Raw genomic sequence first — 461,373 nt, forward strand, 5'->3', positions numbered from 1 at the left:
GCGGCGCTTCTCGTCGGGTTCGCCCACGTAATCCACAGGACGATCCGCCGGTCCGCGCCTAGCATCGGTGTCATGACCTGGCGACATTGATCCACCAGCCGCGCCTCCCGAGGGCCGCCTCGGACGCCGTACCTCCGGCATCCGATCCGTCCCTGCGGGAAGGCCTCATGACACTCTCACCTGCACGCGTGCCCGCCACCGGCGTCCGGCGGCTGACGACCACGCTGTACGGCTACGCGTTCCTCGACGATTTCGTCCTGCTCTACCCGGTGTACGCGCTGCTGTTCGCCGACACCGGCATGTCGCTCTGGCAGATCTCCTCCCTGTTCGCTCTGTGGTCGATCACCTCGGTGGTGCTGGAAGTCCCTTCCGGCGCCTGGGCCGACGCCGTGTCGCGCCGCAGGCTGCTGTGGATCGGCCCATTGCTCACCGCCGCCGGCTTCGCGCTGTGGGTGGCCGTCCCGTCGTACGGGGCCTTCGCGGCCGGCTTCGTCCTGTGGGGCGCGGGCGGGGCGCTCGGCTCCGGCGCGCTGGAGGCGCTGGTGTACGACGAACTGGACCACCTCGGCGCTGCCGACCGATACGCACGGGTCATGGGCCGGGCACGGGCCGCGCGGCTGGCGGGCACCGTGGTCTCGCTCGGCCTCGCGGGGCCCGTCTTCGCCCAGGGCGGCTACGCGGCGGTCGGTGCCGCCAGCTTCCTGGCCTGTGTGCTGACCGCCCTCACCGCGACCCGGTTCCCCGAGCACCGGGTGCGGCCGGACACCGCAGGCGACAGCTGGGCGACGACCCTGCGGACCGGGCTCGCCCAGGTCCGCGGGGACCGTGCGGTGCGCGGCGCCCTGCTGCTGGTCCCGGCCGTGGCCGCGGTGTGGGGCGCGCTCGACGAGTACACCCCGCTGCTGGTCCGGGACATCGGCGTCGCCGAAGCGACGGTGCCCTACCTGATCATGCTGATCTGGGCGGGCGTCACCGTCGGCAGCCTCCTGGCCGGACCGGCCGAACGCCTCGGCCCGGCCGGTCTCGCCACGCTGCTCGCGGGCGCCGCACTCGCCCTGGCCGTGGGCGCCGCGTCCCGCTCACTGGCCGGTATCGCCCTCGTGAGCCTCGCCTTCGCCGGGTTCCAGCTGGCGGAGGTGCTGGCCGACGTCCGCCTCCAGCACCGTATCGACGAGTCCCGCCGGGCCACGCTCACCTCCGTCGCGAGCCTGGGCACCGAGCTGGCGACGGTCGCCACGTTCGGCATGTACGCGCTGCTCGGCACGGACCTGGCGCACAGCACCGTCTTCGCGGTGCTGGCGATTCCGTATGCGGTGACGGCGCTGGCGCTGGCTAGAGCGCGGGCCGCCACGGCACGACCGTGAAGTCGCCCGTCCCCTTCCTGACCTTCTCGAAGGGGGCGGAGCCCACGCACTTGGGCAGCTCCTTCGTTTCGACGGGGCTGCCCGTGGACGCCCAGCTGTAGCCGAGGCGGTCGTGCCGGCCGACATCGTGGACGGTGATGCCGACCCGCTTGCCCTCGGCGCCCGGCAGGTCGGAGTCGGTGATCACACCGGAGACGACGGCCACCTTCCCGCCGGTCAGCAGGCAGTCGACCCGCGCCTTCGCCCTGGCGCCCTCACCGTTCAGGTAGTGGCTCCACTCGAAGGTGCCGGTGGCCTTCATCGGATCGGCCTTGTCCTTCGCGGCCAGGTGCGCGTCGAAGGAGAAGGTGATGTCGTCCCCGGCCGAGCGGTACAGCTTGGCCTTGCCGGTGAGCGCGGCGGCCTCACGCCCGCTTTCGTCGGGGGCGGATGCTCCGGCGGAGCCGGCCGCGGCGGCGACGGTGAGCAGCAGCGCGGAGCCGAGTAAGGCGGTCCTCGTACGGCGGTTCATGGCGGTCCTTTCCGCAGGTGACGCACGTCGACTGGACGCTCACCACTGTCCCGTCGCCGCGCCCGCGCCACATCGCACCCGGGACGGGACCCGGCCTCCGCCGCCCGGCGGGGGAAGGCGGTTGCGGGATACGCCCAGGGAAGGACCGGTCAGTGCCCGCAACGAATCGCCGCCGACCCGCCGGCGAACGCAATGATCCGCTCACGGACGCGCAACGGCTGCTCCTTGTCCGGCCGGAGCCGCCGACCGTACCGTCTATCAGGCCCCCGAAACCCCCCGCGCCCCGGTGAGGAACACGCATGCGCACCGCCCTGCTCCAGAGCTCCGGCCGACCCGGCTCCACCGTCGAGAACCTCAAGGTCCTCGACGAGGCCGCGGGCCGGGCCGCCGCCGCGGGTGCCGGGCTGCTGGTCGCGCCGGAGATGTTCCTGACCGGGTACGCGATCGGCGACGACATCGGCCGGCTCGCCGAGCCCGCCGACGGCGACTGCGCGGACGCCATCGCCGAGACCGCGACCAGGCACGGACTGGCGATCGCCTACGGCTACCCCGAGCGGGCCGGTGACGCCGTGTTCAACTCCGCCCAGCTGATCTCCGCCGACGGCACCCGTCTCGCCAACTACCGCAAGACCCACCTCTTCGGCTGCTTCGAGCGCGACCACTTCACGCCCGGGGACCAGCCGGTCGTCCAGGCGGAGCTCGACGGTCTGCGCGTCGGGATCCTGATCTGCTACGACGTCGAGTTCCCGGAGAACGTCCGCGCCCACGCCCTCGCCGGCACCGACCTGCTGGTCGTCCCGACCGCGCAGATGCACCCGTTCCAGTTCGTCGCCGAGTCGATGATCCCGGTGCGTGCCTTCGAGAACCAGATGTACGTCGCGTACGTCAACCGGGCCGGCCGGGAGGGCGAGTTCGAGTTCGTGGGCCTGTCCACGCTGGCCGGGCCCGACGGGGTCGCCCGGACCCGGGCCGGGCGCGCCGAGGAGCTCGTCCTCGCCGACGTCGACCCCGTGTTCCTCGCCGCGTCGCGCGAGGCCAACCCGTATCTGCGGGACCGGCGCCCCGGCCTGTACGGGCCGCTCGTCTGACACACCGTTTCCACGCCTGTTCGTATCTGTGCAAGGAGTCCGTACCCCATGACGTCCACCGTGCCCAACGCCGTCGAGCACGCAGACGCGCAACAGCCGCCGATCACCATGTTCGGCCCGGACTTCCCGTACGCGTACGACGACTTCCTCGCCCACCCGGCGGGTCTCGGGCAGATACCCGCGACCGAGCACGGCACGGAGGTCGCGGTCATCGGCGGCGGCCTGTCCGGCATCGTCGCCGCGTACGAGCTGATGAAGATGGGTCTCAAGCCGGTCGTGTACGAGGCCGATCAGATCGGCGGCCGGCTGCGGACGGTGGGCTTCGAGGGGTGCGACGACTCCCTCACCGCCGAGATGGGCGCGATGCGCTTCCCGCCGTCCTCCACCGCCCTCCAGCACTACATCGACCTGGTCGGCCTCGAGACGCGGCCGTTCCCCAACCCCCTGGCGGAGACGACCCCGTCGACCGTCGTCGACCTCAAGGGCGAGTCGCACTACGCCGAGACGATCGCCGACCTGCCCCAGGTCTACCGGGACGTGGCCGAGGCCTGGAACCGGTGCCTGGAGGAGGGCGCCGACTTCTCCGACATGAACCGGGCCCTGCGCGAGCGGGACGTCCCGCGCATCCGCGAGATCTGGTCCAAGCTCGTCGAGAAGCTCGACAACCAGACCTTCTACGGCTTCCTCTGCGACTCCGAGGCGTTCAAGTCCTTCCGGCACCGCGAGATCTTCGGCCAGGTCGGCTTCGGCACGGGCGGCTGGGACACCGACTTCCCGAACTCCATCCTGGAGATCCTCCGCGTCGTCTACACCGAGGCCGACGACCACCACCGCGGCATTGTCGGCGGCTCCCAGCAACTGCCGCTGCGCCTCTGGGAGCGCGAGCCGGAGAAGATCGTCCACTGGGCCTACGGAACCTCGCTCGCAACACTGCACGAGAACGGCGCCCCCCGCCCGGCCGTCACCCGCCTGCACCGCACCGCCGGGAACCGCATCACCGTGACCGACGCGCACGGCGACATCCGCACCTACCCGGCGGCGATCTTCACCGCCCAGTCCTGGATGCTGCTGTCGAAGATCGACTGCGACGACTCGCTCTTCCCGATCGACCACTGGACGGCCATCGAGCGCACGCACTACATGGAGAGCTCCAAGCTCTTCGTGCCGGTCGACCGGCCGTTCTGGCTCGACAAGGACGAGGAGACCGGGCGGGACGTCATGTCGATGACGCTCACCGACCGCATGACGCGCGGGACCTACCTGCTCGACAACGGCCCCGACCAGCCCGCCGTCATCTGCCTCTCCTACACCTGGTGCGACGACAGCCTGAAGTGGCTGCCGCTGTCCGCGAACGAGCGGATGGAGGTCATGCTGAAGTCGCTCGGCGAGATCTATCCCAAGGTCGACATCCGCAAGCACATCATCGGCAACCCGGTGACCGTCTCCTGGGAGAACGAGCCCTACTTCATGGGCGCGTTCAAGGCCAACCTGCCCGGCCACTACCGCTACCAGCGGCGCCTGTTCACGCACTTCATGCAGGACCGGCTGCCCGAGGACAAGCGCGGCATCTTCCTCGCCGGCGACGACATCTCCTGGACGGCCGGCTGGGCCGAGGGCGCCGTCCAGACCGCCCTCAACGCGGTCTGGGGCGTCATGCACCACTTCGGCGGCACGACCGACCCGGCCAACCCGGGTCCCGGCGATGTCTACGACGACATCGCGCCGGTCGCGCTGCCCGAGGACTAGGCGGACATGCCCTAGGGCAGGCAGGAGGGCTGCGGCAGGGGCGTGAGCAGCATGCGCCCCGCGAAGCCCACCGCCGTGTCCAGGCGTTCGGTGAACTCCTCGGCCACGTCGGGGAATCCGCGCAGCGCCCACAGTGCCCGGGCCGCCGTCCACGTGGCGTCGCGGGCGCGCTCCAGGCTCCACGAGCCGAGCAGATGGGTCAGCGGGTCGGCGACCTGCAGGAGGTCGGGGCCCGGCATCAGATCTTCGCGGATGCGCTCCTCCAGCGAGACGAGGAGATCGCCCACCGTGTCGAACTCGTCCTCCAGCTCGCCGGGAGCGCAGTCGAGCGTACGGCAGGTGTCCACGACGGCCAGTGCGAGATCGTGCCCGATGTGCGCGTTGATACCCGCCAGCGCGAACTGCAACGGCCGTACCCCGGGATGCCGGCGGAACTGGAACAGGGGCCGCCAGCAGGCCGGCGGGCGCCGCTCGCCGGCCGCCGCCTCGACGGCCTCCAGGTACCGCTCCGCGAACCGTACGTCCAGCGTGATCGCGGCGTGCGGGTCCGGGAACCGACCCGTGTCGACGTACCGGTCCACCCCTTCCGTGACGGCGAGGTAGACGCGGTTGAAGACCGCAACCCCGTCCTGGGGGTGCAGGGTCGCGTCGAGAGCGCGCATACGGGAGATGACTCCGTCGACCGGAGTGTCCACGGCTGAGGGGACTTGTTCGCATCGCGGCATGCGGGCAGAGTCCCAGCTCTAGGCTGGCGGGAGTACCGGCAGGCCCGGCGCTTCCCCGAAACGGGGGAACGCCGCCCGCCGCAGGGGGAGGGGGACCGGCACCGTGACAGGCTCACGTGCCCAGCGCCTGGCCGCCCGCAGGGCCGAGCGCAGGCGTGCCGTACGGCGGGGCGCGATGGTCGTGGCGGCTTCCGTCGTGGTCGCGGCCGGCTCGGCCGCCGGGGTGCTGTCCGTGGTCGACGACCGGCGCGGCTCGGACCAGGCGCGGCGCCCCGAGGTCTCCGCGTCGCCCCGCATGGCGCCCCTGCCCGCCCTGCCACCGGCGTCCCCGCCGGCCACCGAGTCCGCTTCCCCCACGCCCGTCACATCAGCGGCCGGGACGCCGAGCCCCACGCCGTCGCCGCACAGAACCCGGAAGAAGCAGGAGCGAACCACTCCCGTGAGCGCCCGGCTCTACCGCCACCCCGACTCCCAGGTGCTCGACTGGGTCCGCGCCAACGCCGGCGATCCCCGCCGGGCGGTCATCGCCTCCCGCATCGCCGACCAGCCGGCCGCCGTCTGGTTCGCCGACTACGCCCCGGACACGCTCACCGCCCGGGTCGCCGCGGTGACATCGGGCGCTGCCGCGCTGGGCCGGGTGCCCGTCCTCGTGCCGTACGCGATCCCCGGCCGGGACTGCGGCGGGTACTCCCAGGGCGGGGCGCCCGACCTGGACGCCTACGACGCGTGGATCGACCGGTTCGCCGACGGGCTGGGCTCCGGAGAGGTCATCGTCGTCCTGGAGCCGGACTCCGTCGCCCAGACCGAGTGCCTGTCCGCCGGTGAGCGCGCGGACCGCTTCGCCTCGCTGGCCCGGGCCGGACGCGTACTGAAGGCCGCCAACCCCCGGGCCCGCGTGTACTTCGACGCGGGGCACTCGGGCTGGAACGCGCCCGGCAAACAGGCGGCGTGGCTGCGGCAGGCCGGGGCCGCCTCGCCCGAGTCCTCCGACGGGATCTTCAGCAACGTCTCCAACTTCCACACCACGGCCGACGAGGTGGCCTACGACCGGCGGGTCCTCGACGCGCTCGGCGGCCCGGCGGGCCTGGGTGCCGTCATCGACACCAGCCGCAACGGCAACGGCGCCCCGCCCGGCGGCGCGTGGTGCGACCCGGCGGGCCGCAAGCTCGGCCGGACACCGACCCTCAGCACCGGCGAGGACCGGATCGACGCCTATCTCTGGGTCAAGCTGCCGGGGGAGTCGGACGGCTGCAAGGGCAAGCCGGGGACGTTCACGGCGTCGTACGCCTATGACTTGGCCTCGTCGTAGGAGCTGGTGCCCTCGTCCAGCAGCGGCTGCTGCGTCTTCAGGTGCGGCGGGGCGAAGGCCCGCAGCGCGTGGTAGCCGGTGATGACGACGAGCGTGCCGAGCGCGATGCCGCTCAGCGAGAAGGTGTCCGTGATCTTCATGGAGACATTGCCGACGCCGATGATGATGCCCGCTGCGGCCGGGACCAGGTTCAGCGGATTGCGCAGGTCCACCTCGGCGTTGATCCAGATCTGGGCGCCGAGCAGGCCGATCATGCCGTACAGGATGACGGTGATCCCGCCGAGCACCCCGCCCGGGATCGCCGCCACGACCGCGCCGAACTTCGGGCAGATGCCGAAGAGCAGGGCGAAGCCGGCGGCGGCCCAGTAGGCGGCCGTCGAGTAGACCCGGGTCGCGGCCATCACACCGATGTTCTCGGAGTACGTGGTGTTGGGCGGGCCGCCGACCGCGGTGGACAGCATCGAGCCGACGCCGTCGGCCGCGATCGCCGTGCCCAGCTTGTCGTCCAGCGGATCTCCGGTCATCTCGCCGACCGCCTTGACGTGCCCGGCGTTCTCCGCGACCAGCGCGATGACGACCGGCAGGGCGACCAGGATCGCCGACCACTCGAACGACGGGGCGTGCAGGGTCGGCAGCCCGATCCAGTCGGCCTGACCCACGCCGGAGAGGTCGAGCCGCCAGTGGTCGGTCAGCTTGCCACTGGCGTCCACCGAGTGGATCTTGCCGAAGACCAGGTCGAAGACCCAGGAGATGCCGTACCCGAACACCAGCCCGAGGAAGATCGCGATCCGGGACCAGAAACCGCGCAAACACACCACGGCGAGACCGGTGAACAGCATCACCAGCAGCGCCGTCCACTGGTCCTGCGGCCAGTACGTCGAGGCCGTCACCGGCGCCAGGTTGAAGCCGATCAGCATCACCACCGCGCCGGTGACGATCGGCGGCATCGCGGCGTGGATGATCCGCGCCCCGAACCGCCGCACGGCGAGCCCCACCAGGAACAGCGCGGCACCGACGACGAGGACCGCGCCGGTGACGGTGGCGCTGCTGCCGCCCTGCGCGCGGATGACCGCCGCCACGCCGACGAAGGACAGCGAGCAGCCCAGGTAGCTGGGTACGCGGCCGCGGGTGGCGAGCAGGAACACGACGGTCGCGACGCCCGACATCATGATCGCGAGGTTGGGGTCCAGGCCCATCAGCACCGGGGCCACGAAGGACGCCCCGAACATGGCCACCACGTGCTGGGCACCGAGCCCGGCGGTACGGGGCCAGGAGAGCCGCTCGTCGGGGCGGACCACCGCGCCGGGCGCCGGGGTGCGTCCGTCGCCGTGCAGTTTCCAGCGGACGCCGAGATCCATGGTGCGGTTTCGCTTTCGTCGTGCGGGCGAGTGTCCGGACCATTGTCGGGGTGCGTCGGAAGCGCTGGTGACCGGGGTTGCCCGGGCCGGCCGGGCGTCCGATCAGGGGCGCGCGTCGGGGACCGCCGCGTCCGGCCGGCTGATCGTCGCCCGGTCGCCGGGGCGCAGCACGCGCGCGAACGCCACCAGCCCGCAGGACAGCAGCGTCACCAGAGCGAACGACACCATCAGGCTGGTCGCCTGCGCCAGCATGCCGATCGCGCTCGGCGCGATCAGCCCCGAGGTGTACGTGATGGTCGCGACGCCCGCGATGGCCAAGCTCGGGTTGGAGCCGCTGCGGCCCGCCGCCGCGAAGCACAGCGGTACGACGACGGCGATGCCCAGCCCCATCAGCGCGAACCCGCTCATCGCCACCGCCGGGTGCTCCGCGACCACGATCAGCAGCCCGCCGAGGACGGCGAAGACCCCGCTCGCCCGCACGGTCCGCACGGCACCGAAGCGGTCCACGATCTTGTCACCGGCGATCCGGGCGATGGCCATGGTGAGTGTGAAGCCCGTCGTGCACGCCGCGGCGAGACCGGCCGAGGTCTCCAACTGCTCGCGCAGATAGACCGCCGACCAGTCCAGGCTCGCGCCCTCGGCGAACACCGCGCAGAACCCGATGGCGCCGATGAGCAGCGCCGACCGGGGCGGCAGCGCGAACCGCGGTGGCGGCTCCTCGTCCTCGGCGGGCTGGAGGTCGAGCACCCACTGGCAGGACAGCACGCCGACGACGGTGAGGACCGCGGCGGCCAGGACGTGGTGCAACCGGGCGTCCGAACCGAGGTGCGCGGCGAGCGTGCCGGCCGCCGATCCGACCAGGGCGCCCGCGCTCCACATGCCGTGCAGTCCCGACATGATCGACCGGCCGAGGCGGTTCTCGACCTCGACGCCCAGCGCGTTCATCGCCACGTCCGCCATGCCCGCCGTGGCGCCGTAGGTGAACAGGGCCAGGCAGAGCGTGAGCAGGTTCGGGGCGAGGGACGGCAGCACCAGCGACAGCGTCCACAGGGCGATCAGTCCGCGCAGCGCGTTGCGGGCGCCGAAGCGGTGGCTGACGCTGCCGGCGAGCGGCATCGCGACGGACGCGCCGAGCGCGGGGAAGGCGAGCGCGATCCCCAACTGACCGGCGCTGACGTCCGCGTGGTCCTGGATCCACGGCACGCGCGTGGCGAACGAGCCGGTCACGGCGCCGTGCACGGCGAAGACGGCGGCCACGGCGTACCGCGACCGCTTCACCTCGCGCTGTTCGTAGACCACGTTGCTCATTCTCCGGCCCCCGTCCTCTCCTGGTCTTCCCCGCGTGCACGCCCGTCGGCGCGTGTTGGCGGGCGTAAACTATCAGGAACCCTGCCTGATAGATAAGGGGATGACCGGTCGGCCGGAGCACCCGGCCGTGCGGCCCCACAGATCTGGAAGGATCCCGGCATGCCCGCATCCCCGAGCACCGCCCGGGCCATCAACGACCGGCTCGCCCTGCGTCTGCTCCAGCAGGAGGGCCCGCTGACGGCAGGGCAGTTGAAGCAGCTGACCGGTCTGTCCCGGCCGACCGTCGCCGACCTCGTCGAACGCCTCACCGCAGCCGGGCTGATCGCGGTGGTCGGCGAGGCGGGGGAGCAGCGGCGCGGGCCCAACGCCAAGGTGTACGGCATCGTCGCGGACCGGGCGCACCTCGCCGCGCTGGACGTACGCACCGAGGGCGTCGCCGTGGCCGTCGCGGACCTGGTGGGACGGGTGCTGGCCGAGGAGTCGGTGCCGATCGGCGGTGACATGGGGACGGGCCCCGCCGTGGAGCAGGCGGTCGCGCTGGTCGAGCGCGTGGTCAAGGAGGCCGGCGCCGACCGGCTGCACACCGTCGGGATCGGGGCGCCCGGCCTGATCGACCCGGCCAGCGGCGAACTCCGCGACTCCTCCGGGCTGCCCGAGTGGCACCGCCGGCTCGTCGCCGCCCTCGAGGAGCGGCTGCCCGAGGCCCGGGTGAGCGTGGAGAACGAGACCAACCTGGCGGCGCTGGCAGAGCAGCGTGACGGGGTGGCCCGGGACCGGGACACCTTCGTCCTGCTGTGGCTCGGCCGCGGGACGGGCGCGGCGGTGGTCCTCGACGGCGCGCTGCGACGCGGTGCCTCCGGCGGCACCGGCGAGATCGGCTTCCTCCCGGTCCCGGGCACCGCCGCGCTGCCGTCCTCGACGGACTGCGAGGGCGGCTTCCACTCCCTCGCGGCGGCGGGCGCGGTCGTGGACCTCGCGGCACGGTGCGGGATTTCGGCGGGGCCGGGGCAGGGGCCGTCGGTGGTGGGGGTGGTGCGAGCGGCGGTCGGCGTGGTGCGGTCGGCGGTGCGCCAGGTACGGGACGTGCGGGCTGCGGGGACGGGGGCCGGGGCGATCTGGCCCGCTAGTGCGGCCGATGTGCCTCGCTCTGCGCGTGAGGGCGGGGAGTCCCGGCCTGCGGTCGAGGAGCCCCGCGCCCTGAGCGGGAGCGAGGCGTCCGCGTCCCCCATTGCCCTCCCCGCTGCCCGTTTCCTCGATGCCCTCGCCGACCGGCTCGCCGTCGGCGTCGCCTCGGTCGTCGCGATCCTGGACCCCGGTTGCGTGGTGCTCGGCGGTGAGGTCGGCCGAGCGGGCGGCGACGAACTCGCCGCCCGTGTGCAGGACCGCATCGCCCGGATGACCCCCCTGCCCACGGAGGTACGGACGACCACACTCGGCGGCGGCGCGGTCCTGCGCGGCGCCCTCCTCACGGCCCGGGACCGCGCCCAGGAGGAACTCTTCGCGCCAGGGGAGCGGCCGGTTCAGCGGTGGTAGGCCGTGCCGGGGCTCACGCCCTGGACCGCCCACTTCCCGCCCGCGCCTGCTCGCCCCCGTACCGCCGCGCCAGATACTCCTCGAACGTGCCCGTGCCGGTCGCACGCTGCGGCGTCAGGTGACCACCGTTGCGGAAGCCCCGGTACGCCGCGCCCCACAGCGGCACGTTCACCACCGCCCGGCGCCGCCCGGCCGCCTTCAGATAGGTGCGGGCCAGGGACTCGAGCGTCCGCACCTCCGGCCCGCCCATGTCCTCGACCCGCCCCGCCGGCGCCCCCGCCGCGAGTTCGACCAGCCGGTCGGCGACCTCGGCCACCTCGACCGGCTGGTCCCGGACACCGGCCGGCAGGAACAGCACCGGCAGCTTCGACAACCCTTGGAGCATCATGACGAGCAGGTCGTGGAACTGCGTCGCCCGCAGCACGGTCCAGCCGAGCCCCGACTCCTCGACCAGCCTCTCCACCGCGAGCTTGCTCTTGTAGTAGCGGAACGGCACCCGATCGACACCCACGATGGAGATGTAGACGAGGTGTCGCACACCGGCTCCGCGCGCCGCGCCGATCAGGTTCGCCGCCGCCTGCTCGTCGCCCTTCGGCGACGACGCGCAGTGCACGATCGTCTCCACACCGGCGACGGCCGCGTCCAGCGCGTCACCGCCCTCCCGCAGGTCGACCGCGTACGGCTGGGTGTGCCGACTGAGTACCCGCACGTCGTGCCCGTCCGCGCGCAGCCGCTCGGCGACGAGCCGGCCGAGCGTTCCGGTGCCGCCGGTCACCAGGATCGTGGTCATGCTGTTCAGTCCCTTCGGAACGCCGGCGCTCCCGAACGGAGCGCCCTCTGCAACTGAGACCGGACAGCCCCTGCCGGATGTGACATCCCCGCGCGGCGACCCGAGACCGCGTCCGGCGTCGCACGCTCCGTGCTCGGCGCGACTGGCGTTTTCCCACGCCGACGTTCCGCGTCCCGCGCCGGCGTTCCGTGCCCCGTGCGACGGCGGCCCGCGTGGCGCTCCGTGACCGCCCTGGCGTTCGCGCTTCGTGCTCGGCGCGACTCGCGTCCCGCGCCGGCGATCCGCGATCCACGCCGACGCTCCGTGCGACGATCTGCGACCTGCGTGGCGTTCCGCGACGGCGCCTGGCGTTCGCGCTTCGTGCTCGGCGCGACTGGCGTCCTCCGCTGACGTTCCGCGATCCACGCCGGCGTTCCGTGCCCCGTGCGACGATCTGCGGCCCGCGTGGCGTTCCGCGACGGCGCCTGGCTTCGCGCTTCGTGCTCGGCGCGACTGGCGTCCCGCGCTGACGATCCGCGACCCGCGCGACGCCCCGCGACCGCGCCCTTCGATCCGCGCCTGGTGCCCGGCATGACCGGCGTCCTGTGCCCGGCGACCCGCGCCCGACGACCCGCGCCCGGCGCCCCGCTCCCGCCGGGGATCGCACACCCCCGCCCCGGCGCCCTACGCCCGGCTGAGCTGACGCCGCGCGAAGGCCAGCTTCTCCGGGTTGACCACGGCCCGCACGCCCACGACCAGCCCGTCGCGCACCTCGAGCGCCGCCAGGCCGACGAGCGTGTCGCCCGCCCAGCTGGCAAGCCCCGTCGCACCGTTGACCTCGGTGACGGTGAACTCCAGGCCCACCGAGAACTTCGGGCCCCCGCCCGCCAGGAACTGGGCGATCCTCGACCCGCCCTCGATCGGCCACCGGGCCGCGATGACCTTGCCGCCCCCGTCGCTCCACCAGGTCGCGTCGGCCGCGAGCAGCTTCTCCAGCCCGGCCAGGTCGCCCTCGCGGGCAGCCGTGATGAACGACGTGACCAGTTCCTCCTGCTGCTCGGACGCGGGCTCGAACCGGGCCTGCGGTTCGCCCACCCGCTGCACGGCCCGCCGGTACAGCTGGCGGCAGTTGCCCTCGCTCAGATCCAGCACCCCGGCGATCTCCCGGTGCCCGTACCCGAACGCCTCCCGCAGCACGTACACCGCCCGCTCGGTCGGCGTGAGCCGCTCCAGCAGCACCAGCATCGCCATCGACACGGCGTCCCGCTGCTCGGCCGACTCCAGCGGGCCGAGCGCGCCGTCCGCGGTCACCACCGGCTCGGGCAGCCAGGTGCCGACGTACTGCTCGCGGCGGGCGCGGGCGGAGGTCAGCCGGTTCAGGCAGAGATTGGTGACGACCTTCGCGAGCCAGGCCGCCGGATGCTCGATCCCCGTACGGTCCGCGCCGCTGAAGCGCAGATAGGCGTCCTGGACCGCGTCCTCCGCCTCCTCGGCCGAGCCCAGCATCCGGTAGGCGAGCGAGAACAGCCGGGGCCGGTGGGTCTCGAACTCGTCGGCGAGCGTGGTGGTCATACGCCTCACCCTGCCAGAACACCGTCCGTACGGCGTGGGAAGGCCCGACGGCGGGCAAGGGCCGTCGTCACCGCCGCCGGGCCGGTCTGCGCATCATGCGCACGACCCTAGAAAGGACTAGACCACAGCGTCAATAGGTGTGTACCAACCCGAGCCTCATCGGGCAAGGGCGGACGTGCGCACGGGAGTTGCATCGTCCTGTCGCACACGGGAAGGGTGGCGACACGTTCTGTGAGGCACCCCACACCGCCCGCCCGTCTGGACATCGATCAGGCGTGGCACACTGGCCTTGTATCAGTAGCAGCGCACTCCGGGGTCGGTGAAAGTCCGAACCGGCGGTTACAGTCCGCGACCCGGTCGCCTCCAGCGACCGGTTGACCAGGTGAAATTCCTGGACCGACGGTTAAAGTCCGGATGGGAGGCAGTGCGCGGCGAGCGGGCATACGTGCGCGCCGCCCAAGAAGTCCGTCCTCCGGGCGGACTCCGTCCGGCGTCGTTCCCGGTGTCCTCGCTCGTAGATCTGTCGTCATCGACAGCCCCGGAGTCCGTGCCCGAAGAGGCAGGAGGACCCGGGAAGTGTTCACCGGAATCGTCGAAGAGCTGGGCGAGGTCACCGCCGTCGAGACCCTCGACGACGCCTGTCGCTTCCGCCTGCGAGGCCCCGTCGTCACCCAGGGCGCGAAACACGGCGACTCCATCGCTGTCAACGGCGTCTGCCTCACGGTCGTCGACCACGAGGGCGACGAGTTCACCGCCGACGTGATGGCCGAGACCCTCAACCGCTCCAGCCTCGGCGCGCTCAAGGCCGGCTCCCGCGTCAACCTCGAACGCCCCATGGCCGTCGGCGAACGCCTCGGCGGGCACATCGTGCAGGGGCATGTGGACGGCACCGGCGAGATCCTGGAGCGCAAGCCGTCCGAGAACTGGGAGATCGTGAAGATCTCCCTCCCCGCGGACCTCACCCGGTACGTCGTCGAGAAGGGCTCCATCACCGTCGACGGCATCAGCCTCACCGTCGTCGACGCCGGCCCCGACTACTTCACCGTCAGCCTCATCCCCACCACCCTCGACCTGACCACGCTCGGCCACAAGCAGCCCGGCGACCCGGTCAACCTCGAGGTGGACGTCATCGCCAAGTACGTCGAGCGGATGCTGGGCGACCGTGCGCAGGGGGCGGCCAAGTGAACTGGCTCAACTCCGAGGCATTCTCGCTCTTCGGCCAGCACATCAAGTGGTCGGACATGATCGGCAACGTGATCGGTCTGGTCGCCCTCGCCCTGGGCTGGCGCCGCTCCATATGGACCTGGCCCGCCCAGTTCGTCTCCGGCCTGATCCTCTTCGCAGCCTTCGCCACCGCCCACCTCTCCGGCAGCGCCGGCAAACAGGTCGTCGTGATGCTCGTCGCCACCTACGGCTTCTGGCAGTGGAACCGCGGTCGGCAGCAGGCCCAGGACGGCTCCATCGCCGTACGGTTCGCCACCTGGCGCGAGCGCGGGGTGCTGGCCGGCGCCGCCGCCCTCGGCACCCTCGCGGTCGGCGGCCTGTTCACGGCCTTCCCGACCCTGTCCTGGGACCCCTGGCCGGACGCGTACATCTTCGTCGGCACGATCGTCGCCATGTACGCCCAGGCGCGCGGCATGGTCGAGTTCTGGTTCGCCTGGCTGCTGGTCGACCTGGTAGGCGTCCCGCTGAACTTCGCCAACGGCTTCGCCTTCTCCGGCTTCGTCTACGTCATCTACGGCGCGCTCGTCCTGTGGGGCCTGCGCGACTGGTGGCTGCGCTCCCGCGCGGCAGCGCAGCCCGCCCTGGAAGGAGCGCCGGCATGAGCACGGCACCGATCCTGTACGGCACCGACGGCTTCGAGGACTTCGCACTCGACCCGGTCGAGCAGGCCATCGCCGACATCGCGGCCGGCCGCCCGGTCGTGGTCGTCGACGACGAGGACCGGGAGAACGAGGGCGACCTCGTCATCGCCGCCGAGAAGGCGACCCCCGAGATCGTCGCCTTCATGATGAGCGAGTGCCGCGGTCTGATCTGCGCCCCCATGGAGGGCGACGAACTCGACCGGCTGCGCCTGCCGCAGATGGTCGAGGACAACACCGAGTCGATGAAGACCGCGTTCACGGTCTCCGTCGACGCCTCGGCCGCGCACGGCGTGGGCACGGGCATCTCGGCCGCCGACCGCGCCACCACCCTCCAACTGCTCGCCGACGGCACCGCCCAGCCCGACGACTTCGTCCGCCCCGGCCACATCTTCCCGCTGCGCGCCCGGCCCGGCGGTGTCCTGACGCGCAACGGCCACACCGAGGCCGCCGTCGACCTCGCCCGCCTCGCGGGTCTGCGCCCGGCCGGCGCGATCGTCGAGATCGCCGGCGAGGACGGCACGATGCTGCGCCTGCCCGAGCTGATCCCCTTCGCCCGCAAGCACGGCCTGACGATCATCTCCATCGAGGACCTGATCGCCTACCGACGCGGCAGCGAACCCACCGTCCGCCGCGAGGCCAGGACTCAACTGCCCACCGCCCACGGCACCTTCACGGCCTACGGCTACCGCTCCACCGTCGACGGCGTCGAGCACGTCGCCCTGGTGCACGGCGAGATCGGCGACGGCCAGGACGTCCTGGTCCGGGTCCACTCCGAATGCCTCACCGGCGACGTCTTCGGCTCCGCCCGCTGCGACTGCGGCCCCCAGCTGGACGCCTCGCTGGCCCGCATCCAGGCCGAGGGCCGGGGAGTCGTGGTCTACCTGCGCGGACACGAGGGCCGCGGCATCGGCCTGATGTCCAAGCTGCGCGCCTACGAACTCCAGGAGCGCGGCCGTGACACCCTCGACGCCAACCTCGAACTCGGCCTGCCCGCCGACGCCCGCGACTACGCCGCCGGAGCACAGATCCTCGCCGATCTCGGCGTGCGGAGCGTCCGCCTGCTGACCAACAACCCCGACAAGACAGACGCGCTCACCCGCCACGGCATCGTGGTGAAGACGCGCGTGCCGATGCCCGTGAGCGCCGGCGAGCACAACCTCCGCTACCTGCGCACCAAGCGGGACCGGATGGGCCACGACCTGCCCTGGCTGGACACGACCACCGTGCCGGCCTGCGGCAACCAGTAAGAGAGCACAAAGGGAGAGACGTGAGCGGCAAGGGTGCACCGGAGCTGTCCGTACGCAATGTGGGTGACCTCAGGGTCGCCGTCATCGCGGCACAGTGGCACGAGAAGGTGATGGACGGTCTGGTCGACGGCGCCCTGCGCGCCCTGCACGACCTCGGCATCGACGAGCCGACCCTCCTCAGGGTCCCCGGCAGCTGGGAGCTCCCGGTCGTCGCCAAGGTCCTCGCGGGCCGCGGCTACGACGCGATCGTCGCCCTCGGCGTCGTCATCCGCGGCGGCACCCCCCACTTCGAGTACGTGTGCCAGGGCGTGACCCAGGGCCTCACCCAGGTCTCCGTCGACACCGGCGTCCCCGTCGGCTTCGGCGTGCTGACCTGCGACACGGAGGAGCAGGCCCTGGACCGCGCCGGCCTGGAGGGCTCGAACGAGGACAAGGGACACGAGGCGGTGACGGCGGCGGTGGCGACCGCGGCCACCCTCCGCTCAGTATCCGAACCCTGGCGCTGACGAAGGGCACCTGTGGCATAGGCTGAGCGTCACCATGTCCAAGAAGACGTTCGAGGAGCTCTTCACCGAGCTCCAGCACAAGGCCGCCCAGGGCGACCCCGCCACTTCCCGCACCGCAGAACTGGTCGAGAAGGGCGTCCATGCCATCGGCAAGAAGGTCGTCGAAGAGGCCGCCGAGGTCTGGATGGCCGCCGAGTACGAGGGCAAGGAGGCGGCCGCCGAGGAGATCTCGCAGCTGCTGTACCACGTCCAGGTGATGATGGTCGCCCGCGGCATCTCCCTCGACGACGTCTACGCCCACCTGTAAGCCGCACCCGTTCCCGCACGACACCCACGCAAAGGAAGCCGACCTCATGCTGCGCATCGCCGTCCCCAACAAGGGTTCCCTGTCAGGCCCTGCGGCGGAGATGCTGCATGAGGCCGGCTACCAGCAGCGCCGGGAGTCCAAGGAACTGCGGATCGTCGACCCGACGAACGAGGTCGAGTTCTTCTACCTCCGCCCCCGCGACATCGCCATCTACGTCGCCTCCGGCCAGCTGGACATCGGCCTCACCGGCCGGGACCTGCTCATCGACTCCGGCGCCGACGCGGAGGAGATCCTCGCCCTCGGCTTCGCCCGCTCCACGTTCCGCTACGCCGGCAAGCCCGGCACCATCAGCGGCCTGGCGGACCTCGCGGGCAAGACCGTCGCCACCTCCTACGAGGGCATCGTCGCGGCCCACCTCGCCGAGCACGGCATCGACGCCTCCGTCGTCCACCTCGACGGCGCCGTCGAGACCGCCATCCAGCTCGGCGTCGCCCAGGTCATCGCGGACGTCGTCGAGACCGGCACCTCGCTGCGCAACGCGGGCCTGGAGGTCGTCGGCGAGCCGATCATGCAGTCCGAGGCCGTCGTGATCCGCCGCACCGGGGCGGACGGTGACGACCCCAAGGTGCAGCAGTTCCTGCGCCGCCTCCAGGGCGTCCTGGTCGCCCGGACGTACGTGATGATGGACTACGACTGCCGTGTCGAGCAGTTGGAGAAGGCCGTCGCCCTCACTCCCGGTCTGGAGTCGCCGACCGTGTCCCCGCTGCACAACGAGGGCTGGGTCGCCGTCCGCGCCATGGTCCCGGCCAAGGAGGCGCAGCGGATCATGGACGACCTGTACGACATCGGCGCCCGGGCCATCCTGACCACGGCCATCCACGCCTGCCGTCTCTGAGGGGCGCGCACCGATGTCCGACCTGCCCACCCTGCCCGTCACCTTCCGGCCGGGCAGCACCCGCGCGGTGCTGCTCACGGCCGCCGTCGCGATCCTCGTGGTGATCACGGCCGTCGCGATGCTGCTGAAGCAGCTCAGCCCCGCCGAGCGCCTCAGCTTCATCGTCACGGCGCTCCTGCTGGACGCGGTGCTGCTTCTGCTGGCGCGGCCCAAGGTCGTCGCCGACGAATCCGGCGTCACTGTGGTGAACCTCACGAACAAGCGCCGGCTGGAATGGGCCGAGATCCTTCAGGTGACCCTCCGGCCCGGCGACCCGTGGGTGTTCCTCAACCTCAGCGACGGCACCAGCCTGCCCGCGCTGGGCATCCAGCCGGGCATCGCCCGACAGCGTGCGATCGCCGACGCCCGTGCCCTGCGGGCGCTCGCCGAGGCCCGTTCCGTCGCGGACCCCGAGCGGCCTCAGGGCTGACTCGGGGCACCCACAGGGCGGCCGCCACTGCCGCACCGGGCCGTGTCTTGATTAATCTGGTGGCGGAGGCGCGAACGGATGCGCCTTTGCCCCTGTTGCCCCGCCCGGTGCGCCAGGGGCTCCTGCTAACCGAGGAGTGACCCCCTCCGGCGATGGACGGATCGTCCTGCAGTACCTGCGCCGCCCCCTGCCGACATAGCGCGGACCCTGTCCGCGACCGTGCGGAGGCGGCGGCATCATGACCATCCCCCTGCTGCTACTGGCAGCCGCGTTCCTGCTGATTCTCGCCAACGGTTTCTTCGTGGCGGCCGAGTTCGGACTCGTGACGGTCGAGCGGGCGGAAGCCGAGAAGGCCGCCGCCGAGGGCGACCGACGCGCCCACCGCGTCGTCGAGTCGCTCAAGGAGCTGTCCTTCCAGCTCTCCGGCACTCAGCTGGGCATCACCATCACCTCCCTCGTCGTCGGCATGCTCGCCGAACCGGCGCTGGCCGAGCTGCTGCACGGCCCGTTCACCTCGATCGGCGTCCCCGAGGGGGCCGTCTCCGGTGTCACGGTCGTCGTCGGCATGCTGCTGGCCTCCGCCGTGCAGATGGTGATCGGCGAGCTCCTGCCCAAGAACTGGGCGGTCTCCAGGCCGCTCCAGGTCGCGCGCTTCGTCGCGGGCCCGCAGCACGTCTTCGCACGGCTGTTCCGGCCGGTCATCGCCGGCCTCAACGCCGTCGCGAACCGGCTCGTGCGCGCCCTGGGCATCGAGCCCGCCGAGGAGCTGGCCTCCGCCCGCACCCCCGGCGAGCTCGTCTCCCTCGCCCGCCACTCGGCCCGGGCCGGCGCCCTGGAACAGGACACGGCCGATCTCTTCGTGCGGACCCTGTCGCTGGGCGAGCTGACCGCGCAGCACGTGATGACGCCGCGCGTGAAGGTCAGCGCCCTCCAGTCCTCGGCCACCGCCGAGGACGTGGTCAACCTGACCCGCGCCACCGGCCTGTCCCGCTTCCCCGTCTACCGGGAGCGGATCGACGAGGTCGTCGGCATGGTCCACCTCAAGGACGCCCTCGCCGTGCCCGTCCGGGACCGGCTGCGCACCCCCGTCGGCCGCATCGCCCGCCCGGCGCTGCTCGTCCCCGAGACCCTGCCCGTACGGCCGCTGCTCGCCCGCCTGCGCAGCGAGCAGCCCATCGCGGTCGTCGTCGACGAGTACGGCGGCACGGCCGGTGTCGTCACGCTGGAGGACATCGTCGAGGAGATCGTCGGCGAGGTCCGCGACGAGCACGACGGACACGACCTGCCCGAGCTGGCCTCAGCGCCGCCCGAGGACGGCAGGCCCGCCTGGGACGTCGACGGCAGCTGCCGGGTCGACATCCTCCAGCGCATAGGCCTCGAGGTACCCGAGGGCCCGTACGAGACCGTCGCGGGTCTGATCGCCGACCTGCTGGGCCGTATCCCGGCCGTCGGCGACAAGGCGGAACTGCCCGGCTGGCGGCTGTCGGTACGCCAGGTCGGCCACTACCGCGCCGAGCGGGTCCGCCTGGTCAGAACGGCCCCTGTCGCCGTGATGGAGGCCGCCCGATGAGCGTGCTGCAACTGACCTTCGCCGCACTCCTGGTGCTGCTCAACGGCTTCTTCGTCGGCGCCGAGTTCGCGCTCGTCTCCGTACGCCGCAGCCAGATCGAACCCCTCGGCACCGCCCGCTCCCGGCAGGTCCTCTACGGCCTGGAGCGGCTGCCGCAGATGATGGCGGCGGCCCAGTTCGGCATCACGATCTGCTCCCTCACCCTCGGAGCGGTCGCCGAACCGACCGTCGCGCACCTCCTGGAGCCGGTCTTCGAGTGGATCCACCTGCCGCACGGCATGATCCACCCGCTGACCTACGTCATCGCCCTCGCCGCCGTGGTCTTCTTCCACCTCGTCATCGGCGAGATGGTCCCGAAGAACCTGGCGATGGCGGCCCCCGAGAAGGCCGCGCTGTGGCTCAGCCCCGGCCTGGTCTGGTTCGCCCGCTTCTGCAAGCCGATCACCGCCGCGCTCGGCGCCGTCTCCCAGGGCATCCTGCGGCTCTTCCACGTCGAACCCAAGGACGAGGTCGAGGCCGTCTTCACCAGTGAGCAGCTCAACCGGCTCGTGGAGGACGCCGGCCAGGCGGGCCTGCTCGACCCCGAGGAGGCCGAAAGCCTGGAGGACGCCCTGGAGCTGGGCTCCCGCCCGGTGACGGACGTCCTGCTCAAGCGCGAGTCACTGGTGACGGTCAGCCCGTCGGTCACCCCCGGCCGCATCGTCGAGCTCACCGCCCGCACCGGGTACTCCCGGTTCCCGGTCGTCGCGGACAACGGTGCGTTCATGGGCTACCTGCACGTCAAGGACGTGCTCGACGTGGAGCACTCGGACCGGGCCGTGCCGCAGCAGTTGTGGCGGTCCATGACGACGCTGCGGTCCGAGCTGCCGTTGGACGACGCGCTGACGGTGATGCGGCGGGCGGCGACGCATCTGGCCCAGGTGGCCGACGGGTCCGGCAAGGTGCTCGGGCTGGTCGCGCTGGAGGATGTGCTGGAGCTGTTGGTGGGGGAGGTGCGGGATCCCGCGCACCGGGAGGTGCGCGAGGTGAGGCTGACCGAGCCGAGGTCGGGCGAGGAGGTACTGGCGACGTAGTGGCCTAGCTGCGGGCAATCGTGCCTCCCCCAGTGCCTTAAGGGCCTGGGAGGTACCCCCAGGGCGGCACGGGTGGGCGCAGCGGCACCCCGCTCCGCCGGGCTGCGGACCCACCCGGCCCGGCCCCTGCGCCAGTTCCTACAGTCCGGGCGGATCCTGCGGCCCCCGCCCGGACAGCACCTCTCCATACGCCTGCATGAGATCCGGCAACCGCAACGTCGCCAGGTCCTCCCTGCCCAGCACCCCGGGATAAACGGACAACCGCAGATCCCGGTACGCGCAGCTCTTCTCGTACAGCGTCCGCAGGAACCGCCCGTTGCCCAGCTCGTCGATCCACCCCTGGTCCACCACATGCCCGGCGATCGACCGCAGCTCGTCGAGGGCCTCCTCGTCCCACAGGTCGCCGTTCTCCGCGGCGAGCACCTTGCCGATCTCGGTGAGCTCGAGGGGCCGGTAGGAGGGGAAGTCGACGCGGGTGGTGAAGCGGGAGGACAGCCCGGGGTTGGCGGCGAGCAGGCGGTCCATGCCCTCGGGGTAGCCGGCCAGGATCACCACGAGGTGGTCGCGGTTGTCCTCCGCCCGCTTCAGCAGCACCTGGAGCGCCTCGTCGCCGTACGCGTCCCCCTTGCCGTAGCCCGAGTTGGACAGCGAGTACGCCTCGTCGACGAAGAGCACGCCGCCGAGCGCGGAGTCGATCAGTTCGTTCGCCTTCACGGCCGTCTGCCCGAGGTACTCGCCGACCAGGTCCGCCCGCTGCGCCTCCACGAGATGGTCGCCGCCGAGCAGGCCGAGCGCGTAGAAGACGCGGCCGAGGATGCGGGCGACGGTGGTCTTGCCGGTTCCGGAGGGGCCGGAGAAGACGAAGTGGCGTTTCGGCGGCTGGACCGGCAGGCCCTGCCCGGCCCGCAGCCGGGCCATGTTCAGCTGCGCAGACAACGCCTTGACCTGGCGTTTCACCGGCTCCAGACCCACCATGCGCTCGAGTTCGGCGAGCGCCTCCTCGAGTAACGCCGGGTCGGTGGGCCCGGCGGGCAGTGACGACGCCGGGCCGGTCCGCGAGCGCACCGCGGGGTCGGCCACCGGCGGCAGGGGAGCGAAGGCCGGCGGTTCGGGATCGGGCAGTCGCAGATCGCGGCCCTCGGCGCCGAAGAGCGGGTCGAATCCGTCCGGGCCGTCCGCGGCGTCCTGGCCGGCGCCGGTGAGCGTGATCGCGGCGAGGTCCGTGGCCTCGTCGTAGCCGTCGCCCTCGGCGATCGCGGCGAGCCGGGCCGAGGTGTCCATGAAGGCCGGGTCGACACGGTGCACGGCCCGGTACAGCGGGAGCGCGGCGGCGCTGCGGCCGGTGCCCTCGTGCGCCCGGGCCAGCCAGTAGCGCAGCTCCTTGCGCTGGGGCTGCTCGCTGCGGCAGCGCATCAGCGCGGCGGACAGCAGCGGTTCGGCCTGCCCGTACATCTCCAGGCGGACCCGGGCCATGCCGCCGAACAGACCCGCCTCGATGCCGAGCATCGGGTCGTCGAGGAGCGGGTCGGTGTGGCGGACCAGCTGTTCCCAGTCCTTGACCAGATAGGCGCGGCATGCGTGCAGGAAGCGGACCTGGGCGTCGGTGTCCACCGGCGGCAGCCCGGCGAGGGCGCGGTCCAGCTCGGGGACGTGGCGGCCGTCCAGCCAGTGGGAGGCGTGCGCGAGCAGCAGGTCGCGGGGGCTCTCCAGCACGGGCTGCACCCACCAGCCCAGCCAGTACCAGGAGTTGAGGGAGCGGCGGTAGCGGTGCCGCTGCTCGCCGAAGCGGTCCCGGTGGCGGAACATCCTGAGCAGCGCGGTCGTCGTGTCGACGCGCAGCGCGTGCAGCCCGAGCCAGCCGTCGGCCATCCCGGAGTCCATCCGCACGGCGGCGCGGAACTCCTCCTCCGCCTGCGGATAGGCGCCCATGGTGTAGGCGTCCACGCCTCGCAGCCAGGCGAGGTCGGCCGGGGCCTGCGGGCCCTGCGTGCCGAAGTCCATCACGTCCCCCACGAACCGTGCCCCCGTCGGTATGCCAACGAGCCGTCCCCCAGCCGGCTGCCCTGCTCGAACCGCTGTGCCACGGACCGGAGTTGCGAGGTGCGCGAAGCAACCGTCCGTAGGTCGCAACGAGGGCATCGTACCCGCGGGGGCGGCGCCCCCGTAGGGTGCCGCACGAGGCGTTCGGCGAGATGGGAGCGGATGCGGCACACTCCTGCACGGTGACCGAGGGTGAGCACTTGGCGCCGCGCGGCGCCCGGAAAACAGCAAGAAGACAGAACGAAGCCCCCGATCACGGGGGAACAACCGGGGGCTTCGCGTCTGTGGGCGGCTCCGAATGGCCGCACATTGAGAACGTAAGACCTGTACGGCCCCCCGGTCAAGCCGAGTTGAAGCACTCCGACAAGTTGTCCCGCAAGGCCCTTCACAAGTTCAGCACACCGCGGGCGGTCCGTCACCGTGCGTGAGGGGCTGGTCCGGTCCAACAGTCCCAGCAGGTCCCGGGACCACCTCATATCCCTTCTCTCGCTGCAGTACCAGGAGGTCGGCGAACGGCCGCGAGGGATCGTCGGCGAAATGCCGGCGTTCCGCCGGAACCCATCCGTTCCAGAACTCCCGCTGCTCCTCCCCGTCCCGCGACCGTCCCCGCGCCCAGGCCTCCGCACGGGGCAGCTCCATCCACAGCAGCAGGGCCAGGTGGGGCCGCAGTGCCCGGCGCCCGGCGCCGACGCCCTCCACGAGGACCACCGGAGCGGGCGGCAGGGGGCGCGGCGCGCCGAAGCGGCGGGCTCGCCAGTCATAGGGGGCGTAGTGCGCGGTCCGGCCCTCGGACAGGGGCCCCATCACCTGGTCCAGCAGGCGTCCGGTCCATTCGAACAGTTCGTCGTGGGTGGCGATGTCGTCGAGGCGCAGCACCGGCGCGCCGCCCAGCGCCACGGCCAACTGCCCGGCGAACGTGGTCTTTCCGGAGCCGGCGTGCCCGTCGACGCCGACGAGACGGACCGGACCGCAGGAGGGGGGAAGGCGGCGGATCCGGGAGGCGAGGTCGCGGACGGCGGGTCCCGGTGCGGGGCGGAAGGGCGGATTCATCTCGCGCAGCACTCTAACGACGGGGTCCTCGGCGCGTGCCAGTGGTCGACGCCAATATTGGTGGGCGTGGCGCGGGCCGAAGTGCTGGCGGGACCCGGCGGGCTGTGCTCCCATGTGGCGCATACACGTGTGCTGCCCCTCCCTGTGTGGCGTCTGCACGCGTGCACCGGACCTGCACCGCCCCTGCCCGACACCGACTTTCCGGGGGTCCCCGCCATGCGCAGAGCCGAACAGCCCTCCCGCAGAACCGTCCTGGCCGCCGCGGTCGCCGCCGCCGTCACGGCAGGCGCGGGTCCGGCGGACGCCGACACCGAGGAGCTCATGACGACCGACACCGCGGAGCCCGCCCGCGCGGTCCCGGCCCGGACCGTGGACAACCGGGCCTGGACCTCGTACGGCGACTGGCGTGGCGGTACCGCCCGGGGCACCCGCGCCGTCTCGGGTGCCCGCCCGGGCGTGGCGATCGCGACGCCCGCGGGGTCGACGGAGTACAGGGACCCGCACACCGGCACCACGGCCCGCTGGGAGTACGGCACCTGGAGGTCCCCCGTGCACCGCCTCGCCGTCCCCGCGACGGAGGCGATCGTCTCCTGGAACGCGCGCACCCCGGCCGGTACCTGGATCCAGGTCGAGCTCAAGGCCGGCTACACCGACGGCACCAGCAGCCCTTGGTACGTGATGGGCCGCTGGGCCGCCGGTGACCAGGACATCCGCCGCACCTCGGTCGACGACCAGAGCGACGGCAAGAGCACCGTCTGGACCGACACCCTGGCGATCGACGACCCGTCGACGGGCCTGCGCCTGGCCTCGTACCGGCTGCGCCTGACCCTCTACCGCAAGCCCGGCACCAAGGCCACGCCCACCGTGTGGCGGCTCGGGGCGATGGGGTCCGACGTACCCGACCGGTTCACGGTCCCGGCGTCCGTGCCCGGCCTCGCCGGGGAACTGGTCGTCCCGCGCTACTCGCAGGAGATCCACAAGGGGCAGTACCCCGAGTACGACAACGGCGGCGAGGCCTGGTGCAGCCCGACGTCCTCGCAGATGATCATCGAGTACTGGGGAGGCCGGCTCACCCCGGAGCAACTGGCCTGGGTGGATCCGTCGTACCCCGATCCGCAGGTGTGCCACGCGGCCCGCTTCACCTACGACTACCAGTACGCCGGCTGCGGCAACTGGCCGTTCAACGCCGCCTACGCGGCCACGTTCAAGGATCTCCAGGCCGTGGTCACCCGGCTCGGCTCGCTCACCGACCTGGAGACGCTGATCGCGGCGGGCATCCCGGCCATCACCTCCCAGTCCTTCCTGAAGGAGGAGCTGACCGGCGCCGGGTACGGCACCGCCGGGCACCTGATGACCGTCATCGGCTTCACCGCCGGTGGCGACGTGATCGCCAACGATCCCTTCTCGGAGACCAACGAGGCCGTGCGGCGCGTCTACCGGCGGCGGGAGTGGGAGAACATCTGGTTGCGGACCAAGCGGTACAACGCCTCCGGCAAGGTCGTGTCCGGCACCGGCGGCGTCTGCTACCTGTATTTCCCGGCCCGTCCGACCGCGGCCCAGCGCAAGGCGCTGACAGCCGTGGGCGTGCGCGTGTGACCAAGCTCTCCGCCGCACGTGCCGCTCCCGATGGCAAAGTGGACGGCAACCTCGGGTGAAGCCCGTCCGCACCACCGAACCAGCGAGAGGTCATGAGCGCGCACTCAGCCACCGCAGCCGGCGTCCGCACCGGCGGTCCCCAGGACGACGGCCCGAAGATCGTCGAGCAGGTCGCGGGCTGGACCCTCGTCGTGGTCGTCGCGATGCTAGTGACCCAGCTCGGGCTGCTCTGACCCGACACGGGGTGCTGTGACCTGACCCACGACCCTGCTCTCCGGCCTGCCATACTGCGGATGTCCCGCCTCGCCGCCCGTTGGAACCAGGGTCGAAATTGAATATCAGTCAACAACCTCCCGCGCGTCCCAGAGCCCGCGGCACCGAGCGCTCGCTGGCGCGCCGTGCCGAACTCATCGCAATCGGGCGGAGGTTGTTCGCCGACACGTCCTACGACGCCCTGTCGATGGACGACATCGCCCGGCAGGCGCACGTAGCCAAAGGGCTGATCTACTACTACTTCCAGTCCAAGCGCGGCTATTACCTGGCCATCATCCAGGACTCGGTCACCGACCTGGTCACCCTGGCGGCGAGCGGACACGAACTGCCCCCGGTCGACCGCGTCCAGCGCACCATCGACCGCTATCTGCGCTACGCCGAGCACAACCAGGCCGCGTACCGCACCATCGTCAGCGGCGGCGTCGGCTTCGACACCGAGGTGCACGCCATCCGTGACGGCGTGCGCGAGGCCATCGTCGCCACCATCGCCGAGGGGGCGTACGGCCGCGCCGACATCACCCCGCTGGCGCGCATGGGCCTGCTCGCCTGGGTGTGCGGCGTCGAGGGCACCACCCTCGAATGGATCGACCGCCCCGAACTGCCCCGCGAGACCATGTGCGAGCTGCTGGTGAAGGGGCTCGGCGGCGCCCTGCGCGCGATCGAGGACCTGGATCCGGCCTACCCGGCTCCGGAGGCCGCCCGACAGGGCGCATGAGCGGGGGCGGAGGGATCCGTCACGGTCCCTCCGCCCCCGGCTCGCCCAGGCCTACTTGATGGCCTTGATCAGCTCACCGTTCGCCGTGTCGCCGCTCAGCTCCCAGAAGAACGTGCCGCCCAGCCCCTGCTGGTTCTTGTAGTTCATCTTGGTCGCGACGGTCGCCGGGGTGTCGTAACTCCACCAGTCGTTCCCGCACTTCGCGTACGCCGTGCCGGCCACCGTCCCCGTCGCCGGGCACTTGGCCTTGAGCACCTTGTAGTCGTCGATTCCCTGCTCGTACGTGCCCGCCGCCGGGCCGGTCGCGGTGCCACCGGGCGCGGACTGGGTCACGCCGGTCCAGCCACGCCCGTAGAAGCCGATGCCGAGCAGCAGCTTCGAGGCGGGGATGCCGAGGCCCTTGAGCTTCGCGATGGTCGCCGAGCTGTGGTTGTCCGCCTTGGGGATGCCGGAGTACGAGGTCAGCGGGGAGTGCGGGGCCGTCGGGCCGGCGGCGTCCCAGGCGCCGAAGAAGTCGTACGTCATCGGGTTGTACCAGTCGACGTAGGGGGCGGCGCCCGCGTAGTCCGCCGCGTCGATCTTGCCGCCCGGGGTGGCGTCGGCGGTGATCGCCGCGGTGACCAGGTTCCTCGGACCGAACTTGGCGCGCAGCGCCTGCATCAGGTTCCTGAAGGCCGCCTTGCCGCTGGTGTCGCAGGTGGCGCCGCAGGCGTTGGGGTACTCCCAGTCGATGTCGATGCCGTCGAAGACGTCGGCCCAATTGGAGTTCTCGACCAGGTCGTAGCAGGACTGCGCGAAGGCTGCCGGGTTCTTCGCGGCCTCGCCGAAGCCGCCCGACCAGGTCCAGCCGCCGAAGGACCACAGGACCTTGAGGTTCGGGTGCTTCCGCTTCAGCTCGCGCAGCTGGTTGAAGGTGCCGCGCAACGGCTGGTCCCAGGTGTCCGCCTTGCCGTCGACGGACTCGGCGGCGGTGTAGGCCCGGTCGGTGGCGGCGTAGGCGTCGCCCATCGCGCACTTGCCGCCGGTGACGTTGCCGAAGGCGTAGTTGATGTGCGTGAGTCTGGCCGCCGAGCCGGACGTCTCGATGTTCCTGACGTAGTACTTGCGGTCGTAGGTGCCCCATTCGGTGAAGTACCCGATGACCTTGGAGCCGGCGGCCTTGGCGCCGGGGGCGGCCTTCGTACCGGCGGCGGCCTCCTGAGCCGAGGTCGCCGCGGTGGCGGAGGCGCCCGCGCCGGCCAGCAGACCGGCGCCGAGGACGGCGCAGCAGACCGTGGACACGATGGCCCGGAAGCGGGAGCGGTGGGGGGTGTGCATCCGGTGTCTCCTCGTGGGGAGAGGGAGCGCGTGCCGATTGGCATGAACGCGGTAAATCGGTGGAGCGAAACATTAGGAGGACTAGACCAGTGCGGTCAATGGTTCGGACCAATTTCGCTCCCCGGGGGCGCTCGGGTATTTCTTGAAGTAAGCGGTCGTTAACTGGTGACGGGATGCCTCCGATCGGGCATACTCACAGCGCAGAGCCGCTGGTCAGCAGCTTCCGAGACCCGGGACTGCAAGCATCGGCCAGGCACCAGAACGACCCGGCGGCGCCGCCCCCACCCACGGGCCCGTCCGCCAGTGCCCGACAGGGAGGAGAGCGTCGCCATGCCCGACCGCGCCCCGCAGCCGGTGGACCGGCAACTGCCCACGGAGGAGGCCCGGGACCTGATCTCGCTCGTCCGCGACATCGCGCAGCAGGAGATCGTCCCGAAGGCGGCCGAGGAGGAGGACGCCGGCCGCTTCCCGCGCGAGCTGTTCACCCTGCTCTCGCGCTCCGGCCTGCTCGGCCTGCCGTACGACTCGGAGTACGGGGGCGGCGACCAGCCCTACGAGGTCTACCTCCAGGTCCTCGAAGAACTCGCCGCGGCCCGCCTCACCGTCGGCCTCGGCGTCAGCGTGCACTCCCTGGCCTCCTACGCGCTCGCCGCCTACGGCACCAAGGAGCAGCAGGTCGAGCACCTGCCCGCGATGCTCGGCGGCGGCATGCTCGGGGCCTACTGCCTCTCCGAGCCGCACTCCGGCTCGGACGCGGCCGCCCTGCGCACCAGGGCGGTGCGCGACGGCGACGCCTGGGTGATCACCGGCACCAAGGCCTGGATCACGCACGGCGGGATCGCCGACTTCTACACGGTGATGGCGCGCACCGGCGAGGATGGCCCGCGCGGGATCACCGCGTTCCTGGTGCCCGGCGACGCGCCGGGGCTGAGCGCCGCGCCGCCCGAGAAGAAGATGGGCATGAAGGGCTCGCCCACCGCCCAGGTCCACTTCGACGGCGTACGCGTCCTCGACGACCGGCGTATCGGCGAGGAGGGGCAGGGCCTCGCGATCGCCCTGACCGCGCTCGAATCGGGTCGGCTCGGCATCGCGGCATGCGCGATCGGCGTGGCGCAGGCGGCGCTCGACGAGGCGCTGTCGTACGCGACCGAGAGGCGCCAGTTCGGCAAGCCGATCGCCGACTTCCAGGGGCTGCGCTTCATGCTCGCCGACATGGCGACGCAGATCGAGGCGGGCCGGGCGCTCTACCTGGCGGCGGCGCGACTGCGGGACGCGGGCCGGCCGTTCGCCCGGCAGGCGGCCATGGCCAAGCTGCACTGCACCGACACGGCGATGCGGGTCACCACCGACGCCGTGCAGATCCTCGGCGGCTACGGCTACACCGCGGACTTCCCGGCGGAGCGCTACATGCGCGAGGCGAAGGTGCTCCAGATCGTCGAGGGCACCAACCAGATCCAGCGGATGGTCATCGCCCGCCATCTCGTGGGTCCAGAGGGACGCTGAACTGGTCGAGGCCCCGCCAGGGCGCCGAGAGTCGCATCCACTCCGGGTCGTGCCGGCCCGGAAGGGTGCGGCCGCGCTCGGCCCAGGCCCGCATGAGGTCACGGTAGATCGGCGGGTCCTGATAGCGCGGCGCGGTCGGCCGAACCGATTCTGCGGGCGGCGGGACGAACAGGAGGCGTTGACGCCCGGTCGCTGAGGAGATGGGGGTCATACCTGGGCAACGCGGAAGAGGCCGGACAGGTCACCCTGGGGCGGAATCGCGCGTGCGTTCAGGGGAGTTCAACGAATTCGGACGCACTGATCCCGCACCACGGCAGACTGCGAGCCGTGGTGCGGGGCAGTCACTGGGATGGAGCGAGCGGGCGAAGAGGGCCCGCGCTCAGGCCGCTTGGCGGCGCATGACGGGGACCCTGATGGGGCGTGAGCCCGGGCCGCCGACGTGCGAGAAGGGCTGGGTCCGCCAGTCGAGTCCCTGAGGGAGCGTCAACAGCAGGGCGGTGTCCTGCTCCTGAGGTTCGACGGACTCGTCAGCGGGGCGGGCGTCCGTGGCCCTGCGGCCGGTTCCGGCGCAGACCGTGAGTCCGAACGGGTTCCACGGCGAGGCGCACAGCGCGTGCTCCGGCAGAACCTCCTCGTCCGCCAGCAGGGCGATTGGCTGTGCGCAGTCCGGGCAGACGACCCGGTACATCTCGAACGTGTCGTAGGCGTCGAGTTCGTCGTCGAAGGTGTCGGGTTCGACGCCCTCCGGCTCGGGCTCGACGACGAGCTGCTGCCGCTTGGGTGCGGTGCGACCTGGGCGCTTAAGACTCTGCATTGGGTTCTCCCCCTCGGGCTGGGCCGTATCAGGCACTGCGGCCTCGACCACAGCAAGCACTTCCCGTCCCCCCTGGGCGGTAATCACGAGAACATTACGGAGACTGTTCGAGCCCTGTGGCGTTCGTCACATGCCGCGCGCAGGTGCCCTCTGCGGTGGGTTTGTCCCCCGGGCGGTCGGCGGCTGCCGCCGGCCAGGTCACGAACCGGCCATGGCCCGGGCCACTCAGGTATCCGAGGAGATCAACCGCACTGTAGGTTCTTGCGCCATGGAGGAGCTGGACCGACAGATCGTGCAGCTGCTCGTCAAGGACGGGCGGATGAGCTACACAGACCTGGGCAAGGCCACGGGCCTGTCCACGTCGGCCGTGCATCAGCGGGTGCGCCGGCTGGAACAGCGTGGCGTCATCCGCGGCTATGCCGCGGTTGTCGACCCGGAGGCCGTGGGTCTGCCCACGACCGCGTTCATCTCGGTCAAGCCCTTCGACCCCAGCGCGCCCGACGACATCGCGGACCGCCTCGCGGACGTGCCGGAGATCGAGGCGTGCCACAGCGTCGCGGGCGACGAGAACTACATCCTCAAGGTGCGGGTCGCGACGCCGCACGAACTGGAGGAACTGCTGACGCGGGTGCGGTCGTTGGCGGGCGTCTCCACACGGACGACGGTGGTGCTGTCCACGCCGTACGAGGCACGGCCGCCGCGGATCTGATCGCCGGGGCTCCCCTTTCGGCCGTTGTGGGCAACCCCTGTTCGGAGTGGTCGGGGTGAGGCGCGAGACTGGTCCTCATGAGTGAGTCCAGTGCCCCGCCGAAGACCGTCCTGCTCCGTCGCGGAGAGGTCCACAGCCCCGCCGATCCGTTCGCGACCGCGATGGTCGTGGAGCGGGGGCAGGTCGCCTGGGTCGGTTCGGAGGGGGCCGCCGACGCCTTCGCGGACGGGGTCGACGAGGTGATCGACCTGGACGGGGCGCTGGTCACTCCCGCGTTCACGGACGCCCATGTGCACACCACCGCCACCGGCCTCGCGCTCACCGGCCTCGACCTGTCCGCCGCCCCCTCCCTGGAGGCCGCACTGGCCCTCGTACGGGACTTCGCCGCCGCCCGGCCGCACGACCGTGTGCTGCTCGGGCACGGCTGGGACACCGCACGCTGGCCCGGCGGGCGCCCCCCGACGCGTGCCGAACTCGACGAGGCCACCGGCCACCGGCCCCTCTACCTCAGCCGGATCGACGTCCACTCGGCGGTCGTCACCACGGCCCTGCTCGACATGGTCCCCGGCGTGGTCCCCGAGGACGGACCGCTCACCGCCGACGCCCACCACGCCGTGCGCGCCGCCGCGTTCGCGGCCGTGACGCCTCAGCAGCGCACCGACGCCCAGCGCGCCGCCCTCGCGCACGCCTCCTCGCTCGGCATCGGCACGATCCACGAGTGCGGCGGCCCGGAGATCTCCTCCGAGGACGACTTCACCGGGCTGCTGCGCCTCGCCGCCGAGGAGCCCGGTCCGCGCGTCGTCGGCTACTGGGCCGAGGAGGACGTAGCCAAGGCCCGGGAACTGGGCGCGGCCGGCGCCGCGGGCGACCTGTTCGTCGACGGCTCCTTCGGCTCGCACACGGCCTGCGTGCACCAGCCGTACGCCGACGCCGACCACACCGGCCGGGCCTACCTGGACACCGCCGCCGTCGCCGCCCACGTGGTGGCCTGCACGGAGGCGGGCCTCCAGGCCGGCTTCCACGCCATCGGCGACGCGGCGGTGGACTCCGTGGTCGAGGGCGTGCGGGCCGCCGCCGAGAAGCTCGGTCTCACCCGCATCCGGGCCGCCCGTCACCGGATCGAGCACGCCGAGATGCTCTCGCCGGAGGCCGTCGCGGCCTTCGCCGAGCTCGGCCTCACCGCCTCCGTCCAGCCCGCCTTCGACGCCCTGTGGGGCGGCGAGGACGGCATGTACGCGCAGCGGCTGGGAGCCGAGCGGGCCCGTACGCTGAACCCCTACGCGACGCTGCTGCGCGCCGGTGTGCCGCTCGCCTTCGGCTCCGACAGCCCGGTCACGCCCCTCGACCCCTGGGGCACCGTGCGAGCCGCCGCCTTCCACCGCACGCCCGAGCACCGCATCTCCGTGCGCGCCGCGTTCACGGCGCACACGCGCGGCGGCTGGCGGGCCATCGGACGGGACGACGCGGGCGTCCTGGCGCCGGGCGCGCCCGCCGACTACGCGGTGTGGCGCACCGGCGAACTCGTGGTCCAGGCCCCGGACGACCGGGTCGCCCGCTGGTCGACCGATCCCCGCTCCGGCACCCCGGGACTGCCCGACCTGACCCCGGGCCGCGACCTGCCCGTCTGCCTGCGCACCGTCGTGGGCGGACACACGGTCTTCGTACGGCCGGGCGAGTGATCTACGGGGGTGGCGCGCACGCAATCGTGCGCCGCGCCGCCCGTGCGCGACCTGCGTATCCTCCGCCCTGACCAGGGCTTTGTCGCAAGATGCGCAGGTCAAACGGCTGTTGACAGGCGGCCGCAGGGGGCCGGTAGGTTCGGCCGAGTCCACCACCGGACGCCCGACCGGGGAACGTCCGCGCACTCGCCGCAGCGCCGCCGGGTCAGGGACGGTGTGCCGCACCGGGGCACCGCCACTGGGAGCCAGGCTCAGGCCGGCGCGGCGCCGAGGCAGCGTTCCGGCCGGTCGGGGAGGTGTGACCCCGGGTGGGGCCCGGGCGCTCAGTAGACAACGGCTTTCGGTCGATCCGCAGCCGGCGGATCCCAGGTCGGCCCGAAGGGCGCCGGGCCCCCATCCGCCGTACGCTCGCACCCCGAGGCGCACTCTTACCCGCGTCTTGCGGATTCGACACCACCATTCGAACGTCCGGTCACGTCATCGCAGGCCGGGCCCACTATGGTGGACCCCTGCGTACGGACATGAAGGGGCATCAGTGAACGACGGCGACGGAACCCTCGCGGCAGGAGCCCAGGGGAGGAAGTTCGGCCCGCTCGGCACGGCCTTGGTGATCATCCCGACCTACAACGAGGCGGAGAACATCAAGAGCATCGTCGGCCGGGTGCGCGAGGCCGTCCCCGAGGCGCACGTACTCGTGGCCGACGACAACAGCCCGGACGGCACGGGCAAGCTGGCCGACGAGCTGACCGTCGACGACGACCACGTCCACGTGCTGCACCGCAAGGGCAAGGAGGGCCTGGGCGCCGCCTACCTCGCGGGCTTCCGCTGGGGCCTGGAGCGCGACTACGGCGTGCTGGTCGAGATGGACGCCGACGGCTCCCACCAGCCGGAGGAACTGCCCCGTCTCCTCACCGCCCTGAAGAGCGCCGACCTGGTGCTCGGCTCGCGCTGGGTGCCCGGCGGCCGGGTGGTGAACTGGCCGAAGTCCCGCGAGGTGATCTCCCGCGGCGGCAGCCTCTACTCCCGGCTGGCGCTCGACCTGCCGCTGCGCGACATCACCGGCGGCTACCGCGCCTTCCGCCGCGAGACCCTGGAGGGCCTCGGCCTCGACGAGGTCGCCTCCCAGGGCTACTGCTTCCAGGTCGACCTCGCCCGCCGCGCGGTCAGGGCCGGCTACCACGTCGTGGAGGTGCCCATCACCTTCGTCGAGCGTGAACACGGCGACTCCAAGATGAGCCGCGACATCCTCGTCGAGGCGCTGTGGCGGGTCACGGCGTGGGGCGTGGGGGAGCGGGTCGGCAAGGTCACGGGCCGCGGCGGCAGGCCGTCGAGGCCGTAGTCGGCAGGTCGCCTCCCTCCTCGTCCGCCGCTCACAGAACACCTGATCGGGGCCTTATCCCGCACTGAGCCGGGCCCAGGCACACTGGAGACATGACGACTGGCGCTCAGACCCCCGGTAATTCCGCCCGGCCCCGGCGCTCGCGGCTGCGTACGTTCCTGCCGTTGGGCCTTGCCGCATGGCTGGTCCTGGAGATCTGGCTGCTCACGGTGGTCGCGGGGGCGTCGAGCGGGCTGGTGGTGTTCCTCGTCCTGGTGGCGGGCTTCATCCTCGGCTCGGTCGTCATCAAGCGGGCCGGCCGGCGGGCCTTCCGCAGTCTCTCCGAGACGCTGCAACAGCAGCAGAGCGGGGTGATGCCCGCGGCTGCCCGGCCGAACAGCGAGGGCAACGGCCTGATGATGCTGGGCGGGCTGCTGCTGATGATCCCCGGCCTGGTGTCGGACGCGGTGGGCCTGCTCCTGCTGCTGCCCCCGGTCCAGAAGGCCGTGAGCCGCACGGCGGAGCGCACCTTCGAGCGCAAGCTCCGCGAGGCCGACCCGGGCACGCTGGGCGGCGCCTTCCAGCAGGCCCGTATGCACCGCCCCGACGGCAAGGTCGTCCAGGGCGAGGTCATCCGGGACGAGCGGGGCGACGCAGCGCAGGAACCGCGGCCGCCGCTGACGCACTGATCCGCGGGAACGCACGGCGCACTGATCCGCGGGAACGCACGGCGCACTGATCCGCGGGAACGCACGGCGCACTGATCCGCGAGATCGCACGACGCACCATCCGCAAGAACGCACGACAAAAACCGCGGGCGCCGTACTTCACGTACGGCGCCCGCGGTCCTTGACGCGCTGTAACTTTCGGCCAGACCCCGGAGGGACTTACGCCGACTTGCGGCTGTCTCGGGGATGAATCGCGATGTTCATCGCCCCGGAGCGCAGAACCGCCAGGCGCTCCTCGAGGACCTCTTCGAGTTCCTCACGGGTGCGCCGCTCCATCAGCATGTCCCAATGCGTACGCGCGGGCTTGGCCTTCTTCTCTTCAGGGCCATCGCCGTCCACGAGGAGTGCCTGGGCCCCGCAGACCTTGCACTCCCACTCCGGCGGGATCTCCGCCTCGACCGAGAAGGGCATCTCAAACCGGTGCCCCTTCTCGCATGCGTACTCCACGGCCTGGCGCGGGGCCAGGTCGATGCCGCGGTCCGTCTCGTAGCTGGTCACCACGAGGCGCGTGCCGCGAAGAGCTCGCTCACTCATGAATCGTGCCTCCCGGGCTTGTCGCCCACAGGACAGGTGTCGCTGTCGTCGTCATCCGGTCAACGTCCGGTCGGCGGTAAAGATTCCCGTTCCGAGTCCCGTTCCGGGTCATGCGTCGCCGTCGTAGCCGCCCTTGTTGTACCCACCAGCGCCCGGTTTGTCACATCTGCTAACAGATGTAACCCAGCGTTTCGGCATCTTTGACGCGCAGTAACGGTACGCCTGGCAGGCCAAACGCGTACACTACAGCCCTTTCGCTTCGAGTGCTAAATCCTGTCAGGAACCGGATTCCCCGCTTCTTCGATCGCACGCCGCACCGGAACCCGCGCGAGCAGGGCGAACCCGATGACGAAGAAGCCCACCAGCGAGATGATCGCGTCCCGGTAGCTCCCGGTCAGCTGATAGGTGAGCCCGAAAAGCAGAGGCCCGAGCCAGCTCATTCCGCGGTCGCTCATCTCGTACGCGGAGAAGTATTCGGCCTCCTTGCCCGGCGGGACGAGATGGGAGAACAGGGATCTGGACAGCGCCTGACTGCCACCCAGGACCAGACCGATGCCGGCGGCCAGGACGAAGAACCACACCGGCGCCCCGGCCGGCAGGAAGAACCCGGCCGCCAGCGTCACCGTCCACGCCACCAGCGAACCGAGGATCGTGCGCTTCGCTCCGTAGGTCCGGGCCAGCCGGCCCATCGTCAGCGCACCCGCCACCGCCAGCACCTGCACCAGCAGGACGGCCACGATCAGGGTGGACTGCCCGAGGCCGAGTTCCTCGGAGCCGTAGACCGAGGCCTGGGAGATCACCGTCTGGATGCCGTCGTTGTAGACGAGGTACGCGAGCAGGAACGCGAGGGTCAGCGGGCGGCGGCGCATGTCGCGGACGGTCGCCGCGAGCTGCCGGAACCCGGGAAGGGCCGCCTCCCGCGCGGCGGACCTGCGATCGCGCAGCCGGGTCAGCGGGACGAGGGCGAATGCGCCCCACCACAGGCCGGCCGATGCCAGGCAGATGCGGACCGCCGTGCTCTCGGAGACACCGAAGCTGTCGTGCCCGGTGTAGAGGACCAGGTTCGCTACGAGGACCAGCGAGCCCGCGGCGTAGCCGAAGGCCCAGCCGCGGGAGGAGGCCGCGTCCCGCTGCTCGGGCGGGGCGATCTGCGGCAGGTAGGAGTTGTAGAGCATCATCGCCACGCAGAACGCGGCGTTCGCGACGATCAGCAGCGCCCCGCCGAGCAGGTAGCGGTCGCCGTCCAGGAAGAACATGGCCGTCGTGGCCGCGGCCCCGAGGTAGGCGGCGGTGGCGAGCAGGGGCTTCTTCCGGCCCGTGCGGTCGGCGGCGGCCCCCACCAGGGGCATCACCAGCACGGCCACGATCACCGACAGGGACACCGAGTACGCGAAGAAGGACCCGGCGCGCACCGGGATCCCGAGGGGGTGGACGTACCCGTCGGCGTCCGCCGCCGACTCGGCGACCGAGGTGAGATAGGGGCCCAGGAACACGGTGAGCACGCTCGTCGAGTAGACGGAACAGGCCCAGTCGTAGAAGTACCAGCCGCGCTGCTCGCGCTTCAGGCCGGCAGCCCCGTCGGCCGCCTCCGGACGCGCGGTGTCGGTGCCCACCCGTGCCCTCGCTTCCCCGTGAACGCGCAGGGGCGACCGGCCGGGGGTCTCAGACCCAGACGCCGCGGTCCTCCATGACCTTGCGCAACGTGTCGATGTGATCGGTCATGATGCCATCCACGCCGAGCTCCAGAAGCCGGTGCATGCTCTCCGGGTCGTTGACGGTCCACACGTGCACCTGGAGCCCGCGCGCGTGGGCGGCGCGGAGGAAGCGGTGGTCCACGACCTGGATGCCGGACTGGATCTCGGGCACCTGGGCGGCGACCGCCGAACGGCGCACCGCGGCCGGCAGCCCCCAGGAGCGCAGCCGCAGATTGAGCACCCCCCGGGTGCCGTACGAGGTGGCCAGGCGCGGGCCGGCCAGCCGCTGGGCGCGCACCACGCGGGCCTCGGAGAACGAGCCGAGGAGGATCCGGTCCCACGAGTTCGTCCGGCCGACCAGGTCGAGGAAGGGCAGCAGGGCGGCCTCCGCCTTGACGTCGACGTTCCAGCGCACGTCCGGGAAGGTCTCCAGGAGTTCCTCGAAGAGCGGCACCGGTTCCTCGCCGGCCACGCGCGCGTGGCGCACCTCCTGCCAGGGCAGGTCGGCGATCCGGCCCGCGCCGTCCGTCACCCGGTCCAGGGTCGCGTCGTGGAAGGCGACGAGTGCGCCGTCCCGGGTGGCGTGGACGTCGGTCTCGATGTAGCGGTAGCCCGCCTCGACGGCACACCGGAACTGCCGCACGGTGTTCTCCAAGCCGTCCGCGGCCCCGCCCCGGTGGGCGAAGGCGATCGGACCGGGATGGTCGAGGTAGGGGTGGCGTATCCGCGGGGTCACGGACGCAGTATCGCGCCTCGGGGTTGCCCGGTGGCAACGACCGCGCTGCCGCCGGATGCCACGGGGACGGCGAACACGCGCAGGAACAGCTGGGCGAGCGGGCCGATCGCCACCGCGTAGAGGAGGGTGCCGATCCCCACGGTGCCGCCCAGTGCGAAGCCGGTCGCCACGACCGTGAGCTCGATGCCCGTGCGCACCAGGCGGATCGAGACGCCCGTGAGCTGGTGAAGCCCCGTCATCAGGCCGTCGCGCGGGCCCGGGCCGAAGCGCGCCGCGATGTACAGGCCGGTCGCCGCGCCGTTCAGGACGATCCCCGCCACCAGCAGGCTCACGCGGAGCGCCCAGCCGTGCGCGTCGGGCACCAGGGCCAGGGTCGCGTCCATCGCCATGCCGATGACCAGCACGTTGGAGATCGTGCCCAGGCCCGGCCGCTGGCGCAGCGGGATCCACGCGAGCAGCACCGCGGCGCCCACGATGGTCAGCACGACACCGATCGACAGACCGGTCCGCTCGGCGAGCCCCTGGTGCAGCACGTTCCACGGTTCCAGCCCGAGACCGGACCGGACGAGGAGCGCCGAACTCGCCCCGTAGAGCGCCAGACCGACGTAGAGCTGCGTCAGTCGTCGGGCGAGCCGCCGCTGCGTGGACATGATGTGCCCCCCTGGTGGTAGTGGACTGATGCATGACACCCTGTGGCTTGGATGGAGAGGCCATCCATGGCCAATCCGGGGAAGGTGGACTGATTCTCATGGCGCAGTGGACCTCGGCCGTGGGTGCGGCACAGCTCGCGCGGCTGCTCAACTCCCAGCAGGACCGCCCGGCAGGGCCCGGCACGCGCCGGCCGCCCGCCTACCGCGCGCTCGCCGACGGCGTCCGCCTGCTGGTGCTCGAAGGGCGGGTCCCGGTGGCCGCCCGGCTGCCCGCCGAGCGGGAACTCGCCCTCTCCCTGTCCGTCAGCCGTACGACGGTCGCCGCCGCGTACGAGGCCCTGCGCAGCGAGGGGTTCCTGGAGTCCCGGCGCGGCGCGGGCAGTTGGACGGCCGTACCGGCCGGGAACCCGCTGCCCGCGCGTGGGCTGGAACCGCTGCCGCCGGAGACCCTCGGTTCGATGATCGACCTGGGCTGTGCGGCGCTTCCGGCCCCGGAGCCGTGGCTGACCCGGGCCGTGCAGGGCGCGCTGGAGGAACTGCCGCCGTACGCGCACACGCACGGCGACTATCCCGCGGGGCTGCCCGCGCTGCGGTCGATGATCGCCGAGCGCTACACCGCGCGCGGGATACCGACCATGCCCGAGCAGATCATGGTGACGACCGGGGCGATGGGCGCGATCGACGCGATCTGCCATCTGTTCGCCGGGCGGGGCGAGCGCATCGCCGTCGAGTCGCCCTCGTACGCCAACATCCTTCAGCTGATGAGGGAGGCCGGGGCCCGGCTCGTGCCCGTCGCGATGGCCGAGGGGCTCTCCGGATGGGACATGGACCGCTGGCGGCAGGTCCTGCGGGACGCCGCGCCCCGGATCGCCTACGTCGTCGCCGACTTCCACAACCCGACCGGTGCGCTCGCCGACGAGGACCAGCGGCGGCGGCTGGTCGACGCGGCCAGGTCCGCGGGGACCGTGCTGATCGCCGACGAGACGATGAGCGAGCTGTGGCTCGACCCGGACGTGCGGATGCCGCGGGCGGTGTGTGCCTTCGATCCGGCCGGGTCGACGGTGATCACCGTGGGATCGGCGAGCAAGGCCTTCTGGGCCGGGATGCGCATCGGGTGGGTGCGGGCCGCGCCGGACGTGATCCGCAGTCTGGTCGCGGCACGGGCGTACGCGGACCTCGGCACTCCGGTGCTGGAGCAGCTGGCCGTGAACTGGCTGTTCGGCACGGGGGGCTGGGAGCAGGCCGTGGAGGTGCGCAGGGAGCAGGCGCGGGAGAACCGGGACGAGATCGTGGCGGCGGTGCGGCGGGAGCTGCCCGGGTGGGAGTTCGAGGTGCCTCGGGGCGGGCTGACGCTGTGGGTGCGCACGGGCGGTCTGTCCGGGTCGCGGCTCGCGGAGGCGGGGGAGCGGGTGGGCGTGCGGGTGCCGTCCGGGCCTCGGTTCGGCGTGGACGGGGCGTTCGAGGGATATGTGCGGTTGCCGTTCACTGTGGGGGGTGCGGTGGCCGAGGAGGCGGCGGTGCGGCTGGCCGCGGCGGCGCGGATCGTGGAGGACGGGGGTGTGGGGACCGGTGAGTCGCCGCGGACGTTCGTGGCGTAGGACGGATCCCCGCAGCCGCGGGGATCGGCCTGACTGACCGCGGTCAGGACGTCTTGGTGGTTTTCGTCAGTACCGGGACCGGCTTGCGGTCTGCCGGCTCCGGCAGTACCGGTACGGGCTCGGCTTCCACCGGCTCCGGCACTGCCGGCTCAGGTTCTACCAGCTCCGGTTCACCCTGCGCAGGGTCCGGATCGGGCACCGTCTCCCCGTCCGCCGGTGTCGTGCGGGGCGGCAGGAGGTCCAGTACCGCCTGGCGGTGGGCGTCGGACGTCGCGTCGTCGTAGGGGTTGGGGGTGGCCGGGACCTGGAGGCGGTGGACCGGGTCGGTGCCCAGGCGGGCGTAGCCGCGGCCGGGTGGGACCTGGTCCACGGGAGTGGTGTGCGGGGGGACGCCCAGGACGGACTCGACCTGGGCGGCCGTCGCCGGGCCGAGGACCACGCGCGCGCGGGTGTGCTGCCGTACGGGGTCGGTGAGGGTGTCGACGCAGTCGAGCTGGTCGGCCACCACCACCGTCACGTTCGCCGGGCGACCGTGACGCAGGGGGACCTGGAGGAGGGACTGCGGGTCCTCGCGGTCGTCGGCGGCGGCCAGGTGGGTGAACGCGGTCGGGCGGTCCAGGAGGATCCACAGGGGACGCTTGGTGTCGTCGGGCGGCGGGTGGCCCGCCTGATGGGCGCGGTTGGCTGCGATGAGGCGGCGCTCGGTCTCGTGCGCGGCCCACTCCAGGCTGGCCAGCGCCCCGGTGAGCCCGCACTCGACGGCCAGGACGCCGTCCCGGCCGGTCAGGCAGGCGTACTCGCCGGTGCCGCCGCCGTCGACGATCACCACGTCGCCGTGCTGGAGGGCCTGGAGGGCGACGGACCGCAGCAGGGTCGAGGTGCCGCTGCCCGGCTGGCCCAGGGCGAGCAGATGGGGCTCGGTCGAGCGCAGGCCCGTGCGCCAGACGACCGGGGGCACGTCCCGCTGCTGCTCGCCGAAGGTGAGGGGGAGCGTGCGCCGGACCTCGGTGGGGTCGGTGAAGCCGAGGACCGTCTCGCAGGGTGTGGTGACGAAACGCTGGGCGGCGATGTCGACGGGCAGCGGCAGGAGCACGCTGACCGTCAACTGGTTGCCCTCCTCGTCCCACGTGAAGTGGTACTCGCGGCCCCGGCCCGACTTGGATGCGAGCAGGTGCTCGATCCGCGCGCGGGCCTCGGCCTCGCCGTCGGTGAAGTACGCCGGGTAGCGGACCACCAGGTGCGAGATCCGGCCGCCGCCGTCGAACGCGTAGGTGGGGAAGGCCTTGTCCCACGCGCCGCCGTGGGCGTACAGCGGCTCGGGGTCCTCGGCGGAGGAGAAGTACGGCACGAGGGCCTCGTAGAGCGCCTGGAGGCGCTCGGTCTGCGACTCGTCGGGCCCTTCGGGAGCCGCCGGCGTGCGGTCCCGTCCCTTCCAGGCCGCAGCCGCCATCAGAGTGACGGCGGTGAGCAGCGGGCCGTACGGCAGCAGTGCCACGACCAGGAGCACGGAGGCCACCAGGAACAGCAGCGCACCCCGTCTCTCCTTGGGGGTCTCGGTCCATCTGCGCCGCCCGGCCGCTGCCAGCCGGCGCAGACCGCGCGTGATCGTGATCAGCGGGTGGAGGACGTCCGTGGCGCTGTCGGCCGCCGTCCGGGCCAGCTCCCGGCTCCGGACGAGCTGCGCGCTGCCGTTGCTCAGAATGCGGGGGAGGGGGCGCCGGGCCACTGCTGCCTCCAGAGAGTGCCTACGGGCGGGATGCGTACGGGGGGGCGGCGTCGTCAGAACTTGATTCCGCCGAGGAGGCTCGCCAGGCTCTCGCCGCCCGCCTTGATGCTCGGGGCGATGGCCGTGCTCGCCAGATAGAAGCCGAACAGCATCGTGACCACCGCATGCGAGGCCTTCAGGCCGTCCTTGCGGAAGAAGATGAAGACGACGATGCCGAGCAGGACCACGCCTGAGATGGAGAGGATCATTTGAGGTCTCCTGGTTCGCGGGGACAGTCACCATGAGTACTTCCAGGCTCACAGGATGTATCCATACGATAAAAGGTGCAACTGGGTGAAATGCGTACCATTTCCCCTGGCTGACGGAGTGGTCCCCGGCTCGGTCGCGCTGGGCTCTTGCGCACGGCCAGGTCTGTGGTGATCTTTACCTCGGGCACATCGGGTCATGTGCCGCGCGAGCCAGTACCCTGGCGATTCACTCGTACGGCTGCACCGGTCGCAGGCGTACGCACCCGACAGACGTGTGATGTGAGAGGCGGTCCGGCCGATGACCGAAGTCCCCGACCCCGAGGTCGTGGAGCTGGCGACCAAGATCTTCGATCTGGCCCGGCGGGGACAGACGGAGGCACTCGTGGCGTACGTCGACGCGGGCGTTCCGGCCAACCTCACCAACGACCGCGGTGACTCGCTCGTGATGCTCGCCGCCTACCACGGCCACTCCGAGGCGGTACGCGCGCTGCTCGCCCGCGGAGCCGAGGCCGACCGGGTGAACGACCGAGGCCAGACCCCGCTCGCGGGAGCGGTCTTCAAGGGCGAGACGGACGTCATCAAGGCCCTCCTGGAGGGCGGCGCCGACCCGTCCGCCGGCACCCCCTCGGCGGTCGACACCGCCCGGATGTTCGGCCGGACGGAATTGCTCGAACTGTTCGGCGAGCGCTGAGCCGGCCAGTCTGACCTGGAACGACAACGAAAACGGGGGAGGCGGGACGGGGCCGCCGAAATTTCGGTCGCGGCAGACGGAAGTGCCGAGTCATCATGACGACGTGGTTCACGGACGTGATGGTTGGGCAGATGTTGCCGCACCGCGCGGGCCGTGAAGCGGTCCGCAAGGGCCACCGACGAGAGGCAGAGGAAGATGGTCTACAGCAAGCAGGAAACGGCGGGCACTCCGACGTGTTGTCGCGCGGCCAGGTAGTACACGTCCCCGGTTGCGTCGACGCTTGATGTGAGGCTGTTTCCCATGTTCGATCCGGTCATAGCGCCCAGCGGTACGCTGCTCGGCCTGCTCCAGCGGGGCCGCGGCGACGGCACGCTGCACGCGCTCACCGCCCCGCGCCCCGAGGCGCTCGCGGCGTTGAACCAGTGCGTGCTGCGCGATCCCCGCCACGACTGGCAGGTGGAGAACCGCTCCCTCTACTACGCCCGCCTCTACCTCGACCTGAACGGCGAGCTCGACGAGATCGAGGCCCACCTCTTCGGCGCCGAGGACGTCCTCGACGCCGACGAGTCCCGCACCGGGCTCACCCTCGCCGTCCTCGGGCACCTCGCCTCCTACGGCAGGCGGGACGCGCTCGAACTGCTGCGCAGGTACGCCGCCCACGGCTCCAACTGGGCCTGGGCCCTCGACGAACTGGCCCTCAGGGACGACGACGCGGGCCTGCGCGCCCTCGCCGCTCCCGTCCTCGCGCGGTTCCCGGCCGATCCGGAGGGCGACGCCGAGCTGGCCACGACCGTCCGTGACGCCTTCGAACCACGGCCGTGGCGGCTGTGGGCCGAGGACCCCCGCGAATCCATCGCCACACGCGTGCGTGCCGCCCACGAGACGGGCTGTTTCGACCGCTGGCAGCGGCAGATGCGGCCGACCGGCCCCCGCCCCGGGTGGAGTGTGCAGGCCGTCTTCGAATGGGCCCAGCAAGGCCTCGAACGAGGCGCCGCGCTCCATGTCCCGGCCGCCCGCTGTCTCACCGCAGTGGCGGGCCCCGAGGACCGGGCCGAGATCATCCAGGCGGCGAAGGACGGCGGCGACGGAGCCCGGTGCACCGCCCTGCGCTACCTCGCCGACAGCAACGATCCCGACGTCCTCGGTCTGATCGAGGGCGCCGTGGCCACCGGCTCGACGGTCGTCGTGGACGCAGCCGTCGCCGCCTTCGAACGCATGCGCTCGCTCGCCGCCCTGGACCAGGCGCGCGGCTGGGCCCGGCGGCCCGACGCGCTGGGCGCCGCCGCCGGACGCGTCCTCGCCTGCCGGGGCGGGGCGCAGGACCGCGACCTGGTCCTCGCGGCGCTACGCGAAGCCGTACGGGGCGACGGCCCCGACGCACCGACCCTGTGGACCCTGGTCGACGGCACCGGACGGCTCGGCATCGCCTGCGCCGCACCCGTGCTCCGCCACATCTACCGCGAGACCGCCTCCTCCCATCTGCGTGGCCGGGCCGCCCGCGCCCTCGCCGCCACCGACCCCTCCTTCGCCACCGGCTTCGCCGTCGAGTGCCTGTGGGACTGCGAGGAGACCACCCGGGAGATCGCCGCCCGGCACGCCGAGACCGGAGACGCCCGTGTCGTCGAGCGACTGCGCCGGCTCGCGGCCGACCCGGCCGAGGAGGCCGAGGTCCAGACGGCCGTACGCAGCAGGATCGGTCCCGAGGAGACCGCTGTGTGACCCCCTCTGCGTGAGCGTGTGACCCCCTTTGCGCAAGGGCGCCAGGGCGGAATCAGGCCGCCTGGGTGAACGAGGGGTGACTCGCGGGTCAGGAGCGTATGGACGCTGCCTGACCTGCGCGGGTGCGCCTCAGAACGCTCATAGGACGTTCCTCGTCCGGAAAGATCCACGTTGACGCGGCCACGTCCGGCACGGCGAGAACACCGGTATGCGTGTCGTCATCGTGACCGAATCCTTTCCCCCCGATGTGAACGGCGTGGCCCACTGCGCGCTCCAGACCGCCCGGCACCTCGTCGATCGCGGTCACGCCCCCGTCGTCGTCGCCCCGGCCCCCGCGCCCGGGAACAAGCCCGACGCCGACGCGCCGTGCCCCGTCGTCCACGTCCCCTCCCTCCCGCTCCCCGGCTACCCCCAGGTCCGCGTCGCCCTCCCCAGCCGCCGCCTGGCCGCCACCCTCATCGAGCACCGTGCCGATGTCGTCCACCTCGCCAGCCCCTTCGTCCTCGGCGTGCGCGGCATGGCCGTCGCCGCCCGCCTCGGCATCCCCGCCGTCGCCGTCTACCAGACCGACCTGGCCGGATACGCCCGTACGTACATGGGTGCCGGAGAAGCCGCCGCCTGGCGGCGGATCCGCTCCGTGCACGGCGCCGCCGACCTCACCCTCGCCCCGTCCAGCGCGGCCCTGCGCGACCTGGAGACGCACGGTGTGCCCCGGGTCGCGCTGTGGCCGCGCGGCGTCGACACCGAACGTTTCCGGCCCGACCGCCGGGACGAGGCCCTGCGCCGCGAACTCGCCCCGAACGGCGAGCTGATCGTCGGCTACGTCGGCCGGCTCGCCCCCGAGAAGCAGGTCGAACTCCTCGCCGGGGCCTGCGGCCTGGAGGGCGTCCGGGTCGTGATCGTCGGCGACGGCCCGAGCCGGCCCGGCCTGGAGCAGGCGCTGCCCGGCGCGGTCTTCCTCGGCCGCCGTACCGGCGACGATCTGGCCCGGGTCTTCGCCTCGCTGGACGCCTTCGTGCACACGGGTCCCTTCGAGACCTTCTGCCAGACGGTGCAGGAGGCCATGGCCAGCGGCCTGCCCGTCGTGGCGCCCGCCGCGGGCGGGCCGCTGGACCTGGTCGCCCACGGGCGCACCGGCCTGCTGGTGCCGCCGCGCGACGCGAGTGCCGTACGGGACGCGGTGCGGGCCCTGGCCGCCGACGCCGGGCTGCGGGCCGCCTTCGGCACCGCCGGGCGGGCCACCGTCGAGGGCCGCACCTGGGCGGCCGTCGGAGACCAGCTGATCGGGCACTATGCGAACGTGCTCGCCGGGCGCAGGACGGCGGTGGCGGCATGAGTCACTCGCGTTCGGGCGACAGCAGCCGCAGCCGCCAGTCGCTGCGGATCGTGCGGCTCGCCAACTTCGTCGCGCCCGCGTCCGGCGGCCTGCGCACCGCCCTGCGCGAACTCGGCAAGGGCTTCAAGGCGGCGGGGCACGAGCCCGTCCTCGTGGTCCCCGGCGAGCGGATGACCGACCAGGAGACCGAGCAGGGGCGGGTGATCACCCTTCCCGGGCCGCTGCTGCCCGGCACCGGCGGCTACCGCGTGCTCACCGACAAGCGGCGGGTGGCCCAGCTCCTGGAGGAGCTCGCGCCGGACCGGCTGGAGGTGTCCGACCGTACGACCCTCAGGTGGACCGGCAAGTGGGCGCGACGCGCCCGGGTCCCGGCCGTGATGGTCTCCCACGAGACCGCCGACGGTGTGCTGCGCACCTGGGGCCTGCCCGAGGGGGCCGCCCGGCGTGCCGCCGACGCCCTCAACGTCCGTACGGCCCACACGTACGCGCGCGTGGTGTGCACCACCGAGTTCGCCGAGCGGGAGTTCGTGCGGATCGGGGCACGCAACGTCGTCCGCGCTCCGCTGGGCGTCGACCTGGTGCAGCGGCACCCCGCGCTGCGCGATCCGGAGGTGCGGGCACGGCACGCGCGCGTGGACGAGACGCTGCTGGTGATGTGCTCGCGGCTGTCCGTGGAGAAGCGGCCCGGCACGGCGCTGGACGCCCTGGAGGCGCTGCGGCGGCGTGGACGCCGGGCGGTGCTGGTGGTGGCCGGGGACGGACCGCTGCGCTCCCGGCTCGAACAGCGGGCCCGGGAGAGCGGCCTGCCGGTCACCTTCCTCGGGCACGTCTCCGACCGCGGGCTGCTCGGCGCGCTCCAGGCGTCCGCCGACGTGGCCCTGGCACCGGGGCCGGCCGAGACGTTCGGGCTCGCCGCGCTGGAGGCCATGGCGTGCGGCACGCCGGTGGTGGCGAGCGCGTCGTCCGCGCTGCCGGAGGTGATCGGCTCCGCCGGAGCCGTCGCGGCGGACCATGGGGAGGCCTTCGCGGACGCCGTGGACCTGCTGCTGGAACGCCTGGAGGCGGACCGGCGCGAGCGGGCACGGGCGCGTGCGGAGTGCTTCGGGTGGGACGCGGCGGTCGACGCGTTTCTCGCCGCCCACGACGCGGCCGTCCCTGTGCGTCCGGTTCCGCCCTTCGTGCCCGGGGGCGTGGCATGAGACCCCCGCGGTTCGAGGGGCCCGTGAGCTTCGTGGCCCTCGGGGACTCGCTCACCGAGGGCGTGGGGGATCCCGTCGGCGACGGGGCCTGGCGCGGCTGGGCCGCGCTGCTCGCGGACGGGCTCGCCGAGGAGCCGGTCGCTTTCACCAACCTCGCGGTGAGCGGGTCGCAGACCCGGGACGTGCTGGAGCGGCAGTTGCCCGCCGGGCTGGCCCTGAAGCCCGACCTCGTGTCCGTCGTCATCGGCGTCAACGACACCCTGCGCTGCACCTTCGACATCCAGGCCGTGGCCGCCCGGCTCGACCAGGTGTACGCGGCCTTCACCGAGCAGGGCGCGGTCCTGCTCACCGCCTGCCTGCCCGACCCGGGCACGATGCTCGGGCTGCCGGGGGCACTCGCCCACCCGCTGGCGCGGCGGCAGCGGGCCGTGAACACGGTCGTCCACGCGCTGTCCGACCGGTACGGAGCCGTGCACCTGCACGCCCGCGAGGGCGACTGGATCACGGACCGCGCCCTGTGGAGCGCGGACCGGCTGCACCCCGGAGAGCGCGGGCACCGGCAGTTGGCCCTGCGCTTCCACGCGCTGCTCGAGGAACACGGCCTCGCGACGGGGCCCGCGCCCTCGCCCGAGCCCGAGTTCCCCGCCCCGACCAGGTCGGCGAGCCTGTGGTGGCTGGCCACGGCGGGCACCGGCTGGGTGGCCCGCCGGTGCACCGACCTGCTGCCCCAGCTCCTGACCCTCGCCGCCGACGAGGTCCGGCACCGCGCCCGGGGCACGAGCGCCCGGCTCGACCTGAGGGCTTCCGCGGCGGTGTCCGCCGCGCTCGCCGCCCTGTCGGTGGCGGAGCAGCCGGACGCGGCCTGACCGCGGCAGCGACCGACGGGGGCCGGCCGGTTCAGCGGCGTCGTACGGCCACGAAGCGGACCGGCGTGCCCGGAACCGCCTGGGCGGCGGCCGCGAGGTCGGCGGCGCGGACCACCGCGATCACCGGATAGCCCCCGGTGGTCGGGTGGTCGGCGAGGAACACCACCGGCCTGCCGTCGGGCGGGACCTGGACGGCGCCCAGCACCATGCCCTCGCTGGGGAGTTCCCCGGGCCGGGCCCGCTCCAGGGCGGCCCCCTCGGTGCGCAGCCCGATGCGATTGCTCGCCGGGGACACCCGGTAGGGACGCGAGACGAAGGTGTGTACGGCCTCCGGCGTGAACCAGCCGTCGCGCGGTCCGAGTGTCACCCGCAGGACCAGTTCGGCCGGTGGCGCCGGCTGTGGGGCGACGTCCACGCGCGTGTGTACGCCTGTCGGCCGGCCCAGGGGAAGCACCGTGCCGTCCGTGAGAGGGGGCGGGCCGAGCCCCGACAGCAGGTCGGTCGAGCGGCTGCCGAGCACCGGCTCGACGGCGATGCCCCCGGAGACGCCCACGTAGCTGCGCAGGCCCGACACGGCGGGTCCGACGTCCAGCAGCGCCCCGGCGGGCACGCGCACCGGCGCACCCCAGGCGACGGGCCGTCCGTCCACCGTGACCCGGCAGGGCGCGCCCGCCACGGCCACGGTGACGGTGGAACGGGGGCGCACGGCACAGCCGTTGACGGTCGTCTCCAGCACGGCCGCCCCGGGCGGGTTGCCCGTCAGCCGGTTGGCGAGGCCCGCCGCGGGACCGTCCAGTGCCCCGGAGCGGGGCACGCCGAGGTGGGTGTGCCCGGGGCGCCCCAGGTCCTGCACGGTGGTCAGGGCCCCGGCCCGTACGACGGCGAGCGCACGATCGCTCACGGCTGCCCCACCGGCTCGACGGGGACGAACCGCACGCGCGTGCCCGGCGACAGCAGCGCGGCCGGTACGCGCGCGTGGTCCCACAGGACGGCGTCCGTCGTGCCGATCAGCTGCCAGCCGCCCGGCGACGAGCGCGGGTACACGCCCGTGTACGGGCCCGCCAGCGCCACGGAACCCGCCGGGACGGCCGTGCGCGGGGTGGCCCGGCGCGGCACGTCGTAGCGAGGCGGCAGCCCGGTGAGGTAGCCGAAGCCGGGGGCGAAGCCGCAGAAGGCGACCCGGAACTCCGTCCCCGCGTGGATGCGGGCGACCTCACGCTCCGGCACGCCCCAGTGCGAGGCGACGTCGGCCAGGTCCGGTCCGTCGTAGCGCACCGGGAGCTCGACCACGGCACGCGCGCGTGGGGGAGCGGGCGGCAGCTCGGCGGCGGTCAGTTCGGCGGCCACCCGGGCGGGGGCGTCGAGGCCGTCGAGGAGGACCGTGCGGGCCGCGGGCACGATCTCGCGGGCCGACAGCGAGCCCTCCGCGCGGCGTCGCAGCAGCTCGGCGTGCAGGGCTTGGGCCTCGTCGCCCGAGGAGACCTCGACGAGCAGGGCGTCCTCGCCGACGGGCAGGACTTTCATACGAAGGCCTCCACCCGGACGCCCGACGCCTCCAGCCGCTCCCGTACCCGGCGTGCCAGCTCCACCGCGCCGGGTGTGTCGCCGTGCAGGCACAGGGAACGCGCGCGTACCTCGATCCGGGTCCCCGAGTGGGAGACGACCTCGCCGGAGCGGGCCATGCCGAGCGACCGTTCCACGACGGTGTCGGGGTCGGTGATCACGGCGCCCTCCAGGGTGCGCGGCACGAGCGTGCCCGCGTCGGTGTACGCCCGGTCCGCGAACGCTTCCGTGACGACCGGCAGCCCGGCCTTCCCGGCGTGTTCCAGCAGGCGCGAGCCGGGCAGGCCGAGCACGGGCAGGGTGGCGTCCGCGAGGAGCACGCCGTCGACGACCGCGGCGGCCTGCTCCTCGTCGTGCACGACCCGGTTGTAGAGCGCGCCGTGCGGTTTCACGTAGGCCACGCGGGCGCCCGCCGCGCGGGCGAAGACCTCCAGGGCACCGATCTGGTAGGCCACCTCGGCCGCCAGCTCGGCGGACGGCACGTCCATCGCGCGCCGTCCGAACCCGGCCAGGTCCCGGTAGGACACCTGGGCGCCGATCCGCACGCCGCGCTCGGCCGCCAGCTCGCACACCCGGCGCATGGTGGCCGCGTCCCCGGCGTGGAAGCCGCACGCCACGTTGGCGCTGGTGACGACCGACAGCAGCCGTTCGTCGTCGGTGAGCCGCCAGCGGCCGAAGCCCTCGCCGAGGTCGGCGTTCAGGTCGATGCAGGCCATGAATCCAGTGCCTCCTGTCAGGCCACGCGGTACTGCTCGTCGCGGGCGTCGGTGAGGAACATCTGCCCGGGGGCGTGTGTGAGGGCGAACGGCGGGCGCGAGGCCATCACGGCCGCCTGCGGGGTCACACCGCAGGCCCAGAACACCGGGATGTCGTCCGGCTCGGCGGCCACCGGGTCGCCGAAGTCGGGGCGGCCGAGGTCTTCGATGCCGAGCCCCGAGGGATCGCCGCAGTGCACGGGGCTGCCGTGCACCGCCGGCAGCAGACCGCTCTCCCGGATCGCCGCCGCCAGGTGCTCCGGCGGCACCGGCCGCATGGACACCACCATCGGTCCGTGCAGCCGCCCTGCCGGACGGCACTGCCGGCCGGTGACGTACATCGGGACGTTGCGGCCCTGCTCGACGTGGCGGATCGGAACGCCCGCCTCGCTCAGCGCCCACTCGAAGGTGAAGCTGCACCCGATCAGGAACGACACCAGGTCGTCCCGCCAGTACGCGCGCACGTCCGCCGGCTCGTCCACCAGCTCGCCGTCCCGCCACACCCGGTAGCGCGGCAGGTCGGTGCGCAGGTCCGCGCCCTGAGCGAGCACGGTGGTCCAGGACCCCGCGTCCGTGACGTCGAGGACCGGGCAGGGCTTGGGGTTGCGCTGGCAGAACAGCAGCATGTCGTAGGCCCAGTCGGCGGGCACCGAGATCAGGTTGGCCTGGGTGTGGCCCGCAGCGACACCGGCGGTGGGGCCCGTCAGGCCCTCCCGGAAGCGGGCCCGGGCCGTTTCCGGGTTCCACGCGCGCGCGTGCTCGTCGACGAGGACGACGGGACGGTCCCCGGTCTCGGTGCTCGTGCGGTTCATGTGAGCTCCTTCCCGCGCGTCTCCGGCAGCCCGAGCAGCGCCAGCGCCGCGATGCCGTAGCCGATCGCCCCGAAGACCAGCGCGCCGCCCACACCCCAGCTGTCGGCCAGGAAACCGACCGTCGTCGGGAAGACGGCACCCACCGCGCGCCCGGTGTTGTACGTGAAGCCCTGTCCCGTGCCGCGCACCGCCGTCGGGTACAGCTCGCTCAGGTACGAGCCGAAGCCGCTGAAGATCGCCGACATGCAGAACCCGAGCGGGAAACCGAGCACCAGGATCAGGGTGTTGGCGCCGCTCGGGATGTTCGCGTACGCCAGGATGCAGATCGCCGACAGCAGGGCGAAGAGCCAGATGTTGCGCCGCCGGCCCAGCTTGTCGGTGAGGTAACCGCCCGTCAGATAGCCGATGAAGGCACCCGATATCAGGAACGTCAGATAGCCGCCGGTGCCGACGACCGACAGGTCGCGCTCGGACTTGAGGTAGGTGGGCACCCAGGTGGCGAGCGTGTAGTAGCCGCCCTGGACACCGGTCGAGAGCAGCACCGCGAAGACGGTCGTCCGCAGCAGGCCGGGCTTGAAGATCGCCGTGAACGAGCCCTTCTCCGCGCTCTGTTCACGAGCGGCCGCCGCCTCGGGCGCGTCGTGCACACTGCGCCGCACCCAGATGACGAGCAGCGCGGGCAGCGCCCCGGTCCAGAACATGATGCGCCAGGCCAGATCGTCGCCGGCCACCGAGAAGATGACGGTGTAGGCGATCACGGCCATGCCCCAGCCCACGGCCCAGGAGCTCTGGATCGCGCCGAGGGTGCGGCCCCGGTGCCTGGCGCTCGCGTACTCGGCGACCAGGATCGCGCCGACCGCCCACTCGCCGCCGAACCCGAGGCCCTGGAGGGCGCGGAAGACCAGCAGGGTCTCGTAGTTGGGCGCGAAGCCGCAGGCGACGGTGAAGACCGCGTAGGTGATCACCGTGAGCATCAGCGCCTTCACCCGGCCGATGCGGTCCGCGAGGACGCCCGCGAGGGCGCCGCCGATCGCCGAGACCACCAGGGTGACCGTCGTGAAGAGGCCGGTCTGGCCGCTGCTCAGCCCGAAATAGGCGGAGAGCGCGACCATGCTCAGCGGCAGCGTGAAGTAGTCGTACGAGTCCAGGGCATAGCCGCCGAAGGCACCGGCGAACGCGCGCCGGCCGCGCGGCCCCAGGGCGCGCAGCCAGCCGAACGCACCGTCACCGGTGGTGTGTTCGGCCGCCGCGTGGCGCGTGTCGTCGGTCAGGGCCTGCGGTGGAGGAGTCGTGCTCATGGGCACCTCGAAGGGGGGACGGAGGGTGCTTCGGACTGAGCAGTGGGGGTGCTCTGAGAGTGAGCCCGGCCGCTTCGGGGGCGAGCCGTGCCCAGCACCGTAGAGGATTGTTCAACGATCCCTCAATACCTATGTTGGTTCGTTCTTGAAATCTGCGATTGAATTCCGGCATGGCAGAGCAGCTGAGGGACCTCTCCGACGACCGGGCTCTCCTGGGTCGCACCAGCACCGCCGAACGCGTCTCGGACATCCTCAGGAGCCGGATCGCCGAGGGCTACTTCCCGCCCGGCACCCGGCTGTCGGAGGACAGCATCGGCGGCGCGCTCGGCGTCTCCCGCAACACGCTGCGCGAGGCGTTCCGGCTGCTCACGCACGAACGCCTGCTCGTCCACGAGCTGAACCGGGGCGTTTTCGTCCGGGTCCTGACCGTCGAGGACGTCGAGGACATCTACCGCACCCGGAGGCTCGTCGAGTGTGCCGTCGTGCGCGGTCTCGGCGAGCCGCCGTACGGCCTCGACGGGCTCGCCGGTGCCGTGCAGGAGGGCCGGCAGGCGGCGCGGGAAGGCGACTGGAAGGGGGTGGGCACGGCCAACATCCACTTCCACCGGGAGCTGGTCGCCCTCGCGGCGAGCGAGCGCACCGCCGAGTTGATGCGGAGTGTGTTCGCCGAACTGCGCCTCGCGTTCCACGTGGTGGATGAACCGCAGCAGTTGCACGAGCCGTACATCGCACGAAATATCACGATTCTTGAGGCGCTTCAGGCGGGGGACCGGGACAAGGCCGAGCGTCTGCTCGCCGGTTACCTCGACGACTCGCTGGAACGGGTCGTCGAGGTGTACCGGCGGCGGGTCGGCGAGGACGGCTGACGAGGCCCACGTCGTTTGGGTCGTTGTCAGACCCAGGACCTAGTCTGTGCACCGTGACTTCGCCTGCATCGACGGACAGCGTTCCGCCCCAGCTCAGCGCGGGGCCGCGCCCCGCCCCGGGGCCGGCCGCCGACGAGGGCCTGGCGCGCCGCCTGCGCGCGCTCGCCTGCACCGCGCCGCTGCACGACCTCGACGCGCGCAAGGCCAACCTCGCCGGTGAGTACTCGGTGTACGGCATGGCGGAGGTCGCCCTCGCGGCCATCGACCTCGTCACCCTCAACATGGACTTCGACACGGGCGCGGACCACGACCAGATCGTCGCCCGCCTCATCCCGCGCATCGCCGCCCAGGCCCCGCAGCGGCCCGCCGCCGAGCACGAGCGGGTGGCCCGCTGGGTCCTGGAGAACCTGATCAACGTCGGCAGCGTCGACCGCGGCTTCCGCGCGGTGTACGGCACGTTCGGGGCGGACGGCACGTATGTGCGCCGTGACTACGACTTCAAGCTGATCGAGGAGGTCCCGGGCCCGGGCGGCACGGTCTACCTGCGGACGACGGACGAGGCGGTCAACGTCCTCGTCGGCGCCCTCGACACGGACGTCACCAGCGCACAGATCGCCGCCGAGGTCAAGCTGGAGGTGCTGATCAGCCGCGGCCGGCTCGCCGACGCCCAGCTCGCGGCCGAACAGGCCCGCTACCGCACCGTGCAGTACTCGGAGACCCTGCGCCGCGCGCTGGACGCGACCCGGCGCAACGTGCGCGCGGTGGACTGGCTCACCACCGTGCCCGACATGATCGCCGAGGCCCTGGAGCACGTGGCCGACCGCTACCGCCACGAGAACGCGATCCTCACGAACATCCGCAAGGCCCGCGACGAGTCCGAGGAGCCCGAGCACAAGCGCCGCGCCGCCGAGCTCGTCGACATCGTCAAGGACTGCATCCGGCGGCACACCCAGTTGCAGTCCCGGCTGCTCGAGGCCGGTCCGCTGTTCCGCGCCGAGCAGGACCGGCAGGCCTTCGCCACGCCGGCGACCGCCTCGGGGATCGACCTCTACGGGCATCTCGTCTCGCCCGTCCTGCCGCTGCCGCTGGAGCAGGCCGTGCGGGTCACGGACGCGTTCTTCGGGCACGGCACCGGGTTGCGTACGCCGGTGTCCGTCCGGGTCGGGGACCTGGTCGACATACTGCTGACGCCGCCGGTGGAGCGGGAGCACCTGGGTGCGGAGATGCCCGAGCCGGACCTCATCGCCACGCCCGACGACAGCCGGTTCAGCGAGGAGCAGATGGCGGCCGCGCAGGAGCTGCTCGACCTGCCGGCGGATGCGCCGCGCCGGTTGTCCGGACTGCTGGCCGAGGCCCGGCGCCAGGATCCCGAGCTGCCGTATCTCGTGGCCCTGTTGGCGGTGCACGCGGCCAGTCCGCCGGTCGGTACCGCCTATCGCCAGGGCGAGCAGAAGCTGCTGTTCGCCGTGGACGACGGGACCGAGCTCGATGATCCGGAGTTCGGCGGGGCGGATCTGATCGTCGGTACCGCGCTGCTGGACGCGGCGGGGATGGCGGCGGACCGGACGGAAGCAGCATGAGTCAGTACAAGTGGCACAAGGAGTCCCGACCGTGAGCGAGCAAGTCGAGTGGAGTGAGCCGGAAGTCCCGGCCCCGACGGCCTCGGCCGCCGTCACTCCCGCCGACGCCGCCGACGCGGCTCGGCTCGTGTCCTTCGGGCTGCAGCCCAAGCTCCAGCCCGCACGCGACCAGGAGTACGCGGACCTGCTGCGGCGGTACCGGGAGGACCCGCCCTTCGCGCGGCTCGCCGACGCCGTGGCGACCGGGCTGGGGCTGATCGTGCTGGAGGTGTCCCCGCGCGCGGGCATGGCCGTGACCGCCGCCGAGGACTCGGTGTTCGCCGTCCGCATGGGCGACTACGCGCGTCGTACGTCCGCCGACGGCGGCGACCGGTTCCTGCACGGGCTCGCCCATCTCGCCGTCGCCGCCATGGCGTTCCCGCGCCCCGAGGACCTCGCCGACGACGGCTACATCGGCCGCGTCACGGTCAACGGCGTCGACGCCTTCGTCCGCCAGGCCTGCCGCCGCCTGGAGGAGCGCGCCGCCGAACAGGGCGAGAACACCGACCCGGCCACCGACGCGCCAGGTCTGGAGGCCGCCTGGCGGATCTGGGTGCGACGCAGCTCCACCGGGGCCACCAAGGACGCGCGCCGGCTCGCCGGTTCGACCACCGGCATCGTCGCCAAGGCCGTCGCGTTCCTCACCGACTCCGGTTTCCTCCAGCGCACCGGCGACGACAACGGCGGCACGTACCGCACGACCGCCCGCTACCAGCTCCAGGTCCGCGACATGGCCGGCAGCGCCGCCCTGGCCGAGCTGCTGGAGCTGGGCGTCGTCCCGGTCACCGACGGCACCCCGACGCTGCTGCCCCCCGAGGAGAGCGACGACCTGGACCTGGTCGCCGACGCCGGGCTGCCGTTCCACTCCTCCTGAACCCCCACCCCACGAAGCCTTACGAAAGTCCGCCATGTACGAGCTGTCCCGGGTCCGCCTCTACTCCATCGGGCCCGCCGGTGCGCGCTACGCCGACACCGTGCTTGACCTGCGCGGTGTGGGCGAGCCCGTGCCCGACCCCGCCCCCACGCAGGCGGAGTTCTTCGAGGAGGAGCCCGTCGGCCCGCCGCGCCGGCCCGCGCCCGCGGGCGTGCTCTTCCTGGAGAACGGCGGCGGCAAGTCGGTGCTGCTCAAGCTGATCTTCTCCGTGATGCTGCCGGGACACCGCAACACCCTCGGCGGCGCCAGCTCCGGTGTGCTGCGCAAGTTCCTGCTCGCCGACGACTGCGGCCATGTCGCGCTGGAGTGGCAGCACGTGCTGACCGGCGAGTGCGTCGTCGTCGGCAAGGTCAGCGAGTGGCGCGGCCGGCAGGTCTCCAACGACCCGCGCAAGTTCGCCGAGGCCTGGTACTCCTTCCGGCCCGGGCCCGGACTGAGCCTCGACAACCTCCCCGTGGCCGAGTCCACCGCCGTACGGGCCCCGGTCGAGGGCCAGTCGGGCGCGCGCGGCCGGCGTCGCACGATGAAGGGCTTCCGCGACGCCCTCATGGAGGCGGGCAAGACGTACCCGCACCTGGAGGTGCACTGGGAGGAGATCCACGACCGCTGGATCGAGCACCTCGGCGACCTCGGCCTCGACCCCGAACTCTTCCGCTACCAGCGGGAGATGAACGCCGACGAGGGTGAAGCCGCAGGCCTCTTCGCGGTCAAGAAGGACGCCGACTTCACCGACCTGCTGCTGCGCGCCGTCACCGACACGCGTGACACCGACGGGCTCGCCGACCTGGTCAGCGGCTTCGGCAACAAGCTGGGCCGGCGCGCCGAGCTGATCGCCGAACGCGACTTCACCGCCGGGTCCGTCGACCTGCTCGGACGGATCGTCGAGGCCGCCGAGGCCCGCTCACGCGCGCGTGACATCCACGCCGGAGCCGAGCGCCGTACCCGGACCCTGGCCCGCAGACTGTCCGCGCGCGGCGTGCAGGAGCGGGCCCGGGCCGCCGACCTGGCCCAGCGGGTCACCGCCGCCGCGTATGCCGTCACCCACGCCGAGGCGGCCCGCGAGCGCAGCGCGCTGATCTCCGCCGAACTGGCCTACCGGCACGCCTCGCTGGCCCTCGCCGCGGCCGAGAAGTCCGCCGCCGCGCAGAAGCGCGAGCTCGCCGACGCCCGCACGCTGTACTCCGCCTGGCAGGCCGCCGAGGCCGTACTGCGCCACCGCGCCGCCGCCGACCGCGTCGCCCGCGTGTCCGCCGCGATCCAGGAGGCGGAGCGCGACGCCGCCCCGGCCCTGGCCGCCCGCTCCAAGGCCGCCGTCGACCTCGTACGGGCCCTGCACGCGGCCGCGGAGAGCGCCGAGAACCACGCGAACGAGGAGGAGGAGCGCTCCGCCGCCCTCCAGGAGGTCAGCGACGCCGCCTACCGGGACTCCACCGCCGCTGCCACACAGGCGCAGCGGGCCCGCAGCGAGGTCGGGCACCTCAAGCAGCGCCTCGCCGAGGTCGAGCAGGAGACCGCCGAGGCGGTCCGGGCCGGCTGGCTCGACGACAGCGCGCCCGACGCCGACCCGGCCCGGGCGGCCCTCGCCGCCAGCGACGCCGAGAAGACCGCCGTCGCGGCCTGGGACTCGGCCCGTGAGGCGTCCCACCGGGCCGCCGAGCACGCGCGCGAAGCCGCCGCCGCCGAGACCCGCGCGGAACTGACCGCGGCCCGCGCGGCGGACGCGGCGACGGCCGCCGAGCGGTCGTACGAGGCCGAGCGCCGCACCGCCGAGGCACTGGCGGGGGAGGAGCGGCTGGCGGAACTGCTCAGCCTGACTCCCGAGACCCGCCCGGGCATCCCGCAGCCCCGCCACGACGCGGACAGCGAGCCGGCCACCCGGCCCGTCCCCGGCGAGCAGGGGCTCAGCCCCGAGGAGCTCGACCGCTTCGCCGACGACCTGCGCGAACTGCTCGACGACGCCGTCGGCTCCGCCGAACGGCAGCTGTTCGACCTGCGTACGGCCGCCGCCGACGACTCCCGGATCCTCGGCGCGCTCGGTGACGGCGGGCTGCTGCCGCCCGGCCCGGACGTGCTGGCCACGGTCGAGTTCCTCGGCGAGCACGGCATCCCCGCGCTGCCCGGCTGGCGCTACCTCGCCCAGGCCGTCGACCCGGCCGACCACGCGCGCGTGCTGGCCGCCCGGCCCGAACTGGTCGACGGCGTGATCATCACCGACCCGGACTCCCACGCACGCGCCCGGGAGGCGCTGGGCGACGCGGCTCTGCTGCCCCGTTCCGCCGTGGCGGTCGGCACGGCCGCCGCTCTGCTCGCCCCGACCCCCGCCCCGGACACCGACAGCGGTGACGTGTTCCTCGTCCCGCCGAACCCGGCCATGCACGACGAGCACGCCGCAGACGAGGAGCGCCAGGCGCTGCGCGCCCGAGCGACCGAGCGGGACGAGGAGATCCGCACGCTCGCCGCCCGGCTCGGCAAGGACCGGGAACTGGCCGCCCGGCTCGCCTCCTGGCGCACCGGCTGCCCGGCCGGCCGGCTGGCCGAACTGGCGCAGGCGGCTCACGACACCCGCGCGTTCGCCGAGGAGTCGGAAGCCGAGCTGGCCGAGGCGCGCACCGTGCGCGCGGAGGCCGACGAGGCCGCCACCGAGGCCGCACGCGTCCGGGACGAGCGGCAGGAAGCCGCCCAGAAGGCCCGCCGCTCCGCCGACGCCCTCGCCGGACTCGCCTTCCGCCTCCGTGAGCGGGCCGGCTGGCAGGTCAAGCTGCGTGAACTGGCCGACGAGGCAGCCGAGGCCGAGGCGAGCGCCCAGGCCTGCCTGGAGCGGGCCCGGGCCGCCGACGAGGACCGGCGGGCCGCCCAGCGCGCCGCCGACGACGCCCGCCGCACCGCCCGCGCGCTGCGCGCCGAGCGCTCCGAGATCGCCGGCGCCCCCGACGACGTACCCGAGGACGACGCCCAGACCCCGAAGGCCTCCCTGCCTGCCCTGCGCGAGGCCTACCGGGCGGCGTCGCAGCTGTACGAGAAGGTCGGCGTCGGCGCCGACCTGCGGGCCGAGCAAGCCCGCGCGGAGAGCGACGAGAGCGCGGCCCGCGCGGAGCTGGACCGGCTGAGCAACAAGGTCCGCACGCGCGCGGAGCAGCTCCTTCAATCCCCCGACGGCTCCGACGGACCCAGCCGCCAGGCCGCCGCCGCCCGTGCCGAGGAGCTGGTGCAGCTCCTGGAGACCCGCATGTCGAGCGCGAGCGAGCAGCTCGGGCGGCTGCGCGGCGAGGCCGAACGGCTCGCGCCCGAGGACGGCGAGGCGCACACCGACCTGCCCGAGGACCGCCGGCCGCGCGACGCCGAGCACGCGCAGGCCCTGCTGCGCACGGCCACGGCCGAACTCGCCTCCCACACCGAGGCGCTGAACCAAGCCCGCGAGGCGCACGCCGAGCTCCTCGACGCCCACCGCGCCGCCGAGGACGCGGCGAGCGGCTTCGACGAGATCGCCGCCATGCTCCGCGACCTGCTGCGCGAGCACACCACGGAGGAGGAGCAGGAGGAGACCGAGCCATACCCCGGCAGCCCGGAGGAGGCCCGGCAGTCGGCCGCCGAGGCCCGCCGCTCCCTGCGCGGCTGTGCCGCCGACCTGTCCGCCGCGGAGGCCGCCGTCCGTGAGGCCAGTGACATCCTCGTCCGGCACGCCAACTCCACGCGCTACGAGCAGGTCCGCACCCCGGCACGGCAGCAGATCCGCGAACTGCCCGCCTCCGCACTGCCCGAACACGCCCAGAAGTGGGCCGACGCCTTCGCGCCGCGGCTCCGGGTCCTGACGGACGAGCTGGAGCAGCTGGAGCGCAACCGCGACTCGATCGTGGACCGGCTGCGCGGCCTGGTCGAGTCGGCCCTGGCCACCCTGCGCTCCGCCCAGCGGCTCTCCCGCCTTCCGGAGGGCCTCGGCGAGTGGTCGGGACAGGAGTTCCTGCGCATCCGCTTCGAGGAGCCCGACCAGGCCACGCTCACCGAGCGGCTGGGCGAGGTCATCGACGAGGCGACCCGGGCCGCCGTCAAGAAGAACTCGGACCTGCGGCGGGACGGCATGTCCCTGCTGCTGCGGGGCGTCTCGGCGGCACTCCAGCCCAAGGGCGTCGCCGTCGAGATCCTCAAGCCCGACGCGGTGCTGCGCGCCGAGCGCGTCCCCGTCGGCCAGATGGGCGACGTCTTCTCCGGCGGCCAGCTCCTCACCGCCGCCATCGCCCTGTACTGCACGATGGCCGCGCTGCGCTCGAACGACCGGGGCCGTGACAAACACCGGCACGCCGGCACGCTGTTCCTCGACAACCCCATCGGCCGCGCCAACGCCACGTACCTGCTGGAACTCCAGCGGGCGGTGTCGGACGCCCTGGGCGTCCAGCTCCTTTACACCACGGGCCTGTTCGACACCACGGCGCTCGCCGAGTTCCCCCTGGTCATCCGCATGCGCAACGACGCCGACCTGAGAGCCGGCCTCAAGTACATCAGCGTCGAGGAACACCTCCGCCCGGGACTGCCGCAGCAGCCCCAGGCGGGGGAGGCGGTACACAGCGAGATCACGGCGACCAGGATGTACAAACGCCCCGCGTCCACGCCGTCTTAGGGGCGCGGGGAGCTGCGCGACCGGCCCAACGGTCCCGCGGCCGACCGCGGTCAGGTGCTGCTGTCGGCCGCCGGGGCGGCGGGAGCGGTGGCCCCGACGTCCGAACGATGCTCGGCGAGCACGCCGGTCCGGTGCCGCTGGACGAACCAGTAGTAGGCGAAGCCGCCGCCCGCGATGACGGCGACGAACAGCACCGCGCCCCAGCGCAGGTACCAGTGGTAGGGGGCCGTTGCGTTGTAGACCGCGGCCCGCGGCCAGATCAGGTTCAGCGTCATGGCTCCGCCCCACAGCACGGCCACGATGTTGACCGGCAGTCCCCAGCGGCCCAGCGAGAACCGGCCCTCGCCCGCGGGCTGCCACGTGCCGCGCAGCCGCGCGACCAGCAGCGGCACCGTGACGCCCAGGTAGGCGAGGTAGATCATGATGATGCCGATGCTGGTGACGACCGTGAAGATCTGCGGCTGGCGGATGTTGACCACCAGGATCGCCAGCGCGAGAATCCCGATGATCACGGTAGGCAGGACCGGCGTCTGGAAGCGCGGATGGCACTTGGCCAGCCGCGAGGACGCGGGCAGGTTGTTGTCGCGGGCCATCGCGAACGCCAGCCGGACCGCCGCCGTGTGCACGGCCAGGGCGCACACCGTCACCGCGATCAGCACGCACCACAGCATCGCCTTGCCGGCCGTCGGGCCCAGCACGTCCAGGACGATGTACTGCAAGCCGTCCGTGGACAGCTTCTCGCCCTTCAGGCTGGAGACGCTCATCAGCGCGAGCAGCAGGATCAGGCCGCCGAGCACGAACGAGGCGACGATGGCCCGGATGATCGCGCGCGGCGCGTTCCGGGTCGGGTCCAGGGACTCCTCGCCGAGCGAGGCCGCGGTGTCGAAACCGTACATGACGTACGCCGAGGCCAGTGAGGCGACCAGGAAGGCACCGAGATACCCGTTGCCGTAGCCGGCGCCGGTGCCGTGCGTCTCCATCACGACCTGCGGGCCGCGCGTGATGTGGACCGCGAACAGGGCGATCAACACGACAGTGGCGATCAACTCGATGAACACGCCCGCCGTGTTGATCGTCGCCATCAACTTGACGCCGAAGGCGTTCACCAGGGTGGTGAACAGGATCAACACCGCGGCCAGGATGACCGCGTTGGTCGCCACGTCGTACGTACCCGTGCCGTCCCCCACGAACTGGAAGAACGACGAGATCTGCGGCAGCGTCAATTGGTAGGCCAGTGCCACGGCCGATATGGACACGATCGAGGCGATCAGCATCATCCAGCCGGCGAGCCAGCCCAGATGCGGATTGCCTATTCTCTTCGACCAGTTGTAGACGGACCCCGCGACGGGATAGCGGGCGGCGAGCTCCGCGAAGCACAGGGCGACCATGAACTGGCCGACGAAGACCATCGGCCACGACCACCAGTAGGCGGGGCCGCCGCTGCCGTAGCCGAAGTAGAACAGCTGGAAGGTGCCGGTCAGGATCGAGATGTAGCTGATCCCGGCGGCGAAGGTGTGGAAGTTGCCGAGGGTGCGTTTGAGTTCGGGTCTGTAGCCGAACTCGGTGAGTTCGGCGTCGTCCTTGCCGTGTGGTTCTGTGGACTGCGCGGTCGGTCTCATGGGCGGTTCCTCAAGGCGCGTTCTCTCAGGGCGGGTTTGATCAGTCGAACCAACCCTGAGGTGTGGAACCGGCCTTGCGCCAGATGGACTGCAGGAAGCCACCCCTTCCGCAGTCACTCAGACGCGGGCCGACTGCCCGTCCATGCTCACGAGTGGGACAACTGCCCAGCCCCGCCCCGTCGGCGTATCCGCTCCTGCGTCCGCTCGGCGGCGCGGGCCTGCCGTCGTGCCCGGCGGCGCTCGCGGCGCAGGGCGCGTGCTGTGCTGCTCGGCATGGACACCACGCCGTTGCGCTGGTTCCAGACCTGACGCGTCACCCACACATCGAGCGCTCCCCACGTCGCCGCGATCGTGCTGACCACGCTGCTGATCACCATCGGGAACGCCAGCCACGACCCGGCCATCGTGCACAGGAAGGCCACCATGGCCTGAAGCAGCGTCAGAGCGATGAGAAGCACCGACCGCACGGCGGCCGTCCGCACCGGATCCGGCAACCGGCGCCGCCGCGCCGGCTCCTCGACCCACAAGGGCCGGTAGTGCTGCTGCCCGCGCACGTCACGGCCCACCTCACGAGCCGGGCCCGACGCCTCTCGAGCCGTGCTCTCCACCTCGTCAGCGGGATCGTCGCGATCAGTCGCTTCCTGATGCGCTGTCACTTGCACCCCGCCCGCCCTGGGCGCCCCGCGCCGCTCCGCCGTGCCCATCACCGTGTCACTCCCCACCGCCAGCAGACTGCTCGCTCGCATCCGAAGACCCGTGTTCCCCAGTGGCTGCCCGGCTTGCGCTGCTTTACGCCGCCCAGGTGCGGGATGCGGCTCCTGTGGCCGATTCCGCCCCCATTTCCCGTAGAGAAGGACGAACGACCTCCCACGAAGATTCCCGGAAACCGAAAAATTTCAGCCAACCGCCCAGGCGGTCGACGGGCCTTGACCCACGAGGCCACCATCGGTTTCGGGGAGACAACTCCCGCAATGCCCGGACAACTCCACATGCCTCGTGGCTGGCGCGGAAGTTCATCTTCCGGACCGGCCTTCGAGTTCCCTGGGCGTCGGTAGTAGGCTCGCGCCGTTTGTTGACGCACATGTGTACCCCCGGTGGCCCGGGGGCCCGAGCTGGGGGAGGCCATGCGCTTTCGCGGGAAGTCCATCCGCCGGAAGATCGTGGCGCTGCTTCTCGTGCCGCTGGTGTCCCTGACCGCGATCTGGGCCTTCGCCACGGTGCTCACGGGACGTGAGGCGGGCGACCTGTTCAACGTGTCGTCCGTGGTGGAGAAGATCGGCTACCCCATCGAGGACACCGTCCGCGTCCTCCAGGAGGAGCGCCGTCAGACCCTGGTCTACCTCGCCGACCCCCGTGCCTCCGACGGGCTCGCCGCGCTCCGGCGCAGCCGGACCGCCACCGACGAGGCCGTCGGCGGCATCCGCGAGAACGCCCGGAATCCGGACGTGCGCGACGCGATGGGAGCGGACACCGACGAGCGGCTGACCGCGGTCCTGGACGCCTTCGAAGGCATCGAGTCGCTGCGCCGCAGCGTCGAGGACGGCACCGTCAACCGCTCCCAGGCCCTCGACCTCTACAACAGGCTGGTCGACCCGTGCTACGTCCTGCTCGCCAACCTCCACGTCGTCGACAACGTGGAACTGGACAAGCAGTACCGCGCGCTGGTCAATCTCGCCCGCGCCCGTGAACTGCTCTCCCGCGAGGACGCCCTCCTCGGCTCCGCCCTGATCGTCGGCGAGATCTCCCACTCGGAAGAGCGCGACATCTCCGACCTCGTGGCGCAGCGCACCCTGATGTACGACACCAGCCTCCCGCTGCTGCCCGTGTCGGAACGCGACCGCTACCAGAGCTTCTGGAAGAACGCCTCCACCGCTCCGCTGCGCGTGGCCGAGGAAGCGGCCCTCTCCTCCGCCGACGGAACACCGCGTGGCGTCACCGCCAAGAGCTGGGACAGCGCCGCCGGCAACGTGCTCGACGAGCTCGGCACGCTCAACGACCAAGCCAACGACCGCTATCAGAACCGCGTCGAACCGGTGGCCATGGGCGTCATCGCCAAGGCTGTCATCGCCGGCGTGCTCGGCCTGCTCGCTCTCCTGGTCTCCCTCTTCCTGTCCGTGCGCGTCGGCCGCACCCTCATCCGTGACCTGCGGCAGCTGCGTCTGGAGGCCCACGAGGCGTCCGGAGTGCGGCTGCCCAGCGTGATGCGCAGGCTGTCTGCGGGCGAGCAGGTCGACGTGGAGACCGAGGTCCCGCGCCTGGAGTACGACAAGAACGAGATGGGCGAGGTCGGCCAGGCCCTCAACACCCTTCAGCGCGCCGCCGTCGAAGCCGCCGTCAAGCAGGCCGAACTGCGCGCCGGCGTCTCCGAGGTCTTCGTCAACCTCGCGCGGCGCAGCCAGGTCCTGCTCCACAAGCAGCTCACCCTGCTCGACGCCATGGAGCGCCGGACCGAGGACACCGAGGAACTCGCCGATCTGTTCCGTCTCGACCACCTGACCACCCGCATGCGCCGGCACGCCGAGGGCCTCGTGATCCTCTCCGGCGCCGCGCCCTCCCGGCAGTGGCGAAAGCCCGTCCAGCTCATGGACGTCGTACGCGCCGCCGTGGCCGAGGTCGAGGACTACGAGCGCATCGAGGTCCGCCGCCTTCCGCGTATCGCCGTCACCGGCCCGGCCGTCGCCGACATCACGCATCTCGTGGCGGAACTCCTCGAGAACGCCACTGTCTTCTCGCCGCCGCACACCGCCGTCCAGGTCCTGGGCGAGCGGGTCGCCAACGGCTTCACCCTGGAGATCCACGACCGCGGTCTCGGCATGGCCGCCGAAGCGCTCCTGGACGCCAACCTCCGGCTCGCCGAGACCCCGGAGTTCGCGCTGTCCGACACCGACCGGCTCGGCCTGTTCGTGGTCAGCCGTCTCGCCCAGCGACAGAACGTCCGCGTCTCCTTGCAGCCCTCCCCGTACGGCGGCACGACCGCGGTCGTCTTCATCCCGGACGCCCTGCTGACGGACGACGTCCCGGACACGAACGGCATCGGCTTCCGACTCGACCGCCCCCAGCTGGCCAAGGAGAGCGAGCCGCAGGACAGCCGCCGCGCCGCGCTGTCCCAGGGACCCGCGCAACGGCCCGGCCTGCCGGCCTCCCTCCTGGACGGACCGGTGGAGCTGGAGGCGCCCGTCGACCTGGACGCCATCGGCGACTTCCCCGGCGCGCTCGATGACGAGGACAGCGAACACGGCGCCCTGTTCCGCCCCCGGCCCCTCACCCGCGCCCAGGACGAGGCAGCCGGCCGACGCCCCGGTCCGCACCAGGCAGCCGACGCCCACAGCGCACACGACCGGACCGACACCGACGACGACCCGAACGCCCCGGTCCAGCTGCCGCGCCGCCACACCCCGAAGCTGGTCAGCTCGCACGGGCGCCCGGTCACCGAGCAGCGCCCCCGGCGAGGGAAGACGGACGAGGAGAGCACCACGGGCACCGGTCGAGCGGAGCCGGGCGGCACCTCCCCGCTTCCTTCGCGTCGCCAGGGCGACGACTCCGTGAGCGGCGGGGCCACGGGCCGGTCCGGGCCGGAGCCCGCGTCCGCGCTTCCGGTCCGCCGCCGCACCGAAGGCTCCTCGACCGGCAGCCGGCGAGGCGAAAACCAGCAGCCGGACTCACCGCCGCCCCTGCCTGCCCGCCGTCGTGGGGCGGAGTCCGGCCGCCGCGGCATCGGCGCCGCCGGCCGGAACGACGACCGCACCGAATCACCGGTCTCCTCCGGCACCGGGCCGGAGCCGCCCACTCTCCCCACGCGGACACGCCGCGCGGAGATCGCATCGAGCGGCCAAGACGGCTTCGACCGTAGGTCGGGCCTCGGGCCGGAGCCCACCGGCGGGCCCGCGGGCCAGATGACCGGCTCCGGTGCCACGCCCCGGGAGACCGGGGCGACTCCCGGCTCCGGAAGACGGGGGCAGGCTCCCGGATCCGCACCGAACGAGCCTCGGTCCGGCACCGCGCCGCTGCCCCGGCGCGTGCGCCAGGCCAACCTGGCACCGCAGCTGAAGCGGGGGTCCGAGCCGCGTACGGAGGACAGAGCCGAGCCCGTCGAACGCGACGCCGACGAAGTACGCAGCCGTATGGCCTCGCTCCAGCGCGGCTGGAAGCGCGGCCGCGAGGAGAACGCAGCGGGCGACGCCGCCCACAGCGGCACAGCACGACAAGGAACGACAGAGGGGGACGGTCGATGACCGCACCGAAGGCCACCGGCCACACCGCAGCCAACAAGGGGGAGCTGAACTGGCTCCTCGACGACCTGGTGGACCGCGTCGCGAGCATCCGCAAGGCCCTCGTGCTCTCCGGCGACGGATTGCCGACCGGAGTGTCCAGGGACCTGACCAGGGAGGACAGCGAGCACCTGGCCGCCGTCGCCTCCGGGTTCCACAGCCTCGCCAAGGGCGTGGGACGCCACTTCGAGGCCGGCAACGTCCGTCAGACGGTCGTCGAGCTCGACGACGCCTTCCTGTTCGTGACGGCCGCCGGCGACGGCAGCTGCCTCGCCGTCCTCTCGGACGCCGACTCGGACGTCGGTCAGGTCGCCTACGAGATGACGCTCCTGGTGAAGCGGGTGGGTGTGCATCTGGGTGCCGCTCCGCGCACCGATCTGCCCGCAGGCGGGTAGTGGGATGACATGAGCGCTGACGGTCAGGGAAGAAGCCACTGGTTCGACGACGAGGCCGGACCGGTCGTCCGTCCGTACGCCATGACGCGCGGCCGCACCAGCAGCCAGGGCCAGCACCGCCTGGACCTGATCGCGGTCGTGGTCACGGAACCGCACGCGGACGACCCGGAAGCGGACCACATGCTCTCCCCGGAGCATGTGGACATCGTCGAACTGTGTCGTGACGTCCCGCAGTCGGTCGCCGAACTCGCAGCGGAACTCGACCTGCCGATCGGGGTGGTACGGGTCCTTGTCGGAGATCTCGTGGACGCGGAATTCGTCCATGTGAACCGGCCCGTACCCCCTGCCGAACTGCCGGACGAGAGTATTCTGCGCGACGTGATCAACGGCCTCCGGGCGCTGTGAGCGGCGCGGAAGCGGGGTACTGACGTGGCAGGCTGGCAGTTCTGGGTCGACCGAGGCGGCACCTTCACCGACATCGTCGCGCGTCGCCCGGACGGCCGGCTGCTCACGCACAAGCTCCTGTCGGACAGCCCGGCCCGCTACACCGACGCGGCCGTCGAGGGCGTCCGCACCCTGCTGGCCGACTCCGACGACCCTGTCGACACCGTGCGCATGGGCACGACGGTCGCCACCAACGCCCTCCTGGAGCGCAAGGGCGAACGCACCCTGCTCGTCATCACCCGCGGCTTCCACGACGCTCTGCGCATCGCCTACCAGAACCGCCCGAGCATCTTCGCCCGCCGCATCGAACTGCCCGAGCTGCTGTACGAACGGGTCGTCGAGGTCGACGAGCGCATCGCCGCCGACGGCACCCAGCTGCGCGCGCCCGACCTGGACGCCCTCGCCGGACCTCTCCAGGAGGCCTACGACGACGGGATCCGGGCCGTCGCCGTGGTCTGCATGCACAGCCACCTCCACCCCGCCCACGAACAAGCCGTCGGGGAACTCGCCGCCCGCATCGGCTTCCCGCAGATCTCGCTCTCCAGCGAGGTCGGCCCCCTGATGAAACTCGTCCCCCGCGGGGACACCGCCGTCGTCGACGCCTACCTCTCTCCCGTCCTGCGCCGCTACGTCCGGCACGTCGCCGACGCCCTCGAAGGCGTACGGCTGATGTTCATGCAGTCCAACGGCGGTCTCACCGAGGCCGGGCAGTTCCGCGGCAAGGACGCCATCCTGTCCGGGCCGGCCGGCGGCATCGTCGGGATGGCCCGCATGTCGCAGCTCGCCGGCTTCGACCGCGTCATCGGCTTCGACATGGGCGGGACCTCCACCGACGTCTCCCACTTCGCGGGCGAGTACGAACGTGTCTTCACCAGCCGGATCGCCGGCGTCCGGCTGCGCGCCCCCATGCTCGACATCCACACCGTCGCCGCCGGCGGCGGCTCGGTCCTGCACTTCGACGGCTCCCGCTACCGCGTAGGGCCGGACTCGGCGGGCGCGGACCCGGGGCCGGCCTGCTACCGCGGCGGCGGCCCCCTCGCCGTCACCGACGCCAACGTCATGCTCGGCCGCATCCAGCCCGCCCATTTCCCGAACGTGTTCGGCGCGAACGGTGACGAGCCCCTCGACGACGCGCTCGTCCGGGACCGCTTCGCCGCCCTCGCGCGCGAGATCCGCGAGAAGACGGGCGATGACCGCACCCCCGAACAGGTCGCCGAGGGTTACCTGCAGATCGCCGTCGCCAACATCGCGTCCGCCGTGAAGCGGATCTCGGTCCAGAAGGGCCATGACGTCACCCGCTACGCCCTCACCACCTTCGGCGGCGCCGGCGGCCAGCACGCTTGCCTGGTCGCCGACTCGCTCGGCATCCGCACCGTCCTCGTGCCGCCCATGGCCGGTGTCCTCTCCGCACTCGGCATCGGACTCGCCGACACCACCGCCATGCGCGAACAGTCCGTCGAGGCACCACTGGAACCCGCCTCCATGCCCGGCGTCCTCAAGACCGCCGAAGACCTGGAAGCCGCGGCACGCGCCGAACTCCTCGCCGAGGACGTCCCCGAGGAGCACATCGAGATCACCCGCCGCGCGCAGCTCCGCTACGACGGCACCGACACCACCCTCACCGTCGAGCTGACCGAGCCGCGCACCATGCGGCACGCCTTCGAAGAACGTCATCGCGCCACGTACTCCTTCACGCTCGACCGCCCGATCGTTGTCGAAGCCCTCTCCGTCGAAGCCACCGGCATCACCGAACCCCCCGATCTCTCCGCTCTCGCTCCCTGCGAAGCCACCGCCGACGGCAGCCCTGCGGCGCCCCGGTCCGTCCGCCTTCACACGGGCGGAGCCTGGCGCGACGTACCCCTCCACCGCCGCGAGGACCTTCCCCCCGGCGACACCGTCACCGGTCCCGCGATCATCACCGAACCCGGCGCGACGACCGTCGTCGACGACGGCTGGCGGGCCGCGGCGACGGACCACGGACATCTGGTCATGGAACGCGCCGCGATTACGCAGAGTTCCGAACTCGACACGAAAGTCGACCCGGTTCTGCTTGAGGTCTTCAACAACCTGTTCATGTCCATCGCCGAACAGATGGGTGCCCGCCTCGAATCCACGGCCCAGTCCGTCAACATCAAGGAGCGCCTGGACTTCTCCTGCGCGCTCTTCGACCCGGACGGAAACCTGGTGGCCAACGCCCCGCACATCCCCGTTCACCTGGGCTCCATGGGCACGAGCGTCAAGGAGGTCATCCGGCGGCGGCGCTCTGGCATGCGCCCGGGCGACACCTACGCCGTCAACGACCCGTACCACGGCGGCACCCATCTGCCCGACGTCACCGTGATCACCCCGGTCTTCGACGCCGCACCGTCGGACGACACGGAGAGTGACCCGGAGATCCTCTTCTACGTCGCCTCACGCGGCCACCACGCAGAGATCGGAGGCATCGCCCCCGGCTCCATGCCCGCGAACAGCCGCACCATCGAGGAGGAGGGCGTCCTCTTCGACAACTGGCTGCTCGCCGAGAACGGCCGCTTCCGCGAGGACGAGACCCTCCGCCTCCTCACCGAGGCGCCGTACCCCTCGCGCAATCCCAAGACCAACCTCGCCGACCTGCGCGCGCAGATCGCCGCCAACCAGAAGGGCGTCGACGAGGTCGGCCGCATGATCGCGGACTTCGGTCTCGACGTCGTCCAGGCCTACATGAGGCACGTCCAGGACAACGCGGAAGAGGCCGTACGCCGCGTCATCGACGCCCTCGACGACGGTGACTACGCCTATGAGACCGACTCGGGCGCGATCATCCGGGTCAGCGTGCGCGTGGACCGCGAGAACCGTGCCGCGACCATCGACTTCACCGGCACCTCGGCGCAGCTGCCCACCAACTTCAACGCCCCCTTCTCGGTCGTCAACGCGGCCGTCCTGTACGTCTTCCGCACGCTCGTCGCCGACGACATCCCCCTCAACGACGGCTGCCTGCGCCCCCTGGACATCGTCGTACCGCCCGGCTCCCTGCTCTCACCCGAGCCACCGGCCGCCGTCGTCGCCGGCAACGTGGAGACCTCCCAGGCCATCACCGGCGCCCTCTACGCGGCGCTCGGCGTGCAGGCCGAGGGCTCCGGGACCATGAACAACGTCACCTTCGGCAACGAACGCCACCAGTACTACGAGACCGTCGCCCCCGGCTCCGGCGCGGGCGACGGTTTCCCCGGCGCCCCCGTCGTCCAGACGCACATGACCAACTCCCGCCTCACCGACCCCGAGGTCCTGGAGTGGCGACTGCCCGTGCGCCTGGAGGAGTTCGCGGTCCGGCGCGGCAGCGGCGGAGCCGGCCGGTGGCGCGGCGGCGACGGCGCTGTGCGTCGTATCCGGTTCCTGGAGCCCATGACCGTCTCCACGCTGTCCCAGCACCGCCGTGTCCCCCCGTACGGTATGGCGGGCGGAGAACCGGGCGCTCTCGGCGCCAACCGGGTGGAACACGCCGACGGTACCGTGACGGAACTCGGCGGCAGCGACTCCGCGGACGTCGTCACCGGCGACGTACTCGTCATCGAAACCCCAGGCGGCGGAGGCTACGGCCCGCCGTCGCCCGACCCCCATCAAGCAGGAGAAGAGATCGATGATCTTCGGGCGTTCTGAGCGCGGCAAGCCTCCGGTCGAGCCCGTCACGCTCAAGATCCTGGTGGCCGGCGGTTTCGGCGTGGGCAAGACCACGCTCGTCGGCGCGGTCAGCGAGATCCGGCCGCTGCGCACCGAGGAGCTGCTCACCGAGGCCGGGCGCCCGGTCGACGACACCAGCGGTGTGGAAGGCAAGCACACCACGACCGTGGCCATGGACTTCGGCCGCATCACGCTCCGCGAGGACCTGGTGCTGTACCTCTTCGGAACGCCCGGTCAGGAGCGGTTCTGGTTCATGTGGGACGAGCTCTCCGAGGGCGCCCTCGGAGCCGTCGTCCTCGCCGACACGCGCCGCCTGGAGGACTCCTTCGCCGCCGTGGACTACTTCGAACGGCGCTCGATACCGTTCCTCGTCGGCGTCAACTGCTTCGAGGGCGCACCGCGTTACCCGGTCGAGGACGTCCGCCAGGCCCTCGACCTCGACGACGGCGTTCCGCTCCTGATGTGCGACGCCCGTGACCGCGAGTCGGTCAAGGAAGCACTCATCGGCGTCGTCCAGCACGCCATGGCGTACGCGGCCGACCGCCGTCAGACGGTGACCACCTGACGCCAGGCCGACCGGCGGGCGCGGACCGTACCCCCGCCGACAGGGGTACGGTCCCTCCGGAAACGACCCTTCACGCGCGCGTGGCTAGCTGTCGGCGTCCTCCTCCCAGCCGAAGCTCTTCTCCACGGCCTTGCGCCAGTTGCGGTGCTCGCGGTCCCGCACCGACGCGTCCATGGACGGTGTCCACTCGACGTCCTTCTGCCAGTGCGCCTTGAGCTCGTCCAGGTCGTTCCACACACCGGTGGCCAGACCGGCCGCGTACGCGGCGCCCAGACAGGTCGTCTCGGAGACCTTGGGCCGCACCACCGGCACGTCCAGCACATCCGCCTGGTGCTGCATGAGCAGGTTGTTCTTCGTCATGCCGCCGTCGACCTTCAGGGTGGTGATGTGCACCCCGGAGTCCTGGTACATGGCGTCCACGACCTCGCGGGTCTGCCAGCTCGTCGCCTCCAGCACCGCGCGCGCGAGGTGCGCCTTCGTGACGTACCGGGTCAGCCCGGTGACCACACCACGCGCGTCCGAGCGCCAGTACGGCGCGAACAGGCCCGAGAACGCCGGCACGATGTAGGCACCGCCGTTGTCCTCCACACTCGCGGCCAGGGGCTCGATCTCGTCGGCGGTCCGGATGATGCCGAGCTGGTCGCGGAACCACTGGACCAGCGCGCCCGTTATGGCTATCGACCCCTCCAGACAGTAGACCGGCGCCTCGCTCCCGATCTTGTAACCCATCGTCGTCAGCAGACCGCTCTTCGACGACACCGGACGGTTGCCGGTGTTGAGCAGCAGGAAGCTGCCCGTGCCGTACGTGTTCTTCGCGGTGCCCACGTCGTAGCAGGCCTGGCCGAACACGGCGGCCTGCTGGTCGCCCAGCGCGGAGGCCACGGGCACGCCGGCGAGCTGGCCGACGGCGGTGCCGTACACCTCGGCGGAGGACCGGATCTCCGGCAGCATGGCCTCGGGAATGTTCATCGCCGAGCAGATCGAGGAGTCCCACTGCAGGGTCTCCAGGTTCATCAGCATGGTGCGCCCGGCATTGGTCACGTCGGTGACGTGCTGCCCGCCGTCGGTGCCGCCGGTGAGGTTCCAGATCAGCCAGGAGTCGATCGTTCCGAAGGCGATCTCACCGCGTTCGGCCCGGGACCGGAGGTCGGGCACGTTGTCGAGCAGCCAGGCCGCCTTGGGCCCGGAGAAGTAGGTGGCCAGCGGCAGACCCGTCTGCTCGCGGAAACGGTCCTGTCCCTCCGAGCCGCCGAGCTGGTTGCACAGCGCCGCCGTCCGCGTGTCCTGCCACACGATGGCGTTGTGCACCGGCTTCCCCGTCGTGCGGTCCCACAGGAGGGTCGTCTCGCGCTGGTTGGTGATTCCCATCGCGCTCAGCTGGTCGGCGCGCAGACCGGCCTTGGCGAGCGCCCCGGCGACCACCGCCTGCACCTTGGACCAGATCTCGGTGGCGTCGTGCTCCACCCACCCGGGCTTGGGGAAGATCTGGCGGTGCTCACGCTGGTCCACGGCGACGATGGCACCGTTCTGGTTGAAGACGATGCAGCGGCTCGAGGTGGTGCCCTGGTCGATCGCTGCTACGTACTTCTCGGAGTTGTCCGTCATGGCTACTACCTCTTGATCGCTTGGTCAGAAGGCTGCGTTGTAGATGAGGGCCCCGAGAATTCCGCCGGCCGCAGGCCCTGCCACCGGGATCCAGGCGTACCCCCAGTCGGACGTTCCCTTGTTCGGGATCGGGAGGAACTGGTGCACGATGCGCGGCCCCAGGTCACGTGCGGGGTTGATCGCGTAGCCGGTGGGCCCACCGAGCGAGAGGCCGATCCCGACGACCAGCAGGGAAACCAGCAGGATCGAGATGCCGGAGCCATAGATTCCGGCTCCTTCGCCCGGGATCGGCCCGATGCCGACCCCCTGGACGACCCTGTCGTCGCCGACCAGCGCGAGGATGGGAAGCACCAGGGCGATGGTCGCGAGGATCTCCGTCATCAGGTTGGCGACCGGGTTCCTGATCTCCGGGATGGTGGAGAAGATGCCGAGTGTCGGCACCGGCTCGTCCACCGTGCCGTCCGTGGTGCCCGTCTGCCGTACGTTGGCCTGGAACTGGGCGAAGTAGAGCAGGTACGCCAGGACGGCGCCCAGCATCGCCCCCACGATCTGCCCGAGCAGGTAGACCCAGACCTTGTCCCACACGCCTGTGTCGACGGCCAGGCCAAGAGTCACGGCGGGATTGATGTGGCCGCCCGACAGCGGGGCGGCGGTGTACGCGCCGGCCAGGACACCGAATCCCCAGCCGAACGCGATGACGATCCAGCCCGACGCCCTGGCCTTCGAGAACCTCAGGGTGACGGCGGCGCAGACCCCCGCGCCGAAGAGGATCAGGATCGCCGTGCCGATGATCTCGCCGACGAAGATGTCTACGTTGCTCATGGCGGCTCCTAGGCCGAGGCCCGGGGACGATCTGCCCCGGTTCTCATGTGCGGGGTGCGTTTCCCATGGCTACTTCAGCCGAAGGCAGGGAAAACCCGCGCCCCGCCCGGCGTCCGTGACGAGCGTGCCGATCGCAGCCGAATCGCCCGTGGGGGAAAGGGCCTTGGCGCAGGCGCGCCCGCGCGCCGCAGTGCCGGATACGCCGAGTATGTACGGCGATGTCGACTGACACCGGAAGTGTTCACCGGCGCCCATGGGGCGTCAAGGTCGCCGACCGCAACGGTTGACGGCCTTGTGCCGGCGGCCGGGCCTGCTGGGCCGGGTGGCCGGTTGCACGGTCCTGGCGGCGCCCGGTCGGGTCGTTGTTCAGATCTGGTCGGGGCCTGCGCGGGCTTCGGTGCGCCACGCGAGGCCTTGCTGGTGGTGTCGTCCGGCCTCCGCTGGGCTCCGCCATGGGCGATCGCCCAGCGCACCTGACTCCTCGCTTGCTAGCCACCAGCATCCACCTGACCAGGCGGTCTCTCAACCGGACGAGCAGCGCCCCGTGCAGGAGCCCCTGCCGGGCTCCGCCGGACGGGCCACAGCCGTCCCCAGGTGCCCGCCCCGGACAGCGCCACCAACCGCCGGGGCCCGTACCCCCGCCCTGCCGCCCACGCCCCCCTACGGTCCTAAGGGCCCTGCACGGCTCTCTCAACCCCCACCCGGCTCCGCCGCCCCACACCGCGCCGGTGCCGGTGCCGCTGTCGGCTCAGCGCCGCGGCGGGTCTCATGCCCGGGCACGCCTGCTCGGCCCACCACCCAACTCGCCCCGTGCAACGCCTTCGCCGCCTTCTTCAGGGGCGCCAGGCAAGCCGCCGCCTGCCGGTGGTCGGTCACACTGCCCGGCGCGCACAGCACCGTGGCGAGCGACAGCGTGACCGGCCGACCGCCTGCCGACCAGGGGACGTCCAGCACGGAGGCGGCCAGCGGATCGAGTCCCTCCGGTTCTGCGAGCACCAGGAAATCGTCGCCGCCGATGTGACCCACGCGGGTGCCGTCCGTCGCGGCCTGCTGCAACGCACGCCCCACCGCCCGGATCAGCTCGTCGCCCGCCGCGAAGCCGGCCCCGTCGTTGACCTGCTTGAAGTGGTCGACGTCCAGCCAGCTCAGCACGAACGCCCGCCCGGACACGATCCGCCGGTCCACCTCACCGGTGATCGCGTCCGAGCCGGGCAGACGCGTCAGCGGATTGAGCCCCGCCGCCTCCTCCACCCGTGACTCGGCCAGCGCGCGCACGAGATCCGCGAGCCGTACGACGCCCACGCACCGCCCGTACGCGTCCACGACGGCGACATCGTCCGACGTACGGTCCCGCCCGCCGACCGCCACGACGTCCAGTACCTCCCAGGCCGTGGCGTCGATGCCCACCGTCCGCGGTGGGTCACCGAGCTTGGCCGCGGGCCGGTCGGCGTACAGGGCGTGCCCGTAGCGCCCCGACATCGACAACAGGAAGCGGGACCGGTGCACCGACCGGACCGGCACTCCGGCGGTGTCCACGAGCAGTACCCCGGACACATCCGGTGACCCGGTCAGCAGCGCCCGCACCTGCCCCGCGGACGCCGTGGCGGGCAGCAGCGCGGCGGGCCGCACGAACTCCCGCACCGACGGCCCCGACCGCGGCACGGCCACCTCGGCGGGGGAGCGGGGCGGAACGTAGACGTCCGCGGCGGGCAGCCGGGCCGGCGGGGCGAACAGCTCGCCCTGTGCCAACTGCGCCCCGGCCGCCAGCGCCGCAGCGCACTGCCCTTCGGTCTCCACGCCCTCGACAGCCAGGAGAGCCCCCAGCCCGTCGCACAGCGTCCGCATCGACCGCACCACCGCCGGCCGCGCCAGCAGCGTCGCGTCCAGCTTCACCAGGTCGGGCGTGATGTCCGACAGGAGCCGCAAGGGCACGTCCCCGTCACCGACACCGTCCGCACAGATCCGGAATCCCTGACCGCGCACCCTGGACACCGCCTCCAGCAGTGCCCGCTGCGGCACGTGCGTGTACGGCGGACAGACGTCGATCGTCACCTCCCACGGAAGCCGCCCCGCCTCGCGCACGGCATCATGCAGCGAAGGGAGCCCGCCGAGGTCGGCGAGGGTGCCGGCGAAGACGTTGACGAACAGCGGCAGCAGGGTCTCCTTGCGCACCGCCGCGCGGACCGCCGACACCGCCAGCCGGCTGTCGAGCTCGGGATCCCGGCGGGCCTCGGCCAGGATGTCGCCGGTCTCCGGGCGGGCGAGTATCTCCAGTCCCGCGACCGCGCCGGTCGTCAGGTTGACCACCGGTTGGAAGGCGAAGCGGAGAGTATCCGTCCAGGAGTGCACGCAAGCATGATGACTCCACCGGCGTACGCCCAAGCGCAGTTCATGAGACGTTCACGCAGGATTCCGGAGCGGTCACACAGCGTATGTCGAGGCCCGGTCGTGGCCGTACCACCAGCGCCGACGTCGGCACGGCTCCATGCACGCGTCGGCACGGCTCCATGCACGCGTCGGCATGGCTCCATGCACGCGTCGGCATGGGTCGTGCACGTCTCGGCGCCAGCCCGCGCATGTCCCGGCACCATCCCGTGCAAGCCCCGGGTTCCCGTGCACGTCCGAGCGCCGGCCCGTGCCCTGTCCGGCACAGCCCGCAGCCGCGTCCCGGCCCCGCGGCTCACCGCACCGCGATCACCGCCGATCCATGCCCGAACAGCCCCTGATTCGCGCTGATACCCACACGCGCTCCCTCGACCTGCCGGTCACCTGCCTCGCCCCGCAACTGCCATGCCAGCTCGCACACCTGGGCTATCGCCTGCGCCGGGACCGCCTCGCCGAAGGAGGCCAGACCACCGCTGGCGTTCACCGGTATTCGCCCGCCCAGGGCCGTCGCCCCGTCCCGCAGCAGCTTCACGCCCTCGCCCTCACCGCACAGCCCCAGGTCCTCGTACCACTGCAACTCGAGCGCCGTGGACAGGTCGTAGACCTCGGCCAGCGACAGGTCCTCCGGTCCGACCCCCGCCTCCTCGTAGGCCGCCCGGGCGATCGACGTCCGGAACGTCTCGGCGGGCGGATCGACCGCCACTGCGGAGTCCGTGGCGATGTCCGGGAGGTCCAGCACGGTGTTCGGGTACCGCGGCGTCACCGTGGACACGGCCCGGATCCGCACCGGGTCCGCATGGCCGTGCCGCCGCGCGAACTCCATGCTGGAGAGCACGACCGCCGCGCCGCCGTCTGAGGTCGCGCAGATGTCGAGCAGCCGCAGCGGATCGGCGACGACGGCGGAGGCGGCGACCTCCTCGGCGGTGACCCGCCGGCGGTAGCGCGCCTTGGGGTTCAGCGCTCCCATCGCCGCGTTCTTCACCTTCACCTGTGCGAAGTCGCCCGGTGTGTCGCCGTGCACGGCCATGCGCCTGCGGGCGTACAACCCGAAGTACACCGGGTTGGTCGCCCCGAGAACCCGGAACCGCAGCCAGTCGGGATCGTCGGGCCGGTCCCCGCCCGCGGGGCGGAAGAATCCCTTGGGAGCGGCATCGGCTCCCACCACGAGCACCACCTCGGCGAGCCCGGAGAGGATCTGGGCCCGCGCGGCGTCCACGGCCTGCGCCCCGGACGCGCACGCCGCGTACACGCTCGTGGCCCGGGCCCCTTGCCAGCCCAGTGCTTTCGCGAACGTCGCTCCAGCGACATACCCGGGATAACCGCCCCGGACCGTGTCCGCGCCGATGATCGAGCCGATGTCCCGCCAGTCCAGCCCGGCGTCGGTCAGCGCCGCGCGGGCCGCTGCGACGCCGTACTCGACGAAGTTCCGTCCCCACTTGCCCCACGGGTGCATGCCCGCACCCAGCACCGCGACCTCACCCGTCATGCCTTCACCCCCGTCGGCCGCCAGTGCCACGTCGTCCAGGTCGTTTCCGCGTCCTCGTGGAGCACGCCGGGCACGACCTCCACCTCCATGCCCACCGTCAGGTCCGCGACGGTGACCCCGGGAGCCGCCTGCCCCAGCACCACGAGCCGCTCGGCCTGCAGCTCCACAGCGATCAACGCGCACGGCTCCCACGAGAGTTCCGGATCACTCACGTAGGGTGACGGTGGCCGGTACCGGCTGTCCGTGTACGACCAGACGCGGCCACGCCGCGACAGCGGGACCTCCGTCAACTCCCCGCCCCCGCAAGCAGGGTTGTGGCAGTGGTGGTCCTCGCGGGGGAAGAAGACCGAAGAGCACGCCGCGCAACGCGTGCCCAGCAGCCGGAAGTCTTCCCCCTTCCCGGCGAACCACCCCGCGACCACCGGCGTTCGTGTACGCGACACCGAGCCTCCCCGCAGACCGAATCTGACGGAACGTCAGAAGTCTGACACGGTCCTCCGGATTTCGGCATCCCTTCCCCGGCGGGACCGTCTCCTGGTAGACGCAGGAGCCATGACACGAATCACCACCGTGGCACGCGGCCTGATCACCGCCTTCGCCGCCGTGCTGGCAGCGACCGCCCCCACCGCCACCGCCCAGGCCAAGACCGGGCCCCATGCACCTAAAGACTTCGTGGCCCTGAGAAGCGTGGACCCGACGATCATCCAGGAGATGCGCTACTTCACCCCGCACAACTTCGTCGGCCAGCGCATCGACGGCTACGCCCAGCCGATCTGCGTCCTCACCCGCCCCGCCGCCCAAGCCCTCCACAGGGCCCAGACGAAGCTGCTGCGCCAGGGCTACACACTCAAGGTGTACGACTGCTACCGGCCGCAGCGCGCGGTGGACCACTTCGTCCGCTGGGCCAAGGACCTCGACGACCAGGCCATGAAGGGCGAGTTCTACCCGAACGTCGCCAAGACCCGGTTGTTCGCCGACGGCTACATCGCCGAGAAGTCGGGCCACAGCCGCGGATCGACCCTCGACGTCACGCTCGTGAAACTGCCGGCGAAACCGACCCGGCCGTACCACCCCGGAGAGCCCCTCGTGCCGTGCTTCGCCCCCGAAGACGAGCGGTTCCCCGACAACTCCGTCGACATGGGGACCGGCTTCGACTGCTTCGACACCCTCTCGCACACCCTCGACCCCCGTGTCCAGGGCCAACAGCGCGCCAACCGGCTGCTGCTCAAGAGCACCCTGGAGGGTCTCGGCTTCGTGAACCTGGCAGAGGAGTGGTGGCACTACACCTACAAGCCCGAGCCCTACCCGGACACCTACTTCGACTTCCCCGTGTCCAGGAAGGCGCTCACCCGAGCTCACTGAGCCGCCCGCCCGAGACGCCCTCTCCGTGATCGGCTACAGTCCGCCGCGTGTCCGAAACTCAGCACTCCAGTTCCAACTCCGCGCCGGACTCCCACTGTTCGAGCTGCGGCGCGCCCTACGGAGAGGGCGTCTCCGGCTGGCCCCGCACCTGCCCGGCGTGCGGCAGCGTGGCCTACCGCAATCCACTCCCGGTCGCGGTGGCCCTCCAGCCCGTGTACGACACCAAAGGCACCGCCCTGGTCGTCATCACCCGAACCGTCGCCCCCGCGCGCGGGGGCATCGCCCTGCCCGGCGGCTACATCGACGACCGGGAGGACTGGCGGCAGGCCGTCGTACGCGAACTCAAGGAGGAAACCGGCATCGACGCGGCCGTCCGCGACGTACGCCTCGTCGACGCGATGAGCTCGCCCGACGGACACCTGCTGCTGTTCGGCCTCCTCCCGGAACGCCCTGTCGAAGGCCTGCCGCCCTCCGCCGCCACGGACGAGACGGAGGGCTGGCACCTCCTGCGCAGGGCGGAGGAACTCGCCTTCCCTCTGCACACCGTGGCGGTACGGGCCTGGTTCGAAGGCCGCTACATCTGAGCTCAGCGCTCTCCGGCCCCGCGGACGCGCACCGGGTGGGACGGCTCGCCCGCGCCGTCCTCACCCTCCAGCTCGACAACCACCCGAGAGCCCATCCACCGAGCGGTGTAGCGCTCGATATCCGGCTCGTCCCACCCCTCGCCCCCGTCCGGCACGACCAGCCCGCCCCCGGTCCGTCCCCGGGCGGGCGCCCACACCTCCAGCGCCAGCCCGCCGTCCTCCCCGCGTACGGGAAGCACCGCGCCCGCGCGTGCGAACACCGGTATCCGCGACAGAGGTGCGTCGACGAGCACCTGCGCCGGCCCCTCGTACGCCTGCTCCGTCACCGTGTCGTACCAGCGCCCCCGCGGCAGCAGCACGGCACGCCGGTCCGCGCCCGGGTCGAGCACCGGCGCCACCAGCAGGCTGTCGCCCAGCAGGAAGGCGTCCCCGCAGTCACGCAGCGCCCGCTCCTCCGGCGCCCCCCACCACAGGGGCCGCACATAGGGAGCCCCGGTACGCCGGGCCAGATGCGCCAGCGTCATGAAGTACGGCAGCAGCCGCCGGCGTTCGACGAGCGCCACGCGCGCGTGCTCCAGCACCTCGGCACCGAACTCCCACGGCTCCCTGCGCCCCGCCCGCAGACTCGCGTGCGTACGGAACAGCGGCAGATAGGCCCCCAGCTGGAACCACCGCAGGAACAGCTCGGGCGAGGGATCCCCGTCGAAGCCTCCGATGTCCGGCCCCGAGTACGGCACACCGCACAGTCCGAGCCCCATCACCAGCGCCAAGGACGCCCGCAGCCCCGGCCAGCCGGTGGCCACGTCACCCGACCACGTCCCGCCGTAGCGCTGCATGCCGGCCCACCCCGAGCGGGAGAACAGGAACGGCCGCTCCTGGGGCGCGAGTTTCCGCAGTCCTTCGAAGCCCGCCCTGGCCATGCACAGCGCGTACACGTTGTGCGCCTCACGATGGTCACCGCCCCGCCCCTCCAGGGAGTGCCGCGCCGAACGCGGCAGCGTCGACTCCCCGAAGGCGGCGAACGACGTGGGCTCGTTCATGTCGTGCCAGAAACCCGAGAAGCCCTGCGCGAGCCGCTCCTCGTAGAGACCGCCCCACCACTCACGCACGCGCGCGTGCGTGAAATCGGGAAACACCGCCTCCCCGGGCCACGCGACACCCTGCACGACCTGCCCCGAGGCGTCCCGCACGAACGCGTCCTCGGCCGTACCGCCGTCGTACACGGCATTGCCGGGCAGGGCCTTCACGGCGGGGTCGACGATCGACACCAGCCGGATGCCGTCCCGCCGGAGCTCCTCGGCCAGAACGGGCAGCTTCGGGAAGCGGTCCTCGTCGACGGTGAACACCTGATGTGCGTCGAAATGGTCGATGTCCAGGTGCACGGCGTCGAGCGGCAGACCGTGCTCCAGGTAACCCGCGACGATCCGCCGCACCTCCTGCTCACTGCCGAATCCCCACCGCGCGTGGTGGTGCCCGAGCGCCCACGCGGGCGGCAGCGCGGGCGCGCCGGTCAGTGAGGCCCAGGCGAGCAGCACGCGCGCGGGGGTACCCGCCATCACCCAGCAGCGCAGTGGACCGCCGTCCATCCGCAGCTCGCTCGTCCCGGCCTGGTCGTGCCCGGAACCGGCGCCCTCCTCGCCCTCCCGCAGCGTCACCGTGCCGTCCCACGAACTGTCGTGAAACACCAGATGCGTACCGCCGTCGGACACCACCAGCTGCACCGGCATCGTGATGTACAGGGGGTCGTCACCGGGTGCGAACGCCTGACCGGGGTCGGTGTTCCACAGCCGGTATGTCCCGTCCGGCAGCCGAGGACCCGAGGCACGACCACCCAGCCCGAAGAACCGCGCGTCGGCAGCCACCTCCGACCGCTGCATCCACCGCGCCGGGCCGCCACCGACCGGCTCCCACCACCGCGGCGGCAGATCACGGCGCAGCGTCACGCCACCTGGGGTGCGCACCTCCACCGCGCCATGCCGCGACACGACGACCGTCACCCGCTCGGCCACCACCCGCCAGCCGCCGTCCTTGTCCGGCTCCAGCACCGCCCGGGGATCCGCTTCCGGACACCGGCCGGCCAGCGCGTACGACGGCTCGGGCTCCGCCCCGTCCCAGCCCCAGAAGACGGCTCCGCTCACGGCGACGAGAATCCGCAGCTCCGACCGGCTGAACCGGACGACACCGCCCCCCGGCCCCGGCTCCACCTCCTGCACGGCCCCGGGCACCCGCGCACGCTCCGCCCCCCGCGCCGGCAGCCCGGTGGCGTCGGCCCGCCGCCTGCGCCACGCTGCTCGTACGGTACGCACACCCTGCGCCGCGCCCACCGACCCCACCGCTTTCACCGAACGCACCAGGTCACGACCGTTCATGCTGCTCACCCTGCCACTGACCGCGCCGCGCGCGCGTGTCGTTCAACTGCCGTTCACCCGTGCCGGGACCACATCTTCACGACACGGACTATGTGGAGGGCACCCTGGTGCCGAAGTCGATCACATGGCATTGTCCGTGCCAGCCGCGTCACGCGCACACCCCAGCCCGTGCGCGGAGGACGCACACGACGCGCACAGTCCGGGAGCCGACCATGTCGACCGATAGTCCTCAGCCGCTGTGGCAGCCAGACCCCGAGCGCATCGCCCGGGCACGGATCACGAGGTTCCAGGCCTGGGCGGCCGAGCACCACGGCGCCCCCGCCGAAGGCGGCTACGCGGCCCTCCAGCGCTGGTCCGTCGACGAGCTGGAGACCTTCTGGAAAGCCGTCGCGGAGTGGTTCGACGTCCGTTTCTCGACGCCCTACGCGCGCGTGCTCGGCAACCGTGCGATGCCGGGCGCCCAGTGGTTCCCCGGCGCGACCCTCAACTACGCCGAACACGCCCTGCGCGCGGCCGACACCCGCGCTGACGAACCGGCCCTCCTGTACGTCGACGAAACGCACGAACCAAGCCCCGTCACCTGGGCCGAGCTGCGCCGCCAGGTCGGCTCCCTGGCCGCCGAACTGCGCGCCCTCGGCGTCCGCCCCGGAGACCGCGTCAGCGGCTATCTCCCCAACGTCCCGCAGGCCGTGGTCGCTCTCCTCGCCACAGCCGCCGTGGGCGCCGTCTGGACCTCCTGCGCGCCCGATTTCGGCGCCCGCAGCGTCCTCGACCGCTTCCAGCAGGTCGAACCCGTCGTGCTGTTCACGGTCGACGGCTACCGCTACGGCGGCAAGGAGCACGACCGCCGCGAGATCGTCGCCGAACTGCGCCACGAACTGCCCACCCTGCGCGCCGTCGTCCACATCCCCCTCCTCGGCACGGAAGCACCGGAGGGCGCCCTGGAGTGGTCGTCCCTCACCTCCGCCGACACGGCCCCCGTCTTCGAACAGGTCCCCTTCGACCACCCCCTGTGGGTGCTCTACTCCTCCGGCACGACCGGCCTGCCCAAGGCCATCGTCCAGTCCCAGGGCGGCATCCTGGTCGAGCACCTCAAGCAACTCGGCCTGCACTGCGACCTGGGCCCCGAGGACCGCTTCTTCTGGTACACGTCGACCGGCTGGATGATGTGGAACTTCCTCGTCTCCGGCCTGCTCACCGGCACCACGATCGTCCTCTACGACGGCAGCCCCGGCTACCCGGACACCGGCGCCCAGTGGCGCATCGCCGAACGCACCGAGGCCACCCTCTACGGCACCTCGGCCGCCTACGTCATGGCCTGCCGCAAGGCGGGCGTCCACCCGTCCCGCGACTTCGACCTCTCCTCCGTCCAGTGCGTCGCCACCACGGGCTCGCCCCTGCCCCCCGACGGCTTCCGCTGGCTCCACGACGAGGTGCGCGACGACCTGTGGATCGCCTCCGTCAGCGGCGGCACCGACGTGTGCTCCTGCTTCGTCGGAGCCGTACCGACCCTCCCGGTCCACGTCGGCGAGCTACAGGCCCCCTGCCTCGGCACCGACCTCCAGTCCTGGGACCCCAGCGGCAACCCCCTGGTCGACGAGGTCGGCGAGCTCGTGGTCACCAACCCCATGCCGTCGATGCCCATCCACTTCTGGAACGACCCCGACGGCAGCCGCTACCACGACAGCTACTTCGACACGTACCCCGGCGTCTGGCGGCACGGCGACTGGATCACCGTCACCTCCCGCGGATCCGTCGTCATCCACGGCCGCTCCGACTCCACGCTCAACCGCCAGGGTGTACGCATGGGATCCGCCGACATCTACGAGGCCGTGGAGCGCCTCCCCGAGATCAGGGAATCCCTCGTCATCGGCATCGAACAGCCCGACGGCGGCTACTGGATGCCCCTCTTCGTCCACCTGGCCCCCGGAGCCGTCCTCGACGAGGCCCTGCTGAACCGCATCAAACAGACCATCCGCGAACAACTGTCACCGCGCCACGTCCCCGACGAGATCATCGAAGTACCCGGCGTCCCCCACACCCTGACCGGCAAACGCATCGAGGTCCCGGTCAAACGCCTCCTCCAGGGAACCCCACTGGAGAAAGCGGTGAACCCGGGCTCCATCGACAACCTCGACCTGCTGAGCTTCTACGAGGACCTGGCCCGCAAACGCGCCTGACCGCCACCGCCCTCTGGCCACTCGTCGTAACTGTGACTGTCGGCGTAGTTGTGCCGACTTCATGGATTCTGACCTGTGCTTTTCTGCCCTCCCTGGGGTGCGCGATCACCTCGCTCGCCCCCGTTGTCAGTGCTGCCGATTACTGTGAGTGAGCATTGATCGACCGTGCACAGGGGGAACAATGACGCACACCGACAGCCGGACCATGCGACGCGTCCTGCGCCGCGAAATCGCCGGCACCATCGGCCTGCTCACCGACGAGCACGACTTCCGTGCCATGCGGCGCTACCGCAGCTTCACCTTCGACGACCACGCGGCCTATCTCAAGCACGTGGAAGGCCTCCTCAGGACACGGGCCCTGCAAGGCAGCCACACCACGGTGGCCCTCTTCGACCCCGAGGAGTACGCCGAGTTCTGCACGCAAAAAGGCCTTGACCCCGACAACCCGTCGAGCCGCACACGCTTCACAGCACGACTCGCGGTCACAGGCCCGACCCTTCCGTACGAGGGCCAGCCGCTGTCCGACCTCCTTCCGGCCCTCGTCGACGAGGCCGTCCGCCAGGCCACCTGGGAGTACGCGACCACACTCCTCGCTCGCCTGGGCGACTGCGCCTCCTGCGGCGAGGACCTCGGACGCGCCGCCTTCGCCCGGGCCTCGGACCTCCTCGTCCGCATCCTCGACACGGCCCCACCCGGCAACCGGCACCTCGTATGCAGCGTCACCGGACCGCCCGAAACCCTCGTCGCAGCCCTCCACGTCGCCGACACCGACGGCGACGTAAAACTCGACGAGACCGAAGCCCTGGAGTTCACCACGGTCCTGGCCCTCGGCCTGGCCACCGAAAGCCCTGGCGGTCTCGTCATCCGCGCCAGCGCCCCAGGCAACCCCGACCGCGTCTACGGCTGGCGCCTGCGGGCATATGGACTCGAACCACTCACCGCGGGAGAGGTCTTCGACGCCTACTGCACGGACGTCGAATCCGGCGACCTGATCTCTCCCGAATCCAACGTCGACTACTGCGAGCCGCCCGACCTGGGAGAAGTGCAACCCGCACAGGGACACAACCACTGAAAAGCGGGCGGGGCGCCCCACCGCAGTGGAGCGCCCCGCCCATGGCAGCCTCGGCCGGCCATGCCCGGCTCACTCGCCCGACAACACCGCCTGCGCCGCGCTGCGCGCGTCCTCGGCGCTGTCCGAGGCCCGCGCCGCAGCAGCGGCCCGCTCGCACTGCGCCAGCGTGTACTTCGCCAGTGTGGCCCGGACATAGGGAATCGACGCCGCGCCCATCGAAAGAGAGGTGACGCCCAGACCAGCCAGCACACAAGCGAGCAGCGGGTCGGACGCGGCCTCACCACAGACGCCACAGCTCTTGCCCTCGGCCTTCGCCGCCTCGGCGGACAGTGCCACCAGGTCCAGCAGCGCGGGCTGCCACGGATCCTGGAGTCGGGAGACCGCACCCACCTGACGGTCGGCGGCGAAGGTGTACTGCGCCAGGTCGTTCGTCCCCAGCGACAGGAACTCGACCTCCTGGAGGATCGAGCGAGCCCGCAGCGCGGCCGACGGAATTTCGACCATCGCGCCGAACTTCGCCCGCAGCCCAGCCTCGCGGCACGCGTCCGCGAAGGCCCGGGCGTCTGTCCGGTCCGCGACCATCGGGGCCATGACCTCGAGGTAGACCGGCAGCCCCTCCGCGGCCTTCGCGAGCGCCGTCAGCTGGGTACGCAGGACCTCCGGGTGATCCAGCAGCGTCCGCAGACCCCGCACGCCGAGCGCCGGATTCGGCTCGTCGGCCGGCGTCAGGAAGTCGAGCGGCTTGTCCGCGCCCGCGTCCAGCACCCGCACCACGACACGCCCCTCGGGGAACGCCTCCAGCACCTGCCGGTATGCGGCGACCTGCTTCTCCTCGGACGGCGCCTGCTTGCTGTCGTCCAGGAAGAGGAACTCGGTACGGAAGAGACCGACACCCTCGGCCCCGGCCTCGACGGCTGCCGCCACATCCGCAGGGCCACCGATGTTCGCGAGCAGCGGCACCTTGTGACCGTCCGCGGTGGCACCGGGACCGGTCGAGGCCGCCAGCGCCGCCTTGCGCTCGGCGGCCGCGGCCTTGAGCTGGGCCTTCTTCTCATCGCTCGGGTCCACGAAGATCTCGCCGGTGCTGCCGTCGACGGCGATCATCGTGCCTTCGGCGAGCTCCCCGGCACCCGGCAGCGCGACGACGGCCGGTACCCCGAGCGCCCGGGCCAGAATCGCGCTGTGGCTGGTGGGACCGCCCTCCTCGGTGACGAAGCCGAGCACCAGAGTCGGGTCCAGCAGGGCGGTGTCGGCAGGCGCCAGGTCACGGGCGACAAGGACATAGGGCTCGTCGCTGTCGGGGACACCCGGCATCGGGACCCCCAGCAGACGGGCGACGATACGATTCCGCACGTCGTCGAGGTCGGCCACGCGACCGGCGAGATACTCACCGGCGCCGGCCAGCAGCTCGCGGTACGCGGCGAACGCGTCGTACACCCCGCGCTCGGCCGTACTGCCGACGGCGATCCGTCGCTCCACGTCTGCCATCAGCTCGGGGTCCTGGGCCATCATGGCCTGCGCCTCGAGCACCGCCTGGGCTTCACCTCCCGCCAGGTTGCCCCGTGCCATCAGGTCGGCCGCCACAGCCTCCACGGCCTTGCGGGCGCGCCCCTGTTCACGCTCCGCCTCCTCCGCGGGTATCTGCTTCGCGGGCGGCTCCAGCACCGCCGTTCCCATGTGCCGAACCTCGCCGATAGCCACACCGTGGCTCACGCCGACGCCTCGCAGCGTTGTGTCCATCTCACCCGTCTCCGATAGTGCGGCGGATACGACCGCCGCGTTGGTTCTCCTGCTAGCCGCCGTACGACGGCACTGACGTCACTTCCAGAGGAAGAGACTGTCGCCGGCCTTCACATCGCCGTCGTCACGAAGATCGGAGAGTGCTTCGGCCGTGGCCTCCAGCGCCACGATCGGGCAGACCGCGGACTTACCGGCGGCCTCGACGGCAGCCGGGTTCCAGCGCACGATGCCCTGACCGCGCCTGACGGTGTCACCCTTGTTCACGAGCAGCTCAAAACCCTCGCCGTTGAGCTGCACGGTGTCGATACCGAGGTGGGTGAGAACACCGTGACCGTTCTCGTCGACGACGACGAACGCGTGCGGGTGCAGGGAGACGATGACGCCGTCCACGGGCGAGACGGCCTCGGAAGGCTCACGTACGGGGTCGATCGCTGTGCCCGGGCCGACCATGGCCCCGGAGAAGACCGGATCCGGCACGGATGCCAGTCCGATGGCGCGTCCTGCGAGCGGGGACGTCACGGTGGTCATGGGAAGCCTCCCAGGGGTGGAGATCGATATGGGCCGTCCCTGTCGGTACCGGGCGGCACACTGTTCAGCAGGGTATGTCACCTGAAGTGCCGGTTCCGCGTGAGCGCTTCAGAGTGGTCTAGACCATACCGCAAATCGATTTGCACCCGCTCCGTGGCCGCGTGTACAGTCGTACTCCTGCCTGGGGCTGAGCGACGCAACCTCGTGTCCTCGCCTGGCAGCACCCAACTTGTCAGATCCTATCTCGGGGTCACTTCCTGCATGCCTGCAGGACGGTGGTCAGAGGGCCGGAAAAACACTGGTAGAGTTGGAAACGTAAGACCGAAGGGAAGCGCCCGGAGGAAAGCCCGAGAGGGTGAGTACAAAGGAAGCGACCGTTCCTTGAGAACTCAACAGCGTGCCAAAAGTCAACGCCAGATATGTTGATACCCCGTCTCCAGCATCTGCTGGGGCGAGGTTCCTTTGAAAAAACACAGCGAGGACGCTGTGAACGGCCGGGCTTATTCCGCCTGGCTGTTCCGCTCTCGTGGTGTCGACCGGATTGCCGGTAAACATTCACGGAGAGTTTGATCCTGGCTCAGGACGAACGCTGGCGGCGTGCTTAACACATGCAAGTCGAACGATGAACCACTTCGGTGGGGATTAGTGGCGAACGGGTGAGTAACACGTGGGCAATCTGCCCTGCACTCTGGGACAAGCCCTGGAAACGGGGTCTAATACCGGATACAACCACTAGGGGCATCTCTTGGTGGTGGAAAGCTCCGGCGGTGCAGGATGAGCCCGCGGCCTATCAGCTTGTTGGTGAGGTAATGGCTCACCAAGGCGACGACGGGTAGCCGGCCTGAGAGGGCGACCGGCCACACTGGGACTGAGACACGGCCCAGACTCCTACGGGAGGCAGCAGTGGGGAATATTGCACAATGGGCGAAAGCCTGATGCAGCGACGCCGCGTGAGGGATGACGGCCTTCGGGTTGTAAACCTCTTTCAGCAGGGAAGAAGCGAAAGTGACGGTACCTGCAGAAGAAGCGCCGGCTAACTACGTGCCAGCAGCCGCGGTAATACGTAGGGCGCGAGCGTTGTCCGGAATTATTGGGCGTAAAGAGCTCGTAGGCGGCTTGTCACGTCGGTTGTGAAAGCCCGGGGCTTAACCCCGGGTCTGCAGTCGATACGGGCAGGCTAGAGTTCGGTAGGGGAGATCGGAATTCCTGGTGTAGCGGTGAAATGCGCAGATATCAGGAGGAACACCGGTGGCGAAGGCGGATCTCTGGGCCGATACTGACGCTGAGGAGCGAAAGCGTGGGGAGCGAACAGGATTAGATACCCTGGTAGTCCACGCCGTAAACGGTGGGCACTAGGTGTGGGCAACATTCCACGTTGTCCGTGCCGCAGCTAACGCATTAAGTGCCCCGCCTGGGGAGTACGGCCGCAAGGCTAAAACTCAAAGGAATTGACGGGGGCCCGCACAAGCGGCGGAGCATGTGGCTTAATTCGACGCAACGCGAAGAACCTTACCAAGGCTTGACATACACCGGAAAACCCTGGAGACAGGGTCCCCCTTGTGGTCGGTGTACAGGTGGTGCATGGCTGTCGTCAGCTCGTGTCGTGAGATGTTGGGTTAAGTCCCGCAACGAGCGCAACCCTTGTCCCGTGTTGCCAGCAGGCCCTTGTGGTGCTGGGGACTCACGGGAGACCGCCGGGGTCAACTCGGAGGAAGGTGGGGACGACGTCAAGTCATCATGCCCCTTATGTCTTGGGCTGCACACGTGCTACAATGGCCGGTACAATGAGCTGCGATACCGCGAGGTGGAGCGAATCTCAAAAAGCCGGTCTCAGTTCGGATTGGGGTCTGCAACTCGACCCCATGAAGTCGGAGTCGCTAGTAATCGCAGATCAGCATTGCTGCGGTGAATACGTTCCCGGGCCTTGTACACACCGCCCGTCACGTCACGAAAGTCGGTAACACCCGAAGCCGGTGGCCCAACCCCCTTGTGGGGAGGGAGCTGTCGAAGGTGGGACTGGCGATTGGGACGAAGTCGTAACAAGGTAGCCGTACCGGAAGGTGCGGCTGGATCACCTCCTTTCTAAGGAGCACTTCTAAGCCGGTCCTTCGGGGCTGGTTCAGAGGCCAGTACATCAGCGAATGTCTGATGCTGGTTGCTCATGGGTGGAACGTTGACTACTCGGCCAGGATCTTGGGCCGGAGGCTGCTAGTACTGCTCGCAAGAGCGTGGAACGCATGATCTTCGGACGGGAGCTGGTCGGGCACGCTGTTGGGTGTCTGAGGGAATGGATTTTTCCTCAGTGCCGGCCCCAGTGAACTCGGACCGAAGGTTCGGGGTGATGGGTGGCTGGTCGTTGTTTGAGAACTGCACAGTGGACGCGAGCATCTGTGGCCAAGTTTTTAAGGGCGCACGGTGGATGCCTTGGCACCAGGAACCGATGAAGGACGTGGGAGGCCACGATAGTCCCCGGGGAGTCGTCAACCAGGCTTTGATCCGGGGGTTTCCGAATGGGGAAACCCGGCAGTCGTCATGGGCTGTCACCCGCTGCTGAACACATAGGCAGTGTGGAGGGAACGCGGGGAAGTGAAACATCTCAGTACCCGCAGGAAGAGAAAACAACCGTGATTCCGGGAGTAGTGGCGAGCGAAACCGGATGAGGCCAAACCGTATGCGTGTGAGACCCGGCAGGGGTTGCGTATACGGGGTTGTGGGATCTCTCTTTCACGGTCTGCCGGCCGTGAGACGAGTCAGAAACCGTTGATGTAGGCGAAGGACATGCGAAAGGTCCGGCGTAGAGGGTAAGACCCCCGTAGTCGAAACGTCAGCGGCTCGTTTGAGAGACACCCAAGTAGCACGGGGCCCGAGAAATCCCGTGTGAATCTGGCGGGACCACCCGCTAAGCCTAAATATTCCCTGGTGACCGATAGCGGATAGTACCGTGAGGGAATGGTGAAAAGTACCGCGGGAGCGGAGTGAAATAGTACCTGAAACCGTGTGCCTACAAGCCGTGGGAGCGTCGGATGGAAGCTTGCTTCCATCTCGTGACTGCGTGCCTTTTGAAGAATGAGCCTGCGAGTTTGCGGTGTGTTGCGAGGTTAACCCGGGTGGGGAAGCCGTAGCGAAAGCGAGTCCGAATAGGGCGTTTCAGTAGCACGCTCAAGACCCGAAGCGGAGTGATCTAGCCATGGGCAGGTTGAAGCGGAGGTAAGACTTCGTGGAGGACCGAACCCACCAGGGTTGAAAACCTGGGGGATGACCTGTGGTTAGGGGTGAAAGGCCAATCAAACTCCGTGATAGCTGGTTCTCCCCGAAATGCATTTAGGTGCAGCGTCGTGTGTTTCTTGCCGGAGGTAGAGCACTGGATAGGCGATGGGCCCTACCGGGTTACTGACCTTAGCCAAACTCCGAATGCCGGTAAGTGAGAGCGCGGCAGTGAGACTGTGGGGGATAAGCTCCATGGTCGAGAGGGAAACAGCCCAGAGCATCGACTAAGGCCCCTAAGCGTACGCTAAGTGGGAAAGGATGTGGAGTCGCACAGACAACCAGGAGGTTGGCTTAGAAGCAGCCACCCTTGAAAGAGTGCGTAATAGCTCACTGGTCTAGTGATTCCGCGCCGACAATGTAGCGGGGCTCAAGCGTACCGCCGAAGTCGTGTCATTGCAGCAATACGGCCAACGCCGGCTGTGATGGGTAGGGGAGCGTCGTGTGCCGGGTGAAGCAGCACCGGAAGGTAGTTGTGGACGGTTCACGAGTGAGAATGCAGGCATGAGTAGCGATTCACACGTGAGAAACGTGTGCGCCGATTGACTAAGGGTTCCTGGGTCAAGCTGATCTGCCCAGGGTAAGTCGGGACCTAAGGCGAGGCCGACAGGCGTAGTCGATGGATAACCGGTTGATATTCCGGTACCCGCTGTGAAGCGTCAAACATCGAATCCAGTGATGCTAAGCCCGTGAAGCCGTTCCGGACCCTTCGGGGAAAGGAAAGTGGTGGAGCCGGTGACCCGATCTGGTAGTAGGTGAGTGATGGGGTGACGCAGGAAGGTAGTCCAGCCCGGGCGGTGGTTGTCCCGGGGTAAGGGTGTAGGCCGTGCGGTAGGTAAATCCGTCGCACACAAGGCTGAGACCTGATGCCGAGCCGATTGTGGTGAAGTGGATGATCCTATGCTGTCGAGAAAAGCCTCTAGCGAGTTTCATGGCGGCCCGTACCCTAAACCGACTCAGGTGGTCAGGTAGAGAATACCGAGGCGTTCGGGTGAACTATGGTTAAGGAACTCGGCAAAATGCCCCCGTAACTTCGGGAGAAGGGGGGCCACATCTGGTGATGAGCTTTGCGCTCTGAGCTGGGGGTGGCCGCAGAGACCAGCGAGAAGCGACTGTTTACTAAAAACACAGGTCCGTGCGAAGCCGTAAGGCGATGTATACGGACTGACGCCTGCCCGGTGCTGGAACGTTAAGGGGACCGGTTAGCTCCATTTCGGTGGGGCGAAGCTGAGAACTTAAGCGCCAGTAAACGGCGGTGGTAACTATAACCATCCTAAGGTAGCGAAATTCCTTGTCGGGTAAGTTCCGACCTGCACGAATGGCGTAACGACTTCTCGACTGTCTCAACCATAGGCCCGGTGAAATTGCACTACGAGTAAAGATGCTCGTTTCGCGCAGCAGGACGGAAAGACCCCGGGACCTTTACTACAGTTTGATATTGGTGTTCGGTTCGGCTTGTGTAGGATAGCTGGGAGACTGTGAAGCGCTAACGCCAGTTAGTGTGGAGTCGTCGTTGAAATACCAGTCTGGTCGTGCTGGATGTCTAACCTGGGTCCGTGATCCGGATCAGGGACAGTGTCTGATGGGTAGTTTAACTGGGGCGGTTGCCTCCTAAAGAGTAACGGAGGCGCCCAAAGGTTCCCTCAGCCTGGTTGGCAATCAGGTGTTGAGTGTAAGTGCACAAGGGAGCTTGACTGTGAGACCGACGGGTCGAGCAGGGACGAAAGTCGGGACTAGTGATCCGGCGGTGGCTTGTGGAAGCGCCGTCGCTCAACGGATAAAAGGTACCCCGGGGATAACAGGCTGATCTTCCCCAAGAGTCCATATCGACGGGATGGTTTGGCACCTCGATGTCGGCTCGTCGCATCCTGGGGCTGGAGTCGGTCCCAAGGGTTGGGCTGTTCGCCCATTAAAGCGGTACGCGAGCTGGGTTTAGAACGTCGTGAGACAGTTCGGTCCCTATCCGCTGTGCGCGTAGGAGTCTTGAGAAGGGCTGTCCCTAGTACGAGAGGACCGGGACGGACGAACCTCTGGTGTGCCAGTTGTTCTGCCAAGGGCATGGCTGGTTGGCTACGTTCGGGAGGGATAACCGCTGAAAGCATCTAAGCGGGAAGCCTGCTTCGAGATGAGGACTCCCACCTCCTAGAGAGGGTAAGGCTCCCAGTAGACGACTGGGTTGATAGGCCGGATATGGAAGCACGGTAACGTGTGGAGTTGACCGGTACTAATAGGCCGAGGGCTTGTCCTCAGTTGCTCGCGTCCACTGTGTTGGTTCTGAAACCACGAACAGCCCCACGTTGCCACACGTGGTGCGGCTGGATAGTTTCATAGTGTTTCGGTGGTTATAGCGTAGGGGAAACGCCCGGTTACATTCCGAACCCGGAAGCTAAGCCTTACAGCGCCGATGGTACTGCAGGGGGGACCCTGTGGGAGAGTAGGACGCCGCCGAACTCCCTTTAGAGCTCTGGCTCTTGGGCACTCAGCCCGAGAGCCAGAGCTTTTTTGCGTTGAGGTAAGGTCAGGGAGCATCGTTGGCACGTTTCCCACAGGAGGCCCCCGGGTGGAGGTTCAGGAGACTCGCGTCCAGACGGACCGTGTGCTCACCATCCCGAACATCCTCAGCATGGCGCGCCTCGTCGGCGTGCCCCTCTTCCTGTGGCTGATCCTGCGACCTGAGTTCGGTGGGCCCAAGAGTGACGGCTGGGCCCTTCTGGTACTGGCCCTGAGCGGCATCAGTGACTACCTGGACGGCAAGCTCGCGCGACGCTGGAACCAGATCAGCAGCCTCGGCCGGCTCCTCGACCCCGCGGCCGACCGGCTCTACATTCTTTCGACTTTGGTCGGCCTCACCTGGCGCGAGATTCTGCCCCTCTGGTTGACCGCTGTACTTCTGGCGCGGGAGCTGGTCCTGCTGGTGATGGTGGGCATCCTCCGCCGGCACGGCTATCCGCCGCCCCAGGTGAACTTCCTGGGCAAGGCCGCCACCTTCAACTTGATGTATGCCTTCCCGCTGCTCCTGCTCAGTGACGGAAGTGGTTGGATCTCGTCACTGGCTGCTATTTTCGGATGGGCGTTCGCCGGATGGGGTACAACGCTGTACTGGTGGGCAGGAGTCCTCTACGTGGTACAAGTCCGCCGCCTGGTCCGTGCGGACGCCATGCCCGATTGAACTCGCGGATTGCTCCCACAGAAGCGGTGCGATGGCCCGTGGTGGAAAAGTGCGGGACAATCCTCGCGGGGGAAGTCGGCTAGACCGTCGTCTCTTTGAGGAGGACGCTTCCGACATGAAGGCCGTCGTGATGGCCGGAGGCGAAGGCACGCGCCTTCGCCCCATGACCTCGAGCATGCCCAAGCCGCTCCTGCCCGTGGCCAACCGCCCGATCATGGAGCATGTGCTGCGGCTGCTCAAAAGGCATGGGCTCAACGAAACAGTCGTAACTGTCCAGTTCCTGGCCTCGCTCGTCAAGAACTACTTCGGTGACGGCGAAGAGCTCGGTATGGAGCTCACCTATGCCAATGAGGAGAAGCCACTCGGTACCGCCGGAAGCGTCAAGAATGCCGAAGAGGCACTGAAGGACGATGCCTTCCTCGTCATCTCAGGCGATGCACTGACGGATTTCGACCTCACCGAGCTCATCAATTTCCACAAGGAGAAGGGTGCACTGGTCACGGTCTGTCTGACCCGTGTGCCCAATCCGCTGGAATTCGGCATCACCATTGTCGACGAGGAAGGCAAGGTGGAGCGCTTCCTCGAGAAGCCCACCTGGGGCCAGGTCTTCTCCGACACCGTGAACACCGGCATCTACGTGATGGAGCCCGAGGTCTTCGACTACGTCGAGCCAGATGTGCCCGTCGACTGGTCCGGCGATGTCTTCCCGCAGTTGATGAAGGAAGGCAAGCCGATCTACGGCTACGTGGCCGAGGGCTACTGGGAGGACGTCGGCACGCACGAGAGCTATGTGAAGGCACAGGCCGACGTCCTGGAGGGCAAGGTCGACGTCGACATCGACGGTTTCGAGATCTCCGCCGGGGTGTGGGTCGCCGAAGGGGCCGAGGTCCATCCCGACGCCGTGCTCCGCGGACCGCTCTACATCGGTGACTACGCCAAGGTCGAGGCCGGCGCCGAAATCCGCGAGCACACCGTCGTGGGCTCCAACGTGGTCGTCAAGAGCGGCGCCTTTCTGCACAAGTCCGTCGTACACGACAACGTCTATGTGGGGCCCCACAGCAATCTGCGTGGCTGCGTGGTCGGAAAGAACACCGACATCATGCGTGCGGCACGGATCGAGGACGGCGCGGTCATCGGTGATGAGTGCCTGATCGGCGAAGAATCGATCGTTCAGGGCAATGTGCGGGTCTATCCGTTCAAGACCATCGAAGCCGGTGCCTTTGTCAACACCTCGGTCATCTGGGAATCCAGGGGACAGGCGCACCTCTTCGGCGCCCGGGGTGTGTCCGGAATCCTGAACGTGGAGATCACGCCGGAGCTGGCGGTACGGCTTGCCGGCGCCTATGCGACCACCTTGAAGAAGGGCTCGACCGTCACCACGGCCCGTGACCACTCGCGTGGTGCCCGCGCGCTGAAGCGAGCGGTGATCTCCGCGTTGCAGGCCAGCGCCATCGACGTACGGGACCTGGAGAACGTGCCGCTGCCGGTGGCCCGGCAGCAGACGGCGCGGGGCAGTGCGGGCGGGATCATGATCCGTACGACGCCCGGTGTGCAGGATTCCGTCGACATCATGTTCTTCGACGGGCAGGGCGCCGACCTGTCGCAGGGCAGCCAGCGGAAGCTGGACCGGGTGTTCGCGCGGCAGGAGTACCGGCGTGCGTTCCCCGGGGAGATCGGTGACCTGCACTTCCCGGCGAGTGTCTTCGACTCGTACACCGGGTCGCTGCTGCGGAACGTCGACATCACCGGGATCGCGGACTCCGGCCTGAAGGTGGTCGTGGACGCGTCCAACGGAAGTGCGGGACTCGTCCTGCCGAGTCTGCTGGGGAAGCTCGGCGTCGACTCGCTGACGATCAATCCCGGTCTCGACGAGTCCAGGCCGACGGAGACGGCCGACATGCGGCGGTCGGGGATGGTGCGCCTCGGGGAGATCGTGGCGTCCTCGGGGGCCGCGTTCGGGGTGCGGTTCGATCCCGTCGGTGAGCGGCTGTCCCTCGTCGACGAGAAGGGTCGCATCATCGAGGACGACCGGGCGCTGCTCGTGATGCTGGACCTCGTCGCCGCCGAGCGGCGCAGCGGCCGGGTCGCGCTTCCGGTGACCACGACCAGGATCGCCGAGCAGGTGGCGGCGTACCACGGGACCCAGGTCGAGTGGACGACCACGTCTCCCGACGACCTCACGCGCGTGGGTGGTGAGGAAGGGACGATCTTCGGCGGCGACGGCAAGGGCGGGTTCATCGTCCCCGAGTTCAGCAGCGTGTACGACGCCACCGCGGCCTTCGTACGGCTCATCGGGCTCGTGGCGCGGACGCAGCTCACGCTCAGCCAGATCGACGCGCGGATCCCGCGGGCGCATGTCCTGAAGCGGGATCTGGCGACTCCCTGGGCCGTCAAGGGACTCGTGATGCGGCGGGTCGTCGAGGCGGCCGGAGACCGGTTCGTGGACACCACGGACGGCGTGCGGGTGGTGGAGACGGACGGTCGTTGGGTGATGGTGCTGCCCGACCCGGCCGAGGCCGTCACCCACCTGTGGGCCGAGGGGCCGGACGATGCCTCCGCGCAGGCCCTGCTGGACGAGTGGTCGGCGGTCGTGGACAGCGCCGGACGGTAGCACGGGCTGCACGCGTGCGTGCCGGACAAGTGTCCCCAACGGGGCCTGTCCGGCACGCCGTGGGGCCGTTTCGGAGGTAGTGGCCGCGACGTGCGACGATGTGCGGCATGCCGCAGCAACCCCCCATTCGGAGCACACCGACGCGGCCCCGGCGCCCGGACGCGTCCATGTCGTTGATCACCAATGTCATGGACCACAGCCTCGACGACGGATACGCCGAGGCCGCCGAGCGGAAGAAGGCCGCGGGCGACGGCGGCATGCCGAAGACGCTCCGCGCGAAGCTGGGACTCGCTGCCGGCCTGGTGCTCGCGGCCCTCGTCGTGACCGTGGGAGCGGCCCAGGCACGCGTCGCCGCTCCGGTGGTCGCCAAGGAACGGCAGGAGCTGGTCGACCGGATCGACCGGGAGACCGAGACGGCGGACAAGCTGGAGGACTCCGTCGACCGGCTGCGCGAGGACGTGAGCGCGCGCCAGCGGGAGGCGCTGAAGCACAGCGGTGGCAGCACCGAGTCCGAGACCGTGGGCATCCTGTCGGGCGCCACAGCGGTGCACGGCCCCGGCGTGAAGCTCGTGGTGAACGACGCCAAGGACGCCGGCTCGGGCGGTGACGGCGACCCGCGTGAGACCACCGGGTTCTCCGACACGGGCCGGGTGCGCGACCGGGACATGCAGCGCGTGGTCAACGGGCTGTGGGAGTCGGGTGCCGAGGCCGTCTCGATCAACGGGCAGCGGCTGACGGCGCTGTCCGCGATCAGGGCCGCGGGGGACGCGATACTGGTCGACAACAAGCCGCTGGTGCCGCCGTACACGGTGCTCGCGGTGGGGGACGGGCAGCGGCTGAGCACTCGGTTCCAGAACAGCGCGGACGGGCTGTACCTGAACGCGCTTCAGGAGAGCTACGGCATCAGGACGGGCATCTCCGTGGAGGACGACCTCCGGCTGCCCGCCGCGCCGAGTGTGATCGTACGTACAGCACAGCCGAGCACTGAGAAGAGCGAGAAGGGCACATCGTGATCGCCGTACTGGGCCTCGTCGTGGGAGTCGTGGCCGGCCTGTTGGTCCGGCCTGAGGTTCCGGCGGTGGTCGAGCCGTATCTGCCGATCGCTGTCGTGGCGGCGCTCGACGCCGTCTTCGGCGGCCTGCGGGCCATGCTCGACGGCATCTTCGACGACAAGGTCTTCGTGGTGTCGTTCCTGTCGAACGTGGTGGTGGCCGCGTTGATCGTGTTCCTGGGGGACAAGCTGGGCGTGGGTGCCCAGCTGTCCACCGGTGTGGTGGTCGTCCTCGGTATCCGGATCTTCTCCAACGCCGCGGCGATCCGCCGGCACGTGTTCCGGGCGTGAGGCCGATGAGCGAGCACGACGACAAGCGCCCCGAGGAGAACGGCGACACGCGCGCGGACCAGCGCGACGGGAACGGCGAGTCCGGAAACCGGCTGCGCAGGGAACTGCCCCAGGAGGTGTCCGCGCCGGCGCCTGCCGCCCAGGACGCCCCTGAACCAAAACCAGAACGAGCACCAGAACGGGATTCGGAACCGGAACCTGAACCGGAGCCCGAACCGCAGACGGCTCCCGGGCCCGGTCCCGGCCCCGAGTCCGAGCCGCGGCTGACCGGTCGGCAGCGGCTGGTGAAGGGGCTGTGGCCGCCGCGGGTCTCACGGGCCCAACTCATCGTCGCGCTGTTGCTGTTCGGCCTTGGCTTCGGGCTGGCCGTGCAGGTGGCCTCGCACAGCGACAGTGACAGCGCGCTGCGCGGTGCGCGTCAGGAAGATCTTGTCCGCATCCTCGATGAACTGGATGACCGTACGCAGCGTCTTGAGGACGAGAAGCAGGGCCTCGAGAAGCAGCGGGACGAGTTGGAGAACAGCTCGGACCAGGCCGAGGAGGCCCGGAAGCAGACCATCGAGAAGGAGAGGCAACTCGGCATCCTGGCGGGCACGGTGGCCGCGCAGGGGCCCGGCATCACCATGACCATCGAGGACACGAAGGGGACGGTCGAGGCGGACATGCTGCTCGACGCGATCCAGGAGCTGCGCGCGGCGGGTGCCGAGGCGATCCAGGTGAACGGCGTGCGGGTAGTCGCGGGCACCTATCTGACGGACTCCGGCAAGGGCGTGAGCGTCGACGGGAACAAGATCAACGCGCCCTATCGTTTCAAGGTCATCGGCAAGCCGCAGGATCTCGAGCCGGCGCTCAACATCCCCGGAGGCGTGGTGCAGACTCTCGAGAAGGAACAGGCCACGGTCACCATCGAGCGGTCGACCAAGATCGTCGTGGACGCCTTGCGGGCGGTGAAGCGGCCTGACTACGCTCGGTCGTCCTCCCAGTGAACCGGGGGTGCATGGGCGAGGTCGGGCGAGGGCATGAGGTTGCGGGGGGTCGGCGCACCGAATGGGTGGTGCGTGGTGGAAACTGTCTGGTGCAGACGGACGTTGTCAGGATGTCCGGGTCGGCCAGAGTGTTCAGTCAGGGTTCGTCCTGCCCCACGGGCGGGTCTGTTTCGGTCAAGGGGAATCGCCCGTGAAGTTGTTTGCGAAGTTGTTCGGCAAGAGCGCGCGAGAGGGCAGCGACAATGCGACCGCCCGCCATCGCGCACAGCCTGACGCGGAGGGCCAGCGGCCGCTGTTCCGGGACCAGGTCGGTGGCCCGGGCGGCGACGTTTCCGGAGGTCAGGGCGCGCCGTCGGTTGACCCTGCGCAGCCCGGCGGCATAGGTTTCGGGCAACCGTCAACCTCAGGTACGGGTGGAGGGTTTTCCGACCCGTATGCGTCCAATGCCCCCGGTGGGCAGCCGCGGCAGGAGGATCCGATGTCGGCCCTGGTGTGTACGAGGTGCGGTAACCGCAACGCGGAGAACAGCCGCTTCTGCTCCAACTGCGGCGCGCCGCTGCGGGCGGGGGCGGCGGCGGAGCGTCCGTCCGAGACGACCTCCACGATCTCCATCTCCGGTCTCGAGGCCTACGACAGCGAGACCACCGGCCAGACGCCGATGCCGACGCTGTCCCCCGAGGCGCAGGCTGCCGTCGACGCGCTGCCGCTGGGTTCCGCGCTCCTGGTCGTGCGCCGCGGGCCGAACTCGGGCAGCCGCTTCCTGCTGGACGGTGATCTGACCACGGCCGGGCGTCATCCGCAGAGCGACATCTTCCTGGACGACGTGACGGTCTCCCGGCGGCATGTGGAGTTCCGCCGAGGTCAGGACGGCTCGTTCACGGTGGCCGACGTGGGCAGCCTGAACGGCACGTACGTGAACCGCGAGCGGATCGACCAGGTCGCCCTGAACAACGGCGACGAGGTGCAGATCGGCAAGTACCGGCTGGTCTTCTACGCCAGCCAGCGGGGCTACTGACCGGATTCCGGCCGGGAACCTCGCGAAGGTCCGTCCGTCAGGGAAGGTCCATGCTTCAAACACCGAGCGGCGGTGCCGGGCACGGCGCCGCCGCCACGGACAGGCTGATGAGCATCGGCACGGTGCTGAACGTGCTGCGCGACGAGTTTCCCGAGGTCACCATCTCCAAGATCCGTTTTCTGGAGGCGGAGGGGCTCATCGAGCCGCAGCGGACCCCGTCGGGGTATCGCAAGTTCAGTGCTCACGACGTCGAGCGTCTCGGTCATGTCCTGAGGATGCAGCGGGACCACTATCTGCCCCTGAAGGTGATCCGCGAGCACCTGGAGGCCATGGAGCGCGGCGAGGCCGTCCAGCTGCCGGCGCTGGGCCGTCAGCGGGACGGCGAGAGCGTGCCCGAGCCCCCCGAGGCGCCCACGGCGGCCAGGATCGGACGTGAGGAGCTGCTCGCCGCCGCCGGTGTCGGCGAGGAGGAGCTCAGGGAGTGGGAGTCGTACGGGCTCGTCACACCCCTGGAGGACGGGGTGTACGACGCGGAGGCCGTCACGGTGGCCTCGTTGATCGCCGAGCTGGGGCGGTTCGGGATCGAGCCGCGGCACCTGAGGGTGATGAAGGCCGCCGCCGACCGCGAGGCCGGGCTCGTGGACCAGGTGGTGGCCCCGCTGAAGCGGCACCGGAACCCGCAGACCAGGGCTCACGCGGAGGCCCGCACCAAGGAGCTGGCGGGGCTCACGGTGAAGCTGCACGCCGCTCTGGTGCAGACGGCGCTCGGTGTGCGGCTGCCCTGAGACGGCCGGTCGTGGGAGGGCCGGATCAGGCGCCCGTTCCCGGCCCGACTACCCAAACATCCCGAGCACGGCCTAGGGTTGCTGTGTGAACGAGCTCGATGTCGTAGGTGTCCGGGTGGAAATGCCCTCCAACCAACCGATCGTGCTGCTGCGTGAAGTGGGAGGCGATCGTTACCTCCCCATCTGGATCGGACCGGGGGAGGCGACGGCGATCGCCTTCGCCCAGCAGGGCATGGCTCCTGCGCGGCCGCTGACCCACGACCTGTTCAAGGACGTGCTGGAGGCCGTCGGCCAGGAGCTCACGGAAGTGCGCATCACGGACCTGCGTGAGGGCGTCTTCTACGCGGAGCTGGTCTTCGCCAGCGGCGTCGAGGTGAGCGCCCGCCCGTCCGACGCCATAGCGCTGGCCCTGCGCACCGGGACGCCGATCTACGGCAGTGACACGGTGCTCGACGACGCCGGTATCGCGATCCCGGACGAGCAGGAGGACGAGGTGGAGAAGTTCCGCGAGTTCCTCGACCAGATCTCCCCGGAGGACTTCGGCAGCAGCAGCCAGTGAGCTCCGGATACCGGTGAGAGCCGGATGGCGGCGAGTGCAAAGCCAGTGAGGCGTGTGTGGGGCGGCCCGGCGGATGATGTGGTCCGCGGCAGGGTCGCCCGCCGTACGTGTGACGGGTGAAATGCCCGCATGTGCCGGATGCCGGTGAGAGCGTCACGCGGCCCGCGTCGGAGGCATTCGGCTAGCCTTTCCCCGCGGTGGGGCACGGGAAACCACTCTTAGGGTGATTATCACTCGGCGTGGCGAGTGTGGCGATCGTTGACGCACCCCGGGTGACTGCCTACCGTCGAGAAGGCAGGTCAAGGACGGAGGTCGGCGTGAGAAGCAGCGGCGACGGTACGGCTGGGGGTGGCCCCGAGCGCAGTCTCAGGGCGAGCGGTCCGTACCCTCCCCCGGGCTCACGGCTCCGCCCGAGCGGGGGGTGTTCCCAGCCCGGCGGCGTGGCTGATCACGTTCCGCAGCGACCGACGGCCGTGCCGAGCAGCGGAGGGACGACGTCCATGGCGTCCGAGGCGTCCGAGCAGATCGGCTATCGCGGCCCCACGGCCTGCGCGGCCGCCGGTATCACCTACCGGCAGCTCGACTACTGGGCCCGCACCGGGCTCGTCGAGCCGAGTGTGCGCCCCGCCTACGGGTCGGGGACACAGCGGCTGTACAGCTTCCGGGACGTCGTCGTCCTGAAGATCGTCAAGCGGTTCCTCGACACCGGGGTGTCGCTCCAGAACATCCGAACGGCCGTCCAGCACCTCAGGGAACGCGGTTTCAGCGACCTGGAGCGGATGACGCTGATGAGTGACGGAGCGACGGTCTACGAGTGCACCTCGCCGGACGAGGTCCACGCGCTGCTCCAAGGGGGGCAGGGCGTCTTCGGGATCGCCGTGGGCGTGGTGTGGCGGGATGTCGAGAGCGCGCTGTCCCAGCTGCACGGGGAGCGGATCGACACCGGCGAGACCCTGGTCGGGTCCAACCCGGCGGACGAGCTGGCGCGACGGCGGAACCGGGCCGTCTGAGCCGACCGGCAGTGTGGTGCCCGTGATGCTGTTACAGGCGGGACCTTTCCACGCCGCACTGCAAGCGGTTTCTACCGGGGTGTGAGGGCGGTCGTCCCGGGCGTTGTCAGTGGCGTAGGGCAGCATCGGAGATGTGAGAACCGCGCCCACGATCCTGCATCTTGATATGGACGCCTTCTTCGCCTCGGTGGAGCAGGCGTCCAAGCCGAGTCTGCGCGGGAAGGCCGTCGTCGTGGGCGGGCTCGGGCCGCGGGGCGTCGTGGCCACGGCGTCGTACGAGGCCAGGGTCTTCGGAGTGCATTCGGCGATGCCCATGGGACAGGCCCGGCGGCTCGCGCCCAACGCCGCGTATCTGGTGCCGCGCTTCGGTTTCTACAAGGCGATCAGCGAGCGGGTGATGGAGCTGCTGCGGGCGTTGTCGCCGCTGGTGGAGCCGCTGAGCCTGGACGAGGCGTTCGTGGACCTGGAAGCCGGGGGAGCCGCCTGGGACGAGCCGTCGGCGCGGCTGGTCGGGGCACAGCTGCGCGCGGACATACGGGCCGTCACCGGACTCACGGGATCGGTCGGGCTCGCCGCCTCCAAGATGCTCGCGAAGATCGCCTCGGAGCAGGCCAAGCCGGACGGACTGGTGGTGATCGAGCCGGGGTCCGAGCGGGCGATGCTCGGGCCGATGTCGGTGCGGACGCTGCCGGGGGTCGGTCCGGCGACGGGCGACCACCTGCGACGGGCCGGGATCACCACGATCGAGGAGATCGTCGAGGCGGGCGAGGACGAGATGGTCCGGCTGCTGGGAAAGTCGCACGGGCACGGGCTCTACGCCATGGCGCTGGCGCGGGACGACCGGCCCGTCGTGGCGGAGCGGGAGACGAAGTCGGTGTCGGTCGAGGACACCTACGACGTGGACATCCACGACCGGGTGCGGGTCGGTCTCGAGGTGCAGCGACTGGCCGACCGGTGCGTGCGGCGGCTGCGCGGGGCCGGGCTGTCCGGGCGGACCATCGTGCTCAAGGTGCGGCGGTACGACTTCTCGACGCTCACCCGCTCCGAGACACTGCGCGGGCCGACCGACGATCCGGGGGTGATCCGCGAGGCGGCGGCCCGGCTGCTGGACTCGGTCGACACGACGGGCGGTGTGCGGCTGCTCGGGGTGGGAGTCAGCGGGCTCGCCGACTACACGCAGGAGGATCTCTTCGCGCAGGCGGCGGGGGAGCGGGCGGAGGCGGATGGGCCCGTCGAGATGGACGCCGTGGCCCCGGCCGAGGAGCAGCCGGCGCTCGCCGAACGGCGGTGGCCCGCCGGGCACGACGTACGGCACGCCGTGTTCGGGCACGGGTGGGTGCAGGGCAGCGGTCTGGGGCGGGTCACCGTGCGGTTCGAGACGCCCGGCTCGGAGCCCGGGCGGGTGCGGACCTTCCGGGTCGACGACCCGGACCTGGAGCCGGCGGATCCGTTGCCGCTGGTCTTAACGGGACCGGAGGCGAGCGTACGGGACGGCGACCCCGCAGCACTTCGCGAAGTGGCCGACGGCGCCGGGCGGCTTCAGGCCGTCTCGTCCGTGCCCGCCAGCTTGCCGAAGTCGCGGTCCGGGAACGGCGGAGGTGCGGCGACGTCGAGGCCGTAGTGGTGGTAGAGCTGGAGTTCCTGTTCCGGGGAGAGGTGGCGCCCCACGCCGAAGTCGGGGGCGTCCTTGATCAGGGCGCGGTCGAAGGGCACGTGGAGGGCGCCGTCGATCAGTTCACTGGGCTCCAGGGGGACGAACGCGTCCCTGCTGAACAGGCCGGTCCGTATGGCCGCCCACTCCGGCTCGCCGGTGGCGTCGTCGAGGTAGACCTCGTCGATCGTGCCGATCCTGGTTCCGTTGCGGTCGAACGCCTTGCGGCCGATCAGGTTGCGCGGATCGATATCGGTTCGCACGGGCCCTCCACATAGTCGCAACTCATCCGTAAGCACAACAAAACGGCACAATCGGAGAGGTGGCCACTCGAAGGTTCGTGCGTTGCCCGCGCTGGTACGCTGGCAGCGGCTGCTGACCCCGTGCGGGAGAGTCCTCCAGACACCATCGGAGGCGCCGAAGGAGCAAATCCTCCCCGGAATCTCTCAGGCTCACGTACCGCACGGACGAGGTCACTCTGGAAAGCAGAGCGGGTGTCGACGGCTTCCGCTCTCACCGACGGTGAAAGCCGGAGGCCTTCGGGCGATCCGGTGAAGCTCTCAGGTCGAGATGACAGAGGGGGAGGCCGTCCGGGTACCCGTGCCGTGGTGCCCCTCGAAGGTCGTGTCGACCAGGAGGCCTCCGTAATGACCGCCCACCGCATTCCGCTCTCCGAGCTCGAAGAGGCAGTTCCCTTCGAGCAGCGCCACATCGGCCCCGACCACGAGGCCCGCGCCAAGATGCTCGCGCAGGTCGGCTACGGCTCGCTGGACGAGCTCACGGCCGCAGCGGTCCCGGCCGTGATCAAGAGTGCCGAGGCGCTTGACCTGCCGGGCGCCCGCAGCGAGGCCGAGGTGATCGCCGAGCTGCGCTCCCTCGCCGACCGCAACCAGGTCCTCGGCTCCATGATCGGACTCGGCTACTACGGCACGTTCACGCCCCCGGTCATCATGCGCAACGTCATGGAGAACCCGGCCTGGTACACGGCCTACACGCCGTACCAGCCGGAGATCTCGCAGGGCCGGCTCGAAGCGCTGCTCAACTTCCAGACGATGGTCGCCGACCTCACCGGACTGCCGACCTCCGGTGCCTCCCTGCTCGACGAGGGCACCGCGGCCGCCGAGGCCATGGCGCTGTCGCGGCGCCTCGGCAAGAACAAGAAGGGGCTGTTCCTGGTCGACGCGGACACGCTGCCGCAGACCATCGCCGTGATCCGGACCCGGGCCGAGCCGACCGGTGTCGAGGTCGTCGTCGCCGACCTGAGTGACGGCATCCCCGCCGAGGTCGCCGAGCGCGAGATCAACGGCGTGCTGATCCAGTACCCGGGTGCCTCCGGGGCCGTACGGGACATCAAGCCGGTCATCGACCAGGCGCACGAGCTCGGGGCGCTCGTCACCGTCGCCGCCGATCTGCTCGCGCTGACGCTGCTGAAGTCGCCCGGTGAGCTCGGCGCGGACATCGCCGTCGGGACGACCCAGCGCTTCGGTGTGCCGATGGGGTTCGGCGGTCCGCACGCCGGTTACATGGCGGTCAAGGACAAGATGGCGCGCAGCCTGCCCGGGCGGCTCGTCGGCGTGTCCGTGGACGCCGACGGGAACAAGGCGTACCGGCTGGCGCTCCAGACGCGTGAGCAGCACATCCGCCGCGAGAAGGCCACCAGCAACATCTGCACCGCCCAGGTGCTGCTCGCCGTCATGGCCGGCATGTACGCCGTGTACCACGGGCCGGAGGGCCTCAAGGGCATCGCGCGGCGCACCCACCGGTACGCCACGGTGCTCGCCGCCGGGCTCGCGAACGGCGGGGTCGAGGTCGTGCACGGGTCCTACTTCGACACCCTGACCGTGCGCGTCGAGGGCCGGGCCGCCGACGCCGTGGCCGCCGCGCGGGAGAACGGGGTCAACCTGCACCTCGTCGACGCCGACCACGTATCCATCGCCTGCGACGAGACCACCACGCGGGCCCAGCTGCGTGCCGTGTGGGCCGCATTCGGCGTCGAGGGGGTCGTCGAGGCGCTGGACGCGGCCACCGAGGACGGGCTTCCGAATGCTCTGCTGCGGACCGACGAGTACCTGACGCACCCCGTCTTCCACCAGCACCGCTCCGAGACGGCCATGCTGCGCTACCTGCGCCGGCTGGCCGACCGCGACTACGCGCTCGACCGGGGCATGATCCCGCTGGGCTCCTGCACCATGAAGCTCAACGCGACCACGGAGATGGAGCCGGTCACCTGGCCCGAGTTCGGGCAGCTGCACCCCTTCGCGCCCGCCGAGCAGGCCGGGGGCTACCTCACGCTCATCCGTGAGCTGGAGGACCGTCTCGCCGAGGTCACCGGGTACGACAAGGTGTCCCTCCAGCCGAACGCCGGGTCGCAGGGCGAGCTGGCCGGTCTGCTCGCCGTACGCGGGTACCACCGGGCCAACGGGGACGAGCAGCGCACCGTGTGCCTGATCCCGTCGTCCGCGCACGGGACCAACGCCGCGAGCGCGGTGATGGCGGGCATGAAGGTCGTCGTCGTGAAGACCGCCGACGACGGCGAGATCGACGTCGAGGACCTGCGGGCCAAGATCGAGCAGTACCGCGACGAGCTGTCGGTGCTGATGATCACGTACCCGTCCACGCACGGCGTGTTCGAGGAGCACGTCTCCGAGATCTGCGCCCAGGTGCACGAGGCGGGCGGGCAGGTCTACGTCGACGGGGCCAACCTCAACGCGCTCGTGGGACTCGCCAAGCCGGGGCACTTCGGCGGTGACGTCTCGCACCTGAACCTGCACAAGACCTTCTGCATCCCGCACGGCGGCGGCGGTCCCGGAGTCGGTCCGGTGGCGGTGCGGGAGCACCTCGCGCCGTACCTGCCCAACCACCCGCTCCAGCCCGAGGCGGGCCCGGAGACGGGGGTCGGTCCCATCTCCGCGGCGCCGTGGGGTTCCGCCGGCATCCTGCCGATCTCCTGGGCCTACGTCCGGCTCATGGGCGGGGAGGGGCTGAAGCGGGCCACGCAGGTCGCGGTGCTCAGCGCCAACTACATCGCCAAGCGGCTGGAACCGCACTACCCGGTGCTCTACACCGGCCCCGGCGGGCTCGTCGCGCACGAGTGCATCATCGACCTGCGGCCGCTGACCAAGGCGACCGGCGTGAGCGTCGACGACGTGGCCAAGCGGCTGATCGACTACGGCTTCCACGCGCCGACGATGTCGTTCCCGGTGGCCGGGACGCTGATGATCGAGCCGACCGAGTCGGAGGATCTGACCGAGCTGGACCGGTTCTGCGAGGCGATGATCGCCATCCGTGCGGAGATCGAGAAGGTGGGCTCCGGCGAGTGGCCCGCGGACGACAACCCGCTGCGGGGCGCCCCGCACACCGCCGGGACGCTCGCCGGGGAGTGGGAGCACGCCTACAGCCGTGAGGAGGCCGTCTTCCCGGCCGGGGTCTCGGTCGCCGACAAGTACTGGCCGCCGGTGCGCCGCATCGACCAGGCCTTCGGTGACCGGAACCTGGTCTGCTCCTGCCCGCCGCTGGACGCCTACGAGGACTGACCGGCCCGACAGGTCGTGTGGGAGGGGCTCCGTGGTGCGGGGTCCCTCCCGTCATTCGGCGGCGGCGAGGGACACCTCGGTCGACTTGATCAGGGCGACGACGGGGGTCCCGGCCGACAGGGCGAGGTCGTCCGCTGCGTCCCTGGTGATCGCGGCGGTCAGTTCGCCGCCCTCGACGGTGACCCGTACGGACGCCATCGCGTCGCCGGTGGCGATGCCCGTGACCGTGCCCGGGAGCCGGTTGCGGATGGAGAGGCCCTCGACGCCGGCGGTGGCCAGCGAGACCTCCGTCGACTTCACAAGGGCGCGCACGGCGGTGCCGGGCGTGAGACCGAGGTCGTCCGCCGCCTCGCGAGTGATCGCCGCGGTGAGGGCCTGGCCGCCGGTGAGGCGGACCCTGACCGTCGCCATCGCCTCGCCCGGCGTGACGGCGGTGACGGTGCCGGGAAGCTGGTTGCGGATGCTCAGACTCATGGGTGCACGGTAGCCCGCCGGATTCCTTATGCCGGGTATGCGTGCGTCTGCGTCGCCTTGACCGTCGCCCAGACCGCGGCTCCGGGATGCAGGTCGAGTTCGGCCGCGGCGACCGTGGTGAGGTCGGCGGTCAGGGGGAGTTCGCCGGTGAGGTCCGCGCGGATCTGGTCGCCGTGCGTCTCAAGGCCGGCGACCTCGCAGCGCCACAGGTTGCGGGCGCTGGAGCCGGTGGGGCGTTCGCGGTACAGCGTCACGGCGCCGGGCGGGAACGCCACGAAGGCCGGGCCGGAGAGCTCTTCCGTGGTCGTGATGGCCGGGCCCGAGTCGAGCCGGACGGTGTGGCCCTCGGCCCGTCCCCGGTAGAGGTTGAGGCCGACGAGCCGGGCGATGTAGTCCGTGCGGGGGTGGCGGGCGATGTGGGAGGGCGTGCCCTCCTGTACGACATGGCCGTGCTCGACCACGACCAGGCGGTCGGCCAGCACCATGGCGTCCAGCGGGTCGTGCGTGACCAGGACGGCCACCGCCTCGAACTCGGCGAGGTGTCGCCGGAGCTGGGCGCGCACCTCCAGGCGGGTGCGGGCGTCGAGGGCGGCGAGGGGCTCGTCCAGGAGCAGCAGCCGGGGCCGGGTGGCCAGGGCCCGGGCCACGGCCACGCGCTGGGCCTGGCCTCCCGACAGGCGGCGGGGCTTGGCGCCGGCGTGGTCGGCCAGGCCCATACGGTCCAGCCACTCGGCCGCCTGGGCGCGGGCCTCGGCCTTGCCGGCGCCCCGGCAACGCGGCCCGAAGGCGACGTTGTCCAGGGCGGTCAGATGCGGGAAGAGCAGGTAGTCCTGGAAGACGACGCCGACCGGGCGGGACTCGGGCGGCGTGGCGTCCAGCGGGGTGCCGTCCAGCCGTAGATGACCCGATGTGAGAGGGGTGAGCCCTGCGAGGGCGCGCAGGGCGGTGGTCTTGCCGGCGCCGTTGGGGCCGAGCAGGGCGACGACGTCCCCTGGGGCGGCGGTGAGTGTGACGTCCAGGCGGAAGGTGCCGCGGTCGACGACGAGGTGGGCGTCGAGGCCTTCGGTGCGGACGCCGGTCGTGGTGCCGTCGAGGTCGGTCATGAGGGTTCGTCCAAGGGGATCAGGAGGCCGTCATCCAGCGGTCTCGCAGCGCTGCCAGTACGGCGATGGACACCGCCAGCAGGACCAGGCTGAGGGCGATCGCCGCCGCCGGGTCGTTCTGGAGGGCCAGGTAGACCGCCAGCGGCATGGTCTGGGTGCGACCCGGGAAGTTGCCCGCGAAGGTGATCGTCGCGCCGAACTCGCCGAGGGCCCGGGCCCAGGCCAGTACGGCGCCGGCCGCGATGCCCGGCGCGATCAGCGGAAGAGTGACCCGGCGGAACGCGGTGAAGCGGGAGGCGCCCAGGGTGGTGGCCGCTTCCTCGTAGCGCGGGTCGGCGGCCCGCAGGGTGCCCTCCACGCTGATGACGAGGAACGGCATCGCCACGAACGTCTCGGCGAGGACGACACCCGTCGTGGTGAAGGGCAGGGTGATCCCGAACCAGGAGTCGAGCCACTGCCCGATGACGCCGTTGCGCCCGAAGGCGAGCAGCAGGGCCACACCGCCCACCACCGGCGGCAGCACCAACGGCAGTGTCACCAGGGCCCGCACGAAACCCCGGCCGGGGAACCGCGTGCGGGCCAGCAGCCAGGCCAGGGGGACGCCGACGACCAGGCTCAGGCCCGTCGCCGCCGTGGCGCAGACGAGCGACAGCCGGAGTGCCTCCCACACCTCGGCGCTCGTCAGCTGCTCGGGGAGGCTGCGCCAGGGCGCCCGTACGAGCAGGGCGATCAGGGGCAGGAGCAGGAACGCCAGGCCGAGCAGGGCGGGCACCAGCAGGGGAATCGGCACCGATCGGGTCCGGCCGCGGTGGCGATCACGGCGGGGGCGGCTGGCCAGGGTGTCGGTCACGGCTTGAGGAACCCGGCCCGGGACAGCACCTTGTGACCCTCCGCGGACCTCACCAGCGCGATGAACGCCTTCGCCGCCTTGGGGTTGGGGGCGTTCTTGAGCAGGGCGATCGGATAGTCGTTGACGGCCTGGGCCGACTCGGGGAAGTTCACGCCCGCCACCTTGTCACCCGCCGCCCGCACATCGGTCTGGTAGACGACGGCGGCGTCGGCCTCCTTCAGCTCGACCTTGGTCAGGGCACTCTTGACGTCCTGCTCGTACGAGACGGGAGTGAGCTTCAGGCCGCCGGCGTCCAGCGCCTTCCGGGCGGCGGCACCGCACGGCACGGTCTTGTCGCACAGGACGACCTTCAGGCCGGGCTTTGTGAGGTCCTTCAGGGTAGAGATCCGGTCGGGGTTGCCAGGCGGCGTGGCGATCTCCAGCCGGTTGCGGACGAAGGTGGCCGGCGTGCCCGCCGCGTCCCGCTGGTCCGTCACGGTCGCCATGGTCTTGGTGCTGGCGGCGGCGAAGACGTCGGCCGGGGCGCCGCTGGTGATGCTGGCGGCGAGGGTGTCGCTGCCGCCGAAGTTGAAGGTGACCTTCGTGCCCGGGTGCTCCTTCTCGAACCGCTTGCCCAGGGTCTTGAAGCTCTCCTCCAGAGAGGCGGCTGCGAAGACGGTGACCGTGCCGGAGGGCTTCCCCGGGGAGGAGCCCTTGTCCGAGCCCGTGGCGGAGGAGCAGGCGCTCAGAGTCAGCAGCGCGGCCGCGGAGGCACCGGCGACCTGGAGCATTCGGCCTGTCCGGAGCGCGGAACGGGTCATCTCGGGGCCACTCCCTCGGTGTGCGGGGGGAAGAGCCGCAGGGCTCCTCCGATACGCCGATCATACTGACGCATCTGCGAGGCAGAAGTCTGCTGTGGCTTCGCATGAGCCAGGGTGAGTGGGCGGCTGGGTGCGCATGTGCGTTCCTACGGGCTTCAGGTCCGGTCGATATGGACGTTCGTCGACTTCACGCGGGCCGTCGCCTCGATGCCGACCTCCAGGCCCAGTTCCTCGACGGCCTCGCGGGTGAGCAGGGAGACGAGGCGGTGCGGGCCGGCCTGGATCTCCACCTGGGCGGCGACGTCACCGAGCTTGATCGCGGTGACGATGCCGGGGAAGGCGTTGCGGGCCGACGTGTACGGCGTGTCCTCCTCGGCGGTGCCGGACCTGGCGAGTTCGACGGAGAACGCGGCCAGGTCCCGCCCGTCGACGAGCCGCCGCCCGGCCTCGTCGCGGTGGGTGGCGATACGGCCCGCGTCCGCCCAGCGGCGGGCGGTGTCCGGGCTCACGCCGAGCAGTCGTGCTGCCTGGCCGATCGTGTAGGACTGCATGCCGGTCACGATAGGGGCGCGGGGCGGGAACGGCGGATGCGGGGTTGGCCGTTGGGTATAACGCGATATAGCGTTAGTCGTCGAGTGGGCGGGCCGGGTGCCGTGCCCGGGAGAGCGGGGAGATGTGATGGCGGGGGACCTCTCGCGTACCGGTGGATCGCCCGAGGTGAGGGCCTCGCATGCGGACCGGGACCGAACCGTGGACGTGCTGCGCGTCGCCGCGGGTGACGGCCGGCTGACCTTGGAAGAGCTCGAGGAGCGGCTGGAGGCCGCGCTGTCCGCCCGTACGGTGGGCGAGCTCGCCGTGCTGACCGCGGATCTGCCCGAGGTGGCGGGCGGGACCGGCGTCGAGGCCCAGGAGGTCGTCCGGATCGAGCAGGAAGGGTCCTCGACCCGGCGCGGTGACGGCTGGGTGGTGCCGCGGCGGCTGGAGATCCGGTCCGCGTGGGGCGAGGTGACGCTCGACTTCACCGACGCGGTGATCACCCAGGACACCCTGCACATCGACCTGGACATGCGGGCCGGCGCCCTGAAACTGCTGACCCCGCCGGGGGTCGTCGTGGACACCGGCGCGCTGGTGACGAACTACTCCCAGATCAAGGCGCGCGGGGCCGCCGATGCCCCGGTCGTGCTGCGCGTGCGGATCACCGGCGAGATCAACTACGGGCAGATCGTGGTGCGTCCGCCCCGCAGGGGCTTCGGCCAGCGCAGACCGAAGGGCTGACTCAGCCCACGTGCACCTTCGGCCGCCGCTTCCGGTCCGGTTCCGCTTCGCGCAGGACCTCGCGGGTCACCGGGGCGACCTCGCCCTGGCCGAACAGGAAGAACCGCAACAGGTTGGCGAAGGGCCCTCCTTCGGTCCACTCGAAGTAGATGTGCGGGGTGCGGCCGGTCGTGTCGCGGACGTACAGCAGGAGCGCGGCCAGGGCGTTGGGGACGGAGGAGGACTCCAGGGTCAGGACGCGGTAGCGGTTGTGGAGCACCTCGCCCCGCACGGTCAGGCCCGCCTCGAACTCGGACGGGTCGGTGACCGTCACCTCGACGAAGACGAAGTCCTCCTGTCCGGGTACGTCGTTGTCGTGCCGGATCTGCTCGATCTTGTCGCGGTACTCGGCGATGTCGCGCCGATCGGGCTCGTTGGCGATGAGCCGTATCCGGCGGCTGGCCATGTCCCGGACGAAGCGCTCCGCCATGTCGTCCAGCGTCACGCTGGTCACGCGGAGCTCGAACGACCGGGCCAGCCGGGACAGCAGGGAGACCAGGATGATGCCGGCGATGAAACAGGCGCCGATCTTGACGCCGTCCGGGCGCTCGATGACGTTCGCGACGGTCGTGTAGAGGAACACCGCGGAGATGACCGCGAAGGCGATGATCCAGTTCCGCTGCCGGGCCTTGCGGGCGGCGATGGTCACCGCGATCGCGGCGGAGCTGATCAGGACCAGCACACCGGTGGCGTAGGCGCCGCCCTGCGCGTTGACGTCGGCGTCGAAGATCCAGGTGACCAAGAACGCGATCAGGGTGAAGACGATGACCATGGGGCGCACGGCCCTGGCCCAGTGCGGGGCCATGCCGTAGCGGGGCAGGTAGCGCGGCATCAGATTGAGCAGGCCGGCCATCGCGGAGGCGCCCGCGAACCACAGGATGGCGATCGTCGAGGCGTCGTAGACGGTGCCGAAGGTGTTGCCCAGGTAGTCGTGAGCCAGATAGGCCAGCGCGCGCCCGTTGGCCTGGCCGCCCGCCTCGAACTCCTTCTCGGGGATGAGGAGGGTGGTGATGAAACTGGTGGTGATCAGGAAGCCGCTCATGACGAGGGCGGCCGTGGTGAGCAGCTTCTTCGTGTCGCGGATGCGGCCGGCCGGCCGTTCCTCCGTGTCGGCCGGGTCGCCCTTGACGTGCGGCATCACGGCCACGCCGGTCTCGAACCCGGAGAGGCCGAGCGCCAGCTTCGGGAAGACGAGCAGCGCCACACCGATCATGACGAAGACATTGCCGTGTTGAGTGGTGAGGGCGCCGGCCCAGTCGGTGACCACATGGCCCGCGGTGACCACGTGGTAGAGGCCGACGACCACCACGACCACGTTGAGCGCGAGGTAGGCGCCCACCAGGGCGACCGCGACGCCGATCGCCTCCAGGAAGCCCTTGAGGAACACGGCGCCGAGCAGGGCCACGAGGACGAGCGTGATCAGCATCTGCTTGTCGTGCAGGGCGCCGGTCAGATGCGGGTTCTCCACGAGGTGAGTGGAGGCGTCGGCGGCCGACAGGGTGATGGTGATCAGGAAGTCGGTGGCGGCGAAGCCCAGCAGGGTCAGTACGAACAGCTTGCCCTGCCAGAAGGAGAGCAGCCGCTCCAGCATCGCGATCGAGCCCTCACCGTGCGGGCTCTCCTCGGCCACCCGGCGGTAGACCGGCAGGGCGCCCGCCAGGGTGACGATCACCAGCACGATCGTCGCGACCGGCGACAGCAGCCCGGCGGCGAGAGCCGCGATGCCCGGCTGGTAGCCGAGTGTGGAGAAGTAGTCGACGCCGGTCAGGCACATCACCCGCCACCAGCGCTGGCCCTGGTGCGGGGGCTCCGGTTCGGCATGGGGGCCGGTGTGACCGCCGCCCTTGCCCATGTCGGACAGGCCCTGAAGCATCCAGGCGCGCAGGCGACTGGGTGGAGCGGGCTCCGTACGGCTCGGTGGCGAGTGCTCAGTGGTGGCCATCGACGTGCTCCCGATGTGCGGTTCAGCGTGGTTCCGGCCATCACTGGACGGCCGGTTCAGCGTAAGCGGAGCGTGACGTGATGGCCTGTGGATGAGGTCACTGAGCGCGTCAAGCTTCCGTTAAGACTGGCGGCGGGGGCGGCGGCTGGGAGGCGTGGGGCGTCAAAACGCGTGCTGAGGGCCCGTTGGGCCGCCGATCGAGCCGCACAGCCTCGCCTGCGGGCGAGGGGTGTTCGCCCGCCGAGACTTGGACACCCTCCGTGATCGCGACCGCGTGGGTCGTAGGGCACGGGCCTTCTTGTCGCAGGAGGCGGTGACACCTACAGTGCATCTCCGTAACGTTCGCCAGGTCAGCCGAAACATTCGCATCCCTCGCCGACTCTCGTCGAAGGGGCTGGCGGTGCTGAAGAGGCTGTTGCCAGTCAAGACCCGTGCGTCGGCGGGAGATTCACCGTGCACAAGGGGTTGCCAGTGTTTGGCGCCTGTCTCTAGGGTGCGGCAACAACGAAGCTTTCTGGATCTCTTCCGAAACTTTCGATCCAGTGGACGGACGCGGGAGCGCCGTCCCGTACCCAAGGAGCGCATGATGGGCGACCCGGCACTGTCCCGCCGCGGCTTCCTGGCGGCCTCCGCCGCGGCCGGTCTCGGAATGACGACACTGAGCGCATGCGGCGGGGACTCGGACGGAGGGTCGTCGGGGACGACCACGATCGAGTGGTGGAACATCTCCACCACCGAGCCGGCCAAGACCGTCTGGGCCGCGCTCGCCCGGAAGTTCGAGGCGCAGAACCCCAAGGTCAAGGTGAAGATCGTCCAGCTGGAGAACGACGCCTACAAGTCGAAGATGACGGCCCTGACCTCCTCCGGGAAGCTCCCCGACATCTTCCACACCTGGGGCGGCGGCGTGCTCAAGCAGCAGGTCGACGCCGGACTCGTCGAGGACCTCACGGACCGGACCAAGCCCTGGGGCGACTCCCTGCTCCCGGTCGCCAAGGAGCCGTACCTGATCGACGACAGTGTCTACGGCATCCCGTTCGACATCGGCATGATCGGCTTCTGGTACAACAAGGCGCTCTTCGACCAGGCCGGCATCGCCGAGCCCCCGACCACCTGGAGCGGCTTCCTCGACGCCGTGCGCAAGCTGAAGGCCGAGACCATCACTCCCCTCGCCCTGGCCGGCAAGGAGAAGTGGCCCGGCATGTACTACTGGGCCTACCTGGCGATGCGCACCGCCGGCGCCGAGGCGCTGCAGAAGGCCTACGACGACAAGGACTTCACCGGCGCCCCCTTCGTCGAGGCGGGGCGGCACCTCGAGGAACTCGTCGCCCTCCAGCCGTTCCAGAAGGGCTTCCTCGGCGCCGCCTACTCCAGCCCCACCGGCCAGGCCGCCGCCGTCGGCAACGGCAAGGCGGCCATGGAACTCATGGGCCAGTGGGCGCCCGTGGTGCAGGCCGACGCGGGCAAGGGCCTCGGCAAGGACCTCGGGTTCTTCCCCTTCCCCGCGGTCGATGGCGGCAAGGGCGCCATCACCGAGGTCTTCGGCGGCGGCGGCGGGCACGCCCTGCGCCGGGGCGCCCCGCAGGAGGCCGTCGACTTCCTGAAGTTCTTCGCGTCCGAGGCCACCGACCTGGAACTGGTCAAGAAGACCGGCACCCTGCCCGTCGTCCCGGCGGCCGAGAGCGCCATCGCCGACCCCAACATCAAGGCCGTACAGGAGCAGTTGAAGAAGGCCACCGGCTTCCAGCTCTACCTCGACCAGGCGTACGCGCCCGCCGTCGGCCAGGAGGTCAACGACAGCGTCGCCGCGCTCATCGCCGGTTCCCGGTCGCCCGAGCAGGTCGGCCAGTCGATCACGAAGACCGCGAAGGAAGAGCAGTAACCGGCGATGACCTCCACGTTCCTGCCGGACAAACGGACCGGCCGCGACGCCGGCCTCCCGCCCCCGGCCACGGACCGGTCCCGGAGCCGGGCCCGGCGGCGGGCACTGAACTGGTTCACCGCGGCCGGCTTCCAACTGCCCGCCCTGGTCCTGTTCATGGGGCTCGTCCTGCTGCCGATGCTGTTCGCGCTGTACGCCGCGTTCTTCCGCTGGGGCGGCTTCGGCATGCCCACCGAATACATCGGCGGCGAGAACTTCACCCGGCTCTTCCAGGACGACGTCTTCCTGGGCGACCTGTGGCGCTGCCTGCTGCTGGTGGTGCTGTCGCTCGTCGTCCAACTGCCGTTCGCGCTCGCCATGGCCGTCCTGCTCAACCAGCGCATGCGCGGCCGGGCGGTGTACCGGATGCTGTTCTTCGCCCCGTACGTCCTGTCCGAGGCGATCACCGGAATCCTCTTCGGCATGATCTTCGCCCCGGACGACGGCTTCGCCGACCAGGTCCTCGGCAAGGTCGGCCTTGACGGGCTGGGCGGGGAGTGGTTCGCCGATCCGTCCACCGTCATGGCGACCCTGTTCCTGGTCATGACCTGGAAGTACTTCGGCTTCCACATGATGCTGTACCTGGCCGGGCTCCAGGCCGTCCCCAGGGAGCTGACCGAGGCGGCGCTCATCGACGGAGCCGGCCCCTGGCAGCGCTTCCGCAACGTGACGCTGCCGCTGCTCGCGCCCACCCTGCGCATCAGCGTCTTCCTGTCGGTCATCGGGGCCATCCAGCTCTTCGATCTGGTGTGGGTGACCACCGCGGGCGGACCGGACCACCACTCCGAAACCATGGCCGTGACCATGTTCCAGTACGGGTTCAAGCGCTACCAGGTCGGCTACGCCAGCGCGATCAGCGTGGTCATGTTCGGCATCAGTCTCGTCTTCGCCCTCGCCTACCAGCGGTTCGTGCTCCGGCGCGACCTGGAAGGGGCCACGACCACCATGCGGGGAGACGGAAAGTGACGCACAGTCGGACATCCCGCAGGGGCAGGAACCTTCCTCTGCACCTCGTCCTGGTCCTGGTCGGCGCGGTCATGGCCGTCCCGCTGCTGTACGCCGCGCTCTCCGGCTTCAAGACCACCGACGAGCTCTCCCGCAACCCGGTCGGTCTGCCCGAGTCGTGGGTGACCTCCAACTACACCCAGATCCTCGGCTCGGGGGACTTCTGGCGGCTGATCGGCAACAGCACGCTCATCGCGGTGGGCACGACCGTCCTGGTCGTCGCGGTCTCCGCGCTGTCAGCCTTCTCCTTCGCGCGGTTCGCCTTCCGGGGCCGGGAGGTGCTGTTCACGCTGTTCACGATGGGGCTGATGTTCCCCTTCGCGGTGGCGGCCCTGCCGTTGTTCCTGCTGCTGCGCTCCCTGGACCTGCTGGACAACCCGCTCGGCGTGATCCTCCCGCAGGCGGCCTTCGGGCTGCCGATGACCATCATCATCCTGCGTGGCTTCTTCCGGCAGATCCCGGGCGAGCTGGAGGAGGCGGCGACGCTCGACGGGTGCAGCTCGTTCGGCTTCTTCTGGCGGGTGCTGCTGCCCATGGCGCGGCCCGCGCTCGGCACCGTGTCCGTGCTGGCCGTCGTCACCAGCTGGAACAACTTCTTCCTGCCGCTGCTGGTGTTCACCGACTCGCAGTGGTGGACCCTGCCGATCGGCGTGCAGCAGTTCCAGGGGCAGTACTCCGCGGAGTACGCCAAGGTCTTCGCCTATCTGGTGCTGGCCATGGTCCCCGCCCTCGCCTTCTACTCGGTCGCCGAGCGTCAGCTCGTCGGCGGCCTCACCGCGGGCGCGACGAAGGGCTGACGCGCGCCGCGGACGCACGGCTCACCGACCCATCGATCGTGAGGAGTCGCACCATGCGCAAGACCGCTACACGGCTCAGACTCGCCGGGGCGCTCGCCGCCGCGCTGATGCTCGGAGGCATCGCCACCGGGCCGACGGCGCAGGCGGACGAGCGGCACGGCAAGGAACCGACCCTCGCCGACCTCGCCCAGCGGCACGGCCGCTACTTCGGCAGCGCGACGGACAATCCCGAGCTCGGCGACGCGCCCTACACGGCCCTGCTCGGCAGCGAGTTCGACCAGATCACCCCCGGCAACGGCATGAAGTGGTACGCGACCGAGCCCCAGCAGGGCGTGTTCGACTTCTCCCAGGGCGACGAGATCGTGAACCTCGCCCGCGCCAACCGGCAGAAGGTGCGCGGCCACACCCTCGTCTGGCACAGCCAGCTGCCCGAGTGGCTCACGGGGAGGGAGTGGACGGCCCCCGAGCTTCGGGCCGTGCTGAAGAAGCACATCCAGACCGAGGTACGGCACTACCGGGGCAAGGTGTTCGCCTGGGACGTCGTCAACGAGGCGTTCAACGAGGACGGTACGTACCGCGAGTCGGTCTTCTACAAGACGCTCGGGCCCGGTTACATCGCCGACGCGCTGCGCTGGGCGCACCAGGCCGATCCGCGCGTCAGGCTGTACCTCAACGACTACAACATCGAGGGGATCGGCCCGAAGAGCGACGCGTACTACAAGCTGGCCAAGGAACTGAAGGCCAAGGGCGTCCCGCTGCACGGCATCGGCCTCCAGGCCCACCTCGCTCTCCAGTACGGCTATCCCAGCACCCTGGAGGACAACCTCCGCCGCTTCTCCCGGCTCGGCCTCGACACCGCGCTGACCGAGGTCGACATACGGATGCAGCTGCCCGCGACCGAGGAGAAGCTGGCGCAGCAGGCCGAGTGGTACCGGGACCTGACCGAGGCCTGCCTGGCGGTGCGCCGCTGCGTCGGCATCACCCTCTGGGACTACACGGACAAGTACTCGTGGATCCCGGCGTTCTTCCCGGGCGAGGGCGCGGCCCTGCCGTGGGACGAGCAACTGGCCCCCAAGCCGGCGTACTTCGCACTCCGTGAGGCGCTTGGAGGGAAGTAGGGGGAGGCAGGGGGTGGATGGCGTCCCGGTGCGTGGGCGGGGCGAGGCGCCATCCAGACCGTGCGGGGCGAGTCGACCTGGCTGGGGTCACACCGCGCCGCTTCGGCGGTCGCGCGGCAGCAGGCCGCGCGGCCACCTCGGGCCACGCCCGGCGGGAAGGCCGCGGCTTCGCGGCGCCGACCAGTGGGGGAAGGCACGCGCGGTGCCGAGGGCGGCCGGGCGCCGGGGGAGTGCCGGGCCCGGCCGGCCCTGCCCGCGGCTGCGTCGGCGGCGTGAGGGGCGAATTCGGCCGGCAGAGCTGCCCGCGGCTGCGTCGGCGGCGTGAGGGGTGGCCGTGGTGGGCCCTGTCGGCGGGGTGAGGGGGTGTCCGGTCTGGCCGTGCTTCGCTGATTCGGCCGCGTTTTTGGGCTGGTTCCGCTGCGTCCTGGCGGCTTCTGCACTGGCGGGCGATCTCGTCAGGTCCGCCCCGCCGGAGGCGCCGTGCTGGCCCGGATCACCAGGTCCGTGCCCAGTTCCACCCGCGGTGAGCCGGGCTGTTCGTCGCGGGTGAGTTGGAGCACCGTGCGGACGGCCAGTTTCCCCATGTCGGCCAGCGGCTGGCGGACGGTGGTCAGGGGCGGAGCCGACCAGCGGACTTCCGGAAGGTCGTCGAAACCGACCACGCTCATGTCCTGCGGCACCCGCAGCCCGCGTCGGCGCAGTGCCTCGATCGCGCCGAGGGCCATCTGGTCGCTGGCCGCGAACACGGCGGTCGGCGGCTCGGGCAGGCGGAGCAGGGCGTCGCAGGCGGCGAAGCCGGACTCGGGGCGGAAGTCGCCGGGGACGACGAGGGACTCGTCCATCGCGATGCCGGCGCCTTCCAGAGCCGCGCGGTAGCCGTCCAGCCGGGCCCGCGAGCACAGCAGCCGCGGCGGCCCCGCGATCAGGCCGATCCGGCGGTGGCCCAGGGACAGCAGGTGCTCGGTGGCCGCCATGCCGCCCGACCAGTTGGCGGCACCGATGGTGGGAGCGTCCAGGGCGGGCGAGCCCGCCGGGTCGACGACGACCAGCGGGACGCCGAGAATGCGCAGCTCCTCGTGGAGTGTCGGCTCCAGGGCCGAGGTGACGAGGATGACGCCGTCCGAGGCCCGCGCCCGGAGGTTGCGCATCCACTCGCGGGCGTCGCCCGAACGCCCGTGGATGGCCGACACCACCGTGCCGACCCCGGCCCCGTGCGCGACCTCCTCGACCCCGCGGATGATCTCCACGGCCCAGGGGCTGTCGAGGTTGTTGAAGACCAGGTCGAGCAGGCCGGCACGGTTGCCCGGGGCCGCGGGGCGCTTGCGGTAGCCGTGCCGAAGCAGCAGGTCCTCGACGCGGGCCCGGGTCTGCGGCGACACATCGGACCGGCCGTTGACGACGCGGGACACGGTCGGCACGGACACGCCGGCCTGCCGGGCGATCTCCGTGATCGTGACCTTTCCCCCGGCTCCGGCCTCATGTGCTGCCACTTGCCCCACCTCCGTCGACGGGCGGCCCCGAAACTTCCAGGAGTCTTCCGGAAAACGGGCATCCGTGGGAAGGCGTACCCTCCCGTTCGTGGCTGTGACGGGGAGTGACGGTACCCGGACATGCGTCGGGGCCGGTTCGCAGAGTGTCCTGCGGCCGGCCCCTCATGTCTGCGGGCGGGAGGTCACGCCGCCCGGCGGCCTCAGGCGGCCGTCATGACCTGGCTGGAGGCCAGCGGACGGTGCGGGGCGATGACCCGGCCGTCCGGCAGGAGCTCGCCGGTGTCCTCGAAGAGCAGCACGCCGTTGCACAGCAGGCTCCAACCCTGCTCCGGGTGGTGCGCCACGAGGCGGGCGGATTCCCGGTCGGCGGATTCGGCTGACGGGCACGGAGTCTGGTGCTGGCACATGGGTGGGATCTCTCGCTGTGTCGTGGTGGATGGGATCGCTGAGTCGGCTGTCGTATCTGTTCCGCGGCTAGAAGTGTCGCTCATGGCCGCCCCCCGTTGTGATAAGTCGTCGGAACCCAGTGTTGCCCCACGGGCGTCGATCCGCAGGGATTTCGCGGCACCGCTTCTCACAGGTTCATGACGCATCACCCGCGCGGACGGTTCATCCCAACTGGGCTGTCACTTCGGATGGTTCGTAGTGGCCGAATAGGGCTAGTCCGGTCGGACAGGTGATCCATTTCGGCTCGTACGAGCTATTGAGTGCTCGTACGAGCGAATAAGGGTGACGGAACGAAAAAGCGCGACCCCGTCGCCGGAATTCGGCGACGGGGCGCGGAGAGCTTCGGGGCGCGGCGCTTCAGGCGGGTGAGCCGAGCAGCCGCGTGGGAGTCACCCGGTGGGTCAGCACCGGGAGCAGTTCGGCGACGCGGTGCGGGCGATGGGCCGCGATGCCGGGAGGGGCGGGGGCCAGTGGGACGAGCAGGTCGGTGGCGGCGGGGTGGCCGGTGGCACCGTCGGCGGTGCAGTCCTCGTGCAGCCAGAGCGTCAGCATGTACAGGCCGGGCACGGACAGCAGGCGGGGCTGGTACGGCTGCGGCATCGTCTCGGCCTGGCGCAGGGCGCGCTCGGTGGAGGCGATGTACGGGCCCTCGAAGAAGCGGGAGAAGGCCCAGCCGTCGGGAGTCAGCATGGTCTCCGCCGCGGCCACCGCACGGTCGCCGCAGCGGATCAGGAAGCGCCACCCGGCCAGCCGGGTGGCCGTCACGCCCTCGGCCGTGACGCGGTCGAGGACGTGGACGGGCAGGGGGAGCTCGGCAGTGGCGGGTCCCTGGGCGCGGAGCAGGGAGGGAGTTCGGGCCTCGACGACCGCGGTGGGAGAGGAGAGCGCAGTCAGGACGGAACGGAGTGCGGGCGCGGGAGCCGGGGGGACATGCAGCGGCATGGTGGGTCGCCTCTCATTCAAAGGCACGGTGGCACGAGGGCGGGGGCGGACGGCGCTGTCTGCTCACGAGGGTGGACAGAGGCAGGGGCCGGGGTCTCAAGAACGAGAGGGGGTGGGGTCCGTCCGCCGAACATCACCTCGACGGCGTGACCCATCGACCGTGGGCGCCAACCTTCTGCCTTGTTCGCGGAGTTTATACGACACGGGTTCAGACTGTGTTTCGTCTAGTCGTTTCCGGTGAGTAGAACAAGGGTACATTCGGTCGGCGATACGCGAGAATTATCCCGATTCCACGCGGGGGTGTGCGGCGATGACCTCGGCTAATGCCCCCGCGGCGGTCGGCCCATTCTCGTCGGCGTTTTTCACGAGTTCACGCGACCCCGAAACCCGGGCCCGATGCGTCATGCCGAGTGAATGTGCCACCGGTCATACGTGACCAGCGTAGCGGTCGGCGGGTCCCTCCGGGACGTTATCGATCGCTTTCGCTGGGCATCCTCCACCTGACCGGGACCCCGGCGGCCGGATCTTCGGCCCGCATCATCCGAGGAGGGACGCTTCGATGGGGGAGAAGGTCGTGGCAGGCCGGTTCGACCTGTCCGATCGCCAGCGCTACCGCGACAAGCTCCGTCGGTGCCTGACGGGCTTGGAGCGACTCCTGGCGGAGCAGCGGTTCGATCGCCCCAAGAACCTCATGGGGCTGGAGATCGAGTTGAATCTCGCGGGCGCCGACGGCATGCCGAAAATGTTGAACGCGCAAGTCCTGGAACGTATCGCGAGCCGTGATTTCCAAACAGAACTCGCCATGTTCAACCTGGAAGTAAACATTCCTCCACACCGTCTGGGTGGCCGGGTATTCGATCGGCTCGCGGAGGAACTCCGTACGTCACTGGCATATGCCGACCGGAAAGCCGGTGAGGTCGACGCGGGAATCGTGATGATCGGTATTCTGCCGACCCTCGACCGGGACGACCTGGTGTCGTCGAACCTCTCCGACGTCGACCGCTACACCCTCCTCAACGACCAGATCGTGGCCGCACGCGGTGAGGAGTTCACCCTCGACATCGCCGGCGTGGAGCACCTCAGCTGCACCTCCAAGTCCATCGCGCCGGAAGCCGCCTGCACCTCCGTGCAACTGCACCTCCAGGTCACCCCGGCCCGCTTCGCCGACGTGTGGAACGCGGCCCAGGCCGTCGCCGCCGCGCAGATCGCCGTCGGCGCCAACTCACCGTTCCTCTTCGGCCGTGAGCTGTGGCGCGAGTCGCGGCCCCCGCTGTTCCAGCAGTCCACCGACACCCGCCCGCCCGAACTCCAGGCCCAGGGCGTCCGGCCGCGCACCTGGTTCGGGGAGCGCTGGATCACCTCGGCGCACGACCTGTTCGAGGAGAACCTGCGCTACTACCCGGCGCTGCTGCCGATCTGCGACGACGAGGACCCGCTGGAGGTGCTCGACCAGGGCGGCACTCCCTCACTCGCCGAGCTCGTCCTGCACAACGGCACGATCTACCGCTGGAACCGCCCGGTCTACGGCATCGCCGACGGCGCCCCCCACCTGCGCGTGGAGAACCGCGTCCTGCCCGCCGGGCCCACCGTCATCGACGTGGTCGCCAACGCCGCGTTCTACTACGGCCTCGTCCGCGCCCTCGCCGAGGAGGCCCGGCCGGTGTGGGCCCGGCTGCCGTTCGAGGCGGCCGCCGCCAACTTCGACGCCGCGTGCAAGGACGGCATCGACGCCCGCTTCACCTGGCCCCGGCGCGGCCGCTACGGCGGCACCGCACAGGTCGACGCGGTGAGCCTGGTCCGCGACGAACTGCTGCCGCTCGCCGAGGCCGGACTGGACGCGTGGGGCGTGGAGCCGGCCGACCGCGATCTGTACCTGGGCGTGATCGAGGAGCGGTGCCGGCGCAGGGTGAACGGGGCGAGCTGGCAGGCCGCGACCTTCCACAAGGCACTGGACGCGGGCCACTCGCGCGAATCCGCGCTGGCCGCCACGACCCGGCGCTATCGCGAGCTGATGCACAAGGGGGAGCCCGTGCACGCCTGGCCTGTGGGGTTGCCGGAGCCGGTGTCGTTGGGCTGATGCGCCTCAGGGCCGTTGTGCCGCGGGCCTCATACTGATCCGACAGGTCGGTGAAGTGGAGGCAGGTGTGCAGGCGGAGGCGAGCCCGGTGGCCGACGATTCCAATCCCCAGCAGCGGCTCTCGCGGCGGATGCTCCGCAACGAGACGCTGCTCGTGCTGGCGCTCTCCCTGGGGGCGAGCGGAGTCTCCGCCCTGATCAGCTTCATCGGCTCGGTCACCAAGCCCGGCGGGCTGAAGGACCAGGCGGCCACGATGAACGCCTCGGCAGCGCCCGGCCGTCCCTGGCTCGACCTGGCCTGGCAGCTCTTCGGGATCACCACCGCGCTCGTGCCCGTCGTACTCGTCGCGCACTTCCTGCTGCGCGAGGGCGCGGGCCTGCGCACCATCGGATTCGACCGCACCCGCCCCTGGCCCGACCTCGGCCGCGGGGCGGCGATCGCGGCGGTCATCGGCAGCACCGGAATCGCCTTCTACCTGGCCGCCCGCGGGCTCGGCTTCAACCTCACCGTGGTGCCCGAGGCGCTGCCCGAGGTGTGGTGGAAGTACCCCGTGCTGATCCTCTCGGCGATCCAGAACGCGGTGCTGGAGGAAGTGATCGTCGTCGGCTACCTGCTGCGCCGCCTCGGGCAGCTGGGCTGGACGCCGACGGCCGCGCTGGTCGGCAGTTCGGTCCTGCGCGGCTCGTACCACCTCTACCAGGGCATCGGCGGCTTCATCGGCAACATGGTCATGGGCGTGGTGTTCGTCTACCTGTACCGACGCTGGGGTCGGGTGGGCCCGCTGGTGGTGGCCCACTCGCTGCTCGACATCGGTGCCTTCGTGGGCTACGCCCTGCTGGCGGGCAAGGTCGGATGGCTGCCGACGGCGTGAGAGAACGGGGGCAGGACCGTCTCAGGCCAGCAGCTCGCCCTCGATGACGGTGACCGCCCTGCCGGACAGCAGGGTGCGGTCGCCGCGCAGCTCCGTGCGGACGCGGCCGGAGCGGCGCGAGGCCTGGAGGCCGGTGAGGCGGGTGCTGCCGAGGCGCTCGGACCAGAACGGGGCGAGCGCGGTGTGGGCGCTGCCCGTCACCGGGTCCTCGTCGATGCCGACGTTCGGGAAGAAGCAGCGCGAGACGAAGTCGTAGCCCCGCTCGGGGTCGTCCGCGCGGGCCGTGGCGATGACACCGCGCTCGGAGTGGGCGGCGAGGGCCTTGAGGTCGGGGGCGAGGCCGCGCACCGTCTTCTCGTCGGCGACCTCGACCAGCAGGTCGCCGGTGTTCGGGCCGGTGTCGAGGACCGTGAGCGGCTCGGTGCCCAGGGACTCGGCGAGGCCGTCCGGCGGGTCGATCCGGGTGAGCGGAGCCGTCGGGAAGTCCAGCGTGACGGAGCCGTCCTCGGCGGGCGTGGCGACGAGGACACCGCTGCGGGTGGCGAACCGTACCGGGCCCTCGTGGATGCCGGTGGTGTGCAGGACGTGGGCGGTGGCCAGGGTCGCGTGGCCGCACATCGCGACCTCGGCGGCCGGCGTGAACCAGCGCAGCGCCCAGTCGGCCTCGCCGCTTTCGGGGAGGGGGTGGGCGAAGGCCGTCTCGGCGTGGTTGACCTCGAGAGCGACGTTCTGGAGCCAGGTGTCGTCCGGGAAGGCGTCCGCGTCGTTCAGGAGAACGACCCCGGCCGGGTTGCCGGAGAAGGGGCGATGGGTGAAGGCGTCGACGATTCGAATCCGCATGGCCAGACGCTAGAGGCTCGCCGAAGCCGCAGGACAAGGCCAATTCGAGAGTCCTGGCCCGGTCCGGCGTATCCGTGTGGTCCGATTGCTCAGTCCTTCCGGGCGCCGTCGAGTTGGAAGTGCCCGACGACCGCGATCGGGGAGTCGTCCAAGGCAGCGGCCGACGCTTGTGGGCAACCAGTGCAACAAGTCCCAGGACACATGGGCCGGGAGCGGGTCCGGGGCGGCGCCGGGGGCGAGGGAGTGGCGCGGGCGGGGACGGGCGGCCGTCCGGGCCGGGACGGCGGGCCAGGGTCGGCCGGAGGTAGGACACCAGCAGGTGTGCGTCCGAGATCACGAGGCTTCCGCCGGGGCGCAGAACGCTCGCGAACTCCGCCAGTACAGGGGCCAGGTCGGGGACGTGTGTGAGGGCGAGCGCGCACACGACGGTGTCGACCGCGTTGTCGGGAAGCGGCAGCCGGTGCAGGTCGGCCTCGTGGAAGTCGACATCCGGCAGGCGCCTGCGGGCCTGGGCGAGCATGTCCGGTGAGGCGTCGACGCCGATCACATGGTGGCCGAGTTCCCGCAGGTAGGTGGTGTGACGGCCGGTGCCGCAGGCCGCGTCCGGTGCCGTGCCGACGGGCAGGCCGTCCAGGATGCGTCGGACCGCGGGCTGTTCGATGTCGATCATCTCGTTGCCAGGGGCGTCGTAGTGCGGCGCCCAGGCCTGGTAGACGTCGGCCGCGCTGATCGTGCCCGCACTCGCCGTGGCCCCCTCGGCCCGGGCCAGGGCGGGCGTGTCCAGCAGGGTGCGGATCTCGGCGATGCGGGCCTCGACGAACGCGGTACGGACACGTCCTCCGGTTCCACCGGTGTTCGTCCGAGCCTTGCCATGCGAAGAGTACCGATATATCGTTGAGGCATCGCGACAGATCAACGATGGAATGGAGAGTGTTTGCGATGCATACTCACGGATTCGAGCACGGGCATGGTCACGGCGGACCCCGTCACGGCGGCCGGGGCGGTTTCGAGGGGCTGCGTGCGGCCTTCGGGCCCTTCGGGCCGGGCGGTCCCGGCTGGGGCGGGCCCGGTGGCCCGGGCTTCGGCCCCGGACCCTGGGGTGGACGAGGACGCGGCGGGCCGCGGGGAAGGGCGCGGCGCGGTGACGTACGGGCCTCGATCCTGGCCCTGCTGAAGGACCGGCCGATGCACGGCTACGAGATGATCCAGGAGATCGCCGAGCGCAGCGGCGGGGCGTGGAAGCCCAGTCCCGGCTCGGTGTACCCCACCCTCCAGCTGCTGGAGGACGAGGGCCTGATCGCGAGTGAGTCCGAGGGCGGCAAGAAGCTGTTCTCGCTCACCGAGGCGGGCCGCGCCGCGGCCGAAGAGGGGCCCGAGGCGCCCTGGGAAGAGGCCTCCCGCGGGGTCGACTGGGAGGCTCTCGGCGAGATCCGCCAGGCCGGCTTCGGTCTCATGGAGGCCTTCGGCCAGGTCTGGAAGACCGGCAGCAAGGAGCAGCGCGAGAAGGCGCTCGGCGTCATCAACGACGCCCGCAAGAAGCTGTATCTGATCCTCGCCGACGAGGACTGAGCGCCGAGCGTCGTCCGGACGATTGCGGCGCTGGGCAGGCGGCCCGTGGAGTGATCCACGGGCCGCTTCGGTGTCAGGCCACCAGCCCGTCCAGCTTGCGCAGCGACTCGTTCAGGGCGCCCGTGGCCGAGTCCTTGAGTCTGCCCGCCATCAGCGACACCGTCGCGCCCGTGAACTCGCCGTCGATGCGGACCGTCGTCGCGTCGCCGTCGGGTGTGAGGGTGTAGCGCGTCGCGACGGTCACGCCCATCGGGCCCTTGCCGCGGATGGCGAGCACCCGGGCCGGTTCCAGTGCCTCGACGGTCCACTCGACCTCGGCCGGGAAGTTCATGAGCCGCATGTTCTCCCGGAACGTCGCGCCCACTTCCAGGGGCTCGGGGCCGCCCGACGGGAAGCTCGTGTGGGTCGCGTTCCACTCGCCGTACGCGGGCCAGTCCGTGAGCCTGGCCCACACCTTCTCGGCCGGCGCCCCGATGCGTGCCTCCGCGCTGACTTCGGCCATGCGACCACCTCTTCACGTCGGGCTGGATGTCGCGGAACGTAGCCGCGACGGCCGCAATGTTCAATACTGATGAACCGTCAGCTGTTCTGGGGGTGCCCGGTGAAACAGCCTGATGTCCTCCGTAAGGAGGAGATTCGGCCCGCGACGTCCACTTTCCGTGGGACGCGAAGATGCTTCGCTCCGGGGATGACCCGGGCCCTCGGGACTGATGGGGTAAGGGGTGTGCAACCCCGTATCCCCCGCCAGTCGGCCCATGAGCACGGCATCCACCGCGCGGAGAACGATGCCAGGCTCAGCAACGAGCTGGCATCGGTGGTCACCGGTGCCCGCCGCAGAGCGGTCAGGGACGCGGACCGGCAGATCGACACGGCCCATCTGCTCCACTCGCTGCTGGAGTCCGACTCCGAGGTGCGTGCCGTCTTCGGTGACGGGCCGCAGATCGCGCGGCTGCTCGGCTACCTCGTCCAGCGCAGCATCGGCTACGGCCTGCGCTGGCAGAACGGCGTAGAGGACTCCGGCGCCGTTCCCGTCGTGACGGAGACCGCCGGCTTCTCGCCGCTGGCCGCGGCCTCGATGGAGTACGCCTGCGAACGGGCCGCGCGGCACGGCGGTCCGGCCCGTGGCGTCGACCTGCTCGCGGCGATCGTCGTCGACTCACAGGCGCGCGCGGTCGAGGTGCTCCGACGCGCCGGGATCGATCCGCACGCCGTGCTCGCCCGTATCGACGGCTGGACAGACCGGCCTCGGGAACGCGACGAGCCGTCTCAGGAGTACCCGCCTCAGGAGTACCCGCATCAGGAGTACCCGTCTCGGGCGTGCACCAGGGGTGGCGAAGGCGCTTACTGACCGGGCCTCGGCGGAGCCGCTCGTCGCGTCCAGACAGTGAGACAGGTGCCATAGGGGGTGACGCTCCTGTCATGGCCTGCCATCATGTGCCGGTGCGTACGTCTGACAGCCCCAGCGGCCCCAGCAGGCACGGCAAGGGCGTCGGGCTCGGCCTCGCGCTCCTGTCCGCGGTCGCCTTCGGCGGATCAGGTGTCGCGGCCAAGCCGCTGATCGAGGCGGGCCTTGACCCGCTGCACGTGGTGTGGCTGCGCGTGACCGGGGCAGCCCTGGTGATGCTGCCGCTCGCCGTGCGCCACCGGGCACTGCTGCGCCGCCGCCCCGGACTGCTCGCCGGGTTCGGGCTGCTGGCCGTCGCCGGCGTCCAGGCCTGCTACTTCGCCTCGCTCTCCCGTATCCCCGTCGGGGTGGCGCTGCTCATCGAGTACCTGGCGCCGGCCCTCGTGCTGGGCTGGGTGCGGTTCGTGCAGCGGCGGCCCGTGACGCGTGCGGCGGCGGTCGGTGTCGTCCTCGCGGTCGGCGGGCTCGCGTGTGTGGTCGAGGTGTGGTCGGGGCTCCGCTTCGACGCCCTGGGCCTGCTGTTCGCACTCGGCGCGGCCTGCTGCCAGGTGGGCTACTTCGTCCTCTCGGACCAGGGCAGCGATGCCGGGGACGAGGCGCCCGACCCGCTCGGCGTCATCGCCTACGGACTGCTCGTCGGCGCGGCCGTACTGACCGCCGTCACCCGGCCCTGGAGCATGGACTGGACCGTGCTCACGGGCACCGCGCGCATGGACGGCACGCCCGTCGCCGCGGTCGCCCTGCTGGCCTGGATCGTCCTCGTCGCCACGGTCGTCGCCTACGTCACGGGCGTGCTCGCCGTGCGCCGGCTCTCCCCGCAGGTCGCCGGTGTCGTGGCCTGTCTCGAAGCGGTCATCGCCACCGTCCTGGCGTGGATCCTGCTGGGCGAGCACCTGTCGGCGCCGCAGCTCACCGGTGGCGTGATCGTGCTGGCGGGCGCGTTCATCGCGCAGTCCTCGACGCCCGCGAAGGGCTCCGAACGGCCGGTGGCGAGCGGCGGCCCGGAAAGGAAGTTGTCCCGGCCCGGAACGGCCGCATAAGGTGCCGATCATGCCTTTGAACGCACTCGTTCTTCCGCCTCCGGCCGCCTGAGGCGGGCCCTCCGGAAACCGCGCCCGGCGTGTCACCGCCGGGCCGAACGGTGCTGCCCGCAGACGAAGTCCGCGGACCCCGCTGATCCGACGTGATCCGGGGCCCTTCCAGAACTTCCGCGCACCAGCCGCCGCCGATCCCGCGCGGCGCTCCGTGCGCGTCTGCGGAGAGAACACGTGTCGAACACTGCCTCCGGCCTGCCCGTAGGGCGAGGCCTCCTCTATCTGATCGTCGCCGGTGCCGCCTGGGGCACCGCGGGCGCGGCCGCCTCACTGGTCTACCGGGCCAGTGACATGGGGCCCGTAGCCCTCTCCTTCTGGCGCTGCGCCGCCGGTCTCGTGCTGCTGCTCGCCGCCCGCCTCGTCCGGCCGCGCGCCCGGGCCGCCGTGCGCGAGCCGCTGGGCCGCCGGGCGCTGCGGGCCGGGGTCACCGGACTCGGGCTCGCGGTGTTCCAGACGGCCTACTTCGCGGCCGTCTCCGCCACCGGCCTCGCCGTCGCCACGGTCGTCACCCTCGGCGCCGGGCCGGTGCTCATCGCGCTCGGCGCCCGGCTGACGCTCGCCGAGCGCCTCGGCCGGGGCGGAACCGCGGCCGTCGCGGGTGCCCTCGCCGGACTCGCGGTCCTCGTCCTCGGCGGCGGGGGTACGACCGTGCGCCCCTGGGGTGTGCTGCTCGCGCTGGTGTCCGCGGCCGGGTACAGCGTGATGACGCTGCTCACCCGCCGGTGGGGCCGGGACGGCGAGACCGACGCCTCATGGACGACCGTCGGGGCGTTCGCCGTCACGAGCCTGTGCCTGTTGCCGTTCGCCCTGGCCGAGGGGCTGCTGCCGCACACCGCGGAACCCGGCCGGGTCCTGGTGCTGCTGGCGTATGTCGCCGCCGTCCCCACGGCCCTCGCCTACGGCCTCTACTTCGCGGGCGCGGCCGTCGTACGGTCGGCCACCGTCTCGGTGATCATGCTGCTGGAGCCGGTGAGCGCGGCGGTGCTCGCCGTCGTGCTGCTCGGTGAGCACCTCACGGCGGCGACGCTGGCAGGGACGTTGCTGATGCTGGGCTCGGTCGCGGGGCTCGCGGTGGGGGAGGCGCGGGGTGCGAGGGCGCCCGAGGAACCAGGGACCCCCCTTGCGGCGGAGCCGCAGATCAGCGCGGCCCCGCGCCCCTGAGGGGGTCGGCCTCACCGTGCCCGCAAGTAGTCGGGCAGTTCGGTGCCGGGGGCCAGGTCGGGGTTGGCGACCGGGGCGTCGTAGCCCTTGCGCAGCGGGACGACGCCGGCCCAGTGGGGGAGGGCGAGGTCCTCGGGTTCGTCGTTCGCGCCGCCGGTGCGGAGCTTGGCGGAGACCTCGTCCAGGTCCAGGCGGATCACCGCGGTGGCGGCCAGCTCCTTCTTGTTGGCCGGCCGTGAGTCGGCGGAGCGGCCCGGCACGACGTGGTCGACCAGGGCGTCGAGGGCCTGCCGCTTCTCCTCGGGGTCCGTCACGTCATGGGCGACGCCGTGCACCACCACGGAGCGGTAGTTGATCGAGTGGTGGAAGGCCGAGCGGGCCAGCACCAGTCCGTCGACGTGAGTGACGGTCAGGCAGACCGGGAGACCCGGGTCTGCCTGACCGGCCTCCCGCAACGGGCGCGAGCCCGTCGAGCCGTGCACATAGAGCCGCTCGCCGACCCGGGCGTACAGCGTGGGCAGCACGACCGGCGCCCCGTCGCGGACGAAGCCCAGATGGCAGACGTAGGCCTCGTCGAGTATCGCGTGCACCAGGTCCTTGTCGTACGCGGCCCGGTCCGCCGAGCGTGTGGGGACGGTGCGGTCGGTCGGGGTGTAGGCGGCGGACCGCGTCGGCGTCTGCGTGGGCCCCTGCATGGCGCTCTCCATTGCACTAGTGCATAATTGGCTTTGTGCTAGGAGAGTATCGGATCAGCGGGCGTCGCGCAGTGGACATTTCCGCGAGCATCGAGCGGGCGGTGGGCAGCGGTGAGCTGTCGCCGGGTCAACTGCTGCCGCCCATGCGGGAGTTGGCGGAGCGTCTGGGGGTGAATCCCAACACGGTCGCGGCCGCGTACCGGACCCTGCGCGAGCGCGGGGTCATCGAGACCGCGGGCCGGCGCGGCAGCCGGGTGCGGCCCGCGCCGGCCACGACCGGGCGGGACCACATCAGGGTGGACGTCCCCGACGGCGTGCGCGACGTGGCGAACGGCAATCCGGATCCGGCCCTGCTGCCGCCGCTCGCCGGGGCGTTCGCGGCGGCCGCCGCCGAGGGCGACCGCGCGCCCGTGCTGTACGGGGCCGATCCGCTGGAGCCGGAGCTGGCCCGGATCGCCCGCGCCGGTCTCGACGCCGACGGAGTGCCGGACGGGCCGCTCGTCGTGCTCTCCGGGGCACTTGACGGGGTCGAACGGGTGCTCGCGGCTCACCTCAAGCCCGGCGACACCGTCGCCGTGGAGGACCCCGGCTGGGGCCGCACCCTCGACCTCGTGCCGGCGCTCGGGCTCAGGACCGTCCCCGTCGGGGTCGACGACGAGGGGCCCCGAGCCGACGACGTACGGCGGGCGCTGGAGGCCGGGGCGCGTGCCCTGATCGTCACGGACCGGGCGCAGAATCCGACCGGCGCGGCGGTGAGCGTCCCACGCGCGCGTGCCCTGCGGTCCGTGCTCCAGGAGCACCCCGAGACCCTCCTCATCGAGGACGACCACGGGCACGGCATCGTCGACGTGCCCCTCCACCCCCTGGCCGGCGCCACCCGGCACTGGGCGTTCGTGCGCTCGGCCGCCAAGGCCTACGGACCCGATCTGCGCCTCGCCCTGCTCACCGGGGACGCCGTCACCGTCGACCGGGTCCGCGGCCGGCAGCGGCTCGGGCCCGGCTGGGCGAGCCGGCTGACGCAGCGGGCGTTGGTGCGGCTGTGGGCCGACGGGGCGGTGGACACGCGCGCGGTGGCGGCGGCGTACGGGAGGCGCCGGGAGGCCCTGATCGGCGCGCTCGGCCGGCGCGGTGTCGTGGCGCACGGGCGCAGCGGTATGAACGTGTGGGTGCCCGTGCCGGACGAGACCGGTGCCGTCGCGCGGCTGCTGCACGCCGGGTGGGCCGTCGCCCCCGGCGCCCGCTTCCGGCTGAGCGCACCGCCCGGCATCCGGGTCACCGTCTCGACGCTCACCGAGGACGAGACCGAGGCGCTCGCCGCCGCGATCGCCTCGGCCCTCGGGCCGGCTCCGGCGCGGAATTACGTCTGAGGCTTCCCGGTCGGGTGGGCGGGGCTTCCCTCACACCCGACGCTTCGGCCGTACCTGTGTAAGTGCAGCGCCGATCAGGACGATGACCGCCCCGACCGGTGTCGACCAGGTGAGCGACTCGCCGAGGAGGGCGACGCCCGCTGCCGTGGCGATGACCGGGATGAAGTACGTGACCATTTGGGCGGTCGTCGGGCCGACTTCGGCGACCAGGCCGTACTGGAGGAGAACGGCGAGGCCCGTGCCCAGTGCGCCCAGGGCGGCGATCGCCAGCAGCGGCCCGGCGGCCAGGCTGGTGGGGAGGGTCGTGAACAGCGGGGTGACGACGGCCAGTTGGACCGTCGCGAGCAGCAACTGCGCGCCGGTCATCGACAGGTGCGAGTGGCTGGTGCCGGCCAGGGTGCGGCGGACGTAGATCCAGCCGATCGGGTAGCTGAGGGAAGCGAGCAGGGCCAGCGCCGTGCCGCCGGCGTCCAGGCCGTGGAAGCCCTGCCAGGCGCCCAGCACCGTGAGCACCCCGAGGAAGCCGAGCCCGAGCCCGGCGACCCGTACCCGGGTCGGGCGGTCCTCCGACAGGGCGACCAGCGACAGCGCCATGCCCCACAGCGGCGAGGTCGCGTTGCAGATGCCCGCGAGCGTGGACGGGATGGTCAGCTCGGCGTACGCGAACAGCGAGAACGGCAGGGCGTTGAGCAGGAACGCGGCGACCGCCAGATGCCCCCAGGTGCCCGCCCCGCGCGGCAGTCGCTCCCGGCGCACCGCCATCGCGGCGGCCAGCACCGCCGTGCCGAACACCAGCCGGCCGAGCGTGACCTGGAACGGTGCGTACCCCTCGGTGCCCACCTTGATGAGGAGGAAACTGAAGCCCCAGATCAGGGACAGGGCGGCGAAGCGCAGACGCCAGTCGAGGCGGCGACGGGGGCGGTCGCCCGAGGGGGTGGTGACCCGGCCGGGGCTGGTGACGGTGCTCATGGAAAACACGATGCCGGGCCAGAACCTCGTAGCACAACCGAGATTTCGCACGCGGTATTGCGTAGCATTGCTTACATGTTAAACCTGGAACGCCTACGCACCCTCGACGCCCTCGCCCGGCACGGCTCGGTCAGCGGCGCGGCCGAGGGGCTGCACATCACGACGTCCGCCGTCTCCCAGCAGATGTCCAAGCTGGAGCGGGAGGTCGGCCAGCGGCTCCTCGCCAAGAACGGCCGGGGCGTGCGCCTCACCGACGCCGGCCGGCTGCTCGCCGAGCATGCCGCGCGCATCCTGTCCCAGGTGGAACTCGCCCAGTCCGACCTGGAGGCGCAGCGCGGGCAGGTCGTCGGCGAGCTGAGACTCTCGGCGTTCCCGACGGCCGCCCGCGGTCTGTTCCCGCTCGCGCTGTCCGCGCTGCGCGAGCGGCATCCCGCCCTCCGGCTGCGCTCCTGCGAGCTGGAACCGGAGCGCGGCATCGCCGGGGTGGTGCGCGGCGACCTCGACCTCGCCGTGGTGCTCGACTGGTACAACAAGCCGATGGCGCTGCCCGACGGCCTGGTCAAGGCGCCGATCATGGACGACCCCGCCGATGTCGCCATGCCCGCGGACCACCGGCTCGCCGCGCGTGACGAGGTGGACCTCGCCGAGTTCGCCGACGACGAGTGGATCACCTGGGGCGAAGGCGAGTTCTGTCACGAGTGGCTGATGTTCACGCTCCGTTCGAAGGGCATCGAGCCGATCGTCGGCCATCGCGCCGCCGAGACCCATACGCAGCTCGGGCTGGTCGCCGCGGGCCTCGGGGTGTGCATCGCCCCGCTGCTCGGCCGCCACCCGGTGCCCGACGGGGTCGTGACCGTCCCGGTCAGACAGCGGGTCCGGCGGCATGTGTACGTGGTCTGGCGCGCGGACGCCGACCGCCGCCCGTCGATCCGGGCCGCGGTCAAGGCCCTCCAGGCGGCGGGGGAGAGCCTCGGCTGAGCCCGCGCCGCGGCGCTACTGCGCCGAAAGCTTGCGGAAGTCCCAGGAGACGATCTTCTGGGGCGTCAGCCGTATCCAGGCGTGCCGGCCGTCGTGCGGCATCTCCTCCAGGCGGAAGTTCTTCCTGGCGAACAACGTCTCCGGGACGTCGAGTTCGGCGCGCAGCTCACCGGTGCGCGGGATCTCGCCCACGAACTCGACGGTGCCCGACAACTCGACGCCGCGCAGCTCGTCGTACTCCTCGCCGGTGTCGACCACGATCGCCACCCGCGGGTCGCGCCGCAGGTCGGTCCACCGTTTGCTGCGCACGACCGAGTACAGCCACATCGAGGTGCCGTCCCAGGCGAACCACAGTGTGCTCACGTGCGGGGCGCCGTCGGCCGACACCGTGGCGACCCGGCAGGTGCGCTGCGTGGTGAGGAAATCGTCCAGCTCGCCAGGCGTCATCATGATCTTCCGGCCCCGGCGCTGCTGAGTGACGGTCATGCTCCCCCTCTTTCCTTCTTCTCTCACGTCGTGTCAGAGGAGATCCTCTGACATCACGTCAGAAAAGAATGGGTTCTCTTCCTTCCGTGCGCAATGGTGGCTACGCTCGCGCGCCCAGCCGCCGACGCCCAGGGGGGACCGTGCCCGCGTACGCAGAGCTCAGCGAACTCCTCGATCCGCGGACCACCGTGCTGCTCACCGTCGAGTGCCAGGAGGGCGTCGTCGGAGCGGACAGCGCACTGCCCGAACTCGCCGAGCAGGCACGCGCCGGCGGGGTGCTCGCCAACGTCGCCCGGCTGGTGGCCGCCGCCCACGCAGGCGGTGTCCAGGTCGTGCACGCCATCGCCGAGCGCCGCCCCGACGGCCGCGGGGCCAGCCGTAACGCCCGCCTGTTCCGGGCCGCCGAACGCCTGCCCGTCCAGCAGGTGTCCGGCACGCCGGCGGTGCGGGTCGCGGCCCCGATCGAGGTCGCCGAGGAGGACCTCGTCGTACGGCGCCTGCACGGGCTGTCGCCCCTCCAGGGCACCGATGTCGACCCGCTGCTGCGCAACCTCGGCTGCCGTACGCTGATCGTCACCGGGGTCTCGGCCAACGTGGCCGTTCCCAACGCCGTGTTCGACGCCGTCAACCGCGGCTACACCGCTGTCGTCCCGGCCGACGCCATCGCGGGAGTGCCGTCCGACTACACCCCCGCGATGATCCGCCACACTCTCGCGTTGGTCGCCACGGTCGCGACCACGGACGAGGTGCGGGCGTGCCTGGAGCGCCCGCCGGGCCTCAAGCGAGCGTGATGGAGTCACCGTTCACACTGATCTTCTTGGCCTCCAGCGGTTCGACCGCGGGCCCCTTCTTCACGCTCCCGTCGAGGACGGAGAACCGACTGCCGTGGCAGGTGCAGGAGATGATGTCGTCCTTGAGGTCCACCATCGGACAGTCACGGTGGGTGCAGATCGTCGAGAACGCCTTGTAGTCGCCCGCCGTCGGCTGGGAGACCACGACCTTCTCGTCCTTGAAGATCTTGCCGCTGCCCTCGGGGATGTCGGAGGTCTTGGCGAGCGCCGCACCACCGGCTCCCGCTCCGGTGGACGCACCGCCCCCGTCGTTCGTCGCGCCGCCGCCCTGTTCGGTGGACGAATCGGACGCCTTGTCCTCCGATCCGCACGCCGTCAGCGCCACGGTGAGCCCTGCCGCGCCCGCCGCCGCCACGATCGTACGGCGGCTGGGTCCCGACTTCGGCTGAACTGATTCGCTGGTCATGCTGACGTTCCTTCCGGGGATTCGTGATCTGCCGAGAGGTACGGCCCCTGGGGACCGGCTGTTCAGACGGTGTCGAAATCCTGACGGGTGCGCGGCACGACGTGGGTAAAGCGGGCCTGTCGGTTCGCTGTCGGATTCCGGCCCCACCCGCTTATTGAAAATGGTTGTCGTGCCGGATAGGTTGTCTACGTTGTATACCCCGGGCGCCCCACCGCCCGGCGTCCAGGCATGAGCCACGTGAGGGGAAGACGCAGTGATAACTCGGCGTGCCGCGCTGCGCGGTGTCGCGGGAGGGGCGGCGGCGGTCGCTGCCGGCGGGGTGCTGGCGGCCTGCGGGGGCGACAGTGAGGAGCCCGCGGGGGCCGAGGCGTCCGTCGCTCCGCGCAAGGGCGGGAAATTGCGGGCCGCGTTCATCGGAGGGAGCACGGAGTCCACCGACCCCACGCTCGCCGCGGGCGTCGGCATCGACTACGTGCGGGCGCGCGTCGTCTGGGACACCCTCGGTGAACTGGACGGCGGCAAGCCGGTGTGGCGGCTGGCGGAAGTCGTCGAACCCGATTCCGACGCCACGACGTGGACGGTACGGGTCAGGAAGGGCGTCACCTTCAGCGACGGGCGTCAACTCACCGCGGAAGACGTGCTGTTCAGTCTGCGCACACTCGTCGAGAAGCGGAGCCCGCAGAGCGGGTTCATCACGCACCTCGACATCGAGAAGGCCCGAGCCCGCGACGCACGGACCCTCGAACTGCCGCTCACCATGGCCGACGGATTCTTCGATCTCGCTCTCGCGCACTCCATGTTCGTCTTTCCCGACGGAACCAAGGATCTCGCCAAGGCCCCGGGCAGCGGGCCGTATGTGCTGAAGCAGTGGCAGGCGGGGCGCAGCAGCGTGCTGGCGCCCCGGGAGGACTACTGGGACCGCGACAACGGCGGCCCCTACCTCGACGAACTGGAACTGGTCTCCGTCACCGACGCGGCGGCCCGGCTCAGCGGGCTGAAGTCGGGCCAGTTCCACTACGCCGGCGGGCTCGCCCTGACCGCCGTGCGCACCGAACGCGGCAACAGCGCGCTGCGCATCGAGACGCCGCCCAAGGACCTGTGGGTCGACCTCGACCTCCCCATGAACCTCGGGCTGAAGCCCTTCACCGACGCGCGCGTGGTGCGCGCCGTGAAGCTCGCCCTCGACCGCGAGTCCCTCGTCCGCACCGTGACGCTCGGCCAGGGCGAGATCGGCAACGACCTCGTGGGCGCGCACCAGCCGTACTACGACACGGGCATCGCGCAGACGGCGTACGACCCGGAGCGGGCGGCGGGGCTCCTCAAGGAAGCCGGGCAAGAAGGGCTCGCGGTGAGCATCCGCACCTCGGACTACGACTACGGCACCGAGGAGAGCGCCACCGCGATGGTGCCGATGCTCGCGAAGGCCGGGATCAGGGCGACGCTCGACAAGGTCCCCGCCGCCGACTACTACAGCGACTTCAAGACGATCCTCAGCACCCCGATCCAGACGTCCGCCTACCACCCCAACCCGCTGCCGCTGATGATCCGGACCTACTACGGTTCCACGGCCGCCTATCCGCTGACCGGGACCAAGGGGGCACAGGCCCTCGATCCGCTGATCGCCGCCATGAACCGTGCCACGCGGGACGACCAGCGGCGGGCGCGGGTGGCGGACGTGCAGGAGTATCTGCACGAGCACGGCGGCGACGCGCTGTTCGCGCGGGTGCCGACGGTGTCCGGCGCGGCCGCGAAGGCGCACGGGGTGAAGGCGCGCGGCTACGCCGACTACCCCAGCCTGCGGGACGCCTTCCTCGCATGAAGGCGAGCGGGGTGTCGCGGTGGGCCCTGAGACGTGCGGCGGGGGCGCTGCTCGTGCTCCTCGTGGTGACCGTCCTGGTGTTCGCCGCCACCGAGGCCGCCCCCGGCGACGCGGCCACCGCCCGGCTCGGACCCCAGGCCCCGTCCGGTGCCGTCGAGGGGCTGCGCGCGCAGCTGGGCCTGGACCGGCCCGCGCCGCTGCGCTACCTCGACTGGCTCGGGCACGCCGTGCGCGGCGACTTCGGCGCCAGCTACGCGAACGGGCGGCCGGTGGGCGAGCTGATCGCCGACCGGTTCGGCAACTCGCTGGTCCTCGGGCTCGGTGCTCTCACCGTCCTGGTGCCGCTGGCCGTCGGGTTCGGTCTGTGGGCGGGGCTGCGGGCCGGACGGCGCGGCGACCGGGTCGTCTCCGGCACCGCCCTGGGGCTGGCGGCGGTCCCGGAGTTCGTCACGGGCGCCGTGCTGATGGCGGTGTTCGCGGCCGGGCTCGGCTGGCTGCCCGCCGTGTCCTTGCCGGGCGCCGGGCAGGGGCCGCTGGACGAGCCGTCCGTGCTGGTCCTGCCGGTGCTCACGCTGGTGTCGGTGAGCCTGGCGCAGAACCTGCGGCTGGTGCGGGCCGGGGTCGCCGAGGCGGCCCGGACCCCGGCGGTGGTCGCCGCGCGGCTGAACGGGGTGCCCGAACTCCGGGTCGCCGTGCGGTACGTGCTGCCCGCGGGGCTCGGTCCCGCCGTCCCGGTGCTCGCCCGTTCCGTCGCCTATCTCCTGGGCGGGGCGCTGGTCGCGGAGTCGCTGTTCGGCTACCCCGGGCTCGCCGCTCTCCTGGTGGACGCCACGGCTGGCCGGGACGTCCCGGTGGTGCAGGCGGTGGCGCTGCTCGGCGCGGCCGTCGCGGTGGCCGCGAACCTCGCCGCCGACTTCGCCGTGCACCTTCTCGAACCCGTGCGGGGGCACACGCGATGACTCTCGTCTCCGAACGTCCGCCGTCCACAACGGTTCCCCGGGTCGACGGCCCACCACGGCGGCGACGCGGCCGGCTCGCCCTGGCCGTACTGATGCTCGTCGGCGCGGTCGCGCTGCTCGGGCCGCTGTTCGCACCGCACGCCGTGACGGACGCCGTGGACATCCCCTACGCGCCCGGCAGCGCGGAAGTGCCGCTGGGAACCGACCGGTTGGGCTCCGACGTGCTCAGCCGGGTGCTGTCCGGAGGCCGTTCCCTGCTGCTGACCTCGCTCGCGGTCACGGCCGCGGTCTGCGTCCTGGGCGCGCTGCTTGGCATGCTCGCGGCCTGGCACAGAGGCTGGACCGACACCTTGATCCTGCGCCTCGCCGACGTGCTGCTGGGACTGCCCGCCTTCCTGCTGCTGAGCGTGGTGGTCGTGGCCACCGGGCGCGGCACCGCGGGAGTGGCGCTGGCGTCGGGGCTCGTGCTGCTGCCCGAGAGCGTCCGCGTGGTCCGTGCGGCCACCCTGCGCATCCTCGCCCAGGACTACGTGGAGGTCGCCGTCGCCCGGGGCGAGCGCACAGTGAGCGTGCTGGGGCGCGAGGTGCTGCCCAACCTCCTGCCCGTACTGGCCGCCGACGCGGGCGTCAGGTTCCTCGGGGCGGTCACGGTCGTCGCCACCGCCGCCTTCCTCGGATACGGCGCCCAACCGCCCGCCGCCGACTGGGGGCTGATGGTCCTGGAGAACCGCGACGGCCTCACCCTCCAGCCGCTCGCCGTCCTCGTCCCGGCCGCCCTGCTGCTCGTCCTGCTGCTCTCCGTGAACCTGTTGCTGGACGCGGCCTTTCCCGGGCCGCAACCGATCACGGCCCGACGACGGCTGGGACCAGCCGCAGACGTGGAGACGCCCGCGACCCCGGGTTCCCTGCTCTCCGTGCGCGGGCTGCGCGTCGAGAGCGACACCGGGCACCGCGTGCTGGAGGACGTGGACCTCGACCTCGCCCCAGGTGAGCTCCTCGCCGTGGTGGGGGAGTCCGGCAGCGGCAAGACGACCCTCGTCCTGGCCGCCCTGGGGCACGTCGGGCCGGGGCTGCGACCGGCGGGCGGTGACGTACGGCTCGACGGCAGCAGCCTGCTGCGGCTGGGCGAGCGGCGGCTTCGGCAGGTGCGCGCCGCGATGTGCGGATACGTCGCGCAGGACCCGCGCACCGCACTGGCACCCCACCTTCGCGTCGATGCCCAGATCGAGGAGGTGCTGCGGGCCCGCCGGGTACCGAAGGAGCAGTGGGCGGAACGGGCCGAGCGGGCGTTGCGGCTCGCGGGACTCGACCGGCCGCAGGAGGTCGTCCACCGCAGGCCGCACCAGCTGTCGGGCGGCCAGCGGCAGCGGGTCGCGCTGGCGGTGGCCCTGTCCGTAGAACCCCGGCTGCTGGTGCTCGACGAACCGACCAGTGCCCTGGACACCGTCACCTCCGCCGCGTTCCTCGCCGACCTGACCCGGCTGCGGCACGAGACGGGCGCGGCGGTCCTCCTCGTCTCGCACGACCTGGGCTCGGTCGCCGGCGTGGCCGACCGGGTGACCGTCATGGAGGGCGGGCGGATCGTCGAACTCGGGCCGCCGGAGGCCGTGTTGGCCGACCCGGTCAGTGAGCGCGGGCGGGCGTTGGTCGCGGCCGCCCGGCCCGGCGTTGCCGCAGCTGCGGCGGACCCGGAGGAACGAGTGGACGAGGCTGCTCTGCTGTGCGCGTCGGACCTTCGTCTCGTACGGGAAAGCCCTGTACTCGACGGAGTGTCACTCGCCCTGGCCCCGGGGGACTGCCTGTCCGTGGTCGGCCCCTCCGGCTGCGGCAAGACGACCCTGCTGCGCTGCATCGCCGGTCTCGACGCCCCCACGAGCGGCGAGATACGCCTGCAGGGCGAGGCCCTCGCCCGGGACGTGCGCGGCCGTGATCCCCGGCAGCGCCGCCGCGTGCAGCTCGTACCCCAGGATCCGTACGCATCGCTCAACCCGCGCCGTACCGTCGCCGCGATCGTGGGCCGCCCGCTCGCGTTCCGCCCCGACATACCGGCAGCACGGCAACCGGCCGAAGTGGAACGGCTGCTGTCGCAGGTGGGCCTGGGCGCGGAGCTGGGCGGGAGGCTCCCCGGGGCGCTGTCGGGCGGTCAGCGGCAGCGGGTGGCCCTGGCGCGGGCGCTGGCCGCGGACCCCGAGGTGCTGTTGTGCGACGAGGTGACCAGCGCGCTGGATCCATCCGTGGCGACCGCGGTCACCGAACTGATCGCCCGCCTGCGGACGGAGCTGGGGCTCGCCGTCGTCATGGTGACGCACGACCTGTCGGTCGCCGCCCGGCTCGGCGGCCGGGTGGCGGTGCTGCACGACGGCCGGATCCGCGAGACCGGGCCGGCGTCCCGGCTGCTGAGCCGGCCCGAACACGACGTGACCCGGGCCCTGGTGGCGGCGATGCCACACCGGTCGCGGGCGGCCGGAGAGGACGTGACACGGTGACTCTAGGGTGGCGGTATGCCGAGCACGACGACCGACAGCGACGGAACGCCTCCCCGGACGGGCAAGCGCCGTGTCCCACTGAACCGGGGGACCGTCGTGGCCGCCGGGCGGCGGGTGGCCCGCGACGAGGGGCTGTCGGCGGTCACTCTGCGCCGGGTCGCGGCGGAACTCGGCGTGACGGCCATGGCGTTGTACCGGCACGTGGCCGACAAACGCGAGCTGCTGGTCGCGATGCTGGACGACGTGGCCGAGCAACTGGTGCTCCCGGACGGCGACGGGCCGCCCTCGGACCGGCTGGTCCTCGCCTTCCGGGCGCTGCACGACCATCTGACGGCCGAGCCCTGGGTGGTCGAGGTCCTCAAGGCCGGCGAGCTGTTCGGGCCGCGCGCCTCGCGGTTCGTCGAGCATGTGCTCGCCCTGCTGGAGGAGGCCGGGCTCACCGAGGAGCAGGCGGCCGACGCGTACTGGGCGCTGTGGTGGTACACCTTCGGCCACCTGTCGTACCTTCCGGCGCTGCGGCCCGAGGGCCGCCCCGGACGGCATGAGCTGATGACCCGAGTCCGTATGAACGACCACCCCCGGCTGGCCAGGATGCTGTCCCGGCCGGCGCGCCGGGCGACGCCCGCTCAGGACGCGTTCGTGCCCGGCCTCCGGGCCCTCCTGCGGGGTCTGCTGGCCGCCTGAGCCAAGGGCCCGCCGACACCGAGAGGGCCCACCGACACCGAGAGCCGAGCCGGGGCTTCCCGGACCGCACGCGCTGCGCCGCTGCCGTCCGCCCGCATGTATACGCCGTATACCCACGACTCATGTCTGCAAGGGGTTTGCCCATGACCCAGGACGTCCATCAGGAGCCGTCGGCCCGGACCGGCCCGGCGCCCGGCAGCGGCTGGCTGCTCGCCACCACGTCACTGGCCGCCGTACTGATGACGCTCGACATCACCGTCGTCAACGTCGCCCTGCCCGAAATCGCCGCCGACCTCGACGCCGGACTGACCGGCCTGCAGTGGGTGGTGAACGCCTACACCCTGGTCTTCGCGGCGCTCCTGCTGCCCGCGGGGGCGCTGTCCGACCGCAGCGGACGACGGCGCATGTTCCTGACCGGTGTCGCGCTCTTCACCGCCGCGTCGGCCGGCTGCGGCGCCGCACCCGGAGTCGGCACGCTGATCGCCTGCCGCGCCCTGCAGGGCCTGGGCGGGGCGATGGTGATGTCCACCGCCCTGGCCCTCATAGCCGGGGCGTACGAGGGCCGGCGCCGCCAGTCGGCCATCGGGATGTTCTCCGCGGCGGGCGGTGTCGCGGCGGCTCTCGGCCCGCTGGTCGGCGGCGCCGTCGTGGAGGGGCTCGACTGGCGGTGGATCTTCTACCTCAACCTGCCGGTCGGCGTCCTCATCCTCGTCGCCACCGTGCTGCGCGTGCCCCGGGACCGCACCGGTGAACTGCCGCGCCCCGAAGGCCGGTTCGACGTCGGCGGGCTGCTGCTCGCCGCCGGGGGGCTGCTCGGCCTCAACTACGGCCTGGTGACCGGCCCCGAGGACGGCTGGACCTCGGCGTCCGCGCTGCTGCCGCTCGTGGGCGGGGTCCTGCTCGTCGCCGGGTTCGTGGCCTGGGAGGTACGGCGCCGGGACGCGGCGATGTTCGACGTACGGCTGCTGCGGGTGCCGTCCTTCACCGGCGCGATCGTGCTCAGCTTCGTCTGCCGGGTCGTCACCTTCGGTGTCCTGCCGTACCTGATCCTGTGGCTGTCGGGCATGCTCGGCCACAGCCCTCTGGGGACCGGGCTGCGGCTGCTGGCGATGACGGCCTTCATCATGCTGGTCGCCCCCTTCAGCGGGCTGTTCCTCAAGCTGATGCCGACGCGCGGTGTCATGGCACTCGGCACCGGCATCACCGCCGTCGGGCTGCTCACCATGGCACGGGTCGGCCCCGACGACTCCTGGCTGGTGATGCTGCCCGGCCTGGTGCTCCTCGGTATCGGCGGGGCGATCGCCTTCCCGCCGCTGATGGGCATCGCCGTCGGGGTCGTGCCCGCGGAACGGGCCGGGATGGCGTCCGGGATGACCAACACCTTCTTCCCGCTCGGCACGGCGGCCGGAGTGGCCGCTTTCGGCGCGGTGTTCAGCACCCGCATCGACCACGACCTGGACGACGCGCAACTCGCCGCCCTGCACGTCCCGGAAGGGATGCGGCAGCAGGTCCGCGACGCCGTGGCCGCCGGGCAGTTCGGGCACCTCGAACGCGCCCTGCCCGCCACCGCCCGCGAACCGGTCCTGGACGCGGCCCGCTCCGCGCTCACCGGCGGCCTCGCGACGATCTGCGCGGCGGCGGCCGTGATCAGCCTGCTCGCCGCCCTCGTCTCGTGGACGCTCATCCGCGACCGGGACCAGCTGACCGCGAAGGAGCCGGCCGATGCCCCTGCCTGACACGGCCGACGACCTCTACGGCGCCGCCGCCGAGTTCTACGACCTGCTCGCCGCCGGCACATGGGCGCGGCTCGGTCCGCTGCTGCGCCGGGCGCTGGACGGCGTCGACCCGGCGGACGGGCCGCTGCTCGACCTCGGCGCGGGCACCGGTCTGTCGACGGAGGCCGCCGCCGACGCCGTACCCGGTGCGCGGGTGATGGCGGTCGAACCCTCCGCCGGCATGCGCATCGCGCTGTCCACCCGGCTCGCGTGCCGCCCCGCGCTCGCCGAGCGCGTCACCGTCACGGCGGGCACCCTCGCCGACGTACGGCCGCCGGGCCGGCTCTGCGCGGCCGTCGCCCTCGGTGTCGTAGGACATCTCGATGCCGACGAACGTGCCGCGCTGTGGCGGCGGTTGGGCGCGTGGCTGGCGCCCGGCGCACCGGCCGTCGTCGACGTCCTCGACCGCACCGCACCCCCGACCCGGGCCCCGCTGCGGCTGGCGACCCGGCGCGTCGGCGCCCTGAACTACGAGTCGTGGAGCGAGGGCGCCGACGACGGCTGGACCCTCACCTACCGCGTACGCGACGGCGCGACGGTCGTCCGTGAGCACGCCGTACCGCTGCCCTGGTCGGGCATCGGCATCGAGGTCCTCGCCGAGGAAGCCAGGGCGGCAGGACTCACCTGCACGCCGCTCGCCCCCGACTTCGCCGTACTCCGTCCCACCACCCGAGAGGAACACCCATGACCGGCGCGGCCCTCGCGGACCCGCGAGAGGGCATCCCTGACAGCCCCTCCGACACCCGCGTCCCACCCGAGGCCCCCGCGAAGGCACCGGGGCTCGGCGATCTCCTCGCCCCCGTCCGCGGGCGGCTCATAGCCGCGGTCGTGGCCCAGGCGGTCGCCGCGGTCTGCTCGATGATCCCGTTCATCGCCGTGGCCGAACTGGCCCGCGCCCTGCTGGCGTCCGGTGGCCCGGACGAGAGCAGCGCCTGGGCCGCGGCCTGGACCGCCGTGGCCGCCCTGGTGGCCCGGCTCGCGCTGTACGCGACGGCCGGCGTCCTCGCCCACCACGCCGACGCCGACCTCCAGCTCGGGCTGCGCCGCCGTATCGCCCGGCACCTGGGGCGGCTGCCGTTGGGCTGGTTCACCGAGAACAGCTCGGGTGAGGTGAAGAAGGCGGCGGGCGACAACATCTCCACGCTGCACCACCTGGTCGCGCACACCGCGCTGGAGGTCACCGCCGCGATCGTGGCGCCGCTGACCGCTCTGGCCTACCTGGTCACCGTGGACTGGCGGCTCACCCTCGTCGCGCTGCTCCCGCTCCTGCTCGGCGCCCGGTTCTTCCAGCAGGCCATGTCCGGGGGCGAGGAGGTGACGGCACGGTTCTTCGGCGCGATGGGCGGCGTCAACGCGGCCGTCGTCGAACTCGTCCACGGCATCACGGTGATCAAGGCCTACGGCCGCACCTCGCGCGCCCATCGCGCCTACGACGATGCCGCCGACAGCTTCTCCGCGTTCTTCCGCGACTGGATCATGAGTACGACACGGGCCAGCACCTCGGCCGCGCTCGCCCTCTCCGGACCGGCCGCCCTGCTCGTCGCCACCGCCGCCGGCACCCTCTTCGTCACACAGGGCTGGGCCGAGGCGCTCGACCTCGTGCCGTTCGTGCTGCTGGGGCCCGCCCTCACCGGCTCCGTGATGGGGCTCGCCCAGTCCGGGCACGCCGTCCAGGGCGGCCTGCAGAGCGCCCGTGAGATCCAGGCACTGCTGGCAACCCCCGCCCTGCCCGGGGCATCCGAGCCGGCACCCCCGGGACCGGACGGCCGGGTCGAACTGACCGGCGTCGGCTTCAGCTACGACGGTGCCACCGACGTCCTGAGCGACATCGACCTGACCCTGCGCCCCGGCACCGTCACCGCCCTGGTCGGCGCCTCCGGCTCGGGCAAGTCCACCCTCGCCCGGCTCGTGCCCCGCTTCTGGGACACCACCGCCGGCACGATACGGATCGGCGGCACGGACGTCCGGGACATGTCCCCGGCCGACCTGTACCGCCAGGTGTCGTTCGTCTTCCAGGAACCCCACCTGCTGCGCACCAGCGTCCGCGACAACATCCGGCTCGGCCGTCCCGACGCCGACGACGCGGCCGTGGAGCGGGCCGCCCGCGCCGCGCACATCCACGACCGGATCACCGCGCTGCCGCGCGGCTACGACTCGGTGGTCGGCGAGGACGCCATGCTCTCCGGCGGCGAGTCCCAACGTCTCTCCGTGGCCCGGGCGCTGCTCGCCGACGCGCCCGTCCTCGTCCTCGACGAGGCGACCTCGTTCGCCGATCCCGAGTCCGAGGCAGCCGTCCAGCGGGCCCTGTCCGCGCTCGCGGCGGGCCGCACCCTGCTGGTCATCGCCCACCGGCTCGCGACCGTACGGGACGCCGACCACCTCGTCGTCCTCGACGGCGGACGCATCACAGAACAGGGCACCCACGCCGAACTGCTGGCCCTGGACGGCCGCTACGCACGCCTGTGGGCCCTCCAGCAGAAGGGAGCCGCGCGATGAACGCGCTGCTGACACGCGTACTGGGACGGGAACAGACGCAAGGGCTGCGCCGCGTGCTCCTCTGGGCGGCCGTCGCCGCGGCTCTCCAGGGAGTGGCGTACGCGCTTCTGGTGCCGTTGCTGACCAGGCTCCTCGGCGAGGATCCGGGGGCGGCCTGGCCGTGGGTCGCCGCCCTCGCCGCGGCCACCGCCGCCTACGGGGCCGTCGCGTTCACGGCGGCCGTGCGCGGCAACCGCTTCAGCGCCGATCTCGGGCGCACGCTGCACCACCGCATCGGCGAGCATGTGGTCGCACTGCCGCTCGGCTGGTTCGACGGCGAACGCACCGGCGCACTGGGGCAGTCGACGGGGCAGGGCGTGGTCCAGGTGATGAACGCGGCGGCCAACCTGCTGCGCCCCCTGTGCATCGCCTTCGTCACCCCGGCCGTCGTCGTGCTGGCCACCTTCGCCTTCGAGTGGCGGCTCGCCCTGGCCATGCTGGCGGCGGCACCGGTCGCGGCCGTCGCGTACCGCTGGTCCGGACGGCTGATGGCCCGCGCCGACCGGCAGTCCCATGCCGCGGCCGCCGAGACCGCGGACCGGCTGGTGGAGTTCGCCCGCCACCAGCCCGCGCTGCGCGCTTTCGGGCGGACCGTCGAGGACCACGAACTCCTCGACGCTGCCCTGCGCGAGCAGCAGGTGAAGGCGCGCGCCGCCGTACGCATCGCGGTGCCCGGCCTCGCGGGCTTCGCGCTCGCCGTGCAGCTCTGCTTCACCTGCGTCCTGCTGTTGGGCACGGTCCTCGCGGTCGGCGGGTCGGTCGGCGCGGGCGAGCTGATCGCGGTGCTGGTCCTCGCCGTGCGCTTCGTCGAACCCATGGGCGCCGCCGCTGAGTTGGGAGGATCCCTGCGGATCGCCCGCGGCACCCTGGAGCGCCTGGACGCGGTGCTCGCCGCGGAACCGCTGCCGCAGCCGGCGACCACGGCGCCGCTCCCGGACACCTGCGGCATCGAACTCGACGGCGTCTCCTTCGGCTACGGCGACGGACGCACCGTACTGGACGGGCTCGACCTGCGCGTCCCGGCCGGGCACACGGTGGCGCTGGTCGGCCCCTCCGGCTCCGGCAAGACCACGGTGACCCGCCTGATCGCCCGCTTCTGGGACGTCACCGGGGGCACGGTCCGTGTCGGCGGCACGGACGTCCGCGACCTGACGACGGAGCAGCTGATGTCGCGGCTCGCCATGGTCTTCCAGGACGTGTACCTCTTCGCGGGCTCGATCGAGGACAACATCCGCGCCGGACGTGAGGACGCCACCGACGAGGAGGTGCGCGAGGCCGGGCGGATCGCCCGCGTCGACGAGATCACCGAGCGGCTGCCGGACGGCTGGGCCGCCCGCGTCGGCGAGGGCGGCGCGGCCCTGTCCGGCGGTGAGCGGCAGCGGATCTCCCTCGCCCGGGCCCTGCTCAAGCAGGCCCCGGTCGTCCTGCTCGACGAGGCGACCTCGGCGCTCGACGCCGAGAACGAGGCCGCGATCCAGCAGGCCCTGGGCGCGCTCACCGCGGACCGCACGGTCCTCGTCGTGGCCCACCGCCTCGACACCATCCGCGGTGCCGACCTGATCGCGTTCCTGGAGGGCGGGCGGATCGTGGAGGAGGGCACGCACGAGGAACTGCTCGCGATCGGCGGCCGGTACGCGGCGTTCTGGAGCGATCGGGAGCAGGCGGGCGGGTGGCATCTGGCGGCGCGCTCCTAGAGACCCGGGAAACCCGGGAAACCCGGGAAACCCGGGAAACCCGGGAAACCCGGGAAACCCGGGAAACCCGGGAAACCCGGCGACGGGCGGCACGGTTCCCACCGTGCCGCCCGTCCCCGTACCCCCGCACCCCGGCCGTCACCCGGCGGGCGCGCAGCTCACCAGGTGGATGCCGGTTCCGGTGACCCGGCGGCCGGTGACCCGCAGTCCGGCGCGGGACACCAGGTCGTCCAGCTGCCGGGGAGTGCGCTCCCGGCCGCCGAAGAGCACCAGGAGCCTGAGGTCCATCGCGGCGGCCACATCGGCGCGGCGCCCGTCGGTGACCAGGTTCTCGACGACGAGGATCTCCCCGCCGCCCTTGCCCGTGTCGGCCGCCGCCTCGGCGCAGCGGCGCAGGATGCGCAACGCGTCGTCGTCGTTCCAGTCGTGCAGCACCCAGGTGAGCAGATACAGGTCGGCTCCGGCCGGCAGCGGATCGAAGAAGCTGCCGGGGTGCACGCAGGCCCGCTCCCCGAGCCCGGCGGCGGCGAGCGCCCGGCCCGCCTCCTCAGCGGCCTCCGGCAGGTCGAGCAGCGTGCCGCGCAGCCCGGGCCGCGCCGTCAGCAGCCGAGTGAGCAGGGACCCGGAGCCGCCGCCGACGTCGACCACGTGCCCGCGTTCGGGCCAGGCGTGGGCCGCGACGACCTCCGGAGCGGCGAACCTGGTGTGTGCGGCCATCAAGTCGGCGTACGAACGGGCCAGTTCGGGATCCTCCAGGGTGTCCTGCCACAGTGACCGGCCGTGCACCAGGGGGTAGGCGGGTTCCCCGGTGCGCACGGTGTCCAGCAGGCGCCCGAATGCCTGGTCCATGCGCCCGCCCATGCCGTCCAGGTCGAACCAGGCCCGCAGGCCGAACGCCCCGCTGTCCTTGAGGAGTTCGGCTGCCGGGGTGAGGGCGTAGACGTCCTCCTCCGGCTCGGCGAAGATGCCGCGACCGGTCAGGACGCGCAGCAGGCGGCGCAGGGCGTCCGCGTCGGCGTCCGCGGCCCGGGCGAGGTCGGGCAGTGCGGTGTGGCCCGCGGCGATGTGGTCGGCCAGACGCAGGGTCGCCGCGACCCTGATCGCCCACGGGGTGACGAGGTCGGCGAGCGCGGTCAGGTCGACGCGCGCGGGGGCGGCTTCCGGAAGGGTGGTCATGTCACTCCACTCGACGGTCAGGGAAGTACGGGATGGGCGGAGGGCGCCGGAGCACCGCACGCGCCGAGGACGGCCGCGACGACCCGCTCCGCCTGTGCGACCAGGTAGAAGTGCCCGCCGGGCAGCACGAGTCCGGTGAACGGGCCGTCGGTCGCGGTGCGCCACACGGCCACCTCCGCCTCGGTCGCCTCCTCGTCGCGGTCCCCGGTGACCGCGGTGAGGGGGCAGCGCAGCCGGGCGGCGGTGTCCGGGCGGTAGGTCTCGATCAGGCGGTAGTCGGCCCGTACGGCGGGCAGCAGCAGGGCCCGCACCTCCGGGTCGTCGAGCAGGTCGCCGTGGGTGCCGCCGAGGCGGCGCAGTTCCGCGGCGAGGCCGTCGTCGTCGCGCCGGTGGACGGTGCCCGGGCGCTGACGGCCCGGCCCCGGACGGCCGGAGACGACGACATGCCGCGGACCGAGGCCCGAGCCCTCCAGCCGGAGCGCCGTCTCCCACGCGACCGAGGCGCCCATGCTGTGCCCGAACAGCACCAGCTCACGGCCGGCACGGTCGGCCCGCAGCGCCTCGGCGACGGCGCCGGCGAGTTCGTCCATCGTCCCGGCCGGGGCCTCGCCGACCCGGTCCTGCCGGCCCGGGTACTGCACGGCCAGGAGCTCCACGTCGGGCGGCAGCAGCCGGGCCCACGGGGTGTAGAACGCGGCGGCCCCGCCCGCGTGCGGGAAGCACACGAGCGAGGTCCGCGCCGCGGGGCGGGGCAGCGGGCGGCGCAGCCAGGAAGAAACGGAAGGAACGGTGGTGGTCATGGAGAAGTCACCCCACACAGAACGGGAAGCGCGGCGGGACCGCGGCTCATGAAGTCGCCGGCACGGCGGAATCGGAAACCCGGTGCGAGCCGCAGCCGGGGGTGACGCACGATCAGCACCTCGGCGGCGACACGCAGTTGCAGCCGGGTGAGGGAGGCGCCGAGGCAGGCGTGCGGCCCCTTGCCGAAGGCGAGATGGGCGCGCAGCCCGGGCCGGCCGGGCCGGAACGTGTCGGCGTCCTCGCCCCAGCGCTCCGGGTCGCGGTTGGCGGAGGCGACGACGGCGATCACGCGTTCCCCGGCCCGTACGGTCGTGCCGGCCACGGAGGTGCCGCGGGTGGCGGTGCGCATCTGCCACAGCGCGGGCGGGTCGAGGCGCAGGGACTCCTCGATCGCCTCCGACAGGCCGTCGGACCGCCAGTGGTCCTCGCTCAGCAGCCGCAGCACCAGATTCCCCAGCGCGTGACGGAGGTTGGGCACTCCGGCCACGATCAGGAAGTGCAGGAAGGTCACGGCCTCGGCGCGGTCCAGGTGCGCCAGTACGCCGTTCAGGGCGGGCCCGTCGGCGGCCCGCAGTGCCCAGCGTTCGAACGCGGGCCAGTCGGGGTGCGCCCGGTGGCCCAGCAGGTCGGTGAAGGCGCCGGCCCAGCGCTCGTAGTCCGGCGCGTCGGCATCGGCCACCCCGCAGAAGGCGGCCAGGGCTGCACGCGGGAGCGGCGCGGTGAACGCGGGGACGAGGTCCGAGCCGTTCCCGACCCGGTCGGCCAGTGCCTCGGCGCGTTCCCGTACGACCGGTTCCAGCTCCGCCAGGACGGTGCGGGCGAAGGCGGGGGAGAGCAGGCGGCGCAGCCGCGTGTGCGCGGGGGGATCCACCTGCGACAGGGCCAGCTCCCGCTCGTCGCCCTGCACGGAGGTGTTGTTGCGGCGGCTGGACCACACCTCCGGATCCGACAGCACCGCCCGCACGTCCTGGTCGCGGACCACGACGTGCCAGCCGGGCAGGGGCGAAGAGACCGGCCGGTCGCCGCGCAGTGCGGCGAGCCGCGGATACGGATCGTCGGTGTGGGTGAGATCGAGCGGAATGAAGGACGCCACCGCGCTGGTCACAGGCCCTCCCGCTCGCGCACCGCCGCCGCCAGGTCGGGCGCGGTGACCGGCTCGGGCGCGGGGCGGCGTACGAGATCCGGGTAGCCGAGCCGGGCCGTGAGGTCCTGCCAGACCGAGCTGAGCGTGAGGTGGTACTGGCCCGCGCGCATCGGGTCTTCGCCCGCCCCGGCCGCGTCCGCCACGGCCCGCAGCGCGCGCCGCACGCCCTGCGGCCACACCTCGGCGTACACCTCCCGGTGCGTGGGCGCCTCGGCGGGCCCGACCGGCTGGACGCTCGGCAGGTGCACCAGACGCTCGGCCTCGGCGTCGAAGTCCAGTTCGCCGTCGTCCCCGCGCGGAGCGGGCAGCGCCGGGCTCCACAGCACCGGTCCGTGCGTCCCGGCCAGGATCAGCGTGCCGCCGGTGAAACCGAGCGTGGCCCGGTGCAGCAGGTGGGTGTGGTTGTCGGGATCCTCGGGGTCGAGCTGGTTGAGGACGCGCAGGGTGAGGGGGACTCCGGCCAGCCGCCCCTCCAGGGTCCGGAACGGTCCGCCGCCGGGACCGGGGTCGCCGAGCTGCCAGGGGCGCAGCCCGCCGAGCGCCTGGCCGAGGATGTCGATCAGGTCGTACGACACGTGGACGGCGCACGCGCCCTCCGCGTACAGCACCTCCTGCCGTTCGGTCAGATGGCGGGCCGCGGCGAGGAAGCGGCGCACCGGGGCCAGATGCGGATAGAACGTGTTGAGCCGGTACTGCACGCCGTGCCGGCGCGCGGTGCGCAGACAGGCGGCCAGCTCCACCTGGTGGATGGGATGCTCGTGCAGCACGTGCACGCCGCGTGCCATCAGCCGCCGGGCGAGCGCCGCGCCTTCCCCGCCGCCGACGCCGTTGGGCACCACCACGCAGGCCAGGTCGGCGAGGCCGGGCACGTCCTCGGGGTCGGTGAGCAGGGGGACGCCGTAACGTTCGGCGCATGCCTTGGAGCGGGCGCTGCCCCGGCCGAGGACTCCGGTCAGCCGGAACGGGAAATCAGCCTCCGACTCCCCGAAGACACTCCGGAAGGCACTGAGGTACACCCGGCCGAAGCCGGTACCGCAGACGACGACTCGGGTCACAGTCACAGAATTCCTTCTTCCAGGGGGAGTTCGGCGAGCGGCCCGTCCAGCAGCCGCAGCCCGGTGACGGCGGGGGACTCGGCCAGCCGCCGGGCGAGGCGAGCGGAGTCGGGGAGTGCGGCGAAGTGGAGTTGCCCGGGCGGAAGTTCACCCTTCAGCACGGCCAGTGCCGCGTGGGCTGCGGCGGTCCCGGTGAGGGCGGAGGAGTCCGTACCGGTGAGGACGAGCGCGCGGCCGTCCAGCTCGCACGTGACGAGCTGGTGCGGCGCACGTCCCGCGAGATCGGTGAGCGTGGCACGCGACAGCTCCGTCGCCGCCTCGTCCACGGACCGCCCCGGCGGGAGCCCTGCGCGGTACCGGTCGAGGACCGCGCGGGTGTGCTCGCCGCCGAACACCGTGTACCAGCGCACCTCGTCGAGCCCGTACCGGCGGGCGACGCCCACCGCCTCCTCGGTGAGGTACGGAATCGCCGTCACGGCCCCGGGGAAGTACGGCAGCCGCACCCCGCGCTCCACGCCGAGCGCCCCGGCCACCCGGCGCCCGCCCCGCCATACGGCCGTCACCTCACCGCCGGGGCGAGCGAGCCGGTCCATGAAGTCGCGGGCGGCGGCGGGCGGGAAGTGGGGGAGGCCGCCGACGCGGACCGTCAGCGTCCGGGGACGGTCCAGGCCCCCGTCCGCCACCAGCACCCCCGGCAACAACCCCGCCAGTCCCGGCATCAGCCCCGCGCCGATCACCGCCGTGCGCCACCGCAACAGGCGGGCGTACGGCACGGGTTCGGGCAGTTCGGCCGTGTCGTTGACGTCGACCAGATCCGCGCCGGACGCGAGGGCGGCGGACGCCACCCGGTGGCCGACGGCGCGGACCGGCCCGGTGGCGTTGACGACGACACGGCACTCGGCGCAGAACGCGGCGAGGGCCCGCGCATCGGCCACCTCCACGGGATCGGGCCACAGGTGCGCGCCGGAGGACAGGGCCCGGCCGGGCGGGCGGCGCACCGCCGCCCGCACCGGCCCGACCCCCAGGCGCAGCAACTCCTCCAGCACGACCCGGCCCACCGCTCCGGCCGCCCCGACCACGCCGACCGCGACCGGGGCCGTACGGCCCCGGTTCACGGCGTCTCCGCGACCGCGGCGGCGACCACCTGGTCGACATGCGGGGCACGAAGGCAGCTGAAGTGGTCGCCGTCGACGTCGGCCACCGTCAGGTCGCCGAGGCACACCTCGCGCCACAGCTCGTCCGCCTCCTGCCCGAACCCCGCGAGGAACCGCAGCCGCCCGCGCGGCCGCACGAGCGTGATGTCACCGGCGTACGGCTGCGTGGTGTGCAGCGACGCGGCGGCGAAGGCGTGCCGGAACACCCGGTACAGACCCGGCAGGTGGGCCGTGTCGCCGTCTCCGCCCAGCGTGGCGGCGATCGCGGCGAGCCGTTCCGGCTGAGGGATGTCGGCCAGCGCCCGCATCCGGCGGGCCACCGCCTCCAGGCGCGGCTCACCGCACAGGGCGGCGAAGGCACCGGCCGGGACCCGGCCCGGGGTGGCGTCGAGGACGGCCCGCAGCGCCGCCCCCAGCTCCTCCTCGTCGTCCGGGTATCCGGCCGCCGCCGGGTCCGCGCCGAGCACCCGGGCGAAGGCGTGCTCGATCAGCAGCTCGTCCTCGCACACGAACGCGGGTGGGCTGCTGCTGACCACCGTCAACTGCTCGACGTGCGCCCCGCTCTCGGTGAGCTGCCGGGCGACCTCGGTGGCGAGCTGTCCGCCCAGGCAGTAGCCGGTGAGCCGGAACCGGTCGGCCCCGGTCGCCGTCAGCCGCCGTACGTGCTCGGCCGCGAGCCGCTCCACGAACTCCTCCGCCGGAATGTCCGTGCAGGCCTGCACGTCACCCACGGCCAGGCCGACGAGTGGGCCGTGTCCGGCCAGCCGGGCGGAGAGTTCGCGGTAGGGGGCCATGGTGCCGATGCCCTCGTGCACCAGCACGTGCAGCGCTCCGCCCTCCTGCGGCTCGTCACCGAGGGCCACCAGCGCGCTCACCTCGCCGGTACCGGCCTCGGGGGTGTCGGTGCCGCGTAGATGGCGGGCCAGGTCGGCGACCGTCGGGCGGTTCAAGAGCTCCCGCAGCAGGGTGTCGAACTGCTGGTCCGCCGCCTGCGGCACCTCCTCGATCAGCCGCGCCGACAGTTGCGCGAGGACCAGCGAGTCCGCGCCGAGATCGAACAGGCTCCGGTCGCGGGGCACGGCCGCGACTCCGAGGGCCAGGGCGGCCACGGAGGCGAGCCTCTCCTCCAACTCGTCGGCGGGACCGGCCGCTTCCTCCCCGGCGGCTGTGGGCTGCTCCTCCGCCGTGACGGCCGCCCGGGCTGCGAGGGCCTTGCGGTCCACCTTGCCGTTGGGTGTGAGCGGCAGGGCGTCGACGACGTGCAGCGCGGCGGGCAGCATGTAGACCGGCAGTCGCTCCGCGAGATGGTCCCCGACGTCGACCGGGTCCACGGCGGCGCGGCCGGTATTGAACCGCACCGCGAAGACATGCTGACCCAGCGGCTCCAGTGGGTGGCCCCGCTGCGGCAGGCACAGCTCGTTCTCCCCGCCCGCCTCCGCGAAGAGGCGCAGCCACTGCTCGCGGGTGACGAAGGTGGCGTCCGCGCCGTCCGTGCCGTCCGCGCGCCGCAGGTCCTCCGCCCCGGTCATCATGAACGCCTGCGAGATCAGGATCTCGTAGTGCTCCCGGGTCGGCTCGGTGACCAGCAGCAGCCCGCCGGGGACGAGGAGCGAGCGCAGCGAGGTGAGCGCCGCCCCCGTGTCCCGGGCGTTGTTCAGCACGCCCGCGCAGAGCACCACGTCGAACGACTGGAGGGCCAGCCCCTGCCCGGCCGGGTCGCCGTCCACGTCGTACAGCCCGTACCGCAGCCGCGTATCGGGCCCGAACCGCTCGCGCGCCCTGTCCAGGAAGAACGGGCTCACATCGGTGAACAGCCACTCCACGGGCAGCCCGTCCAGCGCGGCGAGTGCCCCTGCCGTGCTCGCACCCGTCCCGGCGCCCACCTCCAGCACACGCAGCGGCCGGCCGGGCGTCCGCTCCTCGGCGGCCGTGCGCAGGGCCTCGGCGAGGACGCGGTTGAGGTAGGCGGACATGACGTTCTCGCGGTAGGCCGCGTCGGCGGTCTCCATACGGGCCTCGGGGAACAGGAGGTCGACGGCGGCGATCCGGTCGTCCATCAGCGCGTCCAGCTGGTCGGCGTTGGCGCGCAGATAAGCCAGCAGTTCGGAGGGTCCGAGGTCGTCGCTCCACACGGCCGCGACCCGGTCCCACGCCGGCGCGGCCGACGGGGGCTCCGCGCGGAGCCGGTACCGGCCGGTGGCCGGATCCCGCTCCAGCAGGCCCTCGCCGTGCAGCACCCGCAGCCAGCGCCGCAGCACCCGCTCGTGACGCGGTACGGCCACCGCCACCACGTCCTCCGCGGTGTGGGCGGCATCCGGCCCGGCGAACAGGCCGCGGGCGCGCAGCGCGTCCAGCATGGAGGCGACCGACGCCTCGTCGAGGAGCCGGGCGAACTCGGCGATCCGTTCCGGCTCGGCCACCTCGAACGCGTCGGCCGCCTGCCGCGCCCGCCGGGCCAGAACCTCCGCGGCCCCGCCAGTCCGGGAGTCGTCCGCGATGCGCGCCGGCTCGGCGAAGGCGACCAGCCGGCGCTGCAACGGATCCTCCCCGACCGCCAGGACGGCCGCCGCACCGACGGCCGGATGACCCGTCAGCGCCGCCTCGATCTCCGCGAGCTCGATGCGGTGCCCGCGGATCTTGACCTGTCCGTCCTCGCGCCCCAGGAACTCGATGTCCCCGCTCGGCAGCCACCGGCCCAGGTCGCCGGTGCGGTACAGCCGCTCCCCGGTGACGGGATGGGTGACGAACCGGCGGGCGGTCGTCTCCGGGTCACCGTGATAGCCGAGCGCGAGGCCGCTGCCGCCGATGCACAGCTCGCCCGGCACCCAGTCCGGGCGGGGGCGCAGCGCCTCGTCCAGGATGTGGAAGGTCTGATTGGCGAGCGGCCTGCCGTACAGAATGCTGGGCCGTCCAGGGTCCACGGGCTGCTCGACGGGGTGGTGGATGGACCAGATCGCGGCCTCCGTCGCCCCGCCGAGACTGATCAGCCGCAGCCCCGGCAGCAGCGCCCGGATGCGGTCCGGCAGCCGTACGGGGATCCAGTCGCCGGACAGCAGCCCGAGCCGCAGCCCCGACAGTCCGGCCACATCGGCGGCGCCGGCACCGGAGGCCAGGTAGTCGTGGAGCATCTGGAGCTGCGCGGGCACCGAGTTCCACAGGGTCACCCGGTGCCGGGCCGCGAGGTCCGCCCAGTGGGAGGGGTCGCCGCGGCGCTCCGGGTCCGGCAGGACCACCGCGCCGCCGTGGGCGAGCGGGCCGAACAGGTCGTACACGGACAGGTCGAAGCCCAGCTGGGCGAGCCCCAGGACCCGGTCGCCGGCACCCACGCCGAATCGCTCGTCGATGTCGGCGACCGTGTTGAGCGCGGCCCGGTGCGAGACGACGACACCCTTCGGCTCACCGGTCGACCCGGAGGTGTAGATGATGTAGGCCGCCTCGCCCGGGTCCACCCGACGCGACTCCACCGCCTCCGACGGCTCCAGGGCATCCACAGCGATCGTCGGCAGCTCGTACGCGTCGCCGAGCCCCGCCTGTGTGAGGACGGCGACCGCCCCGCTGGAGGCCAGGACCAGTGCCCGGCGGGCCGGCGGATGGACGGTGTCGACCGGCACGTACACACAGCCCGCATCCAGCACACCGAGCACGGCCGGGACCTGCTCCCAGCCCTTGTCCATGACGATCGCGACCCGCTCACCCGGGGCGACCCCCGCCGCCCGCAGCCGGGCGGTCACCGCCCGGGCGTACCCGGTGAGTTCGGCGTAGGTGAGCGTACGGTCGGGCGCGATGACCGCCGGCCGGTCCGTGTGGGCGACGGCCGCGGCGAAGACCCGCTCGTGCAGCAGCCCCTCGGGCAGCGGACGTGCGGTGGCGTTCGTCGCCGCATGCCGTGCCGCCTGTGTCCGTGGCAGCCGCACCGGGTCGGCGCTGTCCCACGGCGCGTCGGACACGGCCAACTCCCGTACGAGGGAGGCGAAGGCGGCGAACGCGTCGTCCGCGAGACCCTCCGGCAGCACGCCCTCGCGGACGTCCCAGCCCAGCAGGATCTCCCCGCCGGACTCCATCACCTGGCAGTCGATCCACACCTGCGGCGTCTGTGTCACGCCGTACACGACCCTGCCCGGACCCGTGGCCGGCACCTCAGTGCCCTGGAGCGTGCTCGTGAACACGACCGGCATCAGCGCGTGCCGGTCCGAGCGGCGGGCCGCTTCGCGCAGCACCTCGACACCCGAGTACAGCCCGTGGTCGAGGTCCTCGAAGAGCCGACCGCCGAGGGCGCGGGCCCGCTGCGCGAACCCCTTCCCGGCGTCGGGCTCGACGGCGAGCAGCGTCACGGACGTGAAGTCGCCCACCACCCGGCCGATGTCGGGGTGCACCGGGCGCTTGGCGAACACCGGCAGGTTGAGCGTGAAGCGCGGCCTGGCGCTCCACCGGCCGATGACCTCGGCGTAGGCGGCGAGCAGCACGGTGGACACGGTCAGGTCCCGCGCGGCGGCCGCCCGCCGCAGCGCCGCCGACTCGTCGGCCGTCAGCCGGTCGGCCAGCCGCCGGAACCGCACGTCCGCACCCCGCTCCTCGGGCAGGACGGGAAGTTCGGGCGCGGCGGGCAGGTCGTCGAGACGGTCCAGCCAGTAGGCGCGGTCGCGGGCCCAGCGGGCGCTGTCGCGCAGCCGCCGCTCGGCGAGCACGTGGTCACGGAAGGAGACCGGCACGAGCGCGAGCGCCCGGTCCGGCTCGACGCACAACTGCTCCAGTTCGCCGAGCAGTTGCTGCACCCCGGAGAAGTCCGTGACGAGCAGGTCCACGGAGAGGTGCACGAGCAGCCGCTCGGGGGAGTGGGTGAGCCGCAGGTCGAACAGCGGCCACACGGCGGGGTCGTACGTCCGCTGCGCCAGCTCGCCGCGGATCCCCTCCGCCTGCTCGGCCCCGGCCACGGGGATCTCGTACGGCGGCAGCTCCTTGAGCACCTGCTGGCCGTCCGGGTGGTACACCGTGCGCAGGGCGTCGTGCCGCTCGACGAGCGCCCGCCAGGCGTCCGCGGCCCGCTCGGGCGGGACGGTGCCCGGCAGCTCGTACTCCAGGTAGGCGTGGCAGCCGATCCCGCCGTGGGCGAAGGCGTCCGTGCGGCCCAGCAGGTACGAGGACTGCACCTCGGTCAGCGGGAACGGCAGGTGCCGTCCGTCCGGGTCGGGCACGAGGGGCTCGGCGAACGGGTCGCGCAGATGGGCGAGTACGGCGTCGCGGTCGGCGCTCAGCCGCTCACGCAGTTCATCGGTCAGGGCGCCCTGGGGTGCCCGGAAGCGGAGGCGGCCGTCCTCCTCCCACAACTCGACTCCGGCGGCGGCCAGGTGTGACACCAGCTCGGCGGCGCTCACAGTTCCCCCTCTTCCCAGTTCTGATCGGTGGTGCGGTTGGTGTGCTCATGGACCGCGGCGGCGAGCGCGGCCACGGTCGGGGCGGCGAAGAACTCCCGCAACGGGACCTCCACACCGGTGCGTTCACGCAGCCGCGCGATGAGGCGCGTGGCCAGCAGGCTGTCGCCGCCAGCTGCGAAGAAGCCCTGTTCCCGGCCCGCGAGCGGGCTGCCGGCCAGCAGCTCGGACCAGAGCGCGGCGACGAGTTCCTCGGTGGCGCCGAGGGGTGGGCCGCCCGCGTCGGCCTTGACGGTCGTCACGGGCGCGGCGGACGGTTCTCCGGCCCTCAGGCCCGTGGCGAGGGTCAGCGCGTCCCAGTCGTCTGCCGTGGACAGCTCGTTCAGCAGGGCGAGTTGGCGGCTCATCAGGGTCTCCGGCAACTCGTGGGGCAGCAGCCCGGTCACCGCGTCCCAGGTGAGCCGGAGTCCCTCGGAGTCCTCCAGCACCTGGTGGTCGAGCCAGACCTGCGGGGTCTGGGACACGGACCAGTACGGCGGGGTCAGCAACCGGGCCCGCTCGTCGTCGATGCCGAGCGCGCTGGTGAACACCACCGGCATGGCCGCCTCGCCGGGACCGCGTTCCTCGGCGAGCTGCCGCATCACCCACACCGCCGACACCGCACGGTGGTCGAGGTCGGTCCACAGCCGGGCCTGGAGCCCGCGCAGCCGCGCGAGCCAGGACTCGCCCGACCGCGGGTGGTGGGCGGCGAGCAGGAGTGAGGTGAAGTCGCCGGCGATCCGGTTGATGTCCGGGTGGATCTCCTGGCGGTCGAACAGGGTGAGGTTGACGGTGAGTTCGGGGCTCTCCGCCTGCTCGCCGAGCGCCTCGGCGTAGACGGCGAGCAGCAGCACGGACGGGGTGAGGCCGTAGGCCCGGACCCGCTCCTGCAGCCGCTGCCACTTCGCGTACGGCAGGTGCGTGGCCCGGCGGACGAAACGCGGGCGTCCGACCGCCGACGGCTCGCGCAGGAGCGGCAGCCGGGGCGCCGGCGGCAGCGACGGCAGCCGTTCGCGCCAGTACTGCTGGTCGGCCGCCACCGTCCCCTCCGACGGCCGGGCGCAGGCGAGGTAGTCCCGGAACGTTACCTCCACCGGTGGGAGTTCGACGTCCGGGTCGTCCCGGAGCTGCCGCAGCTCGGTGAAGACGATCATCATGCTGAGGCCGTCCAGGATGAGGTTGTCGAGGCTGACCCCGATCCGGGTGCGGCGCTCGCCGTCCGCCGCCGTGTAGTGCACCGCTCGAACGTCGAACAGCGGCCAGCGGGCGGGGTCGAGGACCTGGTGGGACATCTCCTGGCGGAGGGCGGTCAGGTGTTCCTCGCCGTCCCGGACCGGGATGGTGAAGTCCGGTATCTCGGCGTCTGTCAGGACGCGCTGGTGGCCGTCCTCGTCGAAGACGGCCCGCAGCATGGGGTGGCGGGCGATCAGCCGTCGCCAGGCCCGTTCCAGCGCGGTGACCTCGGTGTACGGCTCGTCCGTCTCGCTGTAGTAGTGCGAGCCGACCCCGCCCAGGTCGAGCTGTGCCGTGCGCCCGATCCAGTACGCCCGCTGCACGTCGGTCGCGGGGAACGGCTCGTGCGCGTGCGCCGGGTCGCTCACCAGGACCCGCGTGACGGGCTTCTCGCCGTCCAGGGTCAGCGTGGCCGCGTAGTCCTTCAGCACCGGGTGGGTGAACAGCGCGGCGATGCGCGCGCCGCGTACCCCCGCCTCGCGCAGCCGGGCCACGAGCCGCGTGGCGAGCAGGCTGTCGCCGCCGAGTGCGAAGAACTCGTCGTCCCGGCCGACCTGTTCGGCCCCCAGCAGCTCCCGCCACGCGGCGGCGACCAGCTCCTCCACCGGACCCGTCGGCTGCCGTGTCCCGCCGGACACCACGCCGAGACCGGCCGCGTGCTCGGCCAGCGCGGCACGGTCGACCTTGCCGTTGGCGGTCAGCGGCAGCCCGTCGGGCAGCGGCACGAGCGCGGAGGGCACCGCGTGCGCGGGCAGGCGGTCGGCGAGCCGCCGCTCCACCTCCGCCAGGTCGATGGAGCCCTCCGGCACCACGAACGCCGTCAGCCGCTGCTGCCCCCGCGGCCCGGTCGCGACGGTGACCGCGCGGCTGACGCCCGGCTGGGCGAGCAGCGCCGCGTCGACCTCCCCTAGCTCGGTGCGGTGGCCGCGGATCTTCAGCTGGTGGTCACGCCGCCCGAGGAACTCCAGCAGCCCGTCCGGACGGTAACGGCCCAGATCGCCGGTGCGGTACCAGCGCTCCCGGCCGTCCGTCACGAACCGGTCGGCGGTGCGCTCCGGATCACCCCGGTAGCCGGTGGCCACCCCGGCCCCGCCGATCCACAGCTCGCCGGGCACCCAGTCCGGGCAGTCCTCGCCGAGCGGCCCCACGACCCGGAACCGCTGGCCGCGCAGCGGTGTCCCGTACGGCACCGACGGCCAGCCCTCGGGCGCACCGTCCGTGCTGTCGTACGCGTTGGACCAGATCGCGGCCTCGGTCGCGCCGCCCATCGCGATCAGCCGGCAGCGGCCCCGCGACGCCTCGGCGAGGCGCGCCGGCAGGTCGAGCGGCACCCAGTCGCCGGAGACCAGAGCGAGCCTCAGCTGCGGCGGCGCCTGTCCCGCCGAGGCGGTGAGCAGCATGTCCAGGAGCATCGGCACCGAGTTCCAGACGGTGACACCGTGCCGTGCGGCCAGGTCGCGCCAGCGCTGGGCGTCCCGGCGCTCCTCCTCGGTGACGAGCACGAGCGCGCCGCCCGCGCCGAGCAGCCCGAAGATGTCGTACACGGACAGGTCGAAGTCCAGCGCGGAGACCGCCAGGACCCGGTCGTCCGGCCCGATGCCGTGCCGTGCGTTGATGTCCTCGACGGTGTTGGCGGCCGCCCGGTGGGTCAGCTCGACGCCCTTGGGTTCACCGGTGGAACCCGAAGTGAAGATCACGTACGCGCAGGAGTCCGGGTCGACGGCCACGGGCGCCTCCAGCGGGGCGGGCAGCGGTCCGGACAGGAACTCCGCGTCCAGCACACAGCGGGCCCGTGAGGCGCGCAGCATCCGCTCCCGCCGTACCGGCGGCTGGTCGGCGCCGACCGGGACGTACGCGGCCCCGGCGGCGAGGACGCCGAGCACGGCGGTGATCTGCTCCGGCCCCTTGGGCAGCGACACGGCGACCGTCTCGCCGGGCGCGACCCCGCGGCCTCGCAGCGCGGCGGCGATGCGCAGCGCCCGCTCCCGCAGCTCGCCCCGCGTCAGGGCACCGTCCTCACCCCAGAGCAGGGCGGGAGCGGCGGGATCGGCGGCGGCCTGCTCGAAGAACGGCGTGTGCAGGGCTGGCCGGCCTCCCGGCAGTCCCGTCGCGTTGACCCGGTCGCGGACGGCGCGCTGTGCGCCGGGCAGCAGCGCGGGCCGGGGCATCTGCCAGTCGGCGTCGGACAGATGACGCAGCAGCCCGTCGAAGGCGGCGGACATCGTCTCGACCAGCCCGTCCGGGAACAACTCCCGCACCGCGTCCCACTGGTGGCGCAGCGCCCCGTCCCGGCCCTCGTAGACCTGGAGGTCGAGCCAGACCTGCGGGGTCTGGCTCACTCCCCACACGCGCGGTGGGAACCCCTCGGGAGCGTCCATGGACACGCCGTCGTCGACACCGAGCGCGCTGGTGAACACCACCGGCACGGCCGCGTCCCGCTCCCCACGGGCCCGGGCCAGCTCGCGCATCACCCACACCGCGGAGACCGAGCGGTGGTCGAGGTCGCGCCACAACTGCTCCTGCAGCCCACGCACCCGGGTCAGCCAGTCCTCGCCGGGACGCGGCCGGTGGGCGGCGAGCAGGAGTGAGGTGAAGTCGCCGAGGACGCGGTTGATGTCCGGGTGGATCTCCTGCCGGTCGAAGAGCGTGAGGTTGACGGTGAGCTCGGGGCTCTCGCTCCAGGTGCCGAGCACCTCCGCGTAGGCGGCCAGCAGCAGGGTCGAGGGGGTGACGCCGTGCTCGCGGGCGCGTTCCTTGAGGCGCCGCCAGCGGTCGGCGGCGAGTTCTCCGGAGGTGCGCGTGAAGCGGGGACGGCCCAGTGTGGCCGGGTCGCGCTGGAGCGGCAGCCGGGGCGCCGGAGGCAGCTCGGGCAGGCGGTCGCGCCAGTACGCCTGGTCGGCGGCCAGCGTCTCGGGTGCGGGCCGGACGGAAGCGAGGTAGTCGCGGAACGTCGCCTCCACGGGCGGGAGTTCGGCGTCCGGGTCGGCGTACAGGACGCCCAGTTCGGTGAAGACGGTCATCATGCTGAGGCCGTCGAGAACGAGGTTGTCGAGACCCACCCCGACGCGCGTCCTGACGTCGCCGCCGTCCTCGTACCGCACCGCCCGTACGTCGAACAGCGGCCAGTGGGAGGGGGCGAGGACCTGGTGGGACATCTCCTCGCGGAGGGCGGTGAGGTGTTCCTCGCCGTCCCGGACGGGGATGGAGAAGTCCGGCACCTCGGCGTCGCTGAGGACGCGCTGGTGGCCGTCCTCGTCGAAGACGGCCCGCAGCATGGGGTGGCGGGCGATCAGCCCGCGCCACGCCTGTTCGAGCCGTGGCAGGTCCACGTCGGAGCCGTCGAACTCCGAGTAGTAGTGCGCCCCCACACCGCCGAGCCGCATCCCCTCGGCCCGTCCCAGCCAGTAGGCCCGCTGCACGTCGGTCGCCGGGAACGGGTCGTGCGCGTGGTCCGGATCCGCCACCAGTACGGGCGTGGCGGATCGCTCCGGGTCCAGGGTGAGCGTGGCCGCGTAGTCCTTCAGGACCGGGCGGGTGAACAGGCCGGCGATGCGGGCGCCGCGCACCCCGCGCTCGGCCAGCCGGTGCAGCATCCGCGTGGCGAGCAGACTGTCGCCGCCGAGCGCGAAGAAGTCGTCCTCCCGGTGCACGGCGCCGACGCCGAGCAGCTCCCGCCACACCTCGGCGACCGACTCCTCGGCCCCGGGGCGGGGCGGGGTGCCGTGGCCCGGCCTGGCCTGAGCGGACGAAACATGCCGATCGAGGAGTTCGCGCACGGCCCGCCGGTCCACCTTGCCGTTCGCGGTGAGCGGCATGACCGGCAGCAGAACCAGCCGGTCCGGAACCATGTACGACGGCAACTGCCCCGCTGTGCAGGCACGTACGGCATCGGTGTCCTGCGGTACGCCGTCCGGGTCGCGGACCGCGCGGATCAGCAGCGCGGGTTCCCGTCCGCGTACGGCCGTGTCCACCCGGGTGAAGCCGTGGCCGCGCAGCAACTGCTCCCACGCCGAGGGCGGCAGCAGCGGGCTGCCGGCCGCCCGGCGGGCCGGGTCCGCGTGCGCGAAGCCCCGCGTGGGCAGCGCGGCGCAGATCAGACCGAGCGGCGGCAGACTGCCCTGCTCCACCGCGAGCAGCAGACCGCCGGGCGCCAGCAGGGCCGCTGCCTGGGCGACCCCGGCCGCCGGGTCGTCGAAGGCGTGCAGGGCGCCGAGCGCGAGCACGGCGTCGAACGTGCCCGGCACGCCCTCGGGGAGCGCACCGTCCGGGAGTGCCTGGCAGCGCACGCCCGTGATCCGTTCCCGGGCCCGTTCCAGGAGCCCGGCAGAGGTGTCGAACAATGTGAACTGCGCAGCGTCTGCGGGAAGTTGTTCCAGCACCCGCTGGGCGCCGAGGCCACCGCGTGCCCCGACGACCGCGACGCGCGGTGCACGGCCGCCCGACTCGGCGGCCAGCGCAAGCAGCGCGTCCGCGCACTCCGCGGCGGCCTCCCCGCTGGCGGGCAGCGCGTCGAGCGCCGCCTCGGGGGCGAGCACCGGGTCGTCGAGGAGCTCCAGCGGGTCCCGGTCGCCCTTGACCATGGCCCGCAGGTCCTCCAGCCGCTCGGTCAGGCGGGCGAGCACGGGCGCGAGCCGGGTTCCGGTGACGCGCTCCCTGAGACTCTCCGCATCCACCGGCCCCGACCGGCGGAGCAGCCAGTCCCGCCACAGATGTGCGAGCCCGCGCATCTCCTCGGCAGGGCGCGTCCCACCGTCCAGGATCCGGCCGATGACATGGGCGACGACCTCGGTCTCCAGCGGGTCGGGCCGTGCGGCCACGACTTGCGGAAGGACGCCGTCGTGCCGACCGGCTCCGGTCCGGGTGGCCAGGGAGTACGCCGCGACCAGCGAGCGGGGAGCGCCGTCCGGCCCCCCGGTGACCGCCGCAACTGCGCGCCCCACACCCGGCGCACGCTCGAGTGCCGCCTCCACCTCGCCCAGCTCCACCCGGTGCCCCCGCAGCTTGACCTGCGAGTCGGCCCGGCCGAGGAACTCGACGGTGCCGCCCGGCCGGTAGCGGGCGAGGTCGCCCGTGCGGTACCAGCGCACGCCGTCGTGGTGCACGAACCGGTCGGCCGTGCGCTCGGGGTCGCCGAGGTACCCGTCGGCCACACCGTCCCCGCCGATCCACAGCTCGCCCGGCACCCAGTCGGGGCAGTCCCGCCCCCGGGCGTCGACGACCCGCAGCCGTACGTTGCGCAGCGGCGTCCCGTACGGCACCGCGGTCCAGTCCTCGGGCACCGTGCCGCCGACGACCTCGCACACCGTGGAGTGGATCGCGGTCTCGGTCGTTCCGCCGAGCGCCACGAACCGGCAGCCCGGCGAACGTTCCGCCAGCCGCCCGGGCAGGTCGACGCCCACCCAGTCCCCGCCGAGCAGCACCAGCCGCAACCCGGCGAGGCCGTCCCCGGCGGTGCTGAGCAGCATGTCCAGCACGGAGGGCACGCAGTTGAGCACGGTCACGCGGTGCCGGGCCAGCAGCGCGTGCCAGTGCGCGGCGTCCCGTCGGTCCTCCTCCGCGACGAGCACCACCGCACCGCCGACGGCGAGCGGGCCGAACAGGTCGTACACCGACAGGTCGAAGTCGAGGGCGGACAGTGCGAGCGTCCGGTCGTCGCCGCCCACGCCGAACCGCTCGTCGAGGTCGTCGACCGTGTTGCGCGCCGCGCGGTGCGGCACGACCACGCCCTTGGGCTCACCGGTGGAGCCGGAGGTGAACAGGAGGTACGCGGGGTCGCTGTCCGGCACCGCCACCGGCTCCTTGACCGGCTCGTGCGCCAGGGCGTCCGGCACGGTCAGCGGTACGACGCCGTCGGGCAGGGGGGAGTCGGGGTCGCCGGTGACGAAGGCGACGCGGGCGCCCGCTCGGGTGAGGACACGGTCGCGGCGGGCCGGCGGGTGGTCGCGTCCGACGGGCACGTAGGCCGCGCCCGCGGTCAGGATGCCGAGCACCGCGGCGATCTGGTCGGGCCCCTTGGGCAGGCACACGGCGACCCGGTCGCCGGGGCCGACGGCGTGGGCGGCGAGCGCGGCGGCGATCCGACGGGCCCGCTCGGCCAGTTCGCCGTACGACAGCACCTCACCTGGGCCCCACAGCAGCGCCGGCCGGTCCGGCGTCCGCTCGGCGCGGCGCAGGAAGTCCTCGTGGAGCAGCAGTCCGCTGCGCGGCCCGTCGGTGGCGTTGGCACGCGCGCGTGCCTCCCGCTGGGCCTCGGGCAGCAGGTCCGCCACGGGCGAGTTCCACGCAGCGTCGGACGCGGCGAGTTCGTCCACCAGCGTGCGGTACGCGGTGAACATGGCGTCCAGCATCCCTTCGGGGAACGCCTGCTCCAGCGCGTCCCAGTTCACCAGCAGCCCGCCGTCGAGCTCGGTGACCTGGGCGTCCAGCCACACCTGCGGTCCCTGCGAGATGATCCACACGGGTCGCCCGAAGCAGGCGCGCACGTCCTCGGAGAACAGCTCGCCCAGGTTGAGGGCACTGGTGAACACGACCGGTGCGAGCACCCGCCCGTCGCCCCGCTGAGCACGGTTCAGGTCGCGCAGCACCTCGACACCGGAGTACGAGGCGTGCGCGGCGTCCGCGAGGAAGCGTTCCTGCAGGGTGCGGGCCCGCTCCTGGAAGGCGTCCTGGCCTGACAGGTCGGCGGTGAGCAGGACGGAGCCGGTGAAGTCGCCCACGAGCAGGGGCACATCCGGGTGCAGCGCCTCGCGGTCGAAGAGCGGCACGTTCAGCAGGAAGCGGTGCTCGGCGCTCCAGGCCGCGAGCACCTCGCCGTACGCGGTGGCCAGGGCCATCGCCGGGGTGACACCGTGCCGGTGGGCGCGGGCGAACAGGGCGTTTCGCGCCTCGGGCGGCAGCCAGTGGTGGCGGCGGGTGACGCGGGGCCGGACCGTCCCCTGGGCCACGGGCAGCGCGGGCGCGCCCGGCAGGTCCGGCAGCCGCGCGGCCCACCAGGCCGCGTCCCGCCTGCGATCGCGTTCCCGCTCGGCGGAGGCGGCACGGTCGGCGAGGTAGCGGCGGTAGCTGTACCCGATGGGCGGGAGTTGCTCCGCACCGCGGTCGTCGCGGTCATCACTGTCACCGCGGTAGAGCGCCGCCAGGTCGGCCAGCAGGACGCGCAGGCTGAGCGCGTCGGCGGCGAGCATGTCGAGGTTGAGGTGCGTGCGGGTCCGGCCGTCCGGCAGCAGTGACAGCTGCACGTCGAAGACCTCACCCGCGCCGACCCGCAGCATGCGGTGCGACAACGCGTCCCGCAGCTCCGCCAGGCGCCGGTGCACCTCGTCCTCGGGCAGCGCGCGCAGATCGTGCACCCGCAGCCCCGGCCAGGAGGAGGCGACCGGGGTGTGCTGGCGGCCGTCGTCGCCGAACACGGCACGCAGCTGGGCGTGCCGGGCGAGCAGGGCCCGCACCGCGCGTTCCAAGCGCTGCGGGTCGACGTCCTCGCCGTCGAACTCGTTGTAGAAGTGCGCGGCCACACCCCCGAGTTCGTGCTCCTCGCCGCGGCCCACCCAGTAGGCGTGCTGCATCAGGGCCAGGTCGAAGGGGGAGGTCTCGTCGTCATCCGCGCTGTCGGGTGCGGTGGTGCCGGGGCGGGCGGTGGTGCCCGGACATCGCTCGGCCAGCAGTTCCTCCCACGCGCGCAGGGTCGGGGTGCGGGCGAGCTCGGCGAAGGTCAGCCGTATGCCGACGCGGCGCAGTGCCGCCGACACGGTCATCAGACGGATGGAGTCCAGGCCCTGCTCGATGAGGTTGTCGTCGGGGCCGACCCGCTCGGCGTCGGGGCCGAGCCAGTCCGCGAGCAGGGGATGGACCGTCCGCAGGAGATCGGGTTCTGACACTGCGTCACCAGCCTCGATGGCGTGAGTTATTGAAAATGATATTCATTTACTACAGTATGACGAGCGGAATGGACAAGCCCCTGCCGAGCAGGACACGACCAGAGGGGGACCACGTGCTCGACGGCTGTACGCCCTGGCCCGAGGAGTTCGCCGCGCGCTACCGGGAGGCCGGGTACTGGCGAGGTGAGACGTTCGACCAGCTCGTGCGGGCCTGGACCCGCGCCCATCCGCACCGCACCGCCCTCGTGCACGGCGAACGACGGCTGGACCGGGCGGAACTGGAGCGTTCCGCCGATCGCGTCGCACGCCGACTGACCGGACTCGGGGTCCGCGCGGGGGACCGCGTGGTCCTCCAGCTCCCCAACGTCCCCGAGTTCTTCACCACCTTCTTCGCCCTCCAGCGGCTCGGCGCGATCCCCGTCCTCGCCCTGCCGCTGCACCGGCGCAGCGAGATCGTCCACCTGTGCCGGCTGTCCCGGGCCGTGGCATACGTCGTCCCGGACGTCCACCAGGGCTTCGACCACCGTGAACTGGCCGCCGAGGTCCTCAAGGAGAGCGCCGACCTGCGGCACGTGCTGGTGGCCGGCGACCCGGGCGCCCACCTCCCGCTCGACGGCCCCGGAGCCGATGACCTGCCCCCGGCCCCGGACGACGCCGCCGAGGTCGCGCTGCTCCTGGTCTCCGGAGGGACGACCGGGCTGCCCAAGCTGATCCCGCGCACCCACGACGACTACGCGTACAACCTGCGAGCCAGCGCCGATCTGTGCGGTTTCGGCCCCGGCACCGTCTACCTGGCCGCGCTTCCCGTCGCCCACAACTTCGCGCTCGGCTGCCCCGGCGTCCTCGGCGCCCTGTACGCCGGCGGCTCGGCCGTGCTCACCGACGAGCCGGACCCGGACGCGGCGTTCGCCCTCATCGAGCGCGAACGCGTCACCGCCACCGCGCTGGTGCCGCCGACCGCCCGCATGTGGGCGGCGGCGACGGAGTGGGGCGAGGCCGACCTGTCCTCGCTGCGGCTGCTCCAGGTCGGCGGGGCCCGGCTGCTGCCCGAACACGCCGCCCAGGTGCGGGCCGCCTTCGGCCCCGTCCTCCAGCAGGTGTTCGGCATGGCGGAGGGCCTGCTCAACTACACCGAACCGGGCGCCCCCGAGGACGTGGTCCTGCACACCCAGGGCCGACCCCTGTCGCCCGATGACGAGATCCGCGTCGTCGACGAGGACGACCACGACGTCCCGCCCGGCACGACCGGATGCCTCCTCACCCGCGGCCCCTACACCCTGCGCGGCTACTACCGGGCCGACGAGCACAACGCCACCGCGTTCACCGCCGACGGCCACTACCGCACCGGCGACCTCGTCCGGCGCACCACCACCGGCCATCTCGTCGTCGAGGGCCGCGTGAAGGAACAGATCAACCGCGGTGGCGACAAGGTGGCCGCCGCCGAGGTCGAGGAGCACCTCGTGCACCACCCGGCGGTCCTGGACACCGCCGTCGTACCGGCCCCGGACGACCTGCTCGGCGAGCGCACCTGCGCCTTCGTCGTCCCCGCACCCGGAGCCACGGCACCCGACCGCAACGAGGCCGCCGCCTTCCTCCGCGAACGCGGCCTGGCCCCGTACAAGATCCCCGACCGTGTCGAGGCCCTCGACGCCCTCCCGGTGACGGCCGTCGGCAAGACCGACAAGAAGGCGCTGACGGCGCTGGCCCGGCAGCTCGCAGCCGGGGGCTCCCGGCGTACCGAAGGGAACCCCCGTTCATGACCGGCACGACCGATACGTCACGCCACTCCGGTACGGCCCGCACACCGGGCACACCCGGTACACCCGGCACTTCGCGGGCCTCCTGGGCCTCCTGGGCCGACAATCTCCCCGCACCGGGCCCCGGGCACACCGTCGATTCCCCCGAGGACCCGGCGGAAGCGGCCGTCCGGCTCGCCCGCGCCGGCCTCGGCGGCGAGTACGTCGTCTACGAACGCACCGGGACCTGGATCTACGCCGCGGGCCCCGCCGCCACCCTCACCCTCGACGCCGAGGGAATCACCGCACGCTGCGGCAACCGGACCGTGGCCCGGCCCCTCGGCGGCGCACCGCTGGAGCAGCTCGCCGACGCGCTCGCGCACCTGCCGCACCAGGACTGGCGGGTATACGGCTGGGCCGCCTTCGAACTGGCCCACCTGCTGCACCCGGGTACGGGGGAGCCGGGACACGACCCACTGCTCCACCTCATGCTGCCGACCACGGAAGTGACACTCACCCCGGGCGAGGCACGCATACGGACCTCCGACCCGGAGCACCTGCCCCTCATAGCCAAGGCCCTGGCCGGCCCCACAGGGCAGACGGGCGAGGCCGCCCTCGCCGACGCGGAGGAACTGCTTCGGGCCGGGCCCGGCCCGTACCAGCACGCCGTCGCACGCACGACCGCCGACATCAGAGCGGGAATCCTCCAAAAAGCCGTACTCTCCCGCCCGTTGCGGCTGCCCGCGCACACCGCCCCCGACCTGACCGCCACCTACCTGGCAGGCCGCCGGGCCAACACTCCGGCGCGGTCCTTCCTGCTGGACCTGGGCGGCTGGCGGGCGGCGGGCTTCAGCCCCGAGACCGTCGTCGAGGTCGAGGCGGGCACCCGTCGCGTCTCCACCCAGCCGCTCGCCGGCACCCGCGCCCTCGGCACGCGTCCCGAGGAGACCGCGCGCCTGCGGGCCGACCTGCTCGGCGACCCCAAGGAGATCCACGAGCACGCCCTCTCCGTGCGCCTGGCGGTCGACGAACTGACCGGGATCTGCCGTCAGGGAACGGTCGTGGTCGAGGAGTTCATGACCGTCCGGGAACGCGGCTCCGTACAGCACCTCGCCTCGCGCGCCACGGGACGCCTCGCCGACGACCAAGGCCCCTGGGGCGCGTTCGCCGCGCTGTTCCCCGCGATCACCGCCACCGGCTGCCCGAAACCGGAGGCACTGCGCACCATCAGCCGCTACGAGAGCGAGCCCCGGGGGCTGTACGCCGGGGCCGTGTTCGCCGCCGACGCCGACGGCTCCCTCGACGCGGCACTCGTCCTGCGCACGGTCTTCCAGCGCGACGGGCGCGGCTGGCTGCGCGCGGGGGCCGGAGTCATGGGGCAGTCCACACCGGAACGGGAATGGGAGGAGACCTGCGAAAAGCTCCGCAGCGTGGCCCCGCACTTGCGCCGCAGCCCGGACGCACCGCCCGCGGAGCCGCGATGAGCCGGGCCGGAAGGCCGACGGATCTCAGCGTACAGAAGGAGAGTTGGCGCGAGTTCAGAGACTGAGGCACATCAGGATGTCGTCACGGTCGTCGCCAGGGGCCACGCGCAGCGCACCTGGCCATCGGCCCACCTCCGTCCAGCCCAGGCTCCCGTAGAAGTGCTCAAGGCCGAGCCCCTCTCGCGCACTGAGCTGCAACCGCTCCAGCTTCATGTCCTCGGCGGCGATCTCCCGGACGCGGGTCATGAGGGCGGTGCCGATTCCCCTTCTGCGGAAGTGGGGGTGGGTCTGGACGTGGTTGACCACTCCGCAGTGCGCGATCAGGGGGTGAAGGTCCCGACGAATGATCAGCCAGCCCGCAAGTGACCCGTCCACGGTGGCGACGAGCAGCCTGCCGCGCTCCGGATCGAGTCCGGCGATGAGCCGTTCCGCCGCCGGAGCGACGTCCCGCACGCTGACCGGAGGCAGGGGGATCCCGGGCGCGATCACCGCGCCGCCCGCGTTGATGACGGCTTTCCAGCAGTCGACGAGCTGTCTTCTCAAACCCGGCGTGATCTCGTGCGGCCGGGTCATCTGCAGGAACTCGGGCACCGTCATGGGGATCAGCCTTCCAGACGTGCCGGCGGATCAGGACGGCGGTGTCGGCGCCGAGGGCCGGCGGAGTGCTCGCACTCTTCATCCGGAGTCGGCGGCGGTTCTCCCGTCAGACGATACGGCGCTCGACTCTTCAAGGTGGGCGGCCGCGATGAGGGCGCGGCTGCCCACCAAGTCGGCGGCAGGCACCGGCTCACCGGCCTGCACGGAGCCGTGCCTCGCGCGGTGGGCGGATGAACTGCAGTTCCAGTGTGGCCGGGGGCTGCGCCATCCCGGGACCGCCGTCGGCGGCCCAGCGCAGGACGTCGTCCGTGACGTCGTCGTCCATGGCGAAGCCGATCCAGGTCACCCGGCCGCCGGCCCGGCGTCCGGCGGCGGAGGGCTGGACGACGATGACGTTGGCCTGGTCGCAGGGGCCGAGGCAGTCCGTCGTACGGACCTGGAAGCCGTGCTCGGCCGCCCCGGCGCGCAGCCGGTCCAGTTGCCAGGCGTGGTCGGTGTCAGGGTGCTTGCGCGCGTTGCCGCAGCAGCAGCCCCGGCAGACGACGAGCGTGCAGGGGCGAGCGCGCGCCGCGCCGACGGTCACCGTACGCGGGCTCACAGGCTGGTCCTGGAGGGCACCCCGTACGCCCGGGCCCGGCCGTCCCGGTGGGCGGCGATGAGCAGGTGCGGCCCGGCCGAGGCGAGCGCCTCGACGGCCGCGCCGTCCCCGGCCGACTCGCATGCGGGGCCGAGGTGTTGCTGCGGGGGTCCGGCGGCGAGCGCAAAAATGAAATCCATATCCACATGAACGATAGCTCATGTGTGAGTGGGTTCGCGAGGCGAGGTGGGTCGACGTGCCGGGCCGTGCGCTCGGCGTCAGCGCACGCGCCGTTCCTCGAGCGGTGCGGCCCGCAGTCCTGCGGCGGCGTCGCTCGGCAGGTGCGGGGTGTGGCCCACGAGCCGGGCGGAGTTGGCGACCACGGCGATGCTGCTGGTGTTGTGCAGCAGGGCGGCCAGAACGGGGTTGATGGAGCCTCCCGCGCTCGCGACGAGGCCGGCGAGGTTGACGCCGATGGGCAGGGTGTGCCAGCTGAGTTCGACGACGGCCGCGACCTGGCGCAGGTCGTTTGAAACCCTCCTGCCGTGCGCGCCGCTCGCCGAGCGCGACCAGGGCACCGGAGAGGTCGACCGCGTCGACCAGCCCGCCGGCGCCGACCGCACGGGCGGCACTCCTCGGCGCCTGCGCTGAACACTGGGGTGCCCGGGGGTATCGCCCGACTGATGTCAGTGGAGTTGCGGTGATCCGCGTGTGAAACCTGGGTGGTGGCTCGGCGATCCATGCAGGAGTCGCTATATGTTGATGTCGCGATTCGTCGTCCGGGGCAGATCCGCGGGCGGCCAGAAAGGCAAGCGAGGAGTCTCCCCATGTCCACCGCCACCGACCACCGCACGCACGAGGGGCACGCGCACACCCACGGTGAGGGCTGCGGCCACGTCGCCTTCCCGCACGGCGACCACACCGACTACGCGCACGACGGCCACATCCACCGGGTCCACGGCGACCACGTCGACGAGTGCGCCCCTGCCGGTCACGCCACCCACGAGGCCCACGACCACCAGCACGGTGAGGGCTGCGGCCACGTCGCCGTGCCGCACGAGGATCACACCGACTACCTGCATGACGGCCACCGCCACGCCGCTCATGAGGGGCACTGGGACGACCACTGACGGATCACGCGCCGCGTCCGGGCCGCTCCTCGCCCGTGATCACCCTCGGTTACTATGCTCACTTCATGCCGGACGCCGTGAGCAGGGGACGCACCCGGCGGAGTCGGTCGGATGGCAGGGCTGAAGAGACGGGTGGCCGGGGGACATGCTGAAAGAGGTCACCGCGACCCGCTACATCACGCCCCTGCGCGAGGGCGGTTCGCTGCCGGGACTCGTCGAGGCCGACGACTTCGGTACGTACGTCCTGAAGTTCAGCGGCGCGGGACAGGGGCGCAAGACGCTCGTCGCCGAGGTGGTCTGCGGGGAACTGGCCCGCCGGCTCGGGCTGCGCGTGCCACGCCTGGTCACGGTCGAGCTCGACGCGGAGCTGGGGCTCGGCGAGCCCGACCAGGAGGTGCAGAGCCTGCTCAGGTCCAGCGGCGGCACCAACCTCGGCATGGACTTCCTCTCCGGCGCGCTCGGCTTCGACCCGCTCGCCTTCTCGGTGACTCCCGAGGAGGCCGGGCGGATCGTCTGGTTCGACGCGCTGGTCAACAACGTCGACCGGTCCTGGCGCAACCCCAACCTGCTGATGTGGCGGGGCGAGCTGTGGCTCGTCGACCACGGGGCGACCATGATCTGGCACCACAACTGGCCCGGCGCCGAGGCCTCCGCGGCCCGCCCATACGACGCCTCCGACCATGCCCTGGCGCCCTTCGCGCCCGATGTCGCCGCCGCGGCGGCCGAGTTGGCGCCCCGGGTCACCGGGGAACTGCTCGCCGACGTCACCGCGCAGATCCCGGACGCGTGGCTGACGGACGAGCCCGGCTTCGACACGCCGGACGACCTGAGGCGGGCCTACGCGCGGTCCCTGCTCGCACGGGCCGCCGTCATCCACGACCGCATCCAGGGGATCGAGTGAGCGACCGCCACATCATCAAGGGCGGGCCGCGCGACCGCCAGATCTACGAGTACGCCGTCCTGCGCGTCGTCCCGCGCGTCGAGCGCGGCGAGTGCATCAACGCCGGGGTGCTCGTCTACTGCCGCGCCGAGTCCTACGTCGGCGCCCGCACCCACCTCGACGAGGCCCGCCTGCTGGCCCTCGACCCCCGGGCCGACGTGGCCGGGGTCCGAGCCGCCCTGAGGGCCGTGGAGGGACTGTGCGCGGGCGGAACCGCGGCCGGCCAGGCGGCTTCCGACGACCCGGGCCGCCGCTTCCGCTGGCTCGTAGCCCCCCGCTCCACGATCGTCCAGCCCGGCCCCGTGCACACGGGCCTGACCACGGACCCGGAGGCGGAGGCCGAGCGTCTGCTGGACCTGCTGGTGAGGTGACGGACGCCCCCGGCGTCAGCGTCGGCGGCGCTTCACCGCGTAGCCCGCGGCGACGGCGGCACCCGCCGCGAAGGTCAGACCGATGGCGACGTCCCAGTCGCTCGGCCCCGAGGCCACCGCACCCCCGAGCCCGCCTCGCACGCCTCGGGTCGGGGCGACGGTGGGTGTGGCGGTCACGGGAGGGGAGGGGGTGACGGAGTGACTGGGCGAGGCGGGGGGCGAGGTGGTGGGGGAGATGACACCGTGGTGGGCCAAGGCCTCACACGCGATGCCGTCGTCAGGGCCCTGGTCCTCGTCGAGTCTGTTGGGATCACTGGGATCCGCGTCGAAGACGGCCTGCGCGTCCTCCTGGAAGGAGAAGTCGCGGCAGTCCAGGTCCTGCCGGGCATGAGCGGGGTCGGCCAACGGCACGATCGCGGCGATCGCGAACAGCGTGCCTATGGCACCGGTACGACGGCGCATGGAGTGCTCCCTTCCGGCCACGAGTGGCTCGCGCTCCGACGCTAGGCGGCGAGAGGCGCGGCGGCGCGCGGCCGTGAGCCGATCGGGTGTTCCGGAGGGCGCCGCCGGGCAGGGTGGGCCCGGGTGATGGATCACATGCCGAGCGTGGCCGTTGACACCGCGTGCCAGGGCTTCTAGCGTCACACCCACTGAAGGTACTAAGCGGTCGCTCACCTGAGGAGAAGCACTCATGTCCACCACTGAGCAGCGGGTCGCCGTCGTCACCGGTGCCGCGCGCGGGATCGGCGCCGCCACCGCCGTACGACTGGCCGCCGAGGGCCGCGCGGTCGCCGTGCTCGACCTCGACGAGGCGGCCTGCAAGGACACCGTCGAGAAGATCACCGCCGCCGGTGGCAAGGCCATCGCGGTCGGCTGTGACGTCTCGGACGAGGCGCAGGTCGAGGCGGCCGTCGCGCGGATCGCCGAGGAGCTCGGCGCGCCGACGATCCTGGTCAACAACGCCGGCGTGCTGCGCGACAACCTGCTGTTCAAGATGAGCGTCTCCGACTGGGACACCGTCATGAACGTGCACCTGCGCGGCGCCTTCCTGATGTCCAAGGCCTGCCAGAAGCACATGGTGGACGCGGGCTTCGGCCGGATCGTCAACCTGTCGTCGTCCTCGGCGCTGGGCAACCGCGGGCAGGTCAACTACTCGGCCGCCAAGGCCGGTCTCCAGGGCTTCACCAAGACCCTCGCCAAGGAGCTCGGCAAGTTCGGCGTCACCGCCAACTCCGTCGCCCCCGGCTTCATCGCCACCGAGATGACCAAGGCGACCGCCGACCGGGTCGGCATGGGCTTCGAGGACTTCAAGGCCGCCGCCGCCACCCAGATCCCGGTGGCGCGCGTCGGCGAGCCGGAGGACATCGCCAACGCCATCGCCTTCTTCACCGGCGAGGCGGCCGGGTTCGTCTCCGGCCAGGTGCTGTACGTGGCCGGCGGACCGCTCGACTAGGGATCACAGGAGCTCACGGACATGACTGAACTCTCCGGCAAGGCCGCGCTCGTCACGGGCGCCAGCCGCGGCATCGGCTACGGCGTCGCCGAGGCCTTCGTCGCACGCGGCGACCGCGTGTGCATCACCGGCCGCAACGAGGACGCCCTCAAGGAGGCCGTCGAGCGGCTCGGCTCCGACCGCGTGATCTACGCGGTGGGCAAGGCCCACGACGAGGCCCACCAGGCCGCTGCCGTCGAGCGCACGATGGAGGCCTTCGGCCGGGTCGACTACCTGGTCAACAACGCCGGCACGAACCCGGTGTTCGGCCCGATCGCCGACCTCGACCTGAACGTGGCCCGCAAGGTCTTCGAGACCAACGTCGTCTCGGCGCTGGGCTTCGCCCAGCGGACCTGGCACGCCTGGCAGAAGGACAACGGCGGCGCGATCGTCAACATCGCCTCCGTCGCCGGCCTGTCGCCCTCGCCGTTCATCGGCGCGTACGGCGTCAGCAAGGCGGCGATGATCAACCTGACCGTGCAGCTCGCCCACGAGTTCGCGCCCGGGGTGCGGGTCAACGCGATCGCCCCGGCCGTCGTGAAGACCAAGTTCGCCACGGCCCTGTACGAGGGCCGCGAGGAGGAGGCCGCGGCTGCCTACCCGCTCGGCCGGCTCGGCGTGCCCTCCGACATCGGCGGCGCGGCGGCGTTCCTCACCTCCGAGCAGTCCGACTGGGTCACCGGCCAGACGCTCGTCGTGGACGGCGGCATCTTCCTCAACGCCGGCACGGGCTGATCTCGCCGACGACGCGGCCCGGCACGGGCGCCCCTGCCCACAGGCGGCGCCCGTGCCGGCGTAAAACCGTCGCAAAGGGCGATGACAACGTCGTCAAAGGTTTATCGATCAAGGAGTCATGTCCCGGGGTGGGGCAGCGCGCACGGCACTGCGGTATGGTCTGCCGACCCTTGGTATGGCAGATCGAGGAGCGTGCGCGTGTTCAACCGGAACCGATGCCTGCGGCGGGTGGCGGCCATCGCGTCCATATCGTCCCTGGTCGCCGGATGCGGCGTGCTGTCGTCCGACACTCCGGAGGACGAGGGGCCGATCGTCGTGGGCACCACCAGTGCCCCCAGCACGCTCGACCCTGCCGCCTCCTGGGACAGCTCCTGGGAGCTGTTCCGCAACATCTACCAGACGCTGCTGAGCTATCCGACCGGCGCGAGCGAGCCCCAGCCGGACGCAGCCGAGAGCTGCGGCTTCAGCGACTCCTCGAACCAGGTGTACCGCTGCCGGCTGCGGGAGGGCCTGAAGTTCTCCAACGGCGACGCGCTCGACGCCCGGGCCGTGAAGTACTCGTTCGACCGGATCCGCAAGATCAACGTCAACGGCGGCCCCGCCGGTCTGCTCGGCAGCCTCGAACGGGTCCAGGCGCCGAACGAGCGCGAGGTGATCTTCCACCTCAACAAGCCCGACGCGACCTTCCCGTTCGTGCTCGCCACGCCCGCCATGTCGATCGTCTCCCCGGAGGCCTACCCGGAGAACTCCCTGCGCAAGGGCAGCGACGTCGTCGGCTCCGGCCCGTACACCCTCGACTCCTACGACGAGGGCAAGGAGGCCGTCCTCGTCCGCAACGACGGCTACAAGGGCTACGCGGAGCGCCGGAACGACGCGGTGACCATCCGCTACTTCCAGGACTCCGGCACCATGGTCAAGGCCCTGCGGGACGAGCAGATCGACGTGACCTACCGCGGTCTGGGCGCCGGTGACGTGGTCGACCTCCAGAGCAAGTCCTCCAAGGAGGAGGAGATCCAGCTCGTCGAGGGCACCGGCACCGACATCAACTACCTGGTGTTCAACCCGAAGAACTCCTGGGCGAACCGCAAGGCCGTGCGCCAGGCCATCGCGCAGGTCGTCGACCGGGCGGCGATCGCCCACAAGGTCTACAAGGACACCGTCGACCCGCTGTACTCCATGGTCCCCAAGGGCCTCACCGGTCACACGACGGGCTTCTTCGACGACTACGGCGACCCGGACGTCGCCAAGGCCCGCAAGATCCTCACCGGCGCGGGCATCAACCAGCGGGTCCCGCTCACCTTCTGGTACACGAGCGACCGCTACGGCTCCGAGACCGCCGCGGAGTTCAAGGAGCTGGAGCGCCAGCTCGAGGACTCCGGCCTGTTCGAGATCACCCTCAAGAGCCGCCCCTGGAAGACGTACGTCGAGGGCTACCAGAAGGGCGAGTACCCGGTGTTCGGGCGTGGCTGGTTCCCCGACTTCCCGGACGCCGAGAACTTCATCGCGCCGTTCGTCGGCGAGCAGAACGCCCTCGGAACGCCCTACCCGGCGCCCGAGATCACCGGCGATCTGCTGCCCCGGTCGCGTCGCGAGAGCGACCGCGCGAACGTGGAGAAGGAGTTCGAGGAGGCCCAGCGGATCCTCGTGGACGACGCGCGGCTGCTGCCGCTGTGGCAGGGCCGGCAGTACGTGGCGGCGAGCCGGGACGTCTCGGGCGCGGAGCGGGCCATGGACCCGTCGACGATCATGATGATGTGGGAGCTGCACCGCAAGACCGCCTGGTAGGCGGGGGCGCGGGGCTTGACGGGCACGTTGTCAGTGGTCGCCGGTAGGTTCTGTGGCCTGGAAGTGACCGCACATCGTGAGGACGTTGACGTGACCGACATCGCCATGCTGCCCGAGTCCTGGCGCGGGGTTCTGGGTGACGAGCTTCAGCAGCCCTACTTCAAGGAGCTGACGGAGTTCGTCGAGGAGGAGCGGGCGAAGGGCCCCGTCCATCCGCCGCGCGAGGAGGTCTTCGCCGCGCTGGACGCCACGCCGTACGAGCGGGTCAAGGTCCTGGTCCTCGGTCAGGACCCGTACCACGGCGAGGGCCAGGGGCACGGGCTGTGCTTCTCGGTCCGGCCCGGGGTGCGGATCCCCCCGTCCCTGCGGAACATCTACAAGGAGATGCACGAGGAGCTGGCCACGCCGATCCCGGACAACGGCTATCTGATGCCATGGGCCGAGCAGGGCGTCCTGCTGCTCAACGCGGTGCTCACGGTCCGCGGCGGCGAGGCCAACTCGCACAAGGGCCGGGGCTGGGAGAGGTTCACCGACGCGGTCATCCGCGCGGTCGCCGGCCGGCCCGACCCGGCGGTGTTCGTGCTGTGGGGGAACTACGCGCAGAAGAAGCTCCCGCTGATCGACGAGTCGCGCCATGTGGTGGTCAAGGGCGCGCATCCGTCGCCCCTGTCGGCGAAGAAGTTCTTCGGCTCGCGTCCGTTCACGCAGATCAACGCGGCGGTGGCGGCGCAGGGACACGAGCCGATCGACTGGACGATTCCGAACCTGGGCTGACGGCTGACGCCCCGGCGGCGTACGGAGCGGCCTCAGCTGGATCCTCCCGGCCTGCGGTTAGCGTCGGGAGGAACAGCGGGCGAGCGGTGCGGAGGGCGTGGTCGTGGAGCGACAGGGACATGCGGTGCCGGATGCCGTGCCTACGCGGATCGGGCAGGTCGTCATGCTGCACCACGCCGGGGACCGGGAGGAGGCCCGGCAGCGGTTCCTGGACCTGTGGGCGGAGATCGGGGAGCACGGCGACCCGCTGCACCGCTGCACCCTCGCCCACTACCTGGCCGACACGCAGGACGATCCCGCCGACGAGCTGGCCTGGGACCTGCGCGCGCTGACGGCGGCGGAGGAGATCACCGCCGCCGGGACGACCGCGGGGGAGGGGGCCCTCGCGGTGCGCGCGTTCTACCCTTCCCTGCACCTCAACCTGGCCGCCGACTACGACAGACTCGGCCACCACGACGCCGCCCGCGCACACCTGCGGCGGGCCCGGGGAGCAGCCGCGGCCCTCTCCGACGACCCCTACGGCGAGGGCGTCCGGGCTGCCATCAGCCGACTGGAGTCCCGGCTGGGCGAGGACGGCGGGGGGAAGTGGACACCGCCGAGGCAGCGACCGTAGCGCCCGAAGCGGCGCGGGCCGCTCGGGGCAGCGGTCGTGGCGCCGGCAGGGGGACGGGGGCCCTTCTGCGGTAGCGGCCGTGGCGCCGACGGGGGCCGGGGCCTTTAGGGGCAGTGGCCGTCTCGGCCCTCCTCTCCCAGTGCGTTCGTCGCCAGGGCCCGGGTGTGGTCGGGACCGCCGTGCCGGCAGGCCACGGCCCAGGCGGCGCGTTCCGGCTGAGCCGGGCCTGCGCAAGGGCCCGCCCCGGGCGTCGTTCAACGCCCGTACGTGTCACGGCAGATCGTCGCCTCCGGGCTGTCCGCCCGCCAGCCCCCGTAGCGCCTGCCCAGTGCGCACACGTCCGTGTTGTTCGGGACGTTCTCCTGGACGTCCCGGCGTACCGACTCCGGGACGTCGGGCAGGCCGGTGTGCGGACGCCGTGGGCTGCGCGGGGCCGGCCCGGGGCGTTCCGGGCGGGCGGGGCGCGGGCGGACGTCGCGGGTGCCGGGCGGCTGCCGCTGCTGTGGCACCGTTGCCGGGGGCGTGGTCAGGCGCGACGGTGACGCGGCCGGCTCCGGGCGGCGGGACGTCTCGATGAGTCCCAGGGCCTCGCGGGCCGGTGCCTGCACGATCTGCGTCTCCGACTGCCGCTCCGGCTGCGGCGCCGACGTCCGGGCCGGGGCCGCCGGCGGCCCGGGAACGAGGGGACGCTGGACCGTCACACAGCCGGAGAGGGCCGAGACAGCCACGGTCACCAGGAGGGTCGCTGTGGTCGTCGTTCGATGCACCCGCGTCACTCTGGTGCGTCCGGCCGGCGGCTGGGCGGCGGACCGGTGGAGGATGCCCCGCACGGGTGATCTCCCGCCCCGTAGGGAGGCAGTCGGCCCGTCCCGGGTGACGTCGTCGGTCCGCCCTGCGTGACGTCAGTCGCCGGTCGAGCCGTCGATGCGCTCGCGGATCAGGTCGGCGTGGCCGTTGTGCCGCGCGTACTCCTCGATCATGTGGGTGTAGAGCCACCGCAGGTTGAACCGCTCGCTGGTACGGCGGTGCTTGCCCTCGGAGAGGTCGTCCAGGCCGAAGCGGGCGGCGTTGCCGCGGGCGGTCTCGATCTCGGCCTGCCACGCGGCGTGGGCCTCCGCATAGGTGTCCGCCTCGGTCAGACGGAACTCGGCGTCCGGGTCCTCGTCGCTCCAGTAGAGCGGCGCCACGTCCTCGTTCGTCAGCACCCGGCGGAACCAGCTCCGCTCCACGTCCGCCATGTGCCGCACCAGCCCCAGCAGGGACAGATCGGAGGGCTCCACGGCAGGGGACCTGAGCTGCTCGTCGGTCAGACCCTCGCACTTCCACGCGAGGGTCTGCCGATGGAACTCCAGCCAGCCCTCCAGCATGGTGCGTTCGTCGGCGGTCGGGGAAGGCATACGGCGTTCGGTCGTCATGCCCGCATCATTTCCCAACGCCCCCCGCGGCACCACGGCTTTTTTCAGGCCCCGACCATCCCGTCCAGCAGTTCCCGCAGCCCGGCCCGCACCTCCTCCAGGCTCGGTACCTCGGCGCCGAACGACCCCGCCACGCAACTGAACATCAGCCCGTCCGCCCAGGCGATCAGGGACAGCGTGTGCCGGGCCGGATCGGTCGAGCCCATCCCGGTGACGAGGGCGGCCAGCTGCTCACGGAAGCGGGCGCCCGTCGCGTCGAAGTAGGCCCGCAGCTCCGGGCGGCGCGTGGCCTCCAGGGCCAGTTCGTAGCGGGCGAGGGTCAGTTCGCGGTTGCGGGTCAGGGCGCGGTGGGTGGCCAGGGCCAGCGCGTCCGCCAGGGAGCCGGTCCCGGCCCGGGGATCCGGCATCTCGTTCAGCGCCAGCACCCGTGCCTCGCGGTCGGCCAGGCGCCGCACCGCCAGTTCCAGCAGGGTCTGCCGGGTCCGGGCGAGGTTCGACGTGGAGCCCTGGGGGAGTCCGGCCGCCTCGTCGACGGCCCGGTGCGTGAGGCCCCGCATCCCGCGCTCGGCGAGCAGGGCGAGGGCGGTGTCGGCGACGAGGTCGGAGCGGGACGGGCCGGCGGTGCGTACGGACATGGAGCCCACGCTACCCGTCTCACTACGGCTGTAGTAAGGTCGAAGTGAACTACAGGTGTAGTTACCGGGCCGGGCAGTAGGTCCGGCCGCCGGTTCGAGGAGGAGCCATGACACAGGCGAGGCGGGCTGTCGTGATCGGCGGCGGAATCGGAGGCCTGACCGCGGCGGCCGCACTGCACCTGTGCGGCTGGCGCGTCACCGTGCTGGAGCGCGCCCGCTCACTGGAGCCGGTCGGCGCCGCCATCTCCCTGTCCCCCAACTCCTTGCGCGCGCTGGACGTCATCGGCCTCGGCGACGAGATCCGCGACCTCGCCGCCTGGTCGGGGGACGGCGGGCTGCGCACACCGTCCGGCCGGTGGCTCTCGCGCTCCTCGGCCGACGCCGCCGCCGAGCGCTTCGGCGGCCCGCTCGTGCTGCTGCACCGCGCCACCCTCGTGGAGCGCCTGACCGCACTGCTGCCCGCGGACGCCGTCCGTACGGACGCCGCCGCGACCCTCGCCGACAGCGGTGAAACCGGCCGGCCCGCCCGCGTCACCACCGCGGACGGCGAGCTGGAGGCGGACCTGGTGGTGGGCGCGGACGGCGTCCGGTCCGCCGTACGCCGCGCGCTCTTCCCCGGCCACCCGGGGCCCGTCTACTCCGGATTCACCACCTGGCGGGTCGTGATCCCCGTCCCCGGTGCCGCGTTCGCCTCGCACGAGACCTGGGGCCGGGGCCGCATCTGGGGCACGCACCCGCTCAAGGACGGCCGCGTCTACGCGTACGCCGCCGCCGTGACACCCGCCGGCGGACGCGCGCCCGACGACGAGAAGGCCGAGCTGCTGCGCCGCTTCGGCGACTGGCACGACCCGGTCCCCGCCGTGCTCGCCGCCACCCGCCCCGAGGACGTACTGCGGCACGACGTCCACCACATCGCCGAACCCCTGCCCGCCTACCACCACGGCAGGGTCGCCCTGGTCGGCGACGCCGCGCACGCCATGCCCCCGACCCTCGGCCAGGGCGGCAACCAGGCCATCGAGGACGCGATCGTCCTCGCCCACCACTGCGACGACCTCCCCGCCTACACCGCCGCCCGGCTGCCCCGTACGACCGCCGTCGCACGCCAGGCCGTGAAGGTCGCCCGCCTCAACCTCATGACCAGCCGCGTCGGGACAGTCGTACGCGACACGGCCCTGGCCGCACTGTCGAAGGCCGGGCCCGCCCTGTTCCTGCGGAGCTTCGACGGCATCGCCGACTGGCGGCCTCCTCAGCAGCCGTATGCTTCCGGGCAGACCCCGGCAGGCAACCGTTAGAGGAGAGCACCCCGTGAAGGTCGGCTGCATCGGACTCGGCGACATCGCGCAGAAGGCCTACCTTCCGGTCCTCGCCTTCCAGCCCGGGTTGGAGCTGCACCTGCAGACCCGCACGCCCGCCACGCTCGACCGGGTCGCCGACGGCCTCCACGTCCCGCCGGAGCGGCGGCACACGACCCTCGAATCCCTCCTCGCGGCAGGCCTCGACGCCGCCTTCGTGCACGCGCCCACGATCGTGCACCCGGAGATCGTGACCCGGCTGCTGGAGGCGGGCGTGCCGACGTACGTCGACAAGCCGCTCGCCTACGAACTCGACGCGTCCGCGCGGCTGGTGGCGCTCGCCGAGGAGCGGGACACGAGCCTCGCCGTCGGCTTCAACCGGCGTCACGCCCCCTGCTACACGCAGTGCGCCGACCATCCGCGCGAGTTGATCCTGATGCAGAAGAACCGCATCGGGCTCCCGGAGGAGCCGCGCACGATGATCCTCGACGACTTCATCCATGTCGTCGACACCCTGCGGTTCCTGGTGCCCGGCGAGGTCGACGACGTCACCGTGCGTGCCCGTGTCCGAGGCGGCCTGCTGCACCACGTCGTGCTCCAGCTCGCCGGGGACGGCTTCACCGCGCTCGGCGTGATGAACCGGCTCAGCGGTTCCGCCGAGGAGATCCTGGAGGTGTCCGGGCAGGACACCAAGCGGCAGGTGATCAACCTCGCCGAGGTCGTCGACCACAAGGGGCAGCCGACCGTGCGGCGGCGCGGCGACTGGGTGCCGGTGGCCCGGCAGCGCGGTATCGAGCAGGCGGTGCTGGCGTTCCTGGACGCGGTGCGGGCGGGCAGGGTGCTCAGTGCCCGGGACGCGTTGGAGACCCATGAGTTGTGCGAGCGGGTGGTACGCGCGGTTCAGGAGCCGACCGCCTGAGCCGCAGCGTCCGCAGGCCCTCACCGGCGGCCCAGGCGGCGAGGATCACCATGGCCGCGTGCACGGTCCAGTCACCGAGGCGCACGTAGGGCGTGGTGCCGTGGGCGAGGGGCACCTCGTAGGTCTGCGTGGCGGACGCGTCCGTCCCGAGCCACGAGCCGACGCGCTGCCCGCTCGGGCCGTAGACGGCGGAGACACCCGTCAGCGTCGCGTGCACCATCGGGCGGCCGGTCTCGGCGGCGCGCAGCGCGGCGAGGGAGGCGTGCTGCTCGGGCGCCCAGCTGTTCTGGAACGTGGACGTCGACGACTGGCCGATCAGCACGTCGGCGCCTTCCCGGGTGAGGTGGCGGGTCATGTCCGGGAAGGCCGTCTCGAAGCACACCATCGGGCCGACGCGCAGGCTGTCCCCCACGTTCATCACGACCGGCTGGGAGCCGCGCATGCGGTCCTCGCCCGCCGCCTTGCCGACGGAGGTGGCCCAGCCGAGCAGGGAGCGGGCCGGGACGTACTCGCCGAAGGGGACGAGCCGCATCTTGTCGTAGCGCTCGCCGGTGAGGCCGTCGGGCCCGACCAGGATGGAGCTCTTGTAGATGCCGGGCTTGTCGGAGCGCCGGGCGTCCACGTTGACCAGGATGTCGGCGCCCGCCGCGCGGGACAGGTCCGCGAGCCGCCGGGCGAGGTCGGGCCGGTCCCCGAGGTCGAAGCCGACGCTGCTCTCGCCCCAGACGATCAGGTCGACGTCCTGTCCGGCGAGCCGGCGGGTGAGCTGTTCCTCACGTGCGAGCCGGTTGCCCGGGCCGTCGATGACGCCGGGCTGGACGACGGCGATCCTGACCTGGCCGTCGACGTCGGGGCGGGGTGAGAGGGCCCAGGCGGCGGAGGTGGCGGCGGCCGTGGCGACGAGCCCGGCCACGGCGGGCACGCGGGCCTGACGGACCGCGACGAGGACGGCGACCGCGACGTTCACGGCCACGATCAGGAAGCTGAGCAGCCACACCCCGCCGATCGAGGCCAGCCGCAGCGCCGGCTCGACCTGCCACTGACTGGAGCCGAGCATGCCCCAGGGGCCGCCGAGGCCCTGCCAGGAGCGGACCAGCTCGACGGCCAGCCAGCCGGACGGCAGGACGACGAGCGCGGCCGAGATCCGCCGCCGCGAGGGCAGGCCTGCCAGCAGCCGGTGCACCTGCCACCCCCACAGCGCCCACAGGGCGCCGAGCAGCGCGGCGAGGACGAACGTGAACACGTGCAGGAACGGCAGCAGCCAGTGGTGCATGGCCAGCATGAAGCCGAACCCGCCGCACCACCCGTCGTAGGCCGCGCGTTTCCCGGTCGGCGCGCTGCGCACCAGCAGGATCCAGGGGACCAGGGCGACGTAGGCGCACCACCACAGGGACGGGGCGGGATAGGCGAGTACGGGAAGGGCGCCCGCGATCACGGCGGCGGCCGAGCGCCGCCACGGGGAGGCGAGCCAGTGGCCGAGCGTCTTCATAGGCGCCTCCTACCCGCGGGTGCCTCCAGTGTGCGCCCTGCGGACGATCTAGGGGGAGTCCACATGGTCCCGCCTGCCCCGCGGCGTCCGGGCGGACGACGGGACTATGCGGACACCCCCTGACAGAGACGCCCGCCGGGTCAGTCGACCACAGGTGCCGGCCGCCGCTCGGGAAGGCGCCGCCATTTCTCCCGGACGACCACCTCGCTCAGCCGCCAGCCGTCGATCGTGCGCCGCAGCCCGAAGGCGTACCGGCCGCCGCAGACGAAGTCGGGCGCGGGCCCTTCGGTGGCCATGGGGTTGACGTAGTCGGCCTGGACCTGGGCCGTGTCGCCGGTGTCCTGCTCCCAGACACCGAAGCGCACCCGTCGGTTGACGATCAGGTGCTGTCGCATCGGGAAGAGCCGCATGCTCTCGGCGAGCCACGCGGCGACCGCCGGGGCCTCCCCTTCGATGCCGCCGGCCGAGCGGTAGTCCGCTCGTCCCTGAGGGACGAACAGTCCCTGGTACGCCTCCCAGTCACCGTCGTCGACCGCCACCGCGTAGTCGGTGATCACTCCGTCGACGGCCAGCCGGTCTCTCACGGTGGCGAGCTCCACGCGCTGCGTCATCGGCTCAGTGTTGGGCACCGGAGGTGCGCAGCCAAGGGGTGTGCGTGATATTCGGTGGCCGGGGAGGGCCCTGGAGGCCCAGCCTGTCCTCCGTGAACGATCAGAACGAACCGAGATTCCGGATACGCGCCCGCCACACCGAGTCCACGATCACCGTCTACCAGGCCTACCGCCCGGAGATCGGCGGCCCCGCCGCCCGCCACGGCCGGTTCCCGTCGTCCTGGAAGCGCGACCGCATGACATGGATCAAGCCGTCGTTCCTGTGGATGATGTACCGCTGCGGCTGGGGCACCAAGGAGGGCCAGGAGACGGTCCTGGCGGTCGAGATCAGCAGCGAGGGCTTCCTGTGGGCCCTGCGCAACGCCTGTCTGTCCCATCACGTACCCGCCCTGCACGGCGACCGGGCCGACTGGAAGCGGCAGTTGAGGCAGGCGCCGGCGCGCGTGCAGTGGGATCCGGAGCGGGACCTGCATCTCAACCCGCTGCCGCACCGTTCGCTCCAGCTGGGGCTCGCGGGGGAGGCGGCGGCACGGTACGCCGACGAGTGGATCGTGGGCATCGAGGACGTCACGCCGCTCGCCACGGAGGTTCACGCACTGGTGCGGGCGGGTGAACTCGACGCGGCCGCCGGGCTGTTGCCCGAGGAGCGGCCGTACCCCGTCCAGGGGGAGGTGCTTGCGGGGCTGTGTGCCTAGAGGGCGGGGGAGGGGGTCAGGCCGCCTTGACGACGGCGCCGCGGATCGCGGCCGCCCACTCGACGACCAGCAGCTCGTACTCCGCGCGCTCCTCGGGCGACAGGGTGCCGCCCGTGCGCCGCCACAGCGCACGGATCTCCTCGTTGACCTCGGCGGCGGACCGCACGGAACCAGGGGTCACGAAATCGGGGGACATGCCGACAAGCGTAGGGGCAGCCACTGACAGCCCGCTACCGGACGGCTACCCCAGCGCTATGCGGTTGGTCACGAGATGCGGGTCACAGACCGCCGGGTCAGCCCGCCGACTCGGCCGCGTGCGGGCTCAGCGCACCCATCGACACCAGGACGATGATGAGGACGCCGAGCGCGATCCGGTACCAGACGAACGGCATGAAGCTCTTGGTCGAGATGAACTTCATGAACCACGCGATCACCGCGTAGCCGACCCCGAAGGCGATGACCGTCGCGAAGATCGTCGGGCCCCACGAGACATGGCCCCCCTCCGTCGCGTCCTTGAGCTCGAACAGGCCGGAGGCGAGCACCGCGGGGATCGCGAGCAGGAAGGAGTAGCGGGCCGCGGCCTCGCGCTTGTAGCCCATGAACAGGCCGCCGCTGATGGTGGCGCCGGAGCGGGAGACGCCCGGGATGAGCGCCATGGCCTGGCAGACGCCGTAGATCAGGCCGTCCCGCACGCCCAGATCCTCCAGGGCCTTGCGCTGCTTGGGCGCGCGGTGCTTGCCGCCGTTCTCGTCGCGTGCCGCGAGCCGGTCGGCGACGCCCAGGACGATGCCCATGCCGATCAGCATCGTCGCGGTGATCCGCAGGTCGCGGAACGGCCCCTCGATCTGGTCCTTCAGCGTCACGCCGAGCACACCGATCGGGATCGAGCCGACGATGACCAGCCAGCCCATCCGCGCGTCGGGGTCGCTGCGCAGCTCCTTGTTCGTGAGCGAGCGCGTCCACGCCGAGATGATCCGCCCGATGTCCTTGCGGAAGTAGATCAGCACGGCGGCCTCGGTGCCGATCTGGGTGATCGCCGTGAAGGCCGCGCCCGGGTCCTCCCAGCCCGAGAAGGCCGCCGTCAGCCGCAGGTGCGCGCTGGAGGAGACGGGGAGGAACTCGGTCAGCCCCTGGACGAGTCCGAGGATGAGTGATTCGAACCAAGACATGAGGTAGCGGAGTCCAAGTGCCGATCGTGGAACGGACGACGGGCACACCGGGCCGCCGGGTGTGATGACCGGGGGATCAGATGTGCCGAGGGGGAAGCGTAGCGCCCCCGGATGGCCGCTCCGACACAGGGGTTTGGCCGGTGCTCCGCGGCAGGGGCGGGATCAGGCCACCGCCGGTCCGGTCACCGTCCAGCCGGGCGCCTGGGGGTGGGCCCTGAGGTCCTCGTGGCGCACCTCGTCGCCGCAGGCCCGGCAGGTGACGACCGGGGCGAGCGCCCGGCCGCAGGAGTGTTCCACGACCATCGGACGGTCGCCGTCCGTCCGCAGATGGCGGTCGCCCCAGGCCATGAGGGTCATCAGCACGGGCTCCAGCTCCAGCCCGGCCCGGGTGGGCCGGTACTCGAAGCGCTGCGGGCGCTCGCTGTAGGGCTGCTTGACCAGGATCCCGGCGTCGACGAGCCGGCGCAGTCGCGTGGCGAGGATGTCGCGCGGTGCGCCGATGTTGCGCACCAGCTGGTCGAAACGGCCGTTGCCCAGGCACACCTCCCGCAGCACGAGCAGCGAGTACTTCTCACCGACCACGGCCAGGGTGTCGGCGATGGAGCAGGGGCGCGGGTCTTTGCTGGCGGACATGAGGCTCAGTGTAGGAGAGGGTTGGAATTTCCAACCCATGGGGCTACGGTGAGTTTGGATTTCCTACTCACCGGTAGCCGTGGAGGCCCGCACATGCGTGACGCAGTGATCGTCGAAGCCGTACGCACCCCGATCGGCAAGGGCAAGCCGAACGGCGCCCTCGCGCACGTCCACCCGGTGGAGCTCCTCGCCCACACCCTGCGCACCCTCGTCGAACGTTCCGGCGTCGACCCGGCGCTGATCGACGACGTCATCGGCGGCACCGTCGACCAGGTCGGCGAGCAGGCCATGAACACCACCCGCTACGCCGCCCTGTCCGCGGGCTTCCCGGAGTCGGTGCCCGCGACCACCGTGGACCGCCAGTGCGGCTCCTCCCAGCAGGCCGTGCACTTCGCGGCCCAGGGCGTCCTCTCGGGCGCGTACGACCTCGTCGTGGCCTGCGGGGTCGAGTCGATGAGCCGGGTGCCGATGTGGTCGAACGTGCCCCCGGGCAAGGACCCCTTCGGCCCCGGGATCGCCGAGCGCTACCCCGAGGGACTCGTCCCGCAGGGCATCAGCGCCGAACTCATCGCCGCCAAGTGGTCGATCGGCCGCGAGCGGATGGACGACTTCGCCGTCTCGTCGCACCACAAGGCGGCAGCGGCCTGGGACGGCGGCCTCTTCGACGCCGAGGTCGCGCCCCTTGAGGGCGTCACGCGCGACGAGTCCGTACGGCCCGGCAGCACCCCCGAGATCCTCGCCGGCCTCAAGCCCGCCTACCACGACCCCGGCTTCGCCGAACGCTTCCCGCAGATCGAGTGGAACGTCACGGCGGGCAACGCCAGCCCGGTCAACGACGGTGCCTCGGCGGTGCTCATCACCTCCAGCGACACGGCGGCCCGGCTCGGCCTGCGCCCGCTCGCCCGGCTGCACAGCTTCGCCGTCACCGGCTCCGACCCGCTGCTGATGCTCACGGGCGTCGTCCCGGCGACAGAGAAGGTGCTGCGCAGGGCGTCGCTGACCCTCGACGACATCGACCTGTTCGAAGTCAACGAGGCGTTCGCGGCCGTCGTACTGGCCTGGCAGCAGGAGACCGGCGCCGACCTCGCCCGCGTCAACGTGCACGGCGGCGCCATCGCGCTCGGCCACCCCCTCGGCGCGAGCGGCACCCGCCTGACGACGACGCTGGTGCACGCGATGCGGGAACGGGGCGCCCGGTACGCGCTCCAGACGATGTGCGAGGCGGGCGGGCTCGCCAACGCCATGGTGCTGGAACGGGTGTGAGCCGGGCGGGCGTAACGGTTTGTCAGAGCTGGCGCAGGCGGTGCCGCTTGCGCCAGGCCACCACCACACCCGCCAGCGCGGGCAGGGCGATGCAGGCCATGGCGATCAGGAAGGCGGGGGACGTCGGGGTGGAGGCGCGGGCGCCGGCGACGACGTAGGCGGCGGTGTTCGGGATCGAGCCGAGGCCCGTCGCCAGCAGGAACGGCAGCAGGCCCATGCGGGAGAACGAGGCGCAGTAGTTCGACGCCCAGAACGGCACACCGGGGAACAGCCGCACCACCAGCATAGAGCGGAAGCCGTGCCGGCTGAGCTGACCGTCCGCGGCCTTCAGCCAGCGCCCCCGCAGCAGCGGCCGCAGGGCGTCCTGGCCCAGCGCGCGCCCCAGACAGAAGGCGATCCCGGCGCCGAGCACCGTGCCCGCCAGCGCCACGCCGGTGCCCAGCTGCGAACCGAACAGTGCCCCCGCCGCGAGGTTCAGCAGCGGCCTCGGCACGAACGCCACGGTGCACACGCCGTACGCCACCGCGAACACCAGCGCCGCCATGGCTCCGCCGAGCTGTGGCGGCCAGCCCTGCGTCAGCAGCCGCTGCGGCTCGAACAGCAGCACCCCGCACGCACCGGCGGCGAGCAGCGCGACGAGCAGGGACAGTCTCGACCACGGGGAGAGCAGAACTCTCGTGCAGCGAGCGGTGAAACCGGTGGACGGGACGGGCGAGGCGGTCGTTGCCGAGGGGACGGCGACGGCGAGCTCCGCGGTGCTGGCCCGGGGAGAGGCCGTGGCGGTGCCCCCAGAGCGGGTGGTGGCATCGAGCATCCGGTGACACTAACCGACAAATGTGTGTGATCGCCGTATGGTTCGTCTCACGAGCGTCACAGGCAGCCGTTCACGAGCGTCACAGGCAGCCGTCCGCATCCCGGCGCGGGACCGACGGGGCGGGCGCCGAAAACCATTCGACGTGCGGTAAAGCGTCGGCAATGATCTGACACATGTTCCGGCACGCCTTCACCCTCGCAGCATCCGTGGTCACGGATGCCCCGAAGGCTGCCGTCGTGGTTGTCACGGCCGTTGCAGACGGCGCCCGAAGCTGACCCTCTCCGGTTCGTCCGGCGGACCCCGCAAGGGGAGGGTCGGGCAGGTCCCCGGGGTCCCACTTTCTTCTTCGCTGACCAGACGCTTCGAGGTACAGCCATGTCCAAGACGGCTTACATCCGTACGAAACCGCATCTCAACATCGGCACGATGGGTCATGTCGACCACGGCAAGACCACCCTCACGGCCGCCATCACCAAGGTCCTCGCCGAGCGCGGCACCGGCACGTTCGTACCGTTCGACCGGATCGACCGGGCGCCGGAGGAGGCGGCGCGCGGCATCACCATCAACATCGCGCACGTCGAGTACGAGACCGACACCCGGCACTACGCGCACGTCGACATGCCGGGCCACGCCGACTACGTCAAGAACATGGTCACCGGCGCCGCGCAGCTCGACGGGGCGATCCTCGTCGTCTCCGCGCTCGACGGGATCATGCCGCAGACCGCCGAACACGTGCTGCTCGCCCGGCAGGTGGGCGTCGACCACATCGTGGTCGCCCTCAACAAGGCCGACGCGGGGGACGAGGAGCTGACCGACCTGGTCGAGCTGGAGGTACGCGACCTGCTCACGGCGCACGGCTACGGCGGTGACTCCGTACCCGTCGTACGCGTCTCGGGACTGAAGGCGCTGGAGGGGGACCCGCGCTGGACGGCGTCGATCGAGGCGCTGCTCGACGCGGTGGACACGTATGTGCCGATGCCAGAGCGGTATCTGGACGCGCCCTTCCTGCTGTCCGTGGAGAACGTGCTGACCATCACCGGGCGGGGGACCGTGGTGACCGGTGCGGTGGAGCGGGGCACGGTGCAGGTCGGGGACAAGGTCGAGGTGCTCGGAGCCGCCGTCGAGACGGTGGTCACGGGGCTGGAGACCTTCGGCAAGCCGATGGAGGAGGCGCAGGCCGGGGACAACGTGGCGCTGCTGCTGCGGGGGGTTCCCCGGGACGCTGTCCGGCGGGGGCATGTGGTGGCCGCGCCGGGGAGTGTGAAGCCGCGGCGGCGCTTCTCGGCGCAGGTGTATGTCCTGTCGGGTCGGGAGGGTGGGCGGACCACGCCCGTCTCCTCCGGGTACCGGCCGCAGTTCTACATCCGGACCGCGGATGTGGTGGGAGTGGTCGACCTCGGTGAGGTGGCCGTGGCCCGACCCGGCGACACGGTCGCCATGACTGTGGAGCTGGGGCGGGAGGTGCCGCTGGAGCCGGGGCTCGGGTTCGCCATTCGTGAGGGTGGGCGGACTGTGGGGGCCGGGACCGTGACCGTGGTCGGTTGAGGTGGTGGGGGGCTGCGGGGCCCGTTGTGGCTGGTCGCGCCGACGCGGCGGAGCCGCAAGTCAGCACAGCCCCGCGCCCCTTGCGGCCTGCTGCACAAAGGCACAATGGAGAAGTGAACGAAGCCATCCCCTTCGCCCGCTCTGTCGATCACGGGTTCGCCAAGCTCATGCCCGACGTCGACCGGGAACGGGCCTGGCTGCTGACCGTCGACGGGGCGCCGCAGTCGTACGTCGATCTGGACGCGCCGACGCATCTGGAGTTCGAGTACGCGCGGCGGCTCGGGCACGTGCTGGATGTCGTGGCGGAGCCGGGGGCCGCGTTGGACGTGCTGCATCTCGGCGGCGGTGCGCTGACCATGCCTCGGTACGTGGCCGCGACCCGGCCGGGGTCCCGGCAGGGCGTCGTCGAGGTCGACCGGGGGCTGCTGGAGCTGGTCGCCGAGCATCTGCCGTTGCCGGAGGGGGCCCGGGTCGCGCTGCACGCGTCGGATGCCCGGGCCTGGCTGGAGAGCGGTCCCTCGGACTCGGCGGACGTCATCGTGGCCGATGTGTTCGGCGGGTCGCGGGTGCCGGCGCATCTGACGTCCGTCGACTACCTCCGCGAGGCCGCGCGTGTGCTGCGGGACGGTGGGTTCTACCTCGCGAACCTGCCCGACGCCGCGCCCTTCGCCTTTCTGCGGTCGCAACTCGCCACCCTGGCCACCGTCTTCGAGGAACTCGTGCTGATCGCCGAGCCGGGGGTGCTGCGGGGGCGGCGGTTCGGGAACGCGGTGCTCGTGGCCGGGCACGAGCCGGTCGACGTCGCCGCCCTGGCCCGGCTCATGGCCGCCGACGCCTTCCCGGCCCGGGTCGAACACGGCGCCGCCCTGCGGGACTTCGTCGGCGACGCGCGGGCCGTGCGGGACGAGGACGCCGTGCCGTCACCCGAGCCCCCCGACGGGGCGTTCGGCATCGGCTGACGCGTGCTCGGTGCCGCCCTGGACCACCGCTGTGGTCCTGCGCCGCAGGTTGCGTACGTCCGGTACGCACAGCGCGGCGGCCGTGACCAGCACGACCAGGCCCGCGCAGCCCCACAGCGCGGCCGTACGCCCGAACGCCTCCTCGGCGGGGCCGGCCGCGGCCGTGGCGAGCGGCACCAGCGCGACGGAGCCGAACCAGTCGTACGCCGAGACGCGGGAGAGCTTGTCCTCGGGGATCTCCTGGTGCAGGGCCGTCATCCAGGACACGCCGAACACCTCGATCGTGGCGCCGGCGACGAACATCACCACGTAGAGCACGCCGATCGGCACGGGGACGGCGAGCGCGGCCGACGGCAGGGCCAGGGGGAAGACGCAGAGAGTGCCGGCGAGGAGCAGGCGGCGGGGTTTCCAGCGGGTCATCAGCACGGCGCCGGCGACGGTGCCCGCCCCGAACGCGCCCAGGGCGAGACCCCAGGGGCCCGCGCCGCCGAGGTGGTCGCGGGCGACGAGCGGGCCGTACACCGCGTCGGCGGCGGAGACGACCGCGTTGGCGATCGAGAACTGGACGACGACGGCCCACAGCCACGCCCGGCCGGAGAACTCCCGCCAGCCCTCCCGCAGATCGGCGAGCAGACCGCCGCCCGGTGCGCGCGGCGGGATGTGGCCGACGTCGAGGAAGGCCCGCAGTGCCCCGGCGACGGCGAAGGCCGCGGCGTCGGCCGCCAGCACCCAGCCGGGCCCGACCACGGCGACCATGGCACCGCCGACTGCGGCACCGCCCAGGGCCGCACCCTGCATCGCCATCCGGAAGACCGCGAACGCGCGGCCCGCCTGCTCGCCCGAGACGGAGGACATCAGCATGCCCTCGGCGGCCGGTCCGAAGAAGGCCTGGCCGGTGCCGCCGAGGGCGGCGAGCAGCATCATCTGCCACAGCCGGGGGTCCCCCGTCAGCACGAGTGCGGCGAAGGCGGCCTGGGAGAGGCAGTTCAGGGCGTTGGCCGCCACCATGACGCGGTGCCGGGGCAGCCGGTCCGCGACGGCGCCGCCGATCAGCAGGAACAGCACCAGGGGGAGCGTCCGGGCCGCCGCGACCAGGCCGACGTCACCACCGTCGCCGCCCGTTTCGAGCACGGCGAACGCCGCGGCGACCAGGGCTCCCTGGCTGCCCAGGTTGGTGACGACCGCGGCGGCGGTGAGCAGGGAGTAGTTGCGCCCCGCCCAGGTGGGCCTGCGGGGGCGCCGGGCGGAGGCGGTGGGCGTGGTCACCGGCAGACTATCGCCGCCGGGGGGCCGTCCTGCCAAACCGTTTTGCGCGGGGTCCGGAGTCCTGGGTCCGGGGTCGCGGTGAGCCGGGCCCACCCCCTGCCGGGGCGGGCCCGTCCGGCGTCCGCGTCAGCCTCCGGTCGGCTCGCCGTGCAGCCGGACCGTGCTGAGGATCTTCAGGATGGTCTCCTTGGGCACCTCGCCCTTGACGCCCTTGGCCCCGTAGAAATTCCACGCGACGAAGTCGCCCGCCGAGTTCTTGAAGCCGAACGTGACCGCCTTGCCGTCGCTCGCGCACTTGCCCTTGTCGGGCGTGTTCTCCGACCACGCCCAGGCGACGCTGCCCTTCACGCCGGCGGCGGTGGTGTAGGGCTTGGCCTTCTTCTCGGTCTTGACGCTCTTCTTGTCCGGCTGCGTGTAGCCGCCGTACACCCACCAGGCCACCTGGTTGAGCGCGACCTCATCGGTGTTCTTGGCGCCGTCCGCGCCCTTGGTGCCGGCCCCGGCCAGGGACTCGCTCTCGGTCCTGCCGTCCTTGTTGTCGTCGCTCGTGCACCACTCGGACTTGTAGAAGGCCGGCGCCGACATGACGATGAGCGGCTTGGCGTCGTCGGACTTGGCGTCCTCGAAGCCGACGGACGACGTGGGTGAGGCGACCTCCCAGTCGGCCGGGACGTCGAAGGCCGTGCCCCACTTGGGGTTGATGACGACCTTCCAGCCCTTGACGGTGGGCTTCTCCTCCTCGCCGCCGCGGGGGTTGTCGCCCGTGGCGGGGGTGCTCGGCTCCGCGGACGGGTTCGCGGGCGCCGTGTTCTTCTTGCTCGCGCCCTTGCCGCCGTCCGCGGTGTCGTCCTTGTCGCCGCCCAGCACCAGGAAGCCCGTGACACCGGCCGCCACGACGACCGCCGTGGCGGCGATGATCGCGACCAGCTTCGTCCGGTTGCCGCCGCCACCGCCCTGCGGGGGCTGCGGCACGCCGGCCGGCCCGGGGGCACCCCACTGCGGCTGCTGTCCGTAGGGGTTGGGCTGCTGCGGATAGCCCGGCTGCTGGTACGGATTCGGCTGCTGGTAACCCGGCTGCTGGTACGGGTTGTTCGCTTGCGGGTTCTGCTCGCCCCCGGGCGGCTGCTGTCCTGGCCACATGGGCAGCAACCCTAGCCGCGCTCCGGACACGATTCGGTCACTGCCCGTGGACGGAGACGTAGCAACCCGGGAACGGGTCGGCGCGGACGGCCGGGCGAGGACGATGCGGCAGTCGTCACACGGGCCTATCCAGCCGTCTCTACTCGTGAGTAACATGCGGCCATGAGCGCAGACCAGATGTCCATCGGCGAGATGCTCGCCGCCACGGTGCCCATGGCCCGGACCCTCAACCTCGAGTTCCTCGAGACGACGCCGGAGCGGGCGGTGGTGTCCCTGCCCGACCAGGGCGAATACCACAACCACGTGGGCGGGCCGCACGCCGGGGCGATGTTCACGCTCGGCGAGTCGGCGAGCGGGGCGATCGTGCTGGCCGCCTTCGGGGACCAGCTCTCGCGCGCCGTGCCGCTCGCCGTCAGCGCCGAGATCTCCTACAAGAAGCTGGCGATGGGTGCGGTCACCGCGACCGCGACCCTCGACCGTCCGGCCGCCGAGGTCGTCGCGGAGCTGGACGAGGGCGGGCGCCCCGAGTTCCCTGTGTCCATCGCCATCCAGCGGGCCGACGGTGCGGTGACCGGCGAGATGACGGTGGTCTGGACGCTGCGTCCCAACGGCTGATCCGACTGTCGCCCGTGCGGGCCCCGGCAGCGTGCCGGGGCTCTCGCGTGTCAGGCCGCGATGTCCCGCCGGGCGGGGCGGGTGCCGTCGAGGCCCGCGACGAACCCCTTGAGCCAGGCCGTGAACTCCGGCCCCAGGTCCGGCCGGTCACAGGCCGGCCGGACCACCGTGCGCAGGTCGTCGGCCTTGTCGCCGGTGTCGTGGCGCAGGTTCGTGGCGGGCGGGACGCCGGGCTGTGAAGTTGGAGATTCCGTGACCAACCGCCTTTGCCTGCTCACAACTTGAGACTCATCGCGGCGGTGCTTTCGAAAACCGGTGCGGATACCGCCGGTAACATATCTGAATTCTCCTCGTTTTGAACGTGGGTCATCCGAACTCCTTGTTACCTGTCAGTCGTATGTGCGAAAGTGAGCCGCCTCACAGCCAAGTCCACAGCTGACGCGGCATAGGTATGCACCAATCACGCACCTGCTTTCCGACGGACGCGCAATTCGCATGCCGTCCTGCGGCTGGAAGGAAATGGTTCAGTGCAATCCCCCTACCCCCCACGCCCGCCGTACCCGCCGCGCCCCGGAGCGGGTCCCGCGGATTCCGATCGCAATCTCCTCGCCCGGGTCGGTGATCCCGGCGAAGGCCCGCGCGCCGCCGCCCTGTTGCTGGCCCGGCACTGGCGGGCGGTGTACGAATACGCCGTGATCTGCCTGGCCTCCGCCCAGGATTCGGCGTCGATGGCGGCCGCTGCCGCGTTCCGCCGGGAACTCGCCCGGCCGGGCGGCGGCGCCCTGCGCCCGCGGCTGCTCGCGGCCGTGCGGGACACGGTCCGGGATTGGGCCGCCGACGACGGCATTTCCCGAGTACTGCCGGAACTTCGCAAACACGTCGGCGCCCGCGGCCTGCGTGCCGCGCGGTCCGTGACAGCCGAAAGGCGGCGGCTCGCCGAGCGCGCATTCCGGACCCTTCCGGGGGCGTCCCAATGCCTGCTCTGGCATACGGAGGTCGAGGCCGAACCCATATCCGTACCGGCTGGTCTGCTGGGAGTGGACGTCCGAACCGCATCGGCCGCGCTGGAGCAGGCGCGTGAACAATTCCGGGCGGGTTGCGTCCGTGCTCACCGGGAACTCGCGCCGACGCAGGAATGCCGCTTCTACAACCGTCTGCTGGACGTTCCGATGCGCCGCGGCGGGGCCCTGCTGCCGGATGTGCAACGGCATCTGATGGCCTGCCGCTACTGCCGGCACGCCGCCGAACAACTCAGCCATTTCGAGGGCGGGTTGGAGGACCTGCTCGTCGAGACCGTGCTCGGCTGGGGCGCCCGCCGCTACCTCGCATCACGGCCGGGCCGGGACGAGGGCCGGGGCGCCCTGTCCGCCGGCCCGGCCGGTGGCCGCCACCGGCTCCGGGCCCACGCCCTGCCGGCGGGCGGCCGGCTCGGGCCTTCGAGAAGACACACGAAGGCGCTGGTCGCCGCGGTCGGGGTGACCTCCCTCGTGCTGCTCGCGACGCTGCTCGCCGCCAGGGGCTGGACGGAGGAGGGCGGCACCGTCTCCCCCCAGGCCACCTGGGGAGCGGTCAGCGGCCACTCCGTCGACCCGGACTCCGTGGGAACCTCCTCGGCCGGCCTCCCGTCGGCCGCGTCCGCGGGCCACCCCGCCGTGGTGGCCCGCGGGCGGCTGCGCAACCTCGACGCCGGCCTGTGCCTCGGCGTCCAGGACGGCCGGTCCCGGGCCGACGCCCGCATGGTGCTGACCTCGTGCTCCGCCACCGGGCCCCTGACGTGGTCGTACCAGGACGACGGCATGCTGCGCAGCGCCGCCGACCCCACGCTCTGCCTCGGCTCCGACACCGCCGAGGGCTCGGTCGTCCTCGCCGGCTGCCTCGTGCACGCCGGAGTGGTGCGCTACGACCTGACCGTGCGCGGCGAACTCCTGCCGCGCGGCGGCAAGGGGCTGGCTCTCACCCATGGCCCCGGCCGGAACGTGATCGTCGCCGGGCGCGACGGATCCGAGGCGCAGCGCTGGGCGCTGGAACCGAGGGCTGCTTCCGGGGGCGACGCGTCGGGGGAGTCGGGGGATCCGCGGGACCCCGGGGAGCGGCGAGGCCAGGACGCCCCTCCGGAGAGCCGCCGGGAGAAGGAGTTGTACGACGGCGCTCCGCCCGGGCATCGGCCCGAACCGCCGCGGAGCAACTCCGGGGATCTGCCGCAGGAGCGGTACGAGACGCGGTTCGCCCGGGCCGACTGCTGCGGCGCGGCCGAACCGGGCCGGGCCCCCGGCGACACGGGCAGGCCCGGCACCGATGTCCTCGGCCGGGCGCCCCACGCAGACGTACCGGGTTCCGCGAAAGCTCCCGTGACGGCTCCTGTGACGGCGGCCGTGAGGGCGACGCTCCACTCCACCGCGCTCCCTTAGACCGGGCGTCCGGGCGCCCGGGCCTCTGGGCGTCCGGGAGTGGGGCCTCCGGGATGCCATGCCTGGCCGGGGCCGTTCCCAAGACGGTCCCGGCCTTCGGCCGCTCCTGCCGGGGCACCCGCCGTGTCACCCGGTCGGGCGGGCCACGCACCCTGGGGATCGGGGCGTCGTCACCGGATCTGCGGCTGCGGACGGGCGTACGGGTGGGCGGCCGACTCGGCGCGTTCCGGACAGCGGGTGACACAGGCCGGGAGGCGCCTGGCATCGAACCGGAACAAACTGGTACTCCTCCTGAGGCCGTCGCAGAACCCAGGGAGTCACTCATGCCCGAGGCCCCGCGCCTGGACAGCAGCACGCAACCGACCGACGAGGAACTGCGCACGCTGGACGCCCACTGGCGGGCCGCCAACTACCTGGCGGCCGGTCAGATCTACCTGCTGGCGAACCCCCTGCTCACCGAGCCCCTGCGGCCCGAGCACATCAAGCCGCGGCTGCTGGGCCACTGGGGCACCTCGCCCGGGCTCAACCTCGTCCACACGCACCTCAACCGGGTGATCAAGAACCGCGAGCTGGACGCGCTGTGCATCTGGGGCCCGGGCCACGGCGGCCCGTCGGTGCTGGCCAATTCCTGGCTGGAGGGCAGCTACAGCGAGAAGTACCCGGACGTGACGCGGGACGCCGAGGGCATGGAGCTGCTGCTGCGGCAGTTCTCGTTCCCCGGCGGCGTGCCCAGCCACGTCGCCCCGGAGGTGCCCGGCTCGATCCACGAGGGCGGCGAACTCGGCTACTCCCTCGCCCACGCCTACGGCGCCGCCCTCGACCACCCCGGCCTGCTGGTCGCCTGCGTGATCGGCGACGGCGAGGCGGAGACCGGCCCGCTGGCCGGATCCTGGCACGCCAACAAGTTCCTCGACCCCGTCCACGACGGTGCCGTCCTGCCGATCCTGCACCTCAACGGCTACAAGATCGCCAACCCGACCGTGCTGTCCCGCCTCCCGCAGTCCGAGCTCGACGCGCTCCTGCGCGGCTACGGCCACGAGCCGATCCACGTCAGTGGCGACGACCCGATGGCCGTGCACCGCGCGATGGCCCGGGCGATGGACACCGCGCTCGACCGCATCGCCGGGGCGCAGCGCGCCGCCCGCGAGGAGGGCGTGACCGAGCGCCCGCACTGGCCGGTGATCGTGCTGCGCACCCCGAAGGGCTGGACCGGCCCGGCCGAGGTCGACGGCGAGCCGGTCGAGGGCACCTGGCGCTCCCACCAGGTGCCGCTGGCCGGCGTCCGTGACAACCCGGACCACCTGCGCCAACTGGAGTCCTGGCTGCGCTCCTACCGGCCCGAGGAACTGTTCGACGCCGAGGGCCGGCCGGTCGCGGACGTCCTGGCCTGCGTCCCCGAGGGCGGCAGGCGGCTCGGCGCCACCCCGTACGCCAACGGCGGGCTGCTCGTCCGCGACCTGCCCGTCCCGCCCCTGGACGACTTCGCCGTCCCCGTCGACAAGCCGGGCACGACCCTGCACGAGCCCACGCGCGTCCTCGGCGACCTCCTGGCCCAGGTCATGCGGGACACCGCCGACCGCCGTGACTTCCGCCTGGTCGGCCCGGACGAGACCGCCTCCAACCGGCTCCAGGCGGTCTATGCCGCCAGCGGCAAGGCATGGCAGGCCGAGACCCTCGACGTCGACGAGCACCTCGACCGGCACGGCCGGGTGATGGAGGTCCTCTCCGAGCACCTCTGCCAGGGCTGGCTGGAGGGCTATCTGCTCACCGGCCGGCACGGGCTGTTCTCCTGCTACGAGGCGTTCGTGCACATCGTCGACTCGATGGTCAACCAGCACATCAAATGGCTGCGCACCTCCCGGCGCCTGCCCTGGCGCGCCCCCATCGCCTCCCTCAACTACCTGCTGACCTCCCATGTGTGGCGGCAGGACCACAACGGCTTCTCCCACCAGGACCCCGGCTTCGTCGACCACGTCCTCAACAAGAGCCCCGAGGTCGTCCGGGTCTACCTGCCGCCGGACGCCAACACCCTGCTGTCCGTCGCGGACCACGTGCTGCGCAGCCGCGACTACGTCAACGTCGTCGTGGCCGGCAAGCAGCCCTGCTTCGACTGGCTGTCCATGGACGAGGCCCGGGTCCACTGCGCCCGCGGTGCCGGCATCTGGGAGTGGGCCGGCACCGAGGACGGCTCCCGCGAACCCGACGTGGTGCTGGCCTGCGCCGGAGACGTCCCCACCCAGGAGACCCTGGCCGCCGCGCACCTGCTGCGCCGGCACCTGCCCGACCTGTCGGTCCGCGTGGTGAACGTCGTCGACCTCGCCCGGCTGCTGCCCCGCGAGGAACACCCGCACGGCATGAACGACTTCGAGTACGACGGCCTCTTCACCGCCGACAAGCCGGTGATCTTCGCCTACCACGGCTACCCGTGGCTGATCCACCGCCTGGCCTACCGCCGCGCCGGCCACCAGCACCTGCATGTGCGCGGCTACAAGGAGGCCGGCACCACCACCACGCCCTTCGACATGGTCGTCCGCAACGACCTGGACCGCTATCGCCTCGTCATGGACGTCATCGACCGCGTCCCGGGTCTCGCGGTGCGCGCCACGGCCGTACGCCAGCGCATGGCCGACGCCCGCACCCGCCACCACGCCTGGATCCGCGAGCACGGCACGGACCTGCCCGAGGTCGCCGAGTGGAACTGGAACGCCTGAGCCGCGGGGGACGTCTTGCCACCCGGTAGGCTTCCCGTGCTCGCAGGGAAGCACAGGGAAAGGATCCGGCGTTGCACGTCCAGGAGTGGCTCGAAACCGTACCCGCGGTGGCCGTCTACGCACTGGTGGGAGTGGTCATCGGCCTGGAGAGCCTGGGCATCCCGCTGCCGGGCGAGATCGTCCTCGTCTCCTCGGCTCTGCTGGCCTCCCAGCACGGCCACATCGACCCCGTCGTCCTCGGCGCCAGCGCCACGGCCGGCGCGATCATCGGCGACTCGATCGGCTACGCCATCGGCCGCAAGGGCGGCCGCCCCCTGCTGGCCTGGCTGGGCAAGAAGTTCCCCAAGCACTTCAGCGAGGGCCATATCGCCACGGCCGAGCGGTCCTTCGAGAAGTGGGGCATGTGGGCCGTCTTCTTCGGCCGCTTCGTCGCCCTCCTCCGCATCTTCGCGGGCCCCCTCGCCGGTGTGCTCCGCATGCCGTACTGGAAGTTCCTCATCGCCAACGTCCTCGGCGGCATCGTCTGGGCCGGCGGCACGACAGCGGTCATCTACTACGTCGGCATCGTCGCCGAGTCCTGGCTGAAGCGCTTCTCGTGGCTGGGCCTGGTGGCGGCGGTCCTGGTCGGCCTCACGTCGATGCTGGTGCTGAAGCGCAAGGCGAAGAATGCCCAGCCGGTAACCGCTGCTGAGTGAGACGCCCTTCTGCTACCCGTGCACCTCACGATGCGCCTTCGCCAGCTCGGCGTACATCGTGCCGTTGAGGGTGACCCCCTGCCGCTCCTCCTCCGACAGCTCCCGCCGGACCTTCGCAGGCACTCCCGCCACCAGCGACCCGGGCGGCACGACCATGCCCTGCGGCACCAGTGCCTGCGCGGCGACGAGCGACCCGGCCCCGATCACCGCCCCGTTCAGCACCGTCGCCCCCATTCCGATCAGGCAGTCGTCCTCGACTCTCGCCCCGTGCACCACGGCGTTGTGACCGATGCTGACCCGCTCACCCACCGTCACGGGAAACCCCGGGTCGGCGTGGAGTGTGCAGTTGTCCTGGACGTTACTGCTCGCACCGACCGAGATCGCCTCGACATCGCCCCGCAGCACGGCCCCGTACCAGACACTCGCCCCCGCACCCAGCGTCACGCTCCCGATCACCGAAGCCGTCGGCGCCACGAACGCCTCCGGATCGATCTGCGGCTCCCTGCCACCGATCCCCGTGATCATCGCTCGCTGTCCCATGCCCGCCTCCAGAAACGTCGTAGACAACGCGCAAACCGTACGACACCCGGTGGGGCGAAGATCACAGGCCTCCGACGCCGCGGGGTGAGCTACCGCTGAGTACCGTGACCTCGTGCCGAAGCGCAAGAACACGTTCTCATCCTGGCGGCGCGGCCTCGCGCAGCGCGCCGTCCACGCGGGCTGGGCCTGGGCGCAGCGCACGGGCTCCGTGACCGCCGACCACCCCGGGCGCTACCGGTTCGGCGCGATGGGAACAGGTACCAGACTCGCCTTCCCGCTCGGCACGGTCTTCGGCGAACCCTGGATCCACCTGGGCTCCCACTGCATCGTCGGTGAGCAGGTCACCCTCACCGCGGGGCTGATGCCCGACCTCGACCTCGGCCCGGACCCGATCCTGCGCATCGGCGACGGTGTCGTCCTCGGCCGCGGCAGCCACGTCATCGCGGACACGACGGTCACCATCGGCAGCGACTGCTACTTCGGCCCGTACGTCTACGTCACGTCCACGAACCACTCCTACGACGACCCGCACGAGCCGATCGGCAAGCAGTGGCCTCGGATGGAGCCGGTGGAGATCGGGCCTGGCTGCTGGATCGGCACGGGCGCGGTGATCCTGCCGGGTGCCCGGATCGGGCGGAACGTGGTGGTGGCCGCGGGCGCGGTCGTCCGGGGCGCGGTGCCCGACCACGCCGTGGTGGCGGGCGCGCCGGCCCGTGTCGTACGGCGCTGGACACCGGCCGACGGCTGGCAGCCGCCGCTGCGCACCCCACCGCCGGTGCCGATCCCGGAGGGAGTCACGCCGGAGCAGCTCCGCGCCCTGTCGGACCTGGACGAGGAGACGGCGGCCCGGCTCGCCGAGCCGGCCGAGGAAGCGGCGGCCGGACTGGCCGAGCTGGAGCCGGGATCCTGAACGACCCCGGCCGGCTCAGCCCGACGCCAGCAGAACCGTCCCCACCAGGGCCAGCCCCGCACCCGCGGCCTGCACCGCCCGCAGCCGTTCGCGGAGCACACCGCGCGCGGCAACGGCGGTCACCACCGGGTAGAGCGACGCGAGCACGGCGGCGACGGTGACCGGGCCGTGCTGCGCGGCGATCGAGTACGTGCCGTTCGCCGCGACATCCGCGAGGCCGACGAAGGCCAGCGCAGGCAGGGAGCGCCACGGGAAGCCGTCCGCCGGAAGAGCGGGCGCCCCGCGCCGAACCGACACGTACAGCGCCAGTCCGCCGGCGGCGACATTCGTCACCCGCTGCACGAACAGCGCGAGGAACAGCCCGGTCAGCGTGGTCGACGCCTCGGCGATCAGCGCCATGACCGCGCCGAAGCCGAAGGCAGCGAGGAGGGTCAGGGCGATGGCCTGCCGCTGCACGGGCGCGCCGCGGAACTGGGGACCGCCGGCCAGGCAGACACCTGCGACGGCGACCAGGATGCCGACGAACTGGAGCACGCCGGGACGCTCGCCCAGCACCAGGCCCACGCCGACCGGCACGGCCACCCCGACCGAGCCCAGCGGCGAGACCACACCCATCGGGCCCAGCGCGAGTGCCTTGTAGAAGGCGAGCATCGCCACCGGCCCGACGAGACCGGCGGCCACGGCGAACCACAGCTGCGGCCCCGCCTCGCTCCAGCCAGCGGTCGCCATCACGACCACACCCAGCACGACCACCGCGATCGACTGCGAGACCACGACCACCGTCAACGCCGGGGTACGCCGGGTCAGCAGTCCGCCACCGAAGTCGGCCAGTCCCCACAGCAGGCTGGTGGCCAGGGCGAAGAGCGCTGTCATGGGACGGATGCCTCGCAGTACAGTTCGGTGAACGATCAGGTCAACCACACCGTAGTGCAGTCGATTGCACTATGTCATACAGAATATTGGACGGAATGTGTCGGACCTCGACCTGCTGACCCAGTCCCTGGCGCGCAGCGTCAAGCACTGGCGCGCGGTGCGCGGCTTCACGCTGGACGTGCTCGCAGCCCGGGCGGGCGTCAGCCGCGGCATGCTCATCCAGATCGAGCAGGCCCGCACCAACCCCAGCCTCGGCACCGTCGTCAAGATCGGCGACGCGCTCGGCGTCAGTATCACCACCCTCCTCGACTACGAGCAGGGCCCCAAGGTCCGCATCGTCCCCGCCGAACAGGCCGTACGGCTGTGGCACACGGAGGCCGGCAGCTACAACCGGCTGCTCGCGGGCACCGAGGCGCCCGGCCCGCTGGAGATGTGGGACTGGCGGCTCATGCCCGGCGAGAGCAGCGCGTCCGACCCGCACCCTGCCGGCACGATGGAACTGCTCCACGTCACGGCCGGGAAACTGACGCTCACCGTTGACGGCGTGGAGCACCGCGTCCCCGCCGGCGCGAGCGTGTCCTTCGAGGCCAACCTCCCGCACACGTACGGCAACACCGGCGACGTGCCGCTGGAGATGATGATGGCCGTCTCGGTTCCGCCCGTGACCTGAGACGCCCCGCCCGAGGGCCGTCCGGTGTTGTTAGCGTGCCGCTATGCACGCACCCATCGGACACTTCGACGACGCCCGTCCGGCCCCCGCCTGCCTCGACGAGCTCACCGGACCGGTCGCCGACGCCGTACGCCACTGGCAGGGCAGCGTCCCCGCCGACCAGATCCTCTACGTCGACACCGACCCGGAATGGGCCGACACGGCCACCTTCGTGGAGCACTACGGCCGTGACCTGCTGGAGCGCTCCGCGAACTGCGTGGTCGTCGCGGGCAAGCGCGGCGGCGAGTCCACGCTCGCCGCGTGCGTGGTGCCGTCCACCACCCGGGTCGACGTCAACGGTGTCGTGCGCCGCCAACTCGGCGCCCGCAAGGCCTCGTTCGCCGCGATGGACACGGCGACCGGGGAGACCGGGATGGAGTACGGCGGCATCACTCCGCTCGGACTGCCCGGCGGCTGGCCCGTGCTGGTCGACGCGGCCGTCGTCGACCTGCCGTACGTGCTGGTCGGCAGCGGCCGGCGGCGCGGCAAGCTGCTGGTGCCGGGCAAGGCCTTCGCGGAACTGCCGGGCGCGGTGGTGCTGGAGGGCCTCGGCGTCGCCTGAGGCGCAGGCCCTACGCCGACGCGTGGTGGGCCAGCGGCTGGTGCGGGTCGGCCTCGCCCGGGGCCGGTTCCGGGTCGGCGTGGACCAGGGCCGCGGTGAGGCGGGGCACGGCGTGCAGCAGGGCGTGCTCGGCGTCGACGGCGATGCGGTGGGCCTGGCGTACGGTCACGTCACCGTCCACCACGACCGCGACCTCGGCGCGCAGCCGGTGACCGATCCAGCGCAGCCGCAGCTCACCGACCCCGCGGACCCCGGCGACCTCGGCCAGTGCCCGCTCGGCCCGGTCCACCAGGGCCGGGTCGACCGCGTCCAGCACCCGGCGGAACACCTCCCGCGCGGCGTCCCGCAGCACCAGCGCGATCGCCGCCGTGATCGCCAGCCCGACGATCGGGTCGGCCAGTTGCCAGCCCAGGGCCGATCCGCCGGCGCCCAGCAGCACGGCCAGTGAGGTGAAGCCGTCGGTGCGGGCGTGCAGTCCGTCGGCGACCAGCGCGGCCGAGCCGATCGCACGGCCGACGCGGATGCGGTAGCGGGCCACCCACTCGTTGCCCGCGAAACCGACGAGGGCTGCCACGGCGACCGCCGAGACGTGCTGGACCGGGCGCGGGTCGAGGAGGCGGTCGATCGCCGTCCAGCCCGCGAAGGCCGCCGACGCGGCGATCGTCAGCACGATCACCAGGCCCGCCAGGTCCTCGGCCCGCCCGTAACCGTAGGTGAAGCGGCGCGTGGCCGCGCGCCGGCCGAGAACGAAGGCGATCCCGAGGGGGACGGCGGTCAGCGCGTCCGCCGCGTTGTGGACCGTGTCCCCGAGCAGCGCGACCGAGTCGGAGGCGGCCACCACCACCGCCTGGGCCAGGGCCGTCACGCCGAGCACCGCGAGCGAGACCCAGAGCGCCCGCATCCCGCGGGCCGACGACTCCAGGGCGGAGTCGACCTTGTCGGCCGTCTCGTGGGAGTGCGGGGTGAGGAGGTGGGTCAACCGGTGGAGCAGGCCGTGCCGGTGCCCGTGGCCGTGCGGCTGGGAGTGCTCGTGCGGGTGGGAGTGCTCGTGCCGGTCGCTCACGTGGGTCTCCTTCCGGTGCGCGCGAGTGGACGTCCACACGCCCATGGGGCCATTATGTGCGTATGAGCGCACGCATGCACCTGTCATCTGCGCACGATGCGCATCCGCGCAGCCCCGGCGAGGAACAGTTCGCGCTCGCCGCCGAACTCCTCGCCCTGCTCGGCGACCGCACGCGGCTGACGCTGCTGCACGCGCTGGCCGGGGGAGAGGCCGACGTCACGACCCTCACGGACAGGTGCGGGGCGGCCCGGCCCGCCGTCAGCCAGCACCTGGCGCGACTGCGTCTCGCGGGCCTGGTGAACACGCGCAAGGAGGGCCGCCGGGTGATCTACTCGCTCCGCGACGGCCATCTGCGCCGGCTCGTGGACGAGGCGCTGAACGTGGCCGACCACCGGCTCACCGACCGGCCCCTGCACGACTGAATCAGTACCGCGCGGCCGTCCCCAGGTACTGCTCGGCGAAGGCCGCGGCGGCCGCCGGCGAGGTGAACAGGCGGCGCAGCCGGGCGAGCGTGGTGCCCGCGCGGAACGGGTCGCCCGCCGCCGTGCCGTGGTACACCTCGGACAGCCACTGCGAGAACTCCTGGTAGTCCCACACCCGCCGCAGGCACGCCTCCGCGTAGCCGCCGAGGCCGCTGTCGTCCCCACTGGTCAGACGGGCCACCAGGGCGTCGCCGAGCAGGAAGGCGTCGTGCAGCGCGAGGTTCATGCCCTTGGCGGCGATGGGGGCGACCAGATGGGCCGCGTCACCGGCGAGGAAGAGCCGGCCGGACACCATCGGCTCGACCACGTAGTCGTGCATGTCCAGCACACGCTTCTCGATCAGCCGCCCCTCGGTCAGCGGCGGCACACCGGACGCCCCGAGCCGCTCCTGGAGCTCCGCCCAGACGCGCTCGTGCGGCCAGTTCTCCGGGTCGTCGCCCGGCGGGCACTGGAGGTAGTAGCGGGTCACCTCCGGACTGCGGGGCATCTGCCCGGCGAACCCCCTGGCGTGGCAGCCGAACAGCACGCAGTCGGCGGACGGCGGAGCCTCGGCGAGCAGGGCCAGCCAGCCGATGCCGTAGTCGTGCCGCGCGACACGCACCCGTTCCGGCGGCAGAGCGGCCCGCGTCACCCCGCGCGCCCCGTCGCAGCCGGCCACGAAGTCGCAGTGCACGGTGCGCTGTTCACCCGTCTCCTGGCAGGTGTACGACACCGACGGCCGGTCGGTGTCGATGTCGTGCACCCGCACGTCCCGGACCCCGAAGCGGATCTGCCCGCCGCGTACGTCGGCGTACTCGCGCACCAGGTCCGTCACCAGCAACGGCTGCGGATAGACGAAATGGTGACTTCCCGTCAGCTCGCCGTAGGGGAACCGGTACCGCTCGCCGTCGAAGCGGAACTCGCACGCGGAGTGCAGCTCCGCGCGGTCCAGCAGGTTCCGGGCGAGGCCCCGCTTCTCCAGGCCCCGCACGGCCCACTCCTCGATGACTCCGGCCCGGGGCCGCTGTTCTATGAACTCCCGGGTCTCGGTCTCCAGCACCAGGCAGTCCACGGCCGCGGCCCGCAGGATGTTGCCGACGGTCAGCCCGGCGGGACCGGCGCCCACGACAACGACTGGGAAGCGTTGCGGGGCGCCGGAGTTGAGAGGCGGGGAGGCTTGGGTCATGCGCTCATTATGGAGGCGCCGGCCGGGTAGGGCCGGTGTCAGTGGACGGGCACCTCGGTGACGGCCACCTCCCCGATGCCCCGCTCGATCTCCTCCGGCCGGGACGCCGACGCCCGGGCCCAGTAGTAGATCGCCAAGGAGAACACCGCGATGACCACGATGTCCCACCACAGCCCGATGTGCCCCTGGCCGCCGAAGCCGCCCTGCCAGGAGATGACGCCCATGCCCAGCAGGTAGACCGGCAGCCACTGGGCGGCCCTCCAGTCGAGCCGGGGCGCGTCGGGCAGGCCCTTGCGGGTTGCGTACCAGGCGTATCCGCCCAGCAGGACGTAGCCGAGGACGATGGCCACGCCCAGTCGCCACAGCGTGTCCCAGGTCGACCAGTAGATGATGAGGTTGGCCACGACGAACGACAGCGGGGAGATGACGTTCCCGCCGGGCAGGCGGTAGGGCCGTTCGCGGTGCGGCAGCCGGTCGGCGAAGACGCCGTACGCCAGCGGGGCACCCGCGTACATCAGCACGCTCGCCGAGGTGATGAAGCCGACCAGCTGCTGCCAGCTCGGGAACGGCAGGAAGCAGACCACGCCGGTCACGAAGGAGACGATCAGGCCGAACCACGGAACGCCGCGCGCGTCGGTGCGGGTGAAGATCTTCGGCGCGTAGCCGTTGCGGGCCAGGCCGTAGGAGACGCGGGAGGTGGCGGTGGTGTAGATCAGGCCGGTGCCCCCGGGGGAGACGACCGCGTCCAGATACAGCACCACACTCAGCCAGCCGAGCCCCAGCAGGGTGGCCAGCCCCGCCCAAGGGCCGCTGATACCGGGGTAGTCGAGCTTGGTCCAGCCGTGCGCGAAGGAGGCCAGCGGCAGGGCCGCGATGAAGACGATCTGGAGCAGGACGTAGATCCCGGCTCCGATGGCGACCGAGCCGAGCGTCGCACGGGGCAGGTCACGGGCCGGGTCGCGGCTCTCGCCCGCCAGCTGGATCGCCTGCTCGAAGCCCAGCAGGGCGAAGATGATGCCGCTGGAACTGACGGCGCTCAGCACGCCATGGGCGCCGAACGGGGCGAAGCCGTGCTCGGTGAAGTTGCCCGGGTGGAAGTTGCCGGCCGCGATGATGAAGATCGCGGCCAGCGGCACGGCCACCTTCCACCAGGTGGCGGCGCTGTTGGTGTGGGCCAGGAGCCGCACGCCGAGGAAGTTGATCACGACGAACACGGCCATGAGGATCACGGCGACGACGAACCCGCTGGTCGTGAGCGTCCCGTCCTTGGCGTGCTGGAAACCCTGCGCCCAGTGCCAGTGCCCGGCGTAGCCGATCATGGCCTCGACCTCGATCGGTGCCACGGTCGCCGCCTGGAGCCAGGAGAACCAGCCGAAGGACATGCCGGCCAGTCCGCCGAACGCGTAGTGCGGATAACGTGCCGTGCCGCCCGCGACCGGGAACATGCCGCCGAGTTCCGCGTGCACCAGGGCCAGCAGTACGATCCCGACCGCGCCGATCAGCCACGACAGAATCGCCGCGGGGCCGGCCGCCACGACCGCCTTCTCGGCTCCGTACAGCCACCCGGAGCCGATGATGGAACCGACCGACGCCCACATGAGCCCGATCAGTCCGACGTCCCGGCGCAATCCGCCCGGGCCCCCCTTTACCCCCGCTGCTGCCTGGTCGACGCTCACCATGAATCAAGGGGCCTCTCATAAAAGAACTCGGTGAGTTCTGCGAGCAAGAGGCCTCAGATTAGGAATCGATTATCCAGCGGTAGAAGACGAGTTGCGCAGCCTTGACCCGGCGCGGGTATTTCCTGGAAAGCGCTTCAGGAGTTCTGTACGCGGTGATGAGGAAGCCGTGGGATCTCGATCGCCGGGCAGCGGTCCATCACCATCTCCAGGCCCGCGGCGCGGGTCCGGTCGTACGCCGCCTCGTCGATGACGCCGAGCTGGAACCACACGGCCTGCGCGCCCTTCGCGACCGCCTCGTCCGCGACCGCTCCGGCGAGATCGCTGTTCACGAACACGTCCACGACGTCCACGTCGAAGGGGATGTCCGCCAGACTGGCGTACCCCTGCTCGCCGTGCACCGTCTCCGCCTTCGGATGCACGGGCACGACGCGCTTGCCGAAGCGCTGGAGCACGGCGGCGACGCCGTACGCCGCGCGCTGCCGGTTCGACGACAGGCCCACCACGGCCCAGGTGTCGCCGAGCTCGGTGAGAATCCTGCGGACCGTTGCCTCGTCGCCGTACACCTGCGGCCTCCTCGGATGTCGCGGAAAACTGCTGTCGCACTGCTCTCCGTGCAACGGCGCAGGGCGCGCGGTGATTCCCCCGCGCCCTCCGTGATAGCTTGCCGAGGCCAGTCGAACCCATGTACGTGGGTCAGGGAATCCGGTGCGAATCCGGAACTGACGCGCAGCGGTGAGGGGGACGGGCGGGGCCTCGGCCACTGGACGGCACGTGTGACGTCCGGGAAGGCGCTCCGCACCGGACGAACCCGAGTCCGAAGACCTGCTGGCGGCCCCCGCGGCCGTGCGCGGCGGGGGAGCACCGTACGACCGGGCTCCGCGATCGAGCCCTCGACGACTGAGGACTGGTTTCCGTGCCCCTCGCCCGACCCGCCCGTGCCGCCGCCCTGCTCGCGGCCGGCTCCCTGCTCCTGACCGGCTGCGGCGACTCGAAGGCCACCACCGCCAAGGCCGCCGTGACCCTCGACAACTGCGGCCACGAGGTGCGCGTCGAGACCCCGCCGAAGCACGCCGTCTCCCTCAACCAGGGCACCACCGAGATCCTGCTCTCCCTCGGCCTCGCCGACCGTCTCGCGGGCACCGCCACCTGGACCGACCCCGTGATGAAGGGGCTGGCGAAGGCCAACGCGAAGGTGCCGCGCATCGCCGACAACAACCCGTCCTTCGAACGGGTCCTGGACGCCGACCCCGACTTCGTCGCGGCGTCCTTCGTCTCCACCCTCGGCAAGGGCGGCGTCGCCACCCGGGAGCAGTTCGAGAAGCTCGGCGTCCCCACGTACGTCTCCCCGTCGGACTGCGCCGGCAAGGACAACTCCGGCGACGGGGACGGCGCGCGCGACAAGGCGCTGGGCATCGACACCATCTACGGCGAAGTGCGCGACCTGGCCACCGTGTTCGGGGTGCAGGAACGGGGAGACAGGCTCGTGGCCTCCCTCCAGCGGCGCATGGCGAAGGCCACGCGGGGCATCCACGCCTCCGACGTCACTCTCCTGTACTGGTTCGCCAACTCCGAGTCGCCCTACATGGCGGGATGTTGCGGGGCGCCCGGCATCATCACCCGGGCCCTCGGCGCCAAGAACGTCTTCGACGACACGCACGAGGAGTGGCCGCAGATCAACTGGGAGACGGTCGCCGACCGCGACCCCGACGTCCTCGTCATCGGCGACCTCACCCGCAAGTCGCAGACCGCCGAGTCGGCCGCGAAGAAGATCGCCTTCCTGGAGTCCAACCCGGTCACCAAGAAGATGGACGCGGTCAGGCACAAGCGGTACGTGCTGCTCAGCGGGCAGGCCATGAACCCGACCATCCGCACGGTCGAGGGCGTGGAACAGGTCGCCGCCGGACTGCGCGAGTTCGGGCTCGTGAAGTGACCGTCCGCGGGCCCGCGCTCGGTGTCGCAGGCGCCTTGCTGCTGGTCGTCTCCCTGGCCCTGGCGATCACCGTCGGCCCGGCCGACATCCGGATCGCGGACGTCTGGTCCGTCGTCGCGGCCCACCTCGGGCTCGGCAGCTCGGACCTGACGCCGATCCGCGACGGGATCGTCTGGCAGCTGCGGCTGCCGCGCACCCTGCTCGCGGCCGTGTGCGGGGCCGGGCTCGCCGTCTGCGGGGCGGTGATGCAGTCGCTGCTGCGCAACCCGCTCGCCGACCCGTTCGTGCTCGGGGTGTCCTCCGGCGCCTCCACCGGCGCGGTCGTGGTCGTCGTCCTGGGACTGGGCGGCGGTGCCGTCTCGGTGTCCGCGGGAGCGTTCCTCGGCGCCCTGGTGTCCTTCGCGCTGGTGCTGCTGCTCAGCCACACCCTGGGCGGCACCACCGACCGGGTCGTCCTCGCGGGCGTCGCCGCCATGCAGCTCTTCTCCGCGCTCACCTCCTTCGTCGTGATGACCGCCGCCGACGCCGAGACGACCCGGGGCGTGCTGTTCTGGCTCCTCGGCTCGCTCGGCGGCGCGGGCTGGACCGACGTGTGGCTGTGCCTGGCCGTCCTGGCCGTCACGCTGGTGGTGTGCCTGTCGTACGCCCGTACCCTCGACGCCTTCGCCTTCGGGCAGGACGCGGCGGCCGCGCTCGGGGTGTCCGTGGCCCGCACTCGCCTCGTGCTGCTGTGTGTCACGGCCCTGCTCACGGCCGCGCTGGTCAGCTCGGCGGGGGCGATCGGCTTCGTCGGGCTGGTCCTGCCGCACGCCGCGCGGGCCCTGACCGGTCCCGGGCACGCCCGGCTGCTGCCGGTCACAGCCCTCGCCGGAGCGGTGTTCCTGGTGTGGGTGGACACCCTCGCCCGTACGGTGCTGGACCCCCAGGATGTGCCGGTGGGAGTCGTGACGTCGCTGATCGGGGTGCCGGCGTTCGTGGTGGTGCTGTACCGGACACGGAGGGTGCGGTGAGCAGGGCGGCGGAAGCAGCGGTGTCCGGCGCCGGGCTGCGGGCCGACCGGGTCGGTCGCCGTGCCGACGGACGCCTCATCCTCGACGGTGTCGTCCTCGCGCCGGAGACCGGCTCCACCGTCGGCGTCCTCGGTCCCAACGGCTCCGGCAAGTCCACGCTGCTGCGGCTGCTGGCGGGGCTGCTCACGCCGACCGCCGGAGTCGTCACCCTCGACGGCACGCCGCTGGGCGACCTGCCCCGCCGCACCGTCGCCCGCCGGCTCGCCGTGGTCGAGCAGCAGGCCGACACGCAGGTCGAGTTGACGGTGGTGGACGTCGTACGGCTGGGCCGCGTGCCGCACCGCCGGGCCTGGACGCCCGGTTCGGCGGACGACGAACGGGCCGTGCGCGAGGCCCTGGAGCGCACCGGCCTCGCCGACCGGGCCGACCAGCCCTGGCACACCCTCTCGGGTGGCGAACGCCAGCGGGTGCAGATCGCCCGCGCGCTCGCCCAGGAACCCCGCGAACTCCTCCTGGACGAGCCCACCAACCATCTCGACATCCACCACCAGCTCGACCTGCTCGCCCTGGTCACCGGCCTGCCGGTCACCACCGTCGTCGCCCTGCACGACCTCAACCTCGCGGCGATGTACTGCGACGAGGTCGTCGTGCTGAGCGCGGGGCGGGTCGTGGCGGGTGGCGCTCCGGGCGACGTCCTGACGGAGGAACTCATCGCCGAGGTCTACGGGGTGCGGGCCGCCGTCAGCCGTGAAGGCCCCGAGCAGCGGCCGCATGTGCGGTTCCTGGGGACGCTGGGCTGAGCGGCCCCGCGGCAGGCGGGGTGGGCGGGCGATTCACGCCATGGTGGTCTGTCCCGATAAACGCGTCGTCGGCCGGGCGGTTTCCGGTGTGGTGGTGTCTGGCCCGACGGGCGTGGCGTTGGTGGGCGGTTTCCGGCGTGGTGGTCTCACGGACCGGCGCGCCGTTCGTGGGGCGATCCCCGCCTCGATGACCTGGTCCGTCCGGCACGCCATTGGTGGGGTGTTCTCGCCACGGTGGCCGGAAAAAGCCGCACATGCCTGCGTGTGCCGCCCACCCGGCCTACGCTCGCCTCGTGCTGCGCATCATCGACGCCCGGACCGGCGAGCCGGTCGACGCCGCTCCGGCCCGCCGGGGCCTGACCCGTGTCGAAGTGCACGCGCCCGGCTCCGACCTGACGAACCTGCGGGTGCTGCTCGTGGCGGACCTGCTCGTGCGGGCGCTGGAGCTCGGCGGCACACCGGTGTGGGCCCTGCTGACCGGCGGGCACCGCCAGGCCGAGCTGCGCGCGGACGCCACGGCCCTCGGGATCCGCCCCTTCGAGGACAGCCCCGACGTCGGCGCCGGGCTGGGCGAGGCCCAGATCGTCCATGTCACCGTCGAGGGCGGGACAGCGCCTGACGGGGTGCGGATCGCCGTCGCTCCCGTGGAGACGCCGGGATCGGCCACGTCGGTCGGCGAGACGGCGGGGTCGGGCCTGCCGGTCGGTGAAGCGGCGAAGTCCGGTCCACCGGGCGGCCGCCCGGCCGAGCCGGACCCGCAGGCCCGTGAGTCGACGAAGTCGACCCCGCCGAGTGGTCGGTCGGGGGAGCCGGGGTTGTCGGGTGGTGAGTCGGCGGGGTCGGGCTTGTCGGGCGGTTGGTCGGGCGATTCGGGTTTGTCGGGTGGTGAGTCGGCGGGGTCGGGCTTGTCGGGCGAGCCGGGCTTGCCGGGTGGTTGGTCGGGCGAGCCGGGGTTGTCGGGCGGTCGGTCGGGCGAGCCGGGCTTGCCGGGCGGTGAGTCGGCGGGGTCGGGCCTGCCGGCCGGTGAGCCGGCAGCGTCGAACCCGCCGGGCGACCAGTCGGTGGGATCCGGTCCGCTGGGCGGTGTCGACCCCGCCGTCCTGCGCCTCGCCCTGCTCGCCCGGCACCACAGCGCCCCCGTCCGGCTGGAGGCGGACGTCCTCGGGGAGGCCCAGGCCACCCTCGCCCGGTGGCGCGGTGCCGTTGCCCGTTGGGCCCGGCGGCCCTCCCGGCCCGTGCCCGACGACGTGCGCCGGCGGTTGCGCGACGCCTGGGACGACGACCTGGACGTGCCCCGGGTGCTGGACGTGCTGCGGGGCGTGGAGAACGAGCCGGATCTGCCGGACGGCGCCCGGTTCGAGACCTACGCCTACGCCGACCGGCTCCTCGGCCTCGAACTCACCCGCGATCTGGGAGCCCCGTCATGATGAAGCGCGCCGGAGCGGGCCCGCTGCGCCGCCTGGTCGTGCTGCGGCACGCCAAGTCCGCCTGGCCTCTGGACGTCGCCGACCACGAGCGCCCGCTGGCCCCGCGTGGCCGCCGCGACGCCCCCGCGGCCGGACAGGCCCTGGCCGAGGCCGACTGCCTGCCCGACCTCGCGCTGTGCTCCACCGCCGTACGCGCCCGCCGGACCTGGGAACTGGCCGCCGCCGAGTGGGGCACGCCCCCGCCGGTCCGGTTCGACCGGCGCCTGTACGCCGCGAGCCCCGCCGGTCTGCTGGCCGTCGTGCACGAGGTGTCCGCCGAGGTGGAGACACTGCTGCTGATCGGGCACAACCCGGGCTTGGAGGAACTCGTCCTGGCGCTCGCCGGTGACGGCCTCGACGACACGCTGGAGCGGGTCCGCACCAAGTTCCCGACCTCGGCCGTCGCCGTACTGTCCTGGCACGGCACGACCTGGCGGGCCCTCACCCCCGGCGCGGCGCTGCTCACGTCCATGACCGTGCCCCGGGGCGCGAAGAAGTAGCCCCGGCCGCTCCGGTCCGTCCCTGGGCCCCCGCATAGGGTGGCCGGATGCAGGACGAATACCGCACGGTCGCCCGCGCCGGCGTGCACGAGACCGAGGTCAACCGCTCCCGCTTCCTGTGCGCCCTCGCCCCGGCGGCCACCGAGCAGGAGGCGCAGGACTTCATCGCCACGGTCCGCAAGGAGCACGCCGACGCCTCCCACAACTGCTGGGCCTACGTCATCGGCGCCGACGCCTCCGTCCAGAAGGCGAGCGACGACGGCGAACCCGGCGGCACCGCCGGCGTCCCCATGCTCCAGATGCTGCTGCGCCGCGACATGCGGTACGTCGTCGCCGTCGTCACGCGCTACTTCGGCGGGGTCAAGCTCGGCGCGGGCGGACTCATCCGGGCGTACGGCGGAGCGGTCGGCGAGGCCCTGGACACCCTCGGCACGCGCACCCGCCGCCGGTTCCGGCTGGCCACGGTCACCGTCGACCACCAGCGGGCCGGCAAGCTGGAGAACGACCTGCGGACCACCGGGCGCGAGGTGCGGGACGTCCGCTACGGGGAGGCGGTCACGATCGAGATCGCCCTCCCGGACGCCGAGGTGGAGGCCTTCCGGGCGTGGCTCGCCGACGCGACCGCCGGAACCGCCGGTTTCGAACCGGGCGGGGAGGCGTACGGCGACGTCTGACGCGCGATCGGTCTCTCGCCCGGCGCCCGGGAGCCGGCCCGGCGGGCGCCGGACCGGCTGTCGCGGACGGTGGCTATCGGACGGTGTCACCTTCCACGCTCGCGGGGACGCGGCCCAGCCGGACGGCGAGCAGTGCCGTGCCGACGGCGAGTGCCGCGAGGACGTAGGCGGTGAGGTCGAAGGCGTCCGCGAAGTCGGCCAGGCCGGTGTCCGGACCCGGTGCCTGGGGATTGGTACCCAGGAAGCCGCGGTACAGGGCCCCGATGACGGCTACCCCGAAGGCCATGCCCGCCTGCGTGACGGTGTTCAGCACGCCCGATCCGGCGCCCGCGTCGTCCGGGTGGACCCGGGACAGGACGGTGTCCACCAGGGGCGCGACGACCAGGCCCTGCCCGAATCCGGAGACCCCCATCACCGCCGCGAGCCCGATCGCCTGGCTCGTGCTCTCCAGGCCGGTGACGGCGGGCACGGCCGCGAGACCGGCCGCCATGACGAGGCCGCCCGCCACCGACACCCCGATGCCGAACCGGGCGGCGAGCCTGCGGCAGGCCGCGGAAGCGGCGATGAAGCCGAGGCCGAGCGGCACGAAGACCATGCTCGCGGCCAACGGCGTCAGGCGGAGGCCCGACTGGAGGTGGTAGGTGAGGACCAGGAACAGCCCGGCGTTGCCGGAGAAGAACAGCAGCACGGTGCCCATGCTGAGCGGGAAGCCCTTGGCCCGCAGCAGCCTGCTCGGCAGCAGCGGGTCGTTGCCCCGGGACTCGGTCCGGCGCTCCCACCGCAGGAAGGCCAGGGTGCCGGCCGCGCTGAGCGCGAAGCAGACGTACGTCCACCAGGGCCAGCCGTGCTCACCGCCGAGGATCAGCGGGATGAGCACGAGCGGCAGCAGCACGGCGGTGAAGACGACGCCGGCGATGTCGAGCCGCGGCAGATCGGCGCTGCGGCTCTCGGTGACGGCGGGCACGGCCGCGCACAGGATCGCCGCGCCGATCGGCACGTTGATCAGGAAGATCATGCGCCAGCCCAGGCCGGCCACGTCGAGGTCGAGCAGCAGGCCGCCGCCGACGAGGCCGGCGATGACGCCCGCGCCGATGGAGGCACCGTAGGCGCCGACGGCCCGGGCCCGGTCGCGCTCGTGCACGAACACGGCCCGGATCAGGGAGAGCACCTGCGGTGTCATCACCGCGGCCGACAGGCCCTGGAGGACCCGGGCCGCGATCAGGGTGGCCGGGCTGGGCGCGAGCGCGCACAGCAGGGACGTCAGGGTGAAGGCGGCCACGCCGTACTGGAAGGTGCGTTTGCGGCCGATCCGGTCGCCGAGCCGGCCGCCGGTTACCATGCCCGCTGCGTAGGCGATCACGTACCCGTCGATCACGAACTGGAGTTGGCCGAACCCGGCGTTCAGGTCCGCCTGGATACCCGGAGCCGCGACGTTCACGATGAACATGTCGATCTGGCTCATGAACATCGCGAGCAGGACCACGGTGAGTCCCGCCCAGTCCCGCCCGGATGCCCGGGGAGGGCCGGTCGCGGTGGCGGCCACGGCCTCGGTTCCTGCCTTCGGACTCGCTTTCCGTGTCTCTGTGCGCATATCACCACTCGGTTCCGGACGTGCGCCGCAGCGCTTGTTTAGTGCTAAATTCAGATCTAAATGTAGCAGGTCAGTGTGAAGGGTGAGCTCATGACGGCATCAGAGGAAAGCGATCGCCGGCCGGCGGGGGAGGACCCGGCGGACGCCATCGCGGCTGCCTGGAGCCGTGAGCGGCCCCAGACCCCGGTGGGCTCCATCGGCGTGGTCACGAGAATCTGGCAGCTCGCCAAGCACTTCGGCGACGACCGCCGGCGGGTCCTCGCCGAGGCGGGCGTCGACCCGGCCACCCTGGACCTGCTCAGCGTGCTGCGCCGCAGCGGGCCCCCCTACACGCTGAGCACCCGGGACCTCGCCGGGCACTCCCTGGTGACCGCGGGCGCCATCTCCCAGCGGGTCGCGCGCGCCGAGCGTGACAACCTGGTCACGCGCCGCCCCGCCCCCGGCCGCAGTCGCGCCGTGCTGGTCGAACTGACCCCGGCCGGACACGCGTTGGTGGAACGCACGGTCGACCGGGTGCTCGCCCGCGAGGCACAGCTGCTGGAACGCCTGGGCCCGGAGCGGCGCGAGGCACTCGCCGAGTTGCTGCGCGAGCTGCTCGACGACGTGCAGGACGAGCTGAACGTGAGGGGTGTCTCTCATGTGGGGCACGAGGGCCTCGACCACACGGGGCAGGGCTGAGCCGGACCGTCGTCGGCAGGCGAGCCGGACCGTCGTCGGCACGGCTCTCCCGGGGGGCCTCGGGGGAGCCGTGCCGCGTCCGGTGCGCCTCAGTATCCGTATGCGCTGGGCGCGTTCTGGCCGCTGTCCACCGGGATGTTCGCGCCGTTGACGGCCCGCGCCCCGTCCGAGAGCAGGAAGGCGATCACCTCGGCGACGTCCCGCGGATCGACCAGGCGGCCGCCGGGGAACTCCTTCTCGAACTCGCGGTAGGCCCGGGGGTCCTCGTCCCGGAGCCTGGCCCAGCCCTTGCCCTCGATCAGCATGGAGCCGGGCGAGACACAGTTGACCCTGACACCTCGCGGCCCCAGCTCGCGGGCCAGGGACGCGGCCATGTGGATCTGCGCGGCCTTGGCCGCCGCGTACTGCGCGGGCGGGGCGGGCTTCCAGCCGGAGACGGAGGAGACCAGGACGGCGCTGCCCCCTGTACCGGCCAGGTGATCGGCGGCCTCGCGCAGCGCGATCGCCGGATGGGTGACGTTGAGCCGGCATGTCAGGTCCCAGTCGGACGCTTCCGTGCCGCGCAGATCCGCGCCGCGCGCGCCGCCCGCGACGGTCACCAGGCCGTCCACCCGGCCGAACCGGGCGGCCGACTCCCGTACGAACGCCGCGAGGGCCGACTCGTCGAGCACGTCCAGGCGCGTGGTGTGGAGGGTGCGCCCGTACCGGGCGCGCACCTCCTCGGCCACCGCCTCCAGCGAGGCGGCGTCACGGCCGCACACGGCCAGATCGCAGCCCTGCGCGGCGAGCCGGAGCGTGGTCTCCCGGCCCAGCCCGCGGCTGCCGCCGGTCACGATCACCACCGGTCCGCCCGACTCCGGTCCGCCCGACTCCGGTCCGCCCGACTCCGGCGCGCAGGACTCCCGCACGCCGGTCCTGCCGGCTGTGCCGCTCCTGCTGACGGTGCCGGCGGTGCCGGCCGTGCCAGCACCGCCCGCCGTGCCGTTCGTCCCCGCCGTGGTGCGGCGGTCACGTGGCCGGTGGGTGCCTGTTCCGGCGGCCGTGCCAGGTGTGTCTCCCGTGCCGCTGATGCCCGAGTCGGCCGGGTCGCCGGTGTCTCCCGTTCCGCCCGCGTGATCCGTGTCGTTCAAGCCGTGCTGCTCCTCTCCTCGTTCGTCCGGCTCCCTTCTCGTTGCCCGCTGCGGACGCCGTGTTCAGCCCGTCCTCGCGGGGTCGCGCACGATGTACGCCGAGAGGATCTCGTCGATGCGGTCCAGCACGGCCTGCTCCAGCCGTACGCCGGAGGCCGCGGCGTTCTCCTTGACCTGCTCGGGACGGCTCGCGCCGATGATGGCCGCCGAGACGGACTGGTTCTGGAGGACCCACGCGATCGCGAGCTGGCTCATCGTCAGGCCGAGGTCCGAGGCGACCGGGCCCAGCTCCTGGACGGCCCGCAGGGCTCCCTCGTCCTTCATCCAGTGGCCGACCAGCATGTCGACGAAGCCCTTGCCGGCCTCCGTGCCCGCCCGGGAGTCCGAGGGCGCCGCGGTGCCCGGCAGGTACTTGCCGCTCAGAATGCCCTGGGCCAGGGGCGACCAGACGACCTGCCCCAGTCCCTCCCGCTCGCAGGCGGGCACGACCTGCGACTCGATGACCCGCCACAGCATCGAGTACTGCGGCTGGCTGGCGACCAGCGGGACGCGCAGCTCCCGGGCGAGACCGGCCGCGCGGCTGATCTGCTCGGCGGTCCACTCGCTCACGCCGACGTAGAGGACCTTGCCGGAGCGGACCAGGTCCGCGAAGGCGAGCATGGTCTCCTCCAGCGGAACGGCCGGATCGTAGCGGTGCGCGTAGTAGAGGTCGACGTAGTCCGTGCCGAGCCGCCGCAGCGACCCCTCGCAGCCCTCGATGACGTGCTTGCGGGACAGGCCGCGGTCGTTGGGGCCGGGGCCCACCGGGTGGCAGACCTTGGTGGAGAGCACGAGGCCCTCGCGCCGCTGACCGGCGAGCGCCTTGCCGAGTACGGTCTCGGCGCGGGTCTCGGAATACACGTCGGCCGTGTCGAACGTCGTGATGCCCGCGTCGAGCGCGGCCCGCACGCAGGCGTGCGCCGCCTCCTCGTCGATCTGGGCACCGTGGGTGATCCAGTTGCCGTAGGCGATCTCGCTGATCACGAGGCCGCTCTGGCCGAGCCGGCGGAACTCCATGTGCTGTGTCCTCTTCTCTGGTTCTCTGGGGGTTCTTGTCCGGGGTTTCTCTCGGAGGTTCTCGGCTGCCGCGGCGCGTCCCGGCGGTGCGCGGGCGGGCACGGCGGGCCGGCCGGCCCGCCGCCTCACAGCAGCGCCGCCGTGCGGGCCACCACCTGGCGGGCCTGGCGCGGGCTCAGCCGCGGGTCGCAGGCCGACTCGTAGTGGGGCAGCGGCGTGGGCGAGGCCAGTTCCGCCGCCGTGTCGACGCACTCGGTGACGGGGCGATGGGCCGTCTCCAGCATCAGACCGGCCGGCCGCAGCCCGTGTGCGTGCAGGGCCGACACGAAACCCTCGATCTCCGCCATGACGTCGTCGACCGCACGGCTCTTCTGACCGGCTCCGTTGGTCCGGGTGTTGCCGTGCATCGGATCGCAGATCCAGGCGACACCGGCGGCCTCGTCGCCGAGTGCCCTCAGTACCGAGGTCAGTCGCGGCACGATGTGCTCCCGGCCCATGCGCACGATCAGGGAGAGCCGGCCGGGTCGGCGCCGGTCGCCGAGCATCCGCACCAGCGTGCCGACCTCCTCGGGCGATGCCTTGGGGCCGATCTTGACGCCGACCGGGTTGCTGACCGACGCGGCGAACTGCACGTGCTGGTGGTCCGGCTGACGCGTCCGGTCGCCGATCCACAGGAAGTGGCCGGAGGAGCCGTAGCGTCCCCCGTCCGCGCCGGAACGCACCAGGGCCTGCTCGTACTCCAGGAGCAGCGCCTCGTGTCCCGCGTACGTGCGCTGGGGCGCCGTCCGCCCGGCCAGGCCCAGATCCCGTTCGAGCAGGGTGCTCAGGGTGTTGCCGGCGTTCCGGTAGGCCAGCAGCAGCCGGGACGGCAGTGCGGTGCGGGCCGCCGAGGTGGGCTCGGGGGCGTTGACCGCGTCGCCGCGGTAGACGGGCAGCACCGTGCCGTCGGACAGGGTCTCGGTCGGGTTGGAGCGCGGTTTGGCGTACTGTCCGGCGATCCGCCCCATCCGGACGGTGGGCAGTCCGCTGGTGCCGGTGAACTCGTCCGCCAGCCGGTGCAGTTGGTCCGCCTTGGCGAGAACGGTCTCGGGGTTGGCGTCGGCGAACCGCTCCGCGCACTCCCCGGCCTGGAGCACGAAGGCCTCACCCCGGGCGGCCCGCCCGAGTTCGACGGTGAGGTCGGCGCAGGCGGTGGCATCCACCAGGGGAGGTTTCGCCTCCAGGGAGAGCAGGACGTCCTTGAGTTCGTCGAGCGAGGCCCACTCGGGCTGCTGAAGAGCCCGGGCCGGCAGCAGCAGGCGCGTGGCGGTCATGGTCTTCCTCCATCGGGCGGGGCGGCGTCCGGCTCAGGGGGCCGGGCCGAAGTAGCGGGTGGTTGTACGGGGGTGGAGGGGAAGGGCGAGCCCGGTGCCCCCGGGGCCTTGCCTCGCGGCCGCCGGCGTTACACGGCGGCGCTGTGGCGGGTGTCCGTGATGCTGACGTCGGGATCGGGGCCGGCAGCATGGTCCGCCGGCGGGCCGAAGCCGTGGGTGACCCCGTAGACGCGCCGGGAGCCGTCGAGGCCGGGCGGCGTGGGCGTTGGCGGATGTGCGGGCGGGGCCGCTTCAGCTGGGCCGGAAGCCGAGCGGGCCGACCGCCTCCTCCAGCAGTGCGGCCAGCCGGATCAGCAGCGGTTCCTGGTCGCGGCGGGCGATCAGCTGGACGCACAGCGGCGCGCCGCGCTCGTCCCGGGCGACCGGCATGGTGAGCGCGGGCAGCCCGGCGAAGCTGGCGAGCGGGGTGTAGGCCACGCGCAGGTCGTAGTCGGGGTCCCCCGGGGCGGGGATGGTCGACACCCGGGCGTCGGCGGTGGCGAGGTCCGGGGGCGCGGCCGGGTCCAGGGGCAGCAGCCAGGCGTCGACGCCCGCGGCGTCGAAGTCGCCCTCGACCGTGGCGCGGGTGTGCGCCAGCCGCTCCAGGATCCAGGCGTAGCGGTCGTCCTGGACCTTCGCACCCACCTCCAGCGCGCCGCGGGTGGTCTCGTGCAGGTCGGCCGGCACCCAGGGCCGCCACACCTGGTAGGCGTCCCAGGCCTGCCGCGCGCACAGCTCCCAGGCAGGGCCGCGCAGCGCCCACAGGTCGTCGAGCCGGACCGCGTCGAGCCGCTGGCCGCTCGCCTCCAGCCGCGCGCACGCCGTCTCCAGCGCCCGGCGCATGACGGGGCCGCAGGTCCCCTCGGGTCCGTCGACGTTCGCGACGACGCCGATGCGGTACGGGCCCTCGGCGGCCGGGCGCTGGGCGCCGAGCCGGTCGAGTCCGAGCAGCGGCCACAGGTACGCCAGGTCCGCCGCGCTGCGGGTGGCCCAGCCGAGGGCGTCCATCGGCGGGGAGAGCGGGAAGACGCCCTCCAGCAGTGAGGTGCGCTGCGTCATCCGCAGGCCCACCGTGCCGCACTGCCCGGCAGGCCAGCGCACCGAGCCCAGCACGTCCGTGCCGAGGCCGATGTCGCAGATGTTCGCGGCCACCGACACGGCCGTGCCGGTGCTGGAGCCGCCGGGGTCGATCTGCGGAACGTAGGGGTTCACGCACTCCGACCCCACCCCGATGTTGAGTTCGGTGGTGACCACCTTGGCGGTCACGGCCGCGCGTGCGGACGGCAGGGCGGCGATCGCCGGGTTCGAGACCCGGGCGTGGTGGCGGTGGCCGCGCAGCCCCAGCCGGGTGGGGAAACCGGCCACGTCCACGGTGTCCTTCACCCCCACGCGCACCGGAGCGGCGGCCGCGTCGAGCGGGGCGCGGTGGACGCACGCCCGGTAGCGGGCGTCCGCCAGGTCCGACCAGGCAGCCTCCTCGGTGCGCCACTCCTCGGCGGTCAGCGTGCCCCGGGCGCGGGCCGTCACCCGCTCCGGCAGCGGCAGCGCCATCGGTGCGCCGGGCTGCGGAGCCGGGGGCTCGGAGGTCCAGCGCGCCTGCCGCGCGTAGCTGGTGATGGCGTCCTGCGGGGCGGGGGCGTCAGACATGCTCGGCCTCCTGGGCGGGGCGTGCGGCGGTGAGCTCGGCGGTGCGGACCTTGCCGGTGGAGCTGCGGGGGATGTGGGGAACGCGGTGCACGGCGCGCGGCGCGGGCAGCCCCGAGGGGAGCCGGCCGAGGCTGCGGCGCACGGCCGCCGGGTCGACCGGTCCCGGCGCGGCGTAGAACACCTCGTAGTGCTCGCCCCGTACGGGGTCGCTGACGGGCGCGCAGACGACGTCCAGGCCGGGGCAGCGGGCGCGGACCAGGTCCTCCACGCGGGCCAGGTCGCAGCGCACGCCGTTCACCTTGACCAGCCGGGACGCCCGCCCCAGGTGGTGGAAGGCGCGCGGGCCCGCCGATGCGACGAGGTCGGGCAACTCCCAGTCGGCCGGGGGTGCCTCGGTGCCGGCCCGGCGGGCCAGCCGGGGACTTGCGACGCGCAGGCGCCGGGCCGCTGCATCACCGTCGGCGACGGAGCCGGGCAGCGTCTCCACGTCGGGCAGCAGGTGCCAGGGGAGGCCGGACGTCCGCTCGCCGGCGACGGGGCGGTGGGCGACGGCCCCGGTCTCGGTGGAGCCGAGGAGTTCGTGCGCCCGGAAGCCGGTGTCCGTGAGGCGTCCGGCGACATGGTGGGCGGCCGGTGTGGCGGGGCCGGTGCTGTGCAGGGCCGTCACCCGGCCGTGCCGCGCCAGTGCCGGGACGTGCCGGGCGAGCAGCTGCCAGGTGGAGGGCAGGCAGACCAGCAGCGTGGGGACGCCGTCGTCGAGCGGCGGCACGGTGAGCGGCTCGTCCCACAGGCCGGTCACCGGGATGTCCGCGAGCCGGGGCAGCTCACGCCCGTACAGCCGGCCGTAGAGGTGGCCGGGGGGCGCGTAGGACACGATGCGGCCGAACCGGGCGGAGCCCAGCACCGTCTCGTGCACGAGTGTCACCTCGGCCTGTAACTGGTCCTCGGTGCGCAGCCAGGTCACCGGCGGACCGGTGCTGCCGGAGGTGGCGAAGGCGATGTCCGGCACGGTCAGCTCCCCAGCCCGAGGGCCGCCGTGTCCTCCAGCCGCTCGTGGGTGAAGCGCACCATCCGCTCCACGCTGGAGAACCAGAAGCGGACGTCGTCGGCGACGAAGTCCACCTCGATGCCGAACTCGCTCTCCACGGCGGAAATGCACTCCATGGCGGTGAGGCTGTCGTAGCGCTCGCCGAGCGCCTGCTGGAGGTCGGCGTCGGAGGGGACGTCGGTGAAGGCGTCGCCGATACGAGTGGCCAGGACGGAGCGCGTGCGGTCGTGGATCTCTTCGGGGGAGGGGACGGTCGTGGTCGTGGTCATGGTCGTACTCCTTGCCGGTGGTGCGGGGTGGGTCGGCGCCCGGGGTGGTCAGACGGCGGCGGCCGGTGCGGGCTGCACGGTGGTGCCGTCGGCCCGGCGCAGCCCTTCGCCGGCGCCGAGGTAGACGTCGGAGGGGGAGGTGGGGCGGAACTCCAGGTAGCAGAAGGGAGTTCGGGCGTCGGCGCCGAGCGCCTCGGTGATGCACCGGGCGAGCCCGTCGCGGAAGGCGTCGTCGCGGTCGGGGCCCACACAGACCGTCACGGACGCGTGGCGCGGACCGCTGCCGTCCGTCTCGTACGGCAGGGCCTCGACCGGCATCCCGCCGGAGAAGACGGTGCCGTCCTCGGTGGGCTCGAAACGCACGACGACATGACCGGCCTGGACGCCCTCGGCGGTGAGCCAGCGGGTGAGGCGCAGCGCCACGGCGCGACGGCGGGGGACGGGGAGTTCGGGGGTACGGATGGTGATCGTGGGCACGAGGCCTCCGGTTCGGCGGTTCGGCGGTTCGGCGGTTCGGCGTTCAGGACAGGGCGAGGGCCGGCAGCGCGCCGGGGCCCGCGGTCAGGCGCCGGGCGAGCAGGCTGCCGAGACAGTCGGCGAGCGGTCCGCCACTGCCGGGTGCCAGCGGGCTCCACGCGGTGCCGTCGGCGCCGCGCACCCGGTCGACGAACGCGGCGAGGTGCCCGGTGTCGAGGGCGAGCCCGGCCCGGTCGGCCGCCAGGACCGCCTCGTAGGTGGACAGCAGGTCGGGCACCCGGTTGCCCTCGCCCGCATAGCCGCCGCCGCGTACGCGATGGCGGTCGAGCAGGGCGCCGACGGCCTCGCGGGACTCGGCGGGTGGAGTGAGGCCGGGGCCGAGGAGCAGCCGGACGCGCTGGGCCTGGAGCGCCGGGCGCAGGCCCGGTTCGGCGCCCGGCACGTTGCCGTGCGCGAACGGCTCGCCCCCGGTGGCGCGGCAGGAGTCGACGAAGGAGAGGACGCCGGCGAGGTCCAGGCCGAGCCCGTCGGGACCGGCCTCGTCCGCTCCGCCGAGGAGGGCCGCCGTCTCCACCGCCGCGGCCGTGGACACCATGTCGGAACCGCGTCCCTCCCAGTAGCCGAACCCGCCGTCGGCGTTCTGCAGGTCGGCCAGCCAGTCGGCGATCCGGTGCCGGGCGGCCCGGTCCCCGGCGAACGCGCCGGCCGCGAGGGCCCACAGGGTGCAGCGCACCTCGCTGCCCCGGCCCGGCATGTACATCACGCCGCCCTCGTTGGGCAGTTGGCAGCCCTCCAGCCAGCGCACCCGGTCCGGGTGGGGGGCCGCGGGGCCGGACGAGAGCACGGCGGCGGCGGTGGACAGGGCGTCCGCCGCATCCTCGGGCTCCCGGTAGGTGTAGCCGCCCCCGGGACAGGCCAGTCGGGCGATGCGGGCCGTGACGGCGTCGGCGACCGGGGCGAGGGGCGCGCCGAGCGCCTTGAGCGTGCCCACGGCACAGAAGGAGGCCCACACGTCCTCGACGTCGTACCCCTCCCAGCGGACGAAGGCGCCGGAGGGACCGCGCAGGCCCATGACCCACGCCTGGCAGCGGTCGGGATCGCGCGGCGCCCGGCCGAGCGCCGCGAGCGCGCCCACGGCCCGGTACGTGGCCCACAGGCAGGGCACCTCGGCGGCGGGCGCGAAACGGAAGCCGCCCTCCGCGCCCTGGCGGTCGCGCAGCCAGGCGGCGAGCGCCGCGACGTCCCACGGCGGTGCTCCCGAGGCGCCGTTGTCCGTGGCGGCCCGCCAGGCCATGACCCCGTAGTAGCAGGCCCGTACGTCGGCCTTGCCGCGCCGCGCGTCCTCGGGGGACCAGCCCAGTCCGCCCTCGGCGCTCTGGAGCCGGCTCAGCCAGTCCAGCAGGCGGGCGCGGTCGGGCACCGGGCCGCCGCACAGCTCGACGGCCGTGCGGGCGGAGAAGTGGGTGGCCCACACGTCCGGCGCCTGTCCCGGGAGCATCGCGTACGCTTCGCCGGACCAGGTGCGCTCCACCCAGCGGGCCGTGGCCTCGACGGCGGGCACCGGGCGGCCCATGTCGCGCAGCGCCTGGGTGCAGTAGAAGGTGGCCCACGCGTCGGAGAGCATGCCCCGGCTCCAGGCGTATCCGCCGTCGGCGTTGCGCCGGCCGCTCAGGTAGGCGGCCGTGCCGTCCGGGTCGGCGACGCTGTCGGTGCGGTCCAGCCAGGCCAGGGTCCGCACGGCGGCGTAGGTGCACCACAGGTCGGGCTCCCCGCCGGACACGCCCTCGCCCTGCGGGGCGCGCGGGGCGGTCGTCACGGTGGCGGTCATCGTGCGGCCTCCACTTCCCGGATGTTGGAGCGCTTCCAGCTCTTCTGCGAGGCGCCGCTCTTGGTGTTGGCGGGCAGGGAGTTGACGAACACCACCCCGTCCCAGCGCAGTCCGAGCAGTTCCTCGGACCTGTCCTGGACGCGTCGGCACTCCTCGGGCTCGCGGTCGCGCCCGGTGCCGACTCCGCGCTCCAGGAGCAGCCGGGCGTAGGTGCCCTCGCTGTCCACCTCCAGCAGGTAGCCGGTGGCGTCGGTGACGCCGTAGACGACCTCCTCCACGGCGCGCACCGACAGCGGTGTGCCGCGCACCCGGAGGCCGTCGCTGGCGCGGCCGTGGACGGTGATCCGGGGCGCCGCGCTGCCGCACGGGCAGTCCGTCGCAACGGTCACCTCGTCGCCGGTGTCGAGCCGCAGCAGGGGCCTGGCGTGCGCGTTGAGGGGGGTGACGACGAGCCGCCCCTGGTCGTGGCCGCCCCGCTCGTGCAGCGGGACGACGCCCTCGGGTGTGGCGAGTTCGAAGTAGGTGGCGGCCGGCAGCAGGTGCTGACGGCCGTGCGCACAGGCGGCGGCCAGCGTGCCGGTCTCCGTGCTGCCGTAACTGGCGTCGTGGGCGTCGGCGTTCCACCACCGGCCCAGCCGGGTGCGGAAGGGCGGGGTGTTGACCTCGCCGAGCAGCATCAGCCGGTCGACCGAGGAGCTGAGCTCGTCCAGCTGCCCGCGCTGCGCCAGCAGCCGGGTGAACTGCAGGGCCACGCCGGGGGCGACGAAGACGGTGGTGGGGCGGAAGGTCCGCCACATCGACTCCAGCCGGTCCCAGCCGGTGATGCCGGTGGCGAACGGATAGGCCCGGATGTGCGCGAGGTCCAGGTACTCGCAGACCCCGGAGACCAGATCCGCCACCGGAACGACGTCGGACGGCAGCAGGATCACCACGCGCTCGTCGGCTCCGAGCAGCGGACGCCAGGCCTCGGCGACCGAGACGGTGTTCCAGATGGTGTCCTCGGCCAGGCGCGGGGTGGGGGTGGGCCGGCCCGTCGTGCCGGTGGTCTCGTAGTACTTCGAGGCCTCGGTCGGCGATACGGCCGCATAGCGCAGGGGCTGCGCCTTGAGCGACTCGCGCGGGGTCACGGGCAGGTCCCGGAAGCGCTCCAGGGAGAAGTCCCCGATATCGCCCCGGTCCTCACCGGGGCCGTATGCCCTTGTTCCGCGCGCGCGTTGCCAGGCTGCGGAGATCTTTCTGGTGTAGAAGTCCTGGCCCGGTATGCGGCCCTGATTCGCCCGTATCTCGGCCTGTGCCTCACGGAGTAATGCCTGGCGTTTGTCGGTGTGCAGGATCACACGAACCTCGCTCATTAATCGCTTATCGCGCCCGTGACGTCGGTCTCTGCGGGCAGCCTTGCGAGGGGTCGGGAAGCCACAGCTCAGGGCTTGTCGGCGGGGCCGAGGAGCCCGACCCACAGCGAACGTATAGCACTAAAGGTAGACGGTGCAACCGCCCCTGGGGGGCTCAACTAGCCATACGCGTCCGAAAATCGACGACCTCGGTGATGACGTAATGCGCCTACTACTCAGTACGTTGCCCGAGTTGATTTTCGCGCCTAGTCTCTACGAGCGCCGATGTGAATCCGGCAGCGTTTTGAAGTCGCGGTTAATCGAACCCGAACAGCGGGTTTCGCGCCCTGTTGGAGCGCATAACGCACGCCGTTTTCCCCGGCAGTCCGCAACCCTCATCCGAATCCGGTTGGAGCTTTCTCATGTGCGGAATCGCAGGCTGGGCCGACGTCGGTCAGGACCTCACTTCGGAGGTGAACGGCGTCGAACCGATGGTGCGGAGCATGGCCTGCCGCGGCCCGGACGCCGCCGGAACGCACGCCGGTACGCACGCGGTCCTCGGACACCGCCGGCTGGCGATCATCGATCTCGAAGGCGGCACGCAGCCGATGACGGCCCCCGCGGAGCCGGACCGGCCCGCCGGGGAAAGTCCGGCCGTCGTGCTCAGCTACAGCGGCGAGGTGTACAACTTCCGCGAACTGAGGGAAGAACTCCGTGGGTTCGGTCACACCTTCCGCACCCGCTCGGACACCGAGGTCGTCCTGCACGCCTACCTCCAGTGGGGCCAGGACTTCGTCAGGCGCCTCAACGGCATGTTCGCCTTCGCCCTGTGGGACGAGCGCGCCCAGCGCCTCCTCCTGGTGCGCGACCGTCTCGGCATCAAGCCCCTCTACGTCGCACGGCTCGGCGGCGGCGTCCTGTTCGGCTCCGAACCCAAGGCGATCCTCGCTCACCCGCGCTTCCGGGCCCGACTCGACAGCCAGGGGCTCGCCGACCTCCTCGGCCTGATGAAGTCGCCGGGCGTCACCCCCTACCGGGACGTCGAGGAAGTGCCGCCGGGCTGCGTCGCCGCCTACGACCGCGACGGGCTGCGGGTCGAGCGGTACTGGAGCCTCGGGCGGCAGCCGCACGAGGACGACGCCGTCACCACGGCGGACACCGTGCGGGCCCTGCTGGAGGACACCGTCTCCCGCCAGATGGTCACCGACGTACCGCTGTGCACCCTGCTCTCCGGCGGACTGGACTCCACCGTGCTCACCGCGCTCGCCGCCCGGGTGCAGGCCCGCGCCGGCGAACCCCCCGTGCGGTCCTTCGCGGTGGACTTCACCGGCAGCGAAGCCGACTTCAGGGCCAGCGAGTTCCGGCCGGAACGCGACTCCCCCTACGCCCTCGAAGCCGCCCGGCACATCGGCACCGACCACCGGCTCATCGAGCTCTCCGCCGACGAGCTCACCCTGGACGCCAACCGCGACGCCGTCCTGCGCGCCCACGACCTTCCGTACACCTTCGGTGACGTGGACACCTCGCTGCACCTGCTGTTCCGCGGGATACGCGAGCACTCCACGGTCGCCCTGTCCGGGGAGTCGGCCGACGAGGTGTTCGGCGGCTACGCCTGGTTCCACGACCCGGCCGTCATCGAGGCGGCGGCGTTCCCCTGGCTCAGCCGTATGCAGCTCATCACCCCCGAGCTGCTCTCCCCGGCCTTCCGCACGGCCACCCGCTTCGAGCAGTACCGGGCGGACCGCTACCAGGAGGCCCTGCGTGAGGTCGAGCACCTGCCCGGCGACTCCCCGCGGGAACGCCGCATGCGCGAGATCAGCCATCTGCACCTCACCCGCTGGCTGCCCGCCCTGCTCGACCGCAAGGACCGGCTCAGCATGGCGGCCGGGCTGGAAGTGCGTGTGCCCTTCTGCGACCACCGGCTCGTCGAGTACGTGCACAACACGCCCTGGGACCTCAAGACACCCGACGGCGACCCCAAGGGCCTCCTCAAGCGGGCCACCCGCGACATCGTGCCCAGGTCCGTGCTGGAGCGGCGCAAGAGCCCCTACCCGACCACCGCCGACCGGCTCTACGAGAAGGACCTGCGGGCCCGCACCCAGGCGCTGCTCGCCGACCGCTCCTCGCCCGCCTTCGACGTCGTCGACGCCGGGGAGCTCGCCCGCATGCTCGATCTGCCGCAGGGCCACTACCACACGCAGCTGCACCGCAACGGCCTGGAGACCGCGCTGTACCTGGACCGGTGGATGCGGGAGTACGACATCGCGCCGGAGTGACCTGTTCCACGGCATACGTGCGGACATTTCCGCTGAATTGACGCCTGACGGGTGGGGCATCCCGAGGTTCGTGGTGGACCAGGGGCCCGCACGGGTTAGCGTGGTGGGTGCTGACAGCGAGCCGGGCCGGCTCGTGCGGGTCGTGGAGCGGTAGCAGGGGGAGTCATGCAGGTCGGAGCGGCGTCGTGAGACTGCTGCACACGTCCGACTGGCACCTCGGCCGGTCGTTCCACCGCGTGAACATGCTCGCCGCCCAGGCCGAGTTCATCGGCCACCTCGTCACGACCGCGCGCGAGCGGGCCGTGGACGCGGTGGTCGTGTCGGGGGACGTCTACGACCGGGCTGTGCCGCCGCTCGCCGCGGTCGAGCTGTTCGACGACGCCCTGCACCGCCTCGCCGACCTCGGCGTGCCGACGGTGATGATCTCCGGGAACCACGACTCGGCCCGCCGGCTGGGCGTCGGCGCGGGCCTCATCGGGCGGGCCGGCATCCACCTGCGGACCGAGCCGTCGGCGGCCGGCACCCCGGTGGTGCTGGCCGACGCCCACGGGGACGTCGCCTTCTACGGACTGCCCTACCTCGAACCGGCCCTGGTGAAGGACGAGTTCGGCGTGGAGAAGGCCGGACACGAGGCCGTGCTCGCCGCCGCCATGGGCCGGGTCCGTGCCGACCTCGCCGCGCGGTCGCCCGGCACGCGCTCCGTCGTCCTCGCGCACGCCTTCGTCACCGGCGGCGAACCCAGCGACAGCGAACGGGACATCACCGTCGGCGGCGTGGCCGCGGTGCCCTCCGGCGTCTTCGACGGCGTCGACTACGTGGCGCTCGGGCATCTGCACGGCTGCCAGACCCTCACCGACCGCATCCGCTACTCCGGCTCCCCGCTGCCCTACTCCTTCTCCGAGGCCGCCCACCGCAAGAGCATGTGGCTCGTCGACCTGGCCGCCGACGGATCCGTCGACGCCGAGCGCCTCGACTGCCCGGTGCCGCGCGCCCTGGCCCGGATCCGGGGCACCCTGGAGGACCTGCTCGCCGACCCGGAGCTGGCGCGGCACGAGGAGGCGTGGGTCGAGGCGACGCTCACCGACCCGGTCCGCCCGGCCGACCCGATGGCCCGGCTCACCGAGCGCTTCCCGCACACCCTCAGCCTCGTCTTCGACCCCGACCGGACCGAGGACGACCCCGAGGTGTCCTACGCCCGGCGCCTGGCCGGCCGCAGCGACCAGCAGATCGCGGAGGACTTCGTCGCCCACGTGCGCGGCGCCGGACCCGACGCGCACGAACAGGACGTACTGCGGGACGCGTTCGACGCGGTGCGGGCCGACGAGACCGTACGGGAGGTCGCCCGGTGAGGCTCCACCGGCTGACGGTCACCGCCTTCGGCCCCTTCGGCGGCACCCAGACCGTCGACTTCGACGAGCTGTCGACGGCCGGGCTGTTCCTGCTGCACGGACCCACCGGCGCGGGCAAGACCTCCGTCCTCGACGCCGTGTGCTACGCCCTGTACGGCTCGGTGCCGGGCGCCCGGCAGGGCGGCGGACAGGGCACGGCCCTGCGCAGCGACCACGCCGCGCCGGCGACGCGCACGGAGGTCACCCTCGAACTCACCGTGGCCGGACGCCGCCTGGAGATCACCCGGCAGCCGCCCTGGGAACGCCCCAAGAAACGCGGCACCGGCACCACCCTGGACAAGGCCCAGACCTGGCTCCGCGCGTACGACGCCACGGCCGCGGCCTGGAAGGACCTCAGCCGTTCCCACCAGGAGATCGGCGAGGAGATCACCCAGCTGCTCGGCATGAGCCGGGAGCAGTTCTGCCAGGTCGTGCTGTTGCCGCAGGGCGACTTCGCGCGGTTCCTGCGCGCCGACGCCGAGGCCCGCGGCAAGCTGCTGGGCCGCCTGTTCGACACCCGCCGCTTCGCCGACGTCGAGAAGCGCCTCGCCGAGCGCCGCCGCGCCACCGAGGCCCAGGTCCGGGACGGGGACGCCGCGCTGCTGGCCGACGCCCACCGCATGCAGCAGGCCGCGGGCGACGCCATGCGGCTGCCGGACCTGGATCCCGGCGAACCGGGACTCGCCGAGGCCGTGCTGGGTGCCGCAGCCGTCGCCCGCAGCACCGCCCGGGAACAGCTCACCGTCGCCGAGTGCACGCTCGCCGCCGCCGAGTCCGCGCAGGCCGCCGCCGGCCGCGCCCTCGACGACGCACGCGAACTCGCCAGACTCCAGCAGCGGTTCACTCAGGCACGGGAGCGGGCGGCGCGCCTGGAGGAGGGAGCCGGGGCGTACCGGGAGGCGCAGGCGCTCATGGAGCGGTCCCGCAAGGCCGAGGCGGTCGCGCCCGCCCTGGATCTGCGGGAGTCCGCCGACGCCGAACACCGGAGGGCGGCCGCCGCCGAGGCACGGGCGCGTGCCCTGCTGCCCGATACCTTCACCGACGCGGGCGCGGCCGGACTCGCCGCCGCCGCCCGCCGGGCCGCCGAGGAACTGGGCGGACTGGACTCGGCCCGCCGCGCCGAACGGCGGCTGGCCGAACTCCTCGACGAACGCGCCGGCCTGGATCGCCAGGAACGCGCCGACGCCGACGTCCTTCAGGAGGCGGAGGCCTGGCTCGACGGCTGGGAGGAGACCCGCACCGCCCTCCAGACCCGCGTCGACTCCGCGCAGCAGGCCGCCGCCCTCGCCGAACAGCTCGCCGTACGGCGCGAGCCCGCGCGGCAGCGGCTGAAGGCCGCCCGGCTGCGCGACCAGCTCGCCGAGGACACCGACCGGGCCGTCGAGCGGGCCCGCACCGCGCAGGAGGAGGCGCTGCGCGCCCAGCAGCACTGGCTCGACCTCAAGGAACAGCGCCTGACCGGCATCGCCGCCGAACTGGCCACGCACCTCACCGACGGCGAGCCCTGCGCCGTCTGCGGCGCCACCGAACACCCCGCCCCTGCCCGCAAGGTCGCCGGGCACGTCGACCGCGAGGCCGAGGAACGGGCCCTGGCCGCCTACCGGCGCGCCGACGAACAGCGCGCCGAGAACGAGCGGAACCTCGGGATCGTCCGGGAGGCGCTGGCCGCCGCCACAGCCGAGGCCGGTGACACCCCCACCGAGCAACTCGCCCGCGAGACCGAGGAGCTGGAGGAGCAGTACGAGCAGGCCCGCCGGGGCGCCGCCGAGCTGCACGCCGCCCAGGAGCGGCTGCGCCAGGCCGGGCACGAGCACGAGCGGCGCGTCGCCGCCCGGCAGGAGGCCGCCGTGCGCAGCGCCGCCCGGGTCGGCCACCGGGAGCGGCTGGAGAGCGAACGCACCGCCCTGGAGGAGGAACTGGACCGGGCCAGAGGCGCCCTGGACAGCGTCGCCGCCCGGGCCGCGCAACTGGAGCGCCGGACCGCACTGCTCACGGACGCCGCCGACGCCGCCCGCGCAGCCGAGGACACCGCCCAGCGGCTCAAGGACGCCGACGCCCGCCTCGCCGACGCCGCCTTCCGCGCCGGCTTCGACACCCCACGGGACGCGGCCGCCGCCCTCCTCGACGACGACGCCCACCGCCAACTGCAACGCCGCCTGGACGCCTGGCAGAACGAGGAAGCCGCCGTACGGGCCGTCCTCGCCGAGGCCGACACCGCGGCCGCCGCCCGGCAGCAGCCCGCCGACCTCACGTCGGCGCAGCTCGCCGCCGACACCGCGGCCCGCCGGCTGCGCGAGGCCGCCTCGGCACACGACGCCGCCGCCCGGCGCTGCGCCGAACTAGACCGGCTCTCCGCCCGGGCGACCGCCTCCGTCCGCCGGCTGGCGCCGCTGCGCGAGGAGTACGACCGGGTCGCCCGCATGGCCGGCCTCACCGCCGGCACCTCGGCGGACAACGAACGCCGGATGCGCCTGGAGTCGTACGTGCTCGCGGCCCGCCTGGAACAGGTCGCCGCCGCCGCGACGGTACGGCTGCGGCGCATGTCGTCCGGCCGCTACACCCTCGTCCACTCCGACGACCGCACCGGACGCGGCCGCAGCGGACTCGGACTGCACGTCGTCGACGCCTGGACCGGCCGCGAGCGGGACACGGCGACGCTTTCGGGCGGCGAGACCTTCTTCGCCTCGCTCGCCCTCGCCCTCGGCCTCGCGGACGTCGTCACGGACGAGGCGGGCGGGGTGCGGCTGGACACCCTCTTCATCGACGAGGGCTTCGGCAGTCTCGACGACCAGACCCTCGACGAGGTCCTCGACGTCCTCGACTCCCTGCGCGAACGCGACCGCAGCGTCGGCATCGTCAGCCACGTGCCCGACCTGCGGCGGCGCATCCACGCCCAACTGGAGGTCGTCAAGGGCAGGTCGGGGTCGGTGCTGCGGCAGCGCGGCGCGGGCTGAGGCCGGGCCCGCCGACCCCCGAGATTTTGGCGGGAGTTGACCCTGTAGGTTCTTGCGCCATGGTGCGATACGCGGAGCCGGGCGTCGTGGAATGGGTGGAGTCGGGCGGCGGGCCGCTGATAGCGGTGCCGGAGACGGTTCTGCCGTTCTGGGCGGGTGCCGACGGCGAGGAGACGGCGTCGGACTACGACCGGGCCTGCGAGGTGGACGGGCACGTCGGTCTTCTGCCGGTCGGCGACTGCACGGCACTGGTCCTGGGTGACGAGCCCGCCTCGACCGCGTATCTGCCCGACCGCGGCTTGTTCGTCCGGTGGTGCGCGGGGAATTCCGAGGACGAGTTGCTGGCGAGCGTGCCGGTGGCTGTCGACACGGCTGAGTGGGAGCCGGAGGTTCTCTGGGAGGTGCCAGGCGCTGTGCTGCTTTTTGATGCGGCGTGGCCCGGGGCGGACCCTTCGGGGAGCGAACGGGTTCGGGTGGGTCTGGAGCCGGGGCGCTACGCGGTTCGGGCGGCTCGGGTGCAGCCGGGTCCTGAAACGTGGTTGGGGTTGGTTCAGATGCGGTTGCTTGCGCCTAGGTGACCGTGGGGCGGGGGGCGATATTCGTGTGCGGCGCTCGTGAAGCCCGGCCACGATGATCGTATGCCTCGACTTCCTCAGCCCAGTCCCGAAGAACTGCGCCGTGATCCCCTGCCCTTGCGGGGGCGTACTGCCCTGGTGACCGGTGCCAGCCGGCGCGGCGGCATCGGGCACGCCGTGGCCCGCCGCCTTGCCGCCTACGGAGCCAGTGTCTATCTGCATCACCATGTGCCGCATGACGCCGGCCAGCCCTGGGGTGCCGACCGTCCCGAGGACGTCGTCGCGTCCGTGCGCGGGGCGCTCGGGGATCCCGAAGCCCGGGTCGTCGCCGGACCCGGGGATCTGGGCGACCCCGCCGTGGCCGGAGAACTCGTCGGCAGGGCCGCAGAGGCGCTCGGCGGGCGGCTCGACATCCTCGTCGCCAACCACGCGCAGAGCGGGTTCGACGGCCCCCTGGACGAGATCGACACGGCGATGCTGGACCGGCACTGGGCGGTCGACACCCGCTCCGTGATCCTGCTGATCCAGGCCTACGCGCGGCTGCGGTCCGCACTGCCGCCGCGCAGCCCGGGTGGACGCGTCATGATGATGACCTCCGGCCAGGACATCGCGGGCGGCATGCCCGGGGAGCTCGCCTACGCCCTGCAGAAGGGTGCTCTCGCCTCCGTCACCCGTTCCCTTGCGACGGCGCTCGCCGACCACGCGGTCACCGTCAACACCGTCAATCCAGGGCCCGTGGACACGGACTACATGACCGGCGAGGACTACGAGACCATCGCGGCGTGCTTCCCGGCCGGGCGGTGGGGCATGCCCGACGACCCGGCCCGCCTCATCGCATGGCTCGCCACGGACGAGGCGGAGTGGGTCACCGGGCAGGTCATCGACTCCGAGGGCGGCTTCCGCCGCTGACTGCCTCTAGAGCCGGGACAGTTCGTCGACCAGGTCGTCCAGGCCCAGGGAGCCCTGCGAGAGGGCTGCCATGTGCCAGGCCTTCGGGTCGAAGGCCTCACCGCGCCGGGCGCGGGCCTTCTCGCGGCCCAGCAGCCAGGCCCGCTCGCCGAGCTTGTAGCCGATGGCCTGGCCCGGCATGGACAGATAGCGGGTCAGCTCGCTCTCCACGAAGTCCGCGGGCCGGCTGCTGTGCGAGCCGAAGAACTCCTGCGCCAGCTCGGGCGTCCAGCGCTCGCCCGGGTGGAAGGGGGAGTCGTCCGGGATCGTCAGCTCCAGGTGCATGCCGATGTCGATGATGACGCGTACGGCACGCATCATCTGCGCGTCCAGGTAACCGAGCCGGCGCTCCGGGTCCGTCAGGAAACCCAGTTCGTCCATCAGCCGCTCGGCGTACAGGGCCCAGCCCTCGGCGTTGGCGCTCACCATGCCGACACTCGCCTGGTAGCGGGAGAGGTTCTCCGCCACGTGCTTCCACTGGGCCAGCTGGAGATGGTGGCCGGGCACGCCCTCGTGGTACCAGGTCGACACCAGGTCGTAGACGGGGAAGCTCGTCTCGCCCATGGTCGGCAGCCAGGTGCAGCCCGGGCGCGTGAAGTCGTCCGACGGCGGCGTGTAGTACGGGGCCGCGGCACTGCCCGGAGGGGCGATGCGCGACTCCACCCGGCGCACCCGCTCGGCCAGGTCGAAGTGGGTGCCGTCGAGCGCGTCGATCGCCTCGTCCATCAGGGACTGCAACCAGTCGCGGACCTCGTCGACGCCCTCGATGTGCGTGCCGTGCTCGTCCAGGTGCGCCAGCGCCACCCACGGCGTGGCGGCACCCGGCAGGATCTTCTCGGCCTCCGCCTTCATCTCGCCGAGGAGGCGGTGGTACTCGGACCAGCCGTACGCGTACGCCTCGTCCAGGTCGAGGTCCGTGCCGTTGTAGTAACGCACCCAGCGCGCGTACCGCTCCCGGCCGACCACGTCCGGCGCGCCCTCGATCGCCGGTGCGTACACGTCCCGCATCCAGTCGCGCAGCCGTACGACCGCCTCGGTGGCGGAGAGGGCCGCCGTGTCCAGCTCGGACCGCAGCGCCTCGGGGCCGGCGGCCGCGAAGGCCTCGAACCAGCCACGGCCCTCGCCGGCGTCCGCCCACTCGCCGAGCTGTTCCACGAATGTGGCCGTGGCGCGCGGCCCGCCGTACAGCTTCCGCTCCAGGCCGAGCGCCAGGGACTCCCGGTACCCCTCCAGCGCGGCCGGGACCGCGCGCAGCCGCTCGGCGATCGCCGCCCAGTCCTCCTCCGACTGCGCCGGCGTCACGGTGAACACCTGCCGCACCGCATGGGGGAGGGAGCTCAGATTGCTGACGGACCGCAGACTCTCCTCGGCCTCGTGCACGGCGAGGTCCGCGATGAGCCGCTCGCGCAGCAGTCGCCCGCAGCGGCGCTCGATGTCACTGTCCGCGCCGGGCTGCCGCTCCGCCTCGTCCAGCCGGGCCAGCGTCCGGCGCGCCAGCTCCGCGAACGCCTCCTGACCCGCGGGCGAGGTGTCGGGCAGCCTGCTCGAAGACTCCTTGACGCCGAGGAACGTGCCGGTGATCGGGTCGAGGGCGACGAGCTCGTCGACGTAGGCGTCGGCGACCTCACGGGGCAACGGGCTCTTGGTCTCAGACATGCGGTCCATCCTGGTACGACGTGCGGCGCACGTCACGCGGATTGAGCCGAGGGCGAAGGTGGCAGCAGCGGCCCGCACTCCCACTGCTGGAAGATCAGCCGGGTCTCCACCCGCGCCACCTCCCGCCGCGAGGTGAACTCGTCCAGCACGAGCCGCTGAAGGTCCGACATGTCGGCGACCGCCACATGGACGAGGTAGTCGTCCGGCCCGGTCAGATGGAAGACCGTCCGCGACTCCGGCAGGGCGCGGATCCGCTCCACGAACGGCCCCACCAGCTCCCGCCGGTGCGGCCTGACCTGCACCGACAGCAAGGCCTCCAGCCCTCGCCCCAGCTTGGCCGGATCAAGCTCCAGCCGGTGCCCGAGGATCACGCCCGAGCGGCGCAGCCGGGTCACCCGGTCCAGACAGGTCGACGGCGCCACCCCGACCTGAGCGGCGAGATCCCGGTACGTCGTCCGGGCGTCGTTCTGCAGCAGCCGCAGCAGATGGAGATCCACCGGGTCCAGTACGACAGATTCGGCCATTGGCCGAACGTAACACGGGCTTCCCGCCCATGAGCCCGGTCGCTGTTCACCCTTTCGCCATGGACACAGCGAGCATGGGCGCCCACGACGCCGTACGCACCGCATCGAGAGCACTCGCCACCGAGGCCGTCCACGCCGGGCGGGACGACCTCGCCCGGCAGGGTCTGCACGCCCCGCCGATCGACCTGTCCACCACCTACCCGTCGTACGACAGCCGGGGCGAGGCGGCCCGGATCGACACGTTCGCCGCCACCGGCGCGGACCCGGACGGCCCGCCCGTCTACGGGCGGCTGGGCAACCCGACCGTCGCCCGTTTCGAGACCGCGCTGGCCCGCCTGGAGGGCACCGAGGCGGCGGTCGCGTTCGCCAGCGGCATGGCCGCCCTGAGCGCCGTCCTGCTCGTGCGCGCCTCCATGGGGCTGCGGCACGTGGTGGCGGTACGCCCCCTCTACGGGTGCAGCGACCATCTGCTGACCGCCGGGCTGCTGGGCTCGGAGGTGACCTGGACCGACCCGGCCGGAATCGCGGAGGCACTGCGTCCGGACACCGGCCTGGTGATCGTGGAGTCCCCGGCCAACCCGACGCTCGCCGAGGTCGACCTCCGGGCCGTCGCACACGCCTGCGGCTCGGTGCCCCTGCTCGTGGACAACACGTTCGCCACGCCGGTGCTCCAGCGCCCCGCCGAACAGGGCGCACGGCTGGTGCTGCACAGCGCCACCAAGTACCTCGGCGGCCACGGGGACGTGCTGGCGGGCGTGGTCGCCTGCGACGAGGAGTTCGCGGGACGGCTGCGGCAGGTCCGCTTCGCCACGGGCGGCGTCCTGCACCCCCTGGCCGGCTATCTGCTGTTGCGCGGCCTGTCCACCCTCCCCGTCCGGGTACGGGCCGCCTCCGCCAACGCCGCCGAACTCGCCCACCGCCTCGCCGCCGATCCCCGCGTCGCCCGCGTGCACTACCCGCGCATCGGCGGCGCGATGATCTCCTTCGAGATACACGGCGACCCCCACGAGGTCATCGCCGCCGTCCGCCTCATCACCCCGGCGGTGAGCCTGGGCAGTGTGGACACCCTGATCCAGCACCCGGCGTCCATCAGCCACCGCATCGTGGACGCGGACGACCGCAGGGATGCCGGGGTGAACGACCGCCTGCTGCGCATGTCGGTGGGCTTGGAGGACGTGGAGGACCTGTGGTCGGACTTGGACGGTGCGTTGGGACGACGCCCCCTTGGGGGCGCGGGGAACTGCGCGAACAACCACAACGCACCCGCACCCGCCGACACACACCTGCCCCTACGGCGCTGAGGTGCTCCCCACCTCGCCCGCACCCGTCGAAACGGTCTCACCCAGCCGCGCAGTGATCACCAGGGTCCCCTCCTCGACCTGATAGTCGAGGGGGAGGCCCAGCCCTCGCATCGCCGCGACCATCCCCGTGTTGGACGCCTGCGTCACGGCATACACACTCCGGCAACCCCCCTCCGCGGCAATCGCCACCAGCCGCCCCAGCAACTCCCCGCCGATCCCCCGACGCTGCCACGCATCCTCGACGATCAACGCGACCTCCGTCTCGTCCCCGTCCCACAGCAGATGCCCGAGCCCGACGAGCCGCCCGGAGGCCGTCTGTACGGCGAGGGTCCGGCCGAAGCGCGGACTGAGCAGGTGGTTGAGATAGCGGTCGGCGTCACCGACCGGCCCGTGGTAGCGCAACCGGAGCGTGCGGTCCGAGCACCGCTCGTGCATCGCCCTGGCCGCCTCCAGATCACGGGTGTCGGCCCGGCGTACGGTGATGTCGCTGCCCTCGGCCAGGGTGAGCACGTCCCGGCCGTGCGGGACGCGCGGCCCGAGCCGGGCGTCCAGTTCCACCAGGGCCCTGGCCCGGGCGAACTCGGTCGGTGTGAAGGGCAGATATGGCCGCTCCACGGTGATCACGCCGCCCTCCGGGGCGCGCAGGCGCATCACCGTGTCGTCGAGGGCTCCCTCCACCGGGACACCCTCGGACGCCCGGCCGCCGCCGGCTCGTGCGGGCTGGGAACGGATCGTGCACCGGCCCAGCAACTGGCGTAGTGCCAGGGGCAGTTCAGCGGCGTCCAGGGCGGTCCGGGCGGCGAGTCCGAGGATCCGGGTCGGTGCGTCCACCAGGTCGTGGGCGTCGGCCCGCTCGATCCAGGTGTCGGTGCCGCCTGCCGTCCGCACGGCCGTGGCGATCCCGGAGGCCGGCAGCTCGCCCGGGGCGCGCAGCAGGAACTCGTCCACCGTGCCCTCGGCCAGCGGATGTGTCTGGAGGCTGAGGATGTCGACCCGGTGCTCGGCGAGGGCCGTGCACAGGGCCGCCAGTGATCCCGGTTCGTCCTTCACCGTGGTCCGCATCCGCCACAGCGTGTTCGCCCCCGGCACCGGCTCCGGTGCCGGGGACCCGGTATCGTCCGCCGGCGGCGCGTGTTCGTGGCGTCGTGTTCGCCAGGTGTGGAGCGCCGCCGTGACCCGCTGCCACGGGGTAGCGGGGCGGCAGTCGTTCTTCAGGCCGGTCACTTCAGTAACTTTTCGCGTCATGCACCCACTGTGACCGAATGGTGTTGCGTGATCACGAACGTATTGTGACTGGCGGGTAAAAGGGCTGGCTTGCCCGCTTTATCAAGCCTTCAAACTTACTGGCCGACCAGACCCGGCTGAAGCTCCTTCGTGAACAGCACGGTTCCGTCCTGCTCGCGCAGCCGTACCGTCAGCTCACCGCTGCCGCCGTCGATGTCGACCTCGCCGAAGAACTGGTAGCCGCCGGCGGGGGAGACGTTGGCGGTCGTCGGCGCCTTCAGGAACACACGGTCCGGACCGAAGGTGCCGTCGAGCGTGTTCGCGGGGAAGGCGCCGGCGTTGAGAGGGCCCGACACGAACTCCCAGAACGGCTCGAAGTCGGTGAACGCGGCCCGCGACGGCTGGTAGTGCTGCGCCGAGGTGTAGTGGACGTCGGCCGTGAGCCACACCGTGCCGGTGATCCGGCGGTGCTTGACGAAGCGCAGCAGCTCGGCGATCTGGAGCTCACGGCCCAGCGGGGCGCCGGGGTCGCCCTGGGCGACGGCCTCGATGTTCGGCTTGCCGTCGCCGGTGTCCGGGACGACCAGGCCGATCGGCATGTCGGAGGCGATCACCTTCCACACCGCGCGGGAGCGGGACAGCTCACGCTTGAGCCACTCCAGTTGCTCGCGGCCGAGGATGCCCTGCGGGTCGGTGGGCTGGTCGTCCGGCGAGTTGGCGTTGCGGTAGGTGCGCATGTCCAGCACGAAGACGTCCAGCAGCGGGCCGTGGTGCTGCACGCGGTAGACGCGGCCGTCGGGGCGGCGCAGCGTGGAGATCGGGAAGTACTCGGAGAAGGCCCGGCGGGCGCGGGCGGCGAGCACGTCGACGTTCTTCTCGGTGTACCGGGTGTCGCCGAGGATCTCGCCCGGGTACCAGTTGTTGGTGACCTCGTGGTCGTCCCACTGGATGATGGACGGGACCTGGGCGTTGAAGGCGCGCAGGTTCTCGTCCAGCAGGTTGTAGCGGAAGTTGCCGCGGAACTCGGCCAGGGTCTCGGCGACCTTCGCCTTCTCCTCGGTGGTGATGTTCCGCCAGGTGCGCCCGTCGGGCAGGGCCACGGTCTCGGTGAGGGGCCCGTCGGCGTAGATGTTGTCGCCGCTGCAGAGGAAGAAGTCCGGGTCCAGGGCGGCCATCGCGTCGTAGATCCGGTAGCCGCCGAGCTCCGGGTTGATGCCCCAGCCCTGACCGGCCAGGTCGCCGGACCAGACGAACCGTACGCCGTCACGGCGCTTGTCGGACGCCGTGCGGAAGGTGCCGGTGACCGGCTCGCCGGTGCGGCGCGGGTCGTCCGGGTCGGCGAGCAGCACCCGGTAGTGGATCTGCTCGCCGGACGGCAGGCCGTGCAGCCGGGTCGTGCCGGTGAAGTCGGTGCCCGGGCCCAGCAGCGGGCCGTGCCATCTGCGCGGGTTGCGGAACGACTCGGTCGCCGACGTCTCGACGATCATCCGGGCCGGCCGGTCGGAGCGCACCCACACCAGCCCGGAGTCGCGGGTCACGTCCCCCGCCTGCACACCCCACCCCGCCTTCGGACGCCCCGACCGCGCGAAGGCCGGCGCCGCGCCGAGAGCGGTGGGCAGGGTGAGGGCCGCCGACGCGGCGAGGGAGCCGCGCAGGACGCTGCGGCGCGCGGGGAGCGGACGGTGTGACATGGATGCGCCTCCAGGGACGGGATCCGGCCAGTGTGCACAGCCACACCTACTGGCACGCCGCGGCGCACACACGAACCCCAAGTGAACAACTGACCGCGGGAGGAGGGGAACCGGCGGGAACCCGTGAGCTCCGCCGGTAGTCACCTCGTGGCCGCCTCCGCCATCAGGCGTATGCCCTCGTGGATCCGGGCGGGCGGGACGTGCGCGTAGCCCAGCACCAGCCGTATCCGCTTCGGCCCGTCGGTCTCCTCCCGCGCGGGACGCGGGTGTGCGTAGGCCGACAGGGGGCGTACCGCCACCCCGGCCGCTGTCACGCGGGCGAGGAAACGGTCCTCGGGGCCGTAGCGCTCCGGCAGCGTGGCGATCACGTGCAGGCCCGCGGCGATGCCCGAGACGCGGGAGCCGGGGAAGTGCTCGTCGAGGGCGGCGGTCAGGGCGTCACGGCGCTCGCGGTAGGCGCGCTGACAGCGGCGCAACTGACGGTCGTAGTCGCCGCGTTCCAGGAACCGGGCGAAGAGCGCCTGGTCCAGGGCCGGGTGGCCGAGGTCCATGGTGCGCTTGCGTTCGACGAGTTCCTCCGCCCAGGACTCGGGCACCAGCAGCCAGCCCAGCCGCAGCCCCGGCGCCAGGGACTTGCTGACCGAGCCCGTGTAGGCGACGCGGTCCGGGTCGAGGCCCTGGAGCGCGCCGACGGGAGCGCGGTCGTAGCGGAAGTCGCCGTCGTAGTCGTCCTCCAGGACGATGCCGTCCACGGACCGCGCCCAGTCCAGCAGTTCGGCGCGACGGCGGGCCGAGTAGGCGATGCCGGTGGGGAACTGGTGGGCCGGCGTCGTCACCACGGCCCGCACGCCCGACGCCCGCAGCGGCTCCAGGGCGATTCCCTCCCCGTCCACGGGCAGCGGTACGGCGGTGACCCCGGCCGAGGCGTACAGCGCGTCGTGCTGGGGACTGCCCGGGTCCTCCACACCCACGGTGCGCACCCCGCGCGCGTGCAGCGCGAAACCCAGCAGCGTCGTCGCCTGGGCCACCCCGGAGACCACCACGATCCGCTCCGGGTCGGCGACCACACCCCGCCGCCGGGCGAGCAGTCCGGCCAGCGCGGTACGCAGCCGGGGCAGCCCGCGGGGATCGGGATACCCCAGCTCCTGGTGCGGCAGTTCCGCCAGCACAGCGCGCTGGGCGGCGGCCCACGCCGAGCGCGGGAACAGCGACAGGTCCGGCGTCCCGGGCACGAAGTCCGCCCGGGCACCGCGGGAGCGGGGAGCGAGGTCGTGCGCCCGCGTCCGGGCGGCCCGTACGGCCGAGCCCACCCACGTGCCGGCGCCCCGGCCGCTGCGCAGATAGCCCTCCGCCGTCAACTGCTCGTACGCCTCCGTGATCAGCCCCCGCGACACTCCCAGGTCAGCCGCGAGATCCCGGCTCGACGGCAGCCGGGTGCCCGGCGCGAGCCGGCCCGAGCGGACCGCCTCGCGCAGCGCCGCCTGAAGGGAACGGCCACGCGTGCGTGCCGGCGCGGAAGCGGCCGGGAGGAGCAGCTCCCAGGCGGGCGACACGGGCTCGTTGCGGTCGTCCATGCGGTCCATGCGGTCAGTCTGCCGGATCCGCGGCCGGGCTTTCCGCCGAGCCGGTTGCCGCCCCGCCGGTCAGCGGCTGCCGTCGAGGACGACCCGGGCGACCAGTGCCGGGTCGTCGTTCATCGGGACATGGCCGCAGCCGGGCAGCCGTACCAGCCGGGCGCTGGGGATGACGCTCTTGGCGCGCACGCCCTGGCGGGGGATCAGCAGCCGGTCCCGGTTGCCCCACGCCACGGTGACCGGTGTGCCCACGATGTCGTCGGTGAACTGCACGGTCCTGCCGGAGCGGAGGGTCTCGGAGAACCCCTGCGCCCGGGCCAGCGCGAGCGTCTCGGCGACCACGGCCTCGGGCGAACGACGGCCCGGGCGGGCGTAGATGGTGCTCGTCAGCAGGGTGCGGCCGATAGCCGGCCGGGACAGCCGTTCGACGACCGACAGCGGCATCCGCTGGGCTATCTGGCGCATCGTCATCAGTACCGTGAAGGCGTAGCGGCGCTCGGCCTCGTTCCAGAACCCCGCGGGGGACAGGGCGGTGACGGAGCGGACGAGCTGCGCCCGGGCCAGCTCCAGGGCCAGCAGGCCGCCCAGCGAGTTGCCCGCCACGTGCGGCCGTTCGATGTCCAGGGCCTCGCAGAGCGCGGCCAGGACGGTGTTCATGGTCGGCAGGTCGTGCGCCATGCCGTCCGGGAGCGCCGGTGAGGCGCCGCAGCCGGGGAGGTCCACGGCGATCACGTCCCGCTCGGCCGCCAGCGCGGGTATCACCGGGTCCCACACCTGCCGGTGGTGGCCGATGCCGTGCAGCAGGAGCAACGGTTCGCCGCTGCCCTGACGCGTGTAGGACAGGGTCACGTTCTGCTCGCCGTGTGCGGAGGCGACTTTGAAGGAGACGGTGGCGGACATGGGGTGCTCCTCGGCTGTACTCGCTGACGGACGCCGTAGACAGCTTGTCAGCAATTGCTACCGGCGGGTAGCCCCAAGCTGTCGCCACCTTCACGGCCACGCTTTCCGGGAGGGGCGATTCCGCCTGGACAGGGCCGCACCGGTGGGTTGGGATGGAGCCCGTGACCACCGAGACCGCGACCGACGTCTTCGAAGCGCACCGCCCCGTCCTGCTGGGCGTCGCCTACCGCATGCTGGGCCGCGTCGCCGACGCGGAGGACGTGGTCCAGGAGGCCTGGCTGCGCTGGTCGGGCAGCGACCGCGGCGACGTGCGCGAGCCGCGCGGCTACCTCGTACGGATCACCACCCGCCTCGCCATCGACCGGCTGCGCCAGATCAAGGCCCGCGGGGAGACCTATGTCGGCCCCTGGCTGCCCGAGCCGTACGTCACCGACTTCGGCGACACCGTGCCGGACACCGCTGAGCGGGCCGTGCTCGCGGACTCCGTCTCCCTGGCCGTCCTCGTCGTCCTGGAGTCGCTGTCGCCGCTGGAGCGGGCGGTGTTCGTGCTGCGCGAGGCCTTCGCCTTCCCGTACGCCGACATCGCCGCCATGCTCGACCGCGGCGAACCGGCCGTGCGCCAACTGGCCGGGCGGGCGCGCAAGCACGTCGAGGAGCGGCGGCCGCGCTACGAGGTCGACCCCGTCCAGCGGCGCGACCTCACCGAACGGTTCCTCGCCGCCGCCGCGAACGGCGACCTCGAGGGGCTGATGGAGCTGCTCGCCCCGGACGTCCGGCTCGTCGGCGACAGCGGCGGCAAGTCGCGGGCGCCGCTGCGGGTTCTCCAGTCGGCGGACAAGGTGGGCCGCTTCCTCGTCGGCGCCGCGCAGAAGGGCGTCCCCGACTTCTCCCTGCGCTTCCTGGAACTCAACGGCGGCCCGGCCGTGCTGGTCATGTCCGGCGGCAAGCCCGACTCCGTCTTCCAGCTCGACGTCGCCGACGGCCGCGTCCAAGCGGTCTACATCGTCCGCAACCCCGACAAGCTGCACTCGTTGGCCGCCCCCTAGACGGCGCCGCGGCAGCCCCGCCGCGGCCTCGTACGAACGTCCCGTGAACGTTCCCGGCCATTGGTCTTGACCAAGGATCAGGGCCGTCCTATGGTCGCAGAGAAGTGAAACAACCTTTAAAAAACAAGGGCGCGAAAAAGCCGCCGACCACGGCGATTGCGGAGGACAGGGTGGGGACCACGCAGCTGGAATCGGTGCCGGAACCGAAGTACTGGCATCTCAAGACCGTGCTCAGTGAAGCGCTCGACTCGGAGTTCTCGGTCGGGGAGATCCTGCCCAACGAGCGCGACCTCGCGGCCCGCTTCGGCGTCGCCCGCGCCACGCTCCGCCAGGCCCTGGAGCAGCTCGAACTGGAGGGCAGGCTCCAGCGCCGCCGCGGCGTCGGTACGACCGTCGCGCCGCCCCGCATGGGCGTCTCGCTCGGTACCGGCCCGCACACCTGGCCGGGCGGCCCCGAGGACGCCTGGCAGCCTGTCGACTGCACTGCCGCCGTGCCGCCCGTGGCCGTCGCCGACGCGCTGGAGACCGGCAGCGACGAGCCCGTGCACATCGTGCGCCGCTCCCGCGTCTCGCAGGGCCGGCCGGTGGCCGCCGAGCTGCTGTACATCCCGCGGTCCTCGGTGCCCGACCTGACCGGCATCGACGCACCGTCCGGGTCGGCACGCGCGCGTGCGGTGCTGCGTGAGCTGCAGCGGCTGGAGCTGGACCGGCAGGAGAACGCGGTGGAGCTCGGCTCCGCCGGGGCCGACGACGCGAGGGAGCTGGACCGGCTGCCGGGAGCGCCCGTGCTGGTGGTGACGACGCGGTTCGTGGTTGCGGGGCGTGTGGCGGCGTTGTCCGTCGCGACGTATCGCGCTGACACGTGTCGGTTGACCTTCGGGGACGCGGGGGGCGTGGAGATCCACGCCGGGCCGCAGCGGCAGGCGTCCTGATCCTTGCGCCGTAGGGGGGTGGTGCGTGGGGGCTGCGGGTGCGTTGTGGCTGGTCGCGCCCACGCGGCGGAGCCGCATATCGACACAGCCCCGCGCCCCCAGAAGGGCGTTGTCGTTCAGCGGCGTTCGACCGTGAACAGTTGTTCCTCCACATGGTCCAGGGCGAGACGCAGGGCGCCTGTCGCCACTGCCGCGTCTCCCAGGCGGGAGAGGGTTACCTGCGGGGGACGCAGGCAGTAGCGGGCCAGTTCGTGGCGCAGGGGGTCCAGGACGCCGTCCAGGCCCGCTGCCCAGCCGCCGATGACGACCAGTTCCGGGTCGAGGGCGAGGACCAGCGCCGCCACGTCGTGGACCAGACGCTGGAGGAAGCGGTCGACGGCCGCGCGGGCCCGCTGGTCGCCCTCGCGGGCCTGTGCGAAGACCCCGGCGACGGCTTGTTCGTCGAGCGGGTGCAGCGGTTCGTCCGTGGTGGACAGCAGCGTCTCCGGCGTCACCTCCCGGCCGAGGAGATGCAGCGCGCCGATCTCGCCGGCCGCCCCGCCGTAGCCCCGGTGCAGCCGCCCCCCGATCAGTGAACCGGCGCCGGGGCTGAGCCCCGCCAGCACGAACACCACGTCGTCCGACTCGACGGCCGCGCCCTTCCAGTGCTCGGCGACGGCCGCCGCGTTGGCGTCGTTCTCGACCAGGACCGGGCACTTGAACGACCGGCTCAGCCGCTCGCCCAGCCGCAGCCCCGTCCACCCGGGCAGCGCGGTGCTCAGCCGTACCGTGCCGTCCGCCTCGACGATCCCGGGCGTGGCCACGCCCACGGCCCGCAGCGAGCCGCGTGCGACACCGGCCCGGCGCAGCAGTTCGGCGACGGCGCCGCGCAGCCGCTCCAACCGCTCGTCGGCCCCGGCCGTCTCGGGCACGTCCTTGGCCTGGGAGCCGATCACCCGGCCGTCCAGGTCGGCCAGCAGCACGGCCACCCGGTGCGCGCCGATCTCCAGCCCCAGCAGATGCCCCGCCTCCGCCCGGAACCGGAACCGCCGCGCCGGCCGCCCCTGCCGCCGGGCGGCACCCTCCTCGGCCGCCTTCTCGACGACGAGACCGGCCTCGATGAGCCCTTCGACGACGCCCTCGACGGTCGGCCGGGACAGCCCCGTCACCCGGGTGATCTCGGTCAGCGTCGCGCAGTCCGTGGCACGCAGCGCGTGCAGCACCACCGCGGAGTTGATCCTGCGCAGCAGCGAGGGATCCCCGCCGGTCAGCCGCCCCACCGTCCGTCCTCCCAGCTCGTGCGCGTGTTGGCCGGATCGTACTCGGCGCGGCGGACCCCGGCGAGGGGCACGCACCGGCCCTCGCCGATCAGCCCGGCGCCACGAACCCGGACTCGTACGCCGCGATCACCGCCTGCGTACGGTCCCTCGCTCCCAACTTCGCCAGCACGGCGCTCACATGCGACTTCACCGTCTCGGTGCCCACCACCAACCGGGCGGCGATCTCCGCGTTCGACAGGCCCCGCGCCATCAGCCGCAGCACTTCGCCCTCCCGCTCGGTCAGCTGGGCCCGCTCCATCGCCGCCCGCGCGGCCCGGTTGCCGCCGCCCTCGCCGTACTCGGCGGCCAGCTGCCGTACCGAGGCCGGGAACAGCAGCGACTCGCCCTCGGCGATCAGCCGCACCGCGTGCACGATCTCGGCCGGCCGGGCCCGCTTCAGCAGGAACCCGTCGGCACCGGCCCGCAGCGCCTCGTACACGTACTCGTCGTTCTCGAACGTCGTCACGACGAGGATCCGCGGCGGTTCGTCGACCGTCCGCAGCAGCGCCCGGGTGGCCTCGATACCGTCCAGCAGCGGCATCCGTACGTCCATGGCGACCACGTCGGGCCGCAGCTGCCGCACGAGCGGGATCACCGCCGCCCCGTCCGCTGCCTCCCCGACCACCTCGATGTCGGGCTGTGCCTCCAGCACGGCCCGCAGGCCGGCGCGCACGAGGGGTTCGTCGTCGACGAGGAGAACGGTGACCGGCATCGGACCAGCGTAGATCAACTCAACGGCAGCTCGACATGAACCTGCCAGTCACCTTCGTCGGGGCCGGTCCGGGCCAGCCCGCCGAGCAGGGCGGCGCGCTCGCGTATGCCACGCAGGCCGCTGCCGCGTCCCGGGCCGGGTACGGGCTGCGTCAGCGGGTTGCGGATCGCCAGGACGAGCGTGTCGTCGGCGACGTGCACGCGGACGCGGACCGGGACCGCCCCGGCGTGCCGCAGCGCGTTGGTCAGCGACTCCTGCAGGATCCGGTAGCCCTCCCGGGACACCGGCCCGGGCACGGTGTCCACCGGGCCGGTCACCTCGGCGTCGACCTTCGCCCCGGAGGACCGCGCGGACTCCAGCAGCCGGTCCGCGTCCACCAGGGTGGGTCTGCTGCTCACGGGCTTCCGCGACTCGCGCAGGACGCCCAGCACCCGCTCCAGGTCCTCCAGGGCGGCCCGGCCGGTCTCCTCGATGGCGACCAGCGCGCGGTCCGTGAACTCCGGGTCACCGGACGCCCGTGCGGCCCCCGCCTGCACCACGGCGACCGTGAGCGCGTGCCCGATGGAGTCGTGCAACTCGCGGGCGATGCGCGTGCGTTCCAGGAGCTGTTCGGTGCGCTCCTCCAGTGCCGCGAGACGCTCCGCGGGTGACGGGCCGAGCAGGCGCAGGGCGATGCGGGTGATGAGGTGCCCCGAACCGACGACGACCGCGGCCCCGAGGATCAGGGGCAGGGGCGCGAGCAGGGCGTGCCACGGGTCGGGGCCTTCGACGGGGAGCCAGGCGCCGCCGACACGCTGGTCACTGATCGTGGTCGACACCAGGTCCATCGTGAGGAGGAGAAGCTGGACGCAGAGATGGGACGCCAGGACGCCGAGGAACAGCCGCGCCCCCAGCCACACCACCACCCGGCCACGGTCGCTCCAGGTGGCCGAGGGGGTGCTCATGATCTCCTGGGTCTCGCCGCCGTCCCGATGGCCGGTCAGCAGCAGCCGGGCCTGGAACCCCTCCACGACCCGCATGGCGGGGACCAGGCCCGCGATGCCGAGCAGCACGGTCGCCGTGCCCACGGTCCACCAGGCCTCGTCGATGAACAGCCACAGGGACGGCCACACGATGGCCATGGACAGATGCAGCAACCGCGTGTACGTCACCGCCCGCGTCAACGGGCGCAGCATGCGGACCATTGCGCCATCGTGCCAGCCGCCACTGACCTCGAGCCTCCCCCGCACGGGGGAGACGATCTCCACCACAGGGGGAGGCCCGCCGCCCGGACCATCGGCCACGCTGCTGCCATGACCAGCATCGAAGTCCAGGACCTCACCAAGGAGTTCGGCACCGCACGAGCCGTGGACGGCCTCACCTTCCGTGTTCTGCCCGGCCGCGTCACCGGCTTCCTCGGCCCCAACGGCGCCGGCAAGTCCACCACCATGCGACTGGTACTCGGCCTCGACCGGCCGACCGCCGGTTCCGCCACGATCGGCGGCCGCGCCTACTCCACCCTGCGCGAACCCCTGCGCCACGTCGGCGCCCTGCTCGACGCGCAGGCCGCGCACGGCTCCCGTACCGCCCGCGACCACCTCCGTGTCCTGGCGGCGAGCAACCGCATCCCGGACCGCCGGGTGGACGAGGTGCTGGAAGAGACGGGCCTGGCTTCGGTGGCCCGGCGCCGGGTGCGGACGTACTCCCTGGGCATGCGCCAGCGCCTCGGCATCGCCGCCGCCCTGCTGGGTGATCCCGAGGTGGTCATGCTGGACGAGCCGTCCAACGGACTCGACCCCGAGGGCATCGTGTGGATCCGGCAGTTGCTGCGCCGGCTCGCGGAGGAGGGCCGCACGGTCCTGGTTTCCAGCCATCTGATGAACGAGACCGCGTCCTTCGCGGACCACCTCGTCGTCCTCGGCCGGGGCCGGCTGCTCGCCGACACGCCGATGCGGGACTTCATCCACGCGCGCGTGCAGCCTCGCGTACGCATTCGTACGACCGACCCCGTGGCCCTCAAGAGGGCTCTCGCTCCGCACGGCCACGAGGCCGTGGAGCACGTGGACGGTCACTGGACCGTGCATCACGCACGCGTGGACGACATCGGCCGCATCACCTCGGCCGCGGGTGTGCCGGTGCTCGAACTCGCCGCGGAGGAGGGCACCTTGGAGCAGGCGTACTTCGACCTCACGTCGGCCGAGACCGAGTTCACCGCACAGCAGCCGCAGGAGGCATGACCATGGAACTCACCCCTGTCCTCCGCTCCGAGTGGCTGAAGATCCGTACGCTCCGCTCGCTTCCCGGAGCGCTCCTGGCCCTGTTCGCCGCGACCACGGCGTTCTCCGCGATCGCCGGTGTCTCCGGGACGTCGGACCCTGACTTCGACCCGCTGTTCACGGCCCTGTCCGGGGTCGTGGCGGGGCAGATCGCGGCCGTCTCCTTCGGGGCCATGGCCGTGTCGTCGGAGTTCCAGTCGGGCGCGCTCCGGCTCTCGCTGGCCGCGGTGCCGCGGCGCGGCCGGTGGTTCGCGGCCAAGGCGGCCGTCATCGCCGTACCGGCGCTGCTGGTAGGGCTGGTGACCGCCCTCGTGGCCCTCCTCGTGGCCCGGGCCGGGCTCGGCCCGGCGGCCGACGGGCTCGGCACCGGCGAGCAGGTGCGCGGCGTCGTGGGCTGCGGTGTCTACCTCATGCTGATGGCCCTGTTCGCCGCCGGACTCGCCGCCCTGCTGCGCAGCGGCGTGGCCACGCTGTCCCTGCTGATCCCGTTCATCCTCGTCGTGTCGTTCGTGATCGGCGACGCGACGGGCACGGTCGCCGACTTCCTGCCCGACAAGGCGGGACAGCTGGTCCTGAGGGAGACCTACGACGGCACCCTCGGGCCGTGGTCGGGGCTCGGGGTGACCGCGCTGTGGACGGCGGGCGCACTGCTGGCGGGGGCGTGGAGCCTGCGCCGCCGGGACGCCTGACCGCAACAACGGCGGGAACAGGTTGACGCCCCGCCAAGTGTCAGTGGGGCCGGGTTTACTGGACCCATGAACATCGCACAGCACATCGCCCTCATCGACGAGCTGTGCTACCGCCCCTTTCCGGCGGAGCACGGCCCGTCGGACGTCGGCGTCTCCGGACCCGGCCGGCACACCGCGGTGTTAGAGGCCGCGCCCGACGACGACCCGGCGCTCCACGCGGTGACGATCGACCAGTACGAGAAGGACCGGGACGCCGTCTACGAGCTTCTCGCCTCACGCTGGGGCGACACGCCCCCCTACAACCTGCAGACCGTCCTGCTGCGCACCGAGCGCGAGGAGATACCCCGGCCGTGGGCCGAGTTGAGCGCCTGCGCGAGCGTCGCGTACGTGTGGGAGGTGGAGGGCACCGGCCGCTGGGTCGCCGTGGCGGTCACCGACCGCGACACGTCGCACGAGGTGCGGCTGCTGGCCCTGGTCACGGAGACGGACCCGCCGTGAGCGATCAGCTCTCGGCAGCTTCCCGCAGCCGCGCGAACTCCTCGGCCATCGTCTCGGCCGTCCAGTGCGCGTTCAGCCCGCTCGGATTGGGCAGCACCCACACCCGCGTGTCCCCGACCATCCGGGACTGCGGGCCGACCCGGGCCTTCCGGTCGTCGAACGCGGCGCGGTACGCGGTCACTCCGACCACGGCCAGCCAGCGCGGCCGCAGCCGCCCCACTTTCAGCGCCAGCAGCCGCCCGCCCTCCCGGTACTCCTCGGCGCTCAGCTCGTCGGCCCGAGCGGTCGGCCGCGCCACGACATTGGTGATGCCGAGCCCGTACGACAGCAACTCCTGCTGTTCGGAGGGCTTCAGCAGCCGCGGCGTGAACCCGGAGCGGTGCAGCACCGGCCAGAAGCGGTTGCCGGGGCGGGCGAAGTGATGGCCCGTCGCGGCCGTCATCAGCCCGGGATTTATGCCGCAGAACAGCACCCGCAGACCGTCCGCGACCACGTCCGGCACGACACGGTCGCGGGCGGCCTGAAGCTCCTCGGGCGTGAAACGGGGCATCGGGTGCGACGCGTCAGAGGATCGCGCCGGGCGTGTAGCCCGCGGCCTGGGGGTGCTGCTTCACGATCTCCTCGACCCGGGCGACGACGGCGGCGACCTGGTCGCCCGCGGCACCCGTGAAGGACAGCTTGTCGGCCATCAGCGCGTCCAGCTCGGCGCGGTCGAGCGGAATGCGCGCGTCGGCGGCCAGCTTGTCGAGCAGTTCGTTGCGCGCGGCGCCCTGCTCGCGCATCGCGAGCGCGGAGGCCACGGCGTTCTCCTTGATCGCCTCGTGCGCGAGCTCCCGGCCCACGCCCGCGCGCACGGCACCCATCAGCACCTTGGTGGTCGCGAGGAACGGCAGGTAGCGGTCCAGCTCACGCGCCACGACCGCCGGGAACGCGCCGAACTCGTCGAGCACCGTGAGGAACGTCTCCAGCAGACCGTCCAGCGCGAAGAACGCGTCCGGCAGCGCGACCCGGCGCACCACCGAGCAGGACACATCGCCCTCGTTCCACTGGTCGCCCGCGAGCTCGCCGGTCATCGAGGCGTAGCCGCGCAGGATCACCATCAGGCCGTTGACGCGCTCGCAGGAGCGGGTGTTCATCTTGTGCGGCATCGCCGAGGAGCCGACCTGGCCCGGCTTGAAGCCCTCGGTGACCAGCTCGTGCCCGGCCATCAGCCGGATCGTCTTCGCCAGCGACGACGGCGCCGCCGCCAGCTGCACCAGCGTCGTCACGACCTCGTAGTCCAGCGAGCGCGGGTAGACCTGGCCGACCGAGGTGAACGCCTGCGAGAAGCCCAGGTGCGTGGCGATCCGCTGCTCCAGCTCCGCGAGCTTCGCGGCGTCCCCGCCCAGCAGGTCCAGCATGTCCTGAGCGGTGCCGACCGGGCCCTTGATGCCGCGCAGCGGGTAGCGGCCCAGCAGCTCCTCGATGCGGCCGTAGGCGACGAGCAGCTCGTCGGTGGCGGTCGCGAAGCGCTTGCCGAGGGTGGTCGCCTGCGCGGCGACGTTGTGCGAGCGGCCGGCCATGACCAGCTCGCCGTACTCGCCGGCCAGCTTGCCCAGGCGGGCCAGGACGGCCACCGTGCGGTCGCGCATCAGTTCCAGCGAGAGCCGGATCTGGAGCTGCTCGACGTTCTCGGTGAGGTCGCGGGAGGTCATGCCCTTGTGCACGTGCTCGTGCCCGGCGAGGGCGTTGAACTCCTCGATCCGCGCCTTCACGTCGTGCCGCGTGACCTTCTCGCGCTCGGCGATGGAGGCCAGGTCGACGGTGTCGAGGACACGCTCGTAGTCGGCGAGCGCCGCGTCCGGCACCTCGATCCCGAGGTCCTTCTGGGCCCGCAGCACGGCGAGCCAGAGCTGCCGCTCCAGCTTCACCTTCTGCTCGGGCGACCAGAGCGTGGCGAGCTCGGCGGAGGCGTAGCGTCCGGCGAGGACGTTCGGGATGCGGGGCTTGGCGGGAGCGGAAGTCACGTGGACGGATTCTACTGGCGGTTCCTGCAGGCCGACGCCGCGGGTACCTTCGTGGGAACCTACTAGAGGTGCTCGCACAGGCAGAGGAGAAGCCCCGGCTCGGGCTCCTCGCCGGGGCTTCCTGGTGATCTGTTCCCTACAGGCTGTCGAGGATCTTCGTCCGTCGATCCCGGTATTCCGCGTCCGTGATCGCTCCAGCTGCCCGCAACTGGTCCAGCGTCGTCAGGCGCGAAGCGATGTCGGTCGCGGGGGAGGTCGCTGAGGACGCGGGCGGCATCGGAGCGACCGGGGCACCACTGGCCGAGATCTTCATGCGCAGGTGGTCGGCCAGCGCCTTCCCCTGATCCTTCGGCACCTGCTTGATCTCGGCCTTGTTGCCCGACGCGAACACCGTCAGCGTTCCCATCAGCATGCCGCCCGACCACTGCACGGAGCTGATCCGGCTGTACGGGAAATCCTCCACCTTCTGGGACATCACCCCATGGAAGTAGAAGACCAAACGCTGATTCGTCATCGCCAGCAGACCGTTGCCCTTGCCGTACACCCCCGTGGCGAGCATCTCCACTGTCTCGCCCTCCCACAGCACCTCGGGAAGCCTCTGGATCTCCCGCTTCGCGCCGAAGGAACTGGACAGCTTCTCGGCCGCCGCATCAATGTCCGGCCGCACGTTGAACGCCACCATGGCGGTCCCCCCTTCAGGATGGTGCCCGGATCGTACCGAGGTGCGGCCGGCCACGAGCACCGTCGACGTCAAGGCCCACACCGGCACAGGAAAAGGTCGGGTCAGTCAGTTCCCCTGGTCGTCGGCGGAGCGGCTTGCGGGAACCGCCTAAGCCCGGTGCTCGTACGGCAGCAGCTCGGGCCGCTTCGGCGGCAGGCCGTCGCCCGAGGAGCGGCCCGTCAGGCGGCGGCCTATCCAGGGCAGCAGGTGCTGCCGGGCGAACCGCAGGTCCGCCGCGCGGCGCATGACCCAGTCGGGCGGCAGGGTCGTGGGCATCGGGGTGCGCCACTCGGTGTCCTCGGGCTCGTAGCCGAGCGCCTGCCACACCCCTTCGGCGACCCGGCGGTGGCCTTCGCCCGTCAGGTGCAGCCGGTCCACGTCCCACAGCCGCGGGTCGGCGAGCGAGGGGGCGCCGTACAGGTCGACGACGATCGCGCCGTGCCGTGCTGCGAGCTCGTCGACGCAGACGAACAGCTCCTCCATGCGCGGCCGGAACCGCTCCAGGACGGGACCCCGGCGGCCCGGGCTGCGCATCAGCACGAGCTGCTTGCACGACGGGGCCAGCCGCTCCACGGCCTCCTCCAGGAGCCCCCGCACCCGGCCCATGTCGCACTTCGGCCGCAGCGTGTCGTTGAGCCCGCCGACCAGGGTGACGACGTCGGCCTCCATGGCCGCGGCCACGTCCACCTGCTCGTCGACGATCTGCCGGATCAGCTTGCCGCGCACCGCGAGGTTGGCGTAGCGGAAGCCGGGCGTGCGGGCCGCCATCCGCGCGGCGAGGAGATCGGCCCAGCCCCGGTACGTGCCGTCGGGCAACAGGTCCGACATGCCCTCGGTGAAGGAGTCGCCGACCGCGACGAGGCTGCTGTAGGTGGGGTTCGTGTCCATGGCGGCGGAAATAGTATCCCGTGCACATACCCAGCAGTCGGTCACCCACCCGGGAGCATCGGCGACCGGGCCCTCACGCCCGCTGGCCGAACAGCTCCCGCAGGACGTCCTCCATCGTCACGAGCCCGGCCAGCCGGCCGTCCGCCCCGAGGACGGCCGCGAGGTGCGTACGGCTGCCCCGCATCGCCGTGAGCACGTCGTCCAGCGGCGTGTGCTCCCGCACGCGCGCGATGGGCCGCATGTCCCGCAGCCGGAACGGCACATCGCGCCCGGCGGCGTCCAGCGCGTCCTTCACATGCAGGTAGCCGACGATCCGCCGCCCCTCGTCCACCACCGGGAAGCGGGAGAACCCGGACTCCGCCGACAGCCCCTCCAGCTCGTCCGGAGTGACGCCCACGCGCGCGTACACCACGCGTTCCAGCGGCAGCACCACGTCGCGCACCGGGCGGCGGCCCAGTTCCAGCGCGTCGTGCAGCCGCTCCTGGGCGCGGTCGTCGATGAGGCCGGCCTCGCTGGAGTCCTTCACGATCTGCGCTATCTCGGCGTCCGAGTAGGAGGCGGCGACCTCCTCCCGCGCCTCCACGCGCAGCAGCTTCAGCAGGGCGTTGGCGAAGGCGTTCACCGTGAAGATCACCGGGCGCAGCGCCCGGGACAGCGTCACCAGGGGCGGGCCGAGCGTCAGCGCGCTGCGCACCGGCTCGGCGAGCGCGATGTTCTTCGGCACCATCTCGCCGAGCAGCATGTGCAGATACGTGGCCAGGGCCAGCGCGATCACGAAGGACACCGCGTGTCCCGCGCCCTCGGCCACGCCCACCGCGTGGAACACCGGCTCCAGCAGGTGCGCGATCGCCGGCTCGGCCACCACACCCAGCACCAGCGTGCACAGCGTGATGCCGAGCTGTGCGGCAGCCATCAGCGCGGACACGTGCTCCAGGCCCCACAGCACGCTCTTGGCGCGCCGGTCGCCCCGGTCGGCGTAGGGCTCGATCTGGCTGCGGCGCACCGAGATCAGTGCGAACTCGGCGCCGACGAAGAAGGCGTTGACGACGAGCGTCGCCAGACCGATCAGCAGCTGGACGGCGGTCACAGCTCCGCTCCCTTCTCGTCGGGCTTCTCGTCGTCGAGAGGCGCGCGCAGCCGGACGCGGGCGGCCCGGCGGCCGGTGGCGTCCAGGACCTCCATCCGCCAGCCGGCGACCTCGAGGGTGTCACCGGCGGCCGGTATCCGGCCGAGCACCGTCGCCACCAGCCCGGCGAGCGTCTCGTACGGCCCCTCCGGGGCGCGCAGCCCGACGCGTTCGAGGTGGTCCACGCGCGCGGAGCCGTCGGCCGAGTACAGGGGGCGGCCGGCCTCGTCCGTGCCGGCCGGCGCGAGGTCGGGCAGCTCGTGCGGGTCGTGCTCGTCGCGCACCTCGCCGACGACCTCCTCGACGATGTCCTCCAGGGTGGCCACGCCCGCCGTGCCGCCGTACTCGTCGATCACGACGGCCATCGTGCGCTTGCCGGAGAGCCGGTCCAGGAGCCGGTCGACGGTGAGGGTCTCCGGGACCAGCAGCGGCTCGCGCATCAGCTCGGAGACGAAGATCCGGGTCCGGCGCTCCGCCGGGACCGCCAGCACGTCCTTGACGTGCGCCGTCCCGACGACCGAGTCGAGCGTGTCGCGGTAGACGGGGAACCGGGACAGGCCGGTCGCCCGGGTCGCGTTCGCCACGTCCTCCAGGGTCGCCCGCACCTCCAGGGCGACGACCTGCACCCGGGGTGTCATCACGTTCTCCGCGGTCAGGTCGGCGAGGTTCAGCGTCCGTACGAACAGCTCGGCGGTGTCGGCCTCCAGGACGCCTTCCTTGGCGGAGTGCCGGGCGAGCGCCGCCAGCTCCTGCGGCCCGCGCGCCGACGCCAGCTCCTCGGCGGGCTCCACACCGATCCGGCGCACGACCCGGTTCGCCGTGTTGTTGAGGTGCCTGATGAAGGGCCGGAACGCGGCGCTGAACCAGCGCTGGGCGTTGCCCACGGTCTTGGCGACCGCCAGGGGCGACGAGATCGCCCAGTTCTTGGGCACCAGCTCGCCGACGACCATGAGGAACACCGTGGACAGAGCCGTGCCCAGCACCAGCGCCAGGCTGTGCGACGCCGAGCGTGAGACGCCGGCGTCCTCCAGCGGCCCGGCGATCAGCGCGGCGATCGACGGCTCGGCGAGCATGCCGACGACCAGGTTCGTGACCGTGATGCCGAGCTGCGCCCCGGAAAGCTGGAACGTCAGGTTCCGTACGGCCTTCAGGGCGCCCTGCGCGCCCCGCTCGCCGCGCGCCACCGCCTGCTCCAACTCGGCGCGCTCGACCGTGGTGAGGGAGAACTCGGCCGCCACGAAGGCACCGCAGGCGAGCGAGAGCAGGATCGCCGCCAGGAGGAGGAGCACTTCGGTCATCGGTTCACCCCCGTTCCATGGTTCTCCAGGACGGGGCGGAACGCGCGGTGTCGCGCACTGGGAGGCTCGCCCATGGGCGGACGCTCACAACCTTTCATGCAGAACCGAGTGGCCATCCCAGGGTAAAGGATCAGCAAAGTCCTGCGGCCGGAGTGCTCAGCGGGAGTCGGCGGGCACGGGAGCGAGCCGGTAGCCGCCCTCGTGGGCGATGACGCGGCCGGCGGTGGGCGGTGCGAAGTGGGTGCCCAGGAGGAGGGTGTCCGTGCCGGCGAGCGCGCCGAGCAGTTCGCGGCGTGAGGCCTCCGACCGTCCGGGGTCGATGTCGACGCAGGCGCCGATACCGGGGTGGGCGAGCTGGACGGGGTGGTGGACACAGTCGCCGGTGATCAGTGCCGTCCGTCCGCGGCTGGTCAGTTCGACGGCGACATGGCCGGGGGTGTGCCCTGGGGTCGGGATCAGGCGCAGTCCCGGGACGACTTCGAGGCCCTCGGCGGGGACGTCGGGGAGGTCGAGCAGCCCCGCCTCCTCCACCGGGATCACGGAGTCGCGGAACATCTGGCGGCGCGCCTCGTCCATGTCGTACCCGGCCCAGAACTCCCGCTCGGTGCGGGAGGTCACGTAGCGGGCGTTCGGGAAGGTGGGAACCCACGCGCCGTTCACCTCCCGGGTGTTCCAGCCGACGTGGTCGGCGTGCAGGTGGGTGAGGATCACCAGGTCGACGGAGTCCGGGGGGAAACCGGCGGCGGTGAGGTGCCGAAGATAGTCGGTGTCCAGGCCGTGCCAGGCGGGATCGGCCCGCTCCTTGCCGTTGCCGATGCCGGTGTCCACCAGGACGCGCAGCCCGCCGACCGTGAAGGCGAAGCTGTGGCTGTCGGCGCGCAGGACGCCTTCGTCGTCGGCGAAGTGGGGGCGCAGCCAGTCCTGCCCGGCGACGACGTCGGGGGTGGCGTCGGGCAGCAGCCAGGCTCCGATGGCGGGTGGCAGAGGGATCTCGTCGACGCGGTGAACGGTGATGTCGCCCACGGTCCAGGAAGCGGGTGTGGTCATGGGTCCTCCTCAGGGCGCTTAACGCAATCCGTTTGCGTTAAGGCGACGGTAGATCCTAAGGTCCCCTAACGCAAACAGTTAGCCTTTACAGGGGGCCTCATGTCCCACCCCGCACTCACGCCACCCGAAGCGGCCCGCTGGGCCCGCCGCGCCGGACTCGCACTGCCCGCCGACCGTCACGCGGCGGTCGCGGCCACCGCCGACCACATCCACTCCGTCGTCTCGGTCCTGAGGGAGCTGGACTTCGGGGACACCCCGCCCGCCCTCGCCTACCGCGCCGCAGTGGCGAAGGAGACGCACGATGCAGCCGTATGAACTGACGCTCGCTGCCGCCGCCGACGCGATCGGGGCACGCCGGCTGTCCCCCGTCGAGCTGGCCGACTCCGTACTGGACCGCATCGAGCAGATGGAGCCGCACCTCCGGGCCTACGTCACCGTCGACGCGGAGGGCGCGCGCCGGGCGGCGCGCCGAGCCGAGAACGACATCGCGGCCGGCCGCCACCGCGGTCCGCTGCACGGCATCCCGATGGGCCTGAAGGACCTGATCGATGTCGCCGGTACGACCACATCGGCCGGGTCCCGGGTTCGGTCCGGCCACCGCGCGCACACCGACAGCACCGTCGCCGCACGTCTGTCGGCGGCCGGAGCGGTCCTGCTCGGCAAGACCCACACGCACGAGTTCGCCTACGGGCTGACCACCCCGCAGACCCACAACGCCTGGGACCCGGGCCGGGTCGCCGGCGGCTCCAGCGGCGGCTCAGCCGTCGCCGTCGCCGCCGGCACCGCCACCTTCGCCCTGGGCACCGACACCGGCGGATCCATCCGGGTGCCCGCCGCGCTGAACGGGGTCGTCGGCCTCAAGCCGACCTACGGCCTCGTCCCGCGCCACGGCGTCACGTCCCTGTCCTGGTCCCTGGACCACGTCGGCCCGATCACCCGCACGGCCGAGGACGCGGCCCTGGTCCTCGCGGTCCTGGCCGGCCACGATCCCCGCGACCCCGCGTCGCTGACCGCACCCCCGGCGCACTACCGGCCGGGCCCTGACACGGATCTGACCGGCCTGCGGATCGGGGTGCCGCGCACCTACTTCTTCGACCACGTCGACCCGGAGGTGGCAGCCGCCGTCCGGAGCGCGATCGGCCGGCTCCAGGCACTCGGTGCCCGCCTCGTCGACGTCGACATCCCCATGACCCGCTACATCCAGGCCACCCAGTGGGGTCTGATGGTGCCCGAGGCCACCGCCTACCACGAGAGCAGCCTGCGCACGGTCCCCGAGCTCTACCAGGCCGACGTCCGGATCCTTCTCGAAGCCGGTGAACTGATGCCCGCCGGGGACTACCTGCGTGCCCAGCGCTCGCGCACCCTCATGCGGCAGGAATGGGCGCGGCTGCTGCGGGAGGTCGACCTGATCGCCGCCCCCAGCGTGCCGATGACCGCCGTCGCGGCCGGGCAGGAGACGGTCACCTGGGCCGACGGCACCGTCGAGGGCGTCTCGGACGCCTATGTGCGGCTCTCGGCCCCGGCCAACATCACCGGCCTGCCCTCCCTTTCCGTCCCGGTCGGCCACGACACGGCGGGTCTGCCGATCGGCATGCAGCTCCTCGGGCCGCCGCTCGGGGAGAGTCTGCTGCTGCGGGTCGGGCACGCCAGCGAACAGACAGGACCAGCCCACGATCTCGCGCCCGCGACCCGAGCAGCACTGTGCTAGAAGCAATGGGTTCGCTTTAAGGTGGGTTCCGTGAGCAGGCAGATGGTGCGCCCCGGCGGGCGCAGCGCGCGGGTCCAGGCGGCGGTGCACACCGCCGTGCGCGAACTCGCCTCGGAGGTCGGCCGGGACGCCCTGACGGTGCCGATGGTCGCCCAGCGCGCGGGTGTGACGCCGTCCACGATCTACCGCCGCTGGGGAGACCTGCAGGTGCTGCTGTCGGACGTGGCGGTCGAGCGGCTGCGGCCCGACACCGAACCCGAGGACCTCGGCACCCTGGCGTCCGACCTGACGGTCTGGGCCGAGCAGTTCCTCGACGAGATGTCCTCGCCCGCCGGCCGCGCCTACATCCGTGACGCACTCCTCGGCGACCCGGACGGCGGCAACGCCGGCCAGTGCTCCGCCTACGCCGCCGAGCAGATCGACGTCATCCTCCGTCGCGCGTCCGAGCGGGGGGAGCCGGCACCCGGTCTCGAGACGGTCGTCGACCAGGTCGTCGCGCCCATGATGTACCGCATCCTGTTCCGCCCGGACGGACTCGACGCCGCCTACGCCCGCCTGCTGGTGGCCGGAGTCCTCAGTCGATGAGGGGCTTCACCCAGCGTCGCCACTGCTCCTCGGGCGCGTATCCGGCGGCTCCCCACGCGTGGTGCGCGGTCTCGTTGTCCGTGAGCACCATCGCGTCCGCGCGCCGCCCGCCGAGCGTGACGAACCGCTCCTCGGCCGCGGCGAGCAGCGCGGAGGCGATGCCCTGGCGGCGGTGGTCCGGATGCACGGCCAGCCGGTAGAGGTGGCAGCGCCAGCCGTCGAACCCCGCGATCACCGTGCCGGCCAACTCGCCGCCGCGCTCCGCGAGGATCAGGGCCTCGGGGTCGCGCGCGACGAGCCGCTCCACGCCACCGCGGTCGTCACTGATGCTCGTGCCCTCGGCGGCCACCTTCCAGAACGCCAGCACGGTGTCGAGATCCTCGGGCGTCGCGGCCCGGATACGCAGCTCGGTCATACGGTGATCACATCACGCACGGTCACCCTGGGCGCATGATTCCAGCATGCGGACGTCAGGCCCCGCGCACCCGCTCCATGACCGGCGCGAACGCCTCCATGTAGGGCTCGAGGACCGTCAGATACGTGAAGCCGTAGCGCTCTCGCCGGGCCAGGACCTGCTCGGCGAGTTCGTCCAGGGTGCCGACCAGAGAGACAGGGAGCTCCAGGACCTGATCCACCGTCATGTCCGGGATGTGTTCGAGGAACGGCCGGACCGCGGCCTCGCGGTCCTCGGTGCCGATCACCATCTGCAGGAGCAGGTTCAGCTCGGGCGGCTCCTCGCGGTGGTCCGCCGTGAGCTTCAGGTAGCGGGCCACGCGTTCGTCGAGCTCGTCCGCGGTGATCGGCGTCAACTGCCCGGTGGTGCTGCCCGGCACCGTACGTGCCCCGGTGAACGCCGCGATGTCGGCGTGCTCGGCGCTCAGCCGCAGCATCCGGTCGCCGTTGCCGCCGATCAGCAGCGGCACCCGGGGCCGCTGCGCCGCCTGCGGCTGGTGCTCGTCCGAGCCCAGCAGCCGCTTCAGCTCCTCGACCGTGCGCCGCAGATGGTCCACCCGCTCGCCCGGTGAGCCGAACGGCAGCCCGGCGCTGTCGTGCTCCGCCCGTACGTAGCCGGTGCCGAGGCCGAGCTCCAGACGGCCGCCCGTCAGCGCGTCCGTCGTGGCCACCTCGCGGGCCAGCAGCGTCGGGTTCCAGAAGCCCGCGTTGAGCGTGAAGGTGCCGAGCCTCGGCCGCTCGGTGGCCTCGGCCGCCGCCACCAGCGCCGGGAAGGGCGCCGGCATGCCCAGGTGGTCGGGGACGAGGATCACGTCGTACCCGAGCTCCTCGGCCCGGCGGCACTTGGCGCGCCACTCCTCGGCGGAGGCGGGTTCGAGCAGGTTGACCCCGAAGCGGAACGGACGCGACATGAACTCTCCTCACACGGAAGCGACTTGAGTACCCGCCGCGATTCCATCACTCGTGCGCGATGGCCGCCAGTACGTTCATGCGGGAGGCACGCAACGCCGGGAGCAGCGCCGCCACGACCCCCACCACAGCCGAGCCGATCACCACCGCGACGATCGTGGTCCACGGGATCGCGAGGGCCGTCATGCCCTGGAGAGCCAGCACCTCGTGGGTGCACACGCCCCACACCAGCCCCAGCGCGAGCCCCAGGACGGCCCCGAACACCGCGATCACCACCGACTCCAGCCGGATCATACGGCGCAGCTGCCGGCGCGCCAGCCCGATCGCCCGCAGCAGGCCGATCTCCCTGGTGCGCTCGACGACCGACAGCGCGAGGGTGTTGACCACGCCGAGCACCGCGATGATGATCGCCAGTCCCAGCAGCGCGTACACGAGGTACAGCAGGACGGCGATCTGGTCGTGCACCAGCTGTTTGTAGTCGGCCAGGTCCCGCACCTGCACCTGGGGATAGGGGTCCAGGGTCCGCTCCAGGTGCGCGCGCAGGTCGTCGTCGCTCGTGCCGGGGGCGGCGTTGACGTACAGCGCGGAGTCCTGCCCGCCCGGCGCGTACCGCTCCAGGGTGGCGAGGCCGAAGTAGAGCCCGCCCTGCGTGCCGAATCCCTCGGCGGAGTCCTGGTCGGTGAGGGCGCCGACCGTCAGCCCGGCCCTGCGGCCGCCCGGGAACTCCACCGGGACCGTGCTGCCCACCCGTACGCCGTGGTCGCGCGCGAAGTCCCGGTCCATGGCGAGACGCCCGTCCGCGAGCGCGGCCGCCGAGTCCCCTTGTACGTAAGTGATGTTGGCGACCTCGTCGAGCCGCGGATCGTAGCCCGCGGCGGTCGTCTCCACACGGTCGCCGTCCGGGAGCCGCACCGCGACCGGCGTGAACCGCCCCCGCACGACGAGGCCCGCGCCCTCGGTACCGCGCACCTTGTCGGTGACCTCCTCGGGGAACGGCAGGAAGTTGGTGTTCTGGATCACGAAGTCGGCGCCCAGCGTCTTGTCGATCTGCTGGTCGAACGAGCTGGTCATCGAGGCGCTCGCCACCGACATCCCGCCCACCAGGGCGAGGCCCACCATGAGTGCGGCAGCGGTGGCCCCGGTACGGCGGGGATTGCGCAGGGCGTTGCGCTGGCTCATCCGGCCGATCGACCCGAACAACGCGGGGAAGGCCGCGCCGAGCACGCGGATCACCGGGCGCACCAGCAGCGGCCCGGCGATCACGGTCGCGATCAGGGAGAGCACGACACCGAGTCCCAGCAGGGACGCCGCCGACGACGTCTGCTCCGCCACCACGCACCCCACGAGCGCCGCCGCACCGGCGGCCCCGACGACCGCGCCCGCCACCGCACGCACCCGCAGCGGCCGGCCCACCCCGGCGACCTCGGCGTCCGAGAGCGCGGCCATCGGCGACACCCCGGCGGCCCGCCGCGCCGGCAGGTACGCGGCGACGAAGGTGACTCCGAGACCGACGACGTACGCCGTCACGGGCGTCACCCAGCCGATGACCATTTCGCCCGCGTCGATGTTCATGCCGAGCAGGCCCATGAGTTCGATGAGCCCGGCCGCGAGCCCGATGCCGGCGGCGAGTCCCAGCGTGGAGCCGACCAGACCGAGCAGGACGGCCTCGGTGAGCACCGAGCGGCGGACCTGGCGCCGGTCGGCGCCGAGTGCGCGCAGCAGCCCCAGCTCGCGGGTGCGCTGGGCGATGAGCATGGAGAAGGTGTTGACGATCAGGAACACGCCCACCAGCACGGCGATCCCGGCGAAGCCGACCATGACGTACTTGATGACGTCGAGGAATCCGCCCAGCTGCTCGACGTCCGACTTCGCCTGCTCGTCGGCGGTCCTGAAGTCGTAGGTGTGCGCGCCGAGCGCGGCGGCCACGCGCTGTTTGAGCTGCTCGTCGCTGACGCCGTCGGCGGCGTCGACCGAGATGCTGGTGGCGGCCCGCGGGCTGTCCAGCAGCTTCGTCTGCGCGGTGCGGGGGTCGAGGAAGACCAGCGCGGCGCCGGGGTTGGTGGTCGTGAACGTGGCGATGCCGACGACCCGGACCTCGAACGACCCGGGCGGTGCGATCACGGTGAGGGTGTCGCCGATGCGCACGTCCTTGCGGCCGGCGGTCTCCGAGTCGAGCAGCGCCTGCCCGTCGCCGTGCGGGGCGTGCCCGGAGGTCAGCTCCACGGGGCTGCGCTCGGTCGGGTTCCAGGCGGTGCCGAGCGTGGGGGCCCCGGTGGTCGGGCCGACCGGCTCGTTCTCCTCGTCGACGACGGTGAGGCCCTCCACGTCGACCTCGGCGCGTGCCGCCGTGACCCCGTCGACCTGCCGCACGCGTTCGGCGAGAGCGGCCGGCAGGGTGGCCGTCCGGCCGGAGGGCACGGCCTCGTCGAGGTCCTCCTTCGGGCTGACGGTGACATCGGCCGCGGTGGAGGCGAACAGCCGGTCGAACGTACGGCTGACGGTGTCCGAGAAGATCAGGCTGCCCGTGACGAACGCGACGGACAGCAGGACGGCGAGCGCCGAGAGCAGCAGCCGCCCCTTGTGCGCCAGGAAGCTCCTCAGGGTCGCCTTGAGCACGGGATCAGTTCTCCTCGGACGACGCCGGGGTGTCGTCGAAACGGGTCCGGATCACGTCGAACCGCTTCAGGCGTTCCAGCACGGTCTCCGCCGTCGGCCGCCGCATCTCGTCGACGATCCGGCCGTCCCCGAGGAAGAGCACCAGGTCGGAGTGGGCGGCGGCGCCCGGGTCGTGGGTGACCATGACGACGGTCTGCCCGAGCTGGTCCACCGCCTCGCGCAGGAAGCCGAGCACCTCCAGGCCGGCGCGCGAGTCGAGGTTCCCGGTCGGCTCGTCCGCGAAGATCAGCTCGGGGCGGGAGGCCAGCGCCCGCGCACAGGCCACGCGCTGCTGCTGGCCGCCGGAGAGCTGCGACGGCCGGTGCCTGAGCCGGTCCCGCAGGCCGAGGGTGTCGATCACCTGGTCCAGCCACTTCTCGTCGGGCTTCTCGCCCGCGATGTCCATGGGCAGGGTGATGTTCTCCAGCGCGTTCAGGGTCGGGATGAGGTTGAACGACTGGAACATGAACCCGATCCGGTCCCGGCGCAGCCGCGTCAGCTCGCGCTCCTTCAGACCCGTGATCTCCGTGTCGCCGAGCCACACCTGGCCCGCCGAGACGGTGTCGAGCCCCGCCAGGCAGTGCATCAGCGTGGACTTCCCGGAGCCCGACGGCCCCATCACGGCGGTGAAACGGCCGCGGACGATGTCGACGTCCACCGCGTCGAGTGCGAGCACGGCCGTCTCGCCCGAGCCGTACGCCTTGGTCAGACCGCGGGCGCGGGCCGCGATCCCGTCGGCCGACGCGAGGCCGGGGGCGTGCTCCGCAGCAGGTGTGGACAAGGCCGCCTCCTCGTGGTGGACGCCGGATTTCGTCACCTTGCCCGAGGGTAATGTGACGCGGCCCACACTCGTATCCTCCTCGGGTCGGAGTTCCGCCCTTGCCGGTGCTAGCACCTCCGCGCTAGCTTCAAGGTATGGCGAAGACCCAGCTGAACGTGCGAGTCGACGAGGGCACCGCCCGAGCCGCCCGCGAACGCGCCCTGGCCCGCGGCATGAGCGTCAACCGCTACATCGAGGAGCTGGTCAGACAGGACACCGGCGAGGTGGGCCACACGTTCGTGGAGGCCGCCGCAGACTTCATGAAGCAGTACGAGTCCGTCTTCGCCGAGGAGTTCGGCGCAGACCGTGAAGGCACGCGCGAAGGTCGCCACTGAACCCTTGAACAACCTGGAGATCGACCTCGCCTGGCTGCTGATGCTCGCCGAGCAGAAGACCCCGGGAGACCCCCAGGTCACCGACTGGGGAGCCCTCGTCGCCGCCGTCGCACGCCACCAGGCCGCCATATTCGACGTCCCCGTCTACGACAGCCCGCACGCCCGCGCCGCCGCGCTGCTCCAGCTCCTCATCCACGTCCCCGCGCTGGAACGCTCCAACGCCTTGTTCGCCTCCGCCGTCGCCTACGCGTACCTCGTCGCCAGCGGAGCCAAGGTCGTCACCTCACCCGAGCAGGTCCGCGACCTCGCCCGGCTGGTCAAGAGCGGCGAGGCCTCCGTGCGGGACATCGAGCAGGAGCTGCGCCAGTGGAGCCTGTGACCCGGTGACTACGAATTGACCGGCCGCCACGCCGTGCCCAGCACGCAGTACGAGCTGGGCAGCACCGGCCCCTGCTCCGGCAGCAGCACCTGCCGGTAGGGGCCGAGTTCGAACCCGGCGTCCCGCAGCGCCCGCACCGGCTCCCGCGCCAGGTGGCAGCCTCCGCTCAGCACCGGCCACACCGTCCGGTCCAGCGCGTGCTGCGTGAAGGTCATCACACGGCCGCCGCCCCGGCCGTGCTCGAAGAACCGCACCTCACCGCCCGGCCGCAGCACCCGCCGGAGTTCCCCGAGGGCCCGGGGCACGTCCCGCACGCTGCACAGCACCAGCGACACCACGGCCGCGTCGAAGCCCTCGCTCTTGACCGGCAGCGCCTCGGCCGCACCCGGCACCACGTCCACCGGCACCTCCGCGCGCAGGGCGGCCTCCACGGCCAGCTGCCGCAGCCGCCGCTCCGGCTCGATGGCCACGACCTCCGCGACGGTGCCCGGGTAGTGCGCGAAGTTCAGCCCGTTGCCCGCGCCGATCTCGATCACCCGCCCGGACAGCCCGGCGAGCAGCCTCTCGCGCATCCGGCCCACGCCCATCCGGGTCTCGGCGGTGACGCTGACCCGGGCGTAGCAGCGGGCGAACAGCGGATGGTGCACGGCATCCCGCGGCACCTTGCCGGAGCGGAGCGGCATGGGGACCTCCCGGATGAGGCTGGCCTTACCCCGATTGTCCCCCGGGCGGGCCCGGCGCACCCCTGCCGGCTACCGCAGGAGTACGCGGCCCAGCACCGGCCGATGGTCACTCCCCGTCGCGTCCAGCGCCGACACCTTTGTCACCGCGACGCCCCTGCCCAGCACCTGGTCGATCCTCGCCACCGGCAGGGAAGCCGGCCAGCTGAACGCGAACCCCGAGGGCGGGGCGTGCAGTCGGGAGGTGAGCGGACCGAGCCCCCGGTCCTGCACCGTGCCGTTGAGATCGCCGACCACCAGGAGCCGGTCGGCCGGGTCGTCCGCGATCCGTGCCCCGAGCAGCGCCGCACTCTCGTCACGGGCCGCCGAGGCGAACCCCGTCGGACCCAGCCGGACGGACGGCAGGTGGACCACGTACACCGCGACCTCCCCGCCGGGCGCGGACACCGTGGCTCGTAGCGCGCGCCGCCAGCTCTTCGGGAAGCCCTCGGGCCGGACGTCCACCGGCCGCACATCCGACAGGGGCCAGGCCGACCAGAGCCCGACCGTGCCGTGGACCGCCCGGTACGGGTGGGAGGCGCCCAGGACGTCCTGGTACTCGGGCCGCGCCGCGGGCGTGAGCTCCTGCACGGCCACCAGGCCCGCACGGGTCGCGAGCAGCGCGCGTGCCGTGCCGGAGGGGTCGGCGTTGTCGTCGGCCACGTTGTGCTGGACGACGGTCAGGTCGTACGACTCCGGCGGCGAGGAGAACCACAGCCCGCCGAACATCCACAGCCAGACCGCCACGGGCACCAGGCAGGCGAGCAGTCCCGCCGCCGACCGCCCGAGCACGGCGAGGCAGCCGAGGAGCGGCACGGCCAGGCCCAGCCACGGCAGGAACGTCTCCAGGAGGCTCCCGAGACGCCCGACCCCGTTGGGCACGGCGGAGTGCAGGGCCGGCAGACCGGCGACACCGACCGCGCCCGCGACGAGCCAGGCGTCCCACCGCCGCCCGGCTCGCCGCTCTCCTCGGTCGTCCACGGGTTCTAGCCGAGTTCCGTTGCCAGCAACGCGGCCGCCTCGGCCACCAGCGGGTTGTCGGCCGGGGCGTCCTCCTCCGGCTGGGTGGTCAGGACGGACATCACGATCGGCGGCCCGTCCGGCGGCCAGGTGATGCCCACGTCGTTGTTGCCGCCGTATCGTCCGCCGCCGGTCTTGTCGGCGATCAGCCAGTCGGCGGGCAGGGCCTTGCGGAACTTCTCGGTGCTGGTGGTGTTGCGGAGCAGCCAGTCCGTGAGCCGTGCGCGGTCCCGGGGCTCCAGCGCGTCGCCGAGCACGAGACGGGCGTAGGACAGGCCGATCGCGCGCGGAGTGGTCGTGTCGGTCGTGCGCCACGGTTCCGCGCTGTTGAGTTCGGGCTCCCACCGGTCGAGTCGGGTGACACCGTCACCGATCGAGCGGGCGAAGCGCGTGATGGCGGTGGGCCCGCCCAGCTCCTTCAGGAGCAGATTGCCCGCGGTGTTGTCGCTGAAGCGAATGGTGGCGTCGCACAGTTCGCCGACGGTCATGCCGGTCGCGACGTTGTCCTCGGTGATGGGGGAGTAGCCCGACTTCGTGACGTAGTCCTGGGTGTAGTGGATGCGCCGCGCCAGGAACTCGCCGTCGCGATCGAGGTCGCGCAGGACGGCCGCGGCGGCGAGCGTCTTGAACACCGAGGCCATCGGGAAGCGTTCACCGGCCCGGTACGCCACCGTCCGGCCCGTGCGCAGATTGCGGGCGTACACGCCCAGCCGGGCGGTGTGCTCCCGCTCCAGTTTCCTCAGCCGTGCGGTGACGCCGCCTGTGCCGGGTAAGGCTTGGGCCGTGCCGCCGCCCAGCGAGAGAGCGGCGGCGGCGCCCAGCGCGAGGGCCGTGCGGCGGGACGGGCGTAGGTGTGTGGTGTGCACGGTGTTCCCTTCGGAGGTGATCACGTACGTAGTCCAACACGCGATCACATCCGCGCCGGTTTCACCGCGCGCCCGCCGAAACTCTCAGAACGCCGGGGGCGCCTGACGCACCTGGAACGCCTCCGCGTCCCACGTACCGTCCAGGCGCGGCGCCAGCCAGTGCGGCGCGGCCGCCCGGAAGGCGGCGGGGGAGAGGGCCCCCGACCCGGCGGGAACGGAGCCCAGCAGCGGTGCCCCGGCCACGTCCGGCAGGTCCGCGAGATTGCAGCGCGAGGCGAGGTCCGGCGCGGCGGGCCAGCTCCCGATCACGATCCCCGCCGGGTCCAGCCCCCGGGCGCGGAGCTCACGTGCCGTCAGCTCCGTCGTGTTCAGGGTGCCGAGCCCCGCCGAGGCCACGACCAGTACCGGCGCCGAGAGCAGCCGGGCCGCGTCCGCAAGGGTGCCGCCGGCCGGATCGAAACGTACGAGCAGGCCGCCCGCGCCTTCGACCAGCACCAGGTCGTGCTCGGTGGCCAGCTTGGCGGCGGCCTCCGCGACCTCGTGCGGGTGCACGGGGGCGCGACCGGCCCGGCGGGCTGCCGTGGCGGGCGCCAACGGCTCGGGATAGCGGGCGAGTTCCGCCGTCGTCACTCCACCCGCGAGCCGCGCGACCTCGGCGGCGTCCCCCGGCTCGTCCGGCCGTACGCCCGTCTGCGCGGCCTTCAGCACGGCCACCGAACGGCCGGCCGCCAGCGCCGTCGCGGCCACCGCGGCGGTCACGACCGTCTTGCCGACCTCCGTGCCCGTGCCCGTGATCACCAGTACCGACATGTCATCCCTCCCGCGCCGCCGCGCACACCGCCCGCGCGATCCGCGCCACGTCCGCGTCGCCCGTGACGTACGGCGGCATCGTGTAGATCAGATCGCGGAACGGCCGCAGCCACACGCCCTCGCGTACGGCCGCCTGCGTGGCCGCCTTCATGTCCACCTCGTGGTCGAGCTGCACCACCCCGATGGCGCCGAGGACCCGCACGTCCTTCACGCCCGGCAGGTCCGAGGCCGCCGCGAGCCCGTCCCGCAGCCCCGTCTCGATCCGCTTGACCTCCGTGCGCCAGTCCTGGCCGAGCAGCAGCTCGATCGAGGCGCAGGCCACCGCCGCCGCCAGCGGATTGCCCATGAAGGTCGGGCCGTGCGCGAGCACCGGCACCTCGCCCCGCGAGATGCCGTCGGCCACCCGCGGGGTGCACAGCGTCGCCGCCATGGTCATGTATCCGCCGGTGAGCGCCTTGCCCAGGCACATCACGTCCGGTGTCACGGCCGCGTGCTCCGCCGCGACCAGCGCGCCGGTGCGGCCGAAGCCGGTCGCGATCTCGTCGAACACCAGCAGCACGTCGTGCGCGTCGCACGCCTCGCGCAGCACCCGCAGATAGGCGGGGGAGTGGAACCGCATCCCTCCCGCGCCCTGCACCACCGGCTCCACGATCACCGCGGCCAGCTCGTCGGCATGCCGCTCGATCGACGCGCGCAACAGTTCGGCGTACGACTCCTCGTACGCGGCCGGAGGCGGGTCGACGAACACCTGACGCGGCAGCACCCCGGTCCACAGCTCGTGCATCCCGCCCTCGGGATCGCACACCGACATCGGCTGCCAGGTGTCGCCGTGGTAGCCGCCGCGCCAGGTCAGCAGCCGCTGCTTGCGGGGGCGGCCCAGCGAGCGCCAGTACTGGAGGCACATCTTGACCGCGACCTCGACCGACACGGAGCCGGAGTCGGCGAGGAACACATGCTCGAGCCCCTCGGGCGACATGTCGACAAGGAGCTTCGCCAGTCGTACGGCGGGCTCGTGGGTGAGCCCGCCGAACATCACGTGGCTCATCCGATCCAGTTGCCCGCGCGCCGCCTCGTTGAGCACCGGGTGGTTGTAGCCGTGGATCGCCGACCACCAGGACGACATGCCGTCGACCAGCTCTCCCGAGCCGTCGGCGAGCCGCAGCCGCACCCCGCTCGCCGACTCCACGACGAGCGGTTCCTGCCGGCCGGGCATCGGGCCGTACGGGTGCCACACGTGTCGGCGGTCGAGCTCCAGCAGTTCGGGCACCATCAGCTCAGGCATTGGGCGCGAGATCCGTTCCGGCGCCCCGGCGGCGGACGGCGACCAGGTCGGTCCGGGGATCGGCGGCCGTCCGGGGCTCGGCGGCCGTGCTGGGCTCCGCGGCCTCCGGGGCGGCAGCGGAACCGCAGACTCCGCCCCCCTCGGAACCGCAGCCTCCGCCGCCGTCGTGACAGCCCCCGGCCGCGCGGTGCTCCGGCAGTGTCACCTGGTCGGTGCCCTCCACCTCGAACCCGGCGTCCGCGATCATCTCCAGGTCGGCCTTGCCCGCCTGGCCCTCACTGGTGAGGTAGTCACCGAGGAAGATCGAGTTGGCCAGGTGCAGGGCGAGCGGCTGCATCGTGCGCAGATGGACCTCGCGCCCGCCCGCGATCCGCACCTCGACGTCCGGGCACACGAACCGCGTCATGGCCAGGATCCGCAGGCAGCGCTGCGGCGTCAGGTTCCACTCCTTGCCCAGCGGGGTGCCCTCGAACGGGATCAGGAAGTTGACCGGAACCGAGTCCGGGTCCAGTTCGCGCAGCGAGTAGACGACGTCGACCAGGTCCTCGTCCGACTCGCCCATGCCGGCGATCAGCCCGGAGCAGGCGGACAGCCCTGCCGCGTGGGCCTTCTCGACGGTGTCCACGCGGTCGGCGTAGGTGTGGGTGGTGGTGATCTCCCCGTACGTCGCCTCGGACGTGTTGAGGTTGTGGTTGTAGGCGTCGGCGCCCGCCTCGCGCAGCCGCTCGGCCTGTCCGTCGGAGAGCAGCCCGAGGCAGGCGCACACCTCGACGCCCTCGTTGTTCTCCTTGATGGCCTTGATCGTCTCGGAGACCCGGTCCACGTCCCGGTCGGTCGGGCCGCGCCCGCTGGCCACGAGGCACACCCGCTTGGCGCCCCCGGCCACCCCGGCCGCCGCCGCGTCGGAGGCCTGGTCGGGTTTGAGCCAGGTGTACTTCAGGATTCCGGCCTGGGAGCCGAGCCGCTGCGAACAGTACGAGCAGTCCTCGGGACACAGCCCGGACTTCAGGTTGACGAGATAGTTGAGTTTCACCCGCCGGCCGAACCAGTGCCGGCGCACTTTCCCGGCCGCGGCCACCACATCGAGCAGGTCGTCGTCGGACGTCGCGAGGACGGCCAGCGCCTCTTCGCGGGTCGGCAGCTCGCGCCGAAGCCCCTTGTCCACCAGCGTGTTCAGCAGGTCCATGGGAGCCGATCCTGTCGTACGGAGCCGCCCGGGGCCAAGGAGAGTTCGTACAACAGAGCCGCTTCGAGGTGTGGGTATTGCCACACAGTGACCTGCTGGAGGTCCCGCTAGTGTCTGTGCACTGCCTACAAATTCCCCGGAGGATCCCCCATGGCGTTCGGCTGGATCGACGAGCAGGCGCGGCTGCGCCGCCGTGCCGGACTCGTACGGACCCTGCGCCCCCGTCCGGCCGTTTCGCCGCTCCTCGACCTGGCGAGCAACGACTACCTGGGACTGGCCCACCACCCCGAGGTCACCGAGGGTGCGGCCCGGGCCGCACGGCTCTGGGGCGGCGGCTCGACCGGCTCCCGGCTCGTCACCGGCAGCACCGAACTGCACGCCGAACTCGAACAGGAACTGGCCGATTTCTGCGGTGCCGAGGCGGCCCTCGTCTTCTCCTCCGGCTACGCGGCCAACCTCGCGGCGGTCACCGCGCTGGCCCCGCACGGCTCCCTCATCGTCTCCGACGCGGGCAACCACGCCTCGCTCATCGACGGCTGCCGGCTGGCCCGCGGCACCACACAGGTGGTGGCGCACGCCGAGCCGGAGGCCGTGCGCAAGGCGCTGCACACGCATGAGGGCACGGCGATCACCGTGTCCGACACGGTCTTCTCGGTCGACGGCGACGCGGCCCCGCTCGCCGCGCTCGCCGGGGCGTGCCGGGAGCACGGCGCCGGACTGGTGGTGGACGACGCCCACGGCCTGGGCGTCCTCGGCGACGGCGGCCGCGGCGCCCCGCACGCGGCGGGGCTCGCGGGCGCCGACGACGTGGTCGTGACGGTCACGCTGTCCAAGTCGCTCGGCAGCCAGGGCGGAGCCGTCCTCGGCCCGGCCCGGGTGATCGACCACCTGGTCAACGCGGCACGGACGTTCATCTTCGACACGGGGCTCGCCCCCGCGGCGGCGGGGGCGGCCCTGTCGGCTCTGCGCCTGCTGCGCCGCGAGCCGGAGCGCGCGGCACGGGCCCGTGCGGTGGCGGGCGAGTTGTACGCACGCCTGACCGCCACGGGTCTGGAAGCGGTACGTCCGGACGCCGCGGTGGTCTCGGTGCGGGCGCCCTCTCCCGAGGACGCCGTGCGCTGGGCGGCCGAGTGCCGCGCGGCGGGCCTGGCCGTGGGCTGCTTCCGTCCTCCTTCCGTGCCCGACGGCATCTCACGGCTCAGGCTGACCGCCCGCGCGGACCTGACCGGGGAACAGATCGAACGCGCTGTACGACTGATCGGCGAGACGCGGCCATGAGTCGGCGTGACACGGCCGGGCGTCGCTCGACGACGGACTGAGCAGGAGTGGGTTGGGATACGGCTCAGATACGGTCGACCGCGGCCGTGAACTGGGCCCAGCTCCTCGGTGAGAAGAGCAGCGCGGGCCCGGCCGGGTCCTTGGAGTCGCGCACGGCGAGCAGTCCGGCCCAAGGCGGGGCGGCCGGACGGGCGGTCTCGACGCAGTTGTTCGCGCCGGTGCTGTAGCTGCTGCGCAACCACCGCACACCGTGCAGTTCGATGCTTGAGGGGACGTGACGAGGCAGTGCACGCATGGTGCCTCCTTACGCGCCGGCGGCTGTCCCGGCGATGAAATCCAGCGAGTCCTCGGGCGAAAGGGCGTGGATCTGAAGGGCGTTGAAGGCCTCCGTGTAGGCCTGGAGGTCTTCTTTCCGTTCGAGGTAGAGGCTACTCGTCAAGTGGTCGAGAACAACCACATCCAGATCAGATGTGCTCGAAAATGAGAAGATAACAAAAGGTCCCGTGACGCCGATGTGCGCCCCGGCGGCGAACGGCAGCACCTGGAGCCGCACTTGGGGCAGTCGCGCCGCCTCGACCAGCCGTTCGAGCTGCCGGGCCATCACCCCGGGGCCGCCCACCTCCCGCCGCAGCACCGCCTCGTCCAGGACGGCGCTCAGCTCCAGCGGCGGATCCGCGCGCAGCACGTCCTGCCGGGCCAGCCGCACCTCGACCAGCGTGTCGAGCCGGTCCTCCGGCAGGCCCTCCACCGCGGCCTTCGTCACCGCACGGGCGTACTCGGGCGTCTGGAGCAGCCCCGGGACGACCGTGGTCTCCAGCGTGCGCATCGCGCCGGCCTGGGACTCCAGGCTGATGAAGTCCCGGTAGGTCGGCGGGAGCACCCCGCGGTAGGCGTGCCACCAGTGGGTCCGGCCGCCGCTGTCCTCGGACCCCGCCAACACCATGAGCAACTCGCGCAGTTGTCTGTCCGCCACGGCGTACGCGTCGAGAAGTAACCGCACATCGGCCGGTTTCACCCCGCTCGTGCCCGTCTCGATACGGCTGACCTTCGACTGGTGCCAGCCCACCAGCCGGGCCGCCTCACCACTGGTGAGCCCCGCCGAGGTGCGCAGCGCGCGAAGTTCGGCGCCCAGTTTCCGGCGGCGCACCGCGGGACCGTGCTGCATGGGCTACTCCTTACTCCTTCCGAGCCACCCAAATACGGTCTCGCGTGGCAGAGTTCACCGCTTTGAGCGACAGATATATGCATATCTTGGTGGATCGCCGCCCTTCAGGGGTGTTCTGGTGGCACTCTGGCGACGAAGCACCAGTCCGGGACCGTACTCGAACCTTCCGCTCCGTGTCGGACTGCGGTCCCGTGGGAAAGGGACGACGTCGCCATGGCAGACCATTTGGAAGCATCCGTCACTCTGCCGAGCGATCCCGCCTCGGTCTCCGCCGCGCGCGCCTACGTCGTGGGCACGCTGGCGGAGTGGGGCCTGCCGGCGGACACGGAAGTGTCCGACGCCATCCGGCTCATCATCTCCGAACTCGCCACCAACGCCGTCCAGCACACCCTCGGACAGTCGCCCACCTTCACGGTGGACGTCGCACTCGACCGCGACGAACAGCTGCGCATCGGTGTCACGGACAGCCACCCACGACTCCCCAGACGCCTGCCCGCGGCCGTTCAGCAGGACAACGGCCGTGGCCTGGTCATCATTCGCTGGCTGGCCGCGGAATGCGGCGGCCGGCTCCGGATCCGCCCCACCCGCGAGGGCGGCAAGACCATCTCGATCGAACTCCCTTGGACGGTCCCGGCCCAGCCCGTGCCGGCGGCGGGACAGCAGGAGCCGTGAGCTCACCGCGTCTGTGACGTGTGCCGCGCGCGGCCGAACGCCCCGCGCAGCAAGGCCCGGAAGGCCTCCACGGCAGGTGCCGCCTCCGCGCCCCGGTAGGCGACCGAGATCGTACGGCGCAGCTCGCCCGCCCCGAGCGGGCGCACCCCGACCGGCGTGACCGACGTCCGTGCCACCATCTCCGGTACGACGCCCACCCCGAGACCCGCGCTGACCAGCGCACACACCAGCGCATACCCGGGTGTCGAGACCAGGACCGACGGACTGGCCCCGGCCTTCGCCAGCGCCCCCTCCACACCCTGCCGGGACGGATGCTCCGGCGCCATGCTGATCAGCGGCTGACCCGCCAGTTCCGTCAGGGGAAGCCTGGACGTGCCGTCGGCGAGGGCATGACCCGGGGCGGTCACCAGAACCAGTTCCTCGACCAGGACCGGCTCCAGGCGGACGGAGGCGGGCAGCGCCAGCGTGTCGGCGGGCTCGTACGTGTGCGTCAGGGCCAGGTCGATGTCACCGGCGGCCACGGCAGTGACACCGGTCGGCGGCTCGTAGTCGGCGACGGACAGCTCCACATCCGGGTGAGCCCGGCGGAACGCGCTGAGCACCGGCGGCAGCAGGTGGATGCCCGCCGTCTGGAACGTGCCGAGCCTCAGCACGCCGCCCGAGAGCCCGGCCAGCCGGGCCAGTTCGTGGCGGGCCTGCTCCAACTCGTCGAGCACGCGCCGGGCCCGTGCCACCAGCAGTTCGCCCGCGCCCGTCAGCCGCGCCCCGCGGTGATGCCGGACCAGCAACGCGGAGCCCGCCTCCCGCTCCAGCTTCGCCAGCTGCTGGGAGAGCGCGGGCGGGGTGTAGCCGAGGCGCTCGGCGGCCCGGGTGATGGACCCGGCCTCCGCGACGGCGACCAGCGCCGCGAGCCGGGTCGGGTCGTACATGCCGCTGACCTCCACAGACCAAAGCGATGCTTAAGGCTCACCCAGGATATTCGAAGTACCTGCTGAAGGCCCTGGCCCGGCAGGCTGACCGTATGGACGCACAACTCATCGCCTTCACCGGGGTGGCGGCGGGCATGGTCGCCATGCCGGGCGCCGACTTCACCGTCGTCGTACGCAACGCCCTGGTCTCCCGGCGGGCCGGCGTCGCCTGCGCGCTCGGCATCGCGGGCGGGCTGCTCCTGCACACCGCGCTGGCCGTGGCGGGGGTCGCCACGGTCCTGGCCGCCGTGCCCGCGCTGTTCCGCGCGCTCCAGCTGCTGGGCGGCGGCTATGTCCTGTACCTGGGAGCGCGGACGCTGTGGTCGCTGCGCCGGCCCCGTGCCGTGGCCGCCGAAGCCGCCGGGACCGGCTCGTCCGCCGTGCGTCCCCTGCGGCAGGGCTTCGTCACGAACGCCCTGAACCCGAAGGCACCCATCACCTTCCTCAGCCTGCTGCCGCAGTTCGTGCCCGCGGGCAGTCCCGCGCTGCCCCGGACGCTGCTGCTGGCGCTGATCGTGGTGGTCCTCGCCCTGCTGTGGTTCCCGGCTGTGGCGCTGCTGGTGGACCGGCTCGGGCGGTGGCTGCGGGAGCCGCGTGCCGCACGGGCCGTCGAGGGGGTCACCGGCGCCGCGCTGACGCTTCTCGGCGTGCTGCTCCTTCTCGAACCCCTGAGGGCTGCCTGATGGTGCCGCGCAGCGGCGCGGGGATCCGGACGGCGCTCCGGGACGCAGGCTCCTCGGCGGCGGCTTCCGGCCGTCCGTCCTGCTCGGCGTGGTCGCCCTGCGTCTCTTGGCGCAGCCCCGCCCGCCGCACCAGCCGGGGCAGCAGCCCCCACAGGCCGACGCAGACCAGGAACGTCGCCGCGCCCGCGGCGATGCCGCCGGCCCGACTGGTCGTCACATCCACCACCAGCAGGACCGAACCGCTGAAAGCGAACACCAGCACGATCAGACCGGTGGTGGCCAGTCGTGAGGAGACCTGCACGATGCGCGGCTTGGCGCCCTGCTGGAAGAGCGAACGGTGCAGCGCGGCCGGCGCGGTGAACAGGGCCGCGGCCAGGACCGCCAGCAGCAGCGTGATGACGTAGGTGACGCGCTGGGCCGTGTCGAGGGACGTGAAGCGCGAGGTGAACGCGAGCGACAGCAGGAACGCGAACAGGATCTGTACGCCCGTCTGGGTGACCCGGAGCTCCTGGAGCAGCTCGACGAAGTTCCGGTCGGCGCGTTGCAGCGGGGTCTCGCCGCGTGCGGTGCAGGGACGGTGCTCGGCCATGGGGCTACGGGTAACCACTTGAGACCGTGTCACGCTCCGGCGTGCGGCGGCGCGTCAGTGGCACCGCCGCACGCCGGGCGGATCACTTCACGCGCCCGTACCAGACGCTCTTGGTCCAGATCTTCTGCAGCCGCACCACGTCCCCGCTCTTGGGAGCGTGCCAGAGCTTGTTTTTACCCGCGTAGATACCGACGTGGTACACGCTGCTGCCCGAGTGGAAGAACACCAGGTCTCCCGCCTTGCGGTTCTTGGCGGAGATGTGGCGCGTCTTGTTGTACTGCTGGGCGGCCGTGCGGGGGAGTTTCTTGCCCGCTTTCTTGAACGAGTACAGCGTGAGGCCGGAGCAGTCGAACCTGTGCGGGCCGGTGGCCCCGTACTTGTAGGGCGATCCCTTCTTCGAGGCCGCTATCTGGAGTGCCTTGGTCGCCGGTGTGGCTGCCGCTGCCTCGGAGGAGAAGCCGGGAGCCACGATCGTGCCGCCCACGGCGGCGATGGTGAGGGCCGAGGCCGTACCGGCCCGGACCATGAGCGACGGGACACGATTGAGCGCAGTCATGCGCAACCCTTCGTCAGCCGCCTGTGAAGGATGACCTGTCGGATTCGGGCTGACAAAGTTGCCCGGCCGCTGACGCGGCTTCACCCCAAGGGCTGCTCGGACCCGGTCATGGCGTGACCGTCCCGGCGACCCGTCGTGCTTGGGTCCTCCACTCCTGCCGATCCACTCCTGTCGACCGGTCATCCGGGCGGCGGCAGGACTCGGCGTCCGCCCGGACCGCCCCGCCGCTGCGGCGGGGGCTTGTCGTCAGACGGGATCTTGGCTCATGGTTGTCCCGAAATCCCAACGGAACCGGGGATTTGTGTTGTTACTCACCACTCACCCGTTCGGGTGGACACGTCTGTGTTCGAGCCACGGTCCACAGGCCCATTGGCCACCGGACCAGCGATGGAATGTCCCATTCCGCCCCTCGGCCACGCGCGTTGCGCAACTGTGAGGGCCCGAAAAAAGGACTCTCGTCTACTCCGAACAGGGGTACGTCGTTCGGCCCGTTTCGACTCAGGCCCGGACGCTCCGTCGACAGGGCGGGCATCCGGGCCGGTGAGGCCGCGTCAACTGACGGACTCCGGGGGCAGGGTGACGCGGGCCGTGCGCCGCTCGCCGTCCAGCACCCGCAGCGCCCGGCCGAGGGTGGCGGCGTGCAGCTCCGTCTCGCCCCGCTGGTGCATCAGCGTCAGCGCGTCACGCAGCGCGGTCGCCTTGCCCACCAGGGCCTGGGCGGCGCGCAGTCCGCGGTAGGTGTCGCCGGGCAGCGCCGGGTTGATCCGGCCGAGCAGGTCGACGACCTCCAGATAACGGTCGATCAAGTCCGCCTCGGCGCGGGTCAGCGCGGGCAGCGGCGGCAGTTCGGGCGGCAGCACCGGCGGCTCACTCTCCGGTCGGCGGGGCCAGGGTGGCCTTGCGGTTGGGGACGATCCGGTCCACCAGGCCGTACTCCAGCGCCTCCTGGGCGGTGAGGACCTTGTCGCGCTCGATGTCCGCGCTCACCTGCTCCCGGGTGCGGCCCGTGTGCCGGGCGAGCATCTCCTCCATGCGGGTCCGGACACGCGTCAACTCGTCGGCCTGGATCGCCAGATCGTCGGCCTGTCCGCGGACCGGCTCGGGCAGGGCGGGCTGATGGATCACCAGACGCGCGTCCGGCAGCACGGATCGCTTGCCGGGCGTGCCCGCCGCCAGCAGCACCGAGGCGGCCGCGCCGGCCTGGCCCAGGCAGGTCGTCTCCACGTCGCAGGCGACGTACTGCATCGTGTCGTAGATGGCCGTCATGGCGTGGAAGGTGCCGCCGGGGGAGTTGATGTAGAGCGAGATGTCGCGGTCGGGGGCCTGGTGCTCGAGGTACATGAACTGGGCCATCACGTCGTTCGCCGAGGTCTCGTCCACCGGCGCCCCGAGGAAGACGATCCGTCCCTCCAGGAGCTTGGAGTACGGGTCCATCGTCCGTTGCCCGGACGACGTGCGTTCGGTGAACTCGGGCAGCACGTGACGGGCGGACGGTCGGGTCATGGTGAACCCCTCCTCGCGGGCAGAGCCGTCTCCGGCGACGGCTGTCTCTGTAAAAAATGTACAGGACGTACGTGACGTTATGATGGGGACATGGCCTACGAGATTCCGGTGACGCAAGCCAGGGCTGAGCTCGCCGACCTGATCAACCGCGTGGTGTACGGCGGCGAGCGCGTCGTCGTCACCCGGCACGGCAAGCCCCTCGTCGCCCTCGTCTCAGCCGATGACCTGCGGCGACTCGACGAGACCCAGGAGCTCGCGGAGCCCGCGGAGGAGCAGGTGATCAGTGCGGTCTCCACGGTCCGCGAGGTCGCGTCCGCTCCTCGCGAACGGCGGCGGTTCGGAATCGCGGCGGAGCACCGGGGGGCCGATCCGGCGTAGCCCGCGCGAGCACGTCCCGGTTAACGTGCCTGAAACCCGGTCCAACTAGCCTGCCGCCACGCCACCAGGGCTTTTCCGCCCGTGGCTGCGGCAGCCGGGCCCCGCACGGTCCGGAGCGAGGACTGTGAGGTGGGACGTGCAACTGACCCCGCACGAGCAAGAGAGGCTGCTGATCCACGTGGCGGCCGACGTGGCCGAGAAGCGCCGGGCCCGAGGACTGAAGCTCAACCACCCCGAGGCGATCGCGCTCATCACGTCACACATCCTCGAAGGCGCGCGTGACGGCCGTACCGTCGCCGAGCTCATGTCCTCCGGGCGCAAGCTGCTCACCAGGGACGACGTCATGGAGGGCATCCCGGAGATGATCCACGACGTGCAGGTGGAGGCGACCTTCCCGGACGGCACCAAGCTCGTCACCGTTCACGATCCGATCGTCTGACGGGGAGAGCGCCGTGATTCCCGGAGAGATCCTCTTCGCCGACGGACCGATTGCGTACAACGAGGGCCGCCAGGTCACCCGGCTCACCGTCCTCAACGCTGCCGACCGGCCCGTCCAGGTCGGCTCCCACTACCACTTCGCCGAGGCCAATCCCGGTCTGGAGTTCGACCGCGCCGCCGCGCGCGGCAAGCGGCTGAACGTCGCCGCCGGCACGGCCGTGCGCTTCGAACCCGGGATCCCCGTCGACGTCGAACTCGTTCCGCTGACCGGCGCCCGCGTCGTGCCCGGTCTGCGCGGGGAGACCGGAGGTGCCCTCGATGCCTGAGATCTCGCGTGCCGCGTACGCCGACCTGTTCGGCCCGACGACCGGTGACCGGATCCGGCTCGCCGACACCGATCTGCTGGTCGAGATCGAGGAGGATCGTTCCGGCGGGCCCGGGCGCGCCGGTGACGAGGCCGTGTTCGGCGGCGGCAAGGTCATCCGCGAGTCCATGGGCCAGGCGCGCGCCACCCGTGCGGAGGGCACCCCGGACACCGTCGTCACCGGCGCCGTGATCATCGACCACTGGGGCATCGTCAAGGCCGACGTCGGCATCCGCGACGGGCGGATCACCGGGATCGGCAAGGCCGGCAACCCCGACACCATGGACGGGGTGCACCCGGACCTGGTCATCGGCCCCGAGACCGAGATCATCGCCGGCAACGGCCGGATCCTCACGGCCGGCGCGATCGACGCCCACGTGCACTTCATCTGCCCGCAGATTGCCGACGAGGCGCTGTCCGCGGGCATCACGACCCTCGTCGGCGGCGGCACGGGCCCCGCGGAGGGCTCCAAGGCCACCACGGTGACCCCCGGGCCCTGGCATCTCGCGCGGATGCTGGAGGCCATGGAGGCCTATCCGCTCAACATCGGCCTGCTCGGCAAGGGCAACACCGTCTCCCACGAGGCGATGCTGTCGCAGATCCGGGGCGGGGCACTCGGCCTGAAGCTGCACGAGGACTGGGGCTCGACCCCGGCCGTCATCGACGCCTCGCTGACCGTCGCCGGGCAGACCGGCGTCCAGGTCGCCATCCACACGGACACGCTGAACGAGGCCGGGTTCGTCGGCGACACGCTCGCCGCCATCGCCGGGCGGGGCATCCACGCGTACCACACCGAGGGCGCGGGCGGCGGGCACGCGCCGGACATCATGACCGTGGTCTCCGAGCCGCACGTGCTGCCGAGCTCCACGAATCCGACTCGGCCGTTCACCGTCAACACCGCCGAGGAACACCTCGACATGCTGATGGTGTGCCACCACCTCAACCCGGCCGTCCCGGAGGACCTGGCCTTCGCCGAGTCCCGGATCCGGCCGTCCACGATCGGCGCCGAGGACATCCTGCACGATCTCGGCGCGATCTCGATCATCTCCTCCGACTCCCAGGCCATGGGGCGCGTGGGCGAGGTCGTCATGCGGACCTGGCAGACCGCCCATGTGATGAAGCGGCGCCGGGGTGCGCTGCCCGGGGACGGCCGCGCCGACAACCGCCGGGTGCGCCGCTATGTCGCCAAGTACACGATCAACCCGGCGCTCGCCCAGGGCCTGGCCCGGGAGATCGGGTCGGTGGAGAGCGGCAAGCTGGCCGACCTGGTGCTGTGGGAGCCGGCCTTCTTCGGCGTCAAGCCGCACCTCGTGATCAAGAGCGGGCAGATCGCCTACGCGCAGATGGGTGACGCCAACGCCTCGATCCCCACACCGCAGCCGGTCCTGCCGCGCCCGATGTTCGGGGCGATCGGGCGGGCACCCGCCGCCAACTCCGTGAACTTCGTCGCGCCCCTGGCCGTCGAGGACGGGCTGCCGGAGCGGCTGGGCCTCGGCAAGCGGTTCGTGGCGATCGAGTCGACGCGCGGGGTCACCAAGGCCGACATGCGGGAGAACGACGCCCGGCCCGAGGTCCGGGTCGATCCCGACAGTTTCGCCGTGCACATCGACGGCGAGCTGGTCGAGGCGGCACCGGCGGCCGAACTGCCCATGGCCCAGCGGTACTTCCTGTTCTGAGGACGTCCTGATGTCACGTGCGGCACTTCTCGTCCTGGCCGACGGCCGCTTCCCCGCCGGCGGCCACGCCCACTCCGGCGGGGCGGAGGCGGCCGTCAAGGCCGGGCGGATCAGGGGAGCGGCGAGCCTGGCGGACTTCTGCCGGGGGCGGCTGCACACCACCGGTTCGGTGGCGGCGGCCCTTTCCGCGGCTGCCGCGCTGGGGATCGACCCGGTCACGCTGGACCGTGCCGCGGACGCCCGTACGCCCTCGCCCGCGCTGCGGGTCGCCGCGCGCAAGCTGGGACGGCAGCTGATGCGGGCCGCCCGGGCGGCCTGGCCCTCCGCCGAACTGGACGCGCTGGCACGGGAGTTCCCCAAGGGTGCCCATCAGCCGGTGGTGCTGGGGCTGGCGGCGCGGGCGGCCGGTCTCGGGCCGGTCGACGCGGCGTACTGCGCGGCGTACGAGAGCGTCAGCGGGCCCGCCACGGCGACGGTGCGGTTGCTGAGTCTGGACCCCTTCGACGCGACGGGGGTGCTGGCCCGGCTGGCGCCGGAGGTGGACCGCGTCGTGGACCGGGCGGTGGAGGCAGCACGGAGGGTGGTCGACGAGGGGGTCGACGCGTTGCCGGCGGGGTCGGCGCCGTTGCTGGAGATCGGGGCGGAGGTGCACGCGGCCTGGCCCGTGCGGCTGTTCGCCTCATAGGCACTCGATCAATCCCTCGCCGGACCACCACTCGAATCAGTCGGACAAGAACGCAGGAGCCGCCCCATGCACCTCGACCACGACCCCACCCACGACGGCCCCGGCGCCGTGAGCGCCGACGCCCTCCGGCCCGACGGCAGCCGCCGGGCCCTGCGGATCGGACTCGGCGGGCCCGTAGGGTCCGGGAAGACCGCCACCGTCGCCGCGCTGTGCCGCGCGTTGCGGGACGAGTTGTCCCTCGCGGTCGTCACCAACGACATCTACACCCGCGAGGACGCCGAGTTCCTGCTCCGGGAGGCCGTGCTGCCGCCCGAGCGGATCACCGCGGTGGAGACGGGAGCCTGCCCGCACACCGCGATCCGGGACGACATCTCCGCCAACCTGGAAGCGGTGGAGGACCTGGAGGACGCGGTCGGGCCGCTGGACCTGGTCCTCGTGGAGTCCGGTGGGGACAACCTCACCGCGACCTTCTCCAAGGGGCTCGTCGACGCGCAGATCTTCGTGATCGACGTGGCGGGGGGCGACGACATTCCGCGCAAGGGCGGGCCGGGCGTGACCACCGCCGACCTGCTCGTCGTCAACAAGACCGACCTCGCGCCGTACGTCGGCTCCGACCTCGCGCGGATGGCGGCCGACGCCAAGGCGCAGCGGGCCGAACTGCCGGTCGTCTTCCAGTCGCTGCGGAGCGAGCCCGGCGTGACGGATGTCGCCGCCTGGGTGCGTGCGCAGCTCGCCGCGTGGACGGCACGGGCGTGAACAGCGCCGGGGTGCGCTCCGTCGCGAGGATCGTCGCCCGGGACGACGGCCGGGGCGGCACGGCACTGCCCGTGCTGGAGAGTGACGGGCCTCTGGCGCTGCGGCGCACCCGGGCGAGAGGCGCCGAGGCACGGGTCATGCTGGTCGGGGCGATGAGCGGGCCGCTCGGCGGCGACCACTTCACCGTGCAGGCCCGGGTGGAGGAGGGAGCGCGGCTGTCCGTCGGCTCGGCCGCCGCCACCATCGCCCTGCCGGGGCAGGCCAAGGGAGAGGCCCGCTACGACGTCCGGCTCGACGTCGCCGACCGGGCCGAACTGCACTGGCTGCCCGAGCAGTTGATCTCCGCCCAGGGCAGTGATCTGTACGTCACGACCCGCGTGGAACTCGCCGCCACGGCCCGGCTCGTGCTGCGCGAGGAGCAGGTGCTCGGCCGGTCCGGTGAAGAGCCCGGGCGGCTGACGAGCCGGCTGACCGTGCGGGTCGCCGGGCAGGTCGTGCTCGACCAGGAACTGGCCTGCGGGCCCGGCGCGCCGGGCGGCTGGGACGGCCCCGCGGTGCTCGCCGGCCACCGGGCGGTCGGGCAACTGGTCGTCGTACGACCGGAGTTCGCCGCCGAGCCGGTGCCGGCCCGGGCACTCGGAGAAGGGGCCTCGGTCGTCCCGCTCGCCGGTCCCGCCGCCCTGGTGACCGCCGTGGCACCGGACGCGCTGCGGCTGCGACGGCTGCTGGACGAGGCGTCGGCGACTCTCATGGAGACGTAGGCGTCCCTTCAGGCCCCGAACGAGGCGTCCTCAGCCGCGTAGTCGAACAGGTCGGGGTAGATCCTTGCGAGCGTCGGGAACGCATCCTGCCAGTCCTGCCCGGACACCCGGCGGGTGAGCCAGTCGACCGTCTCCGGGAGGCTCTCGGCGTAGGACACGACCGGCCGGTAGCCCAACTCCCGTTCCGCCGCCGTCATGTCGAAGACCACCGGCAGTTCCACCGACCAGGGCGAGCTGCCCACGGACGGCGAGGGTGCCGCCCCGTCCACCAGCACGGTCTCCGTCTCCACTCCCATCACCGCGTCCACCGCCGCCCCGATCTCGGCCACCGTCGGCGGCTGCGGATCACAGGCGTTGAGCACCCGCGAGCCGGGCCGGGCGGCCGCCAGCCGGATCAGTTCGGCGATGTTCCGGGCGGCCGACGTGTGGAAGCGGCTCTCGCCCCGGTGGGCGAGCACCCGCCTGCGCCGGCCGTCGAGGTTCCGTTTCACGAAGTACAGCTCACGGGGGAGCGGGCTGTGGGGACCGTGGATCGCGCCCGCGCGCAGCAGGGTCGTGGGCAACCGGTCGCCCGCCGCGAGGAGTTCCCTCTCCAGCGCGGCCTTGCCGGTGCTGTAGGTGGCGTCCCCCGGCGGGACCGTCGGCTGGTCCTCCGTCACGGGCACCGGGTACTGCGGGAAACCGCCCGGCTCGCTCATCGTGTCGAAGCCGCGGCCCGTGCCGTCCTCGTACACCGACACCGTCGACACGACCACGGCCGAGCCGATGCGGTCGGCCAGCCCGGTCAACTGCCGTGCGTGCCGGGCTCCGTAGGCGACGATGTCGACCACGAGGTCGCAGCCGTCGCCGATCAGGGAGCCGAGCGCCGCGTCGTCCTCGCGGTCCAGCCGCACCGCCCGTACCTCGCCGGGCCAGCCCTCGTCCCGTGCCCCGCCCCGCGACGCGGCCGTCACCTCCCAGCCGTCCCGCGCCAGCGCCTCCACCGCCGGCCGTCCTGTCTGCCCGCCGGCCCCGATCACCACAGCACGTCTCATGCGGTGACCGTAGATCGCCGGGGCCGGCGGGGGATACGGCTTCTGCCGAGAGCAGACACCTCAACTGAGAGGTATACGCGGGAACTTCCGCTCCTTCGCGGCCGCGGCGGCCTCCTCGGCCTTCACGACGGCGGCGTACTGGTCGACGTACTCCTGCTCCGACAGGGAGAGGATCGCGTACATGATCTCGTCGGTGACGGCGCGCAGGATGGCCTTCTCGTTCTCCATGCCCGCGTAGCGCGAGAAGTCGAGGGGCTTGCCGAAGCGGATCACGACGGGGTGGACGTTGGGGATGAGCTTGCCGGGCGGCTGGGCCTCGAAGGTGCCGATCATCGCGCAGGGGATGACCGGGACGCCGGCCTTGAGGGCCATGACCGCGACGCCGACCTTGCCCTTGTAGAGCCGGCCGTCGTGCGAGCGCGTGCCCTCCGGGTAGATGCCGAGCAACTCGTCCTTGCTCAGCACGCCGAGGCCCTCGCGGATCGCGGCCTGCCCGGCGTCCTTGCCGGAGCGGTCGACGGGGATCTGCCCGGCGCTGCGGAAGAACGACGCCGTCAGGCGGCCCTTGATGCCGGGGCCCGTGAAGTACTCGGCCTTCGCGAGGAAGGTGATGCGCCGCTTGAGGACCGCGGGCATCAGGAAGTGGTCCGAGAACGACAGGTGATTGCCGGCGATGATGGCGGCGCCCTCCGAAGGGACGTGCTCCAGGCCTTCTATTCGAGGCCGGAAAACCAGTCTCAGCAGTGGCCCCAGCAGCACGTATTTCAGCAGGTAGTAGAACAAAGCGGGCGCTCCTCGACTCTAGCGGTGGACTCAACCGCCGCGTTCCAGCAGGTCAACCGGCATGTCGTGGGGTGCCAGTGTAGGTGCAGGCACGGCCACCGGGCACCTCGTGCGACCGGACCACGCCGATCCTTTGCCGATTGACTGACGGTCAGTCAGCAAGGTGCGTTCGATGGTGCTCATGCGGCTGGGGAGGGCCGCGGGACCAGCGTGCTGCTCCATGCGGGTGACCGGCAAGCCGAACGGCCTGCGTGGCGGGATACGAGGGGGTGCCTGGCCAACCGCTGGTTCTTGCGGCCCCGGCGAGTAGTCTGCGAAGCATGCGGATCTCTGTTTCCTCGGACATGGACGAGCCCGTCGCCCGCGCCCTCGTGGCCGCGCTGCGCGAGCGAGGACACGAGGTGCGCCCGCACGGCGCGCTGCGTCCCGGGGACGACCCCCAGTGGGCGGTGTGCTCTCAGGTCGCGGCCCGCGAGGTCGCCGACGGCGCGGCCGACCAGGCGGTGGTGTGCTGCTGGACCGGCACGGGCGCCTCGATCGCCGCGAACAAGGTGCCGGGCGTCCGGGCCGCCCTGTGCACGGACGCCTACACGGCCGACGGGGCCCGCCGCTGGAACGACGCCAACGTCCTCGCGCTCAGCCTGCGGCTCACGTCCGAGCCGCTGCTGAAGGAGATCCTCGACGCGTGGTTCGCTGGCGAGCCCAGCGCGGACGCCGAGGACCGGCAGAACGTGGACCGCGTCCGGCTGCTCGACCACGGCAACACCCGTCGCTGACGGCCGGCTCACAGCCGCACGATGATCAGGGCGGTGTCGTCGGTGGCGCCGCCGGGCGGCAGCAGTTCCAGCAGGACGGTGTCGGCGAGGCGCTCGGGATCCTGCTCCCGGTTCCGGTGCAGCGCGTCGGCGAGACGGGCCAGGCCGGTGTCGATGTCCTCGCCGCGCCGCTCGACCAGGCCGTCGGTGTACAGCACGAGCGTGGCACCCGGCGTGAAGGACGTCTCGGCCTGCGGTCTCGGGATCGGGTCGGGGCGGGCGTCGAGCGGCGTGTCCGTGGCCCCGTCGAGGAACTCGGCACGGCCGTCGGGATGGATCAGTACGGGCGGGGGATGGCCGGCGCTGCTGTAGGTGATGGCGTGCCGGTCGAAGTCGATGAAGGTCGTCACGGCGGTCGCCGACTCGGCGCCCTCGACCACATGGGCGTAGCGCCCCAGCACGTCCAGGGCCTGGGCCGGGCCCCCGGCGACCCGGGAGGCCGCGCTGAGCGCGCTGCGCAGCTGGCCCATGACACCGGCGGCCGCCAGCCCGTGGCCGACCACGTCACCCACGGACACGCCGACCCGGTTGCCGCCGACCAGGTCGACCAGGTCGTACCAGTCCCCGCACACGTTGAGCGCGCCCACGGCGGGTCGGTACCGGACGGCGGCCCGGTGGTGGTGGCTGACCTGACGGCGGTCGGGCAGCATCGCCTCCTGGAGGGCCATGGCCACCTCCCGCTCCCGGGAGTGCGCCTGACGCAGCCGCTCGTTGAGCTCCTGGAGCTCGCGGGCGCGGGTGTACAGCTCGGCTTCCAGGACCCGGGACCGGCCGCCCCGGCCTCCCCCCGGGCGGCCCCGGGCCCGGATCAGCTCCGTGACCTCCTCGACCCGGTGCAGGATCAGCGCCACCTTGCCGTCGGGGCCGAGCAGCGGTGCGTTCACCGGGCTCCAGTAGCGCTCCTGCCACTGTCCGGGCCGCTCGGGATCCTCGACGTCGTAGCGCTGGAGGGCCATGGCGTCACGCTCCCCGGTCGCCAGGACCCGGTACAGCGAGGCCTCCAGGTTGCGCATGCCCGTCGAGGCCGGGTCGTTGGGGTTGTCGGGGAAGACGTCGAACAGGTAGTGCCCGACCAGCTGCTCGCGGGAGCGGCCGGAGACCCGGACGAACTCCTCGTTGACGTCCGCGTACACCAGCTCGGGCGTCAGCAGCGCCACCATGCCGGGCAGGGCCTGGAACACCGCCGTGTAGTCGATCGCCGAATCCGTCATGGCCGCCGCCTCACCACTGCCGGGGTCAGACCAGTTTCCCACGGTATGGGCGGATCTGGCTCGACCTCACTCCAGGAGCGCGGCCACGGGCACCTCGGCGAGCTCCGTCAGGGACTGCTCTGCCCAGATGATCTTCCCGTCGGGGACGAACCGTGTGCCCCACCGCTGGGTCAGCTGGGAGACCAGCAGCAGACCGCGCCCGCCCTCGTCCGTCGTACGGGGGTGGCGCAGATGGGGCGCGGTGGCGCCGCTGTCGAAGACCTCGCAGACCAGGGCGCGCTCCCGGATCAGGCGGAGCCGGATGGGCCCGCCGGCGTGCCGGATGGCGTTGGTGACCAGCTCGCTCACCACCAGTTCCGTGGTGAACGCCAGCTCCTCCAGCCCCCAGCGGGCCAGCTGCCGCGTGGCCCTGCGGCGGGCGTCGGCGACGAGGGCCGGGTCGGGGTCCAGATCCCAGGCCGCGACCTGCTCGGTGCCGAGGCGTTTCGTACGGGCCATCAGCAGGGCCACGTCGTCGTAGGGGCGCGCCGGGACCAGGGCGTCGACGACGTTCCGGCAGTGCGCCTCCAGCGGGCCCGCCCCTTCCAACGCCCCGCGCAGCCGTTCCCGGCCGGCGTCGACGGCCCAGGTCTCGGACCGGGCCAGCAGCCCGTCCGTGTGCAGGGCGAGGGTGCTGCCCTCATCGAGGGACAGCTCGACCGCCTCGAAGGGCGGACCGCCCACGCCGAGCGGCGGCCCCTGCGGGAGATCGACGAACGTGACCGAGCCGTCGGGGTGGACCACGGCCGGCACCGGATGGCCCGCGGCGGCCATCGCGCACCCGCCGTCGACCGGGTCGTAGACGATGTACACACATCCGGAGCCCAGCCACTGCGTGCCCGCGGAGCCCACCGTGCCCGGTTCGGCGCCCTCTTCCCGGGCCGACCGCGCCACCAGGTCGTCGAGATGGGCCAGCACCTCCTCGGGTGGCAGATCCTGAACGGCCAGCGTCCGTACGGCCGTCCGCAACTGCCCCATGGCCGCGGCGGCGTCGATGCCGTGCCCGGGCACCTCGCCCACGACGAGCGCGACGCGCGCCCCGGACAGCGGGATGAGGTCGTACCAGTCGCCGCCCAGGCCGGTCAGCTCGTCCGCCGGCCGGTAACACGCGGCCACCTCGACCGCGTCCTGCTCGGGCAGCCGGTGGGGGAGCAGACTGCGCTGGAGGACGAGCGCGGCGTCGCGCTCGCGCGTGTAGCGCCGGGCGTTGTCCACGCAGACGGCCGCGCGGGAGACGAGGTCCTCGGCCAGCCGCAGGTCCTCCTCGTCGAAGGGCTCCCGGCCGTGGCGCCGGAAGAGGGTGGTGATCCCGAGGGTGGTGCCGCGAGCCCGGATCGGCACGACCATCACGCTGTGCAGGCCCAGCTCCGAGAACGTGGATCGCCGGCCGCCCGGGGCGTCCGTGACCCACACCCGGTCCAGTGGGCCGAGCCGCTCCGCGTGCCAGGTCCGTCCCGTGGTCAGACAGCGGACCGGGGGCGACCCGGCCGGGTACGTCGCGACCTCGCCGATCCCGACGACGGCCTGCGGGGCGCCCTCCTCCGTGGACCCGTGGCCCGCCCGGCGCAGCGCCACCGGATCGGTGTCCGCGAGCGGCCCGGGCGTCACCTCGGCGCCCCGCAGCACCGTCTCCAACAGGTCCACGGTGACGAGGTCGGCCAGTCCCGGCACGGTCACGTCGGCCAGTTCCTGCGCGGTGCGCGTGAGGTCCAGGCTGCGGCCGATGTTCTCGTTGGCCCGGTCGAGGAGTGCCAGCCGCTGCCGGGCGCGGTGCCGCTCCGTCATGTCGACGACCGTGTAGTACACGCCCATCGGGCGGCCCCGGTCGTCCTCGAGCCGGGTGAACGACAGCATGTGCGCGGTCTCGCGCAGCGGCGCCGACACCACGTGGCCGACGTGCTCGTACCCGACCACGGCCTCACCGGTCTCCAGCACGTGCCGCATCTGCGCCTCGACCGCCTGGGCGTCCAGGCCCGGCTGGACGTCCGCGAAGCGCAGGCCGAGCCGCCGGGCCGGCGGTCCGCCGCCGAACTGCTCCAGAGCGGCGTTCGACCACACGAAACGCAGGTCCGTGTCCACGATCGCGATACCGACCGGGGAGTCGGCCACCATCCGTTCCAGCACGGTGCGGCTCATGTTCCAGCCGGGCGCGTCGGCCAGCTCCGACAGCAGCACCAGCCAGCGTGAGGCGCCGTGCGCCTCCTCGGCCGAGGTGATCCGGGCCGCGACCCTCACCGGCTGCCCGTCCCTGTGGCGGGCCGTCAGCAGCCCCGTCCAGCCGCCGTCCCTGCGGCACCGCTCGACCAGGTCCGGCACGCGCTGCGCGTCCTCGGCGGTCAGCAGATCCGCCAGCTTCCTGCCGACCGCCTCGGCAGCCGGGTACGCCAGCAGCCGCCGGGCCTCGCTGGTCCAGCCCGTCACCACGCCCTGCGGATCGAGCAACAGGGGCACGGCGTCGGCCACGTCGAACCGCCGCCGACCGTACTCCTCGTGTGCGCCCACGGCCGACCTCTCTGTCGCTGAGAGTGGTCTACCACCTCTTGCCTCAATCTTCACCCTTCCGGCACGCGGGGGCGGCTTGTACGGGGCCGGTCGGGGCGGCTGGTGGCGGGCTCGGCCCGGCGGAGGCCGTCCCGCTCGCGGGCGGCCTGCGCCGTAACCCTTGTCCTCTTACCGCAGCACCTTCTCCAGCGTCCCCAGCGCCCCTTCGAGCTCCTCGGTCGTGATGGTGAGCGGTGGGGCCAGGCGGATCGTGGAGCCGTGGGTGTCCTTGACCAGGATTCCCTCCCGCATGAGGCGTTCGCTGATCTGGCGGCCCGTGCCGAGCGCGGGGTCGATGTCGACGCCCGCCCACAGCCCCCGCGAGCGGAAGCCGACGACGCCCTTGCCGACCAGCCCGGTCAGACCGTCCCGCAGCACCGCGCCCAGCTCGGTCGCGCGGCGCTGGAACTCGCCCGTCTCCAGCAGCTCGACCACCGCCGTGCCGACCGCGGCCGCCAGCGGGTTGCCGCCGAAGGTCGACCCGTGCTCCCCGGGGTGCAGCACCCCGAGCACCTCCCGGCGCCCGACCACCGCGGACACCGGCACGATGCCGCCGCCCAGCGCCTTGCCCAGCAGCACCACGTCCGGCACGACCGACTCGTGCTCGACGGCCAGCGTGCTGCCCGTACGGCCGAGCCCGGACTGGATCTCGTCCGCGACGAACAGACACCCCTTGCGGCGGGTCAGCTCGCGCACGCCGGCCAGGTAGCCGTCGTCCGGGATGATCACCCCCGCCTCGCCCTGGATCGGCTCGATCAGCACCGCCGCCGTCGTCTCGTCGACCGCGGCCTCCAGCGCGGCCAGGTCGTTGTACGGCACGATCCGGAAGCCCGGCGTGAAGGGCCCGAAGCCCGCCCGGGCCGTCTCGTCCGTGGAGAAGCTGACGATCGTCGTCGTACGGCCGTGGAAGTTGTCCGCCGCGACCACGATCGTCGCCCGGTCCGCCGGGACGCCCTTGACGTCGTACGCCCACTTGCGGGCCACCTTCACCCCGCTCTCCACCGCCTCCGCACCGGTGTTCATGGGCAGCACCATGTCCGTGCCGGTCAGCGCCGCCAGCCGCTCAGCGAACTCGGCGAGCCGGTCGTTGTGGAAGGCGCGGGAGGTGAGAGTCAGCCGGTCCAGCTGGCGGTGGGCGGCGTCGATCAGCGCCGGGTGCCGGTGCCCGAAGTTGAGCGCCGAGTAGCCGGCCAGCATGTCGAGGTAGCGCCGCCCCTCCACGTCCTCCACCCAGGTGCCCTCGGCGCGGGCGACGACCACGGGCAGCGGGTGGTAGTTGTGCGCGAGGACCGGCTCCTCCGCGCGGATCAGCTCCTGCGAGCCACGGGTCTCCCGCGAGCCACGGCTCTCCTGCGGGTCCTCGGTGCGGACGGGTGCGGTCATGAGCGGATCTCCCGGATCTCCTGGGTGCAGCACTTGATGCCGCCACCGGCCTTCTGGAACTCGGACAGGTCGACGGGGACGGGGACGTAACCTCGGCCGGCGAGCCGGCCGGCCAGGGCCGTCGCCCCCGGTGAGATGAACACGTGCCGCCCGTCGGAGACGGAGTTGAGCCCGAACGCCATCGCGTCCTCGCGGGTGGCGAGCACCGCGTCCGGGTACAGCCGGGCCAGCACCTCGCGGCTGCCCGGCGAGAACGCCTCGGGGTAGTAGGCGATGTTGTCGTCGTCGAGGACGAAGAGCGCCGTGTCCAGGTGGTAGAAGTACGGGTCCACCAGCGTCAGGCTGATCACCGGCACCCCGAAGTACTCCTGCACCTCACTGTGCGCCTCCCGGGTGGTTCGGAAGCCCGTCCCGGCCAGGATCCAGCGGCCGGCCGGCACCAGGTCGCCCTCGCCCTCGCACACCGACTCGGGGTGGTAGACCTCGTAGCCCTCCGACTTGAACCACGCCTCGTACGGCACGGATTCGGGGCGGCGCTCGGGCGCGTGGAAGAGGGAGCCGAAGACGCGGCCGTCGACGACGACCGCCGCGTTCGCGGCGAAGACCATGTCGGGCAGACCGGGAACGGGTTTCACAGTGTCCACGGTATGGCCGTGGGCACGATAGGTGTCGACCAGCGCCTGCCACTGGTCCAGGGCGCGGATGACGTCGACGGGTTCGTCGGGATGCATCCACGGGTTGATCGCGTACTGCACGGCGAAGTGTCTGGGTTCGCAGACGAGGTAGCGCCGCCGGCGCGGCACACGGGAGTCGGGCACAGAGGGGTCCCTCCGCTTCCTCACGGTGTGTGACTGGGGATTGACACAACGGTAGGAACTGACGGAGGTGGCCGACAAGGAACAAAGGTTGCGTGTTCGCGCAGGAACGCTGCGTCTTGCGGCCGGTCAGCGCACGTCTGCTGCGCCGCCCGGGACCTCCTCCGGCGCCGGCTGACTGGCACCCGCCTCCGGGCTCTCCGGGAGCAGATGGGACAGCACCATCACGCTGATCGTCTTCCGGATGAACGGCTCCTGGCGGATCCGCTCCAGCACCTCCTCGAAGTGCTCCACGTCCCGCGCCCGCACGTGCAGCAGCGCGTCCGCACCGCCCGTCACGGTCATCGCCGCGGTGATCTCCGGGTAGTCGCGCACGACCTCCGCGAGCCGCCGCGGCGGGGCGGCGCCCTCGCAGTACACCTCGACGTAGGCCTCGGTCCGCCAGCCCAGCGCCGACGGCTTCACCGTGGCCGTGAACCCGGTGATCACGCCCGTCTCCCGCAGCCGGTCGACCCGGCGCTTGACCGCCGTGGCCGACAGCCCGATCGCCGTGCCGATCTCACTGAAGGACGTCCGGGCGTTCGCCATCAACGCGGTGATGATCTTCCGGTCGAGTTCGTCGAACGGCGTGGACCTGCTGTTCATGCGGGCACTGTATCCACCGGCACCCCGCCCCGCGCCCGGCCCGACGCGGCCACGGCATCCCGCGCCGACGTCTGCCCCCGGCACATGTCCAGACGTACCGATCGCCCCTACACTCCGGGTTCATGCTGCGCGCCCTCGCTGTCGACGACGAACGCCCCTCGCTGGAGGAACTGCTCTTCCTGCTGCACGCGGACCCCCGCATCGGCAGCGCGGAGGGCGCCGGCGACGCGACCGAGGCGCTGCGCCGCATCAACCGGGCCCTGGAGTCCGGGCCGGGCGGGCCCGAGGCGATCGACGTCGTCTTCCTCGACATCCAGATGCCCGGGCTCGACGGCCTCGACCTGGCCCGCCTGCTCACCGGGTTCGCCCGGCCGCCGCTCGTCGTGTTCGTCACGGCCCATGAGGACTTCGCCGTCCAGGCCTTCGACCTCAAGGCCGTCGACTACGTCCTCAAACCCGTCCGCAAGGAACGGCTCGCCGAGGCCGTACGGCGTGCCGCCGAGCTCCGCGGCACCGCGCCCCGCATCCCCGTGAGCGAACCCGACCCCGACCACATACCCGTCGAGCTCGGCGGCGTGACCCGCTTCGTCGCCGTCGACGACATCACCCACGTCGAGGCCCAGGGCGACTACGCCCGGCTGCACACCGACAAGGGCAGCCACCTGGTCCGCATCCCGCTGTCCACCCTGGAGGAGCGCTGGCGCTCCCGCGGCTTCGTCCGTATCCACCGCCGCCACCTCGTCGCCCTGCGCCACATCGGCGAACTCCGCCTCGACGCGGGCACCGTCAGCGTCCTGGTCGGCTCCGAGGAGCTCCAGGTCAGCCGGCGCCACACGCGCGAGCTGCGCGACCTGCTCATGAGGAGGACGTGACGGTGCCCCAGGACCACACCGAGCGCCGCGTCGTCGTCACCGGCCCGCCCCGCCAGACCCGCAGGGCCTCCGGCTACTACCGCCCACGCACCGAGATCGACGAGCAGACCACCCTCGGTCACACCTACGTCCGCTCCCTGATGCGCACCCAACTGCGCGCGGCCCTCACCGTCTTCGCGATCCTCGGCCTGCTCATCGGCCCGCTCCCGCTGCTCTTCGCGGCGATGCCCGACACCCGCCGCCTGGAGTGGGCCGTCCTCGGCTTCGGCCTCTACGCCCCGCTGGTCCTGCTCGCCCGCTGGTACGTCCGACGCGCCGAGCGCAACGAGCGCGACTTCGTACGCCTCGTCGAAGACCGATGAACTCCAACTACGCCGTCCCCGCCGTCGCCCTGGTCGTCGTGGCGACGGTCCTGGTCGGCGCCTTCGGCCTGCGCATCTCCCGCACCACCTCCGACTTCTACGTCGCCTCCCGCACCGTCGGCCCCCGCCTCAACGCCGCCGCCATCAGCGGCGAGTACCTCTCCGCCGCCTCCTTCCTGGGCATAGCGGGCCTGGTCCTGGTCCAGGGCCCCGACATGCTCTGGTACCCGGTCGGCTACACCGCCGGCTACCTGGTCCTGCTCCTCTTCGTCGCCGCCCCGCTGCGCCGCTCCGGCGCGTACACGCTCCCCGACTTCGCCGAGGCCCGCCTCGCCTCCCAGGCCGTGCGGCGGCTGGCCGGTGCCTTCGTCGTCGGCGTCGGCTGGCTGTATCTGCTGCCCCAGCTCCAGGGGGCCGGACTGACCCTGACCGTGCTGACCGGGGCGCCCGACTGGCTCGGCGGGGTGATCGTCGCCGTCGTCGTGACCGCCACCGTCGCCGCCGGCGGCATGCGCAGCATCACCTTCGTCCAGGCGTTCCAGTACTGGCTGAAACTCACCGCCCTGCTCGTCCCGGCCCTGTTCCTGGTCCTCGCCTGGCAGAGCGACGGAGCCCCCCGCCACGCCTTCGACGAGCCGGCCACCTTCCGCGAGCAGCGCGTCGTCCGCGTCGGCGACAGCATCGACCTGAAACTGGACCGGCCGCTCACCGTCACGGTGACCGGCACCGTGGACGGCCGTACGCACACCGATACCCGCCTCGAGCTCCCCGCCGGCACCCACCGCGTCGAACGCGGCACCCGGCTCACCTTCGCCGAGGGAGCGGCCGTCCCGAAGGCGCAGCGCAGTGGTGGCGGCGACCTGTCGCCCGCACAGGCCGAGAGCCGCGAGGAACGCCCGCTGTACGCCACGTACGGGCTGATCCTCGCCACGTTCCTCGGCACCATGGGCCTGCCGCACGTGGTGGTCCGCTTCTACACCAGCCCGCACGGCGTCGCGGCCCGCCGCACCACCGTCGCGGTCCTCGGCCTGGTCGGCGCCTTCTACCTCCTGCCGCCCGTCTACGGCGCCCTCGGCCGCCTCTACGCCCCCGAACTCACCCTCACCGGCGACACGGACGCCGCCGTCCTCCTGCTGCCCGACCGCATCATCGGGGGAGTGGGCGGCGATCTGCTGGGCGCGCTGGTGGCGGGCGGCGCCTTCGCCGCGTTCCTTTCCACGGCCTCGGGGCTCACCATGGCCGTCGCGGGCGTGCTCACCCAGGACGTCCTGCCCGCGCGCGGCGTACGGCACTTCCGGCTCGGGACCGTCCTCGCGATGTCCATGCCCCTCGCCGCGAGCGTCCTGGTCGGCGGGCTCCCGGTGGCCGACGCGGTGGGGCTCGCCTTCGCCGTGTCCGCGTCGTCGTTCTGCCCGCTGCTCGTCCTCGGCATCTGGTGGCGGCGGCTCACCCCGCCCGGCGCGGCCGCCGGCATGCTGGTCGGCGGCGGCTCGGCCCTGCTCGCCGTCGCCGCGACCATGGCGGGCTACCCGGGCGCGGGCGCGCTGCACGCCCTGCTCGCCTGGCCCGCGCTCTGGTCGGTGCCGCTGGGCTTCCTCACCATGATCCTGGTCTCCCTGGCCACCCCCGGCCGGGTGCCGCCGGGTACGGCGGCGGTCCTGGCCCGGTTCCACCTGCCCGAGGAACTGCGCACGGAGGTGACGGCATGAGCGGATTCCTGGCGGGCCTGTGCGTCGCCGTGCTCCCGGTCCTGGCGCTGGGGGTCTGGCTCGGCCGGCGCACGGCACGCCCCAAGAGCCTCGGCGGTCTGGGCACGCCCGTCGAACACGCCACGTTCGAGACCCTGCACACCGCCTCCCTCGCCGCACCCCCGCTGCGGGCCGGGCTGACGGAGGAGACCGCCCGCAAGTCCGCCCGCAAACTGCGCTCCCTGCTCGGCACGGACGCCCTGTGCCTCACCGACCGCAAACAGGTCCTGGTCTGGGACGGCGACGGCGCCCACCACCGCACCGAGATCATGGAACGCCTCGCCGGCCCTCTGGAGACCGGCCGCGGCGAGGCCTTCCAGCTGACCTGCGACCTCCTCGACTGCCCGGTGCGCTGGGCGGTCGTCGCCCCGCTCACCGTCGACGACCGCGTGCACGGCGCCCTCGTCGCCTGCGCGCCCCGCGAATCCGCGGTCCTCGTCCGGGCGGCCGGCGAGGTGGCCCGCTGGGTGTCCGTACAGCTGGAGCTGGCGGACCTGGACCAGTCCCGCACCCGCCTCATCGAGGCCGAGATCAAGGCGCTGCGGGCCCAGATATCCCCGCACTTCATCTTCAACTCGCTCGCGGTGATCGCCTCGTTCGTCCGCACCGACCCCGAGCGCGCCCGTGAACTGCTCCTGGAATTCGCCGACTTCACCCGCTACTCGTTCCGCCGGCACGGTGACTTCACGACCCTCGCCGACGAACTGCACGCCATCGACCACTACCTGGCGCTCGTGCGGGCACGCTTCGGCGACCGCCTCTCCGTCACCCTCCAGATCGCCCCGGAGGTACTGCCCGTCGCCCTGCCCTTCCTGTGCCTCCAGCCGCTCGTCGAGAACGCCGTCAAGCACGGCCTGGAGGGCAAGGCCGACAAGTGCCACATCCAGATCACGGCCCAGGACGCGGGCGCCGAGGCCCTGGTCGTCATCGAGGACGACGGCGCGGGCATGGACCCCGGCCTGCTCCGCCGCATCCTCGCCCGCGAGGTCAGCCCCTCGGGCGGCATAGGGCTCTCCAACGTCGACGACCGGCTCCGCCAGGTCTACGGCGACGACCACGGCCTCGTCATCGAGACCGCCACGGGTGCGGGCATGAAGATCACCGTCCGGCTCCCGAAGTACCAGCCGGGCGTGCACTCGGCCGGACGGCTGACCCGGGAGTGATCTCAGGTGCTCTTCGTGGTGACCACCATCCCGAGGGTGATCAGGCCCAGGACGACCCAGCCGAACCACAGCCAGCCGTTGCTGCCGAGCGCCACCGTGTAGGCCGTCACCAGGACGAGGCCGCCGACGGTGATGCCTCCCATGGTCTTCGTCGCGTTCGAACCGTTCGTGGAACCGGGCATCGCAACACCCTCCTCATGGTTCTGTTCCCCCCATGGTGCCCCCGTTCTGCCTCCTGACGGTGCAGACGACGACATGAGTACCGGATTTCCAGGGTCCGTCGCTGGTCCACGAACCGGCCTCGTAGACGGACGGGTCGAAGCCGTAGTCGCGCGGTGCCACGTCCCGGGCGCATGCCGCGTCCGACGAGGTCCGCGCCTCGGCGAGCGTCACATCCGCGCCCAGTCGGGTGAACCCGAGGACCTGCTGGTCGTACCGCCCGCCGCACGGCACCAGCCGCGCCTCCCGGTTCGAACGGACGTCCAGGCAGTCGCGCTTCTGCATGGTCGCGGTGTCGGCGAACGCCGTACCGAACCTACGTCGTTCCCCGAGCGGCCCGTACAGCGGCCCGTGCGCGCCCAGCACCAGGCAGGCGGTGCGCCGCCCCGCCGCCTCGAACCCGGTGCCGCTCGGCACGACGGCGTGGCTGCGCACATCGGCGAGCCGGTCCCGCAGCTCCCGGGTCAGCTCCTCGCACCGGGCCGGTCCCAGCTTCCGCGCCTCGTCCGCCGACGCCGCCTCGGCGAACGCCACCACCTGCCCGTCGGGCGCCTGGTCCCGGCAGGTCGGATCCAGGGAGAGCCGGGGCGTGCCGGCGAACCGGGTTCCGCCCGGCCAGTCCGCGAGCACACAGTCCCCGTCCGCGAGCGGCTTCCCCAGACCCACGGCGTCTCCGTACGGCGCGGACGCCGTCCCACCGCCCGCCCGGTCGGCCAGCGCGTACCAGACGCCGCCGAGCGCGAGGACCAGCCCGAGACCGCAGGCGGCGACGGCCCGGAGGGCGGGGGAGCGCCGACGGCGCCGTGCGCCGGGTGCCGCGGCGCCGGGACCGATGCCGCCCGGCCCGGAGGACGGCACCGGCGGGGTCTCCCACGGGGACGGCGACCCGGGATCCGTCCGGGTCCGCTCGAACGCCTCCGCATGGGGCGTGACGAGCCCCGACAGCCCGGCCTCCGCCTCCTGGGCGGTCATCCGCAACTCCGGATCCTTGGCGAGCAGCCCGTGCAGCACGGGTTCCAGAGCCCCGGCCCGTAGCGGCACAAGCGGCTCCTCCATGACCACCGCGGTGAGCGCCGCCAGGTGCGACTCCCGCTCGAAGGGGCCGCGGCCCTCGACGCCGAAGTACAGCGTGCAGCCCAGCGAGAAGAGGTCGGCGGCCGGCGTCGGTGTACTGCCGGAGGCCCGCTCCGGCGCCAGATACCCCGCCGTGCCGACCAGCACGGACGCCATCGTGTACCGCGTCTCACCGGCGTCCGGCTGCACGGAGATGCCGTAGTCGGTGAGCAGGACCCGCCCGTACGGCGAGCCCGCGCGGTCCGGCGCGAGCAGGATGTTGGCCGGCTTCACGTCGCGGTGCATCACGCCCCGCTCGTGCCCCGCGGTCAGCGCGTCCAGCACGGCGAGGCCGACGCGGGCACACTCGGCCGGGGCGAGCGGCCCGCGGCGGGTCACCAGCTCCCGCAGGTCCACGGCGCCCGTCACGTACTCCATCACGATCCACGGCAGCCCCTCGTGCTCCAGCACGTCGTGCACCGTCACCACGTGCGGGTGTCCGCGCAGCCCGGCCGCGTGCCGGGCCTCCGCCCGGGCCCGCGCGACCCGCGCCTCCCGCTCGTTTCCTGCCTCGGCAGGGTCGCGGAACACGATCTCCTTCAACGCGACCTCGCAGGCGAGTCTCTGGTCGTGGGCGAGCCAGACGTGCCCCATGCCGCCGCTGCCGAGCCGGCGCAGCAGCAGATAACGGCCGGCGACGACCCGGCCCACTCCCGACGTCGGTGATCCTGAGGACATCCGGTGACTCCAGGGTTCGGCGGGGGTGCGGTGCTAGACGGTGGTGCTCGGGGTGGGCGGGCTGGTCGCCGGGGCGGTCGTCGCCGGGGCGCTGGTGGTAGGGACGGTGCTCACAGGGGCGGTCGTCGCGGGAGCGCTGGACGCGGGCGTGCTGCTCACCGGCGGCGGCGCGCTGCTCGTGACCGGTGCACGGGCGGGAGGCGAGCTGGTGACCTGCGGGGGAGGGGAGCTGGTGACCTGCGGCGGTGAGCCGGTCGTCGTGGGCGCCGCACTGCTCCTGGGCGCGGCGCTCGACGCAGCCGGCGGCACGGAGCCGGGCGGCGCCTTGGACGGGGACTGCCGGGACGGCGTGGGCCCGGCACTCGTCGGAGGCCTGGAGCCGGCAGGGGGAGTGGACGCCGAGGGCGCAGGTGTCGCCGTACCCTCAGTACGCCCGTCCGTCCCCGACTCGGCTGCCACGCTCAGCGTCACATACGCCCCGAACCGCAGCCCGACCCCCGCACCCGGGTCGGAGGCGATGACCCGCGCACGGTCCGCAGGCGGCTCGTCACCCCTGAACGCGACCGCCAGCCCCACATCGGCCAGCCGCCGGCTCGCCTCCCCGAACGTCGTCCCGGCAAGACGCGGCACGGCCCGCCGCTCCGTCGCGTCGAAGCCGGCGTCCGCCTCACCGGTCGTGCCGACGGGCCGTTCGATGCCCCGGCCGGGGTCCCGGACGTCGACGAGGGCGATGCGCTCCAGCTTCCGGGGAGCGGGCCGTACGACGACCACCTCGGCGCGGTCGTACCCGTGCCACTTCTCGTTGCCGTCCCCGAACGTGACGGATATCCGGCTCGTGTCGCCCTCGAAGGGCCGCAGCGGATTTCCGCACGAACATTTGACCGATGGAAGTCCCTGCTCGTCGACGAGAATCGCGATTCCCGCCTGGAGGAGGGCACGGAAGGGAACAGCCTTTCCCTTTTTGTAGTCGTGGTTCAGCGCGAGAGTGTCGTGACGCAGGAGAACCGGTGTGAGCCGGTCGAGATATCCCGGAATCTCGTCCGTACGAAGGTCGAGCGCGGCCGCCCATGCCCGCGCCTTACGATCGTTGCGCGGCGCGGTGAGGAACCGCTTCAGCCGCTCGACATCACAGATCCCCGGCTGCTTCGTCCCGCCGTACAGCCCCGGTGTGTCCCCCTGTTGCAGGCCACCCGGCACGGCCCGCGACCGCACCTGCCTGTCCCGGCCGAGCCCGCTGTCCTCGGCGAAGAAGGGCGCCAGGGACGGAACTCCCGCGGCGACCGCCTTCACCTCGAACAAAGACCCGCCCGAATCGCACCCCCCGAGAGCCAGCAGAAAAGCGACCAGGACAGCGAACCTCCGCATCACCGCTCCCCCCTGCGGTTCCCCCGACGCGTTTCATGCTACTGAAGGAAAATGCTATGCAACCGCGTTGTGGAGAAAGAGCAGAGCGAGGACGAATGGGCGAAGCGGGGCGTGGGAAAAGTCAGTTTCCCCGTGCGTGCAGCGAGCTCAAATAGGCGTTGTACGCCTCGAGTTCCTTGTCCCCGTCGCGGTCGGCGGCCCGGTCCTCACGCCTGGCCTGACGCTGGTCCGAGGCGTACCACTGGAACAGCAGCGCGACCAGCACCAGCACGGACGGGATCTCGCTGAACGCCCAGGCGATGCCGCCCGCCGCGTTCTGGTCGGAGAGCGCCTCGATGCCGAGCGAGGCGGGCGGGTTCTTGAACGTCTCGACCATCGGCTCGGACGCCATCATCAGCGCGATCCCGAAGAACGCGTGGAACGGCATGCCCGCGAACAGCTCCAGCATCCGCATCAGATAGCCCGGCCGGTGCGGGCCCGGGTCCACGCCCATGATCGGCCAGAAGAACACCAGGCCGACCGCGAGGAAGTGCACCATCATCCCGATGTGCCCCGCCTTGGAGCCCATCAGGGTGTCGAACAGCGGCGTGAAGTACAGCCCGTACAGGCTCGCGATGAACAGGGGGATCGTGAACGCCGGGTGCGTGATGATCCGCATGTACCGGCTGTGCAGGAACATCAGCAGCAGCTCACGCGGCCCCTTGCGGCTCCGTCCCGCCGTCGGCAGCGCCCGCAGCGCGAGCGTGATCGGCGCCCCGAGCAGGATCAGGATGGGCGACACCATGCTGATCACCATGTGCTGCACCATGTGCACGCTGAACATGACCATGCCGTAGTCGTTCAGCCGGGTGCACATCATGAGCACGATGCTCAGGACACCGATGACGTAGGCGACCGTACGTCCCACCGGCCACTTGTCACCGCGCCGCAGCAGCCGCACGACACCCCACCCGTACAGCGCCAGCCCGGCCAGGCACGCGACGAGGAAGAACGGGTCCGCCGACCACTCCAGACCTCGTCCCAGCGTGAACGGCGGCAGATCCATGGTCATGCCGTGCCCGCTGTGATCCATACCGCCGGCTCCTGTTTCGTGGGGGTGTGCAGCAATCTGTCCGCCCCAAGAGTAGAACCGCCCCCGGTCACACAGGTGACCGGGGGCGGTAAGAGGTGCTCAGGGGTGCGGGAGTCTCAGAGAACGCACTCCGCCTCGGCGTACCGGTCCTCCGGCACGGTCTTCAGCGTCTCCACGGCCTCGGCCAACGACACCATCACGATGTCGGTGCCCCGCAGCGCGGTCATCTGCCCGAACTCGCCCCGGTGCACGGCCTCCACGGCGTGCCACCCGAACCGCGTGGCCAGCACCCGGTCGTAGGCGGTCGGAGTGCCGCCCCGCTGCACATGCCCGAGGATCACCGGCCGGGCTTCCTTTCCCAGCCGCCCCTCCAGCTCGACCGACAGCTGACGGGCGATCCCGGCGAACCGCTCGTGCCCGTAGATGTCCTTGCCGCCCTCGTCGAACTCCATGGTCCCGGCGCGGGGCTTGGCCCCCTCCGCCGCCACCACGATCGCGAAGCGCTTGCCCGCCTCGAACCGCTCGCCGACCCTCTTGGTCAGCTCCTCTATGTCGAAGGGCCGCTCGGGTACGACGATGGCGTGCGCGCCGGCCGCCATGCCGGAGTGCAGCGCGATCCAGCCGGTGTGCCGACCCATGACCTCCACCACCAGCACCCGCTGGTGGGACTCGGCGGTGGTCTTCAGCCGGTCCAGGGCCTCGGTCGCCACCCCGACGGCCGTGTCGAAGCCGAACGTGACGTCCGTGACCGCGATGTCGTTGTCGATGGTCTTCGGCACACCCACGACGGGCAGGCCGCTGTCCGACATCAGCCGCGCGGCCTTGAGGGTGCCCTCGCCGCCGATGGGGATGATCGCGTCGAGGCCGAGCTCCTCGACATGGCCCTTGGCCCGCTCCACACCGTCCCGCAGATGGGAGGGCTGGACCCGGGAGGACCCGAGAATCGTGCCGCCGCGGGCGAGGATGCCACCCACCGCGTCGAGGTCGAGCTTGAGGTAGTCGCACTCCAGGAGGCCCTTCCAGCCGTCCCGGAAGCCGATGACCTCGTCGCCGTGGTCGACGACGGCGCGGTGCACGACGGACCGGATGACGGCGTTCAGGCCGGGGCAGTCGCCGCCGGACGTGAGGACACCAATGCGCATAGCCCGAAAACCTTCTCAACGTGGGCCGGGGCCGGACCACGTTGTCCGGCTCGAATCCCCGCCACCCTAGCGGCATCGAGGGGCCGGACCGAAGCACGCGTCCGCCTGCTGGACGACCCCGCTCACCTGTGCGGATGTGCCGTCAGACGGGCTGTTGACCAGCAGGTTGACGCGTGCTGAACGCACGCTGTTGGCCTAGGCGGGCTGCTGCGCAGCCGCGATGCGCTCGTTGCGAAGTGCCTCGTACCAGCGGTCGTCCGTCGGCGGCAGCGCGTTGACGTCGAGGGCCAGCTTCAGCAGCAGGTCCGCGATCAGCGGGTTGCGTGCCAGCACCGGGCCGTGCATGTACGTGCCGAACACGGTGTCGTTGTACGCGCCCTCCGTGCCGTCGCCCGTGCCGTTGCCGTTGCCGAAGCGCACGTTCGCGAGCGGGCGGGCCGTGGGGCCGAGGTGGGTGACGCCCTGGTGGTTCTCGAAGCCGGTCAGCGGGGGCAGGCCGAGGCGCGGGTCGATGTCGCCCAGCACGTCGCCGACGCAGCGCGCGCCCTCGCCGCGTACCGACACCACGTCCAGCAGGCCGAGGCCGGGCTCGCGCTGGCCGAGGTCATTGATGAACTCGTGGCCGAGGATCTGGTAGCCGGCGCACACGGAGAACACGATGGCGCCGTTCTCCACGGCCCGGGTCAGTCCGCCGTCCCGGCGCAGCCGCTCGGCCGCGAGCCGCTGGGGACGGTCCTCGCCGCCGCCGATCAGGTAGATGTCGCCGGACGTCGGGATCGCCTGGTCGCTGCGCACGTCCAGCCGCGCCACGTCCAGGCCGCGCTGCTGGGCCCGGCGCTGCACGACGAGGACGTTGCCCTGGTCGCCGTAGGTGCTGAGCAGGTCGGGATAGATCCAGACGACCCGCAGTTGGTTGTCGCTCACAAAAGTCCCCTGACGTCTCGTGCTCAGTTGCCGACCCGGCGGCGCAGGTCCTGGAACGCCGTGTAGTTGGCGATGACCTCGATCCGTCCCGGCGGGCACGCCGCCACGGCCTGGTCGAGGTTCTCGTACACCTGGAAGTGCTGGTCGGCGACTTCCAGGCGCACCGCGAGGTCCAGCCGCCGGTCGCCGACGACGCAGATCGGGTGGCCGGTCAGACGCGTGTAGTCGACGTCCCACAGCCAGGAGGTGTCGGTGCCGTCGGCGGAGCGCGCGTTCACGGACAGGATGACCGGGGCGGGCGGCGGGTCGATCAGGGAGAACGTCTCCAGCCAGCCGGCCGGGTTCTTCGCGAGGAGGAGCCTGAGGTCACGGCCCTGGAACTGGACGACGTCGTACCGGCCGGCCACCGCCTGCACCTGGTACATGCGCTCCAGCGCGACCTGCGGCGGCACGCCGAACACGGCGGCGACGGCGGCCGAGGAGGCGGCGTTGGCCTTGTTGGCGCGGCCGGGCAGCTGGAGGTGGATCGGCCACGCGGAGCCGTGCGGGTCCAGGACGTGGTCGCCGGAGAGCGCCCAGCTCGGCGTCGGACGGCGGAAGCCGCACTCACCGCAGTACCAGTCGTCGCCCGGGCGCTGCATCACGCCACCGCACGACGGGCAGGACCAGGCGTCGTCCTTCCACATCTGCCCGGCCGCGACCCAGATCACATTGGGGGAGGAAGACGCCGCCCATACCACCAGCGGGTCGTCGCAGTTGGCCACCACCACGGACTTGGAGCCGGCGAGCCCCTCCCGCCAGTTCTCGGCGAGCATGCGGGTCTCGGCGGCGCGGTCGAGCTGGTCGCGGGAGAGGTTGAGCAGGGCGATGCACTTCGGCGCGGTGTCCCGGGCGACGCCGGCGAGGTACTTCTCGTCGACCTCGATCACGCCGTACCGGGCGTCCGAGCTGCCCGCGAGCGCCGAGGTGATACCGGCCGGCATGTTCGCGCCGAGCGCGTTGGAGACGACCGGTCCCGCCGCGCGCAGGGCCTCGGCGATGAGCCGGGTGGTCGTGGTCTTGCCGTTCGTCGCCGAGACCAGGATCACGTCCAGGTTCTGCGCGAGCCGGGCGAGGAGGTCGGGGTCGAGCTTGAGCGCCACCCGGCCGCCGATCACCGAACCGCTGCCGCGCCCCGCGGCGCGGGATGCCGCCGCGACCGCCTTGCCCGCGGTCACGGCCAGCTTGGCCCGCGGCGAGAGCGGGTCCGAGTTGCCTGCCATCAGTTCTCGATCCTCCTTGCGTACGCGCCGCGCCTTGAAGCCTGACGGCCACGTGGTGTGGACCTCAGCCTATCGAGATCCATTAGCACTCCCGAACCGCGGCACTGTGGTGAACTCGTGTGGGAGGCGCGGAATGACAGGGACCTTACTCTTGCCGCCATGCGAAACAGCTCCATCCCCGGCGCCCACGGCCACGTGAGACCCCTCACCCTGCACGGCGACCCGCTCCTGCACACCCGCTGCGCGGAGGTCACCGACTTCGGCCCCGAACTGGCCCGGCTCGTCGAGGACTTGTTCGCGACCATGTACGCCGCCCAGGGCGTCGGCCTCGCCGCCAACCAGATCGGCGAGCCGCTGCGCGTCTTCGTCTACGACTGCCCCGACGACGAGGACGTCCGGCATGTCGGCCATGTGGTCAACCCGCGCCTGGTCGAGGCGGACGGAGTGGTGATCCGGGGCCCGGAGGGCTGCTTGTCCCTGCCGGGCCTGGAAGCGGGCACGGAGCGTTACGACCACGCGGTGGTCGACGGCTTCACGATGACCGGCGACCCGATCACGGTGCACGGCTCGGGCTTCTTCGCCCGCTGCCTCCAGCACGAGTACGACCACGTGGAGGGCCGCATCTACGCGGACCACCTCAGCGGCTGGCGCCACCGCAAACTGATGCGCCAGGTGGCCCGGGCTTCATGGCGCCGAGTGGGTGAGTAACTCAGGGGCGCGGGGAACTGCGTGATCAGCCCCCACCGGCGGCAAAACGGAAAACGACGGTCAGAACCCCGGGCCCCCCACCCGATCCCCCGCAGCCGCAAGCCGCCCCCACAACAGATCAGCCAAACTCCGCACCAACTCCGCACGAGAACAAGGCCGTTCCCCCAGCCACCAATCCCCGGCCGCATGCATCATGCCGACAATCCCGTGCCCCCACACCCGCGCCAGCTGCTGCCCACCCGGCCCGAGATCCAGCCGCTCCTCGATGACCTGGGCGAGTTCCTCCCCCATCCGCCGCAGCAACGGCGCACTGTGCTTGCCGACATCGAACCCCGGATCTCCCGGCTGGCCCCCCTCCGCGGGATGCATCAGGAACCGGTACACCTGAGGCCGCGCCTCGATGGCCGCGAGATACGTGTCCAGTGTCGCCTCGACCCGCTCCCGCCTCTCCGCGGGCGCGTCCAGCGCCGCCCGGAGCGAGTCCAGCAGCGCGTCCGTGTGCCGCTTGGCGAGGGCGGCGTATAGTCCGCCCTTGTCACCGAAGTGCCGGTAGAGGATCGGCTTGGTGATGCCGGCCTCCGCCGCGATCGCGTTCATCGAGGCATGCGGACCGTCGCGCAGCACCACTCGGTCGGCGGCTTCCAGCAGCTCACGCCGTCGGCGGTCGGCGGACCGTTGCTGGTCCGTCCGCTGCGTGGTGTCCATGTGCTCTCCCCACCCGTGCTGATTCGATGACGCCTGCGCAAACTAACACTCAAACATGCCCCGGACATCGAACGGGTGCCGACCGGTCGGTAGGAGTTGACTTCGACTACCCACCGGTAACAGACTGGTGTTACCGCAAGTAACATGCATGTGTGCCGCTGGAGGGGACGACATGGCCGAGTTCACCATGGAGCTCAACGACGAACAGAAGGAGGTCCGGGACTGGCTGCACGGCTTCGCGGCCGATGTGATCCGCCCCGCGGCCGCCGAATGGGACGAGCGTGAGGAGACTCCCTGGCCGGTCATCCAGGAGGCCGCCAAGGTCGGCATCTACTCCCTGGACTTCTACGCCCAGCAGTACTTCGACCCCACCGGCCTCGGCATCCCCATGGCGATGGAGGAGCTGTTCTGGGGCGACGCGGGCATAGCCCTGTCCATCGTCGGCACCGGTCTCGCCGCCGTCGGCGTCCTCGCCAACGGCACCGAGGAGCAGATCGGCACCTGGATCCCGCAGATGTACGGCGATGCCAACGACGTCAAGGTCGCCGCCTTCTGCTCCTCCGAGCCCGACGCCGGCTCGGACGTCGCCTCCATGCGCACCCGGGCCGTGTACGACGAGGCCAAGGACGAGTGGGTGATCAACGGCACCAAGACCTGGGCGACCAACGGCGGTATCGCCAACGTCCATGTCGTGGTCGCGGTCGTCGACCCGGAGCTCGGCTCCAAGGGCCACGCCTCCTTCATCGTCCCGCCGGGCACCGAAGGCCTGTCCCAGGGGCAGAAGTTCAAGAAGCACGGCATCCGTGCCTCGCACACCGCCGAGGTCATCCTGGACAACGTGCGCGTTCCCGGCTCCTGTCTGCTCGGCGGCAAGGAGAAGCTGGACGAGCGGCTCGCCCGGGCCCGGGAGAAGGCCAAGCAGGGCGGGGAGCGCGTGAAGAACGCGGCCATGGCCACCTTCGAGGCCTCGCGCCCGGCCGTCGGCGCCATGGCGGTCGGCACCGCCCGTGCCGCGTACGAGGTCGCCCTCGACTACGCCAAGACCCGGGAGCAGTTCGGGCGGCCGATCATCGACAACCAGGGCGTGGCGTTCCAACTCGCGGACATGCGCACGTCCATCGACGCGGCCCGGCTCCTCGTCTGGCGCGCCTCCTGGATGGCGGTCAACGGCAAGCCGTTCACGGCGGCCGAGGGTTCGATGTCCAAGCTGTTCGCGAGCGAGACGGCCAAGAACGTCACGGCCCAGGCGATCCAGATCCTCGGCGGCAACGGCTACACGCGGGAGTACCCGGTGGAGCGGATGCACCGGGACGCGGCGATCTACACGATCTTCGAAGGCACCAGCGAGATCCAGCGCCTGGTGATCGCTCGGACGCTGTCGGGCACGCCGATCCGCTAACCGGCGTTCTCCTCCGGGGGCGTCGCGTCGCGGGGCGGACGCGACAAGGCCCCCGGAGGTTGCCCGCGACCCCGAAATTTTTTTGATTAACCGTGCAACCATGTTCTCTCTTCACGGGTCCTTCACTTACGTGTCACAGAACCCTGGGGGGATCATGAGCAACCACAGCCGCATCAGACTCACCGCCGCAGCGGCGGCCGTGATCGGTGCGCTCACCGTCACCGCGTGCAGCTCCGGCGACTCGGTCGTCGACAAGCCCAAGGCCAAGGCGTCCGCCAAGGCCGGCAGCGGTCAGCAGGCCGCGAAGAAGCCCGCCGCGAAGGCGAGTGCCGCACCGGAGGTCGCCAAGCCCGGCGACACTCTCGCCCTGAAGGGCATGGAGGCCGGCAGCAAGCTGGACGTCACCGTCGTCAAGGTCGTCGACAACGCCAAGTCCGGCGACGAGTTCACCGCTCCCGAGTCGGGCAACCGCTGGATCGCCGTGCAGTTCCAGCTCGTCAACACCGGGACCAAGGCCTACTCGGACAGCCCGCAGAACGGCACCCAGGTCGCCGACGACCAGGGCCAGCAGTTCCAGTCCACCTTCGCCGACGTCACCGCCGGCCCGTCCATGTCCTCCGACGTCCGCCTGAAGCCCGGCGCGAAGGCGCTCGGCTGGGTCGTGTTCGAGGTGCCGAAGGCGTCGAAGATGGCGACGGTCCAGTTCGCGATGGACTCCGGCTTCGCCGACGAGACGGGGGAGTGGAAGCTGACCTGACCCGCGGTGAGCCCGCCCCGGACGCGGCCCGGTGGTACGAGCGGTCCTTCCGTCGCCATCGTCGGCTCACCACGTCACGGGCAGGGCCTCGGGGCCGCGGACGTGCGCGGCTTTCCTGAACGGCACCTCCTCGGCGGGGACGGCGAGCCGCAGTCCGGGCACACCGTCGAGGAGCGCGTCCATCAGGAGTTCCGACACCAGCCGGGCCAGCGTGCCGCCGGGGCGGTAGTGCGGGCCGAGGTCGAGGGACACGTCCGGGTACGACACCTGGATCGGTTCGGCGCGCAGCCGCTCGGCGAGTTCGGGGCGGGTCAGCAGGACGTAGAACAGCCGGCCGCCGTTGCCGGTGGCCGCCTCGCCGCCGAGCTGGAGGAGCACCGCGAGATCCGCCGCCTCCTTCAGTGTGAGCTCGCCGCGGCCCACGGCGGCGCCGAGCAGGGACGTGACGTCCTCGTCGGTGCTGCCTTCGCGCAGCCCGATCAGTTCGGAGAAGTAGGCGCCCATCTCCTTCTTCGCCTTCTCGCCGGCCTCGGCGCCGTGCGAGGAGGACAGGATCAGCTGGGTCCAGGTGTGCACGCCCTGCCGGTCGGCGGCCGGGACACCCATCAGCTCGCAGATCACCGCGACGGGGAACGGGCTGAGCACGGCCTCGGTCAGATCGGCCGGCGGGCCGTCCTGGAGCATCTCGTCGACCAGTTCCGCCAGCATGCGGCGGGACCGCTCGCGCACCCGCTCCACCCGGCGCGCCGTGAACGCCGCGGCGACGCTGCGGCGCAGCCGGGCGTGTTCCGGCGCGTCCAGGAATCCGACCGGACCAAGGGCCGGGACGGAGTGCGGGGCCGGCCGAGTGACCGGCGGCGTTTCGGTGATCGTCTCTTCGCTCATCATTGCCCCCGGTCAGGAGCTGGGCACCTCAGAAGGCGGTTCACCTCAGAGGGTGGTCCATTCACGATCACCCGGTGGGGCGCCGTTCTCGCGCCGGACTACTCCGTACCGGGGACGCCGTGCCAGGCTCGTCCCGACACCTCGACGACGGAGGACGCGATGACGCACCCGGCCCGGGACCTGCTGCGGACGACCACGGCGGACCTCGCTCCGGACCCGCGGTCCAACCCCTTGGTCCCGCGGATCGCCGACGGCACGGCGCCCCGCTCCACCCTCGCCGCGCTAGCCCTGGAACAGTCCTGGGTGATCCCATCCGACCGCCGGGCCTTCGGGTATCTGGCGGAGCGCTCCCTCGTGAGGGACCCGGAGGCCGCGGTCTTCTTCGGGACGCTCGCGGAGGGCGAGGCGCTGGCGGAGGAGCGGTTGTCGTCGTTCGCCCGGGCGTGCGGCGTGCACGAGACACAGACGGCAGCGTACGAGCCGCTTCCGGGATGCCAGGCGTACCCCGGGTACGTGGCCTGGCTGGCCATCAACGCCGCACCGGCGGACGTCGTCCTGGCCCTGACCGCCAACTTCTCCGCGTGGGGAGGCTATTGCGCGACCATCGCCCGGGGTCTGCGCACGCAGTACGGCTTCACGGACGAGGCGTGTGCCTTCTTCGACTTCTTCGCGGAGCCGTCCCCGGAGCTGGAGAACCAGGCGACGGCGGCAGTGCGGGACGGCCTGGACGCGGGGCGACTCGACGAGACGAGCGCGCGGCGCTACGGACGTCTCCTGCAAACGTACGAGGCCATGTTCTGGAACGCGTTGACCGCGGCCCTCTAACTACGGCGCACCCCCACTGCTGTGCGCGATACAGGCCACATCAATACGGTCGGCCAGCTTCGCCAGCTCGATCGTCAACGCGGCGACCGTGTCCTCGTCGAGCCCCGATTCCCCGGCCTCGACAAGCCGCACCCACCGACCACCCACCGTCCGCAACAGCTTGCTGACATCGGCCGCAGCCACCTGCAAGGTCCCGCGGTCGTCGACGATCAGAGGCAGAGTCACTTCGCGGTTCACAGACGGGATCGTAGCTCCGCAACACTCACGCACCGTGCCAAACGGTCGTGATGTTGCAGAACTCCCGGATTCCGTGCCCGGACAGCTCACGCCCGTACCCGGACCGCTTCACTCCGCCGAACGGGAACGCCGGATGGGAGGCCGTCATGCCGTTGACGTACACGCTGCCCGCCTCCAGGTCCCGGACGAACCGGTCCACCTCGGACTCGTCCCGCGTCCACACGTTCGAACTCAGCCCGAACGGCGAGTCGTTCGCGATCAGCACGGCCTCGTCCAGGCCGGCCGCCCGGTACAGCGTGGCGACCGGCCCGAACGCCTCCTCCCGGTGGATACGCATCTCGCGGGTGATGCCGGCGAGAACGGTCGGCGTGTAGTACCAGCCGGGCCCGTCGGGGCGTTCGCCACCGCACAGCACCTCGGCACCGCCGCGCACGGCGTCGTCGACCAGCTCCTCCAGATCGCGCAGTCCCTGCTCGCTGGAGAGCGGCCCGACCTCGGTGTCGTCGGACATGGGGTCGCCGACCTTCAGCGCCTTCATGCCCTCGGCGAACCGCTCGGCGAAGGCGTCGTAGACGTCCGTGTGCACGATGAACCGCTTCGCGGCGATGCAGGACTGCCCGGTGTTCTGCACGCGCGCGGTCACCGCGACCTTCGCGGCCCGGTCGATGTCGGCGGAGGGCATGACGACGAACGGGTCGCTGCCGCCCAGCTCCAGCACAGTCTTCTTGACCATCTCCCCGGCGGTGGAGGCGACCGCGCGGCCCGCGGGCTCGCTGCCGGTGAGGGTGGCCGCCTTGACACGCTCGTCGCGCAAAATCTCGTCGACCGCGGCGGAGCCGATCAGCAGGGTCTGGAAGCAGCCCTCGGTGAAGCCCGCCCGGTGGAAGAGGTCCTCCAGGTAGAGGGCGGTCTGCGGGACGTTCGAAGCGTGCTTGAGCAGGCCGACGTTCCCCGCCATCAGCGCGGGCGCCGCGAAGCGCACCACCTGCCACAGCGGGAAGTTCCACGGCATGACCGCCAGCACCGGTCCCAGCGGCCGGTAGCGCACCCGCACTCGCGAGGCGCCGGAGTCCTTCACGTCGGTCTCGGAGGGTTCCTCGTCGGCGAGCAGTTCCGCGGCGTGGTCGGCGTACCAGCGCATCGCCTTGGCGCACTTCGCCGCCTCGGCCCGGGCCTGCTGGATCGGCTTGCCCATCTCCGTGGTCAGCACGCGGGCGATGTCCTGCTGGTCCTCTTCGAGGAGGTCGGCGGCCTTCCTCAGCAGCCGGGCGCGCTCGTCGAACGTCGTCGTCCGGTACGTGCGGAAGGTGGCCTCCGCGAGCTGGAGCCGGCGCTCGATCTCCTCCTCGCCCATGGCCTCGTACGTCTTGAGCGTCTCGCCGTTCGCCGGGTTCACCGTTGCGATGGGCATGGCTGACCTCCCTCGGAGCGGGCTGTAGTCCGACCTTCCCGCGTGGCGGAGGGGACCGCAACGCGGGAGCGTCTCCTCAGGGCGAGTGCTCCGCCAGGCGGTCGAGAAACGCCGCCTGCGCCTTGACGATCACCTCGCGGGCCCGGTCGAGCCCGAACCACGACACGCGGTCGAGTTCGGGGAACTCCTGGAGCTGTCCCGAGCGGGGTGGCCACTCCATGCGGAACGTGCCCGGCGCGATCGTCGCCGGGTCCAGGTCCGCCTCGATCGCCCAGGCCGTGACGATCTTGCCGCCGGTCTGCCGGACCTCGCCCAGGGCGAGGGCCTCGCCGTCGGGCGGGGGCAGCCCCAGTTCCTCCTCGAACTCGCGGCGGGCCGCCGCCCAGGCGGACTCGTCGGGCTCGTACTCGCCCTTGGGGATGGTCCACGCCCCGGCGTCGCGCCGGGCGAAGAACGGGCCGCCCATGTGGCCGAGCAGCACGTCGAGGCCGTCGTCGGTGTGGTGGAAGAGCAGCAGGCCGGCACTGCGCTTCACGGCCTCACCTCCGGATGCGCGGCCAGCAGTGCCTCGACCGTGTCGGCGTCCTCGGGGCGCTTGTCCTCCCGGTAGCGGACCACTCGGGCGAAGCGCAGGGTGACTCCGGCCGGGTAGCGGGTGGAGCGCTGGAGGCCGTCGTAGGCGATCTCGACGACGAGTTCCGGGCGTACGGTCACGACGTGGCCGTTGTCGTCGACGGCGAGCTGCTGCAGCCGTTCGGTCTGCCAGGTCAGCATCGCGTCGGTCATGCCCTTGAAGGTCTTGCCGAGCATGGCGAGGCCGCCGTCGGCGGTGCGGGCGCCGAGGTGGAGGTTGGAGAGCTTGCCGGTGCGGCGGCCGTGGCCCCACTCGGCGGCCAGGACGACCAGGTCCAGGGTGTGGACGGGCTTGACCTTCAGCCAGGACGCGCCGCGCCGGCCCGCGCTGTAGGGGGCGTCCAGCGCCTTGGCGACGACGCCCTCGTGCCCGCGCTTCAGCGTCTCGGCGAGAAACTCCTCCGCCGGGTGCAGATCATCCGGGCCGGCCACCGTCGTGCGGCGCACCCGCATCGGCTCGGGGACCAGCCGGGCCAGCTCCGCGTGCCGCTCGGCGAAGGGCAGGTCGAGCAGGTCACGGCCGTCGACGGACAGTGCGTCGAAGAAGACCGGGGAGACCGGCACCGCGCGTGCGGCCGTCGCCACGTCCGTGCGCGAGCCGACACGGCCGGCGGTCTCCTGGAACGAGCGGGGGCGGCCGCCCTCGTCGAAGGAGATCACCTCACCGTCGAGGATGAACCGCTCGCCCCGCAACTCCAGTGCGGCGGCGGTCACTTCGGGCAGCCGGTCGGTGATGTCGTCGAGGGTGCGGGTGTAGAGCCGTACCGTGTCGCCGTCCCGGTGCACCTGGACGCGGATGCCGTCGAGCTTCTCCTCGACCGCGCAGGCGCCGAGCTTGTCCACCGCCTCGGCGACCGAGGAGGCGCTGTGCGCCAGCATCGGCCAGACCGGGCTGCCGACGGTGAGGCGGAAGCGGTCCAGGGCGGCGGGGCCGTCCGCGAGCAGCGCCTCGGCGACCGTCTGGAGGGAGCCGGCGAGCATCACGGCCCGCCGTACGTCCGCCGGGGGCGCCCCGGTCGCCTGGGCCAGTCCCTCGACCGCGACGGCGTCCAGCGCGCCCTGCCGTACCTCGCCGGTGAGCAGCCCGACCAGGAACCGCTGCTCGTCCTCGGTGGCCGCGCCCATCAACTCCCCGACCAGCCGGGCCCGTTCCGCCTGGGAGCCCGGGCCGGACACCTTGGCCAGCTCGGAAAGCCGGGTGTCCACGTCCCGCACGGTCAGGCCCGGCTCGGCGGCGGGGGCGACCGGACGGCTCAGCACCTTCCAGCCGACGCCGATCCGGCCCTGCGGCAGCCGGCCCGCCAGATACGGGATGACGATCGGCACGTCGTCCGCCTCCGCGTCCCGGAAGAGCTCCGCGAGCAGGGCCGTCTTCCGGGACCGCGCCGAGGTGGCGGCGACCTCCTGGGACACTCGGGCCAGCCGGTGCAGCAGCATGCAGCCATGGTGCACCGGAGGAGCCGCCTCTACACCCGGGCGGCCCCTCTACTCCTGGACAGCCGCGTCGAGGTCGGTCATCAGCAGGTCCCCGACGATCGCGGCCGCCGCCCGGTAGCCGCCGCTCGCCGCGTGCACGACCTGCTCGGCGAAGCCGATCGCGTTGCCCGCGGCCCACACGCCCGGGACGGTCGTCAGCCCGGTCGGGTCGACCACCGGATAGGCGCCGACGGGCGTCTCGTGCAGCTCGGCGCCGAGCCGCTCCAGCAGGCCGGTCTGCGGAACGGGGCGTGGACCGACGAACAGTACGGAGCGCCCGTGCGTCGTGCCGTCGGCGAGCCGGAGACCGGTGAGCCGGTCGTCCTCGACCACGAGCCCCGCGACCTCGCCGGGCACCACGTCCGCCCCGGCCGCAGCGAGTCGGCGCAGGTCCTGGTCGGACAGCTCCTCCTCGGCGACCGTGTGCAGGAAGAACCGCACGTCCTTCGACCACTGGGACACGATCAGCGCCTGGTGCACGCTCGCCGGGCTCGACGCCAGCACCCCGAACGGCTGGTCGCGCACCTCCCAGCCGTGGCAGAACGGGCAGTGCAGCACGTCCCGGCCGAACCGCTCGGCGACCCCGGGAACCGCGGGCAGCTCGTCCTTCAGTCCGGTCGCGATCACCAGCCGCCGGGCCCGCACGGTCCGCCCGCCGGCCAGCACCACGGCGAAGTCCTCGCCCTTGTCCACCGCCACCACCCGGTCCCGCACGAGCTCCACGCCGTACCGCGCGATCTCCTCCCGGCCGGCGGCGAGGAACTCGGCGGGCGGCATGCCGTCCCGCGACAGATAGCCCTGCATGTGCGCGGCGGGTGCGTTGCGCGGCTCGCCCGCGTCGACGACCAGCGTGCGGTGCCGGGCCCGGCCCAGCACCAGGGCCGCGGACAGGCCCGCCGTACCACCGCCGACGACTACGACTGCGTACCTCTCGGTCATGGTGACCACCTCCACCACCGAGAGTCGCCCGGCACCACGGGATTGACAAACATGTTTGCCGAACCTGCAATACGACCATGACTACGGACGAGGTACTCGCGGGCGTCGGCCCCCGGCTGCGGCAGATGCGCAAGGAGCGGGAGGTGACCCTGGCGGCGCTCTCCGAGACCACCGGCATCTCCGTCAGCACCCTGTCGCGCCTGGAGTCCGGCCTGCGCAAACCCAGCCTGGAGCTGCTGCTGCCGATCGCCCGGGCACACCAGGTGGCCCTGGACGAGCTGGTCGGAGCCCCGTCGGCCGGCGACCCGCGGGTGCGGTCGAAGCCGATCGAGATGTTCGGCCGCACCCACTGGCCGCTCACCCGCCAGCCCGGCGGCCTCCAGGCCTACAAGGTGCTGGAGCCCCAGCGCAGACAGGAGCCGGACCCGCGCACGCACGAGGGCTACGAGTGGCTGTACGTGCTGTCCGGCAAGCTGCGCCTGGTGCTGGGAGAGCACGACGTGGTGCTCACGGCGGGGGAGGCCGCGGAGTTCGACACCCGGGTGCCGCACTGGTTCGGGTCGACTGGGGAGGGGCCCGTGGAGTTCCTCAGCCTGTTCGGGCCGCAGGGGGAGCGGATGCATGTCCGGGCGCGGCCGAAGCGGTCGTGACGCACGAGATACCCGTTCGCGGGACTCTTCTCCCGGAGGCTGTTCCCTGATTGGCAAGCGACCGCTTAGTATGCGAACGACCCCGGTCAGACGAAGCAGTCCCCCGTGGAGGCCCCGCATGCAGGCATGGCAAGTGCACGAGAACGGCGAGCCGGGCGAGGTGATGCGGCTCGTGGACGTGGAGCCGCCCACACCCGGTGACGGCCAGATGCTGCTGAAGGTACGGGCCGCCAACATCAACTTCCCCGACGCCCTGCTGTGCCGCGGGCAGTACCAGGTCAGGCCGCCGCTGCCGTTCACCCCGGGTGTGGAGATCTGCGGCGAGACCGAGGACGGCCGCCGGGTGATCGCCAACCCGGTCCTGCCGTACGGCGGCTTCGCCGAGTACGCCGTCGCGGACTCCGCCGCCCTGCTGCCCGCGCCGGACGCCCTGGACGACGCGGAGGCCGCGGCCCTGCACATCGGCTACCAGACGGGCTGGTTCGGTCTGCACCGCCGGGCCGGTCTGAGGGCCGGCGAGACCCTGCTCGTCCACGCTGCCGCTGGAGGGGTCGGCAGCGCGGCCGTGCAGCTCGGGAAGGCCGCCGGCGCCACCGTCATCGGTGTCGTCGGCGGCTCCGGGAAGGCGGCCGTCGCCCGCGAGCTGGGCTGCGACGTCGTGATCGACCGGCGCTCCGAGGACGTCGTCGCCGCCGTCAAGGAGGCCACCGGCGGCCGGGGCGCCGACGTGATCTACGACCCGGTCGGCGGCGAGGCCTACACGCAGTCCACCAAGGTCGTCGCCTTCGAGGGGCGGATCGTCGTCGTCGGCTTCGCCGGCGGCACGATCCCCAGCCCGGCGCTGAACCACGCCCTGGTGAAGAACTACTCGATCCTCGGCCTGCACTGGGGCCTGTACAACACCAAGAACCCGAAGCTGGTCCAGCACTGCCACGAGCAGCTCACCGAGCTGGCCGCCCGGGGCGCGATCAAGCCGCTGGTGAGCGAACGCGTTCCGCTCGGCGGGGCGGCCGCCGCCGTGCAGCGGGTCGCCGACGGCGTGACGACCGGCCGGGTGGCCGTCGTCCTGGAGAAGGGAGCCGCCGCATGACCGACGCCGAGGAACTGCGCCGTCGCACACAGGACCTGCTGGCCGCTCACCCGCCGGCCTCGACCGACCGCCTGGACTTCCTCCGGGCCCGCTTCGACGCCGGACTGGCCTGGGTGCACTACCCGGAGGGCCTCGGCGGACTCGGTGCTCCGCGGTCCCTCCAGGCCGTCGTGGACGCCGAGCTGGAGGCGGCCGGGGCTCCCGACAACGATCCGCGGCGCATCGGCATCGGCCTCGGGATGGCCGCGCCGACGATCCTCAAGTACGGCACCGAAGAGCAGAAGCAGCGATTCCTCAGGCCCCTCTGGGTGGGCGAGGAGGTCTGGTGCCAGCTGTTCAGCGAGCCGGGTGCCGGGTCCGACCTGGCCGCGCTGCGTACACGAGCGGTGCGGGAGGATGGGGGCACCTCCCGCTCGAGCGAAGCCGAGAGTGGGGGAGACTGGGTCGTCAACGGGCAGAAGGTGTGGACGTCCAGCGCCCATGTGGCCCGCTGGGCGATCCTCATCGCCCGCACCGACCCGGACGTGCCCAAGCACCGGGGCATCACGTACTTCGTCTGCGACATGACCGACCCCGGCGTCGAGGTGCGGCCGCTGCGGCAGATCACCGGCGAGGCCGAGTTCAACGAGGTGTTCCTCACCGACGTCCGCATCCCGGACTCCCGCCGCCTCGGCGAGGTCGGTGACGGCTGGCGGGTCGCGCAGACCACCCTGAACAACGAGCGCGTCGCCATCGGCGGCATGCGGCTGCCCCGCGAGGGCGGCATGATCGGCCCGATCTCGAAGACCTGGCGGGAACGCCCCGAGCTGCGCACCCACGACCTGCACCAGCGCCTGCTGAAGCTCTGGGTCGAGGCCGAGGCCGCCCGGCTCACCAGTGAGCGGCTGCGCCAGCAGCTCGTGGCCGGCCAGCCCGGGCCCGAGGGCGCCGGCATGAAGCTCGCCTTCGCCCGCCTCAACCAGGAGATCAGCGGCCTGGAGGTGGAACTCCTCGGTGCCGAGGGCCTGTTGTACGACGACTGGACCATGCGCCGACCGGAGCTGGTCGACTTCACCGGCCGCGAGGCCGGATACCGCTACCTGCGCTCCAAGGGCAACAGCATCGAGGGCGGGACCAGCGAGGTGCTGCTGAACATCGTCGCCGAGCGCGTCCTCGGCCTGCCCGCCGAACCGCGCACCGACAAGGACGTCGCCTGGAAGGACCTCGCCCGATGACCGACCTGTTGTACTCGGAAGAGGAAGAGGCGCTGCGCGCCGCCGTCCGCGACCTGCTCGCCGACCACTGCGACGCCCCGGGTGTCATCTCCCGCATCGAGTCGGGCACCCCGCACAACCCGGCGCTGTGGAAGGCCCTCACCGACGGCATGGGCCTCGCGGGTCTGCTGGTGCCGGAGGAGCTGGACGGCCAGGGCGCCACGCACCGGGAGGCCGCCGTGGTGCTGGAGGAGCTTGGGCGTGCGGTCGCGCCCGTCCCGTACCTCACGAGCGCGGTCGTCGCCACCGAGGCGCTGCTGGCCTGTGGGACCGACGACCTGCTCAGCGAGCTCGCGGCCGGGACGTCGATCGGAGCCCTCGCGGTCGCCCTCGACGTCGCACCGGGCGCCGCCTACAAGGTCGTCCGGCACGAGGACGGTCTGCTGCGCGGCGAACTGACCGGCATCGCGGACGCGGCCGTCGCCGACGTGCTGCTGGTGCCCGCCGACGACGGCGGCCTGTACGCGGTCGACGCCACCGCCGCGACCGTCACACCGCAGATCTCCCTGGACCTGACCCGGCCGCTGGCGACCGTCACGCTCGACGGGGCGCCGGGCCGCCTGCTGGGCGATGCCGAGCCCGCCGTGCGCCGTGCCCTGCGCGCCGGCGCCGGGCTGCTCGCCTCCGAACAGCTCGGCCTGGCCGACTGGACGCTGACGGAGACCGTCCGCTACCTCAAGGACCGCAAGCAGTTCAACCGGCCCGTCGGCGGCTTCCAGGCGCTCAAGCACCGGCTGGCCCAGCTGTGGCTGGAGGTGGCCAACCTCCGCGCGGCCGCCCGCAACGCCGCCGACGCCCTGTCGACCGGCGAGGACACCGACGTGGCCGTCACGGTCGCCCAGGCCTACGCGGCACCCGTGGCCGTCCACGCCGCCGAGGAGGCACTGCAACTGCACGGCGGCATCGGCATGACGTGGGAGCACCCGGTGCACCTGTACCTGAAGCGCGCCAAGGCCGACTCGATCGCCTACGGCACGGCCGGCGCCCACCGGGAGACACTGGCCGGACTGGTCGACCTCCAAGCACCCTGACCAGCCGACCTGACAGACATCCGGCCGACGCCGGTGAAAAGCCCGCCCCACCAGGGCGGGCTTTTTCGTGTGCCCTGCCCCGGTGAAGTGAACACACGACGGCACTCCGGCCAACTCCCCGCAAGGCCCTGCTCCTTGGCCCTGCCCGAACCCCATACTCGCAGGGTTCCCGTACGGCACTCCCAGGGAGGCAGAGCATGGACCTCACCACCCGTCGCAGAGCCCTCACCACCCTCGGCGCCGCGCTCGCGGGCTCGGTCGCCCTCCCCGCCGGCCACGCCCTCGCCGGTGAACGGCGGCACGGGCCCCGCCCGTTGTGGCGGGCCCACGCCCACAACGACTACGAGCACCCGCGCCCGCTGTTCGACGCCCTCGACCACCGCTTCGGCAGTGTCGAGGCCGACATCCACCTCGTCGGCGACCAGCTCCTCGTCGCCCACGATCCGGAGGACCTCGACCCGGCCCGCACCCTGGAGTCCCTCTACCTCGACCCGCTCGCCGCGCGCGTGCGGGCCAACCGTGGCTGCGTGTACCGGGGGTACCGCGGGTCACTCCAACTCCTCGTCGACATCAAGACGGAAGGCTCGTCGACGTACCTCGCACTCGACCGCCACCTCAGGCGCTACCGGCACCTGTTCACGACGTACGCCCACGGCCGGGTCCTCCCCGGCCCGGTCACCGCCGTCGTCTCCGGCGACCGCGCGGCCCGCGCCCCGATGGAGGCCCAGACCGTCCGGCGAGCCTTCTACGACGGCCGGCTCGCCGACCTCGGCAGCCAGGCGCCCGCCTCCCTCATCCCGCTGATCAGCGACAACTGGACGCTCAACTTCACCTGGCGGGGCGTGGGCGCGTTCCCGGACGCCGAGCGGGAGAAGCTGCGGGGTATCGTCCGGGCCGCGCACGAGCGGGGGCAGAAGGTACGGTTCTGGGCGACCCCGGACCTGGCCGGGCCCGCCCGGGACGCGCTGTGGGCCGAACTGCTCGCCGCGGACGTCGACTACCTCAACACCGACGACCTCGCCGGACTGGAAGCGTTCCTGGACGCCCGACGGGCGGCGTAGGACATCACACGTTCGGCGGACAGGTCAGCTGCCCGGATGAACCCTCCGCTACGCCACACTTACGGCCGAACGCCGTGAACCGGACATGGCGGCGTGGCGGAGGAGTTGACGATGGCCATTTCCATCTCTGTGGTGCTGCTGCTCTCGGTCCTTGCGGTGATCTTCCTGCGCAACGGCGGGCTGAAGCTCTCCCATGCCCTGGTCTGCCTGCTGCTCGGCTTCTACCTGGCCAGCACCAGCATCGCCCCCACCATCCACAGCGGCCTCACGGCGACGGCGGACATCGTCAGCAGCCTGCGGCCCTGAGGTCACGGCCCCGAGAACACGCCGATGCCGTTCGGAACGGCGCGCTCGGCACCGCCGCTGGGGTGGTTGCGCACCGAGACGGTGCTCGCGCCCGTCTTCCGGGCGACCAGCGTCGACGACCCGCCGCCGTCCAGGCTGAAGGCGTCGTCCGAGCCCAGCTTCCGCATGGTGTCGGCCACTTCGGCGATCGTCAGGCCGCTGCGGTAGGCGGCGGCGCCGTCCAGCGCGAGCAGCAGCATGCGCCGCCCGCCGTCGGCGATCCCCACGGCCGTACGAACGGCCGACGTCGTGTCGTCCAGACCCGGCAGCGGCCGGCCGCCCGCGAGAACCGGGTAGCCGCCGAGGGCGAGGCGGTACGCGACGCCGTCCGTGGCCGCCACGAGACGGTGCTCGACCTCGACCGCTTCACCGGCGGACAGCTTCCGCAACTGCTGGGCCCCCGCCTCCCGGCCGACCAGCACGGTGGTGCCCGCGGCGATGGGGCCGCTGCCGGGTGTGTCGGCGGCCGACACGACCTTGCCGTCGCGGACCGTCACCTCGTACGTGTCCGTGCTGCACGGCGCGGCCCGGTCCGTGTCCGTGCCGCACGTGGCGCGCACGCGGGAGACGCTGCCCCAGTCGGAGGTGAACGCGCCGACGGAACCCACCGGCAGCGCGTACTGGTTGAGCCCGCCCAGCGGCAGCTGCCCCTCGTCCGTACGGACCGAGCCGTCCAGGGCCAGCCGGTCCAGCCGCGCCACGCCGTCGGTACCGACGCCGAACACGTCCTCGGTGTTGGTGCCGGGCGGCAGCGCCGGGCCGAAACGCTGACCGTCCGGCACGGCCGCCTTGAGCGTCCGACCGGCCGCGATCGCCGGACCCACGCTCGCACCGGTCACCTCCACGCCCGGGTGCTGCGTCTCGGTGATGTTGAAGAAGTCGCCGTTGACACCGGCGACGGCCCCCTGGGTGTCGGCCATCCGCGAGACCTGCGCACGCGAGGCCACCGCCCCGGGATACAGCAGATCGACCCGTACCCGCGGATGGCCCAGGTCGACCCTCAGCACGTGCGCGTGCGTCACCCCCTTGGCGGCCTCGATGTCGAACTGCTCGTACGTGACACCCGGCGCGACCCGTACGCCCTTCTGGACGGCGGCGGCCGGAGCCGCCCCCGCCAGGGCCGCACCGGTCAGCGCGCCGAACGCCGTGAGAAACGCCAGTACCGCTCTGCCTGCTCCCCGTCGCCCGCGACGACCCGTCACCGTGCCCCCTGATGCCTCGTCAACCGACCGGATCCTCAGGGGCAGTGCACCAGACCACGGGTGCCGGCAGGGCGGCTGTGCGCCGACTCCACGGGAACGGCTGAAAAAACGCACCCCTCTGGGTGCTTCAGCCGTCGCCCGTTCCGGTGTCGTACGGGGTGAAGTGAGCGGGCGCGTGGTCGATCGGCAGACCCGGCCGCCAGGCGGTGAGGGCCTGCGCGCTGCACACGAACAGCTCCTCCGGCAGCCGGTCCAGGGCGAACCAGCGCCAGCGGCCCACGCTCTCCCCGGGCTGGTCCGACGGCTCTCCCCGCCAGGCGGCGACCCGGGCGGCCACCGTCACCCGCACGACACCACCGGCGTCGTCGAGGAGCGTCCCCAGCAGCCGGACGTCCTCCGGCCGGGCGTCGAGCCCCGTCTCCTCGCCCAGTTCGCGCACGACCGCCTCCTGCAGCGACTCCCCGGGCTCCACCGTCCCGCCGGGCAGCTCCCACGTCCCGTGCCGGTGCCGGCCCAGGAGCAGTCCGCGAGGACCGTGCAGGACGGCGCCGACCCCGAGCGCGGCGTGGGCCACCGGCGGCTTGGCAGTGCGCGGCCGGGAGGAGACACGGACCGGCCGTGTCACCCGGAAGAGCCGGTACGACGCGTGGTTGCCGGTCTGCGGCGCGTCGAGGACGTCGACCTGCTCCACGCGCAGCCCGTGCTCGGCGAGCAGGGCCGTCCACAGCTCCGGTTCGAGGACCCACATCTGCACGGTGACGTCCCCGCCGCCGGCCAGCCGAAGGATCTCCGGCCGGGCGACGACCTCGTCCGACGGTCCGTCACCGTGCGAGTTGGTGTGCAGCACGGTGAAGCAGAGCCTGCCGCCCGGCTTGAGCGCAGCGGCCAGGGCGGGCAGCAGCCGGTGCGGGTCGATGTACGGCACGGCGTTGACCGAGTAGATGACGTCGTACGGCTCTGCCGAGCGCAGATGCTCCACCGCGTCCGCCCGGACCACGCGCAGCCCGGGCAGGGAGCTGTAGCGGGCGCGGGCCCGTTCGTACTGCCCGGCCGAGGAGTCGACCGCGTCCACCAGCGCGCCGTGAGCACGGACCAGATGGGCGGCGTGCCGCGCCGGACCGCACCCGAGGTCCAGCACACGCCGTCCTGTCAGCTCCCCGAGCACCTCGATCTCCGGCCCGGCGCCCTCGAACCCCCAGTCGATCCGAGCCACCTCGGGCAGCACCGTGCCCCGCCGCAGGTGGTGTGCTCCGTACGTGCGCCAGGCCTCGGCGTTGACGGCCTCCGGTCGGGTCGCCAAGGCTCAGCCGCCCGCTACGGCGTCGCGCGGAAGGACCGTGACCCGGTGGAAGTTGCACCCGGCGAGCCCCTGCTCCTCACCGGCGGGCCGGGTCTGATGGGCCTTGAGGGCGATGCTCACCAGGCTCAGCAGCAGTTCGATGTCGGCCTCGCAGTCGAGATGGACCGTCACCCAGCACGATCCGGGCACCAGGTGGATCGCGCTCGAACCGGCGAGGTCGTAGTGGAAACGCTGGACGGCCCGGCGGGTGAGGTGGAGATCCACGTCCCGCGTCGAGTGGAAGTGGACGATCTCGTCACGGACGGAACGGAGCGCCCGTCCGGTACCGCAACTCGCCGGGCCCGCCATCAGGTCGGGCCAGGCCTGCAAACGCTCCAGGGCGCGCTGGGCCAGGGTCATGGTCCTATCGTCGCGTGCTTACCGTGCCGCAACCAGAGGTTGAGCGTTTTGTAACCGGGACGTGAGGTGACGGCCCGGGGGCCGGGGGCGGGGAAGTGCGTTGGGCTCAGGCGGAGTTGTCGACCGGTCTCAGGTAGCGCTTCCAGTCCCGGTGGCGGCGCGGATCGGCCTCGCCTGTGGGCCGGGGCCGTCTCAGGCCCGCTCGGCGACGGTGGCCGGATCGTCCAGCACCGCCCGCACGACCGAGTGCGCGGCCCCCAGCAGCGGCCCCTGAGGCCCCAGTCGGGACACGGACACGGGACAGGCAGGACCCGCCGTGCGGCGCGCCAACTCGTCGCGCAACGACGGCAGCAGCCACGGCGCCAGCCCGGACAGCTCCCCGCCCAGCACCACGCTCTCCGGGTCGAGGAGGTTGACCGCCCCGGTCAGGGCCACCCCGAGCGCGGTGCCCGCGTCGCGCAGGGCTCGGCGTACGTCTTCGTCGCCCTCCGCCGCGCGCCCCGCGAGCAGCCCGACCCGGTCCTCGTCCGGCTCCAGACCGGCCGCGCGCAGCACCGCCTCCTCGCCGGCGTACTGCTCCAGGCACCCGCGCCCGCCGCACGCGCACCCCGGGCCGTCCGGCTGGACCGGCACGTGCCCCAGCTCGCCCGCGAAACCGCGGGTTCCGCGCAGCAGTCCGCCGTCCACCACGACCGCCGCGCCGATGCCGATCTCCGCCGACACGTGCAGGAAGTCGCGCGGCGTGCCGTCGCCCAGCCAGAGTTCGGCGAGCGCGCCGAAGTTGGCCTCGTTGTCCACCGTCAGCGGGAGGTCCGCCGGCAGCAGGTCGCCGAGGTCCGTGTCGTGCCAGTCGAGGTTCGGGGCGCGTACGACGGTCCGGGCGTCGCGCGCCACCAGACCCGGCACGGCCACGGCGAGACCGGCCGGCCACAGCCCCTCGCCCTCCGCCTCGGCGACGACCCGGCGGATGAGTTCGGTGAGCTCGGCGAGCACGGGCCCGGGGGAGCGGCCGCGGTTCAGGCCCTGACGTATCGCCCGGGACCGGGTCGTGCCGCGCAGGTCCACGGCACAGACCGCGAGATGGTCGACGCCGATCTCCGCACCGATCCCCGCCGGGCCGCGTCCGCTCAGCGCGAGCGCGGAGCCGGGGCGGCCCACCCGGCCGGGCCGTTCGGGCCCCAGCTCCTCCAGCAGCCCCGAGCGGATCAGTTCGTCGACGAGGGTCGACACGGCCGCCCGGGTCAGGCCGATCCGCGACGCGACGGCGGCCCGCGACAGCGGCCCCTCGGCACGGACGGCGTGCAGGACCCGGGCGAGGTTGCGGCGGCGCATGCCCTGCTGGGTGTCCGGCAGGGCGCGTCCCGGCCCGGCCGGACGGTCCTCGTGCAGCGGTGCGGTCATGCCTGACGCCAGTCCTCAGTGGGTGTCCGTGGGCCGCTCCAGCAGCGGAGCCGCGTCGGAGAGTACCCCGGCGATCCTGGCCAGTGTCTCCTCGTCCCGCTCGACGGCGTCGAGCACCGGCCCGGCCGCCGTGTTCCAGCGCCGGGCCACCGCCGCAGGGTCCTCCCCGGTCAGCACCCCGGCCGCCTGCGCGGCGGCGCCCAGCGCCACCAGCTCCTTCGCCTCGGGCACCTGCACCGGACGCCCCGACAGCCGCCGTACGGTCTGCTGCCAGGCCGTGCCCCGGGCACCGCCGCCGATCAGCAGCAGGGGCGCCGAGGGGTCCGCGTCCTCGTCGAGGACCAGGTCGAGCGCGCCGAGCAGGGAGTGCACGGCACCGTCGTAGGCGGCCTGGAGCAGCTGGCCGGCGGTCGTGTCGTGGCGCAGGCCGTGCAGCAGGCCGGAGGCGTTGGGCAGGTTCGGGGTGCGTTCGCCGTCCAGGAAGGGCAGCAGCGTGACGGCCGTGCCGGGCTCGACGGCCTCGCGGTCCAGACCCAGCAGTGTCGCCACGCGGTCGACGGCGAGCGTGCAGTTCAGGGTGCAGGCCAGCGGCAGCCAGTCGCCGCGGGCGTCGGCGAAACCGGCCACCGTGCCGCTGGGGTCGGCGGGCCGCCGCTGCGACACCGCGTACACCGTGCCCGAGGTGCCGAGGCTCATCACGGGCACGCCCGGACGCACCCCGAGACCGAGGGCCGCGGCGGCGTTGTCGCCGGTGCCGGGCGCGACCAGGGTGCCTTTGGAGAACGGCAGATCATGGCTGTCGCGCACCGTGCCCGCCACCTCGCCGGGCCGGACCACACGGGGCAGCAGGGCCGGGTCGAGCCCGACGTGCGCGAGGATCTCCTCGTCGTAGCCTTCCGTCCCGGACGCCCACCAGCCCGTCCCGGAGGCGTCCCCGCGGTCGGTCGTGCCCTGGCCCGTGAGCCGCTCGGTCAGGTAGTCGTGGGGGAGGCGCACGGCCTTCGTGGCGCGGACCGCCTCCGGCTCGTGCTCGGCCAGCCAGGCCCACTTGGTGACCGTGAAGGAGGCGGCGGGCACGCTTCCGGTGCGCTCGGCCCAGAACTTCGCGCCGCCCAGTTCCTCCGTCAGCCGGCGTGCCTGCGGCGCCGAGCGTACGTCGTTCCACAGCAGGGCGGGCCGCACCGGCTCGCCCCGGTCGTCCAGGGTGACCAGACCGTGCTGCTGCCCGCCGACCGACACCGCGGCGGCCTCGTGCGCCGCGTCGCCGCACTGGCGCAGGGCCTCGCACAACGCGTCCCACCACTGACGCGGATCGCTCTCGCGCCCGGCCCCCGAGGAGACCGTGTGCGGCGCCTGGCCGCTCGCGACGACCCGGCCGGTCGACGCGTCGACGACCAGCGCCTTGGTGGACTGGGTGGACGAGTCCACGCCGACGACGAGCGGACCCTCGGCTGCTGACATCGGGTTTCTCCCTCTGCTCTCGTCCCGAGACACCTTGTCTCTTCCCAGGAAGGTGCTCGCATACTAATTTGTAAATCGGCATGACGAAATAGCCTCAGCGAGCAAGGAGCCGCGGCATGAGCTACCAGCCCACCCCCGAGGACAGGTTCACCTTCGGCTTGTGGACCGTCGGCTGGCAGGGACGGGATCCCTTCGGCGACGCCACGCGGCGTGCCCTCGACCCCGTCGAGACGGTGCAGCGCCTGGCCGAGCTCGGCGCCCATGGCGTCACCTTCCACGACGACGACCTGATCCCGTTCGGCTCGAGCGACACCGAGCGCGAGGCGCACATCAAGCGCTTCCGGCAGGCGCTGGACGCCACGGGCATGAAGGTCCCGATGGCCACCACCAACCTCTTCACGCACCCGGTCTTCAAGGACGGCGCCTTCACCGCCAACGACCGCGACGTGCGCCGTTACGCGCTGCGCAAGACCATCCGCAACATCGACCTCGCCGTCGAACTCGGCGCCCAGGTGTACGTGGCCTGGGGTGGCCGGGAAGGTGCCGAGTCGGGCGCCGCCAAGGACGTCCGCGCGGCCCTGGACCGGATGAAGGAGGCTTTCGACCTGCTCGGCGAGTACGTCATCTCCCAGGGCTATGACCTGCGCTTCGCCATCGAGCCCAAGCCGAACGAGCCGCGCGGCGACATCCTGCTGCCCACGGTCGGCCACGCCCTGGCGTTCATCGAGCGCCTGGAGCGTCCGGAGCTCTACGGCGTCAACCCCGAGGTCGGACACGAGCAGATGGCCGGGCTGAACTTCCCGCACGGCATCGCGCAGGCACTGTGGGCGGGCAAGCTCTTCCACATCGACCTCAACGGCCAGTCCGGCATCAAGTACGACCAGGACCTGCGCTTCGGCGCCGGTGACCTGCGCGCCGCGTTCTGGCTGGTCGACCTGCTGGAGTCGGCCGGCTACACCGGCCCGCGGCACTTCGACTTCAAGCCGCCGCGGACCGAGGACCTCGACGGGGTGTGGGCCTCGGCGGCCGGCTGCATGCGCAACTACCTCATCCTCAAGGAGCGTGCCGCCGCCTTCCGCGCCGACCCGGAGGTCCAGGAGGCCCTGAGCGCGGCTCGCCTGGACGAGCTGGCCCAGCCCACCGCCGCGGACGGCCTCCAGGCCCTGCTCGCCGACCGGTCGGCCTTCGAGGCCTTCGACGTGGAGGCGGCCGCCGCCCGCGGCATGGCCTTCGAGCGTCTCGACCAGCTGGCGATGGACCACCTGCTGGGGGCGCGCGGCTGAGCGCACGCGCGCGTGCCTCCGTGTCGGCACGCGCGTGTGCGGATCCCTTGGCCGGTCACGGGGCGTGTGACCGGCCAAGGGGTCCGCAATACTCCGGAATCATGCGATCCACGCCATGAGCCCGTATCAACTTCCGTGCGCCCCTCCCGCCTCGAGCGGGGCGCGGCGACTCTGGTCGGTATGGCCATGCCACCCGTACCGCCTCATCCGCCAGGGCCTCCCCGGCGCCGGAATCCCCTGCTCGTCCTGCTCGCCGTGCTCGTGGCCGTCGCAGCCGTGGCCGTCGTGGTGCTGATGGCCAGGGGCAGCGACGACTCGGCGGACCGGGAGCCGCCCGCCGAGAGCACGAGCCCCACCCCCGCCCCGTCCTTCGGCATTCCCACAAAGTTGCCCACAAAGCTGCCCACCGAGTTGCCCAGCAACCTGCCGACCCGGCTGCCGTCGGGCTTTCCCAGCGGGCTGCCGAGCGGTCTGCCCAGCGACCTCGAATCGCTCCTGCCGTCCCTGGACACCGGCGAGCTACTGCCCTGAGCCCGGAGCAGCCGCGTCTGCGGCGGCGAGTTCCGCCGACGTCAGTGCCGTCGCCGGATCCTGTGCGGCGCCTCCCGAGGGCAGCCAGCGGCCGCGCTCCTTGTGGTACGGCCACCACCGGCCGTCCCGGCCGAGGCGCAGCTGGACCGGTGCGCCGACGACCGTCCAGCGGTTGCCCCGCGCCTGCAGCTCCGGCCGCTCGTCCGTGTCCCAGGCCGACTCCAGTGCGGCACGCGCGCGTGCGAGCGTCCCGCCCTGTGCCTTCCACTCCTCGTCGAGCACGGCCAGCGCGGCCGTACCGCCGTGCCGCCAGGCACGGACCGCCGCCGCGAGCCCCTCCCGGCCGCGTCCCGACCCGTCGGCCAGACGGTCCGCCACCTCCTGCCCGGGGTCGCCCGCGGCCAGCCGTACGGCGTCTTCCGAGACGGTCGGGTCCGCGTCGGAAGGGTGCCGTTCGGCCGTGTCCCGGAGTGCCTCGGCGAGCAGGCGGTGGGCCTGTACGGCGGTCCGAGCGGCCAGGAACTCCAGCGCGGCCGGGTCGATGCCCGGGGCGGGCGGCGTCTCGGTGTCCAGGGACGGCGGCACCCCCGGCTCATCGGGGAGTGCGGGCAGGGGCGGCAGCGGAGGCAGGATGTCACCGGCCGCGTACGCCTCGGCCGCGTCCACGCCCTCCTGGCCGGAACGCACCGTGGCTGCAGCGGCGCCGCTGCGCGACTGGAGAGCGTGCAGCAGGGTGGCTTCGTCGCGTCCCCGCATCAGAAGCAGGACGAAGGGGTCCTGGTCCAGCAGGCGTGCCACCTGGTAGCAGAGCGCCGCCGTGTGCCCGCAGTGGTCCCAGGCTCCGCAGCCGCACTCCGGCTCCAGATCGCCCAGGCCCGGCAGCAGTTCGACGCCCGCGGCCGCCGCGTCCTCGACCAGGTGCGGCGGCATCTCCCGGTCCAGCAGCGCCGCCACGTGACCGGCCCGCTCGACGGCCATGTCCAGGAAGTGGTCCCACTGTCCGGGCGAGAGCTCCGCCAGCAGGACGTCGGCCCGGTGTGCCGTGCGGTCACGGTCCTGGACGACGGCCGTGAGCCGCCCGGGGCGCACCGACACCGCGCCGACCGCTCCCGCGCGGGCGAGCCGGCGACCCGTCCTCAGCTGCGCCGAGTCAAGTGCCGTGTCCTCCAGCGCCTTCAGCCAGGCCTGGCCCCACCAGGTCTGTGCGAAGCCCCGCCCGTGCGCGGGCGGCAGCGCGGCGAACGTGCGCTCCTTGTCACCGTCGTGCCGAGTCATCGCAGACCCCCTCGTAGTGCGACCAGATCCGCCAGTTCCGCGTCCGTCAGCTCCGTGAGGGCGGCCTCGCCGGAGCCGAGGACCGCGTCGGCCAGCTCCCGTTTACGGGCCAGCAGTTCGGCGATGCGGTCCTCGATGGTTCCCTCGGCGACGATCCGGTGCACCTGCACGGGCCGGGTCTGGCCGATGCGGTAGGCGCGGTCGGTCGCCTGGGCCTCCACTGCCGGGTTCCACCAGCGGTCGTAGTGCACGACGTGCTCGGCCCGGGTGAGGTTCAGGCCGGTGCCCGCCGCCTTCAACGACAGCAGGAACACGGGCACTTCACCGTCCTGGAAGCGCCGCACCATGGCCTCGCGCTGGGCGACGGGCGTCCCGCCGTGCAGGAACTGAGAGGGCGTGCCGCGGGCGGCCAGGTGCCGTTCGAGGAGGCGGGCCATCTGCACGTACTGCGTGAAGACCAGTACGCCCGCCTCCTCGGCGAGGATCGTGTCGAGCAGTTCGTCCAGCAGCTCCAGCTTCCCGGAGCGTCCGGCGATCACCGGCCGCTCCTCCTTGAGGTACTGCGCCGGGTGGTTGCAGACCTGCTTGAGTCCGGTCAGCAGCTTCACGATCAGTCCGCGGCGCGCCATGCTGTCCGCGCCGGCGATCTCCGCGAGCGCCTCGCGCACCACGGCCTCGTACAGGGCTGCCTGCTCCTGGGTGAGCGACACGGCGTGGTCGGTCTCCGTCTTCGGCGGCAGCTCGGGGGCGATCCCCGGGTCCGACTTGCGGCGCCGGAGCAGGAACGGCCGTACGAGCCGGGCCAGCCGGTCGGCCGCGGCCGGGTCCTGACCGCCCTCGACGGCCTCCGCGTACCGCCTGCGGAAGGTGCCGAGCCGGCCCAGCAGCCCCGGAGTCGTCCAGTCGAGGATCGCCCACAGCTCCGACAGGTTGTTCTCCACCGGGGTGCCGGTGAGCGCCACACGCGCGCGTGCGCCGATCGAACGCAGGGCCCGCGCGGTCGAGGAGTGCGGGTTCTTCACGTGCTGGGCCTCGTCCGCCACGAGCATGCCCCACGGCACTCCGGCGAGCCGGGGGGCGTCCAGGCGCATCGTGCCGTACGTGGTGAGCACGAACTCCCCGTCGGCCAGGCCGTCGAGGCCGCGCCGCGCGCCGTGGAAGCGCCGCACGGGTGTGCCGGGGGCGAACCGCTCGATCTCCCGTTGCCAGTTGCCCATCAGGGACGTCGGGCAGACCACCAGGGTGGGCCCGGCGGACCGGGCGTCGGTCTGCCGGTGCAGGTGCAGGGCGATGAGTGTGATCGTCTTGCCGAGCCCCATGTCGTCGGCGAGGCAGCAGCCGAGGCCCAGCGAGGTCATCCCGGCGAGCCAGTTCAGGCCCCGCCGCTGGTAGTCCCGCAGGGTGGCGGCGAGGGCAGCCGGCTGCTCCACGGGCTGCTGCGCCTCGGGGTCCGCGAGCCGCTCCCGCAGGGCCGCCAGCCATCCGGTGGGCCGCACCTCGACCCGGCGGCCGTCCACCTCGGCCCAGCCCGTCAGCGCCGCACCCAGCGCGTCCACCGGCGTCACCTTGTGGTCCTGCCGGGAGCGGGCCAGGCGGACCTCCTGAGGGTCGACCAGGACCCACTGGTCGCGCAGCCGCACCACGGGGCGCTTGGCCTCGGCGAGCCGGTCCAGCTCTTCGCGGCTCAGCCGCCGGTCGCCCAGCGCGAACGACCAGTCGAAGGCGAGCAGCGCGTCGGCGGACAGGAACGACGGCATGGCCGGGAAGACCTGACCGGGCTCCGGCTCGTCGTCGGAAGGCCCCACCTCCGCGCGTGTGGTGAGCTCCCGGGTCAGCCCCTTCGGCCAGTGCACGTCCACTCCGGCCGCAGCCAGCGCCCGGGCGCCCGCACCGAGCAGCTCGGTGACCTCCTCGTCGGCGAGCTCGACCGCGTCCGGCACGGTCGCCGACAGCAGGGGCGTGAGCGGGGCCCAGGCCCGGGCCGCGCGGCGCAGGGCGAGCAGCGCGTCCATCCGCGCGCGCGGGCCGAAGGCCTCGCCCCCGGCGCCGGCCCAGATGTCCGCGGCGTCCGCGACGAGCGCGGGATCGCTCACGCTGTGCACCTGGAGCACGGCCCGGAACGTCACGTCCGCGTCGTCGTCCGCAGCGTCCGTCAGGCCGTCCGTCTCGATCCGCAGCGACAGCCGCACCCCCGCGTCGTGGCCCGCGGCGACATCGGCGGCCCACGCGCGCTGCTCGGGCAGACGCACCGGCTCGGGCGACGCGTAGGCGGGTCCGCCGGTGACCAGCGGTGCGGCGGGGGAGCGGGGCAGGGTGTCGGCGACCGCGTCGAGGAAGGCGCGCAGCAGCCGCTCCGGGTCGGGGAGCCGCAGCGGCCCGGCGCCCGCCAGTGGGACGGCGTGCGCCTCGGGCGGCATCGCGGCGGCAAGGTGCCGCACGGCTTCGACGTCCTGGGCGCGCAGGGGGCCCGCCCGCCAGGCGTCGTGGTCGCCCGGGGACAGCCCCGGCAGCAGCAGTCCGCGCGCCACGAGGTGCAGGACGTGCGCGGCCGCCGCGCCCCAGAACACGGTGGACCGGTGCCCATGAGCTTCGGCACGCGCACGTGTGAGGACCGGCAGGGCCGCGCGCACCGGCAGCACAACCGCGGGCACACTCAGCGGCTCTACGCCGTCATCGCCGGGCACGACGACGGTCAGGTCAGCGGTGGACGCCGACGTCACGGTCGGCGGGGCCTCGCCGTCGGGTCGCCAGAAGGCGACGCTGCCGGTTCGGGCCGGGTCGCCGGGCACGAACACGGTGCGGAAGTGGGCCAGTTCGGGGAACTCGGAGGAGGGTGCCGGGGGAGTCGGATGCTCGGCTATGGCTGATTCCTCAAATTTGACTAGTAGGTCGGAGTCGCCGAGGGTACAGCACTTCCGGCGCACACGGGTATGACTGGGGTGTGACCTGGGTCACTATGAGTAGGTCAGGGGTGTGTAGGGGGCGCACCTCAGGGATGTCTCAGGGTCGCGGTCCGGAACTGCCGCAAGCGCGGGCCCGTTTTCGAGACAGAGAGCGGCAGTGGCCGCGAAGGAGGCGACAGTCATGTCGAAGAACGCCAAGATCGCCGTAGGCGGTGTGGCGGTCGGGCTCATCCTGTTGATCTGGCTGCCCTGGTGGGCCGCGCTTTTGATCATTCTGGGAGTCCCGGCTGCCGCGTATCTCACATTGGACCCCTCACAGCGGCGCAGGCTGCGCCGCGCCACCCGCAAGGAGCTGGGCCGTTGACGCGCCGCTGACCGGCGCGGCCGAAGGCCGCACCGGCACCGGTCATACGGCCCACGGGCTCGCACCGGCCGTACGTCCCACCGGCTCAGTTCGGCCGTACGGCCATCTTGTCGAGGGCCTCGAGAAGACCCGGCAGCTCCGGCCCCCGCCCCACCGGAAGGACCTCGCCGGGTTCCTCGTCGAGCAGCACGAAGGCGATGTCGTCGGTCCTGGCCACGAGCGACCAGCCGGGGCCGTCGGCCCGCAGGGTCCGCGCGTCACCCGGCGCGAACGACGACCGGACCCGGCCCAGCGGCGGCGGCGAGTCGATGTAGGTGCGGGCCTCCGCGAGGACGCGCCGGATGCCGCTGTGGCCCTGCCCGTTCCCCCCGCCTCCGCCCGGACCCTCGGCCGCCGCGCCTGCGTCGCCCGGTGCCGCCGAGGACCCCGGCGCGGGAAAGGCGGAGTCGTCGACCTGTTCCCGCCACGTCGCCCACTGGAGCGCGATCTCGTCCGCGCCCAGGCGCCGCTGGGCGGGGCCCCAGACGGTGGTGTCCGGCGGAGCCAGCGGGGGCCGGTCGTCGGCCTCCGGGCCGGGATCGTGCGGCGCGGGCACTCCCGGCGCCGCGACGGCGACCGCGAGGGGCCAGCCGGGCAGCGCCGCGACGACCGTGCGCTCGTCGGGTGACAGCTCGTACTCCATCCCGCAGTCCCAGGACGCGATCGCGACGGCCACCAGGGAGACGTCGTCGATGACCACGGTCCACCGGGCGCCGTCGCCGTCCTGGCCGAGCACCAGCCCGTATCCGTCGGCGAGCGGCGCGAGGCCGAGCGCCGCGCACGCCTCCGGATAGTCGTCGCCCAGCACGCTCGGGAACTTCGCCGGCGTCAGCAGCACCGCCGTGAGCACATAGAGCGCATCGTCCGCGGCGGCGACGGTGTCCTCTTCCGTCCCGGCCATCCCAGCCTCCCCATCGGTTCGTCCACCGGCGCGCACCCTAGTGTGCGCGGAAGCCCCTTGTCACGGCCCCGTGAGCACACGCGGAGCTGCCGTTTCCCGGCGGACGGGGCGAATCGGCCGTCCCGGCAGGGCCTGTCACTCCGCGGGCAGCCCCAGCAACTCACGGGCCACGGTCCGCGGTGACTGACCGCGTTCCCGGGCGAGCGCGATGACGGCCCGGCAGGCCAGCTCGTTCACCCCGAACGACAGCGCCTCGGGCGACACCCAGCCGGCCGCCTCGTCCGCCCGCTCCTGGTCGTCCTCCGCGCTGGCCGTGACGTAGACCGCGGCCGCCTCGAAAAGATTGTGCGGACGCTTGTCCTCGCCGGCCTTCGGTTCCGTGCGCAGGGCATGAGCGACTCTGCCTCCGGCCTTGCGGACCTTGCCCCACATGCTGACCACCTTTGCCCCTGTGCGGATGTCCCGCCGTGCCGGTCATCTTCCGGACTACAACGTAAAGTTGCAATCCGGTGGCAGAAGGGGGACGGCACTGTGGAGCGCTTCGCGCGGCTGGAACAGATGCGGCGGATGGACCCGTACCGGCAGGCCACGGAGATCTACCGGCTGAGCGTGGCGTACGAGTTCCCGTGGGACTTCACCCGCGCCCTGGAGCTGGCCCTGTACCGCACCTACGCCGTCCCGAGCATCGGCCGGCTGCTCGCCGAGACGGCGGAGCTCACGGAGCGGACGCAGAAGCGCTACGACGACACGTCGCTGCTCCTGGACGCCGTGGTCGAGCACGGCTTCGGCAGCGACCAGGGCAGGACCGCGATCCGCCGCATCAACCAGATGCACCGCAGCTACGACATCAGCGACGACGACATGCGCTACGTGCTCTGCACGTTCGTCGTGATGCCCAAGCGGTGGATCGACGCCTACGGGTGGCGCAGGATGTCGCGCCACGAGATCGTCGCCAGTGTCGTCCACTACCGCACGCTGGGCCGGCACATGGACATCAAGGACATCCCGGAGACCTACGAGGAGTTCGAGACCTGCCTCGACAGCTACGAGGCGGCCCACTTCGCCTGGGACGAGCAGGCCCGGCGGGTCTCGGACGCCACGCTCGACCTGATGGCCTCCTGGTACCCGGGCCCGCTCGCCCCGCTGCTGCGCACCACGACCCTCGCGCTGCTCGACGACTCGCTGCTGCGTGCCTTCCGCTACACCCCGCCGAGCGCCGCCACGCGTGCGTGGGTGCGCCGCGCGGTACGGCTGCGGGGCCGCGCCGTCCGGCTGCTGCCGCCCCGGCGCGCCCCGCACTTCGCCCGGCAGAACTGGGAGATCAAGGGCTACCCGTACGGGTACCGGCTCGCCGACCTGGGCACGCGCCCGGTGCCGGGCGTCCGGGGCTGTCCCGTGCGGCACGTGGCGGCGTCGGACACCGAGGCCGGGTGACGCGGCTGCTCAGTCCTCGCGGACGGCGGCTGGTCAGTCCTCGCGGACAGAGAGCGCCAGGAAACGGGAGTCCTCGTCGACGTACGACGTCAGGCGCCACCCCGAACCGGCCAGCAGCGGCCGGAGGTTGGGCTCGGCGCGCAGGTCGTCCGGGGTGAGCGAGCGGCCGTGGCGCACGGCCAGGGCCGCCCTGCCGATCGGGTGGAACAGCGCGAGCACACCGCCGGGACGCACCACGCGTGCCAGCTCCCGCAGGTTCTCGGCCGGACTCGGCAGGTGCGAGATCAGGCCCGCCCCGAACACGGCGTCCAGCGAGTGTGAGCGCAGCGGCAGCGCGGCGACGTCCGCGAGCAGCAACGCCCCGTCACGATTCCGTCCGGCCCGCACGGCCTCCCGCAGCATGGCCGGGGTCAGATCGGCTCCGAGGACCACTCCCGAGGGCCCCACGGCGGCACGCAGCGGCGGCAGGGCGCGTCCGGTGCCGCACCCCGCGTCGAGCACGCGGTCGCCCCTGCGCAGTCCGAGTTCGGCGACCGCGGCCGCGTAGGCCGGACCGTCGTCGGGGAACCGGCTGTCCCAGTCGGCGGCGCGGGCGGTGAAGAACTCCTGGACACGCGTCTGGTCGTCGCTCATGTACGGCATGATTCCTCACCGGCACGGATGACGCCTCAGTGCACACGTTCGAGCGTGACTCGATCGTTCCGGTACATCCTTGCGTCATATTCCAACACCTTTCGAAATGCGCCCCCTTCGCGCGCCCCTGCCGGGTCTAGCGTCCCGGAGCCATGGGACACCTGGACCACGCCGCCCTGGGGTGGCTGACACCCGCGCTGTCGTACGTGATGGCCTGCACGGGCGCCGCGCTCGGACTGCGCTGCACCGTCCGCGCGCTCGCCGCCACCGGGCGCTCGCGCCGCAACTGGCTCGTCACCGCCGCCTCGGCGATCGGCACCGGCATCTGGACCATGCACTTCGTGGCCATGCTCGGTTTCAGCGTCGCCGGCACCGATATCCGCTACGACGTGCCGCTCACCCTGCTGAGCCTGCTCGTCGCCATGGTCGTCGTCTGCGCCGGCGTCTTCGCCGTCGGCTACAGCCGGGACCGCGGCCGGGCCCTGCTGATCGGCGGGCTCACCACCGGCCTCGGTGTCGCGAGCATGCACTACCTGGGCATGGCGGCCGTCCGCCTGCACGGTGACGTGACCTATGACCCGGTGCTCGTCGGGCTCTCCGTCCTGATCGCCGTCGTCGCCGCGACGGCGGCGCTGTGGGCGGCGCTCAACATCAAGTCGCCCGTCGCGGTCACCATCGCCTCCCTGATCATGGGCGCGGCCGTCAGCAGCATGCACTACACCGGGATGTTCGCGGTGAGCGTGCGCGTGACGCCCTCCGGGGAGGCACTGCCCGGGGCCACGGCGATGCAGTTCATCTTCCCCCTCGCCGTCGGCCTCGGGTCCTACCTCTTCCTGACCTCCGCCTTCGTCGCGCTGTCGCCGACAGCTGGGGAGCGTGAGGCGTCCGCGTCGGCCCAGCGGCCGGTCGGGAGCGCCGCCCGTTAGCCGCGACCGGGCCCGGCGGGGCAGGCGACAGGCCCTGCGGACGGCACGCCCCGCGGTCCGGACGGCAGACCCCGAAGCCCCGGACGGCACGCCCTGAAGCCGGGGTGACACGCCCCGAACCACCCCCGAGCGAGGAGTTCATGCGTACACCCCGTAGGACCCCCACGGCCGGCGCCGAGGCGCCGCCCCCGCCCGTGCGCGGTCGCCGCGCGCACGCCGGACCACCGGCCGACGAGGACGGCGAGGCCCCCTCGGAGGCCGCACCGGACGCAGCGGGCACGCGCGCGGAGCGCTGGCACATACGGCCCCGGACCGTGCGCGCCAAGATCGTCTGCCTGCTGATGGTGCCGGTCGTCTCCCTCCTGGCCCTGTGGGCCCACGCCACCGTCACCACCGCCCAGGACGTCTCCCGGCTGCGGCAGGTCCAGCGCGTGGACGCCACGGTCCGAGCCCCCGTCTCCGCCGCGGTCGCCGCCCTCCAGGCGGAACGCGGGGCCGCCGTGCGCCAGGCCACCGACCCCTCCGCCGCGAACGCCGACGAGCTGGACGACCTCGCCCGGCGCACCGACCGGGCCGTCGCGAAACTGCGGCTCGACGAGGACAGCACCGTCGCCGACAGCGAGGAGTTGCCCGCCGGAGTCGCCCGCCGGCTCGAGGCGTTCGTCACGGGTGCCGGGCAACTGCGCGCCCTGCGGACCGAGGTGCGGGACCGGCGCGCGGGCTGGGCCGAGACGTACAGCCGCTACACCCGGACCATCTCGGAGGCTCTCGGCGTCGGCGGTGCCCTCACCGGCATACAGGACGCCGACCTCGGCTCCGACGCGCGCGTGCTGCTCGAATTCTCCCGCGCGGGCGAGGCGTTGGCCCGGGAGGACGCCCTGTTGGCGAGCGCCCGCCTGTCCGGCACCCTGACCGGGGAGCGGCTTCGGCTCTTCACCGGCGCCGTCGAGCTGCGCCGCACCCTGACCGAGTCGGCCGTCGCCGACCTGCGCGGCACCGAACGTTCCGCGTGGAACGCCCTGACCGACAGCAGCTCCTACGCCGGGCTGGGCGACGCCGAGGACGCGATCCTCGCCGCCGGACCGGGCGCCAAGGCGATCGAGGCGGCGCCCGGAAGCACCTGGAACACCGCCCACGCGCGCGTGCAGAACGGCATGCGCACGATCGAGGACGACGCCGCACGAGCCGTCGCGCAGCGGGCCGACCCGTTCACCCGGGGACTGCTCACCCCGGCCGGCGCGGCCGTCCTGCTCGGTCTCGCCGCCGTCGCCGCCTCGCTCGTCATCTCCGTACGCATCGGCCGCGGCCTCGTGGTGGAGCTCGTGAGCCTGCGCAACGGCGCCCTGGAGATAGCCCGGCGCAAACTCCCCGAGGCGATGCGGAGACTGCGCGCGGGCGAGGAGATCGACATCCGCGCCGAGGCACCGCCGGGACCGGCCGCCGAGGACGAGACCGGGCAGGTCGCCGAGGCCCTCGGCACCGTCCACCGGGCCGCGCTGCGGGCCGCCGTGGAGCGCGCGGAACTCGCCAGCGGCATCTCCGGCGTCTTCGTCAACCTCGCCCGCCGCAGCCAGATCCTCGTCCACCGGCAGCTGAGCCTCCTCGACAGCATGGAACGCCGCTCCGACGACCCGAACGAACTGAGCGACCTCTTCCGCCTCGACCACCTCACCACCCGCATGCGGCGCCACGCCGAGAGCCTGATCATCCTCTCCGGAGCGGCCCCCGGCCGGGCCTGGCGCATGCCCGTCTCCCTGACCAACGTGGTCCGCGCGGCCGTCTCGGAAGTGGAGGACTACGCGCGCGTGGAGGTACGGCAACTCCCCGAGGCGGCCGTCGTCGGCGCGGCCGTCGCCGACCTCACGCACCTGCTGGCCGAGATCATCGAGAACGCCGCACAGTTCTCGCCGCCCCACACGCGTGTGCGCATCACCGGCGAACCCGTCGGCAACGGCTACGCCGTCGAGGTCGAGGACCGCGGCCTCGGCATGGGCAAGGAGACCCTCGCCGAGGCCAACCGCCGCATCGAGCAGTCCGAGGCGCTCGACCTGTTCGACAGCGACCGGCTCGGCCTGTTCGTGGTCAGCAGGCTCGCCGCCCGGCACGGCGTCAAGGTCCACCTGAGGACCTCGCCGTACGGCGGCACCACGGCGGTCGTCCTGGTGCCCACCGCCCTGCTGCACACCGGGGCCGCGGCACGCTCCCACGGTGAAGCGGTGCACGCGCGGCAGCCCGAGGAGCGCGCCCACGCGCGCGTGCCCGACGACCTCCCGCGTCAGGACACCGTCCACGACGCCGTCCCCGCACCGGCCGACCGGCGCTCCCTGGTGGCTCCCGTCCCGGCTGTCGCGGAGTCCACGAGCCACACCACACCCCCAGGAGTCGCCACCTTGCGACTGCACCGGCCCCAGGAGCAGCCCGAAGACTCCGACGACCTCCCGCGTCGCGTACGGCAGGCCAGCCTCGCGCCCCAACTGCGCGAGGGGCGCCCCGAGGAGCCGCCGCCCTCGGCCGCAGCCCGGGACGACGAACGCACGCCCGAGGCCGTCCGGGACCGCATGGCGGCCTACCGCGCAGGCTGGGCGCGCGGCGGAGGCAGGCAACCCGGCCGGGGAACCACTCCCGGCCCGACGGGCAGCGACAGCAGCGAAGGAGACCCCGCATGATCCAGGATCCGAGCACGCATTCCGCCCGGAGCTCCGGCGAACTCGACTGGCTGCTGGACGATCTGGTGCTCCGCGTGAGCGAGATACGGCACGCCGTGGTGCTGTCCAACGACGGCCTCGCCGTGGGCGCCTCGACCGACCTGCGCCGCGAGGACGCCGAACACCTCGCCGCGGTCGCCTCGGGCTTCCACAGCCTCGCCAAGGGAGCCGGGCGGCACTTCGGTGCCGGCGGTGTCCGCCAGACCATGGTGGAGATGGACGAGGGCTTCCTGTTCGTGGCCGCCGCGGGCGACGGCTCCTGCCTCGCCCTCCTCACCGCCGTGACCGCCGACATCGGCCTCGTGGCCTACGAGATGGCACGCCTGGTCAAACGCGTCGGCGAGCACCTCGGCACCGCGCCCCGCGTCGGCGCCCGGCCACCCGCCGCCGGATGAACCGAGAGGGCGGTCCGCGCAGATGACCGAGGACATGACGGGCACCCCGGCCGAGCAGGGCAGCCAGTGGTACGACAACGAGGCCGGCCCGCTCGTACGCCCCTACGCCATGACGGGCGGACGCACCCGGCCCGGACCCACCGGCGTGCGGTTCGACCTGATCGCCCTGGTCACGCTGGACCCGGCCGCACCCGGAGTGGACGACGCCCCGCTCGGGCCGGAACACCGCAACCTCCTCGACCTGTGCCGTACGGAGACCCAGTCGGTCGCCGAACTCGCCGCGGGCGCCGACCTGCCCGTGGGCGTCGTCCGGGTCCTCCTCGGCGACCTCCTGGAACTGGGCTGCGTCACCGTCAGCCGCCCCGTGCCGCCGGCGCAACTGCCCGACGAGCGCATTCTGCGCGAGGTGATCGCAGGACTGAGGGCGCTGTAGTCGCACGCACACCATCCCCGTACTCACCTCAACTCCCCTCACCTCACCCTTGCCGGCACTCCAGAGAGAAGTGATCAATGGTCTCCGAGCACTCCGACGCCACCGGCGGCGAGGCCTCCGCACTGGCGTTGAAGATTCTGGTCGCCGGCGGATTCGGCGTGGGCAAGACCACCCTGGTCGGCGCCGTCAGCGAGATCCGGCCGCTGCGCACCGAGGAACTGCTCAGCGAAGCGGGCCAGTTGGTGGACGACACCGACGGCGTGGACCACAAGACCACCACGACCGTCGCCATGGACTTCGGACGCATCACCATCCGCTCCGGCCTCTCCCTGTACCTGTTCGGCACGCCGGGCCAGGACCGGTTCTGGTTCCTGTGGGACGAGTTGTCTCAAGGGGCACTCGGCGCGGTCGTCCTCGCCGACACCCGGCGCCTGGAGGACTGTTTCCCCGCGGTCGACTACTTCGAGCACCGGCGCATCCCGTTCGTGGTGGCCGTCAACTGCTTCGCGGGCGCCCGGCGGCACGGCGCCCCGGACGTCTCGCGCGCCCTCGACCTCGACCGGGGGACGCCCGTGGTGCTGTGCGACGCCCGGGACCGCGACTCGGGGAAGGAGGTGCTGATCCGGCTCGTCGAGTACGCCGGGCGGATGCACACCGCCCGGCTCCTCGACTCGGTCGGATGACCGGAAAGATCGGGTCCCGTGGTCAGTCCGCGACGTCCCGCTCCGCGAGGACCCTGTCGATGGCGACCCGGACGAGGAGTTCGCCCGGGACGCCGTTGCGGGCACCGAACTCCTCGGCGCGGTCCTCGCCCATGTACCGGGCGCCGATGCGGGTGGCCCAATGGCGTATCTCGTCGAGGTCCTCCGAGACCCGGGCGCTCCCCTGCACGACCACGAAGGAGAACGGCGGCCGGTCGTCGTCCACACACAGGGCGACCCGGCCGTCACGGGTGAGATTGCGCCCCTTCACGGTGTTCTTGCCGGTGTTGAACACCAGCTCGTCGCCGTCCAGGACGAACCAGATCGGGGCCACGTGCGGGCTCCCGTCGGCCCGGACCGTGGAGAGCTTTCCGGTGCGGGTGCCGTAGGAAACGAACTTCCGCCATTGCGCGTCGGTCATCTTCTCTGCCATGGCTCCCATCCTCCTTGCCCCGGCAGCGGTCGTGGGGAAGGCTGGCGTGGAGATCCTCCGGCCAGGAGGAGAATCGCACGGGGAGAAAACGGGGAGATCGGAACATGGCGCAGAACCAGGGACTGGACTGGCTGCTGGACGACCTGACCGAGCGCGTCCACCAGGTGCGGCACGCACTGGTCCTGTCCAACGACGGCCTGGTGACAGGGGCGAGCACCGGACTGCGCCGCGAGGACGCGGAGCACCTCGCGGCCGTGTCGTCCGGACTGCACAGCCTGGCCAAGGGCTCGGGACGGCACTTCGGCGCGGGCAGCGTACGCCAGACGATGATCGAGTTCGACGACGCGGTGCTCTTCGTCACCGCCGCCGGAACGGGCAGTTGTCTGTGCGTGCTCAGTGGCGCGGAGGCCGACATCGGCCAGATCGCCTACGAGATGACCCTGCTGGTCAACCGGGTCGGCGAGCACCTCGACGTGGATGCGCGCCAGCCCGAACGGAAACCGGAAACAGACGTCTGACCTGGGGGTTCGTCGTCCCCCGCGGAGTTATCCACAGGCTCGCCACGAGATCCGCCGAAGCGGCTACGGTTTTTTCACGGCGACCGCACACGGCGTGAGCCGCTGACTCCACGGGGGAGACCGACCATGTCAGGCACCATCGCGAAATCCGACCGCCTCACCTGCGCCCCGAGCCGGGCCGCCCGCGAACTCGACCTCAGGAGGGGCGACTTCGACCTGGCGGTGAATCTCGGACTCATCCGGACCGTTCCCGACGAAGGAGGCGGAGGCCGACGGGTCGCCCGCGCCGAGATCGACCGGCTGCGCGCCGAGGACGGCTTCCCGGACGCACTGCGCGAGCGCGTCGCGACCGTGGGCACCCATGAGGGCGCCGAGATCATGGACGTGACGCCCACCAGGTTCACGAACCTCGCGCGCTTCGGCCTGCTCGTGCCCGTACGGTTCTATCTGAACCGCTACCGCACCGTCGTCTGGCTCTATCCGGCCGAGGAACTACGGCAGTTCGCGGCCGAGAAGAGCAACGCCCGGCTGCTGACCGGCCGCATGCCCGCGCAAGTGCGGGAAGGACTGAAGGCAAAGCTGGACCGGCGGCCCCGCAACTGGCGGGGACGGCACGTCGGGTTCCTGCTGCGGCAGGCGGGAGACGACCCGTGGGCGCACGCGGCGGCCGTCGCCTGCCTCCTCGACCCGGCCGATGTGGCGGACGTCGTCGCGGATCCGTACGAGCGCGACCACCTGAACCGCTGCCGTCCCCGGCTCCCGGCACACGGCGCGCCCGGCTCACCCACCGCCGAGCGCGCCCAGAAGCTCATGACGGCGAGCGAGCCGGACGAAGTGGCCTGGTTCCGTGCCGACCTCGCCCACACGATGGAAACGGCCCGAAGGCAACACCCGGCACCACGCCCGGCCCCGGAACCGGCCCTGGAGCAGGAGGACCCCCCGGCACCCGAGGACCACACCCCTTCCCACGGCCTCCTGGGCTGGCTGCGCCGCAGAGGCCGGCGGCCCACGGGGTGACCGTGCCCCCTGCCGGGGCGGAGTGCGCGGGCACCGCTGTCCGCCCGATGAGCGATGAGTTTCCGGATGCGTCCCGGTCCGACCTGTGAGGAGATTATGTCCGGGAGGCGATCATGTTCGGTACGACGAAGGCATACAGCGGGTTCTCCGTGAACGACATCGAGGCGGCCAGGACCTTCTACGGCGACACCCTGGGACTCCGCGTCTCGGAAGAGCACGGCATGCTGATCCTGCACATCGCGGGTGACCGGGACATCCTGGTCTACCCGAAACAGGACCACACCCCGGCGACGTACACCATCCTCAACTTCCCCGTCGACGACATCGAGGCGGCGGTCGACGAGCTGAGCAGAAGGGGGGTGCGTTTCGAGCGCTACGACCACCTCAAGGCGGACGACAAGGGCATCTTCCGCGGCGGTGGCCCGCTGATCGCCTGGTTCACCGACCCGGCGGGGAACGTGCTGTCCGTCCTCCAGGAAACCTGACACGCCGGTCATGCCCGAGCTGCCCGACGTCGAGGGCTTCCGGCAGGTGCTCGAGTCCTGTGCGAAGGGACGGGTCGTGCGGCGTGTCGAGGTACGGGACGCGGGCGTCCTGCACGGCGTCGGGGTGCGGGGCCTGCGTGACGCGCTGGAGGGACGGCGGTTCGGCACACCGGAGCGGCATGGCAAGTGGCTGCTCGCCCGCACCGGCGGCCCCACCCTCGTGCTGCACTTCGGCATGACCGGCCGACTGGTCTGCGCTCGCCCCGAGGACGCCGTCGAGGTCCACGACCGTGTGCTGTTCACCCTGAGCGGCAACCGTCAGCTGCGCTTTCGTGACCAGCGCAAACTCCAGGGGCTGTGGCTGGCCCACGACGACTCCGATCTCGACCGGCTGCTTCAGCGGCAGGGCCCGGACGCGATGGCGGTGGGCCGCACGGAGTTCGAGGCCGTGCTCTCGGCGCGCCGCGGACACCTGAAGACCGCGCTCACCGACCAGTCCGTCCTGGCCGGCCTCGGCAATCTGCTCGCCGACGAGATCCTCTGGCGCGCCCGGCTGCGCCCCGACCGCCGGGCGCGGGAGCTCACCCAGGACGACCGTCGTCAGCTGTACAGCGAGATGCGCAGAACCCTGCGGTCCGCCGTCAAGGCCGGGTGCGTGCCGCCGCGGGACTCCTGGCTCACCGGACATCGTGACGACCCCGACCCCAGATGCCCGCGCTGCGGCAGCGGCCTGCGCCGGTCCCGGATGGCGGGCCGTGGCACGGTGTGGTGCCCGGGGTGCCAGCCGGACGGGTGATCGGACCGGGGGGTCGGTCACTCGCCGAGGGCCACTGGAAGCGAGGTCGGTCGCTGGTGGTGTCGGTCGCTGGGGGCGAGGTCGGTCGCCGGGCCAGCGTGGTCACCTCCCGGTCGACGAGCGCGTGACGCCGGCGGTGCCTCTCCTGCCATGGTCGCCGGAACCGGCACACGCGCGATCGGAGCCGCGCATCGCCCCCTCGCGGTGGGGTTCAGCCCAGCTTCCTGAACAACCCCTCCTGCACGACCGACACGACCAGCCGGCCCTCACGGTCGTAGATCCGGCCCCGGGCCAGACCGCGTCCGCCGACCGCGATGGGCGACTCCTGGTCGTACAGCAGCCAGTCGTCCGCGCGGAACGGGCGGTGGAACCACATGGCGTGGTCCAGTGACGCCATGTCGAAGCCCCGCGGGCCCCACAGCGGCTCGACCGGGATGCGGACGGCGTCCAGGAGGGTCATGTCGCTGGCGTAGGTGAGGGCGCAGGTGTGCACGAGCGGGTCGTCACCCAGCGGCCCGACCGCGCGCATCCACACGGCGCTGCGCGGCTCGGCGTCCGCGACCTCGTCGGTGGTCCAGCGCAGCCGGTCCACATAGCGGATGTCGAAGGGCTGGCGGCGGGCCATCCGCTCCAACTGCTCGGGCAGTGCGCCCAGATGCTCCCGGATCTCGTCCGTGACCGTGGGCAGTGACTCCGGGTCCGGGACCTTGCGGGCGGGCGGCAGCTGGTGCTCGAAGCTGCCCTCCTCCGGCTTGTGGAAGGAGGCGGTGAGATTGAAGATCGTGCGGCCCTGCTGCACGGCCGTGACCCGGCGGGTCGTGAACGACCGCCCGTCGCGCACCCGCTCGACCTGGTAGACGATCGGCACGCCCGGGATGCCGGGGCGCAGGAAGTACGCGTGCAGCGAGTGCACGGGACGGTCGCCGTCCGTGGTACGGCCGGCGGCGACCATCGCCTGGCCCGCCACCTGGCCGCCGAAGACTCGCTGGAGGGACTCCTGTGGGCTGCGGCCACGGAAGATGTTGACCTCGATCTGCTCCAGATCGAGCAGGTCGACCAGTCTCTCGGCAGGGTTCGTCGTCATCGGTGAGAATCTCCTGTGCTCGCTGCTGCCCGGCCGTTCACAGCTGGCCGACGTCGGTGACCCGGACGACCGCGCGCCCCTCCGCGTCGGAGGCCGTGAGGTCGACCTCCGCGCTGATGCCCCAGTCGTGGTCGCCGTTCGGATCGTGGAAGATCTGCCGGACCCGCCACAGGGCGTTCTCCGGCTCCTCCTCGATGATCAGCAGTTTGGGGCCGCGGGCGTCGGGGCCGGTGCCGAGGTCGTCGTACTCGTCCCAGTACTTGTCCATCGCCTCGCCCCAGGCGTCGGCGTCCCAGCCGGACTCCGCGTCCATCTCGCCGAGCTCCCCGACCTGGTCGAGGGCGGCCAGCTCGACCCGGCGGAACATGGCGTTGCGGACCAGGACACGGAAAGCGCGCGCGTTGGCGGTGACCGGCTTGACCTCGTCGGCCTTCTCCTGGGCCTCCTCGGCGGTCATCTCCTCCGGGTTGGCCAGCTGCTCCCACTCGTCCAGCAGGCTGGAGTCGACCTGGCGCACCATCTCGCCCAGCCACTCGATCAGGTCCTGCAGGTCCTCGGACTTGAGGTCGTCCGGCACGGTGTGGTCGAGGGCCTTGTAGGCGCTGGCCAGGTAGCGCAGCACGATGCCCTCGGTGCGGGCCAGCTCGTAGTGGGACACCAACTCCGTGAAGGACAGCGCCCGTTCGTACATGTCACGGATGACCGACTTCGGCGACAGCGGATGATCGCCGACCCAGGGGTGGCTCTTGCGGTACGTGTTGTACGCGTGGAAGAGCAGCTCCTCCAGCGGCTTCGGGTACGTGATGTCCTGAAGGCGCTCCATGCGCTCCTCGTACTCCACGCCGTCCGCCTTCATCTGGGCCACGGCCTCGCCGCGCGCCTTGTTCTGCTGGGCGGCGAGGATCTGCCGGGGGTCGTCCAGCGTGGACTCCACGACCGACACCATGTCCAGCGCGTACGACGGCGACTCCGGGTCCAGCAGTTCGAACGCGGCCAGTGCGAACGTGGACAGCGGCTGGTTGAGCGCGAAGTCCTGCTGGAGGTCGACGGTGAGGCGGACGATGCGGCCGGTCGCGTCCGGCTCGTCGAGCTTCTCGACGATGCCGCCGTCCAGCAGCGAGCGGTAGATCGCGATGGCCCGGCGGATGTGCCGCAACTGCTGCTTGCGCGGCTCGTGGTTGTCCTCCAGCAGGTGGCGCATCGCCTCGAAGGCGTTGCCGGGGCGGGCGATCACGGACAGCAGCATCGTGTGCGTCACCCGGAACCGGGAGGTCAGCGGCTCGGGTTCGGAGCCGATCAGTTTCTCGAAGGTCTGCTCCGACCATGCGACGAAGCCCTCGGGCGCCTTCTTGCGGACGACCTTGCGGCGCTTCTTCGGATCGTCGCCCGCCTTGGCGAGCGCCTTCTCGTTCTCGACGACGTGCTCGGGCGCCTGCGCGACGACGAAGCCCTCCGTGTCGTAACCGGCCCGCCCGGCACGCCCCGCGATCTGGTGGAACTCCCGGGCGCGCAGGGTGCGCACGCGGGTGCCGTCGTACTTGGTGAGGGCGGTGAACAGCACCGTGCGGATGGGGACGTTGACGCCCACGCCGAGCGTGTCCGTGCCGCAGATGACCTTCAGCAGGCCGGCCTGCGCGAGCTTCTCCACCAGGCGGCGGTACTTGGGCAGCATGCCGGCGTGATGGACGCCGATGCCGTGCCGGACGTAGCGGGAGAGGTTGCGGCCGAACTTGGTGGTGAAGCGGAAGTTGCCGATCAGCTCGGCGATCTGCTCCTTCTCCTCACGCGAGCACATGTTGATGCTCATCAGCGCCTGCGCCCGCTCCACGGCCTGCGCCTGCGTGAAGTGCACGATGTAGACGGGCGCCTGCCGCGCCGCCAGCAGGTCGGTGAGCGTCTCGGTGAGCGGCGTGTAGCGATACTCGTAGGACAGGGGCACAGGGCGGGTCGCCGAGCGGACCACCGCCGTCGGGCGGCCGGTGCGGCGGGTGAGGTCCTTCTCGAAGAAGGACACGTCGCCGAGTGTCGCCGACATCAGCACGAACTGCGCCTGCGGCAGTTCGAGGATCGGGATCTGCCAGGCCCAGCCGCGGTCGCCCTCCGCGTAGAAGTGGAACTCGTCCATCACGACCTGGCCGACGTCCGCCTGCTTGCCGTCGCGCAGCGCGATCGACGCGAGCACCTCGGCGGTGCAGCAGATCACGGGGGCGTCGGCGTTGACGGACGCGTCGCCGGTCAGCATGCCGACGTTCTCCGTGCCGAAGATCTTGCACAGTTCGAAGAACTTCTCCGACACCAGCGCCTTGATCGGGGCGGTGTAGAAGGTGACCTCGTCCCGGGCCAGCGCGGCGAAGTGCGCACCCGCCGCGATCATGCTCTTGCCGGACCCGGTGGGCGTCGACACGATCACGTTCGCGCCGGAGACCACCTCGATCAGCGCCTCCTCCTGGTGGGGATAGAGCGTGAGACCCCGCTCACCGGCCCACGACTCGAAGGCTTCGTACAGGGCGTCGGGGTCGGCGGTCCGCGGCAGCTGATCGATGAGGGTCACGCCCCCATCTTGCCTGGCCTCCCGCCCGATGCGGGAATCGGCTAGGGGCTCGAAGATCGCGAACGCTACGCTGTGTCGCCGACGGGATGTCAGCGCGCCGGTCAACTGGACAGCGGTACACGAGGAATGGGGCGGGCCACGCCGATGATGGGACCAGCACACTCACTGTCGGGCGCAGCCGCCTGGCTCGGCGTCGGTGCGGCGGCCGCCGCGGCCGGGCACCCGATGCCCTGGCCGGTCCTCCTCGTCGGCGCCCTGATCTGCGCCGGTGCCGCGCTCGCCCCGGACCTCGACCACAAGGCGGCCACCATCTCCCGGTCCTTCGGACCGCTGTCGCGCTGGCTGTGCGAGATCGTCGACAAGTTGTCGTACGCCGTCTACAAGGCCACGAAGAAGCAGGGCGACCCGCGTCGCTCCGGCGGGCACCGGACGCTCACGCACACCTGGCTGTGGGCGGTCCTGATCGGTGCGGGCACCTCGGCCGTGGCGATCACCAGCGACCGCTGGGGGGTGTTGGCGATCCTCTTCGTGCACCTGGTGCTGGCCATCGAGGGTCTGCTGTGGCGGGCGGCGCGCGGCTCCAGCAGCGACGTCCTGGTGTGGCTGCTGGCCGCGGCCACCGCGTGGATCCTCGCGGGCGTCCTGGACAAGCCGGGCAACGGCGCGGACTGGCTGTTCACGGCGCCGGGTCAGGAGTACCTCTGGCTGGGGCTGCCGGTCGTCCTGGGGGCACTCGTGCACGACCTCGGGGACGCGCTCACCGTCTCGGGCTGCCCGGTCCTGTGGCCCATACCGGTGGGGCGCAAGCGCTGGTACCCGGTCGGGCCGCCGAAGGCCTTGCGGTTCCGGGCGGGCAGCTGGGTCGAGCTCAGGGTGCTGATGCCGGTGTTCATGCTGCTCGGCGGGGTGGGCTGCGCGGCGGCGCTCAACGTCATCTGAGCGCCGGCCGCCCCGGAGAGAACCGGGCTCAGCGGCCGCCGTACCGGCGCTCGAACGCGGCGACCCGGCCCTCCGAGTCCACCGTGCGGGCCTTGCCCGTGTAGAAGGGGTGGCTCTCCGAGGAGATCTCCACGTCCACGACCGGGTAGGTCTCGCCGTCGTCCCACTCGATGGTCTGGTCGCTGGTCGCGGTGGACCGGGTCAGGAACGCGTAACCGGCGGCCCGGTCGCGGAAGACGACGGGGTGGTATTCGGGGTGCTTGTCCTGCTGCATGGATGCTCCTCGTGCGGCTCGGGTCGGGCTTGCGATCAGCCGGACAGGGTGTCCTCGTCGACGATGTGCACGGCTGCCTCCTCGGCCGACGCCGCCGCGCCGTCGATGCCCACGTCCATGGCGACCAGTGCGCTCTCCTCGTCCTCGTGCGCGCCCTCGTCGGGAGCCACGAGCCGGCCGGAGCGGGCGGCGCCGACCTCGTTGTCCAGGAGTTCCCCGTCGGTGCCCTGGCAGTCCCCGAGACCGTCACCGTCCGGGGCGACGGGCTCCGGCAGCTCCTCGGCGAGCCGCTGGTCCAGCGTCTCGCCCCGCCGCCGCTCCGCCGCCGTGACGCCGTCGTGCTCCACGGCCCAGGGCCGCTCGGGAGGGGACCAGCCCCGGTCGAGGGGATCGTCGACGCCGTCGTACTCCAGGGTGTCCTCGGCGTCGAGCAGCCCCGTGTCCTCTCTCTGCTCGGATGGTTCCGGCTGGTAGACGTCGTCTCCCCAGCCGTCGGAGCTCTTCACGGGTACCTCCAGGGGGTGGGGCGGGCCCGTTCACACCGGGGCCCGCGCCGGGCCGCCGCCACACGGAGCACTGACGCCGTCCGCCGCCGAACCGCTGCCGCGGTTGCCGGGCGTTTCCCCCGAGCCGGTGCCTGACTCCAGCCTTCCACCCCGTATCGCAACCGCGCAACGCCACGGAACGCCTCCGGCGGTCACCGAACAGGGGGCGGGACCGACCCGGGGGGCCGCGCCGCCCCGGGTCCCGCACTGACACCGGACCGCTGACACGGGACCGCTGGCCCGGGACCCGTGCCGGCCTGTGGGCCCGTGCCGGCCGTGGGCCCGCGCCGGCCTGTGGGCCTGCGCGGCCCGGCCCGCGCCGACGCGGGGCCGCGCTGGCCCAAGGCCCGCGTGGTCCGGGACCCGGGCCGGCCAGCCCCGGCCGGGCCTGGCCGGCCCCGGTCCGGACAGCCTTCGGTCCGCCCTGCCCCCGCCCGCCCCGGTCCTCCCCGTCCCGGCACACCGAGGCGGTGCGGCTCACGCCGCCTCCTCAGCGGCTCGTCAGCCGTGCCACGACCTCCACAACGCCGCATACGCCCCGTCCGCCGCCACCAGTTCCTCGTGGCTGCCCAGTTCGCTGATGCGGCCGTTCTCGACGACGGCGATGACGTCCGCGTCGTGGGCGGTGTGCAGGCGGTGGGCGATGGCGACGACGGTGCGGCCGTCGAGGACCTTGGCCAGGGATCGTTCCAGGTGGCGGGCGGCGCGCGGGTCGAGCAGGGACGTCGCCTCGTCCAGGACCAGGGTGTGCGGGTCCGCCAGCACCAGGCGGGCCAGGGCGATCTGCTGGGCTTGGGCGGGGGTGAGCGTCAGGCCGCCGGAGCCGACCTCGGTGTCCAGGCCGTCGTCGAGCGCCCGGGCCCAGCCGTCCGCGTCGACCGCGCCCAGCGCCGCCCACAGCTCGGCATCGCCGGCGCCGGTCCGGGCGAGCCGGAGGTTGTCGCGCAGGGAGCCCACGAAGACGTGGTGCTCCTGGTTGACGAGGGCGACATGGGCGCGGACGCTTTCCGCCGGCATCCGGGACAGCTCGGCGCTGCCCAGGGTGATCCGGCCGTCCCGCGGCGCGTAGATCCCGGCGAGCAGCCGGCCCAGCGTCGACTTGCCCGCACCCGACGGGCCGACCAGGGCCAGCCGGGTGCCGGGGGAGACCTCCAGGGACACCTTGCGCAGGACGTCGACGCCCTCCAGGTAGCCGAAGTGCACCCGGTCGGCGTGCACATGGCGTCCGTCGGGGGACACCGAGGGGTCGCCCGCGTCCGGCTCGATGTCCCGGACCCCGACGAGCCGGGCCAGCGACACCTGGGCCACCTGGAGCTCGTCGTACCAGCGCAGGATCATGCCCACCGGGTCGACGAGCATCTGGGCGATCAGCGCGCCCGTCGTGAGCTGGCCGACGTCGATCCAGCCGTGCAGGGCGAACACGCCGCCGACCAGAAGGACCGAGGCGAGCACGGTCACGTGGGTGACGTTGACGACCGGGAAGAGGACCGACCGCAGCCACATCGTGTAGCGCTCCCAGGCCGTCCATTCCTTGATCCGGCGCTCCGACAGCGCGACGCGCCGGTCGCCGAGGCGGTGCGCCTCGACGGTGCGGCCGGCGTCCACGGTCTCGGCGAGCGCGGCGGCCACGGCGGCATACCCGGCGGCCTCCGAGCGGTAGGCGGCCGGTGCCCGCCGGAAGTACCAGCGGCAGCCGACGATCAGCAGCGGCAGGGCGAGCAGCACGGCGAGCGCCAGCGGCGGCGCCGTGACGACCAGCCCGCCCATCAGCAGCACCACCCACACCACGCCGATCGACAGCTGCGGCACGGCCTCGCGCATGGCGTTGGCCAGCCGGTCGATGTCCGTGGTGATCCGCGACAGCAGATCACCGGTCCCGGCCCGCTCCAGCACGCCGGGCGGCAGCCCGACCGACCGTACGAGGAAGTCCTCGCGCAGGTCGGCCAGCATCCGCTCGCCGAGCATCGCCCCGCGCAGCCGCACCTGGCGGACGAACAGGGCCTGGACGGCCAGCGCCGTCACGAACAGCCCCGCGGTGAGTTCCAGCCGCAGGTCCCGCGCCCCGTCGGAGACCCGCTCCACGACTCCGCCCAGCAGCCATGGACCGGCCATCGAGGCGATGACGGCGACCGTGTTGACGACGACGAGCAGCAGGAACGCCCGGCGGTGCCGGCGCAGCAGTTCGGCCACGTAGGCGCGGACGGTCGTGGGGGCGCCGACCGGCAGGGTGTTCGCCGTCGTCGGAGCCGCCGGGTCGTACGCCGGTGGCGCCACGCCGATCATGCCTTCTCCTCGATCTCTTCCAGTTCGCGCAGGACGTCGTGTTCTTGAAGCGAGTCGTGTTTTTGAGGCGAGCCGTGTTCTTGAAGAAGGCCGACCTCGTCGTCCGTCTCGCGGGTGACGACCGCCCGGTAGCGGGGCTCGGTGTGCAGCAGCTCGCGATGCGTGCCGGTCGCCGCGACCTCGCCGTCGTGCAGGAACACCACCCGGTCGGCGCGGTCCAGCAGCAGCGGCGAGGAGGTGAACACCACGGTCGTGCGCCCCGCGCGCAACTCCCGCACGCCCTGCGCGATCCGGGCCTCGGTGTGGGAGTCGACGGCCGAGGTCGGCTCGTCCAGGACGAGCACCTCCGGGTCCGTGATCAGCGACCGGGCGAGCGCGAGGCGCTGCCGCTGGCCGCCGGACAGGGACCGGCCGCGTTCGGTGATCCGCGCGTCCATGGGGTCGGCGGCGTCCACCGAGCCCTGCACCAGCGCCGCCAGCACGTCGTCGCACTGTGCGGCGGCCAGCGCCGCCCGCGGTTCGACGTCGCCCGAGGCGGGTACGTCGAGCAGTTCGCGCAGCGATCCGGACAGCAGCACGGGGTCCTTGTCCTGGACGAGGACGGCCGTACGGGCACTGTCCAGCGGGAGTTCGTCGAGCGGCACGCCGCCCAGCAGCACCGAGGTGCCCTCCTGCGGCGGGTGTCCGCCCAGCCGTTCCGCCAGCCGGCCGGCCGCGTCCGGGTCGCCGCACACCACGGCGGTGAACAGGCCGGCGTTCGCGAGCAGCCCGGTGTCCGGGTCGTACAGGTCTCCGGACGGCAGGTCGGCCCCGCGGGACCCGGCGGTGTCCGTGGCCCGCTCCAGCGCCAGCACGCCCGCGGCCCGTTTGGCCGACGGCCGGGAGAAGGAGTACGCCATGGCGATCTCCTCGAAGTGCCGCAGCGGATAGGTGAGGACCATCACCGAGCTGTAGACGGTGACCAGTTCGCCGACGGTGATCCGGCCCTGGCGGGCCAGGTGCACGCCGTACCAGACGACGGTGATGAGCAGCAGTCCCGGCAGCAGGACCTGGATTGCGGTGATCATGGACCACATCCGGGCGCTGCGGACCGCCGCGTGCCGGACCTCCTGGGAGGCGCGGCGGTAGCGGTCGAGGAAGAGTTCCTCACCGCCGATGCCGCGCAGCACCCGCAGACCGGCGACGGTGTCCGAGGCGAGTTCGGTGGCGCGTCCGGCCTTCTCGCGCTGCACGTCCGCACGCCGGGTGGCGCGCGGCAGCAGGGGCAGCACGGCGAGCGCCAGCACGGGCAGACCCACGGCGACGACCACGCCGAGCGCGGGCTGGTAGACGAGCAGCGCGGCGCAGACCAGCACGATGGTGACCAGCGCCGCGGTGAACCGCGACCAGGCCTCCACGAACCAGCCGATCTTCTCCACGTCACCCGTGGAGACGGCCACGACCTCACCGGCCGCGACGCGCCGGGTCAGCGCCGAGCCCAACTGGGCGGCCTTGCGGGCGAGCAGCTGCTGGACGCGGGCGGCCGCGGTGATCCAGTTGGTGACGGCGGTGCGGTGCAGGAAGGTGTCGCCGACCGCGTTGCCGACGCAGGCCAGCGCCAGCAGGCCGCCCGCCAGGGCGAGTTGCGTGCCGGAGCGGTCGACGACGGCCTGTACGGCGACTCCGACGCAGAACGGCAGCGCGGCGACGGACGCGAAGTGGAGCAGCCCCCAGGCCAGCGACTTGAGCTGCCCGTCCAGCTGATTGCGGAAGAGCCACCACAGAAATCGGGGACCCGAACGCGCGTCCGGCACGCCCGGGTCGGGGTACGGAAGGTCTTGAATCTGCATGACGTCCCAGTGGCTCGTGTCAGGGGAAAGGGGGATGGGGGGATGGGGAATGGGGGGATGAGGGAATGGGGGATGAGGGTTCGGCCGAGGGCAGCAAACCGTGACAGGTTCGCTTCGCCACGTGGTCGGAGGCAAACGGTTTTCGACCCGCCGAACGGAACCGGCCGACAGGGGTGGGAACAGGGCGGCTCGGGGGGCCGGTGCTCATTGCGCCAGGCGGCCGACTCCCCGTAGAACACCGCCCATGAAGAGACGGATCGTCATGTCCATGCTTGCCGGAGCGACCCTCCTGGCGAGCACCCTCCTCGGCACCGGTCCGGCCCGCGCGGCCGACGTCCCCGCCGAGTTCGGCACCGACTGGCACGACCCGGTGACGGCCGCCCCGCCCGTCACCGAGCCCGGCGGCAGGTCCTGCGAAGTCACCGTCGCCCAGGCGCAGTTCCGCGACTTCACCCCGTACCGGGGCACGTACACCCCGCCGGGCGGCTGCGGTGACCGCTGGAGCAAGGTGGTGCTGCGGCTCGACGGCAAGGTCAAGGGGCGCCAGTACGACCGGCTCGGCTATCTGCACGTCGGCGGGGTCGAGGTCTTCCGCACGTCGACACCGCAGCCCTCGCCCGACGGCATCGAGTGGTCGGTGGAGAAGGACGTCACCCGCTACAGCGACACCTTCCGCAGCCGCCAGGACGTCGAGATGCTCATCGGGAACGTCGTCGACGACACCTACACGGGTGTCCTCGACGTCAAGGTCACGTTGACGTTCCACCAGGGCCGTCCCGACGGGAAGGACAGTCCCGACCGGGTCCTCACGCTCGACCGAGGGACCGACGGCGCGACCACCCTCACGACGCCGCGCAACAGCGAACGCGTCGTCGCCGAGGTGTACGCCACCGGCTCCGGTGGCGGCTGCGAGGAGTACTGGTACCTGACGGTGCCCGACCCGGCGCCGTACTCCTGCAAGGCGGGTCGAGGCCCGTACCGCGAGGTGCAGATCCGCGTGGACGGCCGGCTCGCGGGCATCGCCGCGCCGTTCCCCACCGTGTGGACCGGCGGCTGGTCCAACCCGTTCCTCTGGTACGTGATCCCGGGCCCCCGCGCCTTCGACATCAAGCCGATCACCTACGACCTCACTCCCTTCGCCGGGCTCCTCAACGACGGCCGCCCGCACCGCGTCGAGGTCTCGGTCGTCGGTGTGCCCGAGGGGCAGACCGGCTGGAGCACCCCCGTGAACGTCCTCGTCTGGCAGGACGAGCAGCGCGCCCACGTGCCCGGGAAGCTCACCGTGCACAAGGCGGGCCACCTCGCCAACTCCTCGTCGTACACGCCAGGTTCCGAGCACCGGGTCGACACCGAGGGCGCCCACCGGCTCACCGTCGCCGGATACGTCGACACCTCGCGCGGGCGCGTCACGACCACCGTCGGCCGTTCGCTCGCCCACACCTCCGCGCACCGCTGGACGGACGGCGAGACGACCGACGCACTCGAAGCCACCTGGACCGACGGCGAGTCGGTGACCGTCGACGGACGCGGCCCGGCCCACACCACCCGCACGCACCGGACCTACACGATGGACGGCACGACCACCCTCGGCGCGGGCGACCGGCTGCGCACCGTGCTGACCCTCGGCGACCGCGCCACAGCCGTCGAGACACGCGGCGGCGGCCGTACGGCGTGGTCACGGCTCGACGACTCCTATACGGGCGACGCCACGTACACGGCGAACGTGCCCCGCGACCAGCGGCACGCGGTCGGCACGACGAGCGAGCGCTACCGGCTGTACGGCTCGCAGGGGTGCTACGACCGCACGCTGACCACCGTGCAGGGGGTGCTCACGGCGGACCGCCGTCGTTGCTGAGGGGGCGCGTGTGGCGTATGTGACATGCGCCACTTAGGGCGCTTTTACTTGGCTGAAACGTTGCGGTCTTGTGCGCGATCAAGACAGCCTCCAGAGTGTACGGCTACGGAAGCCGCTTTCCGTATCGCAGAAGTCCCCTCCGGCCTCTGTGTGTCCCGTCCCCCTAGGAGGCCTCGTGCCACCGTCCGTACCGTCCCTACCGCGGCGCGTCGCACGCACCCTGCGTACCTCACTCTTCGCGCAAGTCCTCTGCGCGCTCGTCCTCGGAATCCTCGTCGGGAAGCTGTGGCCGGATACGGCCACAGCTCTCCAGCCGCTCGGCGACGGTTTCACCCGGCTCATCAAGACGGTGATCTCGCCTCTGGTGTTCTGCGTGGTCGTCGTCGGCATCGCCAAGGCCGGTGACCTGAAGGCGTTCGGCCGGATCGGCGTCAAGGCCCTGATCTGGTTCGAGGTCGCCTCCACGGCGGCCCTGGTCATCGGCCTCGTCGCCGCCAACGTCGTCGGCCCCGGCAAGGGCATGAACGTCGACCCCGCCTCGCTGGACGCCGCCGCGGTGGACCAGACGACGGGCGGTGGCCACCTGCCCTCGACGACCGAGTTCGCCCTCAACGCGCTGCCCGAGAGCTTCGTCGGCGCCTTCGCCGAGAACGAACTGCTCCAAGTCCTCATCCTGGCCTGCCTGGTGGGCGCCGCCCTGCTGCACCTCGGACACACCAAGGTGCCGAAGATCCTGCCCGCGATCGACCAGGCCCAAGACGTGATCTTCACGGTCGTCGGGTTCATCATGCGGCTCGCCCCGCTCGCGGTGTTCGGCGCGATGGCCCACCTGGTCGGCAACTACGGGCTGGGCGTGATGAAGACGTACGCCAAGCTCATCGTGCTCTGCTATGTGGCGGCCGCGCTGTTCGTCGTGCTGCTCGCCGTCGCCCTGCGCATGGTGACCGGGCTCAGCCTCTGGAAGTTCCTGCGCTACATCCGCGAGGAGATGCTGCTGGCGCTCGGCACCGCGTCCACCGAGTCGGTCATGCCGCGCGTGATGCAGAAGCTGCGCCGGGCCGGTGCCCGCGACGACGCGGTGGGCCTGGTGCTGCCCACGGGCTACTCCTTCAACCTCGACGGTGCCTCGCTCTACCTGTCCATCGGCACGCTGTTCATCGCCCAGGCCGTGGGCGTGGATCTGAGCCTGGGCCAGCAGATCACCGTGGTCCTGGTGCTGATGCTGACCAGCAAGGGAATGGCGGGCATCCCCGGTTCGGCGTTCCTCGCCCTGTCCGCGACGGCCTCGTCCCTGGGCGCCATTCCGGCCGGAGCCGTCGCCCTGCTGCTCGGTGTGGACCGCATCATGGACTCGATGCGCGTCGTCACGAACCTGCTCGGCAACTGCGTCGCCGTGTTCGCGGTGTCCCGCTGGGAGGGTGCGCTGGACATCGAGCGGGCCAGGAAGACGCTCGACGGGGAGGACACGTCCGACCCCGATGACGAGCTGGACGGCAGTGGCGACGGGGGCGATGCCGACGCTCCCGCGGCGGTGAGCCCGGCCCCGGGGATCCCCACCCAGAAGCCCAAGGAACCCGCGCCTGAGGTCGGTTGACCCGAAGCGACCGGCACCGAACGGGCCGCGGCCACCGCTCCAGCAGGAGAGCGGCGACCGCGGCCCGTTTCGTGCGCCGGGTCCTCAACGCGCCTCAGACCCTCAGCATCGCGTCACCGGTGCTCCGTCGATCAGCGTGTTCAGCAGCCCCCCGAGCGCCTCGCGCTGTTCGTCCGTCAGCGGCGCGAGAATCTCCTCCGCGGCCGACCGGCGCGCCGCCCGCAGTTCGCCCAGCGCCTTGCGGCCGTCGTCCGTGAGCTCGATACGGATCACCCGCCGGTTCGCCGGATCCGGGACCCGCCGCACCTTGCCGCTCGCTTCCAGCCCGTCGACCAGGGTCGTCACGGCCCGCGGCACCACCTCCAGGCGCTCGGCCAGGTCGGCCATCCGCGGTGGCGAGCCCCAGTGCGCGAGGGTGCGCAGCAGCCGGGACTGGGCCGGTGTGATGCCGAGGTCGCGCTGCTCCAGATGGCGCTTCTGGATGCGGTGCACCCGGCGGGTGAGCCGCAGCAACTGCTCGGCGAGCAGGCCGTCGGAATCGGGGGAGGTCATGCGGGAACAATATCAGGATGATGTTCATTGTGAGTATAGGTAACAATGAGCTACGATCCGATCCGCCGCCCTCGCCCCCGCCCGTATCGCTCTCTCGAAGGAGCCCATGCATCCCGACCATGAAGCCCCCTGGAGCGCACCCGCCGACGCGAAGGAACAGCCCCGGCAGGTCCGCCGCATCCTCAGGCTCTTCCGCCCCTACCGAGGCCGCCTCGCGATCGTCGGCCTGCTGGTCGGCGCCGCGTCGCTGGTCTCGGTCGCCACGCCGTTCCTGCTGAAGGAGATCCTCGACGTCGCGATCCCCGAGGGGCGCACCGGCCTGCTCAGCCTGCTCGCCCTCGGTATGATCCTCAGCGCCGTCCTCACCAGCGTCTTCGGCGTCCTCCAGACCCTGATCTCCACGACGGTCGGCCAGCGCGTCATGCACGACCTGCGCACCGCCGTCTACGGCCGCCTCCAGCGCATGTCCCTCGCCTTCTTCACGCGCACGCGCACGGGCGAGGTGCAGTCCCGCATCGCCAACGACATCGGCGGCATGCAGGCCACCGTCACCTCCACCGCGACCTCCCTGGTCTCCAACCTCACCAGCGTGGTCGGCACGATCGTCGCGATGGTGGTCCTCGACTGGCGCCTGACCGTCGTCTCGCTGCTGTTGCTGCCGGTGTTCGTGTGGATCAGCCGCCGGGTGGGCAACGAACGGCGGAAGATCACCACCCAGCGCCAGAAGCAGATGGCCGCGATGGCCGCCACGGTCACCGAGTCGCTCTCCGTCAGCGGCATCCTGCTCGGCCGCACGATGGGCCGCTCCGACTCGCTGACGAAGTCCTTCGCCGAGGAGTCCGAGGAACTCGTCGACCTGGAAGTGCGGTCGAACATGGCCGGCCGCTGGCGCATGGCCGTCATCACGATCGTCATGGCGGCCCTGCCCGCCGTCATCTACTGGACCGCCGGCATGGCCCTCCAGTTGGGCGGCCCGGAGGTCTCCCTCGGCACGATCGTCGCCTTCGTCTCGCTCCAGCAGGGCCTGTTCCGCCCGGCCGTGAGCCTGCTGTCGACGGGTGTGCAGATCCAGACCTCGCTCGCCCTCTTCCAGCGCATCTTCGAGTACCTCGACCTGCCGATCGACATCACCGAGCGCCCGGACCCGGTCCGCCTCGACCGGATCAAGGGAGAGGTCCGCTTCGAGAACGTCTCCTTCGGCTACGACGGCAAGGGCGGCCCGGTCCTCGACGGCATCGACCTCACCGTCCCGGCCGGCGGCAGCCTCGCGATCGTCGGCCCGACCGGCGCCGGCAAGTCCACGCTCGGCTACCTGGTGCCCCGCCTCTACGACGTGACGGGCGGCCGCGTCACCCTCGACGGGGTCGACGTCCGCGACCTCGACTTCGACACCCTGGCGCGCGCCGTCGGCGTCGTCTCGCAGGAGACGTACCTCTTCCACGCCTCGGTCGCCGACAACCTGCGCTTCGCCAAGCCCGACGCCACCGACGAGGAGCTGTACCAGGCGGCGAGGGCGGCGCAGATCCACGACCACATCGCGTCCCTGCCCGACGGCTACGACACCGTGGTGGGCGAGCGCGGCCACCGATTCTCCGGGGGTGAGAAACAGCGTCTGGCCATCGCCCGCACGATCCTGCGCGACCCGCCGGTCCTCATCCTCGACGAGGCCACGAGCGCCCTGGACACCCGGACCGAGGCGGCCGTGCAGGACGCCATCGACGCGCTGTCGGCGAACCGCACCACGCTCACCATCGCCCACCGGCTGTCCACCGTCCGGGGTGCCGACCAGATCGTGGTCCTCGACTCGGGGCGCGCGGTCGAACTCGGTACGCACGAGGAACTGCTGGAGCGGCACGGCCGGTACGCGGCGCTCGTACGCCGAGATGCCCAACTGGAACCGACAAGATGAAAATATGCCGGGTTTGTGACGGTATGCGGGTTACCGTGCCCGCATGCAGAAGAACACTCCGCCACGGAGCACGATTCGACTGACGCGCCGGGGCCGTATCGCCATCGTCGCGACCGGAGCCGTCGTGGTGGGCACCGCCGTGGCGGTGTCGCTGCTGACCCTGGGGCAGGAGGAGCACGGCCGGCCCTCGACCCTGGTGATCCCCGAGGGCTGGCGCGCGAGCCAGGTCTACGCCGCCGTCGACAAGGCCCTCGCCCTGCCTCCCGGCAGCACGAAGAAGTCCCTGCCGAAGGCCGCCCTCAAACTGCCGAACGACGCCGAGGGCAACCCGGAGGGCTACCTCTTCCCGGCGGCCTATTCGCTCCAGGAGACCACGACCCCTCAGAAGCTCCTGGCGCAGATGGTCGACACCGCGAACGAGAAGTACAACGGCGCGCCCATCGCCGCTGGGGCGCAGCGCAACGCCATGAACCTCTACCAGGCCGTCACCATCGCGAGCATCGTCCAGGCGGAGGCGGCCACCAAGGCCGACATGGGCAAGGTCGCGCGGGTCGTCTTCAACCGCCTCGAACGCGGCATGCCGCTCCAGATGGACTCCACCATCAACTACGCGCTCGGCCGCTCCACCCTCCGCACCACGGCGAGCGACACCCGGATCGACAGCCCCTACAACTCGTACCAGCGCATGGGCCTGCCCCCCACCCCCATCGACAACCCCGGCGAGGAGGCCATGCGCGCGGCCATCAACCCACCCCCGGGTGACTGGCTGTACTTCGTCACGGTGCGCCCGGGCGACACCCGCTTCACCGCGGACTACGCGGAGCACCAGCGGAACGTCGCGGAGTTCAACGCGCACCAGAAGAAGGGCGCCGCGCGGGCGGCCGGATGACCCGCCAGGGCGTCACGCGGCGACCGGCTCCTGCGCCAGCAGTCGCCTGATGTCGCGGACGGCCGCGCGGCCGGCGCGGTTGGCGCCGATGGTGCTGGCCGACGGGCCGTAGCCGACGAGGTGGATTCGCGGGTCGGCGGCCACGCGGGTGCCCTCCAGACGGATGCCGCCGCCCGGCTCGCGCAGGCGCAGTGGGGTGAGGTGGTCGATGGCGGCGCGGAAGCCGGTGGCCCAGAGGATGACGTCGGCGTCGACGTGCCGGCCGTCCTGCCAGTCCACCCCCGTGGGCGTGATGCGGTCGAACATCGGCTGCCGGTCGAGCACGCCGTCCTCGATGCCCTGCCGGATCGCGTCGTTGAGCGGCAGCCCGGTGACCGAGACGACACTCCTGGGCGGCAGGCCCTGCCGAACCCGTTCCTCGACGAGCGCGACGGCCGCCCGGCCCGCGTCCTCGTCGAAGGGGCCCTCGCGGAAGACGGGCGGGCGCCGGGTCACCCAGGTGGTGGCCGCCGCGTACGAGGCGATCTCCAGCAGATGCTGCGTGCCCGAGGCGCCACCGCCCACCACGACCACCCGCTGACCGGCGAACTCCTCCGGCCCGGGGTACTGCGCGGTGTGCAACTGCCGCCCCCGGAAGGTCTCCTGGCCCGGATAGCGCGGCCAGAACGGCCGGTCCCAGGTGCCGGTCGCGTTGATCAGCGCCCGCGTCGACCACACGCCCTGCGAAGTCTCCACCAGCAGCCGCCCGCCGGGCCCCTCGCGTACGGCCCGCACGTCGACGGGGCGCCGCACCCGCAGATCGAAGGTCCGCTCGTACCGGTCGAAGTAGTCGCTGATCACCTCGGCGGACGGCCGCGCCGGATCCGCGTCCATGAGCTCCATCCCCGGCAGCGCGTGCATCCCGTGCACCTTGCCGTACGTCAGCGACGGCCAGCGGAACTGCCAGGCACCGCCGGGGCCGGGGGAGTGGTCCAGCACGACGAAGTCGCGGTCCGGCTCGAAACCGGCTCGCCGCAGGTGATAGGCACCGGCCAGACCGGCCTGGCCGGCGCCTATGACGACTACCTCGACCTCGCGTGTGTTGTTCACGCTTCTACTAACCGCGCCGGGGGCGTCGATCTTCCCGGCCTTCTGCCGGACGTCCCTAGCCCTCCGAGGGCCGGGGCGCGGTCGTCGACGGAGGCAGGTCGCCGTTGAACCGGGTGTCGGTGAAGTCGGCGAAGTCGACCTTGCGCGGGATGAGCTTCAACGCCGTGAACGTGTCGGCGATCTCCTGCTCGGAGGCGATCAGCGGCTTGTCGACGGCGACCTCGACCCGGGTGGTGTAGGTGCGCTTCACCGCCGCCAGTGCCACGTCCTCGGGGAGCCCGGTGTCCTTCGCCCAGACCTTCGCCCACTCCTCCTCGTGGTCGTACACCCACCTGTAGGCGCGCCGCAGCCGCTCCAGGTAGTCCTTGACGGCGGCGGCCTTCTTCTTGTCCTTCAGCGCGTCCGGTGCCGCGACCTGGAAGGTGAGCCCGTTGGTCACACCGTCGCCGTCGGTCAGGACCCGTCCTTGCCGGCCCTTCAGAACCTGCGAGGTGTACGGGTCCCACACCGCCCACGCGTCGACCTTGCCGGCGGTGAACGCGGCGAGCGCGTCGGCCGGCTGGAGGTACTTGACCTTGACGTCACTCGGCTTCAGCCCGGCCTTCTTCAGGGACGCGACCAACTGGAAGTGAGCGGAGGATCCCTGGGCGACGGCGATCGACTTGCCCTTGAGCTGCGAGGGGCTCTTCAGGGGCGAGTCGTCCGGTACGAGGATGGCGTCGCCCTTGGACGTGCCGTGCCACGCGGCCACGACCTTGATCTTCGAACCCGCCCCGGCCGCGAACACCGGCGGGGTGTTGCCGACGCCGCCGATGTCGACGGCCTTGGCGTTCACGGCCTCCAGCAGGGGCGGGCCGGAGGTGAACGTCGACCACTTGATCTTGTAGTCGAGGTTCTTCAGTTCCCCCGCCGCGCGCAGGATGGCCTCCGAACCTCCCTTCTGGTCACCGACGTTGATCGTGACGGGGCCGTGGCCGTCGGTGCCGCCGTCCGACGTACTGGCGGACGAGTTCCCGCCGCAGGCGGTGAGCAGAAGGGCGAGGGGGAGGAGCAGGGCGGCGGGGGCGAGGCGTCGTCGCATGGCGGTTCCGTTCGTGTGGGTCGTGCGTGAAGAGGTTCAGGCGGCTTCGGCGGCCGTCGCCTCGACGCCCAGGCGTTCGAGGAGAGTGGCGCGCAGCGCGGCGAAGCGCGGGTCGGTGATGTCGCGGGGACGGTCGAGGTCGATGCGCTGCTCGTGGGCGATGACGCCGCCGTCCATCACCAGGACGCGGTCGGCGAGCAGTACGGCCTCCTCCACGTCGTGGGTGACGAGGAGCACCGCGCAGCCCCGGCGCTGCCACAACTCGCCCACGAGCCGCTGGGCCTTGATGCGGGTGAGGGCGTCGAGCGCGCCGAACGGCTCGTCGAGCAGCAGCAGATCGGGCTCGCGCACCAACGCCCGTGCGAGCGAGGCACGTTGGGCCTCGCCCCCGGAGAGGGTCTTGGGCCAGGCGGCCGAGCGGTGGCCGAGGCCGACCTCGTCGAGGGCCTGCTCGGCGACGTGGCGTTCGGGCTTGCCGGGCAGGCCGAGCAGGACGTTGCGCCACACCTTCTTCCAGGGCATCAGCCGCGGTGCCTGGAAGGCGACGGCCTTGCGGCGCGGCACCAGGACGGTGCCCTCGATGTCGCGGTCGAGCCCGGCGAGGATGCGCAGCAGCGTCGACTTGCCGCAGCCGCTGCGCCCGAGCAGGGCCACGAACTCGCCCGGCCGGACGTCCAGTCGCAGATCGTCGATGACGGCACGGCCGTCGAAGGACCGCGTGAGCCCCTCGACGTGGACCGCCTGGGGGGTCACCGGCCGGTGAACGTCGGTCGCCATTGCAGCAGCACCTTTTCGAGAGAGCGGACGATGAAGTCGGCGAGCAGGCCGAGGAAGGCGTAGACGACCAGGCAGACCACGATCACGTCGGTCCGCAGGAAGTCCCGCGCCTGCACCATGAGGAACCCGATGCCGGAGTCGGCGTTGACCTGCTCGGCGAAGACCAGCGCGAGCCAGGCGATGCCGAGCGAGTAGCGCAGACCGGTCATGGCGTTCGGCAGCGCGCCCGGCAGGACGACGTGCCGTACGAGTCCCCAGCGCGACAGCCCGAGGGACTCACCGGCCTCGATCAACTGGGCGTCGACGCCGCGGATTCCGGCGTAGACGTTGAGGTAGAGCGGGAAGGTCACGCCGAGCGTGATGATGGCGACCTTGGGAGCCTCGCCGATGCCGAACCAGATGATGAACAGCGGGATGAGCCCCACGAACGGCACGGTCCGCAGCATCTGCACGGGCGCGTCCACCAGGTCCTCCCCGATCCGGAACAGGCCCGAGAGCAGGGCGAGTCCGGTGCCGACGACCAGGCCGAGCAGCAGCCCGGCCGCGACCCGCTGGAGCGAGGTGCCCATGGCCGCGGGCAGTGAGCCGTCGGCCATCATGTCCCCGGCGACCTGGGCGATACGGCCGGGCGAGGCGAGCACGTCCGGCTGCAACGCGCCCGTGCTGCTGAGGAGTTGCCACAACGCCAGCAGCAGGACCGGGCCGGTCGTGCGACGCAGCCAACGGGGGACGCGGGTGCGGCGGGAAGAGGCGGGGACGATGGGCTGGAGGTCCAGGTCAGGAGCTGATATAGGCGAAATATCGGGTTTCGATGACCTGGGCGGGGCATGGCTGATGCTCATGAAGGCTCCACGAGGGAAGAGCGAGGGCAGGGGGAGGCGCGCCTCGCCGCCGCACCGACGAGAACAGGGTGTTCAGGCGAGAACGGGGAAGTTCAGCGGGCAGGCGGAACCGAGGCGAGGGAACCGGAAAGCGAGGGGGAGGAAGGGCGTCAGCAGCCGCGGCGACACGCGGCGGAGGCCACCCGCAGCAGGTCGATGTGACCGCGCGTGGTGAGCAGGGCTGAACGCAACATGCCGCTGAACCTAGCCAGATGGCCCGCGCATGGTCAACGGGCGTCTCGACCAGTGGACGCCGGTACCGCCACGCGGGCGGCGGCAGCCGGGTGGAACCGGGGGCGTGCGTCAGGATGGGAGGCATGTCAGATGTCTTCACCACCCGAGTCCTGAACGTCCGCACCGGTTCCACGGAGAGGGTCGTCGACATCACCGGCGACTGCGAGTCCTTCCTGCGGGAGGCGGCGGCCGGGCGTGACGGCCTCCTCAACGTCTTCGTCCCGCACGCGACGGCCGGAATCGCCGTTCTCGAGACCGGTGCCGGCAGCGACGACGACCTCCTGGCCGCACTGCACACCCTGCTGCCCGCCGACGACCGCTGGCAGCACCGGCACGGCAGCCCCGGCCACGGCCGCGACCACGTCCTGCCGGCCCTCGTCCCGCCGCACGCGACCCTGCCGGTGCTGGGAGGCCGGCTGGAGCTCGGGACATGGCAGTCGGTGTGCCTCGTGGACACGAACAAGGACAACCCGGAGCGGAAGGTGCGGCTGAGTTTCCTGGGGTGAACGGGGTCCGCCTGGCCGGAGCCCTCCGTGCGGCGCCCGAACGGCTCCGGCGCACCGTGACGCGTGCCCGTAATGCCCGTATCCTCGTCAATGCCAGATTCTCTTCCGAGCAGCGGATGATCGCGGGCGCAAGCGAGGCGAAGCGTGGTTCGGTCCGGCGAGGAACCCAAGCCGGCGGGACGTGCGACTGACGGCACGGGGCCCGCCCGGCTTCGTGAGCGGTTTCTCCAGGGCGAACCGGTCGACACGGGTGTACGGACGTCCATCCTGAACTCGTGGCGGCGCAGCCGCTCCCTGGGCCTGTCACCGGACCAAACCGATCTGCCCTACCGGGAGGACTTCGACCCCGGGGGCCGTATCGTCCGCGCGGCCGTGCCGGTGCTCGACCGGCTCCAGGACGCGTTCTCCGGCAGCCAGATCAACATCTCGGTCGCCGACGCGAACGGGACGGTCCTCCTGCGCCGGTTCGGGGATCCCGCGATGGCCAGGAACCTCCCGGCGATCCAGCGGGTGCCGGGATTCGTGTTCGCCGAGCAGGTCGCCGGCACCAACGGCATCGGTCTCGCCCTGGCGGAGCGGCAGCTCATCCGGGTCTACGGCGCCGAGCACTTCGCGGAACGCTCCCAGGGCAACGCCTGCGTCGCGATGCCCGTCCGCGACCCGCTCAGCGGACGCATCGAGGGCGTCCTGTGCTTCGGGTATCCGCGCAGTTTCGAACAGCCCGCGCTGGGCGCGGCGATCCGCCGGGCGGCCGAGAACATCGAGCGGCGGCTGCTGGGGCAGAGCTCCGCGCACGAGCGTGCCCTGCTGCGGACGTACCTGGCCACCGGGAGCGGGGCCGGCCTGTACAGCGGTGTCGCCCTCGACGCGGTGGCCGACGAGTTCCCCCCGCGTGACCAGGCGGTTCTGAGGGAGAAGGCAGCCGAGCTGATCTCCCGCGGGCAGCGGGCCGCCATCGACGTGACCCTGCCCGGAGGCCGGCGGGTGACGCTCGTGAGCCGCCCGATGACGAGCGCCTCCGGGGTGCGGGGCTTCGCTGTCGAGGCGGTACTGCCCGGTGCCCCGGCAGGAGGGGCGCTCGTCCTCCCGCACCAGGCGGACGAACTGCCGGACCTCGCCGCCCTTGCGGCCGCCCAGCGGCCCGCCCGACCGTCGATCACCCTGCCGTCCGGATATCTCGCCGCCGCGTCCGGCCCGGCCGTCGCGCCCGACGGTGACCGGGTGCCCGCGGGGTACGGCGGCACCGGCAGGGCCGAGGGCGGGAGGGGGCCGGCGGACGGCGCTGGGAGCGTGGCTGACGGCGGTGGGGGTGTGGCCGGTGGTCCGGGTGCGGCCGGTGGTGGTGCGGGCACGGTCGACGGTGGCGAGGACGGTGGCAGGGATGCGGCCGACGGCGGTGGGGACGCGCCGTACGGCGGCAGTGGCGCGGTGGGCGACCGCACCGGCTCGCCGTTCCCGGCCCGGGGGCTCGTCATGGTGGGGGAGCCGCACGTCGGGGCCTACGCCCTGGCCGCGCGCCGGCGCCTGGAGCTGCTGTCCGAGGCCAGCGCCCGCATCGGCACGACCCTGGACGTGCGCCGCACCGCCGAGGAACTGGCCGAGACGGCGGTCCCGCGCCTGGCCGACTTCGTCACCATCGACCTGCCCGACGCCGTCCTGCGCGGTGAGGAGTCCGCCGACCCCCTTGCCGACCTGCGCCGCACGGTGCTGCACGGCGTACGCGAGGGCCTGCCCTTCACACAGCCCGGCAAGCGCATCGAGTACGGGCCGACGGCGCCCCAGCTGCGCTGCCTGACCAGGGGCGAGGCGGTGCTGGAACCCGACCTGAAGGCCGCCGCGGGCTGGCTCGCCCAGGACCCCGAGCACACCGCACGCCTGCTCACCCACGTCCAGTCCCTCATCGCGGTGCCCCTGCTCGCCCGGGGGGTCGTCCTGGGCATCGCCAGCTTCTACCGCGCCGGGAGCTCCTTCGGGGACGACGACCGTTCGCTGGCCCAGGAACTCGCCGCCCGCGCCGCCCTGTCCATCGACAACGCCCGGCGCTACACCCACGAACGCACCATGGTCCTGGCTCTGCAGCGCAGACTCCTCCCGCACGGTCTGCCCGACCAGGACGCCGTCGAGGTCGCCCACCGCTATCTGCCCGCCGAGTCCGACGTGGGCGGGGACTGGTACGACGTCATCCCGCTCTCCGGCACCCGCGTCGGGCTCCTCGTCGGCGACGTCGTCGGCCACGGCATGCTCTCCGCGGCCACCATGGGCCGGCTGCGCACCGCCGCGCGCAGCTTCGCCGAGCTCGACTTCTCCCCGGACGAGGTCCTCACCCACCTCGACAACCTCGTAGGACGCCTGGACCGGGAGGACCCCGACGGCAAGGGCGCCGGCGTCATCGGCGCGACGTGTCTGTACGCCGTCTACGACCCGACCGAGCAGCGGTGCCTCATGGCGCGCGCCGGTCACCCGCCGCCCGCACTCGTCCACCCCGACGGCACCGTGTCCTACCCCGACCTCCCGGCCGGGCCCCCGCTCGGTCTCGGGGGTCTGCCGTTCGACTCGGTCGAGATCGACCTCCCCGAGGGAAGTCAGCTGGTGCTGTACACCGACGGACTCATCGAGGACCGCAACCGCGACGTCGACCTGGTCCTGGAGCAGCTCCGTACGGCCCTGGCCCACCCGGAGCGGGCTCCCGAGGAGACCTGCCAGGCGGTCCTGGACACCGTGGCGCCCGCGCACCCGCACGACGACATCGCCCTGCTCGTCGCCCGCGTGCACGCCCTGGATCCCGGCCGGATCGCCGCCTGGGAGCTGCCCGCCGACCCGGCGGTGGTCGCCGAGACCCGGGCGTCCGCCATGCGGCGCATGGCCGACTGGGGGCTGGACGAGACCGCGTTCGCAGCGGAGCTGATCCTCAGCGAGCTGATCACCAACGCCATCCGGCACGGCGCCGGGCCGATCCGGGTCCGGCTGCTGTACGGGCGCACCCTGATCTGCGAGGTCTCCGACGTCAGCAACACCGCCCCCCATCTGCGCCGGGCGGCCAGTACGGACGAGGGCGGACGCGGACTGTTCCTCGTCGCGCAGCTCTCGCAGAGCTGGGGCACGCGCTACCTCCCCGAGGGCAAGGTCATCTGGGCCGAGTGCGGGCTCGACGCCGCGTGACGCGTTCGCCGACCCGCGTGGGAGTCACAGCGGCCGAAAGATGCCCGAAATGCTGTAATTTGATCGGGTGCGCGACGCTCCTGACACGCCGGTGAAGGCGGCTTCACCCTTCGGGCCGGAGCCCTTGGTCCGTATCCGCGGGCTCGGCAAGCGGTTCGGCGGGACCGTCGCGCTGGCCGGGGTCGACCTAGACGTCCACGCCGGCAGTGTGCTCGCCCTTCTCGGACCCAACGGCGCCGGCAAGTCCACGCTCATCAAGATCCTCGCCGGCGTCCACCCCGCCGACGCCGGACAGATCACTGTCGACGGCATGCCCCTCGGCAGCCCTGCCGCGTCCCGGAGCATGTCCTTCATCCACCAGGACCTCGGTCTCGTGGAGTGGATGACGGTCGCCGAGAACATCGCCCTCACCACCGGGTACGCACGCCGGACCGGGCTGATCTCCTGGCGGCGCACGCGCGAGCGCTGCGTCGACGCGCTGCGGGCCGTCGCCGGGCACCTCGACCCCGACGCGCCGGTCTCCGGGCTCGCACCGGCCGAGCGCTCGCTCGTCGCGATCGCCAGGGCCCTGGCGGCCCGCGCGAAGCTCATCGTCCTCGACGAGCCGACCGCCCGCCTGCCCGCCGCGGACAGCGCCCGGCTCTTCGGCGTCCTGCACGACCTGCGCGACCGCGGTCACGCCATCCTCTACGTCAGCCACCGCCTGGACGAGGTGTACCAGGTCGCCGACACCTACGCCGTACTGCGCGACGGCCGCCTCGTCAGCCACGGCCGACTCGCGGACCACGACCCCACCCACCTGGTCCACGACATCGTCGGCGAGAACCCCGAACCCCCTGCCACCGGCCCCTCACCGACCCTTCATCCCACTGAAACTCCGGCCGCCGACGGCCGGGCCGGTACTCCGGCTGCCGACAGCCGGGCCGGTACTCGGGCTGCCGACGGCCGGGCCGGTACTCGGGCTGCCGACGGCCCAGCCGACACTCCGGCTGCCGACGGCCCAGCCGACACTCCGGCTGCCGACCACCCGGCCGGTACTCCGGCTGCGGACCGTCCCGTCGGCATGCAGCCCGTCGACCGCTCGGACGTGTCCCCGGGTGTGGATCGTCCCGCTGGTGCTCCGCCCGCCGACGGCCCGGTCGGGACTCCGGCTGCTGACCGTCCTGCCGGTGCTGCGGCCGCAGACCATCCCGTCGGCATGCCTGCCGCCGACCGCTCGGACGTGTCCCCGGGTGCGGATCGTCCCGCCGGCAGTCCGCCTACCGACGGCCCCGCCGAGGTTCCGGCCACCGATCACCCGGCCGGAACTCCGGCTGCTGACCGTCCCGCCGGTGCTCCGGCTGCCGACCACCCGGCCAAGCCCCCGGCTGCCGACCGTCCCACCGCTGCTTCTCCCGCCGATCACCCGGCCAGGCCCCGGGCCGCCGCCCACCCCGCCGGTGCGACGCCGCCCACTGCCCGCCCCGCCAAGCCCCCGGCCCGCACACCCCCCGTCCTGACCCTCGACGGTGTGCGGACCGCGCGGGCCGGGCCGGTGAGTCTGGAGCTCGGGGCCGGTGAGGTTCTCGGGTTGGTCGGGCTGTCGGATGCCGGGCACACGGAGCTTGGGCGGGCCCTCGCCGGGGACCGGCCGCTCCTCGGGGGGCGTGCCCTGCTGCTCGGGCGGCCCTATCAGCCCCGCACAGTCGCGGAGGCCGTCGCCCGCGGCGTCGGCTTCGTACCGGGGGACCGGCTGCGGGAGGGCTGCCTCGCCGAACTGACCGTACGGGAGAACCTCCTGGCCAATCCCCGCGCGGGCGGCCGGCCGGCGCCGCGCTGGATCGGTCCCCGCCGCGAACGCGTCCAGGCCGCCGCCCTGATCGACCGGTTCTCGGTGCGCCCCCGCGACAGCGAGGCCCCCATCGCCACGCTCTCCGGCGGGAACCAGCAGAAAGTCATGATCGGCCGCTGGCTGCGGACGGAGCTGCGGCTGCTGATCCTCGAGGAGCCGACCGCGAGCGTCGACATCGGCGCCAAGGCCGCGATCCACCGCCTGCTCGACGACGCGCTGTCGGCGGGCCTCGCGGTCCTGCTCCTGTCCACCGACTTCGAGGAGGTCGCGAGCGTGTGCGGGCGCACCCTGGTCTTCGTCCGCGGGGTCGTGACAGCCGAGCTGAGCGGCAGCTCCCTCACCGTCACCGGGCTCACCGGGGCGGCCTCGGCCATGCCCCCGCCCACCACCGCGACGGCCGCGACGAGGCCATGACCGAATCGCCCGCCCCCTCCCCGCGCCGCTCCAAGCGCCTGCGCGCCCCCGGCGGGCACCGCATCGGCGCCTACGGCCTGCTCGCCCTCACCGCCCTGCTCTACCTCGTCTTCTCCCTCGCCCTGCCGGACACCTTCCCCACCCTGGACACCGTCGACTCGATCCTGTCCAACCAGTCGATCCCGGCCGTCCTCGCGCTGGCCGCCATGGTGCCCATCGTGACCGGCGCGTTCGACCTCTCCATCGGCTACGGCCTCGGACTGGCCCACGTCATGGTGATGCAACTCGTCGTCAACGAGAACTGGCCCTGGCCGCTCGCCTGCCTCACCGTGCTCGCCGGAGGGCTGGTCGTCGGCGTCCTCAACGGCGTCATCGTCGAGTTCGGCCGGATCGACTCCTTCATCGCCACCCTCGGTACCGGCAGCATGATGTACGCCGTGACCGGCTGGATCACCGACGGCAGCCGGATCGTCCCGGGCCCGCAGGGCCTCCCGCCCGCGTTCACCGACCTCTACGACTCCACGTTCCTCGGCCTCCCGGTCCCCGCCTTCTACGTGCTCGCCCTCGCGGGAGTCCTCTGGCTGGTGCTGGAGCGGCTGCCGCTCGGCCGGTATCTGTACGTCGTCGGATCGAACCCGCGCGCGGCCGACCTCGTCGGCATCCCGACCCGCACCTACACCGTCTACGCGTTCGCCGCCTCGGGACTGATCGTCGGTTTCGCCGGTGTGCTGCTCGCGTCCCAGCAGCAGATCGGCAACCCGAGCGTCGGCCTCGACTACCTGCTGCCCGCCTTCGTCGGCGCCCTGCTCGGCTCCACGGCGATCAAACCCGGCCGGCCCAACGCCCTCGGCACGGTCGTCGCCGTCGCCGTCCTGGCCGTCGGCCTCACCGGCATCGCCCAGCTGGGCGCCGACTTCTGGACGGTGCCGCTGTTCCACGGCGGCACCCTGCTCATCGCCGTGGGCCTGGCCGGATACGCCGCCCGCCGCCGGTTGCGCGGCGGCGCCGCCGCTCGCGACACACCCGCCGCGCCGTCCCCACCACCGCCGGCCCCACCACCGTCGTCCCCATCACCGCCCTCCCCACCACCGTCGTCCCCGCCACCGTCCTCCCCGACCCCGGAGGGCGGTGCCGCGGGCCCACCCCCCTGACCCCCTCGGCACGTTCCACCGCGCCGATCCCCTCACAGGAGCCCCCGTGCACCGCAATCGCAAAGCCGCCCCCGGAGCCCGCACCGCGCGGCTCGCCTGCTGCACCCTGCTGGCGACGGCGACCGCCCTCCTCGGCTGCGAACGCGGTTCGTCGGACGGCGCGGACGAGACCGCGACGGGCCCGAGCGGCTGCCCCGACGTCCAGGCCGGGGCGCGGGCCGCCGTCACCCGGGCGGAGCGGACCGACATCCCCTGGGGCGGACCCACCAGCGGCCCGGAGGCGGTGTCGGGCAGGACCATCGTCTACGTCGCCCAGACCATGACCAACCCCGGCGTCGCGGGCGCCGCGAGAGGAGTGCGGGAAGCCGCGCGGGTCATCGGGTGGAACGTCCGCGTGATCGACGGCCAAGGCACCCCCGCCGGCATCCAGGCGGCCATGAGCGAGGCCGTGGCCCTCAGGCCGTCGGGCATCGTCATCGGCGGCTTCGACCCCGACTCGACGGCACAGCAGGCCGCCCGGGCCAACGCGCAGCGCATCCCGCTCATCGGCTGGCACGCGGTCCCCGAGCCCGGCCCCAGCCGGCAGCCCGACCTCTTCACCAACGTCACCACCCGCGTCCAGGACGTGGCCCGCGTCAGCGCGCAGTGGATCATCTCCGACTCGGACGGCCGCGCCGGGGTCGTGCTCATCACCGACGCGTCGATCCCCTTCGCCAGGAACAAGTCCGACCTGATCAGGGAGGAACTCGCCAGGTGCCGGGGGGTGCGGCTGCTGTCCGTCGAGAACATCCCGATCCCGGACGCGAGCAGCCGCACCCCGCGGGAGATCTCCTCGCTGCTCTCCCGGTTCCAGGACCGGTGGACCCACTCCGTCGCCATCAACGACCTGTACTTCGCCGACGCCGCCCCCGCCTTCCGCGCGGCCGGCGAGAAGGGCTCGGGGCCGCCGTACAACATCGGCGCGGGCGACGGCGATCCGTCCGCCTTCCAGCGCATCAACAGCAGGCAGTACCAGGCCGCCACCGTGCCCGAACCGCTGTCCCTCCAGGGCTGGCAGATCGTCGACGAGTTCAACCGCGCCTTCTCCGGCCGCCCGGCCAGCGGGTACATGGCCCCCGTCCACATCGCCACGGCCGGCAACAGTGACGGCGCCACGACCTGGGACCCGTCGGGCTACCGGGAGGCGTACCGGAAGATCTGGGGGAAGTGACGTCCGGTCAGGGTGCCGATCTCTTCACGGAACATGCACGGGATCTCGGACTCCCTTTAAGTTTCAAGAGCTAATCTCACCGTCAGTCGAGTGGCCGCCGGGGGCCGATCCGAGCGGGGCCCGTTCCGCGGCGGCACTCGCACCCCCCCCACCAGGCACAGGAGACTGGGTGTGTACGACGGCGACGTGGTGGTGATCGGCGGCGGCTACGGCGGCGTCCGGCTGGCGAAGCGGCTGGATACGACGGCCCGGGTCACGCTGGTGGACCGCAAGGAGGTCTTCTTCCATCGCGTCGCCTCCCTGCGCGCGGGTGTGCGCCCCGAGTGGACGCACACGCCCTTCATCCCGTACGACCGGCTGCTGCACCACGGCCGCGTCGTCGCGGGCAAGGCCGTCCGTATCGAGACCGCCGAGCGGCAGGTCGTCCTCGCCACGGGCGAGCGGCTGCCCTACGACGTGGTCGTGATCGCCACCGGCGCCGACTACCCCGAGCCGGCCCGCTTCCTGGGCACCACGGTCGAGGAAGCGGCCAAGTCGTTCGCCGAACACCAGCACAACGTCGCCACGGCCGAGCACGTCCTCGTCGTGGGCGGCGGCCCCGGCGGCGTCGAACTCAGCGCCGAGATCCGCCTCGCCCGGCCGGACGCCCGCGTCACGCTCGCCCACTCCGGACCGGCCCTGCTCGACTCCACGGGCAGCGCGCGGCCGGGCCGCAAGGCCCTCGCGTGGCTGGAGGCCCATGACATCGAGGTACGGCTCGATTCGTTCATGTCCCCCGGGAACGACTTCGGCACCTACCGCGACGGCCGCGGCAACGTCATCGAGGCCGACCTGTCCTTCTGGGCGACGGGCACCACACCCAACACGCTCTGGCTCCGCCTGGCCGGACACGGCGACTGGCTGAACAGGGACGGACACGTCAAGGTCGACCGGACCCTCCGGGTCGAGGGCAGACTGGACGTGTTCGCCGTCGGCGACGTGAACGACGTCAGGGAACTCAAGATCACCCCCGCCGCCCTCGCCCAGGCGGACATCGCCGCCCACAACATCCGCGCCTACCTGCAGAGTTCGGGCAAGCACCGCAAGGAGCCGCGCTTCTACCGGCCGATCCAGCGCACCCCGCTCATCGTGCCGTTCGGCCCGGCCGACGGACTGACCGTGCTGCCCGTACCGGGCGGCGAGTCCGCCGTCCTCGGCAGCCGCACCACCGTCATGGCCAAGGCGAAGACCCTGATGACGCCCTACATGCGGCGCCAACTCGGTTACACCGCCGCCTGATCCACGGCCCGGGCCGGATCACCCCCCGCGTGATCCCACCCCCCGTCGTTACCCGCCGGTTGCCTCTGGGGTAGGGTCCCCACCGTTTCCGGTTACCGGCTGATGGTGTGCCGGTACGGGGCGTGTCGGAGGGTGGCAAGACGATGGACTCCCAGTGGGGTGACGGCGGATCAGTGGACCTGGACGACACGCGGCTGGAGGCCCTGAGTCCCCAGCCGCTGCTGACCCGTGACTACGAGACGCGCCCCGCGCTCGTGTACGAACGGCTGAGGCAGCAGCACGGCCCGGTCGCGCCGGTCGATCTGCTCGGCGTACCCGCCTGGCTGGTCCTCGGCTACCGCGAGTCGCTCCAGGTCCTCCAGGACAACGACGGCTTCCCGAAGGGGCTGGAGAACTGGCGGGCCCGCTCCGAGGGCCGGGTGCCGGCCGACTGGCCGCTCGGCCCGTCCCTGGAGGTCAACCACATCCTGATCCAGGGCGGCTCCGGATACCCTCCGCTGCGCACGGCCTGGGACGTGGCCCTCAAGCCGTTCCAGGACCCGCGCCACCCCCAGGCCAAGCGCCTCAAGGCCGCCGTCACCGCCTACGCCGACGAGCTGATCACCCTGGTCGGGCAGGGCGGGAAGACGGGCGTGGCGGACCTGTCCGCGCAGTTCTCCCGGCCGCTGCCGCTGATGGTGGCCAGCCATCTGCTCGGCTTCCCGGGCTCCCAGGGCGACGACGCGCTGATGGACATGTGGCGCGTGCTCGACGCGGGCCCGGACGCGGAGGCCGCACTGGAGCGCCTGCTCGCGACGCTGGCGGAACTGGCCGCGACGAAGCTGGAGAAGCCGGGCGACGACTTCCCCTCCTACCTGCTGGCCGCGCACCCGGACCTGTCGCTCGACCACCTGGCCCGCGAGCTGTTCATGCTACTCGGCATGACCTCCGACCACGTCGGCATCCTCATCTCCAACACCGTCGTGGAGGTCATCTCGGGCGAGGGCAGCGTGCGCGCCAGCCTGTCCGCCGGGATGGTCCGGGAGGCCATGAACCGGTCCGTCATGCGCAAGCCGCCCCTGGTGAACTTCGTCCCGCGCTTCGCCGCCGAGGACACCCCGCTCGGCAACTACACGATCCGGGCCGGCGACCCGGTGTGGGTCTCCTCGGCGGCCGCGCACGCCGACCCGCTCTTCGCCGACCACGTCGCCTCCGGCACCACCATCAGCACCCGGGCCCATCTGTCCTGGGGAGCCGGACCGCGCCAGTGCCCGGCGCGGGAGCTCGCCTCGACGGTCGCGGCGGCCGGTGTGGGGCGCCTGTTCGAGCGGTTCGACCACCTCGGTCTCGCCCTGCCCGCCGACCAACTGCCCTGGCGCTCCTCCCCGTTCATGCGCGGCCTGCGTTCGCTGCCCGTGCGGTACGAACTCTCCGCCGCGCCTGTCCGGCCGCCGGCGGACGGACCCGCGCCGGAGGTGGCCGAGGAGGTCCTGCCGGACCGGTCCGCCCGGCAGCGCTCCTCGCTGTGGCGCTATCTGACCGGCCTGATCCGCGGCGGCCGCTGACCGGGAGGCCGGGCGGAACGCCCATGCAGTATCACTGTTCCTCCCGGTCCGGGGGTGACGGTCTCACGCCGCACGCGTGACGAACGGTGCTGTTGCACGGCTTCCCGCTCTGCGATGCTCGTCAGAGGTCCCGGGACAGAAGTCCCGGGCAGGGATCCCGGGACAGGGCGCGAGGGCCCGCGGGGGCCGGGCAGGTTCACCTCGATGACCTGCCCGGTTCACACCCAGCCCGACTCCACAGCGATCCGGATCGCATCGATCCGATTGCGGCCGCCCGTCTTCCTGGTGATCGCCGACAGATGGTTGCGGACCGTCGCCACGGACAGGCACAGCCGCTCCGCGATCTCCCGGGTGGGAGTGCCGTCGGCGGTCAGCCGCAGCACCTCCACCTCGCGCGGGGTCAGCGGGTTCGCCCCCGCGTCCAGCGCGGCCAGCGCGAACTCGGGGTCGACGAACCGCTGCCCCCGCACCAGCTTGCGCACCCCGTGGACCAGCCGGTCCGGCGGCGCGTTGGTGCTGATGACGCCCGCGGCGTGCAGATCGAGCATGCGGCGCAGCCGCTCGGGCGTCGTCGAGGCCATCATCAGCAGCATCCGGCACTCCGGCAGCCGCGCCCGCAGCTCGCCCCGGACGGCGACCTCCTCGCCCTCCCCGGAGTCCACGTCGATCACGGCCACGTCGGGCCGGCACGCCACGGCACGCGCCACCACGTCACCGTTGCCGTCGGCCTCGGCGACGACCTCGATGTCGTCCTCACGGGACAGCAGAGCAGCGAACGCTCCCCGCACCAGGCGGGTGTTCTCGACGAGAAGAACGCGGATCACTGTCGCTCCCACTCGGCCGTCGCGGCCCGATGACCGCCTCTGAACGGATTATCACCGCACACCATGGCAATTTCAGTGCGGCGGCACCGAGGTTGATCGAGTGGTGAGGCCCGGAAGCCGGGCGTACCGTCGAACGGTGGACACCGCAGGCAGCAGCCCGCAGCCGGCTACACCACAGGCGACCACCACCAGGGAATCCGGTGGTGGTGGGAACGCGATGGCACTGTTCGTCCTCGCCTCGTGCCAGCTGATGGTGGTCCTCGACATCACCATCGTGAACATCGCCCTGCCGCACATCCAGAGCGCGCTGGACTTCTCCACCACGAGCCTGGCCTGGGTGGTCAACGCCTACACCCTCACTTTCGGCGGCCTGTTGCTGCTCGGCGGCAGGACGGGCGACATCCTGGGACGGCGGCGCGTCTTCATCTTCGGTGTCCTGCTCTTCGTCCTCGCCTCCCTGCTCGGCGGGCTCGCCCAGAACGCCGGTCAACTCCTCGGCGCACGTGCCCTCCAGGGCGTCGGCGGCGCCATCGCCTCCCCGACGGCCCTCTCCCTGATCAGCACCACCTTCCGCGAAGGGCCCGAACGCAACCGCGCCTTCGGCGTGTTCGCCGCGGTATCGGCGGGCGGCGGCGCGATCGGCCTGCTCGCGGGCGGCATCCTGGTGGAGTGGCTGAACTGGCGGTGGGTGCTGTTCGTCAACGTGCCCATCGGCCTGCTCATCGTGCTCGCCACCCCGCGTTGGATCAGGGAGTCCGAACGCCACCCCGGGCGCTTCGATGTCACCGGCGCGCTCACCTCAACCGTGGGCATGGTGCTGCTCGTCTACGGGTTCATCAGGGCCGCGCAGGAGGGCTGGCGCGACGCCCTCACCCTCGCCTCGTTCGGTGCGGCGGCCGTCGTCCTGACGGGCTTCATCCTGATCGAGCGGCGCTCCAGACAGCCCATCACGCCCCTGCACATGTTCGCCGACCGCAACCGTGCGGGCACGTACGGCATCATGCTGTGCCTGGCCGCCGCGATCTTCGGCATGTTCTTCTTCCTCACGCTCTTCGTGCAGAACGTGCTGGGGTTCAGCCCGCTCGAAGCCGGACTGGCCTTCCTGCCGGTCAGCGCGGTCATCGCCATCGGCGCCGGACTGGCCTCGCGGTTCCTGCCCGTCTACGGGCCCAAGCCGTTCATGGTGATCGGCGCGATCCTGGCCGCGGCCGGGCTGGCCTGGCTCACCCTGACCGACGTGCACTCCACGTACGCGGGCAGCGTCCTCGGCCCGATGCTCGTCTTCAGCCTCGGCATGGGCATGGAGTTCGTGTCGCTGACCCTCATGGCGCTGTCCAACGTGCCCACGCCGGAAACCGGCGCCGCCTCCGGACTGCTCAACGCCACGCAGCAGGTCGGCGGCTCCCTCGGCCTGTCCATCCTGGTCACCATGTACGGCACGGCCAGCACCAACGAAGCCGAGAAGCAGATCCCGCTCTTCCTTCAGCAGGCGCCCCCTGCCGAGCGCCTGCGCTTCGAACGCACCGGGCAACTGCCGAAACCCTGGTCCGACGAGATCCTCACCGCCGGCGTCTCGGCCGCCTTCATCATGGCGGCGATCTTCACCGCCGTCGCCGCCCTGATCGCACTGATCGTCATCCAGGTCCGCCCCTCCGACCTGGAACGCCTCAAGGGAGGGGCGGGCCCCGGCCCGTTGTGAGGCCCGCCCCCGGCTCCGCTACGCCCCGATCCTCGCGGCGATGACCGGCGCCAGCCGGTCGGCGATGACCCGGTGCCCCCGGTCGTTGGGATGCACCGAGTCCGTCAGATCGCCCGAGCCCAGCCAGCCGGTCGTGTCGACGAAGGAGACCCGCGTGTCACCGCCGGCGACGGCGGCCTTCACAGCGGCCTCGGTCTGCGGGACGTACCGTCCGCGGAACGTCTCCAGCGCGAAGATCCACGCCTGCGGATACGCGGCACGGACCTTGCGCAGCAGACTGCTGTACGCCGACTGGAACTGCGCGGAACTCACCCCGTGCCCCACGTCGTTGGTGCCGAGGTTGATGACGACCGCGTCGGCACGGTAGCGGGAGAAGTTCCAGTCGGGCGTCGCGGCGTTCGGGTTGAGCTTGGTGAACTGCCGCTCGAGCCCCACACAGCCGTCCGCCGCGGCCACCAGACACGCCCCGCCCTGCGCGATCTGCGTGTGCTCGACGCCGAGCCGCTCCCCGATCAGCCAGCCGTACGCGGTACGGGCGTTCTGCGAGGACGTCGTGCCCACGGTGATCGAGTCGCCGACGAACTCGACCAGCTTCGCCGGAGCCGGCGGGGCGAAGGTCGTCGCGCCGCTGTCCAGGACCAGCCCCTGGAAGACGGCGTCGCCCTTGTACGATCCGGCCACCACCTGGTAGTTGACCTGGAGCGTGTGGTTGCCGGAGGAGAGGGCCGACGGGGTCAGGTTCACCGTCCCCTTGACGTCGTCGTAGAACGTCACCGGCCCGTTGTCGATCCGCGCCCACAGATCGATCGTGCCCCGCTGCTTCAGCTTGACCGTCCGGCCGGTGAAACCGACGCGGTAGTAGGCGCCCGCCCAGTACGGCGTGTAGGCGGTGGCGGAGCCGGCGGTGTCCCACCGGCCGACGAACTTGATGTTCGGGTCGCCGGGCTGCCCGGGAGCCGCCGCCCGCACCGTGGCGCCGCTGCCGAGCCGGGCGCGGACGACCGGGGCCAGGCGCTCGGCGAACTTGGTGTGACCCGCCTCGTTCGGATGCCCGTTGCCGTCCTCGTAGTCGGCGCCGTCGGTGAGCCAGCCCGAGGTGTCGACGTAGTGCACACGGGCGTCACCGGCGCTGTTGCGGGCGCCGACGGCGGCCCTGGTCTCGGTGACGTAGCGCTTCTTCAGCGTCTGCACCGCGAAGAGGTGCGCCGTGGGGTACTTCGCGCGCACGTCCCGCAGGAACGCGGTGTACGCCGACTGGAAGGCGGCGCCGGACACGCCGTGCCCGATGTCGTTGGTGCCGAGGTTGATGACGACCGCGTCGGCCCGGTACCGGGAGAAGTCCCAGTCCGCGCCGCCGGTACTGGCCGTCTTGAAGAACTGCCCGCTCAGACCGGTGCACCCCGACTGCGCGACCAGGCAGTACCCGGACCGGGCGATCTGGGTGTGCCGCATCCCCAGCCGCTCCCCGGTCTTCCAGGCGTACGAGTCCAGCGCCAGCCGGTCGGTCAGGGCCCCGGCGGTGATGGAGTCGCCGACGAACTCCACCAGCCCTGACGGGGCGCCCGCGGCGACGGTCCGCGCACCGGAGTCCAGAACCAGACCCTGGAAGACGGTGTCACCGGAGCGGTAGGACAGGCGCAGGGTGTGGGTGCCGGGGGTAAGCGGCCGGGGCGTGAGGTTCACCGTGCCGCGCACACCGGCGTGGAAGACGTCGGGGCCGCCGTCGATGCTGGCGTAGAAGTTGACCGCGTTCCTGGCCCTGACCTTCACCGTGGTGCCGGTGAAGCCGGTCTGGAGGTAGCCGCCGGTCCAGTTGGGCACGGCCGCGGTCCCGGAGGAGGTGTCCCAGCGTCCGACGTACGCGATGTTGGGATCGGACACCGAGCCGTCGCCCGCCGCGGCCCGCGCGGGAGAGCCGCCCGCAAGGGACAGCAGGCAGGCGAGCAGCGCGGCGGTGAGGAGAGCGGGCAGGGCCCGTCCGGGGGAGGGGCGGGGGGAGGTCTGCACGGGGTTCCCTTTCACGTGGGGGGCGGTTGGGAGCGCTCCCATGAGCAGCCTTTCGAGGGAAGCAGTGAAACGGTTCAGACGTCAAGTGGTCCGGCAGGGACGAAAGTTGCGACCGGGATCCCGCGCGGCCCGGCCTGGCGGGGTACGGCCGGGTGGCGGGTCCCGGCGGCTTCCGTCGGGTGAACCTGCCGCTCGCGGACGCCCGGGACCCCGCGGCCGCGGAACCCTCACAGGGTGAACGGTGGTGCGAGTGCTTCCCAGGGTCCTGCCGCCCCGCGACTCGAAGGAGGAGGACTGTCGCGACTGCTCGGGCGGATGCTCCGTGACGGGCTCGGCCTGCGCCGCGCGCTGCACCGGCGCCGGCTCATGCGGCAGGGCTACGACCGGACCCGGACCTGGCGGGTCCGCAAGAGCGGCGGGTACGTGGCGCTGCTGGTGCTGACGTTCCTCGGGGCGCTGCTCCTGCTGTTCCTGGTTGTCACGGCCGTCATCACCCTGTCGCAGGAAAAGAACTACGGGTCGCCCACCGCATGGGTGGACAAACAGTGCGACAAGGATGGTTTCAGCTGCACCGTCCTCCAGTCCCTCTTCATGCCCTTCCTCACCCTCGCGCTGGCCACCGTCACCTACCTGTTCTTCCGGTTCAGCCATGTGCGCCGGGCCTACCTGCGGAAGGCGCGCCAGGAGCCCCACGCACTTGTGGAGACCGCGGGCGGCATCTTCGGCCGGGTCGTGGGCCGCGACCAGCTCTGCTCCGTCCTCATGGAGGACCTGCGGGACCGCCGCTTCCGCCGTACGCACGTCGTCGTCGGCGGCATCGGCACGGGCAAGACGGCGCTGGTCGTACTGCTGACGCAGCGGCTCGCGGAGCGCGGGGCCGTGCCCGTGCCGCTGCGGCTGCGCGCCGCCGACACGAACCTCGACTTCCGCGGGCTGGCCTTCGAGCGCTTCTGCCGGGAGGTGCAGGGCCACATCCGCTCCGGCGCCGAGGCGGAGAAGGTGTGGCGGCGCCTGTGCCAGCAGGGGCGGATCGTGGTGCTCGCGGACGGCCTGGACGAGGCGCTGACCGCCGACCACCTGACGGAGGAACGCGACACCATCATCCGGCTGGCCATCCGCCGTGCCAACGAGGAGGGCCTGCCGCTGATCATCACCTCCCGGCCGCACGACTCGCTGCACGGCATGGAGGCGTCCCTGACCGAGCTGGAGCCGCTGAGCGAGGAAGCCGCCCTCACCTACATCTCGTCCGGCGGCGCAGGGGAGGACCGGCAGCGGCTGGACTGGATCGTCGAGCGGGCCGGCATCGCCGAGGCCCCGACCTACCTGGAGATCGCCGCCGAACTGCACGAGCAGGGACTGCTGGAGCGCGCCCTCGCCGGCCAAGGGGAGGAGGAGGCCGTCGAGACGCGGGGCGGCGACCGGGCGTCCCTGCGGTTCCACCTGTTCGAGACCTGGCTCAGCGCCCTGATCAGCGGCCGCTTCGGCCCGCAACTGCCGCTCTCCCCGGAGGAGCGCCGCGCGGTCGTCCACTACCTGTCCGCGCTGGCGTGCGTGGGACTCGCCCTCGACACCTCCGAGGTGCGGTTCGCCGACGTCGTCGACGAGCAGGACCCGGCCCGCTCCCGCTTCCCCGAGATCGTCCGGGAGCTGGCCCGCAGGGTCGGCGACAGCGGCATCGACCTCAGACTCGCCGCACACTGGGGCGCCGGGATGGAGCTGGTCGAGCTCGGCGGCGACCGCGTCCGCTTCCAGCACAGCGTGATCCAGTCCCAGCTGGGGGCCCGCTTCCTGAACGCGGTGATCCACCCGGACGTCCCGGCACAGCCGACGGAGGGCTCGTACTTCCCGGCGGCCCTGCGCGAACCGGGCCGGGAACTGCTGATCGCCATGGTGCTGCACTCCCGGCTGCCCGACGGCGCGTGCGTCCACGAGGAGCCGGGCGCGGTGGGCTCCGACGGGACACTGTGGTGCCCGGTGAGCGCCGCCCGGGACCTGCTGATGGAGGCCGCCTGCCAGGCACAGACGGTCAGGAACACCGGCCCCGACAACGACGACAAGCATCAGGTACGGCCCCTCTTCGGCCGCACCCTGCACAGCAAGGCCCTGGAGCTGTACGCGGCGGCCCTGGAGATCGACAGCGTCGACGCCCAGCCGGAGCAGCACCTCATCGCCATGCGGCTGTGCACGTCCTGGCCGGATCTGCGGGCCCGCGACCCGCACACCCTGCGCACCGCGAAGGCCCTGCTCGTGGCCCGGTTCGGCGACGCCATGCGCGGCGTCGCACAGCGGCAGACCCTCCGGCCCGCCTATCTGGAGATGTTCGAGATCGCCCGACTCGAACCCTCCTACCCGGTGCGGCTGGCCATCGCGCAGGAGATCGGCGCCGGCGGCGACCTCGCCTTCGCCGCGCTCCAGCCGAGGCTGCGCGGGCCGCAGCTGGTCGAAGGCCTCCGGGTCGAGCGGGAGCCCGACTGGCGGGAGAAGCTGTGGGGCGGGCAGCAGCCGGAGCTGGTGGGGGAGCGGGAGACCAGACTGCGCCGGCAGGGCGAGGGCCAGGTCGCGCGCATGAAGAGGGAACTGAAGGAGCGTGAGGACGAGCGGCGCCTGGAGCGCAGACGGGAACGCGAGGACCGCGAGGCCGAGGAACGGCAGTGGCGGGACAACACCCTGTGCGCCTGGCTGATCCCGCTGCTCGTCGGTTCGGTCACCACCCACCGGCACCAGGACACCCCGTACGCGTTCCTGGAGAGCTGGGTGCGACGCGTCGGCGTCCCGGCGGACGGTCTCGACGGGCCCGCCGGGCTCGACCTCAACGTGGAGGTGGCACTGGCCCAGGGCTTCAAGTACGCGGCGAACCGCCGGCACCGCCATCCGCACGCCCGGCCCGAGGCCCGCGAGTACCTGAGCGAGCAGGCGTGGGACATGCTCAAGCGCTCCCGGTTCTGGTTCACGCGCCTCACGCTGCTGCACGCGCTGACCCTGTGGGACCTGCCCGACGGCAACGCCGCCGGACGCCCGTCACGCGGTCACGGGTCCGACCCCGCCCAGCAGGTCCGTCAGTGGCTGGCCCGGCCGGACGGCGAACCGGAGCACCCGTTCGTGACCGCGGCCGGGAAACTCTGCGTCTGGGCCCTGGAGACGCGGCAGCCCGAACGGTTCCTGTGGATCGACGAGTCGGGCGTCGCCGCGCACGTCGGCTCCCAGACGTCCCAGGGCGAGGCACGCAAGCACAACCTGTGGATCCCGCCCTCCACGGGCTGGAGCGCCCTGCACCCGAGCGCGCAGCAACTCCTCGCCGACGTGCTGCTGCTCCTGAACCTGGCCGAACGGGGAGACTGGCCCACCGACCGCATCCGGCGCCTCCAGCACACCGCCCGGCCCGACCTGCCGCCCTGCCTCACCCTGGACCGCACCCCGCTCGACCCGGGCGGCACCACCGTCCGCACGGCCTCCTCCCAGGCGGGCTCCAACTGCCGCGACGACTGCGCCTTCGAACTGTGCCCGTACCCGCCCAAGGGCCTCGACGGCCACCGGGCGGAACTCGGCGAGGCCTTCTGCCGCGCCCAGTCCACCCTCCTGTCCCGCTCCCCGTTCCGCCCGAAGGCCTCCTGGCAGCGCCGTACGAACATCACGGAGCTGCGGAGGTTCTGGGAGTCGATGGGGCATCGGGCGCAGCACAACTCGAGGCAGCGGTGAGCCGACCGGCGGCCGCTACCGCTCGTGCCGGGAGCGGTTCGCCAGGGCGTCGGCGAGGCCGGACGCGTCCGTGCCGAGTTTTCGGTACACGGAGGACAGGAGCTGCCGTACGCCCTGCTCGGTGAGCCGCAGCTCCTTCGCGACGACCGATGCCGGGCTGCCCAGGGCCGTCATCTCGGCTGCCCTGCGCTCCCGGGCCGTCAGCATGTCCGTCTGCGCGTAGCGCAGGGGCAGCGGGCGCAGTCCCGCGGCGGAGAGCTCCCGCCTGGCCCGGGCGGCCAGACCTTCGGCACCGCAGTGCACCGCGCCCTCCAGGCCCTGGTAGAGCCGGTCGGCGGCGTCGTGCAGACGGCCAGCCGGTCGGCGGCGTCGTGCAGACGGCCGCTGCGGGCCAGCGCGGCGCCGTGGCCGACCAGGGCACGGGCCAGTTCGTAGGAGGCGGGCGACCGCTCCAGATGGTCGACGGCCTGCGTGTGCAGATCGAGTGCCGCCTGCCCGCCCGTCACCTCCGCCTGGACGTGCAGCGCCTGCCCGATCGCGGACGCCGCACCGAAGTCCCGGGCCCGCTTGACCGCGTCCTGGGCATGGCGGACCGCCTCGCTAGGGGCGGTACGGGCGAGCGCCGAGGCCAGCCCGAGCTGCCAGGGGCACCACGCGGGGTTGTGCCAGTCCCGCGCGTCCAGCCAGTCCCCGACCGCGGACAACAGCCGCGCCGCCTGCGCCAGTCGCCCCTCTGCCAGGAGCAGGTCGGCGTACACCGTGCGCGGATCCGGGAAGATGACGGCGTTGGGGACCACGTCGCCGTAGTGGTAGCTGTCGGCGAGCCGGCGTGCCGCCACGACGTGGCCGCGGGCCAGCAGGGTCTGGATGAGAATGCCGATGGCGAACCACTGGGCGGGCACCGCTCCTTCGACGCGCTCGGCGGTGTGCAGCCCGGCCCGGACGAGTTCCTCCGCCTCGGGCAGGCAGCCGCGGCGGTAGCGGATGTAGCCCAGGAGTGTCTGGCCCTGCGCCAGGTGGGAGCCGCGCCACCCCATGTGCTCGCACTCGGCCATGCCTTCGGCGAAGAGCTCCTCGGCCCGCCGGGGCTGGTCGCAGTACATGAACAGCAGGGCGACCGCCGCGGGCACCTCGAAGCCGCGGTTCTCGTCGGTCCAGCTCATCCCGCCGCGCAGGGCCTCCTCGGCATATCCGAGGGCGGTTCGCCGCGGCTCGCCGCGCACGAGGGCGTCCCACGCCCGCAGACCGAGGATGTAGCGCTCCTCCAGGCCCCGGCCCGGCAGCTTGTCCGCAAGCCGCGCCAGCCGGCGCGAGCGGGCGGACGAGTCGGGCTCGTCGGCGCGGAACGCGCTCCACACGAAGTGATCGGCCTGCATGCGCAGTTTGACGCGCGCATTGGTGGCGCGCCGAGCCTCGTCGGCGGCCACGGTCGCGGCCTCGGTCAGCCGGTCGGTGTGGGCCAGCGCCTGGGTCAGCCGGTAGACGATGGAGGCGCGCAGGTCGGGGTCGATCCCCGGCTCCGTCAGCGCCTCCCGGAGATGGCTGACGGTGGCCGTGGGCTCGATCAGGAAAGTGGAGCAGGCCAGCTCGTGGAGAAGGGCGGCGCGGTCCTTTGCCGGGGGCGGTTCCCGCAACGCCCGGGCCAGCACGCGCCGGGCGGCCTCCGGAGCCCCGGCGCGCAGATACTCACGCCCGGCGGCGCGCAGGCATGCGACCGCCTCGGGCCGGCCGTCGCAGGGAACCTCCAGCAGGTGCCGGGCGGCGACGGTGGGATCGGCCCCCACCGCCTGGGCGGCATGGGCGGCCGCGTTGTGCATGCCGACCCGCAGGCCCGCAGGGATGTCGCGGTAGATCGTCGTGGCGATCTGCGGGTGGACGAACTCCAGGCCGCCCGCGGGCTCGTCGGCGTCCGCGAGGATGCGCCGGGCGCGCAGCTTCTCGGCCGCCTCGACGGCCTCCTCGCTGCCGAGTACCGCGAGGTCGGCGGCGACCTCCGGTGAGAAGGGCCCGCCCAGGACAGCGCCGGCCCACGCGAAGCGGATGGTGCCCGGGCCGAGCCGTTTGAGGCGCTCGATCAGGCCGGGGCCCTTGACCGCGGCGGCGAGGTCCCGCATCACGGGCAACTCGTCCTGGGTGCCCCTCACCTTCTGCTCACGGAGCCTGATGGCCAGCTCGACGGCCTCGAAGGGGCTTCCGCCGGTGACCGTCCAGCACTCGCCGCAGAACTCGTCCTCGGCTTCCTCACCCACCTCGTCCCTGATGATCCGCGCCACACCGGCCTCACCGAGCGGCGACAGCAGGTGCGGGCGCTGCTCGTGGCGTTCGACGAGCGTACGGAAGGAGGTCGCGTCGGACGGGAGTTCGTCGGGCCGGTAGCCGACGACGATCAGCAGCGGGAGGTCCGCGACCCGGGGTGCGAAGGAGGCGAGCCAGTCGAGGGATTCGGCATCGGCCCAGTGCAGGTCGTCCAGGAGCAGGACGACGGGCGAGTTCAGCATCGTCAGGCGCGTCATGACCCAGTCGAGGCCGTCGCGCACCCCGGTCGGGTCCGGCATCCGGGCGGTGTCCGTCGCCTCGAGACCGAGGGCGGCGCCGACGATGTCGTACCAACTGCCCAGGAAGTCCCGGCGCTCCGTCTCGCCCATCCTGGCCAGGACGGGCTGCATGATCTGGCGGACGACGCGGAACGCCATCCCCCGCTCGTTCTCGCCGCCCTTGCCGGAGAACACCGTGAATCCGAGGGCGGCGGCGCGGGCGCGCGCCGCCGCGATGAGTGTCGTCTTGCCCAACCCGGCCTCACCGGTGAAGGCGAGCAGCCCGCCACGCGGTACCCGGGGAACGCCGTCGACGGTGTCACGGAGCGCCGCCAACGCGTGGTCGGTGGCCTGGAGTTCCTCGTCGCGTTCGAGAAGAGGCCGGTGTTCGGTGATCGGTTGCCGCAGCCCATGGGCCATGTGGTCTACCGCTTCCTGTCGTTGCTCCCCGCCGGACGGGGCGAGCGTACGCCCTGGTGCACGCCTCTTGGCCGGGTCGGAACAGGAGGTCGACAGGGAGGGTGAATTTCTGGCAGGAGCGGTTCGGGGCTCAGTCTTTCGGGTAGAGTGTCGCGTTTCCTCCCCCCTCGGGGACCTGCGGTGGCGGGGACCGGTCGGGCAGCGGATCAGAGCACCAAGGGTGCCGCCATCGTGTCCGCGTACCGTGGCACGGTCCGGGACCAGAAGTAGCAACCGCGGATCCAGCCGGCCATGCCCTCCACGTAGCCGACACCGGACGGGGTCAACTCCGGCCTGAGCTCACCGTAGAGATCCTCGAACTCGCGGATCGTGCTGTTGATGTGCTGTGTGGCGAGCGTGACGGCCACCGGCAGGGAGCACCGGTGTGTCCGCTGATAGGCGAGTGCCAGGTTGATCACCCCGCCCGCCCGCTGTTCCTTCACCGCGGAGAAGAGGTCGGGTATCCACACCGCCGCGTCGGCCGACAGCCGGCTCAGGCGTCGCATGACGGGGTGGTGGATCTCCTCGGGGGTCAGTTCACACGGCTGCGCGGCCTCGCACAGCGGGTAGAACGGCTCGACACCCGCGATGAGGGAGCGGATGGACCGGCACAGCCCGCTTCCCACCGGGACGGGGTGGGTCTGGGCCACCGATTCGTACAGCAGGCCGTGCACGTACTCACGGCTGTTCCAGGCCCATCGTGCGGCCTGAGCGGGTGTGCACCGCTCCCGTACCTGTCGATGGAGGTCGGCCAGGGCCGCCCCGAGCTGGGTGGTGGGCGGTTGGCCGTCCCGCAGGATCGCGATGCTCTCGCACAGCATGGGCAGCAGACGGCCCGGCGCGTGCCGGCCGACGTCCTCCGCGCGGTCGTCGAAGACGAACTGGTAGGCGATCTGGTTGGCCATGATCTGGAGTAGCCCGGAATCCATGGTCGGGCTGTTGTAGGCCGCGAGTTCGGCGGGGCGCGTACAGGAGATCATGGCCGCCACGGCCGGGTCATCGGTCAGCCCCCACGTCCTCAGCCATTCCTCGACGCCTGCCGCCGCTTCACAGGCGTGGGGATTGCGCTGGAAAGGGAAGGGCATGTAGAGGTTCGCGTCGATCAGTTCCCTCAGATCGACAACCGGAATTCCGTCCTGCGCGGCGAGCGTGATTTCCTCATGCGTCGCGGACATCGTTGCCACCTGCCGTTCGGGAGTCGTGGACGACGGGTACGACAGTTGTCCCGGGTGCGCGGGAATCCGCCCGAGGCGGTGTGCTCTCTGGCTGCCTCGAACGCGGTTCGCTGACCATCACCAGTTCCCTCGGCCCCAACGAAGCGGCGGGACGCAGCCGTTCGGTGCGGCCGGGCAGATGACGCAGCCGCCAGTGGCGGGCGATGAACGCGACGGCCACGGTGGCCTCCGTCAGTGCGAGTGTCTCTCCGATGCATTTCCGGCTGCCCGCACCGAACGGAATCATCGCTCCGGGCGGGACCGCGACGGCCTCCTCGGGCAGCCAGCGGTCGGGGAGGAAGCGATGGGGGTCGGGGAACAGGGCGGGGTCGTGGTGCAGGAGGTAGGGGCTGAACATGACGGTGGCGCCCTGCGGCAGACGGTGCCCGGCGAGCTCCGTCTCCTGTGTGGTGAGGCGGGTGAAGAGCCAGCCGGGCGGGCGGTGGCGGAGGGTCTCGGTGAGGACGCACCGGGTGTGGAGGAGGCGCGGCAGGTCGTCGGGGCCGGGCGGCCGCCCTGAAGCGAGCACGGCGTCGACTTCGGAGTGCAGGCGGCGTTCCTCCTCGGGATGCCGCCCCAGGAGCTCAAAAGCGGAGGAGAGGCACAGGGCGGTGCTCTCGACGCCGGCGAACATCAGCGTCAGCACCTGGCCGTGGACTTCCTGATCGGTGATCGCCGTCCCCCCGTCGGCCCGCGTGGCCGACAGCAGGGTCCCGAGCAGGTCGTCGCGGTCGTCGTGGGGGGTGCCTCGCCGGCGCCGGGCGATGGCCGCGTCGACGATCGCGCGCAGGCGGTCGGAGGCATGCCGGTAACGCCGGTTCGCCGGCGTGGGAACACGGAACAGCGCGTCGACCGGAATCACCGTCCGGACGAACATGCCGCGGAAGACGGTGGCCAGGCACCTGCGCATCTCGGCGGCCGTATCGGTGTCGAGCGAGTCGGAGAAGAGGACGCGGCTGACCACGCGTGTGGACAGGTCCATCATGGCCGCGCTGACGTCGACCACCTGCCCGGCCCGCCACGCGCGGCACACGGACTCCACTTCCTCGCCCATCAGCCGCACCTGGTCGGTGACGCGGGCCTTGCGGAACTCCGGCTGGAGCATCCTGCGCTGGCGCCGGTGGTCCTCATGGCGGCAGGTGCCGACGCCGTCCCCCAGCAGCATCCGTAACCTGTCGTAGAGCGGGCCGCCCTTGTCGAACGTGCGCGGGTCCCTGAGCACCTGGTGGACCAAGTCGGGGTGACACGCCATCCAGGCACGCTGCGGACCCAGGCGTATCTCGACCAGATCCCCGTGTTGGGACAGGGAATTCAGAAAGGCCAGCGGTCGACGGACCAGGTCGACACCGTGGCCGATGAATGGGAATATGCCTGGAGCAGTGCCCACTGTCCAATCTCGGGCCGGTCCGGGAACGGAGCCGCTCATCGAATACCACCTGCCTCATTCGGCACACAGGATTTCGGTGCGGGCGCACCGGTTCGGGGCTCGCATCATGTCCTGCCCAGTGGAATCTGCCGACGGCTCGCTGAATCCTTTCTCTATAGGGGCGCACGGAGGCATGGAGGGGCGTCGAGCGAATCACGGTTGCTGCATGGATCAGCTTTTCATTGATTTTCTGTGCACGCGGAAATCTGTGTTCCCGGCAGTGCTCCTCAAGCCCACGGCAGTCCTGGTACGGCTGGCATGGACATGCTTGCCGGGTCGGGATTGAAGACACGGTGGTAGCTCTCCGGGGGCGCGAGAAAGCTCACCGGGAGGCCGCCCGTGTCGATGACGATCTGGTCCACCGCCATCGCCGGGTCCACCATGAACACCCGCAGCACATGCTCCCCTGGCTCCGCGACGGTTACCCGGGCCGTCAGCTTCTCGATGCCCTCCTCGACGTTGCGGGCCCAGGCGTCACCCCGGTTGCCCGTGGCGATCGCCTGGCCGGACAGGACCGTCGGCGGCTGGTCGTCGAGGGCGACCGCCAGCCGGCGCTTGCCCCGCTCGTCGAGGGAGGGCAGCCGGAAGACGGTCACCGGGAAGGTGCCGGTGCTGGTGAAGCGCACCCGGTAGCGCAGCTCCGGTGACCGGGTGGGCAGATCCTCGGTGATCGGTGGTGCGGTCGTCGGGACCGCCTCGACGGCGGCCGTACGGCGTCCCAGGCCGCGTACGACCCGCCACCGGGCCCCGCCGCGCGCCACCTGGCGGTCGAAGTGCGCGGCGTCGATGGACACATGGCCGTGGGCCTCGACGAAACCGCGGGCGCGCTGCCGGGCCCGTTCGCCGTCGTTGACCACCCGCAGCGGCACCTCGGCGGTCGTGCCGGCGCCGGTGAAGGTCAGGGTGGGCAAGTGTGTGCCCTCCGGTGCACGCGGCCAGTCGATCTCCGCCCATACCCGTGTCTGGTCCGTGAGTTCGCCGCCGGCCGTGCTCAGCCGGATCCAGGGGTGACTCGGCTCGGCCTGCCACTCCAGGGGGAGGAAGCCCGTGTTGAAGACGTCCACGAAGCGGCGGTCGCGGGTGTAGGAGGAGAAGGAGAGCGGCCGGCTCGCTCCCGTTTCGTTGCCCTCCGCGGCCAGCCCCAGGCCCGAGGTCTCCTGGCGGGGCACCCGTGTGACGGCCGGACGGCCCGGGGCCTTCGGGATCTGGGAAGGGTAGGGGTTGACGATGCCGTCCCACTTGCCGCCCGCGATCTCCGCGTTGTAGCGGCGGGTGATCGCCTGCTCCTCGGTGTGCGCGGCCTCGGCCAGATCCGCGAAGCGGTTGGTGCCCGCGCCGCGGCCCTGACGGACGGCGAGTGCGTTCCGGTCCGCCCAGTAGTACTTCAGGTTCATCAAGTACGCGCCGTGCACCGGGTATTCGACCAGCTCGTAGAAGGCGTCGCGGTAGGGCTCGGGCAGTTTCGCGCCCAGCTTGCGCACCCGGTCCAGCAATTGCTCGTAGGCGGTCAGCCGGCGGCCCGCCTCGTCGCCGTGCTGCACCGTCGAGAAGATCGCCTTGTCGATGAACTCCGGGCGCCGCTCTGCCGCCAGGCGGTAGTACTCCGTGCGGATGGCGGCGATCTCCGAGCCGTGGCGCCGGCCGAACTGGCGCCCGGCCCACTCCACCAGGAAGTCCTCGACGTCGTCCGGCCCCCAGCGGTCCACGTCCCACGCCATGTCCAGGCAGAAGGACAGGCCCGTCTCGATCGACTTGATGTCACCGACGTTGAAGATCCACATCCGGTCGGCCTGGTGGTCGTGGACCCGGCGCAGCTCCTGCCACACCTTGCTCAACTGCGTGGTGTCCAGCCACAGATAGCTCCGGGGGCGGCCCCAGTAGGAGAGGTGGTAGTAGATGCCGTTGCCGCCGGAGCGGCGGCGCTCCGCCTCGTCCGGGAGCTGGCGCATGTTGCCGTGGTTGTCGTCCGGCCAGATCAGCGTGACGTCGTCGGGGACCCGGACGCCCGCGTTGTACAGCTCCAGGACCTCCTTGTACGGGATGAAGATCTGCGGCTCGGCCGCCTCGCCCACCTCCTCGGCCAGGATGCGGCGCTGGTCGCTGATGATGTCGTTCATCACCGCGACCTTCTCCGGGATCGTGGTGGCGTACTTCGTCTCCAGCGCGGAGTCGTGCAGGCCGCGCATGCCGATCGTCCAGCTGCTCTCGTAGGCCGCGTTCTGCCGGGCCCGCGCCCGCCAGTAGCCGGAGATGACGGCCGGGTTCACCGTGTAGTCGTAGAGCGGCAGGGTGCCGTCAGGGTTGCGGTGGTCCTGGGCCCACGGCTCCCACTCGTGCACGCCGTTGCGGAGCATGGCCTCGGGGTGGCTGGAGCCGACCACGATGCCGTAGCGGTCGGCCAGTTCGGGGTTCTCGCGGTGCTTGTTGAAGAAGTCGGAGTACGGGTGCATCGCGGGCCAGAGGTAGTTGGCCTTGAGGCGGAGCAGCAGCTCGAAGACCCGCTCGTAGGTCCGGGGGCCGATGTTCTTGTCCGGCTCCTGCGTGCGGTGGGACCAGGTGGTGAGGTTCTGCTCGTCGTTGATGAAGATGCCGCGGTAGCGGACGGCGGGCTCGCGGCGCAGGAAGGGGCGCGCCGGGACCGTCACCGTGTCGCGGCGGACCACCGGGACGTCGGCCCACCAGTACCAGGGCGAGACGCCGATGCGTTCCGAGGTGTCATAGACGCCGTAGACCGTGCCGCGCCGGTCGCTGCCCGCGATGACCAGGGCGCGGTCCACGCCGGGCAGCGGACGGTCCACGACCTGGGTGACGGACGCCTCCCAGCGGCCCCGGACCCGGGAGACGTCCAGGCGCCCGTGCCGGACCAGCCGGTCGATCACCGGGCTCGCGCCGATCGTCCCCACCAGGACCAGGAGTGCCGCCCGCCGGGGCAGGGTGTGCAGCAGCCGTGGTGCGACGCCGCCGACCCGCTCCACGTCCGCCACGAGGTCACCGGCCGCGCGGATCACGGCGGGGTCGTCCGCCGCGTCCACGAACACGTCCGTGGGGGTGCCGTTGCGGAGCAGCGGGAAGTCCGGCCGGGCCGAGGCGGCGGCTTCGGCGGTGGTGGCGGGGAGTACGGCGGCGGGGAGCAGGGGGGCGGCGCCGACGGCTGCCATTCCGCGTAAGAACGACTTGCGGGTCCATGACGGGTGCGACGGTCTGTGGGGCTCGCTGTGCGGCACGGGGCACTGCCTTTCCGCGTCAGGCCCGCGTCGGTTCCTCGTCCGGGTCGTCGGCGGGGCTGCGCACGTGGGGTGGGCTGAGCGGGCTGATTGGCATGAGCAGGCTAGAAAGCGCTTGCCATCGCACCGCACCCTAGGCGAGCCGCGTCAGGGCGTCCAGAGGTCGGGAGGCGTCCGCGGCTGCACAACCCCGGCCGTCCCCCGGCTACCCGGCCCCCGCCATGAGCAGCCCCGCCAGCAGGGCCGTGCGCGGCGGGATGTGGTCCAGCAGGACGTGCTCGTGCCGTGCGTGGGCGCCGTCGCCCACCGCGCCCAGGCCGTCGAGGACGGGACGGCCGAGCGCGGAGACGAAGTTGCCGTCGCTCGCCCCGCCGACGGCCGTCTCCCGCAGGGACCACCCCAGCTCCTCCGCAGCCGCGTGCGCCTGCTTGAACAGGAGCCGGGAGGCGGGCGTCGGCACCATCGGGGGACGGTTCCAGCCGCCGGTGACGGAGGCCCTTACCCGGGGGTCGGAGGGTGCGAGGGAGGCCAGTGCGGAGTCGACGCGGGCCGCTTCGGCGGGGTCGGGGATCCGTACGTCGATGCCGCAGCTCGCCCGTCCGGCGACGACGTTGCGGCCCGTGCCGCCGCCGATCACCCCGACGTTGACCGTCGTGCCCCGCTCCCGGGAGCCCAAGTCGGCAACGAGGGTGACCAGTTCGGCGAGGGCGTGCACGGCACTGGCGCCCCGGTACGGATCGAGGCCCGCGTGTGCCTCCACACCCTCCACCGTCACCTCGAAGAGGCCGACGCCCTTGCGGGACGTCTTCAGCGCCCCCTCCGGCCCGGCCGACGCCTCGCACACGAGCGTGGCCGTCGCGTCCTCGCTCAGCCGCTCGATGTGCGGGCGGGAGGCCGGGCTGCCGATCTCCTCGTCGCCGTTCAGGAACAGCCGCACCGACGGGCGTGGCAGATCCAGTTCCCGCAGCAGGCGCAGTGCCCACACCGCCTGCACCAGACCGCACTTCATGTCGAACACGCCCGGACCGGTAGCCCGCCCGTCCCCGCTCACCCGGAAGGGCCATTCGGCGAGGGTGCCGGCCGGCCACACCGTGTCGTAGTGGCACAGGACCAGCACCACCGCGGGCGATGTGCCCCGGTACAGCAGCTCCAGCATGTCGCCGTGCGGACCGCCGTCGTACCGCCGCGACTCGTCCGGCGGGCCGAGCCGGTGGTGGGTCCAGGCCTCGACGGCGGCGAGCCCGGCGGTCAGCAACTCCTTGTCGTCGCTGGGCGTTTCCAGCTCGACCAGCCTCCGCAGGTCGCCGGTGATCTCCGGCAGGGCGGTCCGGGCCGACGACTCGACGCGGGTCAGGGACATGGACGGTCCTCCTCGTACGTGCGCAAAGCGGCCGGGCGGTCAGCGGACGGGCACCCCGGGGCCCAGCGGAATGCCCAGTGCCCACCAGGCGTAGAACAGCAGCGTCCAGGCCGCCAGCATGACCAGGCACAGCGGCAGGGTCAGCGACAGCAGCGTGCCGATGCCGGCCGAGCGCCGGTAGCGCTGGACGACACCCAGGGTCATCACGAAGTAGGCGCTCATCGGGGTCGCCGCGTTGGTGCACGAGTCGGCGATGCGGTACACCGCCTGGGTCACCTCGGGCGGGATGTCGAGCAGCATGAACATCGGCACGAACACCGGGGAGACCAGGGCCCATTGGGCGGAGCCGCTGGTGACGAGCAGGTTGATGACCGTGCAGACGAGCAGGACGCCGAGGAACGCGACCGGGCCCGTGATACCCGCCGACTTCAGCAGGCCGGCACCCCGGATCGCGAGGACCTCGCCGACGCCGGTCCACTTGAAGTACGCCAGGAACTGGGAGATGGCGAAGAACAGCACCAGGATCGGTGCCATCTCGCGCAGGCCCTGCGCCATCTGGTCGGGGATGTCCCGGCCGGTCCGTACGGTCCCGACCGTGCGCCCGTACACGGCGCCCACGATCAGGAACGCCACCGCCAGCACCACCGCGATGCCCGTGAGCACCGGCGACTCCACGATGCTGCCGCCCTCGCCCCGCAGCGGCGACGAGGGCGGGGCCATCGCCACCACGACCAGCGCGGCGTACGCCAGCAGCGCGACACCCGCGTTGCGCAGGCCGCTGCGCTCCTCCGGACGCAGCGTCAGCCCACCGGCTTCCGTACCGGCGGCCTCGGGGGCGTCGTCCGGCTCCGGTTCCTCCGGCATCGCCGCCACCCGCCGGGCGATGACCTTCTCCGTGACGACGGTGACCACGATGGCCAGGACGACCGACGAGGCCACGGAGAAGAAGTAGTTGGACAGCGGGTTGACCACGTACGAAGGGTCGACCGTGTGCGCGGCGGCTGTCGTGAGACCGGCCAGGACCGCGTCCGTCGGTGTGACCAGCGGGCTCGCGTCATAGCCGGCGGAGACCGACACGAACGCCACCACGGCACCGAGCATCGGACTGCGGCCCACCGCCCGGAACGCCATCGCGCCCAGCGGCACCAGCACCACGTAGGCGGCGTCGGACGCGACGTGCGCGACCATGGCGGTGAAGGCGAGCGTGAACGTCAGCCACCGGGCCGGGACCCGGGCGACGGCCGCCCGCAGCATCGCGGGCAGCAGCCCCGACCGGTCGGCGACGGCCACGCCCAGCATGACCACGAGGATCGTGCCGAGCGGCGGGAACGTGGCGTAGTTGGTCACCGCGTCGGAGATCATCATCCGCAGCCCCTCGCCCGAGACGAGGCTGCGCACCCCCACCGTCTTGCCGGTGGCCGGGTTGAGCGCGGAGGCGCCGGTGGCCGACAGGAGCCAGCTGACCAGCGCCAGGACGACGCTGAGCACACCGAACAGCCAGAAGGGGTGCGGGAGTTTGTTGCCGAGGCGCTCGATGCGCCCGAGGACGGCGAGCAGTCGGGAGAGCTGCTTCGAGGGGACGTCGGGCGGCGGAGGTGAAGTGGCGGTGGTCACATCCCTATTGACGACCCTCTTGACGAAATCATGCAAGTAAAAAGGTTGTTGCGGTCGTATCGGTCGTGTGAAGTCGCTGGTTGAAGGAATCGTTCCAAGGAGAATGGGTCGCATGGAGAACGTCCTGGACGACGACGACCTCGACCTGGTCGCCGCGCTCCAGCGCGCACCGCGCGCCCCGCTCAGCCTGCTGGCCCAGGCGCTGGGCGTGTCGGCGAGCACCGTGGGACGGCGGCTGGCCCGGCTGGAGTCGAACCGGCTGCTGCGGGTGATCGGCCAGGTCGACCTGTCGGTCACCGGCGAGGGCACTCCCTGGCACGTGTGGGTCGCCGCGCCGGGACGGGCCGTCGACGTCGCCCGGCGGCTCGTCGAACTGCCCGAGGCGGCCCACGTCGCGGTCACCGCCGGGCAGGCGGACGTCTACTGCGTCGTCCAGCCCGCGCGCCGCGCCGAGACCCGCGACCTGCTCACCCGGCGTATCGCCACCCTTCCCGGCGTACGGTCCACCCGGACCGAACTCGTCCTGCGCGCGGACACCAAGTCCGACGCCTGGCGGCTGCCCCGCCTGACGCAGGACCAGCGCCGACTGCTCGCCACGTACACGGCGGAGGAACGCGAGACGGACCCGGGCGGCACGGACCGGCCCGCCCGCCCCACCGGTGACGAACTGCGCACCCTGCGGCTGCTCGCCGCCGACGGCCGGACGACCGCCGCGCAGGTGTCCCGGGAACTGGGCATCGGGCAGTCCACCGCCTACCGCGTCACGCAGTCGCTGCTCCAGCGCGGACTGGTCCGCCCCCGCGTGGAGATCGAGCCCGGACTGCTGGGCTACGCCCTGGAGGCGGTGGTCGCCCTGACCGTGTCACCGGGCGGGATGCGCGAGGCTGCCCGGACGCTCGCCCGGCATCCCTCCGCCCGGTACGTGTCGACCAACGCGGGCACCTTCTCCGTCGTCCACCAGGGCGTCTTCCGGGACGAGGAGGGGCTCGCGGAGTTCCTCACCCGGGACCTGGCGGAGCTGCCCGGGGTGATCTCCTTCGACGTCTCCGTGGTGCTCCAGGCGCTGCGCAGGCACTGGCTCGACCGGGAGGACGGCCGCCTGGCCGCCGTACCCGGCCCGACGGACACCGGGAGCGGACGGCATGACGACACGTGAGAGCGCCATCGGCCTGGCGGAGGCCTACTTCGACTCCGGCGGCTTCCTGGCCGACCTGCGGCGCCGCGTCGCCTTCCCGACCCAGAGCCCGCCGCCCGACGGCACGGGCCCGCTGCGCGCCTACCTGACCGACGAACTCGCCCCCGCCGTACGCCGCCTGGGCGCCACGGTGCGGATCGTCGACAACCCGGTGCCGGACGCGGGCCCGTTCCTGCTCGCCCACCGGCACGAGGCCGACGGCCTGCCCACCGTCCTGGTCTACGGCCACGGCGACGTCGTCCCCGGGCAGGACGGCCGCTGGCGCCCCGGCCTGTCCCCCTGGGAACTCGTCGTCGAGGGCGACCGCCTCTACGGACGCGGCACCGCCGACAACAAGGGCCAGCACACCGTCAACCTGGCCGCGCTCGAACAGGTCCTGGCCGCTCGCGGAGGCCGGCTGGGCTTCAACCTGAAGGTGCTCGTGGAGACGGGGGAGGAGTCGGGCTCACCGGGCCTGCACGAGGTCTGCCGCCGGCTGCAGGACGACCTTGCCGCCGACCTTCTCGTCGCCTCCGACGGCCCACGCCTGGCGGCCGGCCGCCCCACCCTGTTCCTCGGCTCCCGGGGCGCCGCCAACTTCCGTCTGCGCGTGGCCCTGCGCGAGGGCGCCCACCACTCGGGCAACTGGGGCGGCGCCCTGCGCAACCCCGCCACGGTGCTCGCCGGCGCCCTGGCGACCCTGGTCGACTCCCGGGGCCGCATCCTGGTGGAGGGACTGCGGCCGCCGGCGCTGCCCGAACCCGTCGCGGCCGCCCTGGCGGACCTCACCGTGGGCGGCGGGGACGGCGACCCGGAGGTGGACACCGACTGGGGTGAGCCGGGCCTCAGCCCGGCCGAACGCGTCTTCGGCTGGAACACCCTGGAGGTCCTCACCCTGGCCGCCGGGGACCCCGCCAAGCCCGTCGGCGCGATACCCGGCACCGCCCACGCCGACGTCCAGCTCCGCTTCGTCGTCGGCACGCCCTGGCGCGACCTCGAACGCATCGTCCGCGACCACCTCGACGCCCACGGCCTGTCCATGGTCGACGTCGAGGTGCTCCAGGCCGTCCCCGCGACCCGCCTCAGCCCGGACGACCCGTGGGTCCGCCGGGCCGTGGACTCCCTGCGGCACACCACCGGCAAGGAACCGGCCGTTCTGCCGAACCTCGGCGGCACCCTCCCCAACGACGCCTTCGCGGACATCCTCGGCCTGCCCACGGTGTGGGTCCCGCACTCCCACCCCTCCTGCTCCCAACACGCCCCCGATGAGCACCTGTTGGGGTCGGTGGCCCGCGAAGGGCTGGGCATCATGGCGGGGTTGTTCTGGGACCTCGGCGAAGACGCGCCCGACGCCGATCGGTAGGTTGCGGACGGCGCCGCGGTCCGGCGCCTCGCCCCCACGGAAGGACACCCCTGTGCGCCCTCGACGTCTCCGGTCCGCCCTCACTCTCCTCGGTACCCTGACGACCGCGGCGGCTCTGGCCGTCGGTACGGCGGGCCCGGCCACCGCCACCGAGCGGCCGGCTCCCGTACGTCCTACGGCCGCCGCGCACGGCCTGCCGGCGGACCTGGCGTCGGTGACCGAACTGCTCGCCCAGCGGCTGCTGCTGGCCGACAAGGTCGCCGCCGCCAAGTACGGCACGGACACGCCGATCGACGACCCGGAGCGCGAGGCGCGGATCCTGGACGACGTCCGCGCCCGGGCGGCCGGCCTCGGCCTCGAACCGGACGCCGTGGCCGCCGTGTTCCGGGACCAGATCGAGGCGAACAAGCTGGTGCAGCGCGGTCTGTACGCCCGCTGGGACGCCCACCCCGCCGAGCGCCCCACCGAGCGGCCCGACCTGGCCAAGGAGGTCCGCCCGGCCCTCGACCGCATCACCACCCAGCTGCTGGCCGCGCTCCACGACACGGAACGGGCCCGGGCCCTGCCGTCGTGCGGTCCGCGCCTGGCCACGGCCGCCGGCTGGTCCGCGTACACCCACCGGCTCGACACGCTGCACCTGAAGGCGCTCGGGCGGGCCCTGCCGTCGGTGTGCGGGGCCGGCCTCACGGGCTGAGGACCAGCCTAGTAGTGCTTCGTTAGGTTCTGGTTCTTCCGGTCGGCAGGGGGCGGCCGCAGGTGGTGCAGGTGCCGGTCCAGCACCTCAGCAGGTCCTGAAGGACGTCGAGGACCTGGTAGAGGGTCAGGCCGGCATCGGGGCTTTTGGGTCGAGCCGCCGAAGGGTGAGGAAGGCCTGGGCGGCGGTGACGAGGGTGACGTGGTGGTGCCAGCCGCGCCAGGTGCGGCCCTCGAAGTGGTCCAGGCCCAGGCCGTGCTTGAGCTCGCGGTAGTCGTGCTCGATGCGCCAGCGCATCTTCGCCCACCGCACCAGGTCGGCGACCGGGGTGGTGACAGGCAGGTTGGTCACCCAGTAGCCGGTCGGCTCGGCCGCTTCTGCGGGCTGCTCGATCAGCAGGGTCCGCAGCGGCAGCACCCCGTTCCAGCGGCTGCGTCCGCCGGCCGCTTCCTGAGCGGTTCGGGTGGCTTCCTTGCCCGAGGGCCGCACCTCGAGCACGGCGAATCGCGAGGTCATCGTGCCTTTGCTGCCCTGCCGCCAAGTGACCGAATCGAAGCGGGTGTCAGAGTCGACAAACGCGGTCAGTGGCTTGGCAGCCTCGCGGTAGCGGGGCAGGGTGGGTGGCCCCAGCCCGCCGTACTCGGGCTGCCACGGCTTGGCCGCGGCCGGGCGGGCAATCTCCTTGGAGTCGACCGCCATCACGTATGACCAGCCGCGTTCTTCCAGTGCGAGCCGGAAGGAGACGCTGCGGCCGTAACCGGCATCGGCCACGATCACCGGCACTGCCGGCCCCTGGCCGGCCAGCCGGCCCAGCAGTCCCAGTGCCAGGCCGGTCTTGGAGACATGCCCGACCTCCTCGGGCACCCCGGCCCGCTGCCGTCGCCGGTCATCGTCCGCCCATTCCCGGGGCAGGAACAACTCCCACTCCAGCGGGCAGGACGCGGTGTCGGTGGCCGCGTGCACACTGACCGCAACCTGGCAGTTGGCCCGCTTGCCCAACGCTCCGCAGTACTGCCGGGCCACCCCCACCGACGCCGTCCCGCACTTGGGAAACGACACGTCGTCGACCACCCACACCTCAGGCTGGACCGCCTCGCACAACCGCTGGGCGATCCGCTGACGCACCGGCGTCCACTCCCACGGCGACTGGTTCACGAACTGCTGCAGGGCCTGCATGTCCCCGTCCCGCAGCCGCTCGGCCATCGGCTGGATCGACTTGCGCCGACCGTCCAGCATCAGACCCCGCAGATAACACTCACCCCACCGCCGCTGATCCCGCCGCGGGACCGAAGCGAACACATCGGCAACGAACTCCGATAACTCACCCCGGAGCCGTTCCACTTCCCCCAGCCTCATGCCAGTCAGATGCCCACTACCAGGCGAGATCACCCGACGTAACGAAGCACTACTAGGCCGCGTCGGCGGGTCGGCATTCGCCGGCCATGAACCTCCAGACCAGGCCGTGCCCCAGGGTGACGAGCAGGATCAGCAGAACCGCCTCGGCCTGGATCGGCTTCAGGTTCACGATGTCCGCGAGTTCGGGTCTCGCGCCCACCACCGCGATCAAGGCGTAGAACAGAGCCGCCACCGCCTGCGCCAGGGTCAGGAACACAGAGGAGCCGTCCGGGCGGGTGCGCCCGGTCAGACGCAGCATCGACACACAGCCGATCAGGGCGAGCGCGACGAAGCTGGCCCGCCAGATCTCCGGGGTCTCCATGCCGCCGACCTGCGCGAACAGGCCCATCAGCGCGGGAAGCAGGAACGAGATGTAGATACCGCCGACGATGTGGCGCAGTTGAGGATCGCGCAGCCACTCCTGGTGTCCCCGGACCACATTCCACCAGAGGCCGACCAGCGTGAAGCAGGTGGCCGAGAAGAGTGCGTAGAACGTGCTGACATCCACTGGGCCTCCCACCTCAGGCTTCACACGGCCGTCGCCGGGATCCCTCAAACGCCTCACGGTTCCGGCGACGCGGCCCTCCTGATGGGCTCGTGCGGGTGGAGTGAGCGTCTCATGACTACGCCGCCGCCTTGGCGACCGACACTCGGTTCGCGTTCCGAGGCGGGCAGGTGGCGGCATGTGCTGCCCCGCCAGCGTCGCGGACTGACCACAAAGATCCACCTCGCCGCCGACGGCAGCTGCCGACCCCTGGCCTTTCATCTGACCGCCGGACAGGCCGGCGACGCACCCGCCTTCACGCAGGTGATGGCACGTCTGCGTGTTCCGCGCCGACGCGGGCGGCCCCGCACCAGGCCAGACGTGGTCCTGGCGGACAAGGCGTACTCCTCACGCGCGATCCGTAAGCACCTGCGCAAGCGAGGGATCCGCGCGGTGATCCCCGTCCCACCGGCTGCGTCGCGGTAGCCAAGGCGGCAGGCCACCGGCCTTCGACCGCGACGCCTACAAGCAGCGCAACACCGTCGAGCGGTGCATCAACCTCCTCAAGCAGTGGTGCGGCATCGCCACCCACTACGAGAAGACCGCCACCATCTACCTGGCCGCACTCCACATCGCCGGCATCTTCATCTGGTCCGCCCGCTGATCCAAACGAAACCGCCTAGGCGCCTTGGTCCGCCCCGGTCGGCAGGGGCGGTTCCGACTCGATGCGGCGCAGTTCCTCGTCGGTGAGGAGCCGGGAGCGGAGCAGGAAGCGGACGCCTTCCGGGGCCTCCAGGGAGAAGCCGCTGCCGCGGCCGGGGACCACGTCCACGGTGAGGTGGGTGTGCGACCAGTACGCGTACTGGTCCCCGCTCATCCAGAACGGAGTGTCCCCGGCCACGTGCCCCAGCAGGACATCACCGGCACCGACCCGGAACTCGCCGCGCGGGTAGCACATCGGGGCGCTGCCGTCGCAGCAGCCGCCGGACTGGTGGAACATCACCGGCCCGTGCGTCGCGGTCAGCCGCCGCAGCAGATCCTCGGCGGCCGACGTCAGTTCGACACGTCCCGTGCGTGCGGTCGTCGGCAGCAGGCCGGGGTCGGGGGCGGGTGAGTCGGTCATGGGGTACCTCCCTGCGGTAGGGGTGCCCCGCCATGGTCGCCCGGAAGCGTCCGTCTGGGAAACCCGGCGACCCGGTGACCGTCAGCCCGGACGCCGCATGTGCCGGCGGATCCAGGCCGCCTGCCCGCCGTCGACGAGGAGGTCGCTGCCGGTGATGTACCGCGCCTCGGGGCCGGTGAGGAAGGCCACCGCGTCGGCGATCTCGCCGGGCGTGCCCGGCCGGCCCGCGCCGCACGCGTCGAGCATCGCGAGCATGTGCCCGTCCGCGTCCGAGTCGGCCTCCGCCTTCGCCATGGCGGTGGCGATGACCCCGGGGCTGATGGTGTTGACGCGGGCACCGAGCCGGTTCCAGGCGAGAGCGGCGGCCTGCACGCGTACGTGGTTGGCGCGTTTGGCGAGGATGTAGGCGGCGGTCGGAACGTCGCCGAGGGTCGTGACCGCCTTCAACCCGAGCAACTCCTCGGCGGGAGCCGTCGCCAGGGCGGTCTCGTCCTCGTCGTCGATCGAGGCCATGTGCCCGGCCAGGCTGGCGACACACACCAGCGAGGTGCCGCGGACGGCCACCTTCTCGAACGCCTCGATCACGTACACCGTGCCGAGCAGGTCCACGTCGAGGATCCTGCGGGCCGAGGCCGTCGCGGCGGCGACACCGGCGGTGTGCACCACGGCGGTGATCCGCCCCTGCTGCGCCGCGGTCCGGGCGAGCCTCCCGACCGACGCGCGGTCGGAGACATCGGTCGGCACGCCCTGCACCGCGTAGCCCTCCGCCCCCAGCTCCGCCACGACCTGATCGAGCCGCTCGCGCGCGTGGTCGGCGAGGATCAGCCTCCGCCCGCTGCCCAGGCGCCGCGCGACCGCCGCTCCCATCCCGCCAGCTCCGGTGACGACGACCACGTCACTCTGGTCGTCCGTACGGTTCTCCATGTGCGATCTCCTTGGCTGAAGCCGGAAAGGGCGGGAGCGGCACACGGGGCCCGCTCCCGCCCGGGGTGGATGCTGGGGTCAGGCCGCCTCGGTGCCGGCGGCTGGCACGGCGTCGCGCCAGGCCGTCCCGCCCGCGATGGCCTGCCGCCAGGCGCGGACGGCCTTGGGCGGCATGCCGACCGCCAGGGCGCCGGTCAGCCGCTCGCCCGTGCGGTAGACGGCCACGAACCTGCGCCCGGCCAAGTCGCCGTCCACGACGGCGACTTCGTCGTGCCCGCGCAGAAAGCCGTACGCCTGGACCTTCATGTCGTACTGGTCGGACCAGAAGTACGGCACCGGCGCGAACGGCCGGCGCACGTCCGGCGCGGCGAGCAGGTTCCGGGCGGCGGCCATGCCCTGCTCGGCGGCGTGCGTACGGTGCTCGATCCGCATCGACGTCCCGAACAGCGGGTTGTCCCAGCGGGCCACGTCACCGGCCGCGTACACCCCCGGCGCGGCCTCGCAGTACGCGTCGCAGAGCACGCCGTCGCCGACGCGCAGCCCGCTGCCCGCAAGCCACTCGGTGTTGGGCAGCGACCCGACGGCGACCAGGACCTCGTCGGCCTCGACCACTTCGCCGTCCGCGAGCCGCACGCCCCCGTCGGTCACCTCGGCCACGGTGACACCGGTCCGCAGCTCCACGCCGTGGTCCAGATGGGCCTGGGAGAGCACCTGGCCGACCTCGGTGCCGACGGCGTGCGCCGGCGGCACGGGAGCAGGTTCGAGCAGAGGGTCACACGGGCGCCCAGCCGCCGGGCCACCGCGGCGGCCTCGGCGCCGAGGAACCCGGCGTCCAGCTGCGGCAACTGGAGCAGACCGGCCATGTGACCCGCGTCCCCGACCCGGACGACCGGCGCGCCCAGCGCGTCCAGCTCACGGAAACGGGCCTTGACGCGGTCCATCGCATACAGGAGGTCCGCCGCCGTGGCATGGAGATGGCGCTGTCGGCCTGGTCACCCGGGGAAGTGCGGCAGCTCGCCCTGTTCCTCCACCGGCTCCTCGACGACTTCGTCGCGCACACCGAGAGCCCCGTCGGCGGACGTCCGCCGACGGGGCTCTCGCGGGAGGGGGAGAAGTAGTCCCGGTGGCGCCCTCCACACCGGGGGTGGGCACTCCTTCCGCCCGGCGGATACGGCTACAGCAGGTCGCGCGGTACCCGCTCGTTCCAGGTACGGGAGAACACCCGGCGGTCGGCCTCGTACGCGTCGAGGGTCGCGTCCACGAAGAAGTCCGTGTCGTCACACGTCAGCTGGGTGTGCGTCACCACCCGCACGTCCCAGTCGTCCCGCTGGAACCGCATGGTCCAGGTGGACTCGCCGCTGACCGAGGTGAAGTCGTCGGCGACCGCCGTGTAGCGCTCGTGGGCGCGGCGCCCCGCCTCCAGATTGATGTCCTCGAAGCGGACCGTGCCCCGGTCCTTCACGATGTCCAGCTCGGAGTGGTAGCCGATCAGGTCCCGCTTGACCTCCCAGCGCTCCTCGGGGGGCGTCACCTGGCTCATCGCGAGCGGGGGAGTGCCCTCGGGTTCACCGAAGGGGGACGCCGGCACCTCGTCCGGTTCCTCCACGGGCCGCACCGGGAGGGTGAGCGTGCTGGAGTGCTCGTGGACGCTCAGCAGGGCGGGCTTCGGCGCCGGCCAGGCCAGCGGCCAGTAGGACGTGGAGAGGGAGAGCCGGATGCGGTGGCCGGGCGGGAACGCCTGGGCCACTCCGTTCAGCGGGACGGTGGCGCGGTAGCGGCGGCCCGGCTCCAGCGGCTCGGGGGACTCCGTGCTGTCACGGCGGGTGAGGTTCAGGATGCCGTACGAGACACGGGTCGCGGAGCCGTCCGGGCTCACGTCGGACAGCCGCGCGGCCACCATGGCGACCGGTTCGCTGACCGACAGGTCGAGTTCCACGGTCGGCGAGCCGAGGATCTCCACCTGCTCGGTCAGCGGCTCGGTGTCGAAGACGAGGGAACCGCCGTCCTCCTCACGCTGGTCGTACGGCAGGTCCGGGGGCGCGTTGTAGGAGGCCCACTTGCCCGCGAACTGGCCCACGGAAAGCGGCGACTGCACGGTCAGCGCGTCGCCTTCGGGCGCGTCCCCCTCGTCGTTCGCCTCCCGCGGAGGTCCGATCGTGTGCCGGGTGAGCGGATGAACGGCCTGCCGGATGTGCGGGGAGGGCCATTCCGGCTCGCCCACCCAGCGTCCCGGCCGCTCCTCGTACGCGGTGGAGGGCGGCACGCTGTCCTGCATCCACGTCTGCAGCATGGGGCCGTCCATGACGCCGTTGTCGACGCCCTTCAGCCAGTGGTCCCACCACCGTACGAGCTCCTGGAGGTAGCCGATCGCGGGGCCGGGCTCCCCGAGGTGGGGGAACTTGTGCGACCACGGGCCGATCAGCCCCTTGCGGGGCACGTCCAGGTGGCCGAGCAGTCGGGTCACGGCGTTGGAATAGCCGTCCGCCCAGCCGCTGGAGGCCAGGACCGGGCAGCGCACGCTGCTGTAGTCCTCGCACACCGAGGCGTGCCGCCAGTAGTCGTCCCGGCGCTGGTGGCGCAGCCACTGGAGGACCCAGGGCTCGGTGTGCTCCAGCCGTTCGTGCCACATCTCGCGCCAGCGGTCGCCGACCACGGCCGGGTCCGGCGGGCAGGTGCCGTAGGCGAACATCGTGCCCGCCTCGGCCAGGTTGTCCGACAGCAGGGCGCCGCCCATGTAGTGCATGTCGTCGGCGTGCCGGTCGTCGGTGAAGGAGGCGATGGCGATGGCCTTCAGGCCCGGCGGCTGCCGGGCCGCCACCTGGAGCGCCGCGAACGCGCCCCAGGAGATGCCCATCATGCCCGTGCCGCCGTCGCACCAGGGCTGCTCCGTCAGCCAGGCCAGGACCTCCTCGGCGTCCGCCTGCTCCCGTTCCAGGTACTCGTCCCGCAGCACGCCCTCCGAGTCGCCGGTGCCGCGCAGGTCGACGCGGACACAGGCGTAGCCGTGCCCCGCGAGGTACGGGTGGTGGATCGAGTCGCGTACGGCCGTGAGGTCGCGCTTGCGGTACGGGATGTACTCCAGCACCGCGGGCACCGGCTCATGGTCCGACGAGGTGGGGCGCCAGATGTGCGCGGAGAGCCGGACCCCGTCGGACATCGGGATCGTGACGTGCTCTTCTTCCTTCGTCGCGTACGGCAGGTTGGTCACGTAACGCATGGAACCCACGTGCTCCTTACTGTCGGGGTTCACTCCGGCCGGGCTTCACTCCTGCGGCGGTTCGTCGAAGGCGAGGCCCAGGGCGGCCACGCAGTGGTCGAACTTCTCCCGCAGCTCCTCCTCGTCCGCCCCGCCGGTGAAGATGTGCGCCAACTCGTAGCTGTAGCTGTCCTGTCCGGGGAGGTCCGAGAGCCGGGTGCCCTCCTCGGGGACCACCTCGATGCGCACGCCCGGCGTCTCCCGCTCGATGCGGGCGATCTCCTCGGGCCCGGGCACCCGGCGCACCACGCCGTCGGTGAACCAGCGGTGGTACCACTTCGCCGCCATCGCGTACGGGCCCTGGCGGTGCGGCATGCGCGGGTCCTCGCCGAGCGCGAGACGGACCATGCAGTGGTGGTTGGGGACGCCGTCGACGTACTGGAAAAGCTCCGCGTGCGACTGGGAATGCCGGGGGTTGATCTCCAGCAGATTGATCGACTGCGTCCGCGGGTCGTAGAAGTACTCGATGCTGAAGGTGGCCGAGTCCATTCCGATCTGCCGCATCACCCGCTCCGAGACGTCGTGGAGCTCCGCGACGACCGCCGGTGGCAGCGTCGAGGGGTACTGGTGGCGCAGGAAGCAGGGGGAGTCCGGGTACTGGATGGAGTCCAGCACTCCGTAGACGGTCACCTCGCCCTGGTGGGTGTAGCCCTCGACGGCGACCTGGACGCCGGACATCGCCTCCTCCGCCAGACAGACCCGGCCGCCGACGCCGTCCATCTCCGGCGGCAGGTCGATGCGTTCGAGGATGTGCTCGAAGGGGCGGCCGATACGGGAGATGCCCTCACGGATCTCGGTGACGGCCTTGCGGAACTCCTCTTCGTCATCGACTCCGAAGGCGAGTTCGGACGAGTAGGAGAGCGCGGGCTTGACCCACATCGGGAAGGTGACGTTCTCGGGCGGGCGGGGCGGCTCGGCCGACAGGTCGACCCTGTCGAAGCCCGGGTGCCGGTCGGTCGCCTTCTGCTGCTCAAGACGGCTCCAGTACTTGTGCTCGCACTTGACCACCGACTCCAGGCTGGTGCTCCGCGTTCCGTAGCGTTCGCTCAGCATCGGCACGAGGGTGCTGACCGGGAAGTCCCAGTAGCCGACGATCGCGTCGATGCTGCCGTCGAAGGCGTCCAGCACCTCCCGGGCCTTGTCGAACAGCGTGGGCAGGTGCACCTCGCCGACCTGGAGTTCCTCGACGGTCAGCAGGGGGTGGAAACGTAGCCGGTCAGCTCCGGGAACCGCCCGCAGCGTCGGCAGATTGGCCTCGTCGAGCCCGATCACAAAGACGTTCTTCACCGTCTCGTCAGACACGGATCTCCTTCCGACAGCAGGCCCTCCGGCCGGGCCTTCCAAGATCGACTGAGTACCCCTCGCGGATGCGGCCATGCCGGTCGGCGCGGCGCCGGCCGGGCGACAACGGGGGGGAACGCCTGCCGCCGATGTGGGCACGCGGTGCGGGGAAGAAACGGCGTGACCCCAGGTGAACGGCCGCGCCGTGGACGACACCGGCGAAAGGAAAGCCCGTGCAGCCCGAGCAGGAACGGTCCGCACCGCAGGTCGTGTCCGAGCCGGATCCGCCCTACGACTCCGACAAACAGCAGCGGCCCGGCCTCGAGGCCGACATGCGCACCCGGCCGCGCTATCGGGCGAGCCGCTACCGGGCCAGCGGGAAGCTGGAGGGCAAGGCCGCGCTGATCACCGGCGGCGACTCGGGTATCGGACGGGCGGTGGCGCTGCTGTACGCGCGGGAGGGCGCCGACGTCGCCATCGTCTACCTTCCGGAGGAGCGGGTGGACGCGGAGCAGGTCCGGCGCGAGGTGGAGGAGCAGGGCCGGCGCTGTCTGCTGCTGCCGGGCCATCTCACGGACCCGGAGTTCTGCCGCGAGGCCGTCGAGCGGACGGCGGCGGAGCTCGGCGGGCTGAACATCCTGGTGAGCAACGCCGCGTACCTCAACAGCAAGCTGGAACTCGACCAGTTGACCGCCGAGGACTTCGACCGGACGTTCAAGACGAACGTCTACGCGTACTTCCACCTGCTCATGGCGGCGCTGCCGCACCTGGAGCCCGGCGACGCCGTCATCGCCACGGCCACCGAAGAGGCGCTCAAGGGCAGTACGACGATGATCGACTACGCGGCGTCCAAGGCCGCGCTGATCACCCTGACCAAGTCCGTCGCCGTGCACCTGGCCAAGCGCGGCGTGCGCGCCAACGTCGTCGCGCCGGGCCCGACCTGGACGCCGCTCAACGAGGCGGACCCGCACATGCCGCCGGACGGACTCGCCCACATCGGCAGCGAGGCCCCGCTCGAACGCGCGGCCCAGCCGGAGGAGATCGCACCGACGTACGTCTACCTCGCCTCGGACGCCGACTCCAGCTACACGGTCGGCGAGGTCATCGCGGTGACCGGCGGCATCGTCGACACACGCTAGGGCTCTGCGGGCAGTGGTTGTTCCGCCCAGATGGTCTTGCCCGTGGGGGTCTGGCGGCTGCCCCAGCGTTCGGAGAGCTGGGCGACGAGCAGCAGTCCTCGTCCGCCCTCGTCGAACACGCGGGCCCGGCGCAGGTGGGGTGCGGTGCTGCTGCCGTCGGACACCTCGCAGATGAGGGCCGAATCGCGGATCAGGCGCAGTTCGATGGGGGAGCCGCCGTACCGCACTGCGTTGGTGACCAGTTCGCTGACGATCAGTTCCGTGGTGAACTCGGCCTCCGCCAGCCCCCAGGCGGCCAGTTGCCCGACCGCCATCTTGCGGGCCCGGGCCACGGCCGTGGGCTCGGGCGGCAGCTGCCAGGTGCGCACCTTCCCGGCGCCGAGCGCGGCGGTCCGGGCCAGCATCAGCACGATGTCGTCGGCGGGGCGCCCGGTCAGCACGGTGCGCAGTACCTGATCACAGGTCTCCTCCAGCGCCTCGGCAGGGTGGCCCAGTGCCTCGCGGAGCAGGCTGCGCCCGGCGTCCATGTCGTGGTCGGCGGCCTTGACCAACCCGTCGGTGTAGAGAGCGAGCAGGCTGTTCTCCTCCAGCTCCACCTCGACGGCTTCGAACGGCAGGCCGCCCAGGCCCAGCGGCGGCCCGGCCGGCAGATCCAGGAACCGTACGGCGCCGTCGGGCGTGACCAGGGCGGGCGGCGGATGCCCGGCCCGGGCCATGGTGCAGCGGCGGGACACCGGGTCGTACACGGCGTACAGGCAGGTGGCGCCGACCTGCCCCGATGCCCCCGCCGCCCGCCCGCGCGCCTCCGGGCCCTCTTCCCGGTCGATCCGGAGGACGAGATCGTCCAGCTGGGTGAGCAGCTCGTCGGGGGCGAGATCGACGTCCGCGAGCGTCCGCACGGCGGTTCGCAGCCGGCCCATCGTGGCCGAGGCGTGGATGCCGTGCCCCACCACGTCGCCCACGACCAGGGCGACCCGGGTGCCGGACAGCGGGATCACGTCGAACCAGTCGCCCCCGACGTCCGCTCCGGAACCGGCCGGCAGGTAGCGGTAGGCGACCTGCATCGCCGCCAGGTCCGGCGGCCGGTCGGGCAGGAGGCTGCGCTGGAGCGCCAGCGCCGTCCGGCGTTCCCGGGTGTAGCGGCGGGCGTTGTCCACGCTCACCGCCGCCCGGGCGACGATCTCCTCCGCGAGGAGCAGATCGTCCTCGCTGAACGGCTCCGGCGTGCGGTGCCGCAGGAAGTGCACCAGCCCCAGGGTGACTCCGCGGGCGCGCAGCGGCACCATCATCACCGAGTGGATCATGTGCCTGGACACCGCCTCCGCGCGGGCCGGGGAGGACCTGATCCACTCCCGCAGTCCCGGATCCCCCGGCTGGTGCCGGGAGCCCCGGCCGGCGACCAGCGTCCGCACCGGCAGCGTGTCCACGGGGTAGAGCGTGACGTCGCCCGAGGCGACCACCGACTCCGGGCTGCCCTCCAGCACCGACCGCTGGGCGGTGCGCCGCACGGTGACCGGCGAATCCGGCGCCACCGGTTCCGGCTCGTCGCCCAGGGCGACGGACTCCAGCAGGTCCACGGTGACGAAGTCCGCGAACCCGCTCACGGCCACCTCGGCCAGCTCCTCGGCCGTCCGGGTCACGTCCAGGGTGCTCCCGATCCGCAGGCTCGCGTCGTTGAGCACCGCCAGCCGACGGCGGGCCCAGTACTGCTCCGTGGTGTCGAACACGGTCGCGGACATGCCCTGCACCGCACCGGTCTCGTCCGTCAGCGGCGACAGGAACATCGACCACGCATGGCGCCGGGTCTCGCCCGGGGCCTGGCCGTGCTGCTCGTGAAAAATCATGTCGCCGGTGCGCAGTACCTCACGCTGAAGACGGTCGTACTCGTCGAAGGGCGGGCCGGGCTCGATCTCCCGGAGTGTCAGGCCCTTCATCTCCTCCTCGGACCGGCCCATCACCTGGGTCATGATCTCGTTGGCGGCCACGAGCCGGGCCTCACGGTCGTAGACCGCCACCGGCACGGGCAGCTGTGCGAGCGTGAGGTCCCACAGGGTGAGGGCTCCGTGCCCGGCCCGCCTCGCCGTGTGCGCCACCGCGGTGCCGGTGACGAGCCAGAGCCGCCTGCGGTCCGCGCCCAGCAACGGCGTGCCGTGCAGCCGTACCACGACCCGGTCGCCGTCCCGGTGCCGCAGCGCCACCTCACCGGTCCAGCGCTGTCCGTCGGTCACGTGACGCCGCGTGGAACCGGGCAGGCCGGCGGCGAGCAGGCGATCGACGGCCCGGCCCACGATCTCGTCGGGTTCGTATCCGAGCAGCCGTCGGGCGCCGTCGCTCCACACCGTGATCACCCCACGGGCGTCGACGACGACCGCCAGGTCCTCAGGTGCGCGTCCCTGCACGGTGCCTCCGGATGTGACGCCCTGCCGCTTCCCCGGTCATCATCTCAGGAAGGGCAGCCGGGTACCCCTCGCCGGCTTCCCGGGGCGCGCACCGTCAGCCGGCCAGACGTTCCGCCAGCAGGAAGCCGCCGATGGCGATCATCATCGTGCCGGAGACGCGGGTGACCGCCCGGGCCGCCGTGGGTCTGGTCTTCAGGACGGTGCGGGCCAGGACTCCGACGGTGAGGTAGACGACGGTGCAGGCGGTCATGTGCAGCGTGCCGAGCAGGCCGGTCTGCGTGGCCACCGGCCAGCCGCCCGCCGGGTCGATGAACTGCGGGAACAGCGAGAAGTACAGCAGCAGCGCCTTCGGGTTCAGGCCGCTGATCCCGACTCCCCTGAGCATGATCCGCAAGCGGGAGGTGCCCGCCTCGCCCTCGGAGGCCGTCAGAACGGCAGGTTGCCTCAGCACGCCGCAGCCGAGCCACACCAGGTAGCCGGCACCTGCCACGGTCAGCGCGGTCAGCAGGGTCGCCGAGTTCGCCACGATCACCACCAGGCCCGCGACCGCGAGCAGGGTGTATCCCGCGTATCCGGCGACCAGCCCGGCGACCGCCGGGACGACCGACCGGCCCCTGATGCCCGCGGTGATCGCATAGGCCCAGTCCGCGCCGGGGGTGAACACCAGCAGCAGATCCACTGCCAGAAATGCCGCCAGTGTCGTCGTATCCATGGACCGGTCCCTCTCACGTGCCTTGTCGCGAGAGGAAGGCTAGGCCGGATCAGCCCGAAAGTGTTCCCTTCTTTACTCCTTGATCGCGGGTTCTGGGGCAGAATCTTCTCCATGGATGCCTTGGACCGGAAAATTCTCACCGAGCTCCAGCTGGACGGCCGTCTCACGGTCACCGAGCTGGCCGCCCGCGTGAAACTGAGCGTCTCGCCCTGCCACCGCCGCCTGCGCGACCTCGAGCGCGAGGGCGCGATCCGCGGCTACCGGGCGGTCGTGGACCCGGCCGCCGTGGGCCTCAACTTCGAGGCCCTCGTGTTCGTCACCCTGCACTGGGAGGACGCCGACACCGTCTCCGCGTTCGAAGAAGGCGTGGCCGCCGTCCCGCACGTGCTCCAGGCGCAGCGCCTGTTCGGCGACCCCGACTACCTCCTGCGCGTCGCCACCACCGACCTGGCCGCCTTCCAGCAGCTCTACGACCGGCAGCTCGCCCGGCTGCCCGGCGTCCAGCGCCTGAACTCCACGCTCGTCATGAAGCACGTCGTCGACGACCGGCCCCTGCCCGAGTGAGCAGGGCCGCCGCCGCTCGCTCAGCCCTCCAGACCACCGGCGAACGGCATCGTCCGCCACTGTTCGACGGCCGGCTTCAACGCCTCCACCAGCAGGGGCAGTTGCGGCGCGAGCGCGAGGCACGCCACCGCGCGGGACATGCCCACGGCGTTGACGACGCGCAGCACACCCTCGTCCAGCCGCCGCAGCCCCCGGCGCTCTGCGGCCGCGTTGTAGGCGTCCTCGCATGCGGGGCCCAGAGCGGCCAGGTCCCACTCGACCGGTCCGAACGTGGTCAACTCGAAGTCGGAGTACAGCTCGCCGTTCTGGGTGGAGACGATGTTGGCCGCGGGGGAGTCCCCGTGGACCGGCTGGAACTCGATGCCGGGGAAGGCAGCTTCGAACGCCGCGCGTGAGCTGACGACGGGCTCCAGGACATCCCATTCGCGCCGCGCGCGGTCGAGGTCGGCCGGCTCCAGCAGGTCGGGCCGCCCTTCGAGCGCGGCAAGTCCCTCGGAGACGAACCGCGGTTCGGCCGCCGACAGGAACGGCAGCTCTCCCGGGTACGAGCGCAGCGCGGCGTGCAGGCCGGCGACCAGTCCGGCATTGCGGACGTAGTCGGGCTCCAGGCTCTGGTCCAGCTCGACGAACTGCCAGAACGTCATCGAGAAACCGTCCCGCTGCACGGGCTCCCGCGGCACGAGCGGACTCGGTGGAATCACCGGGTGTCCCTGGTCCGCGAGCCACCCCGCCACATCGAGCTCCAGCCGCTGCCGCGCCGCCTGGTACCCGGGACCGGCGAACGACGGCAGGACGGTCGGTACCCGCACCACCACGGGCGACGGAGCGAGATGCACCACGACGGAGAACACGTCGTAGAGCACCCGCGCGTCGGTCACCGTGAGCCCCAGGTCACGACCGGCGGCGACGGCCGCGGCGAGGGCACGGGACGTGCGGGCGTCGATCTGATCAGACGTCAAGAACCCTTCCATGCCGACGATGCTGTCACGCGGGTCACGGGCGTGCGACAGGTTAACGACGTCCGGCGCCTGCTCCCGTGCGCCCCCGGTCAAGAACCGGTGCGCTGCCCGGCAACCGGCCCTGCGGTCCCGGGCCTAGCGTGGCCAGGTCCGTCACCAGCCACCCGGGAACGAGGAAGCCAACACATGCCGTATATCACCGTGGGCCAGGAGAACTCCACCGCCATAGACCTGTATTACGAGGACCACGGATCCGGGCAGCCGGTCGTCCTCATCCACGGCTTTCCGCTCGACGGCCACTCCTGGGAGCGGCAGAGTGCCGTGCTGCTCGACGCCGGCTACCGCGTGATCACCTACGACCGGCGCGGTTTCGGGCAGTCCTCGCAGCCGACGACCGGCTACGACTACGACACCTTCGCCGCCGACCTGAACACCGTGATGGAGACCCTCGACCTGCAGGGCGCCGTCCTCGTCGGCTTCTCGATGGGCACCGGGGAGGTCGCCCGGTACGTGTCCCGGTACGGCTCCGGCCGGGTCGCCAAGGTCGCCTTCCTCGCCTCGCTGGAGCCCTGCCTGCTCAAGTCCGACGACAACCCGCAGGGGGTCGCGCCGAAGGAGTTCTTCGATGGGATCGTCGCGGCCGTCAAGGCGGACCGCTACGCCTACTACACGGCCTTCTACCAGGACTTCTACAACCTCGACGAGAACCTCGGCAGCAGGATCAGCGAGGAGGCCGTCCGCAACAGCTGGAACGTCGCCGCCGGCGGCGGCTTCTTCGCGGCGGCCGCCGCGCCGTCGACCTGGTACACCGACTTCCGGGCCGACATCCCGGCGATCGACGTGCCTGCCCTGATCCTGCACGGCACGGGCGACCGCATCCTCCCCGTGGACGGCACCGCCCGACAGTTCCACAAGGCTCTTCCGGCGGCCGACTACGTCGAGATCGAGGGCGCCCCGCACGGCCTGCTCTGGACCCACGCGGAGGAGGTCAACTCGGCACTGCTCGCCTTCCTGGAGAAGTGATCCGGATTCTCTCCGGTTCTTCCTCCGATTTCTTCCTCCGGTTCTTCCTGGACCACCGCGGGCCGGGATGGTGACATCGTCAAGGCCGGCAGCGCATCGGGCTGCCGGCCTTCGATGATGCCCAGGGGGGAACCAGGTGTCCGTCGTCCTGTCCACCGCGTCGCTCTCGGCGACCGACCGCAGTGAGCTCTGGCACCACGCGGTGTCACGCACCTTCATACCGCTCGACGTACGGCTCCTCGAAGAGGAGCCGTCGCCCGGGAGAATCGTCAGCAACCAACTGGGCTCCTTACGGATCTCGCAGGTCCAGGCGGGCCCGCAGACGGTGACGCGCAGCAGTCGGCTGATCCGGGACGGCAAGGAAGACCTCATCCTCACCCTCCAGCAACGGGGCACCGCCATCAAGGAACAGGACGGCAGACAGGCGCGGATCGGGCCGGGCGACTTCTCCCTCTCCGACTCCTCCCGGCCGTTCCGGAAGACCGTGCAGGGCGACTTCTCCTTCACGTCCTTCCAGTTCCCCCGCACGGACCTCCGCGTGCGCGAGGAGGATCTGCGGGCGGTGACGGCGACGGCGTTCTCCGGACAGGAGGGCAGCGCCGCACTCGTGTCCGCGTACTTGGGACGCCTGGCCCGCGAAGCGCCCGGTCTCGACGCCTTCGTCGGCCGCCAGTTCGCGGCCACCGCGCTCGACCTGCTGGCGCTGCTGGTCAACGAGCAGTGCGGACGCGACCCGCAGGTTCCGGAGACCGCCGCGGCCACCCTCGTACGCGTCAAGGACCACATCCTGCGCCACCTCGCCGACCCCGGCCTGTCCCCGCCCGACATCGCCGCCGCGCACCGCATGTCCGTCCGCTATCTGCACAAACTGTTCCAGCTCGAGGGCGTGACGGTCGGGGAGTGGATCCGCACGCAGCGGCTGGAGCGGTGCCGCAGGGATCTTCTGCACTCCCCGGCCCTCGGGTACGGGGTCGCGGCCGTTGCCCGGCGCTGGGGTTTCGTGAGCCCCAGCCATTTCAGCCGCGCCTTCCGCGCCGCCTACGGTATGACGCCCCGCGAGTGGCAGACGCACGGCCTGTCCGGCGACGGACGGAAGGGAGGGGAGGACGGGCGGAAGGGACGTGCAGGACGGCGGAACGGAGGTCAAGGGGAGGGAACGCCTCCGCGAACCGGCGCGTTGCACAGGAGTTCGCCCTCGTCACCGACCCTGGGAGCATCGTGCCCGACACCACGCCCGACCCGTCCACCGTCCTCCCCGCACTCCCGCCCCTGAGCGCGCAGGCCGAGCGGCTGATCGAGGTGGGGGTGCACGAGACCGCCGGGCTGTCCGCCGACGAGATCCGTGGGTTCGCCGCCGAGACCGACGGCGAGGGCGCCCTGCTGGCCGTACGTCCGGACAGGGCCCCCGCCTCCGCCCTCGCGCCGCTGCTGCGCCGCGACGGCAAACCGGGCTTCGTCGTCGTCGACATGCCCGACGTCGACGCCTTCTCGCCCTGCGGCGTCGAACTGCCCGACACCCCGCTCTACGTCGTCACGGGCCTCGACCGCGGTGACCACATGGCCAACTGGAGCCCGGACGAGGCACTGCCCGCCCTCACCAAGGAGGACCGCACTCCGCTGTTGCTCACCGAGGGCGTCCACTGGGTGCTCCAGCAGCCGGAAGCCCTGGAGCGCAACCGCTGCTTCATGACCATCGGGTCCCGGCTGCGCAAGGCCGACGGCAGCCTGGACGCCCGCACTCCGGCGATCTGGATCAGCAACGGCACCGGGCGCGACGGCCGCGAGCGGCGCAACGCCCCGAAGGTCGGCTGGTGCTGGTGGAACAACCGGCACACCTGGCTCGGCTTCGCCTCCACGACGGGCCGCGGGGCCTAGTCCCGAGGGCATCGGCACGGGGAAACGCGCCCGGGGCAGCGGTGGGCCGGTACGGCCGGCGCCGCTGCCCCGGGCCTGTGACGTGAAGAACCGCGCCCGTCCGACGGAACGTCAGAACCTGGGGCGAGGGGCCTGCTCCTCGACGATCTTGGCGGCCTCCGCCTCCGTCTCCACGGACGGCGGGGAGCCGGCCAGGGGCTTGTTGGCGGTCTCCTTCATGCACAGGACGGCGATGACGCCGATGACCGCGGCCCCCGTGGAGTAGTAGGCCGGCATGAGGGTCGAGTCGAACGCACTGATCAGGGCGGTGATCACCAGGGGAGTCGTACCGCCGAAGATCGACGTGGCCAGGTTGTAGGCGACCGAGAGGGAGCCGTAGCGGACGTGGGTGGGGAAGATCGCCGGGAGCGCCGCCGACATCGTGCCGAGCATCGTCACCAGGGAGAGCCCCAACAGCAGCAGCCCCAGGGCGATCAGGACGACACTGCCCTGCCGGATGAGCAGGAAGGACGGCAGGGACAGGAAGAGGAACCCGAGCATCCCCGCCATCAGCAGCGGCCTGCGCCCGAAGCGGTCCGACAGCCGCCCGACCTGGTTGATGACGCACATCTGGAGCACCATCACGATCAGCAGGATCAGCAGCCCGTGGTTGGTCCCGTAGCCCAGCTCGTCGGACAGGTACGTCGGCATGTACGACAGCAGCATGTAGTCGGTGATGTTGTACGCCGCGACCAGCGCGAGACACAGCATCAGCGGCCGCCAGTACCGGGTGAAGATCTTGCCGAGGTCGGCGGCGGCCGAGGTCTCCACGGCCTCGGCGGCCTCGCTCGCCTTGACGTGGCCGCCCTCCAGCTTCTGGAAGGCGGGCGTCTCGTCCAGCTTCAGCCGCAGGTAGAGGCCGATGAGGCCGAGCGGGGCCGCGACCAGGAACGGTATGCGCCAGCCCCAGGCCAGCATCTCGTCGGCGCTGAGCAGCATCTGGAGCACGACGACGAGGCCGGAGGCCCCGACGTAGCCGGCGAGGGTGCCCAGCTCCAGGAAGCTGCCGAAGAAGCCGCGCCGTTTGTCGGGCGCGTACTCCGCGATGAACGTCGAGGCGCCCCCGTACTCCCCGCCGGTCGAGAAGCCCTGCACCAGCCGGAAGAAGATCAGCAGTGCCGGGGCCCACAGGCCGATGACGGCGTGCGAGGGGACGAGGCCGATGGCGAAGGTCCCCACCGCCATCATGATCATGGTGAGGGAGAGGATGCGCTTGCGGCCGACCTTGTCGCCGAGCGGCCCGAAGACCATGCCGCCGAGCGGTCGCACGAGGAAGGCCACCGCGAACGTGGCGAAGGAGCTGAGCAGCTGGGCCGTGTCGTTCCCCGAGGGGAAGAACACCTTCCCGATGGTCGAGGCCAGATAGCTGTAGATGCCGAAGTCGTACCACTCCATCGCGTTGCCGAGGGCGGCTGCCTTCGTGGCGCGCTTGACCGCCGCCTCGTCGGTCACGGTGATGTCGCTGCGGCGCAGCTTCGGGTGGCGTCGTTTCTCGATCGCCCGGAACAGCACCCGGTGTCGTCTCACGGCTGCGGGGTCCACCGACTCGTCGTTGTCGGGCGCCGCCATCACGTCGTTCCTTTCGCCGGTCGTCTATCCCAAGCACAACGCCTGCACAGATCTCGACCGCTCAAACGACCCCCTTCGCGCGGCGCCCGGATGACTACCCTGGGTAGCGGCCGGGTGCTTTCGGTGAGACCCATGCCGCCCACCGGCTGTGGTGTGTCGGGCCTTCCAGGGGGAACTTGGTTCGCCGGTGCCCACCCGGTGAGAGGAGCCCCATGTGACAGCATCAGCGGCGGGCGACCGGAACCAGGGCGCACAGGAGGCCGGATACGAGCCGGATCCGCGCCGGTGGCGGGCCCTGTGGGTCACCCTGGTGGCCGGCTTCATGAGCCTGCTGGACGTCTCGATCGTGGTGGTCGCACTGCCCTCCGTCCAACGCGGCCTGGACGCCTCTCCCGCGCAGGTGCAGTGGGTGGTGTCCGGATACGCCCTCGCCTTCGCTCTCGCGCTCGTCACCGCCGGCCGTCTCGGGGACGCGCTGGACCGACGCCGCATCTTCCTGCTGGCCCTCAGCGGCTTCGTGCTCTTCAGCGTGGCCTGCGGGGCGGCCCCCAGCATCACGCTGCTGGTGGTGGCCCGCCTCGCCCAGGGCCTGGCGGCCGGGTTCATGGCGCCCCAGAACTCCGCGCTCATCCAGCAGATGTTCCGCGGTGCCGAACGCGGCCGTGCCTTCGGCTTCTTCGGTGCCACCGTCGGCATCTCGTCCGCCGTCGGCCCGCTCGCCGGCGGCCTGATCCTCGCCCTGGCCTCCGGCGACCAGGGCTGGCGGTGGATCTTCTACGTCAACGTGCCCATCGGGATCCTCGCCGTCCTCCTCGGCCGCCGTCTGCTGCCCCGCACCCGGCCCTCCGGCCGGCAGCACGTGGACCTGCCCGGCGTCCTGCTCCTCGGCCTCGGCGTCCTCGCGCTGATGTATCCGCTGGTCCAGGCGGGCTCCGGCGGCCTCGGCCGGCTGTGGTGGATGTTCCCCGCCGGTGCCGCGATCCTCCTCGGCTTCACCCGGTGGCAGCGTCGCCTCGTCGAGCGGGACGCCCAGCCGCTGCTCGATCCCCGCCTGTTCACCGCCGTGCGCGGCTACGCCGTCGGCGCCGGCGTCGGCACCCTCTACTTCATCGGCTTCAGCGGCGTCTGGCTGGTCTTCGCGCTCTTCTACCAGGACGGCCTGGGCTTCTCCCCGCTCCGGTCCGGCCTCGCCGTGACTCCCTTCGCCCTCGGCTCGGCCTGCGGGGCCGCGGTCGCCGGCCGGCTGGTGGACCGGCTCGGCCGCATGCTCACCGTGGGCGGCCTCACGGCCGTGATCGCCGGCCTGGGCGGCACCGCGCTGCTGCTCCGCTTCGCGCCCCTCGACGTCGCGCCCTGGGTCGCCGCGCCGGTGCTGTTCCTCGGCGGCTTCGGCAGCGGCTGCGTGATCTCACCGAACATCACCATGACGCTGCGCGACGTGCCCGTGCGCATGGCGGGCGCGGCGGGCGGCGCCCTGCAGACCGGGCAGCGGCTCGGCGCCGCGGTGGGCACCGCCGCCCTGCCCGGCCTCTTCTACCTGGTGCTCGGCAGCGGCGACGACTACCGCGGCGCCCTCGCCACCGCACTGGGCGCCGCCCTCCTCGGCATGCTCGCCTCCCTGGCCCTCGCGACGTCCGACTGGAGGCGCGACCGGAGAACCCGGCAGCAGCACGGCACATGCCCGGAGGACATCGCCAACAGCCCCGTACACGCCCGGCAGAACTGAGCCCGAGACGCGCCCTCGGACCGCGACCGCTGGCCGAGTCGAGGGCCGAGCTCAGCCGGCGGCCAGCACAGCCTTCCCGGAACCGGTGCTCACCTGGTCGTTCCGGGCCAGTCCCAGGTAGGCCGTGATCTGCTTTCCCCGGGCGCGGGGTGCCACGGCGACCCGGTCGCTGACCGTGTGCACCAGCCGCAGTCCGTGCCCGCCGACGCGGAACCGGTCACCCTTGTGCACCGTGGGCTGCTCCGCCGAGGTGTCCCGCACGGTGATGGCCAGCCTTCCCCGGAACAGCCGCAGGATCAGCTCGCAGGGCCCGGGAGCATGCCGGATGGCGTTGGTGACCAGTTCGCTGACGACGAGTTCGGCATCCATGGCCGCAGAGGCCGGAACCGGGGCGAGGGCGGTGTGCGGGCCGTGGGCGAGGAAGGCGCGCAGCGCCAGACGCGCGTCGACGGCGCTTGCCGCGCCGTCCGCCCAGGCCGCGCCGAAACGCAGCGTGGCGTGCTCGCCCGCGCCCGGCCGATCTGCCGCCTGCTTCCCAAGCGGGAGGACCATACGGAGGCTCTTTCGTTGTGTTCGCCCCTGTCGGGCTGCTCTGTCGCCCTGCGTTTACCCGGGCGCGGACCACACATACCAGGGCAACCTCCGGGTCTTCTCAGAATGCACCGAACGGCAGCAGCCACGCGGGGGCTGGTTTCGCCGCCACGGGGCACACGGGGAACGCCGGACGGCATCCCGCCGGGGACGAGCCGACAGCCGGCAGAGGCGGCCGATCAGCAGGGAGGCGACGACATGGCAGGGCCGGACCGTACGGAGACTGCCGCGCAACAGCCCGTGGCCGTACTCGACACCTCGCTGACCCGAGGCCTGGAGGCCATCGGAACCGGCGCCTACGTCGTGGACGAGGAGGGCCGCATCCTCGCGGTCAACACCCGCGCCCGGGAGCTGCTCGCCCGCACCGCCGAGGACCTGCTCGGGCACGACGCGCACGACCTGCTGCACCGGGACGCCCACGGGCAGCCGCTGCCCACGTCCCGGTGCGGAATGCGGCAGGCCTTCCACGCCGGGCGCACCGCCCAGGGCGAGGAGGACTACTTCGCACGCGGAGACGGTTCCCTGCTGCCCATAGCCTGGCTGCTCACCCCGTACGACATCGGGGACGAGGGAGCCGGCACGCTCGTGGTCTTCCACACCGTCGAACACACCGCGCAAACCGACCCGCGACCGGAGCCGGCGGCCGGGCCGTTGCGGGAACTGGAACGGCTGGCCCTGCTGGCCGACGCCACCACGCGGCTGACCTCCACGCTCGACGTCGACGAGGCGTTGGAACGCCTGGTGAGCCTGGTCGTGCCCCGGCTGGCGGACTGGGTGATCGTCGACCTGATCACCGAGCACGACGAAGTCTGGCGTACCGCGGTCGTCCACGCCGAAGGCGGCGCCCTGGTGCGCCGGGACGACCTTCAGGGACCGATGCCGCCCGTCCCGGAGGCGTCACCGATGCCCCTGTCCAGAGCCCTGCGCGGCGTGGCCTCCACCGTGGCCGGGCCCGGCACCTACCAGCGCGAACCGGATTCCGGCCTCGCGGTCGAGCAACGCCGGCTGTTCGACGCCACGGGCATGCACTCGGCGGCCATCGCGCCCATCCGCAGCACCCGCGCGGTTCTGGGAGCCCTGACCCTCGGCCGGGCCGAGGACCAGGTCGCCTTCACCCCCGCCGACCTCCCGCTGGTCGAGGACATCGCACGCCGGGCCGGCCTCGCCCTGGACAACGCCCGTCTGTACCAGCGCCAGCGCAAGGTCGCCGAGACCATGCAGAACCATCTGCTGCCCCAGATGCCGGGGGTCCCGGGCCTGCAGATGACCGTCCGCTACCTGCCCGCACCCGACGCCTCACAGGTCGGTGGCGACTGGTACGACGCCTTCCCCATGTCCGACGGATCCACCGCCCTGGCCGTCGGGGACGTCGTCGGGCACGACCTGGATGCGGCGGCCGGCATGGCCCAGGTGCGCAACATGCTCCGCGCCTACGCCTGGTCCCAGCACGAACTGCCCGGCCGGATCGTCACCCGGCTCGACGAAGCGCTCCAGCACATCACGGACGTCGACATGGCCACGATGATCTTCGCCCGGATCGAGGCGGCCGACGCCGGCCAGTGGCAGCTGTCCTGGACCAACGCGGGCCACCCGCCGCCCCTGCTGATCAGCCGCGAGGGCCTGGCGCGCTACCTCACCGACGGCCACGGCATCGTCCTGGGCGCCGGGGCCGGCACCCCGCGCCCCGACGCCGCGACCCTGCTCGAGCCCGGATCCACCCTCGTGCTGTACACCGACGGCCTGATCGAAGCACCCGGCCACAGCCTCGACGAGGGCCTGAACCGGCTGCGCCGGCACGCCGCCGCCCTCGCCCACCGCCCCCTTTCTTCCTTCACCGACCACCTGCTGCGCCGCGTCCGCCCCGCCGACAACGAGGACGACGTCGCCCTCCTGGCCCTGCGCACACCTGCCCTCAGGGCACCGGCCCTCGGTCGGTGACCCGACGGCGGCCCTCAGGGTTCGACATGGATCTTGGGGCCGGGCCCGCAGCCGGCCGGGCGCTCGCCGGCGAGGACGGGGCCCACCTCGTCGAGGCCCACGGTCGCGGCGACCAGCGGCCTCGGGTCGACCGACCCGGCGGCGTACGCCCGGATGGTGGCGTCGAGGCCGGGGGAGGCGGACAGGAGACCCGTCGCGATCACGTCCTTGAGGACGAGCGTGCGGGTGTCGATCCTGCTCGGTTCGCCGGCCAGCCCGATGTACACGAGACGGCCCCCTGGCTCGACCAGCTCCAGGGCCAGATCCGGCAGCGAGGCGGCGTTCGAGGCGTCGACCACCGCGTCGAAGGGCACGTCCGGCACGGACTCCTCCGTCCATACGTGCTCGAAGCCCAGGGAGCGCGCGAAGGCGAGGGAGCTCTCGGTGGTGCCCATGAGGTGCACCTCGGCACCGGAGGCGCGCAGGAACATCGCCACCAGCAGCCCGATCGTGCCCGGGCCCAGGACCAGGGCGCGGTCCCCGGGCGCCGGCGCGGCGGCCCGGGCGGCGCGCAGGGCGTTGCCGCCGGGCTCGACGAGCGCGCCGAGCACGGCGTCGACGGAGTCGGGCAGGGCGTGCAACGAGGAGGCGGGAACGGCGAGTTGTTCCGCCAGCGCGCCGGGCAGGCCCCCGCGGATGCCGACCTCCCGACGCTGCTCGCACACGTGCCGGCGGCCGCGCCGGCAGCGGCGGCAGGAGCCGCAGCCGAGCATGGTGTCGCCCATGACACGGCGGCCGAGCCAGGCGGGATCGACACCGTCACCCACCGCCGCCACCCGCCCGGCCCACTCGTGGCCCGGCCGCATCGGGTAGGTGGAGTGGCCTTGGTGGAGGTAGGCCATGGCGCCGGTGAAGAACTCCGCGTCCGTGCCGCACACACCGGCCCGCTCGACGTCGACGACGACCTCACCGGGACCGGCCACCGGCGCCGGAAGCTCCTGGACCTCGTACGCGCCGGGCCCGGTCAGGACGAACGCGCGCATCACAGGGCGGCGCACGATGGGCGTTTCGCGCGGTCGACCGTCTGCCTATGCTTCATGACGTTCCGGAATCTAGACCGCTGTACCGTCCATTGGAAGGGCTCCATGGAGAGACTCCGCAGCGCGCAGTGGTACGAGGGACAGGATCGCAACGCCTACATCCACCGGGCCTGGATGCGGCGCGGCGTGCCCGGCGACGCGTTCACCGGCCGGCCGCAGATCGCCATCGCCAACACCGCCTCGGACCTGACTCCTTGCAACGCGCATCTGAACGAGGTCGCGGCCTCGGTGCGCAACGGCGTGTACGAGGCGGGCGGCATCCCGCTGGACCTGCCGGTGGTGTCGCTGGGTGAGACCCAGGTGCGGCCCACCGCCATGCTGTGGCGGAACATGGCGGCGATGGCCACGGAGGAGATGCTGCGGGCCAACCCCGTCGACGGCGTCGTCCTGCTCGGCGGCTGCGACAAGACGATCCCGTCACTGCTCATGGCCGCCGCCTCGGTGGACCTGCCGGCGGTGGTGGTCCCCGGCGGACCGATGCTCAACGGCACCTTCCGCGGCGGTCTGCTGGGCTGCGGCACCGGTGTGTGGCAGCTGTCGGAGGAGGTCCGCGCGGGCACGCTCTCCCAGGAGGAGTTCACCCGCTCCGAGTCGGCGATGATCCGCAGCCGCGGCCACTGCAACACGATGGGCACGGCCTCGACGATGGCGCTGGTGGCGGAGGCGCTCGGCACGGTCGTCCCCGGCACGGCCGGGACCCCCGCCCCCGACAGCCGGTTGCTGGAGGCCGCGCACCACACCGGGCGGCTCGCGGTGGACATGGTGGGTGCCGGCCGGCGGCCCGCGACGTTCCTGACCGAGGCGTCCTTCCGCAACGCGATCGTCGCGCTGGCCGCCATCGGCGGCTCGACCAACGCCGTCGTCCATCTCCTGGCCGTCGCGGGCCGGCTGGGCGTCGACCTCTCGCTCGACGACTTCGACCGCATCGGCTCCCGCGTGCCGGTCCTGGTGGACCTCCAGCCGGCCGGCCGCTTCCTCATGGAGGACTTCCACCGCGCCGGCGGCCTGCTCGCCGTGCTGCGCGAGGTACGCGACCTGCTCGACCCCGACGCGCTGACCGTCACCGGCAGACCGCTCGCCGCCTGCCTCGACGACGCCGAGATCTGGGACGGCGAGGTCATCCGCACCCGCGACCGGCCGCTGGTCGCCGAGGGCGGCATCGCCGTCCTGCGCGGCAACCTCGCACCCGACGGCGCGCTCGTCAAACCGGCCGCCGCCTCCCCGCACCTGCTCCGGCACCGGGGCCGGGCCGTCGTCTTCGACAGCATCGAGGACTTTCGCGCCCGGATCGACGACCCCGGTCTCGACGTCGACGCCGACTCCGTCCTGGTGCTGCGCGGCTGCGGCCCCAAGGGCTATCCGGGCATGCCCGAGGTCGCCAACATGCCCCTGCCGAAGAAGCTCCTCGCTCAGGGCGTCCGGGACATGGTCCGGGTCTGCGACGGCCGGATGAGCGGCACCGCCTACGGCACGGTCGTCCTGCACGTGGCCCCCGAGGCGGCGGCCGGCGGGCCCCTCGCCCTCGTACGGACCGGGGACTTCATCGCCCTCGACGTCGAGGCACGCCGCATCGACGTCGACGTGCCGGACGCCGAACTCGCCCGCAGGGCCCCCGCCAAGGCCACCGTCACCGGCTTCGCCGCTCCCCGGCGCGGCTGGGAACGCCTCTACGTCGACCACGTCCTGCAGGCCGACACCGGAGCCGACCTCGACTTCCTCGTCGGCTCCAGCGGCTCCGAGGTGTCCCGTGAGTCGCACTGACACCGGATCACCCCGGGGATTCACCACGTCACGGGCAGCTCCGTGACGCCACCGGTGAGGGTGGTGCGCACCTCCAGCTCGTCCAGCTCCTTGGCGAGCCGCAGCCCGGGCAGACGGCGGGCCAGCGTGGCGAAGACGATGCGCAACTCCACCCGGGCCAGGCTCGCGCCGATGCAGAAGTGCACGCCGTGGCCGAAACCCAGGTGCGTGCGCTCGGGGCGGTCGGGGTCGAAGGTCTCGGCGTCCGTGTAGACGGAGGCGTCGCGGTTGGCGGAGTTGACCGAAAGGATCACGGCGTCGCCGCGCCGGATGGTGACACCGGCGACGTCGACGTCGGTGTGCGCGTACCGCAGCAGCCCGAGGTCGCCGGGCGCGCCCAGGCGCATGATCTCCTCGACGGTGGCGTCGACCCGGCCGTCGGGGTCGGCGGTCAGCGCCTGCCACTGGTCGGGACGAGTGAGCAGGAAGAGCGTGCCCAGGCCGATGCGGTTGACCGTGGTCTCGTGGCCGGCGAACAGCAGCCCGACGCAGAGCTGGATCATGTCGGCGTAGTCGTAGTCCGCGTCGGTGCTCTGCGCGCGCACGAGGTCGGAGATCACGTCCTCGCCCGGCTGCGCGCGCTTGGTCTCGGCGAGTTTGGTCATGTACGCGTTGAACTCGTCCCGCGCACGGTGGGCTTCGTCGCCGATGGCGTAGTTGGACATGCGCTCCGACAGCGACGCGAAGAGCTCACGGTCGCTCTCGCGCACTCCGAGCAGCCGGCAGATGACCGCGACCGGCAGCGGGAAGGCCAGCCCGGCGTGGAGGTCGACGACCCGGTCGGGGGCGGCGGCGTGCTCGGTGATCAGCCGGTCGACGCACGTGTCGACCAGGTGCTGGACGTGGTCGGAGAGCATCCGCATCCGCTTGGCCGAGAACGCCGGGGTCAGCAGCCGGCGCATCCGGGTGTGGTCGGCCTCCTCGGTGTCGTAGTTGCCCGTGGGGCCGTCCAGGACCGCGGCGGACGTCAGTCGTGAAGCCCGGTCCGGCTCGGGGTGGGAGCGGCCGAGTCGCTTGTCGCCGAGCAGGTCGCGCACCTCCTCGAAGCGGGTGACCAGCCAGGCGGGGTCACCGGCCGGTGTGGTGACCGGCGTGACCGGTGCCTCGCGGCGCAGTACGTCGTACAGCGGCGCGAGGTCGAGAACGTTGGGCCTCGGGAAGGGCAGTTGCTGACGCTCGGCGGCAACGCTCATGGCGCTCCTCCTGTGATCTCCGCATGCGATCTTCGAGCCGCCCCGACCGTAGCAGTTTATTGGCAGTAACTGTCATTAAAGTTTCGGCCAGTCGTCGCCCCTGTCGCACGCGTGTTTAGATCGCCTGATGGAGGACGTCAGGGTGGACAGCGCTCGTACATCCCGCCGGGGCCGGCCGCCGGTGAGCGACGAGCAGCGCGGGCGGCAACGCCTCGACATCTCCCGCCACGCGGTCCGGCTGTTCGCCCAGCAGGGCGTGGCCGCCACCTCCGGCGAGCAGATCGCGCGGGCCGCCGGGGTCTCCGAGCGCACGCTGTGGCGCTACTTCCCCACCAAGGAGAGCTGCGTCGAACCGCTGCTCACGAAGATGCTCGACGCCTTCCGCACGGTCCTGCACGCCTGGCCGCCCGGAGCCGGCCTGATCGAGCACCTGCGCGCGGCCTACCGGCCCGTCCTGGACTCGTCATCCGGTGAGGACGTCGAGGCGGTTCTCGCCGTGGTCCGGATGACCCATGACGAACCCGCGCTGCGCGCCGCCTACCTCGTGCTCCGGGAGCGCGCGGAAGAGACGTTCACCGAAGTGCTCGCCGCACGCATGGGCTTGCCGCCCGAGGCGTTCGAGGTGCGCGTGCAGGCCGCCACCATGAACGCCGTGCTCAAGGTCGCCGCCGACGAGTTCGCCCGTGTGACGGCCGGCCGGGGCATCACCCCCGAGGTGCTGAACGATCACCGCGAACAACTCGCCCACGCGCTCGGCCTCGTCACCAGGAGACTCTCGGGCACGGACACCGACTGAGGAGCCGTGCACTTGGCCTCGACCCGGCCCCGACCGTGGTACCCGGTGGTGCCGAAGCTCAGGCGGTGGCCTGGGGCCCGGCCGGGCTGAGGTAGTGCACGGCGGTCCGCGCGGTGTGCGGGGCGAGCAGGCCCTGCAACTCCTCCGCCGCGACCTTGAGGAGGTCGCCGTCGCGGGTGGCGTGGAGCGTTTCGAGGACGAAGGCGACGTGCGCGGAGTCCTCGGTGACTCGCGTGCGGTGGGCGTCGCGGTGGTTCCAGTGGCGCGTCAGGACGCCGGTGGCGTCCGCGTAGACGACCTCGCCGGGCTTGGGGTGCTCGACGGTGCCGGGTTCGCCGAGCGGGGTGAAGGACTCGCTGCCGTCGGCGTGACGGATGGCGACGTCCCCGGCGACGTGGTCCAGGTCGAAGGCGCCGGCGGGCAGGCCGTGGCGGACGGAGACGGCGTTGTAGGAGTCGACCGCCGGGTTGATACGCGGCAGCGTTCCCTTCTTGGCGAGGCGGCGGCCGAGCGCGTCGACGCTGGGGCGGATGCGGCGCGGGTTGGTGCCGAACGAGCGGTAGGCGGTGTGCCAGGCCTCGATACGCGGGTCGGTCTCGTCGGCGGGCTGCCACGTGCCGTCGGCGAGTTGCTGCTCGAGTTCCTCCAGGGCGGTGGCGGTGTGCGGCCAGGGTTCGCGGCCGCGCAAGCCGGTGGCGGTGACCAGGGCGATGAGGGTGTCGGGGAACGCCTCCGCTACGGCGGGGGTGAGGTGGAAGGTGGGCACGGCGGTTTTCCGTTTCTCGACTCGGGGGCGGGCCTTGGTTCGGTGGTGCACGGGAGCGGGGCCGCTCAGGGCCGGGGCTGCTCAGGTCAGGGCGAGGAGGCTGACCGCGACGGCGGCCGTGCCGAGGCCGACGAGCTGGCCCCGGTGGATCCGTTCGGCCAGCACGCCGCGGGCGAGCAGGACCGTACCGGCCGGGTAGAGGGCGGTGATCACGGCGACGACGGCGAGATCCCCGCTGCGGGCGGCCAGCAGGAACAGCAGGTTCGCCACGGAGTCCAGCGCACCCGCGGCGGCGGACATGGCGTACGCGGGCCGCTCGGCGCCCAGCCTGCGGTACATCAGCCCCGCCGCGGCCAGGGTGACGGCCGAGGAGACCGCCCGGCCGACGATCAGCGGGGCGACCCCGCTGTCGGACGGCGCCTGGTGCAGGCAGACCAGCTGGAGGGCGATGGCGGCGCCCGCGCCGAAGGCCGACAGCAGCGCCCTACGGGAGGGGCGCGCCGTGCCCGCGCCGTGCCCGGCACTGACCAGCACGACCGCCACCAGCGCGAGCGGCAGTCCCAGCAGCCCCGCGGCGGCCAGGTGCTCGCCCTGGACCAGGCCCACACCGACGGGCAGTGCGGCGGACACCAGGGCGGTCACGGGCGACAGCACGTTCATCGGACCGATCGCCAGCGTGCGGTAGAGCAGGGCGAACGCGGCGGCGGAGGCGACCCCGGACGCGGCACCCCAGCCGAGGGCGCCGGCGCTGAACGAGGCTCCGAGCACCGGCCACAGCAACAGCTCGACCGCGAGGCTCGCCGGAGCAGCGATCATCACGGTGCGCAGCACATGAGCCCTGCGGGCGCCGAGGCCGCCGAGGAAATCGGCGCATCCGTAGGCGAGCGAGCTGCCCAGGGCCAGCAGCAGAGCGATCACGGCACATCCCTTACCATTCAGTGGAACGACCAGAACGTACAACAGAACGACCGTCCTGTGTCAACCAAACGACCGGACGGTGCAGTCGAATGTTCCAGCCGGCAAGGATGGTGATCAGGTGGCCGAGACAGCCGCAGCCCTGCGGACGGTCGCGCACAACGTCCGGGCGGCCCGTATCCGCGCGGGCCTCACGCTGGAGGAACTCAGCCGGCGCGCCCAGGTCAGCAAGGGCGCCCTGGTGGGACTGGAGAAAGCGCAGGGCAACCCCAACCTGGCCACCCTGGTCCGGCTGGCCGACACCCTCGGCATCTCGGTGTCCGCCCTGATGCAGGGATCGCCCGAAGGCCGTGTCCGTGTCGTGTCCGCCGAGGCCGTGGCCCCCCTGTGGACCGGGGAGCGGGGCAGCGAGGCCCGGCTGATGCTGACGACGTCGGGGCCGGCGCCGGTCGAGGTCTGGCGCTGGCGGCTGGAACCGGGTGAGGAGTACCCCAGTCACCCCCACCAGGGCGGCGTCGTGGAAACCGTCAGCGTCACCTCCGGCCGGATGACCCTGATCGTCGACGGCACCGAGCACATCGTCGAGGCGGGCCAGACCGCCACGTTCGACGGCGACACCCCGCACACCTATCGCGGCTCGGGCACCGAGGCCTGCCACCTGATCATGACGGTCCATCTGCCGCCGGGCCCGGCCCCGGCGAGCTGACGAGGACCCGGCGAACGCCGGAGGACTCTTCGCGGAACTCGTCTCCCTGTCGCAGGACCGGTGACGCACCACCCGCCCCCGCATCGACGTGGACGGACCCGTCGGAAACCGGGTGCGGACCGTCGGTGCGGTGGTGTGTGATCGGGGGCATGGCGATCGTGTTGGGCAAGCCGGGAGTCGACGGGCTGAGCGAGGCCGTGGGCGTGCTGCGGGACTGGCAGTACGACGGGGCGCCGATGCAACTGCATCCGGGGGACCTCGGATGGTTCTGGCGGTCGGGTGCGGAGGCGACCGCCGAGGCGGTCAGGACGTGGAGGCGGGACGGACGGATCCTCGCCGTCGGGCTGCTGGACGGTCCCGGGCTGCTGCGGCTGACGATCGCGCCGGACGCTTGGCGGGACGAGGAGCTGGCGCAGCGGCTGGTCGACGACGTGACCGGGCCGGAGCACGGCGTGCTGCCCGCGGGGGAGGCGAACATCGAGGCGCCGATGGGCGCACTGGTCCAGGATCTGCTGTCCGAGGACGGCTGGGACGTCGACGAGCCCTGGACGCCGCTGCGCCGTGACCTCACGGAGCCGGTGGGGGACCCGGACGTGCGGATCGAGGTGGTCGGGCCGGAACAGGCGCACGTGTTCGCCGCCGTGCATCGGGCGGCGTTCGAGGGGTCGAGGTTCACGCACGAGCGCTGGCACGCGATGGCGGCCGGTTCGCCGTACGCCGACGCCCGGTGTCTGGTCGCGTACGACGACCAGGGCAACGGCGTGGCGGCGGTGACGGTGTGGTCGGCCGGTCCGGGTAAGCCCGGGTTGCTCGAACCGATGGGCGTGCACCGGGACCATCGCCGTCTCGGCCACGGCGGGGCGATCACCGTCGCCGCGGCGGCCGCACTCCAGGAGCTGGGCTCGTCGAGCGCACTCGTCTGCACCCCGAGCTCCAACTCCGGCGCCGTCGCCACCTACACGTCAGCCGGCTTCCAACGCCTCCCCGAGGTCCGGGACCGGCACCGGACCTCCTAGGTGTATTGACCCGGGGCGTTGTTCACTCGGGCCTGACTGCCGCCTGTGACGCGAAGAAGGTCCAGTTTCCCCGCGCCGCTGCTTCCGGCCGCCGCCGTGTAGGTGACCATGCGCAGGTCGGCGCCGGGGACGATGAGGACGTCGCAGTCGAGCAGGATGTCGCCGATCCGCGGATGCCGGATCGTCTTGCGGTCGGTCGTGTGCTGCGCGGCGGCCGTAGGGGTGGCCCACTGGTGAGCGAAGGCGTCGGATGTTTCCCGCAGTTCCCGCACGAGACGATCGAGCTGGGCGTCAGCGGGGTAGCGGGAGGCGGCGTCCTTGAGGTCGGCGACGATCGACGCCGCGAGGGCGTCCGGTCCACGCTCGGACCGTACGGGGAGCATCGAGGCGCGTGCGGCGCCGTCGCCGAAGAGTGCACGGGCGAGGTTGCGTTCGGCGGTCGGGAGAACGGCCGGGTCCCCGTGCAGGGCGCTCCACATGGTGTTCCACCACACCAGGGTCCAGTCGGCGGTGAACACGCCGATCGGAACGTCGCCGAGGCGAACGGCGAGCCGTTGGACGCCCGCGGGCACGTGGGTGCTGACCGTCCCGTCCTGCGGCGGCAGGAGCCCGGCGCCGCGGTACAGCTGGTCACGCTCGGTGCGGGAGAGCTGAAGGGCCCGGGCGAGAGCGCCGACGACCTGGGACGAGGGGTTCTTCGCGCGTCCCTGTTCCAGGCGCAGCACGTAGTCGACGGAAAGCCCGGCCAGTTGCGCCAGTTCCTCGCGGCGCAGACCCAGGGCACGGCGGCCGTCCGTCACGGTGAAGCCGGCGTCCGCCGGGGAGAGGCGGTCGCGCCAGGCGCGCAGGAGTCCGGGGAAGCCGGATCGGGAGGGAGCCATGGGGCCATTCTCGCCGCGCGGCGGCACATCAGCCTGGGTACTGCCAGTCCTGGTGACGGGGACGGCACTGGCTGGCAGTGGCACACCCGGCGAACGTGGACATGCGCCCGAGCCGGGCGCCGACGCCGTTCACTGAAGGAGCCCCCATGAAGCACACCATCGTGATGACGGGCGCGAGCCGCGGGATCGGCCGCGTCGCCGCGGGGCACATCCTGCGCCGGTCGACGGACGTGCACTTCCTCGTCGTCGCCCGCGGATCCTCCGGTGCACAGCTCGCCGCGGAACTCGCCACGGGTGGGCACGAGGTCTCGCACGTCCCGGCGGACCTCGGCTCGCTGGACAGCGTCCGCTCGGCCGCCACCGGGATCCGTGACCGGCTCGATCACGGTGAACTGCCGCCGCTGCGCGGCTTCGTGGGCAACGCGGGCATCCAGTACACGAACGCACTCACCGAGGGACCGGAAGGGCTCGAGTCCACCTTCACGGTCAACGTGCTCGCCAACCACCTGTTCGTCCGCCTGCTCCAGGACCGCTTCGCCGCTCCCGCCCGGATCGTGATCACCGCCAGCGACACCCACTTCGGCGACTTCAGGCACAACCTGGGCATGGTGCCGGGCCCGGCCTGGAGGTCCCCGGACGTTCTCGCCCGCACCGGTGCCTTCGCCGAGCCGGACACCGCGGCCGCCGGGCGCACCGCGTACTCCACGAGCAAGCTTGCCGTCATCCATCTCGTGCACGAGTACGCGCGCCGCCTGCCGGCCGGGATCGACGCGGTCGCCTACAACCCGGGCTTCGTCCCCGGCACCGGCCTCGCCCGCCACGCCGACCCCGTCTCCCGGTTCGCGATGCGGCGCATCCTGCCGATGATGACCCTCACCCCGTTCGCCACCAGCCGCGACGCCGCAGGCCGTTACCTCGCCGACGTCGTCCTGGGCACGACCGTGGCGCCCACCGGCTCCTACGTCGACCGCAACCGTGTGGACCGCTCGTCCGAGGAGTCCTACGACCCACGGCGCGAAGGCGAACTCTGGGCTGCCGCCGAACGGTTGACCGCAGCCTGAGCAAGTCCCGGCCGCGGGTATGGCCCTCGACGGCCGCCCGCCCAACACTGGGGGAACGCGGGCGAGTCGGGGGAGGAAGCGGCATGGCGGCGAGTACGGAATCACCGCAGGCGGCGTTACCGGAGCGGCGGCGGCCGGAGTTGGACGCGATGCGGATGCTGGTGGTGATCGGGCTGGTCTTCTTCCACTCGGCGCTGGTGTTCGCGACCGAGGGCGACTTCTACGTCAGGAACACCGAGACCACCGAAGCCATCACGGTCATTGCCGGGTTCGGGGTCGTCTGGGCGATGCCGCTGCTGTTCCTGATCTCCGGTCTGGGTGCCTGGCACTCACTGCAGCGCCGTGGCGCGGGCACCTTCGCCACAGAGCGGTTGCTCCGGCTGGGCGTACCCCTGCTCGTCGGGACCCTCCTTCTGAACCCGCTCCCGCAGTGGCTGCGGCAGCGCTCGACCGACCCCGGCCACGGCGAGTCGTACGCCGACTTCCTGCCCCGCTTCTTCGACGTGCGCGTGGAGTTCGACGAGTTCCCCTTCTTCGTCCAGGGTGAGCACTTCGAGACCGGCCATCTCTGGTTCGTCGTGCTCCTGCTGGCGTTCTCCCTGATGCTGGCGCCCCTGCACCGCTTCCTGCCCCACGAGCCCTTCCGCCGGCTCGCCGACCGCGTGGCCGCCGTGACCCTGCGCCGACGAGGCGTCGTACTGCTCCCGGCCCTCGCCTTCGCCGCCATCTGCGCCTTCGCCGGCATGGAGGAGGACTACGCGGGCTGGCACCGCTGGTCGTACCTCCTCTTCTTCGCCGCAGGCTTCACCCTCGCCACCGACACCCGCTTCCGCGCCGTCATGCGTCGTGACGCACGCGCCACGGCCTGTCTCGGCGCCCTCCTGTTCACGGCAGCCGCCCCCGGTTTCACCACGGCCGACGACCCCTTCACCGCGACGACCCCCCTGGCCGTCGTCTCCCGGGCCCTGTTCGGGGCGGCGGGCTGGTGCCTGGTGGTCGCCATCCCGGGCCTCCTCGACCGCCCCCGCCGACAGCCACCCCAGGAGCCCCGGACTCCGACGGCTCCGACGACGCGTCAGCGCATCTACGGGTACCTCGCCGCCGCCGTCCTTCCGCTGTATGTCCTCCACCAGCCGATCGTCGTCGCCGTCGCCTACTTCGTGGTGGGCTGGGCGGCGCCGATTCCGGTCGAGTACGTGGCGCTGGTGACGATCTCCCTCGCCCTGACGCTGGCGGCGTACGAAATGCTGGTGCGCAGGACGCGGGTGACGCGATTCCTGTTCGGGATGCGGGGCTGAGGAGGCCGCCTCGTCAGTCCGTGGCCGCCACGGGTGCGGTCCTCCTGCGGGCGCGGTACGCGGCCGCCTTGATCTTGTTGCCGCACGAGTCCATCCCGCACCACTGCCGTCGCATGCCCCGCGAGCGGTCGAGGTAGACGCGGGTGCACTCCGGGTTGCCGCATTCCTTGAGCAGGGGCACATCCGGCCCGCTCAGGAGCTCGACGGCGTGGCGCGCCACCATGGAGAGGGCTTCGTCCGGCGTCGCCTGCGTCCATCGGCCCGAGGGGGTGAGCTGCGGCACCGCGGGCGGCTTGCGTGCCGCGTTGTTCACGAGGGTCAGCGCCGTCCCGTCGTACCCCTGACCGAGCCGGCGGGCGGTGACCAACAGGTAGATCGCTTCCCGTACGGTCTTCGCCCGCTCGACGTCGGCCTCCTGGCCGGGGGAGACCGCGTCGACGATGCCCGATTCCACGTACCAGGCGTTCAGCCTCTCCGGCGTCACGAACATCTCGGAGCGCGCCGAACGGCGCGCCCGGAGCGTGGCGGCGAAGTCCAGTGCCGGGTTCCCGCATACGAAGACATGGTCGAGGTTCACCTCACCATTCTGGCCGGTGCGGTACCGGGCGGGCGCTGCGACTCAGAGGGTGGTGAAGGACCGTGTCAGGCCGCTGTGCCGACCGGCGAGCCCGCCCGGGCCGACTGCCCTACGACGTGACGGCGGCGGGTCGGCAGGCCGAGCGTCGGGTTGGCGACCCCCCAGACCGCTCCCTTGCAGACCAGTTCCTTGTAGACGGCGGCGAGCCGGCCCGTCAGGGCCGCCCGCACGGCGCGGTCGTCGGCGGTGACGTACTGGATCAGACCTTCCCTGCGGCCCAGCGAGATGCACTGGTTGAAGTAGCGCAGCGGCGCGTTCGGGAGCTTCCCGCCGGTCAGGCGGGCCGCGATGGCGTCGGCTGCCTGCCATGCCATGGGGGTGCCGGAGGCGCACGACATCCGCAGCGGCTTGTCTCCCGGGCCCATGGCCAGGGCAGCGTCACCGATGGCGTACACGTCCGGGTGCGAGACCGAGCGCATGGTCCCGTCGACCACGATCCGGCCGGTGTCGGTGACGTCCAGGGTGGTGGCCTTCGCGATCGGGTGGACGGCGAAGCCGGTGGTCCACAGGGTGACCGCGGCGGGGATCGTCGCGCCGTCGGCGGTGGTGACGCGGTCGGCCTCGACGGCGGTGACCAAGGCGTGCTCGTGGACGGTGATGCCGAGCCTGTCGAAGACCTTCCGCAGGTGCCCGCGGCCCTTGGGCGAGAGCCAGTCGCCGAGCTCGCCGCGGGCGGCGAGGGCCACGTCGAGGTCCGGGCGGGCCTCGGCGATCTCGGTCGCGGCCTCCAGGCCGGTGAGTCCGCCGCCGACCACGACCACGGACTCCCCGGCGTCCAGGCGGGCCAGGCGCTCGCGCAACCGCAGTGCGCCGGGCCGGCCGGCGATCTGGTGGGCGTGCTCGGCGGCGCCGGGGACACCCTGGTCGTTCCAGCCGCTGCCGAGGGCGTACACGAGGGTGTCGTACTCCAGTTCCTCGGCCTCCGGTTCTCCGGGGCCGTCCTCGCCGACGACGGTGACGGTCCTGCGGTCGACGTCGACGCCGATGACCTTCGCGAGCCTCAGTTCGACGCCGGTGCCGGCGAACATCTCGCTGAAGGGCCGGGCCTTGAGGTCCTGGCCCGTCGCGAGCTGATGCATCCGGACCCGCTCGACGAAGTCGGGCTCGGCGTTGACGAGGGTGATCGCGACGTCTGCACGGTGCAGCCGCCTGGCGAGGCGGCCGGCGGCGATGGCTCCGGTGTAGCCGGCTCCGAGGACGACGATGCGGTGCTGCATGTCCGGGCTCCTGTCTCGAGCTCTTGAGCGGGATTCGCCCCTTGAACCGGGCAGCCCGCCGTTTCCTGACAGGAACGTGGTGTGAAGCACGTCACATCGTGGTCGGCGGGGTCAGAAGACCCTGAGCAGGGGATCGCCGTGGTCGGTGGCCGCCCACCGCCTGGTCGCGCGTTCGAGCTTGTCGGGGTTGACCTGATTGCGGAACGCGGCGATGCCGTCGGGGGTGACCTCCAGGCACATGACGCCGATGACCCGGCCGTCGAGCACCACGACGAGGGCGGGGTCGCCGTTGGCGCTCGTGGCGTAGACCTCGGGCGAGCCGCCGACCAGGGCGCGCTTGGCCTTGCTCGGTTTGAACAGGCCCCGCATGAACTTCGCGACCGCGAGGGCGCCCTCGAACGCCTTGGCGCGGGCCGGGACCTTCCCGCCGCCGTCGCCGACCGCGATGGCGTCCTGGGTGAGCAGCCGCACGAGCGGCTCGGTCCGGCCGCTGGTGGCGGCCGCGAGGAACTCGTCGACGATCCGCCGGGCGGCGGCCTCGTCGACCTCGGTGCGGGCCTTGCCCTGCGCGACGTGCTTCTTGGCGCGGTGGAGGATCTGCTGGCTGGCGGCCTCGGTGATGTCGAGGATCTCGGCGATCTCCCGGTGCGGGTAGTCGAACGCCTCCCGCAGGACGTACACCGCCCGCTCGTTGGGGGACAGCCGCTCCAGTACGGCCATGACCGCGTACGAGACCGATTCGCGCTGTTCGGCGGTGTCGGCAGGGCCGAGCATGGGATCCCCGGCGAGCACCGGCTCGGGCAGCCACTGGCCCACGTAGGTCTCCCGCCGCGCGCGGGCCGAGGTGAGCTGGTTGAGGCACAGGTGGGTGAGCACCTTCGTCAGCCAGGCCTCGGGGACCTCGACGCGGTCGACGTCGGTGGCCTGCCAGCGCAGGAAGGTCTCCTGCACGGCGTCCTCGGCTTCGCTCGCGGAACCGAGGAGACGGTAGGCGATGGCCTCCAGGCGGGGCCTGGCTGCCTCGAACCGGTCCACGTCGTTCATGGTCAGGGCCATGACCAGGATCCTAGCGTTGCTAGCCGTGCAGTTCGCGATAGGCGGCGACCGCGCCCGGATGAAGGGGGACGGCGCCCGTGGAGATCAGGCTGCGGGCGTCGAGGAACTGGGTGCCGAGGGCCGGGGCGGGGACGAGGCGGGTGGCCCGGCGGACCAGGACGTGGGTGAGGGCGGCGGCGACGGGGGAGGGGAGGCCGGGGCGGCAGAGCAGGAGGTTGGCGACGCCGATGGTGGAGACCTCGGGGGTCTCCCGGTACGCCCCGGCCGGCACCGTCACCGCCTCCAGGCCCGCCCCTTCCGGGCCGAGGCCTGCGCGCAGCCGGGGCAACAGGCCGGACAGGGGCAGCAGACGGATGCCGGGGCGGGTGTCGAGCCCGGACAGCACGGGGAGCGGCACACCCCCCGCGACCAGCAGCGCGTCGATCGCGCCGGCCCGCATCGCGCGGGCCGCCTCCGGCATCAGCAGATGCCGGACCTGTACGTCCGTGCCGGGCGTCAGGCCCGCGACGCGCAGCAGACGGTCGCCTAGCACGGCACCGCCGGACGCGGGCGCGCCCAGCGAGACCGTGCGGCCCGCCAGGTCGGACACGGTGTGCAGGGGTGCCTCGGCGCGCACGGCCAGCTGGACGTAGTTCTCGTAGACCCTGCCGATCGCGCACAGCGGGACGCGGCGGCCGAACGGTGCGGTGCCGCCGTACGCCGCCCACGCGATGTCCGACAGGGCCAGGGCCACGTCGGCCCGGCGGGCCCGGAGCAGCCGTACGTTGGCCACGCTGCCCTCGCTGTTGACCACCTCGCAGGACAGCCGGGGGTAGGCGGCCGTGACCTGGGCCGCGAGGAGTCGGCCGAAGGCCGCGTAGAACCCGTCGGTCTCGCCGGTCGCGATCCTCACAAGGCCCTCCGGGCCCCTGTCCGCATGCCGCGCGTCCGCCGCCGCGGAGCCAGCGAGCAGGCCGGTGCCCGCCGCGCCGAGTGCGGCGCGCAGCACGGTGCGACGGGTCGTGGGGCGGGCGGGGCCGGTCATACCGCGTGCCCCTTCGGAAGCACGACCCGGACCCGCAGGCCGTGCGGTTCGGCCGCCGTGAACGCGACGTGTCCGGCGTGACCGGCCACCAGCCGCTCGGCGATCGCCAGGCCGAGGCCGCTGCCGCGTACCTCGCGGTGGCGCTCCGAGCGCCAGAAGCGGGTGCCCGCCCGGGAGAGTTCACCCGAGTCCAGGCCCGGTCCGTCGTCCTCCACCTCGAACACCGCGTCCGCGCCCTCGGTGACACAACGTGCCTCCACGCGGGCGCCGCTCCCGGCGTACTTGATCGCGTTGTCGAAGAGGATGCCGGCCACCTGGGCCAGCTCTCCCTCCGGGCAGGCCATGAGGACGGCGGGGCCGGGGGCGAACTCCAGGCGGACCCCGGCCTGTTCGGCCACCGGCTGCCACAGCCGGACCTGGGCCGCGGCGACCGCCGTGGCGTCGCAGCATGATGCCCGCGCCTTTGTGACGGCCAGTTCGCCGGCGCGGTGCTCGGCGTTCGCCAGGGCGAGCAGGTCGTCGAGGAGGTGCTCCATGCGTTCGAGCTCGGCCGTCACCCCGGTGTAGGTGCGGCCGGCCGAGGCACGCAGGTGGGGCTGGAGCGAGTCGATGCGCAGCCGCAGGGCGGCCAGGGGGTTGCGCAGCTGGTGCGAGGTGTCGGCGACGAGCCGGCGCTGCTGTTCCAGCGCGGTGCTGACCGCGTCGGCCATACGGTTGAAGCCGGTGGCCAGCTGGCGCAGCTCCGGCGGACCGCCGGCCCGCGCGTGCTCGGGCGGCAGACCGGCGGCCAGCGTGCCGACCGCACGGTCGAGACGGTGCAGCGGCCGTACGACCCACCGCGTGGCCCGGCGGGCGAGCAGCACACAGGCCACGGCGAACAGGCCGGCGCCGGCCAGGACGAGCGCCCAGCGCAGGGCGATGTCGTCCGCGGCGGCCCGCACCGAGGCCCGCAGCACCACGGCGCCGGACACCCTGGTGCCTGTGCCCACGGGACGCGCGAGCAGCCGGTCGGACCGGGACCAGGGCCGCAGCGTCCCCCCGGGCGAGACGGGCTGGTTGCGCAGCGCCGCGTCGACGAGCCGGGTGACGTCCGGGTCGGCGGCCCGCAGGCCGCCCGTCTGCACCAGCGGGGCACGGCGGGCGTCGACGACCACGACGGCCTCGCCGTACAGCTCGGTGTAGCGGCGCACATCGGCCGTGAGCGCGCCCGTGTCGTCGCTCTCGGCGGCCTGCTCGGCCAGCCCGGCGAAACGGTCGAGGTCGGCGGTGCGCGCCGCGACGAGCTGCTGGGTGCGCTGCGCGGCGGTGACGGCCAGCAGCGGGACGGCGAAGCCGGCCACGGCGAGGACCACGAAGGCCAGGACGACGGTGAGGACGCGCGTGCGCATGAACAGGGCCTGCCGTCAGTGACCGGCTCAGTCGCCGAAGCGGTAGCCGAAGCCGCGGATGGTGGTCAGCACCCCGGGGCGGCCGAGCTTGGCCCGCACCTGGGTGAGGTGCACGTCGAGCGAGCGGGACACGGCGAGGAAGGCGTCGCCCCACACCTCGTCCATCAGCTGCTGGCGGCTGACCGCCGTGCCGGCCCGGGCCGCCAGGGCGGCGAGGACCTCGAACTCCTTGGTGGTCAGCCGCACCTCCGCGCCGCCGACCGTCACCCGGCGCGCGTCGAGGTCGACCTCGACGTCGCCGGCGCGGACGGTGCGCGGAGCCGGGGCGGCGGGTGTCGTGGCGCGGCGGGTGACGGCCTCGATGCGGGCCAGCAGCTCGGCCAGCCGGACCGGCTTGACCAGATAGTCGTCGGCGCCCAGCCGCAGACCGCGCACCACCGACCGTTCGTCGCCCCGCGCGGTGAGCACCACCACCGGCAGGGCACTGACCGCGCGCAGCTTGCGCAGCACCTCCAGACCGTCCACGTCGGGCAGGCCGAGGTCGAGCAGCAGCAGGTCCGCCTGCCGGTGACGGGAGAGCACGTCCTCGCCGCGCCGCACCCGGGACGGCAGGTGGCCGTTGTCGTACAGCGCCTCGGTCAGCGCGCCCGCCACACCGTCGTCGTCCTCGGCCAGCAGCACCCGCACGGTCGCCTCCTTCCCGCCTCGTCAGCCGCGAGACCGGGAAACGTCCTCGTCCAGCGGCGACGCGTCGGAGGTCTCGCGCATCCGAATGTAGACGAGCAGCGAGATCAGGACACAGGCGGTGACGTAGTAGAAGTACCAGTTCTCGTGTCCGGCGTTCTTGAACCACAGGGCGACGTACTCGGCTGTCCCGCCGAACACGGCCACGGTCAGCGCGTACGGCAGGCCGACGCCGAGCGCCCGGATCGAGGTCGGGAACAGCTCGGCCTTCACCACCGCGCTGATCGAGGTGTACAGGGAACTGACGGCCAGCGGCACGACCATCAGCAGGAACGCGTACACCGGGTCGCTGGTGTGCGACAGCAGAGTCAGCGAGGGCACCACCACCACGGTGCCCAGCCCCCCGAACGCGATCAGCAGGGGACGCCGCCCCACCCGGTCGGAGAGCAGGCCCATGACCGGCTGGAGCACGACGAACACGAGCAGCGCGAAGAAGTTGATCCAGGCCGCCGTCGGCTTGGCGATGCCGCTGGTGTTGACCATGAACTTCTGCAGGTAGGTGGTGTACGTGTAGAAGAACAGCGTGCCGCCCATGGTCAGCCCGACGACGACCAGGCACTGCCGCGGGTAGGACAGCAGCAGCCGCAGGCTGCCGCGGGCCGGGCCGCTCTGCTCCTGCTCGCCCTCCGACGCGGCACGCTCGAAGCTCTCGGACTCGTCCATGCCGCGCCGCAGCCACAGCACGATCACCGCCCCCGCGGCGCCGACGACGAACGCGATCCGCCAGCCCCAGGACTCCATCTGCGCGGGGCTGAGCACCTGTTGCAGGACGATCTGCAGACCGAGCGCCGTCAGCTGGCCGGCGATGAGGGTGACGTACTGGAAGCTGGAGTAGTAGCCGCGGCGGCCGGGCGAGGCCACCTCGGACATGTAGGTGGCGGAGGTCGAGTACTCACCTCCCACCGACAGACCCTGGAGCAGCCGGGCGGTGACCAGGAGCACGGGGGCCGCGACCCCGATCGAGCCGTACGACGGGGTCAGCGCGACGATCAGGGAACCGGCCGCCATGAGCGTCACCGACAGTGTCAGCGCCGCGCGGCGGCCACGGCGGTCGGCGTAGCGGCCGAGGATCCAGCCGCCGATCGGCCGCATCAGGAAGCCGACGGCGAACACCGCGGCGGTGTTCAGGAGTTGGGCGGTCTGGTCCCCGGAGGGGAAGAAGACGGAGGCGAAGTAGACGCTGAAGGCGGTGTACGCGTACCAGTCGTACCACTCGATCAGGTTGCCGATCGATCCGCGCACGATGTTGCTGACGACCCTGCGTTCGTCGTGGCGCGGCTTCCGCGCACGCTCGGCGGTGGTCTGTGTGGCCATCGGAACTCCCTTGTCTGCGGCCCGGAAGCACACAGAGTCGACGGCGCGAACAGGGGCGCTCAATGCCGGGAGCCAAGTCCTTACAGTCCCTTAGGGCTCGGGGCACGCCGGGACCTGCCTCACCGCGACAGCACCGGCCGGTCGCGGGCGAAGGAGATCTTGCTATCGTGAACCGCGCGGCCTCGAACGGGGAAGAACAGGACGACCATGACTGAGTTGGACACCATCGCAAACCCGTCCGATCCGGCGGTGCAGCGGATCATCGACGTCACCAAGCCTTCGCGATCCAACATAAAGACAACGTTGATCGAGGACGTCGAGCCCCTCATGCACAGCATCACGGCCGGGGTGGAGTTCATCGAGGTCTACGGCAGCGACAGCAGTCCTTTTCCACCCGAGTTGCTGGATCTGTGCAGGCGGCAGAACGTACCGGTCCGTCTCATCGACTCCTCGATCGTCAACCAGTTGTTCAAGGGGGAGCGGAAGGCCAAGACGTTCGGCATCGCCCGCGTCCCTCGCCCGGCCAGGTTCAGCGACATCGAAAGCCGGAGTGGGGACGTCGTCGTTCTCGACGGGGTGAAGATCGTCGGCAACATCGGCGCGATAGTGCGAACGTCGCTCGCGCTCGGAGCGTCGGGGATCATCCTGGTCGACAGTGATATCACCAGCATCGCGGACCGGCGTCTGCAAAGGGCCAGCCGTGGTTACGTCTTCTCCCTTCCCGTCGTCCTCTCCGGTCGCGAGGAGGCAATTGCCTTCATTCGGGACAGCGGTATGCAGCTGATGACACTCAAGGCAGACGGCGACATTTCGGTGAAGGAACTCGGAGACCGTCCGGATCGGCTGGCCTTGTTGTTCGGCAGCGAAAAAGGCGGGCCTTCCGACCTGTTCGAGAAAGCGTCTTCCGCCTCGGTTTCGATCCCCATGATGAGCTCGACCGAGTCTCTCAACGTGTCCGTTTCCCTCGGAATCGCGCTGCACGAGCGGATCGACAGGAATCTCGCGGCCAAGCGGTAAGAGCCCACACCGTAAAGGCCCCGGAGCATGGCGTCCGGCGTCGTCAGCGGACAGCCACGCCGTGGTGGCGGGCGTACCGAGCGGCTTCTGCCCGGTTCGCCACGCGGAGCTTGCGCAGGACGGCCGCCACATGGTGCTCGACGGTGCGCCTCGACAGGAACAGTGCCTCGGCGATCTCGGCGTTTCGGAGTCCGTCGGCCAGCAGGGCGAGCACCTCCTGTTCGCGGGCGCTGAGCCCGTCGGGGCCCACCGTGCGGGACCGGCGTCTGGGGATGTCGCGCACCCCGAGCCGGCGCAGCCGACGGGCGGTGACGTCACGCATCGGCCCGGCGCCCAGACGGTCGAACGCCGTGAGCGCCTCGCGCAGCATCCCCGCGTCGGTGGTGTCGGCGAGCGCGAGCGCGGCCTCGTAGGGGCAGCCGAGCTCCTGCCAGCGGACGGCCGCCTCCCGCGGGCGGCCGGACAGCTGGAGCCGGTAGGGCTCGGCGGCGCGCGCCGGGACGGTGACGGGTCCGTCGGCTCGGGACAGCCAGTAGGCGAGTTCACCGAGCAGCCACGGCTCGCCCTGTTCCACGGCCGAGGCGGACGCCGAGGTGACGATCGCGCGCACCTGGCCGGTGTCGCCCGCGTATGCGGCGGCTTCGGCCAGCGCCGGCGCGGCGCCGATGATCCAGCCGACGACCGGTTCGGCGGTGACCATGGTCGTCCGCACCGCGGTCAGCAGCGGGCGGGCATCGGAGTCGCCCCGGCGTGCGCGCAGCCGCCCCAGCACCACCATGCTGAGCATCTTGCGTCCGTCGTCCACGCCCGCCGTGCGCAGCACCTCAGAGGCCAGCGCCTCCGCCTCCTCCCAACGCCCCTGGTCCAGCAGCGCACGCGAGTGGAACGCGCGGAGCCACTGCCGCCAGACCTCCTGGCCGTGGTCGTCGGTGAAGGCGAGGGCCTCGCCGTACCAGCGTTCGGCCTCCCGGTGCCAGCGGCGGGTCACGCAGATCAACTGGAGCCAGAAACAGGCGAGTCCCGCCTGGTCGTGAGCGGACGCCGCGCGTGCCAGCCGGATGCTCTCCCCGATGAGGCCGAGGCCGGCCACGTCGCCGTCCAGGGCACGGCCGATACCGATCGACGACAGCGCGAGCGCCCTTCCCTGCGGGTCCGTTCCGTCGCCGGTCATCGCGAGGAGCCGCTCACCCCAGGCGATCGCATCGGCGCTGCGGAAGGCCATCGCGGACAGTTTCGCGCGGACGGCGCAGGCCAGTGCCAGTTCGGGCGTCACCGGCAGTCCGGCCAGCAACCCGAGGGCCTCGTCACACGCCTTCTCGCCGAGGGGGACCTCCCGGGCCAGATGTGCCGCGGTGATCGCCAGACCGACCAGCGCCCCGCTCTGCCGACGCCTGTCACCGGCCTCCCGCCACGCGTCGACCGCGGCCTGCCGGGCCCGCAGCGCGGCTTCGAGGTCGTCGGCGAGATGGCATTCGCGTCCGAGGTCCTCCAGCAGCCCCGCCCGGTCAGCGGCAGGAAGCCCCTGGAGGACGTCGAGAGCACGGCGCAGGTGGGCGGCGGCCTCCTTGTGAGCCCCGAGCGCGGATGCCCGCTCTGCCGCGAGCGGCGCGTAGGCGAGCACGGCGGCCCGGTCGTCGGCATGCTGCGCGTGCTCGGCGAGCCGCGCCGGTTCCACTTCGCCGGGCGGGCGCGAGGCGAGTACGGATAGTGCCCGCCGGTGCAGCTCCGCCGCGCGCCCCGGCGGGATCGCCTGCTCGACGGCGACGCGGACCAGCTCGTGGCGGAACGCGACGGCGCCGTGCTCGGCGGTGAGCATTCCGCGCTCCACGCACTCGTCGAGCTCTCCGGCCGAGCGGCCCGAGACCGCCTGGACCAGCCACGGCGCGGCCCGGGTCCCGAGGCAGGCGACGGCGTCGAGCGCATCGCGCGCCCCCGGTGCCAGACGCGCGGCGCGGGCCAGCACCGCGTCCCGGACCGTGGCGGGCACGGTGGCGCCGCCGTCGGCCAGTACTTGCGTCACGAAGAAGGCGTTGCCGCCCGTTCGGCGGTGCAGTTCGGCCGGGTCGATGCCGGTTCCCGCCGCGAGACGCGCGACGGCCGCCTCGGACAGCGTGGGCACGGTCAGTCGGCGCACCGAGGGAAGCGCCGCCAGGTCCCCGGCCAGCACCCGCAGCGGATGGCGGGGCCCCACTTCGTCCTGCCGGTAGGCCACGGCGACCATGGCCGGGCATGCCCCCAGGCGGCGGCCCAGGAAGCGCAGCAGGTCCAGCGTGGCCTCGTCGGCCCAGTGCGCGTCGTCCAGGACGACGAGTGTCGGGACGCAGCCCTCGCGCAGCTCTTGGAGCAGCCGGCGACGCACCTTCACGGGGTCGGGGGTGCCGCTGAGCTCCCGGCTCAGGGGGGCGGGCAGGGCGTCGGCCATGTCGCGCAGCGGACCGAGGGGAAGCGGCGTGGTGAGCGGTTCGCTGCTGCCGCTGAGCAGTCGGGCGTCGCCCAGGCGCCGGCCGAACTCGTGGAGCAGCGCGGTCTTGCCGGCGCCCGCATCGCCGCCGACGAGGACGAGGCGCCCGGTGCCGGCGGCCGCTTCCCTCCACCAGCGCGACAGCGACGCGAGCTCGCTGTCCCGTTCTTCGAGTGTCCGTGTGCCGGCCGTCACACTTCGATGGTAGGTAGACGGCCGCCCGGAAGGATGGGTATCCACTACCGATGTCCGTGTCCGGCCGCTCAGCGCATGCTTCGAGTTGACCGAAGGGACCCATGTCGAAGCGGCGGAGACGGCCATGGACTACGACGTGATCATCGTGGGCGCGAGCATCGCCGGCTGCACGGCGGCGACGGCGTACGGCCGGGCGGGACTGCGGGTGGCGCTGGTCGAGCGGCATCGCAGCCCTCAGGCACACAAGACGCTGTGCGGGCACTTCGTACTCGGGGGCACCCATGACGTCCTGCGGCGACTGGGCTTCTGGCAGCCGATGCTCGAGCACGGTGCGACGGTGACGACCGGGCTCGGCGTGTGGACCGGGTCCGGCTGGATCGTCCCCCGGCCGGACAGCGGGATACCGCCGGCGATCAGTCTGCGCCGCAGGAAGCTCGACCCGCTGCTGCGGGAGATCGCCGGCTCGACCCCCGGCGTGCACCTCATGCGGGGGCACCGTGTCGTCGACCTGGTCGAGGACGCCGCGGGAGCCGTCGCGGGAGTCGTCACGTCGGACGGCGGGACCGGACGCACCATCCTGCGGGCCCCCCTGGTCGTCGGTGCGGACGGCCACCGGTCCACGGTTGCCCGACTCGCCGGGGTCGCCGAGGACCGTGCCCCGAACGAGCGCTTCCTGTTCTGGACCTATTACGCGGGGGCGACGATGAACGGACCCGGCGACGGCCAGGTCTGGCCCCTCGGCCAGGACGTCGCCGTGTGCATCCCCGTCGACGACGGCCTGACGCAGGTGGGTGTCTTCCCGGTGAAGGACCGGCTTCCCGAGTTCACCACCGATCGGACCGCCGCCTTCGACCGGTTCGTCGCGCGCCTGCCGGACGGGCCCTCGCTCGCCGGTGCGCGACAGGTGTCGAACCTCGTCGGCACCACCGACTATCCGTGCGTTCGCCGGGATCCCACCCCGCGGCCCGGCCTGGCCCTGATCGGGGATGCCGCGACCGCGTCCGACCCCGTTCCGGCGGTCGGATGCGGCTGGGCGTTCCGCAGCGCGGCGTGGCTGACCGACGCGACCGCCGAAGCCCTGGCCCGGGGCGGGAACGTGCGCCAGGCGCTGCGCTCCTACCGCCGAGCGCACAGGTTCATCGACAAGTACGACGCCCTCGGCCGGAAGGAAGCGCTCGCGAAACCGCCCGACGCGCTCCAACGGGCGGTCCGCACAGCAGCCGTGTCCGACCCCTACGTCGCCCGTCGGCTGGCGATGTTCGCGATGCGGGCAGCGGAGCCGTCGGTCCTGCTCAACCCGATGGTGATGGCCCGGGCTCTCATCGGGGTGCGGGTGCGGCGGCCGCGGGAGACGCCACCGGTCGTTCCCGCGGGCTGACCGGCGGGTACGCGGCGCACTCCGCGCTGACCGGCCCGGACACAGGACGCACGGCTCACCCCCGTAGATCACCGCGAGTCGGACGGAATTGTTCGACCTGTCGGACATTGTTCGGAACCTATTGACGCTGCCCTGGGCGTCGACTGAGACTCTCGCAACACACACGTCACCTGCGTGCAACGGCGGGCCCACGGCAAGGGATTGCCGTCGCCTCGTCGGCTCCTCGTTCCGCCTTCCGCCTGTCCGTCAGCAGCCATGCCTCAGCAGGGAACCTCGACATGACGCACGTCGCACGATGCGCACGACTTCGCAGCCGCGCGAGACGCCGGGCGGGTCATCTCGCCGGACTGACCGCCGCGTCGATACTGCTCACCCTCGCCGGACCCACCGCTCCCGCTCAAGCGGCACCGGCGGCACCGGCGGCCGAAGCCGCGGACATCACCGACGGCCTGGCCCTGTGGTACAAGCTCGACGCAGGCTCCGGCAGCACCGTGACCGACGCCTCCGGCAACGGCCGCAACGGCACGGTCAGCGGCGCCGCCGACTGGTCGGCATCCGGTCAGGGGCTCGCCTTCAACGGATCGGACACCTACATCAAGGTGCCGGACGACGTCATGAAGGGCATGGACTCGATCACCGTCTCCATGGACGTACTGATCGACTCCGCCCAGAGCACGCCCTACTTCCTCTACGGTTTCGGCAACACCAGCGCGGGCAGCGGCAACGGTTACCTGTTCACCACCGGCAACTCCTTCCGCACCTCCGTCGCGACGGGCAACTGGTCGACCGAGCAGACCACCAAGCCGTCCGACTCCCACAACCTGACCCGCGGGGTGTGGAAGCACATCACCTACGCCCAGACCGGCTCCACGGGTGTGCTCTACGAGGACGGCGTCGAGGTCGGCCGCAACACCTCGGTCACCACCACGCCCGGCGCCATCGGCTCCGGCACCACCAAGGCCAACTACATCGGCAAGTCCGTCTACGACGGCGACAAGCTCTTCAAAGGCCGGATACGCGACTTCCGCGTGTACGACCGGGCACTGGACGGCTCGGAGGTCGAGCAGCTCTCCCTCCCCGTCGCCACGCAGGGCGTCGCCGCCGACAAGGAGGCCCTGAGCCTCGGTGACACCAGCGGCGTCACCTCCGACCTGGACCTGCCCAGGACCGGCACGGCCGGTGGCTCCTCCATCAGCTGGGACAGCGACAACCCGTCCGTGGTGTCGGACACCGGCAAGGTGACCCGCCCCGAGGCCGGCTCACCGGACGGCCGTGCCACGCTCACGGCGACCCTGAAGAAGGGCACCGTGACCGGCACCAAGAGCTTCGACGTCACGGTCCGGCCCGCACTCGACGACGCCGCCGCCACCCGGCAGGCCGCCGAGGCGCTCACGGTGCACAACCTCGACGACGCACGCGGCAACCTCACCCTGCCCGGGAGCGGCGCCTTCGGCACGACCGTTACCTGGTCCTCCGCGAAGCCGGACGTCGTCTCCGCCGCCGGCGAGGTCCACCGCCCCGCGCACGGCGACGGCGCCACCACCGTCGAGCTGACCGCCACCGTCACCAAGGGCGAGGCCGAGGCCACGCGCGTCATGACGGCCAAGGTGCCCGAACTGCCCGCCGAGGCTGACCTCAAGGGCTACATGTTCAGCTACTTCACCGGCGAGGGCACCTCGGACGGCGAACAGCTCTACGCCGCCCTCAGCAAGGGCAACGACCCGCTGCACTGGCGTGAACTCAACGACGGCAAGCCGGTCCTCACCTCCACGCTCGGCGAGAAGGGCCTGCGCGACCCGTTCATCATCCGTTCCCCGGAGGGCGACAAGTTCTACCAGATCGCCACCGACCTCAGGATCTACGGCAACGGCGACTGGGACGCCTCCCAGCGCACCGGCAGCAAGTCCATCATGGTCTGGGAGTCCACCGACCTGGTGCACTGGACGAACCAGCGCCTGGTCAAGGTCTCGCCCGACAGCGCCGGCAACACCTGGGCGCCGGAGGCGTTCTACGACGCCGAGCGCGGCGAGTACGTGGTCTTCTGGGCGTCGAAGCTGTACGACAACGCCGACCACTCCGGCGACACGTACAACCGCATGATGTACGCCACCACCCGCGACTTCTACACCTTCAGCGAGCCCAAGGTCTGGATCGACCGCGGCTACTCGGTCATCGACTCCACGATGATCCGGCACGACGGGACGTACTACCGCCTGTCCAAGGACGAGCGGAACAACACCTCCTCCACCCCCAACAGCAAGTTCATCTTCCAGGAGAAGAGCGACTCGATCCTGGACCCGTCCTGGACCGCGGTCGCCGAGGGCATCGGCAAGGGCGCGATGAACGCCGCCGAGGGACCGCTGGTGTTCAAGTCCAACACCGAGGAGAAGTGGTACGCGTTCCTCGACGAGTTCGGCGGCCGCGGCTACATCCCGTTCGAGACGACCGACCTGGACTCCGGCACCTGGACCCCGTCCACCGGCTACGACCTGCCCGCCAAGCCCCGGCACGGCACCGTGCTGCCGGTCACCCAGGCCGAGTACGACCGGCTGCTGCGCGCCTACCAGCCCGACCAGATCGTGCAGAGCGTCGACGACGTCTCGGTGAAGACCGGGATCGGCCGGGCACCGGTGCTGCCGGCCACGGTGATCGCCGAGTACGCCGACGGCGTCAAGCGTCCCGTCGCGGTCACCTGGGAGGACGTACCGGCGTCGAAGTACGCACAGGCCGGCACCTTCACCGTGACCGGCAGTCTGCCGAACGGCGCCGCGATTCCGGTCCGGGCCGACGTCACCGTGTCGGAGGAGGGGCCGGACATCCCGGCCGACCTGCTCCTGCACTACGACTTCGACGAGACGAGCGGCAGCATCGCCCGTGACTCCAGCGGGCACGGCCACCACGGCACCTACGTCCGCACCCCCGACTTCGGCAGCGGCGTGCACGGCGGCTCGTTCAAGATGTCCGGCGACTCCGGCTCGCCGTACGTGAAGATCCCGAACGGTGTGCTGAAGAACGCCGACAGCGTGACGGTGTCGACGTACGCCAAGTGGAAGGGCGGCAGCAGCTTCCAGTGGCTGTTCGGGCTCGGGCCCGACAGCGACACGTATCTGTTCGCCACTCCGTCCAACGGCGGCTCCAGCCTCTACTCGGCCATCACGAAGGCGAGTTGGTCGGCGGAGTCGAAGCTCACGGCCGGCTCGCAGCTCACGCCCGGCCAGTGGCGGCACGTCACGGTGACGCTGGACGGCGCCACCGGCACCATGATCCTGTACGCCGACGGCGTCGAGGCGGCCCGCACGACGACCACCGTCAAGCCGTCGGAACTGTATGACGCCGCCAAGGACTACAGCGGCTACATCGGCCGGTCCCTGTACGCGGCCGACCCGTACTTCGGCGGCGAGGTCGACGACTTCCGCATCTACGACCGTGCGCTCACGGGCGCCGAGGTCATGGAACTCAGCGGCAACACGGCGGGCATCGCCAAGGTGACGCACCCGGCGCTCAAGGTCGACGCGCTCATCGACAACGCGGCCGGCACGATCACGCTGCCGATGAAGGCGGGCACCGATCTCACCGCGCTGGCACCGGAGTTCGCGCTCGCCGAGGGCGCGACCATCAGCCCCGCCTCCGGCAGCGTGCAGGACTTCACCAAGCCGGTGACGTACGAGGTCACCGGTTCGGACGGCAAGAAGCGGACCTGGAAGGTCTCGGCGCTGCTCATGAAGACACCGGTCCTGCCGGGGCTGAACGCCGACCCGAACATCGTGCGCTTCGGCGACACGTTCTACATCTACCCGACGACCGACGGCTTCGAGGGCTGGAGCGGCACGCAGTTCAAGGCCTACTCCTCCACGGACCTGGTCCACTGGAAGGACCACGGCGTCATCCTCGACCTGGGGCCGGACGTCAGCTGGGCGGACAGCAGGGCCTGGGCTCCGGCGATGACGGAGAAGGACGGGAAGTACTACTTCTACTTCTGCGCCGACGCGAACATCGGCGTCGCGGTGTCCGACTCGCCCACCGGACCGTTCAAGGACGCCCTGGGCAAGCCGCTGCTGAAGGCCGGTGACTTCCGCGGCCAGATGATCGACCCGGCGGTCTTCACCGACGACGACGGCAAGCAGTACCTCTACTGGGGCAACGGCCGCGCCTACGTCGTCCCGCTGAACGACGACATGACCTCCATCGACACCTCGAAGGTCCAGGACATCACCCCGAGCGGCTACAACGAGGGCACCTTCGTCCTCAAGCGCAAGGGCACCTACTACTTCATGTGGTCGGAGAACGACACCCGGGACGAGAACTACCGCGTCGCCTACGCGACCGGTCCCTCGCCCACCGGCCCGTGGACCAAGCGGGGCGTGATCCTGGAGAAGGACCTGTCACTGGGCATCAAGGGACCGGGCCATCACTCCGCCGTCCACGTCCCGAACACCGACGACTGGTACATCGCCTACCACCGCTTCGCCATCCCCGGCGGTGACGGCACCCACCGCGAAACCACCATCGACAAGCTGGAGTTCGACTCCGACGGCCTGATCGAGAAGGTCGTCCCGACCCTCGGCGGCATCGACCCGGTCACCGTCGTCCACGCCGGCCCGGACGCCACCGGCACCGAGGGCGAGGCGATCACACTCGCCGGAACCGTCTCCGGGGCAGGCACGCCCCAGTGGACCGTGCAGGACGGCGCCCCGTGCGCCGTCAAGGACCCCGCGGCGGCCCGGACGACCCTCGTCTGCACCGACGACGGCACCTTCCAGGTCACCCTGACCGGTGGGCGCGGCACCGACACCGCGACCGTCAAGGTCTCCAACGCCGCCCCGACGATCACCTCCGCCGAGGGCCCCGGCTCGCCCCTCCCGGCGGGCAAGGCCGCCGTCGTCACCGCGTCCTTCGACGACCCGGGCACGGCCGACCGCCACACCTGCGAGGTCGACTGGAAGGACGGCAGCCGGCCGACGCCCGGCACGCTCACCCACTCCGGCTGCCGCGCCGCACACGTCTACGACGAGGCGGGCATCCACCGCCCGGTCGTCACGGTCACCGACGATGACGAGGGCTCGGACAGCAGCACGCTCACGGAGCTGATCGTCTACGACCGTGCCGCCGGACCCGCTGCCGGCGTCGGCACGATCGCCTCACCGGTCGGCGCCTACCCGGCCGAGCCGGGGCTGACCGGCAAGGCGGCGTTCACCCTGGGCGCCCAGTACCGGAAGGGAGCCACTGTCCCGGCCGGCAAGGTCACGTTCGTCTTCGGTTCCGCCCGACTCGCCTTCCGCTCGACCGGCTCCGACTGGCTCGTGGTGAACGGCTCCCGGGCCGTCTACCAGGGCACCGGCACGGTGGGCGGCAAGGGTGGCTACGCCTTCAGAGTCACCGCCACCGACGGCCCGGACACCTTCCGCATCAAGATCTGGCAGAAGTCCACCGGCGATGTCCTCTACGACAACAGGACCGGCGCCAGGACGAAGGGCATCGTCACCGTCGGAAACCAGCGGCGTTAGGTCTGCCTTCAACATTTGACGCTTCATTGGATGTCATTGACCGAGGGATGACTCGCCAAGGTGCAGAAGAGGCAAGCTCCAATGTCAACTTGCCTCTTCATGCTGCTGGACCATGATGGACATGAGGGCCGAAAAGGCGCCGCCACCGAATGACTCACCAGTGAAAAGGCGTTGCGCCCCGGCACCTCTCCGGTGCTCGGCCCCGAAGGGATGCGTGCCAGCATGGCCACCAGAACCACGAATCCGAAGAAGACCACCTCGAAGACCGCGCAATCGCAGTCCGCGTCGAAGTCCGCTTCGAAGTCCGCGTCGAAGCCCGCTGCGAAGACGGCCTCGGCGAAGAAGGGCTCGCCCTCCGACGACGAACTCATCTCGTCGCTGCGGCAGTACGTCCGCGTCCGTGGCCCGCACCTGCTGGAGGATCCCAACATCACGTCGGTGGGCGTCGGCCGCAAGGTCACCGGCGACCAGCCGGGCGGCGAAGTGGCGTTGCAGTTCACCGTGGCGACCAAGGCCGAGCCGGAGGCGCTGGAGTCCCTGGGCACCTCGCTGATCCCGGCCAGCATCACCGTCGACGGCGTCGAGGTGCCCACCGATGTCATCGAGCGCACCTACAAGCCGAGCTTCCACATGGTGGCCGAGGTCGAGAGCCCGCTGCGCAAGAGCCGGCTGGATCCCATCCGGCCCGGGGCCAGCGTCGGAGCGGTGACGGTGTCGGCCGGCACCATCGGCTGCGTCGTGTTCGACCGGGCCGACGGCACACCGTACGTGCTCAGCAACTGGCATGTGCTGCACGGGCCGTTCGGCGAGCTGGGGATCGAGGTCGTGCAGCCCGGCACACGGGACGACAACCGCATCGACCGCAACCGGATGGGCGTGCTCAAGCGCTCCCACCTGGGCGTGGCCGGGGACTGCGCGGTGGCGACCATCGAGGACCGCAACTCGCTCCCGGAGATCCTCGAACTGGACGTCGCCCCCCGGACCCTGGGGGAGCCCGAGCTCGGCGACAAGGTGGTCAAGAGCGGCCGGTCCACCGGGGTCACCCATGGCATCGTCCGCCGCGTCGACACCGTAGCGAAGATCGACTACGGCGGGGTGACCGGCGTGCAGACCATCGGGTGCTTCGAGATCGGCCCGGATCCCGCCCATCCGTCGGCGGACGGTGAGGTCAGCAGTGGCGGTGACTCCGGCGCGGTGTGGATGTTCAAGGAGGGCGACGACCGCGTGAGCACGGTGCTGGCCGGCCTGCACTTCGCCGGCGAGGGCACCGGCGAGCCGGACGAGCACGCCCTCGCCTGCCTGTCGACCTCGGTGTTCGAGAAGCTCGACATCACCCTCAGCCAGCCGGCGCCGGAGCAGTTGGAGATCATCGCCGGCTACGACGCCGACTTCCTCGGCGAACGGGTCGAGACCCCGGAACTGGACACCGACCTCACGCGCGATGCCGCACTCCTGGACGGCTCGCCGGTCATCCCGTACACGCATTTCTCCCTCACCCTGAGCAAGAAGCGGCGCTTCCCGTTCTGGGTGGCCTGGAACGTCGACGGCGGCTCGCTCAAGAAGCTCAGCCGCAGCGGGATCCCCTTCGTCAAGGATCCGAGGCTGCCCGGCACGGCGCAGGTCGGCAACGAGCTGTACCAGGCCAACCGGCTCGACCGGGGGCACATCGCCCGCCGCGCCGACCTGCTCTGGGGCAGCCTGCCGGAGGCGCGCAAGGCCAACACCGACTCGTTCTTCTACACCAACATCACCCCGCAGATGGACGACTTCAACCAGAGCTCCAAGAACGGGGTGTGGGGAGCGCTGGAGGACGCTGTCTTCGCCGACGTCGACGTCGATGACCTGAAGATCAGCGTCTTCGGCGGACCCGTGTTCCAGGACGACGACCGTGTCTACCGCGACGTGCCCGTAGCCCGGGAGTTCTACAAGGTCATCGTCTTCACCCAGAACGGCGAACTGAGGGCCAGGGCGTTTCTGCTCACCCAGAACCTGGACCAGCTCGAAGCGCTGGAACTGGACGAGTTCAGGGTCTTCCAGGTCACCCTCGGCGAGGTCGAGGACCGCACCCGGGTGCGTTTCCCCGCCGCCCTCCACAAGGGCGACACCCTGCGCGTGCCCGAGGCGGCGGCGGACCGCACGCCGCTGGAGACCACCTCCGACATCGAGTGGGGCTGACTCCCCGTCAAGGCCCCGCACGCACACCATGAAAGGCCGGCGCATCACCATGCCCGAACCGGTTCATGAGAACGCACCCGAGTTCCTCCGGAACGCGGCGGAACCAGTACGTGACCACCTGCTCGGCGCGGCCCCCCTGCCCGCCTTCCTGCACGGCGCCGACCAGTTGTCCCTGGAGGACCGTCGGCTCCTCGTCGACCAGGCCCTGGTCCTGCTGGAGCAGAACTACGTCCATCTGCCCCTGAAGACCGCGATGCACGCCGTCAACCCGGTCCAGCGGCTGCGGCTGCTGCGCCGGCGCATGGAGCGGCAGACACCGCAGACCATGCCGAGGGAGTGGCTGTTCCACGCGGAGATGTCGGAGATCTTCCACTCGGTGCGGGACCTGCACACCAATTACCTGCTGCCCGACCCCTTCAACGACAAGATCGCCTTCCTTCCGTTCCTGGTCGAGTCCTGCACGGAAGGGGACCGCACCCGGTTCCTGGTCACCCATGTGGCGAGCGGCTTCTCGGCCCCGGGGTTCGAGCCGGGGGTCGAGATCACCCACTGGAGCGGCATCCCCATTCTGGACGCCGTCGACCTCAACGCGGCCCGGTTCGCCGGCAGCAACACGGCGGCGCGGCGCAGCCGCGGTGTGCAGTCGCTGACCGTGCGGCCGCTCGTCATCCATCTTCCGCCGCTGGAGGAGTGGGTGACCGTCAGCTACATCGACCTCGCCGGAACGGCCCGGGAACTCCGGCAGAGCTGGCAGATCGTCGAGAACCTGCCCTCGTTCGTCTCCGCCGACCGGGACACGGCCGTGTCCCAGGGCCTGGACCTCGACGGGGATGAGACCCAGCGGGCCAAGGTGCTGCTGTTCGCGCCCCGGGTGGTCGCCCAGGAGCGGGCCGCCGAGGCGGACGAATCCCTGCCGGACCTGGGAGCGGGGGAGATCGCCACCAGCATGCCCAAGGTGTTCCGGGCCCGGGCCGTCACCACGCCGTCCGGAACGTTCGGCCACATCCGCATCTTCACCTTCAACGTCAGCAGCCCCGGCACGTTCGTCGCCGAGTTCGTCCGGCTCATCCGGCAACTGCCGCAGGGCGGGCTCATCGTGGACGTCCGGGACAACGGCGGAGGGCACATCCACGCGGCCGAGTTCACCCTGCAGACGCTGACCCCGCGCCGGATCGCCCCCGAACCGGTGCAGTTCGTCAACACCCCGCTCAATCTGCGGATCTGCCGTCGGTTCCAAGGCGGTCCGGGACTGGATCTGGGTCCCTGGGTGCCGTCCATGGAACAGGCCGTCGAGACCGGCTCGGTCTACTCCGGCGCCTTCCCGATCAGTCCCGAGAACGGCGCCAACGCCATCGGGCAGCAGTACTTCGGGCCCGTCGTGCTCATCACCAACGCCCGGTGCTATTCGGCCACGGACATCTTCGCGGCCGGCTTCCAGGACCACGGCATCGGTCCCGTGCTCGGCACCGACGAGAACACCGGCGCCGGCGGCGCCAACGTCTGGACGCATGACCTGCTGTCCGAGTTCCTGGCGGACGACCCGGGCACGCCCTACACGCCCCTGCCGAAGGGCGCCGGGATGCGGGTGTCGATACGCCGCACGCTGCGGGTCGGCCCGAACTCGGGCACGCCGGTGGAGGACCTGGGAGTCGTCCCCGACGAGCTGCACCGTATGACGCGCCGCGACCTGCTGGAGGGCAACACCGATCTCCTGGACCACGCGGGCCGGCTCCTGCAGGGTCTGCCTCCGCACGCCGTGACGATCACCGAGGCCGCCCCCGCCGACGGCGCGCTCCATCTGAAGCTCGCGGCGGAGAACGTCGACCGCGTCGACGTCTACCTCGACCAGCGCCCCCGCGCCTCCGTCGACCTCACCGGCGGCCAGGCCGACCTGCTGGTCCAGGGCGCCGCCTCGGCACACACCGCCCACCTGGAGGGCTTCGAGGTCGGCCGCCTGGTAGCGAGCATGACCAGAGACCTGTCGTAGGCGACTCAGCAGAACCCGGCTACGGCGAGGTGGGCAGGTGGGGGGAGCGGAGCACGAGCAGGGTGATCTCGCTGGGGGCGAAGACGCGGAACGGCGGGCCCCAGAAGCCGGTGCCGCGGCTGGTGTAGAGCAGGGTGCGGGTGCCGTGGTGGCTGAGGCCGGCGACGGCGGGCTGGTCGAGGCGGACCAGGTGGTGGAAGGGCCAGATCTGGCCGCCGTGGGTATGGCCGGAGAGCTGGAGGTCGATGCCGGCGGCTGCCGCCCGGTCGACGAACTTGGGCTGGTGTGCCAGGAGCAGGACGGGCAGGTCGGGGTCGGCGCCGTTCAGGGCTCCGGCAAGGTGGGCGCGGTGGCCTGCCAGGCCGGAGGACCCGGCGGTGACGTCGTCCACGCCGGCGACCACGAGGGTGTCGCCGCCGCGTTCGAGCAGCAGGTGGCGGTTGCGCAGCGGCTCCCAGCCCAGCTCGTCCATCAGGTCGACCCAGCCCTGGGCCTCGCTGTAGTACTCGTGGTTGCCGGTGACGTACACACGGGCCCGGGTGGCCCGCACGGTACCGAGGGGGACGGCCTGGGCGCGGCGGCGTTCGGCCGTGCCGTCCGCGATGTCGCCGGTGTGGCAGACCAGGTCGGCTTCCAGAGTGTTCACCGTCTCGCATACCCGGGCCGACCAGCGGGCGCGATCGAGCGGGCCGTAGTGGGTGTCGGTGATGAGGACGACGCGGATGCCGTCCAACCCGGCACCCAGCCGTGGGAGGCGCACGTCGAGTCGGCGCACGCGCGGAACGCGGCGGGCTTCGGCGTACCCCCAGGCGAGCAGTACGGCGGTCACGCCGAGGACGGCGCAAGTGACGATGCGGGCCCGGTCCTGACTCTCGGCGACGCCGGCCACGGCCAGGGCGAGCCGCAAGGGGACGCCGAGCAGCACGGACCAGGTGAACAGAACCCAGCTGGTGCCCAGCAGGGTGTCACCGACGATCGCCGCCCGGTCCTGCTGGCGCCGGCCGTGGCCGCGCACCATCGCGAGCGGCATACCGACGAGGCCGAGGGCGAACAGGGCGGTGCCGACCAGCGTGACGGGCAGCGGCCAGTGCTGGCCGGTGTGCAGGAGCACCCAGCAGGGCACGGCCCACAGCAGGACGGGGGCGATCAGGGGGAGGTAGCGCATCAGGCGGTGCAGTCGGCTCTGCCGGGGAGCTTGCGCTTCGCTGTCGGCGGGTCGGGTGTTGCTGGTGTCGGTCACGCTTCCCCTCCCTGACCGGGCTGCCGTCCCGCGCACTGTATCCGGTCAGTGTTGCGCTGAGGTTGTCGCGTGACCCGGGCGGGCTCGGCCTTCCGCCGAGCCCGCCCCGCCGGCTGTCTACCGGAGCCGGACCCGTGTCACGCCGTCAGCGCCGCAGTGTCAGCAGACCCGGACGGTAGGGCCATTGGCTGTAGTCGCCGCCGGAGTTGGGGTTGCGTCCCTGGTACAGGAACTGCAGGTTGCAGGGATCGACGGTGAAGGTCTGATCGGCGCTGGTGCGGATCAGCTCGCCATGGCTGATGTCGTTGGTCCAGGTGGCGCCGCTGTTGGCCTTGCCGGCGAAGGGATTGCTCTCGGTCGCGGCCTGGGGTGTCCATGAGCCGTTGAGGCTGGTGGCCGTGAACGAGCGGAAGTAGCGGCCCTGCGAGCCCCTCGCCTCGACGATCATGAGGTAGCGGTTCTGGCCCTGGAGCTTGTAGACCTGCGGGGCTTCGAACAGGTTGTCCGCCGTATCGCTCATGATCGTTGTGTAGTTCGAGCCGAAACTGCTCGGGAAGTTCCCGATCGGCATGCTGGCCCGGTAGATCTTGCCGTTGTCACCGGCGAAGAACAGGTACATGTTCTGGCCGTCAGCGATGAGCGTCTGGTCGATGGGGCCGGTGCCGGAGCCGGTGATGCTTCCGGAGAAGAGCACCTTCTGTGCTGACCAGCCATTGGGGTTGGTGGGGTCGCTCGACGTCCGGTAGGAGAAGGCGCTCCCACCGCCCCACTGGTAGGCGAGCACCCAGATGTTCTTCGGAGCGAAGTAGAACAGCGTGGGCGCGACGGTGGAAGCCGACATCGGGTTCTGGCCGGCCGAGGCCATCTCCGGCCAGTTGGTGAACAGGCCGAAGTTCATCGAACCCCAGCCCGCTCCCGTTCCCGCGGCGCCGTGCGTCGTCGCGTAGACGAGATGCTTGCCGTTGTAGGGGGCGACGGTGAAGTCCTTGAGCGAGGCCCACCCGGCCTTGGGCTGCGCCAGGGCGCCCGTCGAGGTCCAGCGGTATGCCGACGGAAGATCGCACGTGCCGGGGTTGCCGCCGCCGACCTTGACGAGCTGCCACTGCTGGTTGGTGCCGCCCCAGTCGTCGTACTGGACGATGTTCCCGTTGTCGGCGGTGGAGCCGCCTTGCACTTCGAGGGCCTTGTTGCTGTGGCGCGAGATGAGCCGCACGTAGCCGTCCGAGCTGTCGGCCAGCCGCCACTGCTGGTTGGTGGCGTTCAGGTCGGTCCACTGGACGATCGAGCCGCCGTTCGCGGTGGACCAGTTGTGGACATCCAGCACCTTGCCCGAGTGGCGGGACTTGATGCGGTAGTAGCCGCCCCCGGAATCGACGAACTGCCACTGCTGCTGGGCCTGATCGTTCCTGGTCCACTGGGTGATGCGGGCGCCGTCGCCGGTCGCCATGTTGTAGACGTCCAGG

390 protein-coding genes, 3 rRNA genes, 6 pseudogenes and 4 riboswitches (2 of these 403 cut by a window edge) are annotated in these 461,373 nt (G+C 72.1%); of the genes and pseudogenes, 201 read left to right on the plus strand and 198 right to left on the minus strand.

Translation table 11 applies throughout. The annotated features are described in order from the left end of the window. Both MQE23_RS36350 and MQE23_RS36355 read left to right on the plus strand, forming a co-directional pair. Positions 1-31, plus strand: the 3' portion of a protein-coding gene (locus MQE23_RS36350; protein ID WP_010046396.1) for an Lrp/AsnC family transcriptional regulator. It extends 422 nt beyond the left edge of the window; only the last 31 of its 453 coding nucleotides appear in the window; its start codon lies off the left edge, out of view; its stop codon occupies positions 29-31. Positions 32-167: 136 nt separating this feature from the next. After that, positions 168-1,364: an MFS transporter gene (locus tag MQE23_RS36355; protein WP_243381340.1), complete on the plus strand. Its 1,197-nt coding sequence runs from the start codon at positions 168-170 to the stop codon at positions 1,362-1,364. Here the strand turns inward: MQE23_RS36355 and MQE23_RS36360 are convergent. Further along, positions 1,333-1,875, minus strand: coding sequence for a hypothetical protein (locus tag MQE23_RS36360; RefSeq protein WP_020273531.1), 543 nt, complete (start codon positions 1,873-1,875; stop codon positions 1,333-1,335). The two genes, MQE23_RS36355 and MQE23_RS36360, sit on opposite strands and share 32 nt — an antisense overlap. Positions 1,876-2,174: 299 nt before the next feature. On the opposite strand from MQE23_RS36360, the gene MQE23_RS36365 reads away from it, so the two are divergent. After that, positions 2,175-2,963, plus strand: coding sequence for a carbon-nitrogen hydrolase family protein (locus tag MQE23_RS36365; protein ID WP_020273530.1), 789 nt, complete (start codon positions 2,175-2,177; stop codon positions 2,961-2,963). A 48-nt stretch (positions 2,964-3,011) separates the two neighbouring features. Beyond that, positions 3,012-4,709, plus strand: a complete 1,698-nt coding sequence (locus MQE23_RS36370; protein WP_243381341.1) for an NAD(P)/FAD-dependent oxidoreductase — start codon at positions 3,012-3,014, stop codon at positions 4,707-4,709. An 11-nt stretch (positions 4,710-4,720) separates the two neighbouring features. On the opposite strand, the gene MQE23_RS36375 is transcribed toward MQE23_RS36370, so the two are convergent. Then, positions 4,721-5,434, minus strand: a complete 714-nt coding sequence (locus tag MQE23_RS36375) for a DUF5995 family protein (protein WP_243381342.1) — start codon at positions 5,432-5,434, stop codon at positions 4,721-4,723. A gap of 175 nt (positions 5,435-5,609) precedes the next feature. Between MQE23_RS36375 and MQE23_RS36380 the strand changes: the two genes are divergently transcribed. Next, positions 5,610-6,743, plus strand: a complete 1,134-nt coding sequence (locus MQE23_RS36380) for a glycoside hydrolase family 6 protein (RefSeq protein WP_243382875.1) — start codon at positions 5,610-5,612, stop codon at positions 6,741-6,743. On the opposite strand, the gene MQE23_RS36385 is transcribed toward MQE23_RS36380, so the two are convergent. Further along, complete coding sequence (locus MQE23_RS36385) at positions 6,722-8,101, minus strand: solute carrier family 23 protein (RefSeq protein WP_037670056.1); 1,380 nt, start codon at positions 8,099-8,101, stop codon at positions 6,722-6,724. The two genes, MQE23_RS36380 and MQE23_RS36385, sit on opposite strands and share 22 nt — an antisense overlap. Positions 8,102-8,203: 102 nt before the next feature. Then, positions 8,204-9,409, minus strand: a complete 1,206-nt coding sequence (locus tag MQE23_RS36390) for an MFS transporter (protein ID WP_020273525.1) — start codon at positions 9,407-9,409, stop codon at positions 8,204-8,206. Between the two features lie 159 nt (positions 9,410-9,568). On the opposite strand from MQE23_RS36390, the gene MQE23_RS36395 reads away from it, so the two are divergent. Continuing rightward, positions 9,569-10,942, plus strand: coding sequence for an ROK family transcriptional regulator (locus tag MQE23_RS36395; protein ID WP_243381343.1), 1,374 nt, complete (start codon positions 9,569-9,571; stop codon positions 10,940-10,942). A 13-nt stretch (positions 10,943-10,955) separates the two neighbouring features. Here MQE23_RS36395 and MQE23_RS36400 read toward each other — a convergent pair whose 3' ends face one another. Together MQE23_RS36400 and MQE23_RS36405 are read right to left on the minus strand one after the other, a co-directional pair. After that, a complete protein-coding gene (locus MQE23_RS36400) occupies positions 10,956-11,732 on the minus strand; it encodes an NAD(P)H-binding protein (protein ID WP_020273523.1) in 777 nt (258 codons plus the stop codon). A 663-nt stretch (positions 11,733-12,395) separates the two neighbouring features. Next, on the minus strand, positions 12,396-13,283 hold the full coding sequence (locus MQE23_RS36405) for an RNA polymerase sigma-70 factor (protein ID WP_020273522.1): 888 nt from the start codon (positions 13,281-13,283) through the stop codon (positions 12,396-12,398). A gap of 301 nt (positions 13,284-13,584) precedes the next feature. Beyond that, positions 13,585-13,715: riboswitch (FMN riboswitch) on the plus strand. A gap of 144 nt (positions 13,716-13,859) precedes the next feature. Here MQE23_RS36405 and MQE23_RS36410 point away from each other — a divergent pair. From MQE23_RS36410 to MQE23_RS36450, 9 genes are all read left to right on the plus strand, one after another. Beyond that, positions 13,860-14,468: a riboflavin synthase gene (locus tag MQE23_RS36410; protein ID WP_020273521.1), complete on the plus strand. Its 609-nt coding sequence runs from the start codon at positions 13,860-13,862 to the stop codon at positions 14,466-14,468. Next, positions 14,465-15,109 carry a nicotinamide mononucleotide transporter family protein gene (locus MQE23_RS36415; protein ID WP_020273520.1) on the plus strand — a complete coding sequence of 215 codons (645 nt, stop codon included), beginning with the start codon at positions 14,465-14,467 and terminating at the stop codon, positions 15,107-15,109. The genes MQE23_RS36410 and MQE23_RS36415 overlap by 4 nt, the downstream gene beginning before the upstream one ends. Further along, on the plus strand, positions 15,106-16,395 hold the full coding sequence (locus MQE23_RS36420; protein WP_243381344.1) for a bifunctional 3,4-dihydroxy-2-butanone-4-phosphate synthase/GTP cyclohydrolase II: 1,290 nt from the start codon (positions 15,106-15,108) through the stop codon (positions 16,393-16,395). Before MQE23_RS36415 ends, MQE23_RS36420 begins: the two co-directional genes overlap by 4 nt. Before the next feature lie 20 nt (positions 16,396-16,415). Continuing rightward, entirely contained in the window at positions 16,416-16,901 is a 486-nt protein-coding gene (gene ribH / locus MQE23_RS36425) for a 6,7-dimethyl-8-ribityllumazine synthase (protein ID WP_010046367.1), read from the plus strand. A gap of 34 nt (positions 16,902-16,935) precedes the next feature. Further along, positions 16,936-17,208, plus strand: a complete 273-nt coding sequence (locus MQE23_RS36430) for a phosphoribosyl-ATP diphosphatase (RefSeq protein WP_003988914.1) — start codon at positions 16,936-16,938, stop codon at positions 17,206-17,208. A 46-nt stretch (positions 17,209-17,254) separates the two neighbouring features. Beyond that, a complete protein-coding gene (gene hisG / locus MQE23_RS36435) occupies positions 17,255-18,103 on the plus strand; it encodes an ATP phosphoribosyltransferase (RefSeq protein ID WP_020273518.1) in 849 nt (282 codons plus the stop codon). A 13-nt stretch (positions 18,104-18,116) separates the two neighbouring features. Beyond that, positions 18,117-18,572: a PH domain-containing protein gene (locus tag MQE23_RS36440; RefSeq protein ID WP_020273517.1), complete on the plus strand. Its 456-nt coding sequence runs from the start codon at positions 18,117-18,119 to the stop codon at positions 18,570-18,572. Between the two features lie 238 nt (positions 18,573-18,810). Beyond that, positions 18,811-20,142: a hemolysin family protein gene (locus tag MQE23_RS36445; protein ID WP_020275459.1), complete on the plus strand. Its 1,332-nt coding sequence runs from the start codon at positions 18,811-18,813 to the stop codon at positions 20,140-20,142. Continuing rightward, positions 20,139-21,215: a hemolysin family protein gene (locus MQE23_RS36450; protein ID WP_243381345.1), complete on the plus strand. Its 1,077-nt coding sequence runs from the start codon at positions 20,139-20,141 to the stop codon at positions 21,213-21,215. Before MQE23_RS36445 ends, MQE23_RS36450 begins: the two co-directional genes overlap by 4 nt. 138 nt (positions 21,216-21,353) lie before the next feature. Here the strand turns inward: MQE23_RS36450 and MQE23_RS36455 are convergent, their stop codons facing one another. After that, entirely contained in the window at positions 21,354-23,216 is a 1,863-nt protein-coding gene (locus MQE23_RS36455; protein WP_243382877.1) for an AAA family ATPase, read from the minus strand. 432 nt (positions 23,217-23,648) lie between these two features. Then, the gene (locus MQE23_RS36460) at positions 23,649-24,305 is read right to left on the minus strand and encodes a hypothetical protein (RefSeq protein ID WP_037671879.1); all 657 of its coding nucleotides are present in this window, start codon (positions 24,303-24,305) and stop codon (positions 23,649-23,651) included. Between the two features lie 216 nt (positions 24,306-24,521). On the opposite strand from MQE23_RS36460, the gene MQE23_RS36465 reads away from it, so the two are divergent. The 3 genes from MQE23_RS36465 (at position 24,522) to MQE23_RS36475 (ending at position 26,889) form a co-directional block, all read left to right on the plus strand. Beyond that, the gene (locus MQE23_RS36465; protein ID WP_020275463.1) at positions 24,522-25,901 is read left to right on the plus strand and encodes a peptidase C39 family protein; all 1,380 of its coding nucleotides are present in this window, start codon (positions 24,522-24,524) and stop codon (positions 25,899-25,901) included. A 92-nt stretch (positions 25,902-25,993) separates the two neighbouring features. Continuing rightward, positions 25,994-26,134, plus strand: coding sequence for an SCO1431 family membrane protein (locus tag MQE23_RS36470; RefSeq protein WP_020275464.1), 141 nt, complete (start codon positions 25,994-25,996; stop codon positions 26,132-26,134). Positions 26,135-26,232: 98 nt separating this feature from the next. Beyond that, positions 26,233-26,889 carry a TetR/AcrR family transcriptional regulator gene (locus MQE23_RS36475; protein ID WP_243381346.1) on the plus strand — a complete coding sequence of 219 codons (657 nt, stop codon included), beginning with the start codon at positions 26,233-26,235 and terminating at the stop codon, positions 26,887-26,889. A 51-nt stretch (positions 26,890-26,940) separates the two neighbouring features. Here MQE23_RS36475 and MQE23_RS36480 read toward each other — a convergent pair whose 3' ends face one another. Further along, entirely contained in the window at positions 26,941-28,206 is a 1,266-nt protein-coding gene (locus tag MQE23_RS36480; RefSeq protein ID WP_020275466.1) for a glycoside hydrolase family 18 protein, read from the minus strand. Positions 28,207-28,536: 330 nt separating this feature from the next. Here MQE23_RS36480 and MQE23_RS36485 point away from each other — a divergent pair, with 330 nt between their 5' ends. After that, complete coding sequence (locus tag MQE23_RS36485; protein ID WP_243381347.1) at positions 28,537-29,709, plus strand: acyl-CoA dehydrogenase family protein; 1,173 nt, start codon at positions 28,537-28,539, stop codon at positions 29,707-29,709. 379 nt (positions 29,710-30,088) lie between these two features. Here the strand turns inward: MQE23_RS36485 and MQE23_RS36490 are convergent, their stop codons facing one another. After that, positions 30,089-30,523, minus strand: a complete 435-nt coding sequence (locus MQE23_RS36490; RefSeq protein ID WP_243381348.1) for a hypothetical protein — start codon at positions 30,521-30,523, stop codon at positions 30,089-30,091. Between the two features lie 268 nt (positions 30,524-30,791). On the opposite strand from MQE23_RS36490, the gene MQE23_RS36495 reads away from it, so the two are divergent. The 4 genes from MQE23_RS36495 (at position 30,792) to fxsA (ending at position 34,918) form a co-directional block, all read left to right on the plus strand. Beyond that, complete coding sequence (locus tag MQE23_RS36495) at positions 30,792-31,232, plus strand: Lrp/AsnC family transcriptional regulator (protein WP_243381349.1); 441 nt, start codon at positions 30,792-30,794, stop codon at positions 31,230-31,232. 77 nt (positions 31,233-31,309) lie between these two features. Beyond that, positions 31,310-32,911, plus strand: coding sequence for an amidohydrolase (locus MQE23_RS36500; protein WP_243381350.1), 1,602 nt, complete (start codon positions 31,310-31,312; stop codon positions 32,909-32,911). 535 nt (positions 32,912-33,446) lie between these two features. After that, on the plus strand, positions 33,447-34,250 hold the full coding sequence (locus MQE23_RS36505; RefSeq protein WP_243381351.1) for a polyprenol monophosphomannose synthase: 804 nt from the start codon (positions 33,447-33,449) through the stop codon (positions 34,248-34,250). Positions 34,251-34,342: 92 nt separating this feature from the next. After that, on the plus strand, positions 34,343-34,918 hold the full coding sequence (gene fxsA / locus MQE23_RS36510; protein WP_037671877.1) for an FxsA family membrane protein: 576 nt from the start codon (positions 34,343-34,345) through the stop codon (positions 34,916-34,918). A 198-nt stretch (positions 34,919-35,116) separates the two neighbouring features. Here the strand turns inward: fxsA and MQE23_RS36515 are convergent, their stop codons facing one another. The 4 genes from MQE23_RS36515 to MQE23_RS36530 form a co-directional block, all read right to left on the minus strand. Next, positions 35,117-35,491, minus strand: coding sequence for an RNA polymerase-binding protein RbpA (locus MQE23_RS36515; protein WP_010046329.1), 375 nt, complete (start codon positions 35,489-35,491; stop codon positions 35,117-35,119). 266 nt (positions 35,492-35,757) lie between these two features. Next, on the minus strand, positions 35,758-37,104 hold the full coding sequence (locus tag MQE23_RS36520) for an MFS transporter (protein ID WP_243381352.1): 1,347 nt from the start codon (positions 37,102-37,104) through the stop codon (positions 35,758-35,760). Between the two features lie 49 nt (positions 37,105-37,153). Further along, positions 37,154-37,921, minus strand: a complete 768-nt coding sequence (locus tag MQE23_RS36525) for a glycerophosphodiester phosphodiesterase (protein ID WP_020275475.1) — start codon at positions 37,919-37,921, stop codon at positions 37,154-37,156. Beyond that, complete coding sequence (locus MQE23_RS36530) at positions 37,918-38,571, minus strand: hypothetical protein (RefSeq protein WP_243381353.1); 654 nt, start codon at positions 38,569-38,571, stop codon at positions 37,918-37,920. The genes MQE23_RS36525 and MQE23_RS36530 overlap by 4 nt, the downstream gene beginning before the upstream one ends. A 98-nt stretch (positions 38,572-38,669) precedes the next feature. Between MQE23_RS36530 and MQE23_RS36535 the strand changes: the two genes are divergently transcribed. Next, positions 38,670-40,169, plus strand: coding sequence for a PLP-dependent aminotransferase family protein (locus MQE23_RS36535; RefSeq protein WP_243381354.1), 1,500 nt, complete (start codon positions 38,670-38,672; stop codon positions 40,167-40,169). Between the two features lie 43 nt (positions 40,170-40,212). Here the strand turns inward: MQE23_RS36535 and MQE23_RS36540 are convergent, their stop codons facing one another. Then, positions 40,213-41,895 carry a hypothetical protein gene (locus tag MQE23_RS36540; RefSeq protein WP_243381355.1) on the minus strand — a complete coding sequence of 561 codons (1,683 nt, stop codon included), beginning with the start codon at positions 41,893-41,895 and terminating at the stop codon, positions 40,213-40,215. Positions 41,896-41,948: 53 nt separating this feature from the next. Next, positions 41,949-42,143, minus strand: a complete 195-nt coding sequence (locus MQE23_RS36545) for a hypothetical protein (RefSeq protein ID WP_003988891.1) — start codon at positions 42,141-42,143, stop codon at positions 41,949-41,951. A 298-nt stretch (positions 42,144-42,441) separates the two neighbouring features. On the opposite strand from MQE23_RS36545, the gene MQE23_RS36550 reads away from it, so the two are divergent. The 5 genes from MQE23_RS36550 (at position 42,442) to MQE23_RS36570 (ending at position 47,954) form a co-directional block, all read left to right on the plus strand. Beyond that, positions 42,442-42,834, plus strand: a complete 393-nt coding sequence (locus tag MQE23_RS36550) for an ankyrin repeat domain-containing protein (RefSeq protein ID WP_020275478.1) — start codon at positions 42,442-42,444, stop codon at positions 42,832-42,834. Positions 42,835-43,134: 300 nt separating this feature from the next. After that, positions 43,135-44,553, plus strand: coding sequence for a hypothetical protein (locus MQE23_RS36555; RefSeq protein WP_020275479.1), 1,419 nt, complete (start codon positions 43,135-43,137; stop codon positions 44,551-44,553). Positions 44,554-44,761: 208 nt separating this feature from the next. Beyond that, positions 44,762-45,889, plus strand: coding sequence for a glycosyltransferase family 1 protein (locus MQE23_RS36560; RefSeq protein WP_243381356.1), 1,128 nt, complete (start codon positions 44,762-44,764; stop codon positions 45,887-45,889). Next, positions 45,886-47,088: a glycosyltransferase gene (locus tag MQE23_RS36565; protein WP_243381357.1), complete on the plus strand. Its 1,203-nt coding sequence runs from the start codon at positions 45,886-45,888 to the stop codon at positions 47,086-47,088. Before MQE23_RS36560 ends, MQE23_RS36565 begins: the two co-directional genes overlap by 4 nt. After that, entirely contained in the window at positions 47,085-47,954 is an 870-nt protein-coding gene (locus tag MQE23_RS36570) for an SGNH/GDSL hydrolase family protein (RefSeq protein WP_243381358.1), read from the plus strand. Before MQE23_RS36565 ends, MQE23_RS36570 begins: the two co-directional genes overlap by 4 nt. A 31-nt stretch (positions 47,955-47,985) precedes the next feature. Here MQE23_RS36570 and MQE23_RS36575 read toward each other — a convergent pair whose 3' ends face one another. Genes MQE23_RS36575 through MQE23_RS36595 form a run of 5 tightly spaced genes read right to left on the minus strand, consistent with a single transcriptional unit; the run spans position 47,986 to position 52,382 of the window. Further along, the gene (locus MQE23_RS36575) at positions 47,986-48,855 is read right to left on the minus strand and encodes a biotin-dependent carboxyltransferase family protein (protein ID WP_243381359.1); all 870 of its coding nucleotides are present in this window, start codon (positions 48,853-48,855) and stop codon (positions 47,986-47,988) included. Next, complete coding sequence (locus MQE23_RS36580; protein WP_243381360.1) at positions 48,852-49,478, minus strand: allophanate hydrolase subunit 1; 627 nt, start codon at positions 49,476-49,478, stop codon at positions 48,852-48,854. The genes MQE23_RS36575 and MQE23_RS36580 overlap by 4 nt, the downstream gene beginning before the upstream one ends. Further along, positions 49,475-50,233, minus strand: a complete 759-nt coding sequence (locus tag MQE23_RS36585) for a 5-oxoprolinase subunit PxpA (protein WP_020275963.1) — start codon at positions 50,231-50,233, stop codon at positions 49,475-49,477. Before MQE23_RS36585 ends, MQE23_RS36580 begins: the two co-directional genes overlap by 4 nt. A 17-nt stretch (positions 50,234-50,250) precedes the next feature. Then, entirely contained in the window at positions 50,251-51,084 is an 834-nt protein-coding gene (locus tag MQE23_RS36590; protein WP_243381361.1) for a putative hydro-lyase, read from the minus strand. Then, positions 51,081-52,382, minus strand: coding sequence for an MFS transporter (locus tag MQE23_RS36595; RefSeq protein WP_037672341.1), 1,302 nt, complete (start codon positions 52,380-52,382; stop codon positions 51,081-51,083). Before MQE23_RS36595 ends, MQE23_RS36590 begins: the two co-directional genes overlap by 4 nt. Positions 52,383-52,552: 170 nt before the next feature. Here MQE23_RS36595 and MQE23_RS36600 point away from each other — a divergent pair, with 170 nt between their 5' ends. The 4 genes from MQE23_RS36600 to MQE23_RS36615 are packed head-to-tail and all read left to right on the plus strand — an operon-like array spanning position 52,553 to position 60,413. Next, positions 52,553-53,248 (plus strand): GntR family transcriptional regulator, encoded by a 696-nt coding sequence (locus MQE23_RS36600; RefSeq protein ID WP_020275960.1) that lies wholly within the window; start codon positions 52,553-52,555, stop codon positions 53,246-53,248. Positions 53,249-53,301: 53 nt separating this feature from the next. After that, complete coding sequence (locus MQE23_RS36605) at positions 53,302-54,828, plus strand: hypothetical protein (RefSeq protein WP_020275959.1); 1,527 nt, start codon at positions 53,302-53,304, stop codon at positions 54,826-54,828. Between the two features lie 31 nt (positions 54,829-54,859). Beyond that, entirely contained in the window at positions 54,860-55,741 is an 882-nt protein-coding gene (locus MQE23_RS36610) for a hypothetical protein (protein WP_243381362.1), read from the plus strand. A 34-nt stretch (positions 55,742-55,775) separates the two neighbouring features. Next, positions 55,776-60,413 carry a hypothetical protein gene (locus tag MQE23_RS36615; protein ID WP_243381363.1) on the plus strand — a complete coding sequence of 1,546 codons (4,638 nt, stop codon included), beginning with the start codon at positions 55,776-55,778 and terminating at the stop codon, positions 60,411-60,413. Positions 60,414-60,463: 50 nt separating this feature from the next. On the opposite strand, the gene MQE23_RS36620 is transcribed toward MQE23_RS36615, so the two are convergent. Continuing rightward, entirely contained in the window at positions 60,464-62,032 is a 1,569-nt protein-coding gene (locus tag MQE23_RS36620; protein WP_243381364.1) for an amino acid permease, read from the minus strand. A 146-nt stretch (positions 62,033-62,178) separates the two neighbouring features. Then, a complete protein-coding gene (locus MQE23_RS36625; RefSeq protein ID WP_279345202.1) occupies positions 62,179-62,754 on the minus strand; it encodes a hypothetical protein in 576 nt (191 codons plus the stop codon). Positions 62,755-63,156: 402 nt separating this feature from the next. On the opposite strand from MQE23_RS36625, the gene MQE23_RS36630 reads away from it, so the two are divergent. From MQE23_RS36630 to MQE23_RS36650, 5 genes are read left to right on the plus strand one after another with little or no spacing between them, the layout of a single operon-like run. Further along, a complete protein-coding gene (locus MQE23_RS36630; RefSeq protein WP_243381366.1) occupies positions 63,157-66,264 on the plus strand; it encodes a nitrate- and nitrite sensing domain-containing protein in 3,108 nt (1,035 codons plus the stop codon). Next, positions 66,261-66,695: a roadblock/LC7 domain-containing protein gene (locus MQE23_RS36635; RefSeq protein ID WP_020275952.1), complete on the plus strand. Its 435-nt coding sequence runs from the start codon at positions 66,261-66,263 to the stop codon at positions 66,693-66,695. Before MQE23_RS36630 ends, MQE23_RS36635 begins: the two co-directional genes overlap by 4 nt. A 9-nt stretch (positions 66,696-66,704) precedes the next feature. After that, complete coding sequence (locus MQE23_RS36640; RefSeq protein WP_010046285.1) at positions 66,705-67,100, plus strand: DUF742 domain-containing protein; 396 nt, start codon at positions 66,705-66,707, stop codon at positions 67,098-67,100. A gap of 24 nt (positions 67,101-67,124) precedes the next feature. Next, entirely contained in the window at positions 67,125-70,775 is a 3,651-nt protein-coding gene (locus MQE23_RS36645; protein WP_243381367.1) for a hydantoinase B/oxoprolinase family protein, read from the plus strand. Beyond that, positions 70,756-71,361 carry an ATP/GTP-binding protein gene (locus MQE23_RS36650; RefSeq protein WP_037672338.1) on the plus strand — a complete coding sequence of 202 codons (606 nt, stop codon included), beginning with the start codon at positions 70,756-70,758 and terminating at the stop codon, positions 71,359-71,361. Before MQE23_RS36645 ends, MQE23_RS36650 begins: the two co-directional genes overlap by 20 nt. Positions 71,362-71,445: 84 nt before the next feature. Here the strand turns inward: MQE23_RS36650 and glpK are convergent, their stop codons facing one another. The 5 genes from glpK to MQE23_RS36675 all read right to left on the minus strand — a co-directional run bounded on the left by glpK (position 71,446) and on the right by MQE23_RS36675 (position 78,081). Continuing rightward, complete coding sequence (gene glpK, locus MQE23_RS36655) at positions 71,446-72,966, minus strand: glycerol kinase GlpK (protein WP_020275950.1); 1,521 nt, start codon at positions 72,964-72,966, stop codon at positions 71,446-71,448. 24 nt (positions 72,967-72,990) lie between these two features. Continuing rightward, a complete protein-coding gene (locus tag MQE23_RS36660) occupies positions 72,991-73,788 on the minus strand; it encodes an MIP/aquaporin family protein (protein WP_020275949.1) in 798 nt (265 codons plus the stop codon). A 690-nt stretch (positions 73,789-74,478) separates the two neighbouring features. Beyond that, positions 74,479-76,137 carry a GGDEF domain-containing protein gene (locus MQE23_RS36665; protein ID WP_243381368.1) on the minus strand — a complete coding sequence of 553 codons (1,659 nt, stop codon included), beginning with the start codon at positions 76,135-76,137 and terminating at the stop codon, positions 74,479-74,481. 331 nt (positions 76,138-76,468) lie between these two features. Beyond that, positions 76,469-77,659: a lipid-transfer protein gene (locus MQE23_RS36670; RefSeq protein WP_243381369.1), complete on the minus strand. Its 1,191-nt coding sequence runs from the start codon at positions 77,657-77,659 to the stop codon at positions 76,469-76,471. Beyond that, positions 77,656-78,081, minus strand: a complete 426-nt coding sequence (locus MQE23_RS36675; RefSeq protein ID WP_243382880.1) for a zinc ribbon domain-containing protein — start codon at positions 78,079-78,081, stop codon at positions 77,656-77,658. Before MQE23_RS36675 ends, MQE23_RS36670 begins: the two co-directional genes overlap by 4 nt. Before the next feature lie 130 nt (positions 78,082-78,211). On the opposite strand from MQE23_RS36675, the gene MQE23_RS36680 reads away from it, so the two are divergent. Together MQE23_RS36680 and MQE23_RS36685 are read left to right on the plus strand one after the other, a co-directional pair. Beyond that, positions 78,212-79,021: a M15 family metallopeptidase gene (locus MQE23_RS36680; RefSeq protein WP_243381370.1), complete on the plus strand. Its 810-nt coding sequence runs from the start codon at positions 78,212-78,214 to the stop codon at positions 79,019-79,021. Positions 79,022-79,068: 47 nt separating this feature from the next. Beyond that, on the plus strand, positions 79,069-79,605 hold the full coding sequence (locus MQE23_RS36685; RefSeq protein WP_037672336.1) for an NUDIX domain-containing protein: 537 nt from the start codon (positions 79,069-79,071) through the stop codon (positions 79,603-79,605). A gap of 2 nt (positions 79,606-79,607) precedes the next feature. On the opposite strand, the gene MQE23_RS36690 is transcribed toward MQE23_RS36685, so the two are convergent. Next, positions 79,608-81,974: a TIM-barrel domain-containing protein gene (locus MQE23_RS36690; RefSeq protein WP_243381371.1), complete on the minus strand. Its 2,367-nt coding sequence runs from the start codon at positions 81,972-81,974 to the stop codon at positions 79,608-79,610. A gap of 212 nt (positions 81,975-82,186) precedes the next feature. Here MQE23_RS36690 and MQE23_RS36695 point away from each other — a divergent pair, with 212 nt between their 5' ends. Continuing rightward, positions 82,187-84,154 (plus strand): acetoacetate--CoA ligase, encoded by a 1,968-nt coding sequence (locus MQE23_RS36695; RefSeq protein ID WP_243381372.1) that lies wholly within the window; start codon positions 82,187-82,189, stop codon positions 84,152-84,154. Positions 84,155-84,335: 181 nt separating this feature from the next. Continuing rightward, positions 84,336-85,226, plus strand: a complete 891-nt coding sequence (locus MQE23_RS36700) for a hypothetical protein (protein WP_020275940.1) — start codon at positions 84,336-84,338, stop codon at positions 85,224-85,226. A gap of 69 nt (positions 85,227-85,295) precedes the next feature. Here the strand turns inward: MQE23_RS36700 and ptsP are convergent, their stop codons facing one another. Together ptsP and MQE23_RS36710 are read right to left on the minus strand one after the other, a co-directional pair. Continuing rightward, positions 85,296-86,966, minus strand: coding sequence for a phosphoenolpyruvate--protein phosphotransferase (ptsP, locus tag MQE23_RS36705; RefSeq protein WP_243381373.1), 1,671 nt, complete (start codon positions 86,964-86,966; stop codon positions 85,296-85,298). Between the two features lie 78 nt (positions 86,967-87,044). Continuing rightward, the gene (locus tag MQE23_RS36710; RefSeq protein ID WP_020275938.1) at positions 87,045-87,494 is read right to left on the minus strand and encodes a PTS glucose transporter subunit IIA; all 450 of its coding nucleotides are present in this window, start codon (positions 87,492-87,494) and stop codon (positions 87,045-87,047) included. A 554-nt stretch (positions 87,495-88,048) separates the two neighbouring features. Between MQE23_RS36710 and MQE23_RS36715 the strand changes: the two genes are divergently transcribed. The 13 genes from MQE23_RS36715 (at position 88,049) to MQE23_RS36775 (ending at position 103,856) form a co-directional block, all read left to right on the plus strand. Then, positions 88,049-89,576: ribosomal RNA gene (locus tag MQE23_RS36715) — 16S ribosomal RNA — on the plus strand. A gap of 310 nt (positions 89,577-89,886) precedes the next feature. Then, positions 89,887-93,006 (plus strand): 23S ribosomal RNA (locus tag MQE23_RS36720). 86 nt (positions 93,007-93,092) lie between these two features. Then, positions 93,093-93,209 (plus strand): 5S ribosomal RNA (rrf, locus tag MQE23_RS36725). Together the 16S, 23S and 5S rRNA genes form the textbook arrangement of a ribosomal RNA operon. A 109-nt stretch (positions 93,210-93,318) precedes the next feature. After that, complete coding sequence (locus MQE23_RS36730; protein WP_037668019.1) at positions 93,319-93,927, plus strand: CDP-alcohol phosphatidyltransferase family protein; 609 nt, start codon at positions 93,319-93,321, stop codon at positions 93,925-93,927. Positions 93,928-94,042: 115 nt separating this feature from the next. Continuing rightward, on the plus strand, positions 94,043-96,538 hold the full coding sequence (locus tag MQE23_RS36735; protein WP_020271305.1) for a mannose-1-phosphate guanyltransferase: 2,496 nt from the start codon (positions 94,043-94,045) through the stop codon (positions 96,536-96,538). Positions 96,539-96,636: 98 nt separating this feature from the next. Continuing rightward, positions 96,637-97,551, plus strand: a complete 915-nt coding sequence (locus MQE23_RS36740) for a DUF881 domain-containing protein (protein WP_243381374.1) — start codon at positions 96,637-96,639, stop codon at positions 97,549-97,551. Beyond that, complete coding sequence (locus MQE23_RS36745) at positions 97,548-97,880, plus strand: small basic family protein (protein ID WP_003988855.1); 333 nt, start codon at positions 97,548-97,550, stop codon at positions 97,878-97,880. The genes MQE23_RS36740 and MQE23_RS36745 overlap by 4 nt, the downstream gene beginning before the upstream one ends. Before the next feature lie 5 nt (positions 97,881-97,885). After that, a complete protein-coding gene (locus MQE23_RS36750; protein ID WP_020271307.1) occupies positions 97,886-98,866 on the plus strand; it encodes a DUF881 domain-containing protein in 981 nt (326 codons plus the stop codon). Between the two features lie 61 nt (positions 98,867-98,927). After that, a complete protein-coding gene (locus MQE23_RS36755) occupies positions 98,928-99,881 on the plus strand; it encodes an FHA domain-containing protein (protein WP_082319801.1) in 954 nt (317 codons plus the stop codon). Positions 99,882-99,931: 50 nt separating this feature from the next. Next, entirely contained in the window at positions 99,932-100,666 is a 735-nt protein-coding gene (locus tag MQE23_RS36760) for a MerR family transcriptional regulator (RefSeq protein WP_020271308.1), read from the plus strand. Between the two features lie 85 nt (positions 100,667-100,751). Continuing rightward, positions 100,752-101,225: a bifunctional nuclease family protein gene (locus MQE23_RS36765; RefSeq protein ID WP_003988851.1), complete on the plus strand. Its 474-nt coding sequence runs from the start codon at positions 100,752-100,754 to the stop codon at positions 101,223-101,225. 317 nt (positions 101,226-101,542) lie between these two features. Beyond that, complete coding sequence (locus MQE23_RS36770; RefSeq protein ID WP_128092508.1) at positions 101,543-102,235, plus strand: MerR family transcriptional regulator; 693 nt, start codon at positions 101,543-101,545, stop codon at positions 102,233-102,235. Positions 102,236-102,368: 133 nt separating this feature from the next. Further along, the gene (locus MQE23_RS36775; protein WP_243381375.1) at positions 102,369-103,856 is read left to right on the plus strand and encodes a DNA polymerase IV; all 1,488 of its coding nucleotides are present in this window, start codon (positions 102,369-102,371) and stop codon (positions 103,854-103,856) included. Here the strand turns inward: MQE23_RS36775 and MQE23_RS36780 are convergent. After that, a complete protein-coding gene (locus MQE23_RS36780; protein WP_037668020.1) occupies positions 103,775-104,149 on the minus strand; it encodes a PRC-barrel domain-containing protein in 375 nt (124 codons plus the stop codon). The genes MQE23_RS36775 and MQE23_RS36780 overlap by 82 nt on opposite strands. A gap of 113 nt (positions 104,150-104,262) precedes the next feature. Beyond that, positions 104,263-104,358, plus strand: a riboswitch (glycine riboswitch). A gap of 175 nt (positions 104,359-104,533) precedes the next feature. Here MQE23_RS36780 and gcvP point away from each other — a divergent pair. Then, positions 104,534-107,419 carry an aminomethyl-transferring glycine dehydrogenase gene (gene gcvP, locus MQE23_RS36785; RefSeq protein WP_243381376.1) on the plus strand — a complete coding sequence of 962 codons (2,886 nt, stop codon included), beginning with the start codon at positions 104,534-104,536 and terminating at the stop codon, positions 107,417-107,419. A gap of 51 nt (positions 107,420-107,470) precedes the next feature. Here gcvP and MQE23_RS36790 read toward each other — a convergent pair whose 3' ends face one another. The 5 genes from MQE23_RS36790 to MQE23_RS36810 all read right to left on the minus strand — a co-directional run bounded on the left by MQE23_RS36790 (position 107,471) and on the right by MQE23_RS36810 (position 111,197). Next, a complete protein-coding gene (locus tag MQE23_RS36790; RefSeq protein WP_020270187.1) occupies positions 107,471-107,893 on the minus strand; it encodes a TOBE domain-containing protein in 423 nt (140 codons plus the stop codon). A 26-nt stretch (positions 107,894-107,919) separates the two neighbouring features. Beyond that, the gene (locus MQE23_RS36795) at positions 107,920-108,996 is read right to left on the minus strand and encodes an ABC transporter ATP-binding protein (protein ID WP_243381377.1); all 1,077 of its coding nucleotides are present in this window, start codon (positions 108,994-108,996) and stop codon (positions 107,920-107,922) included. A gap of 19 nt (positions 108,997-109,015) precedes the next feature. After that, the gene (locus MQE23_RS36800) at positions 109,016-109,834 is read right to left on the minus strand and encodes an ABC transporter permease (RefSeq protein WP_082319738.1); all 819 of its coding nucleotides are present in this window, start codon (positions 109,832-109,834) and stop codon (positions 109,016-109,018) included. A gap of 8 nt (positions 109,835-109,842) precedes the next feature. Next, on the minus strand, positions 109,843-110,646 hold the full coding sequence (modA, locus tag MQE23_RS36805; protein ID WP_243381378.1) for a molybdate ABC transporter substrate-binding protein: 804 nt from the start codon (positions 110,644-110,646) through the stop codon (positions 109,843-109,845). Positions 110,647-110,801: 155 nt separating this feature from the next. Next, positions 110,802-111,197: a helix-turn-helix transcriptional regulator gene (locus MQE23_RS36810; protein WP_243381379.1), complete on the minus strand. Its 396-nt coding sequence runs from the start codon at positions 111,195-111,197 to the stop codon at positions 110,802-110,804. A 127-nt stretch (positions 111,198-111,324) separates the two neighbouring features. Between MQE23_RS36810 and MQE23_RS36815 the strand changes: the two genes are divergently transcribed. Then, complete coding sequence (locus MQE23_RS36815; RefSeq protein WP_243381380.1) at positions 111,325-111,921, plus strand: DUF1707 domain-containing protein; 597 nt, start codon at positions 111,325-111,327, stop codon at positions 111,919-111,921. Between the two features lies 1 nt (position 111,922). On the opposite strand, the gene MQE23_RS36820 is transcribed toward MQE23_RS36815, so the two are convergent. Beyond that, on the minus strand, positions 111,923-113,902 hold the full coding sequence (locus tag MQE23_RS36820) for an amino acid transporter (protein ID WP_243381381.1): 1,980 nt from the start codon (positions 113,900-113,902) through the stop codon (positions 111,923-111,925). A gap of 586 nt (positions 113,903-114,488) precedes the next feature. Here MQE23_RS36820 and MQE23_RS36825 point away from each other — a divergent pair. From MQE23_RS36825 to MQE23_RS36840, 4 genes are all read left to right on the plus strand, one after another. Continuing rightward, positions 114,489-115,781: an extracellular solute-binding protein gene (locus MQE23_RS36825; RefSeq protein WP_243381382.1), complete on the plus strand. Its 1,293-nt coding sequence runs from the start codon at positions 114,489-114,491 to the stop codon at positions 115,779-115,781. Positions 115,782-115,787: 6 nt separating this feature from the next. Beyond that, on the plus strand, positions 115,788-116,786 hold the full coding sequence (locus MQE23_RS36830; protein ID WP_243381383.1) for a sugar ABC transporter permease: 999 nt from the start codon (positions 115,788-115,790) through the stop codon (positions 116,784-116,786). A gap of 71 nt (positions 116,787-116,857) precedes the next feature. Continuing rightward, positions 116,858-117,622: a carbohydrate ABC transporter permease gene (locus tag MQE23_RS36835; protein ID WP_243382882.1), complete on the plus strand. Its 765-nt coding sequence runs from the start codon at positions 116,858-116,860 to the stop codon at positions 117,620-117,622. Positions 117,623-117,675: 53 nt separating this feature from the next. Continuing rightward, entirely contained in the window at positions 117,676-118,740 is a 1,065-nt protein-coding gene (locus MQE23_RS36840) for an endo-1,4-beta-xylanase (protein ID WP_020270199.1), read from the plus strand. 455 nt (positions 118,741-119,195) lie between these two features. Here the strand turns inward: MQE23_RS36840 and MQE23_RS36845 are convergent, their stop codons facing one another. The 3 genes from MQE23_RS36845 to MQE23_RS36855 all read right to left on the minus strand — a co-directional run bounded on the left by MQE23_RS36845 (position 119,196) and on the right by MQE23_RS36855 (position 121,619). Continuing rightward, a complete protein-coding gene (locus tag MQE23_RS36845) occupies positions 119,196-120,230 on the minus strand; it encodes a LacI family DNA-binding transcriptional regulator (protein ID WP_020270200.1) in 1,035 nt (344 codons plus the stop codon). Positions 120,231-120,430: 200 nt separating this feature from the next. Continuing rightward, the gene (locus MQE23_RS36850) at positions 120,431-120,637 is read right to left on the minus strand and encodes a DUF5999 family protein (protein WP_037667161.1); all 207 of its coding nucleotides are present in this window, start codon (positions 120,635-120,637) and stop codon (positions 120,431-120,433) included. Between the two features lie 397 nt (positions 120,638-121,034). Then, on the minus strand, positions 121,035-121,619 hold the full coding sequence (locus MQE23_RS36855) for a hypothetical protein (protein WP_243381385.1): 585 nt from the start codon (positions 121,617-121,619) through the stop codon (positions 121,035-121,037). Between the two features lie 559 nt (positions 121,620-122,178). Here MQE23_RS36855 and MQE23_RS36860 point away from each other — a divergent pair. After that, the gene (locus MQE23_RS36860; protein ID WP_020270597.1) at positions 122,179-123,696 is read left to right on the plus strand and encodes a glutamate-cysteine ligase family protein; all 1,518 of its coding nucleotides are present in this window, start codon (positions 122,179-122,181) and stop codon (positions 123,694-123,696) included. 67 nt (positions 123,697-123,763) lie between these two features. Continuing rightward, on the plus strand, positions 123,764-124,567 hold the full coding sequence (locus MQE23_RS36865; RefSeq protein ID WP_020270596.1) for a type II CAAX endopeptidase family protein: 804 nt from the start codon (positions 123,764-123,766) through the stop codon (positions 124,565-124,567). A 21-nt stretch (positions 124,568-124,588) separates the two neighbouring features. Here the strand turns inward: MQE23_RS36865 and MQE23_RS36870 are convergent, their stop codons facing one another. Further along, entirely contained in the window at positions 124,589-125,407 is an 819-nt protein-coding gene (locus tag MQE23_RS36870; RefSeq protein ID WP_243381386.1) for a PhzF family phenazine biosynthesis isomerase, read from the minus strand. Positions 125,408-126,346: 939 nt separating this feature from the next. On the opposite strand from MQE23_RS36870, the gene MQE23_RS36875 reads away from it, so the two are divergent. Beyond that, positions 126,347-126,976, plus strand: a complete 630-nt coding sequence (locus MQE23_RS36875; protein WP_243381387.1) for a PadR family transcriptional regulator — start codon at positions 126,347-126,349, stop codon at positions 126,974-126,976. 73 nt (positions 126,977-127,049) lie between these two features. Here MQE23_RS36875 and MQE23_RS36880 read toward each other — a convergent pair whose 3' ends face one another. Next, complete coding sequence (locus MQE23_RS36880; RefSeq protein WP_020270593.1) at positions 127,050-127,478, minus strand: SRPBCC family protein; 429 nt, start codon at positions 127,476-127,478, stop codon at positions 127,050-127,052. A 222-nt stretch (positions 127,479-127,700) separates the two neighbouring features. Between MQE23_RS36880 and MQE23_RS36885 the strand changes: the two genes are divergently transcribed. The 3 genes from MQE23_RS36885 to MQE23_RS36895 all read left to right on the plus strand — a co-directional run bounded on the left by MQE23_RS36885 (position 127,701) and on the right by MQE23_RS36895 (position 130,636). Beyond that, a complete protein-coding gene (locus MQE23_RS36885; RefSeq protein ID WP_243381388.1) occupies positions 127,701-128,324 on the plus strand; it encodes a Clp protease N-terminal domain-containing protein in 624 nt (207 codons plus the stop codon). Positions 128,325-128,410: 86 nt separating this feature from the next. Continuing rightward, positions 128,411-129,421, plus strand: a complete 1,011-nt coding sequence (locus MQE23_RS36890) for an EamA family transporter (protein ID WP_243382884.1) — start codon at positions 128,411-128,413, stop codon at positions 129,419-129,421. A 228-nt stretch (positions 129,422-129,649) separates the two neighbouring features. Beyond that, positions 129,650-130,636: an EamA family transporter gene (locus tag MQE23_RS36895; RefSeq protein WP_243381389.1), complete on the plus strand. Its 987-nt coding sequence runs from the start codon at positions 129,650-129,652 to the stop codon at positions 130,634-130,636. Between the two features lie 11 nt (positions 130,637-130,647). On the opposite strand, the gene MQE23_RS36900 is transcribed toward MQE23_RS36895, so the two are convergent. Then, positions 130,648-131,331: a pyridoxamine 5'-phosphate oxidase family protein gene (locus MQE23_RS36900; protein ID WP_037667535.1), complete on the minus strand. Its 684-nt coding sequence runs from the start codon at positions 131,329-131,331 to the stop codon at positions 130,648-130,650. 35 nt (positions 131,332-131,366) lie between these two features. Here MQE23_RS36900 and MQE23_RS36905 point away from each other — a divergent pair, with 35 nt between their 5' ends. Then, complete coding sequence (locus tag MQE23_RS36905; RefSeq protein WP_243381390.1) at positions 131,367-132,698, plus strand: aminotransferase class I/II-fold pyridoxal phosphate-dependent enzyme; 1,332 nt, start codon at positions 131,367-131,369, stop codon at positions 132,696-132,698. Positions 132,699-132,728: 30 nt separating this feature from the next. Here MQE23_RS36905 and MQE23_RS36910 read toward each other — a convergent pair whose 3' ends face one another. Further along, on the minus strand, positions 132,729-133,667 hold the full coding sequence (locus tag MQE23_RS36910; RefSeq protein WP_020270587.1) for a DMT family transporter: 939 nt from the start codon (positions 133,665-133,667) through the stop codon (positions 132,729-132,731). A gap of 75 nt (positions 133,668-133,742) precedes the next feature. Between MQE23_RS36910 and MQE23_RS36915 the strand changes: the two genes are divergently transcribed. Then, the gene (locus MQE23_RS36915; RefSeq protein ID WP_243381391.1) at positions 133,743-134,645 is read left to right on the plus strand and encodes a LysR family transcriptional regulator; all 903 of its coding nucleotides are present in this window, start codon (positions 133,743-133,745) and stop codon (positions 134,643-134,645) included. A gap of 15 nt (positions 134,646-134,660) precedes the next feature. Here the strand turns inward: MQE23_RS36915 and MQE23_RS36920 are convergent, their stop codons facing one another. Further along, positions 134,661-135,131 carry a pyridoxamine 5'-phosphate oxidase family protein gene (locus MQE23_RS36920; RefSeq protein WP_243381392.1) on the minus strand — a complete coding sequence of 157 codons (471 nt, stop codon included), beginning with the start codon at positions 135,129-135,131 and terminating at the stop codon, positions 134,661-134,663. A 140-nt stretch (positions 135,132-135,271) separates the two neighbouring features. Here MQE23_RS36920 and MQE23_RS36925 point away from each other — a divergent pair, with 140 nt between their 5' ends. Continuing rightward, positions 135,272-135,922: a cysteine hydrolase gene (locus MQE23_RS36925; protein WP_243381393.1), complete on the plus strand. Its 651-nt coding sequence runs from the start codon at positions 135,272-135,274 to the stop codon at positions 135,920-135,922. On the opposite strand, the gene MQE23_RS36930 is transcribed toward MQE23_RS36925, so the two are convergent. Then, positions 135,909-136,388, minus strand: coding sequence for a Rieske (2Fe-2S) protein (locus MQE23_RS36930; RefSeq protein WP_037667529.1), 480 nt, complete (start codon positions 136,386-136,388; stop codon positions 135,909-135,911). The genes MQE23_RS36925 and MQE23_RS36930 overlap by 14 nt on opposite strands. Before the next feature lie 253 nt (positions 136,389-136,641). On the opposite strand from MQE23_RS36930, the gene MQE23_RS36935 reads away from it, so the two are divergent. The 8 genes from MQE23_RS36935 (at position 136,642) to MQE23_RS36970 (ending at position 148,340) form a co-directional block, all read left to right on the plus strand. Continuing rightward, positions 136,642-138,207, plus strand: coding sequence for an ABC transporter substrate-binding protein (locus tag MQE23_RS36935; protein ID WP_243381394.1), 1,566 nt, complete (start codon positions 136,642-136,644; stop codon positions 138,205-138,207). Beyond that, the gene (locus MQE23_RS36940; protein ID WP_243381395.1) at positions 138,204-139,166 is read left to right on the plus strand and encodes an ABC transporter permease; all 963 of its coding nucleotides are present in this window, start codon (positions 138,204-138,206) and stop codon (positions 139,164-139,166) included. The genes MQE23_RS36935 and MQE23_RS36940 overlap by 4 nt, the downstream gene beginning before the upstream one ends. Then, the gene (locus tag MQE23_RS36945) at positions 139,163-141,652 is read left to right on the plus strand and encodes an ATP-binding cassette domain-containing protein (protein WP_243381396.1); all 2,490 of its coding nucleotides are present in this window, start codon (positions 139,163-139,165) and stop codon (positions 141,650-141,652) included. The genes MQE23_RS36940 and MQE23_RS36945 overlap by 4 nt, the downstream gene beginning before the upstream one ends. 15 nt (positions 141,653-141,667) lie before the next feature. Beyond that, entirely contained in the window at positions 141,668-142,336 is a 669-nt protein-coding gene (locus MQE23_RS36950; RefSeq protein WP_020270578.1) for a TetR/AcrR family transcriptional regulator, read from the plus strand. Positions 142,337-142,479: 143 nt separating this feature from the next. Continuing rightward, a complete protein-coding gene (locus MQE23_RS36955; protein ID WP_243381397.1) occupies positions 142,480-144,072 on the plus strand; it encodes an MFS transporter in 1,593 nt (530 codons plus the stop codon). Then, entirely contained in the window at positions 144,059-144,799 is a 741-nt protein-coding gene (locus MQE23_RS36960; RefSeq protein ID WP_020270575.1) for a class I SAM-dependent methyltransferase, read from the plus strand. Before MQE23_RS36955 ends, MQE23_RS36960 begins: the two co-directional genes overlap by 14 nt. Further along, positions 144,796-146,607, plus strand: coding sequence for an ABC transporter ATP-binding protein (locus MQE23_RS36965; protein WP_243381398.1), 1,812 nt, complete (start codon positions 144,796-144,798; stop codon positions 146,605-146,607). The genes MQE23_RS36960 and MQE23_RS36965 overlap by 4 nt, the downstream gene beginning before the upstream one ends. Beyond that, positions 146,604-148,340, plus strand: a complete 1,737-nt coding sequence (locus MQE23_RS36970; RefSeq protein WP_243381399.1) for an ABC transporter ATP-binding protein — start codon at positions 146,604-146,606, stop codon at positions 148,338-148,340. The genes MQE23_RS36965 and MQE23_RS36970 overlap by 4 nt, the downstream gene beginning before the upstream one ends. Positions 148,341-148,478: 138 nt before the next feature. Here MQE23_RS36970 and MQE23_RS36975 read toward each other — a convergent pair whose 3' ends face one another. From MQE23_RS36975 to MQE23_RS37005, 7 genes are read right to left on the minus strand one after another with little or no spacing between them, the layout of a single operon-like run. Next, positions 148,479-149,516: a methyltransferase gene (locus MQE23_RS36975; protein ID WP_243381400.1), complete on the minus strand. Its 1,038-nt coding sequence runs from the start codon at positions 149,514-149,516 to the stop codon at positions 148,479-148,481. Positions 149,517-149,533: 17 nt separating this feature from the next. Continuing rightward, the gene (locus MQE23_RS36980) at positions 149,534-150,316 is read right to left on the minus strand and encodes an alpha/beta fold hydrolase (RefSeq protein ID WP_243381401.1); all 783 of its coding nucleotides are present in this window, start codon (positions 150,314-150,316) and stop codon (positions 149,534-149,536) included. After that, positions 150,313-151,422 (minus strand): cytochrome P450, encoded by a 1,110-nt coding sequence (locus MQE23_RS36985; RefSeq protein ID WP_243381402.1) that lies wholly within the window; start codon positions 151,420-151,422, stop codon positions 150,313-150,315. Before MQE23_RS36985 ends, MQE23_RS36980 begins: the two co-directional genes overlap by 4 nt. After that, complete coding sequence (locus tag MQE23_RS36990) at positions 151,419-152,522, minus strand: Gfo/Idh/MocA family oxidoreductase (protein ID WP_243381403.1); 1,104 nt, start codon at positions 152,520-152,522, stop codon at positions 151,419-151,421. Before MQE23_RS36990 ends, MQE23_RS36985 begins: the two co-directional genes overlap by 4 nt. Then, positions 152,519-153,631 (minus strand): saccharopine dehydrogenase NADP-binding domain-containing protein, encoded by a 1,113-nt coding sequence (locus tag MQE23_RS36995; protein ID WP_243381404.1) that lies wholly within the window; start codon positions 153,629-153,631, stop codon positions 152,519-152,521. Before MQE23_RS36995 ends, MQE23_RS36990 begins: the two co-directional genes overlap by 4 nt. Continuing rightward, positions 153,628-159,042, minus strand: coding sequence for a non-ribosomal peptide synthetase (locus MQE23_RS37000; protein WP_243381405.1), 5,415 nt, complete (start codon positions 159,040-159,042; stop codon positions 153,628-153,630). The genes MQE23_RS36995 and MQE23_RS37000 overlap by 4 nt, the downstream gene beginning before the upstream one ends. Then, positions 159,039-168,188, minus strand: a complete 9,150-nt coding sequence (locus tag MQE23_RS37005; protein ID WP_243381406.1) for a non-ribosomal peptide synthetase — start codon at positions 168,186-168,188, stop codon at positions 159,039-159,041. The genes MQE23_RS37000 and MQE23_RS37005 overlap by 4 nt, the downstream gene beginning before the upstream one ends. 68 nt (positions 168,189-168,256) lie before the next feature. Here MQE23_RS37005 and MQE23_RS37010 point away from each other — a divergent pair, with 68 nt between their 5' ends. Then, the gene (locus MQE23_RS37010; RefSeq protein WP_243381407.1) at positions 168,257-169,948 is read left to right on the plus strand and encodes an AMP-binding protein; all 1,692 of its coding nucleotides are present in this window, start codon (positions 168,257-168,259) and stop codon (positions 169,946-169,948) included. Then, positions 169,945-171,408 carry a salicylate synthase gene (locus tag MQE23_RS37015; RefSeq protein ID WP_243381408.1) on the plus strand — a complete coding sequence of 488 codons (1,464 nt, stop codon included), beginning with the start codon at positions 169,945-169,947 and terminating at the stop codon, positions 171,406-171,408. Before MQE23_RS37010 ends, MQE23_RS37015 begins: the two co-directional genes overlap by 4 nt. Before the next feature lie 54 nt (positions 171,409-171,462). Here the strand turns inward: MQE23_RS37015 and MQE23_RS37020 are convergent, their stop codons facing one another. From MQE23_RS37020 to MQE23_RS37035, 4 genes are all read right to left on the minus strand, one after another. Continuing rightward, the gene (locus MQE23_RS37020) at positions 171,463-172,005 is read right to left on the minus strand and encodes a GNAT family N-acetyltransferase (protein ID WP_243381409.1); all 543 of its coding nucleotides are present in this window, start codon (positions 172,003-172,005) and stop codon (positions 171,463-171,465) included. Between the two features lie 190 nt (positions 172,006-172,195). After that, on the minus strand, positions 172,196-172,603 hold the full coding sequence (locus tag MQE23_RS37025; RefSeq protein ID WP_037667113.1) for a hypothetical protein: 408 nt from the start codon (positions 172,601-172,603) through the stop codon (positions 172,196-172,198). Then, the gene (locus MQE23_RS37030; protein ID WP_128092466.1) at positions 172,600-172,782 is read right to left on the minus strand and encodes a hypothetical protein; all 183 of its coding nucleotides are present in this window, start codon (positions 172,780-172,782) and stop codon (positions 172,600-172,602) included. Before MQE23_RS37030 ends, MQE23_RS37025 begins: the two co-directional genes overlap by 4 nt. A gap of 78 nt (positions 172,783-172,860) precedes the next feature. Next, complete coding sequence (locus MQE23_RS37035) at positions 172,861-173,205, minus strand: hypothetical protein (protein ID WP_243381410.1); 345 nt, start codon at positions 173,203-173,205, stop codon at positions 172,861-172,863. A gap of 204 nt (positions 173,206-173,409) precedes the next feature. On the opposite strand from MQE23_RS37035, the gene MQE23_RS37040 reads away from it, so the two are divergent. From MQE23_RS37040 to MQE23_RS37050, 3 genes are all read left to right on the plus strand, one after another. Next, on the plus strand, positions 173,410-173,712 hold the full coding sequence (locus MQE23_RS37040; RefSeq protein ID WP_243381411.1) for a hypothetical protein: 303 nt from the start codon (positions 173,410-173,412) through the stop codon (positions 173,710-173,712). A 145-nt stretch (positions 173,713-173,857) separates the two neighbouring features. Further along, complete coding sequence (locus MQE23_RS37045) at positions 173,858-174,613, plus strand: HipA family kinase (RefSeq protein ID WP_020270160.1); 756 nt, start codon at positions 173,858-173,860, stop codon at positions 174,611-174,613. Continuing rightward, positions 174,610-175,023 carry a DUF3037 domain-containing protein gene (locus MQE23_RS37050; protein WP_243381412.1) on the plus strand — a complete coding sequence of 138 codons (414 nt, stop codon included), beginning with the start codon at positions 174,610-174,612 and terminating at the stop codon, positions 175,021-175,023. Before MQE23_RS37045 ends, MQE23_RS37050 begins: the two co-directional genes overlap by 4 nt. A gap of 15 nt (positions 175,024-175,038) precedes the next feature. Here MQE23_RS37050 and MQE23_RS37055 read toward each other — a convergent pair whose 3' ends face one another. After that, on the minus strand, positions 175,039-175,485 hold the full coding sequence (locus tag MQE23_RS37055; RefSeq protein ID WP_020270158.1) for a hypothetical protein: 447 nt from the start codon (positions 175,483-175,485) through the stop codon (positions 175,039-175,041). A gap of 229 nt (positions 175,486-175,714) precedes the next feature. Between MQE23_RS37055 and fabG the strand changes: the two genes are divergently transcribed. The 5 genes from fabG (at position 175,715) to MQE23_RS37080 (ending at position 180,422) form a co-directional block, all read left to right on the plus strand. Beyond that, positions 175,715-176,476: a 3-oxoacyl-ACP reductase FabG gene (fabG, locus tag MQE23_RS37060; protein ID WP_020270157.1), complete on the plus strand. Its 762-nt coding sequence runs from the start codon at positions 175,715-175,717 to the stop codon at positions 176,474-176,476. Between the two features lie 21 nt (positions 176,477-176,497). Then, on the plus strand, positions 176,498-177,250 hold the full coding sequence (locus MQE23_RS37065; protein ID WP_020270156.1) for an SDR family oxidoreductase: 753 nt from the start codon (positions 176,498-176,500) through the stop codon (positions 177,248-177,250). Positions 177,251-177,448: 198 nt separating this feature from the next. Next, positions 177,449-179,035 carry an ABC transporter substrate-binding protein gene (locus MQE23_RS37070; protein WP_020270155.1) on the plus strand — a complete coding sequence of 529 codons (1,587 nt, stop codon included), beginning with the start codon at positions 177,449-177,451 and terminating at the stop codon, positions 179,033-179,035. A gap of 90 nt (positions 179,036-179,125) precedes the next feature. Further along, on the plus strand, positions 179,126-179,809 hold the full coding sequence (locus MQE23_RS37075; protein ID WP_037667108.1) for a uracil-DNA glycosylase: 684 nt from the start codon (positions 179,126-179,128) through the stop codon (positions 179,807-179,809). A gap of 97 nt (positions 179,810-179,906) precedes the next feature. Beyond that, entirely contained in the window at positions 179,907-180,422 is a 516-nt protein-coding gene (locus MQE23_RS37080; RefSeq protein ID WP_243381413.1) for a hypothetical protein, read from the plus strand. Between the two features lie 254 nt (positions 180,423-180,676). Here the strand turns inward: MQE23_RS37080 and MQE23_RS37085 are convergent, their stop codons facing one another. From MQE23_RS37085 to MQE23_RS37095, 3 genes are all read right to left on the minus strand, one after another. After that, positions 180,677-181,189 carry a hypothetical protein gene (locus tag MQE23_RS37085; protein ID WP_243381414.1) on the minus strand — a complete coding sequence of 171 codons (513 nt, stop codon included), beginning with the start codon at positions 181,187-181,189 and terminating at the stop codon, positions 180,677-180,679. A 135-nt stretch (positions 181,190-181,324) separates the two neighbouring features. Continuing rightward, on the minus strand, positions 181,325-181,837 hold the full coding sequence (locus MQE23_RS37090) for a DinB family protein (protein ID WP_243381415.1): 513 nt from the start codon (positions 181,835-181,837) through the stop codon (positions 181,325-181,327). A 44-nt stretch (positions 181,838-181,881) separates the two neighbouring features. Next, positions 181,882-182,472 carry a TetR/AcrR family transcriptional regulator gene (locus MQE23_RS37095; RefSeq protein ID WP_037670646.1) on the minus strand — a complete coding sequence of 197 codons (591 nt, stop codon included), beginning with the start codon at positions 182,470-182,472 and terminating at the stop codon, positions 181,882-181,884. 107 nt (positions 182,473-182,579) lie between these two features. Here MQE23_RS37095 and MQE23_RS37100 point away from each other — a divergent pair, with 107 nt between their 5' ends. After that, a complete protein-coding gene (locus tag MQE23_RS37100; protein WP_243381416.1) occupies positions 182,580-183,764 on the plus strand; it encodes an FAD-dependent monooxygenase in 1,185 nt (394 codons plus the stop codon). Positions 183,765-183,777: 13 nt separating this feature from the next. After that, positions 183,778-184,683 (plus strand): Gfo/Idh/MocA family oxidoreductase, encoded by a 906-nt coding sequence (locus MQE23_RS37105; protein ID WP_037670640.1) that lies wholly within the window; start codon positions 183,778-183,780, stop codon positions 184,681-184,683. Here the strand turns inward: MQE23_RS37105 and lnt are convergent. Beyond that, positions 184,607-186,172, minus strand: a complete 1,566-nt coding sequence (gene lnt, locus MQE23_RS37110) for an apolipoprotein N-acyltransferase (protein WP_243381417.1) — start codon at positions 186,170-186,172, stop codon at positions 184,607-184,609. The genes MQE23_RS37105 and lnt overlap by 77 nt on opposite strands. Positions 186,173-186,312: 140 nt before the next feature. After that, complete coding sequence (locus tag MQE23_RS37115) at positions 186,313-186,783, minus strand: nuclear transport factor 2 family protein (protein WP_020274197.1); 471 nt, start codon at positions 186,781-186,783, stop codon at positions 186,313-186,315. 92 nt (positions 186,784-186,875) lie between these two features. On the opposite strand from MQE23_RS37115, the gene MQE23_RS37120 reads away from it, so the two are divergent. Further along, positions 186,876-187,478: a DUF4291 domain-containing protein gene (locus MQE23_RS37120; protein WP_020274196.1), complete on the plus strand. Its 603-nt coding sequence runs from the start codon at positions 186,876-186,878 to the stop codon at positions 187,476-187,478. A 16-nt stretch (positions 187,479-187,494) separates the two neighbouring features. Here the strand turns inward: MQE23_RS37120 and MQE23_RS37125 are convergent, their stop codons facing one another. The 3 genes from MQE23_RS37125 to MQE23_RS37135 all read right to left on the minus strand — a co-directional run bounded on the left by MQE23_RS37125 (position 187,495) and on the right by MQE23_RS37135 (position 189,280). Further along, the gene (locus MQE23_RS37125) at positions 187,495-187,674 is read right to left on the minus strand and encodes a hypothetical protein (protein ID WP_082319952.1); all 180 of its coding nucleotides are present in this window, start codon (positions 187,672-187,674) and stop codon (positions 187,495-187,497) included. Between the two features lie 97 nt (positions 187,675-187,771). Then, the gene (locus tag MQE23_RS37130) at positions 187,772-188,647 is read right to left on the minus strand and encodes an undecaprenyl-diphosphate phosphatase (RefSeq protein WP_020274194.1); all 876 of its coding nucleotides are present in this window, start codon (positions 188,645-188,647) and stop codon (positions 187,772-187,774) included. Between the two features lie 162 nt (positions 188,648-188,809). Then, positions 188,810-189,280 carry a helix-turn-helix domain-containing protein gene (locus tag MQE23_RS37135; RefSeq protein WP_243381418.1) on the minus strand — a complete coding sequence of 157 codons (471 nt, stop codon included), beginning with the start codon at positions 189,278-189,280 and terminating at the stop codon, positions 188,810-188,812. A gap of 93 nt (positions 189,281-189,373) precedes the next feature. On the opposite strand from MQE23_RS37135, the gene MQE23_RS37140 reads away from it, so the two are divergent. Continuing rightward, a complete protein-coding gene (locus MQE23_RS37140; RefSeq protein WP_243381419.1) occupies positions 189,374-190,543 on the plus strand; it encodes a thiolase family protein in 1,170 nt (389 codons plus the stop codon). A gap of 22 nt (positions 190,544-190,565) precedes the next feature. Here the strand turns inward: MQE23_RS37140 and MQE23_RS37145 are convergent, their stop codons facing one another. After that, positions 190,566-191,357: a TVP38/TMEM64 family protein gene (locus tag MQE23_RS37145; RefSeq protein WP_243381420.1), complete on the minus strand. Its 792-nt coding sequence runs from the start codon at positions 191,355-191,357 to the stop codon at positions 190,566-190,568. Between the two features lie 375 nt (positions 191,358-191,732). Here MQE23_RS37145 and tuf point away from each other — a divergent pair, with 375 nt between their 5' ends. Further along, positions 191,733-192,902 carry an elongation factor Tu gene (gene tuf, locus MQE23_RS37150; RefSeq protein ID WP_243381421.1) on the plus strand — a complete coding sequence of 390 codons (1,170 nt, stop codon included), beginning with the start codon at positions 191,733-191,735 and terminating at the stop codon, positions 192,900-192,902. A 113-nt stretch (positions 192,903-193,015) separates the two neighbouring features. Then, positions 193,016-193,861 carry a fused MFS/spermidine synthase gene (locus MQE23_RS37155; RefSeq protein ID WP_020274188.1) on the plus strand — a complete coding sequence of 282 codons (846 nt, stop codon included), beginning with the start codon at positions 193,016-193,018 and terminating at the stop codon, positions 193,859-193,861. Here MQE23_RS37155 and MQE23_RS37160 read toward each other — a convergent pair. After that, a complete protein-coding gene (locus tag MQE23_RS37160) occupies positions 193,823-195,127 on the minus strand; it encodes an MFS transporter (protein WP_243381422.1) in 1,305 nt (434 codons plus the stop codon). The genes MQE23_RS37155 and MQE23_RS37160 overlap by 39 nt on opposite strands. Positions 195,128-195,253: 126 nt before the next feature. Next, positions 195,254-196,267 (minus strand): hypothetical protein, encoded by a 1,014-nt coding sequence (locus MQE23_RS37165; protein ID WP_243381423.1) that lies wholly within the window; start codon positions 196,265-196,267, stop codon positions 195,254-195,256. Between the two features lie 162 nt (positions 196,268-196,429). On the opposite strand from MQE23_RS37165, the gene MQE23_RS37170 reads away from it, so the two are divergent. Then, positions 196,430-196,882: a DUF4442 domain-containing protein gene (locus tag MQE23_RS37170; protein WP_243381424.1), complete on the plus strand. Its 453-nt coding sequence runs from the start codon at positions 196,430-196,432 to the stop codon at positions 196,880-196,882. A 50-nt stretch (positions 196,883-196,932) separates the two neighbouring features. Here the strand turns inward: MQE23_RS37170 and MQE23_RS37175 are convergent. Further along, positions 196,933-197,091, minus strand: a pseudogene (locus MQE23_RS37175) (UTP--glucose-1-phosphate uridylyltransferase); the annotation flags it as partial. A gap of 318 nt (positions 197,092-197,409) precedes the next feature. On the opposite strand from MQE23_RS37175, the gene MQE23_RS37180 reads away from it, so the two are divergent. From MQE23_RS37180 to MQE23_RS37190, 3 genes are all read left to right on the plus strand, one after another. Further along, positions 197,410-199,290 (plus strand): RICIN domain-containing protein, encoded by a 1,881-nt coding sequence (locus MQE23_RS37180; protein ID WP_243381425.1) that lies wholly within the window; start codon positions 197,410-197,412, stop codon positions 199,288-199,290. 323 nt (positions 199,291-199,613) lie between these two features. Next, a complete protein-coding gene (locus tag MQE23_RS37185) occupies positions 199,614-202,001 on the plus strand; it encodes a phosphoketolase family protein (RefSeq protein ID WP_243381426.1) in 2,388 nt (795 codons plus the stop codon). A gap of 71 nt (positions 202,002-202,072) precedes the next feature. Next, complete coding sequence (locus tag MQE23_RS37190; protein ID WP_020276041.1) at positions 202,073-202,696, plus strand: DedA family protein; 624 nt, start codon at positions 202,073-202,075, stop codon at positions 202,694-202,696. Between the two features lie 12 nt (positions 202,697-202,708). On the opposite strand, the gene MQE23_RS37195 is transcribed toward MQE23_RS37190, so the two are convergent. Then, on the minus strand, positions 202,709-203,236 hold the full coding sequence (locus MQE23_RS37195) for a gamma carbonic anhydrase family protein (protein ID WP_037672415.1): 528 nt from the start codon (positions 203,234-203,236) through the stop codon (positions 202,709-202,711). A 112-nt stretch (positions 203,237-203,348) separates the two neighbouring features. Between MQE23_RS37195 and MQE23_RS37200 the strand changes: the two genes are divergently transcribed. Then, a complete protein-coding gene (locus MQE23_RS37200; protein ID WP_020276043.1) occupies positions 203,349-204,146 on the plus strand; it encodes an acyltransferase in 798 nt (265 codons plus the stop codon). A 15-nt stretch (positions 204,147-204,161) separates the two neighbouring features. Here the strand turns inward: MQE23_RS37200 and MQE23_RS37205 are convergent, their stop codons facing one another. Next, positions 204,162-205,019, minus strand: a complete 858-nt coding sequence (locus MQE23_RS37205; protein WP_243381427.1) for a DMT family transporter — start codon at positions 205,017-205,019, stop codon at positions 204,162-204,164. Positions 205,020-205,116: 97 nt separating this feature from the next. Between MQE23_RS37205 and MQE23_RS37210 the strand changes: the two genes are divergently transcribed. Both MQE23_RS37210 and MQE23_RS37215 read left to right on the plus strand, forming a co-directional pair. Beyond that, positions 205,117-205,689, plus strand: a complete 573-nt coding sequence (locus MQE23_RS37210) for an XRE family transcriptional regulator (RefSeq protein ID WP_243381428.1) — start codon at positions 205,117-205,119, stop codon at positions 205,687-205,689. A gap of 43 nt (positions 205,690-205,732) precedes the next feature. Next, positions 205,733-206,290: a YbaK/EbsC family protein gene (locus MQE23_RS37215; RefSeq protein ID WP_243381429.1), complete on the plus strand. Its 558-nt coding sequence runs from the start codon at positions 205,733-205,735 to the stop codon at positions 206,288-206,290. Positions 206,291-206,300: 10 nt separating this feature from the next. Here the strand turns inward: MQE23_RS37215 and MQE23_RS37220 are convergent, their stop codons facing one another. After that, positions 206,301-207,353 carry a cation diffusion facilitator family transporter gene (locus MQE23_RS37220; RefSeq protein ID WP_243381430.1) on the minus strand — a complete coding sequence of 351 codons (1,053 nt, stop codon included), beginning with the start codon at positions 207,351-207,353 and terminating at the stop codon, positions 206,301-206,303. Between the two features lie 62 nt (positions 207,354-207,415). On the opposite strand from MQE23_RS37220, the gene MQE23_RS37225 reads away from it, so the two are divergent. After that, entirely contained in the window at positions 207,416-207,775 is a 360-nt protein-coding gene (locus MQE23_RS37225; RefSeq protein ID WP_037672409.1) for a metalloregulator ArsR/SmtB family transcription factor, read from the plus strand. Position 207,776: 1 nt separating this feature from the next. On the opposite strand, the gene MQE23_RS37230 is transcribed toward MQE23_RS37225, so the two are convergent. From MQE23_RS37230 to MQE23_RS37240, 3 genes are all read right to left on the minus strand, one after another. Next, entirely contained in the window at positions 207,777-209,000 is a 1,224-nt protein-coding gene (locus MQE23_RS37230; protein ID WP_243381431.1) for a 4-hydroxybenzoate 3-monooxygenase, read from the minus strand. A gap of 38 nt (positions 209,001-209,038) precedes the next feature. Then, a complete protein-coding gene (locus MQE23_RS37235) occupies positions 209,039-210,679 on the minus strand; it encodes an APC family permease (protein ID WP_243381432.1) in 1,641 nt (546 codons plus the stop codon). A 134-nt stretch (positions 210,680-210,813) separates the two neighbouring features. Then, positions 210,814-211,242: a CoA-binding protein gene (locus MQE23_RS37240; protein ID WP_020276052.1), complete on the minus strand. Its 429-nt coding sequence runs from the start codon at positions 211,240-211,242 to the stop codon at positions 210,814-210,816. 91 nt (positions 211,243-211,333) lie between these two features. Next, positions 211,334-211,524: riboswitch (cobalamin riboswitch) on the plus strand. Positions 211,525-211,592: 68 nt separating this feature from the next. Between MQE23_RS37240 and MQE23_RS37245 the strand changes: the two genes are divergently transcribed. The 7 genes and pseudogenes from MQE23_RS37245 to MQE23_RS37275 all read left to right on the plus strand — a co-directional run bounded on the left by MQE23_RS37245 (position 211,593) and on the right by MQE23_RS37275 (position 217,059). After that, positions 211,593-212,609 (plus strand): ABC transporter substrate-binding protein, encoded by a 1,017-nt coding sequence (locus MQE23_RS37245; protein WP_020276053.1) that lies wholly within the window; start codon positions 211,593-211,595, stop codon positions 212,607-212,609. After that, positions 212,606-213,619, plus strand: a complete 1,014-nt coding sequence (locus MQE23_RS37250; RefSeq protein ID WP_243381433.1) for an iron chelate uptake ABC transporter family permease subunit — start codon at positions 212,606-212,608, stop codon at positions 213,617-213,619. The genes MQE23_RS37245 and MQE23_RS37250 overlap by 4 nt, the downstream gene beginning before the upstream one ends. Positions 213,620-213,639: 20 nt before the next feature. After that, entirely contained in the window at positions 213,640-214,419 is a 780-nt protein-coding gene (locus MQE23_RS37255) for an ABC transporter ATP-binding protein (RefSeq protein ID WP_020276055.1), read from the plus strand. Between the two features lie 293 nt (positions 214,420-214,712). Then, a pseudogene (locus MQE23_RS37260) lies at positions 214,713-215,075 on the plus strand (hypothetical protein); the annotation flags it as partial. Positions 215,076-215,507: 432 nt separating this feature from the next. Then, a pseudogene (locus tag MQE23_RS37265) lies at positions 215,508-215,846 on the plus strand (hypothetical protein); the annotation flags it as partial. After that, complete coding sequence (locus MQE23_RS37270; RefSeq protein ID WP_243381434.1) at positions 215,843-216,385, plus strand: histidine phosphatase family protein; 543 nt, start codon at positions 215,843-215,845, stop codon at positions 216,383-216,385. The pseudogene MQE23_RS37265 and the gene MQE23_RS37270, both read left to right, overlap by 4 nt. Positions 216,386-216,432: 47 nt before the next feature. Further along, positions 216,433-217,059, plus strand: a complete 627-nt coding sequence (locus MQE23_RS37275; RefSeq protein WP_020276058.1) for a YigZ family protein — start codon at positions 216,433-216,435, stop codon at positions 217,057-217,059. 73 nt (positions 217,060-217,132) lie between these two features. Here the strand turns inward: MQE23_RS37275 and MQE23_RS37280 are convergent, their stop codons facing one another. Continuing rightward, positions 217,133-218,602 (minus strand): MFS transporter, encoded by a 1,470-nt coding sequence (locus MQE23_RS37280; protein WP_020276059.1) that lies wholly within the window; start codon positions 218,600-218,602, stop codon positions 217,133-217,135. 138 nt (positions 218,603-218,740) lie between these two features. Here MQE23_RS37280 and MQE23_RS37285 point away from each other — a divergent pair, with 138 nt between their 5' ends. Then, the gene (locus MQE23_RS37285) at positions 218,741-219,328 is read left to right on the plus strand and encodes a MarR family winged helix-turn-helix transcriptional regulator (RefSeq protein WP_243381435.1); all 588 of its coding nucleotides are present in this window, start codon (positions 218,741-218,743) and stop codon (positions 219,326-219,328) included. 89 nt (positions 219,329-219,417) lie between these two features. On the opposite strand, the gene MQE23_RS37290 is transcribed toward MQE23_RS37285, so the two are convergent. The 9 genes from MQE23_RS37290 to MQE23_RS37330 form a co-directional block, all read right to left on the minus strand. Beyond that, the gene (locus tag MQE23_RS37290) at positions 219,418-220,458 is read right to left on the minus strand and encodes an SDR family oxidoreductase (RefSeq protein WP_243381436.1); all 1,041 of its coding nucleotides are present in this window, start codon (positions 220,456-220,458) and stop codon (positions 219,418-219,420) included. Positions 220,459-220,521: 63 nt separating this feature from the next. After that, positions 220,522-221,514, minus strand: a complete 993-nt coding sequence (locus MQE23_RS37295) for an aldo/keto reductase family protein (protein ID WP_243381437.1) — start codon at positions 221,512-221,514, stop codon at positions 220,522-220,524. Positions 221,515-221,639: 125 nt separating this feature from the next. Then, complete coding sequence (locus MQE23_RS37300) at positions 221,640-222,827, minus strand: 3-deoxy-7-phosphoheptulonate synthase (RefSeq protein WP_243381438.1); 1,188 nt, start codon at positions 222,825-222,827, stop codon at positions 221,640-221,642. Between the two features lie 291 nt (positions 222,828-223,118). Next, entirely contained in the window at positions 223,119-224,513 is a 1,395-nt protein-coding gene (locus MQE23_RS37305) for an amidase (RefSeq protein WP_243381439.1), read from the minus strand. Next, the gene (locus MQE23_RS37310) at positions 224,506-225,522 is read right to left on the minus strand and encodes an acyl-CoA synthetase (RefSeq protein WP_243381440.1); all 1,017 of its coding nucleotides are present in this window, start codon (positions 225,520-225,522) and stop codon (positions 224,506-224,508) included. Before MQE23_RS37310 ends, MQE23_RS37305 begins: the two co-directional genes overlap by 8 nt. A gap of 2 nt (positions 225,523-225,524) precedes the next feature. Next, the gene (locus MQE23_RS37315; RefSeq protein ID WP_243381441.1) at positions 225,525-225,830 is read right to left on the minus strand and encodes an acyl carrier protein; all 306 of its coding nucleotides are present in this window, start codon (positions 225,828-225,830) and stop codon (positions 225,525-225,527) included. A 48-nt stretch (positions 225,831-225,878) separates the two neighbouring features. Then, complete coding sequence (locus MQE23_RS37320; protein ID WP_020276068.1) at positions 225,879-226,307, minus strand: hypothetical protein; 429 nt, start codon at positions 226,305-226,307, stop codon at positions 225,879-225,881. A gap of 43 nt (positions 226,308-226,350) precedes the next feature. Beyond that, the gene (locus tag MQE23_RS37325) at positions 226,351-228,135 is read right to left on the minus strand and encodes a prenyltransferase/squalene oxidase repeat-containing protein (RefSeq protein WP_243381442.1); all 1,785 of its coding nucleotides are present in this window, start codon (positions 228,133-228,135) and stop codon (positions 226,351-226,353) included. Further along, on the minus strand, positions 228,132-229,487 hold the full coding sequence (locus MQE23_RS37330) for a phenylacetate--CoA ligase family protein (RefSeq protein ID WP_243381443.1): 1,356 nt from the start codon (positions 229,485-229,487) through the stop codon (positions 228,132-228,134). The genes MQE23_RS37325 and MQE23_RS37330 overlap by 4 nt, the downstream gene beginning before the upstream one ends. Positions 229,488-229,888: 401 nt before the next feature. Here MQE23_RS37330 and asnB point away from each other — a divergent pair, with 401 nt between their 5' ends. From asnB to MQE23_RS37355, 5 genes are all read left to right on the plus strand, one after another. Continuing rightward, positions 229,889-231,742 carry an asparagine synthase (glutamine-hydrolyzing) gene (gene asnB / locus MQE23_RS37335; RefSeq protein ID WP_037674596.1) on the plus strand — a complete coding sequence of 618 codons (1,854 nt, stop codon included), beginning with the start codon at positions 229,889-229,891 and terminating at the stop codon, positions 231,740-231,742. 185 nt (positions 231,743-231,927) lie between these two features. Beyond that, positions 231,928-233,091 (plus strand): exonuclease SbcCD subunit D, encoded by a 1,164-nt coding sequence (locus MQE23_RS37340; RefSeq protein WP_020277788.1) that lies wholly within the window; start codon positions 231,928-231,930, stop codon positions 233,089-233,091. After that, positions 233,088-236,084: an SMC family ATPase gene (locus tag MQE23_RS37345; protein ID WP_243381444.1), complete on the plus strand. Its 2,997-nt coding sequence runs from the start codon at positions 233,088-233,090 to the stop codon at positions 236,082-236,084. The genes MQE23_RS37340 and MQE23_RS37345 overlap by 4 nt, the downstream gene beginning before the upstream one ends. 59 nt (positions 236,085-236,143) lie before the next feature. After that, positions 236,144-236,662: an immunity 21 family protein gene (locus tag MQE23_RS37350; RefSeq protein WP_020277791.1), complete on the plus strand. Its 519-nt coding sequence runs from the start codon at positions 236,144-236,146 to the stop codon at positions 236,660-236,662. A 60-nt stretch (positions 236,663-236,722) separates the two neighbouring features. Then, positions 236,723-237,568, plus strand: coding sequence for an SDR family oxidoreductase (locus tag MQE23_RS37355; RefSeq protein WP_037674605.1), 846 nt, complete (start codon positions 236,723-236,725; stop codon positions 237,566-237,568). 6 nt (positions 237,569-237,574) lie between these two features. On the opposite strand, the gene MQE23_RS37360 is transcribed toward MQE23_RS37355, so the two are convergent. Together MQE23_RS37360 and MQE23_RS37365 are read right to left on the minus strand one after the other, a co-directional pair. After that, entirely contained in the window at positions 237,575-239,263 is a 1,689-nt protein-coding gene (locus MQE23_RS37360; RefSeq protein ID WP_243381445.1) for a DUF885 domain-containing protein, read from the minus strand. 32 nt (positions 239,264-239,295) lie between these two features. After that, positions 239,296-239,787 carry an Lrp/AsnC family transcriptional regulator gene (locus MQE23_RS37365; RefSeq protein WP_243381446.1) on the minus strand — a complete coding sequence of 164 codons (492 nt, stop codon included), beginning with the start codon at positions 239,785-239,787 and terminating at the stop codon, positions 239,296-239,298. A 59-nt stretch (positions 239,788-239,846) separates the two neighbouring features. Between MQE23_RS37365 and MQE23_RS37370 the strand changes: the two genes are divergently transcribed. After that, positions 239,847-241,088 (plus strand): PLP-dependent transferase, encoded by a 1,242-nt coding sequence (locus tag MQE23_RS37370; RefSeq protein ID WP_243381447.1) that lies wholly within the window; start codon positions 239,847-239,849, stop codon positions 241,086-241,088. Here MQE23_RS37370 and MQE23_RS37375 read toward each other — a convergent pair. The 4 genes from MQE23_RS37375 to MQE23_RS37390 all read right to left on the minus strand — a co-directional run bounded on the left by MQE23_RS37375 (position 241,077) and on the right by MQE23_RS37390 (position 246,477). Continuing rightward, a complete protein-coding gene (locus MQE23_RS37375) occupies positions 241,077-242,333 on the minus strand; it encodes a GNAT family N-acetyltransferase (protein ID WP_243381448.1) in 1,257 nt (418 codons plus the stop codon). The genes MQE23_RS37370 and MQE23_RS37375 overlap by 12 nt on opposite strands. A gap of 95 nt (positions 242,334-242,428) precedes the next feature. After that, positions 242,429-244,003 carry an alkaline phosphatase D family protein gene (locus MQE23_RS37380; RefSeq protein ID WP_020277798.1) on the minus strand — a complete coding sequence of 525 codons (1,575 nt, stop codon included), beginning with the start codon at positions 244,001-244,003 and terminating at the stop codon, positions 242,429-242,431. Positions 244,004-244,143: 140 nt separating this feature from the next. Beyond that, the gene (locus MQE23_RS37385) at positions 244,144-245,586 is read right to left on the minus strand and encodes a PLP-dependent aminotransferase family protein (protein ID WP_243381449.1); all 1,443 of its coding nucleotides are present in this window, start codon (positions 245,584-245,586) and stop codon (positions 244,144-244,146) included. Between the two features lie 60 nt (positions 245,587-245,646). Then, complete coding sequence (locus MQE23_RS37390; protein WP_020277800.1) at positions 245,647-246,477, minus strand: alpha/beta fold hydrolase; 831 nt, start codon at positions 246,475-246,477, stop codon at positions 245,647-245,649. Positions 246,478-246,638: 161 nt separating this feature from the next. Between MQE23_RS37390 and MQE23_RS37395 the strand changes: the two genes are divergently transcribed. Together MQE23_RS37395 and MQE23_RS37400 are read left to right on the plus strand one after the other, a co-directional pair. Continuing rightward, positions 246,639-247,523 carry an RNA polymerase sigma-70 factor gene (locus MQE23_RS37395; RefSeq protein ID WP_037674613.1) on the plus strand — a complete coding sequence of 295 codons (885 nt, stop codon included), beginning with the start codon at positions 246,639-246,641 and terminating at the stop codon, positions 247,521-247,523. A gap of 170 nt (positions 247,524-247,693) precedes the next feature. Further along, a complete protein-coding gene (locus MQE23_RS37400; protein ID WP_243381450.1) occupies positions 247,694-248,455 on the plus strand; it encodes a GntR family transcriptional regulator in 762 nt (253 codons plus the stop codon). A gap of 116 nt (positions 248,456-248,571) precedes the next feature. Here the strand turns inward: MQE23_RS37400 and MQE23_RS37405 are convergent, their stop codons facing one another. The 3 genes from MQE23_RS37405 to MQE23_RS37415 form a co-directional block, all read right to left on the minus strand. Further along, complete coding sequence (locus MQE23_RS37405) at positions 248,572-249,714, minus strand: ROK family transcriptional regulator (protein WP_243381451.1); 1,143 nt, start codon at positions 249,712-249,714, stop codon at positions 248,572-248,574. Positions 249,715-249,802: 88 nt separating this feature from the next. Continuing rightward, positions 249,803-250,465 carry a response regulator transcription factor gene (locus MQE23_RS37410; protein WP_020270737.1) on the minus strand — a complete coding sequence of 221 codons (663 nt, stop codon included), beginning with the start codon at positions 250,463-250,465 and terminating at the stop codon, positions 249,803-249,805. Between the two features lie 14 nt (positions 250,466-250,479). Beyond that, positions 250,480-251,649, minus strand: coding sequence for a histidine kinase (locus tag MQE23_RS37415; protein WP_020270738.1), 1,170 nt, complete (start codon positions 251,647-251,649; stop codon positions 250,480-250,482). 108 nt (positions 251,650-251,757) lie between these two features. Between MQE23_RS37415 and MQE23_RS37420 the strand changes: the two genes are divergently transcribed. From MQE23_RS37420 to MQE23_RS37430, 3 genes are all read left to right on the plus strand, one after another. Next, positions 251,758-252,681 carry an ABC transporter ATP-binding protein gene (locus MQE23_RS37420; protein WP_020270739.1) on the plus strand — a complete coding sequence of 308 codons (924 nt, stop codon included), beginning with the start codon at positions 251,758-251,760 and terminating at the stop codon, positions 252,679-252,681. Between the two features lie 2 nt (positions 252,682-252,683). Then, entirely contained in the window at positions 252,684-253,409 is a 726-nt protein-coding gene (locus MQE23_RS37425; RefSeq protein WP_037667656.1) for an ABC transporter permease, read from the plus strand. A 66-nt stretch (positions 253,410-253,475) separates the two neighbouring features. Next, the gene (locus MQE23_RS37430) at positions 253,476-253,907 is read left to right on the plus strand and encodes a hypothetical protein (RefSeq protein ID WP_020270741.1); all 432 of its coding nucleotides are present in this window, start codon (positions 253,476-253,478) and stop codon (positions 253,905-253,907) included. Positions 253,908-253,911: 4 nt separating this feature from the next. On the opposite strand, the gene mug is transcribed toward MQE23_RS37430, so the two are convergent. The 7 genes from mug to MQE23_RS37465 form a co-directional block, all read right to left on the minus strand. Continuing rightward, the gene (mug, locus tag MQE23_RS37435) at positions 253,912-254,457 is read right to left on the minus strand and encodes a G/U mismatch-specific DNA glycosylase (protein WP_020270742.1); all 546 of its coding nucleotides are present in this window, start codon (positions 254,455-254,457) and stop codon (positions 253,912-253,914) included. A 13-nt stretch (positions 254,458-254,470) separates the two neighbouring features. Next, positions 254,471-255,913, minus strand: coding sequence for an adenylosuccinate lyase (gene purB, locus MQE23_RS37440; protein ID WP_020270743.1), 1,443 nt, complete (start codon positions 255,911-255,913; stop codon positions 254,471-254,473). A gap of 136 nt (positions 255,914-256,049) precedes the next feature. After that, positions 256,050-256,595, minus strand: coding sequence for a PH domain-containing protein (locus tag MQE23_RS37445; RefSeq protein WP_020270744.1), 546 nt, complete (start codon positions 256,593-256,595; stop codon positions 256,050-256,052). A 147-nt stretch (positions 256,596-256,742) separates the two neighbouring features. Further along, on the minus strand, positions 256,743-257,522 hold the full coding sequence (locus MQE23_RS37450; RefSeq protein ID WP_020270746.1) for an SGNH/GDSL hydrolase family protein: 780 nt from the start codon (positions 257,520-257,522) through the stop codon (positions 256,743-256,745). Positions 257,523-257,595: 73 nt separating this feature from the next. Then, positions 257,596-258,609 carry a hemolysin family protein gene (locus MQE23_RS37455; RefSeq protein ID WP_020270747.1) on the minus strand — a complete coding sequence of 338 codons (1,014 nt, stop codon included), beginning with the start codon at positions 258,607-258,609 and terminating at the stop codon, positions 257,596-257,598. Beyond that, on the minus strand, positions 258,606-259,946 hold the full coding sequence (locus MQE23_RS37460; RefSeq protein WP_020270748.1) for a hemolysin family protein: 1,341 nt from the start codon (positions 259,944-259,946) through the stop codon (positions 258,606-258,608). The genes MQE23_RS37455 and MQE23_RS37460 overlap by 4 nt, the downstream gene beginning before the upstream one ends. A 156-nt stretch (positions 259,947-260,102) precedes the next feature. Next, positions 260,103-260,993 (minus strand): MBL fold metallo-hydrolase, encoded by an 891-nt coding sequence (locus MQE23_RS37465; protein ID WP_020270749.1) that lies wholly within the window; start codon positions 260,991-260,993, stop codon positions 260,103-260,105. Positions 260,994-261,092: 99 nt separating this feature from the next. On the opposite strand from MQE23_RS37465, the gene MQE23_RS37470 reads away from it, so the two are divergent. The 3 genes from MQE23_RS37470 to MQE23_RS37480 are packed head-to-tail and all read left to right on the plus strand — an operon-like array spanning position 261,093 to position 263,286. Beyond that, the gene (locus tag MQE23_RS37470) at positions 261,093-261,308 is read left to right on the plus strand and encodes a hypothetical protein (RefSeq protein WP_243381452.1); all 216 of its coding nucleotides are present in this window, start codon (positions 261,093-261,095) and stop codon (positions 261,306-261,308) included. Next, the gene (locus tag MQE23_RS37475) at positions 261,295-262,701 is read left to right on the plus strand and encodes an amidase (protein WP_243381453.1); all 1,407 of its coding nucleotides are present in this window, start codon (positions 261,295-261,297) and stop codon (positions 262,699-262,701) included. Before MQE23_RS37470 ends, MQE23_RS37475 begins: the two co-directional genes overlap by 14 nt. Positions 262,702-262,743: 42 nt before the next feature. Then, positions 262,744-263,286, plus strand: a complete 543-nt coding sequence (locus tag MQE23_RS37480; protein WP_037667675.1) for a TetR/AcrR family transcriptional regulator — start codon at positions 262,744-262,746, stop codon at positions 263,284-263,286. Here MQE23_RS37480 and MQE23_RS37485 read toward each other — a convergent pair. From MQE23_RS37485 to MQE23_RS37500, 4 genes are read right to left on the minus strand one after another with little or no spacing between them, the layout of a single operon-like run. Next, positions 263,276-263,701, minus strand: a complete 426-nt coding sequence (locus MQE23_RS37485; protein WP_020270803.1) for a GNAT family N-acetyltransferase — start codon at positions 263,699-263,701, stop codon at positions 263,276-263,278. The genes MQE23_RS37480 and MQE23_RS37485 overlap by 11 nt on opposite strands. A 55-nt stretch (positions 263,702-263,756) precedes the next feature. Next, a complete protein-coding gene (locus MQE23_RS37490) occupies positions 263,757-264,650 on the minus strand; it encodes an LLM class F420-dependent oxidoreductase (protein WP_020270802.1) in 894 nt (297 codons plus the stop codon). A gap of 46 nt (positions 264,651-264,696) precedes the next feature. After that, on the minus strand, positions 264,697-267,264 hold the full coding sequence (locus MQE23_RS37495; protein ID WP_020270801.1) for an FtsX-like permease family protein: 2,568 nt from the start codon (positions 267,262-267,264) through the stop codon (positions 264,697-264,699). A gap of 4 nt (positions 267,265-267,268) precedes the next feature. Next, positions 267,269-268,084: an ABC transporter ATP-binding protein gene (locus tag MQE23_RS37500; protein ID WP_037667674.1), complete on the minus strand. Its 816-nt coding sequence runs from the start codon at positions 268,082-268,084 to the stop codon at positions 267,269-267,271. Positions 268,085-268,218: 134 nt separating this feature from the next. Between MQE23_RS37500 and MQE23_RS37505 the strand changes: the two genes are divergently transcribed. After that, the gene (locus tag MQE23_RS37505; protein ID WP_020270799.1) at positions 268,219-268,458 is read left to right on the plus strand and encodes a hypothetical protein; all 240 of its coding nucleotides are present in this window, start codon (positions 268,219-268,221) and stop codon (positions 268,456-268,458) included. A 4-nt stretch (positions 268,459-268,462) separates the two neighbouring features. Then, positions 268,463-268,837, plus strand: coding sequence for a hypothetical protein (locus MQE23_RS37510; RefSeq protein ID WP_010041116.1), 375 nt, complete (start codon positions 268,463-268,465; stop codon positions 268,835-268,837). Between the two features lie 8 nt (positions 268,838-268,845). Here the strand turns inward: MQE23_RS37510 and MQE23_RS37515 are convergent, their stop codons facing one another. The 6 genes from MQE23_RS37515 to bioB all read right to left on the minus strand — a co-directional run bounded on the left by MQE23_RS37515 (position 268,846) and on the right by bioB (position 274,720). Next, entirely contained in the window at positions 268,846-269,520 is a 675-nt protein-coding gene (locus MQE23_RS37515; protein WP_020270798.1) for a class I SAM-dependent methyltransferase, read from the minus strand. 69 nt (positions 269,521-269,589) lie between these two features. Next, positions 269,590-270,537 (minus strand): endonuclease/exonuclease/phosphatase family protein, encoded by a 948-nt coding sequence (locus tag MQE23_RS37520; RefSeq protein WP_243381454.1) that lies wholly within the window; start codon positions 270,535-270,537, stop codon positions 269,590-269,592. Between the two features lie 5 nt (positions 270,538-270,542). Continuing rightward, positions 270,543-271,442, minus strand: a complete 900-nt coding sequence (gene bla, locus MQE23_RS37525) for a class A beta-lactamase (RefSeq protein ID WP_243381455.1) — start codon at positions 271,440-271,442, stop codon at positions 270,543-270,545. An 84-nt stretch (positions 271,443-271,526) separates the two neighbouring features. Further along, positions 271,527-272,252: a dethiobiotin synthase gene (bioD, locus tag MQE23_RS37530; RefSeq protein WP_243381456.1), complete on the minus strand. Its 726-nt coding sequence runs from the start codon at positions 272,250-272,252 to the stop codon at positions 271,527-271,529. Position 272,253: 1 nt separating this feature from the next. Continuing rightward, entirely contained in the window at positions 272,254-273,534 is a 1,281-nt protein-coding gene (locus MQE23_RS37535) for an adenosylmethionine--8-amino-7-oxononanoate transaminase (RefSeq protein ID WP_243381457.1), read from the minus strand. Then, positions 273,527-274,720: a biotin synthase BioB gene (bioB, locus tag MQE23_RS37540; protein WP_020270793.1), complete on the minus strand. Its 1,194-nt coding sequence runs from the start codon at positions 274,718-274,720 to the stop codon at positions 273,527-273,529. The genes MQE23_RS37535 and bioB overlap by 8 nt, the downstream gene beginning before the upstream one ends. A 150-nt stretch (positions 274,721-274,870) precedes the next feature. Here bioB and MQE23_RS37545 point away from each other — a divergent pair, with 150 nt between their 5' ends. Further along, the gene (locus tag MQE23_RS37545; RefSeq protein ID WP_243381458.1) at positions 274,871-275,998 is read left to right on the plus strand and encodes an 8-amino-7-oxononanoate synthase; all 1,128 of its coding nucleotides are present in this window, start codon (positions 274,871-274,873) and stop codon (positions 275,996-275,998) included. Positions 275,999-276,062: 64 nt separating this feature from the next. Here MQE23_RS37545 and MQE23_RS37550 read toward each other — a convergent pair whose 3' ends face one another. Beyond that, the gene (locus tag MQE23_RS37550) at positions 276,063-276,293 is read right to left on the minus strand and encodes a DUF397 domain-containing protein (protein WP_037667669.1); all 231 of its coding nucleotides are present in this window, start codon (positions 276,291-276,293) and stop codon (positions 276,063-276,065) included. A gap of 9 nt (positions 276,294-276,302) precedes the next feature. Further along, on the minus strand, positions 276,303-277,163 hold the full coding sequence (locus MQE23_RS37555; RefSeq protein WP_020270790.1) for a helix-turn-helix transcriptional regulator: 861 nt from the start codon (positions 277,161-277,163) through the stop codon (positions 276,303-276,305). A gap of 213 nt (positions 277,164-277,376) precedes the next feature. Between MQE23_RS37555 and MQE23_RS37560 the strand changes: the two genes are divergently transcribed. Then, positions 277,377-277,835, plus strand: coding sequence for an ATP-binding protein (locus tag MQE23_RS37560; protein ID WP_037667667.1), 459 nt, complete (start codon positions 277,377-277,379; stop codon positions 277,833-277,835). Between the two features lie 2 nt (positions 277,836-277,837). Here the strand turns inward: MQE23_RS37560 and MQE23_RS37565 are convergent, their stop codons facing one another. Continuing rightward, positions 277,838-278,764, minus strand: coding sequence for a LysR family transcriptional regulator (locus tag MQE23_RS37565; protein WP_037667666.1), 927 nt, complete (start codon positions 278,762-278,764; stop codon positions 277,838-277,840). 92 nt (positions 278,765-278,856) lie between these two features. Here MQE23_RS37565 and MQE23_RS37570 point away from each other — a divergent pair, with 92 nt between their 5' ends. Beyond that, the gene (locus MQE23_RS37570) at positions 278,857-279,486 is read left to right on the plus strand and encodes a LysE family translocator (RefSeq protein ID WP_243381459.1); all 630 of its coding nucleotides are present in this window, start codon (positions 278,857-278,859) and stop codon (positions 279,484-279,486) included. Here MQE23_RS37570 and MQE23_RS37575 read toward each other — a convergent pair. The 4 genes from MQE23_RS37575 to MQE23_RS37590 all read right to left on the minus strand — a co-directional run bounded on the left by MQE23_RS37575 (position 279,422) and on the right by MQE23_RS37590 (position 282,134). Beyond that, positions 279,422-280,075, minus strand: a complete 654-nt coding sequence (locus MQE23_RS37575) for a DUF6328 family protein (protein ID WP_020270787.1) — start codon at positions 280,073-280,075, stop codon at positions 279,422-279,424. The two genes, MQE23_RS37570 and MQE23_RS37575, sit on opposite strands and share 65 nt — an antisense overlap. 82 nt (positions 280,076-280,157) lie before the next feature. Next, positions 280,158-280,631 (minus strand): C40 family peptidase, encoded by a 474-nt coding sequence (locus tag MQE23_RS37580; protein WP_037667665.1) that lies wholly within the window; start codon positions 280,629-280,631, stop codon positions 280,158-280,160. A 3-nt stretch (positions 280,632-280,634) separates the two neighbouring features. Next, a riboswitch (cyclic di-AMP (ydaO/yuaA leader) is annotated at positions 280,635-280,847 on the minus strand. Positions 280,848-281,182: 335 nt separating this feature from the next. Next, positions 281,183-281,491, minus strand: a complete 309-nt coding sequence (locus MQE23_RS37585; RefSeq protein WP_020270785.1) for a hypothetical protein — start codon at positions 281,489-281,491, stop codon at positions 281,183-281,185. A gap of 7 nt (positions 281,492-281,498) precedes the next feature. Beyond that, positions 281,499-282,134: an ATP-dependent Clp protease proteolytic subunit gene (locus MQE23_RS37590; RefSeq protein ID WP_243381460.1), complete on the minus strand. Its 636-nt coding sequence runs from the start codon at positions 282,132-282,134 to the stop codon at positions 281,499-281,501. A 90-nt stretch (positions 282,135-282,224) separates the two neighbouring features. On the opposite strand from MQE23_RS37590, the gene MQE23_RS37595 reads away from it, so the two are divergent. From MQE23_RS37595 to MQE23_RS37625, 7 genes are all read left to right on the plus strand, one after another. Then, complete coding sequence (locus MQE23_RS37595) at positions 282,225-282,512, plus strand: type II toxin-antitoxin system Phd/YefM family antitoxin (RefSeq protein ID WP_020270783.1); 288 nt, start codon at positions 282,225-282,227, stop codon at positions 282,510-282,512. A 136-nt stretch (positions 282,513-282,648) separates the two neighbouring features. After that, complete coding sequence (locus MQE23_RS37600) at positions 282,649-282,951, plus strand: urease subunit gamma (protein WP_020270782.1); 303 nt, start codon at positions 282,649-282,651, stop codon at positions 282,949-282,951. A 13-nt stretch (positions 282,952-282,964) separates the two neighbouring features. Then, positions 282,965-283,276, plus strand: a complete 312-nt coding sequence (locus MQE23_RS37605; protein ID WP_020270781.1) for an urease subunit beta — start codon at positions 282,965-282,967, stop codon at positions 283,274-283,276. Beyond that, positions 283,269-284,990: an urease subunit alpha gene (locus tag MQE23_RS37610; RefSeq protein WP_020270780.1), complete on the plus strand. Its 1,722-nt coding sequence runs from the start codon at positions 283,269-283,271 to the stop codon at positions 284,988-284,990. The genes MQE23_RS37605 and MQE23_RS37610 overlap by 8 nt, the downstream gene beginning before the upstream one ends. A 10-nt stretch (positions 284,991-285,000) precedes the next feature. Then, the gene (locus tag MQE23_RS37615; protein ID WP_020270779.1) at positions 285,001-285,675 is read left to right on the plus strand and encodes an urease accessory UreF family protein; all 675 of its coding nucleotides are present in this window, start codon (positions 285,001-285,003) and stop codon (positions 285,673-285,675) included. A gap of 66 nt (positions 285,676-285,741) precedes the next feature. Next, positions 285,742-286,431, plus strand: coding sequence for an urease accessory protein UreG (ureG, locus tag MQE23_RS37620; RefSeq protein ID WP_020270778.1), 690 nt, complete (start codon positions 285,742-285,744; stop codon positions 286,429-286,431). Beyond that, positions 286,413-287,192, plus strand: coding sequence for an urease accessory protein UreD (locus MQE23_RS37625; protein WP_243381461.1), 780 nt, complete (start codon positions 286,413-286,415; stop codon positions 287,190-287,192). Before ureG ends, MQE23_RS37625 begins: the two co-directional genes overlap by 19 nt. A gap of 8 nt (positions 287,193-287,200) precedes the next feature. On the opposite strand, the gene MQE23_RS37630 is transcribed toward MQE23_RS37625, so the two are convergent. Together MQE23_RS37630 and MQE23_RS37635 are read right to left on the minus strand one after the other, a co-directional pair. Beyond that, a complete protein-coding gene (locus MQE23_RS37630; protein WP_243381462.1) occupies positions 287,201-288,226 on the minus strand; it encodes an NAD-dependent epimerase/dehydratase family protein in 1,026 nt (341 codons plus the stop codon). A gap of 60 nt (positions 288,227-288,286) precedes the next feature. Further along, entirely contained in the window at positions 288,287-289,009 is a 723-nt protein-coding gene (locus MQE23_RS37635) for a lysophospholipid acyltransferase family protein (RefSeq protein WP_020270775.1), read from the minus strand. Positions 289,010-289,329: 320 nt separating this feature from the next. Here MQE23_RS37635 and MQE23_RS37640 point away from each other — a divergent pair, with 320 nt between their 5' ends. Then, positions 289,330-289,785 carry an RpiB/LacA/LacB family sugar-phosphate isomerase gene (locus MQE23_RS37640; RefSeq protein WP_243381463.1) on the plus strand — a complete coding sequence of 152 codons (456 nt, stop codon included), beginning with the start codon at positions 289,330-289,332 and terminating at the stop codon, positions 289,783-289,785. 8 nt (positions 289,786-289,793) lie between these two features. Here the strand turns inward: MQE23_RS37640 and MQE23_RS37645 are convergent, their stop codons facing one another. From MQE23_RS37645 to MQE23_RS37665, 5 genes are all read right to left on the minus strand, one after another. After that, positions 289,794-291,035 carry a SpoIIE family protein phosphatase gene (locus MQE23_RS37645; protein ID WP_020270772.1) on the minus strand — a complete coding sequence of 414 codons (1,242 nt, stop codon included), beginning with the start codon at positions 291,033-291,035 and terminating at the stop codon, positions 289,794-289,796. A gap of 66 nt (positions 291,036-291,101) precedes the next feature. Beyond that, complete coding sequence (locus MQE23_RS37650; RefSeq protein ID WP_243381464.1) at positions 291,102-293,576, minus strand: SpoIIE family protein phosphatase; 2,475 nt, start codon at positions 293,574-293,576, stop codon at positions 291,102-291,104. 168 nt (positions 293,577-293,744) lie between these two features. Beyond that, positions 293,745-294,998 (minus strand): ornithine--oxo-acid transaminase, encoded by a 1,254-nt coding sequence (rocD, locus tag MQE23_RS37655; protein WP_243381465.1) that lies wholly within the window; start codon positions 294,996-294,998, stop codon positions 293,745-293,747. Continuing rightward, a complete protein-coding gene (gene ddaH, locus MQE23_RS37660) occupies positions 294,995-295,816 on the minus strand; it encodes a dimethylargininase (protein ID WP_243381466.1) in 822 nt (273 codons plus the stop codon). The genes rocD and ddaH overlap by 4 nt, the downstream gene beginning before the upstream one ends. A gap of 126 nt (positions 295,817-295,942) precedes the next feature. Next, positions 295,943-296,458: an Lrp/AsnC family transcriptional regulator gene (locus MQE23_RS37665; RefSeq protein ID WP_020275391.1), complete on the minus strand. Its 516-nt coding sequence runs from the start codon at positions 296,456-296,458 to the stop codon at positions 295,943-295,945. A 122-nt stretch (positions 296,459-296,580) separates the two neighbouring features. Between MQE23_RS37665 and MQE23_RS37670 the strand changes: the two genes are divergently transcribed. Genes MQE23_RS37670 through MQE23_RS37685 form a run of 4 tightly spaced genes read left to right on the plus strand, consistent with a single transcriptional unit; the run spans position 296,581 to position 300,603 of the window. Next, positions 296,581-297,330, plus strand: coding sequence for a LytTR family DNA-binding domain-containing protein (locus MQE23_RS37670; RefSeq protein ID WP_020275390.1), 750 nt, complete (start codon positions 296,581-296,583; stop codon positions 297,328-297,330). 2 nt (positions 297,331-297,332) lie between these two features. Further along, complete coding sequence (locus MQE23_RS37675; protein ID WP_037671805.1) at positions 297,333-297,692, plus strand: hypothetical protein; 360 nt, start codon at positions 297,333-297,335, stop codon at positions 297,690-297,692. Further along, the gene (locus MQE23_RS37680; RefSeq protein WP_020275388.1) at positions 297,689-299,401 is read left to right on the plus strand and encodes a cation acetate symporter; all 1,713 of its coding nucleotides are present in this window, start codon (positions 297,689-297,691) and stop codon (positions 299,399-299,401) included. Before MQE23_RS37675 ends, MQE23_RS37680 begins: the two co-directional genes overlap by 4 nt. Then, positions 299,398-300,603 (plus strand): histidine kinase, encoded by a 1,206-nt coding sequence (locus MQE23_RS37685; protein WP_020275387.1) that lies wholly within the window; start codon positions 299,398-299,400, stop codon positions 300,601-300,603. The genes MQE23_RS37680 and MQE23_RS37685 overlap by 4 nt, the downstream gene beginning before the upstream one ends. 2 nt (positions 300,604-300,605) lie before the next feature. Here MQE23_RS37685 and MQE23_RS37690 read toward each other — a convergent pair whose 3' ends face one another. The 7 genes from MQE23_RS37690 to MQE23_RS37720 all read right to left on the minus strand — a co-directional run bounded on the left by MQE23_RS37690 (position 300,606) and on the right by MQE23_RS37720 (position 308,378). Next, positions 300,606-300,785 carry a hypothetical protein gene (locus MQE23_RS37690; protein ID WP_020275386.1) on the minus strand — a complete coding sequence of 60 codons (180 nt, stop codon included), beginning with the start codon at positions 300,783-300,785 and terminating at the stop codon, positions 300,606-300,608. Between the two features lie 13 nt (positions 300,786-300,798). Continuing rightward, entirely contained in the window at positions 300,799-302,613 is a 1,815-nt protein-coding gene (locus MQE23_RS37695) for a serine/threonine-protein kinase (RefSeq protein ID WP_243381467.1), read from the minus strand. Between the two features lie 33 nt (positions 302,614-302,646). Further along, positions 302,647-303,978, minus strand: coding sequence for a PASTA domain-containing protein (locus MQE23_RS37700; RefSeq protein ID WP_243381468.1), 1,332 nt, complete (start codon positions 303,976-303,978; stop codon positions 302,647-302,649). Positions 303,979-304,099: 121 nt separating this feature from the next. Beyond that, positions 304,100-305,050: a cytochrome c oxidase assembly protein gene (locus tag MQE23_RS37705; RefSeq protein WP_020275383.1), complete on the minus strand. Its 951-nt coding sequence runs from the start codon at positions 305,048-305,050 to the stop codon at positions 304,100-304,102. Positions 305,051-305,166: 116 nt separating this feature from the next. Further along, entirely contained in the window at positions 305,167-306,192 is a 1,026-nt protein-coding gene (locus MQE23_RS37710) for a 6-phosphofructokinase (RefSeq protein ID WP_020275382.1), read from the minus strand. A 195-nt stretch (positions 306,193-306,387) separates the two neighbouring features. Then, a complete protein-coding gene (locus MQE23_RS37715) occupies positions 306,388-307,116 on the minus strand; it encodes a hypothetical protein (protein ID WP_020275381.1) in 729 nt (242 codons plus the stop codon). Positions 307,117-307,139: 23 nt separating this feature from the next. Next, a complete protein-coding gene (locus MQE23_RS37720; RefSeq protein ID WP_020275380.1) occupies positions 307,140-308,378 on the minus strand; it encodes a MurT ligase domain-containing protein in 1,239 nt (412 codons plus the stop codon). A 159-nt stretch (positions 308,379-308,537) separates the two neighbouring features. Here MQE23_RS37720 and def point away from each other — a divergent pair, with 159 nt between their 5' ends. Next, on the plus strand, positions 308,538-309,086 hold the full coding sequence (gene def / locus MQE23_RS37725) for a peptide deformylase (RefSeq protein ID WP_243381469.1): 549 nt from the start codon (positions 308,538-308,540) through the stop codon (positions 309,084-309,086). A 60-nt stretch (positions 309,087-309,146) separates the two neighbouring features. On the opposite strand, the gene MQE23_RS37730 is transcribed toward def, so the two are convergent. Further along, complete coding sequence (locus tag MQE23_RS37730; RefSeq protein WP_243381470.1) at positions 309,147-309,791, minus strand: TetR family transcriptional regulator; 645 nt, start codon at positions 309,789-309,791, stop codon at positions 309,147-309,149. A 172-nt stretch (positions 309,792-309,963) separates the two neighbouring features. On the opposite strand from MQE23_RS37730, the gene MQE23_RS37735 reads away from it, so the two are divergent. Beyond that, positions 309,964-311,190 carry an acyl-CoA dehydrogenase family protein gene (locus MQE23_RS37735; RefSeq protein ID WP_243381471.1) on the plus strand — a complete coding sequence of 409 codons (1,227 nt, stop codon included), beginning with the start codon at positions 309,964-309,966 and terminating at the stop codon, positions 311,188-311,190. A 154-nt stretch (positions 311,191-311,344) separates the two neighbouring features. Continuing rightward, a complete protein-coding gene (locus MQE23_RS37740) occupies positions 311,345-311,947 on the plus strand; it encodes a DUF4352 domain-containing protein (RefSeq protein ID WP_020275376.1) in 603 nt (200 codons plus the stop codon). Between the two features lie 66 nt (positions 311,948-312,013). Here MQE23_RS37740 and MQE23_RS37745 read toward each other — a convergent pair whose 3' ends face one another. Continuing rightward, positions 312,014-312,832 carry a hypothetical protein gene (locus MQE23_RS37745; protein ID WP_243381472.1) on the minus strand — a complete coding sequence of 273 codons (819 nt, stop codon included), beginning with the start codon at positions 312,830-312,832 and terminating at the stop codon, positions 312,014-312,016. A 159-nt stretch (positions 312,833-312,991) separates the two neighbouring features. Here MQE23_RS37745 and MQE23_RS37750 point away from each other — a divergent pair, with 159 nt between their 5' ends. Then, complete coding sequence (locus tag MQE23_RS37750) at positions 312,992-313,657, plus strand: transcriptional regulator (protein WP_243381473.1); 666 nt, start codon at positions 312,992-312,994, stop codon at positions 313,655-313,657. Here the strand turns inward: MQE23_RS37750 and MQE23_RS37755 are convergent, their stop codons facing one another. The 5 genes from MQE23_RS37755 to MQE23_RS37775 form a co-directional block, all read right to left on the minus strand. Next, positions 313,658-313,894, minus strand: a complete 237-nt coding sequence (locus MQE23_RS37755; RefSeq protein ID WP_020275373.1) for a DUF6213 family protein — start codon at positions 313,892-313,894, stop codon at positions 313,658-313,660. A 25-nt stretch (positions 313,895-313,919) separates the two neighbouring features. Beyond that, positions 313,920-315,305, minus strand: a complete 1,386-nt coding sequence (locus tag MQE23_RS37760) for an NADP-dependent succinic semialdehyde dehydrogenase (RefSeq protein ID WP_037671789.1) — start codon at positions 315,303-315,305, stop codon at positions 313,920-313,922. Positions 315,306-315,381: 76 nt separating this feature from the next. Then, complete coding sequence (locus MQE23_RS37765) at positions 315,382-315,840, minus strand: NUDIX domain-containing protein (RefSeq protein ID WP_020275371.1); 459 nt, start codon at positions 315,838-315,840, stop codon at positions 315,382-315,384. Further along, positions 315,837-317,375: an ATP-dependent DNA ligase gene (locus tag MQE23_RS37770; protein ID WP_020275370.1), complete on the minus strand. Its 1,539-nt coding sequence runs from the start codon at positions 317,373-317,375 to the stop codon at positions 315,837-315,839. The genes MQE23_RS37765 and MQE23_RS37770 overlap by 4 nt, the downstream gene beginning before the upstream one ends. A gap of 48 nt (positions 317,376-317,423) precedes the next feature. Continuing rightward, complete coding sequence (locus tag MQE23_RS37775) at positions 317,424-318,353, minus strand: NAD(P)/FAD-dependent oxidoreductase (protein WP_243381474.1); 930 nt, start codon at positions 318,351-318,353, stop codon at positions 317,424-317,426. A gap of 77 nt (positions 318,354-318,430) precedes the next feature. On the opposite strand from MQE23_RS37775, the gene MQE23_RS37780 reads away from it, so the two are divergent. The 6 genes from MQE23_RS37780 (at position 318,431) to MQE23_RS37805 (ending at position 323,744) form a co-directional block, all read left to right on the plus strand. Continuing rightward, complete coding sequence (locus tag MQE23_RS37780; RefSeq protein ID WP_020275368.1) at positions 318,431-319,003, plus strand: XRE family transcriptional regulator; 573 nt, start codon at positions 318,431-318,433, stop codon at positions 319,001-319,003. Between the two features lie 118 nt (positions 319,004-319,121). Further along, the gene (locus MQE23_RS37785) at positions 319,122-320,093 is read left to right on the plus strand and encodes an NADPH:quinone oxidoreductase family protein (RefSeq protein ID WP_243381475.1); all 972 of its coding nucleotides are present in this window, start codon (positions 319,122-319,124) and stop codon (positions 320,091-320,093) included. After that, the gene (locus tag MQE23_RS37790; protein ID WP_243381476.1) at positions 320,090-321,307 is read left to right on the plus strand and encodes an acyl-CoA dehydrogenase family protein; all 1,218 of its coding nucleotides are present in this window, start codon (positions 320,090-320,092) and stop codon (positions 321,305-321,307) included. The genes MQE23_RS37785 and MQE23_RS37790 overlap by 4 nt, the downstream gene beginning before the upstream one ends. Next, positions 321,304-322,377, plus strand: a complete 1,074-nt coding sequence (locus MQE23_RS37795; protein ID WP_243381477.1) for an acyl-CoA dehydrogenase family protein — start codon at positions 321,304-321,306, stop codon at positions 322,375-322,377. Before MQE23_RS37790 ends, MQE23_RS37795 begins: the two co-directional genes overlap by 4 nt. Before the next feature lie 197 nt (positions 322,378-322,574). After that, positions 322,575-323,438, plus strand: coding sequence for a phosphatidylinositol-specific phospholipase C/glycerophosphodiester phosphodiesterase family protein (locus tag MQE23_RS37800; RefSeq protein ID WP_243381478.1), 864 nt, complete (start codon positions 322,575-322,577; stop codon positions 323,436-323,438). A gap of 111 nt (positions 323,439-323,549) precedes the next feature. After that, entirely contained in the window at positions 323,550-323,744 is a 195-nt protein-coding gene (locus MQE23_RS37805; protein WP_037674060.1) for a hypothetical protein, read from the plus strand. A gap of 2 nt (positions 323,745-323,746) precedes the next feature. Here the strand turns inward: MQE23_RS37805 and MQE23_RS37810 are convergent, their stop codons facing one another. From MQE23_RS37810 to xylB, 5 genes are all read right to left on the minus strand, one after another. Then, positions 323,747-324,985, minus strand: a complete 1,239-nt coding sequence (locus MQE23_RS37810; RefSeq protein ID WP_020277353.1) for a phosphodiester glycosidase family protein — start codon at positions 324,983-324,985, stop codon at positions 323,747-323,749. Between the two features lie 127 nt (positions 324,986-325,112). Next, positions 325,113-326,285 carry an NUDIX domain-containing protein gene (locus MQE23_RS37815; RefSeq protein WP_243381479.1) on the minus strand — a complete coding sequence of 391 codons (1,173 nt, stop codon included), beginning with the start codon at positions 326,283-326,285 and terminating at the stop codon, positions 325,113-325,115. Positions 326,286-326,288: 3 nt separating this feature from the next. After that, positions 326,289-326,684 carry a luciferase family protein gene (locus MQE23_RS37820; protein WP_020277351.1) on the minus strand — a complete coding sequence of 132 codons (396 nt, stop codon included), beginning with the start codon at positions 326,682-326,684 and terminating at the stop codon, positions 326,289-326,291. A 192-nt stretch (positions 326,685-326,876) separates the two neighbouring features. Beyond that, positions 326,877-328,085, minus strand: a complete 1,209-nt coding sequence (locus MQE23_RS37825) for an ROK family transcriptional regulator (RefSeq protein ID WP_020277350.1) — start codon at positions 328,083-328,085, stop codon at positions 326,877-326,879. A gap of 15 nt (positions 328,086-328,100) precedes the next feature. After that, a complete protein-coding gene (gene xylB, locus MQE23_RS37830; protein WP_020277349.1) occupies positions 328,101-329,546 on the minus strand; it encodes a xylulokinase in 1,446 nt (481 codons plus the stop codon). A 116-nt stretch (positions 329,547-329,662) separates the two neighbouring features. On the opposite strand from xylB, the gene xylA reads away from it, so the two are divergent. Both xylA and MQE23_RS37840 read left to right on the plus strand, forming a co-directional pair. Next, positions 329,663-330,829 carry a xylose isomerase gene (xylA, locus tag MQE23_RS37835; protein WP_020277348.1) on the plus strand — a complete coding sequence of 389 codons (1,167 nt, stop codon included), beginning with the start codon at positions 329,663-329,665 and terminating at the stop codon, positions 330,827-330,829. A 180-nt stretch (positions 330,830-331,009) separates the two neighbouring features. Beyond that, the gene (locus MQE23_RS37840; protein WP_020277347.1) at positions 331,010-331,360 is read left to right on the plus strand and encodes a hypothetical protein; all 351 of its coding nucleotides are present in this window, start codon (positions 331,010-331,012) and stop codon (positions 331,358-331,360) included. Here the strand turns inward: MQE23_RS37840 and MQE23_RS37845 are convergent. Next, positions 331,349-332,635, minus strand: a complete 1,287-nt coding sequence (locus MQE23_RS37845; RefSeq protein WP_243381480.1) for an SWF or SNF family helicase — start codon at positions 332,633-332,635, stop codon at positions 331,349-331,351. The two genes, MQE23_RS37840 and MQE23_RS37845, sit on opposite strands and share 12 nt — an antisense overlap. Continuing rightward, positions 332,632-335,430, minus strand: a complete 2,799-nt coding sequence (locus MQE23_RS37850; RefSeq protein ID WP_243381481.1) for a DEAD/DEAH box helicase — start codon at positions 335,428-335,430, stop codon at positions 332,632-332,634. Before MQE23_RS37850 ends, MQE23_RS37845 begins: the two co-directional genes overlap by 4 nt. Positions 335,431-335,719: 289 nt before the next feature. Between MQE23_RS37850 and MQE23_RS37855 the strand changes: the two genes are divergently transcribed. After that, a complete protein-coding gene (locus tag MQE23_RS37855) occupies positions 335,720-335,902 on the plus strand; it encodes a hypothetical protein (protein ID WP_037674045.1) in 183 nt (60 codons plus the stop codon). 85 nt (positions 335,903-335,987) lie between these two features. Here MQE23_RS37855 and MQE23_RS37860 read toward each other — a convergent pair whose 3' ends face one another. Continuing rightward, a complete protein-coding gene (locus tag MQE23_RS37860; RefSeq protein ID WP_020277343.1) occupies positions 335,988-336,842 on the minus strand; it encodes a hypothetical protein in 855 nt (284 codons plus the stop codon). A 135-nt stretch (positions 336,843-336,977) separates the two neighbouring features. Continuing rightward, the gene (locus MQE23_RS37865) at positions 336,978-337,274 is read right to left on the minus strand and encodes a hypothetical protein (RefSeq protein ID WP_037674042.1); all 297 of its coding nucleotides are present in this window, start codon (positions 337,272-337,274) and stop codon (positions 336,978-336,980) included. Between the two features lie 99 nt (positions 337,275-337,373). Here MQE23_RS37865 and MQE23_RS37870 point away from each other — a divergent pair, with 99 nt between their 5' ends. Then, positions 337,374-338,276: an oxygenase MpaB family protein gene (locus MQE23_RS37870; RefSeq protein WP_020277341.1), complete on the plus strand. Its 903-nt coding sequence runs from the start codon at positions 337,374-337,376 to the stop codon at positions 338,274-338,276. A gap of 33 nt (positions 338,277-338,309) precedes the next feature. Here the strand turns inward: MQE23_RS37870 and MQE23_RS37875 are convergent, their stop codons facing one another. Next, a complete protein-coding gene (locus MQE23_RS37875; RefSeq protein WP_037674048.1) occupies positions 338,310-338,909 on the minus strand; it encodes a methyltransferase domain-containing protein in 600 nt (199 codons plus the stop codon). 152 nt (positions 338,910-339,061) lie between these two features. Here MQE23_RS37875 and MQE23_RS37880 point away from each other — a divergent pair, with 152 nt between their 5' ends. The 5 genes from MQE23_RS37880 to MQE23_RS37900 all read left to right on the plus strand — a co-directional run bounded on the left by MQE23_RS37880 (position 339,062) and on the right by MQE23_RS37900 (position 344,051). Beyond that, positions 339,062-339,835 (plus strand): MHYT domain-containing protein, encoded by a 774-nt coding sequence (locus tag MQE23_RS37880; protein WP_020277339.1) that lies wholly within the window; start codon positions 339,062-339,064, stop codon positions 339,833-339,835. Between the two features lie 140 nt (positions 339,836-339,975). After that, positions 339,976-342,501 carry a nitrate- and nitrite sensing domain-containing protein gene (locus MQE23_RS37885; RefSeq protein ID WP_243381482.1) on the plus strand — a complete coding sequence of 842 codons (2,526 nt, stop codon included), beginning with the start codon at positions 339,976-339,978 and terminating at the stop codon, positions 342,499-342,501. Beyond that, the gene (locus MQE23_RS37890; RefSeq protein ID WP_020277336.1) at positions 342,498-342,935 is read left to right on the plus strand and encodes a roadblock/LC7 domain-containing protein; all 438 of its coding nucleotides are present in this window, start codon (positions 342,498-342,500) and stop codon (positions 342,933-342,935) included. Before MQE23_RS37885 ends, MQE23_RS37890 begins: the two co-directional genes overlap by 4 nt. A gap of 22 nt (positions 342,936-342,957) precedes the next feature. Continuing rightward, positions 342,958-343,368: a DUF742 domain-containing protein gene (locus MQE23_RS37895; RefSeq protein ID WP_010040964.1), complete on the plus strand. Its 411-nt coding sequence runs from the start codon at positions 342,958-342,960 to the stop codon at positions 343,366-343,368. Between the two features lie 77 nt (positions 343,369-343,445). Beyond that, positions 343,446-344,051 (plus strand): ATP/GTP-binding protein, encoded by a 606-nt coding sequence (locus MQE23_RS37900; protein WP_059418962.1) that lies wholly within the window; start codon positions 343,446-343,448, stop codon positions 344,049-344,051. 22 nt (positions 344,052-344,073) lie between these two features. Here the strand turns inward: MQE23_RS37900 and MQE23_RS37905 are convergent, their stop codons facing one another. Continuing rightward, a complete protein-coding gene (locus MQE23_RS37905; RefSeq protein WP_037674035.1) occupies positions 344,074-344,502 on the minus strand; it encodes a PPOX class F420-dependent oxidoreductase in 429 nt (142 codons plus the stop codon). 104 nt (positions 344,503-344,606) lie between these two features. On the opposite strand from MQE23_RS37905, the gene MQE23_RS37910 reads away from it, so the two are divergent. The 4 genes from MQE23_RS37910 to MQE23_RS37925 all read left to right on the plus strand — a co-directional run bounded on the left by MQE23_RS37910 (position 344,607) and on the right by MQE23_RS37925 (position 347,318). Continuing rightward, positions 344,607-345,020 carry a roadblock/LC7 domain-containing protein gene (locus tag MQE23_RS37910; RefSeq protein WP_020277333.1) on the plus strand — a complete coding sequence of 138 codons (414 nt, stop codon included), beginning with the start codon at positions 344,607-344,609 and terminating at the stop codon, positions 345,018-345,020. 126 nt (positions 345,021-345,146) lie between these two features. Continuing rightward, positions 345,147-346,037: a DUF6397 family protein gene (locus MQE23_RS37915; RefSeq protein ID WP_020277332.1), complete on the plus strand. Its 891-nt coding sequence runs from the start codon at positions 345,147-345,149 to the stop codon at positions 346,035-346,037. Between the two features lie 113 nt (positions 346,038-346,150). Next, the gene (locus MQE23_RS37920; RefSeq protein WP_243381483.1) at positions 346,151-346,522 is read left to right on the plus strand and encodes a VOC family protein; all 372 of its coding nucleotides are present in this window, start codon (positions 346,151-346,153) and stop codon (positions 346,520-346,522) included. 10 nt (positions 346,523-346,532) lie between these two features. After that, positions 346,533-347,318 (plus strand): DNA-formamidopyrimidine glycosylase family protein, encoded by a 786-nt coding sequence (locus MQE23_RS37925; protein WP_243381484.1) that lies wholly within the window; start codon positions 346,533-346,535, stop codon positions 347,316-347,318. 211 nt (positions 347,319-347,529) lie between these two features. Here the strand turns inward: MQE23_RS37925 and MQE23_RS37930 are convergent, their stop codons facing one another. Continuing rightward, positions 347,530-348,402: an acyl-CoA thioesterase II gene (locus tag MQE23_RS37930; protein ID WP_020277329.1), complete on the minus strand. Its 873-nt coding sequence runs from the start codon at positions 348,400-348,402 to the stop codon at positions 347,530-347,532. 37 nt (positions 348,403-348,439) lie between these two features. Beyond that, entirely contained in the window at positions 348,440-350,953 is a 2,514-nt protein-coding gene (locus MQE23_RS37935) for a DEAD/DEAH box helicase (protein ID WP_243381485.1), read from the minus strand. Between the two features lie 144 nt (positions 350,954-351,097). Between MQE23_RS37935 and MQE23_RS37940 the strand changes: the two genes are divergently transcribed. After that, a complete protein-coding gene (locus MQE23_RS37940; RefSeq protein ID WP_243381486.1) occupies positions 351,098-351,892 on the plus strand; it encodes a metal-dependent hydrolase in 795 nt (264 codons plus the stop codon). Between the two features lie 28 nt (positions 351,893-351,920). Here MQE23_RS37940 and MQE23_RS37945 read toward each other — a convergent pair whose 3' ends face one another. From MQE23_RS37945 to MQE23_RS37960, 4 genes are all read right to left on the minus strand, one after another. Continuing rightward, entirely contained in the window at positions 351,921-352,166 is a 246-nt protein-coding gene (locus MQE23_RS37945) for a type B 50S ribosomal protein L31 (protein WP_020277326.1), read from the minus strand. 35 nt (positions 352,167-352,201) lie between these two features. Further along, entirely contained in the window at positions 352,202-352,672 is a 471-nt protein-coding gene (locus MQE23_RS37950) for a DUF5709 domain-containing protein (RefSeq protein WP_020277325.1), read from the minus strand. A 540-nt stretch (positions 352,673-353,212) separates the two neighbouring features. After that, positions 353,213-354,994 carry an ABC transporter ATP-binding protein gene (locus MQE23_RS37955; RefSeq protein ID WP_243381487.1) on the minus strand — a complete coding sequence of 594 codons (1,782 nt, stop codon included), beginning with the start codon at positions 354,992-354,994 and terminating at the stop codon, positions 353,213-353,215. Next, positions 354,991-356,823 carry an ABC transporter ATP-binding protein gene (locus MQE23_RS37960; RefSeq protein WP_243381488.1) on the minus strand — a complete coding sequence of 611 codons (1,833 nt, stop codon included), beginning with the start codon at positions 356,821-356,823 and terminating at the stop codon, positions 354,991-354,993. Before MQE23_RS37960 ends, MQE23_RS37955 begins: the two co-directional genes overlap by 4 nt. Before the next feature lie 244 nt (positions 356,824-357,067). Here MQE23_RS37960 and MQE23_RS37965 point away from each other — a divergent pair, with 244 nt between their 5' ends. Both MQE23_RS37965 and MQE23_RS37970 read left to right on the plus strand, forming a co-directional pair. Then, positions 357,068-358,678 (plus strand): peptide-N4-asparagine amidase, encoded by a 1,611-nt coding sequence (locus MQE23_RS37965; RefSeq protein ID WP_020274797.1) that lies wholly within the window; start codon positions 357,068-357,070, stop codon positions 358,676-358,678. A 175-nt stretch (positions 358,679-358,853) separates the two neighbouring features. Continuing rightward, entirely contained in the window at positions 358,854-360,272 is a 1,419-nt protein-coding gene (locus MQE23_RS37970) for a cation:dicarboxylase symporter family transporter (RefSeq protein ID WP_243381489.1), read from the plus strand. A gap of 102 nt (positions 360,273-360,374) precedes the next feature. Here the strand turns inward: MQE23_RS37970 and MQE23_RS37975 are convergent, their stop codons facing one another. Further along, entirely contained in the window at positions 360,375-360,824 is a 450-nt protein-coding gene (locus MQE23_RS37975) for a MarR family transcriptional regulator (protein WP_020274799.1), read from the minus strand. Positions 360,825-360,930: 106 nt separating this feature from the next. Between MQE23_RS37975 and MQE23_RS37980 the strand changes: the two genes are divergently transcribed. Further along, complete coding sequence (locus MQE23_RS37980) at positions 360,931-362,733, plus strand: ABC transporter ATP-binding protein (protein WP_243381490.1); 1,803 nt, start codon at positions 360,931-360,933, stop codon at positions 362,731-362,733. Positions 362,734-362,776: 43 nt separating this feature from the next. Next, positions 362,777-363,622 carry an endolytic transglycosylase MltG gene (gene mltG, locus MQE23_RS37985; protein ID WP_020274801.1) on the plus strand — a complete coding sequence of 282 codons (846 nt, stop codon included), beginning with the start codon at positions 362,777-362,779 and terminating at the stop codon, positions 363,620-363,622. 12 nt (positions 363,623-363,634) lie between these two features. On the opposite strand, the gene MQE23_RS37990 is transcribed toward mltG, so the two are convergent. Genes MQE23_RS37990 through MQE23_RS38005 form a run of 4 tightly spaced genes read right to left on the minus strand, consistent with a single transcriptional unit; the run spans position 363,635 to position 367,411 of the window. Then, positions 363,635-364,711, minus strand: a complete 1,077-nt coding sequence (locus MQE23_RS37990) for an NAD(P)-binding domain-containing protein (RefSeq protein ID WP_243381491.1) — start codon at positions 364,709-364,711, stop codon at positions 363,635-363,637. Between the two features lie 55 nt (positions 364,712-364,766). Beyond that, positions 364,767-365,792 (minus strand): ABC transporter substrate-binding protein, encoded by a 1,026-nt coding sequence (locus MQE23_RS37995; protein WP_243381492.1) that lies wholly within the window; start codon positions 365,790-365,792, stop codon positions 364,767-364,769. A 36-nt stretch (positions 365,793-365,828) separates the two neighbouring features. Next, on the minus strand, positions 365,829-366,569 hold the full coding sequence (locus MQE23_RS38000; RefSeq protein WP_020274805.1) for an ABC transporter ATP-binding protein: 741 nt from the start codon (positions 366,567-366,569) through the stop codon (positions 365,829-365,831). Beyond that, on the minus strand, positions 366,542-367,411 hold the full coding sequence (locus MQE23_RS38005) for an ABC transporter permease (protein ID WP_037671213.1): 870 nt from the start codon (positions 367,409-367,411) through the stop codon (positions 366,542-366,544). Before MQE23_RS38005 ends, MQE23_RS38000 begins: the two co-directional genes overlap by 28 nt. Before the next feature lie 356 nt (positions 367,412-367,767). On the opposite strand from MQE23_RS38005, the gene MQE23_RS38010 reads away from it, so the two are divergent. From MQE23_RS38010 to MQE23_RS38040, 7 genes are all read left to right on the plus strand, one after another. Beyond that, positions 367,768-368,190 (plus strand): secondary thiamine-phosphate synthase enzyme YjbQ, encoded by a 423-nt coding sequence (locus tag MQE23_RS38010; protein WP_037671216.1) that lies wholly within the window; start codon positions 367,768-367,770, stop codon positions 368,188-368,190. 144 nt (positions 368,191-368,334) lie between these two features. Then, the gene (locus MQE23_RS38015) at positions 368,335-371,349 is read left to right on the plus strand and encodes a SpoIIE family protein phosphatase (protein WP_243381493.1); all 3,015 of its coding nucleotides are present in this window, start codon (positions 368,335-368,337) and stop codon (positions 371,347-371,349) included. A gap of 67 nt (positions 371,350-371,416) precedes the next feature. Continuing rightward, positions 371,417-373,594: a sugar ABC transporter ATP-binding protein gene (locus MQE23_RS38020; RefSeq protein WP_243381494.1), complete on the plus strand. Its 2,178-nt coding sequence runs from the start codon at positions 371,417-371,419 to the stop codon at positions 373,592-373,594. Beyond that, the gene (locus MQE23_RS38025) at positions 373,591-374,745 is read left to right on the plus strand and encodes an ABC transporter permease (protein ID WP_243381495.1); all 1,155 of its coding nucleotides are present in this window, start codon (positions 373,591-373,593) and stop codon (positions 374,743-374,745) included. The genes MQE23_RS38020 and MQE23_RS38025 overlap by 4 nt, the downstream gene beginning before the upstream one ends. A 46-nt stretch (positions 374,746-374,791) precedes the next feature. Then, positions 374,792-375,955, plus strand: coding sequence for a substrate-binding domain-containing protein (locus MQE23_RS38030; protein ID WP_243381496.1), 1,164 nt, complete (start codon positions 374,792-374,794; stop codon positions 375,953-375,955). Between the two features lie 171 nt (positions 375,956-376,126). Continuing rightward, positions 376,127-377,233, plus strand: coding sequence for an FAD-dependent oxidoreductase (locus tag MQE23_RS38035; RefSeq protein WP_243381497.1), 1,107 nt, complete (start codon positions 376,127-376,129; stop codon positions 377,231-377,233). Between the two features lie 143 nt (positions 377,234-377,376). After that, complete coding sequence (locus tag MQE23_RS38040) at positions 377,377-378,777, plus strand: cytochrome P450 (RefSeq protein WP_037667609.1); 1,401 nt, start codon at positions 377,377-377,379, stop codon at positions 378,775-378,777. 218 nt (positions 378,778-378,995) lie between these two features. Here the strand turns inward: MQE23_RS38040 and MQE23_RS38045 are convergent, their stop codons facing one another. After that, positions 378,996-379,601, minus strand: a complete 606-nt coding sequence (locus tag MQE23_RS38045; RefSeq protein ID WP_243381498.1) for a response regulator transcription factor — start codon at positions 379,599-379,601, stop codon at positions 378,996-378,998. A 217-nt stretch (positions 379,602-379,818) separates the two neighbouring features. Between MQE23_RS38045 and MQE23_RS38050 the strand changes: the two genes are divergently transcribed. Beyond that, positions 379,819-381,300 carry an MFS transporter gene (locus tag MQE23_RS38050; protein WP_243382887.1) on the plus strand — a complete coding sequence of 494 codons (1,482 nt, stop codon included), beginning with the start codon at positions 379,819-379,821 and terminating at the stop codon, positions 381,298-381,300. An 18-nt stretch (positions 381,301-381,318) separates the two neighbouring features. Here MQE23_RS38050 and MQE23_RS38055 read toward each other — a convergent pair whose 3' ends face one another. Further along, positions 381,319-383,307, minus strand: coding sequence for a GDSL-type esterase/lipase family protein (locus tag MQE23_RS38055; protein WP_243381499.1), 1,989 nt, complete (start codon positions 383,305-383,307; stop codon positions 381,319-381,321). A gap of 315 nt (positions 383,308-383,622) precedes the next feature. Between MQE23_RS38055 and MQE23_RS38060 the strand changes: the two genes are divergently transcribed. Further along, positions 383,623-387,003 carry an NACHT domain-containing protein gene (locus MQE23_RS38060; protein ID WP_020270657.1) on the plus strand — a complete coding sequence of 1,127 codons (3,381 nt, stop codon included), beginning with the start codon at positions 383,623-383,625 and terminating at the stop codon, positions 387,001-387,003. Between the two features lie 15 nt (positions 387,004-387,018). Here the strand turns inward: MQE23_RS38060 and MQE23_RS38065 are convergent. The 6 genes and pseudogenes from MQE23_RS38065 to MQE23_RS38090 all read right to left on the minus strand — a co-directional run bounded on the left by MQE23_RS38065 (position 387,019) and on the right by MQE23_RS38090 (position 398,834). Then, a pseudogene (locus MQE23_RS38065) lies at positions 387,019-389,957 on the minus strand (AAA family ATPase). Between the two features lie 206 nt (positions 389,958-390,163). Then, positions 390,164-391,171: a (-)-alpha-amorphene synthase gene (locus MQE23_RS38070; RefSeq protein ID WP_020270655.1), complete on the minus strand. Its 1,008-nt coding sequence runs from the start codon at positions 391,169-391,171 to the stop codon at positions 390,164-390,166. Next, on the minus strand, positions 391,155-392,636 hold the full coding sequence (locus MQE23_RS38075; RefSeq protein WP_243381500.1) for a cytochrome P450: 1,482 nt from the start codon (positions 392,634-392,636) through the stop codon (positions 391,155-391,157). The genes MQE23_RS38070 and MQE23_RS38075 overlap by 17 nt, the downstream gene beginning before the upstream one ends. Before the next feature lie 227 nt (positions 392,637-392,863). After that, on the minus strand, positions 392,864-395,794 hold the full coding sequence (locus MQE23_RS38080) for a glycosyl hydrolase 115 family protein (protein WP_243381501.1): 2,931 nt from the start codon (positions 395,792-395,794) through the stop codon (positions 392,864-392,866). 271 nt (positions 395,795-396,065) lie between these two features. Beyond that, positions 396,066-397,220 carry a M20 family metallopeptidase gene (locus MQE23_RS38085; RefSeq protein ID WP_243381502.1) on the minus strand — a complete coding sequence of 385 codons (1,155 nt, stop codon included), beginning with the start codon at positions 397,218-397,220 and terminating at the stop codon, positions 396,066-396,068. A 39-nt stretch (positions 397,221-397,259) separates the two neighbouring features. Then, positions 397,260-398,834: an AbgT family transporter gene (locus MQE23_RS38090; protein WP_243381503.1), complete on the minus strand. Its 1,575-nt coding sequence runs from the start codon at positions 398,832-398,834 to the stop codon at positions 397,260-397,262. A 112-nt stretch (positions 398,835-398,946) separates the two neighbouring features. On the opposite strand from MQE23_RS38090, the gene MQE23_RS38095 reads away from it, so the two are divergent. From MQE23_RS38095 to MQE23_RS38105, 3 genes are read left to right on the plus strand one after another with little or no spacing between them, the layout of a single operon-like run. After that, entirely contained in the window at positions 398,947-399,990 is a 1,044-nt protein-coding gene (locus MQE23_RS38095; RefSeq protein ID WP_243381504.1) for an Lrp/AsnC family transcriptional regulator, read from the plus strand. Beyond that, positions 399,977-401,371, plus strand: a complete 1,395-nt coding sequence (locus tag MQE23_RS38100; RefSeq protein ID WP_243381505.1) for a M20 family metallopeptidase — start codon at positions 399,977-399,979, stop codon at positions 401,369-401,371. The genes MQE23_RS38095 and MQE23_RS38100 overlap by 14 nt, the downstream gene beginning before the upstream one ends. Positions 401,372-401,423: 52 nt before the next feature. Then, on the plus strand, positions 401,424-402,065 hold the full coding sequence (locus MQE23_RS38105; RefSeq protein ID WP_243381506.1) for a chorismate mutase: 642 nt from the start codon (positions 401,424-401,426) through the stop codon (positions 402,063-402,065). 126 nt (positions 402,066-402,191) lie between these two features. Here MQE23_RS38105 and MQE23_RS38110 read toward each other — a convergent pair whose 3' ends face one another. Continuing rightward, the gene (locus MQE23_RS38110; RefSeq protein ID WP_243381507.1) at positions 402,192-403,421 is read right to left on the minus strand and encodes an IS701 family transposase; all 1,230 of its coding nucleotides are present in this window, start codon (positions 403,419-403,421) and stop codon (positions 402,192-402,194) included. Positions 403,422-403,473: 52 nt separating this feature from the next. Beyond that, the gene (locus tag MQE23_RS38115) at positions 403,474-403,968 is read right to left on the minus strand and encodes a hypothetical protein (protein ID WP_020275142.1); all 495 of its coding nucleotides are present in this window, start codon (positions 403,966-403,968) and stop codon (positions 403,474-403,476) included. Positions 403,969-404,145: 177 nt separating this feature from the next. Between MQE23_RS38115 and MQE23_RS38120 the strand changes: the two are divergent. Then, a pseudogene (locus MQE23_RS38120) lies at positions 404,146-404,608 on the plus strand (IS5 family transposase); the annotation flags it as partial. Positions 404,609-404,623: 15 nt separating this feature from the next. Here MQE23_RS38120 and MQE23_RS38125 read toward each other — a convergent pair. The 3 genes and pseudogenes from MQE23_RS38125 to MQE23_RS38135 form a co-directional block, all read right to left on the minus strand. Next, the gene (locus MQE23_RS38125) at positions 404,624-405,067 is read right to left on the minus strand and encodes a DUF779 domain-containing protein (protein WP_243381508.1); all 444 of its coding nucleotides are present in this window, start codon (positions 405,065-405,067) and stop codon (positions 404,624-404,626) included. 81 nt (positions 405,068-405,148) lie between these two features. After that, positions 405,149-405,991, minus strand: coding sequence for an SDR family oxidoreductase (locus tag MQE23_RS38130; protein WP_243381509.1), 843 nt, complete (start codon positions 405,989-405,991; stop codon positions 405,149-405,151). A 78-nt stretch (positions 405,992-406,069) separates the two neighbouring features. Then, positions 406,070-406,827: pseudogene (locus MQE23_RS38135) on the minus strand (FAD-dependent oxidoreductase); the annotation flags it as partial. 27 nt (positions 406,828-406,854) lie between these two features. On the opposite strand from MQE23_RS38135, the gene MQE23_RS38140 reads away from it, so the two are divergent. After that, on the plus strand, positions 406,855-407,109 hold the full coding sequence (locus tag MQE23_RS38140) for a MarR family winged helix-turn-helix transcriptional regulator (protein ID WP_347710174.1): 255 nt from the start codon (positions 406,855-406,857) through the stop codon (positions 407,107-407,109). A gap of 56 nt (positions 407,110-407,165) precedes the next feature. Here the strand turns inward: MQE23_RS38140 and MQE23_RS38145 are convergent, their stop codons facing one another. Both MQE23_RS38145 and MQE23_RS38150 read right to left on the minus strand, forming a co-directional pair. Next, a complete protein-coding gene (locus MQE23_RS38145) occupies positions 407,166-409,208 on the minus strand; it encodes a CocE/NonD family hydrolase (protein WP_243381510.1) in 2,043 nt (680 codons plus the stop codon). A gap of 45 nt (positions 409,209-409,253) precedes the next feature. Next, a complete protein-coding gene (locus MQE23_RS38150) occupies positions 409,254-410,549 on the minus strand; it encodes an ATP-grasp domain-containing protein (RefSeq protein ID WP_020275146.1) in 1,296 nt (431 codons plus the stop codon). Positions 410,550-410,761: 212 nt separating this feature from the next. On the opposite strand from MQE23_RS38150, the gene MQE23_RS38155 reads away from it, so the two are divergent. Beyond that, complete coding sequence (locus MQE23_RS38155) at positions 410,762-411,667, plus strand: SDR family oxidoreductase (protein WP_243381511.1); 906 nt, start codon at positions 410,762-410,764, stop codon at positions 411,665-411,667. Here MQE23_RS38155 and MQE23_RS38160 read toward each other — a convergent pair. Both MQE23_RS38160 and MQE23_RS38165 read right to left on the minus strand, forming a co-directional pair. Continuing rightward, complete coding sequence (locus tag MQE23_RS38160; protein WP_243381512.1) at positions 411,664-414,066, minus strand: SpoIIE family protein phosphatase; 2,403 nt, start codon at positions 414,064-414,066, stop codon at positions 411,664-411,666. The two genes, MQE23_RS38155 and MQE23_RS38160, sit on opposite strands and share 4 nt — an antisense overlap. Before the next feature lie 94 nt (positions 414,067-414,160). Next, positions 414,161-414,778 carry a LysE family translocator gene (locus MQE23_RS38165; protein ID WP_020275149.1) on the minus strand — a complete coding sequence of 206 codons (618 nt, stop codon included), beginning with the start codon at positions 414,776-414,778 and terminating at the stop codon, positions 414,161-414,163. A 111-nt stretch (positions 414,779-414,889) separates the two neighbouring features. Here MQE23_RS38165 and MQE23_RS38170 point away from each other — a divergent pair, with 111 nt between their 5' ends. Next, complete coding sequence (locus MQE23_RS38170; protein WP_020275150.1) at positions 414,890-415,342, plus strand: Lrp/AsnC family transcriptional regulator; 453 nt, start codon at positions 414,890-414,892, stop codon at positions 415,340-415,342. A 20-nt stretch (positions 415,343-415,362) separates the two neighbouring features. Here MQE23_RS38170 and MQE23_RS38175 read toward each other — a convergent pair whose 3' ends face one another. Beyond that, entirely contained in the window at positions 415,363-416,313 is a 951-nt protein-coding gene (locus MQE23_RS38175; protein ID WP_020275151.1) for a phosphotransferase, read from the minus strand. 174 nt (positions 416,314-416,487) lie between these two features. Here MQE23_RS38175 and MQE23_RS38180 point away from each other — a divergent pair, with 174 nt between their 5' ends. The 3 genes from MQE23_RS38180 to MQE23_RS38190 all read left to right on the plus strand — a co-directional run bounded on the left by MQE23_RS38180 (position 416,488) and on the right by MQE23_RS38190 (position 419,199). Continuing rightward, positions 416,488-417,324, plus strand: a complete 837-nt coding sequence (locus tag MQE23_RS38180) for an alpha/beta hydrolase (protein ID WP_037671558.1) — start codon at positions 416,488-416,490, stop codon at positions 417,322-417,324. A 136-nt stretch (positions 417,325-417,460) separates the two neighbouring features. After that, entirely contained in the window at positions 417,461-418,597 is a 1,137-nt protein-coding gene (locus MQE23_RS38185) for a helix-turn-helix domain-containing protein (RefSeq protein ID WP_243381513.1), read from the plus strand. Further along, positions 418,543-419,199 (plus strand): DUF5701 family protein, encoded by a 657-nt coding sequence (locus MQE23_RS38190; RefSeq protein WP_243381514.1) that lies wholly within the window; start codon positions 418,543-418,545, stop codon positions 419,197-419,199. Before MQE23_RS38185 ends, MQE23_RS38190 begins: the two co-directional genes overlap by 55 nt. 111 nt (positions 419,200-419,310) lie before the next feature. On the opposite strand, the gene proP is transcribed toward MQE23_RS38190, so the two are convergent. Continuing rightward, positions 419,311-420,807, minus strand: a complete 1,497-nt coding sequence (gene proP / locus MQE23_RS38195) for a glycine betaine/L-proline transporter ProP (RefSeq protein WP_037671562.1) — start codon at positions 420,805-420,807, stop codon at positions 419,311-419,313. Positions 420,808-421,021: 214 nt separating this feature from the next. Between proP and MQE23_RS38200 the strand changes: the two genes are divergently transcribed. Next, positions 421,022-422,533, plus strand: a complete 1,512-nt coding sequence (locus MQE23_RS38200) for an MFS transporter (protein WP_020275156.1) — start codon at positions 421,022-421,024, stop codon at positions 422,531-422,533. 51 nt (positions 422,534-422,584) lie between these two features. On the opposite strand, the gene MQE23_RS38205 is transcribed toward MQE23_RS38200, so the two are convergent. After that, positions 422,585-423,085 carry an ATP-binding protein gene (locus MQE23_RS38205; protein ID WP_243381515.1) on the minus strand — a complete coding sequence of 167 codons (501 nt, stop codon included), beginning with the start codon at positions 423,083-423,085 and terminating at the stop codon, positions 422,585-422,587. 237 nt (positions 423,086-423,322) lie between these two features. On the opposite strand from MQE23_RS38205, the gene MQE23_RS38210 reads away from it, so the two are divergent. Then, positions 423,323-425,062 carry a SpoIIE family protein phosphatase gene (locus tag MQE23_RS38210; protein WP_037671565.1) on the plus strand — a complete coding sequence of 580 codons (1,740 nt, stop codon included), beginning with the start codon at positions 423,323-423,325 and terminating at the stop codon, positions 425,060-425,062. A 14-nt stretch (positions 425,063-425,076) separates the two neighbouring features. On the opposite strand, the gene MQE23_RS38215 is transcribed toward MQE23_RS38210, so the two are convergent. Continuing rightward, positions 425,077-426,084, minus strand: coding sequence for an alcohol dehydrogenase catalytic domain-containing protein (locus tag MQE23_RS38215; protein WP_243381516.1), 1,008 nt, complete (start codon positions 426,082-426,084; stop codon positions 425,077-425,079). Between the two features lie 102 nt (positions 426,085-426,186). Between MQE23_RS38215 and MQE23_RS38220 the strand changes: the two genes are divergently transcribed. After that, complete coding sequence (locus MQE23_RS38220; protein ID WP_243381517.1) at positions 426,187-427,902, plus strand: IlvD/Edd family dehydratase; 1,716 nt, start codon at positions 426,187-426,189, stop codon at positions 427,900-427,902. A 20-nt stretch (positions 427,903-427,922) separates the two neighbouring features. Here the strand turns inward: MQE23_RS38220 and MQE23_RS38225 are convergent, their stop codons facing one another. Beyond that, entirely contained in the window at positions 427,923-429,134 is a 1,212-nt protein-coding gene (locus tag MQE23_RS38225) for a cytochrome P450 (RefSeq protein WP_020271227.1), read from the minus strand. Positions 429,135-429,261: 127 nt separating this feature from the next. Between MQE23_RS38225 and MQE23_RS38230 the strand changes: the two genes are divergently transcribed. Next, positions 429,262-429,930, plus strand: a complete 669-nt coding sequence (locus MQE23_RS38230; protein ID WP_243381518.1) for a TetR/AcrR family transcriptional regulator — start codon at positions 429,262-429,264, stop codon at positions 429,928-429,930. Positions 429,931-429,988: 58 nt separating this feature from the next. Here MQE23_RS38230 and MQE23_RS38235 read toward each other — a convergent pair whose 3' ends face one another. Further along, positions 429,989-430,696 carry a phenylalanine--tRNA ligase beta subunit-related protein gene (locus MQE23_RS38235; RefSeq protein WP_243381519.1) on the minus strand — a complete coding sequence of 236 codons (708 nt, stop codon included), beginning with the start codon at positions 430,694-430,696 and terminating at the stop codon, positions 429,989-429,991. Positions 430,697-430,777: 81 nt separating this feature from the next. After that, positions 430,778-431,614 carry an EamA family transporter gene (locus MQE23_RS38240; protein ID WP_020271230.1) on the minus strand — a complete coding sequence of 279 codons (837 nt, stop codon included), beginning with the start codon at positions 431,612-431,614 and terminating at the stop codon, positions 430,778-430,780. A gap of 118 nt (positions 431,615-431,732) precedes the next feature. On the opposite strand from MQE23_RS38240, the gene MQE23_RS38245 reads away from it, so the two are divergent. Further along, the gene (locus tag MQE23_RS38245) at positions 431,733-432,317 is read left to right on the plus strand and encodes an XRE family transcriptional regulator (RefSeq protein WP_243381520.1); all 585 of its coding nucleotides are present in this window, start codon (positions 431,733-431,735) and stop codon (positions 432,315-432,317) included. A 149-nt stretch (positions 432,318-432,466) separates the two neighbouring features. Then, positions 432,467-433,333 (plus strand): GNAT family N-acetyltransferase, encoded by an 867-nt coding sequence (locus MQE23_RS38250; RefSeq protein WP_037667958.1) that lies wholly within the window; start codon positions 432,467-432,469, stop codon positions 433,331-433,333. On the opposite strand, the gene MQE23_RS38255 is transcribed toward MQE23_RS38250, so the two are convergent. Further along, positions 433,330-434,214, minus strand: coding sequence for a helix-turn-helix transcriptional regulator (locus tag MQE23_RS38255; RefSeq protein ID WP_243381521.1), 885 nt, complete (start codon positions 434,212-434,214; stop codon positions 433,330-433,332). The genes MQE23_RS38250 and MQE23_RS38255 overlap by 4 nt on opposite strands. 146 nt (positions 434,215-434,360) lie before the next feature. On the opposite strand from MQE23_RS38255, the gene MQE23_RS38260 reads away from it, so the two are divergent. Then, entirely contained in the window at positions 434,361-435,275 is a 915-nt protein-coding gene (locus MQE23_RS38260) for an SDR family NAD(P)-dependent oxidoreductase (RefSeq protein ID WP_020271235.1), read from the plus strand. An 83-nt stretch (positions 435,276-435,358) separates the two neighbouring features. Continuing rightward, on the plus strand, positions 435,359-436,573 hold the full coding sequence (locus MQE23_RS38265; protein ID WP_243381522.1) for an acyltransferase family protein: 1,215 nt from the start codon (positions 435,359-435,361) through the stop codon (positions 436,571-436,573). Between the two features lie 13 nt (positions 436,574-436,586). On the opposite strand, the gene MQE23_RS38270 is transcribed toward MQE23_RS38265, so the two are convergent. The 7 genes from MQE23_RS38270 to MQE23_RS38300 form a co-directional block, all read right to left on the minus strand. After that, positions 436,587-437,150 (minus strand): CGNR zinc finger domain-containing protein, encoded by a 564-nt coding sequence (locus MQE23_RS38270; protein WP_243381523.1) that lies wholly within the window; start codon positions 437,148-437,150, stop codon positions 436,587-436,589. A 65-nt stretch (positions 437,151-437,215) separates the two neighbouring features. Beyond that, positions 437,216-438,427, minus strand: coding sequence for an FAD-dependent oxidoreductase (locus tag MQE23_RS38275; protein WP_243381524.1), 1,212 nt, complete (start codon positions 438,425-438,427; stop codon positions 437,216-437,218). Positions 438,428-438,538: 111 nt separating this feature from the next. After that, positions 438,539-439,483, minus strand: coding sequence for an RNA polymerase sigma factor SigJ (sigJ, locus tag MQE23_RS38280; RefSeq protein ID WP_243381525.1), 945 nt, complete (start codon positions 439,481-439,483; stop codon positions 438,539-438,541). A 19-nt stretch (positions 439,484-439,502) separates the two neighbouring features. Beyond that, complete coding sequence (locus MQE23_RS38285) at positions 439,503-440,507, minus strand: TAXI family TRAP transporter solute-binding subunit (RefSeq protein ID WP_020271241.1); 1,005 nt, start codon at positions 440,505-440,507, stop codon at positions 439,503-439,505. Continuing rightward, the gene (locus tag MQE23_RS38290) at positions 440,504-441,895 is read right to left on the minus strand and encodes a HAMP domain-containing sensor histidine kinase (RefSeq protein WP_243381526.1); all 1,392 of its coding nucleotides are present in this window, start codon (positions 441,893-441,895) and stop codon (positions 440,504-440,506) included. Before MQE23_RS38290 ends, MQE23_RS38285 begins: the two co-directional genes overlap by 4 nt. A gap of 27 nt (positions 441,896-441,922) precedes the next feature. Then, a complete protein-coding gene (locus MQE23_RS38295; RefSeq protein ID WP_020275799.1) occupies positions 441,923-442,582 on the minus strand; it encodes a response regulator transcription factor in 660 nt (219 codons plus the stop codon). A gap of 21 nt (positions 442,583-442,603) precedes the next feature. Further along, entirely contained in the window at positions 442,604-443,953 is a 1,350-nt protein-coding gene (locus tag MQE23_RS38300) for an MFS transporter (RefSeq protein WP_020275798.1), read from the minus strand. Positions 443,954-444,160: 207 nt separating this feature from the next. Between MQE23_RS38300 and nshR the strand changes: the two genes are divergently transcribed. Beyond that, the gene (nshR, locus tag MQE23_RS38305) at positions 444,161-444,970 is read left to right on the plus strand and encodes an NshR/TsnR family 23S rRNA methyltransferase (RefSeq protein WP_037672193.1); all 810 of its coding nucleotides are present in this window, start codon (positions 444,161-444,163) and stop codon (positions 444,968-444,970) included. 43 nt (positions 444,971-445,013) lie between these two features. Here nshR and MQE23_RS38310 read toward each other — a convergent pair whose 3' ends face one another. Next, a complete protein-coding gene (locus MQE23_RS38310) occupies positions 445,014-447,626 on the minus strand; it encodes a helix-turn-helix transcriptional regulator (RefSeq protein WP_243381527.1) in 2,613 nt (870 codons plus the stop codon). A gap of 124 nt (positions 447,627-447,750) precedes the next feature. Here MQE23_RS38310 and MQE23_RS38315 point away from each other — a divergent pair, with 124 nt between their 5' ends. The 4 genes from MQE23_RS38315 (at position 447,751) to MQE23_RS38330 (ending at position 458,670) form a co-directional block, all read left to right on the plus strand. After that, entirely contained in the window at positions 447,751-449,004 is a 1,254-nt protein-coding gene (locus MQE23_RS38315; protein WP_037672191.1) for an NAD(P)/FAD-dependent oxidoreductase, read from the plus strand. Between the two features lie 278 nt (positions 449,005-449,282). Next, on the plus strand, positions 449,283-454,508 hold the full coding sequence (locus tag MQE23_RS38320; protein ID WP_243381528.1) for a family 43 glycosylhydrolase: 5,226 nt from the start codon (positions 449,283-449,285) through the stop codon (positions 454,506-454,508). A gap of 222 nt (positions 454,509-454,730) precedes the next feature. Further along, a complete protein-coding gene (locus MQE23_RS38325) occupies positions 454,731-456,683 on the plus strand; it encodes a DNA/RNA non-specific endonuclease (protein WP_037672190.1) in 1,953 nt (650 codons plus the stop codon). Between the two features lie 49 nt (positions 456,684-456,732). Then, positions 456,733-458,670, plus strand: a complete 1,938-nt coding sequence (locus MQE23_RS38330) for a S41 family peptidase (RefSeq protein WP_243381529.1) — start codon at positions 456,733-456,735, stop codon at positions 458,668-458,670. A 19-nt stretch (positions 458,671-458,689) separates the two neighbouring features. Here the strand turns inward: MQE23_RS38330 and MQE23_RS38335 are convergent, their stop codons facing one another. Next, complete coding sequence (locus tag MQE23_RS38335; RefSeq protein WP_243381530.1) at positions 458,690-459,910, minus strand: metallophosphoesterase; 1,221 nt, start codon at positions 459,908-459,910, stop codon at positions 458,690-458,692. Between the two features lie 145 nt (positions 459,911-460,055). Then, positions 460,056-461,373, minus strand: the 3' portion of a protein-coding gene (locus MQE23_RS38340; RefSeq protein WP_037672182.1) for a non-reducing end alpha-L-arabinofuranosidase family hydrolase. Its footprint extends 137 nt past the window's final position; the window shows 1,318 of its 1,455 coding nt (coding positions 138-1,455); the start codon falls outside the window, past its right edge; its stop codon occupies positions 460,056-460,058.

It is taken from the genome of Streptomyces sp. HP-A2021 (assembly GCF_022807935.1).
Classification (GTDB): domain Bacteria; phylum Actinomycetota; class Actinomycetes; order Streptomycetales; family Streptomycetaceae; genus Streptomyces; species Streptomyces afghaniensis.

Coding starts and splice junctions, on each gene's coding strand:
- modA (WP_243381378.1), bottom strand. CDS start 110,646: ATGACCCGTTCCGCGCTCCGGACAGGCCGAATGCTCCAGGTCGCCGGT.
- MQE23_RS37385 (WP_243381449.1), bottom strand. CDS start 245,586: ATGGACCGCATGGACGACCGCAACGAGCCCGTGTCGCCCGCCTGGGAG.
- MQE23_RS37420 (WP_020270739.1), top strand. CDS start 251,758: ATGACCAGCATCGAAGTCCAGGACCTCACCAAGGAGTTCGGCACCGCA.
- MQE23_RS37790 (WP_243381476.1), top strand. CDS start 320,090: ATGACCGACGCCGAGGAACTGCGCCGTCGCACACAGGACCTGCTGGCC.
- MQE23_RS36585 (WP_020275963.1), bottom strand. CDS start 50,233: ATGGCCTGCATCGACCTGAACGCCGACCTCGGCGAGGGCTTCGGCCGC.
- MQE23_RS37960 (WP_243381488.1), bottom strand. CDS start 356,823: ATGCAGATTCAAGACCTTCCGTACCCCGACCCGGGCGTGCCGGACGCG.
- MQE23_RS37270 (WP_243381434.1), top strand. CDS start 215,843: ATGATGAAGCGCGCCGGAGCGGGCCCGCTGCGCCGCCTGGTCGTGCTG.
- MQE23_RS37855 (WP_037674045.1), top strand. CDS start 335,720: ATGTCGAAGAACGCCAAGATCGCCGTAGGCGGTGTGGCGGTCGGGCTC.
- MQE23_RS36595 (WP_037672341.1), bottom strand. CDS start 52,382: ATGAGCACGACTCCTCCACCGCAGGCCCTGACCGACGACACGCGCCAC.
- MQE23_RS37700 (WP_243381468.1), bottom strand. CDS start 303,978: ATGCGGAGGTTCGCTGTCCTGGTCGCTTTTCTGCTGGCTCTCGGGGGG.
- MQE23_RS36365 (WP_020273530.1), top strand. CDS start 2,175: ATGCGCACCGCCCTGCTCCAGAGCTCCGGCCGACCCGGCTCCACCGTC.
- MQE23_RS37745 (WP_243381472.1), bottom strand. CDS start 312,832: ATGAGCGAAGAGACGATCACCGAAACGCCGCCGGTCACTCGGCCGGCC.
- MQE23_RS37015 (WP_243381408.1), top strand. CDS start 169,945: ATGACCGGCACGACCGATACGTCACGCCACTCCGGTACGGCCCGCACA.
- MQE23_RS37750 (WP_243381473.1), top strand. CDS start 312,992: ATGACGCACCCGGCCCGGGACCTGCTGCGGACGACCACGGCGGACCTC.
- fxsA (WP_037671877.1), top strand. CDS start 34,343: ATGACGACTGGCGCTCAGACCCCCGGTAATTCCGCCCGGCCCCGGCGC.
- MQE23_RS37235 (WP_243381432.1), bottom strand. CDS start 210,679: ATGGTGAGCGTCGACCAGGCAGCAGCGGGGGTAAAGGGGGGCCCGGGC.
- MQE23_RS37705 (WP_020275383.1), bottom strand. CDS start 305,050: ATGGATCACAGCGGGCACGGCATGACCATGGATCTGCCGCCGTTCACG.
- MQE23_RS37450 (WP_020270746.1), bottom strand. CDS start 257,522: ATGGACACGAACCCCACCTACAGCAGCCTCGTCGCGGTCGGCGACTCC.
- bioD (WP_243381456.1), bottom strand. CDS start 272,252: ATGTCGGTACTGGTGATCACGGGCACGGGCACGGAGGTCGGCAAGACG.
- MQE23_RS36950 (WP_020270578.1), top strand. CDS start 141,668: ATGCCGAGCACGACGACCGACAGCGACGGAACGCCTCCCCGGACGGGC.
- MQE23_RS38265 (WP_243381522.1), top strand. CDS start 435,359: ATGGCGGCGAGTACGGAATCACCGCAGGCGGCGTTACCGGAGCGGCGG.
- MQE23_RS36560 (WP_243381356.1), top strand. CDS start 44,762: ATGCGTGTCGTCATCGTGACCGAATCCTTTCCCCCCGATGTGAACGGC.
- MQE23_RS38215 (WP_243381516.1), bottom strand. CDS start 426,084: ATGCGCGCGTTCGTCCTGACCGGGCCCGGCGCGTACGAGGTCCAGGAG.
- MQE23_RS37125 (WP_082319952.1), bottom strand. CDS start 187,674: ATGTCCCCCGATTTCGTGACCCCTGGTTCCGTGCGGTCCGCCGCCGAG.
- MQE23_RS37445 (WP_020270744.1), bottom strand. CDS start 256,595: ATGGTGGCGTTCAACGTGCGGCCGGACATTGATGCGGCGGCCGAGAAG.
- MQE23_RS36915 (WP_243381391.1), top strand. CDS start 133,743: ATGTTAAACCTGGAACGCCTACGCACCCTCGACGCCCTCGCCCGGCAC.
- xylA (WP_020277348.1), top strand. CDS start 329,663: ATGAGCTACCAGCCCACCCCCGAGGACAGGTTCACCTTCGGCTTGTGG.
- MQE23_RS37735 (WP_243381471.1), top strand. CDS start 309,964: ATGGCCGAGTTCACCATGGAGCTCAACGACGAACAGAAGGAGGTCCGG.
- MQE23_RS37330 (WP_243381443.1), bottom strand. CDS start 229,487: ATGAGCGAGGTTCGTGTGATCCTGCACACCGACAAACGCCAGGCATTA.
- MQE23_RS38225 (WP_020271227.1), bottom strand. CDS start 429,134: ATGAGCGTTGCCGCCGAGCGTCAGCAACTGCCCTTCCCGAGGCCCAAC.
- MQE23_RS37780 (WP_020275368.1), top strand. CDS start 318,431: ATGACTACGGACGAGGTACTCGCGGGCGTCGGCCCCCGGCTGCGGCAG.
- MQE23_RS37890 (WP_020277336.1), top strand. CDS start 342,498: ATGATCCAGGATCCGAGCACGCATTCCGCCCGGAGCTCCGGCGAACTC.
- MQE23_RS36455 (WP_243382877.1), bottom strand. CDS start 23,216: ATGGACTTCGGCACGCAGGGCCCGCAGGCCCCGGCCGACCTCGCCTGG.
- def (WP_243381469.1), top strand. CDS start 308,538: ATGCGAAACAGCTCCATCCCCGGCGCCCACGGCCACGTGAGACCCCTC.
- MQE23_RS37860 (WP_020277343.1), bottom strand. CDS start 336,842: ATGGCCGGGACGGAAGAGGACACCGTCGCCGCCGCGGACGATGCGCTC.
- MQE23_RS38320 (WP_243381528.1), top strand. CDS start 449,283: ATGACGCACGTCGCACGATGCGCACGACTTCGCAGCCGCGCGAGACGC.
- MQE23_RS36400 (WP_020273523.1), bottom strand. CDS start 11,732: ATGACCACGATCCTGGTGACCGGCGGCACCGGAACGCTCGGCCGGCTC.
- MQE23_RS37430 (WP_020270741.1), top strand. CDS start 253,476: ATGAACATCGCACAGCACATCGCCCTCATCGACGAGCTGTGCTACCGC.
- MQE23_RS37020 (WP_243381409.1), bottom strand. CDS start 172,005: ATGACGGTGCCCGAGTTCCTGCAGATGACCCGGCCGCACGAGATCACG.
- MQE23_RS37355 (WP_037674605.1), top strand. CDS start 236,723: ATGCCTCGACTTCCTCAGCCCAGTCCCGAAGAACTGCGCCGTGATCCC.
- MQE23_RS37545 (WP_243381458.1), top strand. CDS start 274,871: ATGGCGTTCGGCTGGATCGACGAGCAGGCGCGGCTGCGCCGCCGTGCC.
- MQE23_RS36450 (WP_243381345.1), top strand. CDS start 20,139: ATGAGCGTGCTGCAACTGACCTTCGCCGCACTCCTGGTGCTGCTCAAC.
- MQE23_RS37880 (WP_020277339.1), top strand. CDS start 339,062: ATGGGACACCTGGACCACGCCGCCCTGGGGTGGCTGACACCCGCGCTG.
- MQE23_RS37185 (WP_243381426.1), top strand. CDS start 199,614: ATGCCCGAGGCCCCGCGCCTGGACAGCAGCACGCAACCGACCGACGAG.
- MQE23_RS36680 (WP_243381370.1), top strand. CDS start 78,212: ATGACACGAATCACCACCGTGGCACGCGGCCTGATCACCGCCTTCGCC.
- MQE23_RS36420 (WP_243381344.1), top strand. CDS start 15,106: ATGAGCACGGCACCGATCCTGTACGGCACCGACGGCTTCGAGGACTTC.
- MQE23_RS37205 (WP_243381427.1), bottom strand. CDS start 205,019: ATGACAGCGCTCTTCGCCCTGGCCACCAGCCTGCTGTGGGGACTGGCC.
- tuf (WP_243381421.1), top strand. CDS start 191,733: ATGTCCAAGACGGCTTACATCCGTACGAAACCGCATCTCAACATCGGC.
- MQE23_RS36580 (WP_243381360.1), bottom strand. CDS start 49,478: ATGAAAGTCCTGCCCGTCGGCGAGGACGCCCTGCTCGTCGAGGTCTCC.
- MQE23_RS38085 (WP_243381502.1), bottom strand. CDS start 397,220: ATGTCCCTGACCCGCGTCGAGTCGTCGGCCCGGACCGCCCTGCCGGAG.
- MQE23_RS36460 (WP_037671879.1), bottom strand. CDS start 24,305: ATGAATCCGCCCTTCCGCCCCGCACCGGGACCCGCCGTCCGCGACCTC.
- MQE23_RS37295 (WP_243381437.1), bottom strand. CDS start 221,514: ATGGAGTTCCGCCGGCTCGGCCAGAGCGGCCTCGTGATCAGCGAGATC.
- MQE23_RS37875 (WP_037674048.1), bottom strand. CDS start 338,909: ATGAGCGACGACCAGACGCGTGTCCAGGAGTTCTTCACCGCCCGCGCC.
- MQE23_RS36960 (WP_020270575.1), top strand. CDS start 144,059: ATGCCCCTGCCTGACACGGCCGACGACCTCTACGGCGCCGCCGCCGAG.
- MQE23_RS37680 (WP_020275388.1), top strand. CDS start 297,689: ATGAACTCCAACTACGCCGTCCCCGCCGTCGCCCTGGTCGTCGTGGCG.
- MQE23_RS37690 (WP_020275386.1), bottom strand. CDS start 300,785: ATGCCCGGTTCCACGAACGGTTCGAACGCGACGAAGACCATGGGAGGC.
- MQE23_RS38285 (WP_020271241.1), bottom strand. CDS start 440,507: ATGACCGGCCCCGCCCGCCCCACGACCCGTCGCACCGTGCTGCGCGCC.
- MQE23_RS37610 (WP_020270780.1), top strand. CDS start 283,269: ATGCCTGAGATCTCGCGTGCCGCGTACGCCGACCTGTTCGGCCCGACG.
- MQE23_RS36405 (WP_020273522.1), bottom strand. CDS start 13,283: ATGACCACCACGCTCGCCGACGAGTTCGAGACCCACCGGCCCCGGCTG.
- ureG (WP_020270778.1), top strand. CDS start 285,742: ATGCACCTCGACCACGACCCCACCCACGACGGCCCCGGCGCCGTGAGC.
- MQE23_RS38130 (WP_243381509.1), bottom strand. CDS start 405,991: ATGGAGAACCGTACGGACGACCAGAGTGACGTGGTCGTCGTCACCGGA.
- MQE23_RS37465 (WP_020270749.1), bottom strand. CDS start 260,993: ATGACCACACCCGCTTCCTGGACCGTGGGCGACATCACCGTTCACCGC.
- MQE23_RS37685 (WP_020275387.1), top strand. CDS start 299,398: ATGAGCGGATTCCTGGCGGGCCTGTGCGTCGCCGTGCTCCCGGTCCTG.
- MQE23_RS36545 (WP_003988891.1), bottom strand. CDS start 42,143: ATGATCCTCTCCATCTCAGGCGTGGTCCTGCTCGGCATCGTCGTCTTC.
- MQE23_RS37820 (WP_020277351.1), bottom strand. CDS start 326,684: ATGACCCTGGCCCAGCGCGCCCTGGAGCGTTTGCAGGCCTGGCCCGAC.
- MQE23_RS38230 (WP_243381518.1), top strand. CDS start 429,262: ATGGAGGACGTCAGGGTGGACAGCGCTCGTACATCCCGCCGGGGCCGG.
- MQE23_RS36630 (WP_243381366.1), top strand. CDS start 63,157: ATGCGCTTTCGCGGGAAGTCCATCCGCCGGAAGATCGTGGCGCTGCTT.
- MQE23_RS36635 (WP_020275952.1), top strand. CDS start 66,261: ATGACCGCACCGAAGGCCACCGGCCACACCGCAGCCAACAAGGGGGAG.
- MQE23_RS36750 (WP_020271307.1), top strand. CDS start 97,886: ATGAGCGAGCACGACGACAAGCGCCCCGAGGAGAACGGCGACACGCGC.
- MQE23_RS38220 (WP_243381517.1), top strand. CDS start 426,187: ATGGAGAGACTCCGCAGCGCGCAGTGGTACGAGGGACAGGATCGCAAC.
- MQE23_RS36945 (WP_243381396.1), top strand. CDS start 139,163: ATGACTCTCGTCTCCGAACGTCCGCCGTCCACAACGGTTCCCCGGGTC.
- MQE23_RS36565 (WP_243381357.1), top strand. CDS start 45,886: ATGAGTCACTCGCGTTCGGGCGACAGCAGCCGCAGCCGCCAGTCGCTG.
- MQE23_RS36395 (WP_243381343.1), top strand. CDS start 9,569: ATGCCCGCATCCCCGAGCACCGCCCGGGCCATCAACGACCGGCTCGCC.
- MQE23_RS36790 (WP_020270187.1), bottom strand. CDS start 107,893: ATGAGTCTGAGCATCCGCAACCAGCTTCCCGGCACCGTCACCGCCGTC.
- MQE23_RS37115 (WP_020274197.1), bottom strand. CDS start 186,783: ATGACGCAGCGCGTGGAGCTCGCCACCGTGAGAGACCGGCTGGCCGTC.
- MQE23_RS38110 (WP_243381507.1), bottom strand. CDS start 403,421: ATGAGGCTGGGGGAAGTGGAACGGCTCCGGGGTGAGTTATCGGAGTTC.
- MQE23_RS37915 (WP_020277332.1), top strand. CDS start 345,147: ATGTCAGGCACCATCGCGAAATCCGACCGCCTCACCTGCGCCCCGAGC.
- MQE23_RS36760 (WP_020271308.1), top strand. CDS start 99,932: ATGCTTCAAACACCGAGCGGCGGTGCCGGGCACGGCGCCGCCGCCACG.
- MQE23_RS36600 (WP_020275960.1), top strand. CDS start 52,553: ATGGCAGAGCAGCTGAGGGACCTCTCCGACGACCGGGCTCTCCTGGGT.
- MQE23_RS37350 (WP_020277791.1), top strand. CDS start 236,144: ATGGTGCGATACGCGGAGCCGGGCGTCGTGGAATGGGTGGAGTCGGGC.
- MQE23_RS36485 (WP_243381347.1), top strand. CDS start 28,537: ATGCCCGACCGCGCCCCGCAGCCGGTGGACCGGCAACTGCCCACGGAG.
- MQE23_RS37770 (WP_020275370.1), bottom strand. CDS start 317,375: ATGCTGCTGCACCGGCTGGCCCGAGTGTCCCAGGAGGTCGCCGCCACC.
- MQE23_RS36375 (WP_243381342.1), bottom strand. CDS start 5,434: ATGCCGCGATGCGAACAAGTCCCCTCAGCCGTGGACACTCCGGTCGAC.
- MQE23_RS37145 (WP_243381420.1), bottom strand. CDS start 191,357: ATGCTCGATGCCACCACCCGCTCTGGGGGCACCGCCACGGCCTCTCCC.
- glpK (WP_020275950.1), bottom strand. CDS start 72,966: ATGACGGACAACTCCGAGAAGTACGTAGCAGCGATCGACCAGGGCACC.
- MQE23_RS37475 (WP_243381453.1), top strand. CDS start 261,295: ATGCAGCCGTATGAACTGACGCTCGCTGCCGCCGCCGACGCGATCGGG.
- MQE23_RS37980 (WP_243381490.1), top strand. CDS start 360,931: ATGCATCCCGACCATGAAGCCCCCTGGAGCGCACCCGCCGACGCGAAG.
- MQE23_RS37305 (WP_243381439.1), bottom strand. CDS start 224,513: ATGTCTGACGCCCCCGCCCCGCAGGACGCCATCACCAGCTACGCGCGG.
- MQE23_RS36660 (WP_020275949.1), bottom strand. CDS start 73,788: ATGAGCAACGTAGACATCTTCGTCGGCGAGATCATCGGCACGGCGATC.
- MQE23_RS37930 (WP_020277329.1), bottom strand. CDS start 348,402: ATGACGACGAACCCTGCCGAGAGACTGGTCGACCTGCTCGATCTGGAG.
- mug (WP_020270742.1), bottom strand. CDS start 254,457: ATGCCCCGTTTCACGCCCGAGGAGCTTCAGGCCGCCCGCGACCGTGTC.
- MQE23_RS36740 (WP_243381374.1), top strand. CDS start 96,637: ATGTGCGGCATGCCGCAGCAACCCCCCATTCGGAGCACACCGACGCGG.
- MQE23_RS38290 (WP_243381526.1), bottom strand. CDS start 441,895: ATGCGCACGCGCGTCCTCACCGTCGTCCTGGCCTTCGTGGTCCTCGCC.
- MQE23_RS36385 (WP_037670056.1), bottom strand. CDS start 8,101: ATGGATCTCGGCGTCCGCTGGAAACTGCACGGCGACGGACGCACCCCG.
- MQE23_RS37045 (WP_020270160.1), top strand. CDS start 173,858: ATGCTGAAAGAGGTCACCGCGACCCGCTACATCACGCCCCTGCGCGAG.
- MQE23_RS37470 (WP_243381452.1), top strand. CDS start 261,093: ATGTCCCACCCCGCACTCACGCCACCCGAAGCGGCCCGCTGGGCCCGC.
- MQE23_RS37920 (WP_243381483.1), top strand. CDS start 346,151: ATGTTCGGTACGACGAAGGCATACAGCGGGTTCTCCGTGAACGACATC.
- MQE23_RS36440 (WP_020273517.1), top strand. CDS start 18,117: ATGTCCGACCTGCCCACCCTGCCCGTCACCTTCCGGCCGGGCAGCACC.
- MQE23_RS37030 (WP_128092466.1), bottom strand. CDS start 172,782: ATGGATTTCATTTTTGCGCTCGCCGCCGGACCCCCGCAGCAACACCTC.
- MQE23_RS36970 (WP_243381399.1), top strand. CDS start 146,604: ATGAACGCGCTGCTGACACGCGTACTGGGACGGGAACAGACGCAAGGG.
- MQE23_RS37370 (WP_243381447.1), top strand. CDS start 239,847: ATGGACACAGCGAGCATGGGCGCCCACGACGCCGTACGCACCGCATCG.
- MQE23_RS37865 (WP_037674042.1), bottom strand. CDS start 337,274: ATGTGGGGCAAGGTCCGCAAGGCCGGAGGCAGAGTCGCTCATGCCCTG.
- MQE23_RS37415 (WP_020270738.1), bottom strand. CDS start 251,649: ATGGTCCGCATGCTGCGCCCGTTGACGCGGGCGGTGACGTACACGCGG.
- MQE23_RS37315 (WP_243381441.1), bottom strand. CDS start 225,830: ATGACCACGACCACGACCGTCCCCTCCCCCGAAGAGATCCACGACCGC.
- MQE23_RS37010 (WP_243381407.1), top strand. CDS start 168,257: ATGGACAAGCCCCTGCCGAGCAGGACACGACCAGAGGGGGACCACGTG.
- MQE23_RS36620 (WP_243381364.1), bottom strand. CDS start 62,032: ATGAGACCGACCGCGCAGTCCACAGAACCACACGGCAAGGACGACGCC.
- MQE23_RS36875 (WP_243381387.1), top strand. CDS start 126,347: ATGCATACTCACGGATTCGAGCACGGGCATGGTCACGGCGGACCCCGT.
- MQE23_RS36480 (WP_020275466.1), bottom strand. CDS start 28,206: ATGCACACCCCCCACCGCTCCCGCTTCCGGGCCATCGTGTCCACGGTC.
- MQE23_RS37565 (WP_037667666.1), bottom strand. CDS start 278,764: ATGTACGACCCGACCCGGCTCGCGGCGCTGGTCGCCGTCGCGGAGGCC.
- MQE23_RS36910 (WP_020270587.1), bottom strand. CDS start 133,667: ATGAGCACCGTCACCAGCCCCGGCCGGGTCACCACCCCCTCGGGCGAC.
- MQE23_RS36515 (WP_010046329.1), bottom strand. CDS start 35,491: ATGAGTGAGCGAGCTCTTCGCGGCACGCGCCTCGTGGTGACCAGCTAC.
- MQE23_RS37630 (WP_243381462.1), bottom strand. CDS start 288,226: ATGAGACGTGCTGTGGTGATCGGGGCCGGCGGGCAGACAGGACGGCCG.
- MQE23_RS36860 (WP_020270597.1), top strand. CDS start 122,179: ATGGGGGAGAAGGTCGTGGCAGGCCGGTTCGACCTGTCCGATCGCCAG.
- MQE23_RS37480 (WP_037667675.1), top strand. CDS start 262,744: ATGGTGCGCCCCGGCGGGCGCAGCGCGCGGGTCCAGGCGGCGGTGCAC.
- MQE23_RS38170 (WP_020275150.1), top strand. CDS start 414,890: ATGGATGCCTTGGACCGGAAAATTCTCACCGAGCTCCAGCTGGACGGC.
- MQE23_RS37425 (WP_037667656.1), top strand. CDS start 252,684: ATGGAACTCACCCCTGTCCTCCGCTCCGAGTGGCTGAAGATCCGTACG.
- MQE23_RS37055 (WP_020270158.1), bottom strand. CDS start 175,485: ATGCGCCGTCGTACCGGTGCCATAGGCACGCTGTTCGCGATCGCCGCG.
- MQE23_RS36690 (WP_243381371.1), bottom strand. CDS start 81,974: ATGAACGGTCGTGACCTGGTGCGTTCGGTGAAAGCGGTGGGGTCGGTG.
- MQE23_RS37215 (WP_243381429.1), top strand. CDS start 205,733: ATGCACGCACCCATCGGACACTTCGACGACGCCCGTCCGGCCCCCGCC.
- MQE23_RS36870 (WP_243381386.1), bottom strand. CDS start 125,407: ATGCGGATTCGAATCGTCGACGCCTTCACCCATCGCCCCTTCTCCGGC.
- MQE23_RS38050 (WP_243382887.1), top strand. CDS start 379,819: ATGGCACTGTTCGTCCTCGCCTCGTGCCAGCTGATGGTGGTCCTCGAC.
- MQE23_RS38145 (WP_243381510.1), bottom strand. CDS start 409,208: ATGCGTTACGTGACCAACCTGCCGTACGCGACGAAGGAAGAAGAGCAC.
- MQE23_RS37460 (WP_020270748.1), bottom strand. CDS start 259,946: ATGACCGAAGTGCTCCTCCTCCTGGCGGCGATCCTGCTCTCGCTCGCC.
- MQE23_RS36830 (WP_243381383.1), top strand. CDS start 115,788: ATGACCTCCACGTTCCTGCCGGACAAACGGACCGGCCGCGACGCCGGC.
- MQE23_RS36640 (WP_010046285.1), top strand. CDS start 66,705: ATGAGCGCTGACGGTCAGGGAAGAAGCCACTGGTTCGACGACGAGGCC.
- gcvP (WP_243381376.1), top strand. CDS start 104,534: ATGACCGCCCACCGCATTCCGCTCTCCGAGCTCGAAGAGGCAGTTCCC.
- MQE23_RS37900 (WP_059418962.1), top strand. CDS start 343,446: ATGGTCTCCGAGCACTCCGACGCCACCGGCGGCGAGGCCTCCGCACTG.
- MQE23_RS38070 (WP_020270655.1), bottom strand. CDS start 391,171: ATGTCCGCGACGCATGAGGAAATCACGCTCGCCGCGCAGGACGGAATT.
- MQE23_RS37695 (WP_243381467.1), bottom strand. CDS start 302,613: ATGTCCTCAGGATCACCGACGTCGGGAGTGGGCCGGGTCGTCGCCGGC.
- MQE23_RS37615 (WP_020270779.1), top strand. CDS start 285,001: ATGTCACGTGCGGCACTTCTCGTCCTGGCCGACGGCCGCTTCCCCGCC.
- MQE23_RS37740 (WP_020275376.1), top strand. CDS start 311,345: ATGAGCAACCACAGCCGCATCAGACTCACCGCCGCAGCGGCGGCCGTG.
- MQE23_RS37275 (WP_020276058.1), top strand. CDS start 216,433: ATGCAGGACGAATACCGCACGGTCGCCCGCGCCGGCGTGCACGAGACC.
- MQE23_RS36555 (WP_020275479.1), top strand. CDS start 43,135: ATGTTCGATCCGGTCATAGCGCCCAGCGGTACGCTGCTCGGCCTGCTC.
- MQE23_RS36940 (WP_243381395.1), top strand. CDS start 138,204: ATGAAGGCGAGCGGGGTGTCGCGGTGGGCCCTGAGACGTGCGGCGGGG.
- MQE23_RS37665 (WP_020275391.1), bottom strand. CDS start 296,458: ATGAACAGCAGGTCCACGCCGTTCGACGAACTCGACCGGAAGATCATC.
- MQE23_RS36820 (WP_243381381.1), bottom strand. CDS start 113,902: ATGGCCACCACTGAGCACTCGCCACCGAGCCGTACGGAGCCCGCTCCA.
- MQE23_RS36430 (WP_003988914.1), top strand. CDS start 16,936: ATGTCCAAGAAGACGTTCGAGGAGCTCTTCACCGAGCTCCAGCACAAG.
- MQE23_RS37760 (WP_037671789.1), bottom strand. CDS start 315,305: ATGCCCATCGCAACGGTGAACCCGGCGAACGGCGAGACGCTCAAGACG.
- MQE23_RS37195 (WP_037672415.1), bottom strand. CDS start 203,236: ATGGGACAGCGAGCGATGATCACGGGGATCGGTGGCAGGGAGCCGCAG.
- MQE23_RS37040 (WP_243381411.1), top strand. CDS start 173,410: ATGTCCACCGCCACCGACCACCGCACGCACGAGGGGCACGCGCACACC.
- MQE23_RS36850 (WP_037667161.1), bottom strand. CDS start 120,637: ATGTGCCAGCACCAGACTCCGTGCCCGTCAGCCGAATCCGCCGACCGG.
- lnt (WP_243381417.1), bottom strand. CDS start 186,172: ATGAAGACGCTCGGCCACTGGCTCGCCTCCCCGTGGCGGCGCTCGGCC.
- MQE23_RS36535 (WP_243381354.1), top strand. CDS start 38,670: ATGGCGCAGTGGACCTCGGCCGTGGGTGCGGCACAGCTCGCGCGGCTG.
- MQE23_RS38095 (WP_243381504.1), top strand. CDS start 398,947: ATGGAGAACGTCCTGGACGACGACGACCTCGACCTGGTCGCCGCGCTC.
- MQE23_RS37365 (WP_243381446.1), bottom strand. CDS start 239,787: ATGGCCGAATCTGTCGTACTGGACCCGGTGGATCTCCATCTGCTGCGG.
- MQE23_RS36920 (WP_243381392.1), bottom strand. CDS start 135,131: ATGACCGTCACTCAGCAGCGCCGGGGCCGGAAGATCATGATGACGCCT.
- MQE23_RS36590 (WP_243381361.1), bottom strand. CDS start 51,084: ATGAACCGCACGAGCACCGAGACCGGGGACCGTCCCGTCGTCCTCGTC.
- mltG (WP_020274801.1), top strand. CDS start 362,777: ATGCAGAAGAACACTCCGCCACGGAGCACGATTCGACTGACGCGCCGG.
- MQE23_RS36490 (WP_243381348.1), bottom strand. CDS start 30,523: ATGCAGAGTCTTAAGCGCCCAGGTCGCACCGCACCCAAGCGGCAGCAG.
- MQE23_RS37575 (WP_020270787.1), bottom strand. CDS start 280,075: ATGGCCGAGCACCGTCCCTGCACCGCACGCGGCGAGACCCCGCTGCAA.
- MQE23_RS38180 (WP_037671558.1), top strand. CDS start 416,488: ATGCCGTATATCACCGTGGGCCAGGAGAACTCCACCGCCATAGACCTG.
- MQE23_RS37805 (WP_037674060.1), top strand. CDS start 323,550: ATGGCCATTTCCATCTCTGTGGTGCTGCTGCTCTCGGTCCTTGCGGTG.
- MQE23_RS38255 (WP_243381521.1), bottom strand. CDS start 434,214: ATGGCTCCCTCCCGATCCGGCTTCCCCGGACTCCTGCGCGCCTGGCGC.
- hisG (WP_020273518.1), top strand. CDS start 17,255: ATGCTGCGCATCGCCGTCCCCAACAAGGGTTCCCTGTCAGGCCCTGCG.
- MQE23_RS37825 (WP_020277350.1), bottom strand. CDS start 328,085: ATGACCGCACCGCTGCACGAGGACCGTCCGGCCGGGCCGGGACGCGCC.
- MQE23_RS36825 (WP_243381382.1), top strand. CDS start 114,489: ATGGGCGACCCGGCACTGTCCCGCCGCGGCTTCCTGGCGGCCTCCGCC.
- MQE23_RS37360 (WP_243381445.1), bottom strand. CDS start 239,263: ATGTCTGAGACCAAGAGCCCGTTGCCCCGTGAGGTCGCCGACGCCTAC.
- MQE23_RS36710 (WP_020275938.1), bottom strand. CDS start 87,494: ATGACCACCGTGACGTCCCCGCTCGCAGGACGCGCCATCGGACTGGCA.
- rocD (WP_243381465.1), bottom strand. CDS start 294,998: ATGACCGCACCCGTCCGCACCGAGGACCCGCAGGAGAGCCGTGGCTCG.
- MQE23_RS36735 (WP_020271305.1), top strand. CDS start 94,043: ATGAAGGCCGTCGTGATGGCCGGAGGCGAAGGCACGCGCCTTCGCCCC.
- MQE23_RS38010 (WP_037671216.1), top strand. CDS start 367,768: ATGTCAGATGTCTTCACCACCCGAGTCCTGAACGTCCGCACCGGTTCC.
- MQE23_RS37515 (WP_020270798.1), bottom strand. CDS start 269,520: ATGCCGCTCCGCTCCGGCAAGGTGCCGCGGGATGCCGTGCACCATCCG.
- MQE23_RS37095 (WP_037670646.1), bottom strand. CDS start 182,472: ATGTCCGTACGCACCGCCGGCCCGTCCCGCTCCGACCTCGTCGCCGAC.
- MQE23_RS36390 (WP_020273525.1), bottom strand. CDS start 9,409: ATGAGCAACGTGGTCTACGAACAGCGCGAGGTGAAGCGGTCGCGGTAC.
- sigJ (WP_243381525.1), bottom strand. CDS start 439,483: ATGGCCCTGACCATGAACGACGTGGACCGGTTCGAGGCAGCCAGGCCC.
- MQE23_RS36700 (WP_020275940.1), top strand. CDS start 84,336: ATGACGCACACCGACAGCCGGACCATGCGACGCGTCCTGCGCCGCGAA.
- MQE23_RS37975 (WP_020274799.1), bottom strand. CDS start 360,824: ATGACCTCCCCCGATTCCGACGGCCTGCTCGCCGAGCAGTTGCTGCGG.
- MQE23_RS37670 (WP_020275390.1), top strand. CDS start 296,581: ATGCTGCGCGCCCTCGCTGTCGACGACGAACGCCCCTCGCTGGAGGAA.
- MQE23_RS37505 (WP_020270799.1), top strand. CDS start 268,219: ATGGCGAAGACCCAGCTGAACGTGCGAGTCGACGAGGGCACCGCCCGA.
- MQE23_RS38075 (WP_243381500.1), bottom strand. CDS start 392,636: ATGAGCGGCTCCGTTCCCGGACCGGCCCGAGATTGGACAGTGGGCACT.
- MQE23_RS37845 (WP_243381480.1), bottom strand. CDS start 332,635: ATGACTCGGCACGACGGTGACAAGGAGCGCACGTTCGCCGCGCTGCCG.
- MQE23_RS38005 (WP_037671213.1), bottom strand. CDS start 367,411: ATGAGCATCAGCCATGCCCCGCCCAGGTCATCGAAACCCGATATTTCG.
- MQE23_RS38175 (WP_020275151.1), bottom strand. CDS start 416,313: ATGGAAGGGTTCTTGACGTCTGATCAGATCGACGCCCGCACGTCCCGT.
- MQE23_RS36880 (WP_020270593.1), bottom strand. CDS start 127,478: ATGGCCGAAGTCAGCGCGGAGGCACGCATCGGGGCGCCGGCCGAGAAG.
- MQE23_RS36855 (WP_243381385.1), bottom strand. CDS start 121,619: ATGCCGCTGCATGTCCCCCCGGCTCCCGCGCCCGCACTCCGTTCCGTC.
- MQE23_RS36795 (WP_243381377.1), bottom strand. CDS start 108,996: ATGACCGACCTCGACGGCACCACGACCGGCGTCCGCACCGAAGGCCTC.
- MQE23_RS37710 (WP_020275382.1), bottom strand. CDS start 306,192: ATGCGCATTGGTGTCCTCACGTCCGGCGGCGACTGCCCCGGCCTGAAC.
- MQE23_RS37910 (WP_020277333.1), top strand. CDS start 344,607: ATGGCGCAGAACCAGGGACTGGACTGGCTGCTGGACGACCTGACCGAG.
- MQE23_RS36380 (WP_243382875.1), top strand. CDS start 5,610: ATGGTCGTGGCGGCTTCCGTCGTGGTCGCGGCCGGCTCGGCCGCCGGG.
- MQE23_RS37945 (WP_020277326.1), bottom strand. CDS start 352,166: ATGCAGCAGGACAAGCACCCCGAATACCACCCCGTCGTCTTCCGCGAC.
- MQE23_RS37065 (WP_020270156.1), top strand. CDS start 176,498: ATGACTGAACTCTCCGGCAAGGCCGCGCTCGTCACGGGCGCCAGCCGC.
- MQE23_RS38040 (WP_037667609.1), top strand. CDS start 377,377: ATGGACTCCCAGTGGGGTGACGGCGGATCAGTGGACCTGGACGACACG.
- MQE23_RS37955 (WP_243381487.1), bottom strand. CDS start 354,994: ATGATCGGCGTGGCGCCACCGGCGTACGACCCGGCGGCTCCGACGACG.
- MQE23_RS37375 (WP_243381448.1), bottom strand. CDS start 242,333: ATGACGCGAAAAGTTACTGAAGTGACCGGCCTGAAGAACGACTGCCGC.
- MQE23_RS38060 (WP_020270657.1), top strand. CDS start 383,623: ATGCTCCGTGACGGGCTCGGCCTGCGCCGCGCGCTGCACCGGCGCCGG.
- MQE23_RS37325 (WP_243381442.1), bottom strand. CDS start 228,135: ATGACCGCCACCGTGACGACCGCCCCGCGCGCCCCGCAGGGCGAGGGC.
- MQE23_RS37885 (WP_243381482.1), top strand. CDS start 339,976: ATGCGTACACCCCGTAGGACCCCCACGGCCGGCGCCGAGGCGCCGCCC.
- MQE23_RS37595 (WP_020270783.1), top strand. CDS start 282,225: ATGGCCTACGAGATTCCGGTGACGCAAGCCAGGGCTGAGCTCGCCGAC.
- MQE23_RS38000 (WP_020274805.1), bottom strand. CDS start 366,569: ATGGCGACCGACGTTCACCGGCCGGTGACCCCCCAGGCGGTCCACGTC.
- MQE23_RS36355 (WP_243381340.1), top strand. CDS start 168: ATGACACTCTCACCTGCACGCGTGCCCGCCACCGGCGTCCGGCGGCTG.
- MQE23_RS37140 (WP_243381419.1), top strand. CDS start 189,374: ATGCGTGACGCAGTGATCGTCGAAGCCGTACGCACCCCGATCGGCAAG.
- asnB (WP_037674596.1), top strand. CDS start 229,889: ATGTGCGGAATCGCAGGCTGGGCCGACGTCGGTCAGGACCTCACTTCG.
- MQE23_RS38165 (WP_020275149.1), bottom strand. CDS start 414,778: ATGGATACGACGACACTGGCGGCATTTCTGGCAGTGGATCTGCTGCTG.
- MQE23_RS36980 (WP_243381401.1), bottom strand. CDS start 150,316: ATGACCACCACCGTTCCTTCCGTTTCTTCCTGGCTGCGCCGCCCGCTG.
- MQE23_RS37905 (WP_037674035.1), bottom strand. CDS start 344,502: ATGGCAGAGAAGATGACCGACGCGCAATGGCGGAAGTTCGTTTCCTAC.
- MQE23_RS37895 (WP_010040964.1), top strand. CDS start 342,958: ATGACCGAGGACATGACGGGCACCCCGGCCGAGCAGGGCAGCCAGTGG.
- MQE23_RS38275 (WP_243381524.1), bottom strand. CDS start 438,427: ATGCAGCACCGCATCGTCGTCCTCGGAGCCGGCTACACCGGAGCCATC.
- MQE23_RS36930 (WP_037667529.1), bottom strand. CDS start 136,388: ATGACCAGCGAATCAGTTCAGCCGAAGTCGGGACCCAGCCGCCGTACG.
- MQE23_RS38080 (WP_243381501.1), bottom strand. CDS start 395,794: ATGGCAGCCGTCGGCGCCGCCCCCCTGCTCCCCGCCGCCGTACTCCCC.
- MQE23_RS36650 (WP_037672338.1), top strand. CDS start 70,756: ATGATCTTCGGGCGTTCTGAGCGCGGCAAGCCTCCGGTCGAGCCCGTC.
- MQE23_RS36670 (WP_243381369.1), bottom strand. CDS start 77,659: ATGACGGGTGAGGTCGCGGTGCTGGGTGCGGGCATGCACCCGTGGGGC.
- MQE23_RS37380 (WP_020277798.1), bottom strand. CDS start 244,003: ATGTCACACCGTCCGCTCCCCGCGCGCCGCAGCGTCCTGCGCGGCTCC.
- MQE23_RS37995 (WP_243381492.1), bottom strand. CDS start 365,792: ATGCGACGACGCCTCGCCCCCGCCGCCCTGCTCCTCCCCCTCGCCCTT.
- MQE23_RS38325 (WP_037672190.1), top strand. CDS start 454,731: ATGGCCACCAGAACCACGAATCCGAAGAAGACCACCTCGAAGACCGCG.
- MQE23_RS37590 (WP_243381460.1), bottom strand. CDS start 282,134: ATGACCCGACCGTCCGCCCGTCACGTGCTGCCCGAGTTCACCGAACGC.
- MQE23_RS36360 (WP_020273531.1), bottom strand. CDS start 1,875: ATGAACCGCCGTACGAGGACCGCCTTACTCGGCTCCGCGCTGCTGCTC.
- MQE23_RS36755 (WP_082319801.1), top strand. CDS start 98,928: ATGGGTGGTGCGTGGTGGAAACTGTCTGGTGCAGACGGACGTTGTCAG.
- MQE23_RS37580 (WP_037667665.1), bottom strand. CDS start 280,631: ATGACTGCGCTCAATCGTGTCCCGTCGCTCATGGTCCGGGCCGGTACG.
- MQE23_RS38315 (WP_037672191.1), top strand. CDS start 447,751: ATGGACTACGACGTGATCATCGTGGGCGCGAGCATCGCCGGCTGCACG.
- MQE23_RS36550 (WP_020275478.1), top strand. CDS start 42,442: ATGACCGAAGTCCCCGACCCCGAGGTCGTGGAGCTGGCGACCAAGATC.
- proP (WP_037671562.1), bottom strand. CDS start 420,807: ATGGCGGCGCCCGACAACGACGAGTCGGTGGACCCCGCAGCCGTGAGA.
- MQE23_RS38260 (WP_020271235.1), top strand. CDS start 434,361: ATGAAGCACACCATCGTGATGACGGGCGCGAGCCGCGGGATCGGCCGC.
- MQE23_RS37490 (WP_020270802.1), bottom strand. CDS start 264,650: ATGTCGCGTCCGTTCCGCTTCGGGGTCAACCTGCTCGAACCCGCCTCC.
- MQE23_RS36615 (WP_243381363.1), top strand. CDS start 55,776: ATGTACGAGCTGTCCCGGGTCCGCCTCTACTCCATCGGGCCCGCCGGT.
- MQE23_RS37645 (WP_020270772.1), bottom strand. CDS start 291,035: ATGACGGATTCGGCGATCGACTACACGGCGGTGTTCCAGGCCCTGCCC.
- MQE23_RS37940 (WP_243381486.1), top strand. CDS start 351,098: ATGATGGGACCAGCACACTCACTGTCGGGCGCAGCCGCCTGGCTCGGC.
- MQE23_RS36840 (WP_020270199.1), top strand. CDS start 117,676: ATGCGCAAGACCGCTACACGGCTCAGACTCGCCGGGGCGCTCGCCGCC.
- MQE23_RS36695 (WP_243381372.1), top strand. CDS start 82,187: ATGTCGACCGATAGTCCTCAGCCGCTGTGGCAGCCAGACCCCGAGCGC.
- MQE23_RS36900 (WP_037667535.1), bottom strand. CDS start 131,331: ATGCAGGGGCCCACGCAGACGCCGACGCGGTCCGCCGCCTACACCCCG.
- MQE23_RS37730 (WP_243381470.1), bottom strand. CDS start 309,791: ATGGACACCACGCAGCGGACGGACCAGCAACGGTCCGCCGACCGCCGA.
- MQE23_RS37925 (WP_243381484.1), top strand. CDS start 346,533: ATGCCCGAGCTGCCCGACGTCGAGGGCTTCCGGCAGGTGCTCGAGTCC.
- ptsP (WP_243381373.1), bottom strand. CDS start 86,966: ATGGACACAACGCTGCGAGGCGTCGGCGTGAGCCACGGTGTGGCTATC.
- MQE23_RS37100 (WP_243381416.1), top strand. CDS start 182,580: ATGACACAGGCGAGGCGGGCTGTCGTGATCGGCGGCGGAATCGGAGGC.
- MQE23_RS37840 (WP_020277347.1), top strand. CDS start 331,010: ATGGCCATGCCACCCGTACCGCCTCATCCGCCAGGGCCTCCCCGGCGC.
- MQE23_RS37225 (WP_037672409.1), top strand. CDS start 207,416: ATGAGCGCACGCATGCACCTGTCATCTGCGCACGATGCGCATCCGCGC.
- MQE23_RS36370 (WP_243381341.1), top strand. CDS start 3,012: ATGACGTCCACCGTGCCCAACGCCGTCGAGCACGCAGACGCGCAACAG.
- MQE23_RS37775 (WP_243381474.1), bottom strand. CDS start 318,353: ATGACCGAGAGGTACGCAGTCGTAGTCGTCGGCGGTGGTACGGCGGGC.
- MQE23_RS37285 (WP_243381435.1), top strand. CDS start 218,741: ATGACGGCATCAGAGGAAAGCGATCGCCGGCCGGCGGGGGAGGACCCG.
- MQE23_RS37090 (WP_243381415.1), bottom strand. CDS start 181,837: ATGACGACCGAACGCCGTATGCCTTCCCCGACCGCCGACGAACGCACC.
- MQE23_RS37300 (WP_243381438.1), bottom strand. CDS start 222,827: ATGACCGCCACGCGCCTGCTGCTGCCGGCCCGGGCTCTTCAGCAGCCC.
- MQE23_RS36530 (WP_243381353.1), bottom strand. CDS start 38,571: ATGTCCACGCAGCGGCGGCTCGCCCGACGACTGACGCAGCTCTACGTC.
- MQE23_RS36470 (WP_020275464.1), top strand. CDS start 25,994: ATGAGCGCGCACTCAGCCACCGCAGCCGGCGTCCGCACCGGCGGTCCC.
- MQE23_RS38300 (WP_020275798.1), bottom strand. CDS start 443,953: ATGGCCACACAGACCACCGCCGAGCGTGCGCGGAAGCCGCGCCACGAC.
- MQE23_RS36815 (WP_243381380.1), top strand. CDS start 111,325: ATGGCGGGGGACCTCTCGCGTACCGGTGGATCGCCCGAGGTGAGGGCC.
- MQE23_RS36445 (WP_020275459.1), top strand. CDS start 18,811: ATGACCATCCCCCTGCTGCTACTGGCAGCCGCGTTCCTGCTGATTCTC.
- MQE23_RS36975 (WP_243381400.1), bottom strand. CDS start 149,516: ATGACCACCCTTCCGGAAGCCGCCCCCGCGCGCGTCGACCTGACCGCG.
- MQE23_RS37570 (WP_243381459.1), top strand. CDS start 278,857: ATGGACGCACAACTCATCGCCTTCACCGGGGTGGCGGCGGGCATGGTC.
- MQE23_RS36495 (WP_243381349.1), top strand. CDS start 30,792: ATGGAGGAGCTGGACCGACAGATCGTGCAGCTGCTCGTCAAGGACGGG.
- MQE23_RS36500 (WP_243381350.1), top strand. CDS start 31,310: ATGAGTGAGTCCAGTGCCCCGCCGAAGACCGTCCTGCTCCGTCGCGGA.
- fabG (WP_020270157.1), top strand. CDS start 175,715: ATGTCCACCACTGAGCAGCGGGTCGCCGTCGTCACCGGTGCCGCGCGC.
- MQE23_RS37390 (WP_020277800.1), bottom strand. CDS start 246,477: ATGTCCGCCACCGTCTCCTTCAAAGTCGCCTCCGCACACGGCGAGCAG.
- MQE23_RS37135 (WP_243381418.1), bottom strand. CDS start 189,280: ATGTCCGCCAGCAAAGACCCGCGCCCCTGCTCCATCGCCGACACCCTG.
- MQE23_RS38210 (WP_037671565.1), top strand. CDS start 423,323: ATGGCAGGGCCGGACCGTACGGAGACTGCCGCGCAACAGCCCGTGGCC.
- MQE23_RS37165 (WP_243381423.1), bottom strand. CDS start 196,267: ATGTGGCCAGGACAGCAGCCGCCCGGGGGCGAGCAGAACCCGCAAGCG.
- MQE23_RS37130 (WP_020274194.1), bottom strand. CDS start 188,647: ATGTCTTGGTTCGAATCACTCATCCTCGGACTCGTCCAGGGGCTGACC.
- MQE23_RS36955 (WP_243381397.1), top strand. CDS start 142,480: ATGACCCAGGACGTCCATCAGGAGCCGTCGGCCCGGACCGGCCCGGCG.
- MQE23_RS37720 (WP_020275380.1), bottom strand. CDS start 308,378: ATGGCAGGCAACTCGGACCCGCTCTCGCCGCGGGCCAAGCTGGCCGTG.
- MQE23_RS37485 (WP_020270803.1), bottom strand. CDS start 263,701: ATGACCGAGCTGCGTATCCGGGCCGCGACGCCCGAGGATCTCGACACC.
- MQE23_RS37640 (WP_243381463.1), top strand. CDS start 289,330: ATGCGGATCTCTGTTTCCTCGGACATGGACGAGCCCGTCGCCCGCGCC.
- nshR (WP_037672193.1), top strand. CDS start 444,161: ATGACTGAGTTGGACACCATCGCAAACCCGTCCGATCCGGCGGTGCAG.
- bioB (WP_020270793.1), bottom strand. CDS start 274,720: ATGGACCTGCTGAACACGCTGGTGGACAAGGGGCTTCGGCGCGAGCTG.
- MQE23_RS37560 (WP_037667667.1), top strand. CDS start 277,377: ATGGCAGACCATTTGGAAGCATCCGTCACTCTGCCGAGCGATCCCGCC.
- MQE23_RS38330 (WP_243381529.1), top strand. CDS start 456,733: ATGCCCGAACCGGTTCATGAGAACGCACCCGAGTTCCTCCGGAACGCG.
- MQE23_RS37795 (WP_243381477.1), top strand. CDS start 321,304: ATGACCGACCTGTTGTACTCGGAAGAGGAAGAGGCGCTGCGCGCCGCC.
- MQE23_RS36465 (WP_020275463.1), top strand. CDS start 24,522: ATGCGCAGAGCCGAACAGCCCTCCCGCAGAACCGTCCTGGCCGCCGCG.
- MQE23_RS36835 (WP_243382882.1), top strand. CDS start 116,858: ATGGCCGTCCCGCTGCTGTACGCCGCGCTCTCCGGCTTCAAGACCACC.
- MQE23_RS37410 (WP_020270737.1), bottom strand. CDS start 250,465: ATGCCGGTCACCGTTCTCCTCGTCGACGACGAACCCCTCGTGCGCGCC.
- MQE23_RS37230 (WP_243381431.1), bottom strand. CDS start 209,000: ATGACCCAAGCCTCCCCGCCTCTCAACTCCGGCGCCCCGCAACGCTTC.
- MQE23_RS37965 (WP_020274797.1), top strand. CDS start 357,068: ATGAAGAGACGGATCGTCATGTCCATGCTTGCCGGAGCGACCCTCCTG.
- MQE23_RS38250 (WP_037667958.1), top strand. CDS start 432,467: ATGGCGATCGTGTTGGGCAAGCCGGGAGTCGACGGGCTGAGCGAGGCC.
- MQE23_RS38025 (WP_243381495.1), top strand. CDS start 373,591: ATGACCGAATCGCCCGCCCCCTCCCCGCGCCGCTCCAAGCGCCTGCGC.
- MQE23_RS37555 (WP_020270790.1), bottom strand. CDS start 277,163: ATGCAGCACGGTCCCGCGGTGCGCCGCCGGAAACTGGGCGCCGAACTT.
- MQE23_RS38100 (WP_243381505.1), top strand. CDS start 399,977: ATGACGACACGTGAGAGCGCCATCGGCCTGGCGGAGGCCTACTTCGAC.
- MQE23_RS36965 (WP_243381398.1), top strand. CDS start 144,796: ATGACCGGCGCGGCCCTCGCGGACCCGCGAGAGGGCATCCCTGACAGC.
- xylB (WP_020277349.1), bottom strand. CDS start 329,546: ATGTCAGCAGCCGAGGGTCCGCTCGTCGTCGGCGTGGACTCGTCCACC.
- MQE23_RS36810 (WP_243381379.1), bottom strand. CDS start 111,197: ATGCAGTCCTACACGATCGGCCAGGCAGCACGACTGCTCGGCGTGAGC.
- MQE23_RS37550 (WP_037667669.1), bottom strand. CDS start 276,293: ATGCGTGCACTGCCTCGTCACGTCCCCTCAAGCATCGAACTGCACGGT.
- MQE23_RS37800 (WP_243381478.1), top strand. CDS start 322,575: ATGGACCTCACCACCCGTCGCAGAGCCCTCACCACCCTCGGCGCCGCG.
- MQE23_RS38205 (WP_243381515.1), bottom strand. CDS start 423,085: ATGGTCCTCCCGCTTGGGAAGCAGGCGGCAGATCGGCCGGGCGCGGGC.
- MQE23_RS38125 (WP_243381508.1), bottom strand. CDS start 405,067: ATGACCGACTCACCCGCCCCCGACCCCGGCCTGCTGCCGACGACCGCA.
- MQE23_RS37170 (WP_243381424.1), top strand. CDS start 196,430: ATGAGCGCAGACCAGATGTCCATCGGCGAGATGCTCGCCGCCACGGTG.
- MQE23_RS36570 (WP_243381358.1), top strand. CDS start 47,085: ATGAGACCCCCGCGGTTCGAGGGGCCCGTGAGCTTCGTGGCCCTCGGG.
- MQE23_RS37535 (WP_243381457.1), bottom strand. CDS start 273,534: ATGCCTGAGCTGATGGTGCCCGAACTGCTGGAGCTCGACCGCCGACAC.
- MQE23_RS37785 (WP_243381475.1), top strand. CDS start 319,122: ATGCAGGCATGGCAAGTGCACGAGAACGGCGAGCCGGGCGAGGTGATG.